The sequence below is a fragment of the Saccharopolyspora sp. SCSIO 74807 genome, from assembly GCF_037023755.1.
Classification (GTDB): Bacteria; Actinomycetota; Actinomycetes; order Mycobacteriales; family Pseudonocardiaceae; genus Saccharopolyspora_C; species Saccharopolyspora_C galaxeae.
Genome location: NZ_CP146100.1, coordinates 3,374,101 through 3,835,473, shown reverse-complemented (window position 1 = coordinate 3,835,473; position 461,373 = coordinate 3,374,101). Strand labels below are relative to the sequence as shown.

Annotated in this window: 419 protein-coding genes, 5 tRNA genes and 7 pseudogenes (2 of these 431 cut by a window edge); 164 read left to right on the top strand and 267 right to left on the bottom strand. The window is 69.9% G+C overall.

The window, feature by feature from the left end; translation table 11 throughout:
- Together V1457_RS17685 and V1457_RS17680 are read right to left on the bottom strand one after the other, a co-directional pair.
- Positions 1–1,007, bottom strand: the 5' portion of a protein-coding gene (locus V1457_RS17685; RefSeq protein WP_200069735.1) for an ABC-F family ATP-binding cassette domain-containing protein. The gene continues 622 nt to the left of window position 1, outside the view; the window shows 1,007 of its 1,629 coding nt (coding positions 1–1,007); the start codon lies at positions 1,005–1,007; its stop codon lies off the left edge, out of view.
- Between the two features lie 269 nt (positions 1,008–1,276).
- Complete coding sequence (locus V1457_RS17680; RefSeq protein ID WP_200069914.1) at positions 1,277–1,954, bottom strand: acVLRF1 family peptidyl-tRNA hydrolase; 678 nt, start codon at positions 1,952–1,954, stop codon at positions 1,277–1,279.
- A gap of 150 nt (positions 1,955–2,104) precedes the next feature.
- Here V1457_RS17680 and V1457_RS17675 point away from each other — a divergent pair, with 150 nt between their 5' ends.
- Positions 2,105–3,445 (top strand): MFS transporter, encoded by a 1,341-nt coding sequence (locus V1457_RS17675; RefSeq protein ID WP_200069736.1) that lies wholly within the window; start codon positions 2,105–2,107, stop codon positions 3,443–3,445.
- Positions 3,446–3,560: 115 nt separating this feature from the next.
- On the opposite strand, the gene V1457_RS17670 is transcribed toward V1457_RS17675, so the two are convergent.
- Positions 3,561–5,132, bottom strand: coding sequence for a deoxyguanosinetriphosphate triphosphohydrolase family protein (locus V1457_RS17670; protein WP_200069737.1), 1,572 nt, complete (start codon positions 5,130–5,132; stop codon positions 3,561–3,563).
- Positions 5,133–5,254: 122 nt separating this feature from the next.
- Here V1457_RS17670 and V1457_RS17665 point away from each other — a divergent pair, with 122 nt between their 5' ends.
- Positions 5,255–6,466, top strand: a complete 1,212-nt coding sequence (locus V1457_RS17665; protein WP_338595644.1) for a lycopene cyclase family protein — start codon at positions 5,255–5,257, stop codon at positions 6,464–6,466.
- Positions 6,467–6,725: 259 nt separating this feature from the next.
- Positions 6,726–8,918, top strand: coding sequence for an EAL domain-containing protein (locus V1457_RS17660; protein ID WP_338595643.1), 2,193 nt, complete (start codon positions 6,726–6,728; stop codon positions 8,916–8,918).
- Between the two features lie 79 nt (positions 8,919–8,997).
- On the opposite strand, the gene V1457_RS17655 is transcribed toward V1457_RS17660, so the two are convergent.
- The 7 genes from V1457_RS17655 to V1457_RS17625 are packed head-to-tail and all read right to left on the bottom strand — an operon-like array spanning position 8,998 to position 15,545.
- Entirely contained in the window at positions 8,998–9,453 is a 456-nt protein-coding gene (locus V1457_RS17655; protein WP_407074697.1) for a metal-sulfur cluster assembly factor, read from the bottom strand.
- Positions 9,450–9,911: a Fe-S cluster assembly sulfur transfer protein SufU gene (sufU, locus tag V1457_RS17650; RefSeq protein WP_200069741.1), complete on the bottom strand. Its 462-nt coding sequence runs from the start codon at positions 9,909–9,911 to the stop codon at positions 9,450–9,452. The genes V1457_RS17655 and sufU overlap by 4 nt, the downstream gene beginning before the upstream one ends.
- Before the next feature lie 15 nt (positions 9,912–9,926).
- Positions 9,927–11,222 carry a cysteine desulfurase gene (locus tag V1457_RS17645; RefSeq protein ID WP_338595642.1) on the bottom strand — a complete coding sequence of 432 codons (1,296 nt, stop codon included), beginning with the start codon at positions 11,220–11,222 and terminating at the stop codon, positions 9,927–9,929.
- A complete protein-coding gene (gene sufC, locus V1457_RS17640) occupies positions 11,219–11,986 on the bottom strand; it encodes a Fe-S cluster assembly ATPase SufC (protein ID WP_200069743.1) in 768 nt (255 codons plus the stop codon). The genes V1457_RS17645 and sufC overlap by 4 nt, the downstream gene beginning before the upstream one ends.
- A gap of 48 nt (positions 11,987–12,034) precedes the next feature.
- Positions 12,035–13,225 carry a Fe-S cluster assembly protein SufD gene (sufD, locus tag V1457_RS17635; protein ID WP_338595641.1) on the bottom strand — a complete coding sequence of 397 codons (1,191 nt, stop codon included), beginning with the start codon at positions 13,223–13,225 and terminating at the stop codon, positions 12,035–12,037.
- The gene (sufB, locus tag V1457_RS17630; protein WP_200069745.1) at positions 13,225–14,685 is read right to left on the bottom strand and encodes a Fe-S cluster assembly protein SufB; all 1,461 of its coding nucleotides are present in this window, start codon (positions 14,683–14,685) and stop codon (positions 13,225–13,227) included. The genes sufD and sufB overlap by 1 nt, the downstream gene beginning before the upstream one ends.
- The gene (locus V1457_RS17625) at positions 14,682–15,545 is read right to left on the bottom strand and encodes a metalloregulator ArsR/SmtB family transcription factor (RefSeq protein ID WP_338595639.1); all 864 of its coding nucleotides are present in this window, start codon (positions 15,543–15,545) and stop codon (positions 14,682–14,684) included. Before V1457_RS17625 ends, sufB begins: the two co-directional genes overlap by 4 nt.
- Before the next feature lie 261 nt (positions 15,546–15,806).
- Here V1457_RS17625 and mptB (V1457_RS17620) point away from each other — a divergent pair, with 261 nt between their 5' ends.
- The 5 genes from mptB (V1457_RS17620) to V1457_RS17600 all read left to right on the top strand — a co-directional run bounded on the left by mptB (V1457_RS17620) (position 15,807) and on the right by V1457_RS17600 (position 21,583).
- Positions 15,807–17,660: a polyprenol phosphomannose-dependent alpha 1,6 mannosyltransferase MptB gene (gene mptB / locus V1457_RS17620; protein WP_338595638.1), complete on the top strand. Its 1,854-nt coding sequence runs from the start codon at positions 15,807–15,809 to the stop codon at positions 17,658–17,660.
- Between the two features lie 167 nt (positions 17,661–17,827).
- Entirely contained in the window at positions 17,828–18,739 is a 912-nt protein-coding gene (locus V1457_RS17615) for an ABC transporter ATP-binding protein (RefSeq protein ID WP_200069915.1), read from the top strand.
- Positions 18,736–19,572, top strand: a complete 837-nt coding sequence (locus V1457_RS17610; RefSeq protein WP_295148840.1) for an ABC transporter permease — start codon at positions 18,736–18,738, stop codon at positions 19,570–19,572. The genes V1457_RS17615 and V1457_RS17610 overlap by 4 nt, the downstream gene beginning before the upstream one ends.
- Before the next feature lie 35 nt (positions 19,573–19,607).
- Entirely contained in the window at positions 19,608–20,495 is an 888-nt protein-coding gene (locus V1457_RS17605; RefSeq protein WP_200069747.1) for an SCO6745 family protein, read from the top strand.
- A 134-nt stretch (positions 20,496–20,629) separates the two neighbouring features.
- A complete protein-coding gene (locus tag V1457_RS17600) occupies positions 20,630–21,583 on the top strand; it encodes a heme A synthase (protein ID WP_200069917.1) in 954 nt (317 codons plus the stop codon).
- A gap of 77 nt (positions 21,584–21,660) precedes the next feature.
- On the opposite strand, the gene V1457_RS17595 is transcribed toward V1457_RS17600, so the two are convergent.
- From V1457_RS17595 to V1457_RS17585, 3 genes are all read right to left on the bottom strand, one after another.
- Entirely contained in the window at positions 21,661–22,155 is a 495-nt protein-coding gene (locus tag V1457_RS17595; protein ID WP_200069748.1) for a GbsR/MarR family transcriptional regulator, read from the bottom strand.
- A 114-nt stretch (positions 22,156–22,269) separates the two neighbouring features.
- The gene (locus V1457_RS17590; protein ID WP_338595637.1) at positions 22,270–23,151 is read right to left on the bottom strand and encodes a hypothetical protein; all 882 of its coding nucleotides are present in this window, start codon (positions 23,149–23,151) and stop codon (positions 22,270–22,272) included.
- Positions 23,151–23,465: a hypothetical protein gene (locus tag V1457_RS17585; RefSeq protein WP_200069749.1), complete on the bottom strand. Its 315-nt coding sequence runs from the start codon at positions 23,463–23,465 to the stop codon at positions 23,151–23,153. Before V1457_RS17585 ends, V1457_RS17590 begins: the two co-directional genes overlap by 1 nt.
- Positions 23,466–23,607: 142 nt before the next feature.
- Between V1457_RS17585 and V1457_RS17580 the strand changes: the two genes are divergently transcribed.
- Positions 23,608–24,576 (top strand): quinone oxidoreductase, encoded by a 969-nt coding sequence (locus tag V1457_RS17580; RefSeq protein WP_338595636.1) that lies wholly within the window; start codon positions 23,608–23,610, stop codon positions 24,574–24,576.
- A 22-nt stretch (positions 24,577–24,598) separates the two neighbouring features.
- Here the strand turns inward: V1457_RS17580 and V1457_RS17575 are convergent, their stop codons facing one another.
- On the bottom strand, positions 24,599–25,600 hold the full coding sequence (locus tag V1457_RS17575; protein WP_338595635.1) for a DUF2157 domain-containing protein: 1,002 nt from the start codon (positions 25,598–25,600) through the stop codon (positions 24,599–24,601).
- Positions 25,601–25,674: 74 nt separating this feature from the next.
- On the bottom strand, positions 25,675–26,607 hold the full coding sequence (locus V1457_RS17570) for a heme o synthase (protein ID WP_200069751.1): 933 nt from the start codon (positions 26,605–26,607) through the stop codon (positions 25,675–25,677).
- Between the two features lie 793 nt (positions 26,608–27,400).
- On the opposite strand from V1457_RS17570, the gene tkt reads away from it, so the two are divergent.
- The 7 genes from tkt to V1457_RS17535 all read left to right on the top strand — a co-directional run bounded on the left by tkt (position 27,401) and on the right by V1457_RS17535 (position 36,485).
- Complete coding sequence (gene tkt, locus V1457_RS17565) at positions 27,401–29,500, top strand: transketolase (RefSeq protein WP_338595634.1); 2,100 nt, start codon at positions 27,401–27,403, stop codon at positions 29,498–29,500.
- 14 nt (positions 29,501–29,514) lie between these two features.
- Entirely contained in the window at positions 29,515–30,618 is a 1,104-nt protein-coding gene (gene tal / locus V1457_RS17560) for a transaldolase (RefSeq protein ID WP_200069753.1), read from the top strand.
- Between the two features lie 133 nt (positions 30,619–30,751).
- Positions 30,752–32,386, top strand: a complete 1,635-nt coding sequence (locus V1457_RS17555) for a glucose-6-phosphate isomerase (protein WP_338595632.1) — start codon at positions 30,752–30,754, stop codon at positions 32,384–32,386.
- Complete coding sequence (gene zwf / locus V1457_RS17550; protein ID WP_200069755.1) at positions 32,383–33,918, top strand: glucose-6-phosphate dehydrogenase; 1,536 nt, start codon at positions 32,383–32,385, stop codon at positions 33,916–33,918. The genes V1457_RS17555 and zwf overlap by 4 nt, the downstream gene beginning before the upstream one ends.
- Complete coding sequence (opcA, locus tag V1457_RS17545; RefSeq protein ID WP_200069756.1) at positions 33,915–34,907, top strand: glucose-6-phosphate dehydrogenase assembly protein OpcA; 993 nt, start codon at positions 33,915–33,917, stop codon at positions 34,905–34,907. Before zwf ends, opcA begins: the two co-directional genes overlap by 4 nt.
- Positions 34,904–35,668 (top strand): 6-phosphogluconolactonase, encoded by a 765-nt coding sequence (pgl, locus tag V1457_RS17540; RefSeq protein ID WP_200069757.1) that lies wholly within the window; start codon positions 34,904–34,906, stop codon positions 35,666–35,668. Before opcA ends, pgl begins: the two co-directional genes overlap by 4 nt.
- 127 nt (positions 35,669–35,795) lie before the next feature.
- A complete protein-coding gene (locus V1457_RS17535; RefSeq protein WP_200069758.1) occupies positions 35,796–36,485 on the top strand; it encodes a pyridoxamine 5'-phosphate oxidase family protein in 690 nt (229 codons plus the stop codon).
- A gap of 106 nt (positions 36,486–36,591) precedes the next feature.
- On the opposite strand, the gene rraA is transcribed toward V1457_RS17535, so the two are convergent.
- The 8 genes from rraA to gap form a co-directional block, all read right to left on the bottom strand.
- Positions 36,592–37,065 carry a ribonuclease E activity regulator RraA gene (gene rraA, locus V1457_RS17530; RefSeq protein WP_200069759.1) on the bottom strand — a complete coding sequence of 158 codons (474 nt, stop codon included), beginning with the start codon at positions 37,063–37,065 and terminating at the stop codon, positions 36,592–36,594.
- 159 nt (positions 37,066–37,224) lie between these two features.
- Entirely contained in the window at positions 37,225–37,977 is a 753-nt protein-coding gene (hypB, locus tag V1457_RS17525) for a hydrogenase nickel incorporation protein HypB (RefSeq protein ID WP_295142846.1), read from the bottom strand.
- 139 nt (positions 37,978–38,116) lie between these two features.
- Positions 38,117–38,485 (bottom strand): hypothetical protein, encoded by a 369-nt coding sequence (locus V1457_RS17520; RefSeq protein ID WP_200069760.1) that lies wholly within the window; start codon positions 38,483–38,485, stop codon positions 38,117–38,119.
- A gap of 154 nt (positions 38,486–38,639) precedes the next feature.
- A complete protein-coding gene (locus V1457_RS17515; RefSeq protein WP_200069761.1) occupies positions 38,640–38,981 on the bottom strand; it encodes an RNA polymerase-binding protein RbpA in 342 nt (113 codons plus the stop codon).
- Positions 38,982–39,062: 81 nt separating this feature from the next.
- Positions 39,063–39,299, bottom strand: coding sequence for a preprotein translocase subunit SecG (gene secG, locus V1457_RS17510; protein WP_200069762.1), 237 nt, complete (start codon positions 39,297–39,299; stop codon positions 39,063–39,065).
- 142 nt (positions 39,300–39,441) lie between these two features.
- A complete protein-coding gene (tpiA, locus tag V1457_RS17505) occupies positions 39,442–40,227 on the bottom strand; it encodes a triose-phosphate isomerase (protein WP_200069763.1) in 786 nt (261 codons plus the stop codon).
- Positions 40,227–41,429, bottom strand: coding sequence for a phosphoglycerate kinase (locus V1457_RS17500; RefSeq protein ID WP_338595628.1), 1,203 nt, complete (start codon positions 41,427–41,429; stop codon positions 40,227–40,229). Before V1457_RS17500 ends, tpiA begins: the two co-directional genes overlap by 1 nt.
- A gap of 166 nt (positions 41,430–41,595) precedes the next feature.
- The gene (gene gap, locus V1457_RS17495) at positions 41,596–42,606 is read right to left on the bottom strand and encodes a type I glyceraldehyde-3-phosphate dehydrogenase (protein ID WP_200069765.1); all 1,011 of its coding nucleotides are present in this window, start codon (positions 42,604–42,606) and stop codon (positions 41,596–41,598) included.
- Between the two features lie 291 nt (positions 42,607–42,897).
- Between gap and V1457_RS17490 the strand changes: the two genes are divergently transcribed.
- Positions 42,898–43,833 (top strand): glycoside hydrolase family 16 protein, encoded by a 936-nt coding sequence (locus tag V1457_RS17490; protein WP_200069766.1) that lies wholly within the window; start codon positions 42,898–42,900, stop codon positions 43,831–43,833.
- Positions 43,834–44,098: 265 nt separating this feature from the next.
- Here the strand turns inward: V1457_RS17490 and whiA are convergent, their stop codons facing one another.
- The 4 genes from whiA to uvrC form a co-directional block, all read right to left on the bottom strand.
- Entirely contained in the window at positions 44,099–45,085 is a 987-nt protein-coding gene (gene whiA, locus V1457_RS17485; RefSeq protein ID WP_200069767.1) for a DNA-binding protein WhiA, read from the bottom strand.
- Positions 45,076–46,038, bottom strand: a complete 963-nt coding sequence (gene yvcK, locus V1457_RS17480; RefSeq protein WP_200069921.1) for a uridine diphosphate-N-acetylglucosamine-binding protein YvcK — start codon at positions 46,036–46,038, stop codon at positions 45,076–45,078. Before yvcK ends, whiA begins: the two co-directional genes overlap by 10 nt.
- 167 nt (positions 46,039–46,205) lie before the next feature.
- Positions 46,206–47,084, bottom strand: coding sequence for an RNase adapter RapZ (gene rapZ, locus V1457_RS17475; RefSeq protein WP_200069768.1), 879 nt, complete (start codon positions 47,082–47,084; stop codon positions 46,206–46,208).
- Positions 47,081–49,174, bottom strand: coding sequence for an excinuclease ABC subunit UvrC (uvrC, locus tag V1457_RS17470; protein WP_200069769.1), 2,094 nt, complete (start codon positions 49,172–49,174; stop codon positions 47,081–47,083). The genes rapZ and uvrC overlap by 4 nt, the downstream gene beginning before the upstream one ends.
- Before the next feature lie 133 nt (positions 49,175–49,307).
- On the opposite strand from uvrC, the gene V1457_RS17465 reads away from it, so the two are divergent.
- On the top strand, positions 49,308–49,745 hold the full coding sequence (locus V1457_RS17465; protein ID WP_233627195.1) for a hypothetical protein: 438 nt from the start codon (positions 49,308–49,310) through the stop codon (positions 49,743–49,745).
- A gap of 40 nt (positions 49,746–49,785) precedes the next feature.
- On the opposite strand, the gene V1457_RS17460 is transcribed toward V1457_RS17465, so the two are convergent.
- Entirely contained in the window at positions 49,786–50,865 is a 1,080-nt protein-coding gene (locus V1457_RS17460; RefSeq protein ID WP_338605018.1) for a glycoside hydrolase family 172 protein, read from the bottom strand.
- 225 nt (positions 50,866–51,090) lie between these two features.
- The gene (locus V1457_RS17455) at positions 51,091–52,113 is read right to left on the bottom strand and encodes a dihydroorotate dehydrogenase (protein WP_200069770.1); all 1,023 of its coding nucleotides are present in this window, start codon (positions 52,111–52,113) and stop codon (positions 51,091–51,093) included.
- 268 nt (positions 52,114–52,381) lie between these two features.
- Between V1457_RS17455 and V1457_RS17450 the strand changes: the two genes are divergently transcribed.
- Positions 52,382–52,645 (top strand): GlsB/YeaQ/YmgE family stress response membrane protein, encoded by a 264-nt coding sequence (locus V1457_RS17450; protein ID WP_200069771.1) that lies wholly within the window; start codon positions 52,382–52,384, stop codon positions 52,643–52,645.
- Between the two features lie 99 nt (positions 52,646–52,744).
- Here the strand turns inward: V1457_RS17450 and V1457_RS17445 are convergent, their stop codons facing one another.
- The 9 genes from V1457_RS17445 to V1457_RS17405 all read right to left on the bottom strand — a co-directional run bounded on the left by V1457_RS17445 (position 52,745) and on the right by V1457_RS17405 (position 60,455).
- Positions 52,745–53,344, bottom strand: coding sequence for a PH domain-containing protein (locus V1457_RS17445; protein WP_338595624.1), 600 nt, complete (start codon positions 53,342–53,344; stop codon positions 52,745–52,747).
- A 31-nt stretch (positions 53,345–53,375) separates the two neighbouring features.
- Positions 53,376–53,876 (bottom strand): 6,7-dimethyl-8-ribityllumazine synthase, encoded by a 501-nt coding sequence (gene ribH / locus V1457_RS17440; RefSeq protein WP_200069773.1) that lies wholly within the window; start codon positions 53,874–53,876, stop codon positions 53,376–53,378.
- Positions 53,873–55,150, bottom strand: a complete 1,278-nt coding sequence (locus V1457_RS17435) for a bifunctional 3,4-dihydroxy-2-butanone-4-phosphate synthase/GTP cyclohydrolase II (protein WP_200069774.1) — start codon at positions 55,148–55,150, stop codon at positions 53,873–53,875. Before V1457_RS17435 ends, ribH begins: the two co-directional genes overlap by 4 nt.
- Before the next feature lie 171 nt (positions 55,151–55,321).
- On the bottom strand, positions 55,322–55,936 hold the full coding sequence (locus tag V1457_RS17430) for a riboflavin synthase (protein WP_338595621.1): 615 nt from the start codon (positions 55,934–55,936) through the stop codon (positions 55,322–55,324).
- Positions 55,937–55,949: 13 nt separating this feature from the next.
- Entirely contained in the window at positions 55,950–56,945 is a 996-nt protein-coding gene (gene ribD / locus V1457_RS17425) for a bifunctional diaminohydroxyphosphoribosylaminopyrimidine deaminase/5-amino-6-(5-phosphoribosylamino)uracil reductase RibD (protein ID WP_200069924.1), read from the bottom strand.
- A 23-nt stretch (positions 56,946–56,968) separates the two neighbouring features.
- Positions 56,969–57,634, bottom strand: a complete 666-nt coding sequence (gene rpe, locus V1457_RS17420; protein WP_200069925.1) for a ribulose-phosphate 3-epimerase — start codon at positions 57,632–57,634, stop codon at positions 56,969–56,971.
- Positions 57,635–57,708: 74 nt separating this feature from the next.
- Positions 57,709–59,058 (bottom strand): amino acid permease, encoded by a 1,350-nt coding sequence (locus tag V1457_RS17415; RefSeq protein WP_200069926.1) that lies wholly within the window; start codon positions 59,056–59,058, stop codon positions 57,709–57,711.
- A 170-nt stretch (positions 59,059–59,228) separates the two neighbouring features.
- Positions 59,229–59,642 (bottom strand): OsmC family protein, encoded by a 414-nt coding sequence (locus V1457_RS17410; RefSeq protein WP_200069776.1) that lies wholly within the window; start codon positions 59,640–59,642, stop codon positions 59,229–59,231.
- A 222-nt stretch (positions 59,643–59,864) separates the two neighbouring features.
- The gene (locus V1457_RS17405) at positions 59,865–60,455 is read right to left on the bottom strand and encodes a sigma-70 family RNA polymerase sigma factor (RefSeq protein WP_200069777.1); all 591 of its coding nucleotides are present in this window, start codon (positions 60,453–60,455) and stop codon (positions 59,865–59,867) included.
- 64 nt (positions 60,456–60,519) lie between these two features.
- Here V1457_RS17405 and V1457_RS17400 point away from each other — a divergent pair, with 64 nt between their 5' ends.
- Complete coding sequence (locus V1457_RS17400; RefSeq protein WP_338595617.1) at positions 60,520–61,230, top strand: zf-HC2 domain-containing protein; 711 nt, start codon at positions 60,520–60,522, stop codon at positions 61,228–61,230.
- Between the two features lie 92 nt (positions 61,231–61,322).
- Here V1457_RS17400 and V1457_RS17395 read toward each other — a convergent pair whose 3' ends face one another.
- The 4 genes from V1457_RS17395 to def are packed head-to-tail and all read right to left on the bottom strand — an operon-like array spanning position 61,323 to position 64,692.
- A complete protein-coding gene (locus V1457_RS17395; RefSeq protein ID WP_338595615.1) occupies positions 61,323–61,790 on the bottom strand; it encodes a nucleoside deaminase in 468 nt (155 codons plus the stop codon).
- Positions 61,791–61,799: 9 nt separating this feature from the next.
- Positions 61,800–63,224 (bottom strand): RsmB/NOP family class I SAM-dependent RNA methyltransferase, encoded by a 1,425-nt coding sequence (locus V1457_RS17390; RefSeq protein WP_338595613.1) that lies wholly within the window; start codon positions 63,222–63,224, stop codon positions 61,800–61,802.
- A complete protein-coding gene (gene fmt / locus V1457_RS17385; protein ID WP_338595611.1) occupies positions 63,221–64,147 on the bottom strand; it encodes a methionyl-tRNA formyltransferase in 927 nt (308 codons plus the stop codon). The genes V1457_RS17390 and fmt overlap by 4 nt, the downstream gene beginning before the upstream one ends.
- Positions 64,147–64,692 carry a peptide deformylase gene (def, locus tag V1457_RS17380; RefSeq protein ID WP_200069781.1) on the bottom strand — a complete coding sequence of 182 codons (546 nt, stop codon included), beginning with the start codon at positions 64,690–64,692 and terminating at the stop codon, positions 64,147–64,149. The genes fmt and def overlap by 1 nt, the downstream gene beginning before the upstream one ends.
- A gap of 270 nt (positions 64,693–64,962) precedes the next feature.
- On the opposite strand from def, the gene V1457_RS17375 reads away from it, so the two are divergent.
- On the top strand, positions 64,963–65,997 hold the full coding sequence (locus tag V1457_RS17375; RefSeq protein ID WP_338595609.1) for a LuxR C-terminal-related transcriptional regulator: 1,035 nt from the start codon (positions 64,963–64,965) through the stop codon (positions 65,995–65,997).
- A gap of 275 nt (positions 65,998–66,272) precedes the next feature.
- Positions 66,273–67,160, top strand: coding sequence for an alpha/beta hydrolase (locus V1457_RS17370; protein ID WP_338595608.1), 888 nt, complete (start codon positions 66,273–66,275; stop codon positions 67,158–67,160).
- A gap of 63 nt (positions 67,161–67,223) precedes the next feature.
- On the opposite strand, the gene ggt is transcribed toward V1457_RS17370, so the two are convergent.
- Both ggt and V1457_RS17360 read right to left on the bottom strand, forming a co-directional pair.
- On the bottom strand, positions 67,224–69,017 hold the full coding sequence (gene ggt / locus V1457_RS17365; protein WP_338595606.1) for a gamma-glutamyltransferase: 1,794 nt from the start codon (positions 69,015–69,017) through the stop codon (positions 67,224–67,226).
- Between the two features lie 322 nt (positions 69,018–69,339).
- Positions 69,340–70,953, bottom strand: a complete 1,614-nt coding sequence (locus V1457_RS17360) for a putative glycoside hydrolase (protein WP_338595604.1) — start codon at positions 70,951–70,953, stop codon at positions 69,340–69,342.
- Between the two features lie 158 nt (positions 70,954–71,111).
- On the opposite strand from V1457_RS17360, the gene V1457_RS17355 reads away from it, so the two are divergent.
- A complete protein-coding gene (locus V1457_RS17355; RefSeq protein ID WP_338595602.1) occupies positions 71,112–72,143 on the top strand; it encodes a polysaccharide deacetylase family protein in 1,032 nt (343 codons plus the stop codon).
- Positions 72,144–72,426: 283 nt separating this feature from the next.
- Here V1457_RS17355 and V1457_RS17350 read toward each other — a convergent pair whose 3' ends face one another.
- A complete protein-coding gene (locus V1457_RS17350) occupies positions 72,427–74,439 on the bottom strand; it encodes a primosomal protein N' (protein ID WP_200069786.1) in 2,013 nt (670 codons plus the stop codon).
- A gap of 103 nt (positions 74,440–74,542) precedes the next feature.
- Here V1457_RS17350 and V1457_RS17345 point away from each other — a divergent pair, with 103 nt between their 5' ends.
- Positions 74,543–75,004: a tRNA (cytidine(34)-2'-O)-methyltransferase gene (locus V1457_RS17345; protein WP_200069787.1), complete on the top strand. Its 462-nt coding sequence runs from the start codon at positions 74,543–74,545 to the stop codon at positions 75,002–75,004.
- Positions 75,005–75,239: 235 nt separating this feature from the next.
- On the opposite strand, the gene hisG is transcribed toward V1457_RS17345, so the two are convergent.
- The 11 genes and pseudogenes from hisG to V1457_RS17290 all read right to left on the bottom strand — a co-directional run bounded on the left by hisG (position 75,240) and on the right by V1457_RS17290 (position 85,226).
- A complete protein-coding gene (gene hisG, locus V1457_RS17340; protein ID WP_200069788.1) occupies positions 75,240–76,103 on the bottom strand; it encodes an ATP phosphoribosyltransferase in 864 nt (287 codons plus the stop codon).
- Between the two features lie 440 nt (positions 76,104–76,543).
- Entirely contained in the window at positions 76,544–77,797 is a 1,254-nt protein-coding gene (gene coaBC, locus V1457_RS17335) for a bifunctional phosphopantothenoylcysteine decarboxylase/phosphopantothenate--cysteine ligase CoaBC (protein WP_295146089.1), read from the bottom strand.
- 17 nt (positions 77,798–77,814) lie between these two features.
- Positions 77,815–78,108, bottom strand: a complete 294-nt coding sequence (gene rpoZ, locus V1457_RS17330; protein ID WP_200069789.1) for a DNA-directed RNA polymerase subunit omega — start codon at positions 78,106–78,108, stop codon at positions 77,815–77,817.
- A gap of 302 nt (positions 78,109–78,410) precedes the next feature.
- Positions 78,411–79,007 (bottom strand): annotated as a pseudogene (gene gmk / locus V1457_RS17325) (guanylate kinase); the annotation flags it as partial.
- Complete coding sequence (mihF, locus tag V1457_RS17320; protein ID WP_184484996.1) at positions 79,004–79,321, bottom strand: integration host factor, actinobacterial type; 318 nt, start codon at positions 79,319–79,321, stop codon at positions 79,004–79,006. The pseudogene gmk and the gene mihF, both read right to left, overlap by 4 nt.
- A 495-nt stretch (positions 79,322–79,816) precedes the next feature.
- Positions 79,817–80,017 carry a hypothetical protein gene (locus V1457_RS17315; protein ID WP_200069791.1) on the bottom strand — a complete coding sequence of 67 codons (201 nt, stop codon included), beginning with the start codon at positions 80,015–80,017 and terminating at the stop codon, positions 79,817–79,819.
- Between the two features lie 128 nt (positions 80,018–80,145).
- Positions 80,146–80,847, bottom strand: coding sequence for a hypothetical protein (locus V1457_RS17310; RefSeq protein WP_338595598.1), 702 nt, complete (start codon positions 80,845–80,847; stop codon positions 80,146–80,148).
- Positions 80,848–81,077: 230 nt separating this feature from the next.
- On the bottom strand, positions 81,078–82,130 hold the full coding sequence (locus V1457_RS17305) for a serine/threonine-protein kinase (RefSeq protein ID WP_338595596.1): 1,053 nt from the start codon (positions 82,128–82,130) through the stop codon (positions 81,078–81,080).
- A gap of 49 nt (positions 82,131–82,179) precedes the next feature.
- Entirely contained in the window at positions 82,180–83,613 is a 1,434-nt protein-coding gene (locus V1457_RS17300) for an amino acid permease (RefSeq protein WP_407074696.1), read from the bottom strand.
- A 478-nt stretch (positions 83,614–84,091) separates the two neighbouring features.
- Positions 84,092–84,349: a DUF397 domain-containing protein gene (locus V1457_RS17295; protein ID WP_200069794.1), complete on the bottom strand. Its 258-nt coding sequence runs from the start codon at positions 84,347–84,349 to the stop codon at positions 84,092–84,094.
- Entirely contained in the window at positions 84,336–85,226 is an 891-nt protein-coding gene (locus V1457_RS17290) for a helix-turn-helix transcriptional regulator (RefSeq protein WP_200069795.1), read from the bottom strand. Before V1457_RS17290 ends, V1457_RS17295 begins: the two co-directional genes overlap by 14 nt.
- A gap of 150 nt (positions 85,227–85,376) precedes the next feature.
- Here V1457_RS17290 and V1457_RS17285 point away from each other — a divergent pair, with 150 nt between their 5' ends.
- A complete protein-coding gene (locus V1457_RS17285) occupies positions 85,377–85,583 on the top strand; it encodes a hypothetical protein (RefSeq protein WP_200069796.1) in 207 nt (68 codons plus the stop codon).
- A gap of 79 nt (positions 85,584–85,662) precedes the next feature.
- On the opposite strand, the gene pyrF is transcribed toward V1457_RS17285, so the two are convergent.
- From pyrF to pyrR, 7 genes are read right to left on the bottom strand one after another with little or no spacing between them, the layout of a single operon-like run.
- Positions 85,663–86,508: an orotidine-5'-phosphate decarboxylase gene (gene pyrF, locus V1457_RS17280; RefSeq protein WP_295147623.1), complete on the bottom strand. Its 846-nt coding sequence runs from the start codon at positions 86,506–86,508 to the stop codon at positions 85,663–85,665.
- Positions 86,505–89,828, bottom strand: a complete 3,324-nt coding sequence (gene carB / locus V1457_RS17275) for a carbamoyl-phosphate synthase large subunit (protein ID WP_338595591.1) — start codon at positions 89,826–89,828, stop codon at positions 86,505–86,507. Before carB ends, pyrF begins: the two co-directional genes overlap by 4 nt.
- Positions 89,828–90,949: a glutamine-hydrolyzing carbamoyl-phosphate synthase small subunit gene (gene carA / locus V1457_RS17270; RefSeq protein WP_338595589.1), complete on the bottom strand. Its 1,122-nt coding sequence runs from the start codon at positions 90,947–90,949 to the stop codon at positions 89,828–89,830. The genes carB and carA overlap by 1 nt, the downstream gene beginning before the upstream one ends.
- A complete protein-coding gene (locus tag V1457_RS17265) occupies positions 90,946–91,476 on the bottom strand; it encodes a transporter (protein ID WP_200069800.1) in 531 nt (176 codons plus the stop codon). Before V1457_RS17265 ends, carA begins: the two co-directional genes overlap by 4 nt.
- A complete protein-coding gene (locus V1457_RS17260; RefSeq protein ID WP_338595587.1) occupies positions 91,476–92,774 on the bottom strand; it encodes a dihydroorotase in 1,299 nt (432 codons plus the stop codon). The genes V1457_RS17265 and V1457_RS17260 overlap by 1 nt, the downstream gene beginning before the upstream one ends.
- On the bottom strand, positions 92,771–93,703 hold the full coding sequence (locus tag V1457_RS17255) for an aspartate carbamoyltransferase catalytic subunit (RefSeq protein WP_295151168.1): 933 nt from the start codon (positions 93,701–93,703) through the stop codon (positions 92,771–92,773). Before V1457_RS17255 ends, V1457_RS17260 begins: the two co-directional genes overlap by 4 nt.
- Positions 93,703–94,296: a bifunctional pyr operon transcriptional regulator/uracil phosphoribosyltransferase PyrR gene (pyrR, locus tag V1457_RS17250; RefSeq protein WP_200069803.1), complete on the bottom strand. Its 594-nt coding sequence runs from the start codon at positions 94,294–94,296 to the stop codon at positions 93,703–93,705. Before pyrR ends, V1457_RS17255 begins: the two co-directional genes overlap by 1 nt.
- 318 nt (positions 94,297–94,614) lie before the next feature.
- On the opposite strand from pyrR, the gene V1457_RS17245 reads away from it, so the two are divergent.
- Positions 94,615–95,103: a transcriptional regulator gene (locus tag V1457_RS17245; protein WP_009943043.1), complete on the top strand. Its 489-nt coding sequence runs from the start codon at positions 94,615–94,617 to the stop codon at positions 95,101–95,103.
- Between the two features lie 195 nt (positions 95,104–95,298).
- Here V1457_RS17245 and nusB read toward each other — a convergent pair whose 3' ends face one another.
- The 11 genes from nusB to V1457_RS17190 form a co-directional block, all read right to left on the bottom strand.
- On the bottom strand, positions 95,299–95,778 hold the full coding sequence (gene nusB / locus V1457_RS17240; RefSeq protein WP_200069804.1) for a transcription antitermination factor NusB: 480 nt from the start codon (positions 95,776–95,778) through the stop codon (positions 95,299–95,301).
- 36 nt (positions 95,779–95,814) lie between these two features.
- Complete coding sequence (gene efp, locus V1457_RS17235) at positions 95,815–96,378, bottom strand: elongation factor P (RefSeq protein WP_200069805.1); 564 nt, start codon at positions 96,376–96,378, stop codon at positions 95,815–95,817.
- An 87-nt stretch (positions 96,379–96,465) separates the two neighbouring features.
- The gene (locus V1457_RS17230; protein ID WP_338595583.1) at positions 96,466–97,575 is read right to left on the bottom strand and encodes an aminopeptidase P family protein; all 1,110 of its coding nucleotides are present in this window, start codon (positions 97,573–97,575) and stop codon (positions 96,466–96,468) included.
- 755 nt (positions 97,576–98,330) lie between these two features.
- Entirely contained in the window at positions 98,331–99,314 is a 984-nt protein-coding gene (locus V1457_RS17225) for a beta-xylosidase (protein ID WP_338595581.1), read from the bottom strand.
- 269 nt (positions 99,315–99,583) lie between these two features.
- A complete protein-coding gene (aroQ, locus tag V1457_RS17220) occupies positions 99,584–100,024 on the bottom strand; it encodes a type II 3-dehydroquinate dehydratase (protein WP_338595580.1) in 441 nt (146 codons plus the stop codon).
- Positions 100,021–101,133 carry a 3-dehydroquinate synthase gene (gene aroB / locus V1457_RS17215; RefSeq protein WP_200069808.1) on the bottom strand — a complete coding sequence of 371 codons (1,113 nt, stop codon included), beginning with the start codon at positions 101,131–101,133 and terminating at the stop codon, positions 100,021–100,023. The genes aroQ and aroB overlap by 4 nt, the downstream gene beginning before the upstream one ends.
- A 67-nt stretch (positions 101,134–101,200) precedes the next feature.
- Positions 101,201–101,764, bottom strand: coding sequence for a shikimate kinase (locus V1457_RS17210; protein ID WP_200069809.1), 564 nt, complete (start codon positions 101,762–101,764; stop codon positions 101,201–101,203).
- Positions 101,764–102,969, bottom strand: coding sequence for a chorismate synthase (aroC, locus tag V1457_RS17205; RefSeq protein WP_200069810.1), 1,206 nt, complete (start codon positions 102,967–102,969; stop codon positions 101,764–101,766). Before aroC ends, V1457_RS17210 begins: the two co-directional genes overlap by 1 nt.
- A gap of 53 nt (positions 102,970–103,022) precedes the next feature.
- Complete coding sequence (locus V1457_RS17200; RefSeq protein ID WP_233627197.1) at positions 103,023–103,673, bottom strand: prepilin peptidase; 651 nt, start codon at positions 103,671–103,673, stop codon at positions 103,023–103,025.
- Between the two features lie 182 nt (positions 103,674–103,855).
- The gene (locus tag V1457_RS17195) at positions 103,856–104,317 is read right to left on the bottom strand and encodes a PTS glucose transporter subunit IIA (protein WP_338595577.1); all 462 of its coding nucleotides are present in this window, start codon (positions 104,315–104,317) and stop codon (positions 103,856–103,858) included.
- Entirely contained in the window at positions 104,314–104,550 is a 237-nt protein-coding gene (locus V1457_RS17190; RefSeq protein ID WP_200069812.1) for a glucose PTS transporter subunit EIIB, read from the bottom strand. Before V1457_RS17190 ends, V1457_RS17195 begins: the two co-directional genes overlap by 4 nt.
- 269 nt (positions 104,551–104,819) lie before the next feature.
- Between V1457_RS17190 and V1457_RS17185 the strand changes: the two genes are divergently transcribed.
- The 3 genes from V1457_RS17185 to V1457_RS17175 are packed head-to-tail and all read left to right on the top strand — an operon-like array spanning position 104,820 to position 107,329.
- Complete coding sequence (locus tag V1457_RS17185; protein ID WP_338595576.1) at positions 104,820–105,707, top strand: GntR family transcriptional regulator; 888 nt, start codon at positions 104,820–104,822, stop codon at positions 105,705–105,707.
- Complete coding sequence (locus V1457_RS17180; RefSeq protein WP_338595574.1) at positions 105,704–107,005, top strand: PTS transporter subunit EIIC; 1,302 nt, start codon at positions 105,704–105,706, stop codon at positions 107,003–107,005. The genes V1457_RS17185 and V1457_RS17180 overlap by 4 nt, the downstream gene beginning before the upstream one ends.
- Before the next feature lie 54 nt (positions 107,006–107,059).
- On the top strand, positions 107,060–107,329 hold the full coding sequence (locus V1457_RS17175) for an HPr family phosphocarrier protein (RefSeq protein ID WP_200069815.1): 270 nt from the start codon (positions 107,060–107,062) through the stop codon (positions 107,327–107,329).
- A 75-nt stretch (positions 107,330–107,404) separates the two neighbouring features.
- Here the strand turns inward: V1457_RS17175 and V1457_RS17170 are convergent, their stop codons facing one another.
- The 14 genes from V1457_RS17170 to aspS form a co-directional block, all read right to left on the bottom strand.
- Positions 107,405–108,253, bottom strand: a complete 849-nt coding sequence (locus V1457_RS17170; protein ID WP_338595573.1) for a shikimate dehydrogenase — start codon at positions 108,251–108,253, stop codon at positions 107,405–107,407.
- A complete protein-coding gene (gene mltG / locus V1457_RS17165) occupies positions 108,240–109,454 on the bottom strand; it encodes an endolytic transglycosylase MltG (RefSeq protein ID WP_200069817.1) in 1,215 nt (404 codons plus the stop codon). Before mltG ends, V1457_RS17170 begins: the two co-directional genes overlap by 14 nt.
- An 11-nt stretch (positions 109,455–109,465) precedes the next feature.
- Complete coding sequence (gene ruvX, locus V1457_RS17160; protein WP_200069818.1) at positions 109,466–109,924, bottom strand: Holliday junction resolvase RuvX; 459 nt, start codon at positions 109,922–109,924, stop codon at positions 109,466–109,468.
- Positions 109,921–112,596, bottom strand: coding sequence for an alanine--tRNA ligase (alaS, locus tag V1457_RS17155; protein ID WP_338595571.1), 2,676 nt, complete (start codon positions 112,594–112,596; stop codon positions 109,921–109,923). Before alaS ends, ruvX begins: the two co-directional genes overlap by 4 nt.
- A gap of 116 nt (positions 112,597–112,712) precedes the next feature.
- Positions 112,713–113,051: a hypothetical protein gene (locus V1457_RS17150; protein ID WP_295147948.1), complete on the bottom strand. Its 339-nt coding sequence runs from the start codon at positions 113,049–113,051 to the stop codon at positions 112,713–112,715.
- The gene (locus tag V1457_RS17145) at positions 113,048–113,449 is read right to left on the bottom strand and encodes a DUF948 domain-containing protein (RefSeq protein WP_200069820.1); all 402 of its coding nucleotides are present in this window, start codon (positions 113,447–113,449) and stop codon (positions 113,048–113,050) included. The genes V1457_RS17150 and V1457_RS17145 overlap by 4 nt, the downstream gene beginning before the upstream one ends.
- A 131-nt stretch (positions 113,450–113,580) precedes the next feature.
- Positions 113,581–114,546 carry a D-glycerate dehydrogenase gene (locus V1457_RS17140; protein WP_338595570.1) on the bottom strand — a complete coding sequence of 322 codons (966 nt, stop codon included), beginning with the start codon at positions 114,544–114,546 and terminating at the stop codon, positions 113,581–113,583.
- A gap of 84 nt (positions 114,547–114,630) precedes the next feature.
- Entirely contained in the window at positions 114,631–115,989 is a 1,359-nt protein-coding gene (locus V1457_RS17135; RefSeq protein ID WP_200069822.1) for a replication-associated recombination protein A, read from the bottom strand.
- A gap of 75 nt (positions 115,990–116,064) precedes the next feature.
- Entirely contained in the window at positions 116,065–117,579 is a 1,515-nt protein-coding gene (locus tag V1457_RS17130) for a SulP family inorganic anion transporter (protein WP_338595569.1), read from the bottom strand.
- Positions 117,580–117,792: 213 nt separating this feature from the next.
- Positions 117,793–118,407 carry a carbonic anhydrase gene (locus V1457_RS17125; RefSeq protein WP_200069824.1) on the bottom strand — a complete coding sequence of 205 codons (615 nt, stop codon included), beginning with the start codon at positions 118,405–118,407 and terminating at the stop codon, positions 117,793–117,795.
- Positions 118,408–118,475: 68 nt separating this feature from the next.
- A complete protein-coding gene (locus V1457_RS17120; protein WP_200069825.1) occupies positions 118,476–118,838 on the bottom strand; it encodes a hypothetical protein in 363 nt (120 codons plus the stop codon).
- 365 nt (positions 118,839–119,203) lie between these two features.
- Entirely contained in the window at positions 119,204–119,974 is a 771-nt protein-coding gene (locus V1457_RS17115; protein ID WP_338595568.1) for a GNAT family N-acetyltransferase, read from the bottom strand.
- A 26-nt stretch (positions 119,975–120,000) separates the two neighbouring features.
- The gene (locus tag V1457_RS17110; RefSeq protein ID WP_200069826.1) at positions 120,001–121,218 is read right to left on the bottom strand and encodes a phosphotransferase family protein; all 1,218 of its coding nucleotides are present in this window, start codon (positions 121,216–121,218) and stop codon (positions 120,001–120,003) included.
- A 482-nt stretch (positions 121,219–121,700) separates the two neighbouring features.
- The gene (gene aspS, locus V1457_RS17105; RefSeq protein WP_200069827.1) at positions 121,701–123,515 is read right to left on the bottom strand and encodes an aspartate--tRNA ligase; all 1,815 of its coding nucleotides are present in this window, start codon (positions 123,513–123,515) and stop codon (positions 121,701–121,703) included.
- A gap of 535 nt (positions 123,516–124,050) precedes the next feature.
- On the opposite strand from aspS, the gene V1457_RS17100 reads away from it, so the two are divergent.
- Positions 124,051–125,070 carry a hypothetical protein gene (locus V1457_RS17100; protein WP_295144911.1) on the top strand — a complete coding sequence of 340 codons (1,020 nt, stop codon included), beginning with the start codon at positions 124,051–124,053 and terminating at the stop codon, positions 125,068–125,070.
- Between the two features lie 282 nt (positions 125,071–125,352).
- Here V1457_RS17100 and V1457_RS17095 read toward each other — a convergent pair whose 3' ends face one another.
- Positions 125,353–126,420: an Rv2578c family radical SAM protein gene (locus V1457_RS17095; protein WP_200069829.1), complete on the bottom strand. Its 1,068-nt coding sequence runs from the start codon at positions 126,418–126,420 to the stop codon at positions 125,353–125,355.
- A 590-nt stretch (positions 126,421–127,010) separates the two neighbouring features.
- On the opposite strand from V1457_RS17095, the gene V1457_RS17090 reads away from it, so the two are divergent.
- Positions 127,011–128,303 carry a YibE/F family protein gene (locus V1457_RS17090; protein ID WP_307849994.1) on the top strand — a complete coding sequence of 431 codons (1,293 nt, stop codon included), beginning with the start codon at positions 127,011–127,013 and terminating at the stop codon, positions 128,301–128,303.
- A gap of 98 nt (positions 128,304–128,401) precedes the next feature.
- On the opposite strand, the gene V1457_RS17085 is transcribed toward V1457_RS17090, so the two are convergent.
- Genes V1457_RS17085 through V1457_RS17075 form a run of 3 tightly spaced genes read right to left on the bottom strand, consistent with a single transcriptional unit; the run spans position 128,402 to position 131,026 of the window.
- Entirely contained in the window at positions 128,402–129,046 is a 645-nt protein-coding gene (locus V1457_RS17085; protein WP_338595564.1) for a hypothetical protein, read from the bottom strand.
- Positions 129,043–130,311 carry a histidine--tRNA ligase gene (gene hisS / locus V1457_RS17080; RefSeq protein ID WP_200069832.1) on the bottom strand — a complete coding sequence of 423 codons (1,269 nt, stop codon included), beginning with the start codon at positions 130,309–130,311 and terminating at the stop codon, positions 129,043–129,045. Before hisS ends, V1457_RS17085 begins: the two co-directional genes overlap by 4 nt.
- 28 nt (positions 130,312–130,339) lie before the next feature.
- Complete coding sequence (locus V1457_RS17075; RefSeq protein ID WP_338595562.1) at positions 130,340–131,026, bottom strand: MBL fold metallo-hydrolase; 687 nt, start codon at positions 131,024–131,026, stop codon at positions 130,340–130,342.
- A gap of 258 nt (positions 131,027–131,284) precedes the next feature.
- Here V1457_RS17075 and V1457_RS17070 point away from each other — a divergent pair, with 258 nt between their 5' ends.
- Complete coding sequence (locus V1457_RS17070) at positions 131,285–132,058, top strand: peptidylprolyl isomerase (RefSeq protein ID WP_200069834.1); 774 nt, start codon at positions 131,285–131,287, stop codon at positions 132,056–132,058.
- Between the two features lie 79 nt (positions 132,059–132,137).
- Here V1457_RS17070 and V1457_RS17065 read toward each other — a convergent pair whose 3' ends face one another.
- From V1457_RS17065 to pdxS, 12 genes and pseudogenes are all read right to left on the bottom strand, one after another.
- The gene (locus V1457_RS17065) at positions 132,138–134,447 is read right to left on the bottom strand and encodes a bifunctional (p)ppGpp synthetase/guanosine-3',5'-bis(diphosphate) 3'-pyrophosphohydrolase (RefSeq protein WP_200069835.1); all 2,310 of its coding nucleotides are present in this window, start codon (positions 134,445–134,447) and stop codon (positions 132,138–132,140) included.
- A gap of 188 nt (positions 134,448–134,635) precedes the next feature.
- Positions 134,636–135,178 (bottom strand): adenine phosphoribosyltransferase, encoded by a 543-nt coding sequence (locus tag V1457_RS17060; RefSeq protein WP_200069836.1) that lies wholly within the window; start codon positions 135,176–135,178, stop codon positions 134,636–134,638.
- A complete protein-coding gene (gene secF, locus V1457_RS17055; protein ID WP_295142964.1) occupies positions 135,175–136,410 on the bottom strand; it encodes a protein translocase subunit SecF in 1,236 nt (411 codons plus the stop codon). Before secF ends, V1457_RS17060 begins: the two co-directional genes overlap by 4 nt.
- Positions 136,407–137,993, bottom strand: a complete 1,587-nt coding sequence (gene secD / locus V1457_RS17050) for a protein translocase subunit SecD (RefSeq protein WP_200069838.1) — start codon at positions 137,991–137,993, stop codon at positions 136,407–136,409. The genes secF and secD overlap by 4 nt, the downstream gene beginning before the upstream one ends.
- Positions 137,994–138,373: 380 nt before the next feature.
- Positions 138,374–138,856, bottom strand: coding sequence for a preprotein translocase subunit YajC (gene yajC / locus V1457_RS17045; RefSeq protein ID WP_338595557.1), 483 nt, complete (start codon positions 138,854–138,856; stop codon positions 138,374–138,376).
- A gap of 351 nt (positions 138,857–139,207) precedes the next feature.
- Positions 139,208–140,284: a Holliday junction branch migration DNA helicase RuvB gene (gene ruvB / locus V1457_RS17040; RefSeq protein WP_200069840.1), complete on the bottom strand. Its 1,077-nt coding sequence runs from the start codon at positions 140,282–140,284 to the stop codon at positions 139,208–139,210.
- 46 nt (positions 140,285–140,330) lie between these two features.
- Positions 140,331–140,930 carry a Holliday junction branch migration protein RuvA gene (ruvA, locus tag V1457_RS17035; RefSeq protein ID WP_338595555.1) on the bottom strand — a complete coding sequence of 200 codons (600 nt, stop codon included), beginning with the start codon at positions 140,928–140,930 and terminating at the stop codon, positions 140,331–140,333.
- 407 nt (positions 140,931–141,337) lie between these two features.
- Positions 141,338–141,895: pseudogene (gene ruvC, locus V1457_RS17030) on the bottom strand (crossover junction endodeoxyribonuclease RuvC); the annotation flags it as partial.
- Between the two features lie 194 nt (positions 141,896–142,089).
- The gene (locus tag V1457_RS17025; RefSeq protein ID WP_200069933.1) at positions 142,090–142,596 is read right to left on the bottom strand and encodes a DUF4262 domain-containing protein; all 507 of its coding nucleotides are present in this window, start codon (positions 142,594–142,596) and stop codon (positions 142,090–142,092) included.
- Positions 142,597–142,751: 155 nt separating this feature from the next.
- Complete coding sequence (locus tag V1457_RS17020) at positions 142,752–143,501, bottom strand: YebC/PmpR family DNA-binding transcriptional regulator (RefSeq protein WP_200069842.1); 750 nt, start codon at positions 143,499–143,501, stop codon at positions 142,752–142,754.
- 44 nt (positions 143,502–143,545) lie between these two features.
- Complete coding sequence (pdxT, locus tag V1457_RS17015) at positions 143,546–144,205, bottom strand: pyridoxal 5'-phosphate synthase glutaminase subunit PdxT (protein ID WP_338595553.1); 660 nt, start codon at positions 144,203–144,205, stop codon at positions 143,546–143,548.
- 41 nt (positions 144,206–144,246) lie between these two features.
- Positions 144,247–145,152 carry a pyridoxal 5'-phosphate synthase lyase subunit PdxS gene (pdxS, locus tag V1457_RS17010; RefSeq protein WP_200069844.1) on the bottom strand — a complete coding sequence of 302 codons (906 nt, stop codon included), beginning with the start codon at positions 145,150–145,152 and terminating at the stop codon, positions 144,247–144,249.
- Between the two features lie 236 nt (positions 145,153–145,388).
- Between pdxS and V1457_RS17005 the strand changes: the two genes are divergently transcribed.
- Positions 145,389–147,461, top strand: a complete 2,073-nt coding sequence (locus tag V1457_RS17005; RefSeq protein ID WP_338595551.1) for an elongation factor G-like protein EF-G2 — start codon at positions 145,389–145,391, stop codon at positions 147,459–147,461.
- Positions 147,462–147,498: 37 nt separating this feature from the next.
- Here V1457_RS17005 and V1457_RS17000 read toward each other — a convergent pair whose 3' ends face one another.
- Together V1457_RS17000 and pgsA are read right to left on the bottom strand one after the other, a co-directional pair.
- Positions 147,499–147,933, bottom strand: coding sequence for a hypothetical protein (locus tag V1457_RS17000; RefSeq protein WP_295145706.1), 435 nt, complete (start codon positions 147,931–147,933; stop codon positions 147,499–147,501).
- 155 nt (positions 147,934–148,088) lie between these two features.
- Entirely contained in the window at positions 148,089–148,682 is a 594-nt protein-coding gene (pgsA, locus tag V1457_RS16995) for a phosphatidylinositol phosphate synthase (RefSeq protein ID WP_338605012.1), read from the bottom strand.
- A gap of 200 nt (positions 148,683–148,882) precedes the next feature.
- Between pgsA and V1457_RS16990 the strand changes: the two genes are divergently transcribed.
- Positions 148,883–149,425 carry a YceI family protein gene (locus V1457_RS16990; protein ID WP_200069847.1) on the top strand — a complete coding sequence of 181 codons (543 nt, stop codon included), beginning with the start codon at positions 148,883–148,885 and terminating at the stop codon, positions 149,423–149,425.
- Positions 149,426–149,553: 128 nt separating this feature from the next.
- On the top strand, positions 149,554–150,279 hold the full coding sequence (locus tag V1457_RS16985) for an SDR family NAD(P)-dependent oxidoreductase (protein ID WP_200069848.1): 726 nt from the start codon (positions 149,554–149,556) through the stop codon (positions 150,277–150,279).
- 55 nt (positions 150,280–150,334) lie between these two features.
- Here V1457_RS16985 and V1457_RS16980 read toward each other — a convergent pair whose 3' ends face one another.
- The 4 genes from V1457_RS16980 to V1457_RS16965 form a co-directional block, all read right to left on the bottom strand.
- Positions 150,335–150,979, bottom strand: a complete 645-nt coding sequence (locus V1457_RS16980; protein WP_200069935.1) for an HIT domain-containing protein — start codon at positions 150,977–150,979, stop codon at positions 150,335–150,337.
- Between the two features lie 11 nt (positions 150,980–150,990).
- Complete coding sequence (gene thrS / locus V1457_RS16975; RefSeq protein ID WP_200069936.1) at positions 150,991–153,015, bottom strand: threonine--tRNA ligase; 2,025 nt, start codon at positions 153,013–153,015, stop codon at positions 150,991–150,993.
- Positions 153,016–153,186: 171 nt separating this feature from the next.
- Positions 153,187–155,298: a bifunctional diguanylate cyclase/phosphodiesterase gene (locus tag V1457_RS16970; RefSeq protein ID WP_200069849.1), complete on the bottom strand. Its 2,112-nt coding sequence runs from the start codon at positions 155,296–155,298 to the stop codon at positions 153,187–153,189.
- Entirely contained in the window at positions 155,295–156,128 is an 834-nt protein-coding gene (locus tag V1457_RS16965; protein WP_200069850.1) for an SAM-dependent methyltransferase, read from the bottom strand. The genes V1457_RS16970 and V1457_RS16965 overlap by 4 nt, the downstream gene beginning before the upstream one ends.
- A 378-nt stretch (positions 156,129–156,506) precedes the next feature.
- Between V1457_RS16965 and V1457_RS16960 the strand changes: the two genes are divergently transcribed.
- Positions 156,507–157,859, top strand: a complete 1,353-nt coding sequence (locus tag V1457_RS16960) for an FAD-dependent oxidoreductase (RefSeq protein WP_200069851.1) — start codon at positions 156,507–156,509, stop codon at positions 157,857–157,859.
- Positions 157,860–157,916: 57 nt separating this feature from the next.
- Here the strand turns inward: V1457_RS16960 and V1457_RS16955 are convergent, their stop codons facing one another.
- Both V1457_RS16955 and V1457_RS16950 read right to left on the bottom strand, forming a co-directional pair.
- Complete coding sequence (locus tag V1457_RS16955) at positions 157,917–160,553, bottom strand: AAA family ATPase (protein WP_338595550.1); 2,637 nt, start codon at positions 160,551–160,553, stop codon at positions 157,917–157,919.
- 157 nt (positions 160,554–160,710) lie between these two features.
- Positions 160,711–161,541, bottom strand: coding sequence for a putative RNA methyltransferase (locus V1457_RS16950; protein WP_338595548.1), 831 nt, complete (start codon positions 161,539–161,541; stop codon positions 160,711–160,713).
- A gap of 253 nt (positions 161,542–161,794) precedes the next feature.
- Here V1457_RS16950 and V1457_RS16945 point away from each other — a divergent pair, with 253 nt between their 5' ends.
- Positions 161,795–163,213 carry a lipase maturation factor family protein gene (locus V1457_RS16945; RefSeq protein WP_338595546.1) on the top strand — a complete coding sequence of 473 codons (1,419 nt, stop codon included), beginning with the start codon at positions 161,795–161,797 and terminating at the stop codon, positions 163,211–163,213.
- Between the two features lies 1 nt (position 163,214).
- On the opposite strand, the gene V1457_RS16940 is transcribed toward V1457_RS16945, so the two are convergent.
- Together V1457_RS16940 and V1457_RS16935 are read right to left on the bottom strand one after the other, a co-directional pair.
- On the bottom strand, positions 163,215–164,444 hold the full coding sequence (locus V1457_RS16940; protein ID WP_200069855.1) for a cyclopropane-fatty-acyl-phospholipid synthase family protein: 1,230 nt from the start codon (positions 164,442–164,444) through the stop codon (positions 163,215–163,217).
- Between the two features lie 24 nt (positions 164,445–164,468).
- Positions 164,469–165,854 carry an FAD-binding oxidoreductase gene (locus tag V1457_RS16935; protein WP_295145724.1) on the bottom strand — a complete coding sequence of 462 codons (1,386 nt, stop codon included), beginning with the start codon at positions 165,852–165,854 and terminating at the stop codon, positions 164,469–164,471.
- A 267-nt stretch (positions 165,855–166,121) separates the two neighbouring features.
- Here V1457_RS16935 and V1457_RS16930 point away from each other — a divergent pair, with 267 nt between their 5' ends.
- The gene (locus tag V1457_RS16930; RefSeq protein ID WP_295145726.1) at positions 166,122–166,733 is read left to right on the top strand and encodes a GNAT family N-acetyltransferase; all 612 of its coding nucleotides are present in this window, start codon (positions 166,122–166,124) and stop codon (positions 166,731–166,733) included.
- A gap of 101 nt (positions 166,734–166,834) precedes the next feature.
- Here the strand turns inward: V1457_RS16930 and V1457_RS16925 are convergent, their stop codons facing one another.
- The 3 genes from V1457_RS16925 to V1457_RS16915 all read right to left on the bottom strand — a co-directional run bounded on the left by V1457_RS16925 (position 166,835) and on the right by V1457_RS16915 (position 170,077).
- Positions 166,835–168,313: a heme peroxidase family protein gene (locus V1457_RS16925; protein ID WP_338595542.1), complete on the bottom strand. Its 1,479-nt coding sequence runs from the start codon at positions 168,311–168,313 to the stop codon at positions 166,835–166,837.
- A gap of 323 nt (positions 168,314–168,636) precedes the next feature.
- The gene (locus V1457_RS16920; RefSeq protein WP_407074695.1) at positions 168,637–169,653 is read right to left on the bottom strand and encodes an adenylate/guanylate cyclase domain-containing protein; all 1,017 of its coding nucleotides are present in this window, start codon (positions 169,651–169,653) and stop codon (positions 168,637–168,639) included.
- Entirely contained in the window at positions 169,625–170,077 is a 453-nt protein-coding gene (locus V1457_RS16915) for a universal stress protein (RefSeq protein ID WP_200069858.1), read from the bottom strand. The genes V1457_RS16920 and V1457_RS16915 overlap by 29 nt, the downstream gene beginning before the upstream one ends.
- Before the next feature lie 315 nt (positions 170,078–170,392).
- On the opposite strand from V1457_RS16915, the gene V1457_RS16910 reads away from it, so the two are divergent.
- Together V1457_RS16910 and coaA are read left to right on the top strand one after the other, a co-directional pair.
- Positions 170,393–171,847, top strand: coding sequence for an amino acid permease (locus V1457_RS16910; protein WP_200069859.1), 1,455 nt, complete (start codon positions 170,393–170,395; stop codon positions 171,845–171,847).
- Between the two features lie 489 nt (positions 171,848–172,336).
- Positions 172,337–173,263: a type I pantothenate kinase gene (coaA, locus tag V1457_RS16905; RefSeq protein WP_200069860.1), complete on the top strand. Its 927-nt coding sequence runs from the start codon at positions 172,337–172,339 to the stop codon at positions 173,261–173,263.
- 314 nt (positions 173,264–173,577) lie between these two features.
- On the opposite strand, the gene V1457_RS16900 is transcribed toward coaA, so the two are convergent.
- On the bottom strand, positions 173,578–175,212 hold the full coding sequence (locus tag V1457_RS16900) for a helix-turn-helix domain-containing protein (protein WP_338595537.1): 1,635 nt from the start codon (positions 175,210–175,212) through the stop codon (positions 173,578–173,580).
- Positions 175,213–175,358: 146 nt separating this feature from the next.
- Here V1457_RS16900 and pruA point away from each other — a divergent pair, with 146 nt between their 5' ends.
- Positions 175,359–176,987: an L-glutamate gamma-semialdehyde dehydrogenase gene (gene pruA, locus V1457_RS16895; protein ID WP_295145735.1), complete on the top strand. Its 1,629-nt coding sequence runs from the start codon at positions 175,359–175,361 to the stop codon at positions 176,985–176,987.
- A gap of 31 nt (positions 176,988–177,018) precedes the next feature.
- Positions 177,019–177,948 carry a proline dehydrogenase family protein gene (locus tag V1457_RS16890; protein WP_338595535.1) on the top strand — a complete coding sequence of 310 codons (930 nt, stop codon included), beginning with the start codon at positions 177,019–177,021 and terminating at the stop codon, positions 177,946–177,948.
- 15 nt (positions 177,949–177,963) lie between these two features.
- On the opposite strand, the gene V1457_RS16885 is transcribed toward V1457_RS16890, so the two are convergent.
- Both V1457_RS16885 and V1457_RS16880 read right to left on the bottom strand, forming a co-directional pair.
- A complete protein-coding gene (locus V1457_RS16885; RefSeq protein ID WP_338595533.1) occupies positions 177,964–179,112 on the bottom strand; it encodes a serine hydrolase domain-containing protein in 1,149 nt (382 codons plus the stop codon).
- A 181-nt stretch (positions 179,113–179,293) separates the two neighbouring features.
- On the bottom strand, positions 179,294–180,613 hold the full coding sequence (locus tag V1457_RS16880) for a hemolysin family protein (protein ID WP_338595532.1): 1,320 nt from the start codon (positions 180,611–180,613) through the stop codon (positions 179,294–179,296).
- 1,226 nt (positions 180,614–181,839) lie between these two features.
- Here V1457_RS16880 and V1457_RS16870 point away from each other — a divergent pair.
- On the top strand, positions 181,840–182,202 hold the full coding sequence (locus tag V1457_RS16870) for a hypothetical protein (protein ID WP_338595531.1): 363 nt from the start codon (positions 181,840–181,842) through the stop codon (positions 182,200–182,202).
- Positions 182,203–182,645: 443 nt separating this feature from the next.
- On the opposite strand, the gene V1457_RS16865 is transcribed toward V1457_RS16870, so the two are convergent.
- On the bottom strand, positions 182,646–183,329 hold the full coding sequence (locus V1457_RS16865) for a hypothetical protein (RefSeq protein ID WP_200069866.1): 684 nt from the start codon (positions 183,327–183,329) through the stop codon (positions 182,646–182,648).
- Between the two features lie 267 nt (positions 183,330–183,596).
- On the opposite strand from V1457_RS16865, the gene V1457_RS16860 reads away from it, so the two are divergent.
- The 3 genes from V1457_RS16860 to V1457_RS16850 are packed head-to-tail and all read left to right on the top strand — an operon-like array spanning position 183,597 to position 186,944.
- A complete protein-coding gene (locus V1457_RS16860) occupies positions 183,597–184,766 on the top strand; it encodes a nucleotide disphospho-sugar-binding domain-containing protein (RefSeq protein WP_338595528.1) in 1,170 nt (389 codons plus the stop codon).
- 28 nt (positions 184,767–184,794) lie between these two features.
- Positions 184,795–185,709, top strand: a complete 915-nt coding sequence (locus tag V1457_RS16855; RefSeq protein WP_338595526.1) for an alpha/beta hydrolase — start codon at positions 184,795–184,797, stop codon at positions 185,707–185,709.
- Complete coding sequence (locus V1457_RS16850; protein WP_200069869.1) at positions 185,706–186,944, top strand: cytochrome P450; 1,239 nt, start codon at positions 185,706–185,708, stop codon at positions 186,942–186,944. The genes V1457_RS16855 and V1457_RS16850 overlap by 4 nt, the downstream gene beginning before the upstream one ends.
- A gap of 320 nt (positions 186,945–187,264) precedes the next feature.
- Here V1457_RS16850 and V1457_RS16845 read toward each other — a convergent pair.
- A tRNA-Val gene (locus tag V1457_RS16845) sits at positions 187,265–187,344 on the bottom strand.
- A gap of 223 nt (positions 187,345–187,567) precedes the next feature.
- On the opposite strand from V1457_RS16845, the gene V1457_RS16840 reads away from it, so the two are divergent.
- The 8 genes and pseudogenes from V1457_RS16840 to V1457_RS16805 form a co-directional block, all read left to right on the top strand.
- Entirely contained in the window at positions 187,568–188,332 is a 765-nt protein-coding gene (locus tag V1457_RS16840) for a DUF2637 domain-containing protein (protein ID WP_338595522.1), read from the top strand.
- 459 nt (positions 188,333–188,791) lie between these two features.
- Positions 188,792–190,027, top strand: coding sequence for a hypothetical protein (locus tag V1457_RS16835; protein WP_338595521.1), 1,236 nt, complete (start codon positions 188,792–188,794; stop codon positions 190,025–190,027).
- Complete coding sequence (locus V1457_RS16830) at positions 190,020–190,559, top strand: hypothetical protein (protein WP_338595520.1); 540 nt, start codon at positions 190,020–190,022, stop codon at positions 190,557–190,559. Before V1457_RS16835 ends, V1457_RS16830 begins: the two co-directional genes overlap by 8 nt.
- Positions 190,556–191,218, top strand: a complete 663-nt coding sequence (locus V1457_RS16825) for a hypothetical protein (RefSeq protein ID WP_338595519.1) — start codon at positions 190,556–190,558, stop codon at positions 191,216–191,218. The genes V1457_RS16830 and V1457_RS16825 overlap by 4 nt, the downstream gene beginning before the upstream one ends.
- On the top strand, positions 191,215–194,337 hold the full coding sequence (locus V1457_RS16820; protein ID WP_338595517.1) for a chromosome segregation ATPase: 3,123 nt from the start codon (positions 191,215–191,217) through the stop codon (positions 194,335–194,337). Before V1457_RS16825 ends, V1457_RS16820 begins: the two co-directional genes overlap by 4 nt.
- Positions 194,334–195,242 (top strand): hypothetical protein, encoded by a 909-nt coding sequence (locus V1457_RS16815; protein ID WP_338605181.1) that lies wholly within the window; start codon positions 194,334–194,336, stop codon positions 195,240–195,242. Before V1457_RS16820 ends, V1457_RS16815 begins: the two co-directional genes overlap by 4 nt.
- Positions 195,202–196,084: pseudogene (locus V1457_RS16810) on the top strand (IS5 family transposase). Before V1457_RS16815 ends, V1457_RS16810 begins: the two are co-directional and overlap by 41 nt.
- A 12-nt stretch (positions 196,085–196,096) precedes the next feature.
- A pseudogene (locus tag V1457_RS16805) lies at positions 196,097–196,540 on the top strand (Wadjet anti-phage system protein JetD domain-containing protein); the annotation flags it as partial.
- A 62-nt stretch (positions 196,541–196,602) separates the two neighbouring features.
- Here V1457_RS16805 and V1457_RS16800 read toward each other — a convergent pair.
- The 5 genes from V1457_RS16800 to V1457_RS16780 form a co-directional block, all read right to left on the bottom strand.
- Entirely contained in the window at positions 196,603–196,947 is a 345-nt protein-coding gene (locus V1457_RS16800) for a nucleoside triphosphate pyrophosphohydrolase family protein (protein ID WP_338595516.1), read from the bottom strand.
- Positions 196,948–196,977: 30 nt separating this feature from the next.
- Positions 196,978–197,916 carry a hypothetical protein gene (locus tag V1457_RS16795; protein ID WP_338595515.1) on the bottom strand — a complete coding sequence of 313 codons (939 nt, stop codon included), beginning with the start codon at positions 197,914–197,916 and terminating at the stop codon, positions 196,978–196,980.
- Between the two features lie 440 nt (positions 197,917–198,356).
- A complete protein-coding gene (locus V1457_RS16790) occupies positions 198,357–199,496 on the bottom strand; it encodes a cobalamin-independent methionine synthase II family protein (protein ID WP_338595514.1) in 1,140 nt (379 codons plus the stop codon).
- A 13-nt stretch (positions 199,497–199,509) separates the two neighbouring features.
- Complete coding sequence (locus V1457_RS16785; protein ID WP_338595512.1) at positions 199,510–200,847, bottom strand: MFS transporter; 1,338 nt, start codon at positions 200,845–200,847, stop codon at positions 199,510–199,512.
- Entirely contained in the window at positions 200,844–201,503 is a 660-nt protein-coding gene (locus V1457_RS16780; protein ID WP_338595510.1) for an HAD hydrolase-like protein, read from the bottom strand. The genes V1457_RS16785 and V1457_RS16780 overlap by 4 nt, the downstream gene beginning before the upstream one ends.
- A gap of 46 nt (positions 201,504–201,549) precedes the next feature.
- Here V1457_RS16780 and V1457_RS16775 point away from each other — a divergent pair, with 46 nt between their 5' ends.
- The 6 genes from V1457_RS16775 (at position 201,550) to V1457_RS16750 (ending at position 207,573) form a co-directional block, all read left to right on the top strand.
- Entirely contained in the window at positions 201,550–203,709 is a 2,160-nt protein-coding gene (locus tag V1457_RS16775; RefSeq protein ID WP_338595508.1) for a PQQ-binding-like beta-propeller repeat protein, read from the top strand.
- 12 nt (positions 203,710–203,721) lie between these two features.
- Positions 203,722–204,597: a MurR/RpiR family transcriptional regulator gene (locus tag V1457_RS16770; RefSeq protein ID WP_338595507.1), complete on the top strand. Its 876-nt coding sequence runs from the start codon at positions 203,722–203,724 to the stop codon at positions 204,595–204,597.
- 201 nt (positions 204,598–204,798) lie between these two features.
- On the top strand, positions 204,799–205,548 hold the full coding sequence (locus V1457_RS16765) for a class I SAM-dependent methyltransferase (RefSeq protein WP_338595506.1): 750 nt from the start codon (positions 204,799–204,801) through the stop codon (positions 205,546–205,548).
- The gene (locus V1457_RS16760; protein WP_338595504.1) at positions 205,538–206,350 is read left to right on the top strand and encodes a class I SAM-dependent methyltransferase; all 813 of its coding nucleotides are present in this window, start codon (positions 205,538–205,540) and stop codon (positions 206,348–206,350) included. Before V1457_RS16765 ends, V1457_RS16760 begins: the two co-directional genes overlap by 11 nt.
- A 340-nt stretch (positions 206,351–206,690) precedes the next feature.
- The gene (locus V1457_RS16755) at positions 206,691–207,284 is read left to right on the top strand and encodes a hypothetical protein (protein WP_338595503.1); all 594 of its coding nucleotides are present in this window, start codon (positions 206,691–206,693) and stop codon (positions 207,282–207,284) included.
- A gap of 10 nt (positions 207,285–207,294) precedes the next feature.
- Positions 207,295–207,573 (top strand): hypothetical protein, encoded by a 279-nt coding sequence (locus V1457_RS16750; protein ID WP_338595502.1) that lies wholly within the window; start codon positions 207,295–207,297, stop codon positions 207,571–207,573.
- Between the two features lie 242 nt (positions 207,574–207,815).
- Here V1457_RS16750 and V1457_RS16745 read toward each other — a convergent pair whose 3' ends face one another.
- From V1457_RS16745 to V1457_RS16725, 5 genes are all read right to left on the bottom strand, one after another.
- On the bottom strand, positions 207,816–207,971 hold the full coding sequence (locus tag V1457_RS16745) for a hypothetical protein (RefSeq protein ID WP_338595501.1): 156 nt from the start codon (positions 207,969–207,971) through the stop codon (positions 207,816–207,818).
- 52 nt (positions 207,972–208,023) lie between these two features.
- On the bottom strand, positions 208,024–208,920 hold the full coding sequence (locus V1457_RS16740) for a hypothetical protein (RefSeq protein WP_338595499.1): 897 nt from the start codon (positions 208,918–208,920) through the stop codon (positions 208,024–208,026).
- A 293-nt stretch (positions 208,921–209,213) separates the two neighbouring features.
- Entirely contained in the window at positions 209,214–209,471 is a 258-nt protein-coding gene (locus tag V1457_RS16735) for a hypothetical protein (protein ID WP_338595498.1), read from the bottom strand.
- Positions 209,468–210,601 (bottom strand): putative T7SS-secreted protein, encoded by a 1,134-nt coding sequence (locus V1457_RS16730; RefSeq protein WP_338595497.1) that lies wholly within the window; start codon positions 210,599–210,601, stop codon positions 209,468–209,470. Before V1457_RS16730 ends, V1457_RS16735 begins: the two co-directional genes overlap by 4 nt.
- Positions 210,601–210,924, bottom strand: coding sequence for a hypothetical protein (locus tag V1457_RS16725; protein ID WP_338595496.1), 324 nt, complete (start codon positions 210,922–210,924; stop codon positions 210,601–210,603). The genes V1457_RS16730 and V1457_RS16725 overlap by 1 nt, the downstream gene beginning before the upstream one ends.
- A gap of 318 nt (positions 210,925–211,242) precedes the next feature.
- On the opposite strand from V1457_RS16725, the pseudogene V1457_RS16720 reads away from it, so the two are divergent.
- Positions 211,243–212,361, top strand: a pseudogene (locus tag V1457_RS16720) (IS701 family transposase); the annotation flags it as partial.
- Positions 212,362–212,624: 263 nt separating this feature from the next.
- Here the strand turns inward: V1457_RS16720 and V1457_RS16715 are convergent.
- The 14 genes from V1457_RS16715 to V1457_RS16650 form a co-directional block, all read right to left on the bottom strand.
- A complete protein-coding gene (locus V1457_RS16715) occupies positions 212,625–213,518 on the bottom strand; it encodes an N-6 DNA methylase (protein ID WP_338595495.1) in 894 nt (297 codons plus the stop codon).
- A gap of 1,170 nt (positions 213,519–214,688) precedes the next feature.
- The gene (locus tag V1457_RS16710) at positions 214,689–215,186 is read right to left on the bottom strand and encodes a hypothetical protein (RefSeq protein ID WP_338595494.1); all 498 of its coding nucleotides are present in this window, start codon (positions 215,184–215,186) and stop codon (positions 214,689–214,691) included.
- A gap of 96 nt (positions 215,187–215,282) precedes the next feature.
- Positions 215,283–215,885, bottom strand: coding sequence for a hypothetical protein (locus V1457_RS16705; RefSeq protein ID WP_338605010.1), 603 nt, complete (start codon positions 215,883–215,885; stop codon positions 215,283–215,285).
- Between the two features lie 962 nt (positions 215,886–216,847).
- Positions 216,848–219,589, bottom strand: a complete 2,742-nt coding sequence (locus tag V1457_RS16700; protein WP_338595492.1) for a hypothetical protein — start codon at positions 219,587–219,589, stop codon at positions 216,848–216,850.
- Positions 219,586–220,020, bottom strand: coding sequence for a pilus assembly protein TadG-related protein (locus V1457_RS16695; RefSeq protein WP_338595490.1), 435 nt, complete (start codon positions 220,018–220,020; stop codon positions 219,586–219,588). The genes V1457_RS16700 and V1457_RS16695 overlap by 4 nt, the downstream gene beginning before the upstream one ends.
- Positions 220,020–220,466, bottom strand: coding sequence for a TadE/TadG family type IV pilus assembly protein (locus V1457_RS16690; protein ID WP_338595488.1), 447 nt, complete (start codon positions 220,464–220,466; stop codon positions 220,020–220,022). The genes V1457_RS16695 and V1457_RS16690 overlap by 1 nt, the downstream gene beginning before the upstream one ends.
- Complete coding sequence (locus V1457_RS16685) at positions 220,463–220,894, bottom strand: TadE/TadG family type IV pilus assembly protein (RefSeq protein WP_338595487.1); 432 nt, start codon at positions 220,892–220,894, stop codon at positions 220,463–220,465. Before V1457_RS16685 ends, V1457_RS16690 begins: the two co-directional genes overlap by 4 nt.
- Positions 220,894–221,085 carry a hypothetical protein gene (locus V1457_RS16680; protein WP_338595485.1) on the bottom strand — a complete coding sequence of 64 codons (192 nt, stop codon included), beginning with the start codon at positions 221,083–221,085 and terminating at the stop codon, positions 220,894–220,896. The genes V1457_RS16685 and V1457_RS16680 overlap by 1 nt, the downstream gene beginning before the upstream one ends.
- Positions 221,086–221,106: 21 nt before the next feature.
- A complete protein-coding gene (locus V1457_RS16675) occupies positions 221,107–222,003 on the bottom strand; it encodes a type II secretion system F family protein (RefSeq protein WP_407074789.1) in 897 nt (298 codons plus the stop codon).
- Entirely contained in the window at positions 222,003–222,893 is an 891-nt protein-coding gene (locus tag V1457_RS16670) for a type II secretion system F family protein (protein ID WP_338595482.1), read from the bottom strand. The genes V1457_RS16675 and V1457_RS16670 overlap by 1 nt, the downstream gene beginning before the upstream one ends.
- Positions 222,890–224,248, bottom strand: coding sequence for an ATPase, T2SS/T4P/T4SS family (locus V1457_RS16665; protein ID WP_338595480.1), 1,359 nt, complete (start codon positions 224,246–224,248; stop codon positions 222,890–222,892). The genes V1457_RS16670 and V1457_RS16665 overlap by 4 nt, the downstream gene beginning before the upstream one ends.
- Positions 224,248–225,018 carry a chromosome partitioning protein gene (locus V1457_RS16660; protein WP_338595479.1) on the bottom strand — a complete coding sequence of 257 codons (771 nt, stop codon included), beginning with the start codon at positions 225,016–225,018 and terminating at the stop codon, positions 224,248–224,250. The genes V1457_RS16665 and V1457_RS16660 overlap by 1 nt, the downstream gene beginning before the upstream one ends.
- Complete coding sequence (locus tag V1457_RS16655) at positions 225,018–225,716, bottom strand: hypothetical protein (RefSeq protein WP_338595477.1); 699 nt, start codon at positions 225,714–225,716, stop codon at positions 225,018–225,020. Before V1457_RS16655 ends, V1457_RS16660 begins: the two co-directional genes overlap by 1 nt.
- A 102-nt stretch (positions 225,717–225,818) precedes the next feature.
- Positions 225,819–225,977, bottom strand: a complete 159-nt coding sequence (locus V1457_RS16650) for a hypothetical protein (protein WP_338595475.1) — start codon at positions 225,975–225,977, stop codon at positions 225,819–225,821.
- Between the two features lie 55 nt (positions 225,978–226,032).
- On the opposite strand from V1457_RS16650, the gene V1457_RS16645 reads away from it, so the two are divergent.
- A complete protein-coding gene (locus V1457_RS16645) occupies positions 226,033–226,209 on the top strand; it encodes a hypothetical protein (protein ID WP_338595474.1) in 177 nt (58 codons plus the stop codon).
- Positions 226,210–226,843: 634 nt separating this feature from the next.
- Here the strand turns inward: V1457_RS16645 and V1457_RS16640 are convergent.
- Complete coding sequence (locus V1457_RS16640; protein WP_338595473.1) at positions 226,844–227,446, bottom strand: hypothetical protein; 603 nt, start codon at positions 227,444–227,446, stop codon at positions 226,844–226,846.
- Positions 227,447–227,452: 6 nt separating this feature from the next.
- Between V1457_RS16640 and V1457_RS16635 the strand changes: the two genes are divergently transcribed.
- Positions 227,453–228,142 carry an A24 family peptidase gene (locus tag V1457_RS16635; RefSeq protein ID WP_338595471.1) on the top strand — a complete coding sequence of 230 codons (690 nt, stop codon included), beginning with the start codon at positions 227,453–227,455 and terminating at the stop codon, positions 228,140–228,142.
- A gap of 79 nt (positions 228,143–228,221) precedes the next feature.
- Here V1457_RS16635 and V1457_RS16630 read toward each other — a convergent pair whose 3' ends face one another.
- Entirely contained in the window at positions 228,222–229,208 is a 987-nt protein-coding gene (locus V1457_RS16630; protein ID WP_338595469.1) for a diguanylate cyclase, read from the bottom strand.
- 514 nt (positions 229,209–229,722) lie between these two features.
- Here V1457_RS16630 and V1457_RS16625 point away from each other — a divergent pair.
- The 5 genes from V1457_RS16625 to V1457_RS16605 all read left to right on the top strand — a co-directional run bounded on the left by V1457_RS16625 (position 229,723) and on the right by V1457_RS16605 (position 234,211).
- Positions 229,723–230,154, top strand: a complete 432-nt coding sequence (locus tag V1457_RS16625; protein WP_210971840.1) for a helix-turn-helix domain-containing protein — start codon at positions 229,723–229,725, stop codon at positions 230,152–230,154.
- A gap of 60 nt (positions 230,155–230,214) precedes the next feature.
- Positions 230,215–230,742, top strand: coding sequence for a hypothetical protein (locus V1457_RS16620; protein WP_338595465.1), 528 nt, complete (start codon positions 230,215–230,217; stop codon positions 230,740–230,742).
- Complete coding sequence (locus tag V1457_RS16615) at positions 230,739–231,836, top strand: MAB_1171c family putative transporter (RefSeq protein WP_338595463.1); 1,098 nt, start codon at positions 230,739–230,741, stop codon at positions 231,834–231,836. The genes V1457_RS16620 and V1457_RS16615 overlap by 4 nt, the downstream gene beginning before the upstream one ends.
- Positions 231,837–231,862: 26 nt before the next feature.
- Positions 231,863–233,161, top strand: a complete 1,299-nt coding sequence (locus V1457_RS16610; RefSeq protein ID WP_338595461.1) for an amidohydrolase family protein — start codon at positions 231,863–231,865, stop codon at positions 233,159–233,161.
- An 816-nt stretch (positions 233,162–233,977) separates the two neighbouring features.
- Complete coding sequence (locus V1457_RS16605; protein WP_338595459.1) at positions 233,978–234,211, top strand: hypothetical protein; 234 nt, start codon at positions 233,978–233,980, stop codon at positions 234,209–234,211.
- Positions 234,212–234,800: 589 nt separating this feature from the next.
- Here the strand turns inward: V1457_RS16605 and V1457_RS16600 are convergent.
- Positions 234,801–235,271 carry a hypothetical protein gene (locus tag V1457_RS16600; protein ID WP_338595457.1) on the bottom strand — a complete coding sequence of 157 codons (471 nt, stop codon included), beginning with the start codon at positions 235,269–235,271 and terminating at the stop codon, positions 234,801–234,803.
- An 877-nt stretch (positions 235,272–236,148) separates the two neighbouring features.
- Here V1457_RS16600 and V1457_RS16595 point away from each other — a divergent pair.
- Both V1457_RS16595 and V1457_RS16590 read left to right on the top strand, forming a co-directional pair.
- A complete protein-coding gene (locus V1457_RS16595) occupies positions 236,149–237,027 on the top strand; it encodes a helix-turn-helix transcriptional regulator (RefSeq protein WP_338595455.1) in 879 nt (292 codons plus the stop codon).
- A gap of 32 nt (positions 237,028–237,059) precedes the next feature.
- Positions 237,060–237,479: a DUF397 domain-containing protein gene (locus V1457_RS16590; RefSeq protein ID WP_338595454.1), complete on the top strand. Its 420-nt coding sequence runs from the start codon at positions 237,060–237,062 to the stop codon at positions 237,477–237,479.
- Positions 237,480–237,525: 46 nt separating this feature from the next.
- On the opposite strand, the gene V1457_RS16585 is transcribed toward V1457_RS16590, so the two are convergent.
- Together V1457_RS16585 and V1457_RS16580 are read right to left on the bottom strand one after the other, a co-directional pair.
- Positions 237,526–238,002 (bottom strand): GNAT family N-acetyltransferase, encoded by a 477-nt coding sequence (locus V1457_RS16585; protein ID WP_338595452.1) that lies wholly within the window; start codon positions 238,000–238,002, stop codon positions 237,526–237,528.
- A complete protein-coding gene (locus V1457_RS16580) occupies positions 237,999–241,064 on the bottom strand; it encodes an orotidine 5'-phosphate decarboxylase / HUMPS family protein (protein WP_338595450.1) in 3,066 nt (1,021 codons plus the stop codon). The genes V1457_RS16585 and V1457_RS16580 overlap by 4 nt, the downstream gene beginning before the upstream one ends.
- Positions 241,065–241,611: 547 nt before the next feature.
- Between V1457_RS16580 and V1457_RS30625 the strand changes: the two genes are divergently transcribed.
- The 6 genes from V1457_RS30625 to V1457_RS16555 all read left to right on the top strand — a co-directional run bounded on the left by V1457_RS30625 (position 241,612) and on the right by V1457_RS16555 (position 250,424).
- Positions 241,612–241,794, top strand: a complete 183-nt coding sequence (locus tag V1457_RS30625; RefSeq protein ID WP_407074694.1) for an FxLD family lanthipeptide — start codon at positions 241,612–241,614, stop codon at positions 241,792–241,794.
- A 140-nt stretch (positions 241,795–241,934) separates the two neighbouring features.
- Positions 241,935–243,893 carry a lantibiotic dehydratase family protein gene (locus tag V1457_RS16575; protein WP_338595448.1) on the top strand — a complete coding sequence of 653 codons (1,959 nt, stop codon included), beginning with the start codon at positions 241,935–241,937 and terminating at the stop codon, positions 243,891–243,893.
- Between the two features lie 41 nt (positions 243,894–243,934).
- Positions 243,935–244,969 (top strand): lanthionine synthetase LanC family protein, encoded by a 1,035-nt coding sequence (locus tag V1457_RS16570; RefSeq protein WP_338595446.1) that lies wholly within the window; start codon positions 243,935–243,937, stop codon positions 244,967–244,969.
- A gap of 45 nt (positions 244,970–245,014) precedes the next feature.
- Complete coding sequence (gene fxlM, locus V1457_RS16565) at positions 245,015–247,066, top strand: methyltransferase, FxLD system (protein WP_338595444.1); 2,052 nt, start codon at positions 245,015–245,017, stop codon at positions 247,064–247,066.
- The gene (locus V1457_RS16560) at positions 247,063–248,181 is read left to right on the top strand and encodes a hypothetical protein (protein ID WP_338595442.1); all 1,119 of its coding nucleotides are present in this window, start codon (positions 247,063–247,065) and stop codon (positions 248,179–248,181) included. Before fxlM ends, V1457_RS16560 begins: the two co-directional genes overlap by 4 nt.
- A gap of 356 nt (positions 248,182–248,537) precedes the next feature.
- Positions 248,538–250,424, top strand: a complete 1,887-nt coding sequence (locus V1457_RS16555; protein ID WP_338595440.1) for an ABC transporter ATP-binding protein — start codon at positions 248,538–248,540, stop codon at positions 250,422–250,424.
- A gap of 55 nt (positions 250,425–250,479) precedes the next feature.
- Here the strand turns inward: V1457_RS16555 and V1457_RS16550 are convergent, their stop codons facing one another.
- The gene (locus V1457_RS16550; RefSeq protein WP_338595439.1) at positions 250,480–250,995 is read right to left on the bottom strand and encodes a DNA topology modulation protein FlaR; all 516 of its coding nucleotides are present in this window, start codon (positions 250,993–250,995) and stop codon (positions 250,480–250,482) included.
- A 198-nt stretch (positions 250,996–251,193) separates the two neighbouring features.
- Positions 251,194–252,312 (bottom strand): annotated as a pseudogene (locus V1457_RS16545) (IS701 family transposase); the annotation flags it as partial.
- A gap of 182 nt (positions 252,313–252,494) precedes the next feature.
- Between V1457_RS16545 and V1457_RS16540 the strand changes: the two are divergent.
- Complete coding sequence (locus V1457_RS16540; protein ID WP_338595434.1) at positions 252,495–253,400, top strand: DUF4365 domain-containing protein; 906 nt, start codon at positions 252,495–252,497, stop codon at positions 253,398–253,400.
- A gap of 104 nt (positions 253,401–253,504) precedes the next feature.
- Positions 253,505–254,572 carry a GIY-YIG nuclease family protein gene (locus V1457_RS16535; RefSeq protein WP_338595432.1) on the top strand — a complete coding sequence of 356 codons (1,068 nt, stop codon included), beginning with the start codon at positions 253,505–253,507 and terminating at the stop codon, positions 254,570–254,572.
- Positions 254,573–254,587: 15 nt separating this feature from the next.
- On the opposite strand, the gene V1457_RS16530 is transcribed toward V1457_RS16535, so the two are convergent.
- From V1457_RS16530 to V1457_RS16485, 10 genes are all read right to left on the bottom strand, one after another.
- The gene (locus V1457_RS16530) at positions 254,588–255,535 is read right to left on the bottom strand and encodes a M23 family metallopeptidase (protein ID WP_338595430.1); all 948 of its coding nucleotides are present in this window, start codon (positions 255,533–255,535) and stop codon (positions 254,588–254,590) included.
- A gap of 10 nt (positions 255,536–255,545) precedes the next feature.
- A complete protein-coding gene (locus V1457_RS16525; RefSeq protein WP_338595429.1) occupies positions 255,546–256,583 on the bottom strand; it encodes a replication-relaxation family protein in 1,038 nt (345 codons plus the stop codon).
- Between the two features lie 87 nt (positions 256,584–256,670).
- Positions 256,671–259,166 (bottom strand): type IV secretion system DNA-binding domain-containing protein, encoded by a 2,496-nt coding sequence (locus tag V1457_RS16520; RefSeq protein WP_338595427.1) that lies wholly within the window; start codon positions 259,164–259,166, stop codon positions 256,671–256,673.
- A gap of 50 nt (positions 259,167–259,216) precedes the next feature.
- Positions 259,217–260,044 carry a GP88 family protein gene (locus tag V1457_RS16515; RefSeq protein WP_338595426.1) on the bottom strand — a complete coding sequence of 276 codons (828 nt, stop codon included), beginning with the start codon at positions 260,042–260,044 and terminating at the stop codon, positions 259,217–259,219.
- Positions 260,045–260,132: 88 nt separating this feature from the next.
- Positions 260,133–260,522, bottom strand: coding sequence for a hypothetical protein (locus V1457_RS16510; protein WP_338595425.1), 390 nt, complete (start codon positions 260,520–260,522; stop codon positions 260,133–260,135).
- An 18-nt stretch (positions 260,523–260,540) separates the two neighbouring features.
- Complete coding sequence (locus tag V1457_RS16505; protein WP_338595423.1) at positions 260,541–262,376, bottom strand: helicase HerA domain-containing protein; 1,836 nt, start codon at positions 262,374–262,376, stop codon at positions 260,541–260,543.
- Positions 262,373–263,413 carry a PrgI family protein gene (locus V1457_RS16500; protein WP_338595421.1) on the bottom strand — a complete coding sequence of 347 codons (1,041 nt, stop codon included), beginning with the start codon at positions 263,411–263,413 and terminating at the stop codon, positions 262,373–262,375. Before V1457_RS16500 ends, V1457_RS16505 begins: the two co-directional genes overlap by 4 nt.
- Before the next feature lie 932 nt (positions 263,414–264,345).
- Entirely contained in the window at positions 264,346–265,284 is a 939-nt protein-coding gene (locus V1457_RS16495) for a hypothetical protein (RefSeq protein WP_338595419.1), read from the bottom strand.
- 67 nt (positions 265,285–265,351) lie between these two features.
- Complete coding sequence (locus tag V1457_RS16490; protein ID WP_407074788.1) at positions 265,352–265,666, bottom strand: pilin; 315 nt, start codon at positions 265,664–265,666, stop codon at positions 265,352–265,354.
- 108 nt (positions 265,667–265,774) lie between these two features.
- Positions 265,775–266,668 (bottom strand): hypothetical protein, encoded by an 894-nt coding sequence (locus V1457_RS16485; RefSeq protein WP_338595414.1) that lies wholly within the window; start codon positions 266,666–266,668, stop codon positions 265,775–265,777.
- A gap of 511 nt (positions 266,669–267,179) precedes the next feature.
- Between V1457_RS16485 and V1457_RS16480 the strand changes: the two genes are divergently transcribed.
- From V1457_RS16480 to V1457_RS16460, 5 genes are all read left to right on the top strand, one after another.
- Positions 267,180–268,028, top strand: a complete 849-nt coding sequence (locus V1457_RS16480; protein ID WP_338595412.1) for a hypothetical protein — start codon at positions 267,180–267,182, stop codon at positions 268,026–268,028.
- Complete coding sequence (locus V1457_RS16475) at positions 268,021–268,803, top strand: DNA modification methylase (RefSeq protein ID WP_338595410.1); 783 nt, start codon at positions 268,021–268,023, stop codon at positions 268,801–268,803. Before V1457_RS16480 ends, V1457_RS16475 begins: the two co-directional genes overlap by 8 nt.
- A complete protein-coding gene (locus tag V1457_RS16470; protein WP_338595409.1) occupies positions 268,800–269,876 on the top strand; it encodes a site-specific DNA-methyltransferase in 1,077 nt (358 codons plus the stop codon). Before V1457_RS16475 ends, V1457_RS16470 begins: the two co-directional genes overlap by 4 nt.
- Before the next feature lie 162 nt (positions 269,877–270,038).
- On the top strand, positions 270,039–270,389 hold the full coding sequence (locus V1457_RS16465) for a helix-turn-helix domain-containing protein (RefSeq protein ID WP_338595407.1): 351 nt from the start codon (positions 270,039–270,041) through the stop codon (positions 270,387–270,389).
- An 88-nt stretch (positions 270,390–270,477) separates the two neighbouring features.
- Positions 270,478–271,812 (top strand): tyrosine-type recombinase/integrase, encoded by a 1,335-nt coding sequence (locus V1457_RS16460; protein WP_338595405.1) that lies wholly within the window; start codon positions 270,478–270,480, stop codon positions 271,810–271,812.
- Between the two features lie 49 nt (positions 271,813–271,861).
- Here V1457_RS16460 and V1457_RS16455 read toward each other — a convergent pair.
- The 4 genes from V1457_RS16455 to V1457_RS16440 form a co-directional block, all read right to left on the bottom strand.
- Positions 271,862–271,936, bottom strand: a tRNA-Val gene (locus V1457_RS16455).
- 1 nt (position 271,937) lies between these two features.
- Positions 271,938–272,009 (bottom strand) — tRNA-Cys (locus V1457_RS16450).
- 92 nt (positions 272,010–272,101) lie between these two features.
- Positions 272,102–272,174 (bottom strand) — tRNA-Gly (locus V1457_RS16445).
- A gap of 158 nt (positions 272,175–272,332) precedes the next feature.
- Complete coding sequence (locus V1457_RS16440) at positions 272,333–272,758, bottom strand: SsgA family sporulation/cell division regulator (RefSeq protein WP_200071367.1); 426 nt, start codon at positions 272,756–272,758, stop codon at positions 272,333–272,335.
- A gap of 770 nt (positions 272,759–273,528) precedes the next feature.
- Here V1457_RS16440 and V1457_RS16435 point away from each other — a divergent pair.
- Positions 273,529–273,978 carry a TIGR02611 family protein gene (locus tag V1457_RS16435; protein ID WP_338595402.1) on the top strand — a complete coding sequence of 150 codons (450 nt, stop codon included), beginning with the start codon at positions 273,529–273,531 and terminating at the stop codon, positions 273,976–273,978.
- 45 nt (positions 273,979–274,023) lie between these two features.
- Positions 274,024–274,095 (top strand) — tRNA-Val (locus V1457_RS16430).
- Between the two features lie 162 nt (positions 274,096–274,257).
- Here the strand turns inward: V1457_RS16430 and V1457_RS16425 are convergent.
- Positions 274,258–275,508, bottom strand: a complete 1,251-nt coding sequence (locus V1457_RS16425) for a glycosyltransferase (protein WP_338595400.1) — start codon at positions 275,506–275,508, stop codon at positions 274,258–274,260.
- Between the two features lie 97 nt (positions 275,509–275,605).
- Between V1457_RS16425 and V1457_RS16420 the strand changes: the two genes are divergently transcribed.
- A complete protein-coding gene (locus tag V1457_RS16420) occupies positions 275,606–276,031 on the top strand; it encodes a hypothetical protein (RefSeq protein ID WP_338595399.1) in 426 nt (141 codons plus the stop codon).
- Between the two features lie 15 nt (positions 276,032–276,046).
- Here the strand turns inward: V1457_RS16420 and pepE are convergent, their stop codons facing one another.
- Entirely contained in the window at positions 276,047–276,760 is a 714-nt protein-coding gene (pepE, locus tag V1457_RS16415) for a dipeptidase PepE (protein WP_295150495.1), read from the bottom strand.
- 85 nt (positions 276,761–276,845) lie between these two features.
- Between pepE and lhgO the strand changes: the two genes are divergently transcribed.
- Positions 276,846–278,045, top strand: a complete 1,200-nt coding sequence (lhgO, locus tag V1457_RS16410; RefSeq protein WP_295150497.1) for an L-2-hydroxyglutarate oxidase — start codon at positions 276,846–276,848, stop codon at positions 278,043–278,045.
- A 7-nt stretch (positions 278,046–278,052) separates the two neighbouring features.
- Here lhgO and V1457_RS16405 read toward each other — a convergent pair whose 3' ends face one another.
- Together V1457_RS16405 and V1457_RS16400 are read right to left on the bottom strand one after the other, a co-directional pair.
- Complete coding sequence (locus tag V1457_RS16405; protein WP_200071364.1) at positions 278,053–278,484, bottom strand: phage holin family protein; 432 nt, start codon at positions 278,482–278,484, stop codon at positions 278,053–278,055.
- A 249-nt stretch (positions 278,485–278,733) separates the two neighbouring features.
- A complete protein-coding gene (locus V1457_RS16400; protein WP_295150505.1) occupies positions 278,734–279,714 on the bottom strand; it encodes an exopolyphosphatase in 981 nt (326 codons plus the stop codon).
- 316 nt (positions 279,715–280,030) lie between these two features.
- Between V1457_RS16400 and V1457_RS16395 the strand changes: the two genes are divergently transcribed.
- Positions 280,031–281,077, top strand: coding sequence for an LLM class F420-dependent oxidoreductase (locus V1457_RS16395; protein WP_200071362.1), 1,047 nt, complete (start codon positions 280,031–280,033; stop codon positions 281,075–281,077).
- Between the two features lie 32 nt (positions 281,078–281,109).
- Here V1457_RS16395 and V1457_RS16390 read toward each other — a convergent pair whose 3' ends face one another.
- A complete protein-coding gene (locus V1457_RS16390; protein ID WP_200071361.1) occupies positions 281,110–282,057 on the bottom strand; it encodes a D-2-hydroxyacid dehydrogenase family protein in 948 nt (315 codons plus the stop codon).
- Between the two features lie 138 nt (positions 282,058–282,195).
- Between V1457_RS16390 and V1457_RS16385 the strand changes: the two genes are divergently transcribed.
- From V1457_RS16385 to V1457_RS16375, 3 genes are all read left to right on the top strand, one after another.
- A complete protein-coding gene (locus V1457_RS16385) occupies positions 282,196–282,975 on the top strand; it encodes a cupin domain-containing protein (RefSeq protein ID WP_338595398.1) in 780 nt (259 codons plus the stop codon).
- Between the two features lie 662 nt (positions 282,976–283,637).
- Positions 283,638–283,931 carry a hypothetical protein gene (locus tag V1457_RS16380; RefSeq protein WP_295150519.1) on the top strand — a complete coding sequence of 98 codons (294 nt, stop codon included), beginning with the start codon at positions 283,638–283,640 and terminating at the stop codon, positions 283,929–283,931.
- A gap of 120 nt (positions 283,932–284,051) precedes the next feature.
- On the top strand, positions 284,052–286,418 hold the full coding sequence (locus V1457_RS16375) for a glycoside hydrolase family 2 TIM barrel-domain containing protein (protein WP_338595396.1): 2,367 nt from the start codon (positions 284,052–284,054) through the stop codon (positions 286,416–286,418).
- Between the two features lie 8 nt (positions 286,419–286,426).
- On the opposite strand, the gene V1457_RS16370 is transcribed toward V1457_RS16375, so the two are convergent.
- The 7 genes from V1457_RS16370 to V1457_RS16340 form a co-directional block, all read right to left on the bottom strand.
- A complete protein-coding gene (locus tag V1457_RS16370; protein ID WP_338605008.1) occupies positions 286,427–287,530 on the bottom strand; it encodes an acetate/propionate family kinase in 1,104 nt (367 codons plus the stop codon).
- Positions 287,518–289,908, bottom strand: coding sequence for a phosphoketolase family protein (locus tag V1457_RS16365; RefSeq protein WP_338595395.1), 2,391 nt, complete (start codon positions 289,906–289,908; stop codon positions 287,518–287,520). The genes V1457_RS16370 and V1457_RS16365 overlap by 13 nt, the downstream gene beginning before the upstream one ends.
- A gap of 77 nt (positions 289,909–289,985) precedes the next feature.
- Positions 289,986–291,035: a Gfo/Idh/MocA family oxidoreductase gene (locus V1457_RS16360; protein ID WP_200071356.1), complete on the bottom strand. Its 1,050-nt coding sequence runs from the start codon at positions 291,033–291,035 to the stop codon at positions 289,986–289,988.
- Positions 291,036–291,093: 58 nt separating this feature from the next.
- Positions 291,094–291,786 (bottom strand): response regulator transcription factor, encoded by a 693-nt coding sequence (locus V1457_RS16355; RefSeq protein ID WP_200071355.1) that lies wholly within the window; start codon positions 291,784–291,786, stop codon positions 291,094–291,096.
- 52 nt (positions 291,787–291,838) lie between these two features.
- Complete coding sequence (locus V1457_RS16350) at positions 291,839–293,077, bottom strand: sensor histidine kinase (protein WP_338595394.1); 1,239 nt, start codon at positions 293,075–293,077, stop codon at positions 291,839–291,841.
- Positions 293,078–293,110: 33 nt separating this feature from the next.
- The gene (locus tag V1457_RS16345; RefSeq protein ID WP_200071354.1) at positions 293,111–293,740 is read right to left on the bottom strand and encodes an MBL fold metallo-hydrolase; all 630 of its coding nucleotides are present in this window, start codon (positions 293,738–293,740) and stop codon (positions 293,111–293,113) included.
- Positions 293,740–294,822: an S-(hydroxymethyl)mycothiol dehydrogenase gene (locus V1457_RS16340; protein ID WP_295140755.1), complete on the bottom strand. Its 1,083-nt coding sequence runs from the start codon at positions 294,820–294,822 to the stop codon at positions 293,740–293,742. The genes V1457_RS16345 and V1457_RS16340 overlap by 1 nt, the downstream gene beginning before the upstream one ends.
- Before the next feature lie 203 nt (positions 294,823–295,025).
- Between V1457_RS16340 and V1457_RS16335 the strand changes: the two genes are divergently transcribed.
- Complete coding sequence (locus tag V1457_RS16335) at positions 295,026–295,841, top strand: SAM-dependent methyltransferase (protein ID WP_338595392.1); 816 nt, start codon at positions 295,026–295,028, stop codon at positions 295,839–295,841.
- A 151-nt stretch (positions 295,842–295,992) separates the two neighbouring features.
- On the opposite strand, the gene V1457_RS16330 is transcribed toward V1457_RS16335, so the two are convergent.
- On the bottom strand, positions 295,993–297,177 hold the full coding sequence (locus tag V1457_RS16330; RefSeq protein WP_338595391.1) for an MFS transporter: 1,185 nt from the start codon (positions 297,175–297,177) through the stop codon (positions 295,993–295,995).
- A 170-nt stretch (positions 297,178–297,347) separates the two neighbouring features.
- Here V1457_RS16330 and V1457_RS16325 point away from each other — a divergent pair, with 170 nt between their 5' ends.
- Positions 297,348–298,802, top strand: a complete 1,455-nt coding sequence (locus V1457_RS16325) for an amidase (protein ID WP_200071350.1) — start codon at positions 297,348–297,350, stop codon at positions 298,800–298,802.
- A 238-nt stretch (positions 298,803–299,040) separates the two neighbouring features.
- Complete coding sequence (locus tag V1457_RS16320) at positions 299,041–299,799, top strand: SDR family NAD(P)-dependent oxidoreductase (RefSeq protein ID WP_200071349.1); 759 nt, start codon at positions 299,041–299,043, stop codon at positions 299,797–299,799.
- Between the two features lie 306 nt (positions 299,800–300,105).
- On the opposite strand, the gene V1457_RS16315 is transcribed toward V1457_RS16320, so the two are convergent.
- Both V1457_RS16315 and V1457_RS16310 read right to left on the bottom strand, forming a co-directional pair.
- Positions 300,106–301,290: an acyl-CoA dehydrogenase family protein gene (locus V1457_RS16315; protein ID WP_200071348.1), complete on the bottom strand. Its 1,185-nt coding sequence runs from the start codon at positions 301,288–301,290 to the stop codon at positions 300,106–300,108.
- Positions 301,287–302,480 (bottom strand): CaiB/BaiF CoA-transferase family protein, encoded by a 1,194-nt coding sequence (locus V1457_RS16310; RefSeq protein ID WP_200071347.1) that lies wholly within the window; start codon positions 302,478–302,480, stop codon positions 301,287–301,289. Before V1457_RS16310 ends, V1457_RS16315 begins: the two co-directional genes overlap by 4 nt.
- Positions 302,481–302,773: 293 nt before the next feature.
- Here V1457_RS16310 and V1457_RS16305 point away from each other — a divergent pair, with 293 nt between their 5' ends.
- Entirely contained in the window at positions 302,774–303,535 is a 762-nt protein-coding gene (locus V1457_RS16305; protein ID WP_200071346.1) for a GntR family transcriptional regulator, read from the top strand.
- Here the strand turns inward: V1457_RS16305 and V1457_RS16300 are convergent, their stop codons facing one another.
- Positions 303,536–304,099, bottom strand: coding sequence for a TetR/AcrR family transcriptional regulator (locus V1457_RS16300; RefSeq protein ID WP_200071345.1), 564 nt, complete (start codon positions 304,097–304,099; stop codon positions 303,536–303,538).
- 90 nt (positions 304,100–304,189) lie between these two features.
- Here V1457_RS16300 and V1457_RS16295 point away from each other — a divergent pair, with 90 nt between their 5' ends.
- Both V1457_RS16295 and V1457_RS16290 read left to right on the top strand, forming a co-directional pair.
- On the top strand, positions 304,190–305,224 hold the full coding sequence (locus V1457_RS16295) for an alcohol dehydrogenase family protein (protein ID WP_338595390.1): 1,035 nt from the start codon (positions 304,190–304,192) through the stop codon (positions 305,222–305,224).
- A gap of 29 nt (positions 305,225–305,253) precedes the next feature.
- Complete coding sequence (locus V1457_RS16290; protein ID WP_200071343.1) at positions 305,254–306,075, top strand: alpha/beta fold hydrolase; 822 nt, start codon at positions 305,254–305,256, stop codon at positions 306,073–306,075.
- Positions 306,076–306,084: 9 nt separating this feature from the next.
- On the opposite strand, the gene V1457_RS16285 is transcribed toward V1457_RS16290, so the two are convergent.
- A complete protein-coding gene (locus V1457_RS16285) occupies positions 306,085–306,939 on the bottom strand; it encodes a 3-hydroxybutyryl-CoA dehydrogenase (RefSeq protein WP_307850141.1) in 855 nt (284 codons plus the stop codon).
- Positions 306,940–307,251: 312 nt separating this feature from the next.
- Here V1457_RS16285 and V1457_RS16280 point away from each other — a divergent pair, with 312 nt between their 5' ends.
- The 4 genes from V1457_RS16280 (at position 307,252) to V1457_RS16265 (ending at position 310,851) form a co-directional block, all read left to right on the top strand.
- A complete protein-coding gene (locus tag V1457_RS16280; RefSeq protein ID WP_200071341.1) occupies positions 307,252–307,803 on the top strand; it encodes a hypothetical protein in 552 nt (183 codons plus the stop codon).
- Entirely contained in the window at positions 307,800–308,348 is a 549-nt protein-coding gene (locus tag V1457_RS16275) for a hypothetical protein (RefSeq protein ID WP_200071340.1), read from the top strand. The genes V1457_RS16280 and V1457_RS16275 overlap by 4 nt, the downstream gene beginning before the upstream one ends.
- 4 nt (positions 308,349–308,352) lie before the next feature.
- On the top strand, positions 308,353–309,579 hold the full coding sequence (locus V1457_RS16270) for an MAB_1171c family putative transporter (protein ID WP_338595387.1): 1,227 nt from the start codon (positions 308,353–308,355) through the stop codon (positions 309,577–309,579).
- A gap of 129 nt (positions 309,580–309,708) precedes the next feature.
- Complete coding sequence (locus tag V1457_RS16265) at positions 309,709–310,851, top strand: cytochrome P450 (RefSeq protein WP_338595385.1); 1,143 nt, start codon at positions 309,709–309,711, stop codon at positions 310,849–310,851.
- Positions 310,852–311,031: 180 nt separating this feature from the next.
- On the opposite strand, the gene V1457_RS16260 is transcribed toward V1457_RS16265, so the two are convergent.
- From V1457_RS16260 to V1457_RS16235, 6 genes are all read right to left on the bottom strand, one after another.
- Entirely contained in the window at positions 311,032–311,823 is a 792-nt protein-coding gene (locus V1457_RS16260) for a DNA-formamidopyrimidine glycosylase family protein (RefSeq protein ID WP_338595384.1), read from the bottom strand.
- A 29-nt stretch (positions 311,824–311,852) separates the two neighbouring features.
- Positions 311,853–312,485 (bottom strand): dienelactone hydrolase family protein, encoded by a 633-nt coding sequence (locus V1457_RS16255; protein WP_295141443.1) that lies wholly within the window; start codon positions 312,483–312,485, stop codon positions 311,853–311,855.
- Positions 312,472–312,996, bottom strand: coding sequence for a hypothetical protein (locus V1457_RS16250; RefSeq protein ID WP_200071333.1), 525 nt, complete (start codon positions 312,994–312,996; stop codon positions 312,472–312,474). The genes V1457_RS16255 and V1457_RS16250 overlap by 14 nt, the downstream gene beginning before the upstream one ends.
- Positions 312,997–313,061: 65 nt before the next feature.
- A complete protein-coding gene (locus V1457_RS16245) occupies positions 313,062–313,247 on the bottom strand; it encodes a DUF397 domain-containing protein (RefSeq protein WP_338595382.1) in 186 nt (61 codons plus the stop codon).
- A gap of 5 nt (positions 313,248–313,252) precedes the next feature.
- Complete coding sequence (locus V1457_RS16240) at positions 313,253–313,435, bottom strand: DUF397 domain-containing protein (RefSeq protein WP_295141634.1); 183 nt, start codon at positions 313,433–313,435, stop codon at positions 313,253–313,255.
- A gap of 5 nt (positions 313,436–313,440) precedes the next feature.
- On the bottom strand, positions 313,441–314,268 hold the full coding sequence (locus tag V1457_RS16235; protein WP_295141631.1) for a helix-turn-helix transcriptional regulator: 828 nt from the start codon (positions 314,266–314,268) through the stop codon (positions 313,441–313,443).
- A 213-nt stretch (positions 314,269–314,481) separates the two neighbouring features.
- Between V1457_RS16235 and V1457_RS16230 the strand changes: the two genes are divergently transcribed.
- A complete protein-coding gene (locus V1457_RS16230; RefSeq protein ID WP_200071330.1) occupies positions 314,482–314,706 on the top strand; it encodes a zinc finger protein in 225 nt (74 codons plus the stop codon).
- 4 nt (positions 314,707–314,710) lie between these two features.
- Here V1457_RS16230 and V1457_RS16225 read toward each other — a convergent pair whose 3' ends face one another.
- From V1457_RS16225 to V1457_RS16210, 4 genes are all read right to left on the bottom strand, one after another.
- Positions 314,711–315,724 (bottom strand): LacI family DNA-binding transcriptional regulator, encoded by a 1,014-nt coding sequence (locus V1457_RS16225; protein ID WP_200071329.1) that lies wholly within the window; start codon positions 315,722–315,724, stop codon positions 314,711–314,713.
- A 336-nt stretch (positions 315,725–316,060) separates the two neighbouring features.
- Positions 316,061–316,387 carry a DUF2795 domain-containing protein gene (locus V1457_RS16220; protein WP_338595379.1) on the bottom strand — a complete coding sequence of 109 codons (327 nt, stop codon included), beginning with the start codon at positions 316,385–316,387 and terminating at the stop codon, positions 316,061–316,063.
- Positions 316,388–316,436: 49 nt separating this feature from the next.
- Positions 316,437–317,558, bottom strand: a complete 1,122-nt coding sequence (locus V1457_RS16215; RefSeq protein ID WP_295148997.1) for a Vms1/Ankzf1 family peptidyl-tRNA hydrolase — start codon at positions 317,556–317,558, stop codon at positions 316,437–316,439.
- 59 nt (positions 317,559–317,617) lie between these two features.
- On the bottom strand, positions 317,618–318,190 hold the full coding sequence (locus V1457_RS16210; protein ID WP_200071326.1) for a type 1 glutamine amidotransferase domain-containing protein: 573 nt from the start codon (positions 318,188–318,190) through the stop codon (positions 317,618–317,620).
- Positions 318,191–318,317: 127 nt separating this feature from the next.
- Between V1457_RS16210 and V1457_RS16205 the strand changes: the two genes are divergently transcribed.
- The 3 genes from V1457_RS16205 to V1457_RS16195 all read left to right on the top strand — a co-directional run bounded on the left by V1457_RS16205 (position 318,318) and on the right by V1457_RS16195 (position 319,914).
- A complete protein-coding gene (locus V1457_RS16205; RefSeq protein WP_200071325.1) occupies positions 318,318–318,776 on the top strand; it encodes a peroxiredoxin in 459 nt (152 codons plus the stop codon).
- Positions 318,777–318,845: 69 nt separating this feature from the next.
- Positions 318,846–319,046, top strand: coding sequence for a hypothetical protein (locus V1457_RS16200; RefSeq protein WP_338595377.1), 201 nt, complete (start codon positions 318,846–318,848; stop codon positions 319,044–319,046).
- 46 nt (positions 319,047–319,092) lie between these two features.
- Positions 319,093–319,914, top strand: coding sequence for a copper chaperone PCu(A)C (locus V1457_RS16195; RefSeq protein ID WP_338595376.1), 822 nt, complete (start codon positions 319,093–319,095; stop codon positions 319,912–319,914).
- A gap of 47 nt (positions 319,915–319,961) precedes the next feature.
- Here V1457_RS16195 and V1457_RS16190 read toward each other — a convergent pair whose 3' ends face one another.
- Genes V1457_RS16190 through V1457_RS16180 form a run of 3 tightly spaced genes read right to left on the bottom strand, consistent with a single transcriptional unit; the run spans position 319,962 to position 323,538 of the window.
- Entirely contained in the window at positions 319,962–320,963 is a 1,002-nt protein-coding gene (locus tag V1457_RS16190) for a substrate-binding domain-containing protein (protein WP_338595375.1), read from the bottom strand.
- An 11-nt stretch (positions 320,964–320,974) separates the two neighbouring features.
- The gene (locus V1457_RS16185; protein WP_200071322.1) at positions 320,975–322,030 is read right to left on the bottom strand and encodes an ABC transporter permease; all 1,056 of its coding nucleotides are present in this window, start codon (positions 322,028–322,030) and stop codon (positions 320,975–320,977) included.
- Positions 322,027–323,538 carry a sugar ABC transporter ATP-binding protein gene (locus V1457_RS16180; protein ID WP_338595372.1) on the bottom strand — a complete coding sequence of 504 codons (1,512 nt, stop codon included), beginning with the start codon at positions 323,536–323,538 and terminating at the stop codon, positions 322,027–322,029. Before V1457_RS16180 ends, V1457_RS16185 begins: the two co-directional genes overlap by 4 nt.
- Positions 323,539–323,749: 211 nt before the next feature.
- Between V1457_RS16180 and V1457_RS16175 the strand changes: the two genes are divergently transcribed.
- On the top strand, positions 323,750–325,459 hold the full coding sequence (locus V1457_RS16175; protein WP_338595371.1) for a protein kinase domain-containing protein: 1,710 nt from the start codon (positions 323,750–323,752) through the stop codon (positions 325,457–325,459).
- 3 nt (positions 325,460–325,462) lie between these two features.
- Here V1457_RS16175 and V1457_RS16170 read toward each other — a convergent pair whose 3' ends face one another.
- Entirely contained in the window at positions 325,463–326,515 is a 1,053-nt protein-coding gene (locus tag V1457_RS16170; protein WP_200071320.1) for a lactonase family protein, read from the bottom strand.
- A gap of 289 nt (positions 326,516–326,804) precedes the next feature.
- Here V1457_RS16170 and rocD point away from each other — a divergent pair, with 289 nt between their 5' ends.
- A complete protein-coding gene (gene rocD / locus V1457_RS16165; RefSeq protein WP_338595369.1) occupies positions 326,805–328,094 on the top strand; it encodes an ornithine--oxo-acid transaminase in 1,290 nt (429 codons plus the stop codon).
- Positions 328,095–328,144: 50 nt separating this feature from the next.
- On the opposite strand, the gene zapE is transcribed toward rocD, so the two are convergent.
- Positions 328,145–329,188, bottom strand: coding sequence for a cell division protein ZapE (zapE, locus tag V1457_RS16160; protein ID WP_338595367.1), 1,044 nt, complete (start codon positions 329,186–329,188; stop codon positions 328,145–328,147).
- 110 nt (positions 329,189–329,298) lie between these two features.
- Here zapE and V1457_RS16155 point away from each other — a divergent pair, with 110 nt between their 5' ends.
- From V1457_RS16155 to V1457_RS16100, 12 genes are all read left to right on the top strand, one after another.
- On the top strand, positions 329,299–330,048 hold the full coding sequence (locus tag V1457_RS16155) for a pyrimidine reductase family protein (protein ID WP_338595365.1): 750 nt from the start codon (positions 329,299–329,301) through the stop codon (positions 330,046–330,048).
- Positions 330,045–330,614: a sigma-70 family RNA polymerase sigma factor gene (locus V1457_RS16150; RefSeq protein WP_338595363.1), complete on the top strand. Its 570-nt coding sequence runs from the start codon at positions 330,045–330,047 to the stop codon at positions 330,612–330,614. Before V1457_RS16155 ends, V1457_RS16150 begins: the two co-directional genes overlap by 4 nt.
- Complete coding sequence (locus V1457_RS16145; protein WP_338595361.1) at positions 330,607–331,173, top strand: hypothetical protein; 567 nt, start codon at positions 330,607–330,609, stop codon at positions 331,171–331,173. Before V1457_RS16150 ends, V1457_RS16145 begins: the two co-directional genes overlap by 8 nt.
- Positions 331,174–331,313: 140 nt before the next feature.
- Positions 331,314–331,838: an Asp23/Gls24 family envelope stress response protein gene (locus V1457_RS16140; RefSeq protein ID WP_338595360.1), complete on the top strand. Its 525-nt coding sequence runs from the start codon at positions 331,314–331,316 to the stop codon at positions 331,836–331,838.
- Between the two features lie 55 nt (positions 331,839–331,893).
- The gene (locus V1457_RS16135; RefSeq protein WP_338595358.1) at positions 331,894–332,241 is read left to right on the top strand and encodes a hypothetical protein; all 348 of its coding nucleotides are present in this window, start codon (positions 331,894–331,896) and stop codon (positions 332,239–332,241) included.
- On the top strand, positions 332,241–332,537 hold the full coding sequence (locus V1457_RS16130; protein ID WP_200071313.1) for a hypothetical protein: 297 nt from the start codon (positions 332,241–332,243) through the stop codon (positions 332,535–332,537). The genes V1457_RS16135 and V1457_RS16130 overlap by 1 nt, the downstream gene beginning before the upstream one ends.
- A 39-nt stretch (positions 332,538–332,576) precedes the next feature.
- Positions 332,577–332,756 carry a hypothetical protein gene (locus V1457_RS16125; protein ID WP_200071312.1) on the top strand — a complete coding sequence of 60 codons (180 nt, stop codon included), beginning with the start codon at positions 332,577–332,579 and terminating at the stop codon, positions 332,754–332,756.
- On the top strand, positions 332,753–333,163 hold the full coding sequence (locus V1457_RS16120; RefSeq protein WP_200071311.1) for an Asp23/Gls24 family envelope stress response protein: 411 nt from the start codon (positions 332,753–332,755) through the stop codon (positions 333,161–333,163). The genes V1457_RS16125 and V1457_RS16120 overlap by 4 nt, the downstream gene beginning before the upstream one ends.
- 22 nt (positions 333,164–333,185) lie before the next feature.
- The gene (locus tag V1457_RS16115; RefSeq protein WP_233627755.1) at positions 333,186–333,704 is read left to right on the top strand and encodes a DUF6286 domain-containing protein; all 519 of its coding nucleotides are present in this window, start codon (positions 333,186–333,188) and stop codon (positions 333,702–333,704) included.
- The gene (amaP, locus tag V1457_RS16110) at positions 333,701–334,315 is read left to right on the top strand and encodes an alkaline shock response membrane anchor protein AmaP (protein ID WP_200071309.1); all 615 of its coding nucleotides are present in this window, start codon (positions 333,701–333,703) and stop codon (positions 334,313–334,315) included. The genes V1457_RS16115 and amaP overlap by 4 nt, the downstream gene beginning before the upstream one ends.
- A 46-nt stretch (positions 334,316–334,361) precedes the next feature.
- Complete coding sequence (locus tag V1457_RS16105; RefSeq protein WP_338605006.1) at positions 334,362–335,513, top strand: ATP-dependent DNA ligase; 1,152 nt, start codon at positions 334,362–334,364, stop codon at positions 335,511–335,513.
- Between the two features lie 76 nt (positions 335,514–335,589).
- Positions 335,590–336,486 (top strand): 2-dehydropantoate 2-reductase, encoded by an 897-nt coding sequence (locus V1457_RS16100; RefSeq protein ID WP_338595352.1) that lies wholly within the window; start codon positions 335,590–335,592, stop codon positions 336,484–336,486.
- Between the two features lie 181 nt (positions 336,487–336,667).
- On the opposite strand, the gene V1457_RS16095 is transcribed toward V1457_RS16100, so the two are convergent.
- Positions 336,668–337,558 carry a DMT family transporter gene (locus tag V1457_RS16095; RefSeq protein WP_295139234.1) on the bottom strand — a complete coding sequence of 297 codons (891 nt, stop codon included), beginning with the start codon at positions 337,556–337,558 and terminating at the stop codon, positions 336,668–336,670.
- 256 nt (positions 337,559–337,814) lie between these two features.
- Between V1457_RS16095 and V1457_RS16090 the strand changes: the two genes are divergently transcribed.
- Positions 337,815–339,368 carry an alpha/beta fold hydrolase gene (locus tag V1457_RS16090; protein WP_338595350.1) on the top strand — a complete coding sequence of 518 codons (1,554 nt, stop codon included), beginning with the start codon at positions 337,815–337,817 and terminating at the stop codon, positions 339,366–339,368.
- Positions 339,369–339,725: 357 nt separating this feature from the next.
- Here the strand turns inward: V1457_RS16090 and ligD are convergent, their stop codons facing one another.
- Positions 339,726–340,739 carry a non-homologous end-joining DNA ligase gene (ligD, locus tag V1457_RS16085; RefSeq protein WP_295139218.1) on the bottom strand — a complete coding sequence of 338 codons (1,014 nt, stop codon included), beginning with the start codon at positions 340,737–340,739 and terminating at the stop codon, positions 339,726–339,728.
- Between the two features lie 111 nt (positions 340,740–340,850).
- Between ligD and V1457_RS16080 the strand changes: the two genes are divergently transcribed.
- Together V1457_RS16080 and msrB are read left to right on the top strand one after the other, a co-directional pair.
- Positions 340,851–341,171: a hypothetical protein gene (locus V1457_RS16080; RefSeq protein WP_295139221.1), complete on the top strand. Its 321-nt coding sequence runs from the start codon at positions 340,851–340,853 to the stop codon at positions 341,169–341,171.
- A 43-nt stretch (positions 341,172–341,214) separates the two neighbouring features.
- A complete protein-coding gene (gene msrB, locus V1457_RS16075; RefSeq protein WP_200071304.1) occupies positions 341,215–341,637 on the top strand; it encodes a peptide-methionine (R)-S-oxide reductase MsrB in 423 nt (140 codons plus the stop codon).
- A 181-nt stretch (positions 341,638–341,818) separates the two neighbouring features.
- On the opposite strand, the gene hemQ is transcribed toward msrB, so the two are convergent.
- The 3 genes from hemQ to hemE are packed head-to-tail and all read right to left on the bottom strand — an operon-like array spanning position 341,819 to position 345,032.
- A complete protein-coding gene (gene hemQ / locus V1457_RS16070; RefSeq protein WP_338595343.1) occupies positions 341,819–342,514 on the bottom strand; it encodes a hydrogen peroxide-dependent heme synthase in 696 nt (231 codons plus the stop codon).
- 26 nt (positions 342,515–342,540) lie between these two features.
- Positions 342,541–343,950, bottom strand: a complete 1,410-nt coding sequence (gene hemG, locus V1457_RS16065; RefSeq protein WP_200071302.1) for a protoporphyrinogen oxidase — start codon at positions 343,948–343,950, stop codon at positions 342,541–342,543.
- Positions 343,947–345,032 (bottom strand): uroporphyrinogen decarboxylase, encoded by a 1,086-nt coding sequence (gene hemE, locus V1457_RS16060; protein ID WP_338595339.1) that lies wholly within the window; start codon positions 345,030–345,032, stop codon positions 343,947–343,949. Before hemE ends, hemG begins: the two co-directional genes overlap by 4 nt.
- Before the next feature lie 256 nt (positions 345,033–345,288).
- Here hemE and V1457_RS16055 point away from each other — a divergent pair, with 256 nt between their 5' ends.
- From V1457_RS16055 to V1457_RS16030, 6 genes are all read left to right on the top strand, one after another.
- Positions 345,289–345,864 carry a DUF3000 domain-containing protein gene (locus V1457_RS16055; protein WP_374220954.1) on the top strand — a complete coding sequence of 192 codons (576 nt, stop codon included), beginning with the start codon at positions 345,289–345,291 and terminating at the stop codon, positions 345,862–345,864.
- Positions 345,865–346,305: 441 nt separating this feature from the next.
- The gene (locus V1457_RS16050; protein WP_184484937.1) at positions 346,306–346,959 is read left to right on the top strand and encodes a response regulator transcription factor; all 654 of its coding nucleotides are present in this window, start codon (positions 346,306–346,308) and stop codon (positions 346,957–346,959) included.
- Positions 346,960–347,070: 111 nt separating this feature from the next.
- A complete protein-coding gene (locus V1457_RS16045; protein ID WP_338605003.1) occupies positions 347,071–348,324 on the top strand; it encodes a ribonuclease D in 1,254 nt (417 codons plus the stop codon).
- A gap of 354 nt (positions 348,325–348,678) precedes the next feature.
- Positions 348,679–349,929 (top strand): thiolase family protein, encoded by a 1,251-nt coding sequence (locus V1457_RS16040; protein ID WP_338595335.1) that lies wholly within the window; start codon positions 348,679–348,681, stop codon positions 349,927–349,929.
- Positions 349,926–352,034, top strand: coding sequence for a 3-hydroxyacyl-CoA dehydrogenase NAD-binding domain-containing protein (locus V1457_RS16035; RefSeq protein WP_338595334.1), 2,109 nt, complete (start codon positions 349,926–349,928; stop codon positions 352,032–352,034). Before V1457_RS16040 ends, V1457_RS16035 begins: the two co-directional genes overlap by 4 nt.
- 204 nt (positions 352,035–352,238) lie before the next feature.
- Positions 352,239–352,829, top strand: a complete 591-nt coding sequence (locus V1457_RS16030; RefSeq protein ID WP_307850135.1) for a Uma2 family endonuclease — start codon at positions 352,239–352,241, stop codon at positions 352,827–352,829.
- 83 nt (positions 352,830–352,912) lie between these two features.
- On the opposite strand, the gene V1457_RS16025 is transcribed toward V1457_RS16030, so the two are convergent.
- The 6 genes from V1457_RS16025 to V1457_RS16000 all read right to left on the bottom strand — a co-directional run bounded on the left by V1457_RS16025 (position 352,913) and on the right by V1457_RS16000 (position 361,367).
- Complete coding sequence (locus V1457_RS16025; protein WP_233627821.1) at positions 352,913–354,025, bottom strand: HAMP domain-containing sensor histidine kinase; 1,113 nt, start codon at positions 354,023–354,025, stop codon at positions 352,913–352,915.
- A 50-nt stretch (positions 354,026–354,075) separates the two neighbouring features.
- Positions 354,076–354,756, bottom strand: a complete 681-nt coding sequence (locus V1457_RS16020) for a response regulator transcription factor (protein ID WP_200071297.1) — start codon at positions 354,754–354,756, stop codon at positions 354,076–354,078.
- A 148-nt stretch (positions 354,757–354,904) separates the two neighbouring features.
- Positions 354,905–355,696, bottom strand: a complete 792-nt coding sequence (locus V1457_RS16015) for an SAM-dependent methyltransferase (protein WP_338595333.1) — start codon at positions 355,694–355,696, stop codon at positions 354,905–354,907.
- A 187-nt stretch (positions 355,697–355,883) separates the two neighbouring features.
- Positions 355,884–357,812: a 1-deoxy-D-xylulose-5-phosphate synthase gene (gene dxs, locus V1457_RS16010; RefSeq protein WP_200071295.1), complete on the bottom strand. Its 1,929-nt coding sequence runs from the start codon at positions 357,810–357,812 to the stop codon at positions 355,884–355,886.
- Between the two features lie 283 nt (positions 357,813–358,095).
- Positions 358,096–359,361 (bottom strand): TRAM domain-containing protein, encoded by a 1,266-nt coding sequence (locus V1457_RS16005; protein ID WP_338595332.1) that lies wholly within the window; start codon positions 359,359–359,361, stop codon positions 358,096–358,098.
- On the bottom strand, positions 359,358–361,367 hold the full coding sequence (locus V1457_RS16000) for an APC family permease (RefSeq protein WP_200071293.1): 2,010 nt from the start codon (positions 361,365–361,367) through the stop codon (positions 359,358–359,360). Before V1457_RS16000 ends, V1457_RS16005 begins: the two co-directional genes overlap by 4 nt.
- 226 nt (positions 361,368–361,593) lie before the next feature.
- On the opposite strand from V1457_RS16000, the gene V1457_RS15995 reads away from it, so the two are divergent.
- Both V1457_RS15995 and V1457_RS15990 read left to right on the top strand, forming a co-directional pair.
- Positions 361,594–362,262 (top strand): TrkA family potassium uptake protein, encoded by a 669-nt coding sequence (locus tag V1457_RS15995; RefSeq protein WP_200071292.1) that lies wholly within the window; start codon positions 361,594–361,596, stop codon positions 362,260–362,262.
- On the top strand, positions 362,262–362,936 hold the full coding sequence (locus V1457_RS15990) for a TrkA family potassium uptake protein (RefSeq protein WP_200071291.1): 675 nt from the start codon (positions 362,262–362,264) through the stop codon (positions 362,934–362,936). Before V1457_RS15995 ends, V1457_RS15990 begins: the two co-directional genes overlap by 1 nt.
- 80 nt (positions 362,937–363,016) lie before the next feature.
- Here the strand turns inward: V1457_RS15990 and V1457_RS15985 are convergent, their stop codons facing one another.
- The 4 genes from V1457_RS15985 to dut form a co-directional block, all read right to left on the bottom strand.
- On the bottom strand, positions 363,017–363,805 hold the full coding sequence (locus tag V1457_RS15985) for a DUF3159 domain-containing protein (protein ID WP_338595331.1): 789 nt from the start codon (positions 363,803–363,805) through the stop codon (positions 363,017–363,019).
- Entirely contained in the window at positions 363,802–364,179 is a 378-nt protein-coding gene (locus V1457_RS15980; RefSeq protein WP_200071289.1) for an OB-fold nucleic acid binding domain-containing protein, read from the bottom strand. The genes V1457_RS15985 and V1457_RS15980 overlap by 4 nt, the downstream gene beginning before the upstream one ends.
- A 280-nt stretch (positions 364,180–364,459) precedes the next feature.
- Positions 364,460–365,107, bottom strand: a complete 648-nt coding sequence (locus V1457_RS15975; RefSeq protein ID WP_200071288.1) for a DUF3710 domain-containing protein — start codon at positions 365,105–365,107, stop codon at positions 364,460–364,462.
- A 4-nt stretch (positions 365,108–365,111) separates the two neighbouring features.
- Positions 365,112–365,600: a dUTP diphosphatase gene (gene dut / locus V1457_RS15970; protein ID WP_200071287.1), complete on the bottom strand. Its 489-nt coding sequence runs from the start codon at positions 365,598–365,600 to the stop codon at positions 365,112–365,114.
- 24 nt (positions 365,601–365,624) lie between these two features.
- On the opposite strand from dut, the gene V1457_RS15965 reads away from it, so the two are divergent.
- On the top strand, positions 365,625–366,188 hold the full coding sequence (locus V1457_RS15965; protein ID WP_338595330.1) for a DUF3093 domain-containing protein: 564 nt from the start codon (positions 365,625–365,627) through the stop codon (positions 366,186–366,188).
- Positions 366,189–366,477: 289 nt separating this feature from the next.
- On the opposite strand, the gene V1457_RS15960 is transcribed toward V1457_RS15965, so the two are convergent.
- Positions 366,478–366,780 (bottom strand): DUF4193 domain-containing protein, encoded by a 303-nt coding sequence (locus tag V1457_RS15960; protein WP_200071285.1) that lies wholly within the window; start codon positions 366,778–366,780, stop codon positions 366,478–366,480.
- A gap of 395 nt (positions 366,781–367,175) precedes the next feature.
- Between V1457_RS15960 and cei the strand changes: the two genes are divergently transcribed.
- A complete protein-coding gene (cei, locus tag V1457_RS15955) occupies positions 367,176–367,865 on the top strand; it encodes an envelope integrity protein Cei (RefSeq protein ID WP_200071284.1) in 690 nt (229 codons plus the stop codon).
- A gap of 51 nt (positions 367,866–367,916) precedes the next feature.
- Here cei and V1457_RS15950 read toward each other — a convergent pair whose 3' ends face one another.
- A complete protein-coding gene (locus V1457_RS15950; RefSeq protein ID WP_307850133.1) occupies positions 367,917–368,723 on the bottom strand; it encodes an inositol monophosphatase family protein in 807 nt (268 codons plus the stop codon).
- 87 nt (positions 368,724–368,810) lie between these two features.
- Between V1457_RS15950 and ppgK the strand changes: the two genes are divergently transcribed.
- The 3 genes from ppgK to V1457_RS15935 all read left to right on the top strand — a co-directional run bounded on the left by ppgK (position 368,811) and on the right by V1457_RS15935 (position 372,349).
- A complete protein-coding gene (gene ppgK, locus V1457_RS15945; RefSeq protein ID WP_338595329.1) occupies positions 368,811–369,572 on the top strand; it encodes a polyphosphate--glucose phosphotransferase in 762 nt (253 codons plus the stop codon).
- A 280-nt stretch (positions 369,573–369,852) separates the two neighbouring features.
- Positions 369,853–371,298 (top strand): RNA polymerase sigma factor, encoded by a 1,446-nt coding sequence (locus V1457_RS15940; protein WP_233627813.1) that lies wholly within the window; start codon positions 369,853–369,855, stop codon positions 371,296–371,298.
- Positions 371,299–371,410: 112 nt separating this feature from the next.
- Positions 371,411–372,349 carry a pentapeptide repeat-containing protein gene (locus tag V1457_RS15935; protein WP_338595328.1) on the top strand — a complete coding sequence of 313 codons (939 nt, stop codon included), beginning with the start codon at positions 371,411–371,413 and terminating at the stop codon, positions 372,347–372,349.
- 278 nt (positions 372,350–372,627) lie between these two features.
- On the opposite strand, the gene V1457_RS15930 is transcribed toward V1457_RS15935, so the two are convergent.
- Positions 372,628–372,846 carry a hypothetical protein gene (locus tag V1457_RS15930; RefSeq protein WP_295147317.1) on the bottom strand — a complete coding sequence of 73 codons (219 nt, stop codon included), beginning with the start codon at positions 372,844–372,846 and terminating at the stop codon, positions 372,628–372,630.
- Between the two features lie 398 nt (positions 372,847–373,244).
- Between V1457_RS15930 and V1457_RS15925 the strand changes: the two genes are divergently transcribed.
- Positions 373,245–373,430 (top strand): hypothetical protein, encoded by a 186-nt coding sequence (locus V1457_RS15925; RefSeq protein WP_200071280.1) that lies wholly within the window; start codon positions 373,245–373,247, stop codon positions 373,428–373,430.
- A gap of 66 nt (positions 373,431–373,496) precedes the next feature.
- Here V1457_RS15925 and V1457_RS15920 read toward each other — a convergent pair whose 3' ends face one another.
- A complete protein-coding gene (locus V1457_RS15920; protein ID WP_200071279.1) occupies positions 373,497–374,705 on the bottom strand; it encodes a cysteine desulfurase-like protein in 1,209 nt (402 codons plus the stop codon).
- Positions 374,706–374,784: 79 nt separating this feature from the next.
- Positions 374,785–376,563 carry a DEAD/DEAH box helicase gene (locus V1457_RS15915; protein WP_200071278.1) on the bottom strand — a complete coding sequence of 593 codons (1,779 nt, stop codon included), beginning with the start codon at positions 376,561–376,563 and terminating at the stop codon, positions 374,785–374,787.
- 357 nt (positions 376,564–376,920) lie between these two features.
- On the opposite strand from V1457_RS15915, the gene V1457_RS15910 reads away from it, so the two are divergent.
- Positions 376,921–378,144 carry a YihY/virulence factor BrkB family protein gene (locus V1457_RS15910; protein WP_338595326.1) on the top strand — a complete coding sequence of 408 codons (1,224 nt, stop codon included), beginning with the start codon at positions 376,921–376,923 and terminating at the stop codon, positions 378,142–378,144.
- Between the two features lie 36 nt (positions 378,145–378,180).
- Here the strand turns inward: V1457_RS15910 and V1457_RS15905 are convergent, their stop codons facing one another.
- Complete coding sequence (locus V1457_RS15905; protein WP_200071276.1) at positions 378,181–378,435, bottom strand: DUF3039 domain-containing protein; 255 nt, start codon at positions 378,433–378,435, stop codon at positions 378,181–378,183.
- A 50-nt stretch (positions 378,436–378,485) separates the two neighbouring features.
- Complete coding sequence (locus tag V1457_RS15900; protein ID WP_295146186.1) at positions 378,486–378,806, bottom strand: DUF3099 domain-containing protein; 321 nt, start codon at positions 378,804–378,806, stop codon at positions 378,486–378,488.
- A 182-nt stretch (positions 378,807–378,988) separates the two neighbouring features.
- Here V1457_RS15900 and V1457_RS15895 point away from each other — a divergent pair, with 182 nt between their 5' ends.
- Positions 378,989–379,654 (top strand): lysophospholipid acyltransferase family protein, encoded by a 666-nt coding sequence (locus V1457_RS15895; protein ID WP_338595323.1) that lies wholly within the window; start codon positions 378,989–378,991, stop codon positions 379,652–379,654.
- Between the two features lies 1 nt (position 379,655).
- Here V1457_RS15895 and V1457_RS15890 read toward each other — a convergent pair whose 3' ends face one another.
- Positions 379,656–380,228: an HhH-GPD-type base excision DNA repair protein gene (locus tag V1457_RS15890; RefSeq protein WP_295146181.1), complete on the bottom strand. Its 573-nt coding sequence runs from the start codon at positions 380,226–380,228 to the stop codon at positions 379,656–379,658.
- Positions 380,229–380,343: 115 nt separating this feature from the next.
- Between V1457_RS15890 and V1457_RS15885 the strand changes: the two genes are divergently transcribed.
- From V1457_RS15885 to V1457_RS15875, 3 genes are all read left to right on the top strand, one after another.
- Entirely contained in the window at positions 380,344–381,855 is a 1,512-nt protein-coding gene (locus V1457_RS15885) for a class I SAM-dependent methyltransferase (RefSeq protein WP_338605000.1), read from the top strand.
- Positions 381,855–382,280 (top strand): D-aminoacyl-tRNA deacylase, encoded by a 426-nt coding sequence (dtd, locus tag V1457_RS15880; protein ID WP_338604998.1) that lies wholly within the window; start codon positions 381,855–381,857, stop codon positions 382,278–382,280. Before V1457_RS15885 ends, dtd begins: the two co-directional genes overlap by 1 nt.
- A 429-nt stretch (positions 382,281–382,709) precedes the next feature.
- Entirely contained in the window at positions 382,710–383,684 is a 975-nt protein-coding gene (locus V1457_RS15875) for a sigma-70 family RNA polymerase sigma factor (RefSeq protein ID WP_200071271.1), read from the top strand.
- Positions 383,685–383,896: 212 nt separating this feature from the next.
- On the opposite strand, the gene V1457_RS15870 is transcribed toward V1457_RS15875, so the two are convergent.
- The 6 genes from V1457_RS15870 to V1457_RS15845 form a co-directional block, all read right to left on the bottom strand.
- Positions 383,897–384,625, bottom strand: coding sequence for a tyrosine-protein phosphatase (locus V1457_RS15870; RefSeq protein ID WP_200071509.1), 729 nt, complete (start codon positions 384,623–384,625; stop codon positions 383,897–383,899).
- A 289-nt stretch (positions 384,626–384,914) separates the two neighbouring features.
- On the bottom strand, positions 384,915–385,253 hold the full coding sequence (locus V1457_RS15865; protein WP_295150985.1) for a hypothetical protein: 339 nt from the start codon (positions 385,251–385,253) through the stop codon (positions 384,915–384,917).
- Positions 385,254–385,494: 241 nt separating this feature from the next.
- Positions 385,495–386,379 carry an alpha/beta fold hydrolase gene (locus V1457_RS15860; protein WP_338595319.1) on the bottom strand — a complete coding sequence of 295 codons (885 nt, stop codon included), beginning with the start codon at positions 386,377–386,379 and terminating at the stop codon, positions 385,495–385,497.
- 68 nt (positions 386,380–386,447) lie between these two features.
- The gene (locus tag V1457_RS15855; protein WP_200071270.1) at positions 386,448–389,213 is read right to left on the bottom strand and encodes a bifunctional GNAT family N-acetyltransferase/acetate--CoA ligase family protein; all 2,766 of its coding nucleotides are present in this window, start codon (positions 389,211–389,213) and stop codon (positions 386,448–386,450) included.
- Positions 389,214–389,293: 80 nt separating this feature from the next.
- The gene (locus V1457_RS15850) at positions 389,294–390,469 is read right to left on the bottom strand and encodes an acetoin utilization protein AcuC (protein ID WP_200071269.1); all 1,176 of its coding nucleotides are present in this window, start codon (positions 390,467–390,469) and stop codon (positions 389,294–389,296) included.
- 135 nt (positions 390,470–390,604) lie between these two features.
- Positions 390,605–391,456: a sulfurtransferase gene (locus V1457_RS15845; RefSeq protein WP_338595318.1), complete on the bottom strand. Its 852-nt coding sequence runs from the start codon at positions 391,454–391,456 to the stop codon at positions 390,605–390,607.
- Between the two features lie 135 nt (positions 391,457–391,591).
- Here V1457_RS15845 and V1457_RS15840 point away from each other — a divergent pair, with 135 nt between their 5' ends.
- The 3 genes from V1457_RS15840 to galE all read left to right on the top strand — a co-directional run bounded on the left by V1457_RS15840 (position 391,592) and on the right by galE (position 394,494).
- Entirely contained in the window at positions 391,592–392,287 is a 696-nt protein-coding gene (locus V1457_RS15840) for a metal-dependent transcriptional regulator (protein WP_200071267.1), read from the top strand.
- Entirely contained in the window at positions 392,284–393,462 is a 1,179-nt protein-coding gene (gene galK / locus V1457_RS15835) for a galactokinase (protein WP_338595317.1), read from the top strand. Before V1457_RS15840 ends, galK begins: the two co-directional genes overlap by 4 nt.
- A 69-nt stretch (positions 393,463–393,531) precedes the next feature.
- On the top strand, positions 393,532–394,494 hold the full coding sequence (gene galE / locus V1457_RS15830; protein WP_338595316.1) for a UDP-glucose 4-epimerase GalE: 963 nt from the start codon (positions 393,532–393,534) through the stop codon (positions 394,492–394,494).
- A 62-nt stretch (positions 394,495–394,556) separates the two neighbouring features.
- Here the strand turns inward: galE and V1457_RS15825 are convergent, their stop codons facing one another.
- The 5 genes from V1457_RS15825 to V1457_RS15805 form a co-directional block, all read right to left on the bottom strand.
- The gene (locus tag V1457_RS15825) at positions 394,557–395,654 is read right to left on the bottom strand and encodes a DUF4192 domain-containing protein (protein WP_338595315.1); all 1,098 of its coding nucleotides are present in this window, start codon (positions 395,652–395,654) and stop codon (positions 394,557–394,559) included.
- A 105-nt stretch (positions 395,655–395,759) separates the two neighbouring features.
- Positions 395,760–399,077, bottom strand: coding sequence for a phosphodiester glycosidase family protein (locus V1457_RS15820; RefSeq protein ID WP_338595314.1), 3,318 nt, complete (start codon positions 399,075–399,077; stop codon positions 395,760–395,762).
- A 257-nt stretch (positions 399,078–399,334) separates the two neighbouring features.
- Positions 399,335–402,166 (bottom strand): vitamin B12-dependent ribonucleotide reductase, encoded by a 2,832-nt coding sequence (locus V1457_RS15815; RefSeq protein WP_200071262.1) that lies wholly within the window; start codon positions 402,164–402,166, stop codon positions 399,335–399,337.
- Between the two features lie 121 nt (positions 402,167–402,287).
- Positions 402,288–402,776: a transcriptional regulator NrdR gene (gene nrdR, locus V1457_RS15810; protein WP_200071261.1), complete on the bottom strand. Its 489-nt coding sequence runs from the start codon at positions 402,774–402,776 to the stop codon at positions 402,288–402,290.
- Positions 402,777–403,026: 250 nt separating this feature from the next.
- Positions 403,027–403,452 (bottom strand): LysM peptidoglycan-binding domain-containing protein, encoded by a 426-nt coding sequence (locus V1457_RS15805; RefSeq protein WP_200071260.1) that lies wholly within the window; start codon positions 403,450–403,452, stop codon positions 403,027–403,029.
- 306 nt (positions 403,453–403,758) lie between these two features.
- Here V1457_RS15805 and lexA point away from each other — a divergent pair, with 306 nt between their 5' ends.
- Positions 403,759–404,454, top strand: a complete 696-nt coding sequence (gene lexA / locus V1457_RS15800) for a transcriptional repressor LexA (protein ID WP_200071506.1) — start codon at positions 403,759–403,761, stop codon at positions 404,452–404,454.
- Positions 404,455–404,565: 111 nt separating this feature from the next.
- Here lexA and V1457_RS15795 read toward each other — a convergent pair whose 3' ends face one another.
- From V1457_RS15795 to V1457_RS15775, 5 genes are all read right to left on the bottom strand, one after another.
- Positions 404,566–405,600, bottom strand: a complete 1,035-nt coding sequence (locus V1457_RS15795) for a hypothetical protein (protein ID WP_307850129.1) — start codon at positions 405,598–405,600, stop codon at positions 404,566–404,568.
- A gap of 208 nt (positions 405,601–405,808) precedes the next feature.
- A complete protein-coding gene (gene hflX / locus V1457_RS15790; RefSeq protein WP_338604996.1) occupies positions 405,809–407,167 on the bottom strand; it encodes a GTPase HflX in 1,359 nt (452 codons plus the stop codon).
- 255 nt (positions 407,168–407,422) lie between these two features.
- Positions 407,423–408,292, bottom strand: a complete 870-nt coding sequence (gene dapF, locus V1457_RS15785; RefSeq protein ID WP_338595312.1) for a diaminopimelate epimerase — start codon at positions 408,290–408,292, stop codon at positions 407,423–407,425.
- Positions 408,293–408,301: 9 nt separating this feature from the next.
- A complete protein-coding gene (gene miaA, locus V1457_RS15780) occupies positions 408,302–409,222 on the bottom strand; it encodes a tRNA (adenosine(37)-N6)-dimethylallyltransferase MiaA (protein ID WP_338595310.1) in 921 nt (306 codons plus the stop codon).
- Between the two features lie 73 nt (positions 409,223–409,295).
- Positions 409,296–410,003 carry a hypothetical protein gene (locus V1457_RS15775; RefSeq protein WP_338595308.1) on the bottom strand — a complete coding sequence of 236 codons (708 nt, stop codon included), beginning with the start codon at positions 410,001–410,003 and terminating at the stop codon, positions 409,296–409,298.
- Positions 410,004–410,287: 284 nt separating this feature from the next.
- Here V1457_RS15775 and V1457_RS15770 point away from each other — a divergent pair, with 284 nt between their 5' ends.
- Positions 410,288–411,616 carry a DUF349 domain-containing protein gene (locus V1457_RS15770; protein ID WP_338595307.1) on the top strand — a complete coding sequence of 443 codons (1,329 nt, stop codon included), beginning with the start codon at positions 410,288–410,290 and terminating at the stop codon, positions 411,614–411,616.
- 144 nt (positions 411,617–411,760) lie between these two features.
- On the opposite strand, the gene V1457_RS15765 is transcribed toward V1457_RS15770, so the two are convergent.
- Positions 411,761–412,294: a hypothetical protein gene (locus tag V1457_RS15765; protein ID WP_233627752.1), complete on the bottom strand. Its 534-nt coding sequence runs from the start codon at positions 412,292–412,294 to the stop codon at positions 411,761–411,763.
- Positions 412,291–413,781 (bottom strand): tRNA (N6-isopentenyl adenosine(37)-C2)-methylthiotransferase MiaB, encoded by a 1,491-nt coding sequence (gene miaB, locus V1457_RS15760; protein WP_200071256.1) that lies wholly within the window; start codon positions 413,779–413,781, stop codon positions 412,291–412,293. The genes V1457_RS15765 and miaB overlap by 4 nt, the downstream gene beginning before the upstream one ends.
- 301 nt (positions 413,782–414,082) lie before the next feature.
- Here miaB and V1457_RS15755 point away from each other — a divergent pair, with 301 nt between their 5' ends.
- Genes V1457_RS15755 through V1457_RS15740 form a run of 4 tightly spaced genes read left to right on the top strand, consistent with a single transcriptional unit; the run spans position 414,083 to position 417,313 of the window.
- The gene (locus tag V1457_RS15755; protein WP_200071501.1) at positions 414,083–414,811 is read left to right on the top strand and encodes an amino acid ABC transporter ATP-binding protein; all 729 of its coding nucleotides are present in this window, start codon (positions 414,083–414,085) and stop codon (positions 414,809–414,811) included.
- 52 nt (positions 414,812–414,863) lie between these two features.
- Positions 414,864–415,760 (top strand): glutamate ABC transporter substrate-binding protein, encoded by an 897-nt coding sequence (locus V1457_RS15750; RefSeq protein ID WP_338595306.1) that lies wholly within the window; start codon positions 414,864–414,866, stop codon positions 415,758–415,760.
- 57 nt (positions 415,761–415,817) lie between these two features.
- Positions 415,818–416,468: an amino acid ABC transporter permease gene (locus tag V1457_RS15745; protein ID WP_200071254.1), complete on the top strand. Its 651-nt coding sequence runs from the start codon at positions 415,818–415,820 to the stop codon at positions 416,466–416,468.
- On the top strand, positions 416,465–417,313 hold the full coding sequence (locus V1457_RS15740; RefSeq protein ID WP_200071253.1) for an amino acid ABC transporter permease: 849 nt from the start codon (positions 416,465–416,467) through the stop codon (positions 417,311–417,313). The genes V1457_RS15745 and V1457_RS15740 overlap by 4 nt, the downstream gene beginning before the upstream one ends.
- A gap of 6 nt (positions 417,314–417,319) precedes the next feature.
- On the opposite strand, the gene V1457_RS15735 is transcribed toward V1457_RS15740, so the two are convergent.
- The gene (locus tag V1457_RS15735) at positions 417,320–417,967 is read right to left on the bottom strand and encodes a transporter substrate-binding domain-containing protein (protein WP_200071252.1); all 648 of its coding nucleotides are present in this window, start codon (positions 417,965–417,967) and stop codon (positions 417,320–417,322) included.
- 522 nt (positions 417,968–418,489) lie between these two features.
- Between V1457_RS15735 and edd the strand changes: the two genes are divergently transcribed.
- Positions 418,490–420,346, top strand: coding sequence for a phosphogluconate dehydratase (edd, locus tag V1457_RS15730; RefSeq protein WP_200071251.1), 1,857 nt, complete (start codon positions 418,490–418,492; stop codon positions 420,344–420,346).
- 39 nt (positions 420,347–420,385) lie between these two features.
- Positions 420,386–421,015 (top strand): bifunctional 4-hydroxy-2-oxoglutarate aldolase/2-dehydro-3-deoxy-phosphogluconate aldolase, encoded by a 630-nt coding sequence (gene eda / locus V1457_RS15725; protein WP_200071250.1) that lies wholly within the window; start codon positions 420,386–420,388, stop codon positions 421,013–421,015.
- 124 nt (positions 421,016–421,139) lie between these two features.
- On the opposite strand, the gene V1457_RS15720 is transcribed toward eda, so the two are convergent.
- Positions 421,140–421,853: an HAD family hydrolase gene (locus tag V1457_RS15720; RefSeq protein WP_338595305.1), complete on the bottom strand. Its 714-nt coding sequence runs from the start codon at positions 421,851–421,853 to the stop codon at positions 421,140–421,142.
- 120 nt (positions 421,854–421,973) lie between these two features.
- Between V1457_RS15720 and V1457_RS15715 the strand changes: the two genes are divergently transcribed.
- Entirely contained in the window at positions 421,974–422,495 is a 522-nt protein-coding gene (locus V1457_RS15715; protein WP_338595304.1) for an N-acetyltransferase family protein, read from the top strand.
- A 31-nt stretch (positions 422,496–422,526) separates the two neighbouring features.
- Here V1457_RS15715 and V1457_RS15710 read toward each other — a convergent pair whose 3' ends face one another.
- The 3 genes from V1457_RS15710 to V1457_RS15700 all read right to left on the bottom strand — a co-directional run bounded on the left by V1457_RS15710 (position 422,527) and on the right by V1457_RS15700 (position 425,209).
- Positions 422,527–423,618, bottom strand: a complete 1,092-nt coding sequence (locus tag V1457_RS15710; RefSeq protein ID WP_338595302.1) for a RecX family transcriptional regulator — start codon at positions 423,616–423,618, stop codon at positions 422,527–422,529.
- Between the two features lie 11 nt (positions 423,619–423,629).
- Entirely contained in the window at positions 423,630–424,682 is a 1,053-nt protein-coding gene (gene recA, locus V1457_RS15705) for a recombinase RecA (protein ID WP_338595301.1), read from the bottom strand.
- Between the two features lie 332 nt (positions 424,683–425,014).
- Positions 425,015–425,209, bottom strand: coding sequence for a DUF3046 domain-containing protein (locus tag V1457_RS15700; protein ID WP_200071245.1), 195 nt, complete (start codon positions 425,207–425,209; stop codon positions 425,015–425,017).
- Between the two features lie 45 nt (positions 425,210–425,254).
- Here V1457_RS15700 and V1457_RS15695 point away from each other — a divergent pair, with 45 nt between their 5' ends.
- Together V1457_RS15695 and V1457_RS15690 are read left to right on the top strand one after the other, a co-directional pair.
- On the top strand, positions 425,255–425,377 hold the full coding sequence (locus V1457_RS15695) for a hypothetical protein (protein ID WP_255520903.1): 123 nt from the start codon (positions 425,255–425,257) through the stop codon (positions 425,375–425,377).
- A 100-nt stretch (positions 425,378–425,477) separates the two neighbouring features.
- Positions 425,478–430,064, top strand: a complete 4,587-nt coding sequence (locus V1457_RS15690; RefSeq protein WP_338595300.1) for an ATP-dependent helicase — start codon at positions 425,478–425,480, stop codon at positions 430,062–430,064.
- Between the two features lie 119 nt (positions 430,065–430,183).
- Here V1457_RS15690 and V1457_RS15685 read toward each other — a convergent pair.
- From V1457_RS15685 to V1457_RS15675, 3 genes and pseudogenes are all read right to left on the bottom strand, one after another.
- A pseudogene (locus V1457_RS15685) lies at positions 430,184–430,720 on the bottom strand (arginase family protein); the annotation flags it as partial.
- A 172-nt stretch (positions 430,721–430,892) separates the two neighbouring features.
- The gene (locus tag V1457_RS15680; RefSeq protein ID WP_338595299.1) at positions 430,893–431,702 is read right to left on the bottom strand and encodes a hypothetical protein; all 810 of its coding nucleotides are present in this window, start codon (positions 431,700–431,702) and stop codon (positions 430,893–430,895) included.
- Positions 431,699–432,193, bottom strand: coding sequence for an SAV_6107 family HEPN domain-containing protein (locus V1457_RS15675; RefSeq protein ID WP_295150000.1), 495 nt, complete (start codon positions 432,191–432,193; stop codon positions 431,699–431,701). The genes V1457_RS15680 and V1457_RS15675 overlap by 4 nt, the downstream gene beginning before the upstream one ends.
- 409 nt (positions 432,194–432,602) lie before the next feature.
- On the opposite strand from V1457_RS15675, the gene V1457_RS15670 reads away from it, so the two are divergent.
- Complete coding sequence (locus V1457_RS15670) at positions 432,603–433,175, top strand: N-acetyltransferase (RefSeq protein ID WP_200071240.1); 573 nt, start codon at positions 432,603–432,605, stop codon at positions 433,173–433,175.
- 123 nt (positions 433,176–433,298) lie between these two features.
- Here V1457_RS15670 and V1457_RS15665 read toward each other — a convergent pair whose 3' ends face one another.
- Complete coding sequence (locus V1457_RS15665; RefSeq protein WP_338595297.1) at positions 433,299–434,978, bottom strand: DUF885 domain-containing protein; 1,680 nt, start codon at positions 434,976–434,978, stop codon at positions 433,299–433,301.
- Positions 434,979–435,093: 115 nt separating this feature from the next.
- Here V1457_RS15665 and V1457_RS15660 point away from each other — a divergent pair, with 115 nt between their 5' ends.
- The 3 genes from V1457_RS15660 (at position 435,094) to crtI (ending at position 438,463) form a co-directional block, all read left to right on the top strand.
- The gene (locus V1457_RS15660) at positions 435,094–435,756 is read left to right on the top strand and encodes a DUF3153 domain-containing protein (protein WP_200071238.1); all 663 of its coding nucleotides are present in this window, start codon (positions 435,094–435,096) and stop codon (positions 435,754–435,756) included.
- Positions 435,757–435,926: 170 nt separating this feature from the next.
- On the top strand, positions 435,927–437,003 hold the full coding sequence (locus V1457_RS15655) for a polyprenyl synthetase family protein (protein WP_407074787.1): 1,077 nt from the start codon (positions 435,927–435,929) through the stop codon (positions 437,001–437,003).
- The gene (crtI, locus tag V1457_RS15650) at positions 437,003–438,463 is read left to right on the top strand and encodes a phytoene desaturase family protein (protein WP_200071237.1); all 1,461 of its coding nucleotides are present in this window, start codon (positions 437,003–437,005) and stop codon (positions 438,461–438,463) included. Before V1457_RS15655 ends, crtI begins: the two co-directional genes overlap by 1 nt.
- A 223-nt stretch (positions 438,464–438,686) precedes the next feature.
- Here crtI and V1457_RS15645 read toward each other — a convergent pair whose 3' ends face one another.
- Both V1457_RS15645 and V1457_RS15640 read right to left on the bottom strand, forming a co-directional pair.
- Positions 438,687–439,292, bottom strand: a complete 606-nt coding sequence (locus tag V1457_RS15645; RefSeq protein WP_307850125.1) for a VanZ family protein — start codon at positions 439,290–439,292, stop codon at positions 438,687–438,689.
- Between the two features lie 367 nt (positions 439,293–439,659).
- The gene (locus V1457_RS15640; protein ID WP_200071236.1) at positions 439,660–440,025 is read right to left on the bottom strand and encodes an Rv2175c family DNA-binding protein; all 366 of its coding nucleotides are present in this window, start codon (positions 440,023–440,025) and stop codon (positions 439,660–439,662) included.
- A 191-nt stretch (positions 440,026–440,216) separates the two neighbouring features.
- Between V1457_RS15640 and pknB the strand changes: the two genes are divergently transcribed.
- Entirely contained in the window at positions 440,217–442,253 is a 2,037-nt protein-coding gene (gene pknB, locus V1457_RS15635; protein WP_338595293.1) for a Stk1 family PASTA domain-containing Ser/Thr kinase, read from the top strand.
- 95 nt (positions 442,254–442,348) lie between these two features.
- Positions 442,349–444,028: a polyprenol phosphomannose-dependent alpha 1,6 mannosyltransferase MptB gene (gene mptB, locus V1457_RS15630; RefSeq protein ID WP_338595291.1), complete on the top strand. Its 1,680-nt coding sequence runs from the start codon at positions 442,349–442,351 to the stop codon at positions 444,026–444,028.
- On the opposite strand, the gene V1457_RS15625 is transcribed toward mptB (V1457_RS15630), so the two are convergent.
- The 10 genes from V1457_RS15625 to V1457_RS15580 form a co-directional block, all read right to left on the bottom strand.
- Positions 443,959–444,957 carry a zinc-dependent alcohol dehydrogenase family protein gene (locus V1457_RS15625; RefSeq protein WP_338595290.1) on the bottom strand — a complete coding sequence of 333 codons (999 nt, stop codon included), beginning with the start codon at positions 444,955–444,957 and terminating at the stop codon, positions 443,959–443,961. The genes mptB (V1457_RS15630) and V1457_RS15625 overlap by 70 nt on opposite strands.
- Before the next feature lie 272 nt (positions 444,958–445,229).
- Positions 445,230–446,048 carry a carbohydrate ABC transporter permease gene (locus V1457_RS15620; RefSeq protein WP_338595288.1) on the bottom strand — a complete coding sequence of 273 codons (819 nt, stop codon included), beginning with the start codon at positions 446,046–446,048 and terminating at the stop codon, positions 445,230–445,232.
- Positions 446,045–446,968 carry a carbohydrate ABC transporter permease gene (locus tag V1457_RS15615; protein ID WP_200071232.1) on the bottom strand — a complete coding sequence of 308 codons (924 nt, stop codon included), beginning with the start codon at positions 446,966–446,968 and terminating at the stop codon, positions 446,045–446,047. The genes V1457_RS15620 and V1457_RS15615 overlap by 4 nt, the downstream gene beginning before the upstream one ends.
- Positions 446,965–448,326 carry a sugar ABC transporter substrate-binding protein gene (locus V1457_RS15610; protein WP_200071496.1) on the bottom strand — a complete coding sequence of 454 codons (1,362 nt, stop codon included), beginning with the start codon at positions 448,324–448,326 and terminating at the stop codon, positions 446,965–446,967. The genes V1457_RS15615 and V1457_RS15610 overlap by 4 nt, the downstream gene beginning before the upstream one ends.
- Positions 448,327–448,343: 17 nt before the next feature.
- Entirely contained in the window at positions 448,344–449,105 is a 762-nt protein-coding gene (locus tag V1457_RS15605; protein WP_200071231.1) for a DeoR/GlpR family DNA-binding transcription regulator, read from the bottom strand.
- Positions 449,106–449,378: 273 nt separating this feature from the next.
- On the bottom strand, positions 449,379–450,764 hold the full coding sequence (locus tag V1457_RS15600; RefSeq protein ID WP_338595287.1) for a class II 3-deoxy-7-phosphoheptulonate synthase: 1,386 nt from the start codon (positions 450,762–450,764) through the stop codon (positions 449,379–449,381).
- A gap of 222 nt (positions 450,765–450,986) precedes the next feature.
- Positions 450,987–451,469, bottom strand: coding sequence for a pyridoxamine 5'-phosphate oxidase family protein (locus V1457_RS15595; protein WP_200071229.1), 483 nt, complete (start codon positions 451,467–451,469; stop codon positions 450,987–450,989).
- Positions 451,470–451,567: 98 nt separating this feature from the next.
- A complete protein-coding gene (locus tag V1457_RS15590) occupies positions 451,568–452,605 on the bottom strand; it encodes a 6-phosphofructokinase (RefSeq protein WP_200071228.1) in 1,038 nt (345 codons plus the stop codon).
- 229 nt (positions 452,606–452,834) lie between these two features.
- Positions 452,835–453,335: a polyadenylate-specific 3'-exoribonuclease AS gene (locus tag V1457_RS15585; RefSeq protein ID WP_200071227.1), complete on the bottom strand. Its 501-nt coding sequence runs from the start codon at positions 453,333–453,335 to the stop codon at positions 452,835–452,837.
- 54 nt (positions 453,336–453,389) lie between these two features.
- The gene (locus V1457_RS15580; protein WP_200071226.1) at positions 453,390–454,124 is read right to left on the bottom strand and encodes a 1-acyl-sn-glycerol-3-phosphate acyltransferase; all 735 of its coding nucleotides are present in this window, start codon (positions 454,122–454,124) and stop codon (positions 453,390–453,392) included.
- A gap of 235 nt (positions 454,125–454,359) precedes the next feature.
- On the opposite strand from V1457_RS15580, the gene V1457_RS15575 reads away from it, so the two are divergent.
- Both V1457_RS15575 and V1457_RS15570 read left to right on the top strand, forming a co-directional pair.
- Positions 454,360–455,121 carry an alpha/beta fold hydrolase gene (locus V1457_RS15575; RefSeq protein ID WP_338595284.1) on the top strand — a complete coding sequence of 254 codons (762 nt, stop codon included), beginning with the start codon at positions 454,360–454,362 and terminating at the stop codon, positions 455,119–455,121.
- Positions 455,118–455,612 (top strand): DUF308 domain-containing protein, encoded by a 495-nt coding sequence (locus V1457_RS15570; RefSeq protein ID WP_338595282.1) that lies wholly within the window; start codon positions 455,118–455,120, stop codon positions 455,610–455,612. Before V1457_RS15575 ends, V1457_RS15570 begins: the two co-directional genes overlap by 4 nt.
- 259 nt (positions 455,613–455,871) lie before the next feature.
- Here V1457_RS15570 and V1457_RS15565 read toward each other — a convergent pair whose 3' ends face one another.
- From V1457_RS15565 to V1457_RS15540, 6 genes are all read right to left on the bottom strand, one after another.
- On the bottom strand, positions 455,872–456,828 hold the full coding sequence (locus tag V1457_RS15565) for an ROK family protein (RefSeq protein WP_200071223.1): 957 nt from the start codon (positions 456,826–456,828) through the stop codon (positions 455,872–455,874).
- Positions 456,822–457,370, bottom strand: coding sequence for a hypothetical protein (locus V1457_RS15560; protein WP_338595279.1), 549 nt, complete (start codon positions 457,368–457,370; stop codon positions 456,822–456,824). Before V1457_RS15560 ends, V1457_RS15565 begins: the two co-directional genes overlap by 7 nt.
- 38 nt (positions 457,371–457,408) lie before the next feature.
- On the bottom strand, positions 457,409–458,632 hold the full coding sequence (locus V1457_RS15555; protein WP_200071222.1) for an ArsA family ATPase: 1,224 nt from the start codon (positions 458,630–458,632) through the stop codon (positions 457,409–457,411).
- Positions 458,633–458,862: 230 nt separating this feature from the next.
- Positions 458,863–459,306, bottom strand: a complete 444-nt coding sequence (locus V1457_RS15550; protein WP_200071221.1) for an SRPBCC family protein — start codon at positions 459,304–459,306, stop codon at positions 458,863–458,865.
- A gap of 97 nt (positions 459,307–459,403) precedes the next feature.
- Positions 459,404–460,192: a metallophosphoesterase gene (locus tag V1457_RS15545; RefSeq protein ID WP_200071220.1), complete on the bottom strand. Its 789-nt coding sequence runs from the start codon at positions 460,190–460,192 to the stop codon at positions 459,404–459,406.
- Between the two features lie 31 nt (positions 460,193–460,223).
- On the bottom strand, positions 460,224–460,604 hold the full coding sequence (locus V1457_RS15540) for a polyketide cyclase / dehydrase and lipid transport (RefSeq protein ID WP_200071219.1): 381 nt from the start codon (positions 460,602–460,604) through the stop codon (positions 460,224–460,226).
- 226 nt (positions 460,605–460,830) lie between these two features.
- Between V1457_RS15540 and V1457_RS15535 the strand changes: the two genes are divergently transcribed.
- On the top strand, positions 460,831–461,373 hold the start of the coding sequence (locus tag V1457_RS15535) for a long-chain fatty acid--CoA ligase (RefSeq protein WP_338595276.1). 1,260 nt of this gene lie beyond the right edge of the window; 543 of the gene's 1,803 nt are visible here — the first part of the coding sequence; the start codon lies at positions 460,831–460,833; the stop codon falls past the right edge of the window.

The window sequence follows — 461,373 nt, the reverse complement described above, 5'->3', positions numbered from 1 at the left end:
AGCGGCGTCTTGCCGCAGGAGGCCGGTTCCGGGAAGCGGATCTTGGCGACCTTGTCGTCGGCCTGTTCCTCTTCCAGGTCGTTGACCATCTTCTCGGCGCGGCGGGCCATGTTCTGCGCGGCGACGGCCTTGGTGGCCTTGGCGCGCATCTTGTCGGCCTGCGCCATGAGCGTGGACGCCTTCTTCTCGGCGTTGGCGCGTTCCCGGCGGCGGCGCTTCTCGTCGGCGGCGCGCGCTTCCTGATAGCGCTTCCAGTCCATGTTGTAGACGTCGGCCTCGCCGCGGACCGCGTCCAGGAACCACACCTTGTTCACCACGTCGCCGAGCAGCTCGACGTCGTGGCTGATCACGACGAGGCCGCCGTCGTGGTTGCGGAGGAACTCGCGCAGCCAGTTGATCGAGTCCGCGTCGAGGTGGTTGGTCGGCTCGTCCAGCAGCAGCGTCGTCGCCGAACCGCCACCGGGGCCCGCCTCCGCGGCGGCGAACAGGATCCGGGCCAGCTCGACCCGGCGGCGCTGGCCACCGGAGAGCGTGCTCAGCGGCTGGGTCAGCACCCGGTCCGGCAGCCCCAGGTTCGAGCAGATCCGGCCCGCTTCGCTCTCGGCGCCGTACCCGCCGCGCGCGGCGAAGCGCTCCTCGAGCTTGCCGTAGCGGTCGATGGCCTTGTCCCGCTGCCGGTCGTCGGCGAGCTCGGCCATCGCGGTCTGCGCCTTCTCCATGTCGCGCAGGATCCGGTCCAGGCCGCGCGCGGAGAGCACCCGGTCCTTGGCCGCGACCGAGAGGTCGCCTTCCCGCGGGTCCTGCGGCAGGTAACCCGTTTCGCCGCTGCGCACCAGCTCACCGGCGTAGGGATCGCCCTCGCCCGCGAGCACGCGCAGCGTCGTGGTCTTGCCCGCACCGTTGCGACCGACCAGGCCGATGCGGTCGCCGGGCTGGACGCGCAGGTTCGCACCGGACAGCAGGATGCGCGAACCAGCGCGCAGTTCCAGGGAAGTGGCAGAGATCAACGAAAACTCCGGAGGCTAGTGGTCGAGCGAGATCGCGAAAACGCCCATCGCCGGTACGACCGGGCCGATGGGCTGGAAGGGGCGCCGCTAGTCGGCGGACACCATCAGGCAGTACTCCCGCGGGTGGGATCGCCGTCGCACGGCGTGCCGCGGGATCGCGTGCTTGCTCACCACGTCGACCAGTGTAACGGCCGGACTACCGGGTCAGGCGTGCACTCCGGCACTGAGCGTCACCGGGCGGGCCCGGCAGGCCAGGGCCGCGGGGTAGATCAGGGAGCCGGATCGTGGATCTCGACCTCCACCGAGATCGCGCGGACCGCCGCATCGTCGAGCACCGAACGGCGCGGCTCGGCGACGTCGAGCACGCCGGGTTCGGCCGCGGCGAGCAGCTCGCGCAGCCGCGGATCCGCGCGCAGCGCGTCCAACGCCTTGCCGTCCCCGCCGAGGATCACGGCGTCGAGCCGCTCGCGTTCCGGCAGCAGCACCCGTGCGGCGTCGTCGGCGGCGGACTCCAGGGAACGGCGCGCCTGGCCCTCGCGGCGGCGCGCGAATCGTTGCTGCGACTGCCCGCCCGCCTTGTTCCGGCCGTGCACCAGGTGCCGATCGGTCGAGGAAACCTCGATCACGCCGCCACGGGCGATGCCCACGCTGTGCGCGCCCAGGCGCACCAGCACCAGCCCGACCCGGCGCGTCCGCGACACGTGCTCGACCAGCGCTGACACCGCCAGGCCGGATTGCTCGCCGTGCGGTCCGGCCAGCTCGCCGAACGGGACGGTCACCGCGGCCGTGGCGCCGTCGGCGGCGGCCACTTCGACGCGGCGCGGGCCGAGAACGGTGCGCAGCGCGCCACCGTGCCCGTCGGCGAACCGCTCGAACCAGCCCGCCAGGCGGTCGGGAGCGATCCGCACCGCGCGGCCGCCTCCGGACAATTGCCTGCCTCGCATCAGCCCATCCCAGCACGACCGGCCGCACCGGATCCGCCGCCGGTGCCTGGATTTTTCGATTCGCCCCTTGTCGGCGTGGCGGCCGGTGATTAGCGTGCTGCGAACCTTACAGCGTTAGTTATTTGGACCACACATCCGAAGGGTGCGTTCGCGATGGCTGTTCCCCCGAGCAACGCTGGTTCCCCCAGCGGCACCGGCCCGGGCAACGCCCGCAGGGTGGCGTTCGCCAGCCTCATCGGCACGACGATCGAATGGTTCGACTTCTTCATCTACGGCACCGCCGCCGCGCTGGTGTTCAACGAGCTGTTCTTCCCCGAGTTCGCCCCGATGGTCGGCACCATCGCATCGTTCGCGACCTTCGCCATCGGATTCGTCGCCCGGCCGCTGGGCGGAGTGCTGTTCGCGCACTTCGGCGATCGGCGCGGGCGCAAACCCGTGCTGGTCACCTCGCTGCTGCTGATGGGCGTGGCCACGGTGCTGATCGGAGCGCTGCCCGGCTACGACTCGATCGGCGTGTGGGCGCCGCTGCTGCTGACCGCGCTGCGGTTCGCGCAGGGCCTCGGCGTCGGCGGCGAATGGGGCGGTGCGGCGCTGATGGCGGTGGAGCACGCACCGCAGAACCGGCGCGGCTTCTACGGCAGCTGGCCGCAGATCGGGGTGCCCGCGGGCCTGCTGCTGGGCAACCTCACCTTCTCGGTGCTTTCCGCGAACCTGACCGACGCGCAGTTCGTGGCGTGGGGCTGGCGCATCCCGTTCCTGTGCAGCGCGCTGCTGATCGGGCTCGGCCTGCTCATCCGGCTCAAGATCAGTGAGAGCCCGGTGTTCCAGGAGGCCGCCCGCGAGCAGGCGCAGCACACCCGCACACCCGTGCTCGACGTGCTGCGCGAGCACCCGCGGACCGTCGCGCTCGCCGCGGGTTCGTTCCTGGCCACGAACGCGACCTTCTACGTCGGCACCACCTGGGTCGTCAGCTACGCCACCACGTCGCTCGACTACGAGCGCACGTCGATCCTGAACGCGAACGCGCTGCTGAGCTTCCTGGACATTCCGCTGATGCTGGCCTTCGGGCTGCTGTCCGACCGGATCGGGCGGCGCGGCATGTCGCTGGCCGGGATGGCCGGGCTCGCGGTGTTCGCGGTGCCGTACTTCCTGCTGGTGGACAGCCGGTCGATCGTGCTGTTCCTGCTCGGCGGGATCGTGGTGCAGGCGTGCCGGACCGCGGTGTACGGGCCGCAGTCGGCGTTCTACTCGGAGCTGTTCAGCACCCGGTTCCGCTACAGCGGTGCGTCGTTGAGCTATCAGCTCGCGGCCATCCTCGGCGGCGGCCTGGCGCCGATGATCTGCACGGCGCTGTACGGCTGGACCGGCTCGTCGATGGCGATCGCCGGTTACGTCGTGGTGCTGTGCGCGATCTCGTTCGGCTCCAGCTACCTGCTGGCCGAGACCTACCGGAAGGGTCTGTCGGAGTCCGGGACCACTCGAACCGCGGTGTGAGCGAATCGGACCTTTTCCGAAGGGTTTGCGTGCCGGAACCTCAGCGGCTCCGCTGCTGGCAGAAGTGCTACCCCGTGGGCGCCGCGGCTGTTCATGCGGCCGCGGCGCCCGCCGCTCACAGCACGAACGTGTCGGACCACAGTTGAGTGGTCCGTCCGGACAACGCCTCCAAGAGCGCGGCGGCCTGGTCGTCGGTGAGCGAAGCGACGAAGTCGATCACCGCCCGGCCCCGCGCCCAGCGCTCCAGGTCTTGCGCGCCGATCGGCTCGCCGCCGAGCGCGGCCGGGTCCTCGGCGCGGACCGCCTGGAACTCCGCGCTCGCCCGCTCGAACAGGTCGCGCAGCCGGTGCGGCAGCCTGGCCTCCTCGCTGCGGTCGATCAGCCACGAGTCCAGCGCCTCCACCAGCTTGCTCACCAGCCGGTCCTGGCCGCGCTGGTGCAGCGCCAGGTCGGGGCGCTGCAGCACGAACCGGCGGTGCACGAACTTCAGCACCTGCACCTCGTGCCACTGCTCGGTGGCCAGCGCGACGTGCCCGGAGCGCACCGTCGGGGTCTCCTCCAGCCGCACGCCGTCGACCAGCCGCCGGGTCCACTCGCCGGAGAACGCCGCCACCGCCTGCTCGGCCTGCTGGGAACGGTCGAACGGCACTTGCAGCAGCTTCGTCACCAGGTCCGAGACGACCTTCTTCACCGCGTGCACGAAGGCGTCGTCGGAGGCGATCCACGAGTCCTTGGCGTGCAACCGGCGGCGCAGCAGCTCCAACGACCGGCCCGGCCGGTGCTCGGCGGCGGCCAGCTCGCCGTCGGTGCGCCCGGCCAGCTCCACGGCGTGCCCGAGCCACTCGGTGAGCTCGTGCGAAACCGTGGTGTGCTGCAGGATTCCGACGCGGTGGAAGTCCTCCAGGTCGTGGATGGCGTAGGCGATGTCGTCGGCGGTGTCCATCACCGAGGCTTCCACCGTCTGCTGCCAGCTCTCCAGCCTGCCGCGGAACGCCGCGCGGGACTCCCGCATGTCGTCGAGCTCGGTGATGTAGCAGGAGAACTTCGCCGAACCAGTACCGGGCGCGTCGTCCGGTTCCGAGGCACCGCGCGGCGGCACGCGCAGCTCGCGCGGGTGCGGCGACGGGCGGTGCAACCGCGTCCACGGGTACTTCAGCAGCGCGGCGCGGACCGCTGCGGTCAGGTCCAGCCCGTCCCCGGAGCGCTCCGGGTCGCCGCGCACGTCGATCGCGCTGACGATCCGGAACGACTGCGCGTTGCCCTCGAACCCGTCGCGCAGCCCGAACCGCTGCCGTGCCAGCCGGTCCAGCACCCGCTCACCGAGGTGCCCGAACGGCGGGTGCCCGAGATCGTGGCCGAGCCCGGCGGCCTCGACCACGTCCAGGTCGCAGCCGCCGAGCTTGTCCAGCACCGCGCCCGCCGTCGAGTCGGCCAGCAGCCGCTCGCCGATCGCCCGCGCCACCTGCGCCACCTTCAGGCTGTGGGTGAGCCGGTTGTGCAGCAGCAGACCGGACCCGCTGGGGCTGATCACCTGGGTGACCCCGCCCAGCCGCGAGAAGAACGCCGAGCTCGACACCCGGTCGCGGTCCGCGCGGAACGGGCTGGCCGCCAGGTCCGGCGAAGGCCGGACCGGACCGGTGCGGTCGCTGCGACGGGTGGTGCGTTCGACTGGGCTGTCGGTGTCCATGCCCCGCACGCTAGCTGTCCGGTCGCAGGCCGAGCTGCCGCGGACCGGCTCCAGCGGCGTCCGCGAACAGCTCGGCGAGCCGTCGGCGGCCGGACGGCGGGAACCGCGCCCGTCGTGATCTGATGCTCGACGTGGTGGACGTGCTCATCGTGGGGGCCGGCCCGGCGGGCCGGGCAGTCGCCGCGGCGTGCAGCGACACCGGCCTCGACGTGAGCGTGGTGGCACCGGCGCCGCGCAACGTCTGGCCGCACACCTACGGCTCCTGGCTGGACGAACTTCCCACCTCGGTGCCGCGTTCCGCGCTGGCCGCGGTCACCCCGGTGATGCGCGCGATCGGCACGACCGAGCACGAGCTCGACCGGGCATACGCCGTGCTGGACAACACGGCGCTGTGGAAGCACCTGTGGCGTTCCGACGTCGAGGAGGTCACCGGCCGGGTGGTGGCCGCCGAGCACGGTCCGACCGGTTCGACGGTGCGGCTCAAGGACGGCAGGCGGCTGGCCGCGGCCACCGTCGTCGATGCCAGCGGTGCCGCGCGGGTGCTGTCCGGCGGGCGTCCGGCACGGACTCCCGCGCAGCAGACCGCGGTGGGGGTGGTGCTCGACGCGGCAGCGGCGGAACCACTGTGCCCACCGGGGGCCGGAGTGTTCATGGACTGGCGCGCCGCGCCCGACACCAAGGGCGGCTGGCCGACCTTCCTGTACTGCGTCCGCCTCGGCGACGACCAAGTGCTGCTGGAAGAGACCTCGCTGGCCCGGCGGCCCGCGCTGCCGCTGACCCTGCTGCGCAAGCGCCTGCACGGGCGGCTGGAGGCGGCGGGCATCACCGCGCCCGGCAACGCACCCGAGGAGCGGGTCCGCTTCCCCGTCGACGACCCGCTGCCCCGGCCCGGCCGCGTGGTGTCGTTCGGCGCGTCCGGCGGGCTGGTGCACCCGGCGAGCGGGTTCAGCGTCGCCAGCGCGCTGCGGCACGCCCCGTGGGTCGCCGCTGCGCTCAGCGCCGGACTGCCCGCCGGATCCGCCGCCGCTGCCAAAGCGGCCTGGTCGGTCCTGTGGCCCCCGCGCGCCGCGGCCACGCACGCATTGCGCAGGCGCGCGCTGCGCTCGCTGCTGCAGTTCCCGCCCGAGCTGGTACCGGAGTTCTTCGAAGTCTTCTTCTCCCTGGACGAGCAGCAGCAAGCGGCGTTCCTGGCCGCCGACCACGACCCGGCGGGCACGGTCGCGACGATGAGCGCGCTGTTCCGGCGGGCGCCCTGGCCGATCCGGCGGCGGCTGATCGCGGGCGGCTTCGGCCCGGGCTGGGGCGACGCTCAGCACGGCTTCGGCGGAAGCTGACCCGCGCTGCGCCGATCTGCGGTACACGTTTACACCGCCCGCAGCAGGGCGACTACCTGCGGGAACCGCTCGGCAACGCGGTCCGGTGCAACCGGCGAACGGTCCTGCGCTGCTGTGTTGGTGCCCACAGCGGCGGCGCGGGATGGGTGCTGGTGGCGTGCGAGTCGCGCTAGGTTGTGCTGCGGCAACCCTGTCGCCCTCGGACGAGGAGCAGCTGAGATGTCGGTGAACAGGTCGTGAATCCGCTCGATGGAGCACCATGAGTGCAGGCAACATCGACGGCGTGCTCGCGCTGGCGAACGGAGTGCGCTTCGCGTTCCAGCCCATGATCAACGTCAAGACCGGTGGGATCGTGGCGGTGGAAGCGCTCGCCCGGCCCACCGCCGGAAACGTGCATGATCTGTTCCGGGAGGCCGCGCGCGAGCGCAAGCTCACCGAGCTGGACGTGGCGCTGGCCTGCTCGGCGCTGGGCGCGGCGGCCGAGCACGAGACGCTGCTGCCGCTGCACCTGAACCTGTTCGGCGGCACGGTCACGCACGACCTGTCCCGGCTGGACGAGCTCCGCGAACGGCTGCGGGAAGTGGGCCGCCGGGAACACGAGATCACCTTGGAGATCGGCCCGCCGTTCGCCCGGCTCGACCCCGAACAGCTGCTGCACGGGGTGCGGTCGCTGCGCGCGGAAGGCTTCCAGATCGCGATGGACGGGGTCGGCCAGGGCGACGTCCCGCTGACCCTGATCGCCGACATGGACCCGGGCACGGTGAAGCTGGACCGGGGCGTGCTCGACGACCTGCCGGACTCGCAGCCGCGGCAGGCGGTGCTGGAGTCGGTTCGGCACCTGTGCGAGGCGACCGGTTCCGACCTGATCGCCGAAGGCGTCGAGAACGACCGGCAGCTCAGCGTGCTGCGGCGCAACGGAGTGCGGCTGGTGCAGGGCAACCTGCTCGCCCCGCCCGCACGGCGGCCCCCGACGACGATCACGGTGCCCGGGGTGGCCGCCGAGGTCACCGACCCGACCGGGCAGCCGCGCAACACCCTGGCCGCCGGCCCGCGAGTCACCGAGTTCCTGTCGCCTGCCACGCTGCTTTCGGTGGACGCCACCGCCGACACGGTCCGCGGGGTGCTGGCCGACCACTCGGAGATCAGCGGCGTGGTGCTGGTCGACGAGCACAACCGGCCGCAGTTCACCATCGACCGCAACCGCTTCCTGCTCGCGGTCACCGGCCCTTACGGGCACGCGCTGCACGCCAAGCGGCCCGCGTCCCGGCTGGCCGACGAACCCCGCGTGGTCACCACCGCGACCACCGCGATGGAAGCGTTGAGCCTGGTCACCCGCTCCGATCAGTACCGCATGTACGACGACGCGATCGTCGTCGACGAGTCGGGGCGCTGCCTCGGCGCGGTGCGCGCCGGGCACCTCATCCGCGGTATGGCGGACCTGAAGGTGGAGGAGGCCGCCGCGCTCAACCCGCTGACCCGGCTGCCCGGCAGCGACGCCATCGCCCGCGACGTGACCCGGCGGATCGCCGCCGGTGAGGTGTTCGGGGTGAGCTGGCTGGACATCGACGGGTTCAAGACGGTCAACGACACCGTCGGGTTCTCCGCGGGCGATGACCTGATCCGCGCGATCGGGCGCGGGCTCACCGACGCGTCCACCTCGATGCCTTCGGTTCGGGTGGGTCACGTCGGTGGCGACGACTTCCTGCTGGTCGCCGATCTCGACGACCTCGTGCCGCTCGCCGAGCTGCTGCTGGATCCCGAGCGGGACGCCGGTGGCGTGCCGGTGAGCCTCTCGCTGGCCACGCTGGTGTGCACGCAGAGCACGGTGACCAGCTACGACGAGGTGTCCCGGCTGCTGGCCCCGCTCAAGCGGGAGGCCAAGGCGCTGAGCGGCTCGAGCTGGGTGATGTCCCGGCCCGGGTCGCAGCACGTGGACGTGCTGCGCGGCAAGGGCGCTGCGCAGGGCCCGGGCGGGCGAAGCCCGGCGCAGCGCCCGGACGCCGAGCGCGAAGCCGTCCAGCAAACCGCCCGCAACGCGCAGGACGCCGTTGCGAACGCGGCCGGGAACGATGCGGGTCGAGCCGCTGCGCCGGACGGCACGCGCGGTGCTCCCGGCGCTGCGAACCACGCGGATCGTCCGCAGCCGTCCAGCGCACCGCCCGCCGCGAAGCCGGGGCCGCAGTCCTCCATGCCGGACGGGCCCGCTCGTCCACCGTCCGCGCCGGGCGGGAATCCGCACGTACCGCAGCCGCAACCGGGCGGGAATCCGCGGGCGCCGCAGCACGTGCCGTCGAACGCCGTGCCCGCTGCTCAGCCGCCGAACGTGCGCCCAGCGCCGCAGCCACCGGCCGACAGCGCCGGACCGCACTCCGCACCGCCGGGCTTTCCGACGCAGGATCCGGAGGCGATGCCACCGCAGCCGACCGACTCACCTCGCGTGCAGGGCCCCTGAATGAGGCACCGCCCGCACACGACGAACGGCCCCGGCAGCGAGGTGCTGCCGGGGCCGTCGCGCACGGAGTATCGGCCGCTCAGACCGTGAAGCCGAGGGCGCGGAGCTGCTCGCGCCCCTCTTCGGTGATCTTTTCCGGTCCCCACGGCGGCATCCACACCCAGTTGATGCGGAAGTCGTTGACCACACCGCCACCGGGGCCGCCGGTGAGCGCGGAACGGGCCTGCTCCTCGATCACGTCGGTCAGCGGGCAGGCCGCGGAAGTCAGGGTCATGTCCAGCGTGGCGCTGTTGTCCTGCTCGACGGTCACGCCGTAGAGCAGGCCGAGGTCGACGATGTTGATGCCCAGCTCGGGGTCCACCACATCGCGCAGCGCCTCTTCGACGTCTTCCACCGCGGCGAGTTCCGCGGCAGGCGCCGGGGTCTCCGGCATGCCTTCCGCGCCGCGCTGCACGTCGGCGCCATCGGAGGCAGCGCCGCGCTGCACGTCGGCTTCAGCCGTTTCCTTGTCCTGCACCTGGGTTTGGTCGGTCATGACGCTCCCACCTCGTCGACGACGCGCGACACGGCGTCCTTGAAAGCCATCCACCCGAGCAACGCGCACTTCACGCGCGCCGGGTACTTGGCCACCCCGGCGAACGCGATGCCGTCCTCCAGGACGTCCTCGTCGGGCTCGACCTGCCCGCGGCCCTGCATGAGCTCGCTGAACGCGGTCTCCTTGCCCATCGCCTCCTTGACCGGCTTGCCGACCACCAGGTCGGTGAGCACCGACGTGGAAGCCTGGCTGATCGAACAGCCCTGCCCGTCATAGGAGACGTCCTCGATGATCGCGTCGGGGCCGCTGCCGGTCAACCGCACCCGCAGCGTCACCTCGTCCCCGCAGACCGGGTTGACCTGGAAGGACTCCGCGTCGAACGGGTCTCGCAGGCCAGTGCGGTGCGGGTTGCGGTAGTGGTCCAGGATGATCTCCTGGTACATCTGCTCGAGCTGCATCACACGTCCTTCAGTTCACGCGACACCGAAGAAACGCTGAGCCTCCCGCACAGCTTCCCCGAGCGCGGCGACCTCGTCCAGATCGTTGTACAGGTAGAAGCTCGCCCGCACCGTGGCCGGAACCCGGAACGACCGGTGCAGCGGCCACGCGCAGTGGTGGCCGACGCGAACCTCGACGCCCTGGCCGTCCATCACCTGGCCCGCGTCGTGCGGGTGCACCCCGTCGAGCACGAACGACACCGTGGCGCCGCGGTCCTCGGTGCTGTTGGGGCCGATGATGCGCACCCCGTCGATCCCGGACAGTTCCTCCAGCGCCGCCGCGGCGAGCTTCTTCTCGTGCGCGGCGATGCGCTCCATGCCCACCACCGACAGGTAGTCCACGGCCGCGCCGAGCCCGATGGCCTGCGAGGTCATCGGCACGCCCGCCTCGAACCGCTGCGGCGGCTCGGAGAACGTGGAGTGGTCGATGTAGACCATCTCGATCATCGACCCGCCGGTGAGGAAAGGCGGCATCGAGCGCAGCAGCTCGTTGCGGCCGTAGAGCACCCCGATGCCGGACGGGCCGAGCATCTTGTGCCCGGAGAAGACCGCGAAGTCCACGTCCAGCGCGGCGAAGTCCACCGGCGAGTGCGGCACCGACTGGCAGGCGTCCAGCACCACCAGTGCGTCCACCTGGTGCGCCCGCGCGACGATCCGCTCCAACGGGTTCACCGTGCCGAGCACGTTGGACTGGTGCGAGACCGCGACGACCTTGGCCCGCTCGGTGATCACATCGTCCACATCGGACAGATCCAGCCTGCCGTCCGCGGTGACGCCGAACCAGCGCAACGTCGCCCCGGTGCGCTGGCACAGCTGCTGCCACGGCACCAGGTTGGCGTGGTGCTCCATCTCGGTCACCACGACCTCGTCGCCGGGGCCGATGCGGAACCGCTCCGCCTCGGGCCCCGAGGTGCCCGCGTTGCTCATCGCGTAGGCGACCAGGTTGATCCCCTCGGTGGCGTTCTTGGTGAACACCACCTCGTCGATCCCGGCGCCGACCAGCCGCGCGATCTTGGCGCGGGCCTCCTCGTAGGCGTCCGTGGCCTCCTCAGCGAGCTGGTGCGCACCGCGGTGCACGGCCGCGTTGGAGGTCTCCAGGAAGGACCGCTCCGCGTCCAGCACCTGGCGCGGACGCTGCGAGGTCGCACCCGAATCCAGGTAGACCAGGCTGCGGTCGTCGCGGATGGTGCGACCCAGGATCGGGAAGTCCGACCGGATCGCCGCGACGTCCAGCGGGGCCGCACCGGCGTGGGTGAGAGGCTGAGCGGTCATGACTGCGAAGCCGCCTCCTTCGTGAACCGCACGTAGCCGTTGCGCTCCAGTTCCTCGGCCAGCTCCGGGCCGCCGGACTCGACGACCTTGCCGCCCGCGAACACGTGCACGTAGTGCGGCTGGACGTGGTTGAGGATGCGGGAGTAGTGCGTGATCAGCAGCACTCCCTTGTCACCCTTCTCGACGTAGCTGTTGACGCCCTCGGACACCACGCGCAGCGCGTCGACGTCCAGGCCGGAGTCGGTCTCGTCGAGGATCGCGAACTTCGGGTCCAGCAGGTCCAGCTGCAGGATCTCGTGCCGCTTCTTCTCGCCGCCGGAGAAGCCCTCGTTGACGCTGCGCTCGGCGAACGACGGGTCGATGTCCAGGCTGCTCATCGCCTGCTTGACCTCTTTGACCCAGTGCCGGATCTGCGGGGCCTCACCGCGGACCGAACCGGCCGCGCTGCGCAGGAAGTTCGACATCGAAACGCCCGGCACCTCGACCGGGTACTGCATGGCGAGGAACAGGCCCGCGCGGGCGCGCTCGTCCACGCTCATCTCCAGCACGTCCTCGCCGTCGAGCAGCACCTGACCGGAGTCGATCCGGTACTTGGGGTGCCCGGCGATGGCGTAGGCCAGCGTCGACTTGCCGGAGCCGTTCGGGCCCATGATGGCGTGGATCTCGCCGGAGCGGACCGTGAGGTTCACGCCGTTGAGGATCGGCTTGGCGCCCTCGTCGGTGACGACGGAGCCGTGCAGGTCCTTGATCTCCAGGGTGGCCATTGTGCGTTGTTCTCCTGGTGTGTGAGGAAAGTCGAGTAGGGGTGGCGCTCAGGCGCCGACGACGGCCAGCTCGGCCTCGATCGCGGCCTCCAGCCGCTCGCGGACCTCCGGCACGGTGATCTTCTGCAGGATCTCGCCGAAGAAGCCGCGCACCACGAGCCTGCGGGCCTGGTCCTCCGGGATGCCGCGGGACTGCAGGTAGAACAGCTGCTCGTCGTCGAACCGGCCGATGGCGCTGGCGTGCCCGGCGCCTTCGATCTCCCCGGTCTCGATCTCCAGGTTCGGCACCGAGTCGGCGCGGGCGCCCTCGGTCAGCACCAGGTTCCGGTTCAGCTCGAAGGTCTCGGTGGCTTCGGCCGCCGCGCGGATCAGCACGTCACCGATCCACACCGTGTGCGCGGAATCGCCCTGCAGCGCGCCCTTGTAGAGCACGTTGCTGCGGCAGTTCGCCTCGGCGTGGTCGACCAGCATCCGGTGCTCCAGGTGCTGGCCCTCGTCGGCGAAGTACAGCCCCAGCAGCTCGGCGTCGCCGCCCTTGTCGCCGTAGGTCACGGTGGTGTTCACCCGCACCAGGTCGCCGCCGAGGGTCACCGCCAGGTGCCGGAACACCGCGTCCCGGCCCAGGTAGGCGTGCTCGGAGCTGACCTGGGTGGCGTCGTCGGCCCAGTCGTGCACGGACACGATCGACAGCCGCGCGGAGTCGTCCACGACGAACTCGATGTTCTCGCCCAGCACACCGGAGCCGCGGTAGTCGACCACCACGACGGCGTCGGCGAACCGCTCGGCGCGGATCTGGATGTGCCCGTAGGCCGTCCGCCCGACGCCGGGGCCGTGCACGACGATGCTGACCGGGCCTTCCGGGCGCACCTCCTTGGGCACGGTGACGACCGTGGCCTGCTCGAACGAGCTCCACGCCTGCGCGGCGATCCGGTCGGCGGGCACGCCGCCCTTGCCGATGCGCTCGTCGTCGCGGCCAACGGTCTCCACGGTGACCTCGGAGCCGGCCTCGACCTCGACACCGATCTCGCCGGTGGCCTCGGCGGTGCCGTCGTGCAGCCCCTTGAGCCGCTTGACCGGCGTGAACCGCCAGTCCTCCTCGCGGCCGCCGGGAACCTCGAAGGCATCGACGTCGTAGGAGGTGAACCGCTGCCCGCGGGAGGACTGCGGGATCACAGTCCCCCCGTGGGAGTGCTCGCTCAGGCCGTGCTGGGCGTCGTCGGTACTGGTGGTGCTCGTCATCAGCCGACGGCCCCTTCCATCTGCAGCTCGATCAGGCGGTTCAGTTCCAGCGCGTATTCCATCGGCAGCTCGCGCGCGATCGGCTCGACGAAGCCGCGCACGATCATCGCCATCGCCTCGTCCTCGGTCAGCCCGCGCTGCATCAGGTAGAACAGCTGGTCGTCGCTGACCTTGGAGACGGTGGCCTCGTGGCCCATGGACACGTCGTCGACGCGCACGTCGACGTAGGGGTACGTGTCGGAGCGGCTGATGGTGTCCACCAGCAACGCGTCGCACTTGACGTTGGACGAGGAGTGGTTGGCGCGCTTGGCGACCTTCACCAGACCCCGGTAGGAAGTGCGGCCGCCGCCCCTGGCGATCGACTTGGACACGATCGACGAGGACGTGTGCGGAGCCATGTGCTCCATCTTCGCGCCCGCGTCCTGGTGCTGGCTCTCACCGGCGAAGGCCACCGAGAGCACCTCGCCCTTGGCGTGCTCGCCCATCAGGAACACCGACGGGTACTTCATGGTCACCTTGGAGCCGAGGTTGCCGTCGACCCACTCCATGGTCGCGCCCTCTTCGGCCTTGGCCCGCTTGGTGACCAGGTTGTAGACGTTGTTCGACCAGTTCTGGATCGTGGTGTAGCGGCAGCGCGCGTTCTTCTTGACCACGATCTCCACGACCGCCGAGTGCAGCGAGTCGCTGGAGTAGATCGGCGCGGTGCAGCCCTCGACGTAGTGCACGTAGGCACCCTCGTCGACCACGATCAGCGTCCGCTCGAACTGGCCCATGTTCTCGGTGTTGATCCGGAAGTAGGCCTGCAGCGGGATGTCCACGTGCACGCCCTTCGGCACGTAGATGAACGAGCCGCCGGACCACACCGCGGTGTTCAGCGCGGAGAACTTGTTGTCCCCGGCCGGGATGACCGAGCCGAAGTACTCCTTGAAGATCTCCGGGTGCTCGCGCAGGGCGGTGTCGGTGTCCAGGAACTGGACGCCCTTCTCCTCCAGGTCCTCGCGGATCTTGTGGTAGACCACCTCGGACTCGTACTGCGCGGCGACACCGGCGACCAGCCGCTGCTTCTCCGCTTCCGGGATGCCCAGCTTGTCGTAGGTGTTCTTGATGTCCTCGGGCAGGTCCTCCCAGGTCTGGGCCTGCTCCTCGGTGGAACGCACGAAGTACTTGATCTGCTCGAAGTCGATGCCGGACAGATCGGCGCCCCAGTTCGGCATCGGCTTGCGCTCGAACAGCCGCAGCGCCTTGAGCCGCGCTTCGAGCATCCACTCGGGCTCGTCCTTCTTGGCCGAGATCTCCCGGACGACGTCCTCGTTGAGCCCGCGGCGGGCGGACTCACCGGCGGCGTCGGAGTCGGCCCAGCCGTATTCGTAGTTGCCCAGGGTGGCGAGGGTCTCTTCTTGGCTGAGCTGGCCAGTGTTCGACACCGTGGTGGGTGTGCGCTGCTCGGCAGCGGCAGTCATACGGACTCCCCTCCGTCAGGAATCGGGGCGGTCTGCTCCCCCGCCGGTCGCCGACCGGCCGTGGGTGCTTGGTCGGTTGTGGCCGGTCCGGGGGCGACCTCGTCGGTCTCCGCACCGGTCCCGGTCGTTCGCGCGTTCCGCGTGAGCGGTACGTGCGTCGTGCATGCCGCATCGCCGTTGGCGATGGTGGCCAACCGCTGCACGTGGGTGCCGAGGACTTCGGCGAACGCCGCCGTCTCGGCCTCGCACAACTGCGGGAAGTCCGCAGCGACGTGCGCCACCGGGCAGTGGTGCTGGCAGAGCTGCTCACCGGAGGCGACGCTGCGCGTCGAGGCAGCGTAGCCCTCGCGAGTCAGTGCACCGGCAAGGACCTCGGCCCGCTCGGCCGGAGTCCGGGCGGCGGCCAGCGCCTCCCGGTGGTGTTCGACGAGTGCGGCGATCCGCTGTTCGGCGAACGACCGCACCGCCTGCTCACCGTCCGATTCGGCGATGAACCGCAACGCCGCCACGGCCAGGTCGTCGTAGGCGTGCCCGAACCTGGCCCTGCCGACCTCGGTCAGCAGGTACAGCTTGGCGGGCCTGCCCCGGCCGCGGCGTTGCCGTGCCGAGGACTCCCTGGTGTAAGCCTCGCCCTCGGCGACCAGTGCGTCGAGGTGCCTGCGCACCGCGACGGCGCTGATCCCGAGCGCTTCGGCCACCGCAGCCGCGGTGATCGGCCCCCGCTCCAGCAGGAGGCGGGCGACCGAGTGCCGGGTGCCGCCGTCTCCGGACTGCGCGGCCGCACCCGGGGCGGTGGCGCCCTGAGCGGACTGCCCGGAGTTCGGCGCCACAGCCTGGGAAGGCGTTCCGGCGTTTTTCACAACACTGATGTTACCTATTTCGTCCAGCCACGCCAGAGCCAGCCCCGGCAGGTGATTCGGCTCACTCCTGCCCGCGGCTGCGCTGCGTGGTCGCCACCGCAGCGAGCATCCCGCGTTCGGCTTCCCAGCCGTTGCGCTTCGGCACCGGTCCGGCACCCGGCGGAATCGGTTGAGCCGCACGCACGACGCCGCGGGGCGCACGGCCCGGTGAAAACCGAGCCTCGACAGCCGCGACCAGCGCAACCTCTAAGCTCAGGCGTCGTGGCGGCAGGCGATACCAACGGTGCCGGGGCCGCGGACCCGGCCACCGGCACCGACCAGCAGACGGCCCGGCGCCCGGAAGGCGCGCGCACCGGCGACCCGGAGAACCCGCGGGCCGACCGGCGGGCGGAGGCGCACGGCGACGGCTCGGCGCAGGGTGAGTCGGTGGACGAGCAGTTCGGCGACCCGGAACGGCACGGCGCCACCGAAGCCTCGCGGCGACAGCAGGGCTCCGGCCGCGGGGAAGACGCCGGCTCCGAGAAGGACTCCGGCCGCGAGGAAGATCCTGGCCGCGACCAGCGAGCGGGCACCGGGCACGACGGCACCGAAGGCAGCGACGGCGATCCGGAGCCGCTGGCCGCGCCGGAACGCAGGCAGCTCGACCTGGTGCGCCGCTTCGGCACCGCAGGCTCGCTGGTGCTCGCCTTCGGCGCCGTCGGGGCGGGCGCCGCGCCGGTGAACAACCCGCTCATCGGAGTGCGCCTGCTCGGCCTGCCCGCTCGGATCCCGACGGTGGCGATGGCCTGCGCGTGGCTCGGGATGCTCATGATCGTCACCGCGTGGCTGTGGCTGGGCAAGCTGTCCTGGCCCGGCCGGGCGCGCATGATCACCCGCACCCAGCTGGACCGCACGGTCGTGATGTGGGGCCTGCCGCTGGCGATCGCGCCGCCGCTGTTCAGCACCGACATGTACACCTACCTCGGGCAGAACGCGGTGGCCGCCAGCGGCGTGAACCCTTACACGCTCGGGCCTTCCGCGGCGCTGGGCGTGGAGCACCCGCTGGTCGCCAACGTGCCGAACATCTGGCGCGACACGCCTTCGCCGTACGGCCCGCTGTTCCTCATGGTCGGCCAGCACCTCGCCCGGGTGATCGGGACCGACGTGGTGTTCGGCGTGCTGCTGTGGCGCGCGGTCATGATCGCCGGGCTGATGCTGGCGATCTGGGCGATCCCGCGGCTGGCGGTGCGCTGCGGGGTGCATCCGGTGGCCGCGCTGTGGCTCTCGGCGGCCAACCCGATCACGCTGTTCCACGTGATCAGCGGTGCGCACAACGAGGCGCTGCTGGTCGGGATCATGTTCGCCGCGATCGAACTGGGGCTGCGCTGGCGCCGCCCGCTGGGCGTGGCCGCGACCGCGGTGCTGCTGACCATCGGCGGCGCGATCAAACCGCCCGGATTCATCGCGCTCGGGTTCTTCGGCGTCTACGTCGCCCGCAGGCGCGGCGGGCGGTTCCGCGACCTGGTGATCGTCGCCGCCGGCCTGCTGGCGGTGTTCCTGGCCACCATGGCGGTGATCACGGTCGCCAGCGGCTGGGGCCTGGGCTGGATCGACACCTTCGACGTGCCGAACCGGATCAAGACGTGGCTGGCACCGATGACCGCGTTCGGCATGACCGGCGGTGGCCTCGGGATGCTGCTGGGGCTGGGCAACCACACCGACTCGATGCTGGTCATCACGAAGCTGATCGGCTACGCGGTGACCGGGGTCGTGTGCCTGCGGCTGCTGTGGCTGTCGTTCAAGGGCCGCGTCGAGCCGCTGACCGCGCTGGGCATCACGCTGGGCACGCTGGCGGTGTTCGGGCCGGTGCTGCACCCCTGGTACCTGCTGTGGATGGTGATCCCGCTGGCGTTGTCCACGAACAACACCCGGTTCCGGATCACCGCGGCGGCGATCTGCGCGGTGGTGGCGCTGCTGGTGGCGCCGACCGGTACGGCTTATGTGCTGCGTGCGTACCAGATCCCGCTCGCCGTGATCGCCTCGTTGATCGCGTTCGCCGTGCTGCTGTGGTTCATGCGCGGGAAGGTGCCGCGGCTGCTACCGACCCGGAGGGGTGCGCGCCCGGTCACGTCATAGGCTTGGAGGTCGTGAACGAAGCCGCGAGCACCCCAACCGGCCGCCCAGTGCCGAACGGCGCGGTCCAGGACGACGCGGTCCGAGACGGGGCGGTCCGAGACGGGGCGGCCCAGGACGGCCCGGGGGATCAGGAGGCGTCCGAGGGCGCGCCGCAGCACTCCCCGGCGCTGGAGGTGCGGGGGCTGACCAAGAGCTTCGGCGACACCGTGGCCGTGGCCGGGCTGGACCTGTGCATGGCGCGCGGCAGCGTGCTCGCACTGCTCGGCCCGAACGGTGCGGGCAAGACCACCACGGTCGAGATCTGCGAAGGCTTCCAGCGCCCGGACGGCGGGACCGTGCGCGTGCTGGGCATGGACCCCGCCGCCCAGGGCGAGCGGTTGCGGCCGCGGATCGGCGTGATGCCGCAGGGCGGCGGCGCCTACCCGGGCGTGCGCGCCGCGGAGATGCTCCGGCTGATCGCCTCCTGCGCCGCCGACCCGATCGATCCGGACTGGTTGCTGGACACGCTCGGGCTCGCCGCGGCGGGGCGAACCCCGTACAAGCGGCTCTCCGGCGGTCAGCAGCAGCGGTTGTCGCTGGCCTGCGCCCTGGTCGGGCGCCCGGAGCTGGTGTTCCTGGACGAACCGACCGCCGGGCTGGACCCGCAGGCCCGCAGGCTCGTGTGGGACCTGGTGGCGGCGTTGCGCCGCGACGGCGTGGGGGTGCTGCTGACCACGCACCTGATGGACGAGGCCGAAGCGCTGGCCGACCGCGTCGTGATCGTCGATCACGGCCGCGCCGTCGCCGACGGCACCGCGGCGGAGCTGACCGCCGATCCGCAGGGCAGGCAGGAGCTGTGGTTCCGCTCCGAAACGGCGCTGGACCTGGACCTGCTGCTGGCGGCGCTGCCGGAGGACTACGAGGCCACCGAGGTCCGCTCCGGGCAGTACGTGGTGCGCGGCTGCATCGACCCGCAGGTGGTCTCCACCGTGACGTCCTGGTGCGCCCGGCACGGGGTGCTGGCCAACGAGCTGCGGGTCAGCAAGCGGAGCCTGGAGGACGTGTTCCTCGACCTGACCGGACGGGAGTTGCGCTCGTGAGCCGAAACGCGCCTGCGGAGACGGCGTCGAACACAGCCGCGGACGCGCCGCGGCCCGGTGAGCGCTTCCCGGCGGGCACCTTCACCCCGGCGCCGGGCAGGGGCCGGGCGCTGCGGATGCTGGCCGCGCACACCCGCGTCGAGGCGCTGCTGATCGTGCGCCACGGCGAGCAGGCGCTGCTGACCCTGATCATCCCGATGGCGCTGCTGATCGGACTGAGCACGCTGCACATCGGCACCGTGCCGGAACCGCGGGTGGACTCCGTCGCACCGCGGGTGCTGGCGCTGGCGGTGATGTCGACCGCGTTCACCGGGCAGGCGATCGCGCTGGGCTTCGACCGCCGCTACGGGGTGCTCAAGCGGCTTTCGGCGACCGCGTTGCCGCGCTGGACGCTGATCTCCGGCCGGGTGCTGGCGACGCTGCTGGTGGTGGCGTTGCAGGCGGTGCTGCTCGGGATCACGGCGGTGTGCCTCGGCTGGACGCCGCACCTGCTGGGCCTGATCGGCGGGATTCCGCTGCTGGTGCTGGGCACGATCGCGTTCGGCGCCGCGGGCGTGCTGGTCGGTGGCGCGTTCCGGGCCGAGATCGTGCTGGCGCTGGCCAACGCGATCTGGTTCGTGCTGCTGCTGGCGGGCGGGCTGGCGCTGCCTGCGGGCGACCTGCCGGGGCCGGTCGGGGCGATCGCGGGTCTGCTGCCGTCCGGCGCGCTGGCCGCGGCACTGGAACGGACCGTCGAGCACGCCGCGCTGCCGGGTTGGCAGCCGGTTGTGGTGTTGCTGCTTTGGGGCGCGGCCGCCGGGGCGCTGGCGGTCCGCACGACGCGTCTGACCTGATCCGCCGCTCTGTTACCGCGAAGTAGGGTGGCGGCATGACTGAGCCGCGAAACGCCTCCGCGAACGCCGAGTCGGCCCGGCGGTGCCACCGCGCACTGGAGCCGCTGCACGCCAACATCTACTTCTCCCCCGACGCCGACGCGGCGTTCACCGAGCTGGGCCTGCAATCCCGCACGGCGCGCTACTTCGCGGGCCGCGCGGCCCCGATGGGCGCGGTCGGCGCAGGCGTGGTCGCCGCGACGTTCTACAACTTCAACCCCGAGCTGGTCGCCGAGTCGATCCCGCAGGCGTGGTCGGTCGTGCAGCCCTCGGACGTGGTCGCCGCCCGCTTCGGCGCCGCGGACAGCACGCTGCGGCGACTGCTGGGCGAAGACCAGATCCGCTCGGAAGAAGTCGCCGAGGCCGCCGAACTCGCCCGCCGCGCCACCGAGGCGTGCAAGCCGGAAGCCCGCCCGCTCTACGCCGCGCACGCCGACCTGGACTGGCCGGAGCAGCCGCACGTCGCGCTCTGGCACGCGGTCAGCCTGCTGCGCGAGTACCGCGGCGACGGGCACCTGATCGCGCTGCAGTCGGCAGGGCTGTCCGGGCTGCACGCGCTGATCCTGCAGATCACCAGCGGCGAAGGGCTTTCCGAGCAGTTCGCCAAGGCCAGCCGCGGCTGGTCGGACGCGCAGTGGGGCGACGCGCAGGACGTGCTGCGCGCGCAGGGGCTGCTCGACGCGGGCAACGAGCTCACCGACGCGGGCAAGCAGCTGCGGGAGAAGGTCGAGCAGCACACCGACGAGCTGGCGGCGGCGCCGTGGGCGCACCTGGGCGCCGAGGGCACCGAACGGCTCGTCGCGCTCGGCAAGTCGTTGAGCAAGCAGGTCGCACGAGCGGGCGCCTTCCCCGGACACGCCTTCGCGGCAGGCCACCGCGACTGACTGCGGAAGGTTCGCGGCGGGTGCCGGTCGCTCCGCTGGACGCTGCGATCGGCTCCGCCGTTCTCAAGACGACGGCCGCCCGCGGCCGGGTACCTCTCGGCGGTGCGTTCCAGGGCAGCGCCTACGATCGGGCCGTGCCGACGTCGAAACTGGCCAGGGTCCTGAATCCAAGTCACCGCGTGGTGCGCGCACTGGCGCTGGCCGTGCTCGTCACCCAGGCGTTGATCTCGGTGACCGGGTCGGTGGTGCGGGTGACCGGCTCCGGCCTCGGCTGCCCCACGTGGCCGCAGTGCTTCCCCGGCAGCATGGTGCCGATCGAGCACCCGGAGGTCGCCGCGCTGCACCAGGTGATCGAGTTCGGCAACCGCACGCTGACCGGCTTGGTCGGGTTCGTGGCGCTGGCCTGCCTGCTGGCCGCCTGGCGGGTGCGGCCGCGCCGCCCGCGGCTGATCAAGCTCGCGCTGATCATGCCGGTGGGCGTGGTCGCGCAGGCGGTGATCGGCGGCATCACGGTGCTGGTGGACCTGAGCTGGTGGAGCGTGTCGATCCACTTCATGGCCTCGGCGGTGCTGATCTGGCTGGCCGCGTACCTGTTCAAGGCCGCCGGTGAGGGCGACGAGCCCGCGACTCCGGTGCTACCCGGCCGGATGCGCGGCCTGCTGGTGGCGCTGACCGTGATCACGGCCGCGATGCTGTTCGCCGGAACGATGGTGACCGCCGCGGGCCCGCACGCCGGGGACGCCGAGACTCCGCGGTTGGTGCTGCCGGTGGTGACGTTGGTGCAGGTGCACGGGCTGCTGGTGATGGCGTACGTGTGCGTGCTGGCCGTGTTCGGCGTTTGGCTGCGCAGCGCGCGGCCCACCAAGGGCGTGCTGCGCTGCTACATCGCGGCCTGCGTGCTGGTGCTGGCGCAGGGCGCGGTTGGTTCGGCGCAGTACTACTTGGGCGTGCCGGAGGCGATGGTCGTGCTGCACGTCCTCGGCGCGACGCTGGTCATCGCGATCACGGCGCTGCTGTGGAGCGAATCGCGGTACCGCGGGCGGGTCCCCGAGGCTCCGGCGCCCGAGGCCGAGCCCGTCCCGGCCTGAGCCCGCTCCGCGCGTCGGTGAACGACCGTTGCTCCGAATGGATTTGCGCGACGCAGGAGCATCGATTCGATCGGCGGTCAGTAGCGCAGTTTGCGGGGCTGTTCGCGTTCCCAGCGCTGCCACAGCTGCGGCATTTCCCCGGCGAGCCACTGGTAGAACTCGTGCACGGTGCGCAGCCGCCGCGCCCGCTCGCCCTGCCCGCTGAACATCCGCAGCCCGGCGGCGGTGAGCTCCTCCAGCCCGGTGACCCGCTGCATCCGGTGGCGCACCAGCTCCGGCCAGCGGTCCTCCTCCACGCGGTAGAGCGCCGCCTCGCGGCCCTGCCTGGTCGTCTTGGAGATCACGCCGAGCCGCAGCAGCAGCCGCACGTTGGTGCTGACCGAGCCGGTGCTGGCGTTGAGCCCGTGCGAGAGCTCCGCGGCCGTGCGCTCCGGTGGGTCGCAGATCAGCAGGAACGCCAGGATCCGCCCGGCGATCAGCGGCATCCCCTCGGTGGCCTCGAAGTGCGCGGCCATCTGCTCGATCCACTCGGACATCGCGGGGCGTTCGGTGCGCTGCGCGTACTCGGTCACTTCAGCCCTCCGGCAGATCAACTTCAAGCGCCGCTGAAAACATAGACTCCGCGAACCGCGATGTCATCCCGACACGCCTCGATCATGCGGAAATGACCTGTTCGCCGCGGTCGCTCAGCCGTTAAGGGCGGCGCGCACCGCGGAAGCGAAGCGGAGCGGCGCGCCCGGATCGGCGTGGCCGAAGCCCAGCGACGGCTCGGTGACCTCCAGCTCCAGCACCAGCGGTGCCCCGTCGTCGCGCCGCACCAGATCGACCCGCGCGTACAGCAGGTCGCAGCGCCGCAGGCCGAGCAGCTCGGCCGCCGCGTCCATCACGTCCTCGGCCACGCGCCGCAGCGCGGGGTCCGGCTCGACCCGCATCCGTTCACCGGCGGAGAGCTCGCCGTCCGAGGACTCGCGCAGCATCGGCCCCTTGACGAAGGCGTGCGAGAACAGGCCGCCGAAGAACACCAGCGCGGTCTCGCCTTCGCGATCGACGACGCGCTGGTACGGCTGCACCAGCACGAGCCCGCCGTCACCGTGCAGCGACTCCAGGTGCTCGGCGGCCGAAGCCAGATCACCCGGCGCGAAGCGGGCGGCCCCGCGGGAACCGGCACCGACCGAGGGCTTGAGCACGAACTCGGCGTCCGGCCAATCCGCCAGGTCCGCGGCGGTGATCCGCTCCCCCGGTTTGAGCAGCCGGGTCGGCACCACCGGCAGCCCGCGCTCGGTGAGATCGGCGAGGTAGCTCTTGTCGGTGTTCCAGCGCGCCACCCGGGCCGGGTTCGCCACCGCCGGCAGCGAATCGCACCAGCTCAGGAACTCTTCGCGGCGCTGCGTGTAGTCCCACGGGCTGCGCAGCACCACGAGGTCGGCGCGGGAGAACCCGGCCGCCGGGTCGTCCCACGCGGCCCATTCCGCGCGCACGCCCAACTCGTCCAGCGCTGCGGTCAACGGGGCGTCGTCGGCGGCCGAAGCGGGCGGGTCCGCGCAGGTCGCCAGCAGTACGAACGGCATCAGCGGGCGCGCGGGCCGGCCATCTTGCGGCGGTGCGCCGGGCCGATCTGCAGCGCGGCGGTGGTCTCGCCGTCCCAGTCGCTGCCGGTCAGCTCGTCGACCGCGGCCACGACGGCTTCACCGGTCGCGACGTCGGCGACCAGCACGTCCCCGAGCGCGCCGTCCTCGCCGACGAGGACCAGGCGAGCGCCCGCGTTGCCGAGGTGCTCCACCACGGCCCGGGCGGAACCGCCGTGCTTCCCGGCGAAGTCCTTCGCCGCGGCGACGGCCTTCGGCGGCGCGGTGATCTGCTCGGCGTCGTTGTCGGCTGCCATGCCGGAGATCCTAGACAACGCCGCCGCCGCGGAGGGCGCACCGTTACGCACACCACGATCCTCGGACGGCGGGCGGAGCGGGCCCGCGCGCCGTACGGCGGGCATGATCGGCTGCGGAACACCGTCACAGAAGGAGGCACACATGCGCGCGATCCGGGTACAGGCCACCGGCGGACCCGAGGTGCTGGAACTCGCGGAAGCCGACCGGCCGGCTCCCGGCCCGGGTGAGCTGCTGGTCGAGGTCGCCGCCTCCGGCGTCAACTTCATCGACACCTACCAGCGCAGCGGGGTCTACTCGATGCCGCTGCCGTTCACGCCGGGCTCCGAGGGCGCGGGCACGGTCGCCGAAGCCGGGCCGGATGTCGCCGGGTTCACCGCCGGGGACCGGGTCGCCTGGGCGATGACTCCGGGCAGCTACGCCGAGTACGCGGTGGTGCCCGCGGCCAAGGCGGTGCGGATCCCGGAGGGGCTGGAAGACCGCACGGCCGCTGCGGCCGCGCTGCAAGGCATGACCGCGCACTACCTGATCGCTTCCACGCATCCGGTGCGGGAAGGCGAAACCGCGCTGGTGCACGCCGCGGCGGGCGGCATGGGCCTGCTGCTCACGCAGCTGATCAAGGCCCGCGGCGGCCGGGTGATCGGCACGGTCTCCACCGACGAGAAGGAACGGCTGGCCCGGGGCGCGGGCGCGGACGAGATCATCCGCTACACCGAGGCCGACGTCGCCGAAGGGGTGCGGGAACTGACCGGCGGCCGGGGCGTGGACGTGGTCTACGACGGCGTCGGCAAGGACACCTTCGACGCGAGCCTGGCGAGCCTGCGCCCGCGCGGCACGCTGGCGCTGTTCGGCGCCGCCAGCGGCCCGGTTCCGCCGGTGGACCCGCAGCGGCTCAACAGCGCGGGCTCGGTGTTCCTGACCAGGCCGTCGCTGGCGAGCTACCTGCTGGACCGCGACGAGCTGGACTGGCGGGCCGGCGAGGTGTTCGGCGCGATCGCCGACGGGCGGCTGGACATCCGGATCGGCGGCAGCTACCCGCTCGCGGATGCCCGCAAGGCGCACGAAGACCTCGAAGGCCGCCGCACCACCGGCAAGCTCCTGCTGCTGCCCTGATCGATGCGGCTCCGGCCCGGGCTCAGTCCGGGCCGGAGCCGACCCGGTTGCGCAACCGCAGCCCGAAGCCGCCGACGGCGAGCAGCACCGCGCCCACCAGCAGCACGATCAGCGGCCCGCCGAGCGCGCCGTCGGTCCAGTGGTAGACCGCCTCCGGCACGGCCAGGGTCATGCCCACGACGCCGAACACCAGCAGCACCGCCGAACGCAGCCGCAGGTACGCGGCGAAGCACGCCACCGCCAGCACGAACGTGGTGCCGTAGCTGATCGCCTGGTCGTCGCCGATCGTCCACTGCGCTCCGGACAGCGCGATGGCCGCGGCGATGCCGAGCCCGGTTTCCCGCCGGATCCGCCCGGCCCGGTCGCGGGACGGCAGGTCGAGCACTCCGCCGACGCTCAACGCGGCCCACACCAGGCCGAGCAGGATGAGCAGCACCATCTGGGGCAGCTGGCCGCCGGTCCAGCCGTCGGTGATCGACAGCGCGAGGCCGTACGCGAACGCCCCGGTGGCCAGCAGCAGCGGCAACGACGGCAGCGCGGCGGTGGCCGACGCGGCCACCGCCGTACCGGCCAGCGTCGCCACCAGCGAGACGTCCACCCCCGCCGCGTCCTCGATGCCGCTGCCCACGGTCATCGCCGCGGTCCCGGAGGCCAGCGCGAACAACACCGACACGATGCGGCTGCGCCGCGACGGCGCTTCCACCGCGAGTTCGTGCACACCGCGCGGCCCGTTCGCGATGAACAGCCCGACGGCCACCAGCAAGATCGTGGCCGCGGCGAGCAGTCCCGCCCGCACGGCGCGGGAGAGTTCCTCCCACGACATGCCCAGCAGCAGCCCGGCACCACCGAGCACCAACGCCCCGCCCGCGTAGCCGAGCACTTCCCAAAGGCCGCCGGCCCGCTGCGGACCGGTTTCGGCGGCCAGTTCGGCCTGCACCGCCTCGGACTGCTGCGCGGTGAGCGTGCCGCGCTCCACGAGACGTTCCAGTGCCCGCCGCTGCTGCGCGGGCAGTTCGCCGGTCATCGCCATTCCTCCGCAGATCGAGATCCGGCGATACCGTCTCATGCGCGGCGCTCGCGCGGCCGCACTCGCGCGGATCAGATCGAAGGCCACCCGAGCACGGGCAGCCCGAGCGCGGAATCCACCGCCAACGCCACGCAGACGATCATCAGGTACGTGTTGGACATGTGGAACAGCCGCATCGGCTTGGTTCGCTCACCCCGCTTGGTCGCGGTGTGCAGCCGGTGCGCCAGCCACAGGAACCAGGCCCCGGACAGCACCGCGAACGCGGCGTAGAGCCACCCCGCCGCCGGAGCCAGCAGCAGCGTCCAGAGCACCATCAACCAGCTGTAGGCCAGGATCTGCCGCGACACGTAGGTCGGCTCGGCGACCACCGGCAGCATCGGGATTCCGGCGCGCTCGTAGTCGGCCTTGTACTTCATCGCCAGCGCCCAGGTGTGCGGCGGCGTCCAGAAGAAGACGATCCCGAACATCACCAGCGCAGGCCAGTCCACCCGCCCGGTCACACCGGCCCAGCCGATCACCACCGGCATGCAGCCCGCGGCGCCGCCCCAGACGATGTTCTGCGCCGTGCGGCGTTTGAGCACCAGCGTGTAGATCAGGACGTAGAACAGGATGGTGGCCACCGCCAGCACCGCGGCCAGCAGGTTCGCGGTGGCCCACAGGAAGCCGAACGATCCGAGCCCGAGCGCGACGCCGAACACCAGCGCGTGCCGGTTCGACACGGTGTGCCGCACCAGCGGGCGCGCCCGGGTGCGCTGCATGACCTGGTCGATGTCCGCGTCGGCGACGCAGTTGAGCGCGTTGGCGCTGCCCGCGGCCAGCGTCCCGCCGACGAGCGTGCACAGCACCAGCCACGGCGACGGGATGCCGCGCTGCGCAAGCAGCATCGCCGGGATGGTGGTGACCAGCAGCAGCTCGATCACTCGCGGTTTGAGCAGGCCGAGGTAGGCCCGAAGCAACTCCCCCGGGTGCCTGGCGTGCCGGTTCGGCGCGGCGGTGGTGGTCACGAGGCAGCACCACCTCGCGGCAGCGCCGCGCTGCCTCCCAACAGCGTCCCCGGCGGTCCCGCACCGGATCTCCGGAAGCGACCGGCCGGGCCTGCGGCGCGACCGCGCGCGGAGGGACTGCCCGAGGCGGGACGCACCGAAGGCATGGGGCTCCTAGTCAGTCGGGGTGGCCGCGGGAACGACGGCGGCCGACCGGCTGAATAGTAGGCGCGCTACACCCCACCGCCGCCGCAGGGTCCCTGGCCCACCGCACTCGCCGACTCGACGACCCGGAGTGCCGGTATCGTGGCGTTGGGTCTTCGGCCGAGGCGGTGCACCGGGACGCCCGGCTGCTGCGGCACCCGGTGTCCGGAACGACCGGGCCTCGGAATGCCGCACCCGGCGCGCGCCGTTGCACGCGACGGGTCCGCCGGAGCACCGACCGAAACAAGACATGCCGCGCGCCGCACCCGGGAATTCCGTTGGGATCCGCAGTGCGCCGCCTGCGACAGGGCCGGTAACGGCGAGATCACCGGGCGTGATCACCGCACCGCCGCGAGGCTCTGACGTGCGGGAACCGGTCGGCGGCGGGCGGTCGGGACCGGCTCGGTCGGGGCTTGCCCGTCCGCGGGCCGAACCGGTGATCCTCTCACCCGAGTGAGGGGGCCGCATCAATTCAGACGGGCCGCCGGGTGCCCACCGGGGCACGACTAGGCTGCCCGCTGGACAAGGGATAACTGCGGTCCGAACGGGTCCGGAAGCGACGCGCCGGATCCGTGCACGGACCGCTTCGAGGGAAACTGGAGCTGCGTCCGTGTCCGTCACCGACGATCTTGCCCGCTTGACCACCAAGCGACTGCCCGCAGACTGGACCGAGCTGGACCAGCGCGCCGTGGACACGATCCGGGTGCTGGCCGCCGATGCGGTCGAGAAATGCGGCAGTGGGCACCCGGGTACCGCAATGAGCCTGGCCCCCACCGCGTACGCGCTGTTCCAGCGGGTAATGCGGCACGACCCCGCCGACCCCGACTGGGTCGGCCGCGACCGGTTCGTGCTCTCGGCCGGGCATTCGAGCCTCACGCTGTACTTGCAGTTGTTCCTGTCCGGCTACGGCCTGGAGCTGGACGACATCAAGTCGCTGCGCACGTGGGATTCCAAGACTCCCGGCCACCCGGAGTACTGGCACACCCCCGGCGTCGAGACCACGACCGGCCCGCTGGGCCAGGGCCTGGCCAACGGGGTGGGCATGGCGATCGCGGCCCGCCGCGAGCGGGGCCTGCTGGACCCCGAGGCCGCCCCCGGCGAAAGCCCGTTCGACCACCAGATCTACGTGATCGCCTCCGACGGCGACATCGAGGAAGGCGTGACCTCCGAAGCCTCCTCGCTCGCCGGCACCCAGCAACTCGGCAACCTCACGGTGATCTACGACGCCAACGAGATCTCCATCGAGGACGACACCAAGATCGCCCTGTCCGAGGACACCGCCAAGCGCTACGAAGCCTACGGCTGGCACGTGATCACCGTCGACGGCGGCGAAGACGTCTCCAGCATCCTCGACGCGCTCGACGCCGCGAAGGGCAAACCGGACCAGCCGACGCTGATCGTGCTGCGCACCGTCATCGGCTACCCCGCCCCGAACAAGATGAACTCCGGCAAGGCGCACGGCGCCGCGCTGGGCGACGACGAGGTCGCCGGGATCAAGAAGGAGCTGGGCTTCGACCCGGAGAAGTCCTTCGAGATCTCCGACGAGGTGCTCTCGCACGCCCGCCAGGTCGTCGACCGCGCCAAGACCTCCCACGCCGAGTGGCAGAAGAGCTACGACAACTGGGCCGCGGCGAACCCGGACCGGGAGGCGCTGCTCAACCGCATGCGCACCCGCGAGCTGCCCGCGGGCTGGCAGGAGAAGCTGCCCAGCTGGGAGGCCGACGGCAAGGGCATCGCCACCCGCAAGGCATCCGGCGAGATCCTCGGCGCGCTGGCCGACGTGCTGCCGGAGCTGTGGGGCGGCTCGGCGGACCTCGCCGAGAGCAACAACACCACGATGAAGGGCGTCGACTCGTTCGGCCCCGCGCACATCTCCACCGAGATGTGGCCGGCCCAGCCCTACGGCCGCACGCTGCACTTCGGCGTCCGCGAGCACGCGATGGGCTCGATCCTCAACGGCATCGCGCTGCACGGCGGCACCCGCCCCTACGGCGGCACGTTCCTGATCTTCAGCGACTACATGCGCCCGGCCGTGCGGCTGGCGGCGCTGATGCGCGCCCCGGTCGTCTACGTGTGGACGCACGACTCGATCGGCCTCGGCGAGGACGGCCCGACGCACCAGCCGATCGAGCAGCTCTCCGCGCTGCGCGCGATCCCCGGCCTGTCGGTGGTCCGCCCGGCGGACGCGAACGAGACCGCGCACGCCTGGAAGGCCGTGCTGGAGGACACCAGCGGCCCGGCCGGGCTGGCGCTGACCCGGCAGGGCGTGCCGACCCTGGAGGGCACCGACGCCGATGGCGTGGCCAAGGGCGGATACGTGCTGGCCGAGGCGGCCAACGGCGCGCCGGAGCTGGTGCTCATCGCCACCGGTTCGGAGGTGCAGCTCGCGGTCGAGGCCAGGAAGATCCTCGAGGACGAGGGCGTTGCCACTCGTGTGGTGTCCATGCCGTGCGTGGAGTGGTTCGACCGGCAGGACCGGTCCTACCGCGAGCAGGTGCTGCCGCCGTCGGTGCGCGCCCGGGTCGCGGTCGAGGCGGGCATCGCCCAGTCCTGGTACCGGTTCGTCAAGGACGCGGGTGAGATCGTCTCGATCGAGCACTTCGGCGCTTCGGCGGACTACAAGACCCTGTTCGAGAAGTTCGGGTTCACCACCGGCGCGGTCACCGACGCCGCCCGGCGGAGCCTGGACAACGCGCGCTCCCAAGCGTGAGTGGAGGTAGTGCAGTGACCGAGAACCAGAACCTCACCGCGCTCAGCGATGCGGGCGTGGCGATCTGGCTGGACGACCTGTCCCGCCAGCGGATCACGTCCGGCAACCTGACCGAGTTGATCAACGATTACGCGGTCGTGGGCGTGACCAGCAACCCGACGATCTTCGCGAAGGCGCTGTCGAACGCCGCCGACTACAACGACCAGGTCCGCGACCTGGCCGCCCGCGGCGCCGGGGTGGACGACACGGTCCGCGAGCTGACCACCAAGGACGTGCGCGACGCCGCCGACGTGTTCCGCAACGTCTACGAGGCGGGTGCGGACGGCCGGGTCTCGCTGGAGGTCGACCCGCGGCTGGCGCACGACACCGAGCGCACCGTCGCCGAGGCGCTCGAGCTGTGGAAGGCCGTGGACCGGCCGAACCTGATGGTGAAGATCCCCGCCACCGTGGAGGGCCTGCCCGCGATCACCCGCGCGCTGGCCGAAGGGGTCAGCGTGAACGTGACGCTGATCTTCTCGGTGGAGCGCTACCGGGACGTCATGGACGCCTACCTGGCCGGTCTGGAGCAGGCCAAGGCCAACGGCCACGACCTGGCCAAGATCGCCTCGGTGGCGTCGTTCTTCGTCTCCCGGGTGGACGCCGAGATCGACAAGCGGCTCGACGGCGTCGAGGGCGGCGCGGACCTGCAGGGCAAGGCCGCGATCGCGAACGCGCGGCTGGCCTACGCCGCCTACGAGGAGGTCTTCGCCTCCGACCGGTTCAAGGCGCTGGCCGCCGCCGGTGCGAAGCCGCAGCGCCCGCTGTGGGCCTCGACCGGCGTGAAGGACCCGTCCTACTCCGACACCCGCTACGTCGACCAGCTGGTGGCGCCGAACACGGTCAACACCATGCCGGAGGCCACCCTGTTCGCCACCGCCGATCACGCGCAGGTCGCCGGTGACCAGGTCAGCGGCACCAAGGACGCCTCGCAGCGGGTGTTCGACGAGCTGACCGATGCGGGCATCGACCTCGACGACGTGTTCGCGGTGCTGGAGCGCGAGGGCGTGGAGAAGTTCGAGAAGTCCTGGGAGGAACTGCTCGACACGGTGCGCGAGCAGCTCGACCAGGCCGGGAAGTAACCGGCTCGGCCGGGGTGCGCGGGTCCGCCGGGCTCGCGCACCCCGGCCGCCGGGACCGCCGCGCTCCGGCGATGTCCCGACAACCACCGCTGCCGTCGCCGAACGTCCGATCATCGAGAGCACAAGGAAGCAGATGGCAACCGAAACTTCAGTCGAGATCGCAGACGAGGGCCTGGCGGGCGAATCCCGGCCGCTGGCCGCGGACCTCACCGCCGACGCGGTTGCGAGCAAGCTGGCGGCGGGCGACGCCACGCTGTGGGGCGCGGAAGCCGAGGACGAGGCGTCCATCCGGCTGTCCTGGACGACGCTGCACGAGAGCTCCCGCCCGCTGGTCGCCGAGATCGAGGCGCTGCACGCCGAGCTGCGGTCCGAGGGCCTGGACCGGATCGTGCTGGCGGGCATGGGCGGCTCCTCGCTGGCGCCGGAGGTGATCACCGCCGCGGCCGGGGTGCCGCTGACGGTGCTGGACACGACCGATCCGGGGCAGGTCGGCGACGCGCTGTCCGGCGACCTGGACAGCACCGTGCTGGTGGTCTCGTCGAAGTCGGGCAGCACGGTCGAGACCGACAGCCACCGCCGCATCTTCGAGGCGGCGTTCACCGCGAACGGAATCGATCCCGCAACCCGCATCGTGGTGGTCACCGACCCGGGGTCACCGATGGAGTCCGCCGCGCACGAAGCGGGCTACCGGCGGGTGTTCACCGCTGATCCGCACGTGGGCGGGCGCTACTCCGCGCTGACCGCGTTCGGGCTGGTCCCTGCCGGGCTGGCGGGCGCGGACATCGCGACGCTGCTGGACGACGCGGCCGCCGCGTTCCGGTCGGTCAGCATCGATGACGCGGACAACCCGGCGACCCGGCTCGCCGCGGCCTGGGGCGCGGCGCACGGACGCGGCGCGGAGAAGGTGGTGCTGGCCGACGGCGGCTCCGGCATCCCCGGTTTCGGCGACTGGGCCGAGCAGCTGATCGCCGAGTCGACCGGCAAGGAAGGCACCGGCCTGCTGCCGGTGGTCGTGGAGAACGCCGACGCACCCGGTTTCGCCGACGCCGGGCCGGACGCCACGACCGTCGCGATCGGCGGCCAGGTCGCCGGCGCGCAGCTGGTGACCCGCGGCCCGCTGGGCGCGCAGTTCCTGCTGTGGGAGTTCGCCACCGCGCTGGTGGGCAGGCTGCTGGAGATCAACCCGTTCGACCAGCCCGACGTGGAAGCCGCGAAGCAGGCCTCCCGCGCGCTGCTGGACGGCCCGGCGGGCGGCCCGGTGACGACTCCGTCGCTGGTCGACGGCTCGATCGAGGTGTACGCCAGCGGTGAGTGGTTCAGCGCCGGAGTCGGCACCGTCTCCGAGGCGCTGCGCGCGTTCGTGAAGTCCGCGCCGAGCAGCGGCTACCTCGCGGTGCAGGCGTACCTGGACCGGCTGGACGACGCTTCGGCGGCGGTGCTGCGGCCCGAGCTGGCCCGCCGCACCGGTTCGCAGACGACTTTCGGGTGGGGTCCGCGCTTCCTGCACTCCACCGGGCAGTACCACAAGGGCGGCCACCAGAACGGCGCGTTCCTGCAGATCACCGGCGAATCCGAGGAAGACCTGGACGTCCCGGACCGGCCGTACTCGCTGGCGGTGCTGCAGCGCGCGCAGGCACTGGGCGACGGTCAGGTCCTGGCCCAGCACAGCCGCCCGGTGCTGCGGCTGCACCTGACCGACCGGGCCGCGGGCCTGGTCGAGCTGGTCAAGGCCGTGCAGGACCTGCAAGACGAGAGGGGTGGGGCGTGAGCTCCCAAGATCTCCCGCGCAACCCGCTACGGGATCCGCGCGACAAGCGGCTGCCGCGGATCGCCGGGCCGTCCGGCCTGACGATCTTCGGCGTGACCGGGGACCTGTCCCGCAAGAAGCTGATGCCCGCGATCTACGACCTGGCCAACCGCGGGCTGCTGCCGCCGGGCTTCGCGCTGACCGGGTTCGCCCGGCGGGACTGGGAAGACCAGGACTTCATGCAGGTCGTCTACGAGGCGGTCAAGGAGCACGCGCGCACGCCGTTCCACGAGAGCGTGTGGAACCGGCTGGCCGAGGGCATCCGCTTCGTACCGGGCTCGTTCGACGACCCGGCCGCGTTCGACCGGCTCGCCGAGACCGTCAAGCAGCTCGACAAGGAGCGCGGCACCGGCGGCAACCACGCCTTCTACCTGTCGGTGCCGCCCTCGGCGTTCCCGACGGTGCTGACCCAGCTGTCCCGTTCCGGGCTGACCGACCAGACCCCGGACCAGTGGCGCCGTATCGTGATCGAGAAGCCGTTCGGGCACGACCTGGAAAGCGCCCAGGAGCTCAACGGCATCGTCAACGACGTCTTCCCCGAGGAGTCGGTGTTCCGCATCGACCACTACCTCGGCAAGGAGACGGTGCAGAACATCATGGCGCTGCGGTTCGCGAACCAGATGTTCGAGCCGCTGTGGAACGCGCACTACGTGGACCACGTGCAGATCACGATGGCCGAGGACATCGGGCTCGGCGGGCGCGCGGGCTACTACGACGGCATCGGCGCGGCCCGCGACGTGATCCAGAACCACCTGCTGCAGCTGATGGCGCTGACCGCGATGGAGGAGCCGGTCAGCTTCTCGCCGCAGGACCTGCGCGCGGAGAAGCTGAAGGTGCTCTCGGCGACCAAGCCGGTCGGCCCGTTCGCCGAGACCACCGCGCGCGGCCAGTACACCGGCGGCTGGCAGGGCGGTTCGCTGGTGCCGGGCCTGCACGAGGAGGGCGGGTTCAGCTCGGACTCGACCACCGAGACGTTCGCGGCGATCACCCTCGAGGTGGAGAGCCGCCGCTGGGCTGGCGTGCCGTTCTACCTGCGCACCGGCAAGCGGCTGGGCCGCAGGGTCACCGAGATCGCGGTGGTGTTCAAGCGCGCCCCGCACCTGCCCTTCGACGACACCATGACCGAGGAGCTCGGGCAGAACGCGCTGGTGATCCGGGTGCAGCCGGACGAGGGCGTGACGATGCGCTTCGGTTCCAAGGTGCCGGGCACCTCGATGGAGGTGCGCGACGTGACGATGGACTTCGGCTACGGCCACGCGTTCACCGAGTCGTCCCCGGAGGCCTACGAGCGGCTGATCCTGGACGTGCTGCTCGGCGAGCCGTCGCTGTTCCCGGTCAACGCCGAGGTCGAGCAGTCCTGGAAGATCCTCGACCCGGTGCTGGACTACTGGGCGGCGCACGGGACGCCGGAGGACTACAAGGCGGGCACCTGGGGACCGCCGTCGGCGGACGAGATGCTCAACCGAACCGGACGTGCCTGGAGGCGACCGTGATCATCGACCTGCCTTCGACCACGACTTCGCAGGTCAACAAGAAGATGGTCGAGCTGCGCGAGACCGGTGGCGCGGTCGCGCTCGGCCGGGTGCTGACGCTGGTGATCGTCACCGGCGACGGCGCGGAGACCGAACCTGCCATCCAAGCCGCCAACGAGGCCAGCCGGGAGCACCCGGCGCGGGTGATCGTCGTCGCGCGCGGCGCCAAGGAGGCCGCTCCGCGGCTGGACGCCCAGATCCGCATCGGCGGCGACGCCGGTGCCTCCGAGGTCGTGGTGCTGCGGCTGTACGGGGAGCTGGCCGACGAGGGCGCCGGTTCGGTGGTGCCGCTGCTGCTGCCGGACGCGCCGGTGGTGGCGTGGTGGCCGCACGACGCGCCGGAGAGTCCCGGCGCGGATCCGATCGGGCAGCTGTCGCACCGCCGGATCACCGACGCCGCGGCCGAGGACGACCCGATCGCGACGCTGCAGACGCGGCTGCGTTCCTACACCGAGGGCGACACCGACCTGGCGTGGACGCGGCTGACCTCGTGGCGGGCGATGCTGACCGCGGCGCTGGACCTGCCGCCCTACGAGGCGATCACTTCCGCGGTCGTCAGCGGCGCGCCGGATTCGCCGTCGACCGATCTGCTCGCGGCTTGGCTGGGCGCCTACCTGAACGTGCCGGTGCAGCGCGAGGAGCACCCGCGCGGGCCGGGCATCGTCTCGGCCGAGCTGCGCCGCCCGTCGGGCTCGATCAAGATCCTCCGCCCGGACGGCAAGGTCGGTACGCTGACCCAGCCAGGACAGCCGGATCGCCGGATCGCGCTGCAGCGCCGCGAGGTGCGGGACTGCCTCGCCGAGGAGCTGCGCAGGCTGGACGCGGACGAGATCTACGAGGCGACCTTGGGCGGCCTGGCGGGTATCCGCCGCGGCGCGGAGCCCGGACCGGACGAGCACCCGGAGCAGCAGCACGAGCAGCCCGCGGAAGCGGTGGAAGGCAGCGCATGACCCAGCACCAGGTCGTCGTGCACGACGACGGCGATGTCCTCGCGGCCGCGGCGGCCGCCCGGCTGATCACCCGGATCGTCGATGTGCAGTCGGTGCACGGGGTCGCCTCGGTGGTGCTCACCGGCGGCCGCACGGGTATCGGGGTGCTGGAGCAGGTGCGGGTCTCGCCCGCGCGGGAGGCCGTGGACTGGGCGGCCGTCGACTTCTACTGGGGCGACGAGCGGTTCCTGCCCGACGGCGATCCGGACCGCAACGAGACCCAGGCCCGCGAGGCGCTGCTGGACCACGTCGGCGTCACGCCGGAGCGGGTGCACCCGATGGCTCCGTCGGACGGCAGGTTCGGCGCGGACGCGGACGCGGCAGCCGCGCACTACGCGGAACTGCTCGCCACCGTCGCGGAGGCGTCCGCGGACTTCCCGGCGCCGCGGTTCGACGTGCTGCTGCTCGGTGTCGGCGAGGAGGGCCACACGGCTTCGCTGTTCCCGGACACGCCTTACGTGCGCGAGTCAGAGCGGCCGGTGGTGGGCGTGCACGACTGCCCGAAACCCCCACCGACGCGGATCTCGCTGACGCTGCCCGCGATCCGCTCCGCGAACGAGGTGTGGCTGATGACCACGGGCGGGGCGAAGGCCGAGCCGGTGGCCGCCGCGCTCGGCGGCACCGATCCGGCGGCCATCCCGGCGGCCGGTGCGCAGGGCCGGGAGCGGACGCTGTGGCTGCTCGACCCGGACGCGGCCGCGCAGGTCCCGCGCGCGCACTGACAGCGCCGTGCAGCAGTGCCGCCCGCTCCCGGAGCGGGCGGCACTTTTTCGCCCGGGAAAAGTGGACTTCTGTTCTGCTCCGGAATTGGCTGTTCGGAATGGCCACTGACGCGCGCAGGATGTCGGCATGACCGAACGAACCACCGCCGCACCTGCCGCCTCAGCACCGCTGTCCCCGACTCCCCGCAGCAGCCTGGGTCGCAAGAAGGAACGCGCGGGCACCGACCGCGCAGAGCTGCACGCGATCCTCGACGCGGCGCTGGTCTGCCACCTCGGCCTGGTCCTCGACGGCCATCCGGTCGTGCTGCCCACCGGGATCGGCCGCGACGCGGAAACCCTCTACCTGCACGGCTCCAGCGGCGCGCGCAGCCTGCTGGCCGCCGAAGCCGAGCCCGAGGCGTGCGTGACCGTCACGCTGCTGGACGAGATCATTTATGCCCGCTCGCTGCAGCACCACTCGATGAACTACCGCAGCGCGGTCATCCACGGCCGGTTGCGGGCGGTGACCGATCCGGACGAGAAGCTGCACGGCCTGCGGGTGCTGACCGAGCACCTCGCGCCGGGCTCGTGGGAGCACGCGCGGGAGCCTTCCGCCAAGGAGCTCGCCGGGGTTTCGGTGGTGGCCATGCCGCTGGACGAAGCGTCGGTGAAGTCCCGCTCCGGCCCGCCCGGCGACGACCCGGCCGACGTCGAAGCCGCGGCGGCGTGGGCGGGCAGGCTGCCGCTGCGGCAGCAGTGGGGCGAGCCGATCCCGGCCCCAGACCTCCCGGACGGCACCACCACACCCGCGCACGTCGCGCGCAGAGCGGCGCGCTGAAAACTCGCGCAACCGGGCGGCGAACCACCGGCGCCGCACAGCAGACCACCACGGGCTGTACCTGGTGCACTTGGCGGCGGATCGGATCAGAGCCGAACCGGACGGATCACGGCTCGGTCAGGACCACGACGCCGTCCTGATCGCTGACCAGGTACTCCCCCGGCACGAATCGGACGCCGCCGAGTTCCACCACCTCGTCCACCGTTCCGTCGCCGTTCTTCGAGCTCTTGCGCGGGTTCGAGCCGAGCGCCTTCACCCCGAACTCCATCTCGGCCAGCACCGCCGCGTCCCGCACCGCGCCGTTGATCACGACACCGCTCCAGCCGTTGGAGCGGCCCAGCTCCGCGATCAGGTCCCCGATCAGCGCGGTGTGCACCGAGCTCGCGCCGTCGATGACGAGCACCTGCCCCTCCCCCGGCTCGGAGAGCACCTTCTTCAGCAGCGCGTTGTCCTGGAAGCAGGTCACCGTGCGGATCCGGCCCGCGAACTCGGTGCGTCCGCCGTACTGCCGGAACTGCACGTCGCAACTGCGGACCTGCGGGCCTTCCCGGTCGGCGAGGTCAGCGGTGGACACGTCCATCCAAGGTCTCCTCATCTGGCTGGCGGCGCCGTGCCCGCCACGCACGGTCTGATTTCGGGCGAGAGTAGCGGGTGATCCGCGCGCCGATCCCGCGGCCGCGAGCAACGCCACAGCGGCTCGCCCCGAGCGGAAACCGGGGATTCCCGAGCAGACCTGCGATCAGTGCCGCGCCGGCTGCTCCGGCACGTCGGCGGTGTGGTTCGCGCGCAGCCAGCCGCACCAGTCGTCGAGGCCGTCACCGCACTTGGCCGACAGCGGCAGCACCCGGATGCCCGGGTGGACGTGCCGCGCGTGCGCCACGAACCGCTGCACGTCGAACTCCAGGTGCGGCAGCAGGTCCGTCTTGTTCAGCAGCACCAGGTCGGTGCCGCGGAAGACGTGCGGGTACTTCAGCGGCTTGTCCTCGCCCTCGGTGGTCGACACGATCAGCACCCGCCGGTGCTCGCCGAGGTCGAACAACGCCGGGGCGGCGAGGTTGCCGATGTTCTCGATGAACACCATCGAACGTCCGGCCGGCTGCAGCGAGCGCAGCCCCTCCTCGACCATGTCCGCGTCCAGGTGTCCGCCGCAACCGGTGTTGATCTGCACCACCCGGCAGCCCGCGGTGCGCAGCCGGTCGGCGTCGAGGTGGGTCTCCTGATCGCCTTCGATCACCGAGATGGACATCGCGGGTGCCAGTTCGCCGAGCGTGCGCTCCAGCAGCGTGGTCTTGCCGGAACCGGGCGAACTCATCAGGTGCAGCGCGAGGATCCTGCGGTGTGCCAACGCCTTGCGGGTCCGTTCGGCGCCGGAGCTGCGCTGCCGCGGCACCGGGTCGTCCGAATAGGACGGTGCGGTACCGCCGGATTCCGGGAATTCCGGCCCGGAGAGCCGGACCCCGCCGCGGTCGCCTCTTGCGCACCCACCGCACATGGTCACTGCACCTCCACGCGTGGCGTCCAGGCCGAGTCCGGTGGATCCGTCCCCAACGCGGTAAAGATCATCTCATCGTGGCAGAGAGCCGGACGGTTCTCCACACCGGAAGAGCCGCCGAGCGCCCCGGAAACGCACTTCACGCGGACAGAGCAACGCATACGGCGCCGTCATCCTCGCGCAGTGACAACGAAATCAGCCGCAGCCTCGGGCGCTTGCGCCCGACACCGCCCGCCCGCACGTCGTAGGGCTCGAAGCAGCCGGGGCACCACAGCAATCCGCCGTCCAACCGGCCACCGCCGACCGGCAGCCCGCACTGCGGGCACTCGTCGCGGAACGCCCGCACCGCACCGTCCACTTTGCACACCGCCACGTACGGTCCCGCGCGGCGCGCGGAATCGGAGTCATCGGCGATGCGGGTCGTGACGACCTCGCCCTCCGCCGGTCGCACCGCGCCGACGATCCGCAGCCACCCGGTGGGCGGGCGGACCTCGGCGGAGAACCCCATGCTGGCCTGCTTCCCGTCAGCGACGATTCGCGTTGCGGCGCGCCACCAAAGCTAAGACCGCCGGAATCCCCGGCACAACTCGATGTTCCGCGGCGCGGGCAAACGAAAGCGGGCGGGGAGGGAAACTCCCCGCCCGCCCGCGGCGAACACGTGCTCAGCGCCCGCGGCGCTCCTGCAACCTGGACAGCGCCTCGTCGAGGATGGCCATGCCGTCGGAGTCGCTGCGGCGTTCCTTCACGTACGCCAAGTGGCTCTTGTACGGCTCGTTGCGCCGGGCCTCTGGCGGGTTCTCCTCGTCCTGACCCGCGGGCAGGCCGCACCGCGGGCAATCCCACTCGTCGGGCACCTCCGCGTCCATCGAGAAGAACGGGCGCGTGTGGTGGCCGTTGGCGCACCAGTAGTCGACCCGCCTGCGCGGCGCCGACTCACCCCGCTCGGTCTCACCCATCGGGCCCGCGCCGACGCGCGTGCCGCGGATCGCGTTACCGCCAGTCATGCCCTCTCACCCACCAAGCCGCACCGAACGACCGGCCATCGCGGCCGGCCGCTGCTGGTCCCACCAGCTCGCCGGTTCCGCTCAGCTGCCGACCGAGATCATCAGGCCGGTGCCGACGATGGAGATGACCCACAGCGCGATGACGAACAACGTCATCCGATCCAGGTTCTTCTCCGCCACGCTGGAACCGGACAGGCTGGACTGCATACCGCCGCCGAAGAGCGAGGAGAGCCCGCCGCCCTTTGCCTTGTGCAGCAGCACCAGCAGCACCAGCAGCACACTCGTCACGATCAACATGATCTGCAGGAAAAGACTCATCACGCCCTCGTTCACACAGCGGTTCGCCACTGAGAGTACCGGGTGGGCTCCGGGCGGTGGACCGCCGTCCGCCTTAGCCGGTCTCGAAGTTCCATATCGCGCGGCGGGTGCGGCCGGCGGGATCCCGCCGGCCGGCCCCCGGTCAGGGCAGCGGGCCGCCCGCGGCCATGGCGCTGAGCTTGGCGAACTCGTCGCCGTTGAGGCTCGCACCGCCGACCAGCGCGCCGTCCACGTCGCTCTGGCCGACCAGTTCACCGATGTTGCTGGACTTCACCGAGCCGCCGTAGAGCACCCGCACCTCGTCGGCGATCTCGTTGCCGTACTTGTCCGCCAACGCCTTGCGGACCGCGCCGCAGACCTCCTGCGCGTCGTCGGCGGTGGCGACCTTGCCGGTGCCGATCGCCCACACCGGCTCGTAGGCCACCACGACCTGGCGGACCTGCTCGGCCTTGAGCCCCTTCAGCGCGTTGATCAACTGCGTGGTGCAGTGCTCGACGTGCCCGCCGGACTCGCGGACCTCCAGGGCCTCGCCGATGCACAGGATCGGCGTCATGTCGTTCTTGAGCACCGCGCGCACCTTGCGGTTGACGACCTCGTCGGTCTCGGCGTGCTGCTCCCGGCGCTCGGAGTGCCCGACCACGACGTAGCTGCAGCCCAGCTTCGCCAGCATCGGGCCGGACACCTCGCCGGTGTAGGCGCCGGACTCGTGCTCGGAGACGTCCTGCGCGCCGTGCTTGAGCAGCAGCTTGTCCCCGTCGATCAGGGTCTGCACGCTGCGGATGTCGGTGAACGGCGGGATCACCGCCACCTCGACCTTCGAGAAGTACTTCTCGGGCAGCGCGAAAGCGACCTTCTGCACCAGGGCGATGGCCTCCAGGTGGTTCAGGTTCATCTTCCAGTTGCCCGCGATCAGGGGTGTCCTGGCCATCAGTCGCCGCCCTCCAGCACTGCCACGCCCGGCAGCTGCTTGCCTTCCAGGAATTCCAGCGAGGCGCCGCCCCCGGTGGAGATGTGCGAGAACCCGTCCTCGGGCAACCCGAGGGTGCGCACCGCGGCCGCGGAGTCACCGCCGCCGACCACGCTGAACGAGTCGGAGTCCACGATCGCCTGCGCGAGACCGCGGGTGCCCGCGGCGAACGCGTCGAACTCGAACACGCCCGCCGGGCCGTTCCAGAACACCGTCCCGGCCGAGCGCAGCGCGCCGGCGAACAGCTCGACGCTGCGCGGGCCGATGTCCAGGCCCATCCAGCCGTCCGGGATCGCCCCGGAGTCCACGACCTGCACCTGCGCGTCGGCGGCGAACCGGTCGGCGGCCACCACGTCGACCGGCAGCACGAGCTTGTCGCCGTGGCGCTCCAGCAGCTCGCGGGTCGCCGCGAGCTGGTCCTCCTGCAGCAGCGAGGAGCCGACCTGGTAGCCCTTCGCGGCCAGGAAGGTGTAGGCCATGCCGCCGCCGATGAGCAGCTTGTCCACCTTCGGCAGCAGCGCCTCGATCACCCCGAACTTGTCGGAGACCTTCGAGCCGCCGAGCACCACCACGTACGGCCGCCGCGGGTCGCCGGTCAGCGTGCGCAGCACGTCGACCTCGGACAGCACGAGCCCGCCCGCGTAGCCCGGCAGCAGCTTCGCCACGTCGTAGACCGACGCCTGCTTGCGGTGCACCACGCCGAAACCGTCCGAGACGAACGCTCCGTCCGGACCGATCAGGTCGACCAGCTCCTGGGCGAACGCACCGCGCTCGGCATCGTCCTTGCTGGTCTCGCGCGGGTCGAAGCGCACGTTCTCCAGCAGCCCGACCGAGCCGTCGGCGAGCCCGTCGACCACCGAGCGGGCCGAGTCGCCCACCACGTCGCCCGCCGGGGCGACGTGCGCGCCGAGCAGCTCGCCGAGGCGGCGGGCTACCGGGGCCAGCGAGAACTGCGGATCCGGCTCGCCCTTGGGGCGGCCGAGGTGGGCGGTGACGACGACGCGCGCACCCGCCCCGATCAGCTTTTCGATCGTCGGCAACGACGCGCGCACCCGGCCGTCGTCGGTGATCTTGTCGCCGTCCAGCGGGACGTTGAGGTCCGCGCGCAGCAGCACGCGCCTGCCCCGGACACCCTCGGACAGCAGATCGTCGAGGTTCTTCACCGTCTGCTCCTCATGTGGGAAGTCCCGCACGGGCCGACCGGCCCGTGCGGGACCTTCATCATCTTCCGGCCGGTGCACGGCGCTGGCCCCAGCGCGTCCCGGCCGCGGTGCATCCCGGCAGCGGCGCACCCGGCTCGCGGGAGCGGTGCGCCGCGGAGCGAGCAGGTCAGGCCAGCTTGGAACCGACCAGCTTCGCCAGGTCGGCGATGCGGTTGGAGTAGCCCCACTCGTTGTCGTACCAGCCGACGATCTTGACCTGGTCGCCGATGACCTTGGTCAGCGGCGCGTCGAACACGGTCGAGGCCGGGTCGGTGACGATGTCGCTGGAGACGATCGGGTCCTCGCTGTAGCGCAGCACGCCCTTGAGCTTGCCCTCGCCCGCGGCGGCGCGGAACGCCGCGTTGACGTCCTCGGCGGTGACGTCGGCGCGCACGTTGGCGGTGAGGTCGGTGACCGAGCCGGTCGGCACCGGAACGCGCATCGCGTAGCCGTCCAGCTTGCCGTTGAGCTCCGGCAGCACCAGGCCGATCGCCTTGGCCGCACCGGTGCTGGTCGGCACCACGTTGACCGCGGCCGCGCGGGCGCGCCGCAGGTCCTTGTGCGGGCCGTCCTGCAGGTTCTGGTCCGCGGTGTAGGCGTGCACGGTGGTCATCAGGCCGCGCTCGATGCCGAACGCGTCGTCGAGCACCTTGACCATCGGCGCCAGGCAGTTCGTGGTGCAGGAGGCGTTCGAGATGATCGTCTGCGTGCCGTCGTACTTGTCGTCGTTGACGCCCAGGACCACGGTCAGGTCCTCGTTCTTGGCGGGCGCCGAGATGATGACCTTCTTCGCCCCGCCCTCGTCGACGTGCTTGCGGGCGTCGGAGGCGTTGGTGAAAAAGCCGGTGGACTCGACCACGACGTCCACGCCCAGGTCGCCCCAGGGCAGCTTGCCCGGGTCCTTCTCGGCCAGGATCTTGATCGGCTTGCCGCCCACCTCGATGCCTTCGCCGGTGACCTTCACGTCCTGCTCCAGGCGCCCGAGGACGCTGTCGTACTTGAGCAGGTGGGCCATGGTCGCGACGTCGCCCAAGTCGTTGGCGGCCACGACCTCGATGTCGTGGTCACTGGCCATCGCCGCGCGCCAGAAGTTCCGCCCGATGCGACCGAAGCCGTTGATGCCTACGCGAACGGTCACGCCTATCTCCTCGTAACTGACCCTGCCGCTGGGCGGCGGGTGAGCGGTTGATGGACTCGCTCGCAACCCTATATGCCCCGGCCAGCGACGCAGGCGGGCGGGCGCGGCGTCGGCGGGGTGAACACGCGGGCGGTACGCGGGTTGTGCCTTTCGGCGGGGCCGACGTGCGACATCCGTCGGTCGACCGCCCCGGCGAGCCCTCCCAGAATGATCAGGCTGATCGATGATCGGCGATTCCGCGCACCGGTTCCGCCTCCCCGGCGCGGCCGGGCCCGACTCGGAGGAACGCACATGCGCGCACCCGCACGACCGCGCGGCCGCAACCTGGCCGCCGCGGCACTCGCCGCCGGACTGGGCCTGACCGCCCTGGCCACCGCACCCGCCGGTGCGGACGTCCCGCCGCCCGGTGACGGCTGGACGACGACCTTCAGCGACGACTTCACCGGCGCCGCGGGCTCCTCGCCGGGTCCGGACTGGAAGATCGACACCGGGCACGGCTACCCGGGCGGGCCGGAGAACTGGGGCACCGGGGAGATCCAGAACTACACCGCCGATCCCGCCAACCTCAGCCAGGACGGCGACGGCAACCTGGTGATCACGCCGCTGAAGGACGACGCGGGCAACTGGACCTCGTCGCGGATCGAGACCGAGCGCGCCGACTTCAAAGCCGCCGAGGGCGGGGTGGTGCGCATCGAGAGCCGGGTGCAGATGCCGGACGTGCCCGCGGACAAGGCGCTGGGCTACTGGCCCGCGTTCTGGGCGCTCGGCTCGCCGTACAAGACCGACCTCTACAGCTGGCCCGGCGTCGGCGAGTTCGACCTGATGGAGAACGTCAACGCCGAGAACCGCGTGTACGGCGTGCTGCACTGCGATGTTTCCCCGGGCGGCGCCTGCAACGAGACCGACGGGCGGGTCGGCAGCCGGGAATGCCCGGACTCGACCTGCCAATCGGGCTTCCACACGTATTCCTTCGAGTGGGACCGCAGCACCGACGACGAGGAACTCCGCTGGTACGTCGACGGGCAGCAGTACCACTCGGTCAAGCAATCGGAGGTCGGCGACGCCGCCTGGCAGCGGATGACCTCGCACGACGGCTACTTCGTGCTGCTCAACGTCGCCATCGGCGGGCAGTTCCCGGACAAGAACTCCGGCATCACCACGCCCACCGACGCCACCGAGCCCGGCCACCCGATGAAGGTCGACTACGTGGCCGTCTACAACAAATGACCCACCCGTTTCCGAGTGAACGGACCGCTCGCCCGATCTATTGGGACCAACGGTCCGTTCGCTCAGAACGTTCAGCCCGGATCGGATGATGCCCGGGCATGTCGCCGAAGTGCTCGGACGAGCCCCCCGCGACGCGAGTTCGCCGGAAGTGAACGGACCGTTCGCCCAATCTATTGGGACCAACGGTCCGTTCGCTCAGAGCAGTTCGGCCGGAACAGTTCGGCCGGAACAGTTCGGCCGGAACCGTTCGCTCGGGGAAGTCGAGTCAGACTTCGGCTTCGAGCATTTCCTGTGTGACGGCGGACTCGGTGTCCGGCAGGCCGAGTTCGCGGGCGCGCTTGTCGGCCATCGCCAGCAGCCTGCGGATCCGCCCGGCCACCGCGTCCTTGGTCATCGGCGGGTCCGCGAGCTGGCCCAGCTCCTCCAGCGATGCCTGCCGGTGCGCCAGCCGCAGCCTGCCCGCCACCAGCAGGTGATCCGGGGCGGTCGGCCCGAGCACGTCCAGCGCCCGCTGCACCCGCGCGGCCGCGGCCACCGCGGCGCGCGCCGAGCGGCGCAGGTTCGCGTCGTCGAAGTTCGCCAGCCGGTTCGCGGTGGCCCGCACCTCGCGGCGCATCCGCCGCTCCTCCCAGGACAGCACGCTGGAGTGCGCGCCGAGCTTGGTCAGCAGCGCGCCGATCGCGTCGCCGTCGCGGACCACCACCCGATCCGCGCCGCGCACCTCGCGGGACTTGGCCTGCACCCCGAGCCGCCGCGCCGCGCCGACCAGCGCCAGCGCCGCCTCCGGCCCGGGGCAGGTGACCTCCATCGAGGACGACCGGCCCGGCTCGGTCAGCGAACCGTGCGCCAGGAAGGCACCGCGCCACGCCGATTCCGAATCGCACGCACCGCCGGAGACCACGTGCGCGGGAAGTCCCCGCACCGGCCTGCCCCGCGGGTCCAGCAATCCGGTCTGGCGCGCGAGGCTCTCGCCGTCCTTGACCACCCGCACCACGTAGCGGGTGCCCTTGCGCAGCCCGCCGGAGGTGATCATGTGCACGTCGGAGTGGTGCCCGAACAGCTCGTGGATCTCCTTGCGCAACCTGCGCGCCGTGGACCCGCTGTCCAGTTCGGCCTCCACCACCACGCGGCCGGCGACGATGTGCAATCCGCCGGCGAAGCGCAGCAGCGAGGAGACCTCGGATCTGCGGCAGCACGTCTTGCTCACCGGCAACCGGCTCAACTCGTCCTTGACCGCCGCGGTCATCGCCACCGGTCAGTCCTCCTCTCCAACGCGGCCGCCAGGCTCGCCGCGAGCGCTTCCGGGTCGTGCCTGCCCGGCTCGCCGGGCGAGGCGACCTTGTCGAGCAGAGTTTGCGCACCCAGCCCCGCCGCCGCAGCGCGAAGCCGATCAGGTGTGGGCACCGAACCGGCGTCGGCCAGCACTGCGTCCACGGTGATCCGGGGCGCGTGTTGCGAGAGTACGTCCAGGTGCTGTTCGGGTGAGAACCCCGCGGTCTCGCCAGGTTGGGGGACGAGGTTGAGCAGCACGACGCGACGCGCCGAGGTGTGCACCAACGCGTCGTGCAATTCCGGCACCAGCACGTGCGGCAGCACGCTGGTGAACCACGAACCCGGACCGAGCAGCACCACATCGGCGTCGTGCACCGCCTGCACCGCGGCCGGGCAGGCCGTCGGGGTGCGCCAGTCGCCGTTGGTGGCGGCCAGCCGGACCTTGCGGACCCGGCCGGGAGTGCTGGCGATCGCCACCTGGCCGCGGATGGTGCGCACCGCCGCCGGGTCCGCGTCGAGGCCGACGACCTCGGCCTCCATGTCCAGCGGCTCGGTCGACATCGGCAGCACCCGGCCGCGCGCACCGATCAGCCGGGAGGCGTGCTCGAGCACCTGCACCGGGTCGCCGAGCACGTCCAGCAGCCCCGCCAGCAGCAGGTTGCCCACCGCGTGCCCGGCCAGCGCGCCGTTGCCGCCGAAGCGGTGCTGGAACACCTCCGACCACAGCCGCCCGCCCTCGTCCGGCGCGGCCAGCGCCGCGAGGGCTTTGCGCAGGTCACCGGGTGGCAACATGCCGAGTTCGCGGCGCAGCCTGCCGGAGGAGCCGCCGTCGTCGGCGACGGTGACCACGGCGGTCACGTCGGCGGTGAGGCGGCTCAGCGCGCCGAGCGTGGCCTGCAGGCCGTGGCCGCCGCCGAGCGCGACCGCGCGCAGCGGCCGGTCGGCGGCCGGGTCGTCCGGTGCCGGGTCGTGCGGTGCTGAGTCGCGCGGCGCCGAGCCGTCCGGCGCTGGGGTCTCGGGTGTTGGGCCCTCCGGCGCTGCGTTCTCCGACGCCTGCCCGTCCGGTGTTCGCTCGTCCGAGGTGCGGGGTGGCCGTCCCGTCACTCGCGCCCCAGATCCCGATGCACCGTTTTGACCATCATCCCCTCGTCGTCGGCGAGTCTGCGGGCCATCTCCTCCACCAGGGAGACGCTGCGGTGCTTGCCACCGGTGCAACCCAGCGCCAGCGTCAGGTACCGCTTGCCCTCGCGGTGGTAGCCGGCGCCGACCAGCCGCAGCAGGTCCTGGTAGCTGCGCAGGAACTCCTCGGCGCCCTCCTGGCCGAGCACGTAGTTGCGCACCTCCTCGTCGAGGCCGGTGAACTCGCGCAGTTCCGGGATCCAGAACGGGTTCGGCAGGAACCGGCAGTCCATCACCAGGTCGGCGTCCATCGGCAGGCCGTACTTGTAGCCGAAGGACAGCACGGTCACGCGGGTGCGGGTCTCGGCCTCGCTGCCGAACGCGTCCTCGATCTTGGTGCGCAGCTGGTGCACCGATATCCCGGTGGTGTCCACGACCAGGTCGGCCTCCGAACGCAACCGGGACAGCAGCGACCGCTCGGCGGCGATGCCGTCGGCCAGCCTGCCCTCGCCCTGCAGCGGATGTCCGCGGCGCACCTGCTCGAAGCGGCGGATCAGCACCTCGTCGGTGGCCTCCAGGAACAGCACCTTCGGCTTGTAGCCGCGCGCGTCCAGGTCCTTGATCACCGAGCCGAGGTCCTCGGTGAACGCGCGGCTGCGCACGTCCATCACCACCGCGACGCGGGTGATCGCGCCGCTGGAGCGCGCCCCCAGCTCCACCATCGTCGCGATCAGCTCCGGCGGCAGGTTGTCCACCACGAACCAGCCCAGGTCCTCCAGGCATTTCGCGGCCGTGCTGCGCCCGGCGCCGGAGAGGCCGCTGACCACGGCGACCTCGATGCCCGACTGCTCCTCACTCACTGACTCTCCCCTTCAGTGCCGGTGTCTCCCCCGCTTGCCCCTGCCCGGCCGGCCAGGGCCGCGTGCACGCTCTCCGCGGTGCGCCTGCCGAAGCCGGGCACCGCCATGATCTCCTGAACCCCCGCCTGCTTGAGCTTGCGCACCGAGCCGAAGTGCTTGAGCAGCGCGGTCTTGCGGGTCTGCCCCAGCCCGGGTACCGAATCCAGCTCCGAGGAGCTGAGCCGCTTCGAGCGCTTCTTGCGGTGGTAGCTGATCGCGAACCGGTGCGCCTCGTCGCGCACCCGCTGCAGCAGGTACAGCGCTTCGCTGGTGCGCGGCAGGACGACCGGGTCCGGCTCGGCGGGCAGCCACACCTCTTCGAGCCGCTTGGCCAGGCCGATCACCGCCACGTCGGTGATGCCGAGTTCGGCCAGCGCGTCCGCTGCGGCGTTGGCCTGCGCCGCGCCGCCGTCGATGACCAGCAGGTTCGGCGGGTAGGCGAACTTGCGCGGGCGGCCGGTCTCCGGGTCGATGCCGGGTGCGGAGTCCGCGGCCTCGTCGGCCCCCGCCGCACCGTCCGGTCGCACGGCCTCGCCGTCCGGTTGCGCCGCTTCGGCGCCGGTCGAACCGCCGGTGGCGGATTCGCCGTCGTTCTCCGGCGCGGCATCGGGACCCGCCTCGGCCGAGGCTTCCTTCAGGTACCGGGCGAACCTCCGCCGGACCACCTCGTCGATCGAGCCGACGTCACCGCCCTCGGCGCCTTCGCGCACCGAGAACCGGCGGTACTCGGACTTGCGCGGCACCCCGTCCTCGAACACCACCAGCGAGGCCACCACGTCGCTGCCCTGCACGTGGCTGACGTCGACGCATTCGATCCGCAGCGGTGCGCTGTCCAGCGCCAGCGCCTCCTGCAGCTCCTGCAGCGCGGCCGAGCGGGCGGTGAGATCGCCTGCGCGGCGCAGCTTGTACTGGGCGAACGCCTCCTTGGCGTTGCGCTCGACGGTCTCCATCAGGGTGCGCTTGTCGCCGCGCTGCGGAACGCGCAGGTGCACCTTGCTGCCGCGCAGGCCGCCGAGCCACTGCGCCAGCGCCTCGGAGTCCTCGGGCAGTTCCGGCACCAGCACCTCGCGCGGCACCGGCGTACCGCCCGCGTCGGCCTGATCGGCCAGCGCGGCCTGCTCGCCGTAGAACTGGCTGAGGAACTGCCCGGTCAGCGCGGCGGTGCTGGTGTCGTCCACCTTGTCGATCACCCAGCCGCGCTGGCCGCGGACCCGGCCGCCGCGGATGTGGAAGACCTGCACCGCGGCGGCGAGCTCGTCCTCGGCGAAGGCGATCACGTCGGCGTCGGTGCCGTCGCCGAGCACCACGGCCTGCTTCTCCATCGCCCGGCGCAGCGCTTCGAGGTCGTCGCGCAGCCGGGCGGCGCGCTCGAACTCCAGCTGCTCGGAAGCCCGCTGCATCTCCTTGTCCAGCTTGCGCATCAAGGTGTCGGTGCGCCCGGACAGGAAATCGCAGAAATCGTCCACGATGGACCGGTGCTCCTCGGCGCTGACCCGGTCGACGCACGGCGCGGAGCATTTGCCGATGTAGCCCAGCAGGCAGGGCCGCCCGATCTGCCCGTGCCGCTTGAACACGGTGTTCGAGCAGGTCCGCGCCGGGAACACGCGCAGCAGCATGTCCAGCGTCTCCCGGATCGCCCAGGCGTGCGCGTAGGGGCCGAAGTAGCGCACGCCCTTGCGCCGCGGACCGCGGTAGACGTGCAGCCGCGGGTACTCCTCGTGCAGCGTCACGGCCAGCACCGGGTAGGTCTTGTCGTCGCGGTAGCGGACGTTGAACCGCGGGTCGTACTCCTTGATCCAGGAGTACTCCAGCTGCAGCGCCTCGACCTCGGTGCCGACCACGGTCCAGCGCACCCCGGTCGCGGTGGTGACCATCCGGCGGGTGCGCGGGTGCAGCCCGGACAGGTCCGCGAAGTAGTTCGACAACCTGCTGCGCAGGCTTTTCGCCTTGCCGACGTAGATGACCCGGCCCTCGGCATCGTGGAACCGGTACACGCCGGGCGCGTCCGGGATCGTGCCTGGGGCGGGTCGGTATGTCGACGGGTCGGCCACGGCTCCACCCTACGTGCGCGGCCGACACTCCCCGTCACGCCCATCGCGGCGCGCGAGGACCTTCGCCCCTTGGTCACCTCGGCCGGTCGAGGTCCACTCGGACCCAGGTGCGAACGCCGGAGGGGTGATCGGGATGGCTCAGCTCGGACATCGGGGTTTCCACGCAGTCGGCCGTCCGGCCGGCGGCCTGGCGGACGGTCTCGCGCTGTTCGCGAGCGTGCTGATGGTGATCATCGGCGTGTTCCACGTCATCGTGTCGACGGCCGTGCTGCTGCAGGGCCCGGTCTACGCCGTGACCGGCGATTACGTGTTCAGCTACAACGTCGGTGCATGGGGCTGGGCGCACTTGGGCCTGGGAGTGCTGGTCGCGGCGACCGGGCTGGCGTTGCTGGGCGGTGCGGCTTGGGCGCGGATCGCGGGCATCGTGATCGTGGCGCTGAGCGCGCTCGGCAACTTCCTGTTCATCCCGTACCAGCCGCTGTGGTCGCTGCTGATCATCGCGGTGGACGTGGCGGTGATCTGGGCGCTGGCGGTGCACGGCAGGGCCTCGCTCGACTCCGACACCGAGTGATCTCTCCCCGCACGTGGCTTCACCAGGAGTGAGCCGGGAGTCAGAGCGGGCGCGGGAGCCGGTCGTGGACCGGCGGCAGGCCGAACGGCTTCGACGGCAGGGTCTGGTACCAGTAGGCGACCGAGGAGATGTCGTCGGAGCGCTTGTTGGCGTGCCCGTGCTCGATCGTGACGCTGATCGACTCGTCGAAGGTGACCGGATCCTCCACGTGGAACCGGTAGTAGGAGACCTGCCCGCTCCAGTTCGGCCCGCCCGGCAGCGTCAGGCCGTGGTAGGGCGCCTGGTACGGCTGGCTGGGACACCACGCGGTGTTGAAGTAGTCCTCGGTGCCGGTGCCGTGCAGCCGCGGCGGCCAGGGCTCCCCGTCGATGAAGATCATGTCATCGCCCTCGCCGTACCAGTTCCAGTCGGTGGTCGAGCGCAGGTTGTGCACGTTGAGCACGGAGCCGACGTAGTGCCCGCGGCCTTCGGCCTCCAGCAGCACGTAGTTGCCCGCGCCGTCGAGGTTGGTGCCGCCGAACAGGAACTCGTCGTTGGTCTGCTCGCCCTGCTCGACGCCGTCGGCCGGGTTCTCCCGGCGCCACTGCGCGTGGAAGTAGCCGAGTTCGGGGTCGGCGCGGCAGTACCGCTCGTAGTCGATGTAGTAGTAGAAGATCACCGGTTTCCGGCTCATCTCGCTGATCAGCTCGAACCGGGCACCGGCGGCGAAGGGCATCGCGAACCAGCAGTTGAAGCCCTTGCCGTCCTGCGGGCTCATCTGCAGCGGTGCGGACACGAAGTTCTCGGTGCGGCCGTGGCCGATGCCGAAGAAGTCCCCCAGCGGCACCAGCACGCTCGGGTGCGGCGAATCGTCCCAGGTGATCTTGAGCACGAGCCTGCGCAGGTAGTCGCCCTCCACCTCGGGCCGCAACCCGCCGTCCTCGACCGCGACGGTGCACCAGATGTGCGTGACCGCGCCGGGACCGTCCAAGTTGGCCAGTTCCCGGCTCTCCCCCGGCGCGAGCCGGATGCTGTCGGTGTTGCCGCCGGTGCGGTCCCAGCTCGACACCCGGCCCCGCTTGGACTGCCGCAGCCGCGGCAGGTCGCGCAGGCTGCTGCCGAACGTCCCGTATCCCGACATCATCGTCCCCCTCCGGATGTTGATCGTCACAGCAAGTCAACGGTCTCTGCCCGTGACGTGTCGAGGATCTTCATCCGATCGGAATTTCCCGTTGATCAACACATTCCGGGCGCGCGTCCGGGAGCGCGGAAAGCGGTTCGCGCAGGGGCGCCGGTCGTGCGGCAGGAGACCCGCAGCGTTGAGCGGATCGCGGCAAGCCGGTCCCGGCAGCGGCCGAACCGGTGATCAGCGACGCGGCGGCTCGTAGTGCTCGATGCGCCGCAGCACGGCGCGGATCCGCGCGGCGTGCACCGGCGACAGAGCGTAGCCGGGGTAGCTGGCGAACCAGCTCGCGCTGCCCATGCTCACCGCGTCCGCACCGGCCCAGAAGTACTCGCGGCAGTCGTCGAAGCTGCGGATGCCGCCGGTCGCGATGATCGGCAGCGTCACCCCGGCGTCGCGCAGCTCCTTGACCACCCGCAGCCCGACCGGCTTGATCGCCCGGCCGGACAGCCCGCCGAAACCGTTGCGCAGCAACGGTTCCCCCGTTTCCGGGTCCAGCCGCAGGCCCTTCAGGGTGTTGATCGCGGTCAGCGCCGAGACGCCGTGCCGGGCGGCCAGCCGGGCGTGACCGAGGTAGTCGTAGTCCGGGGACAGCTTCAGGATCACCGGGTGCGCGCTGCGCGGCACCGCTTCGGCCAGCACCGACTCGATGATGGCGTTGAAGTCGAAGTTCACGTTGTGGCAGGAGACGTTGAACTCGACCGCGGCGATTTCCCCCGCGGGCACCGCCGCGTTGATCTTGTCCACGAGCGTGACGAACTCCGCGGCGGAGAACCCGCCCACCGAGATGATCGTGTTCTGCTCGCGAGTGCGCGGGTAGTAGTCCCGCAGGTAGGCGTCGATGCCGACGTTGCACCAGCCGAACGCGTTGAGCCAGCCGCCGTCGACCTGCCGCAGCGCCTGCCCGTAGCGCTTGAGCAGCGCGGGCAGCTCGTGCAGCGGCCACACGTCCTGCGTCGTGAAGTGGCCCTCGCGGGGCTCGACGGTGACCGTGCGGGTGGTGACCGCGCCGAACCGCTCCAGCGGGACGAACCGCGAGATCGGGCTCATCCCGTAGGGCACCAGCTTCGCGTTGGACACGCCGTAGCCGAGCAGGCTGGAGGCGGTGACCATGCGGTTGCGCAGCGGGATGTCGCCGAGCCGCACCGCGGGTTCGCGGGGCTCGTCCCGGACCAGCCGCAGGTTTCGCTCCGGGGCAACGCTCACGATCTCCTCCTCCAGTTGCCGCACCGCCAGCCACCGCACCGGCTGCGCCGACGCGTCCGGTGCTCGACGCTCTCCCCATTGTCCCGCACCCGCTCGCGGCGTCCGCAGCCGCCGGGCGACCGGGCGAGGTTTCGCCACGAGATCGAAAGTACCGTTGGCGATCACCCGAACGGGGTATAGATCACGGTTGATCCATCACCGCTCGGGTAGTCCGATGTGTGCGAGACGAGCGTGCCGCGAGCGGCGCGTGAACCGGAAGGAGGACACCGTGGGAATCCTGAGCTGGATCATCTTCGGTCTGATCGCGGGCGCGATCGCCAAGTTCATTCTGCCGGGCAAGGACCCCGGCGGCATCATTCTCACGATCGTGATCGGCGTGGTCGGCGGCCTGCTCGGCGGCTGGCTGGGCACGAACTTCGGCGGCGGAGCCGGCGTCACCGGGTTCAACCTGATGAGCTTCGTGTGGGCGGTGATCGGTTCGCTGATCCTGCTCATCATCTACCGCCTGATCTTCCACAGGTCGCGTGCCTGAGAGATCGCGGAGAAGGTGCCCGGAAACGACTTCCGGGCACCTTTTTCATGGCCGGACCGCGCCGCTCGACAGCCGTTCACGCACCGCGCACGGCGGCGTTCAGCCTTGCTCGTCCTGATCGGATCGCGCGGCCGCGGCGTCGTCCCCGCCGGACTGCGATTCCCGCTGGGATTCCTGCTGCTCACCACCGCGCACCGCGTCCACCTGCCTGCGCAGCTCACGCAGGTCGCGCATCGCCTGCACGGCGCTTGCTCCGTCACTGGACTGGATCGCCATCACCGGTGCGTACTCGTCGTCGGCCAGTTCCAGGCGGGCCCACGAGGCACCGTCCGGGAAGCTGATCGCCAGCACGTCGTCCCACTCGAACAGGCGGGTGCCGACGATGTTGCGCACCTCGATGCCGTGCAGGCCCGCCCGCATCCGCGGCCGCAGCAGCAACAACGCACCGCAGGCCAGCAGCACGCCCAGCGCGGCCATCGACACCTGGTCGGAGACCCGGAAGTAAGCACCGGTCGGAGTGTTGCGCAGCAGGACCGCGGCCACGGTGAACACGACGACCAGCACGATCGCCACCGGGATGACCACCCGGCGCACCTTGCGCGGGCGCACCTCCACCTGCGCGGCACCCGTGCCGGTGGCGGTGCTCACTTCCTCGGCCCGCGGCGTTCCGGAGCCGCCCCGCGTTTCGCCTGCCTGCATGAGACCAGTCTGCCGTGTCCGCGCAGGAGGCTCACAGGAACCCTCGCCCGGAGCCGTCGTAGCCGCGCAGGTCGCGCAGCACCAGCGCGGTCTCCAGCGCCGCCGCGGTGGCCTCGAAACCCTTGTCCTCCACCGAATCGGCGAACCCGGCCCGGTCCAGCGCCTGCTGCTCGGTGTCGGTGGTGAGCACGCCGTTGCCGATCGCGGTGGACTCGTCCAGCGCCACCCGGGTCAGCCCCTGGGTCACCGAATCGCAGACGTACTCGAAGTGCGGCGTGCCGCCGCGGATCACCACGCCCAGCGCCACCACCGCGTCGTGCTGGTGCGCCAGCTGCTGGCACACCACCGGCAGCTCGACCGAGCCCGGCACCCGCACCACGGTCGGTTCCGCGACACCGGATTCCTGCGCGGCCTGCACGGCGCGCTCCAGCATCCGGCCGGTGATCTTGTCGTGCCAGCGGATCGCCGCGATCGCCACCCGCAGGCCGGCGGCCTCCGGGACCTCCACCCGCGGCCTGCCCTCGCCGCTCATGCCGTCACCCCCGGTTCACCGAGACCGTCCCCGCTGATCGAGGAATCTTCGCCGTCGTCCAGGTCCGTCAGCTCGTGGCCCATCCGGTCCCGCTTGGTGCGCAGGTAGCGCAGGTTCTCCGGGTTCGGCCGGATCGGTAGCGGCTCGCGGCCGACGACCTCGAGGCCGTAGCCCTCCAGCCCGATCCGCTTCTCCGGGTTGTTCGTCAGCAGCCGCATCGACTTGATGCCCAGGTCGCAGAGGATCTGCGCGCCCTGGCCGTAATCCCGGCTGTCCACCGGCATCCCCAGCTCGACGTTGGCGTCCACGGTGTCCGCTCCGTCGTCCTGCAGCTGGTACGCCTGCAACTTGTGGATCAGGCCGATGCCGCGGCCCTCGTGCCCGCGCATGTAGAGCACCACGCCGCGGCCCTCGTCGGCGACCTTCTCCAGCGCCGCGGCCAGCTGCGGGCCGCAGTCGCAGCGCAGCGAGCCGAGCACGTCGCCGGTCAGGCATTCCGAGTGCACCCGCACCAGCACGTCCGTGCCGTCGCCGATGTCGCCGTAGACCAGCGCCAGGTGTTCGATGCCGTCCAGGGTGCTGTCGTAGCCGAACGTGCGGAACGTGCCGTGCGCGGTGGGGATGCGCGCCTCGGCGACCCGCTCGACCTGCTTCTCGAACCTCCTGCGGTAGGCGACCAGGTCGGCGATGGTGATCAGCGCGAGTTCGTGCTCGTCGGCGAAGACCTCCAGCTCGTCGCGCCGGGCCATGTCGCCCTCGCTCTTCTGGCTGACGATCTCGCACAGCGCGCCCGCGGGCCGCAGCCCGGCCAGCCGGGCCAGATCCACCGACGCCTCGGTGTGCCCGGGCCGCCGCAGCACCCCGCCGTGCCGGGCGCGCAGCGGCACCACGTGTCCCGGCCGGGTCAGGTCCTGCGCGGTCGAGCCGCCCGCGGCGAGCACGCCCAGCGTCCGGGCCCGGTCGGCGGCGGAGATGCCGGTGGTGACGCCCTCGGCCGCGTCCACGGTGACCGTGTAGGCGGTGCCCTTGCGGTCCTGGTTGGTGTGGTACATCGGTGGCAGGTCGAGGCGATCGCAGTCCTCGCCGGTCATGCCGACGCACAGGTAGCCGGACGTGTAGCGCACCATGAACGCCACCAGCTCCGGCGTCGCCCGCTCCGCCGCGAAGATCAGGTCGCCTTCGTTCTCGCGATCCTCGTCATCGACCACGATCACCGGGCGGCCCGCCGCGATGTCGGCCAGGGCGCGCTCGATGTCGTCGAACCTGTTGCTCACCGTGTCCGTGCTCTTTCACTCTGGGGTCGTGGTGCGCCGTGCCGCACCAGCCCTCGGTTCCGGCACCGGGCGCTGCGTCCCGGCACCACCATTCTCCCCCGGCTCGCCGCGCTCCTCTCGAACCCGATCACCCGCACCGCAGCGGACCGTCCCTGCTGACGAAGTCGCTGGTCACGCACCTGGGCCGCGCTCGCCGAGCGCGTCCAGCTGTGCGGCGGCCAATCGCTCGAGGTGCTTGGCCAGCACGTCCACCTCGATGTTGACCTCTTCACCCGGTTGGCGCACCCCTAGGGTGGTGAGTTCCCGCGTCGTGGGAATCAACGCGACGCTGAAGCCGTCCGGTTCGGCGTCCACCACGGTCAGCGAGATCCCGTCGACCGTGATCGAGCCCTTCTCGACCAGGTAGCGGGACAGCCCACCGGGCAGGTCGAACCGGGTCAGATCGCCTTCGTCGGAGCGCAGCACGGCCGTGCCGTCCACGTGGCCCTGCACGATGTGCCCGCCGAGCCGATCGCCGAGCGCCATCGCGCGCTCCAGGTTCACCCGGTCCCCGGCCTGGACCGCCTTCAGCGCGGAGCGGCGGACCGTCTCCTGCACCACGTCCACGGTGAAGCGGTCCCCCTGGACCGCGTCCACCACGGTCAGGCACACGCCGTTGACCGAGATCGAGTCGCCGTGCGCGGCATCGGAGGCCACCACCGGCCCTCGCACGGTCAACCGCACGACGTCCTCGGCGGGCTCGACGGCCAGCACGGTCCCGAGCTCTTCGACGATCCCCGTGAACACCGGCTCTGCCTCCTCAACGCCGCGTCGGGACGGCGCTGACGCGCACGTCCGGACCGCTCATCGTCGTCTCTTCGACGTCCCACCACCATGCTTGCGAGACGCTCGCCACTCCCGCCTCGCCCAGCGCGGCCGGTCCGGCGCCCAGCAGCGCGGGTGCGATGTAGGCCAGTACCCGGTCCACCCGCTCGGCGGCCACGAACGCGCCCGCCAGCGCCGGACCGCCTTCCAGCAGCACGTCCACGACTCCGCGGTCCGCGAGCGCGGCCAGCGCGGCCGCGGGATCACCGCCGGGCAGCCGGATCGTTTCGGCGGCGTCGTCGAGCACCCGCGCGTCCTCGGGAACCGGGCGGTCGCCGACGACCACCCGCAGCGGCTGCCGCTCCCGCAGGCCGCCGGACTCGTCGCGGGCGGTCAGCTGCGGGTCGTCGGCGAGCACGGTGCCGGTGCCCGCCACGATCGCGTCGACCTTGCCGCGCAGCTCGTGCACCTCGCCGCGGGAGACCGCGGAGCTGATCCACTTGCTGCTGCCGTCGGCCGCGGCCGAGCGCCCGTCCAGGCTCGCGGCGTACTTCCAGGTCACGTGCGGGCGCGCGGTGCGGGTGAAGTGCAGCCAAGCGCGCAGCGGGCCGCGTTCCACCTCGTCGCGCAGCAACCCGGCGGAGACGTCGACGCCCGCGTCGCGCAGCAGCGCCGCTCCGCCGCCGGCCTGCGGGTTCGGGTCCGGGACCGCGTGCACGACGCGCGCCACCCCGGCTTCCAGCAGCGCCGATGTGCACGGTGCGGTGCGCCCGGTGTGCGCGCAGGGCTCCAAGGTGACCACCGCGGTTCCGCCGCGGGCGCGCGCACCGGCTTCGCGCAGCGCGACGACCTCGGCGTGCGGGCCGCCGGGCGGCCGGGTGGCGCCGAGCCCCGCGGGCTGTCCCGACGGATCGAGGATCACGCAGCCGACCGGCGGATTCGGGCTGGTCGTGCCACGGACCCGCTCGCTGGCGGCGACGGCGGCCTCCATCGCCCCGAGTTCGGCCTCGGGTGTCACCGGCGCGCGTGCGCGAAGGCCGGGCCCACCTGGGTGCGCAGCGCTTCGAGCGCGCGGCTCGGGTCCTCGGCGCCGTAGACGGCGGATCCGGCCACGAAGCAGTCCACCCCGGCCTCCGCGGCCTGCTCGATGGTCTCGGCGTTGATCCCGCCGTCGATCTCCACCAGCAGGTTCAGGTGCCCGGTGTCGACCAGGTCGCGGGCCTGCCGGGTCTTGTCCAGCACCTCGGAGATGAACTTCTGCCCGCCGAAGCCGGGCTCCACCGACATCACCAGCAGCGTGTCGTAGTGCTTGAGCACGTCCAGGTACTGCTCCAGCGGCGTGTTCGGCTTGATCGACAGACCCGCCTTGGCACCCGCGGCGCGCAGGTTCTTCGCCAGCCCGATCGGATCCTCGGCCGCTTCCACGTGCACGGTGACGTTGTGCGCGCCCGCCTCGGCGTAGCCGATCGCCCAACGATCCGGATCCTCGATCATGAGGTGGCAGTCCATCGGGATGTCGGTGGCCTTCAGCAGCGACTGCACCACCGGCAGCCCGAGGGTCAGGTTCGGCACGAAGTGCGCGTCCATCACGTCGACGTGCACCCAGTCGGCGCCCTTGACGGCGTCGAGCTCGGCGGCCAGGTGAGCGAAGTCCGCGGACAGGATGGAAGGCGCGATCATCGGCTGGTTCGACACATGCGGGAGTGTAAATCCGGCCGCTCGCGCGCTACCCACCCGGCCACCGCCGGGCACCTTCATTCCGCACCCGAGTCGACCGGAGCCGCCGCGCGGTTCGCGCCCCGGCGCCGGACGAAGTAGTACGCCGCGCACAGCAGCAGCAGGAAGGGCACGCCCGCTTTCCAAGCGGTATTGAACTGCTCGGTGAACGGCGTGGTCAGCAGCACGGCCGCGATGAACAGCATCGCCAGCACCGTGGTCACCGGCGCACCGGGCAGCCGGACCGGCGACGGCGCGAGCCCTTCGGCGGCGCGGCGGCGCCGGAACGCGAGCTGGCTGGCGAAGATGATCAGCCAGGTGATCAGCGCGCCGAACAGTGCCAGGCCCATCATCAGCGGGAACGCCGTGTCCTCGGAGAACACCGAGATCACCACCGCCAGCGCCAGGCCGGCCGCCGACAGCAGCAAGGCTCGCTGCGGAGCACCGTGGCCACTCAGGCCGGTGAACCACTTCGGCGCATAGCCGTCGCGCGCCAGCGAGTAGGTCATCCGCGCGGTCACGTACAGATTCGTGTTCATCGCCGAGAGCGCGGCGGTGAGCACCACGAAGTTCATCACGCCCGCGGCGGCCGGGATGCCCGCGATCGCGAACAGCGCGACGAACGGGCTCTGCGTCACGTCCTCCTCGGCCGAGACCTGGTTCCACGGCAGCACCGAGACCACGACGAGCATCCCGAGCACGTAGAACAACCCGAGCCGCAGCACCATGTTGCGCGCCGCGCGCGGCACGTCCCGGCCCGGGTCGCGGGATTCGGACGCGGTGACGCCGATCGCTTCGGTGCCGAGGTAGGAGAACGTCACGGCGGTCAACGCCAGCCACACCGCACCGAGCCCGTTCGGCAGGAAACCGCCGTGGCCGGTCAACGCGCTCACGCCGGTCGCGGGCCGCCCGGGCAGGCCGAAGACGATGTAGGTCAGCCCGAGCAGGATGAACACCACGATCGTGACGACCTTGATCAGCGCGAACCAGTACTCGAACTCGCCGAAGTAGCGCACCGCTGCCGCGTTGATCGCCAGCATCACCACCGAGAAGACCACCACCGGCAGCCACAGCGGCAGCTGCGGGTACCAGAACCGCACGTAGAGCCCGGCGGCGACGACCTCGCTGCCGATGTTCGCGACCTGCGCGGCCCAGTAGATCCAGCGCTGCACGAACCCGGCGAGGCCGCCGAGGTAGCGCTGCGCGATCGGCCCGAAACCGCCCGCCTCCGGGTGCACCACGACCATCTCGGCCAGCGCGTAGGCCAGCGCGAGCGCGGCGAACGCGGCCACCGCGTAGGCGATGATCACCGCAGGGCCCGCGGTGTTGATCGCCAGCCCGGAACCGAGGAAAAGGCCGGTCCCGATCGAGCCGCCGAGCGCGATCATGCCGACCTGCCTGCCGCTGAGCTCGCGGCGCAGCCCGCCGCCCGCCGGTTCCGGCTCGCTCGCCTGCCCCACCCCGTGGCCTCCTCGGTACCTGCCGCATCGCCGATCCGCGATGCGACAGCACCTTACGCCGGGGAGATCGGATGCTGAGCCGGACTCGGATTTCCGGCTCAGCGCGGCAATGCGAGCTCGATCGGGGTGCCTTCCTCGACCGAGCGGCTCACCGTGCAGTACCGCTCGATGGCGCGGCGCACCGCGTCCATCAGCTTGTCCCGGTCGGCCTCGTCGACCGGGCCGAGGTCGAGGTCGAAGTTCACCCGCACGTTGGCGAACTTGTTCGGGTCCTCCGGGGTCTTGTCCCGGTCGGCGTGCACCGCCACGTCGGCGTCGTCGCCGAGCCTGCGCACCAGCAGGTTCTCGCTGGTCACCGCGGAGCAGCCCGCGATGGCGGCGAGCAGCAGCTCACCGGGGGTGAACGCGCCCGGCGCACCCTCTCGTCCGATGTGCACGGTGGCGCCGCGGTCGTTGCTCGCGGTGAAGGTGTGCTCGCCGGTGCGGTGCACTTCGACGGGAGTGGATGCCATCAGACCCTCCTGATTCGCAGGTTCCGTCGACGACAACTCACCACACATCCGGCTTGTTCCCACCACCGCATCCAAATCGAGCGAACGGACCGTTGGTCCGAATAGACCAGGCGAACAGGCCGTTCACTCCTGACAAACCCGCGGGCTTTCTGAGTGAACGGACTGTTGGTCCGAATAGATTGGACGAACGGTCCGTTCACTTATGGTGAACGCCGGGCGGGCTCAGCCGGTGCCGGTGTCCTGGCCCCGGGTGCGGGAGATCAGGTCTTCGCGGGCGCGGGCCACGCGCGAGCGCACCGTGCCGAGCTCGCAGCCGCTGATCTCGGCGGCCTCCGCGTAGGAGAGCCCGAGCACTTGGGTGAGCACCAGCGCCTCCCGCCGGTCCGGGTCGAGCTGGTCGAGCAGCACGTTCGTCTCGACGAGTTCCTCGAAGCCCCTGCCCCGGCCACCGGAGCCGTGGCCACCGGAGTTCGGGCCGCCGGAGCCCTCCGCGGCCTGCACCCAATCGGCGGCGACGGTGCGCGGCCGCGCCCGCTCGAACCGGATCTGGTCGACCACGGCGCGGCGCGCGATCGACAGCAGCCAGGTCCGCGCCGAAGAAGTCCCGCGGAACGTGCGCAACGAGCGCAACGCCCGCAAGTAGGTCTCCTGCGCCAGATCGTCGGCAGCACCGACGTCGGCCAGGTGCGCCACGAACCGCCACACGTCGCGCTGGGTGGCTCGCACGAACTCGGCCAGCGCCCGCCGGTCGCCCGAACCGGCGGCCAGTGCCAGTTCGGTGACGCGGGTGTCTTCGGCTTCCGAGTTCGTCACGGCCCACGACACTAGCCGAAGACCCGCCGGGAACTCCGCCCCCTGCGCGCCCGACAATCTGGTCGTGGACTGTGAACGTTGCCGGATTTCGATCTCGGCGCGGCTGGACGGGGAAGCCGAGGCGGCGCCCGCTGCCGACGTCGACGCCCATCTGGACCAGTGCGCGCGGTGCCGCGCGTACCAGGCCGATGCGGGCCTGCTCACCCGGAACCTGCGGGTGCGGCTGGTCACCGATACGCCGGACCTGGTGGGGCCGGTGCTGGCGCGCGCCGAACGCCCGGACCGGCGCCGGACGGCGCTGCGGTCCGCGCTCGCGCTCGTCGCGGTGGCGCAGATCCTGCTCGGCACCTTCCAACTGCTGGGACTGAGCGGGGCGCACGGTCACGCGCACGGCGGGATGGCCGCGCACCTGTTCAACGAGAGCACCGCGTGGAACCTGGCGATCGGCGTCGGAATGCTGTGGGCGGCGTGGCGCGACCGCACGGCCGGTGGCGTGCTGCCGGTGTTGGGCGCGTTCGTGGCGGTGCTCGCCGGGTTCTCGGTGCACGACCTGATCGCCGGCACGGCGACGCTCGCGCGGGTCGGCTCGCACGCGCTGCTGCTGGCCGGACTCGGGCTGCTGGTCGCGGTGCACCGCAGGCACCGCGGGGACGGCGACCCGGCACCCGCGCGGACCGGCGGGGACGGCTGGAGCCGGATCGGCCCCGGAGAACCGCCGGAGGTCGCCGAAGACGGACCACACCTGCGGCCCACGGCGCACCACCGGGCGGCGTGAGCGCCGGGGAGCGTTCGAACTGGGCCGCTTGATCGCTCAGGCGGTCATCGCAACCGGTTCCGCTCGAGCGGCGTCACTTCACCGAACGACTCCTAACCCGGCTGGTCCTCGCCGATGTCCTCGTGCCAGAGGCGGGGCCGGTCGGCGATGAAACCGGCCATCATCCGCACGCACTCGGGATCGTCGAGCAGCACGATCCGCACGCCGTGCTCGGCGAGCCAGTCGTGTCCGCCGTGGAAGTTGCGCGCCTCGCCGATGACGACCGTGCCGATGCCGAACTGGCGAACCAGCCCGCTGCAGAACCAGCACGGCGACAGCGTGGTGACCATCGTCGTGCCCGCGTAACCGCGCTGCCTTCCCGCGGCCCGGAACGCGGAGGTCTCGGCGTGCACCGAGGGATCACCGTCCTGCACCCGGCGATTGCGCCCGCGCCCGAGGACTTCGCCGTCAGCGCCGAACAGCGCGGCACCGATCGGGACGCCGCCTTCCGCCTCCCCCGCACGAGCTTCCTCGACGGCGACGGCCAGCCATTCCTGGTGATGTTCGGAAGGGGTCAGCACCACGACGCCTCAAGCGGCCCGCAGCAGTGCGCAGAACATCGCGTCGGTGCCGTGCCGGTGCGGCCACAGCTGCACGCCGGGGCCGTCGCCGAGCTGCGGGACGCCGGGGAACGCTTCGCGGGCGTCGAGCTGTTCGGCGCCGGTGCGGCGCACGACGTCCGAGACGACGCCTTCGGTCTCCGACAGGTGCGGGGAGCACACGACGTAGGCCACGATCCCGCCGGGCCGGGCCAGCTGCACCGCCGAGAGCAGCAGGCTGCGCTGCAGCTTCGCCAGTTCCGGCAGGTCAGAGGGCTGCCGCCGCCAGCGCGCCTCGGGACGGCGGCGCAGCGCGCCGAGCCCGGTGCACGGCGCATCGACGAGCACCCGGTCGTAGCCGGGTTCCAGCCCCGGCTCGCGGCCGTCGGCCACGTGCACCCGCACCGACAGGTCCCGGGTGACGCGCCGCACCAGATCCGCCCGGTGCTCGGACTGCTCGACGGCGTCCAGCTCACCGCCGTCCAGCGTGACCAGCGCCCCCAACAGCGCCGCTTTCCCGCCGGGGCCTGCGCACAGGTCCAGCCACCGCGAGTCCGGCCCCGTGAGCTCGGGCTTGCTCAGCGCCAGCGCGGCGAGCTGGCTGCCCTCGTCCTGCACTGCGGCGAAGCCCTCCCGGACCGGCTCCAGGTCGCCGGGATCGCCGGAGCCCGCTTCCAGGTGCACCCCGTACGGCGAGTACGGCGCCGGGTCGCCGCCGGTGATGGCGGCGAGCTCGTCGGCGCTGATCTCCCCGGGCCGCGCGGTCAGGTGCACCGCGGGCCGCGCGTCGTCCGCGGCGAGCGCGGCGGCGAGCTCGTCGCCGGTGTCGCCGAGCACGTCGGCGAACGCCTGCGCCACCCACCGCGGGTGCGCGTACCGCAACGCCAGGTGCCCGACCGGGTCCTTCGCGCGGTCCGGCGCGAGCTCGTCGATCCACTGCTGCTCGTCGCGTTCGCCTGCGCGGCGCAGCACCGCGTTGGCGAACCCGGCGAGCTTCGATCCGGCTTCCCCGCGCACCATGTCCACTGTGGAGGCAACTGCCGCGTGATCCGGAATCCTGGTGCGCAGCAACTGGTACACCCCGAGCCGCAACGCGTCCAAAGTGGTCGGATCCACTTCGGACACCGGACGGCCGCTGCACTCCCCGATGACCGCGTCCAGCAGGCCGCGCGCCCGGCAGGCGCCGTAGGCGAGCTCGGTGGCCAGCCCCGCGTCCCGGCCTTGGATCTTGCGCTGCCGCAGCAGCGCGGGCAGCGTCAGGTTCGCGTAGGCGTCCCGCTCGCGCACCGCGCGCAACGTCTCCAGCGCGGCCATCCGGGCCGGGTCCTGCGCGGGCGGCCGGGCCGGGCCGTTGCGCCGCTGCGGCGGACGGCTGCCCCGCGGCCGGGACGGGCGGCGGGGGCGGTGGTCGTTCACTTGAGCACTTCTCCTTGCTCGATGCGGGTGCCGCGCGCCCAGTCGATGGCGGCCATCCGCTTCTTGCCCTGCGCCTGCACCTCGCCGAGCGCGACCGCCGCGGTGCCGGTTCCCACCAGCACCCGGCGCTTCTCGACGCGCAGCTCCCCCGGCGCGAGCCCGGTCTCCTCGGTCACCGACACGGCCCCGAGCTTGAGCCGCTCGTCGCCGAAGAACGCCCACGCGCCCGGATCCGGGGTCACCGAGCGGATCACCCGATCCACCACGTGCGCCGGCCGGGTGAAGTCGACCTTGGCGTCGTCCACGGTGACCTTCGGCGCGTAGCTGATGCCCTCGGCGGGTTGCTCCTCGGCGCGCAGCGAACCGTCCTCGATGCCGTCGAGCGTGGCCAGCAGCAACTTGGCGCCCGACTCGGCGAGCCGGTCCAGCAGCACGCCCGAGGTGTCGCCCGCGCGGACGTCCTCGGTGACCACGCCGTAGACCGGTCCGGCGTCCAGCTCGGGCACCAGCCGGAACGCGGACGCGCCGGTGATCCGGTCGCCGTGCCGGATCGCGGCCTGCACCGGAGCCGCCCCGCGCCACGCGGGCAGCAGCGAGAAGTGCAGGTTGATCCACCCGTGCCGGGGGATCTCCAGCGCGGCCCGCTTCAGCAGCGCCCCGTAGGCCACCACCGGGCAGCAGTCCGGCGCCAGCTCCCGCAGCCGCTCCAGGAACTCCGGGTCGGACGCGCGCTCGGGCGTGAGCACTTCGAGTCCGTGCTCGTCGGCCACCGCGCCCACCGGAGAGCGCAGCACCTTGCGCCCGCGGCCGGAACGCGCGTCCGGCCGGGTGATCACGGCGGCGACCTCGTGCCGCCCTGATTCCAGCAGCGCTCGCAGCGAAGGAACCGCCGCCTCGGGCGTGCCCGCGAACACCACCCGCATCAGGACGCCCCGAACAGCGGGTGTGGGTTCTGCTTGATCGCCGGAGCCTGCCCGTCGAACCAGTCGGCCTGGCGGATCTCGCGCAGCGCGGCCTTGCGGGTGGCCTCGTCGAGCCGGTCCACGAACAGCACCCCGTCGAGGTGGTCGGTCTCGTGCTGGACGCAGCGCGCCAGCAGGTCGGTGCCCTCGATCTCCACCGGATCGCCGTGCAGGTTCCAGCCGCGGGCGACGATGTTGCGGTAGCGGCGGCAGTCCCACCGCATGCCCGGGATGGACAGGCAGCCCTCCGGGCCGTCCTGGATCTCGTCGCCGAGCACGTCGAAGCTCGGATTGACCAGGTGGCCCTCGAACCCGTCGCAGCGGTAGGTGAACACCCGCAGGCCCACGCCCAGCTGCGGCGCGGCCAGCCCCGCCCCGCCTTGCTCGTGCATCGTGTCCCAGAGGTCCCGCACGAGGGTGCGCAGCTCCTTGTCGAAATCCACGACCTCCTCGGCGCGGGTCCGCAGCACGGGATCCCCGAAGAGTCGGACGGGCTGGACGGTCAAGCGGTTCCCCCATGGTCGCGGGCGGTTCGGCCGGCGTGCGCCGCCGATCGCGGTTGCCGGATCTCACGAGTCTAGTCTTCGCCGTCGCCGCCGCCCGCAGCCGCCACGACCGCTCCGAAGCGCGGCGGAACCGCTCGCGGTGCGGGACTCGACCGGCACCGCCGCGGGGATTCAGCCGCCCGGCATCGACTGCCGCCCGGCGAGGAACCCGTTCCGGCGCAGCCCCGGCGTAGCCTGCGCGGTGGCTCGAAGAAAGTGAAGGGACCTGCGATGAGCCCGTTTCCGCCCGAGCACGCCGCGGGCCGCACCGCACCCGCCGCCGCGAGCGTCCTCGAACGAGCCGAGCAACACGTCGGGCTGCTTCGCGACCTGGTCCGATGTGACGCGGTGGTGCTGACCGCTGCCGACCCGTTCGCGCTGAGTCCGCAGCACACCTCGCTCGCCGCCGCGGGCTACTCGGACGCCGCGCTCGACCGGCTGCTGGACGACTTCGTCCCGGACGCGCGGAATCCGGGCTTCCGCCTGCTCCGCAACGGGGTCCGCGCGGCGCTGCGCTGGTCGGATCTCGCCCGCAATTGGCAGATCAGGTTCGTCACGACCGCCCTTGCTGAAGAATGCCTGCTTCCCGCCGGATTCCACGAAGGTCTCACCGCCTGCTTGTGGCTACCGGACGGTTCCCATGCCGGCGCCGTGCACATGAACTGGGCCGCGTCCCGCGCGGCCACGGACGACCGGCGGCGAACCGTCGAGCGATTCCTGCCACTGCTCGCCGAGGCCAGCAACGTCTTGCAGCCACACCGCGTTCTCGCGGACGAGCTGCACGGCGACGCGCACGTCGCGTTGATCGGCGCAGGTGTCGAGCAACGCATCCCCGGCCGCGACGTCGGCCCGGTTCTGCGTTCGCAGGGCCGGCTGTGGCCGTTGCTGCTGAGTTCGGTCCCGCACCGGAACGGCAGCTACATCTGGATCGACGAGGCCGAGACGTTCCACCGGATCGATCTGACCCGGTGCGCGGGATCGACGATGCTCGTGGCCGAGCGCGAAATGCCCGCGCCCTACGACCTCACCGCACGAGAGTTGCAGGTCGTCACGCTGCTGGCCGGTGGCGCCAGCAACCCAGGGATCGCCGATGCGCTCGTCGTGAGCCGCCGCACCGTCTCGACCCACGTCGAGCACATCCTGGCCAAGCTCGGGGTGGCCTCCCGCGCGGACGTCGCCGCGCTGGCCACTCGCGAAGGCCTGCGGCTGGTTCCGGTCGGGCGCGGCTCAGAGCTGCAGCCGGGTGGTCTCGGCAGGATGCGCTGAGTCGGCGATGGCAGCTGGCGGGACACCGATCGGAACGGCACCGCTGCGAAGAATCTTGCCGCATTGAGCCGGTCGGATACGTCAGTTGACCGATGTCGCCGCGGTTGGCGGCGTACCTAGACTCTCCGTCCAGGTCCGGAAATCCGGCCGGTGCCTGCGAAGTCTCGCGCTGGAACGGCGTCGGCGAGGTGCGGCGCGCGCACCCGGCGGTTGCGGGATCGCACCCACCGCTGCCCGTTTCCGGAGGTTTCCGCATCCGCATCGAGGAGCGATCCATGAGCAAGATCGAGCAGACCGTCGAGATCCCGCACCTCGGCGGGTCGACCGTCGGGTACACCTTCGGCGGGCCCTACGACCCAGCGCTGCCGACGCTGGTCCTGATCAACTCGTACACCACTTCGGCCGAGCTGTACCGGCCGCAGTTCGCCGACCCGGCACTCGGCTCCGCGGCCAACCTGCTCGCGCTGGAGCCCTACGGGCACGGCCGCACGAGGGCCTCGTACCAGCACTTCACCTACTGGGACAGCGCGGTCGCGAACCTGCAGGCCCTCGACGCCCTCGGCATCCGCGAGGCCTTCGTGCTGGGAACCTCGCAGGGCGGCTGGATCGCCGTCCGGATGGCGCTGCTCGCCCCGGACGTGGTGCGGGGGCTGATTCCGCTCGGCACGTCGATGGACCGGGAGAGCCCGCGCAGCCGCGACCTGGGGTGCTGGGACGGGGTCGGGTTCAACACTCCGCTCATCGACGAGCTCGCCGAGCCGGTCGGCGCCGACTGGGTCGTGCCGGACGAGGTCGTGGACGGCGTGTTCAACACGGCCATGGGCGGTCTCACCGGCGAGGAACGCCGGTTCTGGCGCGCCGCCTACCGCGCGAACTACGCCGGTGACGCCGGGCGCCACCGCCTGCGGATCAGCACTGTGAACCTGCGGGACCGCGACGGGCTGCACGGCAGGCTCGACGAGGTCCGCTGCCCGGTCCTGTGGCTGCACGGCACCGCGGACCAGGTGTACTCGGTGCCGAACGCCCAGGAGGAGATCCGGATGTTCACCCGCTCGCCGGAGGCGCGGCTGGAAACCGTCCAAGGTGGACAGCACTTCCTGAGCGCCTCGAACCCGACGGAGGTCGACGCCGCGGCGATCGAGTTCGTGCGCCGCTGGGCCTGAGCTCGTCGTCCGAGAGTTCCTGGCTGTCTGAGCCGCTTTCGGTGCCGGCTCGGTCCGCTGCCGTCACGGGGCGGGCACGACCACCTCGGCGGAGCCGCCACCGCGCCGCTGCGGCTCGGCGGCGGCCACCCAGCGCCCGTCCGGCAGCCGCTCCACGCCGGTCGCCGCGCCGATCTCAGCGGAGGTTTCGAACTCGTGCCCGATGCCGCGCAGCTTGTCCGCCTCCGGCTGGGCGAGGAACCCGGGTTCGGCGTCGGTACTCGCTGAATTGCGCTGCGAGGCGCGGGGTTCCGCGATCGCGTCCACAAGGGACATTCCGCGGTCCAGCCTGCCGGTCAGCACCTGCAGCACGGTGGTGATGATCGTGGCTCCGCCGGGGCTGCCGGTGGCCAGCAGCGGCTCGCCGTCCCGGAGCACGATGGTCGGGCTGATCGAGCTGCGCGGCCGCTTGCCGGGGCCGGGCAGGTTCGGGTCCGGTTCGCCCGGCGCGGCCGGGGTGAACGAGAAGTCGGTCAGCTCGTTGTTGAGCAGGAAACCGCGGCCAGGAACGGTGATCGCGCTGCCGCCGGTCTGCTCGATGGTCAGCGTGTAGGAGACGACGTCGCCGCTGGCGTCGGCGACGGTCAGGTGCGAGGTGTTCGGCCCTTCGTGGTGCTCGCCGCCGGGCGCGGTCGCCGGTGCGCAGCCACCCGGGTCGCGCGGGTTGCCGGGCGCGGCAGGGGCGGGCAGCACGGCGTCCGGAGTGATCAAGCAGGATCGGGAGTCGGCGAACCGCTGCCCGGTCAGCTCGCTCGTGGGCACGTCGGAGAACGCCGGGTCCCCGACCCAGCGGTCGCGGTCGGCGAACCCGAGCTTGCTCGCCTCCAGGTAGCGGTGCAGGTATTGCGCCTCGTCCAGCTCCGGCAGGTCGCTGCGCTCGAGGATGTTGAGCGCTTCGCCGACGGTCGTGCCGCCGGAGGCCGACGGCGCCATGCCGTAGACGTCCAGGCCGCGGTAGTCGACGTGCGTCGGCTCCCGGTCGACCGCGCGGTAGTCCCGCAGGTCGCGGGCGGTCATCCCGCCGGGCCGCACGTGCCGGCCCGCGGCCGGGTCGACCGGCGGGTGCTGGACGGTCGCGGCGACGTCCGCGCCGATCTCGCCGCGGTAGAACGGGTCGAGGCCCTGTTCGCCGAGCGTCCGGTAGGTGTCGGCCAGGTCCGGGTTGCGCAGCACGGTGCCGGGCCGCGGCGGCTGCCCACCGGGCAGGAACAGGTCCCGGGTGGCGGGGAACGCGCTGAACCGCTGCTGGTTCTGCGCGGTCTGCTGCCGGAAGGTCTCGTCGACGACGAATCCGTTGCGAGCGAGCCGTTCGGCCGGGCGCAGCACCTCGCCGAGGTCCTTGCGGCCCCAGTTGTCCAGCGCCCGCTGCCAGGTGGCCGGAGTGCCGGGCACGCCGACGCCGAGACCGCTGGTGATGGCCTCGTCCTTGGGGATCGGCTTGCCGTTCTCCAGGAACAGGCCTTCGCCCGCGGCGGCCGGCGCGGTCTCGCGTCCGTCGATTGTGGACACCTTGCCGGTCTGGGCGTCGTAGTGCGTGAAGTAGCCGCCTCCGCCGATGCCCGCGGAATACGGCTCGGTGACGCCGAGCGCGGCAGCCACCGCGACCGCGGCGTCGGCGGCCGATCCTCCGCGGCGCAACACTTCGATCCCGGCACGCGTCGCATCGGAGTCCACACTGGACACCGCGCCGCCGCGACCGACGGCCTCGGCCTTCTTGGACGGGCCAGGCGCGGGAGCCGGTACCGCTTGCGCCATTGGTGCGAGCAGCGCGCACGACGCCAGCGCGGCCAACGTGCTGCGGACGATCCTTCGCTGCATGGCGCACCTCCGGTCTCGGTGATGCTCGCCACTGTGCCCACTGCCGATGCGCCGGACAACACGAACGGGCGAACCGTTTGCGGACTGAGATCGGCTTCGCCTGAAACCGCCCGGCGGAGTAGCCACCACGAGGGCAATTGCCGGTGATCGTTCAGCCCAATGGACAAAATCGAAGATTCTCGGCAATCTCGGCGCTGCTGTGCGCGCACTGGACGAAGCGCGCTTCCGGGAAGCGAACACCCTGTTCCTGCGGACTCCGCACGCACCGCCCGCGACCGACGTGCGGGCCGCGCCGGACCACTCGCCCGGCGCGGCCGCCCGCTCAGCCCTGCGGGACCAGCGCGTCCCCGTGGTACCGGCAGTTCGGCGCCCACAGCAGGTAGGACGGCATTCCGCCGTCCCGCGCCGCGTCGATCTGCGCGCCGACCTCGGCGGGCCCGTACTCCGCCCCGAGGCTGAAGTCCTGCAACCACGGGATGATCTGCACGTCGGTACCGGCCACCGCCTCGGAGAACTTCGCCAGCGAACGCCGCACGATGTCGTAGGGCGCGGAGTTCGGTTCGGCCACCCCGAACTCGCCCGGCCCCCAGTGCGACGGGTAGACCATCGGCGCGATGTAGTCCACGAACTTCGCCATCTGCGGGATGTCCTGGGCGATCTGCGTGGGCCGGTCCACCGAGATGCCGAACACCGAGGCACCCAGCAGCGCGCCCCGCGAGCGCACCGCGGTCTGGCTCTGGCGCAGGAACTCCGCGATCCCGGCTTCCGGCGTGGTGTTCAGCCCGGCGAAGCGCATCTTCTCGATACCGCCGTCGGGCCTGCGCACGTAGTCGTAGAGCACGTCGTCGAAGCCCAGCTCCGCGGCCTCCGCGGCGACGTCGATGTTGTACTGGCGCACCGCGGGATCGGCGAAGTTGGTGAACGCGTAGCCGCCGTACCCGCCGGTCCACGGCTGCCCGTCGGAGGTCTGCACGACCCGCTCCGGGTGTCCTTCGCGCCAGGACGCCTCGCCCAGCACCGGGTCCTTGAACGCGACCAGGCGCCCGACGACGCGCACGCCCATGCCGTGCAGCTGGTCGATCGCCTCGCGGGCGCTGTAGTAGTTCTTCACCGCGCCGATCCGGTTCGCCTCGGGCAGCTTCGAGTCGTACGGGATTTCGCCGCTCTCGTCCTTGATGTCGAGTTCGACGGTGTCGATGCGGCCTTGCCGCGCCATCTCCAGCACGGGTTCGCGCAGCTTGCCGCTGGTCCAGGCGAGCCCGGTCATGTGCACCGCGCGCATCCCGGGATGCTTGATGTGCACCGTCATCGTCTTCGCGGCGCGGTTGCCCGCGTCGTCGGTGGCCACGACCTGCACTTCGCGGTCCGGCCGGTCGACCACGGCGGAGAACGAGCCGTCCGGGCGCGGCACGACCGGTTTGCCCGCAACGGTGACCTGCGCCGCGCCCGCGGCCTTGCCGCGCACGGTCACCGGTTCGCCGAGCCGCTCCGGGCGCAGCGAGTCCTCCACCGCCAGCTGCGGCGGCTCACTGTCCACTGTGAACTCCCGCGTGGTGCTGGTGGAGCCGAGCCAGGACACCGAGCGCGGCGTGATGACCTCCAGCCGGTGCACCCCGTCCGGCGGAGATTGGGCGTGCACGGCGAGTTTTCCGGGCTGCTGCTGGACACCCACATGGCGGCCGTCGAGCAGCACTTGGGCCACACCGGGGTTTTCAGTGCGGATCTGAATGGATCCATCGGCAGCGGCGGCGGGAGTCACCGGGTGCTCCGGCAGGCCGTCCACTTCTACGTCCTCTGTGGACAGAAAGCGGAGCAGCAGGTACGCCGCCACGAGCAGCACGACGACGGCGGCTCCCACCAGCGCCCACTGCGGAATCCGGTTGGTACGGCTGACTTTTCCGGCCCCGGCGGGGCCTTCGGAGACAGGTTCGGTCACAGCTTTCGCCTCCCCGACTTCGGCGAATCCGGACAACCCAACGTCACGTTACGTTGTCGGCTGTATGGCGCGCGCCACCCTTCCAGGTAGCGTTCGAAAGATCAATTAATCACTTGGAGTATCCACATCGGGCAGTTTCTCCACTAATGTGCGAGCCGATGTTGAGTGTGATCGAACGCACCTGCATCGCCGCGGCGGTCTCGTTGCTCGCCGTGTCCGGTGCCGCGTGCAGTGCTCCCGCGAGATCAGCCGACCAAGCCACCGCCAAGCCACCGCCCGCCGCGCCACCGGCGCCGCCTCCGCCGCCCGCTCCGGAATCGGTTCATGCCAACGAACTCGGCGAAGTGCCGGTGCTGATGTACCACCGGATCACGCCCGATCCGAGCAGCGTCTACGACCGCACACCGCAGGAGTTCCGCGCGGAACTGGAACGACTCAGCGACGAGGGCTACACCCCGATCACCGCGAGCGAGTACGCCACCGGGCGGATCGACGTGCCCGCCGGACGGCACCCGGTGCTGCTCACCTTCGACGACGGATCCACCGGGCAGTTCACATTGGACAGTGCTGGGCAGCCGGCGCCGGACACCGCCGTGCGGATCATGCTCGACACCGCCGCCGAGCATCCGGAGTTCCGGCCCACCGCGACGTTCTTCGTCTTCGACCCGCCGTTCGAGGACCCCGGCGGCAAGCGCACGCTGCCCTGGCTGCACGAGCACGGCTTCGAGGTCGGCAACCACACCCTCGAACACCCCAACCTGGGCAAGGTCGACTCGGCCGAGGCGCAGCACCAGATCGCCGGGATGCAGCGGATGATCGGCGAAGCGCTGCCGGACGTGCCGGTGCGGTCGCTGGCGCTGCCGCTGGGAATGCATCCCGACGACGAGCCGCTGGCCACCGACGGCACCGCGGACGGAGTCAGCTACCACCACGACGCGGTGTTCCTGGTCGGGTCCAACCCGGCGCCGTCGCCGTTCGACGCCGACTTCGACCGCACCAGCATCCCGCGGATCCGCTCGCAGGCGGCCACCGGCGACGAGGCCGAGTACGGCTCGACGCAGTGGCTGGACAAGCTCGCCGCCCAGCCCGAACGCCGCTACACCTCCGACGGCGATCCGAACCGGATCTCCGCCCCGGCCGCGGCCGACACCGCCCCGGCACCGAACCTGCCGAACCTCTACCGCTACTGATCGCCCCGGCACTTCCCGGAGTTGAACGGACAGCGCCTGAGCCGAAGACAGGCGGCGATCCGCGCACGCCCTGCGCTAGGCCGACACACCCGCACATCGCCCGGGCCGGGCCGGTTTCACCGAGCGAACGGACCGTTGGACCGAATAGACCGGGCCAACGGTCCGTTCATCTCGCTCGATGTAGGACGGGTTGAGCGATGTGCGGGCGTGTCGGCCGGAAGTGGGCGCACGCCAGGAAGGCGAACCGGCGGCCGGTCGGAGCCGGCGGGCGCACGTCGCGCGCTCAGAGCAGTTCGAGCGGGTCGACGCGGACCCGGACGCTGTCGGCGGCGCGCTTGGTCTCGCGCACCGACTGCGCCTGGTACACGGCACTCGCCAGCGCGCGCCCCTCGGTGCGAGCCACCCGCACCAGGGCGCGTTCGCGTTCGGAGCCGCCGTCCTCGTCCACCTCGCCCAGCGGCACCGGACCGAGGATTTCCCCGCTTTCGGGCAGTTCCAAGTGATCGAGCAGGTCGGCGACCGCGTCCGGAGTGCCGTCCACCGCGGCCACCCGCATCGCGGGCGGGAAGCCGAGTTCGGCGCGCCCGGCCAGCTCCAGCGCCGCGTGCCAGGAAGGGTCCCAGCGCACCAGCGCCTGCACCGGTTGCAGCGAGGAGTCCGCCATGACGACCACCCGGCCGCCGTCCTCGCCGGGGCGCACCAGCGCGGCCGCGGCGAACCACAGCCGCAACGTCTCCTCAGCCGCGCGAAGTTCCGGGCGGGACAACAGGGTTCGCCCGTCCAGCAGCAGCGCGGCGCCGTAGCCGCCTTCGGCGACCGGCTCGGCGCCCGGCGTGCTCACCACCAGCGCGGGCTTCGCCGGAACCTTCTCCAGCATCTCGGAGCCGTCCGAGGTGCGGACGGTGACGTTGCTGAACGCCCGACCGAGTTCTTCGGCGGTGCGCCCGGAGCCGACCGCGATCGCCCGCAACTTCCGGGATCCGCACGAACCGCACCGGAAAGCCGCTTCCGCCGCCCCGCACCACCTGCACGCCGCGGGCCGGGGTGCGCCTTCCACGGTGCCGCCCGGCAGCCCCAGCGGACCCGCGCAGCGCCGGCACCGCGCCCGCTCCCGGCAATCCCCGCAGGCCAGCGCGGGCACGTAGCCGCGACGCGGCACCTGCACCAACACCGGAGCGCCCTGCTTCAACGCTCCCCGCGCGGCCTCGAACGCCACCGACGGCAACCGGGCCGCGTGCGCCGCCGGGTCGCGGGCGAGCTGCCGGTCGTCCTCCCCGATCGCGGTCACCCGCGGCGCGGACCGGCGAACCTGATCGCGGTGCGCGACGACCTCCTGCGCCCAACCGGACTCGACCAGCAGCGCTGCCTCCGCGGTGCGCGCGAAACCCCCGACGAGCACACCGGCTCCGGCCGCGTGCGCGCGATGCGTGAGCACGTCGCGCGCGTGCGGATACGGCGAGAGCTGGTAGCTGTGCATCGCATCGCCGTCGTCCCAAACCACGGCGAGCCCGAGGTCGTGCACCGGCGCGAACATCGCAGCCCGGGTGCCGACGACGACCCGAACCGCGCCGCGCAGCACCGCCAGCCACCGCTTGTAGCGCTTCTCCCGGCCGAGATCGCCGGTGAGCGCGACGACCCCGGACTCGCCCAGCAACTTCGCGCAGGCGGCGTGCAGCCGCTCGACGTCGCGGAAGTCCGGGACCACGATCAGCGCGCCGCGCCCGGCGGAGGCGGCGGTCGCGGCGGCCTCGGCGAGCCGGTCGGTCCACTGCTCACCGGGCAGCGCCTGCCACACCGCGCGGGCCGGTCTGCCCGCATGCACGGCGTCCAGCAACGACGGACCCCACTGGTACCGGGACCAGGGTTCGCTCGGCGGCCGTGGCGGCGTCGCCGCGGGTTCGAGCACCTGCTTCTCGGCGCGCGCGTGCCGCGGCGGCACCGCCAGCCGCACCACGTCGGCGAGCATCCCGCCGTAGCGGGCGGCCACCGCCCGGCACAGCTCCAGCAGCCCGGGCGGTAGCACGACCTCCGAGGAGGTCACCCGCTCCAGCCAGCGCAGCGAGCCGGTGAACTCGGAGGTTTCCTTGCGCTCCAGCAGGAATCCGTCGACGAGCTTGTTGCGGAACGACACCCGCACCCGGCAGCCGGGCACGGCCTCGCCGTCCAGCCGCTCCGGGACGAGGTAATCGAAGGTGCGGTCCAGGTGCACCGGCAGCGCGACCTCCACCAGCACGCTGGCCACCGGAGACGTCGCGGCAGCCGTGCGCGCGGCGTCGCTCGTCGTCCGCGGGGCCATGCCCTTTTCTCTACCAGAGCGCACCGACGCCCGGACGGTCCGCCCGGGCCTGCGGGATCATTACGATGCCTCCTGCAACGAGTCCGCGGCGGGAAGGACCCCGGTGTTCCAAGTCGTCTTCCACCACCCCGAGATCCCCGGCAACACGGGCAACGCGGTCCGGATGGTCGCCGGTTCCGGGTGCGCGCTGCACCTGGTCCGGCCGCTGGGGTTCAGCGTGGCGGACGCGAAGCTGCGCCGGGCCGGGCTGGACTACCGCGACCGCGCTGCGCTGCACGTGCACGACGACTGGGAGGCGCTGCTGCGCGATCTCGCGCCAAAACGGATCGTGGCGTTCACGTCCTCCGCGGAGACCTCGTTCGAGCAGGTCTCCTACTTCCCCGGCGACGTGCTGCTGTTCGGCCGCGAGTCGACCGGTCTGCCGCCGGAGGTGCTGGACTCGGAGCGGATCACCGCCAGGGTGCGGATCCCGATGCTGCCCGGCATCCGCTCGATGAACCTGGCCAACTCGGCCGCCGTCGCCGTCTACGAGGCATGGCGCCAGCAGAACTTCGCAATGCCCTGACCCCGCTTTTCACCACGAGTGAACGGACCGTTCGACCAATCTAGCCGGACCAACGGTCCGCTCACTCCGAGAAGTCGGCCCGGATCTAGCGATCCGCGGGTGTGTCGGCCAGTGCTGGACCACGCGGGACCACCAGGAGTGAACGGACCGTTCGACCAATCTAGTCGAACCAACGGTCCGCTCACTCCGGGAAGTCGGCCCGGATCGGGCGGCGGGTGCGCGTGTCGGCGGTCGGTCAGAGGCGGCAGGCCTCGAGCGGAGTCACCAGGATCGCCCGCGCCCCGGCCGCCCAAAGCTGATCCATGATCGACTGCGCGCGCCTGCGCGGCACCATCACCCGCACCGCCACCCAGCCGTGCTCGTCCAGCGGCGAAACCGTCGGCGACTCCATGCCCGGAGTGATCTTGCGGGCGGCTTCCAGCGTCTCGGTGGGGCAGTTGTAGTCCATCATCACGTACTGCCGCGCGATGAGAACGCCGCGCAGCCGCTGGATCAGCACCTCGACGGCCTGCTCGCTGTCGGCCGACAACGGGTCGCGGGTGCCGCGCACCAGCACCGCCTCGGAACGCAGGATCGGCTCGCCCACGGTTTCCAGCCCTGCCTCGCGCAGCGACGCGCCGGTCTCCACCACGTCCGCGATGGCGTCGGCCAGGCCGAGGTCGACCGCGGTCTCCACCGCGCCGTCGAGCTCGATCACCTGCACGTCGATGCCGAGATCGGCCGCGGCCGCGGTCACCAGCGCGCCGAACGAGGTCGCCACCCGCTTGCCGTCGAGGTCCTTCAGATCGTCGAGCCGGCCCGCGGGTGCGGCGAAGTAGAACCGCGACACCCCGAAGTCCAGCGGCAGCAGTTCCTGGGTCGTGGTGTCGGTCCCGGCGGCGCGCAGCAGGTCCTGGCCGGTGATGCCGACGTCGAGCACTCCCGTTCCGACGGTGCGCGCGATGTCGGTGGGACGCAGGAAGACGAACTGCACGTCGTTGGCCGCGTCGGTGGCGAACAGCGCCTTGTTGTCGCGGTGCACGCGGTAACCGGCGTCGGAGAGCAGTTGGACGGCGGGACCGTTCAGCGATCCCTTGTTGGGCACGGCGACCCGGAGCATGGATGATCCTTCGTCGATTCGGTGGGCTGGTGGGTTCCCGGCTCAGCCGGGATGGCGGAGCGTTCCACCCGCCTGGTGCGGCGAGCGGAACCCGCTATGGCGCTGACCACCGCACATCGCGACGAAGCCTCCTCTTCCTGGTTGTTTGCGACCACCCGGAATGGTGGCACACCGCCCCGCGCACCGACTTCGCCACGTGCCCGGCGACACGCACCGGCGTGTCCGGGAGCATGTCGTTGCGGCAGGCTTCGATGGTTCGCCGTGACAAGGCGGACCCGACGCCGAGCACCGATCCCCACGTCCTACTACGACTGGTCGGAGATCTCGGAATCGTGGAAGGTGCGCACATCTTCCCGGTGGTTCCCGCGCGCTGAAGGCCACGCGGGGCGCTGCTAACGCGCCCCGTCAGCAGCGATCACCTTCGAAAGTGAGCCCGCGGCTCAGGCTTCCGCGCCGGAAGCGAGCCTGCGGCTGACCGCGTCCCACAAGGTCGCCGAAAGCAGCGACTTGGCCCCGTGCGGAATCGGCGTCTCGGTGCCGTCGGTGGACAACAACCAGCCCGCGTTGTCCTCCACCTCGAACGCCTTGCCGTCCCCGACCGCGTTCACCACCAGCAGATCGCAGCCCTTGCGGTCCAGCTTGCGCCTGCCGTGATCGAGCACCGTGGTGTCCGGATCCCCGGTCTCGGCCGCGAATCCGACCACCAGGCCGACCGTGGAACCACCGGTGCGACGCGCCGCGACCAGCTCGGCGAGGATGTCCGGGTTGCGGGTCAGCTTCACCGGCGCCGGGTCCGCATCCGCCTTCTTGATCTTGTGCTGCGCGAGGTCGATCGGCCGGAAGTCGGCGACCGCGGCCGCCATCACCACCGCGTCCGCGCCCTCGGATTCCGCCAGCACCGAATCCCGCAGCTCCTCGGCGGTGCCGACCTGCACCACCCGCACGCCTGCGGGCTCGACGAGATCCGCGGTGTGCGCCGAGATCAACGTGACCTGCGCGCCCCGGTGCGCGGCGACGCGGGCCAGCGCGTAACCCTGCCGCCCGGACGACCGGTTGCCGAGGTAGCGCACCGGGTCCAGCGGCTCCCGCGTGCCCCCGGCGGTGACCACGACGCGCCGCCCTTCCAGGTCCCGCGGCAACGCCGTGGCCGAGGTCAGCAGCAACCGCGCCAGATCGACGATCTCGACCGGGTCGGGCAACCGCCCCTTGCCGGTGTCGGCGCCGGTGAGCCTGCCGCTGGCCGGTTCCGCGACCACCACGCCGCGGCTGCGCAGCAGCTCGACGTTGTGCTGCGTCGCCGGGTGCTCCCACATCTCGGTGTGCATCGCAGGGACCATCAGCACCGGGCAGCGCGCGGTCAGCAACGTCGAGGTCAGCAGGTCGTCGGCCATCCCGTGCGCGGCGCGGGCGAGCAGATCCGCGGTGGCGGGCGCGACCACGACCAGGTCGGCCTCCTGCCCCAGCCGCACGTGCGGCACCTGGTCGACATCGGTGAACACGCCGGTGCGCACCGGATGCCCGGACAGCGCCTCGAACGTCGCGGCACCCACGAAGTTCAACGCCGCCTCGGTGGGCGCCACCCGCACGTCGTGCCCGGACTCGGTGAGGCCGCGCAGCACCTCGCACGCCTTGTAGGCCGCGATGCCGCCGCTGACCCCGAGCACGACCCGCGGGCGCTGCGCTTGCTGTGCCACAGCTACCTACCGGAGGTTCACTCGCCTTCGGTGTGCTCGAGGACGCCGGCGTGGATCTCGCGCAGCGCGATCGACAGCGGCTTCTCCCGCGGGCCCGGCTCCACCAGCGGACCCACGTACTCCAGCAGGCCCTCGCCGAGCTGGGCGTAGTAGTCGTTGATCTGCCGGGCGCGCTTGGCCGAGTAGATCGCCAGCGCGTACTTCGAGCTGACCTGCTCGAGCAGGTCGTCGATCGGCGGGTTGGTGATGCCCTCCGCCGAGGACGGCTGGGACTGGGTGTTGAGGGCGGCGAGCGAATTCGGCGTGGTCACGTGGTGGCTCCTGCTGCTGTGTGGGTTTCGTGCCCCGGTCCGTTGATCAGGGCCGCTGGTCCGGGGCGGTCGGGTCCGGCGAGCCGGTGGTCGCGGTCGGTGCTGCGACCCCGGCGCCCCGGCGCAGCGGCCTAGGCGAACCGTTCGGTGTCCTCGGCGCCCGGCGAAGCTCCCGCTTGCCGACCACCGCCGTCCGGCCCTTCGACTGCTGGGCCGCCGACTGCTGGGCCGCCGACTGCTGTGTCACCGACTGCTGGGCCTCCGGCGCCCCTACCGGGATCCGGATCGGCCCCACCGGCTCCGCGACCGGTCACCAATCGTACCAATTCGCTGGTCGCGGCCCGGACGTCGGCGTTGACCACGGTCGCGTCGAACTCCGGCTCGGCGGCCAGCTCCTGCCGCGCGGTCTCCAGCCGGGCGCGCACCACCTCGGGATCTTCGGTGCCGCGCCCGGTCAACCGCTGCACCAGCGCCTCCCAGGACGGCGGGAGCAGCATGACCAGCTGGGCTTCCGGCATGGAACGCCGCACCTGGCGGGCGCCTTGCAGCTCGATCTCCAGCACCGCGTCGCGGCCGGTGGCCAACGCCCGTTCGACGGGGTTGCGCGGCGTGCCGTAGCGGTTGCCCGCGTAGCGGGCGTGCTCCAGCATCTCGCCGTCGGCGACCATCCGCTCGAACTCGGTGGGCCGGACGAAGTGGTAGTGCACCCCGTCGACCTCGCCCTCGCGCGGGCGCCGGGTGGTCACCGAGACGCTGAAGTACACCTCGGGCGCCTGCCTGCGCAGCTCGTCGAGCACGCTGGACTTGCCGACGCCGGAAGGACCCGAAACGACGGTGAGCCGGGCCGGTCCGGACGGGCGGACCGGACCCGGCTCGACACCGGATGCGGCGTCGCTCACTCGGCGGCGAACTCGGTGAGCAGCGCCTTGCGCTGCCGCTCACCCAGCCCGCGGAGCCGGCGGCTGTTCGCGATCTCCAGCCGCTCCATGATCTGCTGCGCGCGGACCTTGCCCACGCCGGGAAGGGCCTCAAGCAGCGCGGAGACCTTCATCTTGCCCAGGACCTCGTCGTTGTCGGCGGTGTCCAGTACCTCGGCCAGGCTGGTTCCACCGCGCTTGAGGCGCTCCTTGAGCTCTGCTCGGGCGCGACGGGCGGCAGCCGCCTTTTCCAATGCTGCTGCCCGCTGCTCCTCGGTCAGCTGGGGAAGGGCCACCATGTCCTCCGTGATGTGGGGTTTCTCTTGATCGGTGCGGCGACGGTACCGACCCTCGCACACCGGGTTCCACGCGGGTCCGGCTTGCGAGACGGGGATTCCGGGGAAGATTCCGCCGCCTGACCCATCGGGCGGCCCGTACGAGGGGTGCACGGGCACTAGGGCCGGTGCAACTACTACCAACAATGGCGCTGAAGTGCACTAACCTCGCAGAAAACTCTTCCGATCTGTCCGATTTCCGGGCGGTTGAGCGACACCGGCGTCGTCGCCGCAGGTCACACGGACGCCACGACGCCCGTCCAGCGGAAGCCGATCAGCGCGGCGCGCGAGCACGGCGCGCCCGCCATCGCGCCCGGCGGCCGACCCCGCCGGGCACGATGAAATGATCATCGTTGAGCGCGCCGCGGGCCCCACGTGACCAGGAGGAATCACCCATGTGCCGAGCGACCGGACTCGCCGGGCCCGCAGCTGATCCCTCCCGCGCGCCCGCGCGGCTCACTGCTCGGCGTCGAAGAACCCGTGATCGCCCTTGAGGCTGTAGACCTCGTCCTCGTCCGGCTCCGCGGACGGTCGCCCGGGCTCCACCCGGCCGACCTCCACCGGGTCGCCGCGGCCGGGCGCGTCCGCCTCGACCGCGGCCGGTCCCTCATCGCCGGTGCTCGGCCCGTTCCGCGTTGCCCCCAGTTCGGCGTTCATGCGCGCTCCTCACCAGTACTGCGCCACTTGACGTAGGCGGTCGTTCACTCCCAGTACCGGAAACGTTAGCGCAACAACCGGCCGGTGAAACCCCTTCATTGCGGGGGATCCTCGGACCTGGCCGCGAATCAGCCCTCGCCGCCCTGAGCGTTTTCGCCCTGCCCATCGCTGTTGGTGTCGCTGTTGCCGTTCGGGTTCACCGGAGGCCCGGTTTTCGCGCGCGTATTGGCCGGTGCTGGCAGCTCCCCCGGCGGCGCGGGCGGAGGGGTCTGCACGATCGTGACCTGCGACGGAGAAGCCGGCGGTGGCAGCGGGGCAGGCGGGAGCGGGGCAGGCGGAGGCACGGGCGGGGGCGGCACGGGAGTAGGCACCGTGACCGTGACCGGACGCGGCGGCCCCGGATAGTCCAGCGTGGCCACGTCCGCGGCGACCCGATCGGCGGCGCCGAGGATGTTGCGCGCGTAGTCCGCGTCCAGGTCACCGCGGGCCTGCGCCGCCGCGATGTCGCGGTTCAAAGTGGCCAGCGCGGCTTCGGAGGCAGCCCGGTCGTGCCGCAGCGCGGCCGTGCGCACCGCGGTCACGTCGTCGGCCAGCCGGGCCCGCACCTCCGGCGCGATGATCGGCCGGGAGCCGCCGCACGAGGTGAGCAGCGCGATGGCCAGCATCGCCGCAGCGCCCGGCGCTGCATCCCGCAGCTTGCCCTGGTTGCTCGGCTTGGCCCCGTTGCCTGGCTTGCCCCCGTTGCCCGGCTTGCCCCCGTTGCCCGGCTTGGCCGTCCTGCCCGGCTCGACCGAGCTGCTCGGCTCGGCCGCGCTGTGCAGCTTGCCCACGGTCCGGTACTTTCCCTCGTCCCGGAACTTGCCCGGGTCTCGCGGCAGGCCCGGCCGCCCGCCCGGCCGGAGGAGCCGCCGGAGCGCTGCGCGCGACCATTCGCCATCCACTGCGACTGCTCCTCACCCGCTGTTCGCGGTTGTCACGGGGGCCGAACGGCGCGGGAACGGTAACTCACGATCACGCGAAGGCCCGGACACCTCTCGTCGGCGTTGCGCCGCGCTGCCGCCTACTCGCCGACCAGTTCGCTCAGTTCGTCCAGGTCAGCGTCCAACCGCTGCACTCCCGCAGGCCCCGAGGGCGGCGACAGCGCGGGAACCTCGGGTGGCGGCTCGGAGGGCAGCAGCAGGAACGCACCGACCAACACCGCCACCGCGACCATCGCGCCCACCGCGGCGCGGACGATGCGGCGGCGGCCCGGTCGTCCGGGCTCCGCCGCCACTTCGGTGTTCTCCTGCGCCTCGGCCTCCGCAGCCGGTGGCGCAGGCACGGCCTCCCCGGACAGCAGCCGCACGCACTGGGCGGCGGAGGGCCGCGCGTCCGGGTCGTCGGCCGTCATCGCCCGCAGCGTCCCGGCCAGCGGCTCCGGCAGATGGTCGGGAATGCGCGGCGGCCGGGTCAGCCGCGCGACCGCGGCTTCGGCCTTGGTGCCTTCGTACTCCGGCTCCCCGCTGACGCATTCCAGCAGCACGAGCGCGAGCGCGTAGATGTCGGCCGAATAGCCCACTTCCTCGTCGCGCACCTGCTCCGGCGCCATGTAGTGCGCGGAGCCCATGACGATCCCGGTGTCGGTCATCCGCCCGACCGCGTCGGCGAGCCGGGAGATGCCGAAGTCCGCCAGGAACACCTGCTCGTCAGCGGTGATCAGCACGTTCGCCGGTTTCACGTCCCGGTGCACGATCCCGTTGCGGTGCACGTAATCCAGCACCCACGCGAGCCTGCGGCCCAGCTCGGCGATCTGGTCCGGCGCCAGCGCACCGGACTGCAGCAGTTCCGTCAGCGGACGCCCGTCGACGAGCTGCATGACCAGGTACGGCTCTTCGTCCTCGGACCCCGCGTCGTGCACGGTGACCAGGCCGGGATGGTCGAGCCGGGCCAGCAGCCGCGCTTCGTCGGCGAACCGCTGCCGGGCCGACTCGTCGGCGTTGGGCCGGAACACCTTCACCGCGACCGGGCGTTCCAGCTCGGTGTCCAGCGCCCGGTAGACCTCGGACATGCCGCCGCGGCCGAGCCGTCGGCCCAGCCGGTACCGCCCGGCCAGCAGCGGTGGTGCGTCAGTCATCGGTCCTCCGGTGTCCGCGAAGCACCGCGACCTTAACCCAATCGGTGGATCACTCGTTGTCCATGGCGGACGTGTCGATGCGCCCGCGCACGCAGAACCACCCGACGACGAATGCGACCAGCAGCACCGGCAGCGCGAGCACGGTGATCCGGCCGATGTCGTCGAAGGCCATCAGCACGACGATCGCGGCGAAGAACGCCAGCGTCGCGATCTGCACGTACGGCGAGAGCGGCAGCCGGTAGTGCGGCCGCCGCACCTCGCCCCGATCGGCCTTGCGCACGAACAACAGGTGGCTGAGCACGATCATCGCCCAGGTGCCGAGGATGCCGATGGAGGCGAAGTTCAGCACGATCTCGAAGGCTTCCTCCGGCACCACGGCGTTGAGCCCGACGCCGACCACGCAGACCGCCGAGGTGAGCAGGATGCCGCCGTAGGGCACCTGGTTGCGGTTCATCCGCCCGGTGAACTTCGGCGCCGACCCGGCCAGCGACATCGACCGCAGCGTGCGGCCGGTGGAGTACAGCCCCGAGTTGAGGCTGGACATCGCCGCGGTGAGCACCACCAGGTTCATCACGTCGCTGGCACCGGGCACGCCGAGGCTGGACAGCACCGTGACGAACGGGCTCTCACCGTCCTTGTAGGACGTCCAGGGCAGCAGCATCGACAGCAGCAGCACCGAGCCGACGTAGAAGATCCCGATCCGCCACATGATCGAGTTGATCGCCTTCGGCATGATCTTCTCGGGGGTCTCGGTCTCCCCCGCCGCGACGCCGACCAGCTCGACGGAGGCGTAGGCGAACACCACGCCCTGCATGATCAGCACCACCGGCAGCACACCGGCGGGGAAGAACCCGCCGGTATCGGTGATCAGCGACGGCCCGGCCTCGTGCCCGGCGATCGGGTGGCCGGTGACGACGAGGTAGATGCCGACCAGCATGAACACGATCAGCGCGCCGACCTTGATGATGGCGAACCAGAACTCCATCTCGCCGAACAGCTTCACCGAGACCATGTTCAGCGCGAGCACGATCGCCAGCGCGATCAGCGCGAGCACCCACTGCGGCACCGGGGTGAACAGCGCCCAGTAGTGCGCGTAGAGCGCGATGGCGGTGATGTCGGCGATGCCGGTGGTCGACCAGTTCAGGAAGTGCATCCACCCGGCGGTGTAGGCGCCCTTCTCGCCCATGAACTCCCGCGAATAGGACACGAAGGCGCCCGACGACGGCCGGTACAGGATCAGTTCGCCGAGCGAGCGCACCACGAAGAACGCGAACACCCCGCACACCGCGTAGGCCAGCGCCAACGCGGGCCCGGCCTGCGCGAGCCGCCCACCTGCGCCGAGGAACAGCCCGGTTCCCATCGCGCCGCCGATCGCGATCATGTTGATGTGCCGGGCCTTCAGCGATTTGCGGTATCCGGCGTCGCCGGCGTCGGCCGGTCGTTCACCACCGGGCTCGTTCGCCTGGAGAGTCGATTCGCTCACTATGTCCGGAATTCCCGTCTGTTCTGCCCGCGCGTCGCTGCGCGGTTGTAGCCCGGCACCCTGGGACTCACCGGTCGATTCCGGGCATAGCAGGCTGTTCGCCGATATGCGCGGAGTCGCCGCTGCGCCAGGGCGCTTGCACGTACGAAGGTCGCCGACGCCACCGCGTCCGGCGCACGGAACGGAATGGTGCTGCGCACACGCTCCGCTGTCAAGATCCACTGTGGATCGCCCGAAATGCGCAGCGGATCAGCTGCGCAAAGTAGTAAAACTCGCAGATCAGGTGTGGTCCAATGCCCGGATCGCCACCGAGCCCGCAGGTCACCGCACGATCAGCACCCTCGGTGCGGGATTTCCCTATCGCCGAGCGGGAATCCGGAGGCGCCGCGGAACCAGGCACTGCGTCCGATTCCGGACGCCCCCGGAAATCTCCCGGAAACGAGAATTCATCCGGCGAAGCAGTGCCGCCGCCGGAACGTTACGAGCGCTCGAACCGGCCGCCCCGGATGCCGCCCAGGAACGACGACCACGCCGAGGGGCTGACGAGCAGGTAGCCGCCGTCGGGGTCCTTGGAGTCGCGGGCGGCGACGGAGTGGTCGATGGGGGCGATCTCGACGCAGGTGCGGTCGGCCTTGCTATAGCTGCTCTTTTGCCACCCGGGATGAGCCACCTCGACGCAGGTGCGGGTGCCACTGCTGTAACTGCTCTTTCGCCATTGCGAGTCATTCGGCTGCAAGGTTTCCTCCTACCACATGCTGCTGATACCACCGGTCGGCGGTGTGTTTGACGGCCTCGGCCGACTCATCCGGCCCTAGCGCAATCTTGCGCAATTGGCGCAAAACTTCCGCCGCATCAGCAACGATATTGGCCTCTTCGACATATGACGAGGATCCGATGTTCTCGCACAGCACGAGGTCGGCGTGCTCAGCGAACTCCAGACGGGAGAACGGCCCGTCCAGACCAGCGTGCGCACCGACACCGAGTTCCAGGACTTGCAGGTTGACGTTCGGCCGAGCCGCGACCGCAGCGACTCGCCTGAGCTGGTGATACATCACCTCGGCATCGCCGACCGGGCGTTCCAGCACCGTCCTCTCGATCAAGAACTCGAATTGCCGCGAACTCAGCAGCAGCGTCTGCCGTTCAACCCGCTGCTCCACCAGCGCGTCCAGATCGGCACCCGGCTGAAGAGCGGACATCGCCTCCGCCAAAGCTGCCGCATAATCCGGAGTTTGCAGCAAGCCCGGCACGAACATCGTCTCGTAGCTGCTCAACGAGATGGCCTCGCGCTCGAAGGTTTTGATCGTGTCCCAGGCGCTCGCAAGCGACTCCACATCGCCCGGCCGGACGCTCCACCAGTTGCGGTCACCGCCGTGCCGCACCAGATCCAGGACTTCCGCCCGCTCGCCGGTGGGCACGCGGTAAAGTCCCAACATCGCGGCCACGTCATCGGCGTTGAGCCCGCGGTGACCGGACTCCATCCGGCTGATCTTGCTCATCGAGAGCCCGAGCGCCTGCGAAACTTCCTGGGCGCTGAGTCCGCTGCGTTCCCGCAGCTGCCGGATCCTGCTGGCGACGCGGCGAGTCCGGACCGGAATCGCGTTGCTCTCACCCATGCTGCCCCCTTTTCCTCGATCTCCGGGGACAGCTTCACGAGTTCCCAGCTTGGCAAGCTAGGGAGATCACTCGAAAGGAGCGTTGCGTGCCGCCGCGGGAACTCCGGAAAGTGCGGCACACCAACGAAAACCGGCTTTCGGGAGGCACGAGTGGCAACCTGGCAGACCCCCGCCGACGATCCGGCCGCGGCGATCACGATCGAACTCCACCCGCGCAGAATCACCCTCACCCAGGGCGAAACCGAACTGGTCGTCACCCAGAACCAGCTCTCGGACATCGCCGACAAGCTCTACTTCCTGGACCTGACCTTCCAGAACGACGCCGAAACCATCGTCGACGTCCTCTGCTCCCCCTGACCCCACCCGAACACGAGCGAACGGACCGTTCGTCCCAATAGATTGGTCGAACGGTCCGTTCACTCCTGGAGAACGCGCTTCAGGAGTCGAGCAGGTGGGTCAGTTCGTCGCGGACTCGGCGGGACGCCGTGCGGAGGTCGTTGACGGCGGGGCCGTGGCGCAGGACGTCGCGGGACGTGGCGGGCAGGACCGACGGCAGGGCTGAGCCGAACGTCGAGCGCAAACTTTGGACGGTCGCGCCCTGCGCGCCCAGTCCCGGAGCGAGGATCGGGCCGTTGAGGCGGGAGAAGTCCAGCTCGCCGGGGCGGATCGTGGCACCGGCGACGACTCCGACGTAACCGTACGGCTCGGACCCCGCGTTGTTCTCCGCCGCGGCATCCACAATGGACTGACCGACCGACCGGCCGTCCTCGCCGGTGGAGCGCTGCAAACCGGCACCCTCCGGATTGGACGTCCGGCTCAGCACGAACACGCCGCGCCCGGTCTGCTCCGCGATGCCGAAAGCCGGTGCCAGCGAACCGAAACCGAGGTACGGCGAGACGGTCATCGCGTCCGCGGCCAGCGGCGAGTGCTCGTCCAGATAAGCGTTCGCGTAGGCCGTCATCGTGGTCCCGATGTCGCCGCGCTTGACGTCCAGCAGCACCAGCGCACCGGCATCGCGGGCGTGCGCGACGACCTTCTCCAGCACGGCCATGCCCGCCGAGCCGTAGATCTCGAAGAACGCCGCCTGCGGTTTCAACACCGCGACCTCACCGGCCAGCGCCTCCACCGCGGTCATCGCGAACCGCTCCAACGCCCCCGGACTCTCGTCCAGGCCCCACGAATTCAGCAGCGCCGGGTGCGGGTCGATGCCCACGCACAACGCACCGCGCGCGGCGATGGAATCCGTCAGCCGCTGCCCGAAACCTGCCCGGACGGTCGTCATCGAGCTTCACCACCTTGGCGCAGAGCCGCCTGCAACGCCTGCAACGGCCGCACGCCGATGCTGCCCCGAATGCTCGCTTCGATGCCCTGCACCGCGGCGGCCGCGCCCTGCACCGTAGTGATGCACGGGATGTCGCGCGACACCGCGGCGGTCCGGATTTCGTAGCCGTCGACTCGCGGACCGGGGTTGCCGTACGGGGTGTTCACCACCATGTCCACCTCGCCGGAGCGGATCAGGTCGATCACGTCCCGGTCGCCGTCCACAGTGGCCTCGTTGTGCTTGCGCACGTTCTGGACCTCGATCCCGTTGCGGCGCAGCACTTCCGCGGTCCCGCTGGTGGCCAGGATCTGGAACCCGAGGTCGGCCAGCCGCTTGACGGGGAACACCATCGAGCGCTTGTCCTTGTTGGCCACCGACACGAACGCGGTGCCGGACATCGGCAGCGACCCGTAGGCACCGGTCTGGGACTTCGCGAACGCCTGCCCGAAGGAGACGTCGATGCCCATGACCTCACCGGTCGACTTCATCTCCGGGCCCAGCAAGGAATCCACGCCGTGGCCTTCGGGAGTGCGGAACCGGTGGAACGGCAGCACAGCTTCCTTGACCGCCACCGGCGCGTCGATCGGCAAGTCCCCGCCGTCGCCGACCGGCGGCAGAACCCCTTCGGTGCGCAGTCCGGCGATGGTGGCGCCGAGCATGATCCGCGATGCGGCCTTGGCCAGCGGCGCCGCGGTCGCCTTGGACACGAACGGCACCGTCCGCGAAGCGCGCGGGTTGGCCTCCAGCACGTAGAGCACGTCGTCCTTGAGCGCGTACTGCACGTTCAGCAGGCCGCGCACCCCGATGCCGTGCGCGAGGGCCTTCGTGGACTCCCGCACCTTCTCGATGTCCTGACGTCCCAACGTGATCGGCGGCAGCGCGCACGCCGAGTCGCCGGAGTGGATACCGGCCTCCTCGATGTGCTCCATCACGCCGCCCAGGTAGACCTCGTCGCCGTCGCACAGCGCGTCCACATCGATCTCGATGGCGTCGTCGAGGAAGTTGTCCACCAGCACCGGGTGTTCCGGAGTGACCTCGGTGGCCCGGGCGATGTAGTTCTCCAGCGAGGTCTCGTCGTAGACGATCTCCATCCCGCGGCCGCCGAGCACGTAGGACGGACGAACCAGCACCGGGTAGCCGATCTCGTCGGCGATCCGCCGCGCGGCGTCGAACGAGGTGGCCATGCCGTACTTCGGCGCGGGCAGCCCGGCCTTGCCCAGCACGTCGCCGAACGCGCCGCGCTCCTCGGCCAGGTGGATCGCCTCCGGCGGCGTGCCCACGATCGGCACGCCCGCATCGGAAAGCCGCTGCGCCAGGCCCAGCGGAGTCTGCCCGCCCAGCTGCACGATCACGCCCGCGACCTCTCCGGAAGCCTGCTCGGAGTAGACGACCTCCAGCACGTCCTCGAACGTCAGCGGCTCGAAGTAGAGCCGGTCCGCGGTGTCGTAGTCGGTGGAGACCGTCTCCGGGTTGCAGTTGACCATCACGGTCTCGAACCCGGCCTCGCGCAACGCCATCGCCGCGTGCACGCAGGAGTAGTCGAACTCGATGCCCTGCCCGATCCGGTTCGGACCGGAGCCGAGGATGATCACCTTCGGCTTCGCGCGCTGCTGCTCGACCTCCGACTCGGCGCCGGGATCCAGCTCGTAGGCCGAGTAGTGGTACGGCGTGCGGGCGGCGAACTCGGCCGCGCAGGTGTCGACGGTCTTGTAGACCGGGCGCACCCCGAGGCGGTGCCGCAGCGCGCGCACCCCGTCCTCACCGACCAATTCCGGCCGCAGCGCGGCGATCTGCCGGTCCGAGAGCCCGGAACGCTTGGCTTCCCGGAGCAGATCGCTGTCCACCACCGGCGAATCCACCAGCGCGGTGCGCAATTCCACCAGCGCGGCGATCTGGTCGATGAACCACGGGTCGATCGCGGAAGCGTCGTGCACCTGCTGCACGCTCGCACCCAGCCGCAGCGCGCGCTCCACCGTGTACAACCGGCCGTCGTGCCCGGTGCGCAGCTCGTCCAGAGTGGACTCCAGCGTGGCGCCGTCCGGGTCCGGCTTGGTCCAGAACCCGACCCGCGCGGTCTCCATCGACCGCAGCGCCTTGCCCAGCGCCTCCGGGAAACTGCGGCCCAGCGACATCGCCTCGCCGACGCTCTTCATCGTCGTGGTCAGCGCCGGGTCCGCACCCGGGAACTTCTCGAACGCGAACCGCGGCACCTTGACCACCACGTAGTCCAAAGTGGGCTCGAAGCTCGCCGGGGTCTCGCCGGTGATGTCGTTGCGGATCTCGTCGAGCGAGTAGCCGATCGCCAGCTTCGCCGCGATCTTCGCGATCGGGAAACCGGTGGCCTTCGACGCCAGCGCCGAGGACCGCGACACCCGCGGGTTCATCTCGATGACCACCATCCGCCCGGTGCGCGGGTGGATCGCGAACTGGATGTTGCAGCCGCCGGTGTCCACCCCGACCTCGCGCAGCACGTCGATGCCGACGTTGCGCATGTGCTGGTATTCCCGGTCGGTCAGCGTCATCGCCGGGGCGACCGTCACCGAATCCCCGGTGTGCACGCCCATCGGATCGACGTTCTCGATGGAGCACACGACCACCACGTTGTCCGCGTGGTCGCGCATCAGCTCGAGCTCGTACTCCTTCCAGCCGAGCACGCTCTCCTCGATCAGGACCTCGTGCACGGGCGACTCCGTCAGCCCGAACGATGCCATCCGCTCCAGGTCCTCGTGGGTGTGCGCCATGCCCGAACCGAGCCCGCCCATGGTGAAGCTCGGCCGGATCACCACCGGCAGGCTGTGCTCGGCGACGAAGTCGCGGATCTCGTCCATCGACTTGCACACCTTGGATTCCGGCACCTCACCGCCGACCGAGCGCACGATGTCCTTGAACCGCTGCCGGTCCTCACCGCGCTCGATCGCCTCGATGTCCGCGCCGATCAGCTCCACGCCGTACTTCTTCAACACCCCGCGCGCATCCAGCGCCATCGCGGTGTTCAACGCGGTCTGCCCGCCGAGGGTCGCCAGCAGCGCGTCCGGCCGCTCGGCCTCGATCACCTTCTCCACGAACTCCGGGGTGATCGGCTCCACGTAGGTCGCGTCCGCGAACTCCGGGTCGGTCATGATCGTCGCCGGGTTGGAGTTGACCAGGCTGACCCGCAGCCCCTCCTCACGCAGCACCCGGCAAGCCTGCGTCCCGGAGTAGTCGAACTCGCACGCCTGCCCGATCACGATCGGCCCCGACCCGATCACCATCACGTGCCGGATATCAGTGCGCTTGGACATCAGCGGGCCTCGCTCATCATGCTCGTGAACTGGTCGAACAGGGGCGCGGCGTCGTGCGGTCCGGCCGCGGCCTCCGGGTGGTACTGGACGCTGAACGCGGGGCCGTCGAGCAGCCGCAGGCCCTCGACGGTGCCGTCGTTCGGGCAGTAGTGGCTGATCTTGGCGGTGCCGAAGTCGGTGCCGAACCGCTCGTCCGCCTCGCCCTCGACGGCGAAACCGTGGTTCTGCGCGGTGATCGCGACCTTGCCGGTGTCCACATCGATCACCGGGATGTTGATCCCGCGGTGGCCGTAGCGCATCTTGAAGGTCCCGCGGCCCAACGCGCGGCCCAAGAGCTGGTTGCCGAAGCAGATGCCGAACAGCGGAATCTTGCGGCCCAGCACTTCGCGGGTGAGTTCCACGCCGTGCTCGGCGGTGGCCGGGTCGCCGGGGCCGTTGGACAGGAACACGCCGTCCGGTTCGACCGCCAGCAGATCGTCCACAGTGGAGGACAGCGGCAGCACGTGCACCTCGATGCCGCGCTGAGACATCATCCGCGGCGTGTTCGACTTGATGCCCAAGTCCAGCGCCGCGACGGTGAACCGCTTCTCGCCCTGCGCGGGCACCACGTAGGACTTGCCCGTGGTCACGTCACCGGCCAGGTCCGCACCGGACATCGGCGCGGACGAGGCGACCTGCTCCACCAGCTCCTCGTCCGGGCGCAGGCCCGCACCGGAGAAGATCCCGGCCCGCATCGCCCCGCGCTCGCGCAGGTGCCGGGTCACCGTGCGGGTGTCTAGGCCCGCGATGCCGACGATGCCCTGCCTCGTCAGCTCGTCGTCCAGCGAACGGCGGGAGCGCCAGTTCGACGGGTTCCGGGCGGGATCCCGCACCGCGTAACCGGCGACCCAGATCCGCTGCGATTCGTCGTCCTCGTCGTTCCAGCCGGTGTTGCCGATCTGCGGCGCGGTCTGCACCACGATCTGGCGGTGGTAGGAGGGGTCGGTCAGCGTCTCCTGATACCCGGTCATGCCGGTGGAGAACACCGCCTCGCCCAACGTGCGGCCTTCGCTGCCGTAGGCGGTACCGCGGAAGATCCGCCCGTCCTCGAGCACCAGGGCCGCCGGAGTGTGCGCGCTCATGTGAGTCCTTCCGGGTTGTCGTCACGTCCTGCGGCAGGCGCCAGTGCCCGCACCGCCTTCGCCCACTCGTCCTGAGTGGACTCGTCGTCCGCGCGGAAACCGGTGTCGATCGCCTGGTCCCCCAGTCGCCAGGTGAACACCAGCATTCCCTTGCCCGGCACGACCTTGTTCGCCAGCTTGTGATCCACCCGGGCGTCCACGACCGACTCCGCGGGGATCCACATCGGACTCGCGCCGTCGCGCTCCAGGAGCACGCCGGAGCCGCGCAAGCTCGCGACGGCGTTCGCGCGGTGACCGATGTCGCCGACGGCGATCCGGTCCTGCCAATCCTCGGCTCTCGTGCTGCCCACGTAGAAACCGCTGATGGACTCCCGGATCTCCGATTCGTCCGCCAGATCGGCGGGAACCGCGGGGAACTCCGGCAGGTCCGCCTGCCGCCGCGCCCGGTTCACCCATCCCCGGCGCATCCCGTAGAAGACCAGCGCCACCAGCAACAGCAGCACCAGCACCCACAACGTCCGCGCCATCAGCGCCTCACCTTGCCCTCGAGCGCGGTCACCTTGCCGCGCAACACCGTCGCCAGCACCCGGCCCGGCAACTCCATGCCTTCGAACGGAGTGTTCGCCGCGGCGCTGGCCAGCTCCGCACCGCGCACCGTCCAGCGGTCCTGCTCGGCCACCAGCGCCAGGTTCGCCTGCTCGCCCACCTCGATCGGTCTGCCCTGCTCGGCCAGCCCGGCGATCTCGGCGGGCCGCTCGCTGAGCACCCGCGCCACACCGCGCCAATCCAGCGCGCCCGGCTCGACCATCGTGCGCACCAGCACGCCCAGCGCCGTCTGCAGCCCGAGCATCCCCGGCCGCGCGGCCGACCACTCGCAATCCTTGTCCTGCGCGGCGTGCGGGGCGTGGTCGGTGGCCACGCAGTCGACCGTTCCCTCGGCCAGCGCCTCGCGCAGCGCGCGCACGTCGTCGTCGGTGCGCAGCGGCGGGTTCACCTTGTTGACCGGATCGTAGGTGGCCAGCAGGTCGTCGGTGAGCAGCAGGTGGTGCGGAGTGACCTCCGCGGAAACCCGCCCGGCCGCGCCGCGGGACTTCCACCAGCGCAGGATCTCCGCGGTGCCCGCGGTCGAGACGTGGCAGACGTGCAACGCGCCGCCGGTGTGCCCGGCCAGCAGGCAGTCCCGGGCGACGATCGACTCCTCGGCCGTCGCGGGCCAACCGGACAGGCCCAGCCGCGCCGCGTTCGCGCCCTCGTGCGCCTGCGCGCCCACGGTGAGCCGCGGCTCCTCGGCGTGCTGGGCCACCACCGCGCCCAGCGCCTTCGTGTACTCCAGCGCGCGGCGCATCACCAGCGGGTCGTGCACGCACTTGCCGTCGTCGGAGAACACCCGCACCTCGGCGTCCGAACGCGCCATCGCGCCCAGCTCGGCCAGCTGCTCACCGGCCAGCCCCTGCGTCACCGCGCCCACCGGGTGCACGTCGACCAGGCCGATCTCGTCGCCGCGGCGCCGGACGTGCTCCACGATCACCGCGTTGTCCGCGACCGGGTCGGTGTTGGCCATCGCGAAAACCGCCGTGTAGCCGCCCAGGGCGGCCGCTGCGGAGCCGGTCTCGACGGTCTCGGCGTCCTCCCGGCCCGGTTCGCGCAGATGCGTGTGCAGGTCCACGAAGCCCGGCAGCAGCACGGCTCCACCGGCGCGCACCACCTCGTCGGCATCGGCGGTCAGGTCCGCGCCGATCTCGGCGATGCGCTCGCCGTCGACGAGCACGTCCACCGGCTCGCCCTCGCCGTAGGGGCGGGTTTCCTTGATCAGCACCCGGCTCATGCCGCGATCTCCTCTCCGGCCAGCAGGTGGTAGAGCACCGCCATGCGCACGTGCACCCCGTTGCGGACCTGCTCGGTGATGGCCGCCCGCGGTGAATCCGCGACCGCCGGGGCGATCTCCATGCCGCGCAGCATCGGGCCGGGGTGCAGCACCACGGCGTGCTCCGGCAGCTTCGCCAGCCGCTTCTCGTTCAGGCCGTAGGCGATCGAGTACTCCCGCGCCGACGGGAAGAACCCGCCGTGCATCCGCTCGGCCTGCACCCGCAGCAGCATCACCGCGTCCAGCCCGGGAAGTTCCGGGTCGAGCTCGTGGCGGACCTCGGCGCCCCAGTGCTCGATCCCGTGCGGCACCAGCGTCGGCGGCGCCACCAGCACCACCTGCGCGCCCAAGGTGCGCAGCAAGTGCACGTTCGAGCGCGCGACCCGGCTGTGCAGCAGGTCGCCGACCACGGCGATCCGGCGCCCCGCCAGCTCACCCAGCCGCTCCCGCAGCGTCGCGGCGTCCAGCAGGGCCTGGGTCGGGTGCTCGTGCATCCCGTCGCCGGCGTTGACGATCTGCGTGCCCGCTTCGTCGAGCCAGCCCGCGAGCCGGTGCGCCGCCCCGGAAGCCGGGTGCCGCACGATCACGCAGTCCGCGCCCGCGGCAGAGAGCGTCAGCGCGGTGTCGCGCAACGACTCGCCCTTGCCCACCGACGAGGCCGAGGCCGACACGTTGATCACGTCGGCGCTCATCCACTTGCCCGCGACCTCGAACGACACCCGCGTGCGCGTGGAGTTCTCGTAGAACATCGTCATCACGGTGCGCCCGCGCAGCGTCGGCAACTTGCGCACCTCGCGGCCCAGCAAGGTCTGCTTGAGCGTGTCCGCGGTGTCCAGGATCGTCGTCGCGGTCTGCGGGTCCAGGCCCTCGGTCGTCAGCAGGTGCCGCATCACCGCACCTCCTCGCTGCGCCGCAGCACCACCGAGTCGACGTCGTCGACCTCGGAGAGCCGGACCGCGACCTCCTCGCTGCGGGAGGTCGGCACGTTCTTGCCGACGTAGTCCGCGCGGATCGGCAACTCCCGATGCCCGCGGTCGACCAGCACCGCGAGCTGCACCGCGCGCGGCCGTCCCTGATCGCGCAGGGCGTCGAGCGCGGCCCGCACGGTGCGGCCGGAGAACAGCACGTCGTCGACGAGCACGACCTGCGCGCCATCGATGCCCGCAGCGGGCAGGCTGCTCGGTTCCAGTGGCCGATTCGGCCGTTTGCGCAGGTCATCGCGGTAGAGCGTGATGTCCAGCGTGCCGGTTTCCACGGTCGCCCCGCTGAACTCGGCGATCCGTGCGGACAACCGCCGCGCCAGCGGCGCGCCACGAGTGGGCACGCCCAGCAGAACCACGTCGGTGCTGCCCGCGGTGTCCAACGCGGTCTTCTCGATGATCTGATGAGCGATGCGGGCTACCGTGCGCGCTACGTCACCGGCCGAGAGCAGCTCCCGCTGCCCCGCCGGATCCGCCGCGCCCGCCTGCCGGCGTGACGCCACGGGCGTGCCTCCTTCCCCGCCTCACTGGACGGGTCCTTAAAGGATGGTTCGATCCACTCCGGACGCGGTGATCGAGTATCCGGCCCTTGGTGGGAACATCGGCGCGTCCACCGAGTGCACGCCGTGCTCGGCTTGTACGCTATCAGCGTCCCGGGGTCAATCGTCCGGGTGGTGTGGGCGTACTCGCCCTGCCGCCACACGAAGACCAACTTGACCTAGTGACACTTGCGAGCGAACATTACTCTCCGTATCAATCTGAGCTTTCCTCCCCGACAACCGCGCTAGGCTGACGGGGCGAATGAAACGGAGAAACGCCACATGGGCGACTACGCCAAGGCGCTGGGCGGCAAGCTCCGCGCTATCCGCCAGCAGCAGGGTCTCTCGCTGCACGGCGTCGAGCAGAAGTCAGGCGGGCGGTGGAAGGCCGTGGTCGTCGGGTCCTACGAACGTGGCGACCGGGCGGTGACCGTGCAGAAACTCGCCGAACTGGCCGATTTCTACGGTGTTCCGGTCGCGGAACTGCTCCCGGAGGGACGGGTGCCCTCCGGTGCCGAACCGGCCACCAAGGTCGTGATCAATCTGGAGCGGTTGCAGCAACTGCCCGCGGAGAAGGTCGGGCCGCTGGCCCGGTACGCGGCGACCATCCAGAGCCAGCGCGGCGACTACAACGGCAAGGTGCTGTCCATCCGGACCGAGGACCTGCGATCCCTCGCCATCATCTACGACATGACCCCGGGCGAGCTGACCGAGCAGCTCATCGACTGGGGCGTGCTGCCGCCCGAGGCGCGACCCGCCCGGGAGGAGTGAGACCCGCAACGGTGGCCGCGGCCCCGCCTGCTCCGGGGTCGCGGTCGCCCGCGGGCGAATCGTGCGCGGCGGACGTTTCCGCGCTCGGGGCAATGGTTTTCCGAAACGCATCGAGCGGGCCACTCGCGTGGGGGCGAGCGGCCCGCTCGGCGTTCGGGAACCCGTTACGACGGCTTCATGCGCGTCCGGAGACCCTCAGTGCTGCGCGTCGGACTCGGCGCGTTCGGCTGCGGCCGCTTCGGCGGCCTCCAGGTTGCGGATCGAGGTGCGCAGCCGGTCGCTGATACCGGCGATCCGGCCGAGCACGCCGTTGACGAACCGCGGCGAGTCGTCCGTGGACAGGTCCTTCACCAGCTCCACGGACTCGTCGATGGCCACCGCCGGCGGCACGTCCTCGCTCCACAGCAGCTCGTAGAGCCCCAGCCGCAGCACCGCGCGGTCCACCGCGGGCATCCGGCCCAGCGTCCAGCCCTCGGCGTGCTCGACGAGCACCTCGTCGATGCGCCGCAGGTTCGCGGCGATGCCCTCGACCAGGGTCACCGTGTAGTCGGCGACCGGCGCGGCCTCGGGCGCGGCGAGCCGCTCGGACAGCAACGTCACCGCCTCGAGACCGCGCAGATCGGCCTCGTACAGCACGTCCACCGCCCGCTTGCGGGCCTTGCTCCGTGAGCCCAACTCACATCTCTCTTTCGGCTGTTCCCCGGGAACGGATCACTTGTTGACGCGGCCCAGGTAGCGGCCGTCGCGCGGGTCGACCTTGACCTTGTCGCCGGTGTTGAGGAACAGCGGGACGTGCACCTCGGCACCGGTCTCCAGCGTGGCGGGCTTGGTGCCACCGGTGGAGCGGTCGCCCTGCACGCCCGGGTCGGTGTGCTCGATGTTCAGCTCGACCGAAGCGGGCAGCTCCACGTACAGCGGCTCGTCGTTGTGCCGCGCCACGTTCACCTTGCTGTTCTCCAGCATGTAGTTCGCGGCCTCGCCGACGACCTTGCCCGAGACGGCGACCTGGTCGTAGGTGTCCGGGTCCATGAACACGTAGTCGGTGCCGTCGTAGTAGAGGTAGGTCATCTCGCGCCGGTCCACGTTGGCGGTGTCCACCTTCACCCCGGCGTTGAACGTCTTGTCCAGCGTCTTGCCGGAAAGCACGTTCTTCAGCGTGGTGCGCACGAAGGCGCCGCCCTTGCCCGGCTTGACGTGCTGGAAGTTCACCACCGACCAGAGCTGGCCGTCGAGGTTGAGCACGAGTCCGTTCTTGAGGTCGTTCGTGGTTGCCACGTGTCCGTTCTCTCCTGTGCTACGGGCTGCGGTTTGCTGCACCGGGCGCGGATCGGCGGCCCGGCTGCGGCCGCGCGCGCCCCGCGCTCAAACGGCGACGAGTTCCTTGGTCGTCAAGGTGAGGAGCTCCGTGGTGCTGTCCCGCACCACCAGGGTGTCCTCGATGCGGACCCCGCCACGCTCCGGCAAGTACACGCCGGGTTCGACGGTGACCGCCATCCCCGGTTGAATCGTACCGTCTCCCCGCTGGGACAACGCCGGTGCCTCATGGATCTCCAGGCCCACGCCGTGGCCGAGGCCGTGCACGAACCGCTCGCCGTAGCCCGCGTCCTCGATCACCTTGCGGGCCGCGCCGTCCACTTCGCGCACGCCTGCAGGCACGCGCACCGCGTCGCACCCGGCGGTCTGCGCGGCGCGGACGAGGTCGTAGACCTCGCGCTGCCAGTCGGCGGGCGCGCCGAGCACGACGGTGCGGGTCATGTCCGAGTGGTAGCCGTCGACCAGGGCGCCGAAGTCCAGCTTCACGAAATCCCCCGCGGCCAGCACCGCGCCGGTCGGCCGGTGGTGCGGGACCGCGGAGTTCGCCCCTGCGGCCACGATCGTCTCGAACGACGGACCTGCCGCGCCGTGCTCCAGCATCCGCGCTTCGAGCTCGCGGGCCACCTCCAGCTCGGTGCGGCCGGGACGCAGCCCGCCGTGCTCGATCAGGTCGGCCAGCGCGCGGTCGGCCGCGGCGCAGGCCATCCGCAGCGCCTCGACCTCGCTCGCGTCTTTGATCATCCGCAGGCGTTCCACCAGCCCCGGGGCCCGGACGAGCTCGACACCGGCGGCCGACTCGGCCAGGGCGTCGCGGCCGTCGACGGTGACGTGCCCGCTCTCGAAGCCGGTGCGGCGATAGCGGGCGGGATCGCTGCCGAGGCGCTCGGCCAGCGTCCGGTCGCTGGGCCGTTCGATCACCCGCTCCAGGTCCGGCACCTGTGCGCTCGCCTGGGTGTCGTAGCGGCCGTCGGTGCTGAAGACCGTGCCGCCCTCGGCATCCGGCTCGTCCGCGGTGCGCACCACGAGCGCGGCCTGCGAGCCGGTGAAGCCGGTGAGGTACCGGATGTTGCGCAGTTCGGTGACCAGCATCGCGTCCAGGTCCTCGGCGCGGAGGAGTTCGCGCAGGGCGTGCCGGCGGCGGGGGTAGGTGTCGGACATGCGGTCAGCCTAGTTGGCAGCGGGCGAGCTGCGAGGGTGTCGGCGGGATGGCGCCGATCGCACGGCATCGGCCGAGCGCGGCGAGCGTGCGTCGCGACCAACAGGACGTCGGAGTTTCGCGGAAGTTCCGGGAAATTACTGCCGAAATCCGATTTCACCTCCTGCTCGCCGGCATTTCCGGCAACCACCCGGATGCAGACCATCGGCAATCACGTCGAAAACACCCCGGCAACACCCCTGAACCTGGGAAACTCGGTAATTTCACAGAGCGAACGTCCTGCGCACCGCACGTCTGCGTGGTCCGCACCAGATTCCCGTTCCAGCGCTCGACGCGCCTCCGAAAAGAGTAGCGAAAGGCGACGAACAGGCGGTTACGGCAGGTTGCCGACGCTTTCAGACTTGGGATCACCCGGGCTCGTTCGACAGCTCGTCGCCGGGACCGGGTCGCTGCACTCGCACCGAAGGGGCGTGCTCGGCAGAAGACGCGCATGTTCAGCGGGTCGCTGAGCACCGGCCTCGAGTCACGCACTCACTCCCCGACCGTTCCGGGGAGTTGAGGTCCGCGGCTTCGCGCGTGCGGCTCGGCGGCTCTTCCCCGACAGGGTCGTCCGGCCGCCGCGCGGAACCGCGGGTTCAGCGCAGGACGCACATGGGGGCGGGAGCCCCATGCGCGCGCTGGTCGAGCTCGGCCACCGTCGAACCGTTGGCCCCGGCGGTGGCCGGGCCGGCCGGATCCGTTCCTGCGGCCGTCGGCTTCAGTCGTCCAATTCGTCCACTTCGGATACTCCGACTCCCGTTGAGCGAATTCCCGTGGGCGCCGGATTCGCCGTCGTGGCCCGCAGAAGTTCGATGGGAACCGTCCCGCGAGAGTCCACTTCGGACACCGGGGCGTGGCCGTCAGCGGCACGCACCAGTCCGGGTCCCTCCTGCCACGGCCCCGGCAGGACCACCGGTTCGTAGGGGTGGCGGGTGAAACCGCGGTCCCAGAAAGTGATCGTCGTGCCCTCGGCGGTCTGGTGGGCGATGGCGAACGCCTGCAGGGCATCCACCCACATCCAGTCCGCGCTGAACGCGTCCACAACCGAACGCCCGCGGATCCGCGGATCCGGCCCGACCGGCTCGAAACCGGATTGGGTCAGGGCCTGCACCCGGTCGGTGAACGCGGGATCGCGGGCGCGCTGCACGAACTGGCCCGCGCCGTTCCACCCCGCGCCCGCCGCAGTGGTGTCGGTGAACATCAGGTAGAACCAGCCGTCCAGGTACAGCGCGGAAGGCTGGCCCGCGCCGTAGTCGTTGCTCCGGCGCACCGCCGCGGAGGGCGTCACGATCGGCTCGCCGGCCGCCTCCCGGCGCCACGCCAGCCCGTCCGGGCCGGACGCCACGCCGATCGCGTTGCCGTGCGCGTGATCCCCTGCCGCGCCGGTGTAGTACAGGTAGTACCGGTCGCCGGTTTTGAGCACCGACGGATCGCACGTGTGCATCGCGTCGAAACCGCCCGGACGGCCGTTGAACACCGGGACCGCCGATGCGCCGCCCGCAGTCGCGAAATCGCCGCGGAGGTCGTCGGACTCGGCGTGCAGCACGTCGTCGCCGTCCGGGCCGATCCCCGGGAGTTGGCTGCACCACCAGGCACGGTAGCGACCCGCCTCGGCCAGCACGGTCGGGCCGTAGTCGTACGGCGCGGCGGATCCGCCGGAGGCCACCACCGACTCGCTCCGCCACTGCTCCGCGACGTGCAAGCGGGTCGTGGTGGGCGCCGGTTCGGCAGGGGACCCGGGTGCGGGCCGCAACGAGGACGCGGGGGCTGTGGCGCAGGCGGTGCTCAGCGCGAGCACCGCGGCCAGGGGTAACCACCTGCCGGCGGACTCGGACCGACGGGAGCGTGGCGGCATGCCCGGCGAAGACCTTCCCCTCGGTTCCCCGAAACGCTCGGGGACGGTCCTTGCGGACAGGACCCGCGATCAGTCTAGCGGGACGCGGGCAGCGGTTCGCCGTGTTCGCCCGGAGCTCACGCCTCGGCGGTGTTCTCCTCGGCGAGCCAACGCAGTGCCAGCAGGTAGCCGCGCACGCCCAGCCCGACGATGACGCCGGCGGCGATGTCCGACAGGTAGCTGTGCGCGCGGAACGGCTCCCGCTTGTGCACGTTGGAAATGTGCACCTCCAGCAGCGAGGCCGTGAGCTGCGCAGCGGCGTCCCGCACCGCGATCGAGTAGTGCGTCCACGCGCCCGCGTTGAGCACCACGGGGGCGCCGAGGTCGGCGGCCTCGTGCAGCCAGCCGACCATCTCGCCTTCATGATCGGTCTGCCGGACCTCCGCCTCGATGCCGAGTTCGCGGCCGGTCCGCTCGCACATCGAAACCAAATCCGCGTAGGTGGTGGCGCCGTAGACCGATGGCTCCCGGGAACCGAGCCGGCCCAGGTTGGGGCCGTTGAGCACCAGCACCTTCACAGGAACACCGCCGAACCCGCCTGCTTGCGCTCCTCACCGGTAAGCGCCGAATAGGCCGCCGCGACCAGCGACGGGTCCGGGCCCTCCAACCGGCCAGGACGGGCCAGGCCGTCGAGCACGACGAACCGCAGCACGCCGGAGCGGGTCTTCTTGTCGACCTGCATCGCTTCCAGCAGCTGGCTCAGCGCGTCCGGGTCGTAGGAGGTGGGCAGGTTCAGCAGCGCCAGGACCCGCTTGTGCCGGTCGGCGGTCTCGTCGTCGAGCCGACCGGCCAGCCGGGCGAGTTCGGCTGCGAAGACCAGGCCCACGCTGACCGCGGCGCCGTGCCGCCAGCGGTAGCGCTCCCGCCGTTCGATGGCGTGCGCCAAGGTGTGCCCGTAGTTGAGCACTTCGCGCTGGTGGGACTCGCGCAGGTCGGCGGAGACCACGTCCGCCTTCACCTGGATCGCCCGGCGGATCAGCTCTCCGAGGACCTCGCCGGCGGGGTCGACCGCCGCTTCGGGATCCTGCTCGATCAGCTCCAGGATCCGCGGGTCGGCGATGAAGCCGCACTTGACGATCTCGGCCATGCCCGCGACCAGTTCGTTGCTCGGCAGGCTCTCCAGCGTGGCCAGGTCGACCAGCACCGCCATCGGCTCGTGGAACAGGCCGACCAGGTTCTTGCCGGCCTCGGTGTTGATGCCGGTCTTGCCGCCGACCGCCGCGTCGACCATGCCCAGCAGCGTCGTCGGCACGTGCAGAACCCGGACGCCGCGCATCCAGGTCGCCGCGATGAACCCGGCCACGTCGGTGACCGCGCCGCCGCCGAAGGACACCACCACGCCGCCGCGGTCCATGCCGATCTTGCCCAGGACCTCCCAGCAGAACCCGGCCACCGCGAGGCTCTTGCCCTCCTCGGCATCCGGGACCTCCACGCGGTGCGCGTCGATGCCGTCGGCGGCCAGTTCCTCGCGCACAGATTCCACGGTGTTGGTGATGCTGGGCTGGTGCACCAGCGCCACCACCGACGTACCGTGCAGCAGTTCGACCAGGTCACCGAGCAGACCGCGGCCGAGCACCACGTCGTAGGGCCGCTCGGATTCGACCCTGATCCGCGCCGGTTCGGGCATCGTCTCCACTCATCCCCTGTTCATGATTCGGCCGGGGCGACGAACGCCCCGGAACGCCTAGGGGCGATTATTCACGTTCGATCCGGGCCCGCGGGGCTGGGCTCGCGGGATCCGACCCGCGGGCCGCGGCGAGCTGTTCGTCGACGAGTTCGGCCAGCCGCCACGGCTCGATGCCGTCGGTGGGCTGCTCGACGAGAGCCACCTCCCGGTACAGCGGCAGGCGGGCTTCCAGCAGCGCCTTGAACATCGCGCGCGGGTTCACCCCGACCAGCAGCGGCCGGGAACCCGCGGCCAGACCCGCGCGACGGGCGCCTTCGGCCAGCCCGACCGACAGGAAAACCACCGGATGCCCGGCGAGCAGCTCGCGGGTGCGGTCGGACAGCACCGCACCGCCGCCGAGGGACAGCACGCCGTCGTGCGCGCCGACCGCGGCGGCCACCGCCCGCTCCTCCAGCTCGCGGAAGGCGTCCTCGCCGTCCGCGGTGAAGATCTCGGGAATCGGCTTGCCCGCCAGCTCCACGATGTCGTCGTCGACGTCCCGGAACGGCACGCCGAAACGTTCGGCGAGCAGTTTGCCCACGGTCGTCTTGCCCGATCCGGGCGGGCCGACCACCACTGCGCGGGGCGGCATCAGCGCACCTGCCGCTTCTCGGCGCGCTCGGCCAGCGCCGCCAAGTACCCCTCGGCATTGCGGCGGGTCTCCGGCAGCGAGTCACCACCGAACTTCTCCAGCACCGCCTCGGCCAGCACCAGGGCGACCATCGTCTCGGCGACCACGGCCGCTCGCGGCACCGCGGTGATGTCGGAGCGCTGGTGCATCGCCTGCGCCGGCTCACCGGTGGCCACGTCGACGGTCGCCAGCGCGCGCGGCAGGCTGGAGATGGGCTTCTTCGCCGCCCGCACCACCAGCGGCTCGCCGTTGGTGATGCCGCCTTCGAGCCCGCCTGCGCGGTTGCTGCCGCGGCTGACCCAGCGAGCCCCCTCGGCCGGGTAGATCTCGTCGTGCGCCGCGCTGCCGCGCCGCGCCGCGTTCGCGAACGCCTCCCCGATCTCCACCCCCTTGATCGCCTGGATGCTCATCAACGCCGCGGACAGCCGGGCGTCCAGCTTGCGGTCCCAATGCACGTGCGAGCCGATGCCCGCGGGCAGGCCGTAGGCGATGACCTCCACGACGCCGCCGAGCGTGTCGCCGTCGGCCTTGGCCGCGTCGACCTCGGCCATCATCTTCTCGGTGGCCTCATCGCCGAAGGCACGCACCGGGTTGTGGTCGATCGCGTCCAGGTCGTCCGGACCGGGCATGGCCTCGCCCGCCACGCTGACCGAGCCGAGGCTGACCACGTGGCTGACGATCTCGACCCCGAGCAGCTGGCGCAGGAACCGCCGCGCGACGGTGCCGACCGCTACCCGGGACGCGGTCTCCCGGGCGCTGGCCCGCTCCAGCACCGGGCGGGACTCGTCGAAGCCGTACTTCTGCATTCCCGCCAGATCGGCGTGGCCGGGCCGGGGCCGGGTGAGCGGCTCGTTGCGGGCCAGTGAGGACAGCACGTCCTCGTCCACCGGGTCCGCGGCCATCACCTGCTCCCACTTGGGCCACTCGGTGTTGGCGATGCGGATGGCCACCGGGCCGCCCTGGGTGCGACCGTGCCGGACGCCGCCGATGATCTCCAGCTCGTCCGCCTCGAAGTTCATCCGCGGGCTGCGGCCGAAGCCGAGCTTGCGCCGCTCCAGCTCGGCGGCGATGTCGGCGGTGGTCACCTCCACTCCGGCGACCATTCCCTCCAGCACCGCGACCAGGGCGGGGCCGTGCGATTCTCCGGCAGTCATCCAGCGCATCACACCGCAAATCCTGCCACGCCGCGGCTGCCCGGGGGTTTCGCGGGTGCAGCGGCTCAACCACCTCCGACCGGCGCGGATGGAACCGGCCCCACCGCCGTGACCAGCCACGCAGGCAGCAGCATGGCCGGGCCGTGCGGGGCCGCAGCGCCGCCGGATCTTCGGAGGTGCAGCAGCGTGAGCACGGCGCTGGCCAACATCGACAGCGGCACCGCGAGCAGCGCGACGGCGCCGACGGCGGCGCCGAGCGCCCCGGACAGCTTCACGTCTCCCGGCCCGAGGGACGCCGGTGCGATCAGCCGGACCAGCAGGTAGACGCCCGCGAACAAGCCCGCTCCCAGCAAAGCAGCGCCGATCGACACCGGGGAGCCGGATGCGCACGACGCGACCCCGATCGCCGCGAACAGCGCTGGATACGCAGGCAGCGTCAGGGCGTCCGGCAGCCGCGAGGCGAGCAGATCGCAGGCCACGAGCAACACACCGCCCCAGGCCAGCAGCAACGGCACCGGCGCCCACCACACCGGTAAGGCACCGGCCGCGGTGCGGGCGGCCACCAGCGCCCACAGCACCGCGACCGCCGTCTCGCAGCTCCACGGCGGCGGGCGCACTCCGCGGCGCAGCCGGCTCAGCACGGCCCCGCCGAGCCCTCCAACCGCGGCGCCCGAGGCACCGCCCAACACCATCGCGAGCACGGTCATCGTTTCCATGCACTCAGCGTGGCGTTCGAACACGTGCAGTCATCGGAGAACACGCCTCGGCGTGTCGGATCGCCCCGCGGCACAACTCCGGCCGCATCCGGAAAAGCGCCCAGCCCAGCGCGATTACCAGGAAAAACGGGCTCCTCACCGCTGGACCGGGAGGAACCCGAACTCCGCTGCAGCGGCGAAAATCAGGCGTGGCCGTCGATGGTGAACAACTGATCGCAGGCAGCGACCTGACCGTCCTCGCGGAGATCACCGAGAGCGTCCGGAGCCACGTCCAGCGCGACCACCGGGCACACCGACGAGAAGCCCTTCCCTTCGACCGCAGCCGGGTCCCACGAGACCATGCGCTGCCCCGCGGCCACCTGGTCGCCCTTGGCCACGTGCAGCTCGAATCCCTCGCCCTTGAGCTGCACCGTGTCGATGCCCAGGTGCACCAGGACCGCGGTGCCGCCCGCCGAAGCGACCACGAAGGCGTGCGGGTGCAGCGTGGCGACCGTCCCGGCGATCGGCGCGACCGCGTCCGCGGCTTCGGCCGTCGGCTTCACCGCGACGCCAGGACCGACCATGGCCTGCGAGAACACCGGGTCCGGCACGTCCGACAGCGCCGCGGCCAGCCCCGCGACCGGGCTTGCGACCTCGATGCTCACAACAGGTCCTCGATGTCCTCGGCGAGGCTGTCGGCCTCCGGGCCGACCACGACCTGCACGACCTCGCCCTGGCGCAGCACCCCGTGCGCGCCCGCGGCTTTCAACGCCGCCTCGTCGACCTGTGCCTCGTCGTGGACCTTGCAGCGCAGGCGCGTAATGCACGGATCGATCTCCACCACGTTTCCCCCGCCGCCCAGCGCGGCCAGGATCGCGGCGGCCTTGTCGTCGGCCACCCCGTGCTCCCTTCGTCCTCCAGAGGCCCACCCCTGGCGCTACTCACCCGGAGAGGATCTCGCACTCGGTCGATCTTGCGTCACCGAATGTCAATGCGGCAACGAAAACGAGGCCACCTTGACACCCGTCCGCGTGGCGCTCCATTCTTCCGCATCAACTGGTTTAGACCGGACAGTACCAACCACCGCGGTCCGCGCGGCGCTTCCGGCCGGACCAGCGGGCCGACCGCCCGGCGAGCCGGGGAACACCCGGATTAAGGAGATCCGTAGTGCCGCAGCGCACCGCCCAGCGCAGCACACCGCGCGCGCTGACCGACGGGCCGACGCCGAAGCACGCCCAACTGCGGGAGATCCTGCGCGAGCTCGCCACCGAGCACCTCGGTCCCGGCGCGGCGCTGCCCTCCGAGCGGGAGCTGACCACGCGCTACGAAGTGTCCCGACTGACCGTGCGCGAAGCGATCGGCCAGCTGGTCAGCGAAGGCGTGCTGGTCCGGGTGCGCGGCAAGGGCACGTTCACCAGCCGCGTCGACTCCCGGCTGCACCTGGCGTCGTTCACCGACGACATGCGCAACCGCGGAATGCGGCCGGAGACGGTGCTGCTCGACCACGCCGAAGACCCGCCCCCGCCGGACACCGCGCGATCGCTGCGGCTGCTCCCGGACGAACCGGCCTACTGGCTGTTCCGGCTGCGCAAAGCCGATGGCGTGCCGCTCGCCGTGGAACGCGGCTGGTACCACCCGCAGGCCACGCCGGACCTGCTCGAGCAGGACCTGACGGGATCGCTGTACTCGCTGCTGGAACGGCACTACGGTGTGCGGCTCGAACAGGCGATGCAGACCGTGCTCGCCGAAGGGGCCGATGCGGACAACGCCCGCCTGCTGAACGTGCGCCCCGGCAGCCCGCTGCTGGTGTTCCGCCGGGTGAGCACCGCCCGCGGCAAGCCCGTCGAGGACATGACGTCCTGGTATCGAGGAGACGCGTACCAGGTGACGATGCCGGTGCGGCCGCAAGAGCCGGTGCTTTCCCAGGACCCGGTCCGCTCGCGAGATCGGGACCGCTGCCGAGAACGAGTGCTTTCCCAAGACCCGGCGCTGTGCCATGAATCAGCGCGACAGGCCGGAGCGCCCGGCCACCCATCGGAGGAGGTAGCCCCATGACCGTCGGCTCGGGAGGCGGCAGCTCGAGCAAGGGTTTCGCGCTGCTGCAACGGCTCGGCCGCAGCCTCATGCTGCCCATCGCGGTGCTGCCCGCCGCCGCGCTGCTGCAGCGGCTCGGGCAGGAGGACCTGCTGGGCAGCGTCCCGGGCGTGCAGGCCGTCGCCGGCGTGATCGGCGCGGCGGGCGGTGCGCTGTTCGACAACCTGCCGCTGCTGTTCGCGATCGGTGTGGCGATCGGCTTCGCGCGCAAAGCGGACGGTTCGACGGCGCTGTCGGCCGCCGTCGGCTACCTGGTGCTTTCCGGGGTGATGTGGGAGATCACCGGCCAGGAGGACGGCACCACCTTCAACAAGGGCCCGTACGGCGTGCTCGGCGGCATCATCGCCGGTCTCGTGGCGGCGTGGCTGTGGCAGCGCTACCACCGCATCAAGCTGCCGGAATACCTGGGCTTCTTCGGCGGGCGGCGGTTCGTGCCGATCGTGACCGCGGTGTCCATGCTGGTGATCGGCGCGGTGCTGGGCCTGGTGTTCCCGCTGTTCGACGCGGGGCTGACCGCGTTCAGCGACCTGGTCACCACGAACGCGGTCATCGGCGGCGGGATCTACGGCGTGGCCAACCGGTTGCTGCTGCCGTTCGGGCTGCACCACATCCTGAACAACGTCGTGTGGTTCCTGTTCGGCGACTACCACGGCGAGAAGGGCGACATCGCCAGGTTCTTCGAGGGCGACCCGACCGCGGGCACGTTCCAGACCGGCTTCTTCCCGATCTTCATGTTCGCGCTGCCCGCCGCGGCGCTGGCGATCTGGCGCAGCGCCCCTCCCGCGCAGCGCAAGACCGTCGGCGGGGTGATGCTCTCGGTGGGGCTGACGTCGTTCCTGACCGGTATCACCGAGCCGTTGGAGTTCTCGTTCATCTTCGTGGCGTGGCCGCTGCTGCTGGTCCACGCGGTGCTCACCGGCAGCTCGCACGCGCTGGTGAACTGGCTGGACATCCACTCCGGGTTCGGGTTCTCGGCCGGAGCGATCGACTACGTGCTGAACTTCGGCATCGCGCAGCGTTCGCTGTGGCTGATCCCGATCGGGCTGGGCTACGCGGTGATCTACTACTTCGTGTTCCGGTTCGTGATCACCAAGTGGAACCTGCGCACGCCCGGCCGCGAAGACAGCGCCGAAGGCGGCGGGCTGCTCGACGAGAGCCAGCAGTCCCAAGCCCCCGGCGGGTCCGGCACGGCCGGGCAGGGCACGGGCACCGGCACGAGCACGGACACCGGTACAGCGGGAAGCAGCGGCAAGCCTTGACGCACCGAACCCGCGCACGTCGTTTCCATCCCGCAACGCACGAAAGGGAATCCCATGCCTGAGCGACGGGTCACCGTGGCCAGCAAGGTCGGTCTGCACGCGCGTCCAGCCGCACTGGTCGCCAAGGCCGCCGCGGCCCAGACGGTGCAGATCAGCATCCGCAAGGCCGACACCGAGCCGGTGCAGGCAGGCAGCATCCTCGGGCTGATGACCTTGGGCGCCGACCACGGCGACGAAGTCGTGCTCGCCGCCGACGGGGACGGCGCGGACGCCGCGCTGGACCACCTGGCCGAGCTGGTCAGTTCCGACCTCGACGGCCAGTGATCCGGTAGGTGAGCGGGCCGCGCGACAGGCGATGACGGGCGCGCGGCCCGGCACCGGGATCCCGAAGCCTCCGGATCACAGCGGCAGCGGCACGTCCCCGGTCGCGCTCAGCAGCGCGTCCCGCATCGCCACGCGCGGCGCCGGCAGGCCGGTGAACAGCTCCACCTGCCCGAACGCCTGATGCAGCAGCATGTCCAGCCCGGTGGCCAGCCGACCGCCCTCCTTGCCGACCGCCTGCGCCAGCGGCGTCGGCCACGGGTGGTAGATCACGTCCAGCACGCACGCCGCCCGCGCCAACTCCGGCGCGAACGCGTCCGCGGCACCGGCGGGCAGCGTCGAGACCAGCACGTCGACCGATGCCGCCACCGACGCGAGGTCCAGCTCGTCGAGCCGTTCGACGGCCACCGAAAGCCCGACCCGTTCGGCGGTGGCCAGCACCTCGCCCGCTCGCGCCGGTTCGCGCACGGCGAGCGTCACCTCGCCCAACCCCAGTTCGGCGAACGCCGCCACCGCGGCGGCCGCCGTGCCACCGGCGCCGAGCACCAGCGCGCTGCGCCCGCCGGTGAACCCGCCTGCCGCGCGCAACGCGCCCGCCACACCGTCCACATCGGTGCAGTCCGCGTCCCAGCCACCGGTCTCCGACCTGGTCAGCGTGTTCGCCACGCCGACGGCCGCGGCCCGCTCGGTGGCCCGCTCGGCCAGCCGCAACGCGGCGTGCTTGCCGGGCATCGTCACCGACAAGCCCGCCCACTCCGGGCCGAGCTCGCCCGCCAGCCCCGCCAGTCCCGCGGCGTCCCGCTCGATCCGCTCGTAGCTCCACGGCAGACCGAGCTCGCGGTACGCGGCCTCGTGCAGCACCGGCGAGAGCGAGTGGCCGATCGGGGAACCGACCACCGCCGCCCGGCGGGGGTCAGAACGCGCCACGTTGCTGGGCCTCCTGGATGTAGCGGTCGTGCTCGGCCTGGGTGGTGGCGAAGCAGGAGTGCCCGTCCGGGAAGCACTTCACGAAGTACACCCAGGTGCCCTCGTCGGGCTTCTCCGCCGCCTGCAAGGCCGCCTTGCTCACCGTGGAGATCGGCGTCGGCGGCAGGCCGAAGTTCTGGTAGCTGTTGTACGGACCCGGTTTCTGCCGGTCCTCCGACTTCGTCAGCAGCGTCGGCTTGTCCAGCGGGTAGTTGATCGTCGAGTCCATCTGCAACTTCATCTGCGGGTCGGTGGTCCGGTTGTAGATCACCCGCGCGACCTTGCCGAAGTCGTCCTGGATGCCCTCGCTCTGCACCAGCGAGCCGATGGTCAGCAGCTCGTACGGGGTGTGCCCGGTGCCATCGGCCGCCTGCGGCAGTCCGGCGGCCTGCAGCAGCGCAGCGGACTTGGTGACCACTTGGCGCAGCACTTCCTCCGGCGGCTCGCCCGGTTTGACGTCGTAGACGCCCGGCATGATCAAGCCTTCCAACCGGCGCTCCGGCGGCGCCTTCTGCGCATCGGCGATCGCCCACTCCGGAACACCCAGCGCGGCCAGGTCCGCCGAGGCGGCCGCCTGGTGCATCTGCTCCGGCGTGGTGCACTGCTTGGCGGCGTCGGTGCAGGTGGCCTGGGCGAGCTTGGTGAGCAGGCCGGGCGTGCTCCCGCCGTCCGGGCTGAGCTGGTCCTCCAGCCGCTGCCCGCCGCGGACCTCGACGCGGCCGGTCTTGGCCTCCGGCGACAACATGCGCTGCACCGCCGCGGCCCCGGACATCCTCGACTTCATCAGGTAGAAACCGGGCTGGACGTTGTTGATCTGCCGGTTCTCCTCGGCGGCGTTGGTGAACGCCGAGGACGAGGCCACCACGTCCGCCTTCGACAGCGTCTGCGCGACGTTGCTGACGGTGTCACCGGAGGAGACCTCCACGACGACTTCACCGCTGCCCTGGCCCTCGTAGTCCTCGTACGAACCGATGCGCAGGATCTGCATGGCGCCGTAGACCACGCCCACGCCCACCAGCAGCAGCACGCACACACCGGCCATCGCGGTGACCGAACCGCGCCGCTTGCGCCTGCGCAGCCGTTCCCGCCGTTGGCGGGCTTCCTTGCGGCTGCGCGGCGGCTCTCCGGCGTCGTCGGTGAACAGGCCGAGATCGTCGCTCACGAAAGGTCCTCTCAGGTGGTCTGCGACCGGGCGTCAAGCCATGCCTGCAAGATCTCCACTGCGGCGGCCTGGTCGACCACGGCGCGCTGGCGCTTACCGCGAACCCCCCGTTGGGAGAGAATGCGGCTCGCCGTGACCGTGGTCAACCGTTCGTCGTGAAAGCGCACCGGCACCGGAGCGATCCGCTCGGTGAGCGCTTCTGCGTACTTCCGCGCGGCTTCGGCGGCGCTGCCGTGATCGCCGCGCAGCGTCTTCGGGAGGCCGACGACCACCTCCACCACTTCGTGCTCGGCGACCAGGCCGGCCAGCTGCGCGAGGTCGCTGCCCGCGTCCTCGTCGCGGCGCAGCGTCACCAGCGGAGTCGCCAGCATCGGCGCCGGGTCGCTGAGCGCGATGCCGACGCGCACCGCGCCGACGTCCACGCCCAGCCGCCGCCCGGCGCCCGGGTCGGGCCGCTGGTGCTCGCTCACCCCTGGATCACCCGGTCCAGCTCCCGGCGCAGCGCGCCGATCGCCGCGGTGATGCCCGCGGGGTCCGATCCGCCGCCCTGCGCCATGTCCGGCTTGCCGCCGCCGCGACCGCCGACCTCGCCGGCGAACGCGGGCACCAGCTTGCCCGCGGCCAGCCCGAGGTCCTGCGCAGCGTCGTTGACACCGACGACGAAGGACACCTTGCCCTGCTCGGAGTCGGGCGCGAACAGCGCGACGACCGCGGGCCTGCCGGTCAGGCGCCCCCGCACCTCGCCCGCCAGCGCGCGCAGCGAGCCGCCGTCCACGCCGTCGGCGACCTGCTCTGCCACCAGGCTCACGCCGCGCACGTCGGCGGCGCGCCCGGCCAGGTCACCGGCCGAGGACAGCACCTGCTGCACCCGCAGCTGCGCCAGCTCCTTCTCCGCGTCGCGCAGCCGGCTCACCACCCCGGCGATCCGGTCCGGCAGGTCCTCGGCGGGCACCTTGAACTGCTCGGCGAGCTGGCTGACCAGCAGGTGCTCCTTGCCGATGTGACGCATGGCGTCCATCCCGACCAGCGCTTCCACCCGGTGCACCCCGGAACCGACCGAGGAGTCCGCGACCAGCTTCACCACGCCGAGCTGACCGATGCGCCCGACGTGCGTACCGCCGCACAGCTCGCGCGAGTAGTCGCCCATGTCGACCACGCGGACCTGGTCGCCGTACTTCTCGCCGAACAGCGCGACCGCGCCGAGCTCCATCGCCCGGTCCATCGTCGTGGTGTAGGAGGAGACCTCGACGTCGTTCTGCAGGTAGTCGTTGACCTCTTCCTCGACGCCGCCGAGCACCGAGGCCGACACCGCGGCGGGCGCGGTGAAGTCGAACCGCATCCGGCCGGGCGAGTTCAGCGAACCGGCCTGCGCCGCCCGCTTGCCGTAGGCACCGCGCACCGCGGCGTGCACCAGGTGCGTGGCGGAGTGCGACCGGGCGATGGCGCGCCTGCGCTGCTGGTCCACCCCGGCCTCCAGCGTGGTGTCCAAGCCCAGCTCGCCGGCGACGACCTTCGCGCGGTGCACGAACAGCCCCGGCACGGCCCGCTGCACGTCGTGCACCCGCACTTCGACGCCCGGCCCGACCAGCGTGCCGGTGTCGGCGATCTGGCCACCGCCTTCGGCGTAGAACGGGGTGCGGTCGAGCACCAGCTCCACCTCGGTGCCCGCCGCCGCGGAACTCGCGGGCGCGCCGTCCACCAGCAGTCCGAGCACCCGGCTGTGCGCCTGGAGGTCGGTGTAGCCGATGAACTCGGTGGTGCCGTGCTCGTCGAGCAGCGTGCGGTAGGTCGACAGGTCGCCGTGACCGGTCTTGCGGGCCTTCGCGTCCTCCTTGGCGCGGCGGCGCTGCTCGGCCATCAGCTCGCGGAAACCGTGCTCGTCCACCGAAAGCCCCTGCTCGGAGGCCATCTCCAAGGTCAGGTCGATCGGGAAGCCGTAGGTGTCGTGCAGCTGGAACGCCTTGTCCCCGGCCAGCTGCGTGCCGCCGGCCTTCTTGGTCTCGGTCACGGCCACGTCGAAGATCTTCGAGCCGGTGGTGAGGGTGGCGCGGAAGGCGTCCTCCTCGTTGCGGATCACCGAGTCGATCCGGTCGAACTCGGTGGCCAGCTCCGGGTAGCCCGGCGCCATCGCGTCGCGCACGACCTGGGTGAACTCGCCCAGCACCGGCTCCTGCACACCGAGCAGGCGCACCGAGCGCACGATGCGGCGCAGCAGCCGCCGCAGCACGTAGCCGCGGGCCTCGTTGCCGGGCGTGACGCCGTCGCCGACCAGCATCACGCCGGAGCGCGCGTGGTCGGCGATCACGCGGAAGCGCACGTCGTCGGTGTGGTCGGCGCCGTAGGTGCGGCCGGAGAGCTCCTCGGCCTTGGCGATCACGGGGCGCACCAGGTCGGTCTCGTAGACGTTGTCCACGCCCTGCAGCAGGCAGGCCACCCGCTCGATGCCCATGCCGGTGTCGATGTTCTTGGTGGGCAGCTCACCGATCGGCGGGTTGCCGGCCTTCGGGGGCAGCTCACCCCTGATGTCCTGCATGAACACCAGGTTCCAGATCTCGATGTAGCGGTCCTCGTCGACGTTCGGGCCGCCTTCGCGGCCGTACTCCGGGCCGCGGTCGTAGTAGATCTCCGAGCACGGCCCGCCCGGACCGGGCACGCCCATGTCCCAGTAGTTGTCCTCGGGACCGCGCGACTGGATGCGCTCCGCCGGGATGCCGGTGGTGTTGCGCCACATCGCGGCGGCTTCGTCGTCCTTCTCGAAAACGGTGACCCACAGGCGTTCCGGGTCGATGCCGTAGCCGCCGTCGGCGACCGCGGAGGTCAGCAGCTTCCAGGCGTGCTCCATGGCGCCTTCTTTGAAGTAGTCGCCGAAGGAGAAGTTGCCGGCCATCTGGAAGAACGTGTTGTGCCGCGTGGTCTTGCCGACCTCGTCGATGTCGCCGGTGCGCACGCACTTCTGGATGCTCGTCGCGCGCGGGTACGGCGCCGGGGCATCACCCAGGAAGTACGGCTTGAACTGCACCATCCCCGCGTTGACGAACAGCAGGGTGGGGTCGTCCAGGATCAGCGACGCGCTGGGCACCACGGTGTGGCCCGAGCTGCGGAAGTGTTCCAGGAAGCGGTTGTTGATCTCGTGGGTCTGCACGGTGGGTCCTTCGTGGAGGGTGCTGCGGAATCCGGACGGCGTGGGCGGAAGGCTCGCGGGCGAGCGGGGACCGACCGGTCGGCGAAGCGTCGCGGCCGGTCACCCGAGGTGCCGCGTCAGCGATCCGCCCGGCGAGCTCGCCGTGCCGGTGCGCGCCCACCGTCACGAACTCGGCTCTCACCGGGGCGAGCCGCATCGACGGAGCGGGAATCGGTGAGCCGCTGCGGCGGCAACGAGGTGCCGTCCACGACGTTCTGCAGCTCCTGCTCCCGCTCGGTCATCCCGGCGCGCACGTCCGCGCCGAACGAGCCCACGGCACCCGCGAGCTCGCGCATGGCGCCGCCGAGCTGCTCGGCCACGCCGTTCGGGGTCGCCTTGCGCGTGGTCTCGTTGACCTTGCGCATCACCGCGACACCGGCCGCGATACCGGCCCCGAACCAGAACATCCGCCTCACTTGCGGCCTCCCTTGCGTCGGGAGTGCTTGCCCCACGGCTCTTCCTTGCGCTTGCGGCGAGCGCGCAATGCCTTGCTCACCCCGTACGAGAAGGCCGCGGTCTTCACCAACGGGCCACCGAGTGTAGCCGTGAACAGCGAGGACAACGCCGAAACGTTGCCGCTGACGGTCTTGGCGTTCGTGGTGATGCCGTCCACCCGTTCCAGCTGGGTGTTGACGTGCGTCAGCGTCGAGTTCGCGCCGGTGAAAAGCGGGTCGGAGTTCTCGTGCGCCTTGCGGATCGCGACGGTCGCCTCGTCCAGCGTACGGCCGAGCTTGACCAGCGGGACCGCCAGCAGCACGACCAGCAGCACGAACGCGCCTGCGACGATCAGCGCGGCGATCTGCGTGGGCGTCACGTGCCCTCCCGGTTTCTGGTTTCCCTGTGATTGTCCGGCCACCGCGAGAATTCCCGGTGGCTTGATCGCGCGTCAGGTTACCGTGCGGCCCGGGCGCCGATGCCGCCGGTGGTTCGGCGCGTCGGTGCCGGTCAAGCACCCACCGGGGTGATCGGTCCGGTCCCGGCGAGAACCGCCGCCACGTTGCGCGCGGCGAGTTCGGCCATCGCGCTGCGCGTCTCCACCGTCGCCGAGCCCAGGTGCGGGATGAGCACCGCGTTGTCCAGTTCGAGCAGCGCGGGTTCGACGGCCGGTTCGCGTTCGAAGACGTCCAGGCCCGCTGCCGCGATGCGGCCTTCGCGCAGCGCCTCGGCCAGGGCTTTTTCGTCCACGACCGGTCCGCGGCTGGTGTTGATGAGCACCGCGGAGGGCTTCATCTTCGCCAGCGCCGACTCGTCGATCAGGTGCCGGGTCTGCTCGGTGAGCGGGCAGTGCAGCGACAGCGCATCGGCTTCGCGCAGCAGCTCGTCCTGCGAGAGGTAGCGGGCGTCGAGCTCGGATTCCACCTCCGGGGCCGCGCGCCGCCTACCCGCGTAGGCGATGTTCATGCCGAACGCGCGAGCACGGCGAGCCATCGCCTGCCCGATCCCGCCAAGGCCGATGATCCCGAGGGTCTTGCCCTGCAAGCCCGTACCCAGCATGAATCCGAGGTGGAAGAACCAGGGTTGCCCGGACCGGATCAGCCGCTCCCCCTCACCGAGCCGCCGCGTCGCCATCAGCAGCAAGCCGAATCCGAGATCCGCGGTGGCATCGGTGAGCACGCCCGGCGTGTTCGTCACGGTGACGCCGCGCCCGGTCACCGCGGGCACGTCCACGTTGTCGTAGCCGACCGCCACGTTGGCCACCACCTGCAGCTGCGGGCCGGCCGCGGTCACGAGTTCGTCATCGACGCGATCGCCGAGCATCGTGACCACGCCGTGCGCGCCACGCACCACCTCGTGCAGCTCGGCGGGGTCCAACGCCCGGTCCCGCTCGCACACGTGCACGTCTCCTGCGCTGCGCAGCAGTTCGACTGCGGAGTCCGGAATCCTCCGGGTGACCACGATCCGCGACTGCACCGGCACGACCTCCTCGGGCTGGCTGTTCTCCGTCGGCGCACATTCTGCTCGACGGCTCACCGCGCCGGATTCCTGCCCGCGGCGCTATTCGCCCTCGCCGCGGACGATGCCGCGCAGCTTCGGAACCCGTTCGCCGAGCACGCGCTCGCCGCCGCGGCCGCTGGGCTCGTAGTAGTCGACGCCCACCAGCTCGTCCGGCGGGTACTGCTGCTCCAGCACGCCTTCCGAGCGGTCGTGCGGGTAGCGGTAGCCCTGCGCGTTGCCGAGCTTCTTCGCGCCCGCGTAGTGCCCGTCGCGCAGGTGCGCGGGCACCGAACCGGACTTGCCCGCACGCACGTCGCCCATCGCCGCGTCGATGGCCATGATCACCGAATTCGACTTCGGCGCGGTCGCCAGGTGCACCGTGGCCTGCGCGAGCGCGAGCCTGCCCTCCGGCATCCCGATGAACTGCACCGCGTTCGCGGCCGCCACCGCCGCCTGCAACGCGGTCGGGTCGGCCATGCCGACGTCCTCGCTGGCGTGCACCACCAGGCGGCGGGCGATGAACCGCGGGTCCTCCCCGGCTTCGACCATCCGGGCCAGGTAGTGCAGCGCGGCGTCCACGTCGGAGCCGCGGATGGATTTGATGAACGCGCTGACCACGTCGTAGTGCTGATCCCCGCCGCGGTCGTAGAGCACGGCCGCGCGGTTGACCGTGGCCTCGACCGTGGCCAGGTCGATCCGCTGCGCGCCGTTGGACTCGGCGGACTCCGCCGCAGCCTCCAGCGCGGTCAACGCGCGCCGCGCATCGCCGCCGGCGAGCGCGACGAGGTGCTCCAGCGCCTCCTCGTCGAGCCCGAGCGCGTCGCCGAGGCCGCGTTCCTCGGACACCGCACGGCGCACCAGCTCGCGCACGTCGTCGTCACCGAGGTTGTGCAGTTGCAGCACCAGGGACCGCGAAAGCAGCGGGGCCACCACGGAGAAGTACGGGTTCTCGGTGGTCGCGGCAACCAGCAGCACCGTGCGGTCCTCCACCGCGCCCAGCAGTGCGTCCTGCTGGGTCTTGGAGAAGCGGTGCACCTCGTCGATGAACAGCACCGTGGCCTCGGCGGAACGGCCGAGCCGTCGCCGGGCCTCATCGATGACCCCGCGCACCTCCTTGACCCCGGACGACAACGCGGACAACGCCACGAACCGCCGTCCGGTCGCCTGCGAGACCAGGTTCGCCAGCGTCGTCTTGCCGGTGCCCGGCGGGCCGTAGAGCAGCACCGAAGCCGGTGCCGCCCCCTCCACCAGCCGGCGCAGCGGGGCGCCCGCGGCCAGCAGGTGGTCCTGGCCGAGCACCTCGTCCAGCGAACGGGGCCGCATCCGCACCGGCAGCGGCGCGTTCTCGGCCAGCCGTTCCCCGGCGCGGTCCTCGGTCTCGGCGCCGAACAACCCCTCGTCGAACAGGCCGTCACTCACGGCTTCGACGCTACCCGCCGGTCGGAACGAAACCGCGCCGGAGGTGCGCGAACGGCACCTCCGGCGCGGTGCGGGTCAGCCCGCGTGGGCCGGCATCGCCACTTCGGTCCGCGCGTTGTCGCGTTCGCGCTGCGCGGCCCAGTTCTCCACCGCCTGGTGGCACGCCTGGTCCAGGTGCCGGACGGTGCTCAGGTCCAAGTGCACGCTCTTGTCCGACGGCAGGCTCTCCAGCCGCTCCAGCAGCCGCGGGAGCCGCAGGAACGTGGCGTTGCCGCCGAGTTCGACGTGCACGTGGTCCTCGCCCTGCTCCTCCTGCTTGACCGACAGCCGGGACACGTCGAAGGCGGTCTTGATCACCGCGGCGGCGAGCCCGATCAGCGTGCCGATCAGCAGGTCGGTGGCCACGATCATGACCGCGGTCAGCACCAGCACCGCAGCCTCCGGGCGGTTGGTCCTGGCCAGCTGCACGACCTTGCCCGGCTCGAGCAGCTTCCAGCCGGCGTGGATCAGCACCGCGGCGAGCACCGCGGTCGGGATGAACGCCAGCACGCCCGGCAGCGCCACCACGAACAGCAGCAGCCACACGCCGTGCAGGATCCGGGACAGCTTCGTCTTCGCCCCCGCGCGGACGTTCGCGCCGGAGCGCACGATCACCGCGGTCATCGGCAACGCGCCCAGCACCCCGCATACGGCGTTGCCCGCGCCCTGGGCGACGAGCTCCTTGTTGAACTGCGTCTTCGGGCGGTCGTGCATCCGGTCGACCGCGGCCGCGCTGAACAGGCTCTCCGCCGATGCGATCAGCCCGAACGTCAGCATCGATCCGAGCACCGCCGGGGTGAACGCGGAGCCCCACGACTCGCCGGTCGGGACGTTGATCGCCTCCAGCAGGGAGCCGACCTCGATCGTCTTCAGGGGCAGCCCCAGCACGTAGGTCGCGCCGCTGACCAGCACCACCGCGACCAGCGCGGCGGGGACGTTGCGCACCTTCTCCGGCAGCTTCGGCCAGCCGAACAGGATCACCAGCGCCACCGCGGTGACGGCGACCCCGGCAAGCCCCTGCGGAGTCGTGAACATCGCGCTCACCAGCCCCGGGAGCCCGGCGAACTTGGCCGAGGTCTCGGAGGGCTGCTCCAGCCCGCCCACCGGGTAGAGCTGGCCGAGCATGATCACCAGGCCGATGCCCGCCAGCATGCCCTGCACCACCGAAGGCGAGATCGCCCGGAACCAGGTTCCGATCCGGCCCAGCCCCATCAAGATCTGCAGCACGCCTGCACCGAGCACGATGATGCCGAGCATCCCGAGCCCGTGATCGGACACCGCCGAGGCCACCAGCACGGTCAGCCCGGCCGCCGGGCCGCTGACCTGCATGGTGCTGCCCGGTAGCAGCCCCACCACGATGCCTCCGACGACACCGGTGATGATGCCGAGTTCGGCGGGCACGCCGGATGCGACGGCGACACCGACGCACAGCGGCAGCGCCACCAGGAACACGACCAGCGAAGCCCCCAGGTCGGCGCCGAAAGTTCCCTTCGGCCACTGCGGGACGCCGGTCTTGGCGCGACGGGAGGTCGCGTCGACTTGAGTGGTCACGTTGCACTCTCCGTATGAGTTTCGAGTGACGGGTAGCGCGTCCGCGTGCCGTTAGCGCGCGGACGTGCGGGAACGCGTGCGGGACTGCGGCCGCGAGAGCGCGTGATCGCCGCTGAACACGCGGGGCCACGCCGCACAACGGCAACGCGGCATCCGGGTGGACGGCGTCAGGCAGTCCCGACGAATCGGCGGTGGATCACCGCCGCGGAAATGTCACAACGGAAGGAAATCCGACTCTTCCGGCCGATCCGGCCCGGTTTCCCCGGAGTGCCAGACCAATCCGGTGTCGATCTCGTAGAACCAGCCGTGCACCCGCAACTCGCCCGCGGCGGCCCGTTCCCGGATGAACGGGTATTCGAACAACGTGCGCAGCTGCTCGCGCACGTGCTGCTTGCATTCCGAACGCACGCCGTCTTCGAGCGCGGGCGCTTCGGATACCGGCGGTTCACCGGTGCCCAGCCAGCCCCGCATCGCGGGAAGGCTTTCCAGCCCGCGCCCGGCGATCGCCTTCGCGGTCACCGCACCGCAGTGCGAGTGCCCGCAAACAACGATCTCGGGAACCTTCAGCTGCAGCACCGCGTATTCGATCGTGGCCATTTCGCTGGACGCCGAATCGGGCACGTATTCGGGCACCACGTTGCCCGCGGTCCGCAATTCGAACAGTTCCCCGGGCTGGGCGCCGGTGAGCTGCGCGGGGACCACCCGCGAATCGGAACAGGTGATGAACAGCGCGGCCGGCTGCTGACCGGTGGCCAGCCGTTTGCGGTGCGCTTCGGACACCGTGCGCGGATGGTTGCGCGCACGGTCCACCAGGTGCTCGAAAGTCATGTTGTCGCCTCACTGGACGCTTCAGGATCGTCGTCTGCCGTCGAACGCACGCGTGGTGCGCGAACGTCTCAGTGCCGATAAACCTGCAGCGTTGCGGGCGCATGTCGGCTGCGCGCGGCGGCCTCGTGCGGCTTGGTTCGCGCGCGCAGGGCGGCGGTGAACAGGTCGTGCCGCGCGCCGGGGCCCGCTTGCAGCCCGTCCGGCAGCGGCGCACCGCGATCCGGAGTGCGCCGTTCGCGCCGGGTGCCGTCCTCGGACGCCGCGCGCTGGCGCAGTTTCCCGGTGTCCCGGTTCTCCTTGATCTCGGATTTGACCTCGGCCGGGTTGCGCATCGTCAAATCACTGGCCAACGCGGGCTGCAACGGGGAGACCACGGCGACCAGGACCGAGAACAGCAGGAACAATCCTGCGCGCACGATCCTGACCTTCATGACTCCTCCGCGAAATTGCGATGCCGAACGACCGCAGCGGCCGGGTCGACGATGACCCGCCGGATGACTCGATCCGTCCCTCTCGGACACCTCGTCGAGCAGCCCCAGGCTAACGGGGCCGGGTGACGGATCGCCGAACACAAGGTATCCGACCAACGCAGTCTACTCGCAAGCCACGAACCGGGTGATCATCGCCCTAAAAATGAAGAAACATTAATCCGCCGCCGAGCGGCGCGCCGGGACGCCACCCGGCAACCGCGGTGCGGCCACTCCGACAGCGGATTGCCGGACATGCGCGAACACGCATGGTTCGCGGAAATCCATTCGCGAACGACGTGAAAAGTTGCGAATGGGTGAGCCGCGGATTAACCGCGAGTGTCGGCGACACGATAGTGGTACTCGTGCGAGAACTCGAAACCGCAGCCCGCGTACAGCCGCCGTGCGGCGTCGTTGTCCTGCTCGACCTGGAGGAACATGCCGCTCGCCCGCACCTCGCCTGCCCAGCGGGCGCCCGCGCGCAGCACCGCACGAGCCACGCCCCGTCCGCGCGCCCACGGCGCGGTCGCCATGCAGTACACCGCGCACCACCGGCCTTCCCGCACGAACAGGCCGATCCCGGCCGCAACGCCGTCCACCAGGGCGGTCGCGTACCGGGCGGGCCGATCGATCCGCGCCAAGCCGGGCTCCGACCGGCCGCGGACCGCGCTGGAGGCGTCCAGCCAGCGCTTCATCGGCTCGTCGTCGAGACGGACCTCGACTCCGGCGGCCGACACGTCGCCCGGACCGGGCAACTCGGCGGTCAGCACGTGCACCGGCGTCACCTGCCGGAAACCGCGCGCCGCCAGGCCGACGTCCAGTTCCTCGTGCCACCGCGACGGGCTGACCTGCACCGAAGCACGAGCACCGCGCTCGGAGTAGAACCGCACGACCTGTTCGATCTCGGCCGCTACATCGCGCACCCGCGAAGGCGGCAGCGCGGAGTTCGAGCGCCACCGGTCCAAATCCGCGCAGTACCGCAGCAACCAGCCACCGCGGTGCTGCACCGTGCTCGCCGGCCACGTCATCGCGGCGGCGTGCTCGACCTCGGACACCCGCGCTGCGTCCGGCTCAACACCGCCGGAGATTTCGTCCTGCACGGCCGGGCAGCATACTCAGCGCCTGGTCACTTCTCCTCGGTCCGGAACGCCGGATACCGCAACAGCTGCAACGCACCAGCGCCGAAGCGCTCCACCAGCGCGTCGACCATCCGCGAGGCGTACTCGGCCAGCTCCGGTTCCCCGCACGCCTGCGCGTCGTCGCGCAACCGCCGCCACCGGTCCACCAGCGCCGTGCTGCGCCGTGGCGAGGGCATGTGCAGGTCGATCGGCCGGTCCGACTCGCCGGTGCGCGGCAGGAACCACCAGGTCGACACCCACACCCACAGCAGCTGCGCGTCGAACAGCCGGGGCAGCAGCACCTCGTCGTCGTCCAGCTCCGGCCACACCTCGGCGATCTCCGATCGCCAGGTCGCGAGCATCCCGTCGGCCAGGTTCTCCGGCAACGCGTAGGAGCACCACGAGGACGGGAAGGGGTACTGCAGGTAGGCCGCGTCCAGCGCCACGTCGCGCACGCAGCCCCACTCGAAGTCGAGGAACCGCACCCCGGTGCCGGTGACCAGGCTGTTGTCCGGGCAGATGTCGGACGGGCTGAACGAGCGGTAGCGGCCGGACTCGAGCAGCTCCGCGGCTGAAGCCAGCCGCGCCGAGACCTCGGGCGAGGTCGGCAGGTCCAGCGTCTGCTCGAGCAGGCCGGGCAGTTCGGTCAGCGACCGCGCGATGTCCTCGGCTACCGGGTCCGTCCAGGACTTGGCGCCGACGCGGCGCATCAGCGCCTCGAAATCGGCCTCCCGGCCCGCCAGCGTGGTGTGCAGCCGCCCGAGCGCCCTGGCCCAGGCCAGCAGCGCGCGCTCGGCCGCGCGGGGGTCTTCGCCGAAGAGCACGTCGGCGAGCGTGGAACCGCGCCCGAGGTCCTCCAGCACCAGCAGCCGCCGATCGGCGTCGTGCGCGATGAGCTCGGGACCGACCCGGATCTCCGGTGGCAGCGCGGTGGCGAGCTGGCAGCTGGCCGCTTCGTGCGCGAACGGGTCGGCGCGCGCCGACTCGGGGACCTCGCAGTAGTGCTTGAGCACCAGCGTGCGCGGGAGCTCGTAGGGCGTCTCCGCCACGCGCACCCGCAGCACGGCGGAGCGTTCGCTGCCACCGAGGTCCTCCGCATCGGCGAGCCGGACCGCGGCTCCCATCCGCTTGCTGAGCACGGCTTCCGCGGTACCGACGGTGTCGGTCACCGCAGTGCTGGCGGGCACACGGACCTCCGGAGGGCCGGAAGTGATCTCCACGCTCATCGTCTCCAGACACTACCCCCACAACCTGAACCCGAACGGGCAAGACCGGTCAAGTGCTGCACCACCGGTAATGGCGCGGGCACCTGCGGTACTCGCCCGGGTGAGCTTCGCCCACGCCGACGGATGATCGGCGGCGCGCACGCCGCCGCCACACGCGGAGTTGCGGCTCGCTCACTCGACCCGGACGGAGCCGGTGGGCGCCCACGTTGCACGGTCCGACCGGCCGCGTTCGCGGCACCCGGCTCACCCGTGCAACCACCCGGCAGGCACGCGAGCGATCAGCGCCCGCTGCTTCGCCGCGAGGGCCGCTGCCGAAGGAAACGCCGCTTGGTCGCTACCGGCGGCGCGCCCCCGGCCGCAGTGATCGAGCGCCCGGATGCATCACTCGCCGACGGGCGGGCCGCACGGCGTCCACCGCGGCCACCGGCCGGTCCGGCGGCCGCCACGGAGGGCCGATCCGCGCGAACAGCGCGGTCGGCGTCTCAGCCCTGCTTCTCGACCACGTTCCCGGTCGTCACCGAGATGCTGTCGGCGTCCTTCGCGGCCGGCTTCGCATCCACCCCGGCTTCCTTGCGCTGCGCAGCGGTGATCGGCGCGGGCGCCCCGGTCAGCGGGTCGAAACCGCCACCGCTCTTCGGGAACGCGATCACCTCGCGCAGCGAGTCCGCACCGGCCAGCAACATGCAGATCCGGTCCCAGCCGAAGGCGATGCCGCCGTGCGGCGGCGGGCCGTACTTGAACGCCTCCAGCAGGAAGCCGAACTTGTCCTGGGCCTGCTCCTCGGAGATGCCCAGCACCGCGAACACCCGTTCCTGGATGTCCGAGCGGTGGATGCGGATCGAGCCGCCGCCGATCTCGTTGCCGTTGCAGACGATGTCGTAAGCCCAGGCCAGCGCGTTGTCCGGGTCCTTGTCGAAGTCCTCGGCCCAATCCGCGTTCGGCGCGGTGAACGGGTGGTGCACCGCGGTCCAGCGCGAGGAACCGACCGCCACGTCGTCGGTATCGGCGACCGGCTCGAACATCGGCGCGTCGACGACCCACACGAACGACCAGGCCGAGTGGTCGATCAGGCCGCAGCGCTGCCCGATCTCCAGCCGCGCCGCGCCGAGCAGCGCCCGCGAGGACGCGCGCTCACCGGCGGCGAAGAAGACGCAGTCGCCCGGACCGGCGCCCACGGCCTTGGCCAGGCCATCGCGTTCGGCGTCCGAGAGGTTCTTGGCGACCGGGCCGGACAGCGTGCCGTCCGCGCCGACGAGCACGTACGCCAGACCCTTGGCGCCGCGCTGCTTGGCCCAGTCCTGCCACGCGTCGAGCTGCCGGCGCGGCTGGTCGGCACCGCCGGGCATCACGACCGCACCGACGTAGGGCGCCCGGAACACCCGGAACGGGGTGTCGGAGAAGTACTCGGTGAGCTCGGTCAGCTCCAGCCCGAACCGCAGGTCCGGTTTGTCGGTGCCGTAGCGGGACATCGCATCGGCGTAGGTCATCCGCGGAATGGGCCGCGGGACCTCGTGGCCGACCAGGCGCCACAGCCCGGCGATGATCTCCTCGCCGAGTTCGAGCACGTCGTCCTGCTCGACGAAGCTCATCTCGATGTCGAGCTGGGTGAACTCGGGCTGGCGATCGGCGCGGAAGTCCTCGTCCCGGTAGCAGCGGGCGAGCTGGAAGTAGCGCTCCACGCCACCGACCATCAGCAGCTGCTTGAACAGCTGCGGCGACTGCGGCAGCGCGTACCAGGTCCCCGGCTGCAGCCGCGCCGGGACCAGGAAGTCGCGGGCGCCCTCGGGCGTGGAGCGGGTCATCGTCGGCGTCTCGACCTCGACGAATTCCCGGTCGCCCAGCACGTTGCGGGCAACGCGGTTGATCTCGCTGCGCATCCGGATGGTCCGGGCCGGGCCGTTGCGCCGCAGATCCAGGTAGCGGTGCTTGAGCCGGATCTCCTCGCCGGTCTCCAGGTGCTCGTCCAGCGGGAACGGCAGCGGCGCGGACTCGGACAGCACTTCCAGTTCGGAGGCGTAGACCTCGATCTCACCGGTGCCGATCTCGGCGTTCTCGTTGCCGACGGGACGGCGCACCACCTCACCGGTCACCCGCACGCAGAACTCGGCGCGCAGCCGGTGTGCGCGCGCGGCCATTTCCCCCTCGCGGAAGACCACCTGGGCGACCCCGGAAGCGTCGCGCAAATCGATGAAGATCACTCCACCGTGATCGCGGCGGCGCGCCACCCACCCTGCCAAGGTGACGGACTGCCCGGAGTGACCGGCGCGAAGCGATCCGGCCTCGTGCGTGCGCATCACGGGTACTGAGCTCCTCTTCAAGTCGGCGAAGCGACAACTGCTTGCTCGCGGCTGCTCCCTCGCGGCTGCTCGACGGCAGGCGCCCGGCCTGCGAGGCGGCTGAGGATCCAGGTTATCCAACGTCCGGCGGGACACGTCGAGCAGGTTTCCGCCGGACTTCGGGCGCACCCGCGGGCGAATCCGTTGTGGATGATCATTGCGCTCGCTGCGGGACCAGGCACCCTCGGCGGCGGCAGAACCGCAGGGTTGTGACGCCGCGAGTTAACTCACAGAACCGCGCTTTCCGCGTGCAATTACGACGGCATCACGCGGGTTCCTGCCGCACTCGGAACCGATCGGCGAGCAGCTCCGGAAAACGCGACTTCCCGGTGATCATGGCAATGTCAACCGCGCGCTCGGCGGTAGTCCGCCGGAGGCCACCGGGGGAGAAATACTCCCACTTTGGTGGGAGCGCCGAACCGCAACTTGATCGTTGCGCCACCGGGTTTCACTCATTAGCGTAAGTCCCCGAGTTCGGCGGACACGAGGAGTAACCATGACCGGTCCGAAGACCGAGACCCGTTCGATGTCGCGCACGGCCGTCCGCAACGACCACGCCCCACCGGTCTCGCCCGAGCTCGCGGAACTGCTCCGCACCGGACCGTTCGAAGCCGCGCTGCGCGCGGCGATCCGGTCCAGCCGGCTGAGCCTGGAACGCATCCAGCACCGGCTGCAGACCCGCGGCACCCCGGTGAGCATCACCGCGCTGAGCTACTGGCAATCCGGCCGCCGCCGCCCCGAGCGCCCCGATTCGCTGCTCGCCCTGCAGCAGCTGGAGAACGTGCTCGGGATGCCGGACGGCGCGCTGTCCGCGCTGCTGGGTCCTCCGCGCCCGCGCGGGCGCACCCGGCAGGCCGCGAACGACGCGCCGCCGCTGAGCGAGCTGTGGTCGGAGAACGAATCCGCGGTCGAGCTGCTGACCCGGATCGACACCAGCCACGACAGCAAGCTCACGCGGCTGTCGCAGCACGACGTGGTGCACGTGGACGCCTACGGCGATCAGCGCACGGTGCGGGCGAGCAAGCTTCTGCGAGCCGAGGCCAACGGTGCGGACCGATGGGTGGTGATGTTCGACGGAGCCTCCACCAGCTCGGTCTCACCGACGATCCGGCCGCTGCGCTCCTGCCGCATCGGGCAGGTGCTCACCGACCACGCGCGAGACGTGATCGTCGCGGAGCTGCTGTTCGACCGCCCGCTGGAGCGGGGCGAGACGATGCTGCTGGAGTACGAGATCTCGGACATGCCGACCGGGGCGAACGAGCCGGAATGCACGTTCTCCCGGCTGTTCCGGCTGCCGGTGCGGCAGTACGTGGTGGAGCTGGAGTTCGACCCTGCCTGCCCGCCGCAGCACGTGGAGAGCTTCGTCGGCGACTCCGCGGCCCAGGACGTGGAGACCCCGAAGCCGCTGCCGCTGGACGGGCACGCCCGCACCCACGCGGTGAAGCTCGACTTCGGGATGGGCGTGTTCGGGGTGCGCTGGCAGCCGTCGCGCAGCGCGCTGCTCGACGAGCGCTGAAACCGCCCCGCACCGGAGCACTGGTTCATCCATCCGAGTAGTCAATCGAATACGAACAGTACCCGCACTTTGCTACCGGCAAGACGCCGCGACCAGGCTTCGGCGCAGCCCGCACCGCACTTTCTCCCTACTTTCGCAGGGAGTTCCGGATGCGGTCGGTGGCGGCCGGAGCGGAATGCGGGCGCGCGAACGATTCCGGCCGCCACCGGGCAGATCTTTGAATGCGGCGCTTCCCATTCGGCTGCAACGGATGGCGGAGTCGGCGAGGACGCCCTCGGCCATTCACAGCAGGGCTAGCTGATCCGCTTCCCGTTCCGCTGGTTCAGACCGCGGCCCGGTCGCGCGGAAAGTCCCCGCCCCGGGCCGCCGCTCCCCTGGTCCGTACCGCAGCTGCGCTTCTCGCACGCGGGCCGCGATGTCCTCCTGGTAGGACTTCGGCGCGTAGGCGCCGTTGCGGTACAGCCGCTCGTACAGCGGCAGGAGGTCCGGACGGCGCTCGCTCAACCAGGCGTGATACCACTCCCGCGCTCCCGGGCGCAGGTGCAGCACCAGCGGCGTGATGGAGGTGGCGCCCGCCTCGGCGAGAGCGGCGACGGTTTCGTCGAGCTGCTGCGGCCCGTCGCTCAAACCGGGCAGCACGGGCGCCATCATCACCGAGCAACCCAGGCCGGCGGCGCTGAGCCTGCGGACCACGTCCACCCGGCGCAGCGGGGACGGCGCACCCGGCTCGATGTCCCGCCACACCTGCTCGTCGATCGAGCCGATCGACACCGCGACCGAGACCGCGGCCGACCTCGCCGCCTGTTCCAGCAGGTCGATGTCGCGCAGGATCAGCGTCCCCTTGGTGAGGATCGAGAACGGGTTCGCCCGGTCCCGCAACGCCTCGATGATCCGCCGCACCAGCCCGTAGCGGCCTTCCGCCCGCTGGTACGGGTCGGTGTTGGTGCCCATCGCGATCGGCTCGCCCGCCCACTTCGGGTGCGCGAGCTCGCGGCGCACCAGCTCCGGCGCGTTCACCTTCACCACGATCTTGCTGTCGAAGTCGTGCCCGGAGTCCAGGTCCAGGTAGGTGTGCGTGTTCCGGGCGAAGCAGTAGCGGCAGGCGTGCGAGCAGCCGCGGTAGGGGTTGATCGTCCAGCGGAACGGCACCTGCGAGGCGCCCGGCACGCGGTTGATGATCGACCTCGCGCGCACCTCGATCGCCAGCGCGTCCTCGGTGCCCGCGGCGACCGGTTCCGGACCGGGCTCGGCCAGTCCCGCCCGCCCGGTCCCGCGCGTCGGCGCGTCCTCGACGCCCAAGGGCAGCTGCGGCTCACCGCTGCCCGAGACCCGTTGCTTTTCCCAGCGCATGACTCAATGCGAACACAGTTTCGATGTACTGTCCAGCACATTCGCTCACCTGAGCGAACGGCAGCAGCACTGCGCAGCCGGAAGCGAGGCCGACAGGACGCCGGATCGGGCTCTTGCCCGCACGGACGCAGCCGTGCGGAGGCTGCTCGCCCACCTCCTACGATTGCCCGGTGAATGATCGGCCGCCGACAGGACCGCCCGGCGACGGCGAACACCGCCGACCGCGGCAACGCAGACCGCAACCGCCCGGGCGGCCACCGGCCGACCGCGGCGGGCAACCGCCGCGCGGTGGCGATGCCGAGCCGGAAGGGCGGCACTCCGGTGGGCGCGGTGACCAGGCTCCGGGGCGCTCCGCAGGGCCGCGACCACCTGGCAGGCCCGGGCAGGGCACGGGCGGACAGCGCGCGCCGGAAGCCGGGCGCCGCCCAGGTGCGGAACGGGCAGGAGCGAGCCGCCCCGCGCACGCGCGGTCGGACTCCCCCGCATCCGAGGCCGACAGCAGCACCCAAGCCCAAGCCCAAGCCCCGGCCCACGGCCACGGCCACGGCCACGGCCACGACGCTCCGCCCGCTTCGCGCACGGTCAAACGGGTGCTCGCGATCGCGCTCGTGCCCTTCGCGCTCGCCGCGATCATCGGCGCCGTCGTGCTGTTCCCCTTCGGGCACCAGCAGCGCACCGGCTCCGACCTGGGCCTCGGCGAATACCCGGTGAACGCCGAGGTGGTCTCGGCAGGCGCGAGCGGATGCAGCGCGGGTGATCAAGGCGGCGGCTGCGTGCGGCTGCGGGTCAAGATGCAGGACGGCCCGATGCCCGGCCGCGTCATCGAACAGACCATGCCGACCGACCCGGGCACACCGCGGTTCGCCGTCGGCGACGCGGTGGTGCTCTCCTACGCCGGTGCGAGTCCCGAGGACGAGTCGTCCTACCAGGTCGTCGACTTCCAGCGCGGCAGCCCGCTGCTGGTGCTCGCGGGCGTGTTCGCCGCGGCGGTGCTGGTGCTCGGACGTTGGCAGGGGCTCGCCGCGCTGGGCGCGCTGGCGTTGAGCTTTGTGGTGCTGGTCGGTTTCGTGCTCCCGGCGATCCTGGCCGGGCAGGACCCGCTGCTGGTCGCGGTGGTCGGCGCCGGGCTGATCATGTTCGTGGTGCTGTACCTGACGCACGGGTTCTCCGCGCGGACCTCCACCGCGGTGCTGGGGACGCTGGTGAGCCTGGCGCTGATCGGCGGACTCAGCGCCCTGTTCTCCGCGACCACGAGGCTGACCGGGCTGGACGAGAACACCTCGAGCCTCATCGGCGCGCTCGGCGCCCCGATCGACGCGCGCGGACTGCTGCTGGCGGGCATCGTGATCGGCGCGCTCGGCGTGCTCGACGACGTGACCGTCACGCAGACCAGTGCCGTCTACGAGTTGCGGCGGGCGAATCCGGCGATGGGCTGGCGCAGCCTGTACACCGCAGGACTGCGCATCGGCCGCGATCACGTGGCCTCCGCGGTGAACACGCTCGTGCTCGCTTACGCGGGTGCGTCGCTGCCGCTGCTGCTGGCGTATTCGCTGTCCGGGCGCAGCTTCGCCGAGATCGTGAGTTCGCAGGCGGTGGCGCAGGAAGTGGTGCGCACACTGGTCGGCAGCATCGGCCTGATCGCGGCGGTGCCGATCACCACGTTGATCGCGGCGCTGGTCGCCGCGCACGAACCCGGCGCGCCCACGACGGCCCGTGCCGCCGACCGGGTCGGCGAGGCGGCCTCGACCGGCGCCACCCGCACAACGCGCCGCCCAGCCCGAGCGGACGAACCGCTGGACCACCGAGATTCCGTCCACTCAAGACACACGCGCGCTGCCGAGAATCCCGCACGTCGCCCAACAGAGCCAAGATCTCCGGAGTGAACGGCCTGCTCGCCCAATCTAGTGGGACCAGCGGTCCGTTCACTCCGTTCGGAACCGGTTCCTCGCGCGGGTGCGCGCGTCGGCGCTGGCGAAGACGGTCAGTCGAGGGTCGTGACGAAGCGGGCCACGGCGTCGGGATGCAACTTCTGCGCCATCCGGCCCTGCGGCGCCATCGACGCGAGCCGGTACAGCGGCCGGTTCGCGGCACCGTCTCCGCGCGCCTCCGACCGCAACTGCGCCACGAGCAGCTCCGAGAGCACCAGCGCATGCGCCTCCCCGATCGCCGCCAACGTGTCGGCGATGCGCCGCAGCGCGTACACGCCGAGCTCGCGCCCACCGGTCCCCGCGTACATCGCCAACGCGACCGTGATCGCCTTGTCGTTCGGCGGTCCGCTCGCCAACAGGCTCACGGTCCGCATCCCGCGCATGTCGGTGACGACCACGTCCAGCCGTTTCGCCGCGTGCAGATCCACCACCCGGGTGCCGATGGCCCGCATCGACACCCGGCTGCCGCTCATCCAGGCGGTCTTGCGGGACTCGCTGAACGCCAGCAGCAGCAACGGGACCGCGACGACCACCACAGTGATCCCGAACCCGGCCGGACCGGCGAGCAACCCGACGATGCCGCCGAACGCCGCGGCCACCACCAGCGCGGCGATGCAGACGTTGCGGGTGCGCTTGCGGATCGTCGCCCGGTCCAGCAGGTCCAGCTCCACGTGATCCGCGGCCGCGGCCTCGCTCATCGCGAGTTCCCGACGGCGGCGGCGACCTCGCTGTCCGCATCGTCCAGCGCGACCGCCCGCTGTTCACCCGTGCTGAGGTCCTTGAGCTGCGCGGACCCGGCTTCCAGATCCCGCTCGCCGAGCACCAGCGCGAACCGCGCCCCGGACCGGTCGGCCGCCTTCATCGCGCCCTTGAGCCCCTTGCCGCCGTAGGCCAGGTCGGCGCGGATACCGGCGGCCCGCAGACCGCCCGCCACCGCGACCAGCCTGCGCTTGGCCGCCTCCCCCAGCGGCACGCAGTACACGTCGCACCGGGCCTGATCGCCCACCGGCAGGCCCTCGACCTCGCAGGCCAGCACGGTGCGGTCCACCCCGAGCCCGAACCCGACACCGGACAGCGGCGCACCACCGAGCTCGGCCATCAGCCCGTCGTAGCGGCCACCGCCGCCGATGCCGGACTGCGCGCCGAGCCCGTCGTGCACGAACTCGAACGTGGTCTTGGTGTAGTAGTCCAGCCCGCGCACCAGCCGCGGGTTCTCCACGTACGGCACGCCGAGGTCGGCCAGGTGCTGCTTGACCTGCTCGTAGTGCTCCTTCGCCGACGCGGAGAGGTGGTCGGCCATCAGCGGCGCGTCCGCGAGCAGCTCCCGCACCTCGGGCCGCTTGTCGTCGAGCACCCGCAGCGGGTTGATCTCCGCGCGCTGCTGGGTGTCCTCGTCCAGCGCCACGCCGCGCAGGAACTCCTGCAGCTTGGCCCGGTACTCCGGGCGGCAGGTCTCGTCGCCCAGCGAGGTCAGCTCGACGCGGTGCCCGGTCAGCCCGAGCCGCCGGTAGCCCTCGTCGGCGATCGCGATGACCTCGGCGTCCAGCGCCGGGTCGTCCACGCCGATCGCTTCCACGCCGACCTGCTGCAACTGCCGGTACCGCCCGGCCTGCGGCCGCTCGTAGCGGAAGAACGCACCGCTGTAGTGCAGCTTGACCGGCAGCTGGCCGCGGTCCAGGCCGTGCTCGATGACCGAGCGGATCACGCCCGCGGTACCTTCGGGCCGCAGCGTCACCGACCGGCCGCCGCGGTCGGCGAAGGTGTACATCTCCTTGCTGACCACGTCGGTGGATTCGCCGACGCCGCGCGCGAACAGCGCGGTGTCCTCGAACAGCGGCAGTTCGATGTAGCCGTAACCCGCGCGCCGCGCGGAGTCGGACAGCGCCTCGCGCACGGCCAGGAACCCGGCGGACTCGGGCGGGTAGTACTCGGGGATGCCCTTGGGGGCGTTGAAGGTGCTCATCAGCGGTTGTTCGCAGTCCTCGTCGAAGTCACAGGCCGTCGCGCGCCGGAGCGGACAGCTCCAGCAGGAACGGGTTGCTCGCGCGTTCGCGGCCGATGGTCGTGGTGGGTCCGTGGCCCGGCAGGACGACCGTGTCGTCCTGCAGCGGCAGCACCCGCTCGCGCAGGCTGCGCTGCATCGTCGCGTGGTCGCCGCCGGGCAGGTCGGTGCGCCCGATGGCCCCGGCGAACAGGGTGTCCCCGGCCAGCAGCAGCCGGCCGCCCTCTTCCGTGCCGAGGCCGAACAGCACCGACCCGCCGGTATGGCCTGGGCTGTGGGTGACTCCGAAGCTGAGCCCGGCCAGCTGCACGGTCTGCCCGTCCGCCAGCTCGCGGACGTCCTCCGGCGCGGTCAACGGCGGCAGCGCGGCGAACAGCTGCGCGCCCTCCGGGCCCAGCGACGCGGCGGGGTCGGTGAGCATGAACCGGTCCGCAGGGTGCAGCCAGGCGGGCACGTCGTGCGCCCGGCACACCTCGCCGGCGGAGAAGACGTGGTCGAAGTGCCCGTGCGTGAGCAGCACCCCGGCCGGGGTGAGCCGATGCTCGCGCAACTGCTCGTTCAATCCCGCGACCGCTTCCTGGCCGGGGTCGACGATCACGCACTCCGCGTCGTCGCCCGCGGCGAGCAGGTAGCAGTTCGCCTGCAGAGGTCCGGCCGGGAACCCGAGCACCAGCACGAAAACGAGCCCTTCTTCGATCGGTCAGGACGGTGGCCGAGGCCGCGGGCGGGACAGCGCCGGAACCCGCGGACACAGCAGCGGCCACGGCTGCCACCGCGCGCGGATCACCGGCGAGGCGGCGGTCGGCGGCGGAGGGCGCGGACGTGGCCCGTTCAGCCTAGATTATCCTGCCGCACGGTCTGCTCGATCCGGCGAACCGGGCGCCCCATAAACTCAGGCTCGTCCCGATCTCTTCGGACCCCTGGGAGGGAGCAGGTGCCCAGCAACGAGCAACGGCGCCAGACGGCCAAACGCAAGCTCGAGCGCCAGCTGGCGCGGCGAGCCGAGCAGGCCAAACGCCGCCGGGTGATCGCCATCGGTGCAACCGTGGTCGTGGTCGTCCTGGCGGTCGCAGGCGTCTTCTACTTCACCGGCGGCAGCGGTGAGCAGCCCGCCGCCTCGCCCGCGCCGCAGCAGGCACCTGCCGCGGACAAGGCGTGCGCTTACACCCCGAACGGCGAGCCACCGGCCAAACCGGTGCAGCCGCCGCAGCCGCCCGGGCCGGACGCGCCGAAGAAGCAGGCCGTGACGCTGCAGACCAGCCAGGGCGAGATCCCGGTGACGCTGGACTACGGGAAGGCCCCGTGCGCGGCGAACAACTTCGCGCACCTGGCGAAGTCGGACTACTTCGACAACACCGACTGCCACCGGCTGACCAACACCGCGGGCTTGAAGGTGCTGCAATGCGGCGACCCGAGCGGTACTGGCAGCGGCGGCCCCGGCTACTCCTTCCCGGACGAGGTCGGTCCGGACACCAAGTACCCGCGCGGCACGCTAGCGATGGCCAACTCCGGTCCGGACACCAACGGCAGCCAGTTCTTCGTCGTCTACGGCGATTCACAACTGCCACCGAAGTACACCGCGTTCGGCACGGTCGGCGAGCCCGGTCTGCAGACCGTGGACAAGGTCGCGGGCGCCGGTGACGCAAGCGGCACCGGCGACGGCAAGCCGAAGCTGCCCGTGCGCATCGAGGACGCCGCGGTCGCCTGACGCACCTGCAACGACGACGGGCCGCGCCGAAACAGCGCGGCCCGTCTTGCTGTGCGGCCCCTCGCGCTGCGCAGCCCGCTCAGGTCGCCGAAGTGACCCGATAGACGTCGTAGACGCCCTCGATGTTGCGCACCGCCTTGAGCACGTGCCCGAGGTGCTTCGGATCGCCCATCTCGAACGAGAAGCGGCTGACCGCCACCCGGTCCTTGGACGTGGTCACCGAGGCGGAAAGGATGTTCACCCGCTCGTCCGCGAGCACCTTCGTGACGTCGGAAAGCAGCCGGTGCCGATCCAGCGCCTCCACCTGGATCGCGACCAGGAACACCGACGAGGACGACGGCGCCCAGTACACCTCGACCAGCCGCTCCGGCGATTTGCGCAGGTCGTCGGCGTTGGTGCAGTCGGTGCGGTGCACGCTGACCCCGCCGCCGCGGGTGACGAAGCCGAGGATCTCGTCACCGGGCACCGGCGTGCAGCAGCGCGCCAGCTTCGACCACACATCGCCAGCGTCCTTCACGACCACACCGGAGTCGCCGGTGCTGCGGCGGCGCTGCTGCAGGGTGGACGGGGTGGAGCGTTCGGCGATCTCGTCCTCGGCCTGCTCCACGCCGCCGAGCGAGGCGACCAGCCGCTGCACCAGGTGGTGCGCGGAAAGCTGCCGCTCGCCCACCGCGGCGTAGAGCGCGGTGACGTCCACGTAGTGCAGCTCGCGCGCGACCGCGGCGATCGAGTCGGCGGTGACCAGCCGCTGCACCGGGAGGCCGAGACGGCGGATCTCCTTGGCGATCGCGTCCTTGCCGGACTCGATGGCCTCCTCGCGGCGCTCCTTCGCGAACCACTGCTTGATCTTGGTCTTGGCGCGCGGCGATGCGACGAACGACAGCCAGTCCCGGCTCGGGCCGGACCCCTCCGCCTTGGAGGTGAAGATCTCGACGACCTCGCCGTTCTCCAGCTTGCGCTCCAGCGCCACCAGCCTGCCGTTGACCCGCGAACCGATGCAGCGGTGCCCGACCTCGGTGTGCACGGTGTAGGCGAAGTCCACCGGGGTCGACCCGGACGGCAACGTGATCACGTCGCCCTTCGGCGTGAACACGAAGATCTCGCGGGTGGCGAGGTCGTAGCGCAGCGACTCCAGGAACTCGCCCGGGTCGGCGGCCTCCCGCTGCCAGTCCAGCAGCTGGCGCATCCAGGCCATCTCGTCGACCTCGACGGCGCCCTGCACGCCGGTGCCGTTGCGGCCCTTGGTCTCCTTGTAGCGCCAGTGCGCGGCGATCCCGTACTCGGCGGTGCGGTGCATCTCGCGGGTGCGGATCTGCACTTCCAGCGGCTTGCCCTCCGGGCCGATCACCGTGGTGTGCAGCGACTGGTACACCCCGAAGCGGGGCTGGGCGATGTAGTCCTTGAAGCGGCCGGGCATCGGCTGCCACAGCGCGTGCACCACGCCCATCGCCGCGTAGCAGTCGCGCACCTCGTCCACCAGGATGCGCACGCCCACCAGGTCGTGGATGTCGTCGAAGTCGCGGCCCCGCACGATCATCTTCTGGTGGATCGAGTAGTAGTGCTTCGGCCGCCCCTCGACCTTCGCGGCCAGCCGCGCCGCGTCGAGCTGGCCGGAGAGCTCGTCGGTCACGGTGCGCAGGTAGGTGTCCCTGGACGGCGCGCGGTTGGCGACCAGGCGCACGATCTCGTCGTACTTCTTCGGCTGCAGGATGGCGAACGCCAGGTCCTCCAGCTCCCACTTGATCGTGGCCATGCCCAGCCGGTGCGCCAGCGGAGCCAGCACTTCCAGCGTCTCCCGCGCCTTGCGGGCCTGCTTCTCCGGCGGCAGGAAGCGCATCGTGCGCATGTTGTGCAGCCGGTCCGCCAGCTTGATCACCAGCACCCGGGGGTCCCGGGCCATCGCGATGATCATCTTGCGGATGGTCTCGGCCTCCGCGGCCGCGCCGAGCTTGACCTTGTCCAGCTTGGTCACGCCGTCGACCAGGTGCGCCACCTCGTCGCCGAAGTCCGCGCTGAGCCGCTCCACCGAGTAGTCGGTGTCCTCCACGGTGTCGTGCAGCAGCGCCGCGACCAGCGTGGTGGTGTCCATGCCCAGCTCACCGAGGATGGTCGCGACCGCCAGCGGATGCGTGATGTACGGGTCGCCGGACTTCCGGCGCTGCTCGCTGTGCTTGTCCTCGGCGATGTCGTAGGCGCGCTGCAGCAGCGCCAGGTCCGCCTGCGGGTGCAGTTCGCGGTGCACCGCGGCCAGCGGTTCCAGCACCTGCTTTACCTCCGCCGCGCGCTGCGCCGTGATCCGTCTGGCCAAGCGAGCGCGCACTCTGCGAGTGGCCGAGGCAGGGCGGGCCTGCTCGGCCGCAGGGGCAGGAGACTCGACGTCTTGGCTCACCGCGCGCTCCCGGGCATGGAGGGGACAACGTGCACCCGGATCTTGAGGCGGTCACGACCCGGACATCGAGAATAACGCCGTTCGGGCTACGGACCTTCCCAGGGCATCCCCCGAACCGCCGAACGGTCACTCTCGGCTGCGAACCGTCGCCCGGACTTCACCGGGACCGATCAGCCCAGTCCCGCCGGTCACACGGCCAGCAGCGCGTGCACCCCGGCACCGTCGAGCCGTGCGCGGCCGTTCAACGCGGTCAGCTCCAGCACGACCGCCGTGCCCGCCACCTCCGCGCCGGCCCGGCGCAGCAGCTCGCAGGCCGCGTTGAGCGTACCGCCGGTGGCCAGCACGTCGTCCACGACCAGCACCCGCTGCCCGGGGCGCACGGCATCGGCCGGAAGTTCCAGTCCGGCCGAGCCGTACTCCAAGGTGTAGTCGACCCGGTCGGCGACCTCCGGCAGCTTGCCCGGCTTGCGCAGCCCCACCACACCGGTGCCGTGCGCCTGCGCGACGGCCGCGCCCACCAGGAAACCGCGCGCCTCCACGCCCGCGACCAGGTCGAACTCGAATCCGTCGGCGAGCGCGGTGACCACCGCGGACAGCGCGGGACCGTCCGCGAGCAGCGGGCTGATGTCGCGGAACAGCACGCCCGGCTCCGGGAAGTCCGGCACCTCCCGGATCAGCCGCGCCGCGTCCTGCAGCGCCGGGTGAACCACCCGCACGGCATCCTCGGTCATGAACGCCGTCGCTTACCGCTGGGACGGCTGGACTTGCCGCCCGGGCGACGGCGGTTCTGCCCACCGCCACCGGACTTCTTGCCGCTGGGCGTCGGCGCCTTGGCAGCGGCCGTGCTGCTCGCACCGGCCATCTCGCGCTCCTGCAGCGCGGGCTCCTCCGGCTCGTCCGGTTCCTCCTCGCCCGCGGCCTTCGCCGCGGCCTTGCGCCTGCGCTGGAACACCTTCGCCTCGTGCGCGCGGTACTTGCGGTCGCGCATCTTGAAGTCCACCAGCAGCGGCGTGGCCAGGAAGATCGACGAGATCACGCCGGCCAGCATGCCGATCAGCTGCACCAGCGCCAGGTCCCGCAGCACGCCGACGCCGAGCAGCCCGGCGCCGACCACCAGCAGCCCGAGCACCGGCAGCAGCGCGATGATCGAGGTGTTGATGGAGCGCATCAGGGTCTGGTTCACCGCGAGGTTCGCCGCCTCCGGATAGGTCCGGCGGGTCAGCCCGAGCAGGCCGCGGGTGTTCTCCTTGACCTTGTCGAACACCACGACGGTGTCGTAGAGCGAGAAGCCGAGGATGGTCAGCAGACCGATCACCGTGCTCGGCGTGACCTCGAAGCCGATCAGCGAGTACAGCCCGGCGGTCGCCACCACGTCGTGCAGCAGCGCGATCAGCGCCGCCACCGCCATCCACTTCTCGAAGTAGAACGCCAGGAAGACCGTCACCAGCACCAGGAACACGCCGAGCGCGAGCAGCGCCTGCTGGGTGATCTCACCGCCCCAGGTGCCGCTGACCGCGCTGTCGCTGACCGCCTGCGGGCTCGGCTGCCCGTTGTCACCGAGCGGCCGGGTCTGCTCGAACAGGGTCTGCTTGACCGCGGAGACCTGGTCCGGCGAGAGCGACTCGCTGCGCACCTGGATGGACTGGCTGTCGCCCGCACCGACGATCTGCACGGTCTCGGCCGGTCGCCCGACCGCGTCCCGGAAGGCGTCCTGGACCTGGTCCTCGGAGATCGGGCCCTGCGCACCGGCCGCGGGCAGCTGGATCTTGGTGCCGCCCTCGAAGTCGATGCCGAGGTTGAAGCCCTTGAACCCCATGGCGCCGATGCACACCAGCGTCAGCAGGCCCAGCGCGATGTACCAGCGGGAGCGCTTGCCGACGATGTCGAACGCGCCGGTGCCGGTGTAGAGCCGGTGCAGCACGCCCTCGGGACGGGCGACGTCGCTGTTTGTCGACACCGTCAAGCCTCCTTAGCCGTGGAAGCACCCCGGGAGCGGGCGTCGCGCCGCTGCTGCGCGGCCATGCGCTGCACCGCGCCCAGACCGGATACCGAGGGTTTGGACAGGAACTTGTTCTTCGAGGCCATCGCCACCAGCGGATGCGTCACCAGGAACACCACGACCAGGTCCAGCACGGTCGACATGCCGAGGGTGAACGCGAAGCCCTTCACCTGGCCGACCGCCAGCACGTAGAGCACCGCGGCGGACAGGAAGCTCACCGCGTCCGCGGAAAGGATCGTGCGCTTGGCCCTGGTCCACGCGCGCGGCACCGAGGAGCGGAACGTGCGTCCCTCTCTGACCTCGTCCTTTAGTCGTTCGAAGAAGACGATGAACGAGTCGGCCGTGATGCCGATCGCCACGATGAAACCGGCGACACCGGCGAGGTCGAGGGTGAACCCGATCCACCGCCCGAGCAGCACCAGCACCGCGTAGACGATGCCCGCCGACAGCACCAGGGAAAGGATCGTGAGGATCCCCAGCAGCCGGTAGTAGGCCAGGCAGTACACCGCGACCAGCGCCAGGCCGATGCCGCCCGCGATCAGGCCCGCTTCCAGCGAGGCCACGCCGAGCGTCGCCGAGACCGTCTCGGCCTCGGACTGGTCGAAGGCCAGCGGCAGCGAGCCGTACTTGAGCGTGTTGGCCAGGTCGGTCGCGCTCTGCTGGTTGAAGCCGCCGGTAATCTTGGCGTTGCCACCGAGTAGCGCCTGATTGATCCTCGGCGCTTGTACGACTTGGCCGTCGAGCACGAACGCGGCCTGCTGGCCGATGTTGGCGGAGGTGAAGTCCGCCCAGGTCTTGGCGCCATCGCTCTTGAATTGCACCTGGACCGACCATTCCGGCTCCTGGCCCTGCGGATCCGGGGGCTGCGCCGATGCGGTCTCGACTTCCTTGCCCGGCAGGAAGACCGGCTCCAGCACGTACTTCTGCTGCTTCGCCTGGTCGCAGGCCACCAGCGGGAGCGCGGGGTCGTCGTTGCCGCGCAGCGGGTCCTCGGCGTTGCAGTCCAGGCTTTGCAGCGCCTGCATCTGCACGGCCGGGTCGGTGCTCTGCCGGGTGCGCTTGGCCTCCTCGATGGCGGCCTGCTCACCGCCCGGCGGCGGCTGCTGCTGCGCGTGCGCGGCCTGCGGCGTGGTGCCCGCGGGCCCGCCGGGCGGCGGCGCGGGCGTGTTCGGGACCGCCTGCGCGACCTTGCGGAAGTTCAGTTCCGCGGTCTGGCCGAGCTGCTTGGCGTCCTCACCACCGGAGCCCGGCACCGTGATCACCAGGTTCGAGCCGTCCTGGCTGACCTCGGAGCCGCTGATGCCCATGCCGTTGACCCGCGTCTCGATGATCTGGCGGGCCTGGTCCAGGGATTCCTTGGGCGGTGGCTGCCCGGTGGGCGTGCGCGCGGTCAGCGTCACGCGAGTGCCGCCCTGCAGGTCGATGCCCAGCTTCGGCGTCGGCTTCTGGTCCCCGGTCAGGAACACCAGCGAGTACAGCGCGCCGACGACCAGCAAGAAGATGAGTAGATAACGCCCTGGGCGGAGCTGCCCGGCCGGAGGTGCCACGGTGCGTCGGTCTCCTGTCCACGGTCTACGAACACGATCGATTCCGCCGCGCCGCGACGGGACCGATGATCACGGTACGCGCTTTCGAGACGTGCACGCGCACCGATGGAACTGCGTGAATTCCCCGTTCAGTCTGCCAGCCGGGCACCGCGGCGGAGTTCGCCGGGGGCGCGGCGGCACGACGTGCGAAGACGGTTCGCCCACGCCGGTGCGCCGAATTGCTCGTGACTGCCGTGGAATTGCAGTGGCCGGTTCGATCGGCACCGCGCGGGACCGGGTGGGACTTCGAGAAGCCCGCACCCATCCGCAGCGCGCCAGTACCCGCCCGAAGGCGGGTTGCGTGCGTCCCGGCACCGGTGCGCCCGGTGCCGGGCAGCGCCTCAGCTGGTCTTCTGCTTCTCGATCGGCTCGGCGACCTCGGCCCCGGACTCGGTCGTCTTGACCTCGCCGGTCTCGGACTCGGTGGTCTCGGCCTTCGCAGTCTCGGTCTTGGACTCGGTGCTTTCGGCCTCGCCGGTCTTGGCGGCCTTGGACTCCTCGGAAGCCTCCGCGGTGTCGTCCTCGGCCGTGTCCGCGGCGGCCTGCTCGCCGTCGGAGTCCTGCTCGGTGTCGACCTTCTCCCGGATCGCGGCGGACAGCCAGGTGGTGACCACGCCGGGCGAGATCTCCAGGTCCACGCTGTTGTCCGCGGTCGAGACCACGGTGCCGAACAGGCCGGACGTGGTCATCACGCGGTCTCCGGCGGTCAGCGAGTTCTGCAGCTTCTGCTGCTCCTGGTTCGCCTTCTTCTGCCTGCGGATCTGCATGTAGAACATGACCGCGAACAGCACGATCAGCAGGGGCAGCAACAGTTGAGGATCCATCATGCTCCGTTCGGCGGGCGCCGCAGAAACCGCCCGGCCCTCGACCTGGGCGCCCGAATTGTTCGGATGTGCGGTTACCAGTGTGCCAGCCGCGTCGAGCAGGACGCCGCCGCCTGCGGATCGCCGGACTCGACCGACCGCGTGCACGCGGAGCCGCCGAGATGGCGAGCGTTGCGGCAAGCTCCACCGGGGTCGTCAGCGGGCGTGAGCATACCGGTGCCGGGGTGGCAACTTTCACAGCCCGTCGATCTCGGCCGGACGCCGATCAGCGCGCGCTCCCGGCGAACCGGGCAGCGCGATCTCGACGGTCAGCGGTGCCCAGCGACTCGGTTCGCCCAGGAGGTCACCAGGCTATTCCTCGGCGGCGTCGAACAGCGCCGCCTGCGTCTCACCGGGGGCGTTCTGCGGCGGCGTCAGCCCGACGTGCTGCCAGGCCGCGACCGTGGCCATCCGGCCGCGCGGGGTGCGGGCGAGCATTCCGGCACGAACCAGGTACGGCTCGCAGACTTCCTCGACCGTGCTCGGCTCCTCGCCCACCGCGACCGCCAGCGTGGTGACGCCGACCGGTCCGCCGTGGAACGAGCGGACCAAGGCCGAGAGCACGGCGCGGTCGAGCCGGTCCAGGCCGAGTTCGTCGACGTCGTAGACCTCCAGCGCGGCCCGTGCGACTTCGTGCGTCACCGCGCCGTCGGCGCGCACCTCGGCGTAGTCGCGCACCCGGCGCAGCAACCGGTTGGCGATCCTTGGAGTGCCGCGCGAGCGGCCGGCGATCTCGGTGGCACCGTCCGGGCGCAGGTCGATGCCGAGGATCTCGGCGGATCGGCGCACCACCAGATCCAGTTCCTCCGGCGAGTAGAACTCCATGTGCGCGGTGAAGCCGAAGCGGTCGCGCAGCGGGCCGGTCAGCGTGCCGGACCTGGTGGTGGCCCCGACCAGCGTGAACGGAGCGATCTCCAGCGGGATGCTGGTGGCGCCGGGTCCTTTGCCGACCACCACGTCCACCCGGTAGTCCTCCATCGCCAGGTACAGCATCTCCTCGGCGGGCCGGGCGATGCGGTGGATCTCGTCGATGAACAGCACGTCGCCCTCGGCGAGGTTGGACAGCATCGCCGCGAGGTCGCCGGGACGTTCCAGCGCCGGGCCGGAGGTCACCCGGATCGAGGCGTCCAGCTCGCTGGCCATGATCATCGCGAGGCTGGTCTTGCCCAGCCCCGGCGGACCGGAGAACAGCACGTGGTCGGGCTGCTCGCCGCGGTTGATCGCACCGCGCAGCACCAGTTGGAGCTGTTCGCGCACCCGCGGTTGGCCGACGAACTCGTCGAGCTTGCGCGGCCGCAAGGTCGTTTCGAGATCGCGTTCGGTGGGTTCTTGGTGCGGGGTCAGCGGCCCTTCGCCGGGCGCGCTGCCAGGGGTTTCGTCCTCGTGCATCAGTCCGCCCGCACCGTCGGCCGCGGCCGCGCGCCCGGCCCCGGCATCACTTCGGCCCCAGTTCGGCCAGCGCCTTGCGCAGCACCGCCGAGGTGTCGGCGGCGGCGCCGTCCGCGGCGAGCACCGACTCGACGCTCTGGTCCGCCTGCTTGGCCGAGAAGCCGAGCCCGACCAGCGCCTCGGTGACCTCGGAGCGCAATCGGCCCTGCCCGGCACCGCCCGCGTTCTCGGTCGATGCGGGGGCCACCGCGCCCACCTTGTCCCGCAGCTCCAGGACCAGGCGCTCGGCGCTCTTCTTGCCGATGCCCGGGACCTGGGTGAGCACTGTGAGGTTGCCGTCGGCGAGCGCGTCCGAGAGCTGCTCCGGCGACAGCACCGCCAACGCCGCCAGCGCCAGCCGCGGACCGACACCGGACGCGGTCTGCAGCAGCCCGAACAGGTCTCGAGCCTCGGCGTCGGCGAACCCGTACAGCGTCAGCGAGTCCTCCCGCACGATCAGCGAGGTCGACAGCCGCACCTCCTCGCCGCGGCGCAGCCCGGCCAGCGTGGCGGGGGTGGCGTGCACCGCGTAGCCGACGCCGCCGACTTCGACCACGGCGTGGTCCAGCCCGACCGAGAGCACCGGTCCCCGCAGCGAAGCGATCATCCTGTCGGTTCTCCTGTTCCGGCCGCGGAACCTTGCACGTCCCGGGGTTGCTGAAAGTCCTGCTGCTGGTGGAAGTCGTGCTGTTGTTCGGAATCGTGCTGTTGATGGGAGTCCTGCTGCCGCTGGGAGTCCCGGCGGGGCGCGGCGCTCTGGCGGGGTAAGGATTCCCGGCGCTGCTGCGACTCCTGCTGCTGCGACTCCTGAAGCGGCCGGGACTCCTGGTCCGCCGGCGCATCCTGCCCGGACCGGGTCTCGGCCTCCTGCCCCGGCTGCGGCTCGTGTCGTGGCCGGGTCTCCTGGCGCGGCGCAATCGCCTGGCGCTGCTGGGTTTCCCGGCGCTGCTGGGTTTTTTCGCGCTGCTGGGTCTCCCGGCGCTGCTGCGGTTCCTGCCGCGGCTGGGCCTTCCCGCTCCGCTTCGCGTCCTGCAGCCGCCTGCGGTGACCGCGGGCCAGCTCGGCCGCCTTGGCCTCGGCCTGGGCCAGCTTCGCGCTCATCGGCGCCCGCCACAGGTGGCAGACGGCCAGTGCGAGCGCGTCCGCGGCATCAGCGGGCTTGGGCGGCTCGGCCAGTCCGAGGACTTTGGTGACCATGAGCGTGACCTGCCGCTTGTCGGCGCGCCCGGAACCGCTGATCGCGGCCTTCACCTCGCTCGGGGTGTGGAACACGACCGGCAGCCCGCGCCGGGCGGCGGCCAGCGCGATCACTCCGGAGGCCTGCGCGGTGCCCATCACGGTGCGCACGTTGTGCTGGCTGAAGACCCGCTCGATCGCCACCACCTCCGGACGATGCGCGTCGATCCACTCCTCGACGCCCTCGGACACGGTCAGCAGTCGCACCGGAAGTTCGTCCTCCGCCGGGGTGCGCACCACGCCGACCGCGACGCAGGACGCCTTGCGGCTGCGCCCGCCGTCGACCACCCCGACCCCGCACCGGGTCAGCCCGGGGTCGACTCCCAGCACGCGCACGACGCCCTCCTCCGGCACGGCCCGTCAGCAGGCCCGAACCCGTCAGCAGGCCCAGCCCGCCAGCGGGCCCGACCCGCCGGCGAACTCGGCCATCGACACGATCATGAACACTCGTTCGAGACTCTAACGCGTCACGACCGGTTCGCCCGCGTCCGACACACCCGATGATCGCCCTACCGGATGGAACCGGTGGCTCAGGGCCCGTCGGTGCCGGGTGTCCAGGATTCCGGCAGGCCGCTGTCGGTGAGCACGGGCTGGTACTGGGCGAAGCCCTGCGGCGCCTCGTCCTGCCACGGGAACGCGCCGTCCGGCGTCGCGGCGACCAGCTGCAACGCGGGGAAATCCGCGCCGCCGTACACGGTGAAAGCGCTGCCCAGGTACTCCGGGTAGTGCACCTTGGCGACCCGCTCGAAGGTCACCGGGCAGCCCTCCAGGAACCCGGCGTAGAGCTTCCCCGGCACGAACCGCTCGCGGGCGGCGACCCGCTGCACGTAGTTGTTCACCACCGCGTGCGCGACTTCGCGCGGCAGGCCGATCACGACGACCTCGGGCTTGCCGAAACGCCGCCACGCGCCGACGGAGAAGGCGTGCGACGCCCCTCTTTCGTCGGCCGCCACGTGCAGCACCGCGGCGCCGTGCTGCTCCGCGGTGTCCACCAACCACCTGCGCAGCTGATCATCAGTTTCGACCACGGCGGCCATTCTGCCGACTACCACCCGTCCGAGGGAGCCCCTGGGGGCGACCTTGACCGAACGCGCACGAGCCGCTGTGCCGCGTCACCGATCAGCGAAGTACGTCCTGAACCAGCGCCGAGGACCGCCGGAGAGCCGAGCGCCCTCCAGCGGCCGCAACCGGGTCAGCCGACCTCGGCCATCACCTCGTCCGACGCGTCGAAGTTCGCGTAGACGTTCTGCACGTCGTCGCAGTCCTCCAACGCATCGATCAGCTTGAAGACCTTCCGCGCGCCTTCGGCGTCCAGCGGCACGTTGACCGATGCCAGGAAGCTCAGCTCCGAGGAGTCGTACTCGATCTCGGCTGCCTGCACCGCCTTGCGCACCTCGACCAGGTCGGTCGGCTGGCACAGCACCTCGTAGCTCTCGCCGAGGTCGTTGACCTCCTCGGCGCCCGCCTCCAGCACCGCGCCCAGCACGTCGTCCTCGGTCAGGCCGTTCTTCGGCACGATCAGCACGCCGCGGCGGGAGAACAGGTACGACACCGAGCCTGCGTCGGCCATCGAACCGCCGTTGCGGTTCATCGCGGTGCGCACATCGCCCGCCGCGCGGTTCTTGTTGTCGGTGAGGCACTCGACCAGCACCGCCACCCCGTTCGGGCCGTAGCCCTCGTACATCAGGGTCTGCCAGTCGGCACCACCCGCTTCTTCGCCCGCTCCGCGCTTGCGCGCGCGCTCGATGTTGTCGGTGGGCACCGAGTTCTTGCGGGCCTTCTGCATGGCGTCGTAGAGGGTCGGATTGCCCTCCGGGTCACCCCCGCCGGTCCGCGCGGCGACCTCCACGTTCTTGATCAGCTTCGCGAAAAGCTTGCCGCGCTTGGCGTCGACGGCGGCCTTCTTGTGCTTTGTGGTCGCCCACTTGGAGTGGCCGCTCATCGTTTCCTCCGTCTTTCCACGACCGCGCGGGCGGACGACGAGCCTCAGCCCGCGCGAACGGTCTGCACGAAATGCCGGTGCACGCGCTCGTCGCCGCGGACCAGCTCCGGGTGGAAGCTGGTGGCGAGCACGCGCCCCTGCTGAACCGCGACGATCCTACCGGCGGCACCGGCAACGCCCGAGCCGTGCGGGGTGATCTCGGCGAGCACGTCCACCGCTCGGCCGACCCGCTCCACCCATGGGGCGCGGATGAACACCGCGTGGACCGGCCCGTCCACGCCGGTGAAGGCCAGTTCCGCTTCGAACGAATCGACCTGCCGCCCGAAGGCGTTGCGCCGCACCGCGACGTCCAGCGCACCGAACGGCGTGACCGCCGGATCCTTCCCGGAGTCCGCGCCCGGGTCGAGGACTTCGCCCGCCAGCAGCACCATTCCCGCGCACGAGCCGTAGGCGGGAAGACCGGCCGCCAAGCGTTCCCGCAGCGGATCGAACAGTTCAAAGGTGTGCAACAACCTGCTCATGGTGGTGGATTCCCCGCCGGGCAACACCACGCCGTGCACGTCGTCGAGCTCTTCGGGCCTGCGGATCGGCTTGGCCACCGCGCCGCTGCGGTCCAGCGCCGCCAGGTGCTCGGCGACGCCGCCTTGCAAGGCGAGGACGCCGATCACCGGCGAGGCGCCGGACGTGCTATCGCACCCGGGCATCGCGCTGTCTCCGTTCCTAGGTGATCACTCGACCGGGCCGCTCACCAGCCGCGCTGCGCGTAGTGCTCGCCTTCGGGCAACGAATCGACGTTCAGCCCGACCATCGCCTCGCCGAGCCCGCGCGAGACCTTGGCGACCACGTCCGGGTCGTCGTAGAAGGTGCAGGCCTTGACGATCGCCTCGGCCCGCTTGGCCGGGTCGCCGGACTTGAAGATCCCGGAGCCGACGAACACGCCTTCCGCGCCGAGCTGGCGCATCATCGCCGCGTCGGCCGGGGTCGCGATGCCACCGGCGGTGAACAGCACCACCGGCAGCTTGCCCGCCGCGGCCACCTCCTGGACCAGCGCGAACGGCGCACGCAGCTCCTTCGCGGCCTCGTGCAGCTCCGCGGCGTCGAGCTGCGTCAACCGGCGGATCTCGGCGCGGATGGAGCGCATGTGCCGGGTGGCCTCGACGACGTTGCCGGTGCCGGCCTCACCCTTGGAACGGATCATCGCCGCACCTTCGGACAGCCGCCGCAGCGCCTCGCCGAGGTTGGTCGCGCCGCACACGAACGGCACGGTGAACTGCTGCTTGTCGATGTGCAGCGCCTCGTCGGCCGGGGTCAGCACCTCGGACTCGTCGATGTAGTCCACGCCCAGCGACTGCAGCACCTGGGCTTCCACGAAGTGCCCGATGCGGGCCTTGGCCATCACCGGGATGGAGACGGACTCGACGATGCCTTGGATCATGTCCGGGTCGGACATCCGGGCGACACCACCCTGGGCCCGGATGTCGGCGGGCACCCGCTCCAGGGCCATGACGGCCACGGCACCCGCGGCTTCGGCGATCTTCGCCTGCTCCGGGGTCACCACGTCCATGATCACCCCGCCTTTGAGCATCTCGGCCATGCCCCGCTTCACGCCTTCGGTGCCGGTGGCCTGCGCGGTGGCTGCGGTGTCGGTCAACGTGTTCCTTCCCTAGTGGTTGCGGGGTTCGGGCGAGCCGCGATGGCCGGAAGCCCGCACGGCCGTCCCCGGTCCGACGGTAGGCGGCAACTGGACCTTTCCCACGGTCCACTAATGGCCTTTCCCAGTAGTCCACTTCTCCCCGGCCGGGGCATCGCCGGTGGTGAGCGACCTTGCACGCGCCCTCACTCGGGTGTGTGATCGGAGACACATACCCGAGTCGTGAGGGGGCAGCGATGAGCAGCAAGCAGAGCGCCGCGGGAGTGCAGGCCGCACCGGCTCCCACCGATCCCGCTTCGATCCGCAACGTGGTGCTGGTCGGCCCGTCCGCATCCGGCAAGACCACGCTGGCCGAAGCGCTGCTGGCGCACACCGGCACGATCGGGCGCAACGGCTCGGTAGTGGAGGGCACCACGGTCTGCGACCACGACAGCGCGGCCATCGAGCAGCAGCGTTCGGTGGCCTTGTCGGTCGCGCCCGCGCAACACGGCGAATGCAAGATCAACTTCATCGATACGCCCGGTTACGCGGATTTCGTCGGCGAGCTGCGGGCCGGGTTGCGCGCCGCCGACGCGGCATTGTTCGTGATCGCCGCCGCGGAGGGGGTCGATGCGGCGACCAGAGCGATCTGGCACGAGTGCGCGCAGGTCGAGATGCCGCGCGCCGTGGTGCTGTCCCGGCTGGACCAGCACCGCGCCGACGCCGAGGCCGCGCTGGAGTCCTGCCGGGAAGCGTTCGGGGCCGGTGTGCTGCCGCTGTACCTGCCGCTGCGCGGTGCGGACGGCTCGGCCACCGGCCTGACCGGCGTGCTCACCGGGACGACGTCCGGCACCGGCTCGCCCCGGGAAGTCGAGCGGGAGCGGGCCGAGCTGATCGAGGCGATCATCGCCGAGAGCGAGGACGAGTCGCTGATGGAGCGCTACCTCGAAGGCGAGCACATCGACGAGCCCACGCTGATCGCGGACTTGGAGGCCGCGGTCTCCCGCGGCGGCCTGCACCCGGTGCTGCCGGTGTGCACCGCGACGGGAGTCGGTCTGCCGGAGCTGCTGGACGGCATCGTGCGCGGGTTCCCCTCTCCGCTCGAACACCCTCCCCCGGAGTTCACCGACCCGCGCGGGGCCCATCCGCGGCGGCTCGGACCGGACCCGTCCGGACCGCTGGCCGCCGAGGTCGTGCACACCGCGGTGGACGCCTACGTGGGCCGCGTGTCGCTGGCGCGGGTCTTCTCCGGCACGTTGCTCGCGGAACGGCCGGTGCACGTTTCCGGGCACGGCATGGCCGAGCGCGGCCACCCGGACCACGACGAGGACGAGCGGGTTGCGCACGTGTATTCGCCGCTGGGCTCGGGATTGCGCGAAGTGCCGCGGTGCGTGGCGGGTGATCTGTGCGCGTTGACGAAGGTCGGCTCGGCCGAAACGGGCGACACGCTGTCGGATCCGGCCGACCCGTTGCTGATGTCGCCGTGGCCGATGCCGGAACCACTGCTGCCCGTCGCGGTCACCGCACGCACCCGCAACGACGAGAATGCCTTGGCGCGCAACCTGAATCGGCTCGTCGCCGCGGACCCGAGCCTGCGCTTGGAGCGCGACACCGAAACGCACCAACTGGTGCTGTGGTGCATGGGCGAGGCGCACGCGGACGTGATGCTGCAACGGCTGCGCGAAGGCGGCGCGGAGGTCGACACCGAACCGGTGCGGGTGGCGCTGCGGCAGACCTTCGGGCAGGCGGCGAAGGGCCACGGCAAGCACGTGAAGCAGTCCGGCGGGCACGGCCAGTACGCGGTGTGCGACATCGAGGTCGAGCCGTTGCCGCGCGGCTCCGGCATCGAGTTCCTGGACCGCGTCGTGGGCGGTGCGATCCCCAAGCAGTTCATCACCAGCGTGGAGAAGGGCGTTCGCGCGCAGGTCGAGCGCGGGTTGGAAGAGGGCCGCCCGCTGGTCGACCTGCGGATCACGCTCGTCGACGGCAAAGCGCACAGCGTGGATTCCTCCGACGCCGCGTTCCAGACCGCCGGTTCGCTGGCGCTGCGCGCCGCCGCCGAGCAGGCCGGACTGGTCACGCTGGAGCCGGTGGACGCGGTCGCGGTCTACATCCCGGACGACCACTTGGGCGCGATCCTCGGCGATCTGTCCAGCCGCCGCGGGAAGGTCGTCGGCACCGAGCCGGAGGACACCGGCTGGACCGTGGTGCACGCGCACGTCCCGTCCAGCGAGCTGACCCGCTACACCATCAACGTCCGCTCGCTGAGTTCCGGCAGCGCGTCGTTCACCCGCCACTTCGAACGCTACGACCCGATGCCGACGCCTTGATCGGCGCGCGAGCACGCCCGGCGAATCGTGCGAGGTGCTAGTCCGCCGGATCGTCGGTTTCGGCTGTTTCCGCTGCTTCGGCGGGAGACGGCTCCGAACGGTCCGCGGCCGGTTGGACGTTGAGCTGGATCCGCGGATTGCCGGTGTAAGCGCGAGTCTGCTCCGGAGTCAGGTGGTCGGCGATCAAGCCCCACGGGACCTTGCCGCCAGCGGACGGGTAGCGCATCCAGACGGCGTACTCGCCGGCTTCGGTGAGCGGGAAGGTCACCGGCGGGGCGCTCGCGGCCGCGGTCTCCGACTCGGTTTTGGACCGGGTCTCGGCCTCGGCGATGTCCAGGTCCCAGAGCGCGGTCTTGCGCAGCACCTCGGCCGCCTCGGCGTCGATCCCGGACGCGAGCGGGAACCAGTCGAACGCTCCGTTCGCCCACGCCCAGATGTGCACGTCGAAACGCACGTCGTCCTGCACGGCCATTGAGCTGCCCACCTCCGGATCGCCGCTGCTGAAACCGGTGCGAGCCTACGACAGCGAACCCAGGAACCTCCCCCAGGCCGACCGGCCGAACAGCAACGCGCGAACGGCACTTCACGTGGTCCGGCAGCGAAGAAACTGGAGCGCGAGGGCGAGGTTCAAGCGCGCGCGGCGATGGCGAGGCGCTGCACGACCGTGACGATCGAGAGCACCGCCAGCGCCCACACCGCGATGTCGAGCACGTACGGCACGCCAAGGCCGTGCAGTCCGGTGCCGATCAGGACGAACAGGAACCGCTCCGCCCGCTCGGCCAGCCCGCCGTTCGCGCGCAGCCCGTTCGCCTCCGCGCGGGCCTTCACGTACGAGATCACCTGCGCGCACACCAGGCACAGCAGCAGCCCCGCTCCGAGCGGCCGGTCGCCGTCGACCACCAGCGCCCACCACACCAGCGAGCCGAACAGCGCTCCGTCGGCGATCCGGTCGCAGCTGGCGTCGAGCACGCCGCCGAAGGTGCTGGCCTTGCCGCCCGCGCGGGCCATCGCGCCGTCGAGCACGTCGAACAGCAGGAACACCGCGACCACGACGGTTCCGAGGAACAACCGGCCGCGGGGGAAGAACCACAGCGCGGAAGCGACGCTGGCGGAAGTCCCCAGCACCGTCACGACGTTCGGCGAGAGCCCCAGCCGGACGAGCCCGGCGCCGACCGGATCAGTCCACCGGGAAACCGAGCTCCGCGCGAATATGTTGAGCATCGCCTGTACTGCCGCTGCCTCGTCCACCGTGTCCATCGCACCGCCTGGTGCACTCCGAGATTAGCCGCCTTGATCGCAGCGGCGCGCAACCAGGCGGCCGCAGCGGCACCCGAAGTGATCGGCCGCACACCGGGAATGCCCGGGCCGCCATCGGCGTTGGGCCAACCGGAACGTACTCCGGATCCCCCCGAGGAGGACTCATGAGCTCTGCCGCCCAGATCCCCGGCTACGCCGTCGGCACCTACGACATCGACAGCGTGCACTCCGACGTCGAGTTCGCGCTGCGCCATCTCGGCGTCGGCCGGTCCCGCGGCCGGTTCGACGGCTTCCGCGGCGAGATCGTCATCGCGGAGAACCCGCTGGACTCCACGGTGACCGCGGACATCGACCCCGCCACGATCAACACCGGCAACGCCGACCGCGACGCGCACGTGCGCGGCAGCGACTTCCTCGACGTCGAAACCCACCCGAAGGCCGGGTTCCGCTCCACCGGCATCCGCCAGGACGGCGACGAGTACATCATCGACGGTGAGTTCACCCTGCACGGCGTGACCAAGCCGGTCGCGCTGCAGGCCGAGCTGGGCGGGTTCACCGACGACGGCCAGGGCGGGACGCTGCTGGGCATCTCGGCGGCCACCACGATCAACCGCACCGACTTCGGCGTCGGCCCGGAAGGCGGCGCCATGCTGGGCGAGAAGGTCAAGATCACCCTGGAGATCGAGGCCAACCTCCGCTCCCAGTGAGCGGAAACCGCGGCGGCCGAGAACGCGGGGTGCGCTCTCGGCCGCCGCGAGCACCCGATGTCCGGTTCTGAACAGATTTGCCCGATTCTCAACAGATCGCCCGGTTCTGAACAGATTTGGAGTGCTTAGTGAGCAGGACAGTCCTCGTGACCGGTGGTGGTAGCGGACTGGGGCGCGCCATCGCGGCACGATTCGTCCAGGACTCCGACCGCGTCTACATCACCGGGCGCCGGACCGAGGTGCTGGAGCGCACCGCCCGCGAGCTCGGCGGCGATGCGCACGCGCTGCCGTGCGACGGGATCGACCCGGACGCCGTCGAAAGCGCGGTGGCGCGCATCGACGGCGAAGTGGACGTGCTGGTCAACAACGCGGGCGGGAACACCGACTTCCGCGAGCCGGCGGGCGGCGGGCTGAAGGGCAGCCTGCACCGCTGGCGGGCCAACATCGACGCGAACCTCATCACCGCTGCGCTGATGACCGAGGCCTGCGACGACAAGCTCGCGAGCGGTGGCGCCGTGGTGCACATCGGGTCGGTCGGAGCCGATCAGGGCAGCGGTGCGTACGGCAGCGCCAAGGCGGCGCTGGCGTCCTACAGCGTCGGCCTGTCCAAGCAGCTCGGGCCGCGCGACATCACGTCCAACGTGGTGGCTCCCGGGTACATCCCGGACACCGAGTTCTTCGGCAGCGGGGTCTCGCAGGAGCGCCACGACCACCTCATCTCGCTGACCGCGCTGGGACGGCACGGCTTTCCGGACGAGATCGCCGGGGCGGTGCACTTCCTCGCGTCCGCGGATGCGCGGTTCATCACCGGCCAGGTCATCAATCCGAACGGCGGCGCCCGCACCACGCGCTGATGCGCCGGAAAGCGAAAAGGCCGGGAACGCTCGTGCGCGTTCTCGGCCTTTCGCGTCAGTTCAGCAGTTCGCCGCTTCCGGAGTTCCAGGCGTCGGCCAGCAGCTTGCGGGTGTCGCCGAGCAGCTGCGGCAGAACCTTGGTGTGCCCGATGACCGGCATGAAGTTCGAGTCGCCGCCCCAGCGCGGCACCACGTGCTGGTGCAGGTGCGCAGCGATCCCCGCGCCGGCCACAGGACCCTGGTTGAGCCCGATGTTGAACCCGTGCGGCGCGGAAACCCCGCGGATCACCCGCATCGCCTGCTGGGTGAACGCCGCGACCGCGGCCGTCTCCTCGACGGTGAGATCCGTGTAGTCGGCGACGTGCCGGTACGGCAGCACCATCAGGTGCCCCGGGTTGTACGGGTACAGGTTCAGGATCGCGAAGACGAGCTCGTCACGGGCCACGATCAGCGTCTCGTCGTCCGGCAGGCCCGAATCGAGCAGCCCGCAGAACGGGCAACCCTCGCTGGTCTCGCCCGCCGGCTTGTTCTCGCCCTGGATGTAGGCCAGCCGGTGCGGCGTCCACAGCCGCTGCAGCGCGTCCGGGATACCGATGCCCTGCTGCTCGGAGAACTGGACACCGGTGTCGTCGAGCGAACCGGTGTCCTCGGGCGGACCACCTTCGCCGCGCGGGCCGCCCGCGGAAGTCTCGCCGCTCATCCCGGACTCGCTCACGCCAGCTCCGCCTGGAAGGTCTCCGCGGACGGTGAGGTGTTGTCCCGGCGATCCACCCAGCGGCTCAGCGCGGCCACCGCGTCGGCGACCGGCACCGCGTTGATCTGGGAGCCGTCGCGGAACCGGAACGACACCGCGTCCGCCTCCACGTCCTTGCCGCCCGCCAGCAGCAGGAACGGCACCTTCTGCGTGGTGTGGGTGCGGATCTTCTTCTGCATCCGGTCGTCGCCGTGGTCCACCTCGGCGCGGATTCCCTTGGCGCGCAACGCCTTCACCACACCGTCCAGGTGCTCGGCGTGCTCGTCGGCGATCGGGATGCCCATCGCCTGCACCGGCGAGAGCCACGCCGGGAACGCGCCCGCGTAGTGCTCGGTGAGCACGCCGAAGAACCGCTCGATCGAACCGAACAGCGCCCGGTGGATCTTGATCGGCCGCTGCTTGGAACCGTCCGGCGCGGTGAACTCCAGGTCGAACAGCTCGGGCAGGTGGTAGTCGACCTGGATGGTCGACATCTGCCAGCTGCGGCCCAGCGCGTCCTTGGCCTGCACGGAGATCTTCGGGCCGTAGAACGCCGCGCCGCCAGGGTCCGGAACCAGCTCCAGGCCGGAGGACTCGGCGGCTTCGCGCAGCGCCTCGGTGGCCACCCGCCAGCTCTCGTCGTCGCCGACGTACTTCTCCTCGTTGCGGGTGGACAGCTCCAGGTAGAAGTCCTCGAGGCCGTAGTCGCGCAGCAGGTCCAGCACGAACGTCAGCAGCGACTTCAGCTCGTCCTGCAACTGCTCGGGCATGCAGTAGATGTGCGCGTCGTCCTGGGTCATGCCGCGCACCCGGGTCAGCCCGTGCACCACGCCGGACTTCTCGTAGCGGTACACCGAGCCGAACTCGAACAGCCGCAGCGGCAGCTCCCGGTAGGACCGGCCGCGGGAGCGGTAGATCAGGTTGTGGAACGGGCAGTTCATCGGCTTCAGGTAGTAGTCCTGGCCGGGCTTGCGGACCTCGCCGTTCTCGTCGCGTTCCTCGTCGAGGTGCATCGCCGGGAACATGCCGTCCTTGTACCAGCTCAAGTGCCCGGAGGTCTCGAACAGCGTGCTCTTGGTGATGTGCGGGCTGTTCACGAACTCGTAGCCGGCGGCCTCGTGCCTGCGCCGCGAGTAGTCCTCCAGCTCGCGGCGGATGATGCCGCCCTTGGGGTGGAACACCGGCAGGCCGGAACCGACCTCCTCCGGGAAGGAGAACAGGTCCAGCTCGGCGCCGAGCTTGCGGTGGTCGCGGCGCTCCGCCTCGGCCAGCCACTCCAGGTGCTCGGCCATGGCCTCCTTGGATTCCCACGCGGTGCCGTAGACCCGCTGCAACTGCCGGTTGCTCTGGTCACCGCGCCAGTAGGCGGCGGCGACGCGGGTGAGCCGGAACGCCGGGATGAACCGGGTGTGCGGCACGTGCGGGCCGCGGCAGAGGTCGCCCCAGACCACCTCGCCGTGCCGGTCGACGTTGTCGTAGACGGTCAGCTCGCCCGCGCCGACCTCCATGACCTCGCTGGTGTCCACCTCGTCGGCGGCGGACTTGAGGTCCACCAGCTCCAGCTTGTACGGCTCGGCGGCGAGCTCCTGCCTGGCGGCCTCGATCGAGTCCAGGCGGCGGCGGGAGAACTTCTGCCCGGACTTGATGATCTGCTTCATGCGCTTTTCCAGCGCCTGCACGTCGTCCGGGGTGAACGGGCGGTCCACGTCGAAGTCGTAGTAGAAGCCGTCCTTGACCGGCGGGCCGATGCCGAGCTTGGCGTCCGGGAACTGCTGCTGCACGGCCTGGGCGAGCACGTGCGCGGCGGAGTGCCGGATGACGCTGCGGCCTGCTTCGGTGTCGGCGGGGACCGCTTCGACTTCGACGTCGGATTCCGGCACCCATGCCAGATCCCGCAGCTCGCCGTCGGCGTCGCGGACCACGATGATCGCCTGCGGCCCCTGGGAAGGCAGGCCCGCTTCGAGTACGGCCGAACCGGCCGTAGTGCCCGCCGGGACCTTCACCCTGGCGACCTGCTGGGCTTCGGACGGCTGAACGGACACGATGACTCCTCGTCGCGGGGTTCGTCGGTTGCTGACGGGTGCGGCTGCGCGCGGTGACTCCGTCCGCCCGATGCTATCGGCTGCCCGCCACCCGGTTCGCGCCCCTGCCCGGCGCGGACGGCGCCGGTTTCGTCAGCGCAGACCGCTGTCGATGATCGCGGCTTCGATCTCCATCGCGGAGGCCAGTCCGCCTGTGCAGGGGCCGACCACGCCGTGCACGCCGAGCCGGTGCAGCCGGTTCGCCTGTTGTTTCGTGTGCACGCTGTTGGCGATCACCGGCAGGCCGAGCAGCTCGGCGGTGCCGACCAGGCTGCGCACCAGGTGCTCGTCCAGCGGATCCGGTCCGTCCGGCGCGGCGAAGCTGTCCAGGAACCCGCCGGACAGGCGCACCGCGCGCAACGGCAGACTGCGCAGCCGGGCGGCTTCGCGGGTGTCCCTGCCGAAGTCGTAGACCGCCAGCCGCAGCCCCATCTCGTCGAAGATCTCCAGCGCGTCCACCGGGTCGCCGTGCTGGTCGAACAGCGCGGCCTCGGGCACCCCGATGACCAGCTTGTCGGCGGGCAGCCCGGTCTCGCGCAGGATGCGCCGCATGTCGCCGACCAGTTCCGGGTCGTGCAGCTGCCGCGCGGAAAGGCCCACGGCGGCCACCGGCGAGCGGTCGCCGAACCGCTCCCGCCAGTGCGCCGCGTGCGCGCAGACCCGCTCCAGCGCCCAGATGCCGAGCCGGGTGATCATCCCGGTCTCCTCGGCCAGCTCCAGGAAATCCGCCGCGTCCAGCTCACCCAGCTCCGGGTGGTCCCAGCGCACGTGGGCCTCCACGCCGACGAGGTTGCCGCTGCCGACGTACTCCACCGGCCGGTACTCGATGTAGAGCTCTTCGTCGTCGAGCGCGCTCGGCATCGACGCCGACAGGCGGAACCGCCGCCGCGCGGCCGCGTTGTGCTCGGGGTCGAACAGCGCCCACTGCGCCCGGCCGTCGTTCTTCGCCCGGTACAGCGTGATGTCGGCGTCGGAGAGCAGTTCGTCCGGCCCGGTGTCGGTCACCGCGGTCTCGACCACGCCGACGCTGGCCGATGCGGTGAGCTGGTGGCCGCGGATGGAGACCGGCTCGGTGATCGCCGCCAGCAGCTGCTCGACCAGCTCCACCAGCCGGGCCGCGCCCCGCGAATCCTTCAGCAGCACCACGAACTCGTCGCCGCCCATCCGCGCGGCCAGCCCATCCTCGGCCAGCACCATGACCTGCAGCCGCTGGGCGACCGCGCGCAGCAGCTCGTCGCCTATCGGGTGGCCGAGGCTGTCGTTGATCGCCTTGAAGCCGTCCAGGTCGAAGTAGCACAGCCCGACCCGGCGCCCCGGGTGCGTCGGATCCAGCGCCTGGTCCAGCGTGGTCTTGAGCTGCGTGCGGTTCGCCAGTCCGGTCAGCGGGTCCAGGGTGGCCTGCCTGCGGAACTGCTCCTCGAGCATGTGCCGCTGGGTGATGTCCTCGTAGAGCACCACCTGGTAGTCCGGCTCGCCGTCGGAATCGCGCACCAGCGATGCGGACAACCGGGTCCAGATGTGCGCGCCGTCCGGGCCGCTGCACCGCGTCTCGGCCTGGAACCGGTCCACATCGCCCGCGGCCAGCGCGGCCACGTTCTCGGCCAGCTCCGGTAGCCACTTGCGGTCGACCAGGTCGAACACGCGGCGCCCGACCACTGCCTCGCACACCGACTCGAAGATGCGCTCCAGCGGGGAGTTGACCTCTTCGACGGTGCCGTCCAGCGCGACGATCGCGATGCCCAGCGCCGAAGAGGTGAACACCGCGCGGAACCGCGCCTCGCTCGCGCGCAGCGCCTCCTCGGCCGAGTCCCGTGCCTGCAGCACCGCCCGCTTGATGACTTCCTGCTCGTCCAAGGTCTGCTCGCGCAGTTGCCCCGCGTAGCCCGCGGCCACCGAACCCAGCACGAGCGGCGACCGGACGGGCCCCGTCGGCTGCCCGTCGAGGGGTTCCGGCAGCTGATCGCCGAGCATCCACAGCGTGCGCTCCAGCGCGGCCGGGTTGGTGAAGTGCACCCGCACCAGCCGCTCGCCCAGCTCCCCGGCGGCCGCGGCCACCGCGTCGGTGTCCGGTGCGGACAGCAGCGCGTCGAGATGTCCGGCCAGGAAGGACTCGATGTCGCTGCGCGCCAGCGGCACGTAGCTGGTCCGGATGATCTCGCGGGTCCAGCGGCGGACGAACTCGGCCCGTTCCGGGGAAGGGTTCACCTCGGGTCACCCGCGTTTCCGCGGCCGCTTCGCTTGCGCGCGACGACGCCGTGCATGAGCGATTCCTCCGGGCGCTCTGGATCGTCCTCAGTGGATTCCGGCGGCCATTCGGGGACGGGCACCAGGCCGGGCTCGACCGGTTCGAACCCGCCCAGCAGTCCGGTGAGTTCGGCGCGTCCGCGCGCGACCATTCCGGGCAAGCCGTCGAAGCGGATGGCGGTGATCCGCGCGGCCGATTCCGGCGCGACATCGGCGGCCAGGTGCGACAGGCACAGCAGGCTGCCCGGCGCGATCCGGTCGTAGTAGTCGCGCAGCGCCTTGTGCGGTTCCAGCTCGTCCGGGACGAACTCCAGCACCGAGGCCAGGATCAGGCCGATGGGCTCGCTGAACCGCAGCAGCCGGGTGACCGGCTCCGCGTGCAGCACCGACTGCACGTCGAGCAGGTCGGCGTGCACCGCGTCGGCGCGGTCGTCGCCTTCCAGGATCGTGCGCCCGTGCGCCACGGCGACCGGATCGTTGTCCACGTAGACCACGCGCGCCCGCGGTTCGGCTTGCAGCGCGACCTCGTGGACGTTGCCGAGCGTGGGGATGCCGGAGCCGAGGTCCAGGAACTGCCGCACGCCTCGGCGCAGGCAGTAGTGCACCGCGCGATGCAGGAAGATCCGGTTGTGCCGGGCCAGGTGCCGCGCCCGCGGCTCCGCGTGCAGCAGCTTGCGCACCAGCGCGCGGTCGACGGCGAAGTTGTGCGCACCGCCGAGGCAGTAGTCGTAGCACCGCGCCACGCTGGGTCGTTCGAGGTCGGCACCCAGCCCTTCCGGCCGCTGGTGCATCGTGGCCTCCTGCTGACGGTTTCGGTGCAGGCGAACTCGCGGAAGTAGGTAGCGCCTGCTGCTGCGCTCGTTCCAAGCAACCTACGAAAGACGGTACTGCACAAGATCGTCATCGGGTACGCCCGGCAGCGCCGCTCGTGATCGTACTGTGACCCTCCGCGTTCGGTAACCCGCCGCCGTGCGGCTTGTGGACCGAACCGTGCAGCGGCGCCTATGAGGCTTCTCACCGTCCGTATACCGGGATCGGCGGTTAGGGCAACCTAAGCTGGAAGTGTCGGGCAGCGCCCGGCCCCGGCAGCGCCGCCGGCCGGCCGGAAGCGCGCCCGGACGCCGGGCGATCCCGGCGTGCGATTTCGGAATCCGAGCAGGAGGACTTGCATGACCCGCCCACTGCGAGTGGCGATCGTCGGGGCCGGACCAGCCGGTGTCTACGCCGCGGACATCCTGACGAAGTCCGAGACCCCAGTGGACATCGACCTGCTCGACCGGATGCCCGCGCCGTACGGGCTCATCCGGTACGGCGTGGCACCGGACCACCCGCGGATCAAGGGCATCGTCAACGCGCTGCGCCGGATCATGGAGAAGGACCAGATCCGGTTCCTCGGCGGCGTGAACTACGGCGAGGACGTCAAGCTCGACGAGCTGCGCAGGCACTACGACGCGGTGATCTTCTCGACCGGCGCGGACAAGGACCGGGACCTGAACATCCCCGGCATCGACCTGCCGCACAGCCACGGCGCCGCAGCGTTCGTCTACTGGTACGACGGCTACCCGGAGACCACGAGGGACTGGACGCTGGACGCCCGCGAGGTCGCCGTGATCGGCGCGGGCAACGTGGCGCTGGACGTGGCGCGGGTGCTGGCCAAGCAGGCCGACGATCTGCTGAGCACCGAGATCCCGGACAACGTCTACCAGGGACTGCGGGACTCCCAGGTCACCGACGTGCACCTCTACGCCCGCCGCGGTCCCGCGCAGGCCAAGTTCACCCCGCTGGAACTGCGCGAACTCGACCACCAGCCCGGCGTGGAACTGATCGTGCACCCGGAGGGCTTCGAGCTCGACGAGGGCAGCGAAGCCGCCATCCGGGACAACAACCAGACCAAGTCGATCGTGAAGACCTTCCAGGACTGGGCGCTGCGGGACCCGCGGTACGACACCCCGCGGCGGCTGCACTTCCACTTCCTGCGCGGACCCACCGAGGTGCTGGGCACCGACCGGGTCGAGGGGCTGCGCACCGAGGTCATGGAACTCGACGGCGCAGGCGGCGTGCGCGGCACCGGCGAGTTCGAGGACACGCCGGTGCAGGCGGTCTACCGGGCCGTCGGTTACCTGAGCACGCCGGTGGCCGACATCCCGTTCGACCACAACACCGGCACCGTGCCCAACGACGGCGGCCGGGTGCTGGACCTGGACGGCGAGCACATCACCGGCGTGTACACCACCGGCTGGATCAAGCGCGGGCCGGTCGGCCTGATCGGGCACACCAAGGGCGACGCCATGGAGACGATCAACAACCTGTTGGCCGACCTGGACACCATGCCCACCGCGGAGGACCCGAACCCGGACAGCGTGCTGCGGCTGCTCGACGACAACGGCGTCCGCTACACCACCTGGGACGGCTGGAAGCTGCTCGACGCGCACGAGCAAGCCCTCGGCGAAGCAGCCGGCCGCGAGCGGATCAAGGTCGTGCCGCGCGACGACATGATCCGCATCTCCCGCAGCGAGGACTGAGGCGCGGATTCGGACCGGCCCGTCGGCGTGCATCCGCCGGCGGGCCGGTTGCGCATTTCAGGACAGGTGCGGGAAAAACTGCTGCACCTGACAGTTGGAGCAAGCCGCCAGTGCACGGCTCCACTCCGAGGTCTCGGGCCAATCATCCGGCCTAGCACCCGGCACCCGACTCTTCCTTCGGGCGTGCTGGAAGCGGTTCGCGTTCTTGCTCAACTTCTTCTGATACTCCCGGACCTGCGCGATCCTCGGATATACACAATTCGCGTGACTAGCTTCGTTCAACAGATAATCGCCTCGTTCAGCGTGCATCTCCAGGAGCTCATCGATGAATTCGGCGACATTGGCGTGGCACCTCTCGGTGCACCCTGCATGCATCTTCTGGATCTTCCGAAACTGCTCGTCCAACAGATCGAAGTGCTTGAGCACCCCCCGCTTCTCGCGGTCCTCCCGCACGTTGCTGAGATCGGGCAAGTACCGCAGCCCGCGCGGCCCGACGACTTCGAACAGGTCTCCGATTATGGCCTCGAGCGTCTGCCGCGCCAAATTTCCAGCAGCGCTGCGCAACCAAATTCGGTTCTCGGCGTCCGCATTGCTCTGCAACAGAGCTTTCAGCCGGTCGGCATATTCTTGCGGCGATCGGGGCTTGATCAAAGACTGCGGGGTCGGCTCGATCTCACGGTCGAGTTCGGTGAACCACTGAGTGGTAAGCGGCCATCGAGCACCGTGATGTTTCCAGAGCGATCGCACCAACTGTTCGTCGTGGGTGAGCACCACGACCTGCCGGCCCGGTCCGTTCGGCGGACCGAGGAGGTCACCAATGCCCTCCCCGGCGAGCTTTTCGACGGTTGCCGCGTCGAGCATGTCGGTCGGATCGTCAATGATCACTGGCGCTCCGGACTGCTCCTGCTCCAGCGTCGCGAGGTGCACGGCCAGACCGAGCATGTCCAGCTGCGAGTCCGACAGGCGCCCGATCGCGGTCTGCTTGCCTTGGCCGACCAGCACGTTGAGTCTCGGCTTCTGAGCTCCGGGACTCACCTGCAGCCGGACCGAAGGTGTGTGGTCCGGGGCCAATCGGCGCAACCAGGAACTGATCGGCTCTGCGAGCGCCGTGAGCTTCGCCTCCAGCACCTCAGCACGGCGAGCTTTGAGGCGCTGGGCCGCGATCCTGAGATTCCGCGCGTCGACGTCCCGCTTGCGCCGCGCGTCAATGGCTTCCGCGATGGCGCGGGCGTTGTCCCGCCGCCACGTCGCCTTCGCAAGTTCGGCGTCCTTGCGGTCCCGGAGTAACTCCGAACGCAGGTGCTCGGCCGCGCGAGCATTCCTGTCAGCAACTTCGCGGAGGTCGACCAGCCGCCGCAGCGCCTCCACGACCGAACGCATCGAATCAGCAGAAGGTTCGCGTCCGGCTGTCTCGATTCTGTCCCACAACACCGTGCATTGCTGGTCCCAGGCCGTTTTGGAGGACCGCGCTTCGCCGTATGCGGCAGAGAAATTCCGGTCCTCCCCCGCGAACGACCGCACGGCTGCGTCGTCCCATTCCGGGAACCGCCATTCGAGGTACGGCCGGAACCCCTGAGCGAACCCTCGTGCTTCCTTCCGGAGAGCGCTGTCAGCCTCCTGGTACTCGCGCACGTCACGAACCGACTCCAGTAACCGGTGCACGGCGGCGATCCGGTCACTGGTCACGGTCGCGACGGTGCACGCCGGGCATGCCTCGCCCGCGATCGCGACCTCCGCGAAGGACTCGAGCAGACGCAGAGTGGCCTGATCGAGGGCTTCCGACAGACGCGGAACTTCACGGGACTCTTGGTCAGTGAGCCGTTGCACCAAATCTTCGAGCCCCGCTGCTGGGAGGACCTCAGGAGGCCGCGGGAGCGGCGCCTCCCAAGCCTCGGACAATCTCTCGCCGGGCCCGCGAGAATCCGGAGCGCACCGCGCGATGGCCTGCTGCGCGTTCCGCTCCACCAACTTCGCGATCTCCTCGACCGGAACCGCGCTCGTGCAGTCGTGCACTCCCTCGGCCCAGGTGACGGCGTCCTGCATGGCAGCTGACGGCAACGCTTCGACCGAACTGAGTTCCTTCCCCCGCTGGTCCAATGCTTTCTGAGCATCGCCCCAGACCTGGGCCAAGTCGCCCAGACCAGCTGCGTGGCCAAGGAGATCGGCTCGATCCGCCCCGGACAAGTTGATGACCTCTCGCAACCGGCGACGAGCAATCAGCTGCACCGGTGGTGCATCCGCTGCGGCCTGACCCCACGCTCCGTTCCAAACCGCTCGTCCCGGCTTTCCGTCCTGTATCCAGGATATTGATACATTCGGCTCGATGTCCGTCAATTTTCCGTCGACGTCAGAATAAGGGACATTGTTCTCGTCCTTGACCTCGCCCGCCGGACCGGCGGGTTGCGACGCGCGAGTTGTCACCCCTTTGGTAAGCAACTCGACGGCGTCGATGATGCTGGTCTTGCCGGTTCCGTTCTCCGCGTACAGGATCGTAAGACCCCGGGAAAGTTCCAGTTCCTGCTCCGCACCGAAAGACCGGATGCCCTGGACCCTAACCGACTCGACGTACCCGTTAAACGGGTACGTCGACGGCTCCGCGGGAGGGATCGCAATGTGCTCGACGACCTCCTTGACCCGCTTTTCGGAGGCTTCGCCGAGCGATTCTATTTCCCGCTCGATCCGTTGCGCAAGCATTTTCGCGGACTCCATACCCCACCCAGAAATCGATCTCGTCATCCCGGCGACCGAGACCATACTTGCCCCTCTGGCGCCTACTCGCATTTCCCCATCTAGCCGAGCAGTTGGCATATTCCAACACGGGGAGTGCCGAAAACGCCCGAAAATCGGTCGATCAGCGCCTACGCTGGACTGAAACGGTGACGGAGCCCGTGATGGGGAAGGAGTCCGGCAGCGCGGCGATACGAGCCGAAAGGGATTCCGTGGAATGCCAGGCGTTCGGGCCCATGCCGACCACGGCGGCCACTTCTTCGGCGGTGAGCCGCATGGCGAACTCGCACCGCCGGCTGCGCACCGGCTCGAAGTGGTCGGTGAGCTGCTCCCGGAGCCGCTGCTGCTTGCGCTCGTCCACGGTGAGCAGGTCCAGTTCGGACACCAACTCGGCCAGGTGCCCGGAGTTCGGCGTGACCACCACGAGGTGCCCGCCCGGGCGCAGCACGCGGTGCGTCTCGACGGCGTTGCGCGGGGCGAACACGTTCAGCGCGGTGGCGAATGCGGCGTCGCGCACGGGCAAGGTCCGCCAAGCGTCGGCGAGCACGGCCGCGGCGCGCGGGTGGGCCTTCGCGGCCCGCCGGGAAGCGTACTTCGACACGTCCAGCGCGACGCCGATCTCGCCGGGCAGCGCATCCAGCACTCGCCCGAGGTAGTGGCCGGTCCCGGCGCCGACGTCCAGCACCGGTCCGCCGGTGTGCGTCGCCGCGGTGACGTCGGCGAGTGCTTCTGCGATCGGTGCGTAGTGCCCGGAAGCGAGGAAACCGGCGCGTGCAGCCACCATCTCGGCGGTGTCGCCGGGTCTCGGTGCGCCCCGCCCACCCAGCAGGCTCACGTAGCCCTGTCTGGCCAGGTCGAACGAGTGGTTCGCCGGGCAGCGCAGCGTGCGCCCCGCTGGTTGCAGACCGCGCCCGCAATGCGGGCACGCCAACAGTCGTGCGACATCGTTGAACACCCTTTCCGCCTCCCCTGCGCAGCGATTCTAAGGAGCGGCCGGGGAGACCGGGGATTCCAGGCCCGGGGCGGAAGGTCGGGGAGCCGCTCGGTCGCCGGAGTTTCGGGCGAGCCAGATCGCACGGAGTCGTGCGGGCCCAGGTCGGCAACGACTCGGCTGGTGGGGTGGGCAAGCGCAGGGGCCAGGCGTGCCGGATCGGCCGCCTGGGCACACTGCGGGTGAGCGAGCGGGCAGGGACCGGAAGGAGACCGCCGTGGGCGCGTGGTTCTGGGCGCCGGAGTACTGGCAGGCGCGGGCCGTCGTCTCGCACCTGCTGGCGGCGGTGTACCTGCTGGGCTTCGCCTCCGCGGTGCACCAGTTCCGGCCGCTGGCCGGCGAGCACGGCCTGACCCCGGTGCCGCGCTTTCTATCGGCGGTGGGTTTCCGCCGCGCGCCGAGCCTGTTCCACCTGCACTACTCCGACCGCTTTTTCGGCGTCGTCGCGTGGACCGGGACGGTGCTCAGCGGCGCGGCGCTGGTGGGCTTGGTCGGCCTGCTACCGGTGTGGGCCTGGATGCTCGTGTGGGCGGTGCTGTGGGCGTTGTACCTGTCGATCGTCAACGTCGGGCAGATCTGGTACGGCTTCGGCTGGGAGTCGCTGCTGCTGGAGGCCGGGTTCCTGGCGATCTTCCTGGGCCCTGCGCACACGACTCCCCCGGCACCGATCATGTGGCTGCTGTGCTGGCTGCTGTTCCGCGTCGAGTTCGGCGCCGGGCTGATCAAGATGCGCGGCGATCCGTGCTGGCGGGACCTGACCGCGCTGCACTACCACCACGAGACGCAGCCGATGCCCGGGCCGCTCAGCCGCCGGTTCCACCACCTGTCCCCGCGGCTGCACAAGGTGGAAGTGGTCGCCAACCACGCCTCGCAGCTGATCGTGCCGTTCGCGCTGTTCGCGCCGCAGCCGGGCGCCGATGTCGCGGCCGTGCTCATCGTGATCACTCAGGGCTGGCTGATGCTGAGCGGGAACTTCGCCTGGCTCAACCTGGTCACGATCACGCTCGCGTTCGCCGCGATGGACGGCGGATTGCTGCGCTGGCCCGCACCGCCGACCACGGATTCGCCGCTGTGGCACCAGATCGTCGTGCTGGCGGTGACCGCGGGGATGCTCGCGCTGAGCTACCAGCCGGTGCGCAACATGATCGGCCCGCACCAGGTGATGAACCGCAGCTTCAACAAGCTGCACCTGGGCAACACCTACGGCGCGTTCGGCAGCGTCACCCGCACCCGCTACGAGGTGGTGCTGGAGGGAACTTCCGACCGCACCGGGGAATCCGGTTGGCAGGAGTACGAATTCCCCGGCAAACCGGGAGATCCGCGGCGCAGACCGCGCCAGTTCGCGCCGTACCACCTGCGGCTGGACTGGCTGATGTGGTTCGTGGCGATCTCGCCCGGCTACGGACGCAGCTGGCTTCCCGGGCTGCTGCGGGCGATGCTGCGCAACGACCGGCACGCGCTGAAGTTGTTGCGGCACAACCCGTTCCCGGACGAACCTCCGGCGCTGGTGCGCGCGCGGCTGTTCCGCTACCGCTTCGCGAACCGGCAGGAACGCCGCGAGGGTGCGTGGTGGGTGCGCACCCCCGTCAGCGAACTCGTCCCGGCGGTGTCGCTCGACGAACTCACACCGGCCTGAATCACCACGCGGGCCGCAGCGGCATCCGCGCATCGGTGTCGTCGAGGCGCACTCCGAGCATCTGGTGCAGCTGGATGTTGTTCTTCTCGAAGCCCAGCCGGGAAGCGGCCATGTACAGCCGCCAGATCCGCGCCCGCGCGGGCCCCACCTCGCGCACCGCTTCGTCCCAGTGCGCCTCCAGGTTCGCGCACCAGTCCCGGAGGGTCAGCGCGTAGTGCTCCCGGAGGTTCTCCTCGTGCCGGACCTCGAAGCCGTTGTCGTGCATGGCCGACATCAGCGTGCCCGGCCCCTCCAGCTCACCGTCCGGGAAAACGTAGCGGCCGATGAACTTGCCCGGCTTGGTCTTGCGGGTCCCGTCGGGCCGGGTGATGCAGTGGTTGAGCAGCCGTCCGCCCGGCTGCAGCTTGTCCCGCAGCGAGGAGAAGTAGGCGGGCAGTTCAGCGCGGCCGATGTGCTCGGTCAGCCCGATCGAGCTGACCGCGTCGAACCCCGTCTCCGGCACGTCCCGGTAGTCCAGGTAGCGGACTTCGGCCAGATCCGCGAGCCCGCTGTCCACAATGGCCTTCTGCGCCCATTGCGCCTGCTGCTGCGACAGCGTCACGCCCAGCGCCCGCACGCCGTAGTGCTTGGCGGCGTGCATCACCATGCCGCCCCAGCCGCAGCCGATGTCCAGCAGCCGCATTCCCTCGCGCAGCCCCAGTTTCCGCGCGACCAGGTCGTGCTTGGTGAACTGCGCCTGCTCCAAAGTGGAGGCCGCGTCCGGGTAGACCGCGCAGGTGTAGGCCATCGACGGGCCGAGCACCCACTCGTAGAAGCGGTTCGACACGTCGTAGTGGTAGGAGACCGACTTGCTGTCGCGGGCCTTCGAGTGCCGCAGCCCGCGCGGGCGGTACTCCTGCTCCGGTGGGCGCACCGGCCACCAGAAACGCCGCGCGGCGAGCCTGGCGCCGACTTCGAGCTTGGTGCGGGCCGAGACCGCCTGCAGCGCGATGGCCGGGAACCGGGAAAGCGCGGTGTACATGTCGCCGTGCACTTCCAACGCCCCGGTGATGTAGGCGCGGGCGAGCCCCAGCTCGTCCGGTGCGGCCGCCAAGTGCGAGAACGCCAGCGGGGAACGGACCTGCACGCCGACGTCGGCTCCGGCTCGTCCCGCTCGGCTGCCATCGTAGGCGCGGAACTCCACGTCGAGACCGTCACCCAGAATGCGCGGGAACACCTCTGCCAGACCCATTTCCGGTTCTCCTCCCTGCCGACCCTACGGCTTGCCCACGCACTTCTCGTACAGACCGGGCAACCGGCCGTCCGGGTCGTAGCGCTGTTTCAGTTGTTCGTAGGCGGGACGGTTGTAGAGCCGCCAGAACTCGTCCTCGTCGTAGTAGGAGTCCGAGTACAGCGACTTGTGCCCGTCGATCCGGCTCACGAAGTCCTCGATCGCGCGGTTGTAGTCGCCCAGCCGCTCCCCCGGCCGCAGTTGCACCGCCGACCAGAAGCCCACGTTCACGTAGAGCGTGTCCGGATCCATCGGGTACAGCGGCCAGCCCTGCCGGTCGCGCAGCTGCACCGGGCACAGCCACACCGGGGCGATGCCGATCTCGCGGTGGAAGAACTCCAGGAACTCCGCGAGCCGATCGACCGGGATCTCCACGTCCTGGATCACCGGCTCGCTGCCCGCGCCGCCGCGCGCACGCGCGAGCCGGTCGCTGAAACCGACGCGGCGGTCCCACGCCACGATGCGCCGGTATACGTCCGAACGCCGGTACTTGCGCGGCCACAGCCGCCGCACCGCGGGATGTTGCACACCGAAAGCACGGGAGCACCAGAACCAGTCGGTGTCCCAGCGCCACAGGTAGTCATGCGTGCGCAGATGGTCCGTCTGGTGCTCGCGCAGCGAGCGGTAGTAGACGGCTTGACCGGTGTAATCGCTCGTCACCGGTGCTTCCGGGACGTAGGTGCCGATCGATAGGTACTGCTCGTCGGCGGCGAAGACCGTGCCGTCGAGGAAATCGACGCGGTGACCCTCGAACTCGCCGTCGCGGCAGATCTCGGCGATGGCGGCCGCGCATTCCTCGGCGGTCGAGAACCGGACGTGGCGGACCCGCACGTACGGTTCGGTCCGCTCGATCTCGACCTGCAGCCGCAGGGCGTAGCCGAGGGTTCCGTAGGAGTTCGGGAAACCGCGGAAAAGATCGGCGTGCTCGTTGTCCGGGCGGGCCACCACGACTTCACCGCTGCCGGTGAGGATCTCCATCTCCCGCACGGACTCGTGCGGCAGCCCGTTGCGGAAGGAAGTGGCCTCGATGCCGAGACCGGCCACCGCACCGCCGAGCGTGATCGTCTTGAGCTGCGGGATCACCAGCGGCATGTGCCCGGTCGGCAGGTGCGCGTCGACGACGGTTTCGTAGGTCGCCATGCCCTGCACCTGCGCGGTGCCGTCCGCCGGATCGACCGAGAGCACGCGGTTCATCCGGCCCACGTCGAGCCCGGGAGCGGTCGAGTCGCCGCGGAACCGGAAGAGGTTCGAGGTCGGCTTCGCCAGCCGCACCGGCTCCCCCGGAGGAATCCTGGCGTAGCTGCCGACCAGGGCGGCGACCTCCTCGGAATGGCTGGAAACGGCTCCCGAGGTACCCGGATCGACTCCCATGGCTCCCGACTTTATTGCGCGGACGGGGCAGCGGCATCCCACTTCCGGCGACTCGTCGCGCGGAGTTGTTCGGCCGCCCGGTCAAATCGGGCGGAACCGCCCGGTCGCGCCCGTCGGGGACCACTCGGGCACCAATGCGTGAACGCGAATGACTCCGCAGGTCAGCCACCCTGGATCACCCGTTGAGCGCAGCACCGGATAGCCTCTGTTGCACATGATTTCCAACAAGCCGAGCGATCTTGATCACATCGGCCGCGCGGAGGTGACATGCACGCATCGCAACAACCCACGGTCGACCGGCGGCGCACGGTCGGTGATGATCCGGCAGCGCCAGGTCTCCGGCGCGGAGCGGCCGGCTACGAGATCCGCCCCGCCCGCCGCTCGGACGCCGACGGGGCCCGGTCGGTCATGCTGGACACCTTCTACGAGGTCTTCGGGCACGGCTACAGCCCCAAGTGGCATCACGACGTGATCGACATGTCCGCCACGTACTTCGACCACCCGCGGCAGGCGCTGTTCGTGGCGGCCCGCGGCGACGAAGTGGTGGGCACCGCCGCGGTCCGCGCCGACGGCCCGAAAAGCCCGCCGCATCCGGCGTGGCTCGCGGAGCGCTACCCGTCCGGCAGCACCGCCCAGATCTTCCGGGTTTACGTCCGGCCGGAGCACCGGCGGCACGGGCTGGCGCGCGGACTGGTCGAAACGGCCTGCCGATTCGTCGCCGACACCCCCGGCTACGAGCGGATCTACTTGCACACCAACGCAGGCATCGACGGCGCGGAGCCGTTCTGGCGAGGCATCGCCGACGAGATCTTCGACGGGCGGACCGACCCGGCGCACAGCCCCGCGGTGCACTTCGAGATTCCGATCGGGCGGTTCTGAATGCCTGTCGCCGCTGCGTCTCCCGGCGACCACTCCGCCCCAGGACCGGCCAGCGGCCCGGCGAGCCGTGGGTGGGTTATGCCCACCCACGGCCACGGGAGTCAACGCTTCGGCACGACACCCGCGTAGGTCAGGAAGTCGGCGATGCCGAACTCGCTGCCCGCTCCGCCGATGTTGGGTTCCCAGCGCGGGAACACCGACAGGTACGACGCCGGGTCGGCTTGCAGGATGCCGATCAGCGTCTCGGCCACGATGCGTCCGCCCACGGGACCGAGCTGGCGGCCCCCGTGCAGCACCTCCGCCTCCTTGAGCAGGTAGTACCAGAGGTAGATCGGGCCCTCGCTGTCCAGTTCCTCGTCGGTCAGCGGGATCTCGCCGATCTTGCGTGCGATGTCCTGGCCCGACGGCAACTCCTGAGCTTCGCTGCGCAGCAGGTTGCGCACCACCAGCGAACCGAGCTGCGAGGGCAGGGCGCCCTCGCGGGCACCGGGCACCGCCCGCACCGGCAGGTCCAGCAGCCGACGGTTGAGCTTGGCCTCCAGCCGCTTCGCCTTCGCCGCCTCGATCTCCGGGTCGATCTGGAAGAAGTACCGCCAGTCCACCGCGTGCTCCGGGCGCACCGGGCCGCCGCGCAGATCACTGCGCGGTTGCTCGTCGGCCTCCGGGTCGAGCGGGAAGAGGTCGGCCGCGAACTCCGCGTTGACCTGGTAGCGCGAGCGAATGGTGGAGTGCCCGAAGCGGTATCCGGCCACCGCGAACTCCACCGGGATGAACGGCTGCTCGCCGGGGTCGTAGAAGCGCAGGCCGTTCTCGGTGATGTCCTCGATGAGGTCGGTCCCGACGATCTGCGGCAGGAATTGCCGGTGCAGAATCCACTGGTAGTGCCAGCGGGTCACCTGCTGGGCCTTGCGCAGGAGATCACCGTAGTAGTCCTCGAGCGCGAGCAGATCGTCCAGCTTGGCGCCTTCCACGTCATCCGGCGGGTCCGCGGGCTGCGCCGGGAAACCGGCCCCGAGGACGTCGGTGATCTGACCGGACCGCAGGTCATCGACGACCCTGTTGTGGAACTTGATGATCGCGAGGTGGAATTGCGCGATCAGCAGGTTCTCGTCGTTGCGCGGATCGCCGATCAACGCGATGTCGTTGCCGGTGCGCGCGAAGTCGTGTCCGCCGGGATCGAGTGCCAGCTTGGTGCCCTTGGATTCCGGGTCGTACAGGTACTCGTTGACGACCGGCCCGCCGCCGTAGACGTTGTCCAGGTCCAGCCGCGGTGGCCGGAAGTTGCGCAGTGCCTTCGGATCGACCTCCTGCCCGAGCATGCTGGTCGGGTCGAAGGTGACGTTGTGATCGACGAACTGGCCGAAGTAGGTGAATCCCGAGTCGAGCACGGTGCTGAGCTGTTCCTCGGTGGTTTCCCCGCCGTCGACCTTGCCACCGGGCAGGCCGAATTCCTCGGCTTTCGCCAGCCCGGTTGCTTCCCGCGGCGCAACCGTGGGGAACATCCGGCCGAACCGGCCACCGGCCGCTTCGCTGCCCGGCTGCACGTATTGCCCACGATTCTGCTGACCGTGCGATGCCATTGCTCGAACCCCCTGTTGTGAATGCGTGCTGGTGCCGAAAATCGGACCCCGGGCACTCGTGCGCATTCGGCGACACCGATCGCGCGGCACACCGGTAGGTGACCGGTCCGGACTGAGCCGAGCCTCGGCGCGATCGAAGAATCGATGCCGATCGTTCGCGGACGACTTCTCCCCAGATGTCCGCTGCTCCCCTGGATCCCTGAGCGGGATCGGCGAGACCGTCGATCCCGCCGCGGCTGAAGCTAGAGGCACCGCGTTCGCAGCAGCAAGCAGTTACCTACGGCTTCACTCGAACAGAGCAAAGTCGGGCTTTTTCGGTGCGGTCAGCGAGTTCTGCGCAGCGCCCACGCGCGCAGACCGCGGAAACCCTGCACTTTCGTAGGGCCGATGGACGTGAGGGAAAAGGCCGGGTTCTCCCGCAGCGCAGCCGCGAGCTCGCGATCCACCAGCACCGAGGCCGGACGTGCGACGGAGGTCAACCTGCTGGCGATGTTCACCGTGGATCCGTACACGTCACCGAACCGCGCCAGCACGGTGCCGCGTGCCAGTCCGATGCGCAGCGGTGGCAGCCTGCCTTCCCCGGTGATCTTCTCGTTCAGCGTCAGCGCGATCTCGGCCGCTTCCGCCGACGTGTCGGTGACGAACAGGACTTCGTCGCCGACCGTCTTCACGATCCGGCCGTGGTTCTCGGCGACCACACCGGTCGCCAGCTCCTCGAAGTCGTTGATCAGCCCCGCCAGCTCGACCTCGCTGAAGTCCCGGATCAGGCGGGTGTAGCCGACCAGGTCGGCAAAGCCGATCACCTGCACCCGCTCGTCCACCCCCGGGTCGCCCTCGCTGAGCTCGCGGGCGGCGGTCGCGGCCAGGTGCCGCCGCCAGACGTAGCCCTGCAGGTGGTCCATCACCGGCGTGATCGCCTCCGCGAATTGCGCGGTGATGTCCAGGTCTTCGGCGAAGCGGTCGCCGAGCACCGCTTTGAAGATTCCGACCTGCCATTCGGCCAGTCGCGACATGGTCTGCGCCAACGTCCTGGCGACCGCGGTCTCCACCTCGGAGGTGATCACCTCGGCGGAGACCAGCTGCACGAGCATCTGCAACGCCTGCACGTCGGCGTCGGTGAACACGACCGCCTCGTCGTCGACGTGCGCGAAGCCCATCGCCTGCCAGAGCCGTTCCGCCCGTGCGAGGTCCACACCAGCCGCCTCGGCCACGTCGGCCTTGCGGTACTTCGGGTGCCCGCCCAGCAGGGCCTCGCCGATCAGCGCCTCGCTGCCCATCGAGCGTTCCGCGTCCGGCCCGGAGGCCGCAGGGTCATCGCGAGGTTCGGACAACGAGCACATCGCAATCCGCCCGACGGCACACGTCCGCGGGCACCGAGCCGAGCAACCGGCCTTTGAGCGTGTTCAGCCCCCTGCTGCCGACGATCAGCAGATCCGCCGACGAGCTGTTGGCGGTCTCGATCAGCGAGTTCACCGGAGCGCCCACCACCGCGACGGTGTCCACGTCGGACGCACCCGCCTGCCGCGCCTCATCGGCGGCCTCCAGCAGCGTCTGCTCGGCAGGCGCGGAACCGACCACCTGGAACGCCTCGTCGCCGAGCTCGTCCTGAGCCTGCTCCACCTCGCGCTCGCTGCTCGGGTAGTAGGCGCACACGACGACCAACTTGGCAGCGGAGTCACGCGCGACCTCGGCGGCACGGCGCACCGCCCGCAACGAAGGCGGCGAGCCGTCGGTGCCGACGACGACGCTGCGGTAACTGGACATCTGGTGATCACCCTCCATCGCGTGACACGCACCTCGCGCGGACGTGAACACTAACGAGCGCGAAGCCGCCCCGTCACGCGAACATCGCACTCTCTCCCACCCGGACGCGGACTGGAGTCTCGGCCGGTCATCACGGCCGGTGCCGAGTTCCGCACGCAAGGCGAGATCGAACGGCGTCGCGGCCGCGACCTGTTCTTGATCATCGTAGGAGTGCACAACGAACACCGGCAAACCTCGTTGGCCCCGACAACCACCGGGCTTTCCCGGAGCGCGTATTTTTCGCCGGAATCGACGGACCCTCACCAGGAGGATGCCATGGCGGTACCAGGGCTCAGCCCGGGCAGCGGAGTACTGCGGCGCAAGCCGATCGACTCGATCGCCGAGGACAACGAGGAGTCCAGCACCGGGCTGCAACGAACCCTGGGGCTCTGGCAGCTCACCGCGATCGGGGTCGGCGGCATCATCGGCGCGGGGATCTTCTCGCTGGCCGGGGCGGTAGCGCACGGCAAGGCGGGACCGGCAGTGCTCGTCTCGTTCCTGATCGCGGGCATCGCAAGTGCCGCAGCGGCGTTCTCCTACGCGGAATTCGCCGGCATGATCCCGAAAGCGGGTTCGGCCTACACCTACGGTTACGCGGTGCTCGGCGAGGTGGTCGGCTGGCTGATCGGCTGGGACCTGCTGCTGGAGTACACCGCGATCGTGTCGGTGGTCGCGATCGGGATCTCCGGTTACTTCAACGAGCTGCTCGGCTTCCTGCACCTCGACCTGCCGATGTGGATGCTCGGCGCACCGGGCACCGAGGGAACCGACGCGCCGCCCGGCAGTTACAAGATCAACCTGTTCGCGGTGGTGCTGTGCCTGCTCATCGCGTTCGTGCTGAACCAGGGCATGCGCAATGCCGCCCGGTTCGAGAGCGCCCTGGTCTACCTGAAGGTCGCGATCGTGCTGCTGGTGCTGATCGTGGGCGCGTTCCACATCAAAGCGGGCAACTACACGCCGTTCTTCCCGTTCGGGATCAGCGGCGCGGTAACCGGGGCGGCGACCGTGTTCTTCGCGGTGTTCGGTTACGACGCGCTGAGCACCGCGGCCGAAGAGTCCAAGGAATCCCAGAAGCACATGCCGAAGGCCATCCTGTACTCGCTGATCATCTCGATGGTGCTGTACGTGCTGTGCTGCCTGGTGCTCACCGGGATGATCCCGTACCAGCAGATCAGCTCGGAGAGCGCGTTCGCGACCGCCTTCGCCGACGTCGGGCTGCCGGTGGTGGGCGCGATCATCGCGGTCGGCGCGATCCTGGGCATCCTCACCGTGCTGTTCACCTTCATGCTCGGCGCGACCCGAGTCGGGTTCGCGATGAGCCGGGACGGGTTGCTGCCGCGCTGGTTCTCCCGCACGCATCCGGTGCGCAAGGTGCCGTCCAGGTTCACCTGGCTGATCGGCATCGCCGCCGCCGCGATCGCCGGCCTGCTGCCGATCGAGGAGGCCGCGGAGCTGACCAACATCGGCATCCTGCTGGCGTTCGTCGTGGTGTGCGCGGCGGTGATCGTGCTGCGCTACCGGCGGCCCGACCTGCCGCGCGGCTTCCGCACGCCGGGGATGCCGATCGTGCCGGTGATCGGCATCGTGTTCTCGCTGTGGCTGGTGACGTTCCTGGAACCGCTGACCTGGTTGCGCTTCGGCGCCTGGTTCGTGCTCGGCTTGATCGTCTACGCCGCGTACGGATACCGGCACTCGCTGCTGCACCGCGGGCGTCAGCATGAGGAGTCCTGAGCCACCGTCGCTGCGCGGGGTGCCCTGCCTCGCCAGGTGGGGCCCTCGCAGCGAAATGGCCTGCGCGCACCGGCATAGCCCGGCCGCAATGCCGCCGAACGACGGATGGGCCGCCGCGGCCTTGCCGGCCGTGCAGTGTCGGCGGTGCGAAGTGCACGCGCTGGGCAATCCCGGGACGTACCCGACCGCGAGGCCGTGCTGTGTCCGGGGAACGACGCGTTCTTCCCCTGATGACGACGCGCTCGCTCTGGACGATCGGTCGCTCTCCCTGCAGAAGTGGGCTTTCTCCAGCGATGACGAGGTATCGGAACCGCCGTTCCGCGATGAGTCCACAATCACCCGATCCGCCCGTTCAACGGTGCCTTGCGTCACAGCGTCTTCCGGCGCCCCGGTTCTAGGGTGACCTCGTCGTCGATCAGGCGGCGCCGGTGCGGGATCGGCTGCGCGCGCCGCACCGGAGCCGATCCTCAACGTTGAGGGGTGTGCGCTGTGACGCGAGCCCGCGAACTGAGCCCGTACGTCGAATTGCACCGGCAGCAGTGGCGGGAACTGCGCAACTCGATGCCGCTGCCGCTCTCGCACGCGGAGCTCGAGGCGCTGCGCGGCCTCGGAGAACCGGTGGACCTCGAGGAGGTCGCCGACGTCTACCTGCCGCTGTCGCGGCTGATCAACCTGCAGGTGGCGGCCCGGCAGCGGCTGCACACCAGCACCACGACCTTCCTCGGCGAAGCCGCGCCGAAGGTGCCGTTCGTGATCGGCGTCGCGGGCAGCGTCGCGGTCGGCAAGTCCACCACCGCGCGGATCCTGCGCGCGCTGCTGGCCCGCTGGCCGGACCACCCGCAGGTCGACCTGGTGACCACCGACGGCTTCCTGCACCCGAAGGCGGAGCTGGTGCGGCGCGGCATCATGCACCGCAAGGGGTTCCCGGAAAGCTACGACCGGCGCGCTCTGCTGCGGTTCGTCACCGAGGTCAAATCCGGGGCCGAGGCGGTGTCCGCGCCGGTGTACTCGCACCGTGCCTACGACATCCTGCCCGATCAGGAACAGGTGGTGCGGCAGCCGGACATCCTCATCCTGGAGGGGCTGAACGTGCTGCAGCCGGGGCCGAGCCTGGCGGTCTCCGACCTGTTCGACTTCTCGATCTACGTGGACGCGCACACCGAGCACATCGAGCGCTGGTACACCGACCGGTTCCTGGCGCTGCGCGGCACCTCCTTCGCCGACCCCGATTCGCACTTCCACCACTTCGCCGGACTGTCCGATGAGGACGCCCGGGTCGAGGCGCGGCACCTGTGGCACACCATCAACCGGCCGAACCTGGTGGACAACATCCTGCCCACCCGGCCGCGTGCGACGTTGGTGCTGCGCAAGGACGCTGACCACGCCATCAACCGGGTGCGGCTGCGCAAACTCTGAGCATGCGGGCGGCCGCGATCGCCGCCCCGGCGGCTCGCGTCCGACCAGATCCGTCCACCGCACCGGCGGCGACCCGTTTCGCGGCTGATCGATGCCCGAGCGGTGCCGCGTGCACCGTCGATCGGCGACCTGGCGGTGATGGCGCGAACGGCAGCGGGGTGAACGGCCGAGCGAAGAACGGCGGGGAGATGAACGGCGGGGGCCGGGAAGTTCGCCGAGTCGGGATGTGCTGCGCTGGAGATCCATGCATTCCAGAGTGCCCGCATCGAACAGCGGTTCGCATCACTTGATCGGGTGGTCTCGGCGCGGGCCGCTCATCGGTTCCGCTCGTTGCGCCGGTGCAGCAGCAGGTGCAGGTGCGCAGCGAGCCGCTCGGCAGGATCGGACAGATCGATCCCGCTGATCTCGCCGGCCCGCCGGATGCGGTAGCGCAAGGTGTTCGGGTGCACGTGCAGCGCGGCACTGGCCGAACGCACGTCGCCGAAGGACTCCAAGTAGCTCAGCAACGATCTGGCCAGCGCACCGGCGTGCTCCGCGTCGTGCGCGCACAGCGCGTCGATCCTGGGATCGCGGAAGCGCTCGTTGCCGCCGAGAACGGTGAGCAGCTCGCTGAGCACCACCCGCGCCCGCACGTCCGCGATCGTCGCTATCCGGTTGTCCACGTCGTGCGCCATCGCGTCCAGGACGCGGTCCGCTTCGGCCCGCGAGCGCGATACGTCCTCCAGCGTCGGCACCGCCGCCCCCACACCGGCCTGCACCCCGGCGCGCAGGTGCTGTCCCGCGGCCGCGACGATCTCCCTGGTCATCCCGAGCACGCCGGAAAGCGCGGTCCCGGGCAGGTCGGGCAGCAGCGCGTACACCCGCGAACCGAGGTTGGTGACCAGCGCGCTGCGCCGATAAGCGGCCGCGTGCACGGAGATGAGGCTGGTCATCTCGGTGCGCTCCAGTTCCAGCTCGGACCGGTCCGAAACCCCGGCGCGCCCGCGCAGGGTGAACACGACGACCACCGCCGGGCGGTCCGCATCGGCGCCGATGTTGCCCGCCACGGAGGCGGCGTCGACCTTGCCGTCCAGCAGCCCGGCCAGCAGGTTCTCCCGCAGCTTCGGCGCCGCGCTGGCCTCCGCCCGCTGCCGGATCAGGTGCACCGCGGCGACCCTGGCCGCGCCGAGCAGCGCGCGCTGCGAACGTTCCTCGAGCGGTTTCGCGCCTTCCTGCACCCAGATCGTGCCCAGCGGCTGCGAACCGGCGTGGATGCCGATCGCCATCCGGCGCCGAATGCCCAGCTCGGGACGTTCGCCGACGTGCACGATCTCCTCGCCGGAACGCAACCGCTCGTAGACGCCCCACTCGCGCAGCATCGCCAGGTACGATTCCGGCCCGCGCCGCCCCAGCACCGACAGCCTGCGCAGTTCGTCGACGTCGTCGTCGGAGCGGGAGTAGGCCAGCACCCGGCTGGCGGTGTCCTCGATGCTGACGATCCCGTCGGTCATCGCCGCCACGGTCTGGGCCAGCGAGAACAGGTCGCCGAGGGTTTCGCCGGCGTCGGCCTCCACCGTCAGCCGCGCGTTGTCCACGACCGAGCGAGCCAGCGACTCCAGCTGCTCCCACCGCACCTCGGGCCGCACGCCGAGCACCGCGACACCGGCGTCGAGGGCGGTGTCGCGCAGCGCCCGCGAGTCCTGATCGGTGTGCACCTTCACGGCCACCGCGGCCGCCCCGTCCCGTGCCGCGGAGCGCACCTGCCGCACCGCGGACCGCCCGCGCGCACCGATCACCAGCACGAGGTCGCCGGGATGGGTCTCGGCGTCCTCGTCCGGGTCGATGATCACGACATCGCACACGTGCTGGTCGAAGCCGCGCGGCGCGGCGAGCAGGTCGACCAGGGGCTCACCGACCGCCACGAGCAGTTGCCGCAGCGGAGCCCCGGGCAGCGGAATGGTCTTGTCCAACCGAACAACACGCTCCCCTCAATGATGGCTGATCGTACAGCCGCGCGGCGCTTCCACGCTCCTAGTCTTCGAATAACCCGGTTCTTCCTCCGAAAGGCCGGGGAACCCCGCCAACAACGCACTACGCGCGAGGAGGCGACATCGCCATGGACGCCATCACCACCGTCCCGGCACCGGTCAACGAGCCGGTGAAGTCCTACGCCCCCGGTTCGGCCGAGCGGGACTCGCTGCAGAAGCGGATCGCCGAGTTGGAGTCCGAGCGCGCCGAACTCACCAGCACCATCGCGGGCGAACAGCGCATGGCGGGTGGCACGCCGTTCGACGTGGTGCAGCCGCACAAGCACGCCCACGTCCTGGGCACTTCCGCAGAGGCCACCCGCGCGGACGTCGCCGACGCGGTCCGGGCCGCGAAGCGAGCCGCTCCGGAATGGGCCGCAACGCCGTTCGACGAGCGCGCCGCCGTGCTGCTGCGCGCCGCGGATCTGCTGTCCGGTCCGTGGCGGGACACCATCAACGGCGCCACCATCCTCGGGCAGTCCAAGTCGGTGCAGCAGGCCGAGATCGACGCGGCCTGCGAGTTCATCGACTTCCTGCGGTTCAACGTGCACTACGGCAACCGGATCCTGGCCGAGCAGCCGAACTCGGTGCCCGGCGAGTGGAACCGGATGGAATACCGGCCGCTGGACGGGTTCGTCACCGCGATCACGCCGTTCAACTTCACCGCGATCGCCGGGAACCTGCCGACCGCTCCGGCGTTGATGGGCAACACGGTGGTGTGGAAGCCGACGCCGTCGCAGCAGTTCGCCGCGCACTTCACCATGCGGATGCTGGAGGCGGCCGGGCTGCCCCCAGGCGTGATCAACCTGGTCACCGGGCGCGGCGAGGCGGTCAGCGAGGTGGCGCTGGCCGACGAGGACTTCGCCGGGCTGCACTTCACCGGCTCCACCGCGACGTTCAAGAAGCTGTGGCGGACCGTCGGCGACAACCTCGACGGCTACCGCAGCTACCCGCGCATCGTCGGCGAGACCGGCGGCAAGGACTTCATCGTCGTGCACCCTTCGGCCGAGCGGGAGCCGCTGGCCACGGCGTTCGCCCGCGGCGCGTTCGAGTACCAGGGCCAGAAGTGCTCGGCGGCGTCCCGCGCCTACGTGCCGCGGTCGATCTGGGAGTCCGGGCTGCGCGAGGAGCTAGCCGACCTGGCGCGGCAGATCAGCTTCGGCGACGTCACCGACTTCTCGCACTTCGGTGGGGCGGTGATCGACGCGCGCGCGTTCGCCAAGCACCGCGCCGCGCTGGACCGGGCGGCGAACACCGCCTCGCTCGAGGTGCTGGCAGGCGGCGGCTACGACGACTCGACCGGCTACTTCGTGGAGCCGACCGTGCTGGTCGGCACCGACCCGGCGGACGAGGCGTTCACCACCGAGTACTTCGGACCGATCATCGCGGTGCACGTCTACGACGACGCCCGCTACTCGGAGATCCTGGACGTGGTGGACGGCTCCAGCCCGTACGCGCTGACCGGCGCGGTCTTCGCCACCGACCGCTCGGCGATCGACGAGGCGCACCGCAAGCTGCGCCATGCCGCCGGGAACTTCTACGTCAACGACAAGCCCACCGGCTCGATCGTGTCCCGGCAGCCCTTCGGCGGCAGCCGCGCGTCCGGCACCAACGACAAGGCGGGTTCGCTGTTCAACATCCAGCGCTGGACCAGCCCGCGGGCGATCAAGGAGACGTTCGTGGCGCCGACCCGGCACACCTACCCGCACATGGGCTGACCCCGCTTCCCGCCGCACTAGAGGAGATCCGATGCTGCGCACGGCATTGCTGGCGGCGGCGCGGGAGCCCCGCGTCCGCCACCTGGTCGAGGCCAACCCGCTCACCCGCTCCGTCGTCGACCGCTACATCGCCGGAACGACCGCCCAGGACGCGGTCCGCACCACGCGCGCGCTGGCCGATCATGGCCTGCACGTCACCCTGGACCACCTCGGGGAGGACACCACCGACGCGGACAAGGCTGCCGCGACGGTGGCGGCGTACCGGACGGTGCTGGACTCGCTCGGCTCGGCCGGGCTCGCCGATCGAGCCGAAGTTTCGGTGAAGCTGTCCGCAGTGGGCCAGTTCCTGCCCGGTGACGGGGCGAAGATCGCGCTGGCGAACGCGCAGCGGATCTGCGAGGCGGCCGCGGCGGTGGGCACCACGGTCACCTTGGACATGGAGGACCACACCACCACGGATTCCACTTTGGACATCTTGCGGGATCTGCGGGTGGACTTCCCATCGGCGGGAGCGGTGCTGCAGGCGTACCTGCGCCGCACCGAGCAGGACTGCCGGGACCTGGCGTCGGCGGGCTCACGAGTGCGGCTGTGCAAGGGCGCCTACGCCGAGCCGGAGTCCGTGGCCTTCCCGGACAAGTCCGAAGTGGACCGTTCTTACGTGCGGTGCCTGAAGACGCTGATGAACGGCGAGGGCTACCCGATGGTCGCCACGCACGATCCGCGGATGGTGGCGATCGCCGACGACCTGGCGCAACGGGCCGGGCGGTCACCGGAAAGCTTCGAGTTCCAGATGCTGTACGGGATCCGCCCGGCCGAGCAGGAACGACTCGCCGCGGAGGGCAAGCGGCTGCGCGTCTACCTCGCCTACGGCGACGAGTGGTACGGGTACTTCATGCGCCGGTTGGCCGAACGCCCCGCGAACATCGCCTTCTTCGCCCGATCGCTGCTCGGGAGGGGCTGAGCGGTACCGGTGCGCTCACGCCGCAGGTACGGGCGGCTGCGGGTAGGGCTGGTGGCAGACGGCCTGGTTGATCGCGTCGGCGGCGTCGTAGATGATCGGGACCGCCCGTTCGCCCAGCATGAAGACGTTCAGCGACATCGACACCTGTTGCCTGCCGTCGGCCGTGGAGAACGCATAACTGCTGTAGCCGGGGATCGAGCCGGTGTGGCCCCACAACGTGACACCGCAGGTCAGCTCGATGTTCTCCAGACCGAGTCCGTAGTCGGGAAAGACCGGGTCGCCACCGGGCACGGCCCGCAGCATCTCGTCGACCAGCGGACGCGGCAGCAGCTCGCCGCGGAACAGCGTGCGGTAGAAGCGGTTCATGTCCGCTGCACCGGAGACCATCCCGTACGACGCCCACGCGAACGACGGATCGAGCTCGGTCAACGGGTACCTCGTCGGATCGCCGGTCTGCTCGGGCAGCACGTGGTGACCGGTCGCGTGCGGCCCGTTGATCAGCGGGTAGTGCACCGGCAGGTAGCTCTGCCGCATCCCGGCTGGACCGAGGACGCGATGTTGGAACACCGCGCTCAACGGCTCACCGGTGAGCTCCTCGACGATCATGCCGAGCACGATGTAGTTGGTGTTGCTGTAACTCCACTGCTGACCGGGTTCGGCGACCGGCCCGTGCGCGATGGCCAGGTCCACGAGCTGGCGAGGTGCGAAGGGCCGGTGCACGTAATCATCGGGAAATCGGAACTCCGGCGCCTGCGCGTAATCGAAGAGCCCACTGGTGTGCTGCAGCAGGTTCCGCACGGTGATCCGCTCGTCCCCCGGAACCACGTCCGGCAGCACTTCGGCCAGCGGCTGGTCGAGACCGAGGCGGTTTTCGTGCACCAGTTGCAGCACGATCGTCGCCGTGACGCTCTTGGTGAGGCTGGCGACCCGCCACCGCCCCCGCTGCGGCACCGGCGCACCGGTCCGCAGGTCAGCAACACCGCTGCGCAACACGGTTTCCGAGCCCGGCTCGGAGTGCCGGTACAGCACACCCGGCACACCTTGCTCGACCATGCGGTCCAGCGCGTCCTGCACCTGCGGCTCGGCGGGCGCCGCCGCCACCTGCCCCGGTGCGCACAGCAGCACCAGGGCCGTGGCGACGAGACTCCACGTTCGCTTCGCCATCCGCCCTCCTCGATCAAGGAGGAGGCTACTCGCGCGACCCCGCCGCAGACGATCTTGCTGTTCGCTGCACGTCCGCCTGCCATGCGTCCGGCCGCCCCACCGCCGGCCAGGACGACGCAGATCGTGCTCCGTTTCCGCGATTTGGCCGGTCGGCGCACCAGGCGCGGCGAGTGGGCCCGGCTCAGCCCGGTTCGGAATCAGCCCGTTCGGTCCCCTCCGCGCTGACGTCCACGCGCACCCGGGAAATCCGCAAGCCTTCCATGGCCAGAACGGTGAACTCGTGCCCCAATGCGCGCACGGATTCACCGGCGGCGGGAATGCGGCCGAACCGCCCGAGGACGAATCCGGCCAACGTGTCGTACGGCCCCTCCGGCAGCACGACACCGGTCTTGTCCTCAACGTCGTTGCGGTGCAGCATCCCGTCGAGCTCGAAGACACCGGCAGCGGACGTGGTCGCCGCGCGCCCACCGGGGTCGTACTCGTCCCAGATCTCCCCGACGATCTCCTCGACGAGATCTTCGACGCTGACGATGCCATCGGTGCCGCCGTACTCGTCGGCGACGACGGCCAAGTGGCTGCCGTCGCGGCCGCGCATCCGGGTCAGCGCGGCCAGCACCGGCTTGGTGCCCGGCATGACGGCGATCGGGCGTGCCAGCCCGCCGACCGTGCTCGCGCCGCGGCGGCCGCGGGTCGCGGTGTACAGATCGCGGATGTGCACGAACCCGACCACGTCGTCGGGCGATGCTTCCCGCATCACCGGGTAGCGCGAGTGCGGTTTTCCCGCGACCTCGTCGGCCGCCTCCCGCGGTGACATCGCGGCGTCCAGGAAGTGCACCTCGGTGCGGGGAACCATGACTTCGCTGAGCACCCGATCACCTGCCTCGAACGCGTCGATGATCAGCCGGCGCTCCTCCACGGTGAGCTGATCGCTGGCGCGGACCATGTCGCGCAGCTCCTGCTCGCTCACCGAACCTTCCGCCTCCCGCGGGCTCAGCCCCATCAGCCGCACCACGGCGTTCGTCGACTTCGACAGCAACCAGATCACCGGACGGCAAGCTGTCGCCACCGCGTCGAGCACTCCGGCCGCCGTGAGCGACACCGCCTCGGGCTTCTGCAACGCGAGCCGCTTCGGCGCCAACTCGCCGAACACGAGCGAGAGGTACGAGACGAACACCGTCACCGCGATCAACGACACCGTGGCCGACAGCCCCGCGGGCAGTCCCCAACCGGACAGCGCGGGTTCCAGCCGCACGGCGATCGTCGCCCCGCCGTAGCTGGAGGCGAAGAACCCGGTGAAGGTGACGCCGATCTGCACGGCGGACAGGAACCGGTTCGGATCGGCTTTCAGCCGTGCCACGCCCCTACCGCGCCGTCCGGCTTCGGCGAGCCGGTGGACCTGGGCGTCCCGGAGCGAGACCAGCGCGATCTCCGCAGCGGCGAAGAAGCCGCCGAGCAGGACGAACAGCAGAACCAACGCCAGGTTCGCCGCGACGCCATCCATCCCGCAATCGTGACCGCCGAATCCCCGGACCACCAGCGGGCGGCGCGTCCACCGCCGCAGCGAGGAGAATCATCGGGGCGATCAAACCAGCCAGCACCGAATGCGCCACCGAGAACCGGGAAGGCCGACCAGCAGATCACGGATGCATGCGCGCTATGCCGGCGCGCACGGTCGCAACCACATCGGGATTCTATGATCAGTCCCACTTGACCCGCCATTTCAAGCGCGTGCTCGGCGTTGCGCCCGGCGCGTACGCCCGCAGCAGCCCCGGCCTCGACAACGTGTCGCGTCGAGCCGAAATGAGGAAACCGCGGCAGCCTCGTAGGACGAACCCCCTACGAAAGGCCGCGCTCGGGCGGGCATTCGGTCCGACGCCCTTCCTGCCGGCAACGGCCAGTTCCGACTCCTGTAGAACAACCTCGGCAGGCACCGAAACACGCTCATGCGATTTCTGCAGAATACCGTTATTACACACTGTAACCCTGGTTGAGGCGGACAGGTGACCACCTCGGCCATTATGATGAAGCATTCTAGACGCTGTTGATGTCACCCGCCTGAGCGATGTGCTCGTTTCGGTTCCCGCCTGTAGATTTCACCATCGACCGGCACGGATACGGAGGTCAGTAGTGGATTAGCAACCGAGACGTCCCTGCTCGTCAGCCGTTGGACGGTAGTCGGCTTGCCGTGTACGGAAGCGGACTCAGCGACAGGGACTCCGTCGCCAGCGTTCGCTGCACCAGAGCAATAACAAGAATCCACATCTTGGACCACCCGCAAAGTCGGAGAAGAAGGCGGCACGACCGTCATTCGTATCGATATCTCCGACGGCGGCAACACGTTCTGCCTCGATGCCGGCAGCGACGAACCCGAGGTCGGCCCGGGCAGCCAGGTGAGGATCACCAAGACCGCTGGCTCGGACCAGCAGAAGTGGCACGTCCGGGAGGACTGGCGCGGGGCGAAGCTGCTCAACTTCGCCCCGTACCTGAATTGGGGATCCGGGCTGGGCATGAGGACCACTTCGGAAACCACTCGCACGACGAAGCAGTGCTGGTCAGTAACATTCCGTCGACGAACCAGCTGTAGTACCGGAGCCACAACGACTACTCGGACATCATCCGGAATTAGCAGTCGAGCGGCCATGGGAACGGCGAAGCGGTTGCCAAACTCCACGCCCTCTGCATTGCCGCTCCCGCACAAAGAGTTGGGATGGTATTATCATGCTTGGCTTGGATGAAACTAAAAACAAGCTGCTCAAAGACGGCGACGCTCTCTTTGGACGCGCCATCCGCGACATCCTCGGAAGTCTTCCTTTTGTGACGAAAGGGCGCGCCCATCGTACTTTTGATATCTCTATTGTGAACCTCAGCGACTACACCCTGACGCCGTGTTTCGTCCAGTTTCAACACGGGAGGATGTCGAGCTCCTCCGTTTCACCCGGCGGTTATATCGCAATTGATCCGGACGACCCCGGAGAGGACCATCGCAGTTGGCCGGGGCAAGGAGCGAAAGAGTACGAAATAATTCCGGGTGCCGGCGGTTGCATTGCCAGCGAGTCCAAAGGATTTGCGACCGGCGTAGAGGTGAGATGATATTTTTGTCACACCTCCCCGGCAACAAGTTCGGCGAAATTCTGCAAATACACTGGGACAACCCGTTCAAGGGGAGCAACGCGCTGGATGTGCGGCCCAACAAATCGGCTATCGATGCGGATTGGAGCGACATCCACGGAAATAACGCACAGGTCCTCTTGCACATCAAGAATTCCTGGCGCCCATGACCGGTGGCGGTGGGCGGTGCAGAGTGCGAGCCGGACCGGGTCGTGCAACTTCCGCGCTGCAGCCTGTCCCGCAGAGCCATGAACCGCTCCCGCAACCACCGATACCCGGTCTGCTTGAAGCACGTCGCATCGCCGCTGAGGCCACCCCCGCCGAAGCCGCTCACAACGCAGACTCGCCCGCGCACACGATCGACACCGTCCTCAGCAATGCCGTCACCGGCTTACAGCAGCTTTCGGCCGTCCTGCGGTGGAAGCTCATGAAAAACTGTGAACGGGTCGCCAGTCCAGATGCCGAGCTTGCTGCGGGAGCGGCACATAGTCGCATCCAGCTCGCGGAGCCTCGGGCGACGCTGATCCCGTTCTACCGCGAGTCGTACTCACTCCACGATATTGACTGCGCAATCGCAGCCTCGCGCTGAGCACACGCATCGACGACACACTGCGGATCCGTGGCTCGCGCGCGTCATCGAACTGCGGTCCCTGCACGTCGATGTCCCCGAAGAACCGGCTCAGGAGCGAGAAGTGCTCGTTGCCGGCGAAGGTCGGGCACAGCCGAACCACCAGCACCCCGGCTTTCCCGGCCGCGGCGCGGTCTCCCGCGCCGTGCCGAGGAAACCCCCAGCGTCGCGCGCATCCCGCTCGCTGCGCCCTGGCCGTTCTGCCGCGGGCCGGCGGGTACCCCGCCGCGATCGGGACGAAATCGGCGCCTGCGGCCTCGACGGGGCCCTGCCAGGCCTCGCCGGTCAGGTAGGAGACGCGGTGGCCGCGGCGAGTCAGCTCCTCGACCAGCGGCAGGGTCGGGTTCACGTGTCCGTGCGCGGGAATGATGGCGAAGGCCAAGTGGCGGGGCATGCTTCCTCGTCTGACGCGATAGATGAGATGCGGCCGCTTCGGATCCACAGCGTTTTTCCACGCTACGGATAAATCGCCATCAAACAAGTTTCCCGATAGTGACGCCGAATACACCCTGCCGACCCTGTTTCCGCGGATCAACGTGCAACCCCTGTGACCTGCGCTTCCGCTCGGGCGGCCGGTCCGGATTCCGAGAAGGACCACTTGGTAGCACCGCAGGCACCATCCGCGCGCGAACCTTGCCCGGATCTCATATGACCACTCGAACGGGTGATCATCGCGGGAGGTGGGTTGTCGCGCGGGGCACCGACATGAATGGATCCGAGTAGGAAATTTTCGTCGTGAAGGTTTGATATGAGGGTTCTCGTAACCACGCTTCCCGCATTCGGTCATTTCTATCCGATGGTCGCGTTCTCCTGGGCGCTGCGCAGCGCTGGTCATCAGGTGCTCGTCGCGGGCCCGCGGCTGATCGTGAATGAAGCCCGCAACGCGGGACTGGCGGGCACGGTCGTCAGCGATGTCTCCGTCCGCGACCTGTGGGCGGCCAGTGACGATCCGACCGGGGAAGACAACCACCGGCCGATCGCCGACCTCGGCTTGGATATCGCCGACCGCGCGGCCACCGACGTCCTCCAGCTCTGCCGTGACTGGCGCCCGGACGTGGTGATGTCCGATCCCATGGAGTTCGCCGGACCGCTCGCCGCCGGACTGGCCGGGATCCCCACCGTGTCGCACCGCTGGGGACTGCACTGCCCGGACGAACTGATCAGCTCCTTGTGGGAATCGGCCGGGCCGAAGCGGCGGGCGCTGCACGATCGCTTCGGGATCGACGCCGCCGCGCTCGAACCGCACGCCGTGCTGGACACGTGCCCGCCGGGGCTGCGCCGCACCGAGAACTCCTCGTGGATTTCGATGCGATACGTCCCCTACTGCGGCAACGCGGTGCTGCCGCGCTGGCTGACCGAACCCCGCGCGAAACCCCGGGTGTGCGTGTCCATGAGCAGCCTGCCGATGCGGCAGGGCCTGGAAGCGCTCAGTACCGCCGCGCGAGCGTTGTCCGACATGCCGGTGGAGGTCGTGCTGTCCGGCACCGGATCCCGGGATTCCTCGCTGGGGGAACTCCCGCCGAACGTGCGGGCGCCGGGCTGGCTCCCGCACGACCAGCTGTTGTCCGCGTGCGATGCGGTCGTGCACCACGGCGGGGCGGGCAGCTCGATGGTCTCGTTGACCAAGGCATTGCCGCAGATCGTGGTGCCGCAGCTCGGCGACCAGTTCGCCAACGCCGAACAGCTCGAACGCCGCGGCATCGCCCACAGGATTGCGGTGTCCGACCTGTCCGAGGACGCCGTCGCCGAGGGCGTCGAGCGCGTTCTCGAGGACCCGGCGTACCGGAACAACGCCGCCGAACTCCGCTCCGAGATCGAGGCGATGCGCTCGCCCACCCGCGCGGTCGCCGAGTTCGAGAGCGCCGCGCGCGCCGCGAGCACCGGCGCTACGCCGCCGGAACCCGTCCCGGCGCCCTGACATCGCTGACCACACGAGGAGTTGAGGCATGTCGCCTGCCGCCTCCGGCAGTCTCGGCAGGATCCGCGAACGCGTCATCAGCACATCCCGGGGCCCGCTCAGCGCGCTCGAAGCGCACCCTCCCGGCGAGGCGCTCGGCCGGATCGTGATGGTGACCGGATACCTGCACGACAAGGACCTGTGGACCGTGCCGCTGGCGTTGCTGTCCCGCGCCGGGTACCGCTGCCTGGTGTACAACCACCTCGGGCAGCCCGGATCGGGACGGGTGTCCGAATCCGGTGCCTACGAGGTGCAAAAGCTCGCCGGTGATCTGTCGGACGTGCTCACCACCTGGACGGGCGGCGATCCGGTGCACCTGCTGGGCAGCTGTCTCGGCGGATTCGTCGCCCGCACGGCCGTGCTCGATGCGCCCCGCGCTGTCCGCAGCCTGACGCTGATCTCCTCCGGCCCCGGGCTCACCGCGTCCAAGTCCCCGGAGTTCCCGGACCACGTCCGGGAACTGCTCGCGAACGGCGGTCCGCGGGCGTTGTGGGAGGAGGTCTCCGGGTGGCTTCTCACGCACGGGCGGGAGGGCGGCCGCGCGTTCGACAGCTTCCGGCGCAACGTCCTCGACGCCGATCCCGAGCACCTGCTCGGATTCCCGGCGTCGCTGCGGAACCTGGATCCGCGGGAAGCGGACCTGTCCGCTGTGGACGTTCCCAAACTGGTCGTTCACGGAGACGACGACGACACGTGGCCGCCGGACAGCATCGACCGCATGGCACGGCGGATCGGCGCGCGCAGCGCCGCGGTCGCGGGTGCCGGCCACGGTCCGCTGGTCGAACGGCCCGCCGCGACCACCGCGATGATCCGCGCGTTCCTGGAGAGCAGCCGCCCGGCCCTACCGGAACCCCCGGCCGACCCCTCACCCACCCCGTCCGGAAGGACAAGGACTGCGGGATGACATCGACGACCGACCTGCTCGGCGCGGATGAGCGCGCGCGCCTGTTCCAGCGCATCATCAAGCCGCGCGTCCTCGCCGACCCCTACCCCGACTACGCGGAGTTGTTCGGCGATACCCGCGTCCTGGAAAGCCCGCTGCCGCAGGTGTTGGACGGCATCCTCCTGTCGTCCTACGAGGACTGCCTGGACCTGGTGCGCAGCCGCTCGTTCGGGGCGCTGGACGCAGCGCACCTGGACATGCTCGGCCACGAGTGGCGCAGCAGCGGCGCGGAGCGGGTGGTTCGCCGCGCGGTGGGATTCCGCAATTCCCCGCAGCACCAGCACTTCCGCGCAGCAATGGCTCCCCATTTCACGCCCCGCCGCATCGCGGCGCTGCGCGATTCGATCAGCGCGACGGTGGACGAGGTCCTCGGCTCGCTCACGGGACGCGAAGCCGACCTCGTGGCGGACGTGGCACGCCCGCTCCCCGCCGCGGTCATGGGTTCGGTGTTCGGAATCGACCGCAGCACGACGCGGGAGCTGGTCCGGTTGGGCGAGGACACCGGCGCCATCCTGGACCCGATCCGGTCACCGGCCCAGAACCGGCGCATGGAAGCGTCGACCCTCGCCATGGTCGAGATCTTCGACGGGCTGATCGCCGAACGCCGGGCCGCCCCCGACGACACCCTGCTGTCGTCCATCGTCGAGGCCTTCTCCCGGGACGGCGAGGAACACGAGGACCTGGTGGGGAACCTGGTTTTCCTGTTCACCGCAGGCCACGAAACCCTCACCGGGTTCCTCGGGCTGGCGTTGCGCGCGCTGCTGGACGAGCCCGCGCAGGCCGATCTGCTGCGGAACGACCCGGATCTGGCGTCCTCGGCGGTCGAGGAGCTGCTGCGCTTCGACGCTCCGGTGCAGATGTTGTTCCGGATGGCCGACGAACCCGCGGTCCTCGGCGATCGGAAGGTGCAGCCTGGAACCCTTGTCATCGGTCTCGTAGGAGCTGCCCACCGCGATCCGCAGCAGTTCACCGCACCCGCCCGCCTCGACCTGACCCGCGACGGCGTGCGTCCGTTGAGTTTCGGCGCCGGGCCGCACTACTGCCTCGGAGCGGCGCTCGCGCGCCTCGAGGCCGAGGTCCTTCTTCCGCGCCTGCTGCGGGCGTTCCCCGGGATGCGCCCGTGCGGAAGTCCGCGGTTCCGTTCACCCGGTGTCGTCCTCCGCGGTCTGGAAACCCTGCCCGTCCTCCTACGCTGAGCGGGCCTGGGAGTGAGCGGTACCTGCTGCCCGACCCGGCCGGCGGTAGGTGGCTACCCGTTCGGGGACAGCGGGAACGGCAGCAGCGGGGCGCCGTCCTGCGGTGGCGGCACCCTCCCTGTGTGGCCATCTCCGGCGCTCTTCGCACTTGTGGAGGTTGCGCTTCGCACCCGAGATAAGTCCGGCCCGGATCAGAACTCGGAATACAGCTGGGCCGCCCACGTCATCATCGGTGACCTCATTTCGCGGCAGTGCTCCCAAACAGCAATCAGCCCCTATCGGCGTAGAACACCGATAGGGGCTGTGAACTGCTAAAATCGTGGTGCGCGATGCTGGGATTGAACCAGCGACCTCTACCGTGTCAAGGTAGCGCCCGCTGATTCACCACCAGCTATTACGCACTCCGCCGCAGGTCAGCGGCCCTCGTTCCTCCGCGTTCCGATGGGATCCAACGCGTTGCCGCGCGTTCCCGTCGCCAGAAAATCGCCACTTGATCTTGGTAACCGTGGAGGAAAGTCACCTTGCCGCACCCTGCACTCGCCTTGCCTCATAGCCCTGCGGGAAGCTCCGCGGCCCGCCGCAACACGCACATTGCCCAGCGGACACGGGCCAGGTGAACCCGAATGAATGATCATCCGCCGTCCGGATTCCGCGCTGATGTGTCGCTACGCCTGCAATGCGCCTGCACGCTGCTTGTCGCTATCGGCGCTGCCTACGTCTCCCACCGCCACGGGCACGCGTTCGCTCTGCGCTACGGCGCCGACAACACCACCGCGGCGCTCTGGCCACTCGTCGTCGATGGCCTCTTGTTGACCTCCACCATCGAGCTTTGGAAAACCCACGACCGCGGCGCTGCGAGCCGATGGAAAGCCTGGCTCTCGTTCATGCTCGGAATCGCCTTGTCACTCTGCGCCAACATCGCTTCTGCTCCCGTCTTGAGCACCTTCGCCCTCGCCGTCGCTGCCTGCCCTCCCCTCGCCCTCCTGCTGCCCGTCGAATTGCTCAACCAAGCCCTCAAACGCCACCACCAGACCGCCCCGGCCGAAGAACACGCCACAACCACACCGCAGCACATTGACAGCCAACAAGATCGCGTCGAGCCCGGAGTCGCCGCCGGCGAGTTGCTGGCACTGAGCATCGATACGAACAACGTGCCTGGTAACAAGGCCAACGACTCGCCCATGAACCCACCAGGTCCTGCCGAAGATGACCCGCTCCGCGCCAAGGCATACCAGCTCGATGCCCAGCACCGAGACCTGCACCAGCGACCGATCTCAGCCGACAACCTCCGTCGACAACTACGCATCGGCTCTCACCGCGCCCGCACACTCGCCCACCACATCCGCCAACACCACCAACCGGGCATCCCCACCGCCGCTACCGAGTGATCATGCCGACGACATGACATCAGACCCAAGCGGTCGGTCCGGCGACGAGGCGGGGAACCGGGAGGAAGTTCTCGGTAGCCCCGGCATCGGTGAGTGCGCGGACCGAGGCTGCTGGCTGGAGGCGACCACCCATGGCCGCTCCGCGAGTTCGGCATCGGAGGACGCCGTCGCGTTGTCGAGCCCGCACGTCCATTCGGCCTACTGGGTCCGGGCGTTTACCTCGACTCTCGAACACAATTGGGCTTTTGGTGTGTGCCCCGGGACACCGATGACCACCTGAAGAGGCTATGCGTTCAACAGCGATCGTACTGGCGCCACACCGGGTAACAATTGTGCCTCTCGCTCGCTGTGGCATTTCAGCGTAATCAGCTTCGGTTGGAGCAGTCGGAGCTACGCTCGGTAGTACGAACAGTTGTTTGAGGCGCGGAAGTGTCGGCTGCCATCTCTACCTTCGCGACCGTGGACGAGTCACAGCTGGCGTTGGAGAACGCAGCCGAGGACGAGGCGGTGCTGTCGATCTATCGGCAGATCGTGGCCGTGTTGGGTCGCGATGCGGGTTCCGTGATCACTGATCCGGTCATGGTGGAGGTCGCAGACACACTGTTTGCAGCGTTCGCGGAGGCCGGTGTCGAGGGGCTGACGTTCGAGCAGGCACGGCATGCATGTCGTAAGTATCCGGAAAAGGTCTTCGCTCAACGCTTCAGCGTCCTGAAGGACCTCGGGGCAGTTCAGCCCATGTTTCCGCGTCCGAACGCGCGCCAATTTCGGGCGTCGTTCACGACGTATGTGTCCCTGCTGTTCTTGCGGCGGATGATGGCCCGCGGTGGGCAGTCGGAGTTGCATCAACTGCTGGCGATGGAGCAACTGAATCTCAACAGCGATAGTGCGACCGAAGCCGATGGCCGGGCGGCCGCGGCACGCTTGACCCACGTGTTTCGTTTGATCGCCTCCGAACTGTCGAGCCTGGTTGTCGCGGACGACGAGGAGCGGTTGCGGGAGAAGGCAGTGCTGTTGTGGGACGCGAATACGCTGAAGGCGCAGGCCGATGAGGTCCACCGCGTGATCTTGAACAAGTGGGCCGTTCTCACCCGTCCGTGCGCCGAGCTACGTTCGGCGATTCGGGCGTATGGAGATGCCACCCAGTCGGCGTGCGCTCGTTTACAGTCCTCAGCGGGCACGACCCGCGCATTGGGCATGCTGCCGCCCCGTGCATGGACGAGCTTCGTGAAGCACGCGACTGTGGAACAGCTGAGCGGCGTGTTGACCTCATTTGTCTTCGATGCACCAGCGCCGTGGATTGAAGCGGGACAGATGCGCGACGCGTTGGATCAGCTCGCCCGCCCGACGACGGAGCGCGCGGCACCTCCCCGTTCCAGTACGACCGAACCGGTGTCGCCGGAGTCTGTCGACGATCGGTCGATGCGTGACCGTGAGGCGCTGCGGGAGATAGCCGAGCATGTTCTGGATGGCCGGGATCGGATCGCGGTGCATGACCTTCTCCGGGACTGTGGTGACTGGCCTACTGCCCGACGCGTGCTCGCAGAGTTGACGGCCGTCGCGAACGATTCCGACTTGCCGTACGAACTGTCGTGGGGACCTCGTCTCGACGCTGCTCCGGGACTCTCGCCCTCGTGGGTGACAGACGGCTGCTTCGGTCGAAGGCTCGCTGCTGGGGCGGAGCGGCCTGATGGATGAAGCGCATCCGGAGGCAGTGGCCTGGGCACGGAGTCGAGCGCGTGGACTGGAGCGACAAGATGCCGGACGCCGCACTCCGGTCGGCATGTCACGGTTGATCGAGCCCGGTGGTGACCAGGTGTGGTGGGTTCCGGGGACTCCAGACGAGGTGACCCCGGCCGTCCTTCGCGAACTGGGCATGAGCCCGCCCACGGTGGAGCGTTCGGCGTTGACCTGCGAGGTGCTCGCCTGCTGCCTGCGGCTGTGCTGGACCGACTTCGCCTCTTCCCCTTGGCCGGGCATCCCCACATCGGTGGGCGCGGTGACCGACGTACGGGCACTGCTTCGGCCCACCCAGTCGTGGGAGAAGCTGCGTGACGGGGTCACGGAAGTCGCTCGCCGGCTCTCAGCATCCGGATGGTTGCTCTGGGACGAGGACACCGGCGTCATCCGTCTCGGTCCCCGTGTCATCACCTGGCCACAGACCGACCTTGATCAGTTCGCCGAAATCTGCCGCACCCTGCCGAGTGGGACCTCGGAGAGTAGCGCATGAGCGATCCGTTCGAGTCCACCCTGAGTGCGTTGAGCGAGTCCAACCGAGCCGACGTCGTGGCGGCATGGGCCGCAGTGGAAACTCAGTCGGAACCCGCATCAGAGATGTCGTTGCGGGCACTTCGGGACGTAACGCTCCGCGCGAAACTAGATGAGCTACTGGCGATCTCCGGTCGGACCTTGGTGCGAGTCGGTAGCGGACGCTGGACATCAGGGTATCGGGACCACATCTCGGCGGAGTTGGTCAGCGAGGGTGGCGACCAACTCACCGCCATCGATCGGGCCGTGCTGGTGGTCGTTCTCATCTATTCGGTCGCAGTCCCGCGCTCGCAGGGCGCATTGACGAGCGACGAGTGGGTGTCGACGCACCCGACCACACCGGTTGATCTCAAGGAACTGAATCAGCTCGGTAAAGGAGCGGTGCAAGAGTCACTGACCCGCCTGCACGCGGCCGGTCTCCTCCGCCGGGTCACGACTCCCAAAAATCTGGGCGTGTCGGGTGCGTCTTACGTACCTGGCCCTCAGTTCCACCGATTGACACCGGCAGCGCGGGCACGGTTGCAGGACGAACTCATCCTTGCGGCGGGTCCCGAGACTGCACTCGCCGATGCGATTCGGCTACGACGCAACCATTCTCAGAACTCAGAGGGAGACCAATGACTTTTCCTGAACCGGGCGGTCCGGGCTTCGGCGACGCGGGCGAACGCGACGTCGTGGGCTCCCGCGTTCTTGTCGGGATCCAAATGATCAATATCTCACGTTTGTCGACTGATCCGGTTCCGCTTGTCCCAGGAACGTTGATCACGATCGCTGGCCAGGGGCCCGTGGACTCCAACGGGGCAGGCAAGTCCTCACTGATCGCAGCCGTGAGTCTGATGCATGCCGACGAGCAGTGGCGACTCAATAGCGGTGCCGCGACCGCAGCCGGAATGTTGTTTACCGCGCGAGACGCCGGCCAGGGCGAGTGGGGCAACGCCGGCCATGGCTACGTGATCGGTGTGTTCGCCGATCCGGACGCCACCGAGATCGACGACCTCGAATCGACGGCGCTGACGGTGTGGATCCGTATCAACCGGGACAAGCCGCATCTGGCGGTCCGCTGGCACGAGGGCCTCTGGATACCCCGTGGCAACACCGACGCGGGACGCGCGGAGCGCGCCGATCCCTTGTGGGAACAGATGATCAAGCGCAACGGCCGGAACGACATCGGCGCTCGTGGTATGGCCGAGGCACTGTTCGGTGACCACGTCCGGTGTGTGTCGTTTCTGTCCACGTCCGTCCGTGCGACGAAGACCCCGAACCTGCTCGCGCAGCCGCTCAACGAGATTGGTTCGGACCGTATCTTCGACGCGATCGCCACCCTCACCGGTCTGGACCGTGAACTTGACGAAGAACAAAAGCTCCGAGCGACCGAGCATGATTTGGATAGTGAGGCACGGGAAACTCGGAAGGCGATCGAGGCGTGGGAAGCCGACGCCGTGACCACGGAAGCGGCCATCGCTCGGCGCGAACACGCTCGGGAGAAAGCTGACCGGGCCGCCGAAGCATGGCGCAACAGGTTGGCACGCCGGGTCGTCGCCGCGGTCGAACGCCATCGCGAGATTGCGTACGAGAAGGGGATCATCAGTTCGAAGCTTGAATCCACGGCGGAGCAGGATAAGGCGCTCTCGGAGCAACTGGGGCAGCTCACCAACGACGAAGCTTTCACCTCTCGCCTCCAACGAGCCGCGACTGACGACGAGCAGTTCACCGGGCAAGACAGGGATCTGTTGGGACGGCAGAAAATCGCGTCGAGCGAAGTCGAGCGGTTGCGCAAGGACAAGCGAGACGCCGAGGAGCGGGCCCGCGCGGCCGACGGTCGCGACGAGGACACGGCCCGCGAGGAACTCGCCGCCGCGAGGGACGCACACGGATCTGCCCTGGAACACCGGGGCGTCGCTGCCAGTGAGCGCCGCAAAGCGCAAGAGGCGTTGCGGGCAGCGGAAAGCGGGGATGATCTCGCTCCCGAGCAGATCGCTGCACTCCAGCACGAAGGGATACAGGCCGTCCCGTTACTTGACCTCGTTGCGCTCACCGAAAACGAGCGTGAGGAGTGGGAACCCCGGCTCTCGCCGTATCGCGATGCCGTTGTGACCCACGTTCCGCTCGATCAAGCTGCGCACAAACTTTCCCACATTCCTGGTTCCACGATCATCCAGGCGGATGAACACGCCACCGAAGCGCAGGGGCTTCCGGCGACAGCCGACGGCGCTATGACCGTCAACCGGTTTCTTGCCGCTTTGCGCGACCGGCACGAGCAGAGCAGCGACCCGGCAGGTGCGCTGGATACGGGCGCAGGTGTCGTCACCCTCGGCGGTTTCGCCGATCCTCTTACCGGGCGGGCCACCCGTATCGCGCAGGCTCGGGACGCGGCCGACATCGCAGCAGCTGCCTTCCAGCAAGCGCGAGAACACGTCGACGCGGCTGAGCGGGCAGTCACGCTCGCCCAGAACCGCCTCCAAGCGGCCGAGGCCGCTATCGAGGCGCAGCAACTCGCGGCTCAGATCACCGACAAGACCGCCCTCGTCACGGAACTCTCCGAGCAACGCGAACAGCTGCGACCACGACTGCAGGAAGCCCGCGACCACCACGAGGAGATGAAGCGACAGCGGTATCAGCGCGACAGCGAGATCGGCAGAATCACCGCTGAAAAAAAGGAAACTGGTAAGGTCCACGCGAGTTTGTTAAAGGAGCGGAGTTCGCTGAGCGAGGAGCTCCAAGCCCTGGACGTGGACCGTCGGTTGACCCAGTGGCAGGGCACCGAAGCCAAAGCGAAGGAACACCTGGCGACGCTACCGGACGAGGATCAGGTTCTCGACGAAGCCGATTGGTGGAAGGAAGCTGAGCGCCTGCTCCGGGAAGCCGATGAACATTGCTTTCCTCGTGAAACCGCGCCTGAAGGTGTCCCTGCTGAAATCCGAATGCTGCGAGAGGAAAGCAACGAAGGACGGGGGAAGAACCGAGAGGAAAGCGCGCAGGCGGCCTTCCCCAACTATCTCAGGTCGTTGCGGCGCTACCTCGCGGAAATGGCGAAGGTCGACGCCGACAGCCGGTCGCAGATCGAGTCCGAACGCCAGCGGCGCACCAAGGCCCTCGACGCGTCGACGCAAGCCCTTCAGGAACAGCACCGCACCACCGAGCTTGTACGCAGCCAGCTGCGCGCCGCGATCAAGAGAGGTCTGGAAACCGTCTCCCGTCGCTTCGACGAGCTGGACCGGGCCTACGGCGGTCACGGGGCAACGCTGGAGTTTCCCAACCCCGAACCGCCAGCCGACCCGACACAGATCTGGCCCTGGCACGTCACACCGAAGTGGCGTCGATCCGATGATCACGACGGAATGGTCACCTACCAAGCACGGGCCAACACCGCCCAACTCGACGACAAGGCAGTAAAGCTGGTATGCGCCGCCGCGCTCGCCAGCTCCAGTGGTCGATCCATGGTGCTAATTCTCGATGAGCTCGGCCGTAACCTCGGCGCGCAGCACCGAAAGGACGCCGTCGCCCTGTTCCAGAACATCGGTGCCGACCACGGCATCACGGTCCTCGGAGCCTTGCAGGACGACATGGAGCGCTACGCCATCCATGCCAGCGGCGAGTACATCAAACTACGACGCATCTCCGATTCTCGCCCCTACAACGATCCGCCCGTCATCATCGGTCAGGACGCCAACTCCGCCAGGATCGAGATGCTGCGGGACTGGCTGACCGAGCTCCGTAACGAGGCGGAGGGCGCAGCGTGACCCCTGTGTGGGAAGAGTTCGCGATGCGTGGTCTGAGTCCCTACCCCGAGCTGCTCGCGTTCGCCCAGCCCGGCACCGATGGCATTATGCCGACCGATCGCCACGGCGCCCCCAAAGCCCGCCGGGTGCACCTACGGTCTGCCGACTCGGCCGAGCCGCGCAGGCCCGAGGGACTCACCGACGCCGAATGGCGCTGGACGATCAGTACCACTCGCCGGTGGGCAACGGTGTCCAAGAAATTCGGCGACCGTGCCATCAGCATGGCACGAGCCCTCAGTTCACATGGCTGTGTGTCCCTTGAGTGCGTCCTTACCGGTGGCCGCATCGTGACCCCGCCGCGCTGTTGGATCCCGCACCCCGCTCTTGCCGATGAGGAAAGCCAACGACGGGACGGACTTCGGCATGGGCAACGCGACCTCGCCGAACAAGCGGAGCGACTTCGCACTCGATTGAGCTCGAACTGGCCCGGGGCGGCCCACTCGCTGCGCGCTGACCCACACGACCCCAGGCTGCCGTGGCTCGTCGCCGCAGCCACTGACCTCTGTGACGGCACGACCTACGACAGCCTGCGTGCCTTCGTCCAACACCATGCCGGCCACACCAAGGCCCGCGATGACGTCCACAAGCTGCTCCTCGATTCCGGCTGGGAACAAGAAGCGGTAACCGAACTCGGCATAAACCGCAGCCCCTACATCGGCCTCGGGGGACCGATCATCGCCGAACACAACGGTCGAACACTGGACTGGTCAGGTTGGCCAGGTCCCCACGACATCCGACTACCCAGTGCCGGCAGCATCACCGTCCGGACTCACGATCAGGCAACGACGCTCCTAGGGCGTGTTGCTAAAAGTTGTTCCGGGATGTGTGGGCGATGCTTGGGGGGTGTCGCGAGATGTCATCACTGACGAGGTTTGGGAGCTGATCCAGGACGTGTTCCCGCCGGTGAGGACGCGGGGCCGTCCGCCGGTAGATCGACGCACGGTGGTCGAGGCGACCGCGTGGCGGTTCCGGACGGGCTCAGCATGGCGGGACCTGCCCGAGCGGTTCGGGAGCTGGAACACGGTTTACAAGAACTTCCGCCGGTGGGCCGCCGCGGGCGTCTGGGACGACCTGCTCACTCACGTGCAGAAGCGAGCGTCGTTGGCAGGAGAGATCGACTGGGTTGTGTCGGTGGACTCGTCGATCGCGCGTGTGCATCAGCACGGAGCGACGATGAGGCGGGTCACGGGGGGCTCCATCGAACTACAAGAAGGCCGGGCTGGAACCGCCTGATCACGCGATCGGCCGGTCACGGGGCGGTGTGACGACGAAGATCCACCTCGTCTGCGATGGGCAGGCCCGGGCTCTGGCGTTCGTACTGACCGGCGGGCAGGTCGCGGACACGAGCATGTTCACCGACGTGCTCGACGAGATCCACGTCCCCGGCCGGGGCCCTGCGCGCACACGCCCGGACCGCGTGCTCGCAGACAAGGGGTACCCGTCGAAGACGAACCGGGGCTGGCTACGCGAGCGCGGTATCAAGGCCACCATCCCCGAGCGCGCCGACCAGATCGCGAACCGGCGCACGCGGCCAGGCCGCCCGATTGACTTCGGCAACGAGCAGAAGGAACGCTACAAGGGCCGCAACGTCGTCGAGCGGTGCTTCAACGCGTTGAAACAGTGGCGAGGACTCGCATCGCGGTTCGACAAGACGGCCTGCTCATACGCGGCCGGGATCCGTATCGCCGCAGCCCTCCAATGGATTTAGCAACACGCCCTAGTCGTTGAAAACAGGCAAGCCTCCGAAACCGCGTGCGACCGCTGGCCGGAAACAGCCCTCATCTGGTGTCACGGCCAGCCGGCTGACGCCACCGTTGACGTCATCCGCCAGGCCGCGAGCACCGTTGATCGAGTCATCATCTGCGCTGACGCCGACCTCGGCGGCGCACGCATCACGGCCAGGGTCCACGACGCCATCCCCTCCGAAACGGAGCGGATCGTGGTCGATGCCGGCACCGTCGACCACCCCCGAGGTGCAACGTTCGGCGAGTACGCACGAAACGAGCTGGCACGGATCGCCGAACGGGACGATGCGGTCGGCGCGTTCGCCGCCCGCTGTCTCCGACGCGGCTACGCAATCGAACAGGAAGCTCCAATCCGCGCCGCCCTGCGCGTCACCTATGAATCCGACCTACCCATCCACGACCGCGATCAGCAGGTATAGGACTGATGTGGTCTTCCCAAGACCCAATTGCCACGGCCCAAGGTCGGCGCCCTGGTGCAAGCTCACCCGATTTGTCCCGGTGCTGGCTTGACGTGCTCGCGCAGGGCGATCCCGTTCTCCCGGTAGCGAACGTGGAGTCGGGCGAGGTTGGCTTCGGCTACTTCGTGCAGACTGGAGTCAAGAGTGTCGACCAGGCGCGTGAGGTTCCAAAGCACGTCGCCTGCTTCCTCAAGCATTCGTTGCCGTAGCTGTGCTTCGCTGCGTCGCGTCTGGTCCTGGCGAGCGGCCTTCTCCAGTTCCGCGGCGATCTCGCCCGCTTCACTCACCAGCCCGAGCACGAGCGGTGCGAGCCCAGGTTCGTGGTTGTCGAAAGCGCGGCATTGCCGTTGGTACTCCACCAAATCCACAGGGTCCCCTCCTGAACAACAGCTCGGCATCTAGAACAAGCCCGCTGAGTCGCGTTGCGCAGATGATGGGGACGTGCGAGCCAGCGCGACGAGTTCATCGCGGATCGCGGCCGGTACCGGATAGCCGTCGCTGTGCCCGGGCAGGAATTCCTCAGCCACCCGCTTCCGCATAGCGGCGGTGCGGGCGGCCCGGTAGTCCTCTTGTTCGCGGAGCAGGCTCGCCAGCTCCGGCAACCGACCTCGAAGCTCGCGCGCCTTTTCTTGTTGCGCTGTGTCAGCCTGTTCGCACGCTTCGTCGATCACGTGCCAGGCTCCTCGGGCCGACGGGAATCCGCGGTCGGTCAGTGCCGTGGTCTCCGGAAGCTGGCGGGCGATTTGCACGCGACGAGAGCGGTTTGGTGCCGCACGGAAGTCCTGGTTGGCGAGCAGGATTTGGAGTAGCTGCAAACGCTCCTCGGAGGTCAATTCCTCACCATCATCCTCCTGCCGTGTTTGAAACCGTCCCTTCCCAGCGACCCATGACGTTGCGGCGTCAAGCGTGGCCGCCGCAGGCGCGCCATCATTCCAGACATGCCAAACCCTGTCGTGGACGAATCCGACCTCCAAGCGGATCACGTGACCATCGAACTTGGCTGCCTCGCACCGCACCTTGCCCAGTTCGTCTTGATCCAGTTCATCCTCATCGTCGAGTCTCGGCAGGTCACCGACGGAGAATCGCTCAGCTTCGACGTAGAGCAGGCGGATCCCCAGCTCGGCCGCGAGCGCGACCAAGTCGGCCAAATCCAAGGTTTCCGCAGACACCTCCACCACGTCGGAGTTCTCGAACGCCGGAAGACCCGGAAAAACTCGCAGGTTCAGCGCACGGGCGTGGTCATAAGTGGCGCTGAGCCGACCAGCCAGAGCATCGCTGGTGTCGAGGCTTGCCAGCGCAGCGGCAAACGACTCGGGTTCGTCAGAGCTATCGATCATGACCGATGGAGTACCAGCAGACACTGACAAGACCACCGAGAATCTAAGCCCTCGATAGTAAGAAACCACTCGGTTGGATGAATAGTCTTGCTTCACACCGGCTGAGCATCTAAAGATCGTTTAGCCCAAAGCCGTTTCAACAGCGGTTGGGCCGCGGCATGCCATTCGTGCTCCAGGTCGCAACAAGCAGGGCCGCGCCCTGCATACTGGGACCTGCGCGGCCGGGCCCGCTCAGCGGGCACCTTAGACACCCGATGGCGCCACCCCGGATGTTCTGACGCGGCGCCACCCTCGCACGTCGCCGAGGACCCATCGGTGCCGAGGCTGACCGATGCAATATTGGCCACCGGCCGTCCGTCCCAGAGCTTCATGGTGGACAGAGCCCGAGTGCGTCGTCGATCAACCTCGATCGGGCACGTGCGTTATTCCGTTTGCCGCGTTCACCAGAGGTGTCGAGTTGCCAAGTTTGCGCCGGCGGTGAGGGTTTCGAGTTTGGCCCAGGCGATGTCGGCTGCGACGGGGTGGAAGGTAGCAAAGGTGGACAGGCCGCAGTCGGTGCCGGCGATAACTCGTTGCTTCCCGACGAGGTTGGCATAGCGGATGATGCGTTGGGCGACGAGCTCGGGGTGTTCGATGTAGTTCGTGCAGGTATCGATCATGCCGGGGATGATGATTTTGTCGTCAGGCAGCGTGGTTGTTTCGAACACGCTCCACTCGTGTGCGTGTCGGGGGTTGGCGGCTTCGAAGACGAGGGCACCGACGTTGGCCTGCAGGACGATGTCGATGATGCCGGCCAGGGCGACGTCGTGATGATGCGGGCCGGCGTAGTTGCCCCAGCAGAGGTGGAGTCTGACCTGCTGCGGGTCCACGGTACGCAGGGCGTGGTTGAGGGCTTCGACGTGGACGGCGATGCGGTTGCGGAAGCCTTCGAGGTCGAGGTGTGCGTATTGGGCGTGCCGGCCCATGGCGAGGTCGGGCGCGTCGATCTGGACGGTTAGGCCCGCGCGGGTGATGGCCTGGTATTCCTCGGCCATGGCGTCGGCGAGGGCGTAGAGGTATTCGTCGTCGGTGTTGTAGTGCTGGTTGTCGAGAAACAGGGAGATGACGCCGGGTGAGGCCGCGGGGATCACGCCGCCGGTGATGTTGGTGTCGCTGAGGGCGTCGTTGAGGTTGGTCAGGTCGGTTTGCAGTTCGTCGTGGCCGATGTATTTGACCGGGCCGGTGCAGGCGGGCATTCCGGTGACCAGCCCGTCGAGGGCGGTCTCGGCCAGCCCGGGATAGTCATCGAGGTCGGCGAGCGAGAGTGCGGCGGCTTCGCCGTCGAAGCCGGAGAGGCGTTCCTTGACGTAGGTGGAGTAACCGATCTTGCTCATTTCGCCGTCGCTGGCGATGTCCACTCCGACGTTGTGTTGGCGGGCGACGATGTCGAAGACCGCCTGTCTGACGAGACCGGGCAGTTGAGTGGTCTCGGTGTCGTTGAGGCCCTGGGTTTCGCGGCGGCCGATGATGGCTGCGAGTTCGTCGGGCCGGGGCAAGCTGCCGGTGTGGGTGGTGAGGATCCGGTCGTTGCTGCGGTGCATGGTGCTTCTCCTTCTACTGGTGCCCGGTGGTTGGCGCTGTGGTTGGTGCTCGGTCCGGAGAGGTGGGGTGGCAGGGTGTGGCCAGGACTGCCAGGGCTGCTGCCGCGTTGATCGTGAGGAACAGAGCGAGGGTCGGCAGCGGGCTGCCGGTTGCGGTGGTCATCGCCGCTGCGGCTAGCGGGCCGAAACTGGAGATCGTGCTGCCGAGCTGGTAGGTGGCGGAGAGGGCGGAGTAGCGGGTTTCCGCGGGGAACCGCTCGGCGAGGAACGCGGCGAGGGTTCCGTAGACCGCGCCGTGCCCGAGGCTCATCGCGAGCACGTAAGTGCCCACGGTGACAATCACGTTGCCGGTGGGTAGCCAGAACAGGCCCGGGAAGATCGCGGTGGCCGCCAGTGCGTAGCCGGTGATGAGCACGCGTCGGCGCCCTATGCGGTCGGAGAGGTATCCGGCGAGGGGAACGGTGCCGCATTGCAGTGCCGCGGCGATCATCAGCCCGGTGAGGACGGTGGTGTCGTCGACACCGGTTTTGGTGGTGCTGTTGAGCAAGTAGACCGTGAAGATCGTGACGATGATGCCGTGTCCGAGCGCGGCGACGGTTCCGGTGAGCATCACGCGTGGATTGGCGCGGATGGCCTGCAGGAGTGGGATGGAGGCGGTGTTCCCGGTCGTCTTCACCTGCTGGAACGCCGGTGTTTCGGTGAGACCGAGGCGCACGACGAGTCCGACGGCGATCAACAGGAGCGAGGCCAGGAACGGAATGCGCCAGCCCCATGTCAGGAACGCATCCCGGGGCAGCCAGGAAGCAGCGCCGAAGGCAAGGGTTCCGGCGAGGAAGCCTGCTGGGAAGCCGGTTTGGGGCCAGCTCGTGAACCAGCCGCGGCGGTGGGCAGGTGCGTTTTCGGCGGCGAGCAGGATCGCGCCGCCCCATTCACCGCCGATTCCGATGCCTTGCAGCACCCGGAGAGCGACCAGCAGGACAGGGGCCCAGATGCCGATCTGGTCGTGGGTGGGCAACAGGCCGATCGCGGTGGTGGCCAGGCCCATGGTCATCAATGTGGTCACGAGCATGGCCTTGCGGCCCAGGCGGTCGCCGAAATGACCGATGATCAAGCCGCCAAGCGGGCGCGCCACGAATCCAGCCGCGTAGGTGGCGAAGGCCGCCAGAGTCTCGGCGGCCGGTGATTGGCTGGGGAAGAACAGTGGGCCGAGGACGAGTGCTGCGGCCGTCGAGTAGAGGTAGAAGTCGTACCATTCGATGGCCGTGCCCACGGCGCTGGCCCACAGCACGCGACGGACGTTGCGGCCGTTTTCCGGTGGTGGCTGGCCTGGTGGTCGTGGTTCGACGCTCACGGTGTCTTCTCCCCACTCGTTGTGAGAACGTCAATGAGCTCTGCAAGTCCGTGGATCACGTGATCGGCTCCGGCACGGGCGAGAGCGGGTGCGGGGCGATAGCCGCCCGCGAAGCCGACTGCGATGGCACCGGCGCGGCGCGCTGCCTGGACGTCGTGTTCGGTGTCGCCGACGTAGAACACGCGACGGTTTCGGCGGTGTGCGGTGAATTGGCGGAGCACGATCGCCTTATCGCCGGCACCACCGCAGACGAGCTCGAGGCGTTCGGACAGCTGCAGTCGTGCCAGGTCGGACAGGACGAGCTCGGTGCTTGCCGCGCTGATGACCCCGACGAGGTTGCCTTGTTGCACGAGGAAGTCCAGTAGTCCTTGCGCCCCGTGCTGCAGTGGCGCCGGTGAGGCGAGCATGAACTCGTTCCACTGGTTGGTTGCCGAGGCGACCTGTCTCTCGTTCACGCCGAGTTCGCGAAACAGCTGTTCCAACGGCAACGTGAACCGCGCCGCGAACTCGCGCACGCCTGGCGCCGGCAGCCGCCTGCTGCGCAGCACCGCCGCCGCGGCGAGCGCGGCGCGCTCAATGTCGTCGACCACGGTGCCGTTCCAGTCGAACAACACGACCGGCGCCTCACGGCCGCTGCCAGCGGAAATCCCCGTCATGGCAAGTGACGGTAGGAGCGCGGTGAAAAGCCGAACCGTCTCGGAGGTGAACGACGAAGTAAATATTCTCTACAGCGGTGAAGCTCGCTATGTAACTTCTTTTCACCGTGCTTACGGTGCGGGCATGCAGGTCAGCGGATTCGTTCTCGACGCCTCAACGGAGGCCGGTCTTGCCGATGTCGTCGTCACAGACGGTCGCCAGTGGGCCAGAACAGACCAGAATGGACACTTCACTCTCCCCTCATCGCCCGCGCGACACGTCTGGGTGCGTGTGCCGCGCGGCTGGGACACCGAGCAATGGTGGAGCACTCGCGCCCCGGAGCTGACATTCCGGTTACACCGGGAAGAACAGCCGTCGGTGCCGATGCGCTTCGCGCACCTCACCGACACCCACGTCTCCACCGTGGCCGGGGATCCGTCCGACGCGGTCGAACTCGCGGTACGCCATGGCGACGGCACCGACACCGCCGCAGCTCTTGAACTCGCACTTCATCGAGCGGCAGACAGCGGCGCCGGCTTCGCCGTGATCACCGGAGATCTCACCGACCACGGGACCGCAGCCGAGTTCGACCACGTCCGCAGCGCCATGGCTCGCGCTCCCCTACCGGTCTATGTCCTTCCCGGCAACCACGACCACTACGGGCACCGGCACGAACCGCGCGACACCGATTCCCCGCTGGGCGGTGGGTTTCTGGGCGATGCCACGGTGGAGCGCTACGAAGAGAAGCTGGGACCGCGGTGGTGGTCGCGCGACATCGCCGGCATGCACGTGATCGCGCTGGACTGGTTCAGCGCCTGGTGCGGGATCGACGATCACCTCCAGCGGGAGTTCCTCGCCGCCGATCTCGCGCGCGTCGAACCCAACACTCCGGTACTGGTGCTCACACACGACCAACTGCCGACCTCGTGGCTGCGGCACCTGCACGCATCTGCCCAGCACCTGCGACTGATCGGCGTGCTGTCGGGCCACTGGCACGCCCCGAAAGCCATCGTCGACCAGGGGTGCGCACACGTCAGCACCGGACCCGCCGGCTTCGGCGGCCTGGACTGGTCACCTCCGCAGCTGCGCCTGCTCGACTGGGACGGCACCAGCCTGACCCCGCACACCCCCACACCCGTGACCACCCCGGGCTCGGCCCCTGTGGCGACACCACCGGCTCGCAGCCTGCATCACCGCCTGGTTGTGGGAACGGGGCAGCATCTCGGTCGCATCACCTGCGCCAAGAACCGCTGGATCGTGCCCAGCTATGACGACACCACACAGCGCAATTGCCTGTCCGCGATCGATGTCGACGGCACCCTGCACTGGCGCCACAGCCTCGGCACCACACCGCTGACCGGCATCACCAGCAACGACGACCAGATCATCGCGGCCAGCGTCTCCGGCCAGCTCACCTGCGTCTCCCCCGACGGTTCGGTGCTGTGGACCTACCAACTCGGCAGCCACCTCCACAACCGCCTGCACAACGCACCCATCACCACCGACAACGGCATGGTCGTGACCGGCAACCTGGCCGACCTGGCGGCCCTGTCCATCAGTACAGGCCAACCCCTCTGGCACCGCGACGACCTCGGGCCCGTGGACACGCTGCTGACCTACGGCAACGGAACCGCCACCGACGACACCGTCATCCTGCCCTTCGGCGGCCCGTACCGGGGCATGACCTCTCTTGAGATCTCCACCGGAACCGTGCGGTGGGCCGACGACGACGGCACACCTCTCCCGCTCAGCGACGTCGTACCGGTCGGCGCCGACGATGCCCTGCTCGTGCGCAGCGGGCCCACGATCGAGCGCTTCCACCTGGACACCGGCCAAATCCGCTGGCGCACGCCGTTGCAAGGCCGGTTCTCCACCGCCGCACCTCACCACGACGGGCACACCATCACCCTCGTCTCCGGCGACGGGATCATGCACCGGCTCGATATCGACACCGGAACTATCACCACTCGCACGACGATCCCGGCAAGGCGGCCGGCGCATGGCCCCTACCGCACCACTGGAATCGGCGCACCCACCGCACCGGTGCACAGCGCCCGAGGACTGGTCATCGTGCTCATCGACGGCTCGGTCTGGCAACTCCCAGAACACGGCCAGCCCACCATGCTCACTGATCTCAACCGCACGGTGACCACGCAGCCCGCCGCGCTCGGCGACCGACTCGCAATCCTCGACACCCGCGGCACCGTGCACATCGTGTGCCTGTGACCTGGAGATCCCATGACCAGCCTTGCCCACGACACCGCGCCAACCAGCGGAGCGGTGACCACCCACATCCGGGCCCAACTGCCCGACCTCACCCCCAGCGGACGACGCATCGCCGAGGCCGTCCTGGACAACCCCCACGGCATCGTCCACCTCACCGTCACCGACCTCGCCGACCACACCAACACCTCAGTCGCCACTGTCGTGCGGTTCTGCCAAGACATCGGACTGCGCGGCTTCCAAGACCTCAAAATCCGCCTCGCCAGCGAACCCGCACCACCGACACATGGCATCTACGACGACGTCGCCGGCGATGACGCCCCTCCGGTCGTGCTCAACAAGGTCATCCACAGCACCGCCCGAGCCATCACCGAAGCGGCCAGCACACTCGACAGCGACGCCTTCACCCGCGCCGTCGAGCGCCTCAGCACGGCACGCCGAGTGCTTTTCGCCGCGGTCGGCACCTCCTCACCGCTGGCCCAGGACGCCGCTTACCGGTTCCGCACCATCGGCATGCACACCGAAGCCCCCACCGACACCCACGTCCAGCACGTCACCGCCAGCCTGCTCGACGCCGATGACGTGTGCCTGACCATCAGCCACACCGGCCAAACACAGGAAACACTGGCCACCACCACCGCAGCGAAGAACGCCGGCGCCAGCGTCATCGCGATCACCAGCTTCTACCGCTCCCCCTTGACCAAACTCGCCGAGCTCGCCCTCGTCGCCGGCTCACGCGAAACCAACTTCCGCATCGAAGCCACAACCAGCCGTTTGCTGCACACCACTGTGCTCGACGCGCTCCACGTCGCCTACACCCTCACCAACCCCGAACGCGCAGCACACGTCCAACAACGAAGCGCCGACATCATCACCGAACACCGCATCTGAACGCGCTACCAGCGCTGAGCAGATGACGCAAACGGCGATTTTTCAAATGGTGAACGCACGGTTAATGTCACTCAACGAGACCATTGATGCATCCTTTCTCGTGCGGCTAGAGTCGACCAAGTCGCGGTCAGTCCGGGGGCGGATCCAGTACCCGCGATCCGATTGGATCATTGCGTTCAGCTCTACTGCAAAGACGCAGTCATGTTCATGCTGATGCTGGTTCCGCAGGCCGTCGACGCTGGACGAACTCATCATCAACCCGCGAGGTGTAATTTCGTGGACGATTTAGATGAAATGCTGTCTCAGCAACAGCAGTACTACCGTGAGCGGGCGCGTGATTACGACGCATGGATCAATAACTACCTGCTTCCAGCGGAGAAGAAGTTCGAGGAACTGGTCAACTCCTCCCCGCTCACCGGGGACATCCTCGAAATGGCGTGTGGGAGTGGCTACTGGACGGAGCGGATCAGCCGGGTTGCCCACCACGTGACCGCACTCGACGGATCGCAGGAAATGCTCGACATCGTCGACGGGCGACAGCTGCCCAACGTCAGCACGGCGCAGGCGGATCTGTTTAACTGGAATCCACCCACCCAGTGGGACGGGATCTTTTTCGCGAATTGGCTCGCGCATGTCCCCGACGCACGCTTTGAGCAGTTCTGGAGAACCGTCTCAGCAGCTCTGCTGCCGACGGGCACGGTCGTGATCATGGATGTCGCACCGGCCGAGAAGTTCATCGAAGAAGAGGTCGTGGACGACTCCTCGTTGCCAATTGCCCGGCGACGACTCAAGGATGGACGCAGGTTCGACATCGTCAAGAAGTACTGGGAACCCGAGGAATTGCTCGACCGAATCAGCCCACTTGGATTCACCGGCAAGGCCACGCCTGTGGGCCAGGAAGCCGGCCGTGGATTTGTTTGGTACGAACTGGAGAAGCGCAATGAGTTCTAGCCTCCGGAACTACAACCCGCAACGCACCTACGACTCGGCGGCCCGGGACTACGACCGCACCTCGGTGGATTTCTGGCGCTTCAGCGCCGACCGGACGGTCGACAAGGTCGCATTGACCACCGGCGATCACGTCCTCGATGTCGCCTGCGGTCCGGGCCCGGTTGCCCTGACGGCCGCCGACCAAGTCGGACCGACAGGACACGTCATCGGTCTCGACATCTCCGAAGAGATGCTCTCCCTTGCTCGCGCACACGCCGCAGACGCCGGTCTGACCAACATCGAGTTTCATCAGCAGAGCATGGATGATCCGCTCTGCGCCGAAAATTCCAAAGACGCGGCTACGTGCGTATTCGGAATCTTCTTCGCCGAAGACGTCGGGCACACCGCGAACCTGATGTGGTCTGCCCTCAAACCAGGAGGTCGACTGGCGATCACAACACTCGGTCGGAAGTTCTTCTCCCCCATGTACGAAGCCTTCATCACCGCGGCGCTCCGCGAGAATCCCAGTCTCGAAACGGACGTCCCATGGGAAAACACCGCGGACCCCGAACGGCTGCACCAAATGCTGACCGAGGCCGGAATACCAGGTGTCCGGGTGGAGCACGAAGTCGCCCCACTGCAACTTCGACACCCGGATGATTGGTGGCGGATCGTCATGGGAACCGGCATCAAACGCCTCACCATGGACCTCGACGGCCCGGCGCTCGCACGCGTCCACGCGGCCAACATCGAGTTCATCAAACGCCAAGGAATCGACACGCTGGAGCTCGGAGTAAACTACGCAACCGCCGTCAAGCAGTAGCATGTCAGCCGCACGAATATCGCCGCGGACCCTCCAAGAGCGTCAGGCCGAGGCCACACTCCCAATCAACACCAGTTCCATACCGACTGTGGGTTCTTGGCTAAACCTCGGCTGCAAATAACAGGTAGCGGTGTCGACCTTGGAGACGCAAAGAGGAGGGCCGGGTTACCGGCCCTCCTCGCACACTACCGGCGAAATTGTTGATGCCAGCGCCGCACCCAGGCGACCCACGTTATCCCGTTCTCGTCAGCCGACGGTCGTCGTGGCAGTGGCGATGAGGTAGCTCGCGTTGACCTCATCCCAGGGCGCATCAGGCGTTTCGTCCGACCCAAGGAGTCAAGTGATCTCGTCGGCAAGGCGACGGTCTTGTTCAGACGGATCGGTTCTTACCCCGTTCCGCGAGCCGATCGGCAACTGCAGCCTGGTTCGTCGCGCGTTGCACTACTGTCTGCGCATGGGCGCAAACCGTCGTGACGAGCAGTTCGCTCAGGCCGTTGTCGGCCGTGTACTCGGGCTGTCCGTCGAAGAGTACGACACAGCCGGCCGCCGATCTGCCGTGGATGCTCTGCTGCACTATCCGGACGGCCGTACCGCAGCGCTCGAGATCTCGTCACTCGGATCTGGTGACGAGGCTGCGGTTCTCAATATCCTCGACCGCGACGGGCACAAGCGCACCGTGGCAGGACTCTCGAAGACGTGGAGCATCTGGGTACCGCACGATCTCACCCCTAGAAAGCTCCGCTTGCTCGGCGACGCGCTGCGGTTCTGCGAGGGCCATGGATTGCCTGATCTCAAGCAGGCCGCGACGAGCAACCCAGAGGCTGATGAACTTCACCGCATCGGAGTTCGCGGAACCGCCACGAGCCCTCTGAACACCGATAGCCAGACAGTTTGGATTCACGTTGCCCCGCTTCACCGGGACAGGAGCTCGTGAGCTTCCCGACTTGCTGACCAATGCTCTCCAGGATGAAACGATGCAGAGCAAACTCGAGAAGCTCGCAGCGTCAGGCTACGAGGAGCGACACCTCTTCCTATCCGTCCGGCCCCACGCCTTCAGCTTCGCCGTGTACAACAATCTGGCTTTCGGAGGGCCACTGCCGGACGAGTCGCCGCGCCTCCCGGCCGGACTGGATCAACTCTGGCTCGTCACGAGGTGGAAAGATGGCGGAGTCATCCGTGCCATCGCCAACCGGGAATGGCGCCGGGATTACCCGTTTGACTGAGCTCTTACAGGGGTCGACGGCGCCTAACGCGGCGCGTTTGGCAGACTGTGCGACGCCCCGAGCGCTCGTGACGTCGGTTACCGACGCCCACGCAGGAGCCTCAGTCCCGGGTTAAGGCAGGAATGTCGGCAGCTTGGGTTCCTGCGGGGTTGGTACCGGACAGAGCGTCACTGTCCGTCTGCCCGAATTGGACATAGTCGGACGGCCGCCGCATCCTGGCATTTGATCGTTTCGGACTCTTCCTACCGGCGGGCCCGCTTGAGTATCTGCACCAAGGTCGTGAGCACGGATCGCGCGTCCTTACGGCGTTGAGCGTCGGGATGAAAGAGCGCGACGCTGACCGCCAAACCGATGTAAACCAGCAGGAGCACTGCTGAGATCGCAAGGTACTCGATCACGCTGACACCTCGGCAACCACAGTACGGCGGAGCACGTGAACCCGTTCCGTCATCACTTGACCTCCCCATAGCGGAGATGCAGTGATGATCCGCCGAGCTTGATAGCCCAACCGCCTCCGTCCTCAACGGCCTGCGCTCCTGTCACACCGATTTCAGGGGCAGCGAGGCACGAGATGAGATCCGAGGGATACGGGTAGCGGTTCCACCGGAGTGTCCAGGCATGGTCCGCGCCCCAGAGTGACAGCTTGCTCTCGAGCCCATACCCGGGCGGTTTCGGTCTCCGCAACGGGTCTCCCCACCAGTTGCCGACAGCCCAAGTTCGACTGGGGTCCTCAGCTGAAATTCGCGCGATGAGGGCCGCGAGGAGGATCTCGATTTCCTCCGTCATCGGCGGGATCCGGTTGAGCGCGGCATCTTCCTCCGCACTCAACGGGATGTGTGCGCGTGGAAAGCGTTCGAACAGATCATGTTCGACAGAGGTATCCATGGACCGCGCAACGAGGTCCGCCGTCTCGAAGTCCGAGCGCACGGCGAATACGGTTCGAGCGCCTGTCGGATGATGGACGGCATGGAACGTCCTGAAACCATCGCTGGCAAGCAGCCGGAGACCTGGCATACCGAAGTCGCAAGAGCTGTCAGCGATCAGGCGGCCGAAAGCGTTCCGAGGCGCCGTCCTGAAGATGAAGGCCATTTCGTCGTACCTTGGCGAAGCGATCATCGTGTACGACAGGAAATCGGGCGCCCTGTAGACCGCCTCGCGGCTGACAACTTCGGTCCCGTAACCGTTGAACACGTGAAGAGCCAGCTGTGCACGAAATCGGCGTTGCTCTGGTGTACATCGGTCGAGCCCCAGACAGCGGCGACCAAGTCCGGCTTTGGCCGCGATCTTGTCTTCGCCGGTATATGAGCGGCGGATGTCGCGAAGCGGACGACGAGGTGATTCAGGCATACGTGATCCATCTCCGGCGGCTCGGCCCGCCAATGGTCACGTCAGTGATCAGAGTCGATGCATCAGTCCATTACGAAGCGGGTGCCCCACACCCTTTGACGCCGTACGCGGTGGTGCCGAGACCTTCCACTGGACGCCCTCGCAGCTCTTCGTGCAAGCCGCATCTTCTCTTGAAGACTTGGCCAAGTTAGCACGGCTTCCGCGGTGATCGTCAAGCGAACACCTACTCGTCAGGACGGATATTGTCGGAAGCGACCGAGGCTGTCACACATCCGACGGTCGCTCGATGACAGCTATCCTTCGATGGGCCAGCGGAGCAGGAACTTTCCCAGCGCGTCGTCGATGAGGCGTCCACGCTCGGTCGGTTCGCCGTCGTCATCGATGTGTTCGGTGAAGGCGTCGGAGAGGATGTCTTCCACAGTTTCGCGTTCGTCCTGGCTGGGCTCGCTGCTGGCCCGTAGGGAGTTCAGCAGGTCGCTGTCGTGCTCGTCGAGGACTGCGGTGAACACGTCCTGGAGCTCGGGCGGCAAGCTGTCGATGACGTTGCTCATGGATGCCTCCATCCGTTCGAGTTGCGCGCCCACGTCGTGATCACCTGGCCATCGGAGCCGAGGATCACGGTGGCGTCTTCGCCGGTGTACTTGTACTTCCCACCGGCTTGTTCCTTCACCGGCTTCACCGGATTCTCCACCGCGTCCTTCATGGCCTGGTCCGAGACCCCGTGACCGTCACGCCCCATCGCCCGCTCTTCACCGTGCTTGGTCATCCCGGTGATCTCTTCAGGCGGCTTGGCCGGCGCCTCTTCCGCAGGCGCGACCTCGGTACCATCGGTATCCACGGGTTGGACTTCGTCGTCGCCAGCGGCTTCCGAAGCAAGCCCGGCCATGGCCACGCCCATCATACCGACGCCGGTAGCGATTCCTGCCGTAGAGACCGCGTTGAGTGGAACCCCGGCGACCGCGCCAGCACCGGTCGCATCCAGCACAACTCCTGCTGTTTCGCCGGCTGCGCTGACCGCGGTCAGCGCAGCACCGCCGACCAATCCCAGGGCCATTTCAGGATGGTGGATCGCCGCGTTGCCCAGTGAGGCCAGACCATTGACGACCGTGCCGGCCGCGTTGCCGATCGCCTCTCCCGCTTGTTCCACGAAGTTCGGCTGTTCAGGAGCCTTGTCCCGTGCCCGTCCAACCGCGTCAGCGGCAACGTCACCCGCGTTCCTGAGCTCGTTGCGCGCGTGCTGCAGCTGCGCCGTGGCTGCGCGGCGTTTCTCTTCACCCGGATCGTGGAACGGCTGCGGCGGGGTGCCCTCCGGAGCTCGTTCGTGCTCGGCCTTCGCGCTCTTGGTCGCAGCCTCGCCCTCGTCCCACAGTCGGATCGCCTCAACCGCTTGACCTTGTGACCAAGTGAGGGCATCGGCGTAGCGCTCCAGTGCTGTGGCAGCGTCGTGGAAGCAATCGCCGGCTTCCAACCACCTGGTGGGTTCACCGTCAAAGACTGAACGGAACTGCTCGGCCGCCTCACCGCTCCACCCCTCGGTGCTGTCGATGTGCTTGAGACCTTCCCCTGCCTCATGCAGGACGTCACCGTAGGAGGCCATCGACGATGCGGTGCCGAGGATTCCATCGAGATCGCCGGGGATCAGTTCTTTCGGATCACGGCTGCTGCCGCGCTCAGCCGCCATCAGTCAGCCGCCGGGTCATCGCCAGCGGAGCGCGCGATCAGCCCCTCTAACCGCACTCGGGCTGCTTCGTCGGTCTCCCGGTACACCTGCACGCAGTGCGCCAGTCGACCCGCAACTTCGCTGCCGTCGATCACGAGGTGAGCCACCCCCAGGTCCCAACGATCACAAAAGGCGGTCACCGTCCCGGCAAGGCGGTCGTGGCCGAACTCCACACCCGTGGCCAGGTCGGCGACTCTGTCCTTTCGCGCAGCCTGAACAGTGTCGCTGACCCCCTTGGACGCCTCCTGCAAAGCGTGCAGATCGACACGAAAGCCCTCCGACACGCGGCCCCCTTACTCAACTACGTCCGAACGCACGCGCGACCTTAAACGAGTCAGCCGACCTCGTGGTCCCAACCAACGAGGTTCGCTCATTTGTCGGAGCCAACTCCTCAGCCGATGTCTAGTCATGCCCGCCGGCCGTGAGTGTTACTGGATGACACCATCGTCACCGCAAACGGCCTGGTACCAGCCCATGCCAGACCAGTACCCGGTCTGGCACTGTTCTGGGGGGACCTCGGCCGCACGCGAGTGCTCGCGGGCAGCGGAGCAGAACTAGTACTGCAACGGCACTCGCCTGAGCCGTAGTGGATCATGGTGGGCGTGGTTGTGGAGCTGGTGGCGGCGGAGCTGGAGCGGGTGCACGAGCGAATCGCTGGGCGGTTCGTGCGTTCAGAGCCACGTGCGCGGGTGCGTGAATACGTGTCGGGCCTGGTCGCGGGCTTGGAACGCAAGAACGGGTGGACGATCGCTGAGCAGGCCGGTGAGGTCAGTCCGGATGGGATGCAGCGGCTGCTGCGGCGGGCGGACTGGGACATCGCCGGGGTCCGCGACGACGTGCGTGACTACGTCATCGAGCACCTCGGTGACCGCGAGGGTGTGTTGATCGTCGATGAGACCGGGTTTTTGAAGAAGGGGACTCGCTCGGCCGGGGTGCAGCGCCAGTACTCCGGCACGGCCGGTCGCACGGAAAACTGCCAGATCGGGACCTTCCTGGCGTATGCGTCCTCGGCTGGGCACGCGCTGATCGACCGGGAGCTGTATTTACCGACCAGCTGGACCGATGATCGGGACCGCTGCCGAGCGGCCGGGGTGCCCGACGAGGTCGACTTTGCCACCAAACCTGCGCAGGCCCAAGCGATGCTGGCTCGGGCGTTCGAAGCCGGGGTGCCGTTCTCGTGGGTCACCGCCGATGAGGCCTACGGGCAGGCCCACTACCTGCGGGACTGGCTCGAAGCCCAGGACGCGGCCTACGTGCTGGCCACCAAACGCAACGACACCCTGACCACCCTCTCCAGTGACACGAGCCGGGCCGACGAGCTCATCGCCGGGCTGTCCGAGCAATCGTGGCGACGACTGTCGGTCGGCGCCGGTGCCCACGGCCCGCGCATCTATGACTGGGCCCGCATCCCGCTCGGCGCCGATTGGCCGCCCGGGCGGGGACGCTGGCTGCTGGCGCGGCGCTCGACGAGCAATCCCAGCGAGATCGCCTACTACGTCGCCTACGGACCCCGCCGATCCCGACTGCTCGATCTCGCCTGGACCGCCGGATCTCGCTGGCATGTCGAGGAGTGCTTCCAACAGGCCAAGAACGAGGCCGGGCTCGACCACTACCAAGCACGCTCCTGGCGAGCCTGGTACGCCCACACCACCCTGTCGCTGCTCGCCCTCGCGTGGCTAGCCGTGGCGAAAACCCAGGCCACACAAGCAAATTCAACGCCCGAGAACCGGGTATGATCGACTACACCTTAGCAGAGCTCCGCCGACTGTTGATCAACCTCATCACCCGGACACCACACCCCGCCAAGCACGTCTGGTCCTGGTCACGCTGGCGCCGACGACGCCAACACCAAGCCCGCCACTGCCACTACCGACAACGCGGACACCCACTCTGAGTGCCGTTGCAGTACTAAGTCCTCGTTGGTCTCTGCGATGGCGGGGCCCTAGCTCGTGGCCACCGAGAGCTCCGAGTAGGCAAGCACGTACTACTCGTGGACTTGGGACTCGTCGATCGGGAGTTCGGTGAGTTGTTGAGCGGTACGAACCGCGTGGATCATTAGCTTGTCGCGGCGGACTTGTGCGGAGATCTGTAGGACCTCGGCCCGTTGAGCCTCGGCCCGGTGCGCCCAGTCTCCTTCCGAGAGCGTGTTGGCGACGCACAGGACGATGTGCGGGCCAAGTCCCCAGATCAGACTGTTGGCTGCGCACGCGGCGATCGCCAACTCATCAACGTCGGCGCCGTACCAGGCCACTGTCGCGGGATCGCGGTCGAGCTCCCGCATTACCTGCGCGGAAGCGCGGAGCAGCCCGCCGGTGCCTACGGCAGGATCACACACTGAAAAATGCTCCTCCGGTGGTGTCATGCGCGCCATCATGTCCGCGAGAGGCATCGGGGTGTAGATCTGCGCGTTCGCCTTGCCTGCGCTGTCGGACTTGAGCAGCGTGAGTACCACGCCGAGTAGGTCTGTGTCGTAACGACGTTCGGTGCCAGTGAGATCGAGCTGCCCCGCGTGTATCGCGGCGTCGGCCACATGCTTTGCGGCGCGCTGCAAAGCAGGATCGGGATCATCGAAAACCCACTGCATGAGGGGAAAGATGAGGTGAGTTAGGTCTGGGCGAGAGTTGATGACAGCGGTGTAGATCTCCCGCAGGGTTCTAGCGACTTCCTCGGCACTCTGTGCGCGCAGCTGTTCGGCGAGATCGGCCGTATTGGGGTCGCGCTGGTTGAGGAGGGCCAGCGCAGACACGACCGAAAGGGCGACGTCGCGTCGACCGGAGTGGTTGGATTTGTTCCATGCCACGTCGACCGACTGAGCGATGTCGGCGGCATGTCGGTCGGGATCCGGGCAATTGCCTTGCCGATTGGTATTTCGTGTCACGGGAATTCCTTTCTAATGTAACGAGGCGTGCTTGTCCTCGGCAGGGACTGCGGGAGGGGTGAGATTTGGATTTGGAGATCTGGCATTGAGCCAGGGCTCCTCGGCACCGAGAGGGCCTTGGGGGGTCGCGGTACAGGCTCGTTTAGCCCGATGTGTCGGGGTATTTGGAAGTTGGACGCCAGGCGCTGGGAGGCGTCAAGCCGGCTCGCATCCGCGCGTCAAGATCGAAGACCGCACGCGCCAGGTCGGTGGCAAGGCGCCGTAGTTGCCACTCCGTGGTGTCGTCAGAACTCTGACGAATCGCTCCGGCCATGGAGATCACGGCTCGATACGGGTGTTCGCAGTGCGATTGCATGACTGGGCTCCAAGTGGAAACGCGAGAGGAGAGACGAGCGCGAGGCCGAGTTGCTGGTGTGCCAACGGCGGCGCCAGGTGCGCGGCGCGAGCGGTTTGGGAGCTCAGAACGTAAAGGGGCCGGCGGACCCACCCGGAGGGTGTTCGCACGGTCCGCCGGCCTACCGCAAACCCTGTGAAAGGGCTGCCCTTCTCGGAAGGAGGGCGTGGTTAGGGTAGCTCACAGAGCTCAGCGGACAACCTCCGTGCGTGCTCGCGCTGTGTGGTTGTCGACAGTGATCAGGCCGGCCTGAGCCGATGGCTGCGCGGTGCGTTTGCTTTTGCAATAACGTGGTGCGGTTGACTGGGCGCCTAGGGCATCGCTGTGGCGCATGAACAGGCATCAGCAGGTGGCGGAAAGAACGTTCGGGAGCCGGTGATCACCGCTGGTCGCGCTGGGTCGACCAACACCCGGCTAAGAGCGGCGGAGAAAGCTGCGGACGACGATCGGCCCGTGTTCTTTCAGATAGGCGACCGCTTCTGCTTCAGTCGGAAATACGACGCTGGAACTGTCCGGAAGGACTGCGCGCCAATACCGCTGGTTCCAGTCGTACTCAATGCGCCCGTCCTCGGTGTCGTACCCGCCGGCTGTCCACCAGTCGTCAGGCAGGGCGTATTCACTAGCGTGTGCCTGCGTGACGGACCGGCAGTTACCGGGCGCGTTCGTGGGTGTATTCGCCGATGTCGTCCGGTGGCGACGAGTGCTCATGTCTCGGTTCCTCCTCGTTCTTGGGGAAGCGGGGGTGCCCGCCGTGGTGGGCGGGCACCCCGGGAAGGTCAGCCGACCCAGTAAGTTCCGGTGTGGGCGGTCGTGAGCTCGACGTGCGGCAGGGGCTCACCTGGGTACGGGGTGTGCATGATCAACCGGCCGCCGTTGTCCATCGCCTCATCCGGGACGCGGCGCACCGTGAAGGCGAACGCGCCGCGTGGGTCGCCGACGCTGATCGTGACGGTGATCGAGTCTTCGCCCGGGTCGGTGTGGATCGTGGCACCGTTGGCCCACGACAGGGCCACCCGCTGCGGGCGGTGCGGACCTTCGCGGAAATCCGGCGCGGACTCCGCATCGTCAATCTCGGGGTCTTCGTACGGGTCGTAGGCGTCGCAGATCAGCGAGCCGGACTCGTCGGCGTAGCCGTCGGTTTCCTCGGTCAGGCACTCGCCGCATGCTTGGCACCGCCATTCGGTGTCGTCGGCGTTCTCGAACGTGATCACCGAGGAATCGGTGTCGTCGTAGTCGGTGGAGATCATTTCGCCGTTGGCGGACAGCACGAACACAGCACACCTCGCAGAAGCTGAAAGAACAGAGAAAGGGAGGGGAGGCGCAGCCGGCCGCAGCGCGCGGGACATGCGGCGCGGGCAGGCCGCACGGGCTTAGAAATGGCAGGTGAACCGCACAGCCTTGCCGCAGGTCGGGCACGCGACATAGCCGCGAGTGCGGTCGTCGAAGGGCACGCGGACCAGGTCAGGAACGCGGTACGTGCGCATGTCGGCGCCGTCCCAGGCGTGCAAATTCACGGTGTTGTGCGTGCACCACCGGTGCCCGTTGGCGCATTCGCCCTCGGCGTTCGAGTAGTCCGCCCACTCTTCCAGCGCATCCACGGTGGAGCGATAGACCGTCGGCGCGACGTAGCGCCCGCCGTGATCACTCACGATGATCATCAGGTCGCCGAACTCAACGGCCGACAACACTACGAAACCGAGATCATCAAGCAGGTGATCAGAGAAGTTAACGAGGTTGTGGGCCCACAACTGGCCGTCTCCGTGCAGGCCGCTCGGAGTCTCGCCCGTGCGTGCGCTGATCCATGCGGTGATGACGTCCTCGTGCGGGTGCGCATGGCCGTTGGCCTCCATCCACCCGCGCAAGTCATCGGTGAGGTCATCGGCGTACTCGCCGCGGTCATTGATCCACTCTTGCGTATCGACGGTCAAATACCCGTCACCGTGCGACCACGCCTCGACAGACACACTCGTCATAATCATGCCTTTCACAGTGTGCGGTTGCGGGCAAACGGGGTGCGAATCCCTACCCGCGACTACTTCTTCCTGTTCGGAAATCTCTGTGTTCCGGTGAATCTACCGTAACGCCGGCTCTGTCGATGCTGCAACAGTTTCGGATGAGTTCGTTGGGGAAATATTGGTCGAATTCTGATTTTTCGGTTCGTCGCAAAGAGTGGCGACGAAATGAGAAGAGTTCGCATTGTTGATGAGGGTGGCTTCCGAGTCTTGTCGGCCTGCGGGTGCGTTCCACGATTTGCGGAGAGGTGGATGTCAAAATAGGGAGTTGTTCATAATTGGAGCTCATGGATTGCTGCCGCTACCAGTGGATTGTTCACGCTTCTCATTCCTTTTATGCCTTCCCAGTCGTCAACAAGTTCCCGTGGGGTACCGAGGCTGGGTGGTTTCAGGAAGGGGCAGCGGCGCTCTGACTAGGAAAAACGCGGCACGAGTGGGTTTCTCGTTTATCGGGCAGATGAGTGGGTGCATGAGCGAGCGTATGAACAGGTGCATGCGTGGGCGTGGCATCCAAGAGTGCTCGTGGCAACCGAAAGCTAAATGCCCGACTTGATCGCTCGCGGAGGTGGGGAGGTCGGGCGTGAGTTACTGCCGCGCCGCGCCATTTGCGATCCAATAAGGAGTGGAGTGATCAACCTTGCCGTGATGATTGCGGAACTCGTCATGTGCAGCATAACGAAGGCCCCTCCAGGTGGAAGGGCCTTCTTGTTCCTGACTGAGAATGTGTCGGCGGATGGCCGCTGCCTGGAACGCAGAGATCATATCAGACGACAATACTACCGGTTGGCGAACTGCCCTGGGGGTTTCTTATTGATCGTCGCTGCATCTGCGCGGGAGAACTGGGGTTTGGATCCGGAAGATGATCCAGGAGAATTTCGAGATTCAAGCTTCGCGCGATTTGCGTCTCAATGGCGGCGTTCGATTCAACTGGCTGTGCGGTGTTGTCGCGCTTGGAGAGTGCGCGCTAGTGCGAGGGTGTTGGGGTCGGGTCGTTCGCCGATCTCGGCGAGTGTGGTGGTGAGCAGGTGGAGGGTGCGGCTGATGGCGTCGGTGAGGTCGAGCTCGGCTTGCACTCGCATGATGTCGCGGTAGATGTCTTCGTTCTCTGGGTTGAGCAGCCTGGCGTGTTCGAGCAGTTGGAGTTGCTTGTGGGGGTCGTGTCCTCGGTAGTGGGCGGCCATGCCGGCGAGTGCGTCGAGGACGGTGCGGTGGGCGGCTTCCCGGGGCCCGTCGAGCCAGAGTGCTGACATGCCGTTGGCAATCTCGCCGGTGTAGAGCGCGACGATGCGGGACCAGGCGGCGAAGCGCTGCTCGTCGGTGCTGGCGATGTGTCGGTCATGCTCGGCCTGGTTGAGCTGCCAGTAGTCGACCCCGACGAGCTCGGAGTTGAGGGCAATGTGTTCGTCGTGCTGGACGACGAGGTCGGCCGCGTGGTTGTCGGTGGCCTCGGCGAGGGTTTTGCGGATCTGGGAGAGCGCAGCGTAGAAGGCGTTGTAGGGCCGTCGTCCCCGGGCTTCGGGCCAGAGCGCCTCGCGCACGGAGGCCCGTGTGGTGCCGTGGGGGTGCAGCGCGAGGTAGGTGATCAGTGCTTTGTGTTTGGGTGCGAGCTCGGCCGTGAGGTTCCGTGCGGGTATCTCTTGTGGGTGCCAGGTGAGAGTGAGCGGGCCAAAAACGGCCAGGCTCAAGGGACGTTTCGGTGGTTCGTGAGCAGCCTCGGTGTCGGCGAGCTGGTTGCGATCAGGTCGGCCGGCATCATCAGGCTCGTCATACCTCGGATTGCTGGCTGGTGTCGTGGACGGCGGAGCCGTCGCCTGATCCTGCAGTACGTGGATGGTTTCGTCGGCATCGAACTCGGGTTGTGCCTCATGGGTCTCGGTGACGTGAGGTTCGGCGTCGGGGGCGCGTTCGGTTTCGTCGATGTGGTCGTCACCGGTCAGCTCGGCCTCGTCAGTGGGGTTGGGATCGCCTGAGGGCGGACTGTGCGTGGTGTCGGTGAGCAGGTCGAGGAGATCGCGGGTGTCGGTGGCACTGAGATGGAACAGCTGCGCACCTCGAAGTTCGGCCACCGCGGGGCTGGTGGCGGTGACTACTCCGTCGGCGCGGACGCGCACCGTCGCGCCGGCGGGCCAGTGGCCGAGCAGGATCCCGGCCGCGCCGCTGGCGGATCCTGTATCGAGCACGGCTTGCAGGCGTGAGTGCGGCCGGTCCATGCGGGCGACGAGCACCCTCGTGAGCTCGCTGCTCGGGAGATCAGTGTTGCGGGCGGTGCTGCTGGTGAGTGCGGTGATGGCCTCGTCCAGGTCGGTAGTGGTGTGCAGCCGGGGTGATTCGGGTGTCTCGTCGCCCAGTAGTGCCCGGGCGTCGTGGTCGGGGATCAGCAGGGTCGCGCTGGTCGTGGCCAGCAGGTGCACGAGCAGGGACCGGGCGCTGGCCTCGGCGCCCGCGCCGGTGAGCCCCAGCCCGTGGAGCACGGCAAGATCGAGCGCGTAGGCGCGGCCGGCGCGGACTCCTACGTCCACGTCCGTCACGGAGTAAGTCGAATCGGCCTCGACGTAGGACAGGTCCATGTCGGGAGTGCGGGCGGGGACTGTGATGGAGTCAGGATCGGTGGGCTCCTCGCCGAGTTGGGCGTGGTCGTGGGCCAGGCGCAATGCGTGCACTGCTGGGGCGGGAGCAGGCATGGGGGTGCGGTCGGCGCTGCCGGGCTTGTAGGAGCGCATCCTTCGGCGTCGTCGCGTGAGCATTCCCAGGGAGACCGCGGCGGCCAGTGCGGCGGCGACCACGCCGCCGCTGCCGAGCATGACCGCGGTCGACGAGGTGGGAGCAACGGCGCCCTCCGTGGTGCCCGGTCGGCCCGGCACGGCCTCCTCTGGTGAATGTGCCGGCACGGTCGGGGTGGAAATCGCTGGCGGTGGTGCTGGCGGAGCAGGCCGGGGCGATGGGGTGTTGTCTTCAGCTTGCTCAGGCAGGTGCAGGATCCAGCCCGGGCGGATCAGGTGCGGGTCGGTAAGCGTGGCCCCATCGGGTTGTGGGCGGCCTTGGTTGAGGGCAAACAGTTCGGTCCAGCGGTGGCCGTCACCGAGTTCGCGTTCGGCGATGCGCCAGAGACTGTCGTAGACCCCATCGTGCGGCGACTGCACCCTCACAATTCCCCGTGCAGTCGCAGGATTCGTGTGCTGCACAGGAGGTGTCGAGGCGGGGGAGTCGACGGCAGACACAGCCGCGGCCGTGGGGTCGAGGACGGTGACGGCCGCGGTGGGCTGCACCGGCATCGCGGTCGCGGGTTCGGCGACCGGGGATCGTGGGAGCAGGCCAAGTACGGCAGTGGCCACCAGCAGGCCGGCCACAGCGTGGACCGGGCCGATCGCGGGCGGCCGAACACCGCGCACCGCGTCCGGGATGCAGCGTGCCACGTCGACGGCGAATACCAGCCAGACTGGCCAGGCGATGCAGGCCAGCATGTCCAGAAGCAGGGTGACCGACAGCGGGTTGAGCAGGACGGATTCGATCTCGCCACTGGTCGGTAGATGGTCGGGGAGAGGCCAGCCGAGGAACGTCGCCAGCCCCCAGGGCACACCGGCCAGCAGCGCCACCAGTGCCGCGAATGCGGCCAGCGCGCCGACAAGCCGCAGCAGTCGCCCAGCGAGGCAGGCGAGCATCCTCATCCGGCCCCTCCTGTTGTTCCTTGATCGGGTCGGGCTTGGCCCTCGGCGGACACGGGGATCTCGCTCAGCCCGATCAAGCCGAGGATCTGGGTGCGTTGCTGGGCATCGACGTGCACGCGCACTGTGCTGGCATCGGCGGTCACGGTGCCCATGGCGCCCACGGCGCCGAGATAGCGGCGAGCCGCGGCTCGCGCCGCCTCCGGGGCAAGCTGAGGCTGGCCGCCGGCGCGGTAGGCGACGAGATCCAACTCCTGCGCTCCAGCACGGGCGGCTTGTTGGGCGTGGCCAATCGCCTGAGTCTTGGCAGCCAGGGCGAGTCCGCCGTCGAGCACGAGACCGGCGAACAGCAGACAGGCCGTGGTGATGACAACGACGAATGCCGTGACCCGGCCATGCTCGTCACCGGCGAGGGCTCGCCACCGCCTGCGCATCAGGCACCTCCTCCGGGAGTAGTTCCGCGCCACTGGTCCACGACCGAGGAAGCGGTGGAGGTCGCCGTGGTGGTCCCCGGAACCCCCAGCATCGCCAGGTCGGAGAGCCCGAGAGGGCACGTCAGGGTCACGGTGACCGTGCTTCCGGGCTGCAGGCCGGCGAGCCGGGCGGAGACACCCAGGTCTTGGCAGCGCAGGCCGGCCTGACTGAGTGCGGCCTGCGCGGTGGCGTGGGCGTCACTGTTGGCTTGGCTGGTGCTGCGGGCCAACGTTGCCGCGCGGACGGCTTGGTGCGCGGCGTCGTTGACGCGCAGCCGCGAGTCGGCCAGGCGCCCGCAGAAGACCACGAACAGCAGCAGGATGATCAGGACGGGCACCAGCAGGGTGAGTTCGGTGGCCACCGAACCTCGTTCGTCGCGTTGCAAGCGGAGCCGTCGGGACGTCATTCGTTGCCTCCTGGGGTGACGAACCGTTCGCTCGGCCCGGCCGCGCGGCCTCGCACCGGCAAGTCCAGGAACGGCACCACCGCCGCAGCCTCCCCTGTTACCTCCACAGTGGACTGTTGTGGTCCCCGATTCACGGCGGCGTGTGGGTTCTTGAGCGGTCCGGCACCGAGCTGGCCGAGCACCGAGGACGCTTCGGCGTGGCCGTCGGCGCTGCTGGCCTGGTGCACACGGGCGGCTGACAGTGCTTGTGAGGCGGCGGCTTGGGCGATGTGAGTGGCGTGCGCCCAGATCGCGAACTGCGCGATCAGCAGGATCAGCAGCAGCAACGCCGGGACGGCCAGCACGAGTTCGGCGGTGACCGATCCCCGTTCGTCTCGGGAGCAGCGCCGTATCCGTGCGCGTAGTGGGTGGGCATGGTGTGTGGTCATCACATGCTGCCCCCGATCTCGTTGGCCTTGCGGGTGACCGCGGCGACGATGATCGCGAGCACGGCGATGGCCCCGGCGACCAGCAAGGCGGTCACCAGCACGGTTTCGGTGGAATACCCGCGCTCGTCAGAACGGATGTCGGCGATGCGGGCCCGGGTGGTGGCGATGACGCAGGCGATGTAGGTCAGCATCAGCGGTTCCTCCTTTGTGATTCACAGGGAGCCGAGCACCGTGGCCACGGCTGGATAGGCGATGAACAGCAAGAACCCGGCGAACAGGCAGATCACCGGCAGCGACATCCGCTCGGTGGCGGCTTGGGCCTCAGCTTCGGCTTCGGTGAGCTCGTGAGTGCGCATGGCAGCGGCCTTGGCCGCCAGGGAGGCGCGCACTTTCGCGCCTTCGGTGCCGGCCAGGGACACCGAGGACGACAGCTCGATCAGTTCGCGCACCTCCAGCTCCTCGCCGAGCTGCCGCAACGTCGCCCACGGCGTCGCCCGGGTCATGCGTGCTGTGGTCAGCGCACGACGGATCCGGGCGAAGGCCCACCCCTGGCCGATCTCCGCGGCGTCGGTGAGCGCTCCGTCGACCCCGGCGCCCCCGGCCAGAGACACCCGCACGAGGTTCAGGTACGCGCCGAGCGCGTGGCGAAACGCGATGCGCTTGCGCTGGGCTTGGTGCCGCAGATCCAGGTCAGGAAGGACGAACCCGCCGATCGCACAGGCGAGACCGGCCACGGCGGGAACCTGCCAGGGCAGGGTCACGCCGATCGCCCACAGCAGCAACGGGATCAGACCGGGCAGCAGCACACCCGCGACAGCGAGCACACCCTTTTCTGCCAAGAGCGCTTCCGGCGTCCGTCCGAGCACGAGCAGGTCACGTTGCTGGCGGGCGCTGGGTAGGCCCAGTGCGGCCAAGGGGCGCACCGCGGGGCGGCCCCACCGGGCAGCCCACCCACCAGCTTCGATGTCGTTGATCGTCGACTTGCGCGGTTGCGGTGCGCGGCTGGCGGCCAGCGCGCTGGCCAGAGACGGCGCCGGGGGCAGCAGCCACACCACCAGCGCCCACACACCGACACCGAACCCGGCGGCCAGAACGACGATGGTGGTGATCACGAGGGCACCTCCGTGCGTGCCCCAGCAGCAGTGGGGCGGGTGAGGAAGCGTTCGGGCTCCTGCATGCGGGCAATACGAGCCAGCCAGACGAACGCGACGGCGAACAGTGCCCCGACGGCCAGGAGCATGGTCTGCCCGAATGCGCCGTCGTAGGGGGCGAGGTAGCCGCGGTTGAGCAGGACGAGACCGGCCGCGAACAACAGCGTGGTCGCGACGATGACGCGCACGCTCGTGCGGGTGCGCGCTCGGCTGGCTTCGACCCGCAGCCGCATGGACACCTGTTCGCGGGCCTCGATCGCGAGCTCGCCGAGCAGATCGGCGAGCTGGCGTGCCTGGCGCTGACATGCCAGCACCAACGCGGAGACCACCAGATCACCCGTGGGGTCCGACAGGTCGCAAGCCAGTCCCGCGAGCGCGTCAGGGAGCGTGTCGCCACGTTCAATGCGCATCGTCAGCTCGCGGACGTCGTCGCGGATCGCCGCCGGTGCCGTGTCGACCGTTGCTTGGATCGCTTGTTCCAAACCTGCTGCCGCGGACAGGGTGTCGCGCAGCATCTCGGTCCAGGCCGCGATCGCTTCGATTCGGGCGAGACGACGGGCCTGCTCCGTATCCCGACCGAGCACGTGCGGTAGCGACCACACGGCCGCGGCGGTGAGCACACCTGCGATCACCCAGCCCGTGACAAGGACACTCAGCCCGCCGGCGGCAAGGCTGATCAGCGGGCGTCGCGCCGAGGCCCCATTCCGGAGGTGACGAACGCGTTCTCGCCATCGCGACGGCGTGGTGGTCGACTCGGGGAGGTGTCCGCGGAGACCGCCGATGAGCAGCAGTGCTCCGAGGGCTATGCCGAGCCCGCACAACGCGGCCAGGAGGGCAGGGGTGGTCATGGCCGCCACCACCCTTCGCCGCGCTCCAGCACACTCGCGTCGAAGTCGGCCTCGGCGAGCCGTTCCACCGTTTCGGTGCGCAGCGGCACTCCGGGGACCGCGCGGCCGGTGGGATCGGGGCGGTATACCTCGTTGGAGATGATCTGGGTGTCGTCGGCGTCGACGACTTCGCGGATTGAGGAGACCACCCGGGTCTTGTCGTCGCGGGCTTCGGCCAGGTGCACCACGAAATGCAATGCGGAGGCCACAAGCAGGTTGGTCGCCTCCAACCCGAGCCGTTCGGGGCTTTGGGCGGCGTAGGTGGCCAGTTTGGTGAATGCCCCGCGGGAGGTGGAGGCGTGCAGGGTGGCCATCGAGCCGTCGTTGCCTTGGGACATGGCGTTGGCCATGGGTACGAGTTCGGCGCCGCGGACCTCGCCGACGATGACTCGGTCCGGGGACATGCGCAGCGCCCACCGCACCAGCTCGGCCTGCGAGATCGCGCCCTCGCCCTCGACGTTGGCTTCGCGGGCCTGCATCGCGATCACATCCGGGTGGGCCGGGTCGCGGTCCAGGCCGAGTTCGAAGTTGTCCTCGATGGTGATCAGCCGCTCAGCTGGCGGAATCGCCGAGGCCAACCCCCTGAGCATCGTCGTTTTCCCGATCGCGGTGCCGCCGACGACGAGCACGTTGAACCGGGCGCGCACCATCGCGGCCAGCAGCGCTTCCAGCCCGGCATCGATCGTGCCCAGCGAGCGGAGCTGGGCGAGGGTGACCTGTTGGAACCGGTGCCGGCGGATGGACACCGAGGGTCGGCCGGTCACGGCCATGACCGCGAACATCCGTGACCCGTCCGGTAGCTCGACGTTGACCCCGGGCGAGCCCCGGTCGAACCGGCGCTCCTCCACCCCGGACCGTGCGGCAAGCGAGCGCACCAGGCCGATCAGTTCCTCGTCGGAGTCGGCGACCGGCGGTAGCTGGGCGCGTCGCCCGTCGGCGTAGCGCACGAAGACGCGATCGGCGCCGTTGACGTTAATGTTTTCGATTTCCGGGTTGGCCAGCAGCGGCTGCAGGCCGCCCATGCCGAACACCTCGTCCAGCACTGAGGCGACCACGTGGCGTTCGACCTCGTCGGGCACCAGCCCGGCCCCGCTCGGGCGGGTCAGCTCCTCGTGGGCGTAGGCGTCTGCGGCCTCGGCAGCCAGTTGTTCGGCCAGACTGCGCCGGGCTTGCTGGTCTGGTGCTGGGTGTCCGGCTTGTTCGTCGTGCCGGATGCGTTCGGCCAGACCTTCCGAAACCGCGGTGCGCACCCGGGCCCGCAATGCAGAAGCGGCGGGGTGGGTTTCGTGCACCGTGTCGTGCTCTGCGCTGGTCATCACAACACCTGCCCGTTGGTCGTGGCCCGCACCGCGGCCTCGGCGTCACTGGTGCGGTGGGCTTGAATGTGGTCGATCACCGTGCGGGCAAGCCGGGCACATGCCTGCCCCAGCGCGGAGCGATCCGGTGTGCGGCCCCGCGGATGGCCACACAGCATCGACGCGCCCGAACGGTCATGGGGGAGCCTGGCCATGACCGGAACACCCAGCTCACGTTCGGCCTCCCGGTTGCTGCAGCCCTCACCGATGAGCACCAACCCCGGCGTGCGCGCCCAGGTCGCCATCGGCTTGAGCAGCGATGCCAGGTGCGAGAGCTCGTCGGCCCGAGGTCGTGCCATGACCACCAGCGCATCGGCATCGCGCACGAGAGGCAACGCAGGCGAGGACGGCTCCAACCGTCCCGCATCCACCAACACCGTCGAGTCCGGTGCACCGGCAGCAGCCTGCAACACCGGATGCCCACGCGAGGTCAAAGCTGACAGCGCCGCTCGTGCCTGTTCGGCAGCCACCGGGCCCACCACGACCGGCAGCCCCCCGGTCAACCGCTGAACGTGGTCGGCCACCACGTCGGCCGCGGTCGGACGTCGGGTTGCCGCGGCCAGCGACACCAGCCCCGGCGAGGTCGGCAGGCAGAACCGGGCACTGAGATCACTGCCAGACGGATCGGCCTCCAGCACGCTCGCCTCGCCGACAGGCCACCGGGCGGCCATCGCCAACGCCGCGGTCGTCACGCCAGGCGAGCCCTTCACCGAGCACAGTCCGATCAGCATCACTGACCCCCTCCTGCCGCGACCGCGACCAGCGACAACTCGCCGGGTGGCACCGAGGCGACCTGCCGCGCACTGGCAGCCGGCAACTGCAGCGACACCACCGTCGATTGATCACTGCCCGCAGCCTCAACACCGACCACCACCGCCGGCCACGGGCCACCAGCGACCACACCCTGCGACGAGGAACTACTGCCCTGCGAACCAGGAGAGACGACCACCGACACCGCGGTCCCGCGTGACAGCTGCGGCGGCATCTGCCCGGGCTTGGCAGCCACCGCCACAATCGCCTGCCCCGTCGCAGGCACCTGCGGGCGCCCGAGAGCAGCACGAGTCAGAAACGTGCCGGCGGGCAGCGCATACGCCATCGGGCGACCCAGCACGCTGGAGGACTGGCTCGCCAACACGAGATCGGACCCAGCATCCGCGGACACGGTGACCTCTCGCAGGTCCGACGGAGCCAGGACCTGGCCGACCTGCACCGGATGAGCCAGGCTCAGCACCGGTTCCCGCTTTCCGACCTGCAGCACAGTGATCACCGACCCCGCCACACAGATCACGACCAGCAACACACCGAGCACCAGGTAAGGCACCCGCCGCCGGGGGCCGTGGGCCAGGCGGGAGGTGTCGGCGGGTCTGCGTCCGGCCCAGGATCGCGACGGGCTCTGCGTCTCGGAGGACGTCGCGGTAGAGGTAGCCATAAGGCGTCTCCAAACAAGGCGGTACCTGCACCCCAATTCCGGAGAACGGGGCGAAAATAGTGAGTTTCGGGTTTTGAGTTGTCTATAGTGGATGATCGGTTGCTAATTGGGGACGTTGTTCAACGCTTGTGACTCGGCCACCTCGAACGACGCGGTCGACGTGGTCATAAGGTCCGGCAGCGTCCCGCCTCCGGTGGGGCCGGACCAGGTGACCGTCCACGTCACCGTCGCCTCGACCGGATACGCGTGGCTCTGATGCATCTGGGAACTCTGCCGGTATGTGTGGCCACAGTCCGGCGAGGTGGCGCGGGGATCGGTGTCCGGTGGGAACGGTGTTCCCGGACCCGGGCAGGACACCGTCGAGCCATCACCCATCGACCACCGCACCAAGCTCGGGGAGGCGGTCGCCGTCACCGAGGCACCCGGCACCGAGGCCGTGGCGGTCTGGGGCTGCCACTGTCCGCGATCCAGCCACAGCCACGTCGGCAACTGAACCAGCTGCGTTTGGGCAGGAGATGCCTGGATCTGCGGAGAGGGCAACCGCAACTGGCTGTATGCCTGTTGCGCGAGCTGTTCCGGAGACGGACCCGGCTGCTGACCATCGGGAATCCACACTGGGGGCCGGTAGAGCCCATCAGCCCACCCTTCACCGGAGCACTGAAACACGTACCACTGTCCCGACGGTCGCGGCGGCTGCTGCGCCGGTCGTGGTGAAGCCGGGGCGATGCGGGTGCGGTGCACGGCTGGCCTGACGGTGACCGCACCACCGCCCGAATCCTCGAAGGAGATCGGCGTCGTGCCCTGGCTCGGTGGTTGGTAATCGCTGGGAACGTAGTGGCAGTCGGCCAGCGGAGGCCGATCCCCAGCGATCACATCGCCTTGCGGAGGCTTCGGAGCCGCGTCCTGCGAACCGGATCCTCCACCGTCATCGTCGGATCCGCTGCCGGAACCAGGCTGGTGCGGCTTCGACGGGGCACTGGGTTCACCGCCGCTTCCAGCCCCGAGCTGGCAGCCGGCGTAGTCGGTCTGGCCACACTCGACATTGCCCCATCCGTCACCTGCCAGCGCCGTGCCCGCACCGGCCATCAGGCATGCGGAGACCGCAGTGGTGACCAGGGTGGTCCTGCCTAACATGTCCCCACCCCCTGCACCGAAAACCGGGACACCCGCCAGCTGCCATCAGGCTGCGTGACCACCTCGGCAGTGATGGATCGACGTCCCCCGCCGGTCTCGTCAGCCAGCTGATCAGTACCGCTTCGGTACTTGAGCCAATTCGCTGAATCTCCGCAGTCGGAGAGCATCACGGTGCGCGGATCACCGGGCGGCTCGACTGAAGACACCGTCGGGTGATTCGCCGGACGCCCCCGCGTCACGAGCTTGTTGACATGGTCGGCATACAAGCTGCGGCTCAGCGTGGTCAGGGCATCGCCCGTCGCATACTCGGCCAGCGCGGGCGATTGCCAATCCGAGGTTTGCGCGGCCTGTGCCATGGCCTGCCACATCTGCAGGTAGACCTCCCGTGCTCGGGCAGCGGCGAGATCGGCGGGCGATGAGGTCGTGGCCGGGGGAGACACGACCTCATCGGGCGCAGGAGCAGGCGCATCCGCCGCTTGCTCGCAGCCCGCCATCAGTGGGAGAAGAACCACCGTGGCGACGGAGACAATGCCGACCCCACGAGGTATCCGGCGGCCTCGCCAGCGTGCTGCGGTTGCAGGCGACACCAGCACCATCGACGCTTGATCACGTCCGGAGCCATGGTCGATGAGGGGGACAGCGTGCTCCACGCTGCGCTGGTGACACTGCTGTGGGCAAGCCTCGGCGGACTCCTCAGCGTGCTCATCAGCCGGGCGGGAACGCCGCCAACGCGCCAGCGCAATCACCGAGGATCGGTCACCGGTCCCTTCGCGATCGCCCTCGGCGTGCTCTGGTTGCTGATCTGGCGACTCCACGACCCAGTCAATATCGCCGTGGCCGCGGCCTTCGCTGTCGCCGCGGTTCCCCTGGCCTGGGAAGACGCCTTTACCCAGCGATTGCCCAACCGCCTGATCGCGATCCTGTCCGCGTTGGTCGGCAGTGTTGCTGTGGCAGGTGCACTGCTGACCGCTGATCTGGAGCCGTTGGTGCGCGCCGGCGCGGGAGCGGCAGGATGCCTCGTGTTCTTCGCACTGATCTACGTACTGGCCCCCAGCGGCTTGGGCGGCGGAGACGTCAAACTGGCCGCGCCGTGGGCAGCCGTACTTGCCTGGTTCAGCTGGCCAGCGCTGTTCAGCGGATTGTTGGTGGCCTGGCTCGCCGCGGCACTGATCCATCTCGGCCTGCGCACGGTCAACCGACCGCTCTCGACCGTGCCGTTGGGACCGTGCCTCATCGGGGCGAACATTGTCGTGCTGCTGATCGCCGGCGACGACGGTGTCATGACCGGCTGATCCACGGCGTGGCATGAGACCTCCAAGATTCGGGAGATGACCTAAGGGGGATTGCTGGAGTGCGGTGAGCAGGTCGTGTTCAGCCGGCCTGCACCAACCGACGCTCGGCGCGGTCAGAGGAGTGCACACGCTGCTGGCTCGACAACGAGCCGCCCGGAGCAACGGCAGCCGCCAGCTCGTGGGCCAAGGGACTGAGTTCGTAGCACGCCGCGCGCCCTGCCCCGGTGCACTGGATCAGGCCACTGCGGTCGAGGCGACGAAGCGTGCGAATCAGGGTGCTCGCCGGTATGCGGTGATCACGCCCGCGCACACCGTCCGAAGTGGAGGCGTTGCGAAGGCGGTCGAGGAGCTCGTCGTAGCAGTGCGGTCCTGACCACAGCGCCATGAGCACATCCGGCGTCCAACGCCCGCGCATCACGCGACAGACCTCGACCAGCTGTTTCTCTCGCCCCTCTGGCGCGACGGAGTGCGACCGTGCCGCAGGGACCCGAAGCGAACTCGTGGGAGCAGCCGCGGCCTGGTTGGCGACACACACCCGGTCTCGCCCAGCGCGCTTTGCCTGCTGCAAGGCACCGTCAGCCGACGAGATCAGACTAGAGAGATCCCATCCGTCGGTAGGGCCACGTACTGCCACGCCCACCGAAACCGTCATGCCTGCCAACGTCGCAGGCTCACCTGACGTCGACGTCACGGCCGTCACCATGGCCCGCGCCCCGGAGCGGATCGTCTCCGCCACCTGTACCGCGTGATCACTGCCGGTCGGTAGCAGCACAAGGAACTCGTCACCGCCATAGCTGCCGTACCGGCCTACGAGCGCGTTCTCGTCGACAGCGTGACGAACGATCTGAGCTGTCCTGACCAGGGCGTGGTCGCCCGCTTGATGCCCCCACACATCGTTGATCTGCTTGAACCGGTCGAGGTCGATCAGCAACAGCGCGGCCTGACGGGCCTCTCGCAGCAGCTCCGGGGCTTTCGACTCCCAACCCCACCGGTCAGCTAGACCGGTGAGTTTGTCCAACGCACGGTGCTGGCACAGTGGGCAGGCTTTCGGACTTTCGATGACCATGACGTCCTCCTGACGGCGTGTGTGATCCACCTAATTGTTCGAGACGGGTAACTCCCAACGGGTTTCGTTCCTACAGGGAGCAAAACCGGTTCTTCGCTGCTGGTATGTCCACTGTGGGACCAGGAGGGCGTGGAAGGCCAGAGTTGACAGGTTGACAATCCGTGTCAACAAATGATCGTTTCGCTCGGAAAGCGAGCTCCGGATAGTGGATGTCGAGCAACGCTTTCCGGGCCTAGAAGGTTCCGTATCTCCCGTGGTCGCATTTCGCATGTAGCCCCCCGACGGAAATTGATATTGGAAGTGCGCTGGGGTGCCCGAGTGGGGCAGAAAGTCATCGCGGATCTTGTTTCCCCAGATCAGCGGTATGGAACCGCCGCAAGTCCGTTATAGTGGACTCGCTGGCTCGAATGTAAACACCGGCAGAACCGGCGTCAACTAGAACAGACTGACGATTGCACAAAGACCCCTGTGTTCCGTTATGGTGGACCCGCTACTGCTCGGAGGAGGTGTGATCATGGAGGCCGAGGGCGGCGAATCGCGGCAGGAGACGTTTGCGATCAAATTGCGTCGCCTCTTCGATAGCGTTCGATCCGAATCCGGCGACACATACACGCCTCGGGAAGTCGCCGAGGCGCTGACGCAGCGGGGGCGCAAGATCTCCCGCGCCTACCTCTACCAGCTGCTCAAGGGGGAAAGCGAGCCTGGGTACGCGGTTGTTGAAGGGCTTGCTGAGTTCTTCGGTGTGCCGCTGGACTACTTCTCCAACACCCCACGAGGCGAGGAGCTCAACGCCCAGTACGAGCTCCTGGCAAAGCTGGGGGACAGCAACGTACGGGAACTGGCGTTCCGGGCTAAGAACCTGACGCCGGAGGGCTTGCGGAACGTGCTGCGGTACATGGAGTTCGAAGAACACCGCACCAAGGATGAGGAACACACGTCCGAGTGAATCGCTAGCGCACGTGTGTTGGCTGCCGTCATGGTTGGTCCAACGATCGGAGGTGAGGACATGTTCACTCCGAATAGGAGGGAACGGAGGCTTCGTCGGCAGCTACGCGCGGAGCTATCGGCTCTGGACATCAGCCATCCGATCGACATGGCGGAGGTGTGTCAGAGGCTCGGCGCCCACCGTGGCCTGACAATCCGGCTCCTTGCTCTTCCCCTCGAAGTCCCTGGCCCCTTTGGGTTGTGGCTGCGGACCAGCAGTGCTGACTACATCCTTTATCAGCGGGAAACCACAGTGCTGCATCAGCAGCACATCATCGCGCACGAGCTGGGGCATCTACTCGCAGGACACAGCTCCGACGACGGCGACGACGCGGTGTGGGCAGAACTACTGCCGGATGTCCCGCCCGATCTCCTTCGCCGGGCACTTCGCCGGACCCACTACGACACCGATCAGGAACGCGACGCGGAAACGGTCGCGACTCTCCTACTCGAACGCGCTGCGGTCGTCAGTGCGGTCGCCAGTCCGGGAGGATCGCCGCGCGCACGCCGAGCGCAGCACTCCCTCGGCGATCGGCAGGACTGGCTATGAGCCCCGTGACCGTTGCCCTGTTGCTGGCGTTGGGGTGGTTTACCTACCGGCTGCTACGAGAACCCAGCGACCTTGCTTTGCGCGCCGTCGTTGCCTGGATCTTGCTCCGCGTGTTCGGAACGCTCATTGGGCTCAGCGACATCTTCTCGGAAAGCCTGAGCAAACTGATCTACAACCTCGCGCTCAACGGCTCGTGGTTCTGCCTGATGTTGTTCTTCCTGTTCTCGGCAGTCGGACAGGGGGCGGTACGCAAAGCCTGGGGCGAGGCCGTCGTACTTGCAGGCACATCGATCGTGATGACTGTGGCCATGCTGGCGACGCCTGCACCGGTACGAGAAACCGTCTTTTCGCAGACAGGGCGGCTACCGGCCGACATGACCGCTCACGGCGTGGCCGTCTTCTACCTCGCCGGCTCGCTTTACTTCGCATATGCCGCAAGTCGGACGGCGTACTGGGCCATCCAATACGCAGCAGAGTCAACACCACGGGCCCGGTGGGGATTCCGCGTTGCAGCAGCGGGGTTTTCGTGCTTGGCCGTAGCCGCGGCCATCCGAGGGATCTTCGTCGTGATCCGCTGGGCGGGCGGCGGCATACCGACTCCGCTCGAAACCGCTGTGAACTTGTTGGTTCCCTTGGGGATCTTGACCTTCGTTCTCGGTGTCTGCTTCGTCGGGCTTTCTGCCCGTTGGGCAGCCGCCCGACTCTGGCTACGACGGCGTCGACAGTTCCATGCCCTCCGGCCACTGTGGCAGTGCCTTCACGCTGCCTTTCCGAACGACGAACTCGAAGCGAGCAGGCGCAACGACCGCGACGAAATCGTTCCGGTGCGCTTGCATCGTCGCTTCTGGCGCCGCGTAGTCGAAATTCGCGACGGGATGGTCCAGCTCAGTCCACACCTCGCTGACGCCGGATACGACACTGAGCGTCCCGCACACGAGCAGGCCGAGACAGTCAAGTTCGCCATTCAACGTCAACTTGCAGGTGAAACTCCGAGTACGAGGTCAGCGATCCTCGTGGCGGCACCTACCGGTGCCAGCATAAGCGAGGTCGACGGGGAAGTTGACGAACTCCTGGCGCTGGCCCGCGCACTCTGAACCAGACCCCTGACGGAGGCTCTTACGTGCAGCGATTGATCACTGCGGAAACGATTCTGACCGGACGAGCAGGTCAATCAGTGCCCAAAGGTGCAGTACTCGTCGACGACGACCGAATCGTGGCCATCGGGCACCGCGACGACGTCAGCCGACAAGCCTCCAACGAGGCCGTCTTGCACGAATACGCTGGACACACCGTGCTTCCAGGGTTGATCAATTGCCACGTGCACCTCGCCCTAGACGCCAGCAGCGAGCCGCTGCAGCACTACCTCGACTCCGACGACACCGACCTTCTGCTAGCCATGGTCGGCAGAGCCCAGGCCGCCGCGCGAAGCGGCGTCACAACATTGCGCGACCTCGGCGACCGCAACGGTCTCGTCTTCCACCTGCGCGACGCCATCGAACACGGCGCCCTCGCCGGTCCCCGCATCGTCGCCGCCGGCGCCCCTCTTACTCCACCGAGCGGGCACTGCCACTTCTTCGGAGGCGAGGTCGACGGCGAGGACGACATCCGAGCACGTATCCATGACTCCGCCGCCCGCGGCGCCGACCTGATCAAGATCATGGCATCGGGCGGACAGATCACGCCGACATCGCCGCCGATGTGGGCCTCGCAGTTCACCGGAGAACAGCTTCACCTCGCGGTATTGGAAGCCAATAGCGCAGGGCTGCCGGTCGCCGCTCACGCCCACGGCACCGAAGCCATCGCGGCTGCAGTCGATGCCGGGGTCAGCACCATCGAGCACTGCACGTGGATGGCCAACGGCGGTGGGTACGACACCCGTGACGACGTCGCCAAGACCATGGCGGAACACGGCATCCACGCGTGCCTGGCCTGGCCACCACACTGGCGAGCGTTCCTCGAACGGCTCGGCCCGGAACGAGCCGAACACATCGTCAACCGTGTCCGCTGGATGCGCGACCTCGGCGTCCCCATGATTCCCGGGACCGACGCAGGTCTGCGTGGCTCGCACTTCACCGGCTTCGCGGAAGCACTGGGACTCTACGAACACCTCGGATTCTCGCGCGACGAGATCATCGAGATGGCCACAACGACAGCAGCCAAGGCACTCGGCCTCAGCGACGTCGGCACGATCGCACCCGGATACAGCGCGGACCTCATCGCAGTAAAGGGTGACCCACGATCGAACCTCGACAGATTGAACGGACCAGGATTGGTAATGGTGCGCGGAATGTTGATCGTCGGGTTTGACGGGCATTTTCAGCATTGGGAGACGTCCGGGTCGGTGGTAGGCCACGCCGGCTCCGTCTCGATAACTCTTGGGAGCTCGTCGGTTGGCGTCGTCAGCAGGGAGCGTTCATAGCTCAAGAACGGACGTGTAGGAGTCTCCATCATCTCTGCGCAATGCCGTCCCGCGCATTTGTCGTCGAACTCGGTCATGGTCGATCCCTAATCCTCTTCTGGATTTCTTGGGAGAACTTCACCCGAGTACATCGCGACGTAGCCGCCCTCGTAGATCTCGCCGGAAAAGATCAGCCCGGTGCGCAAGTAGCGGCGGGGTGCACCCGTGGGATTGCCTGTGGTGCCTACATCGGAGGAGTGGCCCGCCACCGCAACTACGTCGCAGCGATGGCGGGCCGGCCGCTCATGTGTCACGTGACTGCGAGTCCGGTCAACCCGATGCTCGGCAGGATTTCGTGTGTATCCACTGTGTGCTTCGGATTTGGCGGTGTTTCTGCGATTTTCGCGCACCAGAGGCACGGTCTGCCTCCCCCTTGAGACATGACGGCTGCGACGGGCAGTGCATGGCCGCACAGCGGAACGCGGTACTCGACTACGCCGATTTCGGGAACTTCCGCCCAGACGGGTGAGATGAATTCGCCTTCTGATCGGAATATGTGGCTGTTGCCGTCCAGGCCAGACTGTCTCATGACGTAGTTGTGGCTCATGTTGTTCTCCGTTCTGGTTGACATGTCGGGCAAGGTGAGTAATTGGCGGGAACGGCTCGTGTCAGGAACCCGATGACGCCGCACGCGCAGAGCACTGCGTATCGGCCGGCGAAGCTGGTCTGCACGGGATTTGCCGCGAGCAAGTGCCAGAGCTGGCCGCGAAGACCGATCCCGTACAGGTCCCCGTCAGCTGTGGAAGTCGTTAGTGGCCGGGGAGCTGCAGACATTCGATGGCTAGCGAGCTGGTTGCTCGGGACGACTGCGAAGCAAAGCTTGCAGACCGTACCGAGGTCCGCATCGGTACGTTCCAGATGCGACTCGTGCATGAGCATGCCGCAGAAAGAGCGCCGATGACCTCTGGCATCGTGATGACGAGCGGCGAACACATGCACCGGCGGGTTCGCCGCACCGATTCCGCAGGTATCCGTGCGGAGACGGGCGAGGACGATCGGCGAGGTCATTGATCCTCCCGAGCTGCATCAATGGATGACGAAGTGTGCGCCCGCTCGTTCGTACGTCGTGGCCGCGCGTCAGGGTGGTTTCGCCAGATTCGCCGGGTGGTGCGTCGGACCCTCCGTTGGGACCGGAACTGGCGAACGACAGCGAGATCTGCGATGACGGCGGCCCACGTGAGTACGGCAAGGATTCCGAAAAGGACGTTGAGGATCGTCATTTTGCTCTCGCTTCATCGTGTGAGGAATCCGGCGGAACCCCGTGTTCGGCAAGGGCGTGTCGCCATCGGCGGAAGGAGCGGCTGCGATGCGGCCGACGCCGGTCGTGAAGAACCAGTGCGCCGCAGGCGGCGACGGTGTCGAGAATGATTCCGGCGGTGATCACAACAGCTCTCCCGGTCCTTGGCGTGTGTGTTCGCGATGTGGAACTGACCTGGAATCCGGTGGACAGACGGTGGTCGGGGACGATGTCTGCCCACCGGACTCGCAGGTGCCGCGACGGGCCCGTCGGGTTCGGGGCAGCGACGGGCCGCCGGGCTGGTCCTGGCCGTTCCGTTCGGGGAGCCACGGGGCATGGCGGATCGGACAGGACGATCAGGGGTTACCGATTGCGAGCGATGACCCTGCGGGCTATGCCGACGACTGCGGACCACGGAGGCAGGGGTCGGCCAGGCTGGGGCAAGTGCCACCAGGCCGAGGAATTGGTCACCGGCGGAATTACGAGTTGCCCGCCAGACGGTGTGGCGTGCACGCGGGCAGCGCGCAGCTTGTGCAGCAGCTCGACGTTGGCACGTTGACGGCGTTCAGTGATGAACGTCCACCATTGATCGTCATCGTCTCGGCTGACGGGGCCCGCCATCAGACTCGACGAGAGTTCGAGGGCAACCGTTTCAGCGAGAACGCGTGGGATGCGGAACGCGTCAAGGGCGTCTCCGGTGCGCACCACGAGTCGCTTGTGCGTGACATCGATGCTGACCGGCCAGCCCATGTGCTCGGAGAAGAAGTTCGCCTCGGCGGCGAGGTCGGGCTTGGCGAGCACGGGCTTGCGCTTGACGGAGGTCGAGGACGTCATGTTGTTACTCCGTTCCCTTCTTGTGGCGCGCCGCGGCAGTACTGCACACCTGTCGCGAAGTCAGGGGCTGTGCGTGGGGTGCCTGACCCGCCGGGCGGACCGTGCACTCGGCTGATCGGGCAGGACGACGGAATAGCCACCGAAGGAGCGCCGGCGCACGAGAACGACGGCGCGAATCGGCCATAGGGAGATCGGGGTTGGACAGGCTGGTGCGGGCTCGGACAAGGAGCAGGCATCGGCGGCACTGCGGACCTGGTGGAGATGTGAGGGAACCCGGCACCACGAGGTGGCCGCACAGCGCTTCGCGCAGGCCGGAGCCGTTGCGGATCGCGCGTGCGGACTCGTGGTCGGTTATAGCGTGGTCCGTCTTGTCGGCACCGCTGAGGAACCAGGCGAAGAACAGCCGTTCGCTCGGTGTCATGTGATCACCTCTGTTCGGAGGGTGCGGGCGGCGCGCGGAGTTGCCCGGTGGGAGGTCACTCGACGCAGCGCCGCCCGCCCTTATGTGCCCGAACCGGCTGGAGGTCCGGCCGGGCTGGACTGTGACTGGACGGAAGGCGGGAGCTGCAGACGGCTGGCGAGAGGCGAGGACCGCTGCCGCGCTCCCTACGTCCACGAGCGACTGATGGACGCGTTTTTCCTGTTCAGAAGCTTGATATCGCTTGAACACGTCGGGGTCCACCTCGCTCGGTGATGCTGCTACCGTCTGTATCTCTATCCGTGAATCGAAAGAAGCTTATGCTTTCGCAATGACGGTATCGTGATAATCACCCTTTGGCTAGCCCTCCGTTCGAGTAGCGCAGAGCGATAAGCTCTGGGTCAGGAAGGAGGGGTGCCCGCCCGGTGACCGTCACGACGTTGCAGAGAGGGCGCCCACATGCCGATGGCCAAGATCCGTACCGCCAAGAAACTGCTGCTCGGCAAGGAGATCGAGCACATGGTTCTCAAGGCGGGCGTCTCCCAAGCAGAAGCCGCTGCGTTCATCGAGTCGAGTCAGAGCCGGATCGCTGGGCTGATGACCGGGGCGGGCACGATCTCGGTCGGTGACCTGGAACGCCTGGCGAGGAACCTCGGGTTCACCGACGAGGGCTACCTTGAGGTGCTTCGCGAGCTGAGGCGGGACAACCACAAGCGCGGACATTGGTCGACGGGCCACAACCGCGCGTACTCCGAGGACCTGAGGCTGCTCATCGACCTCGAAAAGCACGCGGACCAGATCCGCTGGGCCGAAGTCGAAGTTGTGCCTGGCCTGCTGCAGACCGAGGCGTACGCGCGAAGCATGTACACCGACCAGCCCGCCGTCGACGGCATCACGGTGGAAGATCGAGTGGCCGCGCGCATGGCGAGGCAGGACATCTTGGACAAGCCGGAGCCACCCCGGACGCAGGTCGTGATGAGCGAGTCGTGTCTGCGTCGCGAATGGGCTTCGGCGGATCTGATGCGCGAGCAGATCGACCATCTCATTGAGCTGTCCAATCGCCCGAACATGATGCTGCAGGTCATGCCCTTCAAGGCGGCTCCAGGGCGTCGCTCGCCGATAGGGACCCGATTCGGTCTCCTGCGAGTGCCGTCTCCCGGAGCGGCCGGCCCCATCGAGGTCGCCTACACCGAGGGCGTGGGCGACATCCGGTACCTCGACGATCAGCGAGCACTCGACGCGCACGAATCAGCGTGGGCTCGGCTGACCAACGCCGCGCTGCGCTTCGACGAAAGCCGCGCCTTCCTCAAGGCGCTATCGAGCGAATACGCAACATAGCGGACGACCTCGACGATCTAGGGAGACCACACGTGAGCACCAACCGGCCGCAGTTCACCGAGCAGGATTTCCAGAAAGCCACCCGCAGCGAGCCCGACAAGGCGTGCGTCCGCGTGGCCCGTCGTGGCGACTGGGTCGAGCTGCGCGACGACAAGACCACTTTCGGTGCGACCGACGATCGCAGGCTCGTGTTCAGCGCCGAGGAGTTCGAGGCCTTCCTGGCTGAGGTGAGGGCCGCCGGGGAAGCGGGCTACTTGGGCGCTGTTCGAGCAGGCGAGTCCGGCGACATGTGCTTAGAGATCGTGAACAGCCGCGAGGACTACACTTTCCGTCGTAGCGGTGGGTCAATCGAACTGGCTTTCACCGACGTCGAGGTAGCTGCCTTCATCCATGGCGTCGTCCGAGGTGAATTCGACCAAGACACGGTGCGGACCGAAGTCGTATCCGTGTGACCTGCTTGTTCTTTCCGAGAGTTGCGTGGAGTTCCGTCGGCGTGCGTTACGCGAGCTGGAGTTCGTAGACGGCTCTGTGCTTGCCGGGTCCCTTGTAATTGGAGATCACCGAGATGCCGTTGACGGTGTGGTCGCCGGCGACGTTGGTGAATCCGCGCCGCGTCCAGGTCTGATGGGCGGGTGCGTTCTCGGGTTCGGATGTCAGATACAACCGTGAGCACCCGAAGCTGAGGGCAGCGTCCCGGACGGTGTTGAGCAGTGCGGTGGTGATGCCGCGGCGGCGGTGTTCGGGGTGGGTGACGACGTCTTGGATGTAGATGTCGTCGGGGTGGTCTTGGCTGCGGAAGGCGATGATCGCTCCCGTGAGTTCGTCACCATCGACGGCGACCGGGCAGGTGCCGGAGAACAGGTTGGCGTAGAGCCAGTAGTCGGATTCCGTTCGGGGACGGACGAAGGGCGTACCGAGTTCCATCAGATCGATGATGGCGGGGATGTCGTTCTGGTTGAGGGGCCGGGTTTTCATGCGTGCCTTCCGGTCTGATGGGCGAGTTCGACGATGTGGGCTGCGGCCGTGGTGGGGTCGACGGCGTCGGTCACGCTGCGGCCCACGATCAGGATGTCCCAGTCCGCGGTGGCGAGTTGCGCGTGGTCGGCGGCGCTGAACCCGCCACTGACGGCGACGGGCAACCGTGTCCAGGAGCGCAGCGTTTGCGCTGTTTCGAAAGCGGTGGCGCTACCGATGCCGACGTCGATGTTGGTGGTGATGGCGAATCCGTCTACTCCGGCGCGTTCCATGTCGATGACCCATTGCCTGGTCGTGTCGGTGGGAGCGTCGAGCAGAATCGGGATACCAAGACGTTGGCCTGCGTCTACTGCTGCGCTCACGCTGGCTGCGGTGGCCGGGCCGATGAGTAGGACGATGTCGGCGCCTGCCTCTGCTGCTAGCAGCACCTGGTCACGTCCCCAGTCCGCGGACATCATCTCGGCGACGATCGTTGCGTCCGGGACCGCCGTCTTGACCTGCTCGATCGCGCTGACGCCGGCTTCCTTGATCAGGGGGTCGCCAATCTCGACGAAGTCTGCACCGGCTTTGACCGCAGCCTGTGCGATTCCAATGGCCTGATCGACGTCGTGGACGTCGAGGGCGATCTGGACTGCGCGGGTGTCGCGAGTCCTGCGGAATCGCTCGTGATTCCGCAAGGAGTTCTCGCTTGCGCGCGGTTGGAGGGTCTCGGTGATCAGGTGTTCTGCTTCTTGACGTACGAGCCAGTGATCGCTGCGCTGCGCCCTTTGCCCGATAGCGCGAACGCGTGTCGCCGAGAGCCCTAGATGGCCGGTGCGGATTTCTCTGAGGATGGTCAGAAGTGCGCGGTGGTCATCACTTCGTCCGGGGCCGGTGTCGGTGCCGAGCAGGATGTGAATCCTGTGCCAGCTGGGTCGCACATGTTGAGGGCAGAGTTGCCAGCTGGGATCGGCGGAGGCGACGGCGGTCTGGACGAGTGTGTCGTCCGGATGATGAACAGCGCGTTGATCGAGGTTGCGGAGCAGGAGCTCACGGACGTGCCAATTGTCGTCGTGTAAGAGGGTGACGACGTGGCGCTGTGCTGCGGTTCCAGCCAGGCGAGTAACAGCGTGCGCCGCGGCGGCGCGGACCTTGTAATCGGGGTCTTGGACGAGCCGTTCGAGAACGTTGTGGGTAGAGGCATCCAGCGGAGCACGGTCGTCACTGATTCCCTCCGCGAGCGCGGCGCGGACCCGCCAGTTCGAGTGACCGAGAAACGCGTCCAGCCGCAGGATGTCCGTGGCGAGTGCGAAGAGGTAGAAGTGCCGTGCGATGAAGATCGCCTCGTCACCGACCGTCAGGTCTGTCGCGTCGACCAAGTCGCGGGACTCAGCGGTGCCGAAGGTGTGCTCGACGAACCTAGTGATGTCGGGCCACAACGCAGTGCCGAAGCGGCGTAGGAGGGAAACAAGCCAGGGAGCAAGTCCAGATCCGAGCGCCGTGGCAACGGATTGCCCGTGAAGTAGTGACCGGCACAAGTCGAGCGACGATTCACGCTCAGCCCGAAGCACAACTTGACGCAGCAATTCCGGGGTCGCGAACCTGCTGTCGTCGGCCGCGGCCATCAACAGTGGCAACGTCGTTTCCACTGCGGTGGCTGGTGCTGTGGCTAAGTACCCGAGCAAGTCGGGAGCAATGTTGTCGAGTCGTTGGAACACCAGCTCGATGATGTTCCGGGTGATACCTGAGGTGACCGCGTGCTTCGCCAGGTCGTTAAGCGTTCTCACGCTGGCGAGGCACCGGCCTTGAGCGTGCAGGTAATCGGCGATGGCTGTGCTGACGAAAAACTCGCGAAGTATGTCGTGGGTGAACTCGAACCGGCCGTTGCGCTCGCAAGCGATGTTCCTCGTGACATCCGCTGGCAGAGCCGCGTGGCGTGTCGCGTTCACGTGCGTGAGCCCGGGTGTCGCCTCGGGCATCGTGGCTGGAAGCTCCTCGCGGTACTGGCGGTAGGCCTGGTCGGTCAGCAGTGATCTGACGGCGACGGCGTCACTGTTTCCGGTGATCGTGCGAACGCACTGATCAAGAAGTGCGTACCCGTTGAGGTCGCCCTTCGGCGTCTGCAGCGAGGCGGTCAAGGCGAGCCGCAGGTAGACCGGTGTCAGGACAAGATTCTGAATGCCGCGGGGAAGCTGGTCGTACCGCGTCGTCTGTTCTGTTCGAGCCTGGTCCCACAGCGAGCGCGCTTCCGCCGGGGTCCACTGGGCAAGTTCAACGCTGTATCGAGCCGGCGGGCTTTTCGTCGGGGTGTAGATGCTTGCGTGCACCAGCGGGTACGCAGTCGTTTCAACGGCCAGCGGGGTCCGTACCGCAATCAGGAACCGCAGATGCTTGGTCGTGACTTGGCGGAGGATCGCTTCGACTTGGCGACCGATGAGCGCGAAATCGTGGTCGTTGCCGATGCCGTCGATGACCACAACACAGGGACGCGAAAGCCCTGCGCAAGTCTCTTCGAGGGCGAGTAGGGCGTCCTGGCCCCGAGGTATCGATGCGTAGCGGAGAACCTCGCTGGGCAGGTCGACGTGCTCGTCGGTCCACTCATTGACCGCGAAAAGCTGGAGATCCGCCTCGTTCGCGAGCTGGTCGGCGAGGTGGTGGGTCAGCTGTGTTTTCCCTGTTCCAGCGGGCCCGGCGAGAAGGAAGACTCGTGCGGCCGAGGACAGGAACGAACGGAACGCCCCGACTGTGCTCGTCGGCACGTAGTAGGGCAATGGGGATGCGACCTCGCTGAGCGAGCCGATGACGTGCCTGGTGCGTGTTGCCGATCCCACGCCCAGCTTGCCTGGGGAAATGGAGCATCGGCGGTCGAACCGCTCCCGGTGTTCGGCGGAAAGATTGTCGAGCGCACGATTGAGCACTTCTCGGGTCTCGTGATGCAGGCTGCCGTCACGGGTGGCCTTCTCCCAGTTCGCGACGGTGCTCTGGGCGAACCCGAGGTGCTCGGCGAAAGAACGTTGACTGAGGTGCTGGACCTCGCGCAGCACCTTGACTTCGTGCGGGCTCCACGTCAGATCGCGGGTCACGCAGGTTCCCTCCCAGCACGGCATTGCTGTGATCAGAGTATCGGGCCGGGGCGACTGATCAGAACCGATCACTTCCGGTGCGTCGCCGTCTTCCGGTCTGTTCCGCGTGACGGGCACGGTGAGGACGTGATCGTCACGAGTCGGCGATGCTCGTCTACCGGGGGATGTGCCCATGCCACAGCTGACAAGCGCTGAACGAACGTCGACCGATCCGAGTTTGCTCCGTCGTCTTGTATCGCAGCGAGGGCAAATCAATGACGCTCAGCTCGCCGTTTTGCTGCGGGAGGTGCAGTGGGAGATCGACTCGATGGCTTTCGATCTGCCGGCTGGTCGTGGCACTCCAGAGCGTCGTGCGCTTCTGGCGGATGTGTTGGTCAAGCTCGCTGACGTGCTCCGGCCACCACTGGTCATCTCCACTGAGACGAGCTCCTCGTCCACACCGTCCGGCACTGAGGTCCGCGGCTCGTGATGACCGCTCCTACGTCGAGGAGGGCTTCACGTAGTCCTCCTCGACGGTCCAGTTCACCATTCCAGCGAAAGGAAAGTGATGAGTTCTCCGGCAATTGAGCACATCAGCAGCACCGACACGAACGATTTTGACGCTGGAGGTGACCCCTTTGACCTCGACATCACTCTCATTGAGGGGACGCCTGCGGCCGAGACGGTGTTGATGTGCAGCACGGGGGACGGGTGTGGTTCCTCCTGCCCGAGTGCGTGCACGACCTCGTAGCCCTGCCGCAGTAGCGCTGTCCGGTTCTGGTTGGTCTGGCATCAAGGAGTTGGTGAGTGATGACGCGGTCGCGAGCGCGGTCGTATCGGCGTGCGGGCTCTGCGCTGCTACGCGCGGCGACCCACGTCAAAGCGCCACCGTTGCCTGAGTGGCCGGGACCGGGCGGCACGGTCGAGCAGTGGCAGGCCTGGATGGCGCCGGTGTGGGCCGACGCGGAGTTCCAGAATGCGGTGAGCAGCACGAGCCCGGATTTGGCGCATCGAGTGGAGGCGGTGTTGGCTGGCCAGTCGCTGGACGTGCGACGGGCTCGGCGAGCCGCTCTTGCACTCGCCCGCTTCGCCATCCGGTATGGACATCGGTCCACACCGTTCGGTCTGTTCGCAGGGGTTGCGCGCTGTGAGTTCGGTGAGACCGCCCAGGCGCGGTTCGGCGACGCCCACGAGATCGTCGCTCGATCCGCGCCGCGCGCGGTGGCTGCTCGCATCGCTTCGTGTGAATCCGACGCTGCGCTGATCGCGACAGTCGAAGTGCGGGTCAACCCGTTGGCGCAGGTGCGCGCCGACCGTGTCTACGTTCCCGCCGAAGGTGCCTCGGAGTTCTCGCTGGCGGTGACTCCCGCTGTGGCGGCGGTGCTGGATGCAGCCCAAGCTCCGATCAGCCATGAGGTGTTGCTGGGCAAGCTCGCCGCCGAATTCCCAGACACCGCGCCTGAACGGCGGTCCTCGCTGGTAGCCGAATTGCTGCGGGTGGGGCTACTGCGCTCGGCACTACGGGCTCCGGCCACCGTCGTTGACCCCGCCAGCGTTCTGCCCGCTGACGAGATCTCGCTCGGGAGTGAGCCTGCTGGGAAGGATGCGTGCGATGTCCGGCTGGACGCGGATGTGCGTCTGCCAGAGGCGGTGGGGGTTGAGGTGGAGACCGCGGCGACTGTGCTGGCGCGTCTTGCCCGGCATCCGCAGGGCACACCGGCTTGGTGTGACTACATTGAGCGCTTCGCCGACCGGTGGGGCGAGGGCGTCGAGATCAGCCTGGAGCACGTCATCGACCCTGACCGCGGACTGGGGCTTCCCGCGGGTTTCGGATCAGTCGCTGAGCCTCCGAGGACGATGACGAGACGCGACCGACTGCTACTGGAACTTGCTGGGTCCGCGTCGCTCGAAGGTCGCCGGGAGGTGCAGGTCACCAGCGCGATGCTCGAGGAACTCGAAGCCGCCGCAGGACCGCCGCCGACCACCTCGGCACCCCATTTCGAAGTGTGCACACAGGTACAGGCCCGTTCACGGGACGCGTTGCAGCGAGGCGGTTTCCGGCTACGCGTGCAGACGGTGTCGCGAGCGGCTGGGTCGATGACCGGCCGGTTCTGGCACCTCCTGCCGGAGGCGGCTGGATACCCCGCCGATCTCCCGACTGTCACAGCTGGAGCCAAGGTCGCGCAGTTGTCGTTTCACTCGTGCCGAAGCGATGCCGATTTGCTCACCCGTGCGCCCCAGGTCCTGCCCGACGTCCTCAGCGTCGGCGAGTTCCGCGGCAGCGACGAGACGGTTCTGCGCCCGGCCGATCTTGTCGTCGGCCTTTCCGACGGGCACCTGTATCTCGCGGTCGCTGCAACCGGACAGCGAATCGAACCGGTGGCACCGACCGCGATCAACTTCGTGTGGAACAACTACACCCCACCGATCGCCCGGTTCCTCGCCGAGCTCAGCCGAGCCGCCACGCCACGGGTGACGTGGTTCGACTGGGGCGCGGCGTTCACGCTGCCGTTCACCCCGGCCTTGCGGTACCGACGCAGCATCCTCACCGCTGCCCGGTGGCTACTGCGCCCCAGCGCGCTACCCGAATCGAAGGCATCGACCGCTCAGTGGACGGATGCGCTGCACGCCTGGCGGAAGCGAGCCGGGGTAGGCGAGCGAGTGCTGCTGGCCGCTGACGATCAGCACCTCCCGCTCGATCTCAGCCGAGATATGGATCGGGACCTGTTGCGTACCCATCTACGGACTTCGCCGGTTGCTGTCCTGCACGACGCTCCGCCCGAGGACGCCGATGGCTGGATCGATGGCCGCGCACACAGCATCGTCGTGCCCGTGAGGTCGAACCGATGACCTCACCCCGGACTCAGGCGTTGTCCGAAGACGCCCTAGGAATGGCCCTGCTGCCGATCGAGCGTGGCGACCTCAAGCACGCGCGTCGATTGCTCCGGCAGGCGATCGACGGCGGGGTTAGCGCCGGTGCGAATGCGTCCCTGTTCCACGGTGCCCCCGCCCTGGAATTCGTGCTCGGCCGCGCCGGCCGGACCGAGCCAGGGGTTCATGAGGCGGTCGATCGACTCGTGGCCACCCGCCTGGCCTCCACCGTCCGACGGCGAGAAGGCCGACGTCAACCGAGCTTGGCGGAATTCGACCTCATCCGAGGCCTCACCGGACTCGGCGCACTGCTCCTCGCTCGCCCACAGCCCTCGCCACTTCTGACCGAGGTATTGGCGTATCTGGTGTCTCTGGCCCACCCGGTCCCCCCGGGCGAGTTCGCCGACGGCGCCGAGCTACCTGGGTGGTGGTCGCTCGAGACGCTCGGACACGATGCCGCCGTGCCCGGTGGCCACAGCAACCACGGCGTTGCACACGGCATCGCCGGGCCACTGGCGCTGCTGGCCCTCGCCGCCCGGCACGGAGTCCCTCCTCCCGGCGGTGATGAGGCGATCAAGGTGTTCGCTGACTGGTTGCGCCGTTTCGGCGGTTACTACTGGATGACCCGTGACCAGCTCGCCGAACCCAAATGCGCACCCGGCTCGGTACCGGCGCGGCCATCCTGGTGCTACGGGGCGCTCGGGATCGCCCGCAGCCTGCAGCTGGCCGCACACGCCACCGGCGACCAGCCGGCACGCCACGCCGCGGAGGAGATCGCCCTGGCTGCCCTCGCCGACTCCGCAAGCACCAGCCTGGTCACCGACGCATCCCTGTGTCACGGATGGGCTGGGCTGCTGACGGTCACCCGCGCGCTCGCCGCCGACTCCACCCATCCGACGCGCTTCGCCGACCACATCGAGCACCTCAAGGGCCGGCTGGCAGACGAGCTGGACACCCTCGACAAGCCCGGCTTCCTCGAAGGCCGCACCGGCGCGCTCCTCGCGACCGAGGGCTCCGACCGGACCGGCTGGACCCGAGCACTGCTGATCACATAACCCGACTCTCCCCACATGAGCTGAACAGGAGCGAGGAAGACACCGATGACCTGGAACGACGAGGACCTGCTGACGACGAACGATCAGGGACCGTGGTGGCAAGCGACCATCGCTTTCCCCGATCCCAGCGGGATCAGCCCTGAGGCCGCAACTGCCCTGGCCGCCGGGTTGGAAGGGCAGCGGTTCCACTTCCTGCGCAAGGAAGGCAAGCTCCGGCTCCGCTTCGAAAAGCCCGCCGCCGATGTTCTCGACCGGCTTGTCGCCGACCAGCACGCGACCGGCTGGGTGCCCGGAATCTATGAGCCGGAGGTCGAGGCTTTCGGTGGCGCGGAAGGCATGGCGATCGCCCACGAGCTGTTCTGCGCCGACAGCCCGGCAGCGCTGGCCGCCACCGGCGATTCGCGTAACCGCGAACGCTGCATCCTGCTGCTGTCCACGCTCCACCGAGCCGCAGGGCTGGATCCCTTCGAGATCGGTGATGTCTGGTCCCGCCTCGCCGCGCTCCGACCAGTGATCCCTCCACCTGATGAGCACGCACAGGGGCCGCAGCTTGCTGCGATGCGGCGCCTGATGCACGCCGACGCCGCTCAACGCGAGACCACCGAAAACCGCTGGTCCGAGCGAGTTGCCGCCTTCGCGGCAGCCGGGAGCGCGCTCGCCGACCTCGCGTCTACCGGGCGATTGACCCGAGGCCTGCGGGCTGTGCTGGCTCACCACGCGATCTTCGCTTTCAACCGCGCAGGAACCCCACCTGCCGACCAGGCCGCCGTCGCATGGCTCGCCCAGCACACCACCTTCGGCACCGATGTCTCGACCACCGTGTCGCACTCGGAGACGCCCTCGCCGGCCCCTAACCTTCCGCGGATGAACAACATGATCACCACCGACCCCGCGGAGCTCCGCGAGGAGTTCGTGACCCGCCTGACCGCATCCGGGCATCTGCACAGCCAGGACATCATCGACGCGTTCCGTGCCGTCGAACGCCACACCTTCGTTCCCGACGCTGACCTGGCCTCCGCCTATGGCGAGGGCACCGTCTCCGTCAAAGACGCCCCCGACGACGGCGAGACGCTCTCCTGCATCTCCGCCCCGTCGATCGTGGCGACGCAACTCGAACAGCTCGCCCCGCAACCTGGCCACCGCGTCCTAGAAGCCGGTGCTGCGACCGGCTACAACGCCGCCCTGCTGGGGCGACTCGTCGGACCCGGCGGGCATGTCTGGACCGTCGACGTCGACGAAGACCTGGTCGCAGGGGCATCGACCAACCTGGCGTCCGTCGGAATCGAGAACGTGACCGTCTTGCTGGGCGATGGAGCGGCCGGGTTGGCCGACCAGGCGCCATTTGACCGGATCCAGTTCACCGTCGGAGCCGGCGACATTCCCACCCATGTTCTGGATCAGCTCGCCCCCGGCGGCCGGCTGGTGATTCCCATGCGCATCCGTGGATCGATCTCGCGGTCGTTCGCCTTCGAGCGCGAAGCCAACGGCCTGACGTGGAAGACGGTCTCCTGCGAGATGGCCACGTTCATTCCGCTGCGCAAAGGCGTCGCCGACGACATCCGCACCGTCGTCCACCACGACGGGCCCGGCGACGTTCACTTGGAGACCTACACCGAGCAGGAAGTTGATCGGGAAGCGATGCGCAGCATCCTCGATCAACCCTCGCACAAGATCTACACCGGCATGAGGCTCCGCCAGGGCTTCTCCTGGGAATGGGTCTACCTGCACCTCGCCTGCACACTGACCAACGGCTTGTCCCGCATGCCCGGACAGCGCCCAGGCTTCACACCGCATTTCGCATGGGGCTCCATGGCCGCGCTCGACGGCGACAGCCTCGCCTACCTCACCATCCGCGAAGGCGATGACGAGGATGGCCGTTATTGGGAGCCCGGCGTCATCGGCCACGGACCCCGTGCCACCGAACTCGCCAACCAGGTCGCCACCGAGTTCGCCACCTGGGCACGCGAACGAGGCAACGACGCCCCCGAACCCGGTTTCCGGATGGCCACCGACGCCCACCGCGACCTCCTCGAAGCCGCCGACCCCCGGTTCGTCATCGACAAACCCCACAGCCGACTGGTCATCGACTGGCGATGACCGTGGCCCCAGCCGTGAACCCCGCACTCGCCGAACAGATCCCCCTGGTGCGCCGACCCAAACCACTCGGGCTACCCCTGGAGAAGCGGATCGCGGAGCTCACCGAGCTGACCGACTGGCCCGCTGGCGCGGACCACCACCAACAGGTGGCCCGCGCCAGCGGCGTCATCAACGTCGCCGCCCTCATCGCCTCCGACATCGGGCTCGCCGGCCTCGCTGAAGACCTCTGCTGGCGTCTGCACAGGATCTTCACCGAGCCGCGGGACCTCACCCCCGATGCGGCGGTGATGGCGCTGATGCCGCTGACCAACATCGCACGCCTGCTCATCCGCGAAGGCCAGCCCACCGAGGCCTACGAACTGCTCCAACGTCTCTATCGTGCAGCCCGCCAACGCGAGGTGGCCACGATCCGCGGCCGGAACGTCGACCTCTCGACCTGGATCTGCACCCGTGAGCACCACCGCCGGGTTTGTACGGATCTGTGGAGCACGCTGCTGATCGATGGCGCCCGCGCCCTGGCGCGCGCCGGCTGCTGGACTCGCGCTGCCGAGACGATCGCCGCCCATCGTGGCATCGGAACCCGGCTACTCGACGGCCGCCAAATCCAGATCATGTCGCTGCTGGAACAAGACCTCCACCTGCAGGCGAGAGCCCTGATCGACTCCACCGTGCCCACCGAAACCTGGGAAACAGCCGTCGGAAACCTCCTGCGACTGTCCTGCACACAGGCCAGGCCATCAGTCCCTCACGACGAAATCGAATCCGCAGTGGACACGACACTTGCACTGATGAACGACACAGAGCCCAGCACCGCAGCGTTCCGAGTCCGCCTGGGTCTGACCGCGCTGGGCCTGGCCGGTGACCGCTCCACCACCACCATCACGCAGTTGCGACGGGCGGTCATCGCCGCTGCGCCCAACGACGCCTACGCCGCACGTGATGCGCTACGGAACCAGGCACTGTGCGCCCACCTCACCACAGACCAGGAACACGAACTCACCGCCGTGCTCGCCAGCTCAGGGCTCGGCCGACGAGCCCTGACTGGAGATCAAGCCCACGACTTGACCGCCGCGGTCCATCGTGCGGAGGAGCATTTGCGGACGGTGCTCACGTAGTGATGTCTCAGACTCGGTTGTTCGGTATGCGACAGCACGTCGATTGTCGGTGTCGTCCGGCACTGTTGAACGCAGGCGTCGATCACGACGCGCGGGTGCACGAGAAATCGCGCGTTGATCGCCGCGCTTCCGTCAAGACAGCCGTGGGGGACGTTTGGCCGCTTGGAGGTGGAGCGATGCGGGTTGTTGGGGCGATCGGCCGTGCCTGAGTGACATTCCTTCGAGTTCCGTTGCCGAGAACTGTCCGGAGAAGGGGTTACATGCTGGGGAGCAGGAACGGACATCGACGCACATCTGGGTCGCCGGAGGGCGCGCTGATCGGCGTTGAGGACTTGGAACCGCCTCGGTGGGCGGATGTGGATCAGAAGGTCGCGGGCGCGGGTTTGTGGGAGACGGTCCGCGAGCTGCCGATGGCGACGAGACTGGTGGTGGGGCTGTCGTTTCGGGCGTCGCCCGGCAGGACCGTGCTGGCGGGTGTGGTCCAGTTGGCTTCGGGCTGTGCATCGGCGCTCGGTCTGTTCGCCACGGCCGGGGTATTGACGCAGCTGTTGACTGCGGGGCCTACGCCGGAGCGGGTGGTGGCGTCGCTGCCCGCGATCGCCGCTGTCGTGGGCGCTTTCGCCTTGCGCGGTTTGCTGGACAGCGCGGTGTCGGCGGTGCAAGGGGTGTTGATGCCGTTGGTGCGCCGCGCGGCCCAGGATCGGCTCAACTCGGCGGTCGCTGAGGTGGAGTTGTTGGCGTGGGAGGATTCCGACTTCCAGGAACTGGCCCGGCAAGGCGGCTATCAAGGTGTTCAGGCCGTGGAGTCGAGCGTGCGCAGCATCGCCTCGATCTCCTCGGCACTGGTGTCGCTGGCTGCGGCGATGATCACGGCCGCACTGCTCAATCCCTGGTTGCTACCGGCGCTTCTGGTCCCCACGGCAGCCGAGGCGTGGGCGTCGATGCGCGCGGCAAAGCAGGGATATGTGAACTTCCTGAGCCTGGTGACCCGCCGGTTGCGGCTGCACGTCGTTGAGAACCTGCTCGTCGCGCGCGATGTGGGCACCGAACGCACCGCGTTGAACCTGCAGGAACCGCTGCTGACCGAGCACCGCCGTATCGCTGATCAGGTCACTGAGGAGGCGATCCGCGCCGAACACCGGCAGACCTGGACGCGGTTGATCGGACGCACTCTGGCCGGCACAGGCACCGGTCTGGCCTACGGCGTGCTCGGCGTCCTTCTCTTCACCGGTGCGATGCCGCTGGCCATCGCCGGCGCCGCGGTCATCGCGATGCGGGCTGCGGCGAGTTCGCTGTCGACCACGATGGTGTCGGTCAATCGCCTCTACGAGCACTCGTTCTACCTGCGGTTCTACACCCAGCTGCTCGCCGAGTCGCGGCGACGCCGCAGGCCTGCGAGTGGTGTGGCTGCTCCTTGCAACCCGGAGACCATTCGGTTGGAGAACGTGTCATTTACCTATCCCGACGCCGACGAGCCGGCGCTGGTTGAAATCGACCTGACCTTCCATCGCGGCGAGGTCGTGGCGCTGGTCGGGGAGAACGGATCCGGCAAGACTACGCTGGGAAAACTCATCACCGGGTTGTATCCACCGACTGAGGGTCGAGTGCTGTGGGACGAGGTGGACCTGGCCGCCGCGGATCTCCACGGCGTGTACGAGCAGGTCGCTCTGATCGACCAGGATCCCGCGCGGTGGCCCATGACCGCCGACACCAACATCCGCATCGGAAACCTCGAGGCCCCGCAGCCCTACGGCGGCACCTGGGAGACCGCGTTGCGCGAGTCGGGTGCCGATGAAGTCCTGGCCAAGCTCCCGAAAGGGCCGGGCACGGTCCTGTCACGGCAGTTCCGGGGAGGCCATGAGCTCTCCGGCGGCTCGTGGCAACGGCTCAGCGTGGGCCGCGGTATCTTCCGCGATCACGCCGCGGTGCTGATCGCCGACGAACCCACAGCCGCGCTCGACGCGAAAGCCGAAGCCCGCGTGTTCGCCGGCCTGCAACGCGCGACCCAGGGATCCCGTGACGATGCCCATCGCACCACGGTCCTCGTAACGCACAGACTGGCCAACATCCGCCACGCCCACCGCATCGTCGTCATGGATGCAGGCCGCGTCGCCGAGTCCGGCACCCACGAAGAACTGATGGAAGCCAACGGCCTGTACCGAGAACTATTCACCATCCAGGCCCGCGCCTACGCAACCGAACCCGGTTGCCGCACATGCCGCACCGCGCCAAGCCGACAATGACCAGGGCGCTTCCGCGTCTAGCGGTGCGGCAGCGAGCTGTCGGCAGATGCCCTGGTCAGGACGATTCCGGACCGCTGGGTATCGCCGCGAGGAAGCGGCGGACTTCACGGCGGGTGCGCAACCGGATCAGATCGCCCACGGCGTGTTCGGCGATCAAGCGCTCGACCCGGGGGCGCATCGTGTGCCGGTAGCGAAGGATGTACCTGACGAAACCCAAGGTGATGCGGCCGCGCCGGTGACGGGAATGCACGTCGTCACCGCGGTGCTGGTACCGGCGTTGCATGATCCCCCACAGGCAGACCAGTGGGTGAATATCGAGGAAGATCACTGCCTCAGCTTTGCCGAGCCGGATCTGCATCGTCGAAGCGTAGTTGCCATCGATGATCCACTCGTCCTCGGCGACGAGCTCGCGCCGCCGCTGGGCGAACGACTCAGGGTCGAGAGCATTCCAGTGCTCATCCCAGTACTCCATGTCCAGGAGGACGACGGGCAGGCCAAGCCGTTGCCCGAGCTGGCTGGCCACCTCGGATTTCCCGCTGCCCCCGCACCCGCAGACCATGATCGTGCGCATAGTTCCCCTAGTACTGCAACGGCACTCAGAGTGGGTGTCCGCGTTGTCGGTAGTGGCAGTGGCGGGCTTGGTGTTGGCGTCGTCGGCGCCAGCGTGACCAGGACCAGACGTGCTTGGCGGGGTGTGGTGTCCGGGTGATGAGGTTGATCAACAGTCGGCGGAGCTCTGCTAAGGTGTAGTCGATCATACCCGGTTCTCGGGCGTTGAATTTGCTTGTGTGGCCTGGGTTTTCGCCACGGCTAGCCACGCGAGGGCGAGCAGCGACAGGGTGGTGTGGGCGTACCAGGCTCGCCAGGAGCGTGCTTGGTAGTGGTCGAGCCCGGCCTCGTTCTTGGCCTGTTGGAAGCACTCCTCGACATGCCAGCGAGATCCGGCGGTCCAGGCGAGATCGAGCAGTCGGGATCGGCGGGGTCCGTAGGCGACGTAGTAGGCGATCTCGCTGGGATTGCTCGTCGAGCGCCGCGCCAGCAGCCAGCGTCCCCGCCCGGGCGGCCAATCGGCGCCGAGCGGGATGCGGGCCCAGTCATAGATGCGCGGGCCGTGGGCACCGGCGCCGACCGACAGTCGTCGCCACGATTGCTCGGACAGCCCGGCGATGAGCTCGTCGGCCCGGCTCGTGTCACTGGAGAGGGTGGTCAGGGTGTCGTTGCGTTTGGTGGCCAGCACGTAGGCCGCGTCCTGGGCTTCGAGCCAGTCCCGCAGGTAGTGGGCCTGCCCGTAGGCCTCATCGGCGGTGACCCACGAGAACGGCACCCCGGCTTCGAACGCCCGAGCCAGCATCGCTTGGGCCTGCGCAGGTTTGGTGGCAAAGTCGACCTCGTCGGGCACCCCGGCCGCTCGGCAGCGGTCCCGATCATCGGTCCAGCTGGTCGGTAAATACAGCTCCCGGTCGATCAGCGCGTGCCCAGCCGAGGACGCATACGCCAGGAAGGTCCCGATCTGGCAGTTTTCCGTGCGACCGGCCGTGCCGGAGTACTGGCGCTGCACCCCGGCCGAGCGAGTCCCCTTCTTCAAAAACCCGGTCTCATCGACGATCAACACACCCTCGCGGTCACCGAGGTGCTCGATGACGTAGTCACGCACGTCGTCGCGGACCCCGGCGATGTCCCAGTCCGCCCGCCGCAGCAGCCGCTGCATCCCATCCGGACTGACCTCACCGGCCTGCTCAGCGATCGTCCACCCGTTCTTGCGTTCCAAGCCCGCGACCAGGCCCGACACGTATTCACGCACCCGCGCACGTGGCTCTGAACGCACGAACCGCCCAGCGATTCGCTCGTGCACCCGCTCCAGCTCCGCCGCCACCAGCTCCACAACCACGCCCACCATGATCCACTACGGCTCAGGCGAGTGCCGTTGCAGTATTAGGTGCTCGGTACAACGATGAGAGATCCAAAACTCCACGCTGGGGCGATCTACGAAGCCATCCTTGTCAGGGTCGTTCGCTACCCTACTCGCCACGGAGGAATCCCAAATAATCCAGCGAGGAGCGAGGTCGATATATGACCAGGAGACCGGACCAACATGTAATTGGCGAGCAAGCCGCAGCCGCAGTGCGACTAATTTGGAACGAACAGGGTGCCTCTGTCGACGAGATTTGTAAGGATTATGGCGAGGACCTTCTCGTCAAGACCTGCATCCGCGGACGCGTGGACCCCCGGCCGATCTGGGTTCAAGTTAAGGGCACAAAACGGAACTGCATAAACGAGAGCCAGAAGCTCCCTAGCGTAAAGATCACACTGCGCCAGCTGATTCGATGGTCTCGCTTTGACGACATGGTCATCGTTGTACTCTGGGACGTCGCAAACAAGACTGGCTGGTACGCTATTCCAGGCGATATGGACCTCAACCCAACCGAACTACAACAAGATGGCAAGAAGAACATTTACCTCGACTTCTCGCGAGACCACCAGTTCAATGCCGAGACGGCAGATGAGCTTGCTTGGACGGCAAGACTTCATGCCGCTGGAAAGTTGCTCGACTCACGGAGAAACGAACTCTCACCGGATGAAGCATCCATAAAACCGGAGAAGCAACTGCAAGATGAACTTGTCTTGCAGATTTTCGATATCATGCATGACCTGGGATTCGTGGACGTCGACGACGCAGGCGTCGCCCATTTCGATAACGAATTTCGCAAAAAACTACAGCACTGCATGACTCGAAACATTAGCCAAGAATCGAATATTACGCCTAGCGTAGCACTGGACACTGGGATCATGACAGCAATCCTTCATTGCAGTCCAGTGCCAAACTCGACAATGATCCCACTTAATTTGCTCTACTATATAGCCTTCTTGATCAAATCGATGACATTTAAAGATCAACCCGACGCGTGGAACGGTTTCTTGACATCTGATATCAACGACCTACGCGATCGCCTTTCACAAGCGCCCTCTGATCCGTAGGCGCCGAGACATCACTGCAGAAGCGTGCTCGATTCGAGACGCAACTATCAACACCGTTGTCAGCGTGTGCGATTCATACCCCGCATGAAGCGAGAGATCACCCTGTGGCCACTCCCGGCGAAGTGTATATCCTTCACAACTGCGAGAAGAAAGGTTCGCCAGTCAAGATCGGATGGACCAGTGGGCGCGCCGAGGACCGCGCAGCAAAACTCAGCGGCACCAGTGTCACCGAACCCTTCGTAGTCTTGTACTCCACGCGCGTACCGGATGCTCGCCGCGTCGAGCGCCGCCTGCACGCCAGGTTCGCCGAGTACCGAATCGGCAGAAAAGAATTCTTTCGCGTATCACCCAAGCATGCCATCCAAGCCTTACTGGAGGAATCCGGCATCGTTCCGGTTGAACCCGAACGAACCCCGGAGATTTTCGATCTGACCGCCGCCGTCACCAAGCAGTACGGCTCACTCCTCAAGCACGATCTAACCCGAGCAGAACTTCACCACGATGGCACGTCGACCACTCTGGTGTGCGCCTTCGGTCGAGACGACCGCGACAAGGTGATCTCGCGCCGAGACGTAGACTTTCTCGCCACCGAGAACGAAGAGCCCCTGTTTACTGCGACACGACATTCCTGGGAAGCTGGCCGGACCTTCCTTGCTCTTAGGCCACTCGACATCGCTGAATTCACAACTCTGTTGTCAGAAGATGGCGGATGGCTGATCAGAGACCTGCACTACCGCGCAGAGCTCGATGACAAGGCAATCAGAACGGAACTCAACGAGAAATTCCACCGGATCTCAGACGCCAATACTGGTGACGTCGAGGCAGACCTGCGCGTTCGCCATCAGATCCCGGCGACCCATCTCGACCTAGTCCGAGTTGTTGAACACGGCGACCGATTTCTTTTAACCCTCACCGAAGCAGGCGACTTCTATGGAATCTATGATGTTCGCGTTTCGGAAGACGAAGATCCTGAGCGGGACCACTCCAAGCCAAGATCCCACGCCGTCCTGACGAGCGAGCCGATCGAGAATATTGACGGCTTCGAGTCCGTCGACATCGGCTACAGGGAAACCGACCGGTGGGGTCCAGCACATGATGGGCCGCGAATCACTGTTACCGCGAAAACCGGCCAAGGAATACCCTTCGAGCAAGAATTCTTCTTTCTCCCGTGAGTCTTTCGGCAGCAGTCAGCCGCACAGCCCCGCCCCTGAGTGCTTGCGGTAGAACGCTACCGGGTCGGTTGGCCGGCCATTGATGTCGATCTGGAAGTGCAGGTGTGGCCCGGTGGATTCACCCCGGTTGCCGACCTCAGCGATCTGCTGACCCGTATGAACCTGCTGGCCTGATTGGACGAGGTTTCGGCTGTTGTGCCCATAGGTAGTGATCACGCCGTTCGCGTGCTGGATGCGGATCCAGAGCCCATAGCCGGTGGCTGGTCCGGAATCGATGACGGTGCCGCCTACGGCGGCGACGATCGCTGTCCCGATGGGTGCGGCAATGTCCTGCCCGCGGTGGTACTGGCCGCCGCGAGGGCCAAAGCCCGAGGTGCAGGCGCCTTGAGCAGGAACAGCCCAACCCCCGGTCGGTGAGCCCGTGCAGGCGGCGCCATGGACAGCCCCGGCGAGCTGGCGTGCCGCGAGCTCGTGACGTCCGTAGGCATTGGGGAATCCGGATCGTTGGACCAATTGTGCAGCGTCGTTGACGCTCATCTGTTCCCAGCCGGGCACTGCCAACAGGTGCCGGTAGAACTGTGTCGTGCTGTAGGTCGGGTTCCTGATCTGTTCCGGGCTGCCCCAGCCTTGTGATGGGCGTTGTTGAAACAGTCCGAGACTGTCACGGTCGCCGTAGTCGAGGTTGCGCAGCCCGGATTCCTGGATCGCGGTGGCTAGAGCAACAACCCAGCCTTCCTCGGGGACGCCCATCTGCCTGCCGACGGCGACTATCGTGGCGGCGTTGCCGATCTGCTCACGCCCGTAGCCATTCGCACCATCAGGCCCAGAGCCGACCGGAGTGCACGTCAGCGAGCCGCCGCTTCCGCCAGCGAACAGCGAGGCGATGGAGCCGGCCGCAGCGGCGATCACAACCACGAAGAGGGACGCACAAATTCCTGCGGCGATGCCCATTTTGGCGAGCATGATGAACGGATCACCTCTTCGGGTTCCAGGTCAGCTCGTTGTGGTGCCAGGGCGGCATCGGCGCCGGTGCACTCAAGCGCGTAACAGGGCCGAGATCGGTGCCGCTGCTATCCATGGGGCTGGTCGGTGTGTCCAGATAGGGCCAGGCCGAGAGAAGGCTGATCAGCCGATAGCGGCCAGCGTCGTTGTGGTTCAGGGGAAGCCATACTTGGTGGGCGGGGCTGCCGGCTGTGCGGAGGTGTTCGACGGAGGTGGTCGCGATCGGCAGCTTTTCCCGTCGCAGATGAGTGCGCAGGTGTTCGGCGAGGTGTCGTCGCGCATGCGCCTCTCGGGCTGTGGTGGCGAAGACCGCGAGCAATGGGGTGACGATGTGGGTCGTGGTGGCGAGGCTGGTGTAGCCGGGCAGTTTTGCCACGAACCGGCTGAGTTGGTAGCTACCCGTGTCCCATTCGAGGAACCATTCGATCTCCCGGCCGCCCTCGTGCCAGCTGCCGTAGCCATCGGGACGTACGTGATCTCCGAAGTGCCGACTACAGCGAGCTTCAGACCACCACTCGGTCACGGCCTGGTACTGGGTCGTGTCAGCGAGCGCTTCGGACAGCAAAGCTGTGAAGAAGCTGTTGACGCCCATGAGGTGGGCCAGCCGCAAGCTGTAGGCGATGCCAACTGAGCGTTCGGGGCGGAACTTCAGGTCCTTGGGGTCGATGCCGTCTTCATGGGCCAGTAGGTGGGCACCCGTGGTGTCGAGGACGTAGTACATGGGGGCTCGGCCGCGGCCGATGTAGGGCTGGAAGCGGTCCAGAACCCGCCAGGTGTAGAGCTTGTGCAAGCGGTGGTTGGCCGCACGGCGAGATTTACCGAACGCGATTGCCGCGATCTGTGGGGAGGTCAGCACCCGGTGCTCGGCCAGGACCCGGGCCAGCCAGCGGTCGCGGGCGGTGAGATGGGCTGCGACTTGGGCTTGATGCTCAGCGGAGGCTGCGTAGCGCAGGCTCGGCCGTTGTGGCATCGGGGCGCGCAGGTCGCGTTGCTGGTGATGTGTGAACACGATCGTTCCTCCTAGGGCGTGACCGGGGCACAAGGAAGGGCGGTCCTCCACGTTGAGGAGGACCGCCCTGGGACTTGACTTGAGAGGTCAGGCCGTGCGGCGTGCGCGGCGCGGGTCTGTGCCGGTGGTTCCTGGCTGGTCGCCGGTGTCCTCGGCTCGTGACTCCAATGGGCGGGTGTGGGCCGCGGCGGCTTTGCGGACGACCTTGGAGCGGCCGGGAATGGCCGGCGGGAGTGGTTGGGTGGTCACCGTGAACGGCTGGGTCTCCTCGCCGCCCACGACCAGGCGGGCGGCGGCGTGGTAGACGCCGAGGTGCGCGAGGTCGTGCTCCGACACCCGCGGTGCGGTGTGGCGGGCGAGTTCGCGAGCGTCCTCGGGGGAGGCGGTGAAGAACACCTTGCTACGGGCGTTGGTGGAGATGCCTTCCTTGAGATCCTTGGGAAGCTGCCCCAAGTGCTGGTGGGCCAGCGTCATGCTCAACCGGTAACCGCGGGCCTCAGCGAGCATGTCCTCCATCGCATACGGCAGGTTCAGAAAGTTGTGCGCCTCGTCGACATACAGTCCGGCGTCGTGGCGTTCGCGCTGTGCCAGTGCGGCGCGGGCGGTGGTGGCTTGCCACACCCGCGCCACGATCAGCGACCCCAGCAGTCGCGTGGTGTCCTCCCCGAGGCTGCCCTTGGGAATGCGCACCAAGCACAGACCACCATCCAACGCTTCGCTCAGATCCACTGTGGAGGGACCAGCGGCGACAGCCTTGACCACGAACGACCGCAACAAGAACGCACGAAGCTTGTTCAGCAGCGGCGCGACAGCTTGAGCGCGAGCCGCATCCGAGAGTTGGTCGTACCAGTCCCAGAACCCCCGCAGGGTCGGGTCGTCGGACACCCGATCCCGGTGCCGAGCCCGCGTCGCCGGGTCGGTGAGCAGTTGCGGCAAGGTGGCCAGCGTGGGGGTGTCCGAGGCAGCCCGTAGGGTCAGGCACCCGGCGCGGAGGATGTCCTCGGTGCGTGGCCCCCAGGCCGAGGCGAACACCCGGGAGAACACCGATACCAAGTTGTCGACTGCGGATTCCTTCGGCCCTTCCAGCGGGTTCAGACACGGAGTCGGTCCGCGGGAGTCGGCGTCGAAGAGCACCACCTTGTCGGCGGCGTGTTCGGGAAGCCGCTGCAAAAGGTCGGTGATCAGGTCGCCCTTGGGGTCGATGACCACCGCCCCGCGCCCGTACTCGGCGTCGGCGAGGATCATCCTCGCCAGCATCGTCGACTTGCCCGACCCGGTGGCGCCGAGGACGTGCAGGTGGTGCCGCGCGTCGGAGACCTGAAGACCGACCGGGCGGGCGTGGCCGGTGTCGGACACCCCAACCGGGCGGATCAGCTCGCCCTCGGTCGGCGTGTTCGGCGGGGGCGGCACCGCCCGCGCCCCGGCGCGGGCCAAGCCCGGTAGCGCCTCATCGGTCGGCAAGTGGGCGACGGCTGCCAGCTCGGGCACCGACAGCAGGTCACCCCGCCGCAGCCGACGCCGCGCCAAGCTGCTCACGGGGTTGCGCAACCGTCGACGGCGGTAGTGGTTGTGCTCGGTGAACCCGGAAAACGCGCTCGCGATGGCGTGGGCGCGGCCCCGCACCTGTTCACGCACCCGCGCTACCTGATCGCTGGGTGTGTCGATCGGCACCGTTGTGGCCACCGCGTACCGGATCAGCGTGTCCCATTGCGCCCCGCGCTGTTTGCCGACGATGGCGCGGTTTTGAGCCTGGAACTCCAACGACGTCTGCGGGTCCAGCTTCGGCTGGCCACCCGACGGCTTCGTGCCCGATGGTCCCGGCGTCAGCAGGTCAAGCAACCGGCCTACCAAGTGCGTTGACCGCCCGGCATTGAGATGGCGGGCGGCTCGCCGAGCCTGCTTGACCCGACGACCGGTGACCGGGCGAGTCAGGACCTGCACGCACGCTGTGTCGTACACACCGAGCCCCACGGGAGCGCCCAGCAGGGCTCGGATCGGGTCGGCGTCGAAGTCGGTGCGTATCGGCAATGCTTCCGAGCGCGCCAGGCGCAGCGTGCCGCCGGTGGCCAGTTGCCGGCGCCCCTCGGCCGGTGCCGCGGGCACCGGCGGGTCGGCCGCGTCGGTGCGGGTATGTGCTCCGGGCCAGGCGGCTTCGATGGCACGCTCCACCATGCCCGGGGGCACCGCGCCCGGCACCCACAGCCGGAGCTGCACTCCGTCGTGTCCGAAGACGTACTCCCAGGACAGATGCGGTTGTCCGGTGGTCAGGCGTTGCACCATCGGCCGGACGAGCCCGACCAGGTTCGACCACACCGCCTCGGCACCGTCGCAATCGACTGTGGGAGGCGCCAGGATGGTGATCACCCGGGACCGCTCGTGCAGCGCATCCTGGCAGCGCAGGAACCACCACCGCCGCAGCAGCCCCAGCCCGGTCGCCACGAGCACGACCGCGGGGACCGCGATCAGCCCCCAGGTCTGCAGCCACGACCACACCTGGTCCAGCACAGCCTGAATCGCTCCCCACGGATCGGTCAGTAACCTCCCCAGTGGACTGTCTATGATGGACGGATTTGCGAAATCCATGCGAGGAAATCTCCTTCCTGCCAGGAGAGAAGACGCGATACTCGGTGTGATCACGCGGCACGCTCGTCGGTCTCCGGGACAATGCGTCCGCGAGCCGATGGGGCACTGGTGATCGGACGAACTGCCGCGTCTCCGCGAGTGCGGCGGTGTGCATCGACTTCGGCCTGCCACTCCGAGAACCGGCGCCCGGCCAGCTTCTTCAGGAAGTGCGGGATGTTGTTCGCGGGAACGCCGACCAGGTGGGGGCCGAGTACCGCGAGCAGGTCCGAGGCTTCCTGGGAAGACCAGCCCGCCTCGGCGATGGCGTCTTCGTCGGGGAAGACATCGGCCACTCGATCCACCTCAGGGTTCAGCAGCGCGTCCTGTGTTCCGCCGTAGCTGTAGACCCACAGGAAGTTGTCGGGCGGGTCCGGTTCCACCGCATCTTTGAAGAGCCGGACTTCCTTGGTGTAGGCGTAGAAATTGGTGTCCGGACGCGCCCGCATGATGCGCAGCCAGGACTCCAGATAGGGCGAACTGAAGAAGTCGCCTGAGTCGTGGATTCTGATCCAGCTACCGCGGAATTTCGGTGCGGCCAGCTCGGCGAGCATGGCCTGTTCCCATCCGGGCAGGTCGTCGAGCACGAACCGCAGGTTCGATTCGTGCTTAGCCCGCACCGCGGGCCAGGTGTAGGTGCCGTGGCGGGCGTAGCAGACGTGGCGGCAAATCCCTGCGCTGGGGCAGGTGTTGTAGGTGCGGCCATCGGGCAGGCGTCCGGCCCAGGCGGGCAGGGACCAGTTGTGCACGCCGATGGCGCGCATTTCCCGGTTCTGAGTCAGCAACCGACGCGGGCGCCCGGCAGAGGAAGTCTCTGACGGGCCGTGGGCAGATGAAGACATGCGTGTCCTCCGTGGAAATAAGGACAATTCAAGAAACTTATTTACGATCCACAGTGGACCGTCAGATGACGAAGGGGCATTCGCGCGCTTACGCTGGATCGTCGTCGCAGCGAGGCTGAGGCGTGCCGTCGGACTGGAATCGGTCGGAACGTCGGTGCTGGCGGCGTCGGCGGTAGCCGTCGAGGTCGACGACCTTGGTGTGGGCGCCGTCGGCGTCGACGGTGACGAGCTGGGCGTACTCGACGTCCCGCCGGCGACGGACGTACCGCACGCACGCGTGGACTCGTGCACGTAGGCCGAAGACGACCGCAGCTCCGATGAGGTACCCAGCGATCACGATCACCGCGCAGGCAACCCAGATCACGGCCATCAATCCGGCCGCCAGCGCGAAGACAGGGAGGAAGTCGTGGACGAGGATGTCCAGGAACGAGCCGAAGGTGTCCTGGTCGACTACTGTGGTGGCAAGCTGTGAAGGCACGGAAGATTCCTCCTAGCCTCAGTCGAGAAGAAGGTCTTGTGAGCTGCCGATATCGGCGAGTTCGCCTGCCTCGTCGGAAGATTCGGACAACGAGGCCAGTTCGGCAGGGTCCGTTGTGATGAGTTCGTGCTCGCCGTCGGAGGCGATGGCCTGCAGGGCGACCCGCTGAGTCCCCGTCGACAGCAAACCCTGGCCTGTACCTGCTGACAGCAGGAACTGCCGTTCGCCTTCCGACAGCGCGAAGGTGCGGACAATGTCGTCGATGGCTTGAGGTGCCTGGCGCAGCAGGATCTGGGTGGCGGCGTTGGCGATAACGGCCTTGCCGAGATCCGTGCCGAGGACATCGCCGACGTCCTGGGTAGCCACGGTGAGCCCGGCCCAGTGTTTGCGGGCGGATTTGGCCATGCGCCACAGGAATTCGGCCCCGGCCTGCTGCTGCATAAGCAGCCAGGCTTCGTCGACCACGCACAGCCTTGGCCGACGGACGGCGGGGTTGGACACCCGGCGCCACACCGCGTCCAAGGTGAGCAGGGTGCCGACGGGTTTGAGTTCGTCGGGCAGGTTCCGAAGCGAGAACACCAGCAAGTGGCCCTCCGGCGGCGCAGTCGTGGGGCCGTCGAACAGACCGCGGAAGGCGCCGTCGGTAAACGGCTGCAACCGAGCGGCCAGTTCGCCCGCAGTGTCACCGCCGAGGCGGGCGAGAACGGTGCGCAGGTCGGACAGCAGCGGTGCGGGCCGCGTCCAGGTACGGGCGTCGTCGGTGATCCCAGCCTGCTGGTACGTGGCGGTGACCGCCTGGTCCAGCACCGCCCGCTCGTCCGCAGACAACGGCTGACCAAACAGGACTGACAACAATGTGTGGACGAACAGACTGCGGCGGGTAACCGCATCGGCGGGTGCGGAGCGGCGCCCATCCGGACGGACATGGATCGGCAGATCCAGCGGATTGAGGTGAATGCCCTCAGCACCCAGCGGGAAATAGGTCCCGCCGACCGCGCCGGCCAGGCGAGCGTACTCGTCCTCGGGATCGATAATGGCGATCTCCACGTCCCGGTACAGGCTGCGGAGCGCTTCGAGCTTGACCAGGTACGACTTGCCCGCTCCGGAGCGGCCGAGGATGACCGAGTTGTAGTTTTCGCAGGCGAACCGGTCCCAGTGCACCAGTCCCTGGGAGCCGAGGTTCCAGCCGTAGAGCACCCCGGCCGCGGTCGACGCGGAGGTGACATCCGGCGGCGGCAGGTCCGGGCTGGTGAACGGGAACGCCGCGCTCAACGCCGCCGTATCGAAGGTACGGGTCATGCCGATCTGGTCCAGGCCCATCGGCAACGCCGTGATCCACCCCTGAAGGCTGCGGTAGGTGGTGGGCTTGGCGTCCATGAGCAGCGATGCGGTCAACGCGCGCAGTGCGCCGATCTCCTCGACCAACTCGTCCTCGGAGGCGGCGTGCACAGTCAGGTACAGCCCCAGGCGGAACAGGCGGCCTTCGCCGCGGGCGAGCCGGTCGGAGAGGTCGTAGGCGTCCTCGGTGGCCGCCTCCACCTCGGGGTCCTGCAACCGGCCGTGGGCGGCGGAGTGCCGTCGGCCGGATTCGAGCTTGCCGAGCTGCTTGCGCAACCGGTCGGCCGCGATGCGCGGGTCGATCGGTTCGATGTGCAGCGACACGTCCAACCGGCCCGGATAGGTCAGAAGGGGCTGCAGCCACCCGGGGTGTACTTCGCGCGGGTAACCGGTGACCGCGAAGGAGCCTACCCAGTCCTGGCCGATCTGCAGGTGCCGCGGGTGCACCTCGATCGCATCCGGCGCGAACGCGCTCGCCGCCGCGGGTTGCTCGCGACGCTTCTTGGTGGTGATCACGAGAAATCCTCCTCGGTATCGAGGTCCCAGTCCGAGCCGATGGGAGTGGTGATGACCTCGCCCGCGCCGGCCATCTCCGCCGAGGGCGGCAGTGGACTGTCCGGATTGGTGGCGGTGGACAGCACGGCGGTGGCCTGGGCGGCGTCCAGCGGGGTCACGCTGATGCCCGCGGGCGAGAGCAGTTCGGTGGCCTCGCTCATCCGCCGCAGCAGCCGGGAGGCCGCCGCCCGGCGCGCTCCGTCCGACGGCTGCTCCCCGCCGCTGCGGGGGCGGCCGAAGCGGCGGCGCCGGGTCAACGAGTCCTGGCCGGTGGTGCGCACCGGTTCGCGGACGACCAACAGGATCTGACGGCGCAGAAGGTCGGCCTGCGCTCCGAGTTGGGCCAGGTAGTCGGCGTGATCCAGCGCCGCGGACTCCAGCGCCGGGTGCGGCAACCCCGCCGCACGCTCGCGCAGCTCCGCGATCTGGCCGGACAGGTCCAGCCGCTGGGCGCGGACGAGGATCTGCACGCTCGCGCCGAGGCTGTGCAGGTACCGGCCGAACGCTGCGGTCAATGCTTCCTGCTCGGCCGGGGTGCGCAGCGCGAAGTTCACCGTCGAACACGCGGCCACCAGTGCCACGCCGTCGTCGCCGAGATCGACGATGCCGGCTTCGGCGACCCCGTGGGCGGGCAGGTCGAGCCCGCCTGCGGCGACGGCTTCGTGTCCGTGGGCCACCCCGGACAGCCACTCCGGCACTTCGGCGGGCTGCTGGCCGGACGCGACCCGGCGCCGCGGTTGGAGCCGCTGCCGCAGCGCGGCCAGCAGCAGGCGGTCCAGGGTCACGCCGTCGCGGCGGACCATGACCAACGAGGTCGCCGCGACCCCGATAGGGACCGCGATGGCGACGTAGGCGATCACCGGGATCACGGCGCGGGTGGCTTGCCAGCCGCCGTAGAGCACCAGGCCGGTCACCGCCATCACCGCGACCTGACGGGCGGTGAAGCCTGCCAGAATGCGGTCTTCCCGATCGACGTCGGCGGGAATCCGGACGCTCACCTGTGGTCACCTCCGTTCTTGCGCGTGGTGGGCCGAGGCGGGTGGAGTTTCGGGAGGTTCAGCGGCAACTCCTGCTGACGCGGCCCCGGCCGCTGCGGCAGAGGCGGGGGTGCCTGGGGCTGACTGCGGGGTGGCTTCCGCGTGCGCTGCACGTTCAGCGGGAGCTGGTACTGCCCGTCCCGGCCCACCCGGGGCTTGTTCTCCGGCCACTCGCCATCGGCGGGCAGCTTCGTCTGTCGCCCCCGCGTTGCTGGCCGGGTCGGTTTCGGCGGCTCCGGGGGTGGCGCGGGTCGCCGCACACGCCGCGCCTCGATCGGCAGCCGGTATTGCCCATCGCGGCCGACTCGTGGTTTGTTCTCCGGCCATTCCCCGTCGAGCGGGAATTTCATCTGCCGGCCACGCGGTCCCGTCGAGGACTTCCGATCCGGGGGAGACTCCGGAGCCGACTTCGGCTTGGGTTGCCGTTGCACATTCAGCGGGAGCTGGTATTGCCCGTCCCGGCCGAGCCGGGGCTTGTTCTCCGGCCACTCGCCATCCAACGGAAGCTCCAACTGTTTACCCTGCTGGGCTGGACGCGAACGTGAGGACGATTGCGGCGTCGGTCGCCGTTGGGTCGGTTTCCGCACTCTCGTGACGTTCAGCGGCAACATGTACTGCCCGTTGGAAGTGGCCCGCGTTGTGGAGTATGGATCCGGCGACTCGGCCGATTTCTGACCGCCACGGGAACGGGTACTCTTCCCGCCGCCGCCACCTCCCACCCCCCTGAGGAGACCGAAGGTCTTGTAGACGATGAACCCTCGGACGAGACTGCCGACCAGAGAACGGCCTCCGCCGCCGCGCAGAGATCCGAGAATCCAGAAAGGAATCTTGATGAGGACGTAGCACAAGGCGAGTGCGACCAGAAACTGAATCACAGCACTTCCCCCTTGTCGTTAATCGAACAGAGTGATGCCGCCGGGCCAAAAGAAGAGCTTGATTGCCGCAACCAAGGCGAGCGATTGACCAACTTGAATAGCCATCACCCCGGCGAACGCTTTCCACCACCAGAACGCGATACCTTCGGTTTGCGGAAGCGCGTGACACATGAGCAAGATCGGGGCGCCCGCGAGCAATATGATGGTCAGCGTGATGCGGACGATGTAGGTCAGCAGAACCGCAACGAGCATGACGATCAGCGCCAGCGCGATAAAGATGACGAACAGCCCGCCCCCGTCGAGATCATGCATCAAGGTGTCGCGCATGGCGCGCCCAGCAGTTTCCGGATTTACCCCATCACCGAGTATTGCTTGGGAGAGCGCGTTGCCGATTTCGATCACTTTGCCGCCGAAAAAAAGCGACAGGTTGGACGCGAGGAACCCGACAATCACCCGGGGCAGGATTTCCTTGATCGAGTGCCGGGTCTGTAATGTCTCGTGGGCCATAACGATGATGCCGGCCACCAGAACGAGCACCACGTAGACCGTTATGACGATCTGCTGCGAGTTGCCCCATATTTCTCCCATAACCGGAAGTTGGTCCAACTGCGGCGTGACCAGCAGCGACTTCGCGAGCAGATCGAGCAGGCTGTTCAAACCAGGCGTGACCAAATCGCGGAAGAATGACTCGATGGCATCTGACACGCAGGCCGGAATGTCCGTGATCCCGCACGACGACTCCGGGGCCGGAGCTTGATTTGGGGTCGATTGATTTCCCGGCGGCTGGTTCGCCGGAGGCAGCGGAAGGGGCAGCGGAATGCAGCTCGACCCCTGGCACGGCGGGGGCGGGGCCACGGGGCCGGGTACGAACGGAAGAGGTACCGGCGGGGCTGGCTGCGCGCTCGCCACACCGGTGAGGGCAAGCCCCGCGGCGACGAGCGTGAACAGGGCAGCCACCGCGGTACACACGCGGCCCAAGCGGTGGCCCGCCCCCGAGGTGGAGTACGCGGTGGCCGACATGGGATCAGGCCCCCACGATTCCGCGCAGGATCTCCACGACCAGCGGAGCCAGCGCCGCCAGGGCGTAGCCGAACCCGGCGGACTTGAAAGACTGCTTGGCCTTCTCGACCTCACCGGGGTCGCCGTTGGCCAGCACGTAGCGGACGCCGCCGATGGTCAAGAAGACCGTGGCCAGCAGGGCGAGCAGGCCCATGATCCAGTTGCGGATGTTGTTGAGAACGTCGTCGATCGTGCGGGCCAGCGCGAGGACGTGGGTGGTCTCGGCGACTGCGGGCATCGCGATCGCCAGCAGGCCGACGGCGGCCAGCCCGGCGATCATCAGCAGCCGGAGACCACCGCGCCGGGACAGGCATGGGATGAACGAGAAGCGCATCAGAGAGACCTCCAGAGAGCGCGTGCGAGGCAGCGGGAGCCGAAGCGGGTGGGCTCACCCGCGTCCCTGAAGTCCGAAATTCGGGGGCTGATTCGCCGGGTCGCCCCCAACTTTTTTCGCTACGTTCTGTGACTGGCTCTCGTCACCGGTCACCTCGTTGGAGGTCTGCCACGTCGTGGCCGCAGCGCCCGTGGGATCGCCGTCGCCGGGGCTGGTGTCGGACTCGGCCAGCCACGCGGCGAGTCGGTTCTCGGCCTTGCGCCGATGCTTGGCGAGAGTCTTGTAGGTCAGCCCTGGCGGGCGGGGCCAGTCAGCCAGCTCGATGCCTTCCAGCCGGGTCGCGCCGATCAGTTCGGCCTCGGTCCGGGTCAGGACTCCGGCCTCGACCGCCCGCGCCAGGACCAAGTCCGGATGCCCGGACGGGGGCTTGGGTTCGCTGGAGTGGAACCCCGGCGGCTTCGGGGTCGGTCCGTCCATCCCGTTTAGCAGCGCGCGGTGCCCGGCGCGGTACGCCGCCCACCGCAGCCGGACCGTGATCCGCCCCTCGGCGAGATCGACCGTGTGCAGCGCGTCCAGGAACCCCCGCAGGACCTCGGCGTGGATGTCGCTGGGGTCGTCGGCGTAGCGCTCGGTCAGCCGGGCCGCCAAGGGGGTCAGCATGGGCAGCGCCAGCCCAACCGCGGTGATCGTCCAGGTGCTGCCTTCGATGCGGGCACGGCTGATCACGTGTACCCAGACCTGGTCCCACACCCGGCGGGGGCAGCGCTGGTCCAGCAGCAGGTCCCGGAGTTCGTCGACCGGGATGATCCGGGCCGGAAGGTGGTCGAACAGGCGGCCGTCCACAGCCACCGGGTGATCCCCCGCGGTCAGCCACCCGAAGGCTTCACGGGCGGCATCCAGCGGGTTGGTTGGCCACTCTTCGTGCTCGGAGCGAATGGGGAGAGCCATTGCTCGGCTCCTCTCGAACGGCGGTTTATGACGCCGCCGAGAGGGCCAGGCAAGGAACAGCGCAGCGCACGGTTCCGTACTAAGACGAAACTAGAATGATCTTCTTGTTCCGGAACAGGAAGATCATCTTCTGATCAACTTCGAGATCGCGATCTAGACGAACAGCAAGCCTGTGCGCTGCGGCGTTAGTCAGACGCTGTTCCATTGCTGTCACCCCAGCCAGGCGGAGAGACGGAACAAGAAAAAGGATCTTGAGAAATTCCCGGGACGATCTTGGACAAGCCCACCGCGGGCTCTACTGGCCCCCGCCAGCCGGAGCGGCCGTTGATCTTGCATAGGCCACATCCAGATCAACTAGTGGGTCGGCAGCGGAGACGGAGCCAGTGACGCTAGGTGTCCACTCCGGCTGAGAACTCTTCAAAAAAATCTTGGAGGCCGGTGGCGAATCTAGGCCGTTTTCGCGGACTTCAGGGGTGTCCTTGGCAAGACCGACCGATCACCGGAGTACGCGATGTCTGCCCTCCCGCTCCCGGAGGTACCGCCTCCTGACACCCCCGACGGCCACGGGCCGAACCCCCGCGTCGGGCCGGTCCGCGAACCACTCCGCGAACGCACCGGCCCGCCGGTATCGGCGACGGTGCGGCTGTGTCTCGTCGACCCCGCCGCAGACGCCGACGAGATCGTCACCGTTGCGGTCTCGATGATCACCACGACCTACACCGCGCCCGGCGACCGGATCATGCTCGCAGCCCCCAAGTCCCCCGCGACCGGTTCGAGCCGGACGCGTCGGGACCGGCTCGTGGAGTCCGTCCTCCGACTCGGCCGCGGCGCGGCTACCGATCCAGACTCCCGGCCTCACAGCGATCAGGAGTTCGCCGCGGCGGGTGGGGAGCTGCCCGCCGTCCCGGGGTCCGGGTCCGGACTCGGACCCCGGGACGGCGACACGACCGATCCGGTCGCGAACCCGACCGACCGGCAGTCCTCCGGCGAGCAGTCCGATCCGGGTTCCGACGGCTTCGAGTTGATCATCGCGGACTGGTCCGACCACCCCGCGGACCCATTCGCGATGGCCGACTGGACACCGCTGCTCGCCCCTGCCGGCACGGCCGTCGTACTCACGCACAGTAGCGACCAGCACCAAGCGCGAGTCGGCCATTCAGGGCAGTTGTCGCGGGCCGCGGCATTGGCCGGATTGATCTTGACCGACCGGCTAATCCTGGCCCATCAACCCCCGTCCGTCCCTCGGCTGGCAAGCCGGCGCAGCTTCCGGGCAATCGCCCTCGGCGGCCACCGCCGCATCCACACCACCGCCAGCGTCTTCCGCCGCTCGACCCTGTCCACGGAGGACCGCCATGCCTAAGGCCTTCCTGCGTCCCGCCAGCGTTTGGGACACCGGCCACACCACCCCAGCCCGGCAGATCGCGGATCGGCACGTCGGGGCCACCCGCGCCGACACCGCCCTGACCCCGGACGTCGCGCGGCGGATCATCACCACCTACACCGCCCCCGGCGACACCGTCTGCGACCCCAACCCGGGACCGGGACTGGTCCTGGCCGAAGCCCTCCGGGCAGGCCGAGACGCGCTCGGCCTGCCCGCCGAGCCCCGGTGGGAATCCGCCCTGGAAGCCAACCTCGATCTTGCCCGCCTCGCTGGCCCGGTCGGCACCGCGACCCTGCTGGACAGCGTCGACGACCCCCGCGCCGCCGAACTGCCGGGCGCCGTCGACCTCGTGCTCACCGGCCTGCGGCACACCCCGGCCAGCGACCCCAGCCGGGTGCTCGTCGGGCTATACGAGGACCTGGATGCCGCCGCCGACTGGGTCTGGCCCGGCGGGCACATCGTCATCACCTGCCGGCCCTGGCGGCGCCACGGAAGGCTGCTCGACCTACCCGACAAAGTCGGCGACGCCGCCGACGCAATCGGCCTCGTCCCCGCCGACCACTGCATCGCTCTGACCGCACCTATTCGAGGAAATCGGGTGCGCCCGAGAGTCGTCAGCCGCGCTGGGCACCTCCCGGAAAATACCGATATTCACGGCCGTACCACAGCCATCTCGGCCCATCTTGACGTGCTGGTTTTCCGACTTCCCAACACCGCACGTCATGAAGAAACTCCGCAGCGAGGTGTCGCATGAACAGTCTCTACTATCGCGACGAGACCATCGAATTGCATCTCGGTGACGCGCTTCAGGTCATGGCATCACTTCCCAGCTCTTCGGTGGATTGTGTCGTCACCTCGCCACCCCACTGGGGATTGCGCGATTACGGAACCGCAGTTTGGATCGGCGGAAACCCGGATTGCCGACACACCTTGGGGACCACACCCCATCAACGCCGGACTACCAAGAAACGGGTATCGTCGTGGCTTCATTCGAGCGTGAACAAGAACTGCAGGAAGTGCGGTGCTCTTGCGCACGATCGACAATATGGTCTGGAACCAACCATCGATGACTACATTGATCGACTGCGAGAGGTGAGCGCGGAAACCTGGCGCCTTCTCACACCACGAGGAACCTACTGGCTCAATGTCCGGGACAGTTTCAGCTACCACAACAGCGGCACAGGAAACACGCGCCGAATCACGGCCGACGCGGGATCCGCGGTGGTGCGTCACAAGAGCCTGATGGGCATTCCGTGGCGGACTGCTCTGACTTTGCAACAAGATGGGTGGATCATTCGCAACGCGATGGTCTGGCACAAGCCCAACGCCATACCGGACCCGGCATCAGATCGCTTCTCCTCACGCTACGAGATGGTTTTCCTCTTGGTAAAGCAGCCGGACTATTACTTCAACGCAGCCCACGCGCTCGAACCGTTGACACCGAACCGTCCAGAGCATCGGAAGAACCATCGCGGAGGCAACAAGCCGCACACAATCCGATCGCCCTGGAAACCACGAGGGACCGGGAAGAACATCGGAGACATCTGGTCGATATCCACGCGACCACTACCGGAGGCGCATTGCGCCCCATTTCCGGTCGACCTTCCACAGCGTTGTATTGCGGTCGGCTGCCCTGAAGATGGCGGTGTCCTGGACCCCTTCTCGGGAGCAGGAACTACCGGCCTCGCCGCCCGACGGCTGGGCCGGTCCTTCCAGGGAATCGATCTGCGGGCCGATTACCACGACATCTTCCTGCGGCGACTCCAGCAACAGAACGGACGCACCGAGCTAAACGACGAAACGAATCCGGGAGCCAGCGTTGCTTGAAAACAAGGTGTGTGCCGCCAGCAACACGCGTTTTCCCCCAGCACAACGGCATAACCGGAAGGCTGTGCAGAGGTGTGTGACGCGGCAGTCGCGACTCAATCCAGCCCGCCGGCGTTACGCTTCCCGCCGCGACGCTCGCGACAGGGTTGAGGGGGCTGCCACATGAACCCGCACGATCCGCTCGCCGATGCCGCTACTCCGGACGCCGACACGATCCCGGCAGCGACGGAACTCGCCTCGGCGGCTCGTGAACTAGCTGGCGCCGTCCGCGCACTTGCCGAACATGCGCCGCATGACCCCGATGCATTGCTCACCGCGGAACAGCTCGGAGACCTCCTGCGGCTATCGCCACGCACGTTGAAGGAGCAGGCAGCAGCAGGGCTCATCCCGCACCGCAGGTTCGGGAAGCACTACCGGTTCAGCCGCGAGGACGCCGCAGAAATCGTACGGCTCGCCAGGAAAACGCCCGCGTCTCAGGGGCAGGGGAAAGGGAACGGGTTTCGGGCGGCCTGACCCGGGGCACAGCCCCACACAAATGTCCACCCTGGCACGTCTGCCGAGGTGGCTTCACAAGAGGGAAAGAGCAAGGAAGGAAGTGGGCATGGCCTACGGCCAACAAGACGACAGCGGAGGATGGCGCGCCCGGTTCAAGCGCCCTGACGGGACCTGGGGCAGCAAGTCCGGGTTCCCCTCCGAGAGAGCAGCCAAGAACTGGGGCAACGAGCAGGAAGCACTGATTCGCCGGCACATGTGGATCGACCCTCGCGATGGCGAGACGCCGTTCGGCACGTTCGCACGCGAGTTTCTCGATGCCTTGGCACCACGGCTGGAACCCAGCACTCTCGCCAAGTACAAGTCCCACCTGGATTCGCAGCTGCTACCGCAGTGGTCCGCGTGGCCACTGATCGGGATCTTCAACAACTACGTGGAGATCGAGAAGTGGGTGTCGGAGCTCCACGATGACTACGCAGATTCGACCGTGGCGTCCGTTTTCGCGACGTTTTCCACGATGTTGAACGCAGCCGTCAGAGCTCGTTGCATGCCTGCCAACCCGTGCTCAGGGATCCGAGTCACCTCCGGTGCCTATGAGTCAGATCGGCTGGTCGCGAACCCAGTCCAAGCTCTCCGCGCCGCTATGCGCCTGCACACCACCGCTGGGCTGTCGGGGGTCGTCCTTTGCCTCATGGACCTCTACACCGGGGCACGCTGGAGCGAGCTGGTCGGCCAGCAACGACATGAGTACGACCGAGAAAACCGAGCGATCTGCATCCAGGAACCGCTCAAGGAGATCGGTGGGAACCTGTTCAAGGGGGGCCGCCGAGTCGGGCCAGGAGGTGCGCTCGAAGGCATCATCCCAGCATCGGCTTCACAACGTCCGAAGCGACGGGGAAAAGCGGCCAAGAGGGGGCGAACGAAGAGCCCAGCCGGGACCCGGTGGGTACCGCTGCCGCCTGGCATTGCCACGGCGTACGAGACGCTGATGCACTCGCACGACAGCCCTTGGGTGTTCTGCACCCCGGACCGAGCACCACTTCGCCGGTCGAACTTCCGGCAACGCTGTTGGCGTCCCGCCTGGGACGGGGTGCGGCCAGACGAGCCCCGACACAGTAGGCACGCCCCGGCGATCTTGTCCGATTTCAGCTTCCACGAAGGCCGACACAGCCACAACACGTGGTTGACCGAGGACGGGGTGCCCGAGGTCGCTCGCCGAGCCCGGCTTGGGCAGAAGATGAAGGGCATTGCCCGGGTCTACGACCACGTCACTCCGGCGATGACTGAAGACCTACTTCAGTCGTTGGAAACGCGTTGGGTGAAATCCGTCGCCTCGCTGTCGGTCACGGAACGCGCGCAACTCCTGCTGTGGATCCCGCGGCTTCGAGCCAGCCTAGCCACCGATGAAGACCTAATCGCCATTTCATCGCCATTCGCAAGCTAAAACGGCCCCACCCCTTGGAGGAGCAAGGCCGCTGACCTGCATAAAGAATTGGTGCGCGATACTGGGATTGAACCAGTGACCTCTACCGTGTCAAGGTAGCGCTCTCCCACTGAGCTAATCGCGCGAGGCGGAGGCGGGAATCGAACCCGCGTACAGGGCTTTGCAGGCCCTTGCCTAAGCCACTCGGCCACTCCGCCGCGTTGGGGCCTGTCTTGGGCCGTGATCCGTGCTGCCGAGCGCCGAGTGCCGAGTGCCCGGAACCACCGGTACGGCCCGGAGGGTTTCCCAGAGCGGATGACGGGACTCGAACCCGCGACCCTCACCTTGGCAAGGTGATGCGCTACCAGCTGCGCTACATCCGCGTGCGCTGCGGTGAAAACTCCGTCCCGGCTGCCGGAGCCCATCGCCGCGTTGCACAGAGAACTTTAGACCACGCTCCGCGGAGCGATCAAAAGGGGGGTCGTCCACCCCGGACGAAGCCGCCGCCGAGCCGCTTCGCCCTGGTCAGAAAGCCGACTCGTCAGGACAGGTCGTGCGGGAGCAGCCGGGTCAAGGCGTCGTCGACGTTGACCCAGAGGTTCTCGTTGCCCGGCACGACGACGTCGTAGGTGCGGTCCAGGAAGTCCGCCAGCTCCTGCGCGGAAGCCTCGAACACGGCGTGCCCCGACGGGGAGCTGAGCTCGATCGTGACGACCTCGGGGTCGTCCACCGCAGGGCGGATACTCACGTCGCCCTCGCCTGCGTGCGCGATCAGCCCGTCGGCCAGCAGATCGCGGGCGAAGACCCACTCGACCCACCCGGCACGGCCGGTGCGGAACGCGGCGACCACGGCGTACGGATCGCGGGTGTCGTAACGCAGCTCCACCTGCACCGGCACGGCAGGCGTCTGCGGCGCCAGCAGGTCGAACACCGCTGTCGAACGGAGAGTCACGTGATCGTTTCGCATCGTCCTCGCCTTCCTAGCTCCCTCCCGGTCCGCTTATCGACCGAGCAACACAGTTGTGACGCCTCACCGGGGTACCGTGCTCGTCACCCGGCCATACATCACTCTTATGGGGCATACTGAACTTCGGAACGCGATCGGAAGGCTGCGCAGAGTGTTCACGTCGCTTCCCCCCGACCGTCATCGGCCCGCCACGCGCGCTCCGCATCCTGCATCGGACCACGGCTGCGACGGACCTCCCCCTGGCAACGCGGCAGCCAACATCGGAATTTCCCGACACCGACGTCGCAGGACGTAGTTCCAGGATAAGCGATGGGCAGGGCGCGACACGGGCTTCGCGCGCCGATGCTGAGACACTCGCCACGCGCATTCGCCGAGACGGACTAACCCTGCGATCCGCTCAACGCTCCGTGCGCGCCTGCGGACCACCCGGCCGGGGAGACCGGTGCCACAGTGTGACCAGGGTCGAAGTGCTCTGATCGCCGCGGTCGACGACTCGCGGCCGAAAGACGACCATGACTCCTGTCACACCCACCGCGACGTCACGCAACGGACGAACAGCGTTCACCGGGCCGGAGCAACCGCGACCCGTACCCTGGCCAATACGGGTCGGCACCGGCTACGTCGATTTCCGCCCGGCGGGTTGGCCGACCACCCGCACCGCCAGACCGGCGGCGCCGATACGACCCAGCACCGACAGGCGCAGTGCCCGACACGACACTGGCAGGTGGATTCTGAGCAGGACGGCCGAGCCGGGACCGGACAAGGTCGACATGAACTCCGGCGACGACGAACCGCCGAAGCCCCGGCGGCTGCACGGGTTGCGCACCAAGCTGCACGCCCGGCGCGAACGCATCCGGGCGAACCCGACGCTCAACCTGACCTACCGCATCGCACTCGGCGCGATCGGAACACTCGTGCTGGTCACCGGGATCCTGCTGATCCCGTACCCAGGCCCCGGCTGGCTCGTCGTGTTCGCCGGGCTCGGCATCCTCGCCACGGAATTCCACTGGGCGCACCGGGTCAACGTGTTCACCAAGCGCCAGTACCAACGCTGGGTCCGCTGGCTCGGCAGGCAGCACTGGTGCACGAAGCTCGCCGTCGCCGCCGTCACCGGCGCCATCGTGCTGGTGACGCTGTGGCTGCTCGGGACGTTCTCGCTGGTCGGTAGCTGGTTCGGAGTGCGGTGGTCCTGGTCGGCCTCCCCCCTGTTCGGACCATGAGGACGGTGCTGTAAAGTTCTTCTTGTCGCCGGGAACGGTGACATCGGGCGATTAGCTCAGCGGGAGAGCGCTTCGTTCACACCGAAGAGGTCACTGGTTCGATCCCAGTATCGCCCACAGTTCGAATGTGGTCCCTGCCCGGTACGGGCAGGGACCACATTCGTGTTCCGGGTGTGGCAATGAAAATCGCGATTCGTTCTGCAATTCCTGAAAAGTTTCTACCCGGCCCGGGACGCTCGGATCTGCCGTCAGAGTTCGGATCGCCATGTGGTGCCGGGTTTAGTTGCCGCCTGCACCTCGGTGCCGTTCGACCGCCCGCTCGACCGCGTCGACAACGCCGCCGGTTCCCGGACACGTACTGATTTCTTCTGCAAGGGCCTGTGCCCGCGCCTGATACCGCGGCTCTCGCAGCACGCGCCGGATGGCCTTGCCCACGGCGCGCGTGGACACGCGTGGCCGCATGATGCCGACGCCGGCCCCTGACCAGCGGACCCGCTCGACGACTGCGGGCTTGTCCTCGGTCGCTCCGACGCAGACCAAGGGCACCCCGTGGCGTAGTGCGTGGTTCACACCGCCGTACCCGCCGTTGGTCACCATCAGCGCACACCGAGGAAGCAGCTCGTCGTAAGGGAGTGACTCCGCGATTCGAGCGTTGGCGGGCACCTCGCTCGCGGGCAGGTCGGTGCCTCCGGTTGAGACGACGACCAGGATCTCCTCGTCGGCCAAGGCGTTCAACGTCGGGCGCACGAGGTCATCGAGGTCGTTGGCGACCGATCCCTGAGTCACCAGCACGATCGGATTGTCGCCGTCCAAGTCGGGCCACCACGGAGGTAGTGAATGCTGTTCCGCGCCGCTGGCCGACAGCGGGCCGACGAAGTCGACCGGCACGGGCAGCTCCCGCGGGGGCTCGAAGCCGGGGCATGTCAGCTGGAGCACGCCGTCGCTGCCCAACGGCCAATCCATGAACATCACCTCTGGCGCACGGCCGGTCAGCGATCGCACTTCACGCACCGCCGCTGCCTGCACCGGTCGCATCAGGGCGTGCGTCGTCGCCGTCATCGCCAGATTCCGCGCCCGGTCGACGAGCGTCCGCGGGGGCGCGAGCCCCGGCATCGGGACCGCGAGCGGGACGAACCCCAGCACCAGCACCGGAGGACGACGGCGCCACATCGTCAGCGGTAGCCCTGCCATCAGTAGTGGGTCGCAAAGCACGACGTCGATCGCGCGCGTCTCCAAAAGCCCGTCGATCGCCATTAGCTGCGGTCCCATCCTGGTGACGAACCCGGTGAGATCTGCCCGCGCCAGACGCAGACCCTGCAAACCCTCGCGTTCCGGGAAATGGCCCTCGTCGAAGTCGGCTTCCTCAGGTAGCCGTGCGGCGTCGGCTCCGACCGCCGCGAAAGCATCGATGTAGCGGCGCCCGGTCAGCACCTGCACCGCATGTCCAGCGCGGACCAACGCCTCCGCGACCGGCAGGGTCGGGCCGACATGTCCTTGCGCGGGCAACACGCAGATCAGAACTCTCGCCACGGCACCCCCATGCTGAACATCGACATCGCTGAGTTAGAACAGCATCGGACCCGAATGACGCTATCGCGGTCGTGCGTAGTCGATCGAGAGTGTGCGGATGCACGAGCGGTGGGTGGGTAGCAGCGCGCGACAGCTGTTGCGCGGGCTCGCCGGGCCGGCTGCTTCGCTGCGGGTACCGATCCGGTGGCTGGTGAACATGCGCGCGATGAGCAACACGCCAGAGCTGGTCGACGTGGTTGTCGGGGACGAGCTCGGCGGCGGCAACCGGGTACTGCTGGGCTTCTTGCGCAGCTACCTGGATCACGAACCGGCGATGGAACCGGAAGACGTGACCGCGCCGGAGTTCGTGCTCGCGCACCCGGGGGCGGATCGGTGGTCACCGGTCGAGCTGAGCATGCGGTTCTTCGACCGGATCGCCGCTCCGAAACAACTGGTGCTGCTCGACGACGCCGGACACTTCCCCGTCGGATCCCCCGGTGTTCACCAGCTGGTCGAAGTGATCCGTAGCTGCGCTCAAGCTTGATCGCGACCGGCGCGGTCAGGCGACGTCGTAGCGCGGGGCGGCGCGGAGCAGGAAGGACAGGTCGGTGCCCGCGGGCAGGTTCTGCGGCGGAGCGTGGCGGGTGAACAACCACGCCGCTTGTGCACCGCCGAGTTCGGCGCACCGGCCGCGCACCCGCAACCAGGAGTCCGGTCGCAAGCCGAGCACCGGAGCGTCGTTGTGCGCCAGGAAATCCACGATGCACTCATCGCGGGAGTCGCCACCCGGGTCGGCATCGGGATACCGCGGATTGATCTGGAAGGGCAGCAGGTTCAGCGCCGCGAACGACGCGGGCTGCAGCACCGCCATGTCGTTGCTGGTGCGCAGGCTCGGGCAGGCCAAGGTCGCTCCCGCACCGGCGCCGAGGAAAGGTACCCCGGACAGCGCGGCGCGCCGCAGCTCCCGCATCAGGTCCTGCCGTTGCAGCGTGGCCAGCAACCGGAACGTGTTGCCACCGCCGAGGAAGACGACCTCCGCCGCGCGGATCGCGGCCACCGGGTCGGCCGCGCGGTGCAGGCCGTCGAGCTTGATGCCGACCGCGCTGAGCACCGAATGCGCGCTGCGCGCGTAGGTGTCGAAGTCCCGGCGGGCATAAGGCACGAACAACATCCGTTCCCGCCCGGCCATCAGCTCGGTCACCGCGGGCAGCGCGTGGTCCAGGAACCCCCTGCCCGGCACGTGCGAACTCGACAGCAGGAGAAGCTGCACCACCGTCTCCCCTCGGCGACTCCTGCACTGCTCGGGCACCTTACCGCCGGGTCTGGAGCCGGTGGGCCGGGACCGGCAGGATGGCCGCATGGCCGAGACCAACGACGTGACGATCATCGGCGGCGGCATCGTGGGACTGGCCACGGCCTACTCGCTGGCGCGCGACGGGCGGCGCATCACCGTGCTGGAGAAGGAGTCCGCGGTGGGCGCGCACCAGACCGGGCACAACTCCGGCGTGCTCCACAGTGGACTGTACTACCCGCCGGGCAGCGCGAAGGCCCGCTTCGCCCGCGCGGGGGCCGAAGCGATGTACCGGTTCTGCGCCGAGCACGGCGTGCCTGCGCGGCGGACCGGCAAGGTCGTCGTGGCCAGCACCGCGGAGCAACTCCCGCAACTGGCGGAACTGGCCCGCCGCGGCACCGCCAACGGCGTACGACTGTCCGAAATGGACAGTGCGGAGCTGGCGGAGCGGGAGCCGCACGTGCGCGGGCTGCGGGCGCTGCTGGTGCCGGACGCCGGGAGCACCGACTTCGGTGCGGTGTGCCGCGCGCTCGCCGAAGAACTCGCCGGTCGCGGCATCGAAGTCCGCGAGCGCACCGAGCTGCGGTCGGTCCGCCGCGACGGGCGCGGCCTGGTGCTGACCACGACCGCGGGCGAGTTCCGCTCGCGGGTCGCGGTGAACTGCGCGGGCCTGCACAGCGACACCGTCGCCGAACTGGCGGGCACGCAGCCGTCAGCGCGCATTCTGCCGTTCCGCGGCGAGTACTTCGAGACGACTCCGGAACGCCGCGACCTGGTGAACGCACTGGTGTATCCGGTGCCGGATCCGGCATTCCCGTTCCTCGGCGTGCACTTCACGCGCATGGTCGACGGTGGCCTGCACGTCGGGCCGAACGCAGTGCCCGCACTGGCTCGCGAAGGCTACGACTGGCGCACTTGGTCGACGGCGCACCTGCGCCGGTTGCTGACCGACCCCGGTCTGCGGGTGCTGGCGAAGAAGTACTGGCGCACCGGCGCCGGGGAGATCGCCCGCTCGGCCTGCAAACCGCTGTTCGTGCGTGCCGCGCAGCAGCTCCTGCCGGAGTTGCGCGGCCGCGACCTGGCGCGCGCCGAAGCCGGAGTGCGGGCGCAGGCGGTGCAGCCGGACGGCACGCTCGTGGACGATTTCCGCATCGACGAGGACGAGCACTGGGTACACGTGCTCAACGCGCCCTCCCCGGCGGCGACGGCCTCGCTGCTGATCGGCGAGGACATCGCCGCCAGGGTCGGGGCGAAACTGCCCGGCTGAGTCCGGCTCAGTAGTAGTCGCGGCGCTGGTAGTACTCGCGCTCGCGGTTGCGCGCCGCGTCGATGCGCACCCGGCGCACGACGCCGTGCAGTGCACTGCTGACCAGCGTGACGATCAGCGCGCCCCAGAACGCAGCCCAGAAACCGTCGACGTAGAACGGCAATCGCAGCTCACCGGCCACGTAGCCGGTCAGCCAGAACAGCAGCGCGTTGACCACCAGCCCGAACAAACCGAGCGTGACCAGGTAGAGCAGGCAGCCGAAGGTCTTCGCGATCGGTTTGAGCACCGCGTTGACGATGCCGAACACCACCGCGACGACCAGCAGCGTGACGATCTTGGTCCCGGTGTCGGTGCTCGCGTCGCCGAGCTGGATTCCGGGCAGTGCGGTGGTGACCCACACCGCCACCGCGGTGATCAGGATGTGCAGCAGTACCGCCACGATGCGCCTTTCGGTGTCGATGCCTGTTGTCGAGTTCGGCGCACGCTACCGCCCCGCCCGGCTCGGCCGCGGGCCCGTCGGCCCGGGCCCGTGGCGAACCGGGGAAAACCGTCACACGTGCACGGTGTTCATCGCGTGCTCCGGGTAGCGCTCGCCGACCGCGACGCCGACCGGCGCCACCGCCTCGATCGCGGCGAGTTCCTCGTCGCGCGGGTTTCGAAAACGCGATCCGGCTCAGGCCGGCTTCGCTCAGGCGAACATCTCCGCCATCAGGGCTTCGATCGCGTCCGTGCGGGCACGCTGCTCCGCCTGCTCGCAGGCCTCCACGAAGCGGAACACCAAACCTTCCCGCAACCCCCACGGGCACAGGTCCAGCTCGTCGACACCGGCCGCGCGCAGTAGCGCGTCCGCGGCCACCGCACCCGCCAGAATGCGCCGGGCGCGGCTGCGCGAAACACCGGGCAGCTTGCTCCGCTCCTGCTGCGAGAGTGCAGCCAGCCGCGGGATCCAGCGCCGCAGGTTCGCCCGAGCCAGCGTGTCCGGGTGGCGGACCAGCTTGTCGTCCGAGCTCGCGGCGAGCACCGCCAGCTGGCGCAGCACCTTCGACTGCCCCACCGACTGCCCGAGATCAGCATCGGCGAAGCGGGCCAGTGCGGGCGCGGCGATGTCGTCCACGGTGCGATGCAACGCCTCGACCACCTTCGGCGACGGAGGATCACCGGGCAGGTGCTCGCGGGTCAGCTTGGCCGCACCGAGCGGGAGCGAGATCACCTCGTCCGGGTACTGACCGGCGCCGGTGGCCACCTCGGCGGTGCCGCCGCCGATGTCGAAGGTGGTCAGCAAGGACCGCTCGCGGCCGTGCCAGCGGCGGGCGGCGTGGAAGCACAGCGCGGCCTCGGCTTGCGGGCTCAGCGCGCCGATCCGGCAGCCCGCCGCGCGCCCGAGACGTTCGCGCAGCTCGGCGCCGTTGGCGGCGTCGCGCACGGCGGCGGTGCCGAACGCGACCAGCGGGCCGGTGAGCCTGGACTCCGCGGCGCGCACGCACTCTTCGACGGCGCGCACGGCTTGTTCGGCGCCGGCCTCGGTCACGTGCCCGTCCGGGCGGGTGTGGTCGGCGAGCCGGGTCTTGGCCTTGTGGCTCCACGAGGCTCGGGGCAGCCGGGCGCGGTCGAGGTCGACCAGTTCCAGGCGCGCGGCGGTGGAGCCGATGTCGAGCAGTCCGAGCTTCATACCACCCTCACGTGCCCTCCGGCCGGAGCTTCGCAAACAGCGGCCCCGGTGCGGCACGGCGCGAGCATCCGGCAAGAGCGGAGAACGAGAACCATGTACGGATCATGCCGCATGAACACTCTCCGTTCATCGCCCGTTCGGCGTTTCTTGATCCGTAATCAACGTCACGGCCACCGGCGAAGCTCGCACTACCTGTGTCACACAAGTGGTGTTAGAAAGGGCTCCCCGGGAGCGGTCCGCGGCCGATAACCTCGGGAGACCCGGCGGAGCGGCCGGAACCCGGCGCCGCCCGCCCGCAGCCACGGAGAGGACGACCATGCGCATCGGGATGCCGCTGAACTACAGCGGGGGCTTCAAGGAAACCGTCGACGAACTGGCCACCTACGAGAAGGCGGGCCTGGACATCGTCTACGTCGCGGAAGCGTATTCGTTCGACGCGGTCAGCCAGATGGGCTTCATCGCCGCGCGCACCGAACGCCTCGAGATCGCCTCCGGCATCCTGCAGATCTACACCCGCACGCCCACGGCCACCGCGATGACCGCGGCCGGGATGGACTTCGTCTCGGACGGCAGGTTCACCCTCGGCATCGGCGCCTCCGGCCCGCAGGTGATCGAGGGCTTCCACGGCGTGCCGTACCAGGCGCCGCTCGGCCGCACCCGCGAACTGGTCGACATCTGCCGCCAGGTGTGGCGCCGCGAGCGCGTGCAGCACGACGGCAAGCACTTCCAGATCCCGCTGCCCGAGGGGCAGGGCACCGGCCTGGGCAAACCGCTGAAGCTGATCAACCACCCGGTGCGGGAGAACATCCCGATCATGATCGCCGCGATCGGGCCGAAGAACGTGGCGATGGTCGCCGAGATCGCCGAAGCGTGGGAACCGATCTTCTACGTCCCGGAGAAGGCCGCCGACGTGTGGGGCGAGTCGCTGGCGGCGGGCAAGGCCAAGCGCGATCCGCAGCTCGGCGAGCTGGACGTGGTCGCGCAGGCGCCGCTGGCCATCGGCGAGGACGTGGCCTCGCTGGCGGACTCGATCCGCCCGATGCTGGCGCTCTACATCGGCGGGATGGGCGCCAAGGGCAAGAACTTCTACAACGACCTGGCGCGGCGCTACGGCTACGAGGCCGAAGCCGCCGAGATCCAGGACCTGTACTTGGACGGCAAGAAGGACGAGGCCGCGGCGAAGGTGCCGGACGAGCTGATCTCGCAGACGACGCTGATCGGCTCCGAAGGGCACGTGCGCGAACGCCTCGCCGCCTACAAGCAGGCAGGGGTCTCCACGCTGAACGTGACCCCGCTGGCCGGGACGTTCGAGGAGCGCACCAAGCTGATCGAGAAGGTCCGCGAACTCTCCGACGAGGTGTGATCGGCTGGGCCGGGCCGCGCGCCCGGCCCACCTCAGCCGTTGAGGACGCGGATCGGTGAGCCGTCCAGGTAGGCCCGGACGTCCTCCACCGTCTCGGCGTAGAAGGCCTCGTAGGTACCCGTGGTGACGTAGCCGATGTGCGGGGTGAGCACGGCGTTCGGCACCTCGCGCCACGGGTCGTCGGCGGGCAGCGGTTCGCGGCCGAACACGTCCACGCCCGCGCCGGCGATCCGGCCTTCGCGGAGGGTTTCGCGCAGCGCGGGTTCGTCCACGATCGGGCCGCGCGAGGTGTTGACCAGGTAGGCGGTCGGGCGCATCAGCGCCAGCTCGTCCGCGCCGACCAGGCCGCGGGTGCGCTTGCTCAGCACGGTGTGGATGGTCAGCACGTCGGAGTCGCGGAACAACCGGTCCTTGTCCACCCGCAGCGCGCCCACCTCGGCGGCGGCTTGCTCGGTGAGGTTCTCGCTCCAGGCGATCACTTCCATCCCGAGCGCCAGGCCGACCGTCGCGACCTGGCTGCCGAGCCGGCCCAGCCCGAGCACGCCCAACGTCCGCCCGGCCAGTTCCACGCCGACGCCGCGCTGCCAGCCGCCTTCGCGCACCGAGCGGTCGTGCGCCGGGATGTCGCGGGTGACGGCCAGGATCAGCCCCCAGGTCAGCTCCGCGGTCGCCTGCCACGAGCCACCGCGGGTGCCGGAGACGGTGACGCCGAGTTCGGCTGCCGCCGCCATGTCGATCGACGCGTTCTTCATGCCGGTGGTGACCAGCAGCTTCAGGTTCGGCAACGCTTCGAGCAGGGCGCGCGGGAACGGCGTGCGCTCGCGCATCGCGGCGATCACGTCGAACGGTTCGAGGCGGCGCACCAACTCGTCGTGATCGGTGCTGGTCTCGTGGAAGAACGCGACTTCGGCGGGCAGCGAGTCCCAGTCGGCGTAGTCCCTTGCGACGTTCTGGTAGTCGTCGAGCACCGCGATCCGCATTGCGCTCCTCCTTCGCCGGGTTGGCCACGATCGTAGATCGTGCGCCGCGGGCACCGCTCCGGCGGATCTTCGACATGCCCGGTCGCGCCCGGCGCGCGATAGGAGACAACGGCGGCCGGCGCGGGAGAGACTGCCAGAGTGACTCGATCCAGCCTGCTGCACCTGCTGCCGCTGCGCGCGTTCCACTCCGCGCCGGAGACCATCGGTTCCCCGTCGCTGCACAGCGAGGGTTTCGTGCACTGCTCCCCGGACATCGCCACGACGCTGGCGGTGGCGAACACGCTCCACCGGGACACCGAGGAGCCGATGGTCGCCTTGGAGCTCGACCCGGATCGGCTCGCAGCGCCGGTCCGCTGGGAGCCCGCAGCGCCCGCTCCGCCCGCCGGTGTGCCGTCGGACGCACTGTTCCCGCACGTCTACGGCCCGCTGGAGCGCGACGCGGTGATCGGGCTGCATTACGCGCGCCGCGATCCGCAAGGCAGGTACGTGGGGCTGGAGACGCGTAGCCGGACCGCGGAAGAACTGGATCTGCTGCCGCACCCGGAGGGCGGTTGGTACCGCCGGACCTGGACGAGCCCGGTGCCGGTGGAACCGGACGGGCGCGGGAGCCGGCCGTCGGCGACCGCGATCTACTTCCTGCTCACGCCCGGCCAGTCCTCGGCGTGGCACGTGGTGGATTCGGCCGAGATGTGGCTGTGGCACCGCGGCGGGCCGTTGACGCTCTCGCTCGGCGGGGACGGCGCGGTGCCTGCGGAGCGGCCGCGGGACCACGTGCTCGGCGTCGGTGCCGGTCAAGATCCTCAGGTGCTGGTGCCTGCCGGGACCTGGCAGCGAGCGGTGGCGTCGGCGACGGTGGAATCGCTGGTGACCTGCATGGTCTCCCCCGGCTTCGACTTCGCCGACTTCCGGGTGCTGTGAACCGAGGCGTGCGGCGCCGCGAAGCTCGGAGGAGGTTCGGCGGCCGGCGGGACCACGACTGTCACCTGCCTGCGAGGCAGGTTCCGGGCCGGGAAGGTGCACGAGCGCTGCGGAGTGTTCGCGGGGGCGGTCCGGCGGGCTCGTCCGCGGCCGGGATGGCCGAGCATCCGCGCCTCGAACCAGCACAGCGCGATGAGCGACCCGAAGATCGTTCCGATGCCCAGCGACGCCGCCACCGCGAAGACCGCCAGCGTGTTCAGCACCGACTTCACCCCCGAAAAGCCATTCGTGCCCTGCGCTTTGGCGGGGTCCGCTCGGGCCGGCGGGCGCCGCGCCGGTTCTCACCGTAGGTCCGGGGCGGTACCGGTGCCGGACACCGACGAGGGTGCAATCCCATCGAGGGACTTCAGTTGCGCGGAGGTTTGCTCGCCCGTCCACCTCCGGGCGATCACGTTCTCCGAGGCCAAGTCCTTGATCAGGCGATTCGGCGATTCTGGGCGCTACTATCGAGTGATGGCGGCGGCAGTTCGGGGGCGTCGCGGTCGGTGACCACCGATCTCGCCCGATGTTGTGACCTGACCCGCGTCCAGGCAACCGGCGCGGGAACTCGCGCGTGCCCCGGGTGATCGCCGCCGCCGTACTCGCACAGCCTGGAGGTTTTGGTGAAGGGCTACGCCGTGCATCTGCTCTGCCACCTGCTCGCGATCATCTGCGGAGCCGCGGCCGGGATCGCGGGCGCGCTGTGGTGGTTCCTGGGCAGCGCACCGGGGTTGTGGGCCGCGGTGGCAGCGCTGGTGCTCGGCGTGCTGGTGCTGGTCATGCAGTGGTCGGTCATCCGCGCCGCCGAGCCCGAGCGGCCGCAGCGCCGGGGAGGTACCCGGCCCGGTATGCCGCAGGCGGTGGCGCACGACGGGTCCACGCGCAGCGAGATCGCCCCGCCGAGCAGGTGGGGCTGAGCGGAGCCGATCACATCTTGAGAAGACCGGATCAGCGGCTGGATGGGCCGTTCCGGCACGTGCTCGGATGAGTTCGAGTCCCGGGAGTTCGGGACTCCCCCGCAGCCGAGGACGGACTCGATGCCCGCTCAGTTCTCCCGCCGCAGGTTCGCCCGCCGCGCACTGGGCGCGGCCGGTTCGGCCGCCGTCGCCGCCACCGGTCTCGTCCGGGAGTCGCGCACCTCGCTGGACGGTGCTTGGTCGTTCGGCCCGCTGCCGCCGGGCACGGACCCGGCCACCGTCGACGACCACCAGCTGTCCACAGTGGCCGTTCCGCACACCGCGGTGGAGCTGTCCTGGGGCGACTGGGACCCGGCTCGGTGGGAACGGCGGTGGCTGTACCGCAAGCGGTTCACCGCGCCGATCGAGCCGGGGCTGCGGCATTTCCTGCGCTTCGAGGGCGCGCTGACCTCGGCACACCCGGTGCTCAACGGGCGAGCGCTGCAGCCGCACGCCGGTGGCTACCTGCCGTTCGAGCGGGAGGTCACGGCGCTGCTGGGGGCGCAGAACGACCTGGACGTCGTGGTGGACGGCAGCTTCGACACCGAGGTGCCGCCGAACGGTGAGTCCTCGGACGGGAGGCCGTCGGGCACCGCGGTGGATTTCTGGCAGCCCGCCGGTCTCTACCGCGAGGTGTCGCTGCGCAGCGTTCCGGCCGATCACGTGCGGGACGTGTTCGCCGAGCCCGTGCACGTGCTCGACGCCGCCCGGCGCAAGCTCCGGGTGCGGTGCGAACTGGACCTCGCGCGGGGCGAGAATTACCTGCTGCGCGCGGAAGTTCGCCGGGGTGCCGAGTCGTTCGGCCGGGCCGAGCGGCCGATCCGATCACCCGCGGGCAGGCATCCCGTGGAACTCGCGGTCGGCGATCTCGCGGACGTGCAGTTGTGGGAGCTGGACGCGCCGCACCTCTACGACGTGGTGGTCACGCTCGTCCGGGCTGGTCAGCCGGTCCACTGGCGCCGGGTGCGCACCGGGTTCCGGGAAGCGCGCTTCGACCGCGACGGGTTCCGGCTCAACGGCGTGCGCAGGCAGCTGTTCGGGGTGAACCGGCACCAGTTCTATCCGTTCGCGGGGGCGGCGATGCCCGCGCGGGTGCAACGGCGCGACGCCGAGATCCTGCGCAACGAGCTGAACTGCAACATGGTGCGCTGCTCGCACTACCCGCAGCACGAAGCGTTCCTGGACGCCTGCGACGAACTCGGTCTGCTGGTGTGGGACGAACCGCCGGGCTGGCAGCACCTCGGCACCGGCCGGTGGGCCGAACGGGCCTATCGCGATGTGCACGACATGGTGGTGCGCGACCGCAATCATCCTTCGGTCGTGCTGTGGGCCGCACGGCTCAACGAAACCCCCGGCGACGCCGAGTTCTACCGCCGCACCGACCGGCTGGCGAAGGAGCTGGACGGTTCGCGGCAGACGACCGGCGCGGTGCTGCAGGCCGACCACGGCACGACGGATTTCCAGCACGACGTGTTCGCCTGCAACGACTACTCCGCGAGCACCGGGCCGGACGGTCGCCTGCGGCCGGAACTGGCGCCGGCGCGCCGAGATTTCCCGTACCTCGTGAGCGAGGCCGTTGGCACGCTGTCCGGACCGGCGACGTTCTACCGGCGCACCGACGACCAGCCGACCCAGCAGGGCCAGGCGCTCGCGCACGCGCGGGCGCACGACCTCGCGCTCGCGGACCGGCGCTACGCGGGAGTGCTGAGCTGGGCCGGTTTCGACTACCCGTCCGGCAACGGCAACGTGTTCCGCGGTGTGAAGTGGCCGGGCGTGCTGGACCTGTTCCGGGTGCCGAAGCCGGGCGCGGCCGTCTACCGGTCCCAAGTGGATCCGTTGCGGCGCTTGGTGATCGAGCCGTCGTTCCACTGGGATCCGACCGGTTCGCACCCGGTGGGCGAGCTCGGAGCGCGGGCGGCGATCTGGTCCAATGCGGACCGGCTGGAGCTGTTCCTGGACGACCAGCCGCTCGCGTCGCTGCTCCCGGCGCGCGACGAGTTCCCGAATCTGCCGTATCCGCCGTTCTTCGCTGATTTCTCCACAGTGGACGGCACGCCGGAGTTGCGGATCGATGCCCACCTCGGCGGCCGGATGGTGCGCAGCCGCCGGTTCTCGGCCGACCGCGGGGCCGACCGGCTCGCGCTGCGCACGGACGACCGCAGCATCGCCTCCGGCGGCGCGGACGCCACGCGCGCCGAGATCCGCGTGGTGGACCGCTACGGCGCCGATCGCGCCGGTACACCCGGTGATGTGGCGCTGGAAGTGACCGGTCCGGCGGTGCTCGTCGGCAGCGATCCCTTCCCGCTGGCCGAAACCGGCGGGGTCGGTGCGGTCTGGCTGCGCAGCCGGCTCGCAGGCACCGGGCCGGTCACGCTGACCGCGCACCACCCGACCGCGGGGTCCGCCCGCGCCGCGATCGAGGTCCACGGTCCGCCTGCACCCGCGTGAACCCGCGCTCAGCCGACCGGCACGAGCACGGAGCGGGTCTGCCGGGCGATCTCCAAGTCCTCGCGGGCATCGACAAGGACGGTCCGGACACCCGCGCCCGACGCGGTCAGATCAGCGTCGTCGCTGGTAGCTGCATTGCGGTCCTCGTCGATCTCGACTCCGAGGAACCCGAGCCCGGCAGCGAGATCAGCCCGCAGCGGTGGCTGATGCTCCCCGAGCCCACCGGTGAACACCAGCACGTCCAGCCCACCCATGACCGCCACCATCGCGCCCGCGTGCCGGATCAGGCTGTGCGTGAACACGTCGTAGGCCAGCGCCGCGTCCCGGTCGCCGTCGTCGCGGGCAGCGAGCACGTCCCGGAGATCGCCGGAGGTTCCGGACAACCCGGCCAAGCCCGCGCGCTTCTGGATCGCGGTGAACAACTCGTCCACCTGGACCCGGCCGCTGGTGAGCAGCCAGCCCAGCAGACCGGGATCCACCGATCCGCTGCGGCTGGCCATGACCAGCCCTTCGTCCGGGGTGAAACCCATCGTCGTGTCCACGCACCGGCCGTCGCGCACGGCCGCGAGCGAGGCGCCGGAACCCAGGTGGCAGGTCAAGATCCGGCCTTGCTGCGACTGCGACCCGGCAAGCTCGGCTACGCGGCGCGCCGCGTAGCCGTGCGAGAGGCCGTGGAACCCGTAGCGGCGCAGCGACCACTGCTCGTTCCACTCCTTCGGCAGCGCATAGGTGGCGGCGGCTTCCGTCAGCGTGCTGTGGAAGGCGGTGTCCACGCACACCACCGAAGGCGTTCCCGGAGCGCACTCCTCCGCCGCGCGGATCCCGTCCAGCGCCCGCGCCTGGTGCAGCGGAGCGAGATCGGTCAGCGTCGACAAGTAGTGCACGAGGTTCTCGTCCACGACCGCGGGCCCGGTCACCTGCGTGCCGCCGTGCACCACGCGGTGCCCGATAGCGTCCGCGCCGTGCTCGGCGAAGAAGTCGCGGATCGGCTCGTTCTCGCCCTGCCAGCGCTGCACGTCGTGCGCGGCGAGCTGCTCGTCGTCGTCGAGCAGCCGCAGCTTCAGGCTGCTCGAGCCCGCGTTGACCGTCAGCACCCGCATCAGGACTCCCACTTCCAATCCCGCACCTCTGGCATGTCCTCGCCGTAGGTGGTCACGTGGTGCCGGTGCTCGATGAGCTTGTCCTTGAGCTCCTCGCGCGCGTAGCCCGCCCGCTCGCCGAGCCGCGGTACCCGGTCGATCACGTCGATCGCCAGGTTGAACCGGTCGATCTCGTTGAGCACGCACATGTCGAACGGCGTGGTCGTGGTGCCTTCCTCCTTGTAGCCGCGGGCGTGCAGGTTGGGGTGGCCGCGCCTGCGGTAGGTCAGCCGGTGGATCAGCCAGGGATAGCCGTGGTAGTTGAAGATGATCGGCGTGTCCGTGGTGAACAGCGCGTCGAACTCCACATCGGACAGACCGTGCGGGTGCTCGCGCTCGTCCTGCAGTCGCATCAGGTCCACCACGTTGACCACGCGCAGCCGCAGGTCCGGAAAGCGGCGCCGCAACCAGTCCACCGCGGCCAGCGTCTCCATCGTCGGCACGTCGCCCGCGCAGGCCATCACCGCGTCGGCGGGCTCGCCGTCGCCGTCGTTGCTGGCCCAGTCCCAGATGCCGATGCCCTTGGTGCAGTGCACCACCGCCGAGTCCATGTCCAGGTATTGCGGGGCGGCTTGCTTGCCCGCCACCACGACGTTGATGTAGTCGCGGCTGCGCAGGCAGTGGTCGGTGACCGACAGCAGCGTGTTCGCGTCCGGCGGCAGGTAGACGCGCACCAGCTCGGCCCGCTTGTTCACCACGTGGTCGATGAATCCCGGGTCCTGGTGCGAGAAGCCGTTGTGGTCCTGGCGCCAGACGTGCGAGGTCAGCAGGTAGTTCAGCGAGGCGATCGGCTGGCGCCAGCCGAGCCGCTTGGCGACCTTCAGCCACTTCGCGTGCTGGTTGAGCATCGAGTCCACGATGTGCGCGAACGCCTCGTAGCAGGAGAACAACCCGTGCCTGCCGCTGAGCAGGTAGCCCTCCAGCCAGCCCTGGCAGGTGTGCTCCGAGAGCACCTCCATGACCCGGCCTTCCGGGGCCAGCGACTCGTCGTCCGGTTCGATCCGGCCCATCCAAGCCCGCGGGGTCGCCTCCAGGATCGCGTCCAGCCGGTTGGAGTTGTTCTCGTCCGGGGCGAACACGCGGAAGTTGCTCTCCGCCTCGTTGCGCCGCATGACGTCGCGCAGGAAGGTGCCGAGCACCCTGGTCGCCTCGCCGTCGGTGGCGCCCGGGTCCGGCACCGGCAGCGCGTAGTCCCGGAAGTCCGGCATCCGCAGACCGCGCAGCAGGTGTCCGCCGTTGGCGTGCGGGTTCGCGCTCATCCGCCGCGCGCCCCGTGGGTGCTGCTCGCGGACCGGCTGCGCGGGCCTGCCCTCGGAGTCGAACAGCTCGTCCGGTTCGTAGCTGCGCAGCCAGTTCTCCAGCAGCCGCAAGTGGTCGCGATCGTTGCGCGGGTCGCTGATCGGGATCTGGTGCGCGCGCCACGTGCCCGCGACCCGCGCACCGTCCACAGTGTCCGGACCGGTCCAGCCCTTCGGGCTGCGCAGCACGATCATCGGCCAGGTGGGCCGGTCGGTCACACCGTCCCGGCGAGCGCGGGACCGGATCGCGTCGATCTCGTCCAGGCAGCGGTCCAGGGTCGCGGCGAACAGCTGGTGCATCTCGGCGGGTTCCGAGCCGGCGACCACGAACGGCTCGTACCCGTTGCCGCGCAACAGGTTCAGCAGTTCGGGCTCGGAGATGCGGGACAGCACCGTCGGGTTGGCGATCTTGTAGTCGTTCAGGTGCAGGATCGGCAGGACCGCGCCGTCGCGCGCCGGGTCGAGGAACTTGTTCGAGTGCCAGCCGGTGGCCAGCGGGCCGGTCTCGGCCTCGCCGTCCCCCACCACGCAGGCGACCGTGAGGTCCGGGTTGTCGAACGCGGCGCCGTAGGCGTGCGCGAGCGAGTAGCCGAGTTCGCCGCCTTCGTTGATCGAGCCCGGCACTTCCGGCGCCACGTGGCTCGGCACGCCACCGGGGAAGGAGAACTGCGTGACCAGCCGGCGCATCCCCTCGAGGTCCTGGGCCACGTCCGGATAGATCTCGCTGTAGGTGCCCTCCAGCCACGCGGCCGCGACCAGGCCCGGACCGCCGTGCCCCGGGCCGGTCACGTAGATCATGTCCAGGTCCCGGGAACGGATCGCCCGGTTCAGGTGCGCGTAGATGAACGTGAGGCCGGGCGTGGTGCCCCAGTGCCCCAGCAGCCGCGGTTTGACGTGCTCCGGGCGCAGCGGTTCCCGCAGCAGCGGGTTGTCCATCAGGTAGATCTGCCCGGCCGAGAGGTAGTTCGCCGCGCGCCACCACTGGTGGACGCCCCGCAGTTCCCGCGAGTCCAGGTACTCGGTCCGGCCGGCGGTCACCGTCGCGGTTGCCATCCGCGAACCTCCTTGGCGGATGCCGTGGGTGCTGTTCACCTCATGGCGTTCCCCGTTCGCGGCGATCGCAACCCGCCTCAGCCGAGGCGCACGACCTCGCCGGTCGCGGCCGAGCGGCGCGCCGCGTCGATGATCTCCAGGCCGACGATCGGGCCGACCGGATCCACCGGCGGCGGCGTGCCGTTGCGCACCGCCGCGGCCAGCGCGTCGTAGAACTCCTGGTAGGCGCCGGGCACCGTCGGCACCGGCCGGGAGTCCTGCACCGTGCCCAGCACTCCCCAGGACTCCTCGGGCTCCTCGCCCCAGCCCGGACCGGGCCGTTCCCCCGCGCGCAGCGCCGCTTCCTGCGGATCGAGGCCGAACTTGGTGTAAGCGCCGCGATCACCCAGCACCCGCAGCCGCGGACCGTGCTGGGCGGCGACCTTGCTGACCCACAGGTGCGAGCGGACGCCGCCGGAGTGCGTCAACGCCACGAACGCGTCGTCGTCCACTTCGACGCCCGCGCGGCGCGCGGCCACCTCCGCGTAAACCGACTCGACCGGCCCGAACAGCGCCAACGCCTGGTCGATCAGGTGGCTGCCGAGGTCGTAGAGCACGCCACCCGCGTCCTGCGCGCCACCGGACTCCCGCCAGCCGGACTTCGGCGTCGGCACCCAGCGCTCGAACCGGGACTCGAACCGGTGCACCGCGCCGAGCTCGCCGTCCGCGATCAGCTCGGCGGCGGTGCGGAAGTCGTTGTCCCACCGGCGGTTCTGGAAGACCGTCAGCGGCAGTCCGCGTTCCCGTGCGAGCTCGACCAGCTCGCGTCCCTCGTCGGCGGTCGGCGCGAACGGCTTGTCGACCACCACCGGCAGCCCGGCGCGCAGCGCGGCCCTGGTGTGCTCGCCGTGCGCGCGGTTCGGGCTGGCCACGACCACGAGATCCAGATCTTCGCGGTCCAGCATGGCCTGCACGTCGGGGACGATGGCCGCACCCGGGTACTCGGTCTGGACCCGCTCGCGGCGCTCCGGCGAGCCGGTGACGACCGTCGCCAGCCGCAGCTGCGGGTTCGCCGCGATCAGCGGCGCGTGGAACACCGCGCCAGCGACACCGAAACCGATCAAGCCCACCCGCAGTTCAGCGCTCATGCGGCCATTAGATCAGCCCGCTGAACCGATCCAAGGGCGCCGTCGCACGGTGCTCCGGTCACACCGGCGCTTCGGGCCCGCCCAGCCTGCCCGGGGAGACCAGACCGGTCTCGTAGGCGGTGATCACCAGTTGGGTGCGCGAGCTCAGGTGCAGCTTCTGCATCACGTGGTACAGGTGCGATTTCACGGTCAGCTCGGCCAGTCCCAGCTTGCGCGCGATGTCCGCGTTCGAACCGCCGCGGGCGACCTCCAGCAGCACGTCGCGCTCCCGGTTCGTCAGCCCGCTGAGCTCGCTGGAAGCATCGCGCACCCCCAGCGAAGCGAACCGGGTGAGCAACCGCCGGGTCACTCGCGGGGCCAGCAGTGCCTCCCCCGCGGCCACGGTGTGCACCGCGCGCACCAGCTCCTCCGGCGGCGCGTCCTTGAGCAGGAATCCGCTGGCCCCGGCCCGCAGCGCGGCGTAGACGTACTCGTCGAGGTCGTGCACCGTCAGCATCAGCACCGCGGTGCGGCCCTCGGTGTCGCCGATGATCTCGCGGGCGGCGCTGATCCCGTCGGTGCCCGGCATCCGCACGTCCATCAGCACCACGTCGGGGCGGCGCCTGCGCACGGCGGCGATCGCCGCGTCCCCGTCCTCGGCTTCGGAAAGCACCCGAAGTCCCGGGTCGGCGGACAGCAACGCGACCAGTCCCGCGCGGATCATGGCTTGGTCGTCGGCGACCAGTACGGTCGTTTCGGCCGGGCACTCCACCGCCGGACCTCCTGTCGTTCGGCTTCACCGGCGCACCGGCGGGATTTCCGGGTCAGGCAAGGTCCGAATTTTCGGCGCACGGTAGCACGGCGGCCAAGTGGAATCCGTTCGCAACGGGATGCGCGGTGAACGTTCCGCCCAGCAGCGCGGCCCGTTCCCGCAGGCCGACCAAGCCCTGCCCGGAACCGCCGCGCGGTGCCTGCACGGGCAGCGAGCCGAACGCCTGACCGGTCGCGTGGTTGGTAACTTCCAGCCGCAGCACACCGCTGCCGTAGTCCAGCAGCACTCGCGCGTAGCCGGACGGGGCGTGCTTGAGCACGTTGGTCACGGCTTCCTGCACGATCCGGTAGGCGGCCATCTCCACGCCCGGCCCCAGCTCGCGGACCTCGCCGCGCCGGTCCAGCCGCCACACCACGCCGGTGCCGCGCACCGAATCCACCAGGTGGTCCACCTTGTGCAGGCCCGGCGCCGGCTGGCGGCCCGGCCGGTCGGCGTCCGCGCTCGGGCCCTGCTCCTGCCCGGCCAGCTCCTGACCCGCGGGTTCCTCCCGCAATCGGCCGAGCAGCCCGCGCAGCTCACCCAGCGCGGTTCGCGAGGTGTGCTCCAGTTCCCGCAACGTCTCCTCGGCATGGCCCGGATCGCGATCCACCAGCGCACGAGCCACTCCGGCGCGCAAGGCCACCACCGACAAGTTGTGCGAGACGATGTCGTGGAACTCGCGGGCGATGCGGGCGCGCTCACCGGCCACGGCCTCCGCGGCGAGCTGCTCCCGCGCCTGGTCCAGCAGCGCGACCGTGCTCTCCAGCTGAGCCGCGCGGCGGCGCCCGAGCCGCACCGCGTACGCCAGCCCCACGACCATGAACAGGTCCACCGAGGCCATCAGCGTGCTCACCACCGCCGACAGCGGCGGTTCGCCCAGCGAGTAGACCACCGGCCACAGCATGGCCAGCACGGTCGCCACGACCGCGCCGGCCACCCCGCTGCGCTGGCACACCGAGTAGACGCCGACCAGGATCGCGAAGTTCAGCGGATCCTCCGGCACCCAGGCGATCGTCAGCGTCGTCGCAGCGGCCAGACAGCCCAGCAACGGCACCCACGGCCACCGCCTGCGCACCAGCAGCAGCCCGAACGCGGGCACGCTGACCAGCATCAGCGACCACCACGGCGTGCCGGGCGGCGGCGGGTCGACGCTGAGCACCAGCACGTGCATGACGATGAACAGCACGACCATCGCGGAGTCGAGCAGGTACGCCCGCTCGGTCAGCCACGTCGGTATCGGCGAAGTCGACACGGGCAGCAGTATGCGCACGTACCCGCCCGGGAATCAGTAGCCTCGCGCGACCCAATCGTCGAAATGCGGCAAAACCTCACCAACGGTCGTGGTCTCGCCGTGGCCGGGCAGCACCCTGGTGACCTCCGGAAGGGTCAGCAACCGGTCCCGGATCGACTCGGTGAGCACCGCGAAGTCCGAGTAGGACCGCCCGGTCGCCCCGGGACCACCGGCGAACAACGTGTCCCCGGTGAACACCGCGCCGAGATCGGCCGAGTACAAGCACACCGAGCCGGGCGCGTGCCCCGGGGTGTGCAGCACTTGCAGGCCGGTGCCCGCGACCCCGACCACCTGCCGGTCGGCGAGCTTGCGCTCCGGCTCCCGGTCCGGGTGGGTCAGCCGCCACAGCACCAGGTCGTCCGGGTGCAGGAAGATCGGCGCGCCGACCGCCTCGGCCAGTTCCGGGGCCTTGCGCACGTGGTCGTCGTGGGCGTGCGTGGCCAGGATCGCCAGCACCTTCCGCCCGGCGATCAGCTCCTGGACCGCGGCCGGGTCGTGCGGCACGTCGATCACGACGCACTCGGCGTCGTCGCCGACCACCCAGGCGTTGTTGTCCACATCGAAGGTCTGGCCGTCCAGCGAGAACGTGCCGGAAGTCGTGGTGTGGTCGATGCGCGCGGCCATCAGAACACCACCACCGAACGCAGCACGTCACCGGCGTGCATCTTGCTGAACGCGGACTCCACCTGGTCCAGCGCGATCTGTTCGGTCACGAACTTCTCCAGCGGCAGCCTGCCCTGCTGGTAGAGCTCCACCAGCATCGGGAAGTCCCGGCTGGGCAGGCAGTCGCCGTACCAGGCGGACTTCAGCGAACCGCCGCGCGCGAACACGTCCAGCAGCGGCAGCTCGAGCCGCATCTCCGGCGTGGGCACGCCGACGAGCACCACGGTGCCCGCGAGATCGCGCGCGTAGAACGCCTGCTTGTAGGTCTCCGGCACGCCGACCGCGTCGACCACCAGGTCGGCGCCGAATCCGTCGGTGAGTTCCCGGATCGCCTCGACGGTGTCCTGCTCACCGGCGTTGACGGTGTGCGTGGCACCGAACTGCTTGGCCCAGTCCAGCTTCTTCGGGTCCTTGTCCACGGCGATGATCCGCCGCGCACCGGCCATGTTCGCGCCGGCCACCGAGCCGTCGCCGACACCGCCGCAGCCGATCACGGCCACCGTGTCGCCGGGACCGGCGTGCCCGGTGTTGACCGCGGCGCCGATGCCGGCCATCACGCCGCAGCCCAGCAGCCCGGCCACCGCGGGCCGCGCGGACGGGTCGACCTTCGTGCACTGTCCCGAGTGGACCAGCGTCTTCTCCGCGAAGGCGCCGATGCCCAGCGCCGGTTCCAACGGGGTGCCGTCGGTCAGCGTCATAGGCTGCGCGGCGTTGTGCGTGTCGAAGCAGTACTGCGGACGTCCGCGCTTGCACGCCCGGCACACGCCGCAGACGGCGCGCCAGTTGAGCACCACGAAATCGCCCGGCTCAAGATCCTGGACGCCATCGCCGACCGACTCCACGACACCTGCGGCCTCGTGGCCGAGCAGGAACGGGTAGTCGTCGCTGATGCCGCCTTCCCGGTAGTGCAGGTCGGTGTGGCAGACCCCGCACGCCTGCACGGCCACCACGGCCTCGCCCGGGCCCGGGTCCGGGACCCGGATGTCGACGACCTCGACGGGGGCTCCCTTGCCGGTCGCCACCACGGCACGGACTTCGCTCAACGAACACCTCCTGGCTATCGGATTTCGCCCACATGCGCATATCGACATCTGGCGTCGCGACCATACCGCCCGATCGGACGTAGCCGGTGCCGTCGCGACTGCGGTTCGGTCGAACAGCGGACGCGCCTGGGGGCGGACGGTTCGACACAGTTCGTCACCACGTGGCTACTGTACGGTGCCGGCGATCGAACGAGGAGCACACCATGACCGAAGCGCAGCGCCTGCTGTCCAGGGAGATGGACATCGACCGGCCCTGCGCGGCGCGGATCTACGACGCCTTCCTCGGCGGCTCGCACAACTTCGGCGTCGAGCGGCGGTTCGCCGAACGGCTCGAGCTGGCGCTGCCCGGGGTGACCGGGGTTTTCCGGGACAACCGGGCGTTCCTGCGGCGTGCCGTGGAGTACCTGCTGGCCCGCGGGGTGCGGCAGTTCCTGGATCTGGGTTCGGGCATTCCGACGATCGGGCACGTGCACGAGGTCGCGCGCAGGCGCACCGGCCGGTTCCGGGTGCTGTACGTGGACAACGAGCCGCTGACCGTCGCGCACAGCAAACCGCTGCTGGCCGCCGAACCGCGGGCGGAGATCATCCGCGCGGACCTCCGCGAACCCGGGTCCGTGCTGAACGCGCCGGAAACCGCCGCGCTGCTCGACCTCGCTCAGCCGGTGGGGGTGCTGATGTCGGCGGTGCTGCACTTCCTGGACGACGGCGACGACCCGCACGGCTTGGTGCGCACCTACCAGCGGGCGGTGCCGCCGGGCAGCGGGCTGGTGATCTCGCACGTCACCGGGGGCGAGCAGCCCGCTCCGATGCACTTGCTGGCGAATTTCTACGCGGACACGGCGGATCCGCTGGTGGACCGGTCGCCGGAGTGGATCGACGAGTGCTTCGGCGGGTTCGACCGGCTCGGGCCGGGCACCTGCTGCGTGAGCGATTGGCGTCCGGATCCGGGAGCGCCCGCGCACCCCCACTACCGCATCCTGCACGGCGGTGTCGCACGCAAACCGGCTCGGCACGAGTAGCCGAGTGAAGGACCTGTCGGCCCCATCGGACGGGGCGAAAGCCCCTTCGCACTCCGAACGAGATTACGCGGGTCGGGTGACGCGTCGGCGTGTCGGCCGTCCGGATGGCCGTGCGTGCGCGGGCCGCTCGATCGTCGGCGCCTCCGGTGGGTCAGGAGCGGGGAGTGCGGATGAACAGCAGCAGGACACCGGCGACGACCGCGGCGGTTCCGGCCGCCAGCCAGGCGGCGCCGAGACCAGCGTGCTCGGCGAAGAAGCCGAACAGCAGCGGCCCGGCGCTGCCGCCCAGGTAGATCCCGGTCTGGGTGAACGAGGTCGCGCTCGCCACCCGGTCCGGCGCGATGCGGGCGACGGCGAAGTTCAGCAGCCCAGGCCACGCCCACCCGGCACCGAAGCCGACCGACACCCCGAGCAGGAACAGCTCGGCCGAACCCGCCCCCATCAGTACGTAACCGACCGAGCCGACCAGCAGCATCGCCGTGATCAGCCGCAGCAGGTTCGGGTTCCAGCGATCCGCGACCACCCCGGCCCCCAGCCGGATCGTCAGACCGGCCGCGGAACCCAACGACAGCACCAGCCCCGCCGCGGACGGGCTGAACCCGACTTCGACGGCGGTGGTGGTGACGAACGAGCCGAGCGCGTTGGCCGCCGCCGACCCCAGCCCTCCTGCGATGGCCAGCAACAGCAGCGGCACGAACTTCGAATCGCCGGACGATTCAGCCGAAGACGCCCGCGACGAGCGCTCCGCCTCCGCCAGCGCAGGCACCGCGAACGCGGCCAGCAGCCCGAGCAGCCCGCCGAACACGAACACCCAGCGCCAGCCGATGGTCAGCGCGATCGCCGGTACCGCCGCGCCCGCCAGCAGCGTGGCGACCGGGATGGAGGACTGCTTCACGCCGAAGCCCATGCCGCGCCTGGCAGCCGGAACACCTTGGGTGACCAGCAGGTTCGCCGCGGGCTGCGCGAGCGAGTTGGGCAACCCGGCAATCCACAGCAGCGCGACGAGCCAGCCCGAGTGCTGCACGGCGGCCATCCCGAACAGGCAGGCGGCGCTGCCCGCCGCGCCCAGCCGCATCGCCAGCCGGGAGCCGATGCGCTCCACCACCCAGCCCATCGAACGCGACGCCAGCGCGGCGACGCCGAAGAACCCGGCGGTGGCCACGCCGAGCAGCGCTGCGCCGAAATCCAGCTCCCGCTGCAGCTGCACGCCGAGCCCGCCGACCAGGAACACCGGGAAGACCCCGACGGTCACCACCGCGGCGACCGCGCTCAGCACGCGTACCGCGCCGGGGCGGCGTTGGAGCGATCGCCGGTTGTTGATCACCGCTGCGGACATCCGCGCCTCCTCGAATCCGGCCACCAGCGTGTGAACCGAGCAATCGGTTAGCAACGCTAACGTGACGCAGGCCTCGCTGACCGCACTCGAATGCAGGTGCGCACGGCCTTGACGCGCAGGGGCGCAGCGGGACACGGTCGGTGATCGGCACAGCGGCGTGGGGAGTTCGGGTGGCAGCGGAGTTCAGCGGAATCCCATCGCCGGGCCTCGAAGAGCCGGTGCTGCTCGACGCGGTGGAACTGTCCTGGTCGATCCGGCGGCGGGAGATCTCCTGCGTCGAGGTCGCCGAAGCCTTCCTGCGCCACATCGACCGGTTCGACCCGCTGGTCAACGCGATCGTGTCCCGGGCGGACGAGGAAGACGTGCTCGCCCAGGCCCGCGAGCGCGACGCCGCGCTCGACCGCGGTGAGCCCGTCGGCTGGATGCACGGCTTCCCGATCGCGGTGAAGGACCTCGCCGACGCGGCCGGATTCCCCACCACGCAGGGCTTCCAGCGCACCGCACCGGCGACCGAGGACGCGACGCACGTGCGCCGGATGAAGGAAGCGGGCGCGATCGTCGTCGGCAAGACGAACGTGCCCGAGTTCGGACTCGGCTCGCACACGTTCAACGAGGTCTTCGGCACCACGACCAACCCCTACGACCAGACCCGCACGGCGGGCGGCAGCAGCGGAGGGGCCGCTGCAGCGCTGGCGATGCGGATGCTGCCGGTGGCAGACGGCAGCGACTTCATGGGTTCGCTGCGCAATCCGGCGGCGTTCTGCAACGTGCTCGGGCTGCGGCCCGGTTTCGGCCGGGTGCCCTCGCCGGGTTTCGTGGCCGATCCGTCGGTGCCCGGGCCGATGGCGCGCACGGTGCGCGACCTGGCGATGCTGCTGTCCACAATGGCCGGTCCGGACGAGCGGGCGCCGCTGAGCCTGGACCGCGACCCCGCGGAGTTCACCGGGCAGTTGCGCAACGACCCGGCGGGCGTCCGGATCGGCTGGATCGGCGACTTCGACGGCTACCTGCCGACCGAGCCGGGTGTGCTGGACGTGTGCGGTTCCGCGGTGGAGCTGTTCCGGTCGCTGGGCTGCGAGGTCGAGCCGGTTCCGGGCGGGCTCCCGGTGGCGCGGGCGTGGGAGACGTTCCTGCTGTGGCGGCACTGGATGGTCGGCGAGAAGCTGCGCGAGCTGTACGCGGACCCGGCCACCCGCTCGCGGATGAAGCCCGAAGCCGTCTACGAGGCGGAAGGTCACGGCAAGCTCGGGGTACCGGACATCACCGCCGCGCTGGAAGGCCGCGACGCCTGGCGGGCCGTGGTTTCGGACCTGTTCGCCCGCTACGACTTCCTGCTCGCGCCGAGCACGCAGGTCTTCCCGTTCGATGTCGGGATGCGCTGGCCGGAGGAGGTCGGCGGCCACCCGATGGACACCTACCACCGCTGGATGGAGACGGCCGCGCCGTGGACCTTGTCCGGCCATCCGGTGCTGAACCTGCCCGCCGGGTTCAACGGCGCCGGGTTGCCGACCGGGGTGCAGCTCATCGGCCGCGGCCACGCCGAGTGGGAGCTGCTGCGGCTCGGGCACGCCTACGAGCAGGCCAGCGATTGGGTGCACGCAGCCCTGCCACCGGCCCTGACCTGACCGCGTCGCGGCCGGATGTCGAGTGGATTCCCCGGATTCCGCCGTTGCCCGCGCCTCACGGTGCCCTGCGACGCACTCGCTGACCGGCCTCGCGGTCCCGCGGCCTCGCTGGTCATGCTCGAACGAGCGGCATTCGCGGCAGGCGAACGGCCCGGGGCCGGTGTGCACAGCCGCGCAACCCGGTGTGCAGGATGTGCGAGGCTGCATCAGCAACGTGGCGTTTCAGGGAAGGTGGCAAGTGGGTACCGAGGTTTTCTCCCTGCAGGACAAGGTGGCGCTGGTGACCGGTGCCGGGCAGGGCATCGGGCTGGAGATCGCCAAGGCGCTGCGCTCGTCGGGTGCGCACGTGGTGCTCGGGGAGATCAACCCGGAGACCGGCAAGGCCGCGGCCGAGCAGATCGGCGGTGAGTTCCTGCAGGTGGACGTGACCGACTCCGCGCAGGTCGCCGACGCGGTGGCGAAGATCGTCGCCGAGCACGGGCACCTGGACGTCTCGGTGCACAACGCGGGCATGGTGCGCAACGAGCCCGCCGAGGACATGAGCGACGAGTCGTGGCGCAAGGTCGTCGGGCTGAACCTGGACGCGGTGTTCTACTGCTGCCGCGAGGTCGGCAAGCAGATGCTCGCCCAGGGTTCCGGATCGATCGTGAACATCGCGTCGATGTCCGGGCTGATCTCGAACCACCCGCAGCCGCAGGTCTCCTACAACTCCTCCAAGTCCGGCGTGATCATGCTGACGAAGTCGCTGGCCGGTGAGTGGGGCGGCCGCGGCGTGCGGGTCAACTCGATCTCGCCCGGCTACACCGGCACCGAGCTGCTGCGCGGGGTGCAGACCACGCAGCCGGAGTGGTTCAACAGCTGGGTGGCGCAGACCCCGCTGGGCCGGGTCGGTGAGCCGCACGAGCTCGGGCCGGTGGCGGTGTTCCTGGCCTCGGAGGCGAGCAGCTTCGTGACCGGCAGCAACATCGTCGCCGACGGCGGTTTCACCGTCTGGTGATCGGCGCGGGTGCGCGACGAGGGGACCGCGAGCGGCCGGTGACGACCGGCCGCTGATCCCGGTCCCCTGGTCGGCCTCGGATGCCGTCCCGTTCCGGGACCTCTTCCTGAGCCGACGCCGCTGCAAGCCGGCACCCGGACGCGTGTCCTTTGTGGACGTTGCGGCCAGGTCGAGCGGCGTCCGCCCGCGGCATCCCCGATCGGTCCAGCGCCAACGCGCGGACGGTGGTCCGCTGTTGACGGTTGTTTCCTGGCGGCCCCGGCGCGCTCGCCGGGGCGGAACCAGCTCGACCACCGGCGGGCCCTCCTAGCCGCGGAAGGCGTTGCTGCCGGTCAGCGCCTGGCCGATGGTCAGCGCGTGCATCTCGCTGGTGCCTTCGTAGGTCATCACCGACTCCAGGTTCGTCATGTGCCGCATGATCGGGTACTCCAGCGAGATCCCGTTGGCGCCGAGGATGGTCCGCGCCGTGCGGGCGACCTCCAGCGCGCCGCGCACGTTGTCCAGCTTGCCGAAGCTGACCTGCTGCGGAAGCAGCGTCCCGGCGTCCTTGCGCTTGCCCAGGTGCAGCGCCAGCAGCCGGGCGTTGTTCACCCGCACCGCCATGTCGGCGAGTTTGCCCTGGGTGAGCTGGAAGCCGGCGATGGGCCGGTCGAACTGCTCGCGGGTGCGCGCGTAGTCCAGCGCGGTCCCCAGGCAGTCGCGGGCCGCCCCGTTCGCGCCCCACACGATCCCGTAGCGGGCCTCGTTCAGGCAGCTCAGCGGACCGCGCAGCCCCACGGCCCCGGGCAGGGCGGCCTCCGCGGACAACCGCACCCCGTCCAGCACGAGTTCGCTGGTCACCGAAGCGCGCAGGGATGCCTTCTTCTTGATCTCCGGCGCGGAGAATCCGGGCACGTCGGTGGGCACCACGAAACCGCGCACGCCGTCATCGGTCTGCGCCCAGACCACGGCGACATCGGCGACGCTGCCGTTGGTGATCCACATCTTGCGCCCGTCGAGCACCCAGTCTCCGCCGTCCTTGCGCGCGCGGGTGCGCATCGACGCCGGGTCCGAGCCGTGGTCCGGTTCGGTGAGCCCGAAGCAGCCGATCGCCTCGCCCGCCGCCATCCGCGGCAGCCACTGCTGCTTTTGCTCCTCCGAGCCCCAGCGCCAGATCGCGAACATCGCCAGCGATCCCTGCACCGACACCAGCGAACGCAGCCCGGAGTCGACGGCCTCCAGCTCTTCGCAGGCCACCCCGTAGTCCACCGCGGACGCGCCCGCGCAGCCGTAGCCCTCCAGGTGCATCCCGAGGACGCCGAGCTTGCCGAGTTCGCGAGCGAGTTCCCGGGCCTGCGGGAACTCGCCGCGCTCGAACCAGTCGCCGACGTGCGGCACCACCAGGTCCCGGCACAGCGCCCGGACGCTGTCGCGCAGCGCGAGCTGCTCGGTGCTGAGCTCGGCGTCGATGCCGAGGGGGTCGCGGGGGTCGAAGTCGGGTTTGGCGCTCATCGGCGGCCTCCTCGGGACGGATCGTCGAACAACGGCGCCGGCGCGGCGGTCTCGCCTGCCAGCCAGGAACGCACCTCGTCGGTGTGCTCGCCCAAGTGCGGGGGCGCTACCGGCGGCACGACGCCGGACTCGGAGAACTCGATCGGGGTGCGCACCTGCGCCACTCCCCCGTCACCAGGATCGGCCGTGGGGGCCAGCCCGAGCGACTCGGCGTACTGCAGCGCACCGCCGAGGTCGTTGACCTGGCCGCAGGCGATGCCCACCCGGTGCAGCCGGTCCTGCCAGTCCGCGGCCGGCCGCGCGCCGAGCACGTTCTCCAGCCGCTCCACCAGGGAGTCGCGGTTGGCCACGCGCGCTGCGTTGGTCGCGAAGGCCGGGTCGTCGGCCAAGCCGACCAGGCCCAGCGCTTCGGTGAGCCTGCGGAACTGGTCGTCGTTGCCGACCGCGACGGCCAGCAGCGCGTCCTCGCAGCGCAGCGTCTCGTACGGGGCGATGCTCGGGTGCCGGTTGCCCATCCGCTCCGGCGGGATGCCGGTGGTCAGCAGCCCGCTGACCTGGTTCACCAGCGAGGACAGCAGGCTGGAGAGCAGGTTGACCTCGACGTGCTGGCCCTGCCCGGTGGCGTCCCGCTGCCGCAGCGCGGCCATGATCCCGAACGCGAGGTCCTTGCCGGTGAGCACGTCCACCACGGCGACCCCCACCTTCGTCGGTGGGCCTTCCTGGCCGCCGGTGACGCTCATCAGCCCGCCGACCGCCTGCACCACGAAGTCGTAGCCGGGCAGGTCCGCGCCGGGACCGGAACCGAAACCGGACACCGACGCGTAGATCAGCCCGGGGTTGAGCTGCTGCGCGGCGTCGTAGTCCAGCCCGGCCTTGTCCAGCACGCCCGGCCGGAAGTTCTCCACCAGCACGTCCGCGCGGCGGACGAGTTCGCGGGCGGTGGCCCGGTCCTGCTCGTCGGCGAAGTCCAGCGCGATGCTGCGCTTGCCGCGGTTGACCGACTCGAAGTAGGACGAGCTGCGCTCCGTCCACGGTGGACCCCAGCCGCGAGTGTCGTCCCCGGCGCCGGGCCGCTCGACCTTGATCACGGTCGCGCCGAGGTCGGCCAGCAGCATGGTCGCGTAGGGACCGGCCAGCACCCGGCTGAAGTCCGCCACGACCACGCCGTCCATCGGCAGCGCCCGACCCATCGCTGACCACCTTCCGGTTCTTCGACCGCCTGCGGGAACGCACCGCCGGACCGCGCGACGAGCACGCACGTCCCGCCAACCGCCTGCACCGACCGGCCGCCGCCACTTGCGAGCATTCGGCTCCGTGCCAGCGTGTTGCGTTCCACCGAGATTGGATCCAATATACAGTCAGCGCCGCAGTCGTCAACAAGATCTCGTCCGGGTGATCGTCGATCCGGGGCGGTCGTCCGCGCGATGATCGGCGTCACGTCCGCCGAGCACGACGCCACGCCCGAAGACCCGGCAGGAGCCCGATGCCCGCAGATCGCGACCACCCCGACGAGGCGCCGCAGGACCAGGCGCGCACCGCAGATGCCCGCACTACAGATGCCCGCACCGCAGCTCCCCGCGCCGACCTGCGCTGGCCGGACCAGGGCACCCGGCCGCCGACCACGCAGGCCTTCGTGCTCGACGCGCTGCGCCGCGCGATCACCTCCGGGTCGCTGCCACCGGGCCGCCCGATCCGGCAGGACGGCATCGCGCACGACCTCGGCGTCAGCCGGGTGCCGCTGCGGGAGGCGCTGAAGACCCTGGAAGCCGAGGGACAGGTCGTCTACCGCCCGCACCGCGGCTACGCGGTGGCGGAGCTGTCGCTGGACGACCTGGTGGAGGTCTACCGGATCCGGGAACTGCTGGAGTCGGAGGCGGCCGGGATCGCGGCAACCGCGTTCACCGAGGCCGACCTGGCCCGGATCACCGATGCGGCCGAGGACGTCGAATCGGCCGCCGAGGACGGGGACCTGGTGGGCATGATCGCGGCGAACCGCAGGTTCCACTTCGCCTTGCTGGAGCCCGCCGGAATGCCGCGGCTGATGCGGATGGTGCGGACGCTGTGGGACGCCACGGACGCCTATCGCGCGGTCTACTACAACGCGACGGCCAACCGCGCGCGCGTGCGCGAGGAGCATTCGGCGATCGTCCGCGCGGCCGCGGAAGGCGACGCCGAGAAGCTGATCGCCGAGCTGAGCACCCACCGCAGCCACGCCATCGATTCGCTGCGCGAGACGATCACCTGATCAAGTCTTCAGCAGTACCTCGGCCGCCTTCCGCGCCTGCCGCGCCGCATCCGGCACATCCATCGAGGCGGAGACGGTGACGCCTTCGTAGAGCAGCAGCGCGGTCTTGGCGAAGTCGGCCGGGTCGGGCGCATCCGCGGCTTCGGCGAGCCGCGCGAAGTGCTCCCGCACCCATTCCTGCTGCGCGGTGATGATCGCGCGCGCCGGGTGCTCGGCGTCGGGGATCTCGGCCAGCGCGTTGACGAAGCCGCAGCCGCGGAAGTCCCCGCGATCGATCCACTCGGCCAGCGCGTCGAACGTGCCGAGCACTTGCTCCGCGGCCGATCCACCGTGCTCGTCGAGCCACCGCAGCACCCACTCGCGCCAGCGCTCGTCGCGCTGCTCGAGGTATGCGGTGACGAGGTTGTCCTTGGAGCCGAAGCAGGCGTACAGCGTCTTCTTCGTGACCCCGGCTTCGGCGGCGATGCCCTCGACGCCGACCGCGTGGATGCCCTGCCGGTAGAACAGCTCGGCGGCCACGTCGAGGATCCGCCGCCCGGCGGGTGTGAGCCGTTCGCGAGTCATGAGCCCATTCTATACCGACCGGTGTGTTGACAAATCCGCCGCGCGCGTCTTCAGTGATAACCACACCGGTCGGTATACCTAGGAGAAGCGATGCGAGCAGTGCAGTTGACCGGGTTCGGCGGGCCGGAACGGCTCGACTACCGCGAGGACCTGCCGGAACCCGAACCCTCCGCGCACGAGGTGCGGATCCGCGTCGGCGCGACGGGCATCAACAACACCGACGTGTGGACGCGGGAAGGCGCGTACGGCTCGTCCGACGACCCGTCGGCGACCGCGGGCTGGCGCCGCGAACCGCTCGAATTCCCCCGCGTGCAAGGCGCGGACGTCGCGGGCCGGATCGACCGCGTGGGCCCCGGCGTCGGCGAAGAACGGATCGGCGAGCGCGTGCTGGTCGACCCGATGCTCTACACCGGCGGCGAGCGGGAACTGGTCGACACCGAATACCTGGGCAGCGAGCGCGACGGCGGTTTCGCCGAACTCGTGACCGTGCCCGCGGGCAACGCGCATCCGATCGACAGCGAACTCGGCGACGCGGAGCTCGCCACGTTCCCGACCGCCTACGCCACCGCAATGCGGATGCTGGAGCGAGCCCGCGTGCGCGCCGGGGAGACGGTGCTGGTCACCGGCGCCTCGGGCGGAGTCGGTTCGGCGTTGATCCAGCTCGGTGCGCTGCGGGGTGCGCGGGTCGTCGCGGTCACGACGGCAGCGAAGGCCGAGCGCGCCGCGAAGCTGGGTGCCGAAGCCGTCCTGGACCGGGCGGATCTGGCGGTGGAGCTCGAGCGCACCGGCCCGGTCGACGTCGTCGCCGATGTCGTGGCCGGTCCGGCGTTTTCCCCGCTGCTGCGGGCTTTGGCGCCGTTGGGCCGCTACGTCGTCGCCGGCGGGATCGCCGGGCCGCTGGTCGAAACCGATCTGCGCACGATCTACCTGCGGCAGGTCGAGCTGGTCGGTTCCTCGTTCGGCACGCACGAGGATTTCGCCCGCGTGGTTCGGCACATCGCCGCCGGTGAACTGCGCCCGCTGCTGGCCGGGACCTACCCGCTGCACCGGCTCCGCGAAGCGCAGCAGGACTTCAAGGCCAAGGACTTCTTCGGCAAGCTCGTCGTGCTCCCGGACGCGGCGTGAACCACCTGAGCGCCAGGAGCGACGCGCCCATGGACAACGCGGTCATCGACGGCGCCCGGCTCGCCTACCACCACTCGCCGGGCACGACGGGAGAAACGGTCGTGCTGCTGCACGGCACCCCGTCGCACAGCTTCTTGTGGCGCAACGTGATCCCGGAACCGGAAGCCGACGGGCACGGAGTTCTCGCGCACGACCTGCTCGGCTACGGCCGCTCGGAACGTCCGGTGAGCCGGGCGACGTCGGTGGTCGAGCAGGTCCCGCTGCTGCACGGGCTGCTCGATCACCTCGGGATCGAGCGGTGCACGCTGGTCGCGCACGACATCGGCGGTGCGATCGCGCAGCTTTTCGCCGTCGAGCACCCGCAACGGGTGCGGCGGCTGATGCTGATCGACAGCGTGTGCCGGGACTCGTGGCCGTCACCGACCTGGCGACGGATCATCGAAGAGCACGGCGACGACCACGCGCGGCTGCCGCAGCAGGACTTCGAGCAGATCCTCACGCGGCAGTTGCAGTCGGCGGTCACGACGCCGATGGCGGAGCCGGTGCTCGACGCCTACTTGGAACCGCATCGAGGTCCGCTGGGTCGCATGTCGTTCTTCGAGCACCAAGTGCGCCACTACGACTCGCGGCCCACCCGGGAGATCACCGCGCGCCTGCCGGAACTCGCGATGCCCACGCGGGTGCTGTGGGGCGAGCAGGACCGCTGGCAACCGGTGGAACTGGGCGAATGGCTCGCCCGCACGATCCCGGGCGCCGAGCTGGCCGTGATCCCGGCGGCCGGGCACTTCCTTCCCGAGGAAGCGCCCGGCCGGGTCGCCGCGGAGATCCGGAGCCTGCTCGGGGAATCTTGAGAGGATTCCTCAGTACGTGTAGAAGCCGCGGCCGGACTTCTTGCCGTAGTGCCCGGCGTCGACCATCCGCTGCAGCAGCGGCGGCGCGGCGTACAGCGGCTCCTTGAACTCCTCGTACATCGAGTCGGCGACGGACTTCATGGTGTCCAGCCCGATCATGTCCGACAGCGTCAGCGGCCCCATCGGGTGCGAGCAGCCCAGGACCATGCCGTTGTCGATGTCCTCGGCGGAGGCCACGCCGCTCTCGTACATCCGCACCGCGGACAGCAGGTACGGCACCAGCAGCGCGTTGACCACGAACCCGGCCCGGTCCTTGGCGCGGATGGCCTGCTTGCCGAGCTGTTCGGTGGCGAAATCGGAAGCTCGCTGCACGGTCTGCTCCGAGGTCGCCAGCGAGGGCACCAGCTCGACCAGCTTCATCACCGGCACCGGGTTGAAGAAGTGCACGCCGAGCACCTGCTCGGGCCTGCCGGTGGCGCCCGCGAGCTTGGCGATCGGGATGGAGGAGGTGTTCGAGGCCAGGATCGCGTCCGCGCCGGTGACCCGGTCCAGTTCGGCGAACACGCTGGTCTTGAGCTGCTCGTTCTCCGCGATGGCCTCGACGACCAGCTGCCGGTCGGCGAAGTCGGCCAGCGAGGTGGTGAACCGCAGCCGCCCCAGCGCGGCGTCCCGGTCGGCTTCGGCGAGCTTGCCGCGCTGCACGGCGCGCTCCAGCGAGCCGGTGATGCGCTGCCTGCCTGCTTCGACGGCTTCCTCGCTGACCTCGGAGACCAGCACGTCGAGCCCGGAGCGGGCGTTGACCTCGGCGATGCCGGCTCCCATCAGGCCGGAGCCCACCACGCCCACGCGTTCGATCTTCGTCACCACACCGATCCTTCCGTCCGCGACTCGGCCGCTGCCGAACGACAGCCCGGATGATGTCAAAACGAACGGTTACCGGTCGGTAAGGGGTGCGGTAGGCCACCCCAGTGCGGTCAGGTGGGAGCTCGAAGAAGCCGGACCGCTGCTTGCACGGCCCGGCTTCCTGCCTCCCGGAGCCCCCCGCCACTGACCCCCTGGAGCGAGCCACACTACAGCAACGGACGTGGACGGATCTACGTCTTGCGGCCACATGTGTGGACATCTTTCACGGCATCGGCGGTGTCCCGGAGATCGCCACGCCTTAGAGTCGTGTCCGTGGAGCCCGCGCCCGACTTCTCCGCCAGCCCCGCTTCGGGAAGCGCGATCAGCGTGCACGTGTTCGCCGAGCGGCTGACCGAGCTGCTGGAGGCGCAACCCGATCCGGAAACCGGCAAGCCCTACGGCAGCGAGCGGATGGCCGCGCTGCTGACCGAGCGCGGCGTGCGGATGTCCGGCACGCACATGTGGCACCTGCGCACCGGCCGCGCGGTGCCGCGGCTGACCGAGGTGGTCGCGTTCGCCGAGTTCTTCGGCGTGGGCCTGGACTTCTTCGATCCGGCGATCTCGCGGGACCTGCTGGCGCAGTGGCGGCTGGCCGGGCAATTCCGCAGGCAGGGGGTCGAGGAGGTGGCGCTGCGCCAGCTCACCGGGCAATTCCCGGAGCAGGATCGTCCGCACGTGGCCGAGGCGATTCTCGGGGTGCTGCAAGGGTTCAAGGCGCTGCGCGCGGATCAGTTGCCGGGTTCGCCCGACGACCGGAGCCCGACCGAACCCCTCGAACGGCCCCGGCAGGACGGCAAGCGCGGCAAGGGCCGGAAAAGCTCATGAGGTTCCTGGTGTGGAGCGAAGGCGGGCGGGCGCGTTCGCGCTGGATGCTGCGCAGGCGCAGCGCGCGGCGGCTCGACGCGCTGGGCCTGCCGCACCGGTTCACCGCTGCGCAGCTGCTCGACCGCGCCCGCGCGCACCTCGGCAGGGAGATCTACTTCGCCGCGGTGGAGCTGCCGCCGCGCGCCCCCAGCGGCCTGGCGCTGCTGCCGGCGGGTTGCGTGATCATCGTCGCGGACGCGCGCACGTCGCGCTGGCACCGCTGGCACATCTGGCTGCACGAGCTGATGCACCTGCTGTGGGGCCACGTCGGCCGTCCGGTCGGCGATCCGGCTCCGGCGTTGCGCTCGCTGTTCGGCGATCTGCCGCCGGAGGTGCTGGATCGGGTGCTGACCCGTTCGGCATGTTCGGCGCAGGAGGAAGCGGCGGCCGAGATGATGGCTTCGGTGGCTATGCAGCGGATCAGTTCGTGGGATTCCCCGCAGGCGCACGAGGTGCCCGACGAGGCGCGCGAGGTGCTGCGCCGGTTCCAGATGGCGCTCGGGTGAGCCGGTGACGTTCGCGGTTCTGTACTCGCTGGCGCTGCTGCTGCAGCTGGGCGCTTTCCTGTGGAAGCTGCGGGATCTGCTGCGCGACCCGCGGGATCCGCGGCTGGGGGCGATCACGCTGGCGCTGCTGTTCGTGGCGTGCGGCTTCAACTTCGCGATCCCCCCGGTGTATTCGGCGGTGGCCGCGGCGACCGGCGTGCCGAACCTGTCCACTTTGGCCGTCTACGCGTCGATCGTGCTGTGCACCGCGTCGTTGCAGGTGTTCTCGGTGAATCTGGCGCGGTCGCGGGACGAGGCGGTGCCCGCGGGGCGGGCGCTGGTGCTCGGCACGGGTGCCGCGCTGGCGGTGCTGGTGGCGCTGTTCTGCGTCGCGCCGGTGCACGACGAGCCGCACGTGCTGGACTTCGATTCGCACTACTCGGGCGAGCCGGTCGTCGTCGGGTTCCTCGCGGTGTACCTGGGCGCGTACTCGCTGGGCCTGATCCGCAGTGCGCTGGTGTGCCTGCGGATTCGGCCGCACGCGGCGGATCCGTGGCTGCGGCGCGGTGTGTCGCTGGTTCCGGTCGGTGTCGTGTTCGGGCTCGGGTATTCGCTGTTGAAGGCGGTCGCGGTGGCCGCGACCTGGCTCGGCGGGGATCTCGCGCCGGTCAGCGATGTGGCGGCTCCGGTGAGCGCGACGGTCGGTGCGAGCGTGATGGCGGTCGGGTACGTGCTGCCGTCGGTTCCGCGGTTGCGTCGCCATGCGCGGGCGCGCCGGCAGCTTCGTCCGCTGTTGCGCGCTTTGCGGCCGCTCGCGCCGGAGCTGGCGCAGAACACGCGGCTCGCCTCGGCCGAGTACCGGTGGCTGATCGCGACCGACGACCTGCTGCGGGTGCTGCGGCCGCACCTCGCGCCGGAGGCCGCCGCGCTCGCCGAAGAACACGCGGACCGCCAGGGCCTCGAAGGCGACGAACGCGCCGCAGCCGTCGAAGCCGCCCGCATCGCCGCGGCGCTGCGCGCGCATCGCGCGGGGAGCTCGCCCGGCAACGGCAGCGCCATGATCCGCGAAGAGTCCGGAATGGACGGTCAAGACGTGGCGCTGTGGCAGGTGCCCGATCAGGACCCGGAGCGCGACCTCGCCGAGGAGCTGCGCTGGCTGTGCCTCATCGGTGAAGCGTTCCACCGCCCGCATCCGCTGGTGCGCGCCGTGCTGGACGATCCCCGGCGCGCGGAAAAGGATCCGGCTTCGTGAAAGCTCCGGGCTCCTGAAGCTCCGGCATCGTGGACAGCCCGGCATCGTGAAGAGCCCCGGCCTCAGAACCCCGGCTTCGCGGGGAACCCGGCTTCGTGAACGGCCCCGCCTCATGAAGAATCCCACCTCGTGACCGACGCGCTCACCGTCTCCGAAACCGCGCACGAACCGTTCGCCTCGCTCGCGGAGCTGCGCGCGCAAGGACCGGTGCACCGGATCGACACTCCGGACGGCCCGCCCGCCTGGCTGGTCACGAGATACGCGGAAGTCCGCGCGCTGTTCGGGGATTCGCGGTTCGCGCTGCACCGCGAGCACTCGCACGGCCGCGACTTCACCGGTTTCGACCTGCCTCCGCAGCTCGACGCGCACCTGCTCAACAGCGACCCGCCTCGGCACACCCGGCTGCGGCGGGAGATCGCGCCCAGCTTCACCGCGCAGCGGGTTCGCGCGATGAGTCCGCAGGTTCGTGCGGTGGCCGACGAACTCGCCGCTTCGCTGTCGGGCGAAGTGGACCTGGTCGGCGAGTTCGCGGTGCTCCTGCCGGTGCGGGTGATCGCGGAGCTGCTACCGCTGCCCGCCGACGCGCGGGACACGTTCGCGGGCTGGGCTGATTCGCTGCTGCGGCACACGCCCGGCGCGGAGCCGCGTGCGCGGGACACGATGGACGACATGCGGCGGATCATCGGTTCGGCGTTGTCGTCGGATCCGCCCGCCGACTCGCTGCTCGCGGGGCTGCTGACCGCGCGCGGCGCGGGACGGCTCGATGCGGACGAGTTGACCAGCATGGTCTTCTACCTGCTGTTCGTCTGGTACGAGATCATGGTGCACGCGGTGTCCTCGGCGATGCTGCGGCTGCTCGGCTCGGAACGGCTCGACACCGGCGTCGAGGAGGTGCTGCGGCTGCATCCGCCGCAGTTGCTCGCCGCACCGCGATACCCGTTGCACGACTTGGAAATCGGCGGAGTGAGCGTCCGCGCGGGCGATACGCTGCTGCTGTCGCTGGCATCGGCGAACCGGGATGAGCGGGTGTTCTCGGAACCTTCGGAATTCGTGCCCGACCGCAACCCGAACCCGCACCTGAGCCTCGGCCACGGCACCCACGCCTGCCCGGCTTCGACGCTGACCCGCGTCATCGCCCGCTGCGCCGTGGAGGCGCTGCACGCGCAACATCCGCACGCCGCGCCGACCTCGGCCCCGGTGACCTGGCGCGGCAACTTCCGCCACCACGGCCCGGCCGCGCTACGAGCGAATCTCACCCGCCACAAGCGGTAGTCCGCGGAGTGAACGGACCGTTGGTCCCAATAGATTGGATGAACAGGCCGTTCACTCGCCTCGGTCCGCGGGCGCCGGCATGTCGCCCCGGTCCGCGTACGCGGGATGCAATCCGAGCGAACGGACCGTTCGTCCGAATAGATTGGGCCAACAGGCCGTTCGCTCCAGGAACTGCGCTTGCTAGGAGTTGTCGAGGGGCTGGCAGTTCGGACAGTGGAATGTGGTTCGGCCCGCGGTTTTGGTGCGGTCGAGGGCGGTCGAGCAGCGCGGGCAGTGCGGGTCGGGCTCGTCGCGGTGGCCGGTGAGCCAAGACGGGCGGTCGGGCACGTGGGCGACCTTCGCGGACTGGCGCAGCACGGTGTGCGCGCGGCGGCTGAGCTTGGACAGCTCCGGCGCGCTCAGGTCGCCGGTGCTGCGCGCCGGGTGGATGCGGGCCTGCCAGAGGGTTTCGTCGACGGTGAGATTTCCCAGCCCGGCCAGCACTTCCTGGTCCATCAACGCCGCTTTCACGCCGCGCTTGGTGCGGGTCAGCCGCTCCCGGTAGTCCGCTGCGGAGGCCGCCATCGCGTCCGGGCCGAGTTCGCCGAGTTGGGCGTCCAGGTCGGACTGCCGCCGCGCCAGGTGCAACCCGGTCAGCTTGCGCATGTCCCGGTACCGAAGCTCGCCGTCGGCGAAGCGGAACACCACTCGGTCGTGCTTGTGCGGCTCGTCGTCCCGGCCGCACCACAACATCCGGCCGGTCATGCCGAAGTGCAGCAACACCTCCGGGAACTCGGCGCCGACCGGTATCACCAGCCACTTGCCGTGCCGCCACGGCGTGCCGAACTCCTTGCCGCGCAAGGCTTTCCGGAACTCCTGCGGGCGCACCCCGCGCAGCACCTGCGAGTCGTTGACCACGACGTCCTCGACTTCGCGGCCGGCCGCGGCTTGCGCGACCCGGCGAAAACCCTCGACGTCCGGCAGCTCGGGCATCCACTCCGACTACCCGGCAGAGCCGCTGATCACGCAAGCAGGTACTGCGTGAACCAGCTGGTGGCGACGGTGGCGGCTTGTTCCAGGGCGCCGGGTTCCTCGAACAGGTGCGTCGCGCCGTCGACGACGTGCAGGTCGTGCGGGGCGCGGAGTTGCTCAGCGGTGCGGCGGTTTAGTTCGAGCACTTCCATGTCGCTGCCGCCGACGATCAGCAAGGTCGGTGCTCGCACGTTCTGCAGGGCTTCCGAAGCAAGATCCGGACGACCACCACGGGAGACCACCGCCTGCACCACATCCGGTCGGCGGGCGGCGGCGCCGAGTGCAGCGGCCGCGCCGGTGCTGGCGCCGAACAGGCCCGCCGGGCCGCGCCACCAGTCCAGCACGCCCAGCACCCGCACGGTCAGCAGCGGGATGTTGAACCGCAGCTCGGCGTGCACGTCGGCGCGGTCCTCGTCCGGCGTGAGCAGGTCCATCAGCAGCGTGCCGATACCGGCTTCCTGCAGCTGCTCGGCGACCCAGCGGTTCCGGCTGCTGTGCCGGGACGAGCCGCTGCCGTGCGCGAACACCACCAGCGGCCCGTTGCGGTCCGGCAGCGTCAGGTCGCCGATCAGCTCACCGGTCCCGTGCACGACCGGGAGCGAGACCTGCTCAGGTTCCGCCATCCTGCACCCGCTCCGCGCCTTCCTCCGGTGAGGCGTTGCTGACGCCGGTGGCGTCGCCCTCGTTGGTCGCCGCGGACAGGCCGGTGTCCTCGACCTCGTCGCCCTCCAGGACCGTGCCCGGTTCGCCTGCGGCGTCCTGCTCGGCGGCGATCTGCTCACCGCGGGAACCGTCGGCGACCTCCTGGGTGGCCTGCTCGTCCACCGAGTCGTCCAGCTCGTACAGGCGGGTTTCGGCGACCGGTCTGCCCGGTTCGGCGTCCGGGTCGGGGCGTTCCTCCGAGATCCGTTCGTCGATCGAGTCGCCCGCGCGCTGCTCGCTCGGCGTGGGGCGCTCGGCCGTGGTCTGCGACAGGTGCTCGGGCGGCTCCACGCCCCCTTCGAGCGGGTCCACGCCCAGTTCGTCCTCGTCGAGGTCCCCCGCGGATTGCAGCTCGGCCGGATCTTGCGGTTCCGCAGGGTCCGGGCCGACCTCGTCAGCAGACGGAGTCGTGGCGTCCAGCGGATCCGACATCGTGCGCGTCTCCATTCCCTACGCGGACATGACCTCCGCGCACGGACTACCCGCACGTACGGCTGTTAATCCCCCTTGATCGAACGCAGGAACGACGCCCAGCGGGAGCGGTCGAACACGAGCGTGCCGCCGGAGCGGTCCTTGGTGTCGCGGACGCCGACCGTTGATGGCGTGCGTGCGACCTCGACGCACGCTGCGGCGTTCGAGGTGTAGCTCGACGTGTACCACTGGGCTTCTTCTAGCGGGGTCACAATCCTCACCTCTTGACGGAACGTAGGAAGGAAGCCCAATGACGGTGGTCGAAGGTCAAGGTGCCGCCGCTGCGATCCTTGGTGTCGCGGACGCCGACCGCTGCGGAGGTCAGCGCGACCTCGACGCAACCCTGCGAACTGGTCGAGTAGCTGGCCTTGCGCCAAGAAGCGTTCCGAAGCTCGTGCATGATCCTCATGTTATCGAGTTCAGGCACTCCTGAATGAGGCGTTCGGACTCCTGCCGATCGACGGCACGTTCGGCAGCCTCGCTGAAGGACAAGCAGTACTGGTGCACACGCGCTTCGCCGTCGATCAGGTTCAGCGAAGTGACCGTTTCCTGCCAAGCCAGTCGTCGGAGGCGCGCACTGGGGAAAGTGAGGAGATGGAACGTCGATCCGCCCATCGCACCGTAACTGTCAGCGGTGAACGGAATGATTCGGATCTCGACGGTCTCCGCGTGCGTGTGGATCAAGTCCAGCAGGTGCTTCAGTTGTCCCGCAAGGACTTCCGGCCCGCCGACCTGTTGCCTGATCGCCCCTTCGGCCATGACCACTGTGGCGCGCAAAGGTTCCGATCCGTGTAGGCGCCGCTGCCTCTGCATTCGTGCCTCGACCCGCCGGTTGACTTCCGAGCCGCGAAGGTTCGCCCGGTCACCGTTGTGCACGGCCCGCGCGTAATCCTCGGTTTGGAACAGCCCGGACACCGCGCCGCTTTCGTAGCTGCGGATCTCCTCGGCGCCGTGCTCGAAGCCGAAGAACCTCAGCAGTTCCGGCGCGAAAAGCCCGCTGTAGCGAGCCCACCAGCCGCGTCCGTCCGCCTCGCGGCGCAAGCCGATCAACTCGGCGGCCTCGTCCTCGCCCAGCAGATACGTCGCTGCGAGCTTCGCGAGCTTGTCCTCGGCGATCTTGCGGCGGCCGTGCTCGATGTTGCTCAAGTAGTTCTGCGTGACGCCGATCGACTCCGCAGCGTCGGTCCCGTTCATCTCGATCTCTTCGCGGGCTTCCTTGAGCCGGATGCCCAACTCCCACGCCGCCACCAGGGGCGATGCCGGTGCCATACCGCTCCCTTCCGAGCACTGCGCTGGCTGCCAAGGTTTAGCACACCCAGTAGAACACGTTCGAGTGATGCCATCAGAAATATTTCTAGGGTAAGTTCTGATCTTGGCGGCGGCCCCGGTCCTCCCCGACCTCTCCCCGTTGGGGCCGCCGCCTCCTTGGGTGGAAAGGAGCGGGACGTGGATCCGATCTCGAACGGTCCGGTGGCCTACTGGCGGCCGGTCGGCGGTGTGCGGCACGGGATGCTGACCTCCGAGCGGCCGTATCCGGGCGAGGAACGCAAAGCGCTCTGCGGCGAGCCGCTGCTGATCACGAAACCGCGCGACGAGGACTGGCTCTCGCCGACCTGCGCGACCTGCTGGGCTGAGGCGAAAGCATTGCGGGACAAGCGATCGCGGCGCTGAGCCGTCAGCTCTTGCCTTCGGTGCTCGCCCGCGGGACCAGCACCCGCGGCGGAAGTTCCAGGTCGTCGGCCGTGCCGGTCTCGATCAGCTCCAGCAGCAGGTGCACCGCTGCCTCCGCGTTCTGCTCGTCGTCCTGCGCCAGCGCGGTCACCTGCGGCGTCACGACCCGGCACAGCATCGAGTCCTGCCAGGACAGCACCGCGAGCTCATCCGGAACGCGGGTGCCGAGCTCGGCGGAGCGCGCCACGGCCGCGACCGCCATCACCGCGCTGTCGTAGACGATCGCCGTGGGCGGCGGGTCCGCGGCCAGCAGCCGCCAACTCGCCCGCACACCACCGGATTCGGTGCTGTCGGCCTCGGCTTTGACCAGGTCGGTGCCGAGGCGTTCGCGCACCCGCCCGCGCAACGCGGCGCTGCGGTTCTGGGTGTGCTGCAGATCGGGACCGCCTTGGACGTGGCCGATCCGGCGATGCCCCAGCGACGCCAGGTGATCGACGACGGCGTGCACCTCTTCGCGCTCGATGTGGCGCAGCACCGCGACGTTGCCGAAGCGCTCGTGGTCACCGACGACGACGGCGGGAATGCCGAGTTCGCGCAGCAGTTGCGGGCGCGGGTCGCAGGCGCGCAGGTCGGTGACGATCATGCCGTCGATGCGGCGCTCGGCCCACCAGCGGCGATAGGTCAGCAGCTCGGCGTCCTGGTCCGGAGTCAGCGCCAGCTGCAACGACAAGCCGTGCTGCGCCAACGCGGCCTCCACCCCGGACAACCACTGCACCACGAGCGGATCGGAACGCAGCTCGTCCGGCGGGCGGGACAGCACGACGCCGACGCTGCCGGTGCGGTCCGCGGCCGGAGTGCGGGCCGGGCCGCCGGACTCCCAGCCGAGCTGGGCGGCGACATCGAGGACGCGTTCGCGCGTCGCGGCCGAAACACCCGCGCGGCCGTTGAGCGCGTAGGACACCGCGGCCTTGGACACGCCCACGCGGCGCGCGATGTCGATGATCGTGGGCCGGTTCAACTCAGGCTCCCCCTCGGTCAGCCCTCCCCGCCCCGGCAGCATAGCGAATTCCGCGATCTCGTCGGCCGGACTTTCCGGAGTGCGAGACCCGTTCGCCCGCTCTTCCCGGGGGCACGGTCCGCTCACTCCGAACACACCATCCCCGGCCGGGTAAGGCGCGGGCGTGTCGATTTTCCGAGTGAACGGACCGTTGGTCCCACTAGATTGGACGAACAGGCCGTTCACTCGGAGAGGACGAGCCGGACGGGGCCGGACATGCCGAAGGCGCCGGGGATCAGCCCGGCGCCTCCAGCGCACTGAACTCGCTCGATCGCGGAAAGACCGAGCGCAACCGGCTCAGCTGCCCCGGTTCTCCCCCAACTCCTCGACGATCGGGTTCGCCGGGACCTCGGCCTGGTGCTCGGCCAAGCCGCCCTTCTGCGGCCGGCGGTTCTGCTGAGCCTTGTCGGAATCCGACTGGCCCTCCTCCTCGCCCCGCTCCAGCGGGACCGAGCGCACCACTTCGGTGACGTTGTCGTAGTCGGCGGGCGGCATCGCCCGCAGCGCCCGCACGGTCTCCTCGTCGACACCGTTGTTGTTGGCGAACTGCACCAGCTGGTCCTTGCTCGCCGGGAAATCGACGCCGGACAGCGAAGCCTTCAGCGTCTCACGCGTCGTCGTCATGCTTTCCCCTTTCGACGCGGGGTCTCGGTTCACGTTCCGCGGCAGGCCCTCAGCCGTCGCTGTAGCGCAGGATCGCGCCGACACCGCCGTCGAGCTCGACCTTCTCCGGATCGACCAGCACCAGTTCGGCATCGGTGCCCGCCACCGCCCACGCGGTCGCCGCACTCGCGGGCGCGGTGCCGGGGCTCGCCACGCCCATGTCCGTGAGCGAGCGCTGCTCGAGCGCGATCTGGTTCGGCAGCGGACCGACGTGCAGCCAGGTCACCGACTCCGGGCGAGACCACAGCAGGGTCCGGACCTGGCCGCGCTGCAGGGCGCCGATCACGCGTTCCCAGCCTTCGACGGCGCGTTCGTGCCTGCCGCGTTCCTGCTCGAACTCGCGCACCGTCTCGTTCGCGCGGGCCTCCACGGCGTGCGCCACGGTGTCGTCGACCTCGCGGCGCAAGCTCTCGCCGGACGCCTTGCGATCCAGGTGGCTCGCCTCGGTCTGCACCGTGCGCTCCCGGATGTTGTCCGGCAACGCCTCGTGCACGAGCTTGCGCTGCTGCGGATCACCGGCCAGCACGACCGCTTCGGCGCCGATGCGCATCGCCTGCTTGGCGAGTTCGTCGGCGGCCTCGCGGGCGTTGTGCTGCCACTGCTCCTCGACCGCGTGCTGGAAGCGCTTCTCGTTCTCGTCGTGGCCCCCGACGTGGGCCTTGTGCACCGGGTGCTCACCGCCCTGAACCCGCCGGGTCTGCGGCTCGCCGCCCGCCGGGGCGATCGTGAGCTCCGCGTTGACGTGATCGACCAGCGCGACGACGTGCGGGATCTTGGAAGCCCGCAGCCGCAGGTACGGCATCAGGTGCGGCAGCGTGCCGTAGTGCACCTTCTCGTCGTCGGAAGCGTCGGTCGGCGGTTCCGGCAGCTCCTCGTTGAACACGACCTCGCCGCCGGTGGCCACCAGCACCTGGCCGCGGCGGCCGGTGCGGTACTCGTGCCGATCGACGGTGTCGTCCAATGCGCGCAGCGTGTCCTCGTCGGCACCTTGGTCGGTGAGCTGCTCACGCGCCGAACGCCACCGCAATTGCACGGCCTTCTTCGCGTCCTCGGCATCCGCCGAAGTGTCCAGGTAGACCGTCGCGAACGGCCCTCGGCGTTCGTAGACGTCTTGCAGGAACGCGAGTTTCATCGACCACTCCAATTAAATCTCGGGGCCTCCGATCCGCCGCGCGATGCGCGCGGGCCGGATCAAGCGCTGCGGGCCTGCGCGCGGTGCTTGCCCTCGGCGACCTCTTCCACGAGCTTGTCGCAGAACGCGGGCAGATCGTTCGGGTTGCGACTGGTCACCAGGCCGGAGTCGACGACGACCTCCTCGTCGACCCATTCCGCGCCCGCGTTGCGCAGATCCGTGGCCAGGCTCGGGTAGGAGGTGACCCGGCGGCCGCGAACCACGTCCGCCTCGACCAGCGTCCACGGGCCGTGGCAGATCGCGGCGACCGGCTTCTGCTGCGAGAAGAAGGTGCCGACGAAGCGCACCGCGCTCGGCTCGGTGCGAAGCGCGTCCGGATTCGCCACACCGCCGGGCAGCACCAAGCCGTCGTACTCGTCCGGCGAGACCTCGCTGACGACCTTGTCCACGGTGAACGTGTCCGCCTTCTCCAGGCCGTCCCGGCCCTGCACCGAACCGGGCGCCACCGACACCAGCTCGGGTGTGCCGCCCGCGTCCTGCACGGCCTTCCACGGCTGGGTCAGCTCCACCTGCTCGATGCCGTCCTGGGCCACCAGGAACGCCACCTTCGCGCCGTTCAGACTGGCGCTCATCGCACAACCTCCGTGTCGATCGGTGAAGCACCGCTGTGCTGCGGTGCCGCTTGGCCGTGCCCTACCCGTGGCCCGGATGCGGCAAACTCCACGGTGGATCACCCGCGATCGACTTCGAGGAGCCCGGATGCGCATCGGCGCGACGATCGACGACTTCGCACTGCCGGACCAGCACGGCGCGGAACGCAAGCTCTCCGAACTGCTCGCGCACGGCCCGGTGGTGCTGTTCTTCTACCCGGCGGCGATGACCTCGGGCTGCACCGCGGAGAGCTGCCACTTCCGCGACCTGTCCGCGGAGTTCGCCGAGCTCGGGGCGCAGCCGGTGGGCATCAGCACCGACCCCGTCGACAAGCAGGCGGAGTTCGCCCGCACCAACTCGTTCCAGTACCCGCTGCTGTCCGACACCGACGGGGCCGTCGCGCGGATCTTCGGCGTCAAGCGCCGGTTCGGTCCGCTGCCGGTGAAGCGGCACACCTTCGTCATCGGCCAGGACCGCACGCTGCTGGAAACGGTGCGCAGCGAGTTCAACATGGGCACGCACGCCGACACGGCGCTGAAGTTCCTCCGCGAGCGAAGCGGCGCATGAGCCACATCGCGTTCGAAGCCCCACCCGCACCGGGGCACGTGAACCCGACGCTGCCGCTGGCCGAACCCGGTGCGGGTCTTAGGCGCCGAACAACTCGCGGTGTTTCTGGAGGGCGTGCTCGCCGAGATCCGCACGGACCTGTCCGCGCTGATCGAGCACTTCGGCCTCGACCGGCCGGACGTGCGGGCGAACCTCGCGTGGATGCGGCAGGTGATCGCCGAGAGCGGCGGTGCGGCCGCAGCCGCCGACATCGTGGAGAGCCGGCTCTGATCGCATCGGTGCGTACCGGCGCGGGGCAGCGGGTAACCGCGAGGTCGTGCGGGGGTTCACGAGCATCGCGCTGGTCGCGTTCGGGTTGGGTGCGCTGACCGGCTGCGGCGGGACGGTGCTGGAATCGCCCAGCGGTGCTCCGGCGGGTGCCGCGGGGACCATCGGCACCAACGAGGGCGTCGGGCAGATCAAAGTCCGCAACGTGCACTTGGCCGCCACCGAAGCGGGCTATCCGCCTGGTTCCGCCGCACCGGCCGAGCTCTTCCTGATCAATAACGGGATGCGGCAGGACGCACTGGTCGGAGCGCGTTCCCCGCAAGCCGAACGGGTCGAGCTGCGATGGGACCGGGGCTGCGACGGGCAGGCCGAACCCGTGCCGCAGATCCCTGTCACCGCGCAGGGCACGGTCCCGCTGGCGCCCGGCCAGCCCGAGTCGGCCACGCCGTACCGGCTGGAGGTCATCGGGCTGGAGCGGATGGCCCGCCCGGGAACGACGTTCCCGCTGACATTGACCTTCGCGCAGGCAGGTGACGTGCGCGTGGACGCGAAGATCCAAGCCACCCGCGACGGCGACAAGCCCCCTCCGCACCCGTGCGCGGCACCGCCCGGTCCACCGGCGACAGCGCCACCACCGCCCAGCACACCGCAGGGCAGGGAATTCACCGCGCAGGGCACGGTGCAAGCCGGTCCCCGGCCGGACTGCCGGCTGCTGTCCGGACACGGCAGGCCGTACATCCTGGTCGGCGGCGATCCGGCCGTGGTGCGGCCGGGAGCCGAGATCACCGTGCGCGGTTCTCCGGTACCGGAGCTGCGCACGCCGTGCGGGCACGGCACCACGCTGCACGTGCTGCAAGCGATGCCGAGGTGACGGCGCAGCACCGGCGGGATCACCCCAGCGGGATCACTGCGGCGGGATCACTGCGGCGGGTTCGCGCACGACGGGTTCAGCAGCTTCTGGATCTCCGGAGTCCGCATGTTCTCCTTCGTGACCAGCGTCGAACCGGTGTCGGTGGCCGGGCTTTCGCCCGGCAGCCTGCGGATGTCGGTGATCGCCGACTGGACCGAGGAATAGCCCATCTTGAACGGGTTCTGCGCGATCAGACCGGTGATCACGCCGTCCTTCAACGACTCGATCTGGCCTTCCGAGGTGTCCCACCCGATGATCTTGACCTGGCCGGCCTTGCCCGCCTGCCGAACCGCCTCGGCCGCGCCCAGCACGCTCGGCTCGTTGCCCGCGTAGATCCCGTTCAGGTCCGGATTCGCGGTCAGGATGTCCTGGGTGACCTGCAAGGCGGTGTTGTAGTCGCTGCTGGAGGACTGCCGCGCCACCAGCTGCAGGCCCGGGTTCTTCGCCAGCCCGCGCTCGAAGCCCTCCGCGCGGGTCTCGTTCGTGCTGGTGCCCGGCAGGAACTCGATGAACGCGACCTTGCCGCGCCCGCCGAGCTGGTCGGCCAGCAGCTGGGTGCCCTGCTCGGCGGCCTGCACGTTGTTCGTGGCGTAGACCGGCACGCCCGGCGGCTGCGGAGTGGTGCCGGAGTCCATGTTCACCACCGTGGTGCCCTGCTGCAGAGCCGACTCCGACACCTGCGCGAGCGCTTTCGCGTCCGTGGCGGCGAAAACCAGACCCTGCACGCCCTGGGCGATGGTGTCCTGCAGCAGGCTCTGCTGACCGCTGACGTCGTCCTCCGAAGTGACGCCGTCCCAGTAGACGTTGACGTTCGGGTGCTTCGAGGCCGCGCACTCGGCGCCGACGCGCACCTGCTCCCAGAAGTCGAACCCGATCGCCTTCGGGATCACCGCGAGCCGGATCGCGCCGCCCTCCGCGGCGGCCGTGCCGCTCGGCCGGTGGATCCGCACGCTGCAGCCGGACGCGGCCAGCAGCACGACCAGGCACAGCAGTCCCAGCAGCTTCTTCATCGCCGAACCCCTCACCCGACGTCCCCGGCGAGCTTGCGGCGCTGGTACCGGTCCCACCACACCGCGAGCCAGATGATCACGCCGATCAGCACGTTCTGGTAGAAGGTGCCGATGTTCAGCTGCACCGCGCCGTTGCGGATCACCGCGACCAGGAACGCGCCGATCAGCGAACCCAGCACCGTGCCGCGCCCGCCGAACAGGCTCGCCCCGCCGATCACCACGGCCGCGATCACGTCCAGCTCCAGGCCCTCGCCGAAGTTCGGCTGACCCGAGTTGATCCGCGAAGCCGCGATCATGCCGCCGAGCCCGGCCAGCATCCCGGACAGCACGTAGACCCAGGTCGTGTGCTTGCGCACCGGCACGCCGGACAGCCGCGCGGCCTCCGAGTTCGAGCCCATCACGTAGGAGTAGCGGCCCAGCCGGGTGCGGGTGAGCACCAAGTGCCCGAGCACCGCGACCACCACGATCATCAGCACCGGGATCGGCACCGGACCGATCACGCCCTGCCCGAGCAGGCGGAACGACTCCGGCGCGCCGAACACCGCGACCGCGCCGGTGCTGATCAGCACCAGACCGCGGGCGACGCTGAGCATCCCCAGCGTCGCGATGAACGGCGGCAGCCCCACCGTCGACACCAGCAGGCCGTTGACCAGGCCCGCGGCCGCGCCGACCACGAGTCCGCCGAGGATGCCCACCAGCGGGTTGAAGCCGAAGTCGGCCATCAGCATCACGCCGAGCACCCCGGACAGCGCGGCCACCGAACCCACCGACAGGTCGATGCCGCCGGTGATGATCACCAGCGTCACACCGACCGCCATCACCGCGTTCACCGAGGTCTGCGACCCCAGGTTGAACAGGTTGTCCGCGGTCAGGAACGACGGCGCGATGATCGAGAGCACCACGAACACCACGATCAGCGCCCCCGCAGCGGCGACCTGCGAGATCGCTCCGGAGAAGCGGTCGGTCAACCCGCCGAGCAGGCCACCGGAGGCCGCACCCCCGCTTTCCGATCTGTCCTCTTCGACCGGCGGCTGCCCGCCAGGCCCGGTCGGCGACTGCTCGCTCACTGGTCCTCCCTCGCTCCGGTCGCCAGCGCCACGATCCGTTCTTCGGAGAACTCGGCGCGCTCGAGCTCACCGGTGATCCGCCCCTCGCGCAGCACGAGGATCCGGTCGCACATGTTCAGCAGTTCCGGCAGGTAGCTGGAGATCAGCACGACCGCCTTGCCGTCCACGGCCAGCGCGTCCAGCTGGCCGAACATCTCCGATTTCGCCCCGACGTCCATGCCGCGGCCGGGCTCGTCGAACAGCAGCACCTCGGCCTCGGTCTGCAGCCAGCGCGCCAGCACGACCTTCTGCTGGTTGCCGCCGGACAGCGCCTGCACCGGGCGGCCGATGTTCGGCACCCGGATCCGCAGCCGGTCCCGTTCCCGTTGCGCGACGCGGCGTTCCGCGCCCAGGTCGATCAGCCCGCCCGCCATCGGCAGCTTCGCCAGCGTGATGTTCTTGTCCACGCCGAGCTGCAGCGCCAGCCCGTCGGACTTGCGGCTCTCGGTGAGGTAGCCGATGCCCGCGGCGATCGCGTCCGCCGGGCCGCGGATCTTGAGTTCCCGGCCGTCCAGCTCGACCGAGCCGGAATCCGGCGGTTCGGCCCCGAACACCGATCGCGCCAACTCGGTGCGCCCGGCACCCACCAGCCCGGCCATGCCGACGATCTCGCCCGCGCGCACCTCGAACGACACGTCGCGCACCGCCGCGCCGCGGGACAGCCCGCGCACCCGCAGCCGCACCTCGCCCGGCTCGGTGTAGGTGCGCGGGTAGAGGTTCTGCACGTCGCGGCCCACCATCAGCGCGACCAGCCGCGACTCGTCCAGCTCGGCCACCGGCCGGGTCGCGACCACCTCGCCGTCGCGCAGCACCGTCACGCGGTCGCCGATCTCGAAGATCTCGTCCAGCCGGTGCGAGATGTACAGGACGCCGATGCCGTTGGCGGTGAGCTCGCGGACGATGCCGAACAGTTCCGCGGTCTCCTGCTCGGTCAGCGTCGCCGTCGGCTCGTCCAGGATGAGCAGCTTCGCCTCGACCGCCAGCGCCTTCGCCAGCTCCACCCGCTGCTGCTGCGCGGTGGAGAGCTTGCCCACCGGCCGCGCGGGATCGACGTGCAGCCCGACCCGCTTGAGCAACGCCCGCGCCTGCTCGCGCTCGGCGCTGCGGGAGATCCACCCGGCGCTGCCGGGCTCGTGCCCGATGAACAGGTTCTCCGCCACCGACAGGTCGGGGGCCAGCGCGAATTCCTGGTGCACCATCGAGATCCCGAGCCTGCGCGCCGCGGCGGGCCCGCGGAAGGACACCGGCCGGCCGTCGACCTCGACGGTGCCGGAGGAGGGTTCCTCGACCTGCGCCACCAGCTTCATCAGCGTCGACTTGCCCGCGCCGTTCTCGCCGGCCAGCACGTGCACCTCGCCCGCGCGCACGTCCAAGTGGACCCCGGAGACCGCGACCACCCCGGGGAATCGTTTGCTCACGTCGTCGAGCCGCACCAGCACCGGCGCCGCCGACCCCTCGGAACGCGACACGGTGTGCCTCCCTCGATCATCGTTGATCAGGTACCGCCACTGCGGTGCGCCGGAGCATACTCACCGCGGCACTGCGCCGGAAGAGTTGCGGCGAACCCGAGTAACCGATTACCAGCAGCCCTCGCGAACGCTCTCGGCGGGGATCGCGACAACGCCGGTGTCCGAATCCGTAAGCTGGCCCCCGCCACCGAGTCATCGAGGGGGACTTGAAGTGCAGCCGTTGCTGGCAAGCGATCCCGCCAAGGTCGGGGACTACCGCCTGCTCGCCCGCATCGGTGGCGGCGCGATGGGCGCGGTGTACCTGGCGCGTTCCCGCGGCGCCCGCGTCGTGGCGATCAAGGTGGCCCGCCCGGAGCTCGCCGAGGACGCGGAGTTCCGCGAACGGTTCCGCCGCGAAGTCGACATGGCCCGCTCCGTCGGCGGCTTCTGGACCGCCGCCGTCGTCGATGCCGAACCGGACGCCGAGCAACCGTGGCTGGCCACCGAATACGTGCCCGGCCCGACGCTGCACAGCGCGGTCTCCGACCACGGCGCGCTGCCCGAGCCGACCGTGCGCAGCCTCGCCGCCGGGCTGGCCGAGGCGCTCAGCGCGATCCACCGGGCCGGGCTGGTGCACCGCGACCTGAAACCGGGCAACGTGCTGCTGGGGCCGGACGGGCCGCGGGTCATCGACTTCGGCATCTCGCGCGCGGTGACCAACAGCGCGCTCACCGCCACCGGGATCTTCCTCGGCACGCCGGGGTACTTCTCACCGGAGCAGACCACCGGCAGCGACGTCGGCCCGCCCAGCGACGTGTTCTCGCTCGGCGCGGTGCTGGTGTTCGCGGCAGGCGCCGCCGGGCCGTTCGGCTCCGGCAGCGCACCGGTGATGCTGTACCGGGTGGTGCACAACCGGCCGGACCTGAGCGCGCTGAGCCCGGGTCTGCGCTCGCTGCTCGGCCCGTGCCTGGCCAAGGAACCTGCCGAGCGGCCGACGCCGGACCAGCTGCTGGACGCGATCGGCGCGACGAGCCCGCAGGGCGACAACTGGCTCCCGCCCGCGATCAGCGCCGTGATCAACGAGCACACCACGCAGCTCAAGCAGGCTTCCGAGGCGGCGTTCGAGATGCCGCTGCCGGGTGGTGCCGCCCAGAACGGCGGCACGGCTCAGAGCAGTGCTGCCCACCAGGGCGGCAACCGAGGAACCGCATTCGCGCAGCCGCCCGGCGGGCAGGCCGTGCCCGGCTCGGCCGCGTTCCAGGCCGGCACGCCGTCGAACCCCGGCTCACGACCGCGGGGTGACTGGTCGGCCGCACCGCCGCAGTTTCGGAACCCGAACGCGGGGGCCGCGCCCGCCGCGCAGACCAAGCGGCCGCCCGCCCCGAAGGCTCCCGAACCGTCGTTCCCGTCGTCGGTGCCGCGGAAGGTTTCCGCGAACACCCCCGGACCGGTGTTCGTCACCGGCGGTCGCGGCAGCGCGCTGCTGTGGGCGGTGTTGATGTTCGTGGTCGCGGCATTCGCTTACACGCTCGGCGACGAAGTCGCCGGCAACCCGGTACCGACGCTGGCGTTCCTGCTGTTCTTCGTCAGCGGTCTGCTGTCGCTGGCCAAAGCCGTGCTGCCGGGCCTGCGGCTGAAGGTCAACACCGACGGGCTGCGGATCTCGCGGGCCGGGCTGGCGCGGGAGATCCCGTGGCACGAAGTGCGCCGCGTCGGCATCGTCGGCAAGGGCAAGAGGCAGGCGTTGACCGTGTGGCTGGCCGAACACGCGCCGCCGCAGCGCTGGCACGCGTGGCACCCGGTGCGCCGGATGCACGGCGGGGTGCAGATGTTCCCGCTCGGCGCGACCGGCGGGCCGATCACGCGGCGGCAGGAGACCCACCGGGTGCGCGAGGCCCTGCAGCAGTACGGCCGCGGCACCTACGACCGCCGCTTGAGCTGACGGTCACTCGGCCCGCGGCGGAACCGGCAGCACGCACGCCGGAGCCGGGGTGGGCACCGGATCGCCCAGCGTCGCGAGCTCGCCCGAGTCCGAAACTTCGAAAGCCTGCACCGTTTCGCTGAGCTGCCCGGCCGCGTACAGCACCCCGCCTTCCGGCGACAGCGCGATGTGCCGCGGACCGCGCACGCCCGCGGGCACGAACCCGAGCGGCTCCAGCTCGCCGGTGAACACCGCGATGCTGTCGTGGCCGCGGTTGGAGGCGAACACGAACCGGCCGTCCGGGGAGACGACCACCTCCGCGGCCAAGTTCTCGTCGGTGTGGCCCGCGGGCACCAGCGGTCGCGGGCGGCCCGGCTGCAGCTCACCGGTCTCCGGGTCGTAGGCCAGCGGCACGATCGTCGAGTCCAGCTCGTTGACCAGGAACGCGCGCTCGCCGTCCGGGTGGAAGGCGAGGTGCCGCGGCCCGGCGCCCGCCTGCGGCGAGACCTCGTGCTTGAGCGCCATGTGCCCGGTGTCCGCGTCGAAGGCGTACACGTACACCGCGTCCGTGCCGAGGTCTGCGGCGAGCACGAACCGCCCGTCCGGCGACGGCAGGATCTGGTGCGCGTGCGGGCCTTCCTGGCGCTGCCGGTTGGGGCCCTGGCCGCTGTGCTCGACGGCGTGGCACGCCTCGCGCAACGCCCCGCGCTCGCCGACCGGATGCACCACGACGTTGCCGGAGAGGTAGTTCGCGGTCAGCACGTAGCGCCCCGAGGGGTGCACGCTCACGTGGCAGGGCGCTGATCCGTGCGTGGGCTGCGAGTTGACCTCGGTGAGCCGGCCGTCCGCACCCACCGCGAACGCCACGACCCGTCCCCTGGCCAGCTCGTTGACCGCGTACAACGCCGCGCCGTCCGGGGACAGCGCCAGGAACGACGGGTCGTAGCTGTCGGCCACGCTGTCGGTGCACCGCAATCGCCCGGTCCCGTCGGCGTGCGCCAGGCGGATCCCGTTGGCGGCGGATTCCGGGCCGGTGTAAGCGCCCAGGTAGACCCGGTAGTGCGCGTCTTGCGGCATCGGCAACCTCCACTCGTGGGTGCGCTCCGCGCGGACTCGCGCCGACGGAGGCCTCGGGGATCGCGCCCGGACATCCGATCATCGACGCTGGGTCATCGACGGTACACGCGGTGTTCATCCGCGTTCGCCCGACCGTAGCCACCGCGTGCCGTCCCGCACAGGTCCGCCGGACCTACGGCCGCACGACGCGTGAACGTTTCACGCCGGAGCCGAAGTGCGCAACGATCAGTCGCGTGAAGCAATGCTGCGCGGCTGAAACGAAGGCGTCGGGCGGCATAACCTGAGCGGCATGACTTCCGCTTCGACCGACACGCCTGCCGCCGCCGGGGCTTCGGGCGCCTCCGACGTCTCCGGTGCCGCCGACATCTCCGGCGCTTCGGGCGCGGCCGAATACCTCCGGCTCGACGAGCAGTACGGCGCGCACAACTACCACCCGCTGCCGGTGGTGATCGCCGAAGCCGACGGGGCGCGGGTGACCGACGTGGAAGGTCGCCACTACCTGGACTTCCTCGCCGGGTATTCCGCGCTGAACTTCGGGCACCGGCACCCGCGGCTGGTCGCCGCGGCCACCGAGCAGCTCGGTCGGGTCACGCTCACCAGCCGGGCGTTCCACCACGATCAGTTCGGGCCGTTCTGCCGGGAACTGGCCGAGCTCACCGGCACCGAGCGGGTGCTGCCGATGAATTCCGGGGCGGAGGCCGTCGAATCCGCCATCAAGATCGCCCGGAAGTGGGCGTACGAAGTCAAGGGCGTGCCCGCGGAGCAGGCCGAGATCGTCGTGGCCGGGGGCGGCTTCCACGGCCGCACCACGACGATCGTGTCGTTCTCGACCGACGAGTCCGCCCGCGGCGGCTTCGGGCCGTTCACGCCCGGGTTCCGCATCACCCCCTACGGCGACGCGGCGGCCGTCGAAGCGGCGATCTCCGAACGCACCGCGGCCGTGCTGGTGGAACCGCTGCAGGGCGAGGCCGGTGTGGTCGTTCCGCCGGAGGGCTACCTGAAAGCGGTGCGGCGCTCCTGCGACGAGCACGGCGCGCTGCTGATCGCCGACGAGATCCAGTCCGGGCTCGGCCGCACCGGCGAACTGCTGGCCTGCGAGCACGAGGGGGTGCGCGCCGACCTGTACACGCTCGGCAAAGCGCTCGGCGGCGGCATCCTGCCGGTTTCCGCGGTCGTGGGCCGCGATGACGTGCTCGGCGTGCTGCGGCCCGGTGAGCACGGCTCGACTTTCGGCGGCAATCCCCTGGCATGCGCGGTCGGGCGCGAGGTGGTGGCGATGCTGGCCACCGGCGAGTTCCAGCGACGCTCCCGCGAACTCGGCGCGCACCTGCACGCGCGGCTCGGCGAACTCGTCGGCCGCGGGGTCACCGGGGTGCGCGGGCGCGGGCTGTGGGCGGGTGTGCAGCTCGCTCCCGGCGGCCCGACCGGCCGGGAGGTCAGCGAAGCCCTGGCCGCGCGCGGCGTGCTGTGCAAGGAAACCCAGGACACCACGCTGCGGATCGCACCCCCGCTGGTGATCGGCCGCGACGAGCTGGACACCGGCCTGGACGCGATCAGCGAGGTGCTCCACCAGGAGTGAACGGACCGCTGGTCCCAATAGATCGGGCGAAGAGGCCGTTCACTCGGAACTCAGGATTTGACGATGTCCCTGGATAGCGAAGTGAGACGGCTCAGCGCCCGCAGGTACTTCTTGCGGTAGCCGCCGCGCAGCATCTCCTCGGTGAACAGCCCGGACAGCGGCTCGCCGGAGACCCGCACCGGGATCGCCCGGTCGTAGAGCCGGTCGGCGAAGGCCACCAGCCGCAGCCCCACCGTCTGGTTCGGCGCCGCGTGCAGTCCGCGCAGGTGCACGGTGCTGACGCCGTCGACGAGCTTGCCGTACTTCGACGGGTGCAATCCGGCCAGGTGGGTGCAGAGCTCGTCGAAGTCGTCGAGCGTGGCCCCTCCGACCGAGTCGGCCTGCTCGGCCAGCTCCGCGTCGTCGGCCGGTTCCGGCGGATCCGGCAGCCCGCGGTGGCGGTAGTCCGGCCCGTCCACCCGGACCACGTCGAAGCGCTCGGCCATCGCGTGGATCTCGCGCAGGAAGTCGGCAGCGGCGAACCGTCCCTCGCCGAGCTTGCCGGGCAGCGTGTTCGAGGTGGCCGCGACGTGCACGCCCGCTTCGGTGAGCTTCGCGATCAGCTGGGTGACCAGCATCGTGTCGCCCGGGTCGTCGAGCTCGAACTCGTCGATGGCCAGCAAGCGGTGCTCGGACATCCGCCGCACCGTCTCGCTGAACCCCAGCGCGCCGACCAGGTTGGTCAGCTCGACGAACGTGCCGTAGGACTTCGGGCCGGGCACCTCGTGCCACAGCGAGGCCAGCAGGTGCGTCTTGCCGACGCCGAAACCGCCGTCCAGGTACAGGCCCCGCTTGGCCTGCGGGCGCTTCCCGCCGGACTTGCCCGTCTTCTGGCCGAAGAGCGTTCGCCACCACGAGCCGCCTTCGCCGGCGGCCGCGACCCGGCCCGCGAACTCGCGGCAGGCCGCTACGGCCTCGGCCTGGCTGGGCTCGTCCGGGTTCGGCACGTAGGTCTCGAACCGGGCCTCGTCGAACAGCGGTGGCGGAGCCATCGCGTCGATCAGTTCGTCCGGGCTCAGCTCGGGGCTGCGGTCCACGAGGCGCGCGGCGGTCATGCCGCCGACTCTATAACCGGTGTCGGACCGGTGACCGGTGGCAGTGCTCACCCCCTCGGCGCTGCGGGTCCGGCCGATCGGGCGGGCGTCACCCGTGTTGGGATGGGCGGGTGCAACGCCTCTGGCCTCCCGAACAGCGGTCCCCCGACGAGATCCCGGCCGCCGACCTCGAAGCCTGCTACGCCTACCCGGCCGACCGGCCGTGGCTGCGGGTCAACTTCGTGTCCAGCCTGGACGGCGCGGTGACCGTGCGGGGCAGTTCCCGGGGGCTGTCCGCGCCCGCCGACCGGCGGGTGATGGCGCTGATCCGCAGCCTCTCGGACGTCGTGCTGGTCGGCGCGGGCACCGCGCTGGTCGAGGGCTACCGCGGGGTGAAGCCGACCGAGGTGCGCAGCGAGCTGCGGGCCCGGCTCGGGATGCCGGAGGTGCCGCCGATCGCGGTGGTGTCCCGGCGCTGCTCGCTGGAGCCGGACTCGCTGCTGCTGACCGACACGGTCGTGCCGCCGATCGTGGTGACCTGCGGCTCCGCCCCGGAGTCCCGCCGCGCGGCGCTGGCGGACGCGGGTGCCGACGTGCTCGTCGCAGGCGACGAGACCGTGGACCTGCCCGCCGCCGTGACGGCCCTGCACGAACGCGGGCTGCGGCGCATCGGCGGCGAAGGCGGGCCGACGCTGTTCGGCGACCTCATCGCCGACGACCTCGTCGACGAGCTGTGCCTGACCATGTCCCCGCTGCTGACCGGCGGGGACGCAGGCCGCATCGCGCACGGTGCGCCGATCGCGGCGCGCGGGATGCGGCTGGAGTCGGTGCTGCACGCGGAATCGCTGCTGCTGTTGCGCTACGGGAGACTGCGGGAGTGACCGAGCGGGTCGACACCGACCGAGACCTGATGGGCGCCGCCCAGCGCGGCGACGGAGTCGCCTTCGACGAGCTGGTCCGCAGGCACACCGCCGCCATGTACCGCGTCGCCTACCGGATCCTCAACGACCGGGCCGAGGCCGAGGACGCCGTGCAGGAGGCGTGGGTCTCGGCGTGGCGCTCGCTGCACCGCTTCCGCGGGGACGCCGCGCCGACCACCTGGCTCTACCGCGTGGTGACCAACGCGGCGCTGGCGCAGGTGCGCAGGCGCAAGCCCGCGGTCCCGATGGACATCAGCGACGAGTCGATGAGCCATCTGGTCTCCGACCGGGAATCCGGCAATCCGGAGGACCACGCGATGCGCTCCGAAGAGGCCGGCCGAGTGCACCGGGCCATCGCGACCCTGGAGCCTTCGCAGCGCGTGCCGCTGATCCTGCGCGAGTTCGAAGGCATGTCTTACGAGGAGATCGCCGAGGTGCTAGAGGTGAACGAGGCGGCATTGCGATCACGGTTGCACCGCGCGCGGCTGGCCCTGGTGGCGAGGTTGAAGGAGATGCACCGTGAGTGAGTCCTCCCTCGACGCCGACCAGCACTTGGCCTGCGGCCGCACTGTCGGCGAACTCGTCGAGCACCTCGCCGGGGACGCACCGCCGGAGTTCGCCGCGCACGCCGCGAGCTGCCCGCACTGCCAGGCGGCACTGGCGGACCTGGCGCCCGGCTGGGAGCCGGTGCGCCGCGCCGCGCAGCTGTCCGTCGAACCGCCGAGGGGTCTGCTCGAACGCACGCTGCTGACGGTGCGGGGAGCGCGGGACGGCGCCGGTGGTTCTCCCGCGGAGATCGCGCAGGAGCAGGGCTCGCTGCGGGTGGCACCGCAGGCGACACTGGTGCTGGCGCGGCGGTTGAGCGGCGAGCTGCTCGCCGATCGGCCGGGAGTCCGGCTGCTGGCCTGCACCGGGGACGTGCACGAGGTCCGGGTGGATCTGCAGGTCGGCTACGGGCTGGACGCACCGGAGGTGACCACGCGGTTGCGTGCCGAGCTGGAACGGGCGCTGCGGAACCTGCTCGGCGCGGCGGCACCCGCGGTGTGGGTGCGGGTCGCCGATGTCGCGTCGCGGCAGGGATCATGATTGGCTCGCGGATGTGACTTGAGTCGCACCTGCGCGACGGCTGCGGGATCAGCCGCATCCGATCTTGCGTCGGCGACTCCGCCGGTACTCGCGCGGCGCCGGCGACAACCCCCAACGCGCGCAAGGAAGGAGCCTTACCCATGGCCGAGACGAGTGGTAGCACCAGGCAGAACGCCGAGGAGCAGGCCGGTTCCGCGAGCGCAGGCAAGACCGTGACCACCGGGTCCTCCTCGCCCGCCCGGCTGGCCGACGAGACGTCGCAGGGCAAGACGACGATCGCCGCGTCGGTCGTGCAGAAGATCGCCGGGATCGCCGCACGCGAGATCTCCGGCGTGCACGCGATGGGCGGCGGTGTCTCCCGCGCCTTCGGCGCCATCCGGGAGCGGATTCCCGGCGGCAGCGGCACCACCTCCACCTCCGGCGTGCAGGTCGAGGTCGGCGAGAAGCAGGCCGCGATCGACCTGGACATCGTCGTGGAGTACGGCGCGTCGATCGTCGAGCTGGCCCGCGCGGTGCGCCGCAACGTGATCACCGGCGTGGAGCGGATGACCGGGCTGGAGGTCATCGAGGTCAACATCGCGGTCAACGACATCCACCTGCCGTCCGAGGACGACGAGGAGAACGGCTCGGCGGCGGGTGGCACCGCGTCGTCCCGGGTCGAGTGAGCAACGCGGTCCCGGCCTGCCCCGCCGGGACCGCGTCCGGGCCGAAGGAGCTGCCATGACCGAACCCTCGCGCGAAGAGCCCCCGCAGATCGCGGAACGGGTGGCCGCGGCGGTGCGCGCGCACCCCGCCGTGGCCGAGCTGCACGGCGGCCCGTTCGGCACCATCGCCTCGCACCTGCCGGGCCGGCGGGTCACCGGGGTCCGCGCCGGCTCGGCCGGTGAGCCGGTCGAGGTCGGTGTGGTCCTGCGGCTGATCGACCCGCTGCCGGGCATCGTGGCGCAGCTGCGCGAGCTGGTCGCCGAGGTGACCGGTCCGGCGCCGGTGGACATCACCGTCGTCGACGTCCGCACCGCCGAGGACGTCGATGCGGATGATCCGGGCACCGGCGAGGCGGACCGCTGATGACCGGCGCCCGGGACGAAGACGCGCAACGGCGGTACCGCGCCTTCGTCCGCGCCCACCACCCTGACGCGGGTGGTGATCCGGACGAGTTCGCCGCCGGGCTGGCCGAGCTGCGCGCCCAGCGGGACCGTGCGCTCGGCCGGTGCCCGCAGCTGGACCGGCAGGCCGGCGCGGGCGCGCGGCCGGACCGCTACGACGCGCCCGTTCGCGTCGTCGCCGGCCCGCGTCCGTTGCGCGGCGTGGTGCACCGGATCCGGGCGTGGCACCGGCGCAAACGCCGCACGCGAGTGCGCTGAGCGCACTACGGGAGAGTCAGAGCGAGGAAGGTTCCCCAGATGAACGCAACGCAGACCGGCCTGATCGCCGGCCTCATCCTCGGCGCGGCCGCCGCCTGCGGCGGCTTCGTCGGCTTCCTGGTCGCGCTGGTGCTCGGCGCGATCGGCCTGCTCGTCGGGCGCGTGCTGGACGGCGAGCTGGAGATCGGCGACATCCTGGGCCGGGGCAAGGACCGATGAGCGCACCCGCCGAGGCCACCGCAGAACCTGCGGGCGGGGACGCCGTGCGGCCTGCCGCCGGGGACGCCGCCGAGCGCGGCACGCTGCAGATCGACCGCGGGGTGCTGCGCAAGATCGCCGAGCACGCCGCGGACACCACCGCGGGCACCACCCGGGCGCAGCGGCGGATCGCCGGGTTGGGGGTCGGCACGCACGGCTCCAGCGCGAAGCTGTCCGGCCCGGACCGGGAACTGCGCATCCGGCTGGACCTGGCGCTGCGCTATCCCGAGCCGGTGGGCGAGTCGGTGCGGGCGGTCCGCGCGAAGGTCCGCGAGGAACTGGATCGGCAGGCAGGTGTCCGGGTGATCTCGGTGGAGGTCACCGTCTCGGCATTGGTGCCCGCGCCGAAACGCGACCGAGTGGAGTGAGCCCTTGCGTGCCGTTGTCCGTTTGATCACGTCCCTGGCCGGGCTGGCCGCCCTCGCGGCGGGCGTGCTGCTGATCGTCGAGATCGTCGGCGCGTGGACCCGGCGCGGATCGGGTGGCGTGCTGGTGCCCTGGTCCGCGGCCCGTCCCGCGCTGGACGGCTTGAACTGGCAGGACCTGCCGGTGCGGCTGGTGTCGGCAGGTGTGGTGCTGCTCGGGCTGGTGCTGCTGCTGGCGGCGCTGCGCGCGGGCCGCAAGGAGATCCGGCTGCTAGACCCGGCGCCCGAGGTCACCGTGACCACCGACCCGCGTTCCCTGGCGCGGCTGGTGGGGCACCAGGTCCGCGCGCAGGACGGCGTCGCCGGGGCTTCGGTGACCGCGGACCGGCGCCGGGTGCGGGTGCGGGCCACCGGGCAGTTCCGGGTGGTCGGCGACCTGCGCGACCGGTTGTCGCAGACCACGGCAGGCGCGGTCGGCGAGCTGCCGCTGCAACGCGCACCCAAGGTGTCGGTTTCGGTTTCCCCGGCGAAGGAGCGGCGATGACGCACCGAGAAGTTCCCGCCCGCCCGAGTCGCACCGCGGTCGGCCGCTCGCTCGGCTTCGAGCGGTCGCTGCTGACGGTGATCGGGTTGGTGCTGCTGCTGGTCGGCGCGCTGGCGCTGGTGGTGGGCGCGGGCTGGCTCGGCCGGTTCCGCGCGCAACGCCCGGTGCTGGATCCGCTGGCCACGCGCTGGGCGAGCGGCCACAGCGAGTGGGTCTACGGCATCGGCATCGCGCTCGGGGTCGTGCTGGCGGTGCTGGGCGTGTGGTGGCTGCTGCGGTCGCTGCGCCCGGAAGGGCGGCCGGACCTGCGGCTGACCGGTGAGGGGGAGAGCTCGGCGACGGTCACGTCCGCGGCGCTGACCGAGGCGGTGCGCGCCGACGCGGAGAACGTCACCGGGGTCAGCCGCGCCCGGGTGCGGATGGCGGGCACCGATCAGCGGCCCAACGTCCGGCTCACGCTGTCGCTGCAGGAAGGCACGAACGTGCGGCACGTGTGGGAGGAGCTGGACGACAAGGTCCTCTCCCGCGCCCGTCGGGCGCTGGGCACCGAGGAGCTGCCCACCGCCGTCCGGATGCAGCTGGACCGCTCGCCGCGGCAGCGGGTGCGCTGAGCCGCGCACATACTCGACGAACTTGGTGCGGACCGAGGAGGTCGTCGTGGCGCTGCGGGTGCATCCGCCGGTGAAACCGATGCTGGCCGGGCCGGTCGACGGGCTGCCGGAGCGCCCGGGCCTGTGCTTCGAGCCGAAGTGGGACGGCTTCCGCTGCCTGGTCTTCGCCGATCCGGGCGGGCCTGCACCGGACGACGCGGCCTCGGATCCTCCCGTGATGCTGCAGTCGCGCACCGGCAAGTCGTTGAACCGCTACTTCCCGGAGGTGCTCGAAGCGGTCGCCGCGAAGCTGTCCCGTCCCGCGGTGCTCGACGGCGAACTGATCGTGGTGCGCCGCGACGAGCACGGCGACCACCTCGACTGGGACGCGCTCAGCGAACGCATCCACCCGGCGGCCAGCCGGGTGCGGCAGCTGGCCGAGCGCACCCCGGCGCGGTTCGTCGCCTTCGACCTGCTCGCGCTGGACTCCGACGACCTGCGCACCGAACCGTTCTCCACCCGCAGGCAACGGCTCGACGAGCTCGGCCTGACCGGCCCCGAGCTGCTGGCGACGCCGATGACCACCGATCACGGCACGGCCGAGGCGTGGTTCCGGGTGTTCGAGGGCGCCGGGCTGGACGGCATCATCGGCAAGGACGCGGAAAGCCCGTACCTGGCGGGCAAGCGCACCATGCTGAAGATCAAGCACGCGCGTACCGCGGACTGCGTGGTTGCCGGGCTGCGCTGGCACGCCAACACCGAACCCGGCACGGCGGTGGGGTCGCTGCTACTGGGGCTCTACGACGACCGCGGCGTGCTGCACCACGTCGGCGTCGTGGGCGCGTTCCCGGCCGCGATGCGGCGCGAACTGGCGGACCAGCTCAGCAGCCTGCGCACCGAGGGCGAGCATCCGTGGCTCGGCGAGCACGCCGCGGACGGCCGCAGGCTGCCCGGTTCGATCAACCGCTGGCGCAGCACCGAACAGCCGTGGCAGCCGCTGCGGCCGGAACGGGTCGTGGAAGTCAGCTACGACCACACCGAAGGCGCCGCGCCATCCCGATTCCGGCACACCACGCAGTTCGTGCGCTGGCGACCGGACCGCGACGCCACCTCCTGCCGCTACGACCAGCTCGACGAACCCACCCGCTACGACCTGGAGGCGGTGCTCCGCGGCGAGATCACCGCGGCCGGTCAGGGAGGCTCCGGGATCGAGGCGTAGCGCCGATCGAGCTGCTGAACGGCGAACCGGCCGCTCGCGGCTGATCGAGGGGTGCACGAACAAGTAGGCTGCGGCCGTGGCTGCTCAACGAATTGCGGTGATCGGCGCGGGTGCGGTCGGCGGGGTGCTCGCGGCGGCGGCGCACGCGGCCGGGCACGAAGTCACGGTGTGCGTGCGCACGCCGTTCGACGAGCTCGTGATCGAGGACCCGGACGGCAGCAGCGAGCTGCCCGTCGCGATCGAGACCGACCCGCAGCGGCTCGGCCCGGTGGACTGGGTCCTGCTGACCACGAAGGTCCAGGACATCGCGAGCGCCGAAGGGTGGCTGCGGGCCGCGGACGGGCCGAAGACGCCCGTCGTCGCGGTGCAGAACGGCATCGAGCACCACGCGTCGCTCGCCCCGTTCGGCCTGCGCTCGCCGGTGCTGCCCGCGCTGCTCTACGGGGGCGCGGAACGGTTGCGGCCCGGATACGTGGTCCGCCGCTCCCCGATCAGCCTGGTGGTGCCCGCCTGCGAGCTCGCCGAGCGGTTCGAGGGCCTGCTGAGCGGGCCGGACGTGCGCACGACCGAAGACTTCCGCAGCGCGGCCTGGCGCAAGCTGCTGACCAACCTCGGCGCGAACCCGATCTCCGCGCTGACGATGCGGCGGCTGGACGTGTTCGCCGAACCCGGCGCGCGCGAGCTGCTGCGCGCGGTGCTGTCCGAAGCGGTCGCGGTGGCGCGCGCGGAAGGTGCCGAGCTGGACGAGGGCGACGTGGACCGCAGCATCGAAGCGTTGGGCTTCCTGGTCGACGACTCCACCGGCACGTCGATGCTCTACGACCGGCTGGCCGGGCTGGGCACCGAGCACGAGGCCATCACCGGCGTTCTGGTGCGCGCGGCGCGGCACCACGGCATCCCGGTGCCGCGCAACGAAACGCTGCTCGCTCTGCTGCGCGCCCTCCCGGAGAACTCCCCGCGACCTCCCGGGTGAACGGACTGCTCGATGCTCCTATGTTTGACCAGCGGTCCGTTCGCTGCACCGGCGATCACCCCGGCCCGGTGGCGTCCGGGCGTGTCGGCGCCCCGGCAGTTCCGAGTGAACGGACTGCTCGTCCAATCTATTGGGACCAACGGTCCGTTCACTTCCGGCTGAACCGGGTCGGCGGGAGCCGCTACTGGGCGAAGCGGGTGGAACCGACCGAAGCGAGCACGACGCAGCCGATGGCCACCCACTGCAAAGCGCTCAGCGCCTCCCCCAGCACGAGCAGCCCGGCCAGCGCGGCGACCGCGGGCTCCAGGCTCATCAGCACGCCGAACACCCGCGGCGGAATCCGGCGCAGCGCCTCCAGCTCCAGCGAGTACGGCACCACCGACGACATCAACGCCACCACGAGCCCGGCCACCAGCACCGGTGGCTCCAGCAGTTGCATCCCGGAGCCGGTGATCCCGAACGGCAACGCGACAACTGCGCCGAACGCCATCCCCAGCGCCAGGCCGGAACCACCGCTGGTGTACTTGCCGAGCTTCCCGCCCACCAGGATGTAGCTGCCCCACAGCACCCCCGCAGCCAGCGCGAAACCGACGCCGACCGGGTTCAGCCCACCGTCCACACGGGACAGCAGCAGCACGCCGAGTCCGGCGAGGACCGCCCACAGCAGGTCCAGCTTGCGCCGCGAGCCGAACACCGCCACCGACAGCGGCCCCAAGAACTCGATGGTCACCGCCACGCCCAGCGGAATGCGGTCGATCGCCTGGTACAGGCAGATGTTCATGCCCGCGAGCACCGCCCCGTAGGCGGCGATCACCAGCCAGGTCGTGCGATCCAGGCGCAGCGACGGACGCCAGACGACCAGCAGCACGAGCGCGGCGAACAGCAGCCGGAGCGTCACCACCCCGTTGGCCCCGGCCATCGCGAACAGCTGCTTCGCGAACGCGGCGCCGACCTGGAGGCTGATCACGCCGAGCAGCACCAGCATCGGCGGCGGGACGGCACCGAAACCGCGGGCGACGGCAGGTCGAAGCGACTCCCACGGCCGCCGCCTGCCCCACGATGCTCCGGCCATGTTCGCCGCGTCCACCTCGCGCCTCCGTTTCCGATGGTCCCTGCGATCGGGTCGGTGCTTCCCGCGATTGCGCTGGCCCCGGCCTCGCGCCGGTGGTGCCGCCGGAAGTCCGGCGAGCAACCGTAGCCGGTGCGCAGCGGCCGCCCAAGCGCAAGCACGGCGACGTTCACCACGCCCGGCCCGCTCCCCCTAACCGGGGGCTCACGCCGATCATGCGATGCTCAGCCGCAGCCAAACCTGCGTCGAGGGAGCAGCCGTGCCGCGCGCCAGCCACCGGATCGGTGCTCTGCTGCTGCTGGCCGCACTGGCCACCGGCTGTTCGGCCGGCCCCTCGCAACGCCCGGCGGTGGCCTACCGCGGGCCGGAGCAGCAGGTCGCGCCCACTCCCCCGCCGCCAGGCCCGGCTCCCGTGCCCGAGCTCGGCGCACCCGCGGGCGGCACGTTGAACTGGAAGGACTGCACGCAGCAGACCCGCGACGAGATCGGGGCCACCGACGGCCCCGCGTTCTCCTGCTCGCAGTTGCTGACCACATTGGACTCACCGGAGTCGCCCGCGGCGGGCACCACCCGCGCCGAGCTGCTCAGCACCGGCAACGGCGGCATCCCGCTGGTCGTGCTAGGCGACGCCGGTGGTGAGCCGGGCACCAGCGTCGCCGCCCGGATGGCGCTGCGGATGCCGCCGGAGATGCTGAACACGTTCCGGATCATCGGCATGGACCGCCGCGGCACCGGGGGCTCCGACCCGGCCGACTGCATCCCGCCGCAACAGCGGGAAAGCATCGCCGGTTTCGACCCGCGGGCGACCGACCGCGCCTCGCTGGACCGGTTGCTGGTGTCGGTGCGCGACTCGAGCCAGGAATGCCTGCTGGACCTCGACGACCGGTTGCAGGCGTACGACACCTGGCGCACCGCGGGTGATCTTGAGGAGCTGCGCCGCGAACTGGACGTGCCGAAGCTGCACGCGCTGGGCAGGGGCGAAGCGTCGCGGGTGCTGACGACCTACGCCCAGCGCTACCCGGGCTCGGTGGGCCGGATGGTGCTCGACGGCGGGCCGAACCCGCTGATGGACGCGATGGGCCAGGCCAAGGAGCAGGCGCAGAGCGCGGAGCGGACCTTCGACGCGTTCGCCGAGGACTGCGCGGCCAACGGCCCTTGCCCGCTCGGGCCGGATCCGCGGCGCACCGTCGAGGACCTGGTGGAGCGCACGCGGGCCGCACCGCTGCCCGCCGCCGGTGCGCCGGTGACGGCGGGCAAGATCGTCCGGGTGCTGGCGAGCGGGCTCGGCGACAGCGACCGGTGGCCGCAGCTGCGGGAAGCGCTGGCCGCGGCGAACTCCGGTGACGGAGCTGCCATCGGCGAGCTGGCCCGGCCGCTGGTCGAGGACACCGGTCAGGATCCGGCGCAGCTCGACGGCGACCTGATCACCAGCTGCAACGACACCGCGCTGCGGGTTCCGCCGGAGCGGGTCGTGGATCTCGCAGGGGAATGGGTCCGCACGCATCCGCTGTTCGGCGGCATGTACGCGCAGCGGCTCGCGTGGTGCAGCCAGTGGCCGCCACCGGAGCAGGAGCCGCCGGCGCCGTCGGCGCCGGGGTTGCCGCCGATGCCGGTGGTGGCGACCGCGAAGGATCCGTCGATGCCGGAGAAGGGCACCGAGCAGCTCGCCGAACAGCTCCCGTCCGGCGTCCCGATTCGCTGGCTGGGCGCAGGCCACGGCGCGTTCGGCCGTTCGGACTGCGTCACGGAGGCCGTCACGCGGTTCTTCGTGCGCGGCGAGGTACCCGCTGCCGGGACGGCCTGCCCGGCGTGATCGGCCGGGGCACCTGCGCGTGAGTCCCGGGGAGGTCGGCGGCCACCCCGGGACTCACGTGCAGAAATGCGACGAATGAGTTCGTCAGCAGTTCGAGCAACACCCGCAGGAGGGTCCGCTGCAACTGGCGCAGCAGTTGCAACCGCCGGCCTGCGGAGCGGTCTCGTTCTCGGTGGGAACCATCGGGGTCCTCCTCACGTGGTGAACACCAGCAGTAGCGATGGTGCGCGGCCATCCGCCACGCGGCACACCGCCGCCAGAGGGACCCGGTCTGGTCCATCCCGTTGAACAGGGATCATGCACACATAGCAATGGGTGACCAAAGCGCTGTGCGCACGGGCGGCTGCGCCAACGGGGTCACCGTTCGACCGCGGGGCTGTTCTTTCGGGACCTGGTCGGCTCGCCGGGCATCTTCGGGTAGTCCGGCGGGTAGGGCAGCTCGCCGAGACCGCGGTCGCGCTCGTCGCGCTCGTACCACTCCAGCAACGCGGTGATGTCGTGCGCGCGTTCGTCCAGCCCGCGGTGCGGGTCGCCGTGCTCGGCCAGCCAGTCCGGCACCGTGGCCAGGTCGAACTCGTCCGGTTCGACCTCGGCGAGCCGGTCCCAGGTCAGCGGGGTGGACACGGTCGCCCGCGGGTTCGCGCGGATCGACCACGCGGAGGCGATGGTGCGGTCCCGCGCGGCCTGGTTGAAATCGAGGAACACCCGCTCACCGCGGTCCGCCTTCCACCAGGCGACCGTGGCGTGCTGCGGGATGCGCCGCTGCACCTCGCGGGCCAGCGCGATCACCGCGTGCCGCACTTCGACGAAGTCCCAGCGCGGCCGGATCCGCACCAGGACGTGCACGCCGCGGCCGCCGGAGGTCTTCGGGAATCCTTCCAGGCCCGCTTCGCCGAGCACTTCGCGCAGCACCTCGGCGACCCGGACGGCCTCCGCGTACCCGGTGCCCGGCTGCGGGTCGAGGTCGATCCGCAGCTCGTCGGGATGATCGACGTCGGCCGAGCGCACCGGCCACGGGTGGAAGTCCAGCGTGCCGAGGTTCGCCGCCCACGCGAGCACCGCGGGCTCGCTCGGGCAAACCGTCTCGGCGGTGCGCCCGGACGGGAAGGTCACCTGCACCGAGCGCACCCACGGCGGCGCGCCCTTCGGCACGCGCTTGGCGTAGAAGGGCTCGCCGGTCACGCCGCCGGGAAAGCGCTTGAGCGTCGTCGGGCGGTCGCCGACGGCCCGCAGCAGCGGTTCGGCCACCGCGAGGTAGTACTCGACGACCTGGCGCTTGGTGAATCCGCGCGCCGGGAAGTACACCTTGTCCGGGTGCGAAACCCGGACCGTCCTGCCTGCGACGTCCAGTTCCAACGAGGATTCGGCCACGCCGCCAGACTAGGCCGCCGACCCGGCCCGAGCGCCGTTGCGCGCGCGGCAGCTCCAGCGGCCTGTGTTCAGCGGAGCACAGCGGCGCCGCCGGAGCGTTAACGTGGGCCGATGCCGCCGGGACACGGGGCCGACGATCCAGAGGCGCGCGGCCCGCAGGGAAGGTTCGCCGACGACCTCGTCGGCTTGGACCCGCAGGATCCGGAGGTGCGGCGGTTCGCCGAACACCTGGACAAGATCGAGCACCCGAACTCGCCCGCCACCGTCGAGGGGATGCTGCGCGGCGTCGGCGACTTCGCGGACGGGGCGAACCGCGCCGGGGGCCACCGGCGACTCGTGGTGGCCCTGATCGTGCTGCTGGTCGTCGGCCCGTCGGCGCTGATGCTGGTGTGGACCGCGCTGCGGCTGGTCGCCGAAGCGCTGGCCGGTTGACCGGGCACGGGCAGTCGATCACCGGAAGGGTTAGCGTGGAGGCATGGATCCGGTCGCGGGCGCCACTCCGAAGGTCTCCAAGTCCGAGCAGGAATGGCAGCAACAGCTCAGTCCGAACGAGTACGCCGTGCTGCGCCAGGCGGCGACCGAGGCGCCGTTCAGCGGCGAGTACGTCGACACCGACACCACCGGTGTCTACGAGTGCCGGGCGTGCGGCGCGGAACTGTTCCGCAGCGAGACGAAGTTCGCCTCGCACTGCGGCTGGCCGTCGTTCTACGACCCGCGGGACACCGACGCGGTGATCCTGCGCGAGGACCGCTCGATGGGCATGGTCCGCACCGAGGTGCTGTGCGCGACCTGCTTGAGCCACCTCGGCCACGTCTTCACCGGCGAGGGCTACGACACCCCCACCGACCAGCGCTACTGCATGAACTCCATCGCACTGCGCCTGGTGCCCGCGCAGTGACCGACCAAGGCCCTCCCAGCGGGCGCACCAGCTCGTCAGGAACAAGCGGGCGGCGTGAGCCTCAGCTAGGCGCGGGGTGATCTCCGAACCGCCGGTGCGGCCGCGCGAAATGGCCGCGCGGCCGCGGCCGGTTGGCGCGTCGTGCTCGTCGGCAGTCCACCGGTCCGGAAACCGCTGAGCGTCAGGGCAGCCGCTCGAGCAGGTCCGCCACGTCCACGCGCTTGCCGGTGAAGAACGGCGTCTCCTCGCGCACGTGCCGCCGCGCCTCGGTGTAGCGCATCTTCCACATCAGGTCGACGATCCGGTGCAGCTCCGGGGCCTCGAAGGCGAGGATCCACTCGTAGTCGCCGAGCCCGAACGAGGACACCGTGTTCGCCCGCACGTCCGGGAAATCGCGGGCCGCCATGCCGTGGTCCTTGAGCATCGTGCGGCGCTCGTCGTCCGGCAGCAGGTACCAGTCGTACGAGCGCACGAACGGGTAGACGCAGAGGTAGTCGCCCGGTTCGTTGTTGACCAGGAAGTCCGGCACGTGGCTCTTGTTGAACTCCGCGGGCCGGTGCAGCGCCGCGTTGCTCCACACCGCCTCGGAAGCCTCGCCGAGCGTGGTGCCGCGGCGGAAACCGGCGTAGGCGGCCTGCAGGGGCTCGATCTGCTCGGCGTGCCACCAGATCATGAAGTCGGCGTCCGCGCGCAACCCGGCGAGGTCGTAGACGCCGCGCACCACGACGCCGGATTCGGCGAGACCGTCGAGGTACTCGCGGGTGGCCACCGCGGCCTTCTCCCGGTCCTCGGGCAACGCGCCCGGCTCGACCTGGAAAACCGACCACATGGTGTAGCGGAGAGTTTCGTTGAGTTCGGAGTAGTTCAGCCGCGCCATGCGGCCATGGTCCCACTTCTGGGCAGTCAGGCGGCCACGAGGTGTTCTGCTATGGCACTCGCGGCCGCTTCACCGGTGGCCACGCACGCGGGCACGCCCACTCCATGCAGCACAGCACCGGCCAGCGCCAAACCGCCCGCACCGGCCACCGCTCGTTCCAGCTCGGTGACGGTGTCCAGGTGGCCCACCGCGTACTGCGGCAAACCGCCGCCCCAGCGCACGACCGCGGAGTCCACGGGTTCGACCGCGAGCCCGCTGATCTCGCGCAGATCGGCGACGACCCGGCGGACCATCTCGGCGTCGGTGAGCCGCAGCAGCTCGTCCTGCCCGGATCGGCCGACGGAACCGCGCACCAGCAGCTCACCGCGGCTGCCTGCCAGGTGCGGCCACTTGCGGCTGGAGAAGGTGAACGCCTTCGCGGTGAACGGCGTGCCGTCGGCGTGCGTCTCGCCGCGCGCGATGAGCGTGCCGGACGCGTCCGGCAGCTCGGTGTCCGCGGGCAACGCCAGGCCGAGCACCGCCATCGACGCCAGTTCGACCTCGGAGAGCAGTTCGGCCGCGGCCGGGACCTCCTCGGCGAGCAACCGCCGGGCGGCGGGGGCGGGCACCGCGAGCACCACCGCGTCCGCGTCCAGCACCTCGGGATCCGGCGCGGGGCCGATCTCCAGGAGCCATCCGGGACCGCCGCGGCGCAGCGCCCGGACCGGTTGTCCGAGCCGCACGCGCGCCTGCGAGGACTCCGCCAAGCGCTGCACGAGTTCGCCGTATCCGGCCCGGAAGGCGCCGAACACCGGTGGTTTCGGTCCGGAGGTCGGCGGCGGCAGCGCGGCCGCGGCGGCCGCGGTGATCGATTCGGCGCCCGCGTCCAGCGCGGCGGCCAGCGCCGGGACCGTCGCGCGCAGCCCGAGCCCGTCCGCGCTGCCCGCGTAGACCCCGCCGAGTAGCGGCTCCACCAGCCGGTCCACGACCTCGCCGCCGACGCGTTCCCGCAGCAGTGCGCCGACCGAGACGTCCGCGCCGCGCAGGTCCAGCGGAGGCAGCTGCGCCTCGCCGCGCAACGCGGCCATTCCGTCCTCGGACAGCACCTCGCGCACCGCCTCCGGATCCGACGGCACCCCCATCACGCCACCCGCAGGCAGCGGATGGATGCGCCCGCCGGCGCGCACCCGCGCGGAAGCACCGCCGGGGTGCACGACTTCGCCCGGGATTCCGAGTTCCTCGGCCAACCGCAGCACTTCCGGGCGCCGGGCCAGGAAAGCCTCCGCGCCGAGATCGAACTCGCGGCCTGCCAGCTTCGCGGTGCGCAGCTTCCCGCCCAGCCGGTCGGTCTGCTCCAGCAGCACGATCTCCGCATCGGGCAGCGCGGTCCGCAGCCGGTGCGCGGCGGCCAGGCCGCTGACGCCGCCACCTACCACCGCGATCCGCGGTCCTGTCACGACCGGGCGCTCTCGGCGTGCACCTGCCGCACGATCCGGGTCAGCACGTCCGGGTCCGTGGTGGGCAGCACGCCGTGCCCGAGGTTGAACACGTGCCCGCCCGCGGCGCGGCCGTCCGCGAGAATCCGGCGCACTTCCCGCTCGACGGCCTCGTCCCCGGCGAACAGCACCGCCGGGTCGAGATTGCCCTGCACCACCGGATCGGTCCCGGGAGCGGCCTCGCGCAACCGCTGCGCCGCGGTGTCCAACGGCACCCGCCAGTCGACGCCGACCACGTCGGCACCCGCCGAACGCATCGCGCCGAGCAGCTCACCGGTGCCCACCCCGAAGTGGATCTTGGAGACGTCCGGGGCGGATTCCGCGACGCCCTCGAAGATCCGGCGGCTGTGCGGCAGCACGAACTCGCGGTAGTCCCGCAGCGACAGCGCGCCCGCCCAGGAGTCGAACAGCTGCACCGCGTCCACTCCGGCCGCCAGCTGCACGCGCAGGAAGGTCAGCGTCGTCTCGGCCAGCTTCTCCAGCAGCGCGTGCCAGGTGCGCGGGTCGGAGTGCATCAGCGCCTTGGTGCGCTCGTGGTTGCGGCTCGGACCGCCTTCGACCAGGTACGAGGCCAACGTGAACGGCGCACCGGCGAAACCGATCAGCGGCGTGTCCCCGAGTTCGCCCAGCAGCCGCCGCACGGCCTCGCCGACCGGCGCGACCTGCTCGGGATCCAGCTCGGGCAGTGCCGCGACCGATGCGGGATCGCGCACCGGCTCGGCCACCACCGGGCCGGTGCCCGCGACGATGTCCAGCCCGACACCGGCCGCGTACAGCGGCAGCACGATGTCGCTGAACAGGATCGCCGCGTCCACGCCGTGCCTGCGCACCGGCTGCGCGGTGATCTCGCTGACCAGGTCCGGGGTCAGGCACGCCTGCAACATCGGGGTGCCTTCGCGCACCTTCCGGTATTCCGGCAGCGACCGCCCTGCCTGGCGCATGAACCAGACCGGGGTGTGCCGGGGGGTGCCGCCGCGCGCGGCGACCAGCAGCGGTGCGTCGGTGAGGTCCCGGCGAGCCGAGACCGGTGCGGGTTGAGTCATGGCGCGTCCGTACTCGATGAATGGAGTCGCGGCGCTCGACCGTCGCGACGGCCCGGGCGGTTCCCCCGGTTCGACAGCGGGCTTGCTCGACTTTCCGCTCGCCGAACTCCGCCGGCCGCGCGGGGTGCGGTGCGCCGTACCGGACATCTTCGCAGACGCCCTTCCGCCCGGACGCGCGGGCAAGATCAGCTTCGGCGTGCGGGTGCCCGGCGTGGCTCCTACACCCCGCCGAGCGGGCCGACTACGGTCCCGACCCGTGACGGAGATGGCGGCGGTGCCCGAGACGTTCCGGCAGGCAGTTGCCGCACTGGCCGCACCCGCTGAGCGCACGGGGGTGGCGGTCAGCGAGGTGCGTCCCCCGAAGCGGCTCGCGCCGTGGGCCTACGCGGTCGCGGCGGAGGCGAACGGACCCGCCGACGAACTCGCGACCGCCCGGCTGGTGCTGCTGCACGACCCGGACGAGCCGGACTCCTGGAACGGCGTGCTGCGGCTGGTGGTGTACCTGCGGGCCGAGCTCGATCCGGAGCTGGCCGCCGATCCGCTGCTTCCCGGCGTCGGCTGGTCCTGGTTGACCGACGCCCTGCACGAGGCGGGCGCGGCGGCGGACCGGCTGGGCGGCACGGTGACGCTGACCTCTTCGGCGCGGTTCGGCGACATCGCGGGCCCGCCGCGCAGTCACGATCTGGAGCTGCGCGGTTCGTGGACGCCGGGCGGGGAGGACCTCGGCGCGCACGCCATCGCCTTCCAGGAGTTGCTGGCGAGTGCCGCGGGCCTGCCTCCCGAGGGCGTCTCGCTGCTCAACCAGCGAGCCGGTGGCGCTGCGCCGCGTTGATCCGGAACGGTCGGCGCCGAGCGGCCACGCGCGCACGGCCGGGCGCCGCGCGCGAAGCGTCGGGATTCCCCTCACGAGGACCCCGAAAATCCCGCAGCTGGTTGCTTCGGCAACGTTTTTGCGATGTGCAAACTAGGTGTGTCGTTCAACCACGTTCCGGCGTTACGGAAATCCCCCGCACCCACCCGATCGAGTGACAAAAACGGACCGCTGTGACAACTCGATCGGGATACATACCCGATTGATCGTCCCGCTGACCCGCTTGGGCGGTTACGCTGCCCCCGACGACACCACTTTCGGTCGATCAGTGGCGCGGCTGATTGGTCGAGAGTCCCGGTGCCGGTCGGGGGGCACGACCGACTCCAGGGAGGTAGTGACGTGGCTGCCGTCGGCTTAGGTCAGGCCGCTCGAACCACGCCCGCCGGCGCGTTGCCGGCCAACATGGTCCCGCACCCGCGGGAAGAGCTGTTCACGGTGCTCGTGGTGGATGACCATCCGCTGCTCCGGGAGGCCATCGCCGCCCGGCTGCTGCAGATGGGCGCCGGCACGGTGCACGAGGCCGCTTCGATGGCCGAGGCCAGGGCTCGCGCCCTGGCGACCGGTCCGTGCGACCTCGCGATACTCGATCTCGGACTCCCCGACGGGACCGGCATCGACCTGGTCACGGAACTCCGTACCCAGGGCTGGCCGCGGATCGTGGTGCTCGCTTCGTCCGACGACCCCTATGCGGTCCGGGCCGCCTTCCAGGCAGGCGCTCAGGCGTACCTGCTGAAGTCGGCCTCGCCGATGGTCGTCACCGACGGGGTGCGCCGCGTTCTGGACGGCGGTGTGTATGCCGACCCCAGCGTGGCTCCGGTGCTCGCAGCGGGCACCCGGGTCCCGGGAACCGACAACACGCCACGGGAACTTTCCGGGCGTGAGGTCGAGGTGCTGCAACTGGTGGCCGATGGCCGATCCAACAAGGAGATCGGCGAGGCGCTCAACCTCTCCGCGCTCACGGTGAAGAGCCACCTGTCGCGGATCGGCCGCAAGTTGGGCACCGGAGACCGAGCGCAGATGGTCGCCCTGGCCATGCGGGCCGGGGTGATCAGATGACCGGTTGATCATCGAGTGATCCGAAGTCCCACCGCGATCGTCGGGTCCGGTCGGGCACGGCGGGCCTCGGGCTGGTCGCTCCCGCGGGCGGACCGCAACACGTAAGGTCTGATAGCCGTGGAAGCTGCTTGTCCCGAGTCCGTCGAACCCGACCGCCCCGAGCCCGCGCTGCTCACCGAGCCCGCTGACGGCGTCCCGCCGGTAGTGGAATCACCGGCAGCGCTGGAGACCGCCGCGGCCGCACTGGCCGCGGGGTCCGGTCCGGTCGCGGTGGACACCGAACGCGCGTCCGGCTACCGGTACTCGCAACGCGCCTACCTGGTGCAACTGCGCCGGGAAGGGGCGGGAACCGTACTGGTGGATCCGGTCGCGCTGAACGGTGCCCTGGGGCCGCTGGCTGCGGCCCTGGCGGGCACCGAGTGGGTGCTGCACGCCGCTTCGCAGGACCTGCCGTGCCTGGCCGAGCTGGACCTGCGGCCGGAGCGGTTGTTCGACACCGAACTCGCCGGTCGGCTGGCCGGGTTCGAGCGGGTGTCGCTGGGCGCTCTCGTCGAGCGGATGCTCGGTTTCCGGCTGGAGAAGGGCCACAGCGCCGCGGACTGGTCGCGTCGGCCGCTGCCGCAGGAATGGCTGGTCTACGCGGCGCTGGACGTGGAACTGCTGATCGCGTTGCGCGAGGCGATGCGCGCCGAACTGGAACGCCAGGGAAAGCTGGACTGGGCCTGGCAGGAGTTCGACGCGGTTCGCACCGCGGAACCACCCCGTGCGCGCCCCGAGCCGTGGCGGCGCACCTCCGGGATCCACCGGCTGCGCAATCCCCGCCAACTCGCCGCCGTTCGTGCGCTGTGGGAGGCCCGGGACCGCATCGCGGCCGAGCGCGACATCGCACCCGGCCGGATCCTGCCGGACTCCGCGGTGGTGCAGGCGGCGCAGGCCGACCCGAAGACCGCGGAGGAGCTGACCGCGCTGCCGGTTTACGGCGGCAAGCAGCAACGGCGCCGGGCATCGACCTGGCTGGGCGCGCTGCGCTCGGCCCGCGAACTCACCGGCGCGGAGCTGCCGGTCGCGTCCCCGCCGCAGGACGGCCCGCCGGCACCGAACCGCTGGGCGGACCGCGACCCGGCCGCCGCCGCGCGGCTGTCCGCGGCGCGCTCGGCGATCTCGGAGATCGCCGAGGCGAACGGCTTGCCTGCGGAGAACCTGCTGCTGCCCGATCTGCTGCGGCGGATGTGCTGGACCCCGCCGAAGCAGCTCGACACCGAATCCGTGGCGGCGCACCTGCGCGAACGCGGCGCCCGCGAATGGCAACTCGACCTGACCGCGGCGGCCCTGAGCACCGCGCTGCAGGCGGGCGCCGATCAATGAGCGCGTTGCGCGTGTACGAGTTCCACAGGTGCTCGGCACCGGTCGAGCACACCTGGCGGTAGTGGTTCGATTCTCGGCCGGGCGCGAATTCGACGGCGGCCCGCGCCGATGGCCGCGCTGCGTGCTGACCACGTCTTCCCGTGCAGCGCAGGCACGATGTCACCGCATGTGACCGACCAGACAGCTTCCGGCTCGAAGCGGTGCACGAGCCCGGTGGTTACCGGCGGGTAATGGGCGCTAGGGTGCAGTTACCGGCCAGTAGCGGCCCGCGGGTTCCGGCGATCGCCGCCCGCGACCACGAGCGAAGCCGGGCAACGAGCCAGACAGTCCACAGTGAACAGTGAGGAGCACGCCGTGGCCGCACCCGCGTCGGCGCCAGCCGACTCGCGCAGCGCAGCACGTGCCGTACGGGACGTGGTCTTCGTCGACGGCGTCCGCACGCCGTTCGGCAAGGCAGGCAAGAAGGGCTACTACGCCGAAACCCGCGCCGACGACATGGTCGTCAAGGTCATCCGCGAGCTGCTGCGGCGGCACCCCGAGCTGCCGCCGGAACGCATCGACGAGGTCGCGATCGCCGCGACCACCCAGATCGGCGACCAGGGGCTGACCATCGGCCGCAGCGCCTCGCTGCTGGCCGGGTTGCCGCAGTCGGTGCCCGGCTTCGCCATCGACCGGATGTGCGCCGGGGCGATGACCGCGGTGACCAGCGTCGCGGGCGGCATCGGGTTCGGCGCCTACGACGTGGCCATCGCGGGCGGCGTCGAGCACATGGGCAACCACCCGATGGGCGAGGGCGTGGACCCGAACCCGCGCTACGTCGCGGACAACATCGTGGACCCGTCCGCGCTGGTCATGGGCTCCACCGCGGAGAACGTGCACGACCGCTACCCCAGCCTGACCAAGGAGCGCACCGACGCTTACGCGGCGCTGAGCCAGCAGCGCTACGAGCAGGCCGCGCTGGCGGGCAAGATCTCCGCCGACCTGGTGCCGGTCTCCACCCGCTCCGCCGAGCAGGGCTGGGGCCTGGCCGCCGCGGACGAGCCGCCACGGCCGGGCACCACCGCGGATTCGCTGTCCGGGCTGAAGACGCCGTTCCGCCCGCACGGCCGAGTCACCCCGGGCAACGCCGCCGGCCTCAACGACGGCGCCACCGGCTGCCTGGTCGCCGACGGCGACACCGCCCGCGCGCTGGGCCTGCCGATCGGGATGAAGCTGGTCGGCTACTCCTTCGCCGGGGTCGAGCCCGAGGTGATGGGCGTCGGGCCGGTGCCCGCCACCGAGAAGGCGCTGCAGCGCGCGGGCCTGAGCATCGACGACATCGGCCTGTTCGAGATCAACGAGGCGTTCGCGGTGCAGGTGCTGGCGTTCCTGGAGCACTTCGGCATCGCCGACGACGACGCGCGGGTGAACCCGTGGGGCGGGGCGATCGCCTGCGGCCACCCGCTGGCCTCCTCCGGGGTGCGGCTGATGACGCAGCTGTCCCGGCACTTCGCCGAGCACCCCGAGGTGCGCTACGGCCTGACCACCATGTGCATCGGTTTCGGCATGGGCGGCACGGTCATCTGGGAGAACCCGAACTTCGACACCGCAGGGGGCGCGGAGTGAGCACGCAGACCGACTTCGCAGCGCTGTTCCCGGACGAGGTCGTCACCGAGGCCCGCACGCGGCTGCTGGACGTGCCGGGGCTGCGCGGCAAACTAGCGCTGATCACCATCGACAACGGCCACGACCACACCAAGCCGTCCACGTTCGGCCCTGGCGGGCTGACTTCGCTGAACACCGCGCTGGACGAGGCGTTCGCCGCCGAGCCCGCCGCGATCGCGGTCACCGGCAAGCCGTTCGTGTTCGCCGTGGGCGCGGACCTGTCCGGGATCGGGCAGATCTCCCAGCGCGAGCACGCGCACCAGGTGGCCAAAACCGGGCACGACGTGTTCCGGCGGCTGACCGAGTCGACGATCCCGACCTTCGCGTTCGTCAACGGGGCGACGCTGGGCGGCGGGCTGGAACTCGCGCTGTCCTGCCACTACCGGACCGTGTCCGAGGGCGTCTCGGCGGTCGCGTTCCCGGAGTGCTTCCTCGGGTTGTTCCCCGGCTGGGGCGGCACGCAGCTGCTGCCGAACCTGATCGGCGCCGACTCCGCGGTCAGCGTGATCATCGAGAACTCGCTGAACCAGAACAAGATGCTCGACGCGAAGAAGGCCACCGGCCTGGGCATCTTCGACGAGCTGCTGGGCAGCGCCGACTTCCTGGAGGAGTCGGTGCGCTGGGCGGCGCGCGTCGCGAACGGCGAGCAGACCGTCCAGCGTCCGGAGGTCGACCGCGGCCAGGCGTGGGATGACGCGGTCGAGCGCGCCAAGGGGATCGTGCAGGCCCGCACCCAGGGCGCCTCGCCCGCGGTGACCAGGGCCGTCGAGCTGATCGAGCTGGCCCGCGGCAACGACCTCGACGCCGGCTACGCCGCCGAGACCGAGGCGCTGGCCGACGCGCTGATGTCGGACGAGCTGCGCGCCGGGCTATACTCGTTCGACCTGACCCAGAAGCGCGCCAAGAAACCGGCCGGGGCCCCGGACAAGTCGCTGGCCCGCGAGGTCAACAAGGTCGGCGTGGTCGGCGCCGGACTGATGGCCGGGCAGCTCGCGCTGCTGTTCGTGCGGCGGCTGCAGGTGCCGGTGGTGATCACCGACGTGGACCAGGGGCGCATCGACAAGGGCGTGGCCTACATCCACGGCGAGATCGACAAGCTGGCGGGCAAGGGGCGGTTGTCGCCGGACGCGACCAACCGGCTCAAGGCGCTGGTCACCGGCTCGCTGGACAAGGCGGCGTTCGCCGACGCCGACTTCGTCATCGAAGCGGTCTTCGAGGAGATGTCGGTCAAGCAGAAGGTGTTCGGCGAGCTGGAGCAGCACGTCTCCCCCGAGGCGATCCTGGCCACCAACACCTCCTCGCTGTCGATCAGCGAGATGGCCGCGCAGCTGAACAACCCCGAGCGGGTCGTGGGCTTCCACTTCTTCAACCCGGTCGCGGTGCTGCCGCTGCTGGAGGTCGTGCGCGGCGCCAAGACCGATGACGGCGCGCTGGCCACCGCGTTCTCGGTGAGCAAGCAGCTGAAGAAGTCCAGCGTGCTGGTCTCCGACGCCCCGGCGTTCGTGGTGAACCGGCTGCTGACGCGGTTCATGGGCGAGATCATCGCGACGGTCGACGAAGGCACCCCGTTCGACGTGGCCGATCGCGCGCTGACCCCGCTGGGGCTGCCGATGAGCCCGCTGGTGCTGCTGCAACTGGTCGGCCCGGCGGTGGCGCAGCACGTCAACGAGACGATGCACGCCGCCTACCCGGACCGCTTCGGGCTCAGCGACAACCTGGACCGGTTCGTCAAGGCGGGCAAGACCGCCGTGTGGCAGTCCGACGAAGCGGGCAACCAGGTTCTCGACCCCGAGGTCGCCGAGCTGTGGGTGCAGGGCTCGAACCCGTCCACCGAGGAGCAGGTGCGGGAGCGGGCGCTGCGGGCGCTGGCCGAGGAAGCGCAGCTGATGCTCGACGAGGAGGTCGTCGCCGAGCCGCACGACCTCGACCTGTGCATGATCCTCGGCGCGGGCTGGCCGTTCTGGCTGGGCGGCATCACGCCGTACCTGGACCGCGCTGGGCACGCCGAGCAGGTCAACGGCAAGCGGTTCCTGCCGCGGGGCGTGGCCTCGGTGCCGACCGCCTGATCAGCGGGACCACGCGGGGCCGGGGCGATCCGTTCGCCCCGGCCCTTCGTCGTCCGGAAGTGGATCTCCGAACACGATCTCGTGACTTCTTCATCGGCCCACGACGAGCCATTTCACCGTCCGTGATGTAGGCATCGGACTCGTTCGTGCCTAAGCTTGGACTGTCACGATGGCCGCGTCCCGGACGAAACGAGGTGATGACCAGTGGTCGCGCTGGTGCAGCACGAACTCGGACCTTTCACGGTCGAGGACTGGCGTGTGCTGCCCCCTCGCGAAGACGGTTCGCGCCTGGAACTGATCGAGGGCTACTGGCTCGTGACACCCGCCCCCACCGGGCAGCACCAGTTCGCGGAAAAGCGCATCCTCAACGCGTTCGATGCGGCGATCGCTGCCGCGGAGAGATCGGACCTGACCGCGCTGAGCGGCATCGGAGTGGAAGTCAGCACGCCCTACCGCACCGCCATCAACCCGGACTTCGCGGTGCTCGGCGTAGCGCCGATCGGCACGAAGTTCGCCGCCTCGGATGTGCTGCTCGTTGGCGAGATCTGGTCCCCCGGCAACACGTCCATCGAGCAACGTGGCAAGTTCGACGGCTGCGAGCGCAAGAAGATCCCGTTCTTCTGGAGCATCGCCCAGGACGAGATCGGGCCGACCGAGCTGGTCACCTACCGATTGATCGGGCGTCGCTACGAGCTGGAGGACCACATCAAGCTCGGCGACGGTCCCCAGACGATGACGGCTGGTCCGGTACCCGTCGAGCTCGACCTCGCGCATTTGCGGTATCCGCGGCGGTAGCTCTCCCGATCAACACCGGCGCCGTTCAGGCCTCAGAAGCGCTCATGTCCGTCAGCGTAGTTCGGCCCGCACCACCTTTTCGCCTACTGGCGAGGTGGAAAGGAGACGGTGATGGCGAGGCCGCCGGTGTTGACAGGACTGGCGTGCAGGTGACCTTCGTGGGCGGTGACGGCGGCTCGGACGATGGACAGGCCGAGCCCGGCCCCGGTGCGGGCGGTTCGCTGAATTCCGGCGCGGCGGAACGGATCGAACAGGGCGTCGACCTGATCCGCGTCGATCACCGGCCCGGAGGAAGCGACCCGGAGCGTTCCCTCCCCGGTGCTGACCTCGACCCAGCCGCCGTCGACGTTGTGCCGCACCGCGTTCTCCAGCAGGTTGCCCGCCACCCGCTCCAGCAGTGCCGGATCACCCTGCACCAGCGACCGCCCGGCCGTGCGGGTCAGCTGCAGCGAGCGGGCCGCTGCCTCGTCGCGCACGCCGTTCCAGGCGCGGGTGACCACCTCGTCCAAGTCCACCGGCTCGCGGGTGGCGAGCTCGGCCCCCTCCGTGCGGGCGAGCAGCAGCAGCGCCTCGACCAAGCGTTCCGCGCGGGTGGTGGCCTCGCGCACCACGGTCGCCATCCGGCGCAGCTCCGCGGCGTCCGCGTCCGGGTCGGACAGCGTCACGTCCAGCTCGGTGCGCAGCACCGACAGCGGAGTGCGCAGCTCGTGGCTGGCGTTGGCGACGAACCGCCGCTGCGAATCGAACGCGGCCTGCAACCGGTCCAGCATCGCGTCGAAGGTGTCCGCCAGCTCGGCCACCTCGTCGCGCGGACCGGTCAGCTCGATCCGCTCGTCCAGCGACTCCGCGGACAGCCGCCGCGCCGAGCCGGTGACCTCTTGCAACGGCCGCAGCACGCGTCCGGTGACGGTCCACGCCAGCACCGCGGCCGCCGCGACCACCGCGACGAACGCGATCCCGCCGATGGTCAGCACCTGATCCCGTGCGGCGCTGCGCAACGCGGCGCCCAGGTTCTCCGCGGGCACCTCCGCCCCGGCCACCCGCACCCGGCTGCCCGGTGGCAAGCGCGGAACCGCGGCGACGACGTTGCCCGCCAGCATCCATCCCAGCCACAGCAGCAATCCGCTCACCGCGGCGACCAGCCCGGTCGCCAGCAGCGTCAACCGCACCCGCAGGCCGGGACCGCGGCGGATCAGCGGGCGCCCGGCGCTCACTCGTTGCCCGGCGCTCACTCGTTGCCCGGCGCTCACTCGTACTCGGTGCGGGCCGCCGTGGGCACCTGGTAGCCGGAGCCGACGACGGTTTCGATCACGCCGGGCTCGCCGAGCTTCTTGCGCAACGTCATCACCGTGACCCGCACCGTGGTGGTGAACGGGTCGGCGTTCTCGTCCCACACCCGCTCCAGCAGCTCCTCGGAACTGACCACGGCGCCGCCCGCAGCGAGCAGCACTTCCAGGACCCCGAACTCCTTGCGCGTCAGGTCGACCTCGGCGCCGTCGCGGGAGACCACCCGCCGCGCCGGGTCCAGCGACAGCTCCCGTGCGGTCAGCAGCGGCGGGACGGCCGGTGTGGCCCGCCTGCCCAGCGCGCGCACCCGCGCGGTCAACTCCGGGAACGCGAACGGTTTGGCCAAGTAGTCGTCGGCACCGAGCGACAGCCCGTCCACCCGGTCCTGCACCGCGGCGCTGGCCGTCAGCATGAGCACGCGGGTCAGCTCGCCGGAAGCCACCACCTCGCGGCACAACTGGTCCCCGGACAGCACCGGCAGGTCCCGGTCCAGCACGATCACGTCGTAGCGGGTGATCGCGGCCTTCTCCTGGCCGTCGGCGCCGTCGTAGGCGACGTCCACGGCCATGCCCTCCCGGCGCAGCCCGCGAGCGACGGCGTCCGCCAGCGGCTGCTCGTCCTCCACGACAAGGATTCGCACCTGTTCACCGTGCCACAGCCGTGCCGGTCCGGATCAGCGCCCGGCGGGCGCTCGGCGGACACTCCGGATTCGCGTATCGCCGCGGAGCAGGTTCGCGGGTCGGGCCAGGACACGCGGGTGTGGACGCAGACCGCGCAACAGACGGGATCTACGGTTTGCGGCCCACGGCGCAGCGGGAGAAGTGCTCCGCAGCGGGCTCCGCGCCGTCGGGTCGCCACTGGTGGCAGGGCACCAGCCCGGGATCGACGAGGTCCAGGCCGCGGAAGTAGTCCGCCACCACCTCCGGACTGCGCAGGAGGTACTGCGGCGCACCGGTCGCGGCGTACTCCGCGGCCGCTCGCGCTGCCTCGGGGTCGGTGTCGAGCGTCTCGTGAACGGCGAGGTAGCTGCCGGAGGCGAGGCCGCCGACCAGGCCGTGCACCACCCGCAGCACTTGTTCATCGTCGCCCGCGTGCCCGAGCACGCCCATCAGCATGAGCCCGACCGGGCGGTTCAGATCGAAGGACTCCGCGACGCGAAGCAGGGTCGACCGCGGATCGCACATGTCGGCGTCGAGGACGGCGTGCCGCGGCTGCTCGCCGAGCAGCTCCTGGTAGCGCTGCCGGACCTGCGGGTCGACGTCGACGTAGCCGACCCGGGCGTGCCGGCTGATCCGTTCGGCGATCTCGTGCGTCGGGTTCGCCGTCGGCAGGCCGGGGCCGACGTCCAGCACCTGGTCGACACCGGCCTCGCCGACGAGGAAGCGCACGGAGCGGGTGATGAACGCCCGGCTGGAGCGGGCCACGTCGACCACGCCGGGAAACGCCAGCCGCCCCCGCTCGCCCGCTTCGCGGCCGGCCGAGCCGTGTTCCGAACCGCCCTGCCAGTAGTTCCACACCTGCGCGGACGTCGGGACGTCGGCACCGGACCGGTCATCGGAATCCGTTCGCCCGCCGCCCATCTCGCCTCCCGCACCGTGGGACCGCTGGGCTCGATGCTGCCGCACCGAGGCGGGGAAACCAACGTCCATCCGAACGAACGACGTGGTGTCCCCACCTCAACGCGGAGACGGGTCGCGTGCTGGGCGGGACCGCGGGTCGCGGTGCTGCCGCGGCCGTCCGGGAACCACCGCCCGGGAAGATCAGCGGTCAGGCCTCGCGGCTGAGCGTGTCGCCGATGGACTCGCGCTGCGCGGCACGCAACCGGTCGGCGACCCACTCGGTGATCTGCCGGGCCACCTGCTGCTCGGTCAGGCCGAGTTCGGCGAGCACCTCCTCGCGCGAGGCGTGCTCCGGGAATTCGTTCGGCACCGCCAGGTCCCGCAACGGCACGTCGATCCCCGCGTCCCGCAGCGCCGCCGCCAGCGACCAGCCGAAGCCGCCGTGCCTGCCGCAGTCCTCCAGCGTGACCACCAGCTCGTGCTCGCCGACCATGGTCACGACCTGCTCCGGCACCGGCAGCACCCAGCGCGGGTCCACGACGGTGACGCCGATGCCCTGCGCGGACAGCCGCCGGGCCGCGGCGACCGCCGCCTCGCCGAACGCGCCGACCACGGCCAGCAGCACATCGCTGCGCTCACCGCGATCAGGCCGGTGCAGCACGTCCACACCGCCGACCCGCTCCACGGCGGGGACCTCTTCGATGACCGAGCCCTTCGAGAACCGCACCACCGTGGGCCCGTCGTCGACGGCCACGGCCTCCCGCAGTTCCTCCCGCAACGTGACCGCGTCGCGCGGCGCGGCCACCCGGATGCCGGGGATCACGCCGAGGATCGACAGGTCCCACATGCCGTTGTGGCTCGGACCGTCGTCACCGGTGATCCCGGAGCGGTCCAAGGTCACCGTGACCGGCTGCCGGTGCAGCGCCACGTCCAGCAGCAGCTGGTCGAAGGCCCGGTTCAGGAACGTCGAGTACACCGCGAACACCGGGTGCAGCCCGCCCATCGCCATGCCCGCGGCCGAGGTCATCGCGTGCTGCTCGGCGATGCCCACGTCGAAGCAGCGCTCCGGGTACGCCTTGGCGAACTTGTCCAGTCCGGTCGGCCCGAGCATCGCCGCGGTCAGCGCCACCACGTCGGAGCGTTCGGCGCCGATGCGCACCAGCTCGTCGGAGTAGACGTTCGTCCAGCTCGTCGGCGCGGGCTTGGTGGGCGCCCCGGTCTCCGGATCGATCACCTTGACCTGGTGCATCTGGTCGGCCTCGTGGTTCTCGGCGGGCGCGAAACCGTTGCCCTTGCGGGTCACCGCGTGCACGATCACCGGGCCGCCGAACGAGCGGGCCATCTGCAGCGCCTGCTCCATGGCGCGCATGTCGTGCCCGTCGACCGGACCGAGGTATTTGATGCCGAGGTCGGAGAACATCACCTGCGGGCTGAAGGCGTCCTTGAGCCCGGACTTCGCCGCGTGCAGCCCGGTGTAGAGCGGGCGCCCCACCACCGGCAGGTTGCGCAGCGTGCGCCTGCCGCTTTCCAGCGCCTTCTCGTAGCCGGGGTTGAGCCGCAGCGCCGCCAGGTGCTCGGCCAGCCCGCCGATCGTCGGGGCGTAGGACCGGCCGTTGTCGTTGACCACGATCACCAGCGGGCGTTCCTGGTCGGCGGCGATGTTGTTCAGCGCCTCCCAGCACATCCCGCCGGTCAGCGCGCCGTCGCCGACGACCGCGACGGCGTGCCTGCCGCCGCCGGTGAGCTGGAACGAGCGCGCCAGCCCGTCGGCGTAGGACAACGAGGTGGAGGCGTGCGAGTTCTCCACCAGGTCGTGCTCGCTCTCCGCCCGCGACGGGTAGGGCGCCAGCCCGTCCTTCTTGCGCAGCCGGTCGAAGCCCTGCTGCCGGCCGGTGACCATCTTGTGCACGTAGGACTGGTGCCCGGTGTCGAACACGAGCGCGTCCCGCGGCGAGTCGAAAACCCGGTGCAGCGACAGCGTCAGCTCCACCGCGCCGAGGTTGGGGCCGAGGTGGCCGCCGGTGCGGGAGACCTTCTCGACCAGGAACGACCGGATCTCGGCGGCCAGCTCCACCAGCTCACCGTGCTCGAGTCGTTTCAGGTCGGCCGGACCTTGCACGGATTCCAGCAGCGTCACCGCTCCACCTCGCTCGTCATCCAGCAATGCTTGTGCTCAACCCGGTTCGCACGGGTTCCGGGAGTGCTCTCCGCCGCAGGCGGCCCCGACCAGTCTACGGAGCGCGGCCACCCGCCCCGGACAAGGTACGCAGGTCTGCGCCCGCTCCGGATCACCGGTCCGCGGGAATCCGGCAACGCGTGAACACGCTGCACAGGTAACGGAAACGGCCCCGAACGCCGCGGATTCGCAGGTACATCCCTCGGACGGGTGGACCGACTACCACACTTTCCGGGCAGCTCGATCACGCTTCTCGCGACCGGCCGGGCGCCACGGGTTCGAGCAGCGCGATGCACTCCACGTGGTGCGTCATCGGGAAGGCGTCGAACGCCTCGAGCTCAGCGAGCCGGTATCCGTGCTCGGCGAACAGGCCGACGTCGCGCGCCAGGGCAGCCGGGTCGCAGGCCACGTGCACCACTCGCGCCGGCCGCCGCGCGCACACGGCCTCGACCACCGCCCGGCCCGCGCCCTTGCGCGGCGGGTCGAGCACTGCCACGTCCGGCCGCGGCAAGGATTCGTCGGCGAGCACGTCCTCGACCGCTCCGGCCCGGAACGACACCTGCGGAAGGTCCCGCAGGTTCGCGACCGCGTCCTCGGTGGCGCGGCGGGAGGACTCGACCACGAGCACCGAACCGGCCGGTCCGGTCTGCTCGGCCAGCACCGCGGCGAACAAGCCGACTCCGCCGTAGAGATCCCAGGCCACACCACCGCCGGGCACCGCAGCCATCCGGCGGACCGTCTCGGCGAAGGTGTCCGCTGCGGCCGGGTGCACCTGCCAGAAGCCGTCCGCGGCGAGTTCCCAGTTCCGCCCGGCGGCCTGCTCGCGCGCCACGCCCGATCCCTCGACCTGCGTGGAGATCACCGCGCCGCGCTTGCCCCTGCGGCGCTGCGGCGCCTTCTCCCGCTGCGCGACGTGCACTTCGCCCTGCCCGTCGGCCACGACCTCGAGCTCCGCGCCGCTCGGCCACTCCCGGTCGGTGACGCCGTCCAGCGCGCCCGGCACCGTGATCGGGCAGTCCGCGACCGGCAGCACCCGGTGGCTGCGGTGCGGATGGAAACCGGGACGCCCCACCCGGTCCACCGCCAGCCGGACGCGGGTGCGCCAGCGCAGCGGACCGCCCGGCAGTTCCCGGACCACGACCTCGCGATCCAGACCGGCGATGCGCTGCAGCTGCTCGCGGACCACCGCCGCCTTCAGCTCGCGCTGCGTGACCGGATCCGCGTGCTGCCAGTCGCAGCCGCCGCAGCGGTCCCGGCCCCGCGACATGTCCGCCAGCGGGCAGGGCGGCTGCACCCGGCCCTCGGCCGCGGTGAACACCTCCACCGCGTCGGCCCGGCAGAACCCCTTGCCGGGGTCCTCGGTGACCTCCGCCAGCACCACCTCACCGGGTAGCGCGTGCCGCACGAACACCACCCGGCCTTCGTGGCGGGCCACGCAGTGCCCGCCGTGGGCGACCGGTCCCACGTCGAGTTTCAGACGCTTGCCGGTCCAGTCGAGTTTGCCGGTCACCGGCGTTCGTTCCCCTTCGTCTCACCCAGGCCGCGCCGCAGCGCGCCCGGCATCACCCGTTGCTTGGCGCGCTGCTTGGCCCGCGTCGACGACGCGAGCTGCCACGGCACGCTGGTCACCATCACGCCCGGCTCGAACAGCAACCGGCCCTTGAGCCGCAGCGCGCTCTGGTTGTGCAGCAGCTGCTCCCACCAGTGTCCGACGACGTACTCCGGGATGAACACGGTGACCACGTCGCGGGGGCTGTTGCGGCGGATCCGCTTGACGTATTCGATCAGCGGCCGGGTCACCTCGCGGTACGGCGACTCGATGACCTTCAACGGCACCGGCAGGTCCTTCGACTCCCAGGCGGAGGTGAGTTCCCTGGTGCCCGCGTCGTCCACGTTGACCGTGATCGCCTCCAGCGTGTCCGGGCGGGTCGCCCGCGCGTAGGCCAACGCGCGCAGCGTCGGCAGGTGCACCTGGGACACCAGCACCAGCGCGTAGTTCCGCGACGGCAGCACGGCCGGCTCGTCGTACTGGGCCAGCTCCTCCTGCACCGAGTCGTAGTGCCGCCGGATCGCGGTCATCAGCAGGTAGATCGCCGCCATCGCCGCCAGTGCGATCCACGCGCCCTTGGCCAGCTTCGTGGCCAGCACGATCACCAGCACCGAGCCGGTCATCACCAGCCCGAAGGCGTTGATCGCCTGCGAGCGGCGCATCCGCCGCCGCTGCGAGACGTCCTTCTCCGTGCGCAGCAACCGGTTCCAGTGCCGCACCATCCCGGTCTGGCTCACCGTGAACGACACGAACACGCCCACCACGTAGAGCTGCACGAGCTGGGTGACCTCGGCGTCGAAGGCCATCACCAGCACCGCCGCGAACACCGCCAGGAACACGATGCCGTTGGAGAACGCCAGCCGGTCGCCGCGGGTGTGGAACTGCCGCGGCAGGTAGCGGTCCTGCGCCAGGATCGACCCCAGCACGGGGAAGCCGTTGAACGCGGTGTTCGCCGCCAGCACCAGGATGATCGCGGTGCAGGCGGTGACGTAGTAGACGCCGGGCGGGAAGACGTTGAACACCGCGGCGGCGATCTGGGCGATCATCGTCTGCTGCACGTAGCCGGGCGGTGCGCCGATGATCTGGTGCACCGGGTCCTCCGCGATGCGCACCCCGGTGTACTGCGCCAGGGAGATCAGCCCCATCAGCATGATGACCGAGATCGCGCCCATCATCAGCAGCGTCGTCGCCGCGTTCCGGGACTTCGGCTTGCGGAACGCGGGCACCCCGTTGCTGATCGCTTCCACGCCGGTCAGCGCCGCGGCACCCTGCGAGAACGCCCGCATCACCAGGAACACGAACGCCAGCCCGGCCACCTGCGTCTCGTCCGGGGCGATCTGCACCGAAGCGCTCTCGGCGCGCATCTCGTGGCCGAGCACGAGCGCGCGGAACAGCCCGAACGCGATCATGCCGAGCACGCCGAGCAGGAAGGCGTACACCGGCACCGCCAGGAATCCCCCGGACTCGCGCAGCCCGCGCAGGTTGATCGCGGTCAGCACGACGATCGCGGCCACCGCGAACCACACCTTGTGCGTGCCCACGAACGGGATCAGCGCACCGATGTTCGCGGCCGCCGACGAGATCGACACGGCGACCGTGAGCACGTAGTCCACCAGCAGCGCGCTGCCCACCGTCAATCCCGCGCGCCGCCCCAGGTTCTTGGTGGCGACCTCGTAGTCCCCGCCACCGGACGGGTAGGCGCGCACGTTCTGCCGGTAGCTGGCCACCACGGTGAGCATCACCAGCGCGACCAGCGCACCCAACCACGGCGTCAGCGCGTAGGCCGACAGTCCCGCCACCGACAGCACCAGGAACAGTTCCTCCGGCGCGTAGGCCACCGACGACATCGCGTCGGAGGCGAACACCGGCAGCGCCAGCCGCTTGGGCAGCAGCGTGTGCGACAACCGGTCGCTGCGGAACGGTTGCCCCACCAGCAGGCGTTTCGTCGCGGTCGCGAGCTTGAACACGGCCATGAGCGTAAGCGCTCGCTTTTCGCACGTTGCCGCGCCCGTGCGCCCGCGGGCGCGGCCCCGGCACCACCGCGGCGTGCGCTCGGATACGGTGCATCCGCCGAAAGCGGCGGTCCCGGCCGCGGCGTGCGCGGGACACCGCGCCCTTTCCTGCCGGGGTACCGTCACGCAGGCGCGACGCGGCGGCACGTCGTGCCGCACGAGCAGGACAAGGAGACAGGCCGTGCACGTCGTGATCCTGGGCTGCGGCCGGGTCGGGTCTTCCCTGGCCACGGCCCTGCAGCGGCTCGACCACACCGTCGCGGTGGTGGACAAGGACGACCAGTCGTTCCACCGGCTGGGCAAGGACTTCACCGGCTTGCAGGTCACCGGCAACGGTTTCGACCGGGACGTGCTGATCGAGGCGGGCATCGAGGGGGCGGCGGCATTCGCCGCGGTCTCCAACGGCGACAACTCCAACATCGTGGCCGCCCGGGTGGCGCGGGAGACCTTCGGCGTGGAGCACGTCGTGGCCCGCATCTACGACCCCAAGCGCGCCGAGGTCTACCAGCGCCTGGGCATCCCCACCGTGGCCACCGTGCCGTGGACCACCGACCGGTTCCTGCGGATGCTGCTGCCGGAGGGCGTGGCCACGGCGTGGCGCGAACCGTCCGGCACGGTCGCGGTGCTGCAACTACCGCTGCACGAAGACTGGGTGGGCCACCGGATCCCGGAGCTGGAGAACACCATCGGCGCTCGCGTGGCATTCGTCATGCGCTTCGGCAACGGCGTGCTGCCGGAGCCGCGCACGGTCATCCAGGCCGACGACACGATCTACGTCGCGGCGCTGTCCGGGACCGTCACCGACGTCACCGCCGCCGCACTGCGCGCACCCGACGAGGAGGGCCACTGATGCGCATCGCGATCGCAGGCGCGGGCGCGGTCGGCCAGTCCATCGCCCGCGAGCTGCTCGAAGGCGACCACCGGGTGATGCTGCTCGAACGCAGCTCCCGCAACTACCTGCCGCGGGACATCCCGGACGCGGAGTGGGTGCTCGCCGACGCCTGCGAACTGGCCTCGCTGGAGGAGTCCGGGCTGCAGTCCTGCGACGTGGTCATCGCCGCCACCGGCGACGACAAGGTCAACCTCGTGGTCTCGCTGCTGGCCAAGACCGAGTTCGCGGTCCGCCGCGTGGTCGCCCGGGTCAACGACCCGCGCAACGAGTGGCTGTTCACCGAGGCCTGGGGCGTGGACGTCGCGGTTTCCACGCCGCGGATGCTCGCGGCGATGGTCGAGGAAGCGGTCAACGTCGGTGACCTGGTGCGGCTGATGACCCTGCGGCAGGGCCAGGCGAACCTGGTGGAGATCACGCTGCCGGACAGCACGCCGCTGGCAGGCCGCCGCGTGCGGGACCTGGCACTGCCCTCGGACGCCGCGCTGGTGACGATCCTCCGCGGCGGGCGGGTGATCGTCCCGCAGCCGGACGACCCGGTGGAAGCCGGGGACGAGATGCTGTTCGTGGCAACCGCGGACGTGGAGCACAAGATCCGGGACGCGGTGCACGTCGGCGAGGGCTTGCAGAACTGACCGCACCGCGATCGTGACGACGGCGTCGCCGCGCGCCCACGACCGCGGAACTCAGGTCGTGCGGGTCATCATCCCGGCGATCACTGCGCCGCGCCGGAACCGCCCGTCTCAGGCGCGATCGAGCCACCCGCGTAGCGCGCGTACGCAGCCCGGTCGGCGGCCGCCTCCTGCTCGGCCACTTCCTGCGCGACCTTGCCCGCGCGGCGCACCGCCCACACCGTCACGATCAGCGCCAGTCCGGTCAGCGGATAGCCCATCGCGATCCGGGCGAACGCCAGCCATCCCGTCGCGTCCTCGTTGTAGAGCCACTGCTGGACGATGTACTTCGCGCCGAACACCACGACCCACGCCATCGTCGCCAGGTCGTAGCCCGTCATCGCCCGCCGCTGGTTGCGCCAATCCATGCCGAGCCCGTTGAGCAGCGACCACGCCACCCCGACCAGCGGCCAGCGCACCAGCACCGACACCAGGAACGCGCCGCCGTAGACCAGGCTCGTGTAGATCCCGAGCAGGAAGAAGCCCTTGGCATCACCGGAGCGGTAAGCGATGTAGGAGCACACCGCGACCCCGAGCAGACCGGAGATCGCCGGCTGCAGCGGCTCCCTGCGCACCAGGCGGTACACCGCGATGGCCACCGCCACCCCGATCGCCGACCAGATCGCGGGCATCAGCCCGGTCAACGCGTTGACCACGACGAACACCACGATGGGCACCGCCGAGTAGGCGAGGCCGGCGACCCCGCCCATCTGCTCCAGCAAGGTCTGCTCCGGCGCGGCCGTCCCGCCCGCGGACGCCGTGCCGGATGCTTCCGGGGCGGATTCGGGCGTGGCGGGCCGTGCGTCCGGGTCCGGGATGTCGCGTTCGCTCATGCGGTGTTCTGCAACTCGTAGTAGGGGTTGTAAAGCACTTTGCGGCCGTCGCGGACCGCGATGCGGCCGCGGGCCTTGATGGTGCGGCCGGGTTCGATGCCGGTGATCCGGCGGCGGCCGAGCCAGACGAGCGTGACGCCCTCGGTGCCGTCGAAGAGTTCGGCCTCCAGCGTCGGAGCCGAAGCCTTCGGCGACATGTCGACGCTGCGCAGCCTGCCCAGCACCACGGCTTCCTGCCCGCACTCGCAGTCGCAGGCCCGCTGGGCCCCGCTCGCCTGCGAGCGCTCCGAGAGGTCGTCGGCGTCGAGCTCGGCGACATCGCTGGTCAACCGGCGTACGAGGCGGCGCCAGTAGCCGCCCCCGGTGTTGCTCATCGCTAGCGCTCCCGTGCGCCTGGGCACTCGACTTCGAAGGGTTGGATCTTGCCGGGCCGGTCCGGGTCCGCGCGGAACCCGCCACCGATCCGCGAATCGTTCGGCGGGCACCGGTTTCGCCGGGGGTTCCGCCGGGCTGCGCCCGAACACCAGCGTAGCCCGCGCGCGGCGGCCGGTCGCCACCCTGGCGGCATTTGGAAATTGATCACTCGATCGAGATCCCCACCGGCGCTCGCAACGAGCGCGCGGAGCTCCGCCAGGAGCTTCCGACCGTGACCGATCAGGCCTCTTGCTGGCCGCCCTGGGCCTGCTGGATGTGCCGCGCGATGCTGTCCGGCAGCTCGATCGGCAGCGGCGTGCGCACCGGCAACGGGTCCTCACCGCGAACGACGACGGTGTCGTCGAGCACCGAGTACAGCAGCTTCGTGCACGCTTCGGCGTGCTCGGCGGGCCCGGCGGCGACGCCCCGCACCATCCAGCGCGGACCGTCCACCCCGACGAACCGCAGCACGGCCTGCTGCGAGTCGGCGATCAGCTCCGGTCCCCACTCGCCGTCCTGCTGCCCGACCTTCGCGCCGTCCTTGCGCAACTGGTCGGCCAGTTCCATGCGGACCTCGGGCCAGAGCCCGGCGCTGCGCGGTGCGGCGAACGCGCTCACCGTCAACCGGCCCACCTGGGTCACCAGGTGCACCGCGCGCACCGGCCCGGTGGGGTCGACTTCGACCTGCAGCTGACTGCCCTCCGGCACCGGTAGCCGGACCGATCCCAGGTCGAGCCGCTGCACCGAATCGGAATCCGGCAGTTCGGTGAGGTCGTACGGCCCGATGCCCGACTCAGCACCGGCACCGAACTCGTACCCGTCGGCTTCCCCGGGCTGCGCGGCGTCCTCGGCCTGCGGGCCTCGCCCGCGGCGGCCCAATCCGAACATCCCCTCAGACCTCCGTCCTGTGTTCGGCCCCTGCCGGGGCCGTCAGCACCTCGTGGCCACCGGTGGACCCGTGGCCACCGGCACCCCGCTGCGACTCGGGCAGCTCGTCGACCTCCTCGAACACCGCGTGCTCCACGCGCTGCACGACGAGTTGCGCGATGCGGTCGCCGCGGCGCAGCGACAGCGGCTCCGCGCGGTCATGATTGATCAGGCATACCCGGATCTCACCCCGGTATCCCGCATCCACCGTCCCCGGCGCGTTCACCACGCCGAGACCGGCCCGCGCGGCGAGCCCGGAGCGCGGATGCACGAAACCGGCGTAGCCCTCCGGCAGCGCCAGCGCGACACCGGTGCCGACGAGCGCGCGCTCACCGGGCTGCAGCAGCACGTCGCTGGTCGTCACCAGATCCGCCCCGGCATCACCGGAGCGGGCGTAGGACGGCGGCGGGAGATCGGGGTCGAGACGGGTCAACAGGACCTTCACGTTCGGCACGGGCCGCGAGACTACCCTGGAGGCGTGTCGGAAAGCGCAGAAGCAGCCACCCCCCGCCAGGACACCCCCGGTCAGGGGAATCCCGAGGGTGGAAATGCCGAGGCGGGGAGCACCGAACGGGGAAACGCCGAGCGGGGCAGCGGCGGCGAGCCGGCGGAGTACCGGGAGCGGCTGTTCGCGTCCTGGTGGACCTGGCCGCTACCGCTGATCATCGCCGTGCTGCTGGCCGCAGAGGTGCACATGGGACACCCGGGCGTGCGGGCGTGGCTGCCCTACGTGGTGCTGATCCCGGCCGCGATCGCGGTGCCGCTGTGGCTGGGCCGCACCAGGGTCGAGATCTCCGGCGGGGAGCTCTGGGTCGGCGATGCGCACCTGCCGCTGCGGTTCATCGAAGGGGCGGAGGTGGTGCCCGCCAAGGACAAGCGGCGCGCGCTCGGCCCGGAACTGGACCCGGCCGCTTTCGTGGTGCACCGGCCCTGGGTGAAATCCTCGGTTCGGGTGTGGCTCGACGACCCCGATGACCCGACGCCGTACTGGGTCATCAGCAGCAGACGACCGGAACGTTTGGCCGCCGCGCTGCGCCGCTGAACAAATTTGCCGGGAAAGGGATTTCCCTCGCCGAATTGGGTCCCGGTTGTTTTCACCGGGCGAGCGCGGTACCCGAAAGCACCCGCAGATACGACGAACCTGGGCCCACGCCCCCTGCGTGTGCCCAGGTTCGTGTTCGGCCGTCGGGGCGAGCCCCGGCCGATCCCGTCCGCGTCCGCACTTGCTTTCCCCGGCTCCGTGCTCGCACGCCGCCGAGCCCGCCCGCGGCCGGGCCGACGGCGGCGCCTGCTAGCCGGATCCGGCGCGCCCGGCGTCCGCCACGCCCGGCTCAAGCAGCGCAGTCGCGGCAGATCAGCCCGCCGTTGCGCTCCTCGGCCAGCCTGCTGCGGTGGTGCACCAGGAAGCAGCTGGCGCAGGTGAACTCGTCGGCCTGCTTGGGCAGGACCTTGACGGTCATCTCCTCACCGGACAGGTCGGCGCCCGGCAGCTCGAAGTTCTCCGCGATCTCCGATTCATCGGCGTCGACGACGCCGGATTGCGCGTCGTTGCGCCGCGCCTTGAGTTCTTCCAGCGAGTCCTCGGTCATTTCCTCGGACTCGCTGCGGCGCGGAGCGTCGTAGTCGGTCGCCATCGTGATTCACCCCTGCGATAGTGGAGACTGCAATGGTGTGCCGCTGGTAAACGTTCCAGGGCCCTCATTTGTGCCCGAGGGCTTGCGTGACGGTGATCTCGCTGCTGCGCCCCAAGTACCCCCGAAACGAGCCGTTCCCGCTCGCCGTCACTGCCCGAGGCGCCGAGAGGGTAGCCCATCGCAACGCAAAAGACGCACCAGGTCACCCATAGGTGTGGCGTGTGTAGCACCACCGTGCGGTCGGCATCTCCGCGCGGCTCACCTGGGCACCCGCACCGCCGTCCGCAGGGCACGACACGAGAGGCCGTCCGGCGGCGCGGAACGAACCGCTAACGCATAGGCTGATCGGCGAACGTCCGATCCGGTCACGGCAACGGCAAGGAGGGTGGCAGGACGTGTCTGCCGCGAGTTCACGGTGGGGCCGTCAGGGTCCGCGATACCGGCGACGCCGACCACTGCCCGCCCTGCTGGTGCTGGGGCTGCTCGTGGTGCTGTCCGGCTTCGTGTGGACCCGGGTGTTCGAGACCGCCGAGACCACTGAGACCGCGACCCGGTGCAACATGCCCGGGCCGCCGACCGCCGCATCACCACCCGGCGAGCAGCAGGTTCCGGTGGGGCAGATGCTCGGCCGCACCGCGCTGGACCAGACCAGCCCGGCGCCACCGCAGGACATCCGGGTGCGGGTGCTCAACGGCAACGGGGAGGCGAACCAGGCGTCGTTGATCAGCCAGGAGCTGACCAACCTCGGGTTCGCGCCGGGCGGCGAGCCGGACAACGACTCGGTCTACCCGGCCTACGACCTCAACTGCCACGGGCAGATCCGCTTCGGCGGCGCCGGAGCCCCGTCCGCCCGCACGCTGAGTCTGATGGTGCCGTGCGCGCAGCTGGTGCGCGACGACCGTCCGGACGCGTCGCTGGACCTGGCGCTGGGCGCGGAATTCGACGACATCAAGAGCACTCCCCAGGCGCGGCAGGTGCTGCAGGAGCTGAAGAACTGGGCGCCGCAGGGCGGCGCAGCGCAGGAGGCGCGGCCACCGCAGATCAGCAACGAGCTGATGACCGCCGCCCGCGACGTCTCCTGCTGAAACCGCACCGACCGCCCCGCCGATCCGCTCGGCGGGGCGGTTTCGCGCTGATCACACCGCGCCCGCTCCCGCGCGCACCAAAGCACCGGTCAGCTCGTCGGCCACTCCCGGCGCCGCGCACAGCAGCGCCTCGTCGCCGAGCCCGTCGGCGGAATCTCCGCCCGGCAGCCGCAGCTGCGCGCCCGCTTCCTGCGCGATCAACGCGCCGGCAGCCCAGTCCCAGCGCTTGAGCCCGACCTCGAAGTAGGCGTCGATCCAGCCGGCCGCGACCGCGCACAGGTCCAGCGAAGCCGCGCCCGAGCGGCGGATGTCGCGGACCTCGCCGAGCAGTTCCGCCGTCGCCGCCGCCTGCGCGCGCCTGCGGCGGGGGTCGTAGGCGAAGCCGGTGCCGACCAGCGCCAGGTCCAGCCGGTCCGCGGCGGAAACGCTCAACCGCACGCCGTCGCAGTGCGCACCGGCGCCCTCTGCCGCGCTCCACACGCGCCCGGACACCGGCTCCACGACCGCTCCCGCCACCGAACGGCCGTCGATCTGGGCGGCCAGGGACACCGCGTACCAGGGGAAGCCGTACAGGTAGTTGACGGTGCCGTCGATCGGGTCGACGACCCAGCGCAGGCCTTCCAGCGCGGCCGCGCCGCCTTCCTCCTCGCCGAGGACCGACTCACCCGGCCGCAGTTCGGCGAGCCGGTCCCGCACCAGTCGCTCGGCTGCGCGGTCCGCGGCGGTCACGACGTCGGTTTCGGTGCTCTTGGTGTGCACCGCGGCGCCGGTCACCGACTCGTCGCGGATGCTGCGCGCCAGCTCGGCGGCCTCTTCTGCGACCTGCACCGCGGCGGTGCGCAGAGTTTCGGTATGCACGTTGGCTGTCAATCCCACATTCACATCGCAACACAGCGCGGTTAAGGTCTGCACACCTTGGTCTGAATCGAATAGGAAGGATCGGGCATGGGCACTGCCCGCGGTTTCGGCGTGGACGTCGGCGGGTCCGGCATCAAAGGATGTCCGGTGGACATCGACGGTGGGGTGCTGGCCGAAGAGCGTATGCGGATTCCCACGCCGCACCCTTCGACACCGGAGGCGGTCGCGGACGCGGTCGCCGAGATCGTCGAGAAGTTCGGCTGGAGCGGGCCCGTCGGGGTCACGCTGCCCTGCGTGGTCAAGCAGGGCACCGCGCACACCGCCGCGAACATCGACAAGAGCTGGATCGGCACCGACGCGCAGGGGTTGTTCGCCGAGCGGCTGGGCCAGGACCGGTCGGAGGTGGTCGTGCTCAACGACGCCGACGCCGCCGGGCTGGCCGAGATGCGCTCCGGTGCGGGCGCAGGCGCTTCCGGCCTGGTGGTGGTGCTGACCTTCGGCACCGGCATCGGCAGCGCGATGTTCGTGGACGGCAAGCTGGTGCCGAACACGGAGTTCGGGCACATCGAGGTCGACGGGCACGACGCGGAGAAGCAGGCGGCCGCGTCGGTCAAGGACGACCTCGACCTGTCCTACCCGGAGTGGGCGCCGCGGGTGAGCCGCTACGTCCAGGCGCTGGAATCCTTCCTGTGGCCGGACCTGATCATCGCGGGCGGCGGGGTCAGCAAGAAGCAGCACAAGTGGCTGCCGCTGCTGGAGACCCGGACCCCGATCGTGCCGGCCTCGCTGAAGAACGACGCCGGGATCGTGGGCGCCGCCGCGGCGGCCGCGGCGGGCGCCGGGAACTGAGCCGCACGGCCGACCGGGGCGATGCGGCGGCATTTCCCCGGTGCGCCATTCGCCGGACCCGGCGAGCGCCGTATTTGCGCTGCGACGGGACGGATCTCCACCTTGCAGCGGAACCGCACTCGGCGAGCGCAGTTACAATGGAACACGGCCAACCTGATCCGGGGCCTCCGATCCGGTGCCGAGCAGGCGTTTCGCCGGCATCGATGCCGCTTCGGAAGTTCCGGTGGGTGGGTTGTTCCCCGACCTCTGGCGGCCGAGGTTTCGCGTCCTCCGGCCTGCTCTGATCGACCGTCGCGAAAGGGCGTACGTGGCAGCCGCAGAAACCGCAACCCGACGCTCCAGCTCCGCTGCAACCGCCGGCGGTGCTCAGTCCCCGTCGGCCCAGTCCGGATCCCAGCCCCAGGCAGAGACCGCCGCGCAGGAAACGGCCGAGCAGGCCGGAACCGACGCGGGCCAGGACTCGTCCGCCAAGAGCGCGGCGGGCACCAAGTCGGCGGGCCGCAAGACCGCCACCAAGTCGGCGGCCAAGAAGGGCACCAAGTCCGCCTCGGCCAAGACCGCGAAGTCCGCGGCCAAGACCGACGCGGCTGGCACCGCGGGCAAGGCCGAGGGCCTGGAGATCGACGAACCGATCGAAACCGACCTGACCTCCCCGGACGTGGGCGATCTCGCCGACGTCGAAGTGGAGATCCCGGAGGAGCCGACCGTCCCGGAGGACGAGGACGGCAAGCCGGACTCCGACTTCGTGTGGGACGAGGAGGAATCCGAGGCGCTGCGGCAGGCGCGCAAGGACGCCGAGCTGACCGCCTCGGCCGACTCGGTGCGCGCCTACCTCAAGCAGATCGGCAAGGTGGCGCTGCTCAACGCCGAGGAGGAGGTCGAACTCGCCAAGCGCATCGAGGCCGGCCTCTACGGCGCCGAGCGGCTGCGCCAGGCCGAGGAAGCCGAGGAGAAGCTCGCCTTCCAGATGAAGCGCGACCTGCGCTGGATCGTCCGGGACGGTGAGCGGGCCAAGAACCACCTGCTGGAGGCGAACCTCCGCCTGGTGGTCAGCCTCGCCAAGCGCTACACCGGCCGCGGCATGGCGTTCCTGGACCTGATCCAGGAGGGCAACCTCGGGCTCATCCGCGCGGTGGAGAAGTTCGACTACACCAAGGGCTACAAGTTCTCCACCTACGCGACCTGGTGGATCCGCCAGGCCATCACCCGCGCGATGGCCGACCAGGCCCGCACCATCCGCATCCCGGTGCACATGGTCGAGGTCATCAACAAGCTGGGCCGCATCCAGCGCGAGCTGCTGCAGGACCTGGGCCGCGAGCCCACGCCCGAGGAGCTCGCCAAGGAAATGGACATCACCCCGGAGAAGGTGCTGGAGATCCAGCAGTACGCCCGGGAGCCCATTTCGCTGGACCAGACGATCGGCGACGAGGGCGACAGCCAGCTCGGCGACTTCATCGAGGACTCCGAGGCGGTCGTCGCGGTCGACGCCGTGTCGTTCACGCTGCTGCAGGACCAGCTGCAGTCGGTGCTGGCGACGCTGTCCGAGCGGGAGGCGGGCGTGGTGCGGCTGCGCTTCGGCCTCACCGACGGCCAGCCGCGCACGTTGGACGAGATCGGCCAGGTCTACGGCGTGACCCGGGAACGCATCCGGCAGATCGAGTCCAAGACGATGTCGAAGCTGCGGCACCCGTCGCGTTCGCAGGTGCTGCGCGACTACCTGGACTGAGCCGCATCAGCTCCGCGGGCGCCCGGTCGGTTTCTCCGGCCGGGCGCCTTTTCGCATCGGCCCACGAAAGGTGGAACACACGGAGCCGCTCCGCGCGGCAAGATCCCCTTCCGTGAGTCGAACTGAGGGCACGCGAGCGGACGGTGTGCTGTCCACCCGGACCATTCTCTGGTGGGCGGGCGGTCTGGGGCTGCTGGCGATCACGTCGCTGACCGTGCTGTGGTTCGTGCTGCGCGGCTCGGTCCAGCAAGCGGCGGTGCAGGTCAACATCATCCGCACCGCGTTCAGCATCGTCGTGGGCGGTGGCGGTGCGGCCGGGTTGCTGCTGACCGCGCGGCGGCAGCGCGCCACCGAGCTCGATCTGGTGCAGCGCGACCACGACGCCACCGAGACGCGGGTGACGGAGCTTTACGGCAAGGCCGCCGACCAGCTCGGCAGTGACCAGGCTCCCGTGCGGTTGGCGGGCGTGTTCGCGCTGGAGCGGCTCGGGCAGAACCACGCGGAGCACCGCCAGACGATCGTCGACCTGCTCTGCGCCTACCTGCGGATGCCCTTCGACCAGACCGGGGCGGATCCGGTGCAGGAGCAGGAGGTCCGCGAGACCGCGCAGGGCGTGCTGACTTCGCACCTGCGCGACGAGGACGACGAGGCGCTGTTCTGGACCGGCATCCGGCTGAACCTGGCGGGCGCGACGTTGAGCACCTTCACGTTCACCCGTTGCCGCGTGCAGACGGCCACCTTCGCCGGAGCCCGGTTCGTGGGGCCCGCCGTCTTCCGCGGCTGCACCTTCGAGCGGCAGGGCGATTTCCGGTCCGTGCGCTTCACCGGCCTCGCCGATTTCCGCCGGGTCTCGTTCGACGGGGAGGGGGCGAACTTCCGCGGAGCGACGTTCGAGGCCGAGGTCGACTTCGGCACGCACACCTCGGCCGCGCTCACCGGTGCGACCACGCGGGCGGTGCACAACGGCACGCGGCGCAAGTGGCCCGCGGACTGGGCCGAGGAGCCGGACCCGGAGCGGCCGGACTGGGCCCGGCTCGTACATTCGGGTTAGCGATCTACCGAGCGCCCGGAAAGCACTGGCAGACTCGCCCTTTCCTGCGGCACAGCGTGTTGCCGCGGCGAACCGGGTTGGAGACGGACCATGAAGACCTTTCACCCAAATCGCCTCATGGCGGGCATCTCTTGCTCTGTGCGGGGACGCCGGGTGAACGCTGCGGTCCACAGCTGCGGTTCACGCGAAACTCCACGCGACTAGGCGGTCACGTGGCCGCGAGACCGGCCACGGACCCGAGCGCGCACCCGGCGAACTTCCGCGACAGCGTCGCAAGATCAGGTCGAAATCCGTTTCGCCTGCCATGCGGAGTTCGCTGCGGCTTGGTGGTCGCGCGCCGCCCGGTCGGCGAGGCGGTCGCCGATCATCCGACGCCGCGGGTTCCTCGCCTCCTCCTTCATCGCCCCCTCCTTCATCGCGCAGCGCCGCATGGCGTTCGACGATCGCTGCGCGAGCGCGATCTTTCCGCGAGTCCCGCGCCGGGTCGGCGCGATCACCGGTGATTCACCGCACATTCGCAGATCGGTTTTCTCGCGTTCCAGGACGCCGCCTTAGTTCGCTTGCAGCAGAACGCCGGACGGGATGGGGCGCCCTCGCGCACCGCGCGCACCCACGGATCACCTCGCGGCGCAACGCGAGCCGACGCGTTTTCCCTGGCCAGGCGACCGAAACCGGCCCTGGACGTGCGATTGCCACGCTGCGCTACCGGGACTGCGGCAAGCGGGTACTTCGACGTGACGACGCTCAACCCCCGGCGCGGGAACACTGACGTACGGCTGTGCGTCTGCAAGAGTGGAGCCAGCGAGCACCGGCCCCGCCGCCAGTGGGCCACCGGTGGTCGCAGCAGGATCGAGGGCGCCGGGGAATTCCGGCGCCGGGACGGAGGGAGATCACGATGCCTGGAACGCTCACCCGCCCCGAGCTGACCGCCGCCGACCGCTGCGACCGCTGCGGGGCCGCTGCGAAGCTTCGCGCCGTACTTCCATCCGGCGGGGAGCTGCTGTTCTGCGGGCACCACGGCCGGGAGTTCGAACCGCGTCTGAAGGAGATGGACGCCGAACTCCAGCAGGACGAGCAGTAACGCGAACCTCGACACGAAGGCCCCCGGTGGTTTTCCACCGGGGGCCTTCGATGTTCCAGGGGCGGGTCAGCCCAGTTCGGCCAGGGCGTCGAGCAGGCGCTGCACGTCGCTTTCCGAGGTGTAGTGGCACAGACTGGCCCGCACCGCACCTTCCGGTCCGAGCCCGAGCTGCGGCAGGGCTTCCCATGCGTAGGAATGCCCGTGCGAGACGTTCACGCCGCGCTCGCCCAGGTGCGTGGCCACGGCCTCCGGCGTGTGGCCGTCGACGCTGAACAGGGCCAGCGGCGTGCACTGCCCCTGCGGCGCTCCGATGCGGGTGACGTGCGGCAGCTGCGCCACCCCTGCGAACAGCGCGGCGGCGAGGTTCTCCTCATGGGCCAGGACCGCCTTGCGGGCGGCCGCGAGCCGTTCCCGGCGCTCCCCCGTCGCCGCGGGGTCGAGCCCGGCCAAGTGCTCGACTGCCGCGGTGACCCCGGCCAGGGCCTCGAACGATGCGGTGCCCAGCTCGAACCGCGCGGGGACGGCGTCCGGCGCGGGCACGAGCTTGTCGGGGTGCAGCGTCTCCAGCGCCCACGGATCCGACGCCACGACCGCCCCGACGTGCGGACCGGACCACTTGTAGGCGCTGGTCGTGTAGAAGTCGGCGCCGAGCTCGCCGACCCGGACGGCGGCGTGCGGGCAGTGCTGCACACCGTCGACGAAGCTGACCGCGCCGACCTCCCGCGCCCGCCGCGCGATCGCGGCGACATCGGGCACGGTTCCCAGCAGATTCGATGCCGCGGTGACCGCGACCAGCCGGGTGCGCTCCCCGATGAGTTCGGCGACCCGCTCGGCGGGCAGCTCACCGGTCGCCGGGTCGAAGTCGGCGAACCGCACCGTCGCTCCCGCCCGCTGGGCGTGCTGCACCCACGGCCGCACGTTCGCGTCGTGGTCCAACCGGGTCACCACGACCTCGTCACCGGGCTGCCAGGCGTCCGCCAGCACCGCGGCGAACCGGTAGGTGAGCGCGGTCGAGCTCGGACCGAACACGACGCACTCCGGGTCGGGCGCGCCGGTGAGGTCGGCCACCGCCGAACGCGCTTCGGCCACGACCCGCGCCGCGCGACGGCTGGATTCGAACGCTCCTCCCACGTTCGACACGCCCGCCGCCATCACTTCGGACATCGCGTCGATCACCTGCTGCGGAACCTGCGTACCGGCTGCGGCGTCCAGCCAGGCCCGGCCGTCGGCCAGCGCCGGGTACTGCCCCCGCACCTGCTCCACGTCTAAAACCATGCGTGCGAGCGTAAGCACGGGCGGTCACACCCAGGTCGCGCCGGGACGGATCGAAGATCCGTTCACCCGGACGAGTAGATCACCACGACCGCAGCGTCGCGATGCGCTCCTCCAGCTGCTCCACGGTCGCCATCGCCGTGGGCGGACCGCCGCACACGCGGCGCAGCTCGTTGTGGATCTTGCCGTGCGGTTTGCGGGTCCGGTGGTGGTGCAACGAGACGAGCGTGTTGAGCTCCTTGCGCAGACCCTGCAACCGCTCCTGCACGCTCTGCGGACGGCTGGGCTGCTTGGCCTCCTCCGCGCGCTCCGCGGCCTTCTGCGCCTTGTCCTCGGCTTCACGCTTGCCGACCTCGTGCAGCTGCTGCTCCTGGCGCTGCCGCAGCAGCGCGCGCACCTGGTCCGGCTCGAGCAGCCCGGGCAGGCCCAGGTAGTCCTGCTCGTCCTCGGTGGTGCCGAACGCGGCGGTGCCGAACGAGGAACCGTCGTAGATCACCTGGTCCAGCTCGGCATCGGCGCCCAGCGAGGTGAACGCCTTCTCCTCCTCGCCGGGTTCGTCCTTGGTGCGGTTGGCCTCGGCGAGCAGTTCCTCGTCCCATCCCTCCTTCTCCCGGTGCGGCTTGCCCAGCACGTGATCGCGCTCGGCTTCGAGCTCGCTGGCCAGGCCCAGCAGCACCGGCACGCTGGGAAGGAAGATGCTCGCGGTCTCGCCCTCCCGGCGGGCGCGCACGAACCGGCCCACGGCCTGCGCGAAGAACAGCGGGGTGGAGGCGCTGGTGGCGTAGACGCCGACCGCCAGCCGGGGGACGTCGACGCCTTCGCTGACCATCCGCACCGCGATCATCCAGCGGTCGTCGGAGTCGGCGAATTCGGCGATCCGGCCGGACGCCTTCGGATCGTCGGACAGCACCACGACCGGTTCCTCACCGGTCATCCGTTGCAGCGTTTTCGCGTACGCCTTGGCACTGGCCTGGTCGGAGGCGATGATCAGCCCGCCCGCGTCCGGCATCCCGTTCTGCCGGAGCTGGTTGAGCCGGGTGTCGGCGGCCCGCAGCACCGACGGGATCCACTCCCCCGCCGGGTCCAGCGCGGTGCGCCAGGCCCGCGCGGTCTGCTCGGCGGTCAGCGGCTCCCCGAGGCGGGCGGAGAACTCGTCGCCCGCGTTGGTGCGCCAGCGCGTTTCGCCCGAATAAGCCAGGAAGATCACCGGGCGGACCACGCCGTCCTGCAACGCCTCGGAATAGCCGTAGGAGCTGTCGGCGGCGCTGCGCATCGAACCGTCCGCGTCCGGTTCGTAGTTCACGAACGGGATCGGCGTGTCGTCACTGCGGAACGGCGTACCGGTCAACCCGAGGCGCCGAGTCGCCGGAGTGCACGCCTCGCGCACCGCATCGCCCCAGGACTTCGCGTCACCGGCGTGGTGGATCTCGTCGAGGATCACCAGGGTCTTGCGGCGCTCGGTGCGCACCCGGTGCAGCGTCGGATGTGCGGCGATCTGCGCGTAGGTGACGGCCACTCCGACGTAGTCGCTGGAAGTCATGCCGTCGCCGTTGCGGAAGTCCGGGTCCAGCGGGATGCCCGCGGCGTTGGCGGCCAGCGCCCACTGGTGCTTGAGGTGCTCGGTGGGAGTGATCACCGTGACCGCCTCGACGGTCCGGTCCCCCAGCAGTTCCGCGGCCACTCGCAACCCGAAGGTCGTCTTGCCTGCACCCGGCGTGGCGACCGCCATGAAGTCCCGCGGCTTCTTCGCGAGGTACCGGGTCAACGCCCGCCGCTGCCACGCCCGCAGCGGGCGTCCGGCGGTGTCGGCGGGGTCGCTGAGAACGGATCGGACGGGATGGTCGAGTTGCGACTCGGACAAGCCTGCTCGCCGCTCCTTCCTGTGCCTTTCCCCGAACGTTCCTGGCGCGGATCGCGGGCGCCGCTCGGGCGACCCGGCGTCGCGGTGGATTCCCGCGAGCGACCGGGCTGCGATCGACCGGGCCGGATCGACTCCGGTCGGCAGGCCCGCGGCGGACCGCGGGACCTGATCAGCACCCTCGGCCGCGCGTCGTCGCGTCCAGCCGGGCGATCCGCCGATGGCGCCCCGGCAGCTTACCGTCCCGCTCCGGCCGTCCGGTCGCACCGACCCGCGGATCGGATTGAGATCACTCCGACACCCCCGGTTGGCCGGGTGCACGCTCGTTGGTGAGCCCTATGCAGCATCCTGGTACGTGCGATGGGTTCCACAGGTCCGACCGGTAACAGCCAACGGCCCGGCCAGCACGGCCGCGAGCCGGAGCCGTCAGCTGCGCGTGCCGGACCGGCCGCCGACCCGCTCGACGATCAGGCTCCCGTGATCCAGTCCCCGGAGATCGGCTCGGTCACCACCGCGGCGACCCGCGCGGACCCGGTCCGCTGGGGGCCGTTGCGGCTGGTGTGGCGCACGGTGCACAAGGCGTGGTGGGACAACATCTTCTCGGAGTCCGCGGCCGCCGCCTTCTGGCAGACGCTGTCGCTGCCGCCGCTGCTGCTGGGGTTCCTCGGCAGCCTGGGCTTCGTCGGCGACTGGTTCGGTCCCGTGGTGGTCGACACGGTGCACAGCAAGATCCTGTCGTTCGCGCACACCGTGTTCAGCGCCAACGTCGTGGACCAGATCATCGGGCCGACGGTGGAGGACATCCTGACCAAGGGACGCACCGAGATCATGTCGGTGGGCTTCCTGCTGTCGTTGTGGGCGGGCTCGTCCGCGCTGGCCTCGCTGGTCGACTCGATCACCCTCGCCTACGACCAGTACACCGTGCGGCACAGCGTCTGGCAGCGGATCTTCGCGCTGCTGCTGTACCTGGTGGGCCTGCTGCTCGCCGTGGTCGGGCTGCCGGTCATAGCACTCGGCCCGGACTGGCTGCCCACGGTCTTCCCGCCGCAATGGCAGGACGACATCGCCTGGCTGATCCGGGTGTTCTACTACCCGGCCACCGGAGTGCTGCTGGTGCTGGCGCTGGCCGCGCTCTACAAGGTGGCGCTGCCGCGGAAGCTGCCGTGGCACCGCGGGCTGCCTGGGGCGCTGCTGGCCATGGTGGTCTTCCTGTGCTCCAGCGTCGGCCTGCGGCTCTACATCACCTGGGTCACCAGCACCGGCTACACCTACGGGGCGCTGGCCACACCGATCGCGTTCCTGCTGTTCGCGTTCTTCATCGGGCTGGCGATCATCATCGGTGCGCAGTTCAACAACGCGATACAGGAGCTGTGGCCCGCGAAGATGACGCGCAAGGAGCGGCGGCGCTGGCGGCGGCTGGAGATGCGGCGCGCGGAGCAGCGGCTACGCACCGAGGAGGGCTACCGGGCCTGGCGGGAAGGCGATCGGGAGGACTCGGGAGCGAAGCCGCCGACCGGCTTCGGGGGCACGGCCGTGCCCGCGCGCTTCGGGCAAGAACCTCGGGCGCGCCGGGACCGCGGCTGAGCGGGCGCCCCGCCGCCGCGGCCGGTGGTGCTCAGCTCATTCGTCGTCGCCACCGCCGGGCGGCAACTTCTCGAAGACCTTCTTGCAGTCGGGGCACACCGGCGAGCCCGGCTTCGCGGACTTCGTCACCGGGAAGACCTCGCCGCACAGCGCCACCACGTACGTGCCCATGACCGCGCTCTCGGCGATCTTGTCCTTCTGCACGTAGTGGAAGACCTCGGGCCGGTCGTCCTCGGTCTGTTCCGTGGTGTCCGGCCGGACGTCGGTTTCCGGAAGCGTCATGGTGCTCATGCGTCCATGATGCCGCACCGGGCCGCCGCTGCGCGGATCACCTGGCGGGTTCAGGGGTTCTCGATCACGCGATGCTCGCGGGACTCCAGCGCGCGCGATTCGTGCTGGTACCGGTTGACGTGCTCGGTCTTGCGCGGCGGCCGGTCGTTCGCGATCAGCACCGCCATCCACGGCAGCGGGATCGAGATCGCCAGGATGATCAGCGCCAGCCACCAGATCTGGTAGCAGGCGGCCGCCGCCACCAGGCAGGGGATCCGCAAGGACATCATGATGGCGTACTTGCGGCGCCGCGCCGCCTGCTGATCGTCGTAGGACGGCTCCGCCTCGGTGATCAGCACCGGGGTGTCGTCGCCATGCTCGGAACTGCTCACGACACCACCTCCACGTCCGCCATCGTCCCACTCCAGTGGAACGGTGGACACCCTCGGGGCTGCGCGATGCGCCACCCCGCTACACGGGATCGGCTCTAGGAGTTCACATGGCCGCCACGAGCCCGCACCACGGTCCGGATAGATTCCCGGAGGCGGTGCCGGGACGCGGCGGGGAGGTTCGAATGTTCTACACACTGACCAAGCGGATCGTCGGCTCGGTCGCCCGCGCGGTGTACCGGCCGCGGGTGCACGGCCTGCAGCACGTGCCCGCGGACGGACCGGTGATCTTCGCGATCAACCACCTGTCCGTGGCCGACAGCTTCATCGTGCCGCTGGTGGTGCCGCGGCCGGTGTCGTTCCTGGCCAAGGCCGAGTACTTCGAGGGCGGCGGGCTGAAGAACCGGCTCACCCGCAACGCGTTCGGCGCGCTCGGCGCGATCCCGGTGCAGCGCGGCCGCGGCCGGGCGGCGAAGGAAGCGCTGGGCACCGCTCAGCGGGTGCTGTCCGAAGGCGGTGCGTTCGGCATCCACCCCGAGGGCACGCGCTCCCCGGACGGGCGGTTGTACCGCGGCCGCACCGGTGTGGCGCGGCTGGCGTTGAGCGGGCGCTCGCCGGTCGTCCCGGTGGCGCTCAGCGGCACCGCCGACCTGCTGCCGAAGGGCGCCAAGTTCCCCCGGCCCACCCGCGTGACGGTTCGTTTCGGCGAGGCGCTGCACTTCTCCCGCTACGACGGCATGGAGAGTGCGCTGCCGATCCTGCGGTCGATCACCGACGAGATCATGTACGCGATCTCGGAGCTGTCCGAGCAGGAATACGTGGACCGCTACCAGTCGTCGGCCGCGGCCTGAGTCACTTCTTCGCGGCGGCCTTCTGCTGCTTCTTCCAGGCCCGGACCTCTTCCAGCGTCTGCTGGTCGAGCACGTCGGCGATGGAGCGCCGCGCCTCCGGATCGCCGTAGGCACCAGCGGCCTCCCGCCAGCCCGCGGGCTGCACGCCCCACTGCTTGCCGAGCAGCGCGAGGAAGATCCGCGCCTTCTGGTCACCGAAACCGGGCAGCGCCTTGAGCCGCTTGAGCACCGCGGTCCCGTCCGGGTCCTCGCCGGTCCAGATCCCGCGCACGTCGCCGTCGAAGGTGTCGACCAGGTACCGGCACAACGTCTGGATCCGCTTGGCCATCGAGCCAGGGAACCGGTGGATCGCCGGCGGCGTGGAGCACAGCTGCGCGAACTCCTCCGGGTCCATCGCCGCGATGCGGTGCGCGTCCAGTTCGCCGAGCCGCTCGACGAGCACCTTCGGGCCGGCGAACGCCTTCTCCATCGGGATCTGCTGGTCGAGCAGCATGCCCAGCAGCAGGGCCAGCGGGTCGCGCGAGAGCAGTTCGTCGGCTTCGGCGTCCTGGGTCAGGTGCAGCGTCCGGCTCATGCGCCCAGGTTCTCACGGGTGCCCGGGCGATGGGCCCGGGCGGAGCTCGCGCCGGTGCGTGGCGGCACCTCGGTCGGTGCGGGTGCCCCGGGGGCGTGTGAGGATCGAACTCGTGATCCCAGACTTGACGAACGATCGACTCGACCGCCTCCGCGAGGCGTTCCTGCGGATCGGCTACGGCACGGACGGCGTCGTCGACCTGCTCGGCGCGCAGGCGCATGCCGCGCTCAGCCGCGGCGAACCGGAGCCGGCGCTGCGCGCCACCGAAGGCGGCGGACCGCTGGGCACCGCGATCCGGATGTTCCTGCTCGGCGAGGCCGAGCAGGCCGGGGACGTCGAGCAGGCGCTGCACCCGCTGCCGCTCTCCGAGGCGATCGCGGGCGGCCTGCTGGCGGCCGAAGGCGACCGGGTGCGCGCCGCGCTGGACATCCGGCCGCACAGCGCTGGCGAGGACTCGTGGTGGGTGGTCTCGGACCTGGACGCCGACACCCGGCCGGACGGCTGGGCGACCAGCGCCGACCACGTGCTCGGCGTCGGACAAGCGTCGCTGAGCCTTGTCCGGGCCACCTCCCGCCGCCAGGTCGGCTCGGTGCTGGACCTGGGCACCGGCTGCGGTGTGCAGGCGCTGCACGCGAGCACGCACGCGCAGCGGGTCACCGCCACGGACGTGTCGCAGCGCGCGCTGGCACTGGCCGCGGCGACGTTCCGGCTCAACCGCATCGACGTGGAACTCGCCGCGGGCGAGTGGTTCGAGCCGGTGCGCGGGCAGCGGTTCGACCAGGTCGTCTGCAATCCGCCGTTCGTCGTCGGCCCGGCGCGCACCGACTACGTCTACCGCGACTCCGGGCTCGCAGGCGACGACGCGAGTGCGCTGATGGTGCGGCAGCTGCCGTCGTTCCTGAACGAAGGCGGTACCGGGCAGTTGCTCGCCTCCTGGCTGCACCGCAAGGGCGAGGACTGGCAGGACCGGGTCGCCGGCTGGCTGCCGCCCGGCGGCGTGGACGCCTGGTTCGTGCAGCGCGACGTCGCGGACCCGGCGCTCTACGTCGGGACCTGGTTGCGCGATGCGGGGTTCGATCCGCGTTCTGCCCTCGGGCGCCGCAAAGCCGCGGAATGGCTGGACTGGTTCGCGGCGAACGACGTCGAGGGCGTCGGGTTCGGTTTCGTCACGTTGCGCCGTGCCGGGTCCGAACGCGGCGAAGTCGTCTGCGAGGACCTGCGGCAGGCGTTCGACGATCCGCTGGGGCCGGAGAGCGATGCGTGGCTGCGCCGGGTCGACTGGCTGCGCGAACACGGCTCCGCGGAAGGATTGCTCTCGGCGCGGCTGATGACCGCGTCCTCCACCGTGCTGGAGGAGTTCGCCTCCCGCGGCGACGAGGGCTGGGAGCGGTTCCTGCACCGGCTGCACCGCACCGACGGTCCCGGCTGGCAGCACGAGATCGACGAGCTCGGCGTGCGGCTGCTCGCCGGTTGCCACGGCGCGATGCCGCTGCGGGATCTGGTCGAGCTGCTGGCGATCGGTTCGGGGGAAGATCCGGAACAACTCGCCGAAGCCGCGGTGCCGATGTTCCGCGAACTCGTCCGGCACGGAATGGTGATCCCGGCGGAATGGGCGGACGACGAGTAATGCGGGCAGTGGTCAGTCGCGTCACGCGGGCATCGGTGACCGTCGACGGCGCGGCGGTCGGCAAGATCGAAGAACCCGGGCTCCTGGTGCTTTTGGGTGTGACACATTCCGACGGCTCCGAACAGGCCGCCAGAATGGCCCGCAAACTGCACGAGATTCGGGCCTTGCGCGACGAGGAGTCCTGCGCCACCACCGGCGCCCCGCTGCTGGTGGTGAGCCAGTTCACGCTGTACGGCTCGACGCGCAAGGGCCGGCGCCCGTCGTGGACCGAGGCCGCCCGCCCTGAGCAGGCCGAACCGGTGGTCGACGAGGTCGTCGAGCGTCTCCGCGAACGCGGTGCGCGGGTGGCGACCGGGGTTTTCGGTGCGGAGATGGCGGTGGACAGCGTCAACGACGGACCATTCACGTTGTTGATCGACGCTTGAATGTAACGCCGGTTCTCAGCAGATCCTCAGACTGCGCGGAGCAACGGATGTGACGGCCGCGACGTCTGCCGGTGGAGAAGTCCGGGAACGAATTCGAGGTCACGTTCGTTTTACAGGTATCCAGCTTCGACAGTCCGGCCCACGGCCGCACACCGCCGCACCGAGCGAAGGCGTGCGGCGCGGCTCGGCCGGGCGCGGAGTGGAGCCACAACACCCAACACGGCGCACCACTCCGAACTGACAGCCCGGACGAGACCAAAGCGGCACCGCTCACCACAACGGCACCGCACCGACCAGCAGACAAGCACAACCGTCCACATACGGAAGGCGTGCCCGATCGGCCCGCAACACCGAGCGTACGCGGACTCGGCACCGCGCAGCCAGCGCCGTGAGCACGCCCGCAAGCCAGCCCGTCAGGGAGGGAGCTCAATGACCGTCCCGCAGACCAACCACCCCACCGATGTCTCCGTCGAGGCGGACCTCGACGGCCAGGGGCCGTCGGCCGACCTGGTCCGGGTCTACCTCAACGGCATCGGGCGCACCGCGCTGCTGTCCGCGCAGGAGGAGGTCGACCTCGCCAAGCGGATCGAGGCCGGCGTCTTCGCCAAGCACGTGCTGGACACGGAAAGCAACGTCGCGCCCGAACGCCGCAGCGACCTGCGGGCGGTGGTGCGCGACGGCCGCACGGCCAAGAACCACTTGATGGAGGCCAACCTGCGCCTCGTGGTCAGCCTCGCCAAGCGCTACACCGGCCGCGGCATGCCGCTGCTGGACCTGATCCAGGAGGGCAACCTCGGGCTCATCCGCGCGGTGGAGAAGTTCGACTACACCAAGGGCTTCAAGTTCTCGACCTACGCGACCTGGTGGATCCGCCAGGCCATCACCCGCGGCATGGCCGACCAGTCCCGCACCATCCGGCTGCCCGTGCACCTGGTGGAACAGGTCAACAAGCTGGCCCGGATCAAGCGCGACCTGCACCAGAAGCTCGGCCGGGAGGCCACCGACGACGAACTGGCCGCCGAGAGCGGGCTGGCGACGGAGAAGGTCGTGGACCTGCTCGACCACTCCCGCGACCCGGTGAGCCTGGACATGCCGGTCGGGGCGGAGGAGGACGCGCCGCTCGGCGACTTCATCGAGGACGCCGAGTCCGCCGACGCGGAGAACGCGGTGATCTCCGGCTTCCTGCAGGACGACCTGCGCCGGGTGCTGTCGACCCTGGAGGAGCGGGAGACGGCGGTGATCCGGATGCGCTACGGCCTCGAGGACGGCCAGCCGCGCACGCTGGACCAGATCGGCAAGGCGTTCGGGCTCTCCCGCGAGCGGGTGCGCCAGATCGAGCGCGAGGTGATGTCCAAGCTGCGCCAGGGCGACCGGGCCGACCGGCTGCGCGCCTACGCCAGCTGAGGGCAGCGCCGTTGACACGTGACTTTCGTCACGGAAGCATTCGGCAGTGAACGTTCGCGACCGGTTTTCCGGTCGCTCACCCCGGAAGGCCGGACTCGCCGCAAGGGCGGGTCCGGCCTTTCGCATGCTCGCCCGGTGGTTCAGCGCTTGCAGCGCTGCTCGAGGTTGTGCTCGCCGAGCCCAGCGCTAGCCGCACACAGCGCTGGCCGGACTCAGGATTCAGCGCCGGTCTCGTCCAGGAAGCGTCGCCGCCAGCGCGACAACTCGTCCTCGGTGACCCCGTGCTCGGCCAGCCAGCCCGCCGCGGCACCTTCGTGCTCCTCGAACCGCGACAGCACGCCTTCGATGGCCTCCACCGGCGTGGAGATCAGGTCCCGCACGTCCTCCTCGGTGACCCCGGGCGGCAACGCGGGCGCCATCTCCAGGCGTTGCAGCACGCGGAACATGTTCCGATCGGTCCGCACGTAATCCGCGATGATCGCGTCCCGGCGCACGCCCACCGCGCTGAGCAGCATCGCCGAGACGACCCCGGTGCGGTCCTTGCCCGCGGCGCAGTGCACCAGCACCGGCCCGTCCGCTTCCAGCGCGAGCCGGAACACCCGCACCAGCTTGTGCGCGGCCTTGTCCAGCATCAACTCGTAGAGCACCGGCAGCGGATGGTTCACCTCCGCCGAGTGGATGCCCGCCAGCAGCTCGATCTGGTGCACCTGCGCCTCCGCGGCGAGCGGGTGCGCGACCCCGTTGAGTTCGGCGGCATCACGCAGGTCGAGCACCACTCGCGGTGGCCACGCGTGCTCCTCCGGCGCGCGGTCGCCGTTCCTGGGTGCGTCGCTGCGCAGCACCACTCCCGAACGTGTGAGCACGCCGTCCTCGGCGGGGACGCCGCCGAGGTCCCGCAGGTTCACCAGCCCGTCGAGCGCGCCCACCGCCGGATCCGTCATGGACACCCGAGTCCCTCCCATCGATCGTCTCCGACGAACAGCGTCGCAGGTGGGCAGGACCGGCGACAGACCCGACCCGGCACAGCGGTTCAGCAGTGCGTTCGGCGTGGTCGGGGGGCTTGTTCGCGCGATTCCCGGCCCGCAGGAGTCGTTCGCGCGATGAGACGGGCCGGGAGGCGCCCGTGGCACCTCCCGGCCCTCGCTACACACCACTCACGCGCGAACGCACTTCTCCCGCAGGAGCCCCACCTCCTGCGGGAGAAGTGCCTGCGGCGCGCAGGTCCGCACGTCAGCGGCGCGGTACCTGCACGTCGCGCTCTTCCAGCACCACGGTGCGCTGGTCCAGCGGCTGGTCCAGTTGGACCGCGACCGGCGGGTGGCGCAGGTCCATCGTGCAGATCCCCGGCGGTTCCGGGGTCTCGTTGACCAGCAGGACCTTCACCTGCTGGGCGTTCTGGTCGGCGACCTCGGCGTGCACCTTGCTGCAGCCGCCTTCTTGACCGGTGGTGACGACGACGTTGCCACCGTCCTGGGTCCACACCCGCGGCGTTCCGGACTGCCCGGGTATGTTGGCCTTGATCAGGTTCGCCGGTACCGGTGTGCGTTCTTGCTGAGGTTTCGGCTGCACCGGTGCCGGAGGTTCCTGCGGTGCGGGCGGCTGCCCACCGAAACCGACGTCTCCTTGCTGTCCGGCGCAGGCGGAAAGCGCTAGAAGCAGGGCGCCTGCGCCCACTGTGGTGTGTAGCGGTCTCATGCCCCGAAGACGGGACCGGGCCGCATCGAGGTTGCTCGGAAATCGGATTCTCCGGACGCGCACTGTGGACCACGACCCATGATCAACGCATCCGGAGGTCGAGCAGTCCCGCCGGTCAGCCGCTTTCGGCCGCCGGCTCGACAGCGGCGGCCACCGCCCACTCCCCGATCCAGCGGGCCAGTTCGTCGCTGTTGTGCACCCAGGCGTAGTGCCCCAGCTTCGCCGCGCCCGCGATCTCGCACGAGTAGTGCCGCCTGGTGCGCGCGGACCGCGCGGCCTTGCCCGCCAAGTGGTCCACTGAGGACTCCGGGGCGAGTTCGTCACCGTCCATGGTGACCGTCAGCAGCGGAACGTCCGATGCGGCCAGCGCGGCTTCGTAGTCGGTGTCCGAGCCACCGAGGCGGTAGCGGCCGGAACGTCCCTGCCTGGCCCAGTCGCGCATCACCCCGGCCGGCTGCCTGCCGCCGAAGCCGAGCCGCTCGCCCGGCCAGCAGCCCAGCACCGCGGACAACGCGGCGACCACCTGCGTGCCGGCCAGGTTCTTCCACGCGCGGCTGCCCTGGAAGCTGCGGAACCACACCGAACCGGAACCCAGCAGCGTCACGCCGCTCACCCGATCCGGATGGCTCGCGGAGTACAGCAGCGCGACCTGCCCGCCGAGGCTGTGACCGAGCAGGAAACGCGGCGCCTGCGGGAAGTTGCGCGCGACGAGGTCCACGACGGCGCCGGTGTCGTCGATCAGGTCCTGGTACCCGAAGCGGATGCCGCGCCGCGCGCGGGGCAGCGCCTCCCCCTGCCCGCGCAGGTCGAAGCTGACCACCGTCCGGCCGCGGGCGGCCAGCGAGCGCAGGAACGGCTGGTAGTAGCGGGCGGGCACACCCATCGCGGGCAGCACGATCATCACCGGCGAAGCGGGATCCGCGCCGCGGTGCGCGCGGATCGTCAGCTGATGTTCGCCGGCCTCGACGGTGCCCAGCTCCACGAGTTCCAGGTCGTGCACGGCGGATCTCCCTTCATCGACCGGCACACCATAACCGGAACGCGTCGGTCTCGTAGTGGAGGTCGCTCTCAACGGAGCCGGCGCGGGCCGGTGTCCGGCGCGGCCGACGAGCGGCGCACCGACACCCGCGCACCGGTCACCTGCGCGCCACGGGCCGAGGCAAGCACCGGCTGCAAGGTCAGCTCGCAGACCTCCGGCAGGTCCTCCACCAGCGTCGCGACCCGCAACACCAGGTCCTCCACGGCCGCGAGGTCCGCCGGCTCATCCCCGCGGTAACCGGCCAGCAGCGGAGCAGCCCGTGGCGCCCGGACCAGCGCAGCGACGTCCGCATCGGTCATCGGCACCGCCCGGTAAGCCTTGTCCCCGAGCAGTTCACTGGCCACACCGGACAGTCCGAAGGAGACCAACGTGCCGAACGACGGGTCGTCCATCAGATCGATCACGCAGGAATTGCCGCGATCCGCCATCCGCTGCACGTAGACATCGTCCACTTCGGACATTCGCGCGAGGTCCTGGCAGGCTGCACGCACGGCCTCCGCGTTGATCAGGTCCAGCCGCACGCCCACGAGGTCGCTGCGATGCCGCAGGTGTTCGCCCGCCGACTTCACCGCCACCGGGTAACCGAGTTCATCGGCGGCCGCTGCGGCCTCGTCCGCACCGCGCACTCGACGGAACGGGACCAGCTCGATGCCGTAGCAGCCGAGCAGCTCCACCGCCTCGTCGTCGGTGAGCCGATGCTCGCCGTCGGTCAGCAACCGCTCGACCACATCCCGCGCGCGATCCTCGGCGATGCCCTCGGGCCGTACGAAATGGCCCTGCGGAGCGGCCCGCCAGCGCGCATAGCGGGTGGCGCGCGCCAGCGAGAGCACCGCCCGCTCCGGGCTCGGGTAGGACGGGATCGAACCCCACGCCGCGGAACCGTCCGAGCCGGGAACCGCGAGCTCGTCCGGCACCCCCTCGGCGGCGAGGAACGTGGTGACGACCGGCTTGGTCGCGGTCGTACCCGCTTCCTGCAGCGCTTCTCGCAACGCGCGCGCGTAGGCGGTGCCGGGCACCGCGACCGGCGGAGCGAACACCGCAACCAAGGCGTCCACGTCGTCCCGCAACGCGGCCTCGCGAACGGCGGCCGCGAACTCCTCCGGCTCGGCAGCGGCACCCACGTCGACCGGTTCGCAGGACAACCGCAACCCCTCGGCCTGCGCGACATCCGCGGCCAACATGCCCAGCGCCGAGGAGTTGCCGACGACCGCGATGCGCTCCCCCGCGGGCAACGGCTGGTGCGCCAGCAGCAGCGCGGTGTCGAACATCTGCGCCACCGACTCGACCCGGATCACCCCGGCTTGCTCGAACAAGGTCTGCACGCTGGTCTCGTCGACCTGCACCGAAGTGGCGGCCAGCCCGGCGCGAACCGCGTTGCGGCCCGACTTGACCACCACGATCGGCTTGCTGCGCGCCAGTCGCCGAGCCAGCCGGGCGAACTTCCGCGGATTGCCGAACGACTCGAGGTACAGCAGCACCACGTCCGTGGCCGGGTCGGTCTGCCAGTACTGGAGCATGTCGTTGCCGGACACGTCGGCCCGGTTGCCCGCCGAAACGAACGTGGACAGCCCGAGGCCGCGTTCGGTCGCCGTCGCCAGGATCGCCACGCCCAGCGCACCGGACTGGCAGAAGAACCCGGTCCGGCCGCTTCCCGGCAGTCGCGGCGCGAGCGTCGCGTTGAGCCGGTTGCCCTGGTCGGTGTTGACCACGCCGAGCGCGTTCGGCCCGACCACGCGCATCCCGTGCACGCGGGCGGAACGCACCATGCGGCGCTCGATCTCGCGGCCGTCCGGGCCGGATTCGCTGAACCCGGAACTCACGATCACCAGCGCTTTCACGCCTTTGGCCAGGCAGGCGTCGAGCACCTCGTCGATGCCGGGCGCGGGGATCGCCACCACCGCGAGATCCACGTCGTCCGGGATGTCGAGCACCGACGCGTAGGCGCGCACGCCGCGCACCGAGCGGTGCTCCGAATTCACCGGGTACACCGGGCCGGCGAAGTCCGCGGTGAGCAGGTTGACCAGCACCGCGTGCCCGATCTTGCGATGGTCGGTGGAGGCGCCGATCACCGCTACCGAACGCGGATGCAGCAGGTTGTGCACGCTGCGGGCTTCGGCGGCCTGCTCGCGGGCGCGGGCCACCGCCAGCGACTCCTCGGTGGGGTCGATGTCGAACTCCAGGTGCACGACGCCTTCCTCCATCGCGCGCCGGACCTGGTAACCGGCGTCGCGGAAGACCCGCACCATGGCCGAGTTCTCCGCGAGCACTTCGGCGACGAACCGCCGCAACCCGCAATCCCGCGCGGCCGCCGCCAGGTGTTCGAGCAAGATCGACCCCAACCCGCGGCCCTGGTGCTCGTCCTGCACGACGAAGGCCACCTCGGCCGAGTCCCGCTCGCCGAGCCGGTCGAACCGCCCCACCGCGACGATGTCGTCGCCGAGCAGCGCCACGAAGGCGACCCGGTTGGCGTAGTCGACGTTGCTGAAGCGCTCCACATCGCGCTTGGGCATCCGCGGGTACGGGCCGAAGTAGCGGAAGTAGCGGGTCCGGTCGCTTAGCCTGCCGTGGAAGGAGACCAGCTGGTCGGCATCGGCCGGGATGATCGGACGAAGATGCACGGTGCCGCCGTCGGACAGGACCACGTCGGCTTCCCAATGCCGCGGATATTCCTGCTGCGCGTCCGACCGCGCTTGCGCACCGGAGAATGCGTCCCCGGGCGGGATCCCGGCAGCGCTGACCGGTCCTTGCACCTGCCCGGCATCGGCCGGGTCCTGCTCCGTCGGGCCGCTGCCCATCCAACGATCACCCTTCCAGCCGTCCTGGTGAGCGGTCCCTCGCCACCACCGTCGACACCAACCAGGTAGGTAAGGCCGACTCAGTCCCGGACATCCGCAGGACTCAAACCGTGCAACGGGAACACCTCGTGCCGGGTGTCCCGGATCGCGGTGTCCACCGTGGTGTCGGTGATACCGCTCCACGGCGCGAACGACGGATCCACGTTGTCGGTCAACGTCGTCGGCAGCGGTACGTTCCCGGCAACCCGCAGCGCGTGCGCCAGCCAGTCCTGCGGCAACGTCGTGGCCGGATCGAGGTCCCTGTCCAGGACGGTGGCCAGCAGGTGCGTCCACGCGCGGGGCACGACGCGGTACAGCGAATACCCGCCGCCGCCCAACGCCACCCACTTGCCGCCCGCATAACGCTCGGCGTAGTCACGCAGGCTGCGATAGGTCGCGCGCTGACCGTCCACGGACATCGACAGATCGGCCAACGGGTCTTCCCGGTGCGCGTCGGCACCGCACTGCGTCACCAGCACCTGCGGGCGGAACGCTTCAAGCACGGAAGGAACCACCGCGTGGAAAGCGCGTTGCCAACCGGCGTCGTCCGTGCCCGGCGGCAGCGGGATGTTCACCGCCGTGCCTTCGGCACCCGCACCGCCGGTCTCGCTGGGGAACCCGGTGCCCGGCCACAGCGTGACCGGGTGCTGGTGCATCGACACGGTCAACACCCTCGGGTCGTCGTAGAACGCGGCCTGCACACCATCGCCGTGATGGACGTCGACGTCGATGTAGGCGACCCGTTCCACCCCCATCTCGAGCATTCCGGCGATGGCCACCGAGCAGTCGTTGTAGACGCAGAACCCCGCAGCCCGCTCGGCCATCGCGTGGTGCAGCCCGCCGGAGATGCTCACCGCACGATCGACCTTGCCGGAGACGACCTGCTCGGCAGCGGTCAGCGAACCGCCCGCGATGAGCGCCGCGGCCTCGTGCATCCGATCGAAGATCGGGTTGTCGTCGGTACCCAGCCCGTGCCCGACGTCCCAACCCGAGGTCGGAGCGGACCGCACCGCCGCCAAGTAGTCCGGCCGGTGCACGCGTTGCAACTCCTCGTCCGTGGCAGGACGCGGTCGCAGCGGCTCGACCCCGTCGAGCACGCCGAGTTCGCGCGCCAGCCGCATCGTCAGGTCGAGCCGGACGGGATGCAGCGGGTGCTGCCCGCCGAGGTCGTAGTCCAGGACCGAGTCGTCCCAGACCACCGCGCAGTCGTTGCCCATGGCGGCCGACGCTACCTGCCGTGTGTGCGGCCCCACAGTGGCGAAGGGCACAAGCGATCTCCGGCGTCCCTGCACTGCGCACTACCGCGGCGCTCGGCGCCGCCGCTCGTTGCAACGATCGGTTCGGGTAGCCGCTCAGCCCGGCTCCGGACCGGTCGCTGCGGGCCGCTCCGGATCGGCTGACCAGTGCGACCAGGAACCCGAGTACAGCGCAGCGGGGTTGTCAGGTCCGCTCAGCCCCGCGTGTTCCAGCGCGAGCAGATTCGAGCAGGCGGTCACGCCGGAACCGCAATAGACACCTACCGCCGAGTCCGCGTCCACCCCGGAGTCCCGGAACCGCTCAGCCAATTCCGCCGGGGATTTCCACCTCCCTCCGGCGGTCACGTTGTGCGCGAACGGCACGTTCACCGCGCCCGGGATGTGCCCGGCACGCGGATCGACCGGTTCGGTCTCCCCTCGGTACCGCTGCGGTGCGCGGGCGTCGAGCAACCTCCCTTCGCGCGCGAGCCGCGCGGCACCCTGCTCGTCGACCACCGGCATCGACCCCGGTACGACCTCGAAACCGGTCTCCGTCGGCTCGGGCACCTCGGTGGTCACGGGCTCGCCCTGCTCGACCCAGGCGTCGTAGCCACCGTCGAGCACCCGCACGTCCCGGTGACCGGCCCAACGCAGCAACCACCACGCCCGCGCGGCCGCGGAACCGTCGTTCGCGTCGTAGGCGACCACGGTGCGATCGGACCGCACACCGGCGCGTCGCAACACCCGTTGCAGTTCCCCGGCTGCGGGCAACGGGTGCCTGCCGCCCGGTCCCGGTGGCGCGGCCAGCTCGGTGTCGAGGTCGACGAAGACCGCGCCGGGTAGGTGGCCGCGCTCGTAGTCCTGCCTGCCGGGCGGCCCGAGCAGACTCCAGCGGACGTCGAGCACTACCGGGCCGCCGGGCTCGCCCAGCCTCGCGGCGAGCTCGTCGACGGTGATCAACGGGTGCATGCGGCTCCCTCAATCCGAATGCGGACAGCTGCGCAGAAGAACCAGTCGAACAGCGGAAACGGCCGACCCGAAGCCACCGACCCGCGGTAGTGCCACGGGACTAGAATCGTGGTGGGACTGCAACGGGGAGCCAGCGTGAACGATCTCATCGATACCACCGAGATGTACCTTCGCACCATCTACGACCTCGAAGAGGAAGGGGTCGTCCCACTGCGCGCCCGGATCGCCGAACGCCTGGAGCAGAGCGGGCCGACGGTGAGCCAGACCGTGGCGCGCATGGAACGCGACGGGTTGCTCGCCGTCGCCGAGGACCGGCACCTCGAGCTCACCGAAGCCGGGCGGAGCCGGGCGATCCGCGTGATGCGCAAGCACCGCCTGGCCGAACGCCTGCTGGTGGACGTCATCGGCCTGGAATGGGAACACGTGCACGACGAGGCGTGCCGCTGGGAGCACGTGATGAGCGAGGCGGTGGAACGCAAGCTCGTCACCCTGCTCGGCAACCCGGCGACCTCCCCGTACGGCAACCCCATCCCCGGCCTCGACGAACTCGGCATGGCCGTGTCGGCACCGTCCGCCGAAACCGATCTGCAGCGCGTCGACGAGATCGCCCGCCGCGGTGGCGGGCGGGCGCTGGTGTGCCGCATCGCCGAGCACGTGCAGCTCGACCCCGACCTGATGAGCGAGCTCAAGGAGGTCGGGCTGATGCCTTCGCACGAGATCGAGATCGTGCCGGTCACCGGCGTGAACAAGCCGATCGAGGTCAAGGGCGCCAAGGGCGGCACCAAGCTGACTCCGGGCATCGCGCACGCCGTCCTGGTCCGCGCCAGGTGAGCCCGGCCGAACACGCCGCCGACGCCTTCGGCGGCGAGCACGGACGCGCCCCGGAACGGGTCTGGTCGGCACCGGGCCGGGTCAACCTGATCGGTGAGCACACCGACTACAACGACGGCTTCGTGCTGCCCATCGCGCTGCCGCACCGGATCGCGGTCGCAGCGTCGGCGCGTTCCGACGGCGCGCTGTCGGTCGCCTCGCTGGGTGACGACGGTGTGCTGCACCGCGCCGGGCCGATGCGCGTGCCCGACCTCGCTCCCGGCTCGCCGGCGGGCTGGGCCGCTTACCCCGCGGGCGTCGCATACGCGCTGCACGGCCAAGGCATCGACGTTCCCGGTGCGGACCTGGTCATCGCCGGTGACGTGCCCGCGGGCGCCGGACTGTCCTCTTCGCACGCTCTGGAATGCGCCGTAGCGCTGGCGCTGCTCGACATCGCCGGTCGGCCCGCCGGGGCGCCGGGCTCCCCGTCGACGGCCGAGATCGCCCGGTGGGTGCAGATCTCGGAGAACGACTTCGTCGGCGCCCCCACCGGCCTGCTGGACCAGACCGCGTCGTTGTCCTGCACCGAAGCGCACGCGCTGTTCTTCGACGTTCGTTCCGGGGAGACCACGCAGATCCCGTTCGACACCGATTCGGCCGGCTTGGAACTGCTCGTGATCGACACGCGTGCGAAGCATTCGCACAGCGACTCGGGCTATGGCGAGCGCAGGCGAGGCTGCGAGCGCGCTGCGGAATTGCTCGACGTCAAAGCACTGCGCGACGTCTCCTCCGGCGAGCTGGACGACACCCTGCCCGGTCTTCCCGAGCAGCTGCGGCCGCTGGTACGGCACGTGGTCACCGAAAACGACCGGGTGCTGGCAACCGTCACCGAGCTCAAGGCCGGAAACCTGGCCGCCATCGGGCCGCTGCTGACCGCCTCGCACGTGAGCATGCGCGACGACTACCGGATCTCCTGCCCGGAACTGGACATCGCAGTGGACGCCGCGCTGAACGCCGGTGCCTTGGGAGCGCGAATGACCGGCGGGGGATTCGGCGGATCCGCGATCGCGCTGGTAGCTGCCACCGAGCGGGAGCGAATCGGCCGGTCCGTGTTGGACTCCTTCGCCGAGCACCGGTTGCAGAGGCCCCGGTTGTTCACCGCGACCCCGGCGGCCGGCGCCGGCCGCGACCGGTAGCCTCGCCCGCTCCCGCCCGCCCCGCGGCAGGCGGGGCGAGTTCACCTTCGTCGGAAAGGCAGAAACCCCGTGAAGCTCCTCGTCACCGGTGGTGCGGGATACGTAGGCAGCGTGTGCGCCGCCCGGCTGCTGGAGAACGGCCACGACGTGACCGTGGTGGACGACCTCTCCACCGGGCACGCGGACGCGGTGCCCGCCGGCGCCGAGTTCGTGCAGGCCGACCTCGCCGACACCGCCGGGCAGCTGCTCGCCGACGGCTACGACGGGGTTCTGCACTTCGCGGCGAAGTCGCTGGTCGGCGAGTCGATGCAGGATCCGGACAAGTACTGGCAGGGCAACGTGGTCACCTCGTTGCGACTGCTGGAAGCGATCCGCGAACACGGCACTCCGCGGCTGGTTTTCTCCTCCACCGCTGCGACCTACGGCGAGCCGGAAAGCGTGCCGATCCCGGAGGACGCGCCGACCCGTCCCACGAATACCTACGGGGCGACGAAACTGGCGATCGACCACGCCATCAGCTCGTACGCCACCGCGCACGGGCTGGGCGCGACGAGCCTGCGCTACTTCAACGTCGCAGGCGCCCATGGCGCGTTCGGCGAGCGGCACACCACCGAGACGCACCTGATTCCCATCGTGCTGCAGGTCGCGCTCGGCCTGCGCGAGCAGGTCCAGATGTTCGGCGACGACTGGCCGACCGAGGACGGCACCTGCGTCCGCGACTACATCCACGTCACCGACCTGGCCGACGCGCACCTGCTCGCGCTGGAGCACACCCGCCCGGGAGAGCACCGGGTCTACAACCTGGGCAACGGGACGGGCTTCTCGGTGCAGCAGGTGGTCGAGACCTGCCGGGAGGTGACCGGCCACCCGATCCCGGCGGCGGTGGCGCCGCGCCGGGCGGGTGATCCCGCGACGCTGGTGGCTTCCAGCGACCGCGCCCGCAGCGAACTCTCCTGGCAGCCGAAGCACGCGGATCTGGGCGTGATCGTGCGGGACGCGTGGGAGTTCGCCCGCGGTCGGAACGCGGGCTGAGCGGATCGGCCCGATCCCGGCTCGGTCGGGCCGGCACCCGACGCCGCCGTGGTGGTAGCGGCTCATGAGAGTTCGTCCTCGTCGATCGTGAGCTTGGCGTCCTGGATAGCGTCCCGGGTGAGCGACTCCAAGTGCTTCGGCGGCACCCCGGCGTCCAACGCACCCCGCAGCAAGCAACCCAACGGGTGCTCAGGCCTGCAGGACTCGATGCGTTCCAGCGCGACACCGGCAAGCGCGCCCTCCCCGCGCAGGTACGCCGAGAAGGCCAGCATGGCGGCCACCTCCGCGACCTCGGGAGCGGGAGCTTTGCGCACCAAGGTCAGCCAGAGCTGCTCGGCGGCCATCGCGTTGTCCCCGAGCGCCGCGCTCAAGCACAGGTCGCGGACGCGGCTGTCGGACAACGCCAGCAGCACCCGGAGCTGATCAAGCTCGGTGAGTGCCTCGTTCGCCGCTGTGCGGGCGACCGCGCCGAGTACGAGCTCGACGTCCTTGCGAGCTCCGGCGGGTTCCCGCGCGGATTCCTCGATCAGCTCGTTGAGCTTCGCCGACCAGCGCGCCGACAACTCCTCGGATTCCGGCGCGACGAGCCGCTCCAACTCGCTTCTGCTCTCGAACGTGACCGCGCCGGACGCGGCCAGCGCAGCGCCCATGGCCGAGCTTTTCGGGTCGGGAATCTTGCCGCCGCAGGTCGGGTCGTCGTAGCACTGCCACGATCCGCCCGCCCGCAACCGCGGCGTCCACAGCAGGTGCCAGATCGAGAACCCGGCCTCGCGGAAGGCTCCTGCCAGGACCCCGGCCAGGCCGCTGTACGGCAGCGACCCGGCCTCGCCCGCCGCGTGATCCGTCGGCGGCGAGGCTCCCGGTTGCCCGTCCGCGTCGTCCGGTTCCCGGCCGTCGGTACCGACGATCACCAGCAGGACCGCGGTCGCGTCCTGCCTGGCCAACGGCCCTTTCACCAAGTATTCGGCCAGCGCGGAGTGGTTCTCCGATTCCGGCAGGTCGATTCGCAGCGTGACGCCGCAGGCGGCCGAGGTGTCGCTCGTTTCGTGCAGCGCTACCAGCACCAGCGACTGGGAAGGGGTGAAACCGAGCAGGTGCGGCACGGCGGCCAGCACGTCCGCGGGGTCGCCGAGCCGAACGGAATGCGTTGAAGTGGTCATGCCCAGAACATCGGTGCCCGAACTGGATGCGGCGCAGGGTCGATTCCGAGATCTGTGGATGGATCGAGACCCTGTGGACGGAATCGCCGAACAAGAACGGAAAACTCACCGACGGGTGACAGTGAATCCGGCTACCTGCCTAGCCCCGTTGACGTGCACGCTGAGTGCACCACGTCCCGGCCGGAGCCCGGTGAGCCGTCCCGAGTCCGGGTCGAACGCCGCCACGGCTCCAGGAAATGCCTGCTCCGGCGGCCCGATGAACACTTCCGGGCTACCCTGCCAATCGGCGCTCACCGGGTACCGCACCGGAACGGCCCGATCACCTTGGAAAAGTTCGGCCGTTGTGGGCACCGAAGCACCGACCTCGACGTTCGCGGGCGCAGCGAGCTCAAGCCGGTCCACGTTCGGCTTCGTTTCCCATCGCACACCGCGCGGTCCCGTTCGCAACAGACTCCAACCGGTGAAGCCGCCCGACTCGGGTGCGGTCGCCGGGGCTTTGCCGGAATTTCCGTTCACTTCCAGCGACACGCCATCCACTGTGGACGAATGGAAGGTACCTGCGTGCGCGGCGACCAATGCCGCCGATTTCCCGGAGGAACCTTCGAAATCGGCGAGCCAGCGGTTCAGCAGCGCAGCTTCCTTCGGGTCCGCGAGCCGCGAAGCGTCACCGGCACCCGGGTCGTCCAACGGATGATGCAGAAACACCGCCACCGAACGAATCCGTGGATCTCGCCGCGCTTGGTCGAGCGCAGCACGCAGCATCCGCACTTGCTCGAAGCCGCCGCCGAGCAGCGCGCCGGAGGAGGAATCCAGCGACACCATCCGAGTCCCGGCGACGTCGGCAACCCGCTGCGGTGCCCCGAATTCCGCGGTGAACTCGCGCAGATCGCCCGGTCCGTTCGCTTCGTGGTTGCCCGGCACGTAGAACCACGGGACACGATCACCGACCTCGGAGTCGATGAGCCGCCGCGCCAGGTCGAAGTCGGCAGCAGTGCCCCGATCGACGAAGTCACCGTTGATGACCAGCGCATCCGGCCGAGTCGCCACCGCCTCCCGCAACGCGCGGCGAGCCTGCTCGACCAGCGGGCCCGCCGGGTCGTCCGCGGTGAACTGGGCATCGCTGACCACGGCGATCCGGACAGCGCCCGGAGCCGGCCGCAACGTCCCGTCCTGCACGACGGAACGATCCTGCGGCTGGGGAGTGACCGGAACGTCCACTTCGGGCGCGACCGAAGCGGTCAGGTCGTCGAAGACCAACCGCCCACCGTACTGCCGGGCGCCGTCCGTCTCGACCGCGTACAAGCGCTGCAAGCGCAGCGGTCCGGACGCGCCGGCCGGAATCGGCGCCTGCACGTACCGCCAACCGGTCCAGTCGACCTTCTCCGCCAGGTCCACCGTGGTCGCAACGCCCGCAGGATCGAGCAGCGTGCCACGCAGCCGCGCACCCCGGCCGTCACCGTTGACCCACACGCCGACCTGCTGCGTGCCGTCCGGCAGCGGCAAGGCCGGCTCGGCGTTGACGTAGGCGGCCCTGGTCGAGGTACTGCCGGTCAGCGAGTAGTCCAACGCCAGCCCAGGAGTGCCCGCCCGGCCTTCGCCTTGCGTCAGCGAAGCACCTACCGGCTGCGGGAACCCGCTCGGCCGCCACCCACCGACATCGTCCATAGTGGACAGCGACTGGGGTTGCGCACCCGTCGTCACGCCCAAGTGGGTCACCTTGTCGCCGACGCGCGCGGTCACCACCGCAGAAGCCGAAGGTGACAGCGCAGTCACCGCGAAACCGTCCCGGTCCGGCTCGATCCGCACCGCATTCGAGTCGTATTCGAGGTGCACGTCGGCGGGTTCCACCCACGTTCCGAAGCCGTCCGCATCGTGCCCGAGAATCTGGAACCGGTCGCGAGCACCTTCCCCGGCCAGCCGGACACGCCCGACGCTCGGAGACAGCCGCACGGGCGGGCCCAACACCGTCAATTCGGCGGACCCGGAGGCGGCTGCACTGTGCGCGGTCACCTCCGCGGTTCCGGGCAGCCCACCCCGCAGGACACCGTTGTCGATCCGCCCTCTTCCCGGAGTCACCGACCACTCCGGACCAGCGGGAACCGGCGCACCGGTTTCGTCGTGCCCGTGCGCAGCGAAGCGACGGGTCAACCCGGACAACACCCGCCCACCACCGGGCTCCACGCGGAAACCGCGCAACCGGCCGCTTCCGGGTGCTGTCGAGAAGCCGAGCCCATTGGGCACCGGGCGCAACTCGCCCTCCGACGGCGAGTTGCGAACGCCCGGAGCGCTGCCGCCCTCCGGGCGCGCCAACAGCGTCGACGAACCCCCGCCATCCAGGTTGATGGCGTCGTCCGCGCCGAGCCGTCGCAACTGCTCGGCGAGTTCGAGTTCGGTCATCCCGCGGCTGGCGGCCTGCCGACCATCGATCGTGACCAGCCACATCCGTTGTCCATCGGCCGAGAACCCGGCCGCGGTCCGCGGGTGCAGCGCGGTGTCGTCGACCTGCTGCACCGCGCCGTCGCGCAGCAGAACCTTGTTGCCGCCCACGGCGACATCCGGTTCATCACCCGACGTGCGGGGCCGGTAGTGCACGCCCACCCGTTCGCCGACGCGCACGGTCGCCAGTTGATCGGCGCCGGCTCCCACCCCGAGCAGACGGACCGAACCGCGCGGTACCGGCCCTTCGGCCGGGGCAGGGCTAACCCGCGTGACCTGGTCACCTGCGACCTCCACCTCGGTCACCCGGTGCGCTCCGTCCACAGCGGACCGGCGGGATGCGTCGCCCCAACGCGGCGTGTACAGCGCAATGCCGTCGTCGGAGACCTTCGGGACGTTCAAGTCGGTCACCCGCGTGCGCCCACCGTCTGCGCGAGTCAGCTGCGCCTCGAGGAAGAGCTGCATCAGCCGCCCCGCGCGCTGCCGCCCGCCGACTGCGGCGACGTCGTTGTTCCCGGCCTCCGGGGCGCTGAGCAGCTCACCATCGGACATGGCGGGACCCAGCGGCGCACCGGAGGCGTCGATGTCGAAGAAGTCGCCGTTGACGCCGGCAACAGCGCCCGAACGCGCGGCTTGCTCGGTCAGCGGGCTGCGCATCGAAGCACTACCAGGGCTCAAGTACTCGGGACGCAAGCCGGGTTCGGAGAGCTCGGCCGTCAGCACGTCGCCGCGCAGCCAGCCGTCCGGCCCATAGCGCTCGAACTCCGTCAGGCTCAGCCCGGGCGCTACCGGTGAGGTGTTGCGCGCCGTCTCGACTCCCTCGGACCGATCTCGGCCGCCGGCGCGGACGCTGACCGGGCCCTTCTCCAGCACCGAGGCGGCAGGACCGTCCTCCACCGGCGGAGTCGGCACCGCGGCCGAAGCGTTCGGCACGCTGAGCCCACCGGCCAGCACGACTCCCGACAGCACCACTGCGAAAGACCGCAATCCGCCCTCCCGACACCGGAACACCGGCGCACCAGCAGATCGCAGGACGACGGCCGACAGCGAGCGAACAGCTGAACTACACCCGAACAGCCGATGCCGATCACTCGGCGCTGTTGCACGGACTGCTGATCATGCCGAAACGCGCGACGGGCCGAAACGCGCAAGGGGGAGTCGGCCGCGACGGCCGACTCCCCCATCAGCACCGGGACGTATCGGCGCCGGTGCTCGATCTCGCGTTGGACGCTGCGATTCCGGCCTCAGCTGCAGCCGGAGGTGGAGCCGCAGCCCTCGCACAGGTAGCAGGACCCGGACGGGCGCATCTTCGTGCCGCAGGTCATGCACAGCGGCGCATCAGCGGCCTTGCCCAAGCGCAACTCCAGCAGCTCGGTCGAGCTGCCCGCGCGGTGGTCGTCCTCCTGCGCGGGTTCCTGCGCCTGCGCCGCCGGGTAGTCGACGGTGGAACGCATCGTGTCCAGGTCGACCGAACCACCGCCCGGCTCCGAGTCGTAGTCCGAAGTCTGCGCCGTGCGCTCCTCGTTGGTGAAGATGCCCAGCTGCGCCCGCTTCTCGTACGGCAGGTAGTCCAGCGCCAGCCTGCGGAACAGGTAGTCCAGCACGCTGCTGGCCATCCGCACGTCCGGGTCATCGGTCATGCCCGCCGGCTCGAAGCGCAGGTTCTGGAACTTCGAGATGTAGAACTCCAGCGGGATGCCGTACTGCAGACCCACCGAGATCGACATCGAGAAGGCGTCCATCACGCCGGACAACGTGGAGCCCTGCTTGCCGAGCTTGACGAAGATCTCGCCGAGCCCGTCGTCCGGGTAGGACCCGGCGTGCAGGTAGCCCTCGGCACCGCCGACGGTGAACGACACGGTCTGGCTCGGACGCTTCTTCGGCAGCCGCTTGCGGACCGGGCGGTACTCGATCTGCTTCTCGACGGCCTTGTCCGACTCGCCCTGCTCGCCCTTGCCCGCCGAGAGGGGCTGGCCGACCTTGCAGTTGTCCCGGTAGATCGCCAGCGCCTTCAGGCCCAGCCGCCAGCCCTCGAAGTAGATCTCCTCCACATCGGCGACGCTGGCCTGCTCCGGCATGTTCACCGTCTTCGAGATGGCGCCGGACAGGAACGGCTGCACCGCGGCCATCATCCGCACGTGCCCCATCGGTGCGATCGCCCGCTGGCCCATGGCGCAGTCGAACACCTCGTAGTGATCCGGGCGCAGCCCGGGGGCGTCGATCACGTGGCCGTGCTCGGCGATGTACTCGACGATCGCCTCGATCTGCTCTTCCTGGTAGCCCAGCGCCTTCAACGCGCGCGGCACCGTCTGGTTGACGATCTGCATGGAGCCGCCGCCGACCAGCTTCTTGAACTTCACCAGCGCCAGGTCCGGCTCGACCCCGGTGGTGTCGCAGTCCATCATCAGGCCGATCGTGCCGGTCGGAGCCAGCAGCGACGCCTGGGCGTTTCGCCAGCCGTGCCGGGCGCCGATCGCCAGGCCGTCCTGCCACACCTTCGTCGCCAGCTTGTGCACCGCCACGTCGTTCTGGTGGTAGGTGCGTACAAGGTCGTTGGCCGCCGCGTGCTTGCGCATCACCCGCTGGTGCGCCTCCGCGTTGCGCGCGTAGCCCTCGTACGGTCCGACCGCACCGGCCAGCTCCGCGGAACGCTTGTAGGCGGTACCGGTCATCAACGAGGTGATCGACGCAGCCAGCGCTCGCCCGCCGTCGGAGTCGTAGGCGTGGCCGGTGGCCATCAGCAGCGCGCCCAGGTTCGCGTAGCCGATGCCGAGCTGCCGGAACTTGCGGGTGGTGTCGCCGATCGACTCGGTCGGGAAGTCCGCGAAACCGATCGAGATGTCCATCGCGGTGATGACGAACTCGACGGCCTTCTCGAACAGCTCCGCGTCGAAGGTCAGGTCCTCGCGCAAGAACTTCATCAGGTTCAGCGAAGCCAGGTTGCAGCTGGAGTTGTCCAGGTGCATGTACTCCGAGCACGGGTTCGACGCCGAGATCCGGCCGCTCTCGGGCGCGGTGTGCCAGTCCTGGATCGTGCCGTCGTACTGGATGCCCGGGTCGGCGCTCTCCCACGCGGCGTGCGCCATCTTGCGGAACACGTCACGACTGCGGACGTCTTCGACGACCGAGCCGTCGGTGCGGGCACGCAGCCCGAACCGCCCGTCGCTTTCCACCGCACGCATGAACTCGTCGGTGACCCGGACCGAGTTGTTCGCGTTCTGGTACTGCACCGAGGACATGTCCGCGCCCCCGAGGTCCACGTCGAACCCGGCGTCGCGCAGCGCCCGGATCTTGTGCTCCTCCTTGGACTTGGTCTCGATGAACTCCTCGACGTCGGGGTGGTCGACGTCCAGGATGACCATCTTCGCCGCACGCCGGGTGGCCCCACCGGACTTGATCGTGCCCGCGGAAGCGTCCGCGCCGCGCATGAACGACACCGGCCCGGAGGCGGTGCCGCCGGAGGACAGCAGCTCCTTGGACGAACGGATGCGGGAGAGGTTCAGGCCGGCCCCCGAGCCGCCCTTGAAGATCAGGCCCTCTTCCTTGTACCAGTCGAGGATCGACTCCATCGTGTCGTCGACGGACAGGATGAAGCAGGCCGAGACCTGCTGGCGCGAGCTGGTGCCCACGTTGAACCACACCGGCGAGTTGAAGCTGAACACCTGGTGCAGCAGCATCCAGGTCAGCTCGTGCTCGAAGATCTCCGCGTCCACCTCGGTCGCGAAGTAGCCGTGCTGCACGCCGCTGCGCACGTACGTCTTCACGACCCGGTCGATGAGCTGCTTGAGGCTGTGCTCACGCTGCTCGGTGCCCTGCGCCCCCCGGAAGTACTTGCTGGTCACGATGTTGACCGAGTTCAGCGACCAGAACTCGGGGAACTCGACTCCGCGCTGTTCGAAGTTGACCGAGCCGTCCCGCCAGTTGGTCATCACCACGTCGCGGCGTTCCCAGGCAACCTCGTCGTAGGGGTGCACCCCCTCGGTGGTGTAGACCCGCTGCACCCGGATGCCCTCGGTGTGGGCACCTGTCTCCGGCTCCCCCGTTGCACCGACCGGGCCGTCCACGGTCTCTGTCATGACCTGTCCCTCTTCCCTGTTGCTCGCTCGTGCATTCCCGCCGCCGTCCGGTCTCCCCGTCCGGGTCGGTCGCGTCCCACCCGCGTTCGCCGGCCCACGCCGCGCCGATCGCCGCTTCGGTTTAGCCACTGCCGCTCTCCCCCGTTCGCGCCCCGTCCCCACTGCCGCGGGCCGCGCGGAGATCGACGATCTCCTTTTCGAAGTCGGCTACCGAGGAGAAGGCCCGGTAGACGCTGGCGAACCGCAGGTACGCGACCTCGTCCAGTTCGCGCAACGGCCCCAGGATCGCCAACCCCACCTCGTGGCTGGGCAACTCCGACACGCCCCGCGAGCGGACCGCGTCCTCGACCCGATGGGCGAGCTGCTGCAGCGCGTCCTCCTGCACCGGCCGCCCTTGGCAGGCGCGCAACACCCCCCGGACGACCTTTTCGCGGCTGAACGGCTCGGTAACCCCAGAGCGCTTGACCACCGACAGCACTAGTTCTTCCACTGTCGTGAACCGGCGACCGCAACCGGAGCAAGAGCGCCTGCGCCGGATCGCCTGCCCTTCCTCCACCTCGCGCGAGTCGATCACCCGGGAGTCATCGCCCCGGCAGAATGGGCACCGCATCGGACTCACCCCCTTTCGGCCGTCATCAGCCACACCTCCGCAGCAACCGGCGCACTCACCGTGCGTGGGAACCAGAGTACTCCTCGAGCACAAGCTGTGGAGTAACTACACCGGCGTAACTACTAGATGTTGTGGCGAACTCTAATCGGCCGCACATCGGGAAGCAAACCGACCCGCCCCGGTGCTCCCCGGACGAGTGATACCGGACGGAGCAGCGCGCGCGAACAGCAGGTGACCGCCCCGCGAAGATTCAGCCGCGCCGGACGGGCACGATCAAACTCCGCCCGGTCGCAGGCTCAGCAGCGTCGAGATGGTTCAGCTCGACGATGCGGCGGATCACCGCACCCTGATCGCTGTCCGGCGCGAAGCGAGCAGCCAGTCCGGGCAGCGTGTCGCCGCTGCCGACGGAGACCAGTTCAGTAGCATTCGGCACCGGCTCCGCCGGTTCGGCCGCGAGCAGGCCGAACGCTAAGACCACCGCGAAGGCGCAGAGACCGACGCCGGCGAGCCAGGCGGACTCGACCAACGCGTGGCGCCACCGGAACACCGCGCCCACCGGCTCCGCGGCGATCGATTCCGCCGGCACCGGCGGATCGGCGGCCTCCTGCGCAGGCGTTCGCAACACCGCACCACCGGACGTCCGCGGCCGCGCCGCCGGACCGAGCACCGTCACCATGAGCACCTCCTGCACCGGGACCGCCCGCGGCCCACAACGGCAGATCGCAATCAAGATCGAATGGTTGTTCGATCGAACCTCCGTGCGATTGTGTACCAGCAGTGCTCGACAGCGCCAGACCTGGAGCGAAATTAACTCGAACAGGTGTTTGATCTTCCCTGCTGCCCGGTCTACTGTGGAAATCGGAGTCACGAGCAGTCCCGTTCACGAGGGCAGGAGGCAGTGGTGGTCAGCAACACGACCGAATCGATCGGCGACCGCGACGAGGTGCGCGACGGCAACGGGCAGGGCGGCGCAGGCGGAGTGGTGACCGAACTCCACGGACGCGGCGAACCGGCCGAGACCGTCCAGGAACAGCCCGCCGTTCCCGAGCAACCCGGCACAGCGGAGCTGAGCGATCGACAGCTCAAGGTGCTCGAAGCTATCCGCGAATGGATGCGCGAGCACGGCTACCCACCGAGCGTGCGCGAGATCGGCGACGCCGTCGGCCTGACGTCGACCTCGTCGGTCGCTTACCAGCTGCGCGTGCTGGAGCGGAAGGGCTACCTGCGCCGCGACCCGCACCGGCCGCGCACGGTGGGCGTGCTCGTCGCCGATTCCGAGCAGGGCGATCTCGCCGGGCAGCCGAAACCCGCGTACGTCCCGGTGGTGGGCCGGATCGCAGCGGGCGGGCCGATCCTGGCCGAGGAGTCGGTGGAGGACGTCTTCCCGCTGCCGAAGGAGATCGTCGGCGAAGGAGCGTTGTTCCTGCTGCAGGTCGTCGGCGACTCCATGGTCGACCTGGCCATAACCGACGGGGACTGGGTAGCGGTCCGGCAGCAGCCGGACGCGGACAACGGTGACGTCGTCGCGGCGATGATCGAAGGCGAGGCGACGGTGAAGACCTTCAAGCGCACCGATGAGCACGTCTGGTTGATGCCGCACAACGAGGCTTACCAGCCCATCCTGGGTGACGACGCGACGGTGTTGGGGAAGGTGGTCGCCGTGCTGCGCCGACTCTGAGAACCGCTTGCGGGCTTGATCCGTGCATCGGCACCGCATGAACCGTGCGCGGCGGGCACGTCCGTTCTCGGTGTGCGGCGGTAGCAACCCGGTCTTGGAAACAGCGGCGATTCATCGGCGGCGAAGCCGGCTCAGGAAGAACAGCAAAAGCGCCGCCAGGCCGAGGGCCACGACCACAGCAGGTGCTATCGGGACTCCGCTGTTCTTCTCGGGCCCGCTCGGCTCTTCCGATGCAGTGGTTCCACCGTTCTCGGAGTCGGTTCCGCCGGCGTCGGGACGCCCCGGCGAGGGCGCGGGCTCGGGGCGCAGCAACGCTGCCGCACCGGACAACGCCCGCACAGGTTGCTGACCTTCGGATGCCGACAGCAATGTGCCATCCGGTTCCCAGGCGATGGCTTCACCCTGCACCTCGTTCGGCAGCGGAATGCGGATCGGTGGCCGCCGCAAAGCCGCAACCACGTCGCCGTCCGGGGCCTCGAACAAGTACGCCTCGGTGTAGGTCCGCAACGCGACCATCGTGCCGTCCGGGCTGACCGAACCACCGGTCACCAATCTGGTGCCGACTCCCGCTATCGGGCCGCCGGGTGTGTCGGTGGTGGGCAGCGTGACGGTGCCGACGGGCGCCCATGGAACGGTTTTCCCCTCTTGCAGGGGAGCGGCAGGGCGGTAGATCTGCGCCATGCCGAGCGGCTCTTTGGTAACTACATAGGGAATTCCGGACTTGTCCAGCAGCAGCGCCTCGGCGTCGTGCGGTCCGTCGGGATAGGAGAGCCGGTAGAGCGCCGAGTTGCCGTTCCCCGTCAGCACGTGCAGCGCGACCGTTTCGCGGCGGCGTTGGTTGTCGCCGGTATCTGCGAGCCAGACCGCACCGCCCGGAGCGAGCGCCAAGTCCTCGACGTCGTACGGGTCGGTGGCGGACGTCCACACGTCCCGCACGGAGCAATCGGCGGGGTTGAGCACCGGCACGCGCAGCGAACTGCCGCTGTCGGCGACCGCGTACCAGCTGCGCCCGTCCGAAGCCAGGCCGGAGAGTTCGGCCAGGCCGGGATCGGTGATCCGGCAACGCTCAGCCTGCGAAGACGACTGCGCGTGGTGCTGCGACGCATCGGCGGCAGCGGGCGGCACGGCCAGCATCGCCCCTACCACCAGCGCCGGGTATAGCGGACAGAAGCGGGGCCACCGCAGGAAGAATCCCAGCAGCGACGTTCCGGGGCGCGAATCGCCGGGCGGCCTCCCTGACGTTTCTCCAGCCCTGTGAGGGCCGATCATCGGCCGGTTCGCGATTCGCGGCCCGCACGACGGCTTCGTGGTCACCGTCAGCGGGCCGCCCTACCCGGAACACCGGTCCGGCGGCTCATCCCGCGCCTGCGAAAGGTTGCAGCGCACCGGCGAGGTCGGAACGGACCTTGGCCCGCACCCTGGTGCCTTCGGCGGTGTGCTCCTCGTCGACGAGCTCCCCTTCGGCGTGCACCCGGGAAACGAGCTCGCCCCGGGTGTAGGGCACCAAGGCGTCGACGAACACGCCGGGGCGCGGCAGCCGGTCCGCGATGAGCTCGCGCAGCGCGGCGATTCCCGCACCGGTGTGCGCGGAGACGAACATCGCGCCGGGCAGCAGCCTGCGCAGCTCGGCGATCCGGGTGGCGTCGACCTGGTCGGTCTTGTTCACCACCAGGAGTTCCTCCGGAACCGGCGCGCCGTGCTCCGCGGCGATGTCGGAGACCACCTGGCGCACCGCGGCGACCTGGTCGTGCGGTTCGGGCTCCGAACCGTCCACCACGTGCACCAGCAGGTCAGCGCCGGTGACCTCCTCCAGCGTGGAGCGGAACGCCTCCACGAGCTGGTGCGGCAGGTGCCGGACGAAGCCGACGGTGTCGGTGAGCGTGTAAGCCCGTCCGTCCGGGGTCTCCGCGCGGCGGGTGGTCGGGTCCAAGGTGGCGAACAACGCGTCCTCCACCAGCACGCCTGCGTCGGTGAGCGCATTGAGCAGGCTGGACTTGCCCGCGTTGGTGTAGCCGGCGATGGCCACTCCGGCGACCTGCCTGGCCTCGCGCCTGCCGCGCTTGGTGTTGCGGACGGTGCGCATCGCGGCCAGTTCCTTGCGGAGCTTGCTGATCCGCTTGTGGATCCGCCTGCGGTCGGTCTCCAGCTTGGTCTCACCGGGACCGCGGGTGCCGACGCCGCCGGTGGCGCCACCGGCCTGCCGGGACATCTTCTCGCCCCAGCCGCGCAGGCGGGTGATGTAGTACTGCAGCTGGGCAAGCTCGATCTGCGCCTTGCCCTCCTTGGAGCTGGCGTGCTGGGCGAAGATGTCCAGGATCAACGCGGTCCGGTCGATGACCTTGACCTTGAGCTTGTCCTCGAGCTGCCGGAGTTGGCCGGGCGCCAGCTCGCCGTCGCAGACGACGGTGTCCGCGCCGGTAGCGACCACGACGTCGCGCAGTTCCTTGACCTTGCCCGCACCGACATAGGTCGCCGGGTCGGGTCGCTGCCTGCGCTGCACGAGTCCATCGAGCACCTCGGAACCGGCTGTTTCGGCGAGCCGGGCCAGCTCGGCCAGCGAGGCTTCGGCGTGCACCGCGTCACCCTCGGTCCAGACCCCGACGAGCACGACGCGCTCCAGCCGCAACTGCCGGTACTCGACTTCGGTGATGTCGGAGAGCTCGGTGGACAGCCCCGCCACGCGGCGCAGCGAGGCGCGTTCGTCCCGCTGCATCTCACCGCTTGAAGGGGCGGTGTCCGCGGCTCTGGAGGCGGCGAAGTCAAGGGCCGGATCATGAACGGAAAACTCGTCGGCGTCGAGCGGCTGACCGCCGGGCTCGTCCGTGCCGGCTGCTGCGCGGGCGACCTCCGGGTCGAGGCTCGCCTCGGATGACCACAGTGCGGATTTCTTCATATCGGTTCCATTGTCCCACGCTTCGCGACCGGTTTTCACCCTCGAAAATCGGCCCGGGCCGGGCACTCCGCGCGGTCAGCCGATCTCGGCTTGACGCCACCACTCCACGCCGAGCCTGCCCCCGCCGACGAGGACCGCCGGGCCGGTGAGCAGCGTGGTCCGCTCCGTGACCTCGACCTGAACGCTGCCGCCCAGGACCTCGACGAGGCGTTGCCCGGTTCGTGCGCCGGCGGCGTGCAGCGCGGCGACCGCGGCCGCGACCGTGCCCGTTCCGCACGAGCGGGTTTCGCCGACGCCGCGCTCGTGCACCCGCATCCGGATGCGATCGGCCCCGCCCACCGCGTCCGGGCCGAGGCGGCGGACGAACTCGACGTTCACGCCGGCCGGGAAGAGTTCGGGGTCGTGCGGCGGGACCTCGGTCAGGTCCAGCCCGGCTATGTCCTGGTCGGTGACGCAGGCGAGATGCGGGTTGCCCAGGTCCACCGCGAGTCCCCGGAATCGCTGCTGCCCGACGGTGGTCCCGGATTCGCCGAAGATGCGTGCCGGTCCCATTTCCACCGTGCTGCTGCCGTCCGGGTGCGTCACGACGGGTTTGGTGCCGCCCCGGGTTCCGACGTCGAAGGCGCCTTCGGCGGCCAGACCGGCCTCGACGAGGTAACGGGCGAAAACGCGGACGCCGTTGCCGCACATCTCCGCGAGGGAGCCGTCGGCGTTGCGGTAATCCATGAACCAGACGTCCGGAGAAACCGACGCCGGCGCATCGGGCACCGCGGCGGCGGGCACGACGCGGAGAACACCGTCCGCGCCGAGTCCGCGCTGCCGGTCGCAAAGCGCGCGCACGTGGGCCTCGGTCAGCTTCAGCTCGCCTTCCGGGTCGGGCAGCACGACGAAATCGTTCTGCGTGCCGTGGCCTTTGACGAACTCTGGTCCTTCGGAAAACCGCACCCGGCAAGTCTACGTGCGCAGCAGCGCCCGGAGGCGGTCCGGCGTCGCCTGCTCAGCTGTTGCGTCGAGCCAGTTGACGCGCTTGTCGCGGCGGAACCACGAACGCTGTTTGCGCACGAACCGGCGAGTGAACCGGGCGGTCTCGGCGGCCGCGGCGGCCATGTCGCCCGAACCGTCGAGTTCGTCGAGGACCTGCTGGTAGCCCAGTGCGCGCGAGGCGGTGCGGCCGTGCCGCAGACCGTGGTGCACCAGCTCACGCACCTCGGCGACCAGGCCCGCGTCGAACATGCTGGTGACGCGCAGGTCCACCCGGTCGTCGAGTTCCGCGACCGGCCGGTCCAGGCCGAACAGCACCGCGTCGTAACGCGGGGGGCCCGGCTTGGGCAGGTTCGCGGAGAACGGGGCCCCGGTGATCTCGACGACCTCGAGAGCGCGCACGAGCCTGCGACCATTGCTGGGCAGGATCGACTCCGCGGCGGTCGGGTCCACCTCCGAGAGCTGCCGGTGCAGATCGGCGGCGCCGCGCTGCCGGAGCTGCTCGTCCCAGCGGGCGCGCACTTGCGGATCGGTTCCCGGGAACCGCAGATCGTCGAGCACCGCTTGCACGTAGAGCCCGGAGCCGCCGACCAGCAGCGGCGTCCGGCCACGCGCCAGGACATCTTCGACGGCGGCGCGCGCGTCGCGTTGGTAGGCCGCCACCGACGCCGTCTCGGTCACCTCCAGCACGTCGAGCAGGTGGTGCGGGACGCCGCGGCGCTGCTCGGTGGTGAGCTTGGCGGTGCCTACGTCCATCCCCCGGTAGAGCTGCATGGCGTCGGCGTTGATCACTTCTCCGCCGAGTTCGTCGGCGAGCTCGACTGCGAGGTCGGACTTGCCGGTCGCGGTCGGGCCGACGATCGCCACGAGTCGTTGCGCAGGTGCAGCGGACACCCGGCCACCCTAAATCCCGCGAACAACCGCACGAGCGTGCGGATCCCCGCAGTGCGGGCATTGAAAGGGCAGGTCAAGCGGCGCGCGACCAGGTTCCGACGTGGTAGGTCACGCCGTGCGGGGTGTCCGAGTACACCAGCCGCCCGGTCCAGTTCCCGGTGCCTGCCGCACCCGCCGCGCACTGCCAGGCGGCACGAGAGGCAACACCGAGTTCGGCGCAGAGCTGCGGATCGAGGTCGAGCAGCTCCCGCCGGTCGACATCACGCACGGCCGACCGCAGTCGCTCGTCCAGCCGGCGCGCCCGGGGATCCGGCGGGTGCGGCGAGCGCTCGTCTTGCCGGTTGGTGCCCTCGGCGAGCACCAGCAGGCCGAACTCCTCCGCAGCGGACCCGAGCTGCCGGCCCAGCTCGACCGCCTGCTCGGTCGGAGTGTCCGCGGCCAGCAATCGCACGGTCACGCGCTCGGCTCCCGCCTGCTGCCGCAACCAACCCGCGACCAGGGCGGGCAACGGCAGCTCCGGGTCCCACGCCGGCCGATCGCCGCCCAGGCTCACCGGCACATCAACTCCGTACCCTGCGAAAGTCCCGGCGGTGTCCGGTTCCAGCACGGTCGGCCCGCGACGATCTACGCCGACGGCGACCCATTCGGCGGCCGAGTCCGTCAAACTGGTGGTGGCGCGCAGGCACGCGCCCCGCACCGGCTCGGTCCGCGGACCGGTCCGCACGGTCAGTTCGGGGACGAGCAGCGGCGGGTACGGCACCACAGCGATGCGGGTGAGCACACCCGTGCACGGTAGAGGTCACGGTCGGCGGTGAACGGAGCAGGGACCCGATCGCCGCGCGCGGCGGCACCCGCCCGCGCGGCCCGTTCGCATGACCCGCACCGGACCGCCGACGCCTCCGGAGGGCGCGCCGGAATACCGGGGCCGGGGCGGACCTGTTTGAATGCGCCAGCGGAGATCGGACTCGACCTGCGGGTCCGGATCGCCGCGCACCGGCTCCGCCACGGCGGGGCGCCCGTGCCCGGCACGGGCATCGAAGCGGGTACGCGAGGAGGATTCCGGTCATGACGCACCAGGACACGACCCCCGAAACCGCCGCGGGAACAGCACCGGGCACGACTGCGACGAACGCTGCAACCGGGGCTCACCTTTCCGCGCCCGCGGTGCCTGCCGCCTCCACCGACCCGGATCGCTGGGGCCGGGTGGCCGACGACGGCACGGTTTACGTGCGCACCTCCGGCGGCGAGCGGGCGGTCGGATCGTGGCAGGCGGGCGCCGCGGCCGAGGGGCTGGCGCACTACGCGCGGAAGTTCGACGACGTGCGCACCGAGGTCGAGCTGCTGGAGACCCGGATCAGCGGGCACTCCGGCGATCCGAAGCAAGCGCTGACCAGCGCACGCCATCTGCGCGACGGGCTGGCCGAGGCGGCCGTCGTGGGCGACCTGGATTCGCTGCGCGCTCGTGTCGAGCACCTCGTGACGCGCGCCGAACAGGCCGTGCAGGACGCGAAGGCGCACAAGGACCAGGTCCGGGCGGACGCGGTGGCGCGCAAGGAAGCGCTGGCAGCCGAGGCGGAGCAGATCGCCGCGGAGGCCACGCATTGGAAGTCGGCGGGCGACCGGCTCCGGGCGATCCTGGACGAGTGGAAGACCGTCCGGGGCGTGGACCGCAAGACCGATGAGCAGCTCTGGCGCCGGTTCTCCAAGGCCCGGGACGCGTTCAACCGCAGGCGCGGCTCGCACTTCGCCGAACTGGACCGCCAGCGCGCGACGTCCAAGGCGCACAAGCAGGAGCTGGTGGAGGAGGCCGAGTCGCTGACCGAGTCCACCGACTGGGGCGCCACCGCCACCCGCTACAAGCAGTTGATGGCGGATTGGAAGGCGACCGGGCGCGCCCCGAAGGACAGCGATGAGGCGCTGTGGCGGCGGTTCCGGGCCGCGCAGGACACGTTCTTCGCACGGCGCTCCGCGGCGTTCTCGGAGCGCGACGCGGAATTCGCGCAGAACGCGACGGCGAAGGAGGAGCTGCTGGCCGAGGCCGAGACGATCGACCCGAAGGCGGACCTGCAAGCCGCGCAGCAGCACCTGCACCGCATCCAGCAACGCTGGGACGAGATCGGCAAGGTGCCGCGCGAGCGGATGCGGGAGCTGGAGGGCAGGCTGCGGACGGTCGCCGACCGGGTGCGCACGGCTTCGGAGACGCAGTGGCGGCGCACCGACCCGGAGGCGCAGGCGCGCGTCGAGCAGTTCCGGGAACGCGTCGAGCAGTTCGAGGCGCAGGCGGAGAAGGCGCGGGCCGCCGGGGACGCGAAGCGGGCCAAACAGGCCGATGAGCAGGCCGAGCAGTGGCGAGTCTGGCTGTCGGCGGCGGAGCAGGCACTCGAAGACCGCTGAGCGGGCATCCCAGGCCGCCGCGTTGACGACCGCTTGAGGCGACGCCTCGCCGAGTTCCACGGGGCTTGCGCCTCGATGCGTGCCGCAGTCCGCGACTGCTGTTCAACCAGCCTCAACAGGCTGCGCTAGGCGCTCAGCACCACGTCAGGGCCGCCTGAGCACCACCCGAAGCCACTGCACGGCCAGCACCACGATGCACACCACGGCCAGCACCAGTCCCAGCGACGGCCCGCCTTCGGGCACCGTCTGCCGGGACCAGATCGCGGTGACCCCCTCGAACGACACGATGATGCAGGCCATTCCGGCGACCCACGCCAGCGCCCAGCGCCGGGTGGCCAGCGCGAGCGCGCTGAGCAGGACCCCGGCGATGGTGGAGTTGATCGCGAACAGCCGCGGCAGCAGTGTGATCTTCAGCGCGGGATCGGCCTGGCCGAACAGCACCTGCCACCCGGTGGCGTCGCCGATCCACGGCAGGATCGAGCACAACACCAGCACGAGCATCACCCCGGCGATGGTCAGCGCCGTGGTGCCGGGATCGATGCGGCGCAGCAGGTCGCGCTCGGCCTTGGAGAGTTCTTTGCGACCCTGCTCGTCGGCGGCTGCGGCCGGATTCGCACCTGCCACCGGCTCGTCCCGCTGCCCGCCGTCGTGCTTCGGTTCCTTGGCGTCGTCGCTCAACACGCACATCCCTGTTCGGCGGCCGGCTGCGGTTGTGGTGCGCCGAAGGACGGGAGTCCGAGGCTGACCCCGGAGGTCTTGGGCCGTTCGCCCACCTCCCAGTGGTCCCCGGCGCGGGTTCGGCGGTGCGCGGTGATCTCCCCGTCGGCGACCAGGTGGTGCGGCGCGGCGCGGGTGACCGCGGTGTGCACGACGTCGCCGGGGCGGATCTCCCGGTCGATGGCTCCGTCCGGGGCGAAGTGCACCAGCCGTCCGTCGCGGGCGCGGCCGGACAGCCTGCGGGTCTCGCTGTCCTTGCGGCCTTCGCCTTCGGCGACGAGCAGTTCGACCTCCGTGCCGACGAGTTCCTTGTTCAGTTCCCAGGACATCTCGTTCTGCAGCGCGACCAGCCGTTCGTAGCGCTGCTGCACGACCTCCTTCGGCAGCTGGCCCGGCAGGTCGGCGGCGGGCGTGCCGGGCCGCTTGGAGTACTGGAAGGTGAACGCGCTGCTGAACCGGGCTTCGCGCACGACTTCCAGGGTCTGCTCGAAGTCCTCTTCGGTCTCACCGGGGAAACCGACGATGATGTCGGTGGTGATCGCCGCGTCCGGCATCGCTTCCCGGACCTTGCGCAGAATGTTCAGGTACCGCTCGGAGCGGTAGGAGCGGCGCATCGCCTTGAGCACCCGGTCGGAGCCGGATTGCAGCGGCATGTGCAGCTGGTGGCAGACGTTGGGGGTCTCGGCCATCGCCTCGATCACGTCGTCGGTGAAGTCCCTCGGGTGCGGCGAGGTGAACCGCACCCGCTCCAGCCCGTCGATCTCCCCGCAGGAGCGCAGCAACTTGCCGAACGCGAGCCGGTCGCCGAATTCGACGCCGTAGGCGTTGACGTTCTGCCCGAGCAACGTCACTTCGAGCACGCCCTCGTCGACCAGGGCCTGGACTTCGGCCAGCACGTCGCCGGGGCGGCGGTCCTTCTCCTTGCCCCGCAGCGCGGGCACGATGCAGAAGGTGCAGGTGTTGTTGCAGCCCACCGAGACGGACACCCAGCCGGAATAGGCGGATTCGCGGCGCGCGGGCAGCGTGGAGGGGAACACGTCGAGGGATTCGAGGATCTCGACCTCGGCCTCCTCGTTGTGCCGGGCGCGCTCCAGCAGCGTGGGCAGCGAACCGAGGTTGTGCGTGCCGAACACGACGTCCACCCAGGGCGCGCGGCGCACGATCTCGCTGCGGTCCTTCTGCGCCAGGCAGCCGCCGACGGCGATCTGCATACCGGGGTGGTTCTGCTTCACCGGACGCAGGTGGCCGAGGTTGCCGTAGAGCCGGTTGTCGGCGTTCTCGCGGACCGCGCAGGTGTTGAACACGACCACGTCCGCCTCGGTGTCCTTGGGCGCGCGCACGTACCCGGCTTCTTCCAGCATCCCGGAGAGCCGTTCGGAGTCGTGCACGTTCATCTGACATCCGTACGTGCGCACCTCGAAGGATCGCGCGGCGTCCCGCTCAGCCATGCCTCAACGGTATCTCCTGGTCAGAGGCCGAATGGAAGCACCCTGCCCAGCATCGCGGGCAGCGGCCCACAACGATTCGACGAGTTCGGTTCGTGTACGCATGGAATGCGATCCTGGTGGTTGGGCGGGAACCGCCGCACCGGAGCCATTCCGTTCGTTTCGGCCTTTCGGGTACGAAGCAAGCAGAATTGCTCCATCCGGAGCATCCGCACCATATGGACTAACCGGCCTGGTCGGCCTAGGTTTTCGCCAGCAGAACCGGATTCTTCGGCAAGGAGCGCGCATGACCCCGGAATCGCCGATGATCCGCATGTCCGCGGTCGACAAGCACTTCGGACCGGTGCACGTGCTGCGGGACATCGAGCTGACCGTGCCCCGCGGTCAGGTCGTGGTCGTGCTCGGCCCGTCCGGTTCCGGCAAGTCCACGCTGTGCCGCGCGATCAACCGCCTGGAACCCGTCGACTCCGGGACGATCGAGATCGACGGCACGCCGCTGCCCGCGGAGGGCCGCGCGCTGGCCGGGGTGCGCGCCGACGTCGGCATGGTCTTCCAGCAGTTCAACCTGTTCGCGCACAAGACGATCCTGGACAACGTCACCCTCGGGCCGATCAAGGTGCGGCGCTCGGACAAGGCCACCGCCGAGCAGGAGGCGACCGCGCTGCTGGACCGGGTCGGGATCGCGGATCAGGCGGCCAAGCATCCCGCGCAGCTGTCCGGCGGGCAGCAGCAGCGCGCCGCGATCGCCCGCGCGCTGGCGATGAAGCCGAAAGTGATGATGTTCGACGAGCCGACCTCCGCGCTGGACCCGGAAATGGTCAACGAGGTGCTCGACGTCATGGCGGGGCTGGCCGCCGAGGGCATGACGATGCTGGTGGTCACGCACGAGATGGGTTTCGCGCGCCGCGCCGCGCACCGCGTGTTGTTCATGGACGACGGGCGGATCGTCGAGGACTCCACTCCGGACCGCTTCTTCCAGGGCGCCGAGAGTCCGCGGGCGCAGGACTTCCTGAGCAAGATCCTCACCCACTGACGGCGGCTCCGGCCGCGAAAATCCGGTTCACCGCAGAGAGGGGATTGCCGAGATGAAAGCGCGGAACGTGCGCTGGGGCGTGCTGGTGGCGTCGCTGGCGCTGGCCCTGACCGCCTGTGGCGGCGGAGGGGGCAATCAACTCGCCGGGGGTGGCAACGAGGTCGCCGTGGACCGCGGCGCCAAGTTCGAGCCGGGCAGCACGATGGCGAACCTGCAGCAGGCGGGCAAGATCCGCATCGGCGCCAAGTTCGACCAGCCGCTGTTCGGCCTGCAGGGACTCGACGGCAAACCGCAGGGTTTCGACGTGCAGATCGCCAAGATCGTCGCGGCGAAGATGGGCCTGTCGCCGGAGCAGATCGAGTGGGTGGAGACCCCGAGCAAGACCCGCGAAGAGGTCATCGAGCAGCAGAAGGTCGACATGGTCGTGGCGACCTACACGATCAACGACAACCGCAAGGAGCGGATCAGTTTCGCCGGCCCGTACTACCAGGCCGGTCAGGACCTGATGGTGGCCCGCGACAACACCGGCATCACCGGCCCGGAGTCGCTGCGCCCGACCGGGGCGAAGGTCTGCTCGGTCACCGGTTCCACCCCGGCCGAGGAGATCAAGAAGTACGTCGATCCGCAGAACCTGGTGCTCTTCGACGTCTACTCGAAGTGCTCCGACGCGCTGCGCACCAGGCAGGTGCAGGCGGTGACCACGGACAACGTGATCCTGATGGGCCTGGTGGAGAACGGCGGCGGCCGGTTCAAGCTGGTCGGCAAGCCGTTCACCGCGGAGCCCTACGGCATCGGGATCAAGAAGGGCGACGTGGCGTTCTGCCGGTTCATCGACGACGCGCTGACCGAGGCTCAGGCCGATGGCAGCTACCAGAAGGCGTGGCAGACCACCGCGGGCAAGGTCTCACCGCAGGTGCCGCCGCTTCCGCAGTTCGACGCCTGCGGCTGATCGGAATCCGGGAGGGGCGTGCGTCCCTCCGCCACGCACTCTGCGCCGGAGGGCCTCGTGCACGTCCTCATCGACAACCTGCCGCTCTATCTCAGCGGCCTGCTGCGCACTCTGCAGATCTGCGCGTACGCGGGCGTGCTGGCGCTCGTGCTGGGCACCGTGATCGCCGGTTTCCGGGTCGCACCGCTGCCGCCGCTGCGCGCCGCCGGGACCTCGTGGGTCAACGTGTTCCGCAACTGCCCGCTGACCGTGGTGCTGTTCTTCATGGCGTTCGGGCTGCCCGAGCTGGGGTTGAACGGCTCGTACTTCTGGTTCGGCACCGCCGGGCTGGCGCTGTACACCTCGGCGTTCGTGTGCGAGGCGATCCGCAGCGGCATCAACGCGGTGCCGCCGGGGCAGGCGGAAGCCGCGCGAGCGGTCGGGCTCGGGTTCGGACAGGTGCTGCAGCTGGTGGTGCTGCCGCAGGCGGTGCGCACCGTGGTGCCGCCGCTGGGCAACGTGCTCATCGCGATGATCAAGAACTCGGCGATCGTGGGTGCTTTCGGCGTCGGCGGCGACCTGTTCGCGGTCGGCGACACCCTGACCTCCGCGCGGGGTGAGGCGGCGCTGCCGGTGCTGACCGGTGTCGTCATCGGCTACCTGGTGATCACGATCCCGGCCGGGCTGCTGCTGGGTGCCCTGGAGCGGAAGGTGGCGATCGCGCGATGACGAACTCCGTGCTCTACGAGGCACCGGGCCCGGTGGCGCGGCGGCGGAGCATGCTGGCCAGCGCAGGAGTCGGCGTGCTGCTGCTGGCGGTGCTGGTCTGGGTGCTGGTGGCGCTGGGCACGCGCGGGCAGTTGACCGTGCAGAAGTGGGGTCCGCTGATCGACCCCACAAACGACACGTTCGCGCCGTTGTGGAGCCTGCTCGGCGCGGGACTGGCCAACACCTTGCTGGCCGCGGTGCTGGCCATGCTGTTCGCACTGATCATCGGGACGCTGCTGGCCGTGACGCGGTTGACCGCGGCGGCTTGGTACCGGTGGGCCGTGGTCGGCGTGGTGGAACTGCTGCGCGGCGTTCCGGTGGTCATCGCGATCTACTACGCCAGCCGCGTGCTGCCTTCGCTCGGCGTGGACCTGCCGCTGCTGTGGTACCTGGTGATCGGGTTGACCGCGTACAACTCGGTGATCATCGCCGAGATCGTGCGGGCCGGGATCCTCGCGCTGCCGCGCGGGCAGAGCGAAGCCGCTTATGCGATCGGACTGCGGAGATCGCAGGTGCTCACCACGGTGCTGCTGCCGCAAGCTTTCCGGGCGATGCTTCCGGCGCTGATCAGCCAGCTGGTGGTGATCCTGAAGGACACCTCGCTGGGCTTCATCATCTCCTACGTCGATCTGGTGCGGCAGGGCCAGATCGTGATCCAGAACCTGAACAATCCGATCCAGACCTACTTCGTGATCGGAGTGGTGTTCGTGCTGATCAACTACGCGCTGAGCCGAGTCGCGGTGGCCACCGAGCGACGCGTCGGCCGCGGCCGCAAGGGCGCCCCGGTGGTCGAAGGCGTCGAGTGAGCCGGCTCAGCCCGGAGTCGCCTGCACCCCTTCGGGCGCGAGCGTCGCGTCGTAGGCGCGCTGCCAGCTGCCGTCCGCTACCGCGGTGCGCAGGGCCGCGTCGATCTGGTCGCGCAGCACGTCGTCGCCGGACTTGAGGCCGACGAACTGCTGTCCGCCGTCGGTGACCGCGTACGGACCGACCGCGGAGACGCCCTGCCGGGCCGGGTCGACGCCGCCGATCTGCAGGTCCACGCTGCCGCCTGCGAGCGCCTCGGATTGCAGGGTGGCCGGCAGCATGCGGAAGGAGACCTGGGTGGCGGGGTCCAGTCCGAGCTCTTGTGCGATGCGGCGCGCGATCTCCACGTCGAAGCCGCGGTATCCGCCCGCACCGTCGCGCGCGGCGAACTGCCGAGCGTCCGCGCGCAGGCCCACGAGGAGTTTGCCGCGCGTCCGGATCTGCTCCAGCGTCGGCGAGGTGTCCAGCTGGACGCCGCCGGGCGAAGGGACGGGGGCGGGGGCTTGCGGCGACGGACGCGCCGCCGGGGGCGGTGCACTCGCCTGACCGGTTTCGCCCTGATCGTGCCCAGTTCCCTGATTGACGCCGCCGCCTTGCCCGGAGCATCCGGCGAGCATTCCGATCGCCAACACCAACACCGCCACACCCGTGCGCATGCGCCCCATCCTGCCAGCACGCCCCGGCGGTTCGGTCAGGCGCGGTTCACCGGCCGTCGCGGAATGGGCGAAAAACTGCCTCTCGACGGTTTCCTGTCAGCATCAAGAATTGGCGATGCCGAACGTCTCGCGGAACATGTCCAAGTGGTTCCCGAGACCACTGGGACCGTCTCAGCGCGGTCAGGGTCAACCGGCGGCAACCGTTCGACGTCCGCGGCCGTTGCCGCGCGCCGCGGCCTTCGGCTGCGAACACGAGCAACGGCCTGCCGACTCCGCTGATCCGCACACGACGTCCGGACACTCCCCACCGCCATCCGGTCTTCGCTGGTCAGGCCATTGGCCGCGCACCGTACGGCGGCACGTCATCGGCCGTACATCCGCCGTTAACACTCGCAATCGGGTTCTGTATCGGTTTTGATTTCCGCGTCACAGCCGCTACTGTGGCTGCCGTCACGGAGATCAGAGGCGCCAGCGTCGTCGCCCTCGTGCGCAGCCAGCACCATTTGCGTCAGGAGGCGAGGAATGGCGACGCGAACGCCCATCCATCCCGTCGTGCGGCAGGTGACCGAACGCATCGCGAACCGCAGCGAGACCACCCGCCGCGCCTACCTCGAACGCATCGGCAACGCCGCCGCCGACGGGCCGGTGCGCGCCGGAATGCCGTGCAGCAACCTCGCGCACGGTTTCGCAGGCTGCAGCGGCGCCGACCGCATCGCCGTGCGCGGCGAGCGCAAACCCGGCGTGGCGATCGTGTCCGCCTACAACGACATGCTCTCCGCGCACCAGCCGTACGCGGAGTTCCCAGAGTGGATCAAGGACGCGGTGCGGCAGGCGGGCGGCGTCGCGCAGTTCGCCGGTGGCGTGCCCGCGATGTGCGACGGGATCACCCAGGGCCGCACCGGCATGGAGCTGTCGCTGTTCTCCCGCGACGTGATCGCGATGGCCACCGGCGTCGCGCTCTCGCACGAGATGTTCGACGGCGCGCTGCTGCTCGGGGTGTGCGACAAGATCGTGCCCGGGCTGCTGATCGGAGCGTTGGCCTTCGGCCACCTGCCCACGATCCTGGTGCCCGCCGGGCCGATGCCCTCCGGCCTGCCCAACGCGGAGAAGAGCCGCATCCGCCAGCTGTTCGCCGAGGGCAAGGCCACCCGCGAGGACCTGCTGGAAGCCGAGTCGGCCTCGTACCACTCCCCCGGCACCTGCACCTTCTACGGCACCGCCAACTCGAACCAGCTGGTCGTCGAGGTGATGGGCCTGCACCTGCCGGGTTCCAGCTTCGTCGCACCCGGCACACCGCTGCGGCAGGCCCTAACCGAAAAGGCCTCGCAGCGGGTCGTGGAGATCTCGAGCGGTCCCGAACGCACCGCGATCGGCGAGCTGCTCGACGAGAAAGCACTGGTCAACGGAGTCATCGCGCTGCTGGCCACGGGCGGTTCGACGAACCACACGCTGCACCTGGTGGCCATCGCCGCGGCCGCGGGCATCGAACTGACCTGGGACGACTTCGCCGAGCTGTCCGCGGTGGTGCCCTCGCTGTCGAAGGTCTACCCGAACGGTTCGGCGGACATCAACCACTTCGCCGCCGCCGGAGGCGTGCAGACCCTGGTCGGCCAGCTGCTCGACGCGGGCTTGCTGCACCCGGACGTGCGCACCGTCGCCGGGTTCGGCTTGGACCGCTACCGGCAGCAGCCGTTCCTCGAAGACGGTGAACTGGTGTGGCGCGACGCCCCGGTCGAAAGCCTCGACCCCGAGGTGCTGCGCGGCGTGCACGAACCGTTCGCGCCGGACGGCGGGCTGCGGGTGCTGGACGGCAACCTCGGCCGCTCGGTCATCAAGGTCTCCGCGGTGAAACCCGAGCACCGCGTGGTCACCGCACCCGCGCGGGTCTTCGACGACCAGCACGATTTCACCGCGCTGTTCAAATCCGGCGAGCTGGACCAGGACGTCGTGGTCGTCATCCGCAACCAGGGACCGCAGGCCAACGGGATGCCCGAGCTGCACGGGCTCACCCCCTCGCTTGGCGTGCTGATGGACCGCGGGCACCAGGTCGCGCTGGTCACCGACGGGCGGATGTCGGGAGCCTCCGGCAAGATCCCCGCGGCCATCCAGCTCACCCCGGAGGCCACCGCGGGCGGGCCGCTCGCCCGGGTGCGCGACGGCGACATGGTCCGGCTCGATGCCGAGCACGGAACCCTGGAAGTGCTGGTCCCCGACGCCGAGCTCGCCGCCCGCGAACCCGCGGCCGGGGTGCCTGCGATGCAGCACGGCACGGGTCGCGAGTTGTTCACGGCGTTCCGCGGCTCGGTCGGCCGCGCCGACCAGGGCGCTAGCGTGTTCGGGTCGCACCGCCGCACGGCGCCCAGCGATCTGCACGCCTGAACGGAAGTGATCCCGTTGAACCCGAGCGGAAGTGATCCCGTGAACACCGCCTCCGAGGTGCTCGACCTCAGCCCCGTGGTCCCCGTCGTTGCGCTGGACGACGCCGCGCACGCGGCGCCGCTGGGCCAAGCGTTGCTGCGCGGCGGCATCAAAACCATCGAAATCACCCTGCGCACCCCCGCGGGGTTGCCCGCCATCGAACGGCTCGCGGCGGAAGTCCCGGAGATCGTCATCGGCGCGGGCACCATCACCGAACCCGGGCAGGCCGACAAGGCGCGCCAAGCCGGGGCCCGCTACATCGTCACTCCCGGGGCGACCGACGAACTGCTCGACGACATCGAAGCCACCGGCCTGCCCTACCTCGCCGGGATCAGCACCGTGTCCGAGGCGATGCGGCTGGCCGCACGGGGCGCGACGGCGATGAAGTTCTTCCCCGCAGAACCCAGCGGCGGCGTGCCATACCTGAAGTCCATCGCCGGACCGCTGCCGCACCTGCGGTTCTGCCCCACCGGCGGGATCGACGCCGACAACGCCGCGCGCTACCTCGCGCTGCCCAACGTCGGCTGCGTCGGCGGATCGTGGCTCGCCCCGAAATCACTGCTGGCCGCGGGCCAGTGGGGCCAGGTCGAGGCACTGGCGCGGCAGGCGGCCGCGCTGGGACCGGCCTGACAGGGACAGTGCACAGCGTGGTGCACGGGGCTCAGCGGCGGACGGCGCTCCGCCGCTGAGCCGTTCCGGATTGTGCGAGCACGTACCGGCGATTGCGGGTCGCTGCTCTGACGCCGTGACCTGCTCATCCGGCCTCGGTGTCGGCCGAGTGCTCAACCGCAAGATCCGTCAGGTGGTTCGTCTCGGCGGTGATGTGGGCGACGGCTTCGGCGATGTCCGCGGCGACCGGGACTCCGGCCGTCTCGAGGGAACGGCGGCTCATGACGCCGGTCGCGACCAGCACGCAGCCGGTGCCGGCTTCCGCGGCGGCCTGAGCATCGTCGAGCACGTCGCCGACGAGCACCACTTCCGCCGGGTCACGGGCGAGTTCGGCGAGGTGGCGCTTCAGATGAGCGGCCTTGGCGCCGCCGCCGACCTCGTCGCGCAGCCCGTCCACGCGCTCGAACAGCGAGTGCAGGTCGAGTTCGGTGACCAGCGCGACGAGCTCGTCGTGGAACCACATCGACAGCAAGGACTGGGTACGTCCGGCTTCGCCCCACTCCGCGAGGACGTCCGGCACACCGGAAGCGAGTCGAGCGGTGTGCAGCAGCTCCCGATAGGACCCGTGGTAAAGCTCCTCGAGATGCGTCCATTCGGCATCGGTGAGCGTGCGATCGAGCAGCCGCTCGTAGCAGTGCACCAGCGGGCGGCTGAAGATGGACCGCCAGTGCTCCAGATCGATGCGCTCCCGGCCGAACGCCGTGCACACCTCGTTCACCGCCGCTACCACGGCGTCGTTGTCGTCGAGCAGCGTGCCGTTCCAGTCCCACACGATGTGCGGCGCCGACTGCGCGCGCATAGCTCCCCCGTAAAGATCGACCGGCAACGTTCGTGCACCCTACCGAAGGACCGCGATCCGCCAGCGGTACCGAGACCAGCCATCCCGGACAAGCCGCGGAGCGCGGACAGGAGCCGATCGTTGAACTACGGACACCGCCTGGCGACCCGTGACGATCTACCGGCGATCGTCGACATCTACAACAGCTCGATCCCGGACAAGACCAGCACTTGCGATTTGGAGCCGGTCACGGTCGCCGACCGGACCGCGTGGTTCGACGCCTCGGACCCGCGAATCCGGCCGATCTGGGTCGGCTACGAATCGGACGCACCGCAGATCGTGACCGGTTACCTGTCTTTCGACCGGTTCCTGAACGGTCGGCCCGGGTACGACGTGACCGCAGACATCGCGGTGTACCTGCATCCGGAGCACCGCGGCAGCGGGCAGGGCAGCCACCTGCTGGGCGAAGCTGTCCAGCACGCGCCCGAACTCGGCGTGCGGAACCTGGCCGCGAGCATCTTCGCCAGCAACGAGGCCAGCATCCGGCTCTTCCTGCGGCACGGCTTTCAGCGATGGGGACTGCTGCCGGAAGTGGCCGATCTGGGCGGCGTGGTGCGAGATCTGGTTTTCATGGGACGGCCGGTGGGCGCGCCTCGGTCGTAACGTTCGGGCGAGGCGGGAAACGCCCGGGCGGTCAGGGTGTGTCGAGCTCGCCGGAACCGCCGTTCAACCCGGCATTTTCGAGTTCTTCCTTGCACACCCGGAAAGCCAGGCCCTCCGGGTAACCCTTGCGGGCGAGCATGGCGACCATGCGGCGCAGCAGTTTCGTCGAATCGTCGGCGCGGGAGGTGCGCAGCTTGCGGCGGACCAGCTCACGCGCACGTTCCTCCTCCGCTTCGGAGTCCACACTGGACAGCGCGTCGTTCACCAGCTCCTCGCCGACGCCCTTGCGGCGCAGTTCGTAACCGAGAGCCTTGCGCCCCAGACCTTGGTTGCGCTGGCGTTCCTGCACCCACGCTGCGGCGAACTCCGCGTCGTCGACCAAGCCCGCATCGACGAACTTCTGCAGCACCGCATCGGCGATGTCTTCGTCGATCTCCTTGCGCAGCAATGCCTGCCGGAGTTCGGAACGGCTGCGGGCACGCACCGCCAGCAGGCGATAGACGACGTCCCTGGCCTGCGCCTCCGGGGACTGCTCTTCCTCCGCGGGCGCTCCCCTCTTGCCGGTGCGCTCCCGCCGCGAGGATCGTTCCTCCTGCGCGGGCCGGTGCGCACGCTCATTCCGCTCGTTCTTTCGCGAGCTGCCGCTACCCGTGGACGCACGGTCCGGCAGGTGCTCCGCGGATGCGTCGGGCTCCGGCGATCGGTCGCCGGAATCGGGGTCGCCGCCGGAGATGCCGCGACCTCCGCCAGTGCGGCCTCGCCGGGATTCCCGTTGCTCGCGCGGCAACGTTTCCGCTGAGGAGGAGACCGAATCGCGACGGGAACGGGCACCGGCCAGCCGGTCGGCGCCCGCCGGCTCATCGCGTGCGGCGACTCCCGGGCGCCGTTCCGCCGGATCGCTCGCCTCGGTGGAAGTCGACGGCGACGCGTCCGGCTCCGTGCTCCGCCACACGCCACCGGACGGCGTCCCGCGCCGCGGTCGCGGGCCCGGCCTGGTGCGCGACGGCTCCTCCGACCCGGCCGGGAAGTCCGGCCACGGCGAAGGTTCCGGCCACGACCAGGACTCGGCGCCTTCGCCGTCCGGGGAATCGGGCTCGGGTCGAGCGAAATCCTGTTCGCGCATGATCCGCGCGATCAGAACTCGACGGGAGCGGGGTCGCCTTCTTCCTCGTCCACCTTGGCCCCGATGCCCAGCTTCTCCTTGATCCGCTTCTCGATCTCGTTGGCCACGTCCGGGTTGTCCCGCATGAACTTGCGGGCGTTCTCCTTGCCCTGGCCGAGCTGGTCGCCTTCGTAGGTGTACCAGGCACCGGACTTGCGGATGATGCCCTGCTCCACGCCCATGTCGATCAGCGAGCCCTCCCGGCTGATCCCGACGCCGTAAATGATGTCGAACTCGGCCTGCTTGAACGGCGGCGCGGTCTTGTTCTTCACCACCTTCACCCGCGTCCGGTTGCCCACCGCGTCCGAACCGTCCTTCAACGTCTCGATCCGCCGCACGTCCAACCGCACCGACGAGTAGAACTTCAACGCCTTGCCACCGGTCGTGGTCTCCGGGCTTCCGAACATCACACCGACCTTCTCGCGGAGCTGGTTGATGAAGATGGCGGTGGTCTTGGCGTTGTAGAGGGCCGAGGTGAGCTTGCGCAGGGCCTGGCTCATCAGGCGGGCCTGCAGGCCGACGTGGCTGTCGCCCATTTCGCCCTCGATCTCGGCGCGCGGCACCAGCGCGGCGACCGAGTCGATGACGATGCAGTCCAGCGCGCCGGAGCGGATCAGCATGTCCGCGATCTCCAGCGCCTGCTCCCCGGTGTCCGGCTGGGCCACCAGCAGCGCGTCGGTGTCCACGCCGATCGCCTTGGCGTACTCGGGATCCAGCGCGTGCTCGGCATCGATGAACGCCGCGGTGCCGCCGAGTTGCTGGGCGCCCGCCACCGCGTGCAGCGCGACCGAGGTCTTACCGCTGCTCTCCGGGCCGTAGACCTCGACGATGCGCCCCCGCGGCAGACCGCCGATGCCCAGTGCCACGTCTAGCGAGATGGATCCGGTCGGGATGACCTCGACCGGTGCCCGCGACTCCTCGCCGAGCCGCATCACCGATCCCTTGCCGTACTGCTTGTCGATCTGGGCCAGGGCGAGTTCGAGCGCCTTGCCCTTGTCCTGGCCCTTGTCCGGTGTCGATGCCATCGGGGTCCACCTTGGTCACGTCGAACTTCGTCGGATCGGAACCGACGCTACGGGGTGGGACCGACACTCCGGCCGCCTGGCCGACCTACCGCGCGACGAGCACCGGGCGGCCGGGAGGCGGCGAACATCGGGGTTCGATCCGCACTTGCGATCTTAGACGAACGGATGTTCGATCATCGAGCCGACACGCCGGTTCCGCCACCCGGGCGTGTGAAGAATCAGCGCCGGACGAGATCAACGCCGTGCCGGGCACCCGGTCAGCGCCGTGCCGGAGGCACCGATCCAGCGCCGTGCCGGAGGCACCGATCCAGCGCCGCGCCGGAGGCACCGGTTCAACGCCGCGCCGCGGGCACCTCGAAGACCTCGCACAACGTCTCCCACACCTGCTTCGGCGACATCCCGGACTCCAGCGCCTCATCGGCCGTGCGCCCGCCGAGCTGGGACATCACGTGGTCCTGGGCGAGCATTTCGGCGCGGATCCGGCCGAACTCCTCGGCCATGCGCCGACGGAAATCGGTGTGTCGCATCGCCGGCCAGCCTACTGGCGCCCGCCGGCGGCGTACGGTCGTGGTGTGCTGCTGCAAGCCGACCCGACCGGCCTGTCCGGCCCGCTCGGGCAGTTGGTGATCGCGGCGATGCTGCTGGTCGCGATCATCGTCGCGCTGCGCTGGTTCTGGGACCGGCGCAACCGCTGAGCCCCGCTCCCGCCCGCCGCACGACGGCGCCTTCGAGACCATCCGGCCCGCGCCCGCCGGGAATCGCCGGACTGTCGGTCCCGTGGTCCAGCATGGAGGGGTGAGCGACGTGCTGGACGGATTCTCCCCCGAAACCCGCGAATGGTTCCGGGGCGCGTTCCACGCGCCGACGCAGGCCCAGGCCGGTGCGTGGCAGGCGATCAACGAGGGCGAGCACGCCCTGGTGGTGGCGCCGACCGGTTCGGGCAAGACGCTGGCGGCGTTCCTGTCCGCGCTGGACGGGTTGGCCGCCGCGGGGCCGCCGCAGGACCCGAAGCAGCGGTGCCGGGTGCTGTACGTCTCGCCGCTGAAAGCGCTGGCGGTGGACGTGGAGCGGAACCTGCGGGCGCCGCTGACCGGCATCCGGCAGGCGACGCAGCGCCGGGGCGGTGCGATGCCCGAGATCCGCGTGGGGATGCGCACCGGCGACACTCCGGCCGATCAGCGGCGCGCGTTCGCGCGGACGCCGCCGGACGTGCTGGTGACCACTCCGGAGTCACTGTTCTTGCTGCTCACCTCGGCCGCGCGGGACTCGCTGCGCGGGGTGGAGACGGTGATCGTGGACGAGGTGCACGCCGTGGCGGGCACCAAGCGCGGGGCGCACCTGGCGTTGTCCCTGGAGCGGCTGGACGAGCTGCTGGCCACCCCGGCGCAGCGCATCGGGCTCTCGGCGACGGTGCGGCCGGTGGACGAGGTGGGCACCTACCTCACCGGTGGGCGCCCGGTGCGCGTGGTGCAGCCAGAGCATCCCAAGCAGGTGCAGGTCAGCGTCGAGGTGCCGGTGCCGGACATGGCCGAACTCGGGCAGCCGACCGGCGAGGTGGAGGGCCCGGCGGCGGGCGCCGAGCAGCACACCTCGATCTGGCCGTCGGTGCAGCAACGGGTGCTGGAGCTGATCGAGGCGCACCGCTCGACGATCGTGTTCGCGAACTCGCGGCGGCTGGCCGAGCGGCTGACCGCGGGGATCAACGAGCTGGCCACCGAGCGCGCGGGAGAGTCGGCCGAGCCCGAGCGGTTCCCCGCGGAGGCGGTCGGCGGCTCGGGGATCACCACCGGTGCGGCGGTGACGGTGGCCCGGGCGCACCACGGCTCGATGTCGAAGGAGCAGCGCTCCTCGGTGGAGGAGGAGCTCAAGTCCGGCGAGCTGCCGTGCGTGGTGGCGACTTCCTCGCTGGAGCTGGGCATCGACATGGGCGCGGTGGACCTGGTGGTGCAGGTCGAGACGCCGCCGAGCGTCGCGTCCGGGTTGCAGCGGGTCGGCCGCGGCGGGCACCAGGTGGGCGCGGTTTCGCGCGGGGTGGTGTTCCCGAAGTTCCGCGGTGACCTGGTGGGCTGCGCGGTGGTCGCGGAGCGGATGGCCGACGGGCTGATCGAGGCGCTGGCGTTTCCGCGCAATCCGCTGGACGTGCTGGCCCAGCACGTGGTGTCGATGGTGGCGATGGACGCCTGGCCGCTGGAGTCGCTGGCGCGGGTGGTGCGTCGGTCCGCGCCGTTCGCGGGATTGCCGGATTCGGCGTTGCACGCGGTGCTGGACATGCTCGCCGGGCGCTACCCGAGCGAGGAGTTCGGGGAGCTGCGGGCGCGCATCGTGTGGGACCGGGTGCAGGACGAACTGCGCGCGCGCCCGGGTGCGCAGCGGCTCGCGGCGACTTCGGGCGGCACGATCCCGGATCGCGGGTTGTTCACCGTGACCACGCCGGGCGACGAGGAGGCTGGCCGCGGCGGCGTGCGGGTCGGTGAGCTGGACGAGGAGATGGTCTACGAGTCGCGGGTGGGCGACACGTTCCTGCTGGGCACCTCGTCGTGGCGGGTCGAGGACATCACGCACGACCGGGTCGTGGTGGTGCCCGCGCCGGGTCAGCCCGCGCGGATGCCGTTCTGGAAGGGCGATTCGCCGGGGCGGCCGCTGGAGCTGGGCCGCGCGCTGGGCGCGTTCGTGCGCGAGGTTTCGGCCGCGGATCGGGAGACGGCGAGCGCCCGGGTCCGGCGGGCCGGGCTGGACGACTGGGCGCGGGACAACCTGCTGGCCTACCTGGCCGAGCAGCGGCAGGCGACGCGGCACGTGCCGGACGACCGGACGATCGTGGTGGAGCGGTTCCGCGACGAGCTGGGCGACTGGCGGATGGTGGTGCACTCGCCGTTCGGCGCGCAGGTGAACGGCCCGTGGGCGCTGGCGGTCGGCGCGCGGTTGCGCGAGCGGCGGGGCATCGATCCGCAGGTTGCGTCCTCGGACGACGGCATCGTGGTGCGGCTGGCGGACGCGCTGGACGAGTCCGGGGCGGACGTGCTGCCGAGCGCGGAGGACGTGCTGCTGTCCCCGGACGAGGTGCAGCAGGTGGTGACCGACGAGGTCGGTGGCTCGGCGTTGTTCGCGGCGCGGTTCCGCGAGTGCGCGGCGCGGGCGTTGTTGTTGCCGCGGCGGGATCCGCGCAAGCGCTCGCCGTTGTGGCAGCAGCGGCAGCGGGCGGCGCAGCTGCTGTCGGTGGCCGCGCAGTACGAGCAGTTTCCCATCGTGCTGGAGGCGATGCGGGAGTGCTTGCAGGACGTTTACGACGTGCCGGGGCTCACGGAGCTGATGTCGCAGGTCGCCGCCCGCAAGGTGCGGGTGGTGGAGGTGGAGACGCAGTCGCCGTCGCCGTTCGCGCGCAATCTGCTGTTCGGCTACATCGGCATGTTCCTGTACGAGACGGATGCGCCGTTGGCGGAGCGGCGGTCGGCGGCGTTGAGCCTGGATTCGACGTTGCTGGCGGAGCTGCTGGGTTCGGAGGCGCTGCGGGAGCTGCTGGATCCGGACGTGGTCGTGGAGGTCGAGTCGCAGCTGCAGCGGCTCGATCCGGAGCGCCGCGCCAAGGACGTCGAGTCCGCTGCGGACCTACTGCGGTTCCTGGGTGATCTGTCCACTGCGGAGGCTCAGGAGCGCGGTGTCGAGCCGGAGTGGCTGGAACAGCTGCGGGCGCAGCGCCGGGTGCTGGCGGTGCGGATCGCCGGTGAGCAGCGGTGGATCGCGATCGAGGACGCGGGCAAGGTGCGCGACGCGCTGGGCGTGGCGTTGCCGGTCGGGGTACCGGAGGCGTTCACCGAGCCGGTCGCGGATCCGTTGGGGGAGCTGCTGATCCGGTACGCGCGGTGCCGCGGCCCGTTCACCGCGGAGTCGGCGGCGCGGCGATTCGGCCTCGGTGTCGCGGTGGTGCACGGCGTGCTGGACCGGCTGACCGGTTCCGGACGGTTGGTCAGCGGTGAGCTGCGGCCGTTGGAAGCCGGCGGCGGGCGCGGTGTCGAGTACTGCGACGCGGAGGTCTTGCGGCGGCTGCGGCGGGCATCGCTGGCACGGTTGCGGGCCGAGGTGGAGCCGGTCGAGCCGGCGGCGCTGGGGCGGTTTCTGCCCGCATGGCACGGGGTCGGTGCCCGGCTGCGTTCCGCGCCGACGGTGGATGACGTGTACTCGGTGGTGGAGCAGCTCGCGGGTGCGCCGGTTCCGGCCAGTGCGCTGGAGTCGTTGGTGCTGCCTGCTCGGTTGCCGGGTTATTCACCCGCGTTGCTGGATGAACTCACTTCGACCGGTGAGGTCACGTGGGTCGGTTCCGGCGCGTTGGCCGGGGGTGACGGATGGATCGCGCTGGCGCCGACGGATGTCGCGGATCTGTTGTTGCCGGATCTGCCGGAGGACGCGCAGCGCACTCCGCTGCACGAAGCGTTGTTGTCCACTTTGGAGGGTGGCGCGCAGTTCTTCCGCGCGCTGGCCGATCGGGCGGCGGCGCTGCTGGTGGAGCGCGGGGAGGAGGCTCCGGCCGACGACGCTGTGATCACGGCGTTGTGGGACCTGGTGTGGTCGGGTGCGGCCACCAACGACACGTTGGCTCCGTTGCGCGCGGTGGTGTCCGGGAAGGGAGCGGCGCACAAGCCGCGGCGCAACGCGCCGCGCGGACGATATGCGCGGTTGCGTGCGGGTCGGCCGTCGATGCCCAGCCGCAGCGGTCCGCCCACGGTCTCCGGCCGGTGGTCGCTGGCTCCTTCCCCGGCGGCGGAGCCGACGAAGCGGGCGCACGCGCGGGCGGAGTCGTTCTTGGAGCGGCACGGCGTGCTGACCCGGGGCGCGTTGGAGACCGAACGGGTCAGCGGCGGTTTTTCCGCGGTGTACAAGGTGTTGCGGGCGATGGAGGAGTCCGGGCGTTGCCGCCGCGGCTACGTGGTCGAGGGCCTCGGCGCGGCGCAGTTCGCGGTGCCGGGCGCGATCGACCGGGTGCGGGCGATGTCGCGGCAGGCGGGCGAAGCGGAATCCGGCGAGGCCGTGGTGCTCGCCGCCGCCGATCCGGCGCAGCCTTACGGTGCTGCGTTGCCGTGGCCGGACGCGGTGGGTGACACCCGGCACCGGCCCGGCCGCAAGGCTGGTGCGCTGGTGGTGCTGGTGTCCGGCTCGGCGGCGCTTTACGTGGAACGCGGCGGGAAGTCGCTGCTGTCGTTCACCGCGGACGAGTCGGTGTTGCGCAGCGCGGCCGAGGGGTTGGCCCGTGCCGTGCGGGAAGGCTGGCTGGAGCAGTTGGCGGTGCAGCGCACCGACGGCGAGGGCGCGTTGGGGTCGCGGATGGCCGACATCCTCACCGAGGCGGGTTTCCGCGCCACACCGAAGGGTTTGCGGCTGCGCGCGTGATCACAGCTCGTCGAACGGCGCCGCATAGCGGAATGTTCCGGTGAGGTCCGGGGTGTGCGTCGTGAGCGGGCGGGTCTGGAAGTGCTCGGCCCAGCTCCGGTGGCCAGCACTCGGCGAGCGGCGTCGACCACCGTGCTGCGCGAGGGGCCGTTCGGCACCGGGAAGCGCAACCCGGCCAACTCGCCGCAGTCGATCACGTCGACATCGATGTGCAGGACGATCGGTCCGGCAGGCAGCGCCTCCTGCAGTTCCTCGACACCGCACCGGCGCAGGTCGCTCCGGGACAGGTAGTCGACCTCGGGCGGGTCGAGGTCGCGGGCGTCGACCAGCAACGCGCGCCGTTCGGCAGGCGACCGCAGTCCGAGCGGCTCGGCGAGCCGTTCCGGATGTGCGCCCAGCACCAGCCGCAACGCCATGCCGCCGAGGTAGCCGGAGGCCGGGGTGTGCGAGGTGTGCACGTCGCCGTGCGCGTCGAACCAGACGACGGCGGGGTCCGATCCCGCGCGCTGCGCGCCGGTGATCGTGGCGGCGGCGACGAGGCAGTCCCCGGACACGACCGCGGGCACGTCGTCGGCCGCTAGCCGCTCGGCGACGCGGTTCGCCACCCTCTCGTACAGGGCGACCAGGCGAGGCCAGACATCGCCGTCCGGCAACATGGCCTCGACCGTCTCAGCGCCCAGCGGCGCAGCAAGCGGGATCGTCCGCTCCGGCAACCTTTCGTCCTGGTGGTAGGGCACGAGCAAGATCGTCACGGCCGCACGGTAGGCCCGTCATCGTGCCGAGCGCACGTTGATTTCCACGGCCGCACCGCCTTTCAGCGCGCCCCCTTCAACGAGTCGCGAGCCGGAGCAGTCCCCAGAGCTGGGCGATGGCGTCCCGATCACCGGCCGTCCGCACCGCGCGGTCCGGCAGCCGACCCCACAACCAGAGGTACACCGCCGCCGGGTCACCGGTGACCAGCCCGTCGGCGGAGACCGACTCGCCGTCGGTGGTCCGCCGCACGACGGTGCGCCGCTGATCGGCGTACACCAGCCACTCCGCCCCGGCCGTGGACAGGCCGACCGAGCAGGGTCTGGTCGAGGTGATGCCGACGGCGTGCAGGCGATAGCCCAGCCACAACCGCAGCACCTCGTCGATCCCGTCCAGCGCGACGTCGGCGTCGATCGGGGTCATCTCCACCGCGGCCGCTGTCTGCACGTCCACCCGGTGCACCGTTGCGGCGTGCAGCAGCCTGCGGACCCAGAACCGCACGGTGTGCTCCTCCGGCCACCACGTCGGGCACGCCTCGTCCGGCGCGCGGGTGCCGAACTCGGCGAGCAGTTCGGCCAGCCGGGCGGTGCATTGCCGGGTCACCGCCCGCAGCGTCGCCGGCTCCGGAACCGCCGCGGAACGCGCCTGCTCGGAGGCGCCCATCCAGGTCAGCGCGTCCTCGCAGACCCCGCTGAGGTAGCGGACGGTTTCGGTGGCGGTGCGGCCGGACGCCCCGCCGACCGGAGCGTCCGGGTGCACGTCGTGCGTGGCGGCGGTGAGCAACTGCCCCTCGACGCCGATCAGGTCGAGCATCCGGCCGTGGTCGATGGACAGCTCCGGAGGCGCCGCGCAGCCCGATTCGGGTTCCTCGGGAACGCTCCGGCTCATCGCACCGACCCCGACAGGCTGCGCTGAACCACCGCGACGAACTCGCCCGCGTGCCGCAACGAGATGTCCGCCTCCCCCGGCGTCACGCCCGGGCTACCGGCCTCGGCCGCGGCGCGCCGGACCGATCGGTCCGCGAAGTGCGCCGACCATTCGCGCAGTTCCGGTGCGACTTCGGTGAGCTGGCTCCACACGCCGCCGGACCGCCCGCGGCAGGGTCTCTCCCGGGTCCGGCGCCAGGAGCGGGAAACCAGCACCGCCGTCGCGGCCCGCAACGCGGCCAGGTGCGCCAAAACGTAGCGGTCGGCCGGTTTCGCCGATTGTTCGGCATCGCGCAGGCAAGCCCGCCCCTGCTCCAGCAGGGACGCCGCCCCCGGCGGCGGTGGCGGACCGGCCGGTCCGGACGATCCTGGCGATACGGGCGATCCGTCGCCCGGGCTGCGCGGGACGGGAATGGACACCGGCAGGGACATCAGCTTTCTCCTCTCGGTCACGACGGGCTCCGCGAATCCGCGGAGTTGCCGGTCAGGTGCTCGAACCGGGGGGAAGCCGGTCGTCCGGCGGCGGGGTGCTTCCCCCACCCCACCGCCGGACGTGCGTGCGAACCGAAGCCGACCGCACTGGATCGACAGCCGATCGATGGCCGATCGACAAGCGATGACAAGCCACCGACAGAGCGATCGAAACTCGAGCGATCGAACTCGAGCACTCCACTCGGGCGATCGAACCTCAGTTCGACAAGCTCCAGAGTAGACCGATCGGAGCCCGGACTCAACACTTGAGCAATAGATCACCTGTTCGAGTAATGCCCGCTCCGATGCGATCACCAGCGCCGACACCGGCAGCGGAATTGATCAAGGCCGGGACGCACGGCCCCTTGCCGCACCCTCTAGTGTTCGGCTCGTGACAGCCGCGCCCGCCCCCCGCTTCGACCGCCTCGTCGAGCTCACCACCGACGAGCTCAGAGCCCGCCTGGCCGAAGCCCTGCAGGTGTACGTGGAGGCGATGAACTACCCGCCGCTGACCGCGCAGCAACGCGCTCCCATGTGGTCGGCGCACATGCTGCGCGCGGGATGGCGCTGCATCGGGGCGTTCAACACCGCGGACGAGCTGATCGGCATCGGCTACGGCTATCTCGGCGTGCCCGGCCAGTGGTGGCACGAGCAGGTCTTCCGCGGCATGCTCAGCACCCACTCGCAGGCCGAGGCCGAGCACTGGATGCACGACTACTTCGAGCTCACCGAGCTGCACGTGCGCCCGGACAGCCAGGGCGGCGGCCTCGGCGAAACGATCCTGCGGCGGCTGCTGGACGGCGCGCCCGGCCGGGCGGTGCTGCTGTCCACCCCGGAAGGCCCGACGCGGGCCTGGACCTTGTACCGCCGCGTCGGATTCGCCGACCTGCTGCGGCACTACCGGTTCACCGGCGACCCACGACCGTTCGCGGTCCTCGGCCGCGGCCTCCCGCTGGAGGGCTGAAGATCCTCAGAGCCCGTCTTCCAACCTGGCGACCCGAGTGTGCCAGGAGCTCTGTCTTGTCAGCGGCGGAGCCGCTGAGGTTCCGCCGCTGAACCCTCGCAAAACAAGATCAAAGACAAGTGATCAGAGTTCGGCGAGTTGTTCGCGCAGGGTGTCGAGGCCCATCGAACCCAGCTGCAACGCCCGCCGGTGGAAATCCTTGGCGTCGAACGCCGCTCCGTAGCGTGCCCGCGCCTCGTCCCGCGCCGCGCGCCACAACCGCTCCCCGACCTTGTACGACGGCGCCTGCCCCGGCCAGCCCAGGTAGCGGTCGATCTCGTCGTGCACGTGCGCGGGGTCGGCGACGGTGCGGGTGAGCAGGAATTCCGAACCCAGCTCCGGAGTCCAGCGCTCCCCCTCGTGGAACCCGCAGCCCGCGGGCAGCTCCAGCTCCAGGTGCATCCCGATGTCCACCACCACGCGCGCGGCCCGGAACAGCTGGTCGTTGAGCATCCCGAACAGGTCCCCGTCGTCGGTGATGTAGCCGAGTTCGCGCATCAGCCGCTCCGCGTACAGCGCCCAGCCCTCGGCGTGCCCGGAGACGATGCACGCCAGCCGCTGGAACTTGTTCAGCAGGTGCGACTGGTACACCGCCGTGGCGACCTGCAGGTGATGACCGGGCACGCCCTCGTGGTAGACGACGGTGGTTTCCCGCCAGGTCGGGAATTCCTCGCGGTCGGAGGGCACCGACCACCACATCCGGCCGGGCCGGGTGAAGCCGTCGGTCGGGCCGGTGTAGTAGGCGCCGACCCCGCCGCCCGGCGGCGCGATGCGGCATTCCAGCGCCATCAGCTCGTCGGGGATGTCGAAGTGCGTGCCGCGCAGGTCGTGCAGCGCTTGGTCGGACAACCCCTGCGCCCACTGGCGCAGCACTTCCTGGCCGCGCACGCGGTAGCGCGGGTCGTTGTCCAGCTCGGCGGCGGCTTCGGCGAGGGTGGCGCCGGGGTGGATGCGGTGGGCGACCTCCTTCATCTCCGCTTCGATGGCGGCGAATTCGGTCCAGCCCCACTCGTAGGTCTCGCGCAGGTCCAGTTCCGCGCCGGTGAAAAAGCGCGACCACAACCGGTACCGCCGCTCGCCGACCGCGTCGGCTTCCGGGGCCTTCGCCAGCAGCTCGTCGCGCAGGAAAGCGGCGAACTCCGCGTAGGCACCGGCGGCGGCTTCGGCGGCCGCGTCCAGCTCGCCGCGCAACGCGCCGACGCCTTCGGCCCGGCCGACCATCCCGGCGAAGAAGGAGTCACCGCCGCGCGAACCGGCCCAGATCTCGCACTGCTCGGCGACCCGCCGCACCTGGCGGGCGGCGGAGACGTTGCCCTGCGCGGCGGCTTCGCGCAGGCCCTCGCTGAGGTTCGCCAGCGCCTCCGGCATCTTCTCCAGCCTGCGGGCGATGGTGCGCCACTGCTCCGGCGTCTCCGCCGGCATCAGGTCGAAGATCTGGCGCAGGTTCTGCACCGGGCTGGCGATGACGTTCAGCGCCGCCATGTCCTCACCCGCGTCGTGCAGCTCGACGTCCAGTCCGACCCGCTCCTCGAACACCGCCTTCGCCGCGCGCTCCCCTGCGTCGGCGGGCTCGGCCGCGCGCATCTCGGCCAGCGCCCGGCGGGCCAGTTCGCCGCGAGCGCGGTGGCCGGCGGGCGAGTAGTCGGTCAGCAGCTCATCACCACCCGGAAGGCCGAGCGCGGTGGCCTCGATCGGGTCCAACGCGGCGAGTTCCTCCACGTACCGGTCGCTGATCTGGTGCACGCCACTGCGCTCGGATGCCATGCGGCGCAGGTTATCGCGTCCGCGACGGGCCCAGCACCACCTTTTGTGACCAGCGACGATCACCTCCGCCGCGCGCAATCGGCGAGCCGCGCGATGCGGTGCCAGCATCGCCGGGGTGAAGCCCTGCCACGGTTCCCGCGCCGCACTCGCCGCCCTGATCGCGCTGGTCGCCGCACTGCTCGGCGGCTGCTTGCACGCCGACACCTCGATCTCGCTGTCCGAGGACGACACCGCCTCCGGCGAACTGCTGCTCACCACCGAAACGGCGGACGGGAAGGTGCCGTTCGACCTGCGCCCGCCGGAACACATGGCCGACCGGGTGCAGGTGGCGCCGTACAACGAGGGGAACCGGGTCGGATCCCGGTTGACGTTCAAGGATCTGGATTTCGACGAGCTCCAGGAGCTCAGCAACGCGCTGAGCCCGTCGGAGTCGCGCTACCGGCTGCACCTGGAGCGGACCGGTTCGCTGGTCGAGCTCAGCGGCTCGCTGGACCTGACCCCGCTGGCCGACACCGACTCGTCGGTGCGCATCGAGCTGACCGCGCCCGGCGAGGTCACCACCACCAACGGCAGGGAGAGTTCCGGGGTCGTCACCTGGTCACCGGAGCCCGGTGAGGTCACCCAGCTCAACGCGACCTTCCAGTACGCGGGCTCGGGCGCCGGCGCGTGGACGGTGTGGGCGCTGGTCATGGGCGCGCTGGCGCTCGGCGCCGTGCTGGTGATCACCCGGCTCGCGCAGCGCGAGCACGAGCACGAGACGGCCGGGACCAGCGCGTAGGTGATCGGCCGGAGCCCGGACCCGTTCGCGGTGCGTGCGCGGCCGTCACGGAAGATGGGGCCGTGCCCATCAAGGAACCCACCACGCAGGAACATCCCGGCAACGTCGAAGAAGTCACCGCCGAGGAGGCGGACCGCTCCCGCAGCGAGGACACGACGATCGAGGACACCGTGGACGCCGACTTCCCCGGACGGGTGCGGGACACCTTGGCCGACTACCTGGCGGGCCGCCAGGAAGAATGCGCCCGGCTCGACCCCGGATTCGCCGAGGCCGCCGGTGAGCTGCGCAGGTTCGTGCTGGGCGGCGGCAAGCGCATCCGGCCGACGTTCGCGTGGTGGGCGTGGCAGGCAGCGGGCGGCGACCCGGACGGGCCGGAAGCCGACGCCGTGCTGCGCGCCGCGAGCGCGCTGGAACTCATCCAGGGTTGCGCGCTGGTGCACGACGACCTGATCGACGAGTCCGACACGCGCCGCGGCAACCCGACGGTGCACCGCCGGTTCTCCGATGCGCACGACGAAAAGGGCTGGCGCGGCGGGTCCGGGCAGTTCGGCATGAGCGCGGCGGTGCTGCTCGGCGACCTCGCGCTGGCGTGGGCCGACGACATGCTGCACGCCTCCGGCCTGTCCACCGACTCGCTGCAGCGGGCGATGCGGCCGTGGCGCGCGATGCGCACCGAGATGCTGGCCGGGCAGTACCTCGACGTGTTCAGCCAGGTCCGCGGCGACGAATCGGCCGAGGCCGCGTTGCAGGTCGCGGAGCTGAAGTCCGCCTCCTACACGGTGGCGCGCCCGTTGCAGCTCGGCGCGGAGATCGCGGGCGCCGACGAGGCGACGCTGGCCGCGCTGGAGAGCTTCGGTCACGACGTCGGGGTGGCGTTCCAGCTGCGCGACGATCTGCTCGGCGTGTTCGGCGACCCGGAGGTCACCGGCAAGCCCGCCGGGGACGACCTGCGCGAGGGCAAGCGCACCCTGCTGATCGCGGAAGCCTTGGAGGCGGCCCGCGCGCAGAACGACGAGCGGGCGATCCGGCGGCTGCGCTCGGTGCTCGGCGACCCGGACGCGGGCGAGGAGGAGATCGACGCGGCGCGGGCGGTGCTGCGGCGGCTCGATGCGGTGACGGCCGTGGAGCACCGGATCTCGAAGCTGACCACCTCGGCGATCTCGACGCTGCGCTCGGTGGAACTGGCCGAACCGGCGGCGACGCGGCTGGGCGATCTCGCCGTGGCCGTGACGGACCGGACGCACTGATGCACCGCGTGCCGGGCGCCACCGACCGCGTCGTCGTGGTCGGTGCGGGCCTGGCCGGGTTGTCCGCCGCGCTGCACCTGGCCGGTGCGGGACGCGCGGTCACCGTCGTGGAACGCGAGCAGGTGCCGGGTGGCCGCGCCGGGCTGCTGGAGTTCGACGGCTACCGCGTCGACACCGGTCCGACGGTGCTGACCATGCCGGAGCTGGCCGACGAGGCGCTCTCCGCGGTCGGCGACTCCCTGCACGAGCGGCTCGAACTGCTCCCGCTGCATCCGGCGTACCGGGCGCTGTTCGCCGACGGTTCGGCCTTGGACGTGCACACCGACGGCGCGGCGATGGAGCAGGAGGTCCGCGACTTCGCCGGTGCGCGGGAAGCTGCCGGATACCGGCGGCTGCGGCGGTGGCTGACCGAGGTGTACGAGGCCGAGATGGGCCGGTTCATCGACGCGAACTTCGACTCCCCGCTGAGCCTGGCCACCCCGGAGCTGGCCAAGCTCGCCGCGCTCGGCGGCTTCGGGCGGCTGGGGCCCGCGATCGGCCGGTTCCTGCGCGACGAGCGGCTGCGCCGGGTGTTCTCCTTCCAGGCGTTGTACGCCGGGCTGGACCCGCGCCGGGCGTTGGCGCTGTACGCGGTGATCTCCTACATGGACACCGTCGGCGGGGTGTGGTTCCCGCGCGGCGGGATGCACGCGCTGCCCTCGGCGCTGGCTGCGGCCGCCGCCGACGCCGGCGTGGAGTTCCGCTACGGCGCCGAAGTGGACGCGCTGGAGCGGCGCGGTGGCCGGGTGGCCGCGGTGCACGCCGGTGGGCAGCGGCTCGACGCGGACGCGGTGGTGCTGACCACGGATCCGCCGGTCGCGCACCGGCTGCTCGGGTCCCGGCCGCGGCGGTTGCGGTGGTCGCCATCGGCGGTCGTGGTGCACGCGGGCACGACGCGGAGCTGGCCGGGAACCGCGCACCACACGATCTCGTTCGGCGGCGCCTGGGAGGGCACCTTCACCGAGATCATCCGGCGCGGCAGGCTGATGAGCGATCCGTCGCTGCTGGTCACGCGCCCGACCGCGAGCGATCCGGGGCTGGCTCCCGAAGGGCGCGAACTGCACTACGTGCTCGCGCCGTGTCCGAACCTGAGCACGTCCGGCTTCGACTGGGAACGGATCGGGCCCGCCTACCGGGACGAGCTGTTCGCGACCTTGCAGGCCCGCGGCTTCACCGGGTTCGCCGACTCGGTCGAGGCGCACCGGGTGGTGACGCCGCTGGATTGGGCGGCGCAGGGGCACGCCGCGGGCACGCCGTTCTCCGCCGCGCACACCTTCGCGCAGACCGGGCCGTTCCGGCCGCGCAACCTGCTGCGGGATCCGGAGAACGTGGTGCTGGCCGGGTCGGGCACGACACCGGGCGTGGGGGTTCCGCCGGTGCTGGTTTCCGGGAAACTGGCCGCGCGGCGCATCACCGGGTGAACTCGGACACCATTCCGCAGTTGGCGCCGCGGCCTATCACAGGACTTTCACGGATTTCCCTGGTTTTCTGCTCCGGCCGCGGCGAATTGCGACCGATGCGTTGAGTGCACGGCGCGCGACGCACCGTGGGGAAAGCGAATGGATGAACTGTCGGGCATCTGTTGAAAACGGCAACGCCGGGAAACCGCGGGAGCGGCGCGGGACGCATTCCGCGAATTCGAGCTCAGCGGGCGTATTGCGGGCGCAGCGCGTGCCGCGGACGACTCCGCATCTCAGGCCGGGCGGCGGCGAGGGCGCGCGGGAGCTCGCCCCACCACGGGCGGGTCAGCACCGCACCGAGCACGGCGCCTGCGGTGTTCAGCAGCACGTCGTCCGCCGAGACGACCCGCCCGGTGAGCACGGTGTACTGCAAGAACTCGATCCCGCAGGTCACCGCCAGCGCACCGGCCAGCACCCGGCCCCAGCCGCCGAACCCGGCGAAGCGGACCGGCGCCAGCGCACCGAACGGCGCCAGCAGCAGCAGATTCCCCAGCAGTTGCAGCCACGGCAGCACATCACCCGGGCTGGCCTGCAGCGCGACGCCGAGGTCGTTGCCCGGCACCACCCGCACCTCCACCCCGGCGGCGGGCTGCGGGGCGGCGACCAGGAATCCCACCAGGAACACCGAGTACAGCAGAACAGCGTCCGCGACCGACACGAACAATGCGGGAACGACGGTGAAACGACGGCTGCGCATTATCACGGCGAACACCGTGCCGACAACAGCGAGAACCAAGTAGAACGACGCTGCCGGGACGAGTGCCTGCCAAACCGTGGCGATCGGGCGCACCGTTTTCAAACCCCCTTGCGGCCGCGCCCGATCACTACGCGACACGCAGAAGCGGGCGCAGCGATGCGGAACCAGTTCGACCCACATTGAAACAGGTCCGAGTGACATCACGTTTCAATCTCGGGGCGCAGCAGGTGAACCGAGCCCGAAATCGGACCGCGCAGCGCCCCGACGCGGCCGCAGGGAGAGCTCCCCGAACACGGCGACTGCCCTGCGAATACGACGGTGCCGGGCCGCCGCTGGGCGACCCGGCACCGGGTTGAACGATTTCCTGCTGTGTCGTTGCTCTCCGGTCGCCGCGCTGCGCCCGAGCCCGTCCCGCGCGGAGACCTGGGCCACTCGGCCGGGCCGCCGACCGGAGGGGGTGCTAGAAGCCCATCGCCTGCGCCCTCCGCTTGACCTCGCGCCCCCGATCACCGCGCAACGAGTCGATCGGGGTTCCCGGCAACGTGTCGTCGGCGGTGAACAGCCAGCGCAGAATCTCGTCCTCGTTGTAGCCGGCGTCGCGGAGCAGGGTGATCGTTCCACCCAGCCCCTTCACGACCGCGGTTTCGGCGAGGAACGCCTCCGGCACGCCGAGCACGCCTTCGCGGCGCATGGCGAGCAGGTGTCCGTCACGGATCATTTGGTGCACCCGGGTCTCCGGCAGCCCCAGTCGCTCTGCGACATCGGGCAGCGGGGTCATCTCCACATCGGGAGCAAGCACATCCGGGGCAGCAGGGATAGCACTCACCTGGCCCACGATGCCACAGGCGAGGCGGCACAGGCGTGCCCCGGAAGGGTCAATCTGGGTCTTGAGCGCATGGTAGCGGGCCGCCGCGGCCGTACCGCGGGCGGCCCTCGGCACCGGTCGGCAGTGGCGCCGATGCGCCCTGGAACAATCGTCGCGGGAAAGTGCGACACGACCGGCGGTTGGCGGAGGCCATGACTCCTGGAACACGACCCGAGCGCGGCTCCGAGCTGCTCGGGGCCATGCTGGAGCGCCGCTACCGGGTCGACTCGGTCATCGCGCACGGCGGCATGTCGGTGGTCTACCGCGGGCTGGACACCCGGCTGGACCGGCCGGTGGCGCTGAAGGTGATGGACTCGCACTACTCGGCGAACCCGTCGTTCGTGCACCGCTTCGAGCTGGAGGCCCGCTCGGCGGCCAAGCTGCACCACCCCGACGTCGTCGCCGTCTACGACCAGGGCGTGGACCACGAGATCGACGGCGACCACGTCTACCTGGTGATGCAGCTGGTGGAGGGCTGCACGCTGCGGGACCTGCTGCAGGACCGCGGCGCCCTGCCGCTGCCGCTGGCGGTGAGCGTGCTGCGCCCGGCGCTGTCGGCGCTGGCCGCCGCGCACCGCGAGGGCATGGTGCACCGCGACATCAAGCCGGAGAACGTGCTGATCGGGCTGGACGGCTCGGTCAAGGTCGCCGACTTCGGGCTGGTGCGGGCGACCGCTTCGGCGGGCACCACCACGGGCAACGTCATCCTCGGCACCGTGGCCTACCTGTCTCCGGAGGCGGTCACCACCGGCGACGCCGACGCGCGCACCGACGTGTATTCGGCCGGGGTCGTGCTCTACGAGCTGCTCACCGGCCAGCCGCCGTACACCGGCGACACCGCGCTTTCGGTGGCCTACAGCCACGTGAACTCCGACGTCCCGCCGCCCGGTGAGCTGGCGCCGGAGCTGCCGCCCGCGATCGACGACCTGGTGCTGCGCGCGACCAGGAGGGACCCGGCGGGCCGCCCGCCGGACGCCGCTGCGTTCCTGGCCGAGCTGGACCGGATCAGCTCCGAGCTGGGGCTGGCGCAGGTCCCGGTCCCGGTGCCTAGTTCGCAGCAGCGCACGCAGCAGATGGCGGCCGAGGACGGTCCGGGTGACGGCGGCCCGCCGACCGACCGGATCGCGCCGATCACCGAGGCGTCCGTGCCGGACCCGGCGTTCCCGGTTCCGCACGCGGCCGCCCAGGACGCCGGTCCGCGCGGCACGCGCGCGCTGGCGCGCCCGTCCGACGAGGAACAGACCAGCGAACTCGCCGCGATCGGCCCGTCACCCGCCGAACGGCACGAAGCCCGCAGGCGCCGGGGCGGCCGGGCGTTCGCGCTGTGGACGCTGACGATCCTGGTGATCGCCGGGCTGCTCGGCGGCACGGCGTGGTGGCTCGGCAACGGCCGCTACATCCAGGTGCCGCGGGTGACCGGTGAGACCGAGCAGGTCGCGACGCAGGTGCTGCGCGGCGCCGACCTCACCGCCGAAGTCACGCGGCAGCTGGACGACAACGCCCCGGCGGGCACGGTGATCAGCTCCACGCCGGAGCAGGGCGCCCGGATCCTCAGCGGCGACTCGGTGCAACTGGTGGTCTCGCTCGGGAAGCCGAAGGTGCCGGAGATCGCCGCAGGCACCGGGCTGGAGCAGGCGCAGAGCGCGGTGCGCGAGGCCAAGCTGCGGCCGGTGCACGACACCTCGGCCGACGAGTACCACCCGTCGATCCCCGAGGGCTCGGTGATCCGCGTCGACCCCGCCGCGGGCACCCAGCTGCCCATCAGCTCCGAGGTGCGGCTGGTGGTGAGCAAGGGGCCGCAGCCGGTGCAGGTGCCGGACGTGACCGGCGCGGGCAAGGACGAAGCGTTCGCCGCGCTGCAAGCCGCGGGCTTCGAGCCGTACGAGGCGGGCAAGCAGTTCGACCCGAACGTGGAAGCCGACCACGTGATCACCACCGACCCGTCCGCGGGCACGACCGTGGAACTGTCCGGCAAGCCGCGGATCGGCGTGGTCGTCTCGAACGCGGTGACCGTGCCCGACCTCAACGGCACGCAGGCCGAACAGGCCCAGCAGCAGCTGGCGTCGATGGGCCTGCAGTTGCAGGTGCAGTCGTTCTTCCAACGCCCGAACGCGCTGATCCTGGGCCAGTTCCCGCTGGCGGGCAGCAAGGTCGAACCGGGCTCCACGGTGCGCGCGACCGCGCTGTGAGCCGCTGACCGGCGGTGCGTTCCTGATCACTGCCCGGCCGGCCCGGCGTGGCCGCGGCAGCGGTTCCGGCGCCGTGTGCAAACATGGTGCGCACGATGCCCTCGAGCCCTCCGACCCGAGCGGGCACCGCGGACGAGCCCAGCACGGGTGCGCCGGGTGCCGCACCCCGAGATCCCTCCGGTGATCGACGCACCGGCGGCGCCGGGCACGCGGATGCGAGCACTCGACGGTTACCGGTGCGCACGGTGCTGCTGGGGGCGCTCGGTTCGTTGTTGCTGCTGGCAGGATCGTTCGGCGGTGCCGGGGTGCTGGTGCACGATCCGGTGCTCAGCTCCGGGCCGCTCTCGGCGATGCGCTACGGGCACGGCCGGGACATGGCGCTGGCCGTCCTCTACAGCGGTTTCGGCGTGCTGGTGTGGGCGTGGGTGCGGCTGGGGCGCGGAGTGCTCGCGGGACTGGTCGGTTCGCGCGGAGTGCTGCTGGCGACCGCAGCGTGGATCGCGCCGATGCTCATCGCGCCGCCGCTGTTCACCAGGGACGTCTACAGCTACCTCGGCCAGGGTTTGCTGGCGCTGCACGGCATGGACCCCTACGGCGTGGGGCCTTCGGCGCTGATCGGTCCGATCCCGGACAACGTGCACCCCACCTGGCAGACCACACCGGCGCCGTACGGACCGCTGTTCATGGGCATCGCCAAGGGCGTCATCCTGCTCGCGGGCGAAGGCATGATCTCCAGCGTCATCGTGATGCGGCTGGTGCTGCTGTGCGGCCTGGCGATGTTGATCTTCGCGTTGCCCGGGTTGGTGGCCGAGCTCGGGGGGAGGCTGCCGGTCGCGCTGTGGCTCGTGGCGGCCAGCCCGATGACGGTGGTGCACCTGGTCGGCGGCCCGCACAACGACATGCTGATGATCGGACTGCTGGCGCTGGGCGTGCTGCTGGCGCTGCGCGGGCGGCGCGCCGCAGGCGTTGCGCTGCTGACGTTGGCGATGTCGATCAAGGCGACGGCCGGTGTGGCGTTGCCGTTCCTGGTGTGGATCTGGGCGGCGCGGCTGCCGGGGAATCGCAGGCAGCGCTTGGTGCGGGCCGGTGCGGCTTCGGTCGCGGTGTTCGTGCCGGTGTTCGCCGCGACGATGGCGCTGGCCAAGGTCGGTTTCGGGTGGCTGCCCGCGCTGTCGGCACCCGGCATGATCGTGAACTACCTGTCCGCACCGACCGGGCTGGGCCAGGCCGTGCACGGCGTCGTCGCGATGTTCGCCGAGGTGGACCGGGGACCGTTCGTCGAGACCGGGCGCACGCTGGGTTCGCTGGTGCTGGCGGCGCTGCTGGCCCGGTTGTGGTGGCGGGCCCGCGACGGCGGCACGAACGCGGTCCGCTGCGCCGCGCTCGCGCTGCTGGCCGCGGCCGCGCTCTCACCCGTGGTGCTTCCGTGGTACTTGACCTGGGGTTTGGCGTTGGGCTGCGCATTGCCGTGGAGCCCGCGTGCGCTGTCGTACGTGGTGGGGGCGTCGGTGGCGCTGGTGCTGGCCTACTACCCGGACGGCGAGCAGGCGATGTACAACTTGCCGTTCGTGGCGGTCGGTGTGGGTGCGGCCTTGCTCGCGGCGCTGTCGCTGCAGCGGTTCGACCCGCTCGGGCTCAGCCGGTGCCGGACTGTGCCGGGCGGGCGCGCCGGGCCGCCCGGCCGCGGGGACCGGGCGGCGGCAGATCACGCCGAGGGCAGCACCTGCGTCTTGAGCCCGGTTCCGGAGCGGAACTCCTCCAACGCGGTCGAGTAGTCCGCCAGCCCGGCGGTCGTGGTGACCAGCGAACCGGCATCGACCGCCCCGGCCACCAGCAGATCCCGCGCGCGGTCGAAGCTGTTGTGCACGGCCATCGACCCGACGATGGTGATCTCCTCGTTGTAGACCCGGAACGGGGAGAACTGCGCGCTCGCCTTCGCATCGGCCACGCCGAACTGCAGGAACGTGCCTGCCTTGCGAACCCGCGTGAGCCCGTCCTCGATCGCGGCGATCACACCGGTGGCGTCCACGACCAGGTCCCAGCCGTCCGGGTTGCCCAGCTGCTCCGCTTCGGTGGCCACCGCGTCGGCGCCCATCGACTCGGCCACGGTCAGCCGGTCCTGCCTGCGGTCCACCATGGACAGCGACCGCACCCCGGCCCGCTTGAGCAGCTGCGCCAGCAGCAGCCCCATCGTGCCCGCGCCGTAGACGAGCACCTCGTCGGTGAGGTCGTGCGGAACCTTGTCCAGCCCGTGCACCGCGCAGGACAGCGGCTCGATCAGCGCCGCCGAGGTCGCCGGAGTGCCCGCCGGCAGCGGGTAGCACTTCTTGGCCTGCACCTGCACGTACTCGGCCGCGCCCCCCGGCGAGGTGATGCCCACCGCCCGCCACGGCTCGCACAGGTTGCCCTTGCCCGCCCGGCAGTACCGGCATTCCCCGCACGGCAGCGACGGCTCGACCGCCACCAGGTCGCCCTCGGCGAGCCTGGTGACCTCGCCGCCCGCGGCCACCACGCGCCCGGCCAGCTCATGACCGGGCGTGATCGGGTAGCTCACCACCGGCAGTTCCCCGTCGACCAGGTGCAGATCGGTTCCGCACAGGCCGCAGGCGTCCACCGCCACCACGACATCGTTGGGCCCCGGTGCCGGATCCGGCACCTCGGTCACGGTCGGCTGACCGGGACCTTCCACGACGACCGCACGCATCCCGGCCATCCTTTCCTGTTGCCTCTCCCCGGACGGGCGTCGTGCCGCCCGTCCGCTCACGTCCGCGCCCGAATCGGCGCGCAGGTGAGCGGACCGCCGGGCCGTGCGCGGCCGAGCGGTCCGCTCGGAAATCGATCACCGGGCTGGGGCCGGGACCGAAGTGTCGATGCCTGTCCTGGCAGCTGCGCGTGCAGCGGATGCGGGGCTCTGCGAGCGCCGTCCTGCGCAGCGTCCGCTCGCACGGACGACTGCGATGCTGCGCAGGGCTTCGATCATTTCAGCGCGCCCATGGACAGGCCGCGCACCAGCTGCCGCTGCGCGATCCAACCGACGATGACCACCGGCAGCACCGCCAGCGTCGCCGCCGCCGACAGCCGCGCCCAGTACAGGCCCTCGCTGGTGATGAACCCGACCAGGAACACCGGCACCGTCGGCGCGTTGATCGCGGTGAGGTTCACCGCGAAGAAGAACTCGTTCCACGCGAAGATCGCGCAGATCAGCGCGGTCGCGGCGATGCCGGGGGCCACCATCGGCAGCAGCACCTTGGTGAGCTCGGTGCGCAGCCCGGCGCCGTCGACCTTCGCGGCCTCCAGCACTTCGCTGGGCACTTCCTGGAAGAACGAGCGCATCATCCACACCGCGATGGGCAGGTTCATGCCGGAGTACAGCAGCACCAGCGCCCACACGTTGTCCAGCAGGTGTAGCTGCTGAGCGGCCACGAAGATCGGCACGATCGCCGCGACGACCGGCAGCATCTTGGTGGAGATGAAGAAGAACAACGCGTCCTTGGTGCCCTTCACCGGCCGGATGGACAGCGCGTAGGCCGCGGGCACGGCCAGCGCCACCACCAGCAGGCACGAGATCACCGTGGCGATCAGCGAGTTCACCAGGTACGGCCCGAGCCCGCCGTCGAAGACCAGCTTGTACTGGTCGAGGGTGGGGGCGAACAAGAACTTCGGATCGTCGGTGTAGGCGTCGCCCTCCTGCTTGAACGAGGTGAGCACCATCCAGAACACCGGGAACACGAACAGGATCCCCAGCGCCCACGCGAGGACCGTCAGCGCGGCCCCTCCGGCCGATCGGCGTTTCATTCCGCAGCCTCCTTGCCGGAAATGGCGGTGAAGATCGCGCGCAGCGCGAAGGTCGCGACGATGATCGTCAGCACCACCACGACGACACCGAGCGCGGCGGCCTGACCGACGTCGAAGCCCTGGAAGACCCGCTGGTAGAGGTAGTACGGCAGGTTGGTGGTGGCGATGCCCGGACCGCCCTGGGTCATCATGAAGATCTCGTCGAAGGTGTTCACCACGTAGATCGAACCCAGCAGCCCGGCCAGCTGGATGTAGCGGCGCAGGAACGGCAGCGTCATGAACCGGAACGTCTGCCAGCCGCTGGCGCCGTCCATCCGCGCGGCCTCGAGCACGTCCCGCGGCTGGCTCTGCAGCCCGGCGAGCACGATCAGCATCATGAACGGCGTCCACCGCCACACCAGCGCGGCCAGCACCGAGACCATCGGGTGCTCGCCGACCCAGTCGATGCCGCCGAGCCCGATCGGCCCGAGCACGGCGTCCACCAGCCCGTAGGTCGGGTTCAACATGCTGGTCTTCCACAGCAGCGCGGAAGCCACCGGCATGATCAGGAACGGCGTGATCAGCATGGTGCGCACCACGCCGCGACCGAAGAACGGCCGGTCCAGCAGCAGCGCGAGCCCGACCCCGAGGGCCAGCGAAACCAGCACGCAGCCCACGGTCACGATGATCGTGTTCAGCGCGGCGGTGTAGAACTCGCTGTCGGTGAACACGTCGACGTAGTTGGACAGCCCGATGAAGCCCCACGAGCCGGGGCGCAGCAGGTTCCACGAGTGCAGCGAGTAGAAGATCGTCGCCAGGAACGGGGCCTGCGTGATGATGATGGTGAAGATCAGCGCGGGCAGCAGCGGTCCGCGGCGCGCCCACTTCTCCTTGCGGCCGAGGGTGATCCCCTTCGCCGCGGTCGGTTCAGCAGTGGTCATGGCCGGTAGCTCTCCCCCACGGTCTCGGCGTAGCCCTGGGATTGCTCCAGCGCTTCGTCCACGGACTTGCTCCCGGCGATGGCCGCGGACATCTGCTGGCTCACGCGGGTGCCCAGGTCGACGAACTCGGGGATGCGCACGAACTGCAAGCCCTGGTACGGCGTGGGCTGCGAGCTCGGCCGGGTCTGGTCGGCCTGGCTGATGCCGCGCAGCGTCGGCTGCGCGAAGGCGGCCGCGGCCTGCTGGTACTGCGGCATCTGGTAGGTCGAGCGGCGGCTGCCGGGCGGCAGGTTCTGCCAGCCGAGGCGTTCACCGACGGTCTTGAGGTACTGCTTCGACGTCGCCCAGGAGATGAAGTTCCAGGCGTCGTCGGGTCGTTCGGCCGTCTTCGGGACCGCCAGCGACCAGGTGTAGAGCCAGCTCGCCCGCTTGCCGCCGGGGCCGGTGGGGGCGTTGGCGTAGCCGACCTTGCCGGGCACGTTGCTCTCCTGCGGGTCCTCCAAGGTGCCCGCCGACGACGTCGAGTCGAACATCATCGCCGCGTTGCCCTGGCCGAACTCGGTGAGGCATTCGGAGAAGCCGGTGCTGGACGCGCCGGGCTCGCCGTAGTCGCGCACCAGGTCGGTGTAGAAGTGCGCCGCATCGCGCACCTGCGGCGAGGTCAGCTGGGCGTTGAACTGCGGGTCGAACCAGCGACCGCCGAAGGAGTTGATCATGGTGTTCAGCGGGGCCATCACCTCGCCCCAGCCGGGCAGCCCGCGCAGGCAGATCCCGGCGCGCCCGCCTTCGCCCTGATCGAGCTTGGCCGCCATGTCGCGGACCTGCTGCCAGGTCGGATTCTCCGGCATCCTCAGCCCGGCTTGGGCGAACAGGTCCTTGCGGTAGTTCAGCAGCGCCGTCTCGCCGTAGAACGGGGCCGCGTACATGTGCCCCCGGTAAGACAGCGAGTCCCGGATGGACGGGATGAAGTCGTCCTTGTCGTAGCCCGCAGTCGCGTCCATTCGCGGCTCCAGGTCGTGCAGCCAGCCGTTGGCCGCCCAGATCGGCGTCTCGTAGTTGCTGACCATGACGACGTCGAACTGGCCGCTGCCGGTGGCCACCGACTGGGTGATCTTGTCGCGTGCCTGGTTCTCCGGCAGCGAGATGAACCGCAGCCGCAGCTCCGGGTGCAGGCGCTCGAACTCCCCGGCGAGCTCCTGCATGTCCTCCATCTGCGGGTTGGACACCACCGCCACCCGCAGCACCCGGCGCCCGTCGCCGGAACCGATCGCGCCCGCCCCCGTGCAACCGGCGGTGAGCAGCACTGACGCGAACAGGGCGACCAGCGCCCACCATCTCCTGCCGAGTCGCATCGGCATCCCTTTCTGCTGTGTGCTCACACTCGCACGACCTTGGGGCCCGCGGCCTCGATGTCGGTCGCGATGTCCCCGTCCAGCCCGGTGTCGGTGATCAGCACGTCGACCTCGGCGATCTCGCCGTACCGGTGCAGCGAAACCGGGCCGATCTTGGTGTGGTCGGCGAGCAGGACCCGTCGCCGCGCCCCGCGCAACAGCAACGTCTTGATCTCGGCCGAGTTCTGATCCGGGGTGGTCAGCCCGCGGTGCAGCGAAACCCCGTCGGTGCCCAGGAAAGCCACGTCCGCGAACACTTCGCGCCACCGCTGCGCTGCCCAGGCACCGACGCCGCCGTTGGTGGTCGCGCGCACCCGGCCGCCGGGCGTGAGCACCGACAGGTTCGGCCTGGACGCCAGCGAGACGGCGATGCTGAGGCTGTCGGTGATCACCGTCAGCGGCCGGTCGGTCGGCAGCAGCTCGGCGAACCGGGCGCAGGTCGTGCCGGACTCGATGAGCACGGCGCCCTCCGCGGGCACCTCGTCGAGCGCGGCCCGGCAGATCCGGGTCTTCTCGGCGACCATCACGTTCTCCCGGGCGGACAGCTGCGGGTCGAAGCTCCACCGCTCCACCGGGATCGCACCGCCGTGCACGCGGTGCAGGAATCCGTGCTCCTCCAGCACGGTCAGATCGCGCCGGATCGTCTCGGGGGTCACTTGCAGCTGCCCCGCGAGCCCGGTCACGTCGACTCGGCCCTCCTGCCTGGCACGCTCGACGATGAGCTGCTGGCGTTCACGCGCGTACACCCGGTCGGCCTCCGGTCTGGACCCGATTCCCAGGACCCGGTTCGATGCCCGGATCGGTCCGCTTCAATCTGACCGAGTTTGTTTATCCGGTGAGCGCAGTCACCGTCAAGGGCGCACGGCTAAGGACATGACCAGGATCAGCCGCGGAATTCCCGGGACGATCCCGGAGAGTCACCACGAGCCACGCAAAAAGCGGGTGCACCCGGAAACACCCGGCGCACGAGAACGGGCCGGGGTGATCCCACCCCGGCCCGCGCGTGCGCTCGATCCCGGTCAGCTGCGCAGCATCTCCGCGACCAGGAACGCCAGCTCCAGCGACTGCTGGGTGTTGAGCCGCGGATCGCAGGCCGTCTCGTAGCGGCCCGCCAGGTCGGTGTCCGAGATGTCCTGCGCGCCGCCGAGGCATTCGGTGACGTGCTCGCCGGTCAGCTCGATGTGGATGCCGCCGGGGTGGGTGCCCAGCCGGTGGTGCACCTCGAAGAAGCCCTGCACCTCGTCCACCACGCGGTCGAAGTGGCGGGTCTTGTAGCCGGTGCTGGACTCGTGGGTGTTGCCGTGCATCGGGTCGCACTGCCAGACCACCTGGTGCCCGGCGGCGGTGACCTTCTCCACGATCGGCGGCAGCAGATCCCGGACCTTGCCGTTGCCCATCCGGCTGATCAGCGTCAACCGGCCCGGCTCCCGGTTCGGGTCCAGCCGCTCGACGTACTCCAGCGCCATCTCCGGGGTGGTGCTCGGGCCGATCTTGAGCCCGATCGGGTTGGAGATCAGCTCGGCGAACGCGATGTGCGCGTGGTCGAGCTGCCTGGTGCGGTCCCCGACCCACACGTAGTGCCCGGACAGGTCGTAGAGCCGCGGCGTGCCGTGCGAGGTGTCCAGCCGCAGCATCGCCCGCTCGTAGTCCAGCACCAGCGCTTCGTGGCTGGCGAACAGGTCCACCGCGTGCAGGCTGCTGTCGTCCACGCCGCAGGCGGCCATGAACCGCAGGCCGCGGTCGATCTCGGCGGCCACCGACTCGTACCGCTCCCCGGCCGGGGAGTTGAGCACGAAGTCCTTGTTCCAGTCGTGCACCTGCGCGAGCGCGGCCATCCCGCCGCTGGTCAGCGCGCGGGAGAGGTTCATCGTGGCGCTGGCGTTGGCGTAGGCGCGGATCAGCCGGGACGGGTCGTGCCTGCGGGCCTCCTCGCTGGCGGCCAGCGAGTTGACCATGTCCCCGCGGTAGCTGGGCAGCCCCAGCGCGTCGGTGGAGTTGGACCGCGGCTTGGCGTACTGCCCGGCGAGCCTGCCGAGCTTGACCACCGGCATGCTCGCGCCGTAGGTCAGCACCACCGCCATCTGCAGCAGGGTGCGGATGTTGCCGCGGATGTGCGGTTCGGTGTTGTCCGCGAACGTCTCCGCGCAGTCCCCGCCCTGCAGCAGAAACGCCTCGCCCCGCGCGACCGCCGCGAGCTGTCCGCGCAACCGGTCCACTTCGGAGGGCACGGTCACCGGCGGGACGCTCTCCAGCACCTTGCGCACGGCGGCGACTTGGTCCTCGGGCCACTCGGGCTGCTGGGTGGCGGGCAGCTTCAGCGCCGCATCCAGGCGGGCGCGCATCTCGGGGGGCAGCGGCGGCAGTTCCGGCAGTTCATCGACCGGAACATCGACGGTCCAATTCACGTGACCAGGATAGGGCGTGCTGGCCACCTGTTTTCATGTGGGCGGCGGCGCAGCGCCGCCGATCTTGCCCAGTCGCGTCGATTCAGCTCCACTCGCCGGGGCCCGGAGGTGGCTCGCCGGAGCTCCCGCGGCGGTCGCGCGCGATCTAGGGGCTGTTTCATAAGCGGCGCCAGCCGCTGCGGTGCCCGAGGACTCAGCCGGACCACCGGCGGGTTCTCAGGCCTAGTAGCCGCCGCCGAGTTTGCGGTGGTCCCAGCTGATCGTGCGGGTCGGGGTGAAGCGGAACCCGACGCGCTTGGGCACCTGGGCGCGCACCGCCTCCAGCGCGGCGGGTTCGTCCGCGGGCTCCCAAGTGCCGTAGCGCCTGCCCAGCGCGGTACCGATGCGCTCGATGTCCCCGGGCACCTCCAGCGCCTCGACGTCGCACTCCAGCGAGACCCCGCGCAACTGGTCGTAGCTGCTGCCGGTCTCGGCCATCAGCGTGGCGCGGGGGTCGCGGCGCAGGTTCAGCGTCTTCTGCGCCTTGGCGAACGTCCACAGCTCGACCACCGTGCCACCGGGCACGACGCTTCCCGGGACGAACCACATCGGCACCAGGTGCGGCCGCCCGTCCGGTTTCACCGTGCCGAGCACGATCGTGCGCCGCTGTTCGAGGAAGTCGGCGACTTCGCCATCGGTCATCGAGATCAGCCCGCGTCGGGACATCCGCGCTCCCCTACCGCCGTCGGTACCGGCCCGACCCTAGGTTCCCGCCGCGATTTCCGGAACCTCCCGGCGCCGGAACCGCCGGGGCCGGTCGGCGATCAACCGAACAGCGCTTCGGCCTCGGCGTAGCGGGACAACGGCACCGTCTTGAGCTTCGCGGTCGCCTCGCCCAGCGGCACCCGCACGACGTCGGTGCCGCGCAGCGCGACCATCTTGCCGAAGGCGCCCTCGCTGACCGCATCCACCGCGTGCAGCCCGAACCGGGTCGCCAGCACCCGGTCGTAAGCGGTCGGCGTGCCGCCGCGCTGGGTGTGCCCGAGCACGACCGCGCGGGATTCCTTGCCGGTGCGCTGCGCGATCTCGTCGGCCAGCCAGGTGCCGACCCCGCCGAGCCGGACGTGCCCGAAGGCGTCGGTCTCGCCGGTCTGCAGCACCTCCTCGCCGTCCTGCGGGATCGCGCCCTCGGCGACCACGATGATCGGCGCGTACTGCCGCTCGAACCGCTGCTGCACCCAGTCGCAGACCTGCTCCACGCTGAACCGCTTCTCCGGCCCGAGGATCACGTTCGCGCCGCCGGCCAGCCCGGAGTGCAGCGCGATCCAGCCCGCGTGCCTGCCCATCACCTCCACCACCAGCGCGCGGTGGTGCGACTCGGCGGTGGTCCGCAGCCGGTCGATCGCCTCGGTGGCGATGTGCACGGCGGTGTCGAAGCCGAAGGTGTAGTCGGTGGCGTCGAGGTCGTTGTCGATCGTCTTCGGCACTCCGACCACCGGCACCCCGTCGCGGGTGAGGCGTTCGGCGACCCCGAGGGTGTCCTCGCCGCCGATCGCGATCAGCGCTTCGACCCCGTGCTCGGCCATCGTCGCCTTGATCCGCTGCACCCCGTCGTCGTGCTGGTACGGGTTGGTGCGCGACGAACCGAGGATGGTGCCGCCGCGGCTGAGGATGTCCTCCACCTCGTCCAGCCCGAGCGGCATGGTGGCGCCCTCCAGCGGACCTTTCCAGCCGCTGCGGAAACCGACGACCTCGTGCCCGTGCACCGCGATCCCCTTGCGCGTGATCGCCCGCAGCACGGCGTTCAGACCGGGGCAGTCGCCGCCACCGGTCAACACCCCGATCCGCGTTCCAGCCGGCATCCTCGCCGCCTCCTCTGCTCGCCTGCACTCGCTCGCGCCGCGCTCGCGCGGCACCGAGCGGGGTGATCTGGATCTCCCCGGGCAGCAGCCTGGCACGGCCTGTATCGGTGCAGCAAGTACTCCGGTGGTGGAACGGCGCCCGTGGAGCCTGCGTCCGGCTCAGGTGCTGGCCTTCTCCGAGCGGCGCCGGCTGCTTTCGCCACCTGCGCAAGACGAGCGCGAAGCTGGCTCAGAGCGGGTAGCCGCGCTTGCGCTGCACGTCCTCGATCACCTTCCAGCGCTGCAGGTTGTGCCGCGCGTCGGCGAGCGCGTCGTGCGCGTTCGCCGGTGCCGAGGGGAGCTTCGGCTTGCCCACGTCCTCCCAGCGCTGCCGCAGATCCCGGGTGAACTTCGGAATCCGCGAGGGCAGCGCGGGCATCGCGCCCCACAGCTGCGCGAGCGCGACGTGGTCGTAGGCCGCGTACCAGGCCCAGAGTTCGATGTTGTCGTGGCGTGCGGTCAGGAACTCGTACAGCTCTTCGCGGATGCGCGCTCGCGGGCGCCAAGCGCCGTCCGCGGGCGGGGGCAACTGCGGGAGCACGTTGCGGCGCACCCATTGGCCCGCCCGGCCCGCGTCGAAGTCGGTGGAGACCGCGTAGAACTCGCGGCCGGTCTCGTCCACCATGCCGATCGAGACCAGGTCGATCGTCTGCCCGTCCTCGATGAACTCACAGTCGTAGAAGAACCGCACCGAACCAGCGTAAAGAGGGCGGTGCGGGCGAACGCCCGGCCCCGTCGGACCCGCTCAGCTCGCCTTGGAGCGGGGCATCCGGTCGGTCCAGCCCGCGACGTCCTTGCCCTGCGCGGTCAGCTCGTCCTTGGCCTTCGCGGCGTAGATGTCGACGTACTCCTGGCCGGACAGCTCCATCAGCGCGTACATGATCTCGTCGGTGATCGAGCGCTCCACAAACCGGTCCCCGGCCAGCCCCTCGTAGCGGGAGAAGTCCAGCGGCTCGCCGACCTTGACCCGCACCTTGTGCGGGTACCACATCTTGGAGCCGAGCGGATTGACCTTGTCGGTGCCGTACATCGCGATCGGGATCACCGGCACGCCCGCCTCCAGCGCCATCCGCGCGACCCCGGTCTTGCCCTTGTAGAGCCGGCCGTCCGGGGAGCGGGTGCCTTCGGGGTAGACGCCGAGCAGCTTGCCTTCGCGCAGCAACCGCACGCCGGTGTCCAGCGCGGCCTGCGCTGCCGCGCCGCTGGAGCGGTCGATCGGGACCTGGCCCACCCCGGAGAAGAAGAACTTCTGGAACTTGCCCTTGATCCCGGTTCCGGTGAAGTACTCGCGCTTGGCCAGGAAGGTCACCCGGCGCGGCATCATCAGCGGCATGAAGAACGAGTCGGCGACCGCGACGTGGTTGCTGACCAGGATCGCCGCACCGGACTGCGGCACGTGCTCGGCACCGTCGATGCTCGGGCGGCAGAACAGCTTCATGAGGGGACCGAGCAAGAAGTGCTTCATCACCCAGTACAGCACGCGCCGCTGCCTTTCTGAACACCCGGAATACCTAGTTCAGGTTACGGAGCGCCCGCACGCCGCACAATGCGGCCCCTGCGGTATCGGATCAGCCCCGGAAGATCGCCCCGCACCGGCCACAGCCATGCGACGATGAACCGGTACCCGGGTCGAGGTGAGCGGTAGGGAGGCTGTGTTGCCCATCCCACGGGGGTTGCCCATCCCACCGGGGTTGCCGGTGCCATCGGAGTCACCCGTGCTCGCCGGCGCCGAGCCGTTCGTGCACGAGGGTGCCGACGACGTCGGCGTGTTGCTGTGCCACGGATTCACCAGCACTCCGCAGAGCATGCGCAGCTGGGGAGAGCACTTGGCCGCCGAGGGGTACACGGTCCGCTGCCCGCGCCTTCCCGGGCACGGCACCACGTGGCGCGAGTTGAACCGCACCGGCTGGGACGAGTGGTATTCGGCGGTGCGGACCGAACTGGAATCGCTGCGCGCCCGGTGCGGTTCGGTGTTCGTGTTCGGCCAGTCGATGGGCGGCACGCTGGCGTTGCGGCTGGCCCAGGAACATCCCGACATCTCCGGGATCGTGCTGGTGAACCCGTCGGTGCTGACGCTGCGGCGGGAAGCCGCGCTGCTGCCGGTGCTGTGCCGGGTGCTGCCTTCGGTGCGCGGGCTCAGCGGGGACATCGCGAAGGCCGGTAGCACCGAGCTCGCCTACGGGCGAGCGCCGCTGCGCGCCATGGCGAGCCTTCGGCGGTTGTGGCGGATCGTGCGGCGCGACCTCGGCAGGGTGCGCGCGCCGGTGCTGCTGCTGCGCTCGGCGACCGACCACGTCGTCGAACCGCTCAACGCGAAGGTCGTGCTCGACGGCGTGGGCGGCGACGACGTCACCGAGGTCGTGCTGCCGGACAGCTACCACGTCGCAACGCTCGATCACGACGCGCCGACGGTGTTCGCCGGTAGCGTCGAGTTCATCCGCCGGATCCACCGCGAGCGCGTCGGAGAAACCGCATGAGCACCCGCCACGACAACGCCGACGGACCCGAGGACATCGACGCGGCCTTCGCCGAGATCGTCGCGGGCCTGGAACGCGACGAGCCGCTGGCGCGCTGGCCGCAGGAGGACGGGCCGCGCACGACCGCGGACGACGCCGACGGGCAGGGACGGGCACCGGATCCGCCGGGCCGAGCGGACGAGGCGCTGAGCCCGGCCCCGGTGGAGCCTGCGGGGCCGCGGGACTGGACGCCGCCCGCTGAAGCGGACGACGAAGGCCACTACGAGCCACCGGAACCACCGCCGATGCCGCGGCCGACCGCGGCCACGATCGGCGGGATCTCGACGATCGTGCTGGGCGTGCTGCTGCTGGTGGTGCCGGGGCTCGCGGGGCTCGGCGGCAGCGTGGCGCTGCCCGCCGGGCTGATCGCGATCAGCGGCGGGATCGGCTGGTTGCTGCTGCGGTTGCGGAGCAACCCGCCGGGATCCGGTGACGACGGCGCGCGGCTCTGAGCAGCTGCCCGGATCCGGCATCGGCGGCGGGGTGGAGCCGACCGGCCGGTGAACTTCCGGGCGCCGCGGCGTGCTCGCCTCGCCGAGCCGGCGACGGGCTCAGCGCCTGTTCGGGACGAGCGCTGCCATGTCGCCTTCTCCGAGCGGTCCGCTTCGCCCATTCAGCGTTCCGCAGCCAGGAAGCCGCCGCGGTCCGCCACCGGCACCATTGCGCAAGTCGTTCTGCAGGGACTTCGCAGCCGGGTTCGACGACGAAGGTTCAGCAGGTCCGGGCGTGCGCGGCGACGTGTTCGCGGGCCAGCGTCGCGGCGCCGACGATGCCCGCCTCGTCCGCGTGCTTGGCCACCCGGACCTTTGCCAACGGGCGATGCCCGGCGCCGGTCATCGCATCCGCGTAGTGCTGCCGGGCTTGCCGCAGGAACAGGTGCGCCGAACCGGACACGCCGCCTGCGAGCACCACGACCTCCGGGTCGTAGACGTCGGCGACCAGCGCCAGTCCCTCACCGAGCCAGCGCGCCAGCTCGCCCACCGCGCGGCGCGCGACCGGGTCGCCGTCCTCGGCAGCGTGCGCGACGCGCTCCCCGGTGATCTCGCCGGGGTCGGCGGCGGCCTGCGCGGCCAGCGGCGAGGACGCGTCCTCGGCCAGCAGTTCCAGCGCGGTCCGGGCCAGGGCGGTTCCGCTGCAGTAGCGCTCCCAGCAGCCGCGCTTCCCGCACGGGCATTCCCGCCCGTCCGGCACCAGCCGCAGGTGGCCGAGCTCCGGCGCCACTCCGTGCGCCCCGCGGAACACGTCACCGCCGAGCACCAGCGCCCCGCCGATGCCGGTCCCCAACGCCACCAGCGCCGCGACCCGCGCGCCGACCGCGGCACCGAACCGCTGCTCGGCGATCGCGGCCGCGTTGGCGTCGTGCTCGAGCACCACCGGCAACCCCACTCGGGCGGCGATGTTGTCGGCCACGGCCACGTGCCGCCACGGCAGGTGCGGTGCGAACCGCACGACCCTGCGGTCCTCGCTGACGAAGCCCGCCACGGCCAGGCCCACTCCGGCCACCGGGTAGTCGGCGGCGAGGGCCAGCACGGTGCCCGCGATGGCGGAGTCGAGTTCAGGTCCGGTGCCCGCCGACGGCACCCGCAGCGTCTCCAGCACGGTGCCCTGCGGGTCGACCACGCTGGCACGGACGCTGGTGCCGCCCACATCCACGCCGACGGTCAGCAATCGCGCTCTCCCATCGAAGCGCCCTTCCCGGCCGCTGCGGCGGTCCTGCCGCGCACCCGGCGAACCTCGATCCGCTGCACCTTGCTCGCGGGTTCGGCGGCCGGTTCGGCGGTCTCCGCAGCCGGACCGGCCGGATCGGTGTGCCGGTGTTCGGCGAGGGTGCCCCGCAGCAGTTCCACGAGCCCGGACAGCTGGTCGGCCAGCTTCGCGGTCAGCTCCGGTTGATCACCGCGCACCAGGGCGGCCACCGCGCAGATCGGGCACCAGCCGCAGGAAGCGCCACCCGAGCCGGTTTCGCCGGACGGCCCAGCGCCGGACGGCCCAGCGCCGCGATCGCGAGTCCGCTCAGCACCGCCTGCGCCGCGCAGGTACTCCTCGGCGCGCTGCGCCGCCGCGTCCAGCAGCAGCCGGAGCTCTTCGGCCATCCGGTCGCGACCGCCCCCGTCCTGCTCGGAACCCGTTCCGCGACCGCTGGAGCCACCGCTGTCCGGCTCTTCGCCCGTTCCCGACGTCACCTCGGGATCGGGGTGTTCAGCACGCATCCGCTCACCACATCCACTGGTCCACATTGGTCACAGCCTCAGCGCATCCACTGCTCGGGATCGGGCCGGAACGACACGGTGATCCCGTCGTCGGCGGCGACCGCGGCGGTCACCGCGCAACGGCGCAGCACCGCGGGCAGCGCGATGAGCCGCCTCCTGCCGTCGATGGTGACGGCCAGCTCGTCACCGATCCGCGCCAGGTCCAGCTCGGCGTCGTCGTGCAGCGGCAGCGCGATCCGCAGCGTGTATTCGGAGTCCAGCGCGCGCCCGCCACCGCCGAGCTCCATCTCGGGCGCGAACGCGGCGCCCTCCAGCGGGTCGTCGCCGTCGTAGAGCTCGTCGGCGAGTTCCAGCAGCGCGCCGGGGCCGACCGGTTCGGCGGCTCGATGAGCCACCGTGCGCAGCGGCAGTTCCGTCGCCGAGCGCACCTGCCCGAGCACCGCGTCCTGCTCCCTGCGCCGGGTTCGCATCCAGGCCGCCGCGTTCCCGCGCGCCGAACCGGGATCGGGCACGAGCCGGTTGGCGACCAGCCCGTCGACCCGGATCTGCTGCAACGCCAGTGCGGTCAGCGTCCGGCGCGTCTCGGCCGCCACCACCGCCTCCGGGGTCAGCACCAGCCGGACGCTGGTGTGCTCGGAGGTGAGCGTGCGCCGCAGCCCGAGCAGGCGCTCCGCCAGGCGGCTCACGGCATCGGCCACCGCATCCCAGCGTTCGACGTTGTCGCTGCCCGCCAGGCCCGCCAACACGCCGCGGACCATCCGCCGGTGCGCCGGAAACAACCGCTCCAGGTATCCGGCGATCGACTCCGGCAGCGACAGCAGCCGCAGCGTTTCGGCGGTCGGGCCGCAGTCGACGAGCACCGTGTCCCACACCCCGCTCTCGGCGAACCGGAACACTTCGGCCAGCCCGAGCAGGTCCTCCACCCCGGGCAGGTGGGTGAGCTCCTCCGCGTCGAGTTCGCTCACGCCCGCCCCGAGCAGCAGGGTGCGCAAGTGCTCGCGCAGCTCCGACCACGCCTGGTCGAGCAGCCCGCGGGTCTGCACCTCGGCGGCGTGCAGCCGGACGTCGCGCCGCTGTTCGTGCAGTTCCACTTCGCGCGGTTCAGCACCGAGCGCGGCGCCGAAGGCGTCGCCGAGGGAGTGCGCCGGGTCGGTGGAGACCACCAGCACCTTCCGGCCGCGCTCGGCCAGGCGCGCGGCCGTGGCGGCGGCGAGGGTCGTTTTTCCCACGCCGCCCTTTCCGGTGAACAACAGGATGCGCAAGGGCGGTCTCAGTGCGGAGTCGGGACAGGAACGTCGAATGCCGTTGATACTCGATCTTCGTTGCGGCCGCATCGCAGCCGCGCCGCAGGAAGCGCCACGTGATCCGGTCGTGCCACTTCCGCCCGGAAACCGGCGACGCGGGCGGGAAAGCGCGCCGCCCGGAAACACTGTCGATCAACGCGGCCGCATCCGCTACTCGGAGCGCGCGGCGGAAAACGCGCCCGCGCGGCTCAAGTCCCCGATTCGACGCGGCGTTTGAGCTCTTTCAGCGCCGTATTCATGATCATTTTCTCGGCCTTGCGCTTGAACATGCCGATCATCGGGATCGCCAGGTCCACCGCCAGGCTGTAGGTGACCTCGGTGCCGCCTTCCGGCTGCGGCCGCAGCGAATACGTGCCTTGCTGCGCCTTCTGCACCTGCCCCTCGGACAGCGTCCAGCTCACCGACAGCCCGTCGTCGGCCCACTCGTAGACGTTGACGTAGGTGTCCTTGACCACCCCGGCGTCGAGCACGAACCGCACCTTCTCGGCCAGGCCCGAGCTGGTCGTCGAGAGCACCTCGGTCTCCTTGACCGCCTCCGCCCACTCCGGGTAGGCGGCGAAGTCCGAGATCACCGCCATGATCTCGGCGGCGGGAGCCTGGATCACGATGGATTGGGTGGACTGATCGACCATGCCGCGCAGATTACAGGTTCGCGGCCACCTCCCGCGGCACCGGCGGGTGCGCCCGCTCGCGCTGCGCCGCGGCCGAACCGCAGCGCAACGCGCCTGCTCACCAACGCAGCACGTAGGGCTGTTCGGTGCGCTTGAAATGCCCGACGTTGACGCATTCGGTGCGCCCGATCCGGACCCGCTGCGCCAGCGGCTGGTGCACGTGGCCGAACAGCGACCAGCGCGGGCGGTCGCGGTGGATCCGCTCCAGCAGCGCGGCCGAGCCGTGCTCGGCGCGACGTGCGATGACGTCGTAGACCAGGTCCGGGACCTTGGGCGGCAGGTGCGAGCACAACACGTCGACCTCGCCGAGTCCGGCGACGGCGGCGTCGAACTCCTCCTCCGGGCGCAGGTGCGGCACCCAAGCCGCGTCCCGGCGCAGCTTCCCGCCCGGAGCCAGGATCGTGCCGCCGACGAAGCCGAAACTCAGCCCGCCGATCTCCACCGTCTCGCCTTCCACGAAGTGCACGCCTTCGCGGGCGAACTCCGGCCACAGGCCCGGCTCGTCCACGTTGCCCGCGATCGCGTAGGTCGGCGCGGTCATCGCGGCGAACAGCTGCGAGTACTGGTCGCGCACCGCGTCCTGCACCACTGCGCGCGGATCGTCCAACGACTCCCACAGCGAGCGCGCGTAGGCGCCGATCTCCGGGCCGCGGTGGTTGCGGCGCAGCTCCGCGAAGTGCGCCACCTTCTCCGCGCCGAACACCGCGCCCAAGATCCCGCGCCCGTGGTCGTGGTAGTCCACGAAGTCGATCAGGTCGCCGAGCACGACCAGCGCGTCCGCCCCGTCACCGGCCCGCTTCAACGCCTCGGCGTTGCCATGGACGTCGGACACCACGTGCACCCGCACACTCTCTCCTCAATCACCGTTGGCTCGACGATCACCGCGACGGGGGTGGGCAGCCCGGTGCCCGGCCGGCCTCCAACCGGGACTTGAGCTCGAACACCAGCTCCCGCACGGCCAGCCTGCGCCGCCGCAGCTCGGCTGTCACCCACCGCCCACGTCGCGGACCGGGCGGGTCGGCGCGCAGGAAGTAGTGCAGCACGGTGCCGTCCAGCACCGGCTGCAACCACACCTCCATGCTGCCGCGCAGGTCACCGGTGAGCCGCCAGCGCATCCCCTCGATGCCGCGGTCGGCCTCGGCGACCGGCGCCAGCCCGGGCCATTGCCGCGGCCAGCGGTCCGGGTCGGCGAAGTGCGGGGCCAGCGCGGCGGGCGCCACGGCCAGGAAGACCTCCTCGGCGAGGTCGATCGCGGACATGCGGACCAGCCTGCCACGAGCGGCGCCACCGGCGGGAACCTCGCAGCCGCGGCGGCAGCCACTTGCGCGGCGGGCGGCGCCGCTGCTCGCGCGCGGGCATGGCAGGCTGCCACCGCACGACTAATCGAGCCCGAAAAGTTTCGCATCAATAACACGGGACTACCGCCGAGTAACCATCGGCGTTAGGTTGTGCCCACAATTAGGACGTTTATCGGAGGTTTCCAAGGTGCGAGAGTTCAGCGTCCCCGCCACCAACACCGTGGCCGACGACGAGAACCTCACCGACATGGTGTGGGCCAACGCGGAACGCTTCGGTGGCACCGTGAGCTTCCGCCGCCGGGTGGAGGGCACCTGGATCGACGTCACCGCGGCCGAATTCGCGACTCAGGTGCTGGCCGTGGCGAAAGGGCTCATCGCCGCGGGAATGCGGCACGGCGACCGCATCGGGCTGATGTCGCGCACCCGCTACGAATGGAGCCTGCTGGACTTCTCGATCTGGGCCGCGGGCTGCGTGACGGTGCCGATCTACGAGACCTCCGCGGCCGACCAGGCCGAGTGGATCCTCACCGACTCCGGCGCGCGGGCGGTCATCGTCGAGACCGAGGCGCACCGCGCGGAAATCGACAGCGTGCAGGACCGGCTGAGCGACGTCGCGCAGGTCTGGCAGATCGACCCGGCCGGCGACGCCTCCGGGGCCGTGGCGGAACTGACCGCGCTCGGCGCCGAGGTCTCCGACCAGACCGCGCACGAGCGCCGCCGCGAGGTGCGC

Excerpts from the sequence above, each read along its gene's own strand:
- V1457_RS17675 (WP_200069736.1), top strand. The coding sequence starts at position 2,105 with ATGGCTGTTCCCCCGAGCAACGCTGGTTCCCCCAGCGGCACCGGCCCG.
- V1457_RS17670 (WP_200069737.1), bottom strand. The coding sequence starts at position 5,132 with ATGGACACCGACAGCCCAGTCGAACGCACCACCCGTCGCAGCGACCGC.
- V1457_RS17665 (WP_338595644.1), top strand. The coding sequence starts at position 5,255 with ATGCTCGACGTGGTGGACGTGCTCATCGTGGGGGCCGGCCCGGCGGGC.
- V1457_RS17660 (WP_338595643.1), top strand. The coding sequence starts at position 6,726 with ATGAGTGCAGGCAACATCGACGGCGTGCTCGCGCTGGCGAACGGAGTG.
- V1457_RS17655 (WP_407074697.1), bottom strand. The coding sequence starts at position 9,453 with ATGACCGACCAAACCCAGGTGCAGGACAAGGAAACGGCTGAAGCCGAC.
- sufU (WP_200069741.1), bottom strand. The coding sequence starts at position 9,911 with ATGCAGCTCGAGCAGATGTACCAGGAGATCATCCTGGACCACTACCGC.
- V1457_RS17645 (WP_338595642.1), bottom strand. The coding sequence starts at position 11,222 with ATGACCGCTCAGCCTCTCACCCACGCCGGTGCGGCCCCGCTGGACGTC.
- sufC (WP_200069743.1), bottom strand. The coding sequence starts at position 11,986 with ATGGCCACCCTGGAGATCAAGGACCTGCACGGCTCCGTCGTCACCGAC.
- sufD (WP_338595641.1), bottom strand. The coding sequence starts at position 13,225 with ATGACGAGCACCACCAGTACCGACGACGCCCAGCACGGCCTGAGCGAG.
- sufB (WP_200069745.1), bottom strand. The coding sequence starts at position 14,685 with ATGACTGCCGCTGCCGAGCAGCGCACACCCACCACGGTGTCGAACACT.
- V1457_RS17605 (WP_200069747.1), top strand. The coding sequence starts at position 19,608 with ATGACTGAGCCGCGAAACGCCTCCGCGAACGCCGAGTCGGCCCGGCGG.
- V1457_RS17590 (WP_338595637.1), bottom strand. The coding sequence starts at position 23,151 with ATGCCGTTCGTACTGCTGGCGACCTGCGCGGACCCGCCCGCTTCGGCC.
- V1457_RS17585 (WP_200069749.1), bottom strand. The coding sequence starts at position 23,465 with ATGGCAGCCGACAACGACGCCGAGCAGATCACCGCGCCGCCGAAGGCC.
- V1457_RS17580 (WP_338595636.1), top strand. The coding sequence starts at position 23,608 with ATGCGCGCGATCCGGGTACAGGCCACCGGCGGACCCGAGGTGCTGGAA.
- V1457_RS17575 (WP_338595635.1), bottom strand. The coding sequence starts at position 25,600 with ATGACCGGCGAACTGCCCGCGCAGCAGCGGCGGGCACTGGAACGTCTC.
- V1457_RS17555 (WP_338595632.1), top strand. The coding sequence starts at position 30,752 with ATGGCAACCGAAACTTCAGTCGAGATCGCAGACGAGGGCCTGGCGGGC.
- pgl (WP_200069757.1), top strand. The coding sequence starts at position 34,904 with ATGACCCAGCACCAGGTCGTCGTGCACGACGACGGCGATGTCCTCGCG.
- V1457_RS17535 (WP_200069758.1), top strand. The coding sequence starts at position 35,796 with ATGACCGAACGAACCACCGCCGCACCTGCCGCCTCAGCACCGCTGTCC.
- rraA (WP_200069759.1), bottom strand. The coding sequence starts at position 37,065 with ATGGACGTGTCCACCGCTGACCTCGCCGACCGGGAAGGCCCGCAGGTC.
- hypB (WP_295142846.1), bottom strand. The coding sequence starts at position 37,977 with ATGTGCGGTGGGTGCGCAAGAGGCGACCGCGGCGGGGTCCGGCTCTCC.
- V1457_RS17520 (WP_200069760.1), bottom strand. The coding sequence starts at position 38,485 with ATGGGGTTCTCCGCCGAGGTCCGCCCGCCCACCGGGTGGCTGCGGATC.
- V1457_RS17515 (WP_200069761.1), bottom strand. The coding sequence starts at position 38,981 with ATGACTGGCGGTAACGCGATCCGCGGCACGCGCGTCGGCGCGGGCCCG.
- secG (WP_200069762.1), bottom strand. The coding sequence starts at position 39,299 with ATGAGTCTTTTCCTGCAGATCATGTTGATCGTGACGAGTGTGCTGCTG.
- tpiA (WP_200069763.1), bottom strand. The coding sequence starts at position 40,227 with ATGGCCAGGACACCCCTGATCGCGGGCAACTGGAAGATGAACCTGAAC.
- V1457_RS17490 (WP_200069766.1), top strand. The coding sequence starts at position 42,898 with ATGCGCGCACCCGCACGACCGCGCGGCCGCAACCTGGCCGCCGCGGCA.
- V1457_RS17465 (WP_233627195.1), top strand. The coding sequence starts at position 49,308 with ATGGCTCAGCTCGGACATCGGGGTTTCCACGCAGTCGGCCGTCCGGCC.
- V1457_RS17460 (WP_338605018.1), bottom strand. The coding sequence starts at position 50,865 with ATGTCGGGATACGGGACGTTCGGCAGCAGCCTGCGCGACCTGCCGCGG.
- V1457_RS17445 (WP_338595624.1), bottom strand. The coding sequence starts at position 53,344 with ATGCAGGCAGGCGAAACGCGGGGCGGCTCCGGAACGCCGCGGGCCGAG.
- ribH (WP_200069773.1), bottom strand. The coding sequence starts at position 53,876 with ATGAGCGGCGAGGGCAGGCCGCGGGTGGAGGTCCCGGAGGCCGCCGGC.
- ribD (WP_200069924.1), bottom strand. The coding sequence starts at position 56,945 with ATGGAGGCCGCCGTCGCCGCCAGCGAGCGGGTCCGTGGCACGACCAGC.
- rpe (WP_200069925.1), bottom strand. The coding sequence starts at position 57,634 with ATGATCGCGCCTTCCATCCTGTCCGCGGACTTCGCTCACCTGGCCGCC.
- V1457_RS17415 (WP_200069926.1), bottom strand. The coding sequence starts at position 59,058 with ATGATCGCGCTCGGCGGCTCGATCGGGACCGGCCTTTTCCTCGGTTCC.
- V1457_RS17410 (WP_200069776.1), bottom strand. The coding sequence starts at position 59,642 with ATGGCATCCACTCCCGTCGAAGTGCACCGCACCGGCGAGCACACCTTC.
- fmt (WP_338595611.1), bottom strand. The coding sequence starts at position 64,147 with ATGCGGGTGGTGTTCGCGGGCACGCCCGAGGCGGCGGTTCCTTCGCTG.
- V1457_RS17375 (WP_338595609.1), top strand. The coding sequence starts at position 64,963 with ATGAGCCCGTTTCCGCCCGAGCACGCCGCGGGCCGCACCGCACCCGCC.
- V1457_RS17370 (WP_338595608.1), top strand. The coding sequence starts at position 66,273 with ATGAGCAAGATCGAGCAGACCGTCGAGATCCCGCACCTCGGCGGGTCG.
- ggt (WP_338595606.1), bottom strand. The coding sequence starts at position 69,017 with ATGCAGCGAAGGATCGTCCGCAGCACGTTGGCCGCGCTGGCGTCGTGC.
- V1457_RS17355 (WP_338595602.1), top strand. The coding sequence starts at position 71,112 with ATGTTGAGTGTGATCGAACGCACCTGCATCGCCGCGGCGGTCTCGTTG.
- V1457_RS17350 (WP_200069786.1), bottom strand. The coding sequence starts at position 74,439 with ATGGCCCCGCGGACGACGAGCGACGCCGCGCGCACGGCTGCCGCGACG.
- hisG (WP_200069788.1), bottom strand. The coding sequence starts at position 76,103 with ATGCTCCGGGTCGCCGTGCCCAACAAGGGATCGCTGAACGGTCCCGCC.
- V1457_RS17315 (WP_200069791.1), bottom strand. The coding sequence starts at position 80,017 with ATGAACGCCGAACTGGGGGCAACGCGGAACGGGCCGAGCACCGGCGAT.
- V1457_RS17305 (WP_338595596.1), bottom strand. The coding sequence starts at position 82,130 with ATGACTGACGCACCACCGCTGCTGGCCGGGCGGTACCGGCTGGGCCGA.
- V1457_RS17290 (WP_200069795.1), bottom strand. The coding sequence starts at position 85,226 with ATGGGTGAGAGCAACGCGATTCCGGTCCGGACTCGCCGCGTCGCCAGC.
- pyrF (WP_295147623.1), bottom strand. The coding sequence starts at position 86,508 with ATGACGACCGTCCGGGCAGGTTTCGGGCAGCGGCTGACGGATTCCATC.
- carB (WP_338595591.1), bottom strand. The coding sequence starts at position 89,828 with ATGTCCAAGCGCACTGATATCCGGCACGTGATGGTGATCGGGTCGGGG.
- carA (WP_338595589.1), bottom strand. The coding sequence starts at position 90,949 with ATGAGCGCGCACACTCCGGCGGCCCTGGTGCTCGAGGACGGGCGGATC.
- V1457_RS17265 (WP_200069800.1), bottom strand. The coding sequence starts at position 91,476 with ATGGCGCGGACGTTGTGGGTGCTGGTGCTGCTGTTGCTGGTGGCGCTG.
- V1457_RS17260 (WP_338595587.1), bottom strand. The coding sequence starts at position 92,774 with ATGAGCCGGGTGCTGATCAAGGAAACCCGCCCCTACGGCGAGGGCGAG.
- V1457_RS17255 (WP_295151168.1), bottom strand. The coding sequence starts at position 93,703 with ATGCGGCACCTGCTGACGACCGAGGGCCTGGACCCGCAGACCGCGACG.
- V1457_RS17245 (WP_009943043.1), top strand. The coding sequence starts at position 94,615 with ATGGGCGACTACGCCAAGGCGCTGGGCGGCAAGCTCCGCGCTATCCGC.
- V1457_RS17230 (WP_338595583.1), bottom strand. The coding sequence starts at position 97,575 with ATGTCCGACACCTACCCCCGCCGCCGGCACGCCCTGCGCGAACTCCTC.
- aroB (WP_200069808.1), bottom strand. The coding sequence starts at position 101,133 with ATGCCCGAACCGGCGCGGATCAGGGTCGAATCCGAGCGGCCCTACGAC.
- V1457_RS17210 (WP_200069809.1), bottom strand. The coding sequence starts at position 101,764 with ATGCCGCCCCGCGCAGTGGTGGTCGGCCCGCCCGGATCGGGCAAGACG.
- V1457_RS17200 (WP_233627197.1), bottom strand. The coding sequence starts at position 103,673 with ATGGAAACGATGACCGTGCTCGCGATGGTGTTGGGCGGTGCCTCGGGC.
- V1457_RS17180 (WP_338595574.1), top strand. The coding sequence starts at position 105,704 with ATGACCGTCGGCTCGGGAGGCGGCAGCTCGAGCAAGGGTTTCGCGCTG.
- V1457_RS17175 (WP_200069815.1), top strand. The coding sequence starts at position 107,060 with ATGCCTGAGCGACGGGTCACCGTGGCCAGCAAGGTCGGTCTGCACGCG.
- V1457_RS17125 (WP_200069824.1), bottom strand. The coding sequence starts at position 118,407 with ATGACTTTCGAGCACCTGGTGGACCGTGCGCGCAACCATCCGCGCACG.
- V1457_RS17120 (WP_200069825.1), bottom strand. The coding sequence starts at position 118,838 with ATGAAGGTCAGGATCGTGCGCGCAGGATTGTTCCTGCTGTTCTCGGTC.
- V1457_RS17110 (WP_200069826.1), bottom strand. The coding sequence starts at position 121,218 with ATGAGCGTGGAGATCACTTCCGGCCCTCCGGAGGTCCGTGTGCCCGCC.
- V1457_RS17100 (WP_295144911.1), top strand. The coding sequence starts at position 124,051 with ATGACCGGTCCGAAGACCGAGACCCGTTCGATGTCGCGCACGGCCGTC.
- V1457_RS17095 (WP_200069829.1), bottom strand. The coding sequence starts at position 126,420 with ATGCGCTGGGAAAAGCAACGGGTCTCGGGCAGCGGTGAGCCGCAGCTG.
- V1457_RS17085 (WP_338595564.1), bottom strand. The coding sequence starts at position 129,046 with ATGAGCGAGGCCGCGGCCGCGGATCACGTGGAGCTGGACCTGCTGGAC.
- hisS (WP_200069832.1), bottom strand. The coding sequence starts at position 130,311 with ATGAGCACCTTCAACGCCCCCAAGGGCATCCCCGAGTACTACCCGCCC.
- V1457_RS17060 (WP_200069836.1), bottom strand. The coding sequence starts at position 135,178 with ATGACCGAGGATGCCGTGCGGGTGGTTCACCCGGCGCTGCAGGACGCG.
- yajC (WP_338595557.1), bottom strand. The coding sequence starts at position 138,856 with ATGGATCCTCAACTGTTGCTGCCCCTGCTGATCGTGCTGTTCGCGGTC.
- ruvB (WP_200069840.1), bottom strand. The coding sequence starts at position 140,284 with ATGCACGAGGACGAAACCCCTGGCAGCGCGCCCGGCGAAGGGCCGCTG.
- ruvA (WP_338595555.1), bottom strand. The coding sequence starts at position 140,930 with ATGATCGCTTCGCTGCGGGGACCGGTGCTCTCGGTCGGGCTGGACCAC.
- V1457_RS17025 (WP_200069933.1), bottom strand. The coding sequence starts at position 142,596 with ATGGCCGCCGTGGTCGAAACTGATGATCAGCTGCGCAGGTGGTTGGTG.
- V1457_RS17020 (WP_200069842.1), bottom strand. The coding sequence starts at position 143,501 with ATGAGCGGCCACTCCAAGTGGGCGACCACAAAGCACAAGAAGGCCGCC.
- pdxT (WP_338595553.1), bottom strand. The coding sequence starts at position 144,205 with ATGCCCGGGTGCGATAGCACGTCCGGCGCCTCGCCGGTGATCGGCGTC.
- V1457_RS17005 (WP_338595551.1), top strand. The coding sequence starts at position 145,389 with ATGAGCAGCAAGCAGAGCGCCGCGGGAGTGCAGGCCGCACCGGCTCCC.
- V1457_RS17000 (WP_295145706.1), bottom strand. The coding sequence starts at position 147,933 with ATGGCCGTGCAGGACGACGTGCGTTTCGACGTGCACATCTGGGCGTGG.
- pgsA (WP_338605012.1), bottom strand. The coding sequence starts at position 148,682 with ATGCTCAACATATTCGCGCGGAGCTCGGTTTCCCGGTGGACTGATCCG.
- V1457_RS16990 (WP_200069847.1), top strand. The coding sequence starts at position 148,883 with ATGAGCTCTGCCGCCCAGATCCCCGGCTACGCCGTCGGCACCTACGAC.
- V1457_RS16980 (WP_200069935.1), bottom strand. The coding sequence starts at position 150,979 with ATGAGCGGCGAGACTTCCGCGGGCGGCCCGCGCGGCGAAGGTGGTCCG.
- V1457_RS16965 (WP_200069850.1), bottom strand. The coding sequence starts at position 156,128 with ATGCACCAGCGGCCGGAAGGGCTGGGTGCCGACCTCGAACGACCCAGC.
- V1457_RS16960 (WP_200069851.1), top strand. The coding sequence starts at position 156,507 with ATGACCCGCCCACTGCGAGTGGCGATCGTCGGGGCCGGACCAGCCGGT.
- V1457_RS16955 (WP_338595550.1), bottom strand. The coding sequence starts at position 160,553 with ATGCTTGCGCAACGGATCGAGCGGGAAATAGAATCGCTCGGCGAAGCC.
- V1457_RS16940 (WP_200069855.1), bottom strand. The coding sequence starts at position 164,444 with ATGGGTCTGGCAGAGGTGTTCCCGCGCATTCTGGGTGACGGTCTCGAC.
- V1457_RS16935 (WP_295145724.1), bottom strand. The coding sequence starts at position 165,854 with ATGGGAGTCGATCCGGGTACCTCGGGAGCCGTTTCCAGCCATTCCGAG.
- V1457_RS16930 (WP_295145726.1), top strand. The coding sequence starts at position 166,122 with ATGCACGCATCGCAACAACCCACGGTCGACCGGCGGCGCACGGTCGGT.
- V1457_RS16925 (WP_338595542.1), bottom strand. The coding sequence starts at position 168,313 with ATGGCATCGCACGGTCAGCAGAATCGTGGGCAATACGTGCAGCCGGGC.
- V1457_RS16920 (WP_407074695.1), bottom strand. The coding sequence starts at position 169,653 with ATGTGCTCGTTGTCCGAACCTCGCGATGACCCTGCGGCCTCCGGGCCG.
- V1457_RS16915 (WP_200069858.1), bottom strand. The coding sequence starts at position 170,077 with ATGTCCAGTTACCGCAGCGTCGTCGTCGGCACCGACGGCTCGCCGCCT.
- V1457_RS16910 (WP_200069859.1), top strand. The coding sequence starts at position 170,393 with ATGGCGGTACCAGGGCTCAGCCCGGGCAGCGGAGTACTGCGGCGCAAG.
- pruA (WP_295145735.1), top strand. The coding sequence starts at position 175,359 with ATGGACGCCATCACCACCGTCCCGGCACCGGTCAACGAGCCGGTGAAG.
- V1457_RS16890 (WP_338595535.1), top strand. The coding sequence starts at position 177,019 with ATGCTGCGCACGGCATTGCTGGCGGCGGCGCGGGAGCCCCGCGTCCGC.
- V1457_RS16885 (WP_338595533.1), bottom strand. The coding sequence starts at position 179,112 with ATGGCGAAGCGAACGTGGAGTCTCGTCGCCACGGCCCTGGTGCTGCTG.
- V1457_RS16880 (WP_338595532.1), bottom strand. The coding sequence starts at position 180,613 with ATGGATGGCGTCGCGGCGAACCTGGCGTTGGTTCTGCTGTTCGTCCTG.
- V1457_RS16860 (WP_338595528.1), top strand. The coding sequence starts at position 183,597 with ATGAGGGTTCTCGTAACCACGCTTCCCGCATTCGGTCATTTCTATCCG.
- V1457_RS16855 (WP_338595526.1), top strand. The coding sequence starts at position 184,795 with ATGTCGCCTGCCGCCTCCGGCAGTCTCGGCAGGATCCGCGAACGCGTC.
- V1457_RS16850 (WP_200069869.1), top strand. The coding sequence starts at position 185,706 with ATGACATCGACGACCGACCTGCTCGGCGCGGATGAGCGCGCGCGCCTG.
- V1457_RS16840 (WP_338595522.1), top strand. The coding sequence starts at position 187,568 with ATGAATGATCATCCGCCGTCCGGATTCCGCGCTGATGTGTCGCTACGC.
- V1457_RS16830 (WP_338595520.1), top strand. The coding sequence starts at position 190,020 with ATGGATGAAGCGCATCCGGAGGCAGTGGCCTGGGCACGGAGTCGAGCG.
- V1457_RS16825 (WP_338595519.1), top strand. The coding sequence starts at position 190,556 with ATGAGCGATCCGTTCGAGTCCACCCTGAGTGCGTTGAGCGAGTCCAAC.
- V1457_RS16820 (WP_338595517.1), top strand. The coding sequence starts at position 191,215 with ATGACTTTTCCTGAACCGGGCGGTCCGGGCTTCGGCGACGCGGGCGAA.
- V1457_RS16795 (WP_338595515.1), bottom strand. The coding sequence starts at position 197,916 with ATGATCGATAGCTCTGACGAACCCGAGTCGTTTGCCGCTGCGCTGGCA.
- V1457_RS16790 (WP_338595514.1), bottom strand. The coding sequence starts at position 199,496 with ATGCACCGCAGCAACGACCGGATCCTCACCACCCACACCGGCAGCTTG.
- V1457_RS16780 (WP_338595510.1), bottom strand. The coding sequence starts at position 201,503 with ATGACGGGGATTTCCGCTGGCAGCGGCCGTGAGGCGCCGGTCGTGTTG.
- V1457_RS16770 (WP_338595507.1), top strand. The coding sequence starts at position 203,722 with ATGACCAGCCTTGCCCACGACACCGCGCCAACCAGCGGAGCGGTGACC.
- V1457_RS16765 (WP_338595506.1), top strand. The coding sequence starts at position 204,799 with ATGTTCATGCTGATGCTGGTTCCGCAGGCCGTCGACGCTGGACGAACT.
- V1457_RS16760 (WP_338595504.1), top strand. The coding sequence starts at position 205,538 with ATGAGTTCTAGCCTCCGGAACTACAACCCGCAACGCACCTACGACTCG.
- V1457_RS16740 (WP_338595499.1), bottom strand. The coding sequence starts at position 208,920 with ATGCCTGAATCACCTCGTCGTCCGCTTCGCGACATCCGCCGCTCATAT.
- V1457_RS16735 (WP_338595498.1), bottom strand. The coding sequence starts at position 209,471 with ATGAGCAACGTCATCGACAGCTTGCCGCCCGAGCTCCAGGACGTGTTC.
- V1457_RS16730 (WP_338595497.1), bottom strand. The coding sequence starts at position 210,601 with ATGGCGGCTGAGCGCGGCAGCAGCCGTGATCCGAAAGAACTGATCCCC.
- V1457_RS16705 (WP_338605010.1), bottom strand. The coding sequence starts at position 215,885 with ATGACGAGTGTGTCTGTCGAGGCGTGGTCGCACGGTGACGGGTATTTG.
- V1457_RS16700 (WP_338595492.1), bottom strand. The coding sequence starts at position 219,589 with ATGAGGATGCTCGCCTGCCTCGCTGGGCGACTGCTGCGGCTTGTCGGC.
- V1457_RS16695 (WP_338595490.1), bottom strand. The coding sequence starts at position 220,020 with ATGCGCAGGCGGTGGCGAGCCCTCGCCGGTGACGAGCATGGCCGGGTC.
- V1457_RS16690 (WP_338595488.1), bottom strand. The coding sequence starts at position 220,466 with ATGACGTCCCGACGGCTCCGCTTGCAACGCGACGAACGAGGTTCGGTG.
- V1457_RS16685 (WP_338595487.1), bottom strand. The coding sequence starts at position 220,894 with ATGACCACACACCATGCCCACCCACTACGCGCACGGATACGGCGCTGC.
- V1457_RS16680 (WP_338595485.1), bottom strand. The coding sequence starts at position 221,085 with ATGCTGACCTACATCGCCTGCGTCATCGCCACCACCCGGGCCCGCATC.
- V1457_RS16670 (WP_338595482.1), bottom strand. The coding sequence starts at position 222,893 with ATGACCACCCCTGCCCTCCTGGCCGCGTTGTGCGGGCTCGGCATAGCC.
- V1457_RS16665 (WP_338595480.1), bottom strand. The coding sequence starts at position 224,248 with ATGACCAGCGCAGAGCACGACACGGTGCACGAAACCCACCCCGCCGCT.
- V1457_RS16660 (WP_338595479.1), bottom strand. The coding sequence starts at position 225,018 with ATGCTGATCGGACTGTGCTCGGTGAAGGGCTCGCCTGGCGTGACGACC.
- V1457_RS16655 (WP_338595477.1), bottom strand. The coding sequence starts at position 225,716 with ATGGCTACCTCTACCGCGACGTCCTCCGAGACGCAGAGCCCGTCGCGA.
- V1457_RS16650 (WP_338595475.1), bottom strand. The coding sequence starts at position 225,977 with ATGCATCAGAGCCACGCGTATCCGGTCGAGGCGACGGTGACGTGGACG.
- V1457_RS16640 (WP_338595473.1), bottom strand. The coding sequence starts at position 227,446 with ATGGTGCTGGTGTCGCCTGCAACCGCAGCACGCTGGCGAGGCCGCCGG.
- V1457_RS16630 (WP_338595469.1), bottom strand. The coding sequence starts at position 229,208 with ATGGTCATCGAAAGTCCGAAAGCCTGCCCACTGTGCCAGCACCGTGCG.
- V1457_RS16625 (WP_210971840.1), top strand. The coding sequence starts at position 229,723 with ATGGAGGCCGAGGGCGGCGAATCGCGGCAGGAGACGTTTGCGATCAAA.
- V1457_RS16620 (WP_338595465.1), top strand. The coding sequence starts at position 230,215 with ATGTTCACTCCGAATAGGAGGGAACGGAGGCTTCGTCGGCAGCTACGC.
- V1457_RS16615 (WP_338595463.1), top strand. The coding sequence starts at position 230,739 with ATGAGCCCCGTGACCGTTGCCCTGTTGCTGGCGTTGGGGTGGTTTACC.
- V1457_RS16605 (WP_338595459.1), top strand. The coding sequence starts at position 233,978 with ATGGCTAGCGAGCTGGTTGCTCGGGACGACTGCGAAGCAAAGCTTGCA.
- V1457_RS16600 (WP_338595457.1), bottom strand. The coding sequence starts at position 235,271 with ATGACGTCCTCGACCTCCGTCAAGCGCAAGCCCGTGCTCGCCAAGCCC.
- V1457_RS16595 (WP_338595455.1), top strand. The coding sequence starts at position 236,149 with ATGCCGATGGCCAAGATCCGTACCGCCAAGAAACTGCTGCTCGGCAAG.
- V1457_RS16585 (WP_338595452.1), bottom strand. The coding sequence starts at position 238,002 with ATGAAAACCCGGCCCCTCAACCAGAACGACATCCCCGCCATCATCGAT.
- V1457_RS30625 (WP_407074694.1), top strand. The coding sequence starts at position 241,612 with ATGAGTTCTCCGGCAATTGAGCACATCAGCAGCACCGACACGAACGAT.
- V1457_RS16570 (WP_338595446.1), top strand. The coding sequence starts at position 243,935 with ATGGCCCTGCTGCCGATCGAGCGTGGCGACCTCAAGCACGCGCGTCGA.
- fxlM (WP_338595444.1), top strand. The coding sequence starts at position 245,015 with ATGACCTGGAACGACGAGGACCTGCTGACGACGAACGATCAGGGACCG.
- V1457_RS16560 (WP_338595442.1), top strand. The coding sequence starts at position 247,063 with ATGACCGTGGCCCCAGCCGTGAACCCCGCACTCGCCGAACAGATCCCC.
- V1457_RS16550 (WP_338595439.1), bottom strand. The coding sequence starts at position 250,995 with ATGCGCACGATCATGGTCTGCGGGTGCGGGGGCAGCGGGAAATCCGAG.
- V1457_RS16540 (WP_338595434.1), top strand. The coding sequence starts at position 252,495 with ATGACCAGGAGACCGGACCAACATGTAATTGGCGAGCAAGCCGCAGCC.
- V1457_RS16530 (WP_338595430.1), bottom strand. The coding sequence starts at position 255,535 with ATGCTCGCCAAAATGGGCATCGCCGCAGGAATTTGTGCGTCCCTCTTC.
- V1457_RS16520 (WP_338595427.1), bottom strand. The coding sequence starts at position 259,166 with ATGGATTTCGCAAATCCGTCCATCATAGACAGTCCACTGGGGAGGTTA.
- V1457_RS16515 (WP_338595426.1), bottom strand. The coding sequence starts at position 260,044 with ATGTCTTCATCTGCCCACGGCCCGTCAGAGACTTCCTCTGCCGGGCGC.
- V1457_RS16490 (WP_407074788.1), bottom strand. The coding sequence starts at position 265,666 with ATGATCGCCGGGCTGGCCGCCGTCGGCCTGCTGGCGATCGCGATGCCC.
- V1457_RS16485 (WP_338595414.1), bottom strand. The coding sequence starts at position 266,668 with ATGGCTCTCCCCATTCGCTCCGAGCACGAAGAGTGGCCAACCAACCCG.
- V1457_RS16480 (WP_338595412.1), top strand. The coding sequence starts at position 267,180 with ATGTCTGCCCTCCCGCTCCCGGAGGTACCGCCTCCTGACACCCCCGAC.
- V1457_RS16475 (WP_338595410.1), top strand. The coding sequence starts at position 268,021 with ATGCCTAAGGCCTTCCTGCGTCCCGCCAGCGTTTGGGACACCGGCCAC.
- V1457_RS16470 (WP_338595409.1), top strand. The coding sequence starts at position 268,800 with ATGAACAGTCTCTACTATCGCGACGAGACCATCGAATTGCATCTCGGT.
- V1457_RS16465 (WP_338595407.1), top strand. The coding sequence starts at position 270,039 with ATGAACCCGCACGATCCGCTCGCCGATGCCGCTACTCCGGACGCCGAC.
- V1457_RS16460 (WP_338595405.1), top strand. The coding sequence starts at position 270,478 with ATGGCCTACGGCCAACAAGACGACAGCGGAGGATGGCGCGCCCGGTTC.
- V1457_RS16440 (WP_200071367.1), bottom strand. The coding sequence starts at position 272,758 with ATGCGAAACGATCACGTGACTCTCCGTTCGACAGCGGTGTTCGACCTG.
- V1457_RS16435 (WP_338595402.1), top strand. The coding sequence starts at position 273,529 with ATGAACTCCGGCGACGACGAACCGCCGAAGCCCCGGCGGCTGCACGGG.
- V1457_RS16420 (WP_338595399.1), top strand. The coding sequence starts at position 275,606 with ATGCACGAGCGGTGGGTGGGTAGCAGCGCGCGACAGCTGTTGCGCGGG.
- lhgO (WP_295150497.1), top strand. The coding sequence starts at position 276,846 with ATGGCCGAGACCAACGACGTGACGATCATCGGCGGCGGCATCGTGGGA.
- V1457_RS16400 (WP_295150505.1), bottom strand. The coding sequence starts at position 279,714 with ATGAAGCTCGGACTGCTCGACATCGGCTCCACCGCCGCGCGCCTGGAA.
- V1457_RS16395 (WP_200071362.1), top strand. The coding sequence starts at position 280,031 with ATGCGCATCGGGATGCCGCTGAACTACAGCGGGGGCTTCAAGGAAACC.
- V1457_RS16390 (WP_200071361.1), bottom strand. The coding sequence starts at position 282,057 with ATGCGGATCGCGGTGCTCGACGACTACCAGAACGTCGCAAGGGACTAC.
- V1457_RS16375 (WP_338595396.1), top strand. The coding sequence starts at position 284,052 with ATGCCCGCTCAGTTCTCCCGCCGCAGGTTCGCCCGCCGCGCACTGGGC.
- V1457_RS16365 (WP_338595395.1), bottom strand. The coding sequence starts at position 289,908 with ATGGCAACCGCGACGGTGACCGCCGGCCGGACCGAGTACCTGGACTCG.
- V1457_RS16360 (WP_200071356.1), bottom strand. The coding sequence starts at position 291,035 with ATGAGCGCTGAACTGCGGGTGGGCTTGATCGGTTTCGGTGTCGCTGGC.
- V1457_RS16345 (WP_200071354.1), bottom strand. The coding sequence starts at position 293,740 with ATGGCCGCGCGCATCGACCACACCACGACTTCCGGCACGTTCTCGCTG.
- V1457_RS16335 (WP_338595392.1), top strand. The coding sequence starts at position 295,026 with ATGACCGAAGCGCAGCGCCTGCTGTCCAGGGAGATGGACATCGACCGG.
- V1457_RS16330 (WP_338595391.1), bottom strand. The coding sequence starts at position 297,177 with ATGTCCGCAGCGGTGATCAACAACCGGCGATCGCTCCAACGCCGCCCC.
- V1457_RS16315 (WP_200071348.1), bottom strand. The coding sequence starts at position 301,290 with ATGAGCGCCAAACCCGACTTCGACCCCCGCGACCCCCTCGGCATCGAC.
- V1457_RS16310 (WP_200071347.1), bottom strand. The coding sequence starts at position 302,480 with ATGGGTCGGGCGCTGCCGATGGACGGCGTGGTCGTGGCGGACTTCAGC.
- V1457_RS16305 (WP_200071346.1), top strand. The coding sequence starts at position 302,774 with ATGCCCGCAGATCGCGACCACCCCGACGAGGCGCCGCAGGACCAGGCG.
- V1457_RS16300 (WP_200071345.1), bottom strand. The coding sequence starts at position 304,099 with ATGACTCGCGAACGGCTCACACCCGCCGGGCGGCGGATCCTCGACGTG.
- V1457_RS16295 (WP_338595390.1), top strand. The coding sequence starts at position 304,190 with ATGCGAGCAGTGCAGTTGACCGGGTTCGGCGGGCCGGAACGGCTCGAC.
- V1457_RS16290 (WP_200071343.1), top strand. The coding sequence starts at position 305,254 with ATGGACAACGCGGTCATCGACGGCGCCCGGCTCGCCTACCACCACTCG.
- V1457_RS16275 (WP_200071340.1), top strand. The coding sequence starts at position 307,800 with ATGAGGTTCCTGGTGTGGAGCGAAGGCGGGCGGGCGCGTTCGCGCTGG.
- V1457_RS16260 (WP_338595384.1), bottom strand. The coding sequence starts at position 311,823 with ATGCCCGAGCTGCCGGACGTCGAGGGTTTTCGCCGGGTCGCGCAAGCC.
- V1457_RS16255 (WP_295141443.1), bottom strand. The coding sequence starts at position 312,485 with ATGGCGGAACCTGAGCAGGTCTCGCTCCCGGTCGTGCACGGGACCGGT.
- V1457_RS16250 (WP_200071333.1), bottom strand. The coding sequence starts at position 312,996 with ATGTCGGATCCGCTGGACGCCACGACTCCGTCTGCTGACGAGGTCGGC.
- V1457_RS16240 (WP_295141634.1), bottom strand. The coding sequence starts at position 313,435 with ATGCACGAGCTTCGGAACGCTTCTTGGCGCAAGGCCAGCTACTCGACC.
- V1457_RS16220 (WP_338595379.1), bottom strand. The coding sequence starts at position 316,387 with ATGACGACGACGCGTGAGACGCTGAAGGCTTCGCTGTCCGGCGTCGAT.
- V1457_RS16215 (WP_295148997.1), bottom strand. The coding sequence starts at position 317,558 with ATGAAACTCGCGTTCCTGCAAGACGTCTACGAACGCCGAGGGCCGTTC.
- V1457_RS16210 (WP_200071326.1), bottom strand. The coding sequence starts at position 318,190 with ATGAGCGCCAGTCTGAACGGCGCGAAGGTGGCGTTCCTGGTGGCCCAG.
- V1457_RS16205 (WP_200071325.1), top strand. The coding sequence starts at position 318,318 with ATGCGCATCGGCGCGACGATCGACGACTTCGCACTGCCGGACCAGCAC.
- V1457_RS16190 (WP_338595375.1), bottom strand. The coding sequence starts at position 320,963 with ATGAAGAAGCTGCTGGGACTGCTGTGCCTGGTCGTGCTGCTGGCCGCG.
- V1457_RS16170 (WP_200071320.1), bottom strand. The coding sequence starts at position 326,515 with ATGCCGCAAGACGCGCACTACCGGGTCTACCTGGGCGCTTACACCGGC.
- rocD (WP_338595369.1), top strand. The coding sequence starts at position 326,805 with ATGACTTCCGCTTCGACCGACACGCCTGCCGCCGCCGGGGCTTCGGGC.
- zapE (WP_338595367.1), bottom strand. The coding sequence starts at position 329,188 with ATGACCGCCGCGCGCCTCGTGGACCGCAGCCCCGAGCTGAGCCCGGAC.
- V1457_RS16140 (WP_338595360.1), top strand. The coding sequence starts at position 331,314 with ATGGCCGAGACGAGTGGTAGCACCAGGCAGAACGCCGAGGAGCAGGCC.
- V1457_RS16135 (WP_338595358.1), top strand. The coding sequence starts at position 331,894 with ATGACCGAACCCTCGCGCGAAGAGCCCCCGCAGATCGCGGAACGGGTG.
- V1457_RS16130 (WP_200071313.1), top strand. The coding sequence starts at position 332,241 with ATGACCGGCGCCCGGGACGAAGACGCGCAACGGCGGTACCGCGCCTTC.
- V1457_RS16125 (WP_200071312.1), top strand. The coding sequence starts at position 332,577 with ATGAACGCAACGCAGACCGGCCTGATCGCCGGCCTCATCCTCGGCGCG.
- V1457_RS16120 (WP_200071311.1), top strand. The coding sequence starts at position 332,753 with ATGAGCGCACCCGCCGAGGCCACCGCAGAACCTGCGGGCGGGGACGCC.
- amaP (WP_200071309.1), top strand. The coding sequence starts at position 333,701 with ATGACGCACCGAGAAGTTCCCGCCCGCCCGAGTCGCACCGCGGTCGGC.
- V1457_RS16095 (WP_295139234.1), bottom strand. The coding sequence starts at position 337,558 with ATGGCCGGAGCATCGTGGGGCAGGCGGCGGCCGTGGGAGTCGCTTCGA.
- V1457_RS16080 (WP_295139221.1), top strand. The coding sequence starts at position 340,851 with ATGCCGCCGGGACACGGGGCCGACGATCCAGAGGCGCGCGGCCCGCAG.
- msrB (WP_200071304.1), top strand. The coding sequence starts at position 341,215 with ATGGATCCGGTCGCGGGCGCCACTCCGAAGGTCTCCAAGTCCGAGCAG.
- hemQ (WP_338595343.1), bottom strand. The coding sequence starts at position 342,514 with ATGGCGCGGCTGAACTACTCCGAACTCAACGAAACTCTCCGCTACACC.
- hemE (WP_338595339.1), bottom strand. The coding sequence starts at position 345,032 with ATGACTCAACCCGCACCGGTCTCGGCTCGCCGGGACCTCACCGACGCA.
- V1457_RS16050 (WP_184484937.1), top strand. The coding sequence starts at position 346,306 with ATGGTCCCGCACCCGCGGGAAGAGCTGTTCACGGTGCTCGTGGTGGAT.
- V1457_RS16015 (WP_338595333.1), bottom strand. The coding sequence starts at position 355,696 with ATGGGCGGCGGGCGAACGGATTCCGATGACCGGTCCGGTGCCGACGTC.
- V1457_RS15990 (WP_200071291.1), top strand. The coding sequence starts at position 362,262 with ATGCGCATCGCGATCGCAGGCGCGGGCGCGGTCGGCCAGTCCATCGCC.
- V1457_RS15985 (WP_338595331.1), bottom strand. The coding sequence starts at position 363,805 with ATGAGCGAACGCGACATCCCGGACCCGGACGCACGGCCCGCCACGCCC.
- V1457_RS15980 (WP_200071289.1), bottom strand. The coding sequence starts at position 364,179 with ATGAGCAACACCGGGGGCGGCTACTGGCGCCGCCTCGTACGCCGGTTG.
- V1457_RS15975 (WP_200071288.1), bottom strand. The coding sequence starts at position 365,107 with ATGTTCGGATTGGGCCGCCGCGGGCGAGGCCCGCAGGCCGAGGACGCC.
- V1457_RS15960 (WP_200071285.1), bottom strand. The coding sequence starts at position 366,780 with ATGGCGACCGACTACGACGCTCCGCGCCGCAGCGAGTCCGAGGAAATG.
- ppgK (WP_338595329.1), top strand. The coding sequence starts at position 368,811 with ATGGGCACTGCCCGCGGTTTCGGCGTGGACGTCGGCGGGTCCGGCATC.
- V1457_RS15925 (WP_200071280.1), top strand. The coding sequence starts at position 373,245 with ATGCCTGGAACGCTCACCCGCCCCGAGCTGACCGCCGCCGACCGCTGC.
- V1457_RS15920 (WP_200071279.1), bottom strand. The coding sequence starts at position 374,705 with ATGGTTTTAGACGTGGAGCAGGTGCGGGGGCAGTACCCGGCGCTGGCC.
- V1457_RS15910 (WP_338595326.1), top strand. The coding sequence starts at position 376,921 with ATGGGTTCCACAGGTCCGACCGGTAACAGCCAACGGCCCGGCCAGCAC.
- V1457_RS15905 (WP_200071276.1), bottom strand. The coding sequence starts at position 378,435 with ATGAGCACCATGACGCTTCCGGAAACCGACGTCCGGCCGGACACCACG.
- V1457_RS15895 (WP_338595323.1), top strand. The coding sequence starts at position 378,989 with ATGTTCTACACACTGACCAAGCGGATCGTCGGCTCGGTCGCCCGCGCG.
- V1457_RS15890 (WP_295146181.1), bottom strand. The coding sequence starts at position 380,228 with ATGAGCCGGACGCTGCACCTGACCCAGGACGCCGAAGCCGACGAACTG.
- dtd (WP_338604998.1), top strand. The coding sequence starts at position 381,855 with ATGCGGGCAGTGGTCAGTCGCGTCACGCGGGCATCGGTGACCGTCGAC.
- V1457_RS15875 (WP_200071271.1), top strand. The coding sequence starts at position 382,710 with ATGACCGTCCCGCAGACCAACCACCCCACCGATGTCTCCGTCGAGGCG.
- V1457_RS15870 (WP_200071509.1), bottom strand. The coding sequence starts at position 384,625 with ATGACGGATCCGGCGGTGGGCGCGCTCGACGGGCTGGTGAACCTGCGG.
- V1457_RS15855 (WP_200071270.1), bottom strand. The coding sequence starts at position 389,213 with ATGGGCAGCGGCCCGACGGAGCAGGACCCGGCCGATGCCGGGCAGGTG.
- V1457_RS15850 (WP_200071269.1), bottom strand. The coding sequence starts at position 390,469 with ATGGGCAACGACTGCGCGGTGGTCTGGGACGACTCGGTCCTGGACTAC.
- V1457_RS15845 (WP_338595318.1), bottom strand. The coding sequence starts at position 391,456 with ATGCACCCGTTGATCACCGTCGACGAGCTCGCCGCGAGGCTGGGCGAG.
- V1457_RS15825 (WP_338595315.1), bottom strand. The coding sequence starts at position 395,654 with ATGACCACTTCAACGCATTCCGTTCGGCTCGGCGACCCCGCGGACGTG.
- V1457_RS15815 (WP_200071262.1), bottom strand. The coding sequence starts at position 402,166 with ATGACAGAGACCGTGGACGGCCCGGTCGGTGCAACGGGGGAGCCGGAG.
- nrdR (WP_200071261.1), bottom strand. The coding sequence starts at position 402,776 with ATGCGGTGCCCATTCTGCCGGGGCGATGACTCCCGGGTGATCGACTCG.
- V1457_RS15805 (WP_200071260.1), bottom strand. The coding sequence starts at position 403,452 with ATGGTGACGGTGCTCGGTCCGGCGGCGCGGCCGCGGACGTCCGGTGGT.
- hflX (WP_338604996.1), bottom strand. The coding sequence starts at position 407,167 with ATGCAGCGGGACGAACGCGCCTCGCTGCGCCGCGTGGCGGGGCTGTCC.
- V1457_RS15770 (WP_338595307.1), top strand. The coding sequence starts at position 410,288 with ATGACGCACCAGGACACGACCCCCGAAACCGCCGCGGGAACAGCACCG.
- miaB (WP_200071256.1), bottom strand. The coding sequence starts at position 413,781 with ATGGCTGAGCGGGACGCCGCGCGATCCTTCGAGGTGCGCACGTACGGA.
- V1457_RS15755 (WP_200071501.1), top strand. The coding sequence starts at position 414,083 with ATGATCCGCATGTCCGCGGTCGACAAGCACTTCGGACCGGTGCACGTG.
- V1457_RS15750 (WP_338595306.1), top strand. The coding sequence starts at position 414,864 with ATGAAAGCGCGGAACGTGCGCTGGGGCGTGCTGGTGGCGTCGCTGGCG.
- V1457_RS15740 (WP_200071253.1), top strand. The coding sequence starts at position 416,465 with ATGACGAACTCCGTGCTCTACGAGGCACCGGGCCCGGTGGCGCGGCGG.
- V1457_RS15735 (WP_200071252.1), bottom strand. The coding sequence starts at position 417,967 with ATGCGCACGGGTGTGGCGGTGTTGGTGTTGGCGATCGGAATGCTCGCC.
- edd (WP_200071251.1), top strand. The coding sequence starts at position 418,490 with ATGGCGACGCGAACGCCCATCCATCCCGTCGTGCGGCAGGTGACCGAA.
- V1457_RS15720 (WP_338595305.1), bottom strand. The coding sequence starts at position 421,853 with ATGCGCGCGCAGTCGGCGCCGCACATCGTGTGGGACTGGAACGGCACG.
- V1457_RS15710 (WP_338595302.1), bottom strand. The coding sequence starts at position 423,618 with ATGCGCGAACAGGATTTCGCTCGACCCGAGCCCGATTCCCCGGACGGC.
- recA (WP_338595301.1), bottom strand. The coding sequence starts at position 424,682 with ATGGCATCGACACCGGACAAGGGCCAGGACAAGGGCAAGGCGCTCGAA.
- V1457_RS15700 (WP_200071245.1), bottom strand. The coding sequence starts at position 425,209 with ATGCGACACACCGATTTCCGTCGGCGCATGGCCGAGGAGTTCGGCCGG.
- V1457_RS15680 (WP_338595299.1), bottom strand. The coding sequence starts at position 431,702 with ATGAGCCGGAGCGTTCCCGAGGAACCCGAATCGGGCTGCGCGGCGCCT.
- V1457_RS15665 (WP_338595297.1), bottom strand. The coding sequence starts at position 434,978 with ATGGCATCCGAGCGCAGTGGCGTGCACCAGATCAGCGACCGGTACGTG.
- crtI (WP_200071237.1), top strand. The coding sequence starts at position 437,003 with ATGCACCGCGTGCCGGGCGCCACCGACCGCGTCGTCGTGGTCGGTGCG.
- pknB (WP_338595293.1), top strand. The coding sequence starts at position 440,217 with ATGACTCCTGGAACACGACCCGAGCGCGGCTCCGAGCTGCTCGGGGCC.
- mptB (WP_338595291.1), top strand. The coding sequence starts at position 442,349 with ATGCCCTCGAGCCCTCCGACCCGAGCGGGCACCGCGGACGAGCCCAGC.
- V1457_RS15625 (WP_338595290.1), bottom strand. The coding sequence starts at position 444,957 with ATGCGTGCGGTCGTCGTGGAAGGTCCCGGTCAGCCGACCGTGACCGAG.
- V1457_RS15620 (WP_338595288.1), bottom strand. The coding sequence starts at position 446,048 with ATGAAACGCCGATCGGCCGGAGGGGCCGCGCTGACGGTCCTCGCGTGG.
- V1457_RS15615 (WP_200071232.1), bottom strand. The coding sequence starts at position 446,968 with ATGACCACTGCTGAACCGACCGCGGCGAAGGGGATCACCCTCGGCCGC.
- V1457_RS15610 (WP_200071496.1), bottom strand. The coding sequence starts at position 448,326 with ATGCCGATGCGACTCGGCAGGAGATGGTGGGCGCTGGTCGCCCTGTTC.
- V1457_RS15595 (WP_200071229.1), bottom strand. The coding sequence starts at position 451,469 with ATGTCCCGACGCGGGCTGATCTCGATGACCGATGGCGAAGTCGCCGAC.
- V1457_RS15590 (WP_200071228.1), bottom strand. The coding sequence starts at position 452,605 with ATGCCGGCTGGAACGCGGATCGGGGTGTTGACCGGTGGCGGCGACTGC.
- V1457_RS15570 (WP_338595282.1), top strand. The coding sequence starts at position 455,118 with ATGAGCACCCGCCACGACAACGCCGACGGACCCGAGGACATCGACGCG.
- V1457_RS15560 (WP_338595279.1), bottom strand. The coding sequence starts at position 457,370 with ATGCGTGCTGAACACCCCGATCCCGAGGTGACGTCGGGAACGGGCGAA.
- V1457_RS15550 (WP_200071221.1), bottom strand. The coding sequence starts at position 459,306 with ATGGTCGATCAGTCCACCCAATCCATCGTGATCCAGGCTCCCGCCGCC.
- V1457_RS15540 (WP_200071219.1), bottom strand. The coding sequence starts at position 460,604 with ATGTCCGCGATCGACCTCGCCGAGGAGGTCTTCCTGGCCGTGGCGCCC.